Raw genomic sequence first — 458,399 nt, 5'->3', positions numbered from 1 at the left:
TTTCGTGTGGGGGAAGTAGAGCTCCGGCCCCTCGACTATACGCACGGGTAACGGCGGATCGGCCGGAACGGCGGGGCGTGTCGCACGATTGTCAGCGACCTCCCAGTCGAGGCGACCGGCCGGGGTGCGGGGCCTACTTCTCGGCGTTGCGGTTGTCGGTCCGCCAGCGGATCCCGGCGTCGATGAAGTCGTCGATTTCGCCGTCGAACACCGCCGAGGTGTTGCCGACCTCGTGCTCGGTGCGCAGGTCCTTGACCATCTGGTACGGGTTCAGGACGTAGGAGCGCATCTGGTCGCCCCACGAGGCTTTGACGTCGCCGGCGAACGCCTTCTTCTCGGCGTCCTCCTGTTCCTTCTTCAGCAGCAGCAGGCGGGACTGCAGCACCCTCAGGGCGGCGGCGCGGTTCTGCAGCTGCGATTTCTCGTTCTGCATGGGACACCACGGTCCCGGTGGGGATGTGGGTCAGGCGCACGGCGGAGTCGGTGGTGTTGACCGACTGGCCGCCGGGGCCGGAGGACCGGAAGACGTCGACGCGGATCTCGTTGTCGGGGATGTCGATGGAGTCCGTCTGCTCGATCAGCGGGATCACTTCCACTGCGGCGAAGGAGGTCTGGCGGCGGCCCTGGTTGTCGAACGGGCTGATCCGGACCAGGCGGTGGGTACCGGCCTCGACGCTGAGCGTGCCGTAGGCGTAGGGCGCCTTGACCTCGAACGTCGCGGACTTCAGCCCGGCTTCTTCGGCGTAGGAGGTGTCCATGATGGTGGTCGGGTAGCCGTGGCGTTCGGCCCAGCGCAGGTACATGCGCAGCAGCATTTCGGCGAAGTCCGCCGCGTCCACGCCGCCAGCTCCGGCCCGGATGGTCACCACGGCTTCGCGCTCGTCGAACTCGCCAGAGAGCAGTGTGACCACTTCGAGCTCGCCCAGCGCCTTGCGGACCGATTCCAGCTCCGCGGCGGCGTCGGCCATGGATTCGGCGTCGTCCTCGTCTTGGCCGAGCTCCACCAGGACCTCGAGGTCGTCGATCCGGGCCGCCAGCTTGTTGAGGCGCTCGAGCTCGGACTGCTTGTGCGAGAGCTTCGAGGTGATGACCTGCGCCGCGGCGGGGTCGTCCCACAGGTTGGGTTCACCGGCCCGCTCGCTGAGCTCGGCGATGTCTTCCTTGAGCGCCTCGACGTTCGAGACGTTCTCGATGGACGCATAGGTGGCCCGCAGCGCGCGGATTTCAGCGGGAAAATCAATGTTTGCCATGGTTTTTTAAGCCTACGCTATGTGTCCTAGCCCCCTGACCCTCACCGCGGCCCCCTTCCCCTCCCGGATGCCCTGTCACTTGGGGCTGCTATCGGCCCCGGTTGGCAGCATCTACTGATAGGGCAACCGGGATGTTGGGGACGCGGGTCAGCGGCTGAGGCGGGACCGCGCCGTCGACGTCGCCTCGATCCGGATGCCGTCGGGCACCAGGAAGTTCACCACTGGCGGGTGGACCGCAGCGCTGAGCACCACGACGGCGGTGGCACCGTCCGGGCTGCCCGTGGACGGCGCCACACTGAGGCCGCTGACGCGACCGAAGGCGCCGTTGCGGCTCAGATAGTCGACGGCGGCGCTGCGCACCCTGGTACCGCTCAATACGGCGGATGGCGTGCCGCCGGCGTTGCCGAGCTGCCCGAGCGTGAAGCTGTCCGCTGCGGCCACCGAGGCGCCGTCCGCGAGCGAGAGCAGTTTCTTGTGTTCGAGGTAGACGCTGGAAGCGGCAATGACGACGGTCGCGACAAGCAGGGCAATCACGACGAACCCGATGCTCAGCACCAGCACCTGGCCCTCCTGCGGGCGGGACGGGTTCCTGGCTGGATGCTGGAATGCACCGACGTGGATTTTCACCGGAACCTTCCCACCAGCTGGGTTGCCGAGGCGCTGAGCTGGCTCGCGTTGAGATGAAGCACATCGCTGAAGGGCACAAAGGGCAGCGGCACGGCGAGGTGAACGGTGACCGTCACCGCCGAGCCGGGAGCCAGACAGTCCGCGGGTTCGCAGCGTGTGTCGATGCTGGCGTTCTCCGGCGGCTGCCCGTAGTCGGCGAGCGCCAGCAGCACGGCCTGCTCGGCAGCGGCCCGGCCGCTTGCCGCGTCCGGCTGGGCGACATAGACCTTGGCGGCCTGGTCCGCGGCGCCAACCACAGCGAACGAGCCGCCCTGGATCTGGCCCACGGTGACGATGAAGTACACGAGGGGCACCATCAGCAGCATGGACAGGAAAACGAACTCGATCACGGCACTCCCCTGTTCCAGCCCGGCGCTGAGGTCCCGAGAGACGCCGTCGCCCCCGGGGACGCCCCGGACTGGGCGGGGCGCTGCGCCGTTACGGCTGGATGGCCGCATGGCCCTTCACCTCCAGGAGCGCCCGTGGACCGATAAAGCCGATGACCGGCAAGGGCGCACGGACAGTGACTTCCAGCGTGCGGATGCCCTGGTACGTGGACTCGCTGGTGGCCACGTCCCGGGCGAAATCGGGGTTCAGCGCCGCCGTGATCAGCTGGACCGTACGGTCCCGGGCATCCCCGGAGTTGCGGTCCGCCAGCGTGCCGTATCTGGCCCCCGAGGCGGCGGCGTCTATCAGCGTGTTCCGCACATGGAGGACCAAGGTGAGCTGGACGATCGCGAGGAAGAACAACGTGAGCAGCGCGCCGATCAGCACGAAGTCCACCACGGCGGCCCCACGCTCACGGTCTGTGATGCGCCGGAGCCCGGTGCCGTGCCCCGCGCCTTGTGCCGCCACCTGCTACTGTCCGACCTTATCCATGGCCTGGTTGAAGAGCCCCTCCAGTGCCGGACCGGCGAGGGCCAGAAGGGCTGCCACGAGGACGGCGGACATAAGGGTGATCATCACCCAGCCGGGCACATCCCCCCGCTCCGGATGGTCTGCTACCGGGGCACGGTGGTCCCCCGGCCGCAGCCGCGACGCGACAGACCGCCACGTCACCATGCTCAGCGCCATCAATGCCATCCGGGTTCCGAAGTTCTTCACGGTGTCCTCTTTCCTCGTTCTTCTCGTGCCTGATCTCTCTTGTTTCGTGCTTCTGTCTTTCCGCTGCTTCTGTCTTTCCGGTGCTGTTGTCGATCTGGTGCATCTGGTTTCCTGCGCTTCGTGCCTGAATCCTGGTGATGCTTCGGTGCAGAACCTGGCACCGCATCCGGGCCGGCAAGTCCCGGACCGCGGGACGTTCTTCGTATCCTCTTCCGTCGTCGTATGGCTTTTTTTGAATTCCGTCCTTATGGCCTGCAAGGCCTCGCCGTCTGCGCCGCGTCCAGGCTGGGCTGGCGGCTCCTAGAGTCCGAGACTGATGGCGGCCAGGCCGGGGAACACGGCGAAGATGACTGTTAGCGGAAGCACCCCGAAGACGAGCGGCACCATCATCCCGATCTCCTTCTTGCCGGCGGACTCCATGAGCTCCCTTTTGGCTGTGTCCCGGACATCCTGTGCCTGCGCGCGTAGGACGTCGGCCAGGGGTGTTCCGCGCTCCACGGCCACGATCATTCCGTCGACGAAACGGAGAAGGGGTCCCTGATCCGTCCTGGCCGAGAACTCCCGCAGGGCCTCCACGAGGGGCTTCCCGGCCCGGGTCTCGGAGAGGACGCGGCTGAATTCGTGCGAGAGCTCGCCCCGGGCGCTGCGGCAGACCCTGTCCAGCGCACCGGTGGCGCTTTCCCCGGCACTGACAGCGAGGGCCATGAGTTCGGCGATGCTGGGAAACTCCGCCATCGTCAGCGCCTCCCGTTTCTTGATGTGCGCTCCCAGCAGGTAGTCCCGGAGCAGGAACCCGCCCACGGCGCTCCCCACGACGGCCACCACCGCAACGAACGGGCTGAAGCTGCCAAGACTGCCGGCGAGCGCCACGACGCCGACGGCGAGGACAAAGCCGCCGGCCGCCCACACGAGCTGTTCGGCCCGGAAGTCCACCGCTGTCTTGGCGCTCCCGGCGCGGGCAAGCCTGCGGTTCAAGGCCGTCGCACCAAGGTTGATTCGGCCTAGTGATCTGACGCCGTCGCGGATCGCCGGGCGGAGAATCCTTTCCAGCGGCCCGAACGGCGTGACATTGCGCGGGGCGGTCCGCAGGAGCCGGGATTCCAGGTTGTGGGTTCTCAATTGCGGACCGATACGTTCGACGAACGTCGTCGGGCGCATGAAGGGAAGCCGCACGAGGAACAGCCAGAGTCCGGCCCCGAGGACTGAGCCGCATACCGTGGCACCCGCCATCAGCCCGGTCATCGGAGCACCCGCTGCTCTTCCGGCAGCGCCCCGATCCGCAACATGATGGCATAGGAAATCAAAGAGACAGCCAGGCCGCCCAGTAGGACCGCCGCCCCGGCCGCGGTGTTGTAGGCCATCACGGCCTCGGGCCTGCTGGCCAGCAGCACCAGCACAATCCAGGGCGCCGCGACGGCCAGCCGGGCGGCGTTGACGGTCCAGGACTGTCTGGCCTCCAACTCACTCCGGGTCCGGGCGCTCTCACGCAAGAACTCGGCGAGGGTGCCGAGGAGTCGCCCGAGATCAGACCCGCCCACCTCCCGGGTGAGCCGGAGCGCCTCGACAATCCGGTCCGCCACGGGATCAGCCAGGCGTTCTTTGAGCCGGGTGAGCGAGGGATCGAACTGGCCTCCGGAACGGTAGTCGGAGCCGAAGTCCACGAACACGTGGCGAAGCTCCACGGGGCCTTTCTCGCCAAGTTGGATCAGGGCCTCGGGCAGTGACAGGCCGGCCCTGATGGCTGACCGGAGGTGGTCTACGACGTCGGGCCAGAGTTGGCGGAGGACGGCCGTGCGCTTCCTTGCACGCCACCGGACGATCGCCATCGGCAGCCAGCCGCCAAACAGGCCAAAGCATCCCGAGATCGGCCACGACGCTGTCACTGCGAAGAAGGCCAGGGTTGTAAATACGCCGACCCCGAGGCACGAGGCGAGCAGGCCTGCCGCGCTGACCTTTTCGATGCCCGCCGTCCGCAGCAGATCCTCAACCCTGCTGGTCCGGGACTTGCGCCCGGAGCTCCCGGGCTGCTCCCACGCGGACCACCAGATCAAGAGAAGTCCGGCCCCGCCCAGCATCCCCAGGAGCGGCGCCATTAGCGCGGCTCCAGGAGCGCCGCGACGTCATAGCCGGAGCGGGCGAACTTTTCCGCGGCGGGCATCGAGTTGGCCTTCGGAAGAAGCTGCCCGTCCGACATCGTGAACACCATGGAGGATTCGATGATTCCGTTTTCCACGCGGCGGCCCAGCGACAGGATCTCGGTGACCTGTCGGCGCCCGTTGGCGTGCCGGCTGCAGTGGACCACCAGGTCGATGCAGGACGCCACCGTGGGAACCACGAAGGCACTGGAAATGTTGTCGCCGGCGAGCAACGGCAGCGTGCAAATCTTCGTCACGGCGTCATGTGCGGAGTTTGCATGGACGGTGCACATCCCGGGAAGACCCGAATTCAAGGCTATGAGCATGTCAAGGCTCTCAGCCTCCCTGACCTCCCCCACCACGAGCCGGTCGGGCCGCATGCGCAAGGCCTCCTTGACGAGCCGCCGCAGCGGAATTTCCCCCTGCCCCTCCAAGTTCGGTTGCCGGCACTGCAGCCCCACGACGTCGCGGAGCGGAAACTGCAGTTCGAAGATCTCCTCCACCGTGATGACCCGCTCACGGGTGCCGATGCTCGCCGCGAGGCAGTTCAGCATGGTGGTTTTGCCAGCCTGGGTGGCGCCCGAGACCAGGATGTTGAGGCCGCTGGCGACGGCCGCACCGAGGAACCTGGCCGCCTGCGGGGTCAGCGTTCCCAGCTCCACCAGGTGCTCCAGCCGGCTGGCCTTGACCACGAACTTGCGGATATTGATGGCCCAGTGCCGCCGGGTGACATCCGGGATGACCACATGCAGACGTGAGCCGTCCGGGAGCGCCGCATCCACGAACGGGGAGGACATGTCCAGCCGACGGCCGGAGCTCTTCAGCATCCGTTCCACGAGGTCCCGGACCTGCTGGTCCGTCAACGACACAGAAGTCAGCTCCGATTCGCCGTTGCGCGCCACATAGATCTCGCTGGGCGCATTGAGCCAGATTTCCTCGATGCCCGGATCGTCCAGGAGGGGCTGCAGCGCGCCGAAGCCGGCCACGGCGTCGTAGACGAATCTCCGCGCCGACTCCAACGGCCCCAGTGGCGGCAGCGGCGCCAGCAAGGCCCGCTCGTCGTAGTCGCTGACCGCCGCTTCGACCAGCCGCCGGACCTCCCCGGACTGCCGCAGGGGGTCCAGGCCGCGCCGGCGGATCAGCTCGCGGACCTCGTCCTCGACAATGCGCACAGCCTCCATGCAGCCCCCAATATGACTGACGCCCCACTGCCGAGGCGATGAAAGTGGCTTAAACCTAGGCGGCACTGCCCGGCCGGACAAGGGGTGCGGCGGCCTTATGTGGATAACCGCCACCGTGGCGGGACAACATCTTTCTCACCGGTCACAGCAGGCTCATTGGCCTCACGGCCGGACCGAGCCGGAGCGGCCGGTCGGGCGGACAGCGCTTTTGTACCGGGTGCCTGGTGGCCCTACGATCGACGGGGGACAGACGGGCCCCGGCGTCCCGACGCGGTGTTCTGCGCGAATCTTCATGAGCAGTTTTCCGGCGGGGCGCTTCAAGGGCGCTGGACGCGTCTCATCACTGTGAAACGGTGCACTGAATCCATGAGTCTTCCCTTGCGCAAAGCGCAGCGGCCCCGCCAGGCGAATCCGGCGCAGTCCAAGCCCCCCGCACCGGTCCTGCGCTTCGGCATGATCTTCCTGATCCTGTCGATGTTCAGCACGTTGTGGAGCCTTGCCTCTCCCCTGATGTCGGTCCCCGACGAACCGGCCCACACGATCAAGGCCGCCGCCGTGGCCCGGGGGCAGTTCCTCGGCACGTCCGGACAGACCCAGGGCGAACAGCTTCAGGTGGTGGTGCCCAAGTACATCGCCGACACCCAGTCCCTAACCTGCTTCGCCTTCAAAGTGATCGTCACCGCTGACTGCTCCCCCGGGCTGGATTCCGCGGACCGGCAGCCGACGACGGCCGGCACGTCGGCCGGCAACTACAACCCCCTGTACTACCTGGTGGTGGGCCTGCCCTCCACGATCCTGAGCGGCGAGCCGGCCATCTACGCCATGCGGATCCTCAGCGGATTGCTGTGCTCTTTGTTCCTCGCTGCCACGCTCCTCGCCACCACCCAGTTCGCCAACCGGCGCTGGCCCGTCGCGGCCGCGGGGATCGCCGTCACGCCCATGGTTCTCTACCTCTGCGGGTCCATCAACCCGAATGCCCTGGAGATCGTCGCCACCTCAGCAGTGTTCGTCAACCTGTGCCTCGTGCTTGAGAACGTGCGGGAGCTGTCCCGGTTCCGGTTCAACATCGTTGTTGTGGGGGTCGCTGCCGCCGTCCTGGCCAACACCCGGGCGTTGTCACTGCTGTGGCTTGCCCTGGCTGTCATTGCCGCCCTGCTCATGGTCCCGCCCCGGGATCTACTGCTCCTGGTGAAGAACAAGCTCGTCCTGGCCATGGCCGCCCTGATTGCCGTCGCGGCGGCCCTCGGCCTCCTGTGGCTCAAGACAGCCAACACCCTCGCCAGCCTGCTGGGCACCCCCGGTACCGTCACCCCGGAGCAAGCCTTCGGCACCATGGTTGAGCGGACATTCGACATCGCGGCCTCCTACGTGGCCCAGCTCGGCTGGCTGGACACCAACGGTCCCACCGGCGTCTACTTTTGGTGGTCCTGCCTCACCGGGGCACTCATGGTCGCCGCGGTGTCCGTCAGGCTGTGGCGCCCTCGGCTCGGATTCATCGTGCTGCTCGCCGCGGCGATCGCCATCCCGCCAATCCTTCAGGCTCAGGTGGTCACGGAGTTGGGCTACATCTGGCAAGGCCGCTACCTTCTGCCCGTGATTGTCCCGATGCTCCTGGCCGCGGGACTGGCCCTGCGCTTCCTCCGGTTCCCCGACTCGCTCTTCGCGCGGAGAATCACGATGTGGGCGATCGGGCTCACCGCGGCCGCGCACACCGCGGTGTTCGCCAATGCCTTGCGCAGGTACGGAGTCGGAATATCCACCGAAGCCAACTGGGCGGACATGTTCGGGGCAACCAAGTGGGAGCCGCCGCTGGGCTGGCTTCCCCTGGCTCTTGCCTATCTGGCCGTGACAGCCGTGGCGGGAGTCCTGCTGTACCGCCAATTGTCGCCCGGCCAGCCCCCGGCCGGGGAGCCCATCAACGACGGAAGCAGCCTTAGCTAATCCCGATGATGAGGGCCGCTGGCAGGGGTCGCGGAGGCGTCGAGGTCGACGATGTCGCGGTCATGCTCCGGCGCGGGCTTGAAGATCCAGTGCTTGTAGAGCAAGAAGTTCCAGGCGGTCGTGGCGATGGTCGCGATGACCTTGCCGAGCGCGTAGGACTGGCCGGCCCCTGCGGCGAGATTGACGATCACGTCTGTTGCCACGACATTGAACGCTACAAGTGCCCCGTATTTGATGAAGCTGACGTGGGCCCGGGCGCCGGACTGGAACGTGAAGTTCTTTTGGACGAAGAAGTTGAAGACCAGGCTGGTCAGGAAGGCGATCGGGGTGGCAATCCACAGATCGACGTTGCCCACCTCATGAAGGAGGGCCAGGAGTCCGAGGTCGATGGCGAAGGAAAGCCCTCCCACCACGAGGAACTTGACCAGGAAGCCGTCGCGCACAAGGGTCTTCATGCGGTGAGCAAGGCTCACAATTCAATCCCCATTGTTCGAACATACCGCCTGTAATCGTTGATGTGTCCGGGCGCTTTCATCCACAGGGACATCCGGCAAGTCTAGACCAGCACCGCGTGCCGTGCAGACTCCGGTGACGTGTTCCGGCAACCCCTCGACACCACGGGACCGGCTAGGGTAATAAGGAACGGTTTCGGAGGCATTCCGGAACGGGAAGGGAAATTCTTTGCGCAATCGGTCCACAGGTGGAGTTCTCGCCTGCATTCTGCTGCTGGGAATCGGAGTGACCGGTTGCTCCGGAGGAACGCCCGTCAGCGACGTCCGGGGATCCCTCACCGCGATCGGAACGCCCGTGCAGAAGGGGCCGATCGAGGCCTGGAGCAACGCCTGGAGCAAGGAACTCACCGCCACGTCGCTCAACTACTCCCCGGACGGATCCGACGTCGGACTGAGGGCCCTGGCCACGCGCCAAGCCTACTTCGCCGCACTGGACGGTCCCCTGACACCGGAACAGCAGAACCAGACCAAGGACGTGTGCGGGCCGGCGGGCGCATTCTCCGTTCCCGTTTCCGTGACCTCCATCGGCGTCGCGCTCAACAATCCGAGCCTTCGGAACGTCAAGCTGACCCGCGAAGTCCTGGCCGGGATCTTCTCCGGCTCCATCACCCGCTGGGACGCGCGTGAGATCGCGGACATCAACCCCGACATCACCCTCCCCTCGGACGACATCGCCCCCATCGTGGCCACGGAGCCCAGCGTGGAAACGGAAGCGGCCACAAAGTACCTCAGCGCCGACCCCGCCTGGACCTCGGGCGTATCCGCCACCTGGCCGAAGACCGGCAACGCCGTCACCGTCAAGAAGCACTCCGACCTTGCCGACAAGGTCGACAAGACCCCCGGCGGCATCGCGTTCATGGACCTCGGCTCGATCGGCAGCCGCTTCGAAACCGCCTTGCTCTCCTTCGGCGGAGGTTACGTCCGCATGTCCAAGGACTCCGCCGCGGTTGCCGCCCAAGAGGGCACCACCCGGACGCTGCCCACCGGGGTGGAATTCACTCTGCCCGAGACAAGCAACCAGGGCTACGCCCTCGGCGTCGTCGGTTACCAGGCCTTCTGCGGTAAGTATTCAAACCACCAGCTGAGCACGCTCGTAAAGTCCTGGGGCACCTTTGTCCTCAGTTCCGACGGCCAGGTGTCCTCAACGTACTTCGCCAGTGTCGCCTCTCCCAGCGAAGAGGCCATTCGGGAATCCAAAAAGCTGATTGACACGATCGGGGACGCACAGTGATTCACGCAACCGAGGCGGCCCGCACGTCACCAGCAGGCTCCGTGCCCGGCGCCCGGCCCGGCAAGGCTCGGCGGTTCGCGCTGTCGGCAACCACCCGCGGTGGCATGGGCTTCTTCCTTCCTGTCTTCGCCCTTTTGTCCCTCCTCATCACCCTGTGGATCCTGGCCACCCCCCTCATGGCCTATCCGGACGAACCCTCGCACACCATCAAGGCGGCCGCTGTATCCCGGGGCCAGTTTTTCCCGGGCCCCGGCGAATCGTACGGCCACGGCGTCCATGTGCAGGTTCCGTCCTACATCGCCAACGTGCAGGCGCAGATGTGCTTCCCCTTCCAGGTGACGAAACCGGCAGGCTGCGCCCCGGCGATCCCCCTCGATGACAACGACCTCACCATCGGTGTGACGTCGGCCGGACTGTACAACCCCTTCTACTACTGGCTTGTCGGGCTGCCCAGCCTCGTCATGTCCGGGGCCCCGGCGATCTACGCCATGCGCATCGTCAGCGGTCTGCTGTCCGCAGCCTTCTACGCCGCCGGTTTCACGGCCCTGCACCGGCTGCGCCACCCCAAGTGGCCGCTCGTCGCGGCCGCCATTTCGACGACGCCGATGGTCCTGTTCCTGGGCAGCGGCATCAATCCGAATTCGCTGGAAATCGCGGCCTCCATGGCGGCCTTCTGCGGGCTGGTGTCCGTGCTGGAGAACTCGCGGCACCTGGAGCGGGCCCGCCCGGGCATCCTGACGGTCGGCATCGCGGCCGCGACTCTCGCGAACACCCGCAACATATCCCTGTTGTGGCTGCTGTGCGGCGCGATCGTTGCCTGCCTCTTCTTCCGGCGCGCTGACATCGTCGCCATCTTCAGGAACCGGGTGGTGCTGGCAGTAACCGCACTGGCCACTGCGGGCATCGTCCTGGGCGTGGCGTGGAATTTCCTGATGCTCCGGGCACCGGCTTCGGCCGGCGAAGCCCCGGCCGGGATCTCCAACGTCGCCGGCGAGGTGCGGCCGTACAACGCGTTCCTGACGATGATGGACAAGTCCTTCGACTTTGTCGGCCAGTACATCGGCGTTGCGGGGTGGCTGGACGCACCGGTTCCGCAGGCCGTCCAGATGTTCTGGAGCATGTTGCTCATCGGGCTCATGCTCACGGTCATGCTGGTCCGGCCCTACCGGCTGCAGGCTGCCTTCTGGGTGGCGGTCGCATTGCTGGCGGTGGTCCCTGCCGTGGTGCAGGCGGCCCTCATCAACACCACCGGCTTCATCTGGCAGGGCCGGTACAGCCTGCCGCTGTTCACGATCGCGGTCATCTCGACCGGGCTCGCCATGCGGTTCCGGCCGTTCGGACAGCGGCCGCAGAGCATGACCATCGCCCGGATCCTGCTGGTGGCCGGCTGCGTCGCACACGCCTATGCCTTTGTGAACGTTCTCCGGCGCTATGTTGTGGGCATCCAGGAAACGGCCAACTGGCAGACCATGTTCACCGTGCCGGGCTGGCAGCCGCCGCTGACCTGGGAGGTCCTCACCCTGGCCTTCACCGCGGCAGTCCTGCTCTGCGCCTCGAAGCTGTTCAGCTACCTGTTCCCGGGCCATACTCTGCTCCCGAAGCGGCCGTGGCCGTCCAGGACCAGGCTGGCCCGCAAGCGTCCCGCTGCCGAGGCCGCGGCCGGCTGAGCCCGCGGCTCCCGCGGCTCCCGCGGCTCCCGCGGCTCCCGCGGCTCCCGCACCAAAAAGACCCGTCCACGCCATGCGCGTGAACGGGTCTTTTTCGCGTGCTGATCCTTAGCTGAACCGCACGGCCAAGGCTCAGTGCTGGGGAACTGTTGCCCCCATGTACGCCCTGAGCCGGTCCGAGGACAGCGGCGGGACGAACCCGGCGGCCTTGATCTTGTCCAGCTCGAGGGCACTGTTCAACGGGCGCGGCGAGACGGCCTTGCCCTTGAAGTACTCCTCCGTGCTGACACCCGTCACGGCCTCCCGCGGCTTGCCGGCGAGCTCGTAGACGTCCGCGGCGATCTCCGCCCAGGACTGCGGATCGCCGTCGTTGCTGAGGTTGTAGACGCCGTACGCGGCGCCCGACTCCAGCAGGTGCCGGATGCCGGCGGCGATGTCCTCCGTGAAGCTCAGCCGCCCGATCTGGTCGTCCACCACCGACGGCTCTATGCCGCGTTCCGCCAGCGAGGCCATGGTGCGGACGAAGTTGTTGCCTTCGCCGATCACCCAGCTCGTGCGCACGATGTAGTGCCGGGGCACCACGCTGACGACGGCGTCGCCCGCGGCCTTGGTCTGGCCGTAGACGCCCAGCGGCGCCAGGGGCTCCGACTCGTCGTGTGTGGCGCGCGTGCCGTCGAAGACATAGTCCGAGGACACGTGGACCAGTGTGAGGTCGTGTTCGACGGCGGTGCGGGCCAGCCGCGCCACGGCGGTGACGTTGACCGCCCAGGCCGCCGCACGGCCTTCGGCCGACTCGGCGGCATCCACCGCCGTGTAGGCCGCGGCGTTGATGATCGCGGAATAGTTCTTCCAGTTGCGCCCGGTGAAGGCGTCCTCGCTGCCGAGGTCGAACTCGCCGCGGCCGGCGAATTCAACGGACGCGTCGCCGTCGTACTGTTTGCGCAGGGCCTTGCCGAGCTGGCCGTCGGCACCGACCACGAGGACCTTCTTCGGCGGCATCGGCGTGACGTCCGCCAGCCGCGGGTGTGCCTTGTCCTTGTCCGAGAGCTCGGCCTGCTCCAGCGGCACGGGCCAGCTGATGGCCGCGGTCTCGTCGGCGAGGTTCAGGAAGGTGTACTGGCCCTGGGCGTCGGCGGACCAGTGGTCGTTGACGAGGTAGGTGTAGGCGGTGTTGTCTTCCAGCGTCTGGAAGGCGTTCCCCACTCCGCGGGGAATGAAGATGGCCTGGCTGGGATCCATTTCGGCAGTGAACACGGCGCCGAACGTCGGGCCTTCGCGCAGGTCCACCCAGGCGCCGAAGATCCGGCCGGTGGCCACGGAAATGAACTTGTCCCACGGCTCGGCGTGGATCCCGCGGGTGGTGCCCGCCGACTCGTTGAAGGAGATGTTGTTCTGCACCGGGCGGAAGTCCGGGAGGCCGAGCGCCACCATCTTTTCCCGCTGCCAGTTCTCCTTGAACCAGCCCCGGTTGTCGCCGTGGACCGGAAGGTCGTACAGGACGACGCCGGGAATCGGGGTTTCGTGTGCTGTGAGCTTCTTCGAGAACTCGATCGACATGGTCTACTGGCCCTGTTCCTTGTACTTGGCTTCGGTCGCGGCCTTCTGCGGACGCCACCAGTCCTCGTTGTTCCGGTACCAGGCGATGGTGTCTTCGATGCCGGCGTCGAAGTTGGAGAACTTCGGCTCCCAGCCGAGTTCGTCGCGCAGCTTGGAGGAGTCGATCGCGTAGCGCATGTCGTGGCCGGGCCGGTCCACGACGTGGTCGTAGGCATCCGGCGCCTGGCCCATGTGCTTGAGGATCAGCTCGACGACGTCCTTGTTGTTCTTCTCGCCGTCGGCGCCGATCAGATAGGTCTCGCCGATCCGGCCCTTGGCGATGATCGCCAGGACAGCGGACGAGTGGTCATTGGCGTGGATCCAGTCCCGGACGTTCTCGCCCTTGCCGTACAGCTTGGGGCGGATGCCGTCGATCACGTTGGTGATCTGGCGCGGAATGAACTTCTCCACGTGCTGGTACGGGCCGTAGTTGTTCGAGCAGTTGCTGATGGTCGCCTGCAGGCCGAAGGACCGCACCCAGGCCCGGACCAGCAGATCCGAGCCCGCCTTGGTGGAGGAATACGGGCTCGAGGGGTTGTAGGGCGTGTTCTCGGTGAACCGCTCCGGATCGTCGAGCTCGAGGTCGCCGTACACCTCATCCGTGGAGATGTGGTGGAAGCGCTTGTTGTGCTTCCGTGCCGCCTCGATCAGGGTGTACGTCCCGATGATGTTCGTGTCCAGGAACGGGCGGGGATCGTGCAGCGAGTTGTCGTTGTGGGATTCCGCCGCGTAGTGAACCACGACGTCCGTCCCGGCGACCAGGTCGTCAACCACTGCGGCGTCGCAGATGTCCCCCTGCACCAGCGTGAAGTGGTCTGCCGGAAGGCCCGCCAGCGACTCCACATTGCCCGCGTAGGTGAGCTTGTCGAGGACCGTGACGTGGTGGTCGGTGTTCTCCAGTACGTAGTGGACAAAATTGGAACCGATGAAACCGGCACCGCCGGTGACGAGGAGTTTCTGCATTAGGCCAGCTTACCGGCTGACGATTTTCTCCCGTCCCGACGCGGGACACACCAAAAGCAACATTGGCCACAGTGGTAACACTGAGGGCAATTGGTTACTCTTTACGCACATACGGGGGTGATCTTGGCCTCTGTCCAGATCCTCCGGAGTAATGGTGACGACTATCAAAATCCACAAACTACGGACCGCGGCGGCACTCTGCCTTCCCTTCGCGCTGGCGCTGACCTGGGCTAACCCTGCATCCGCGGCACCCGCTCCCAGCCCCTCCCCGACCGCCACCGCCGCCGCGCCCACAGCGACCCCCAAACCGACGGCGACAACCAGCGCGGCTGCCCCCGCGAAGGCCAGCGCCCCGGCCACCACCCCTCAGGCCACCACCCTTCAAGCCACGGCGCAGGCGGCGACGGCAGCGGCGGCGCCGTCGTCCGCTCCGGCCACGGCGGAAGCCGCGGCCGCCCCGCAACAGGGCCAGGCGACAATGGGGCGGGCCGGACTGAATCCGGCGTCGGCCTCGGCGGCGATGGCCAAGACGCAACAGGCCGCCGTGACCCAAGCGACCGAGCCGTGGGTGGCGGAGCAGCCGCTGGACACCCGCGGGCAGCCTCTGGGACTGGATGTGAGTTCGTGGCAGGGCAGCGTCAACTGGTCCTCCGTCAAGGCCAACGGCGCCCGCTTCGCCTACGTCAAGGCCACCGAGGGCACCAGCTACGTGAACAGCCAATTCGGGGCCCAGTACACGGGCGCGAGCTCCGTCGGCCTGCTCCGCGGGGCCTATCACTTCGGCCGGCCCGATGTCTCCGGGGGCGCCGCCCAGGCCCAGTTCTTCGTCAACAACGGCGGCGGCTGGTCCGCCGACGGCGTCACGATGCCCCCGGTCCTGGACATCGAGGACAACCCCTACGCCGGCCTCAACCGCTGCTACGGTGCCACGCCGGGGCAGCTGGCCACCTGGGTCCGGGACTTCACCCAGACCGTGTACCGCATGACCAACAAACAGGCCATGATCTACACGAGCTACTACTTCTGGCGCGACTGCCTGGGCAACACCAGCGAATTCAGCCAGACCAACCCGCTGTGGCTGGCCTCCTACTACACCAATGCACCGGCCGTTCCCGGCGGATGGCCCACCTACACCGTCTGGCAGTATGCCAACGCCTACGCCGACGCTTCCCAGACCGTCAAGGCCACGTTCCCCGGCGATCAGAACGTCTTCAACGGCTCGCTGGACCAGCTCCGCAAACTCGCCTCCACGCCTGACACCTACCCGATCGGCCTCATACCCGGCGCCACGCTGCTCAGCGGCAAGTGGGCCGGCGACGGCAAGTCCTACACCGGCTGGTTCAAGGACGGGTTCTGGTGCTTGCAGATGCCCTCCGCCCCGCGGCGCTGCTTCAACTACGGCATGCCGGGCGACAAGCCCGTGGTCGGCGACTGGAACGGTGACGGCCGGGCCGGGATCGGTATCTTCCGGAACGGCATGTGGTGGCTCGTCGATGACCTCAACACCATGGCCATCACGAAGGTGGTGGGCTTCGGCGTCGGCTCCGACACCCCGATCGTTGGCGACTGGAGCGGCGCCGGCCGCGACGGAATCGGCATCTGGCGCAACTCCAGCTTCCAGGTCAGCTATAACGTCAACAATCCGGTGGTCAATGAGTACACCGGATTCGGGATTCCCTCCGATACGCCGATCGTCGGCGACTGGGACGGCGACGGAAAGACCAGCATCGGGGTGTGGCGCAACGGCGAATGGTGGCTCAGCAACCGGATCAAGTCCCCCGTGGTCTCCAACTTCATCGCCTTCGGGGTCAGCACAGACCGTCCCATCACAGGCGACTGGAACGGTGACAAACTGACCACCGTGGGCATCGTGCGCGGCAACAGCTGGCAGCTGACCAACAGCCTCGCCACGCGGACGGTGGACGTCTCCTACTTCTAGGGACGAACGACTTTCAGGGACACCTGACGCAAGAAGGCCCGGGACCGCAGAGGTCCCGGGCCCTCTTGGTCCACGGCTGGACTCTTGAAGCTACGTCCGCGCCGACGCCGCCCGGAGCCTCCGCCGGGCCTCGACCATGAGGCGCAGGAGCACCACCCGTGCGGCCAGGATAACGCGCAGCGAACGCCAGCCGCGCGGGGTGGCGTTGCTCTCGTGCAGCCTCCGCAACAGGGTCGAGTCGTCCAGGTGACGGATGGAGCCCGCGGTATTGCCGAGGATTGCGAGCCAGAGGTCGTGGGACTCGTGCAGGTACGCGGGCACCGGGACAAAGCTGGGCAGCACTTCGCGACGGAAGGCCATCCCGCAGCCGTAGTAGGCACGGTAGCCGACCATGATGCCCCAGAGGTTGGCCCGGTGGCGGCCGCTGTCGGCCGCGCGGAGCCGGGGAATCGGGGGCCGGTCGCCCCCGCCGAGCACATCGAAGTTACTGGCCACGACCGCGTGCGTGGCCAGGGCTTCCAGCATGGCGTCCAGCCGGCCCCCGATCCAGACGTCATCCTGGTCGGCCAGGAAGATCGCTCCGCCGCGGCTGGCCCGCACGGCCTGCTCGAAGGAGCGGACGTACCCCTGGTTGGCGGCGGCCTCGATTAGACGGATCCTGGGATCAGCGAGCTGCCGGATCCGCGCCACGGTGTCATCCGTGGACGCGTCGTCCACGATCACGATCTCGTCGTCGGGGCCCAGCTGGGCCAGGATCGAGGCGAGCTGCTCCTCCACGAACGCCGCGCCGTTGTACGTTGCCATGCAGATGCTGGCCCGGAGCGGAACGTCGGGCAACCGGTTCTGATCGTTCATCTGCACCATCCTAGGGGACCGCGGGCAGCGGCCGGGCATCCCGTAGGATCGAGGGACGATGTCTAAGAAACAAGGATTCCGGCTCGAATGAGAACCGTACTGCTACGACTTTCAGGGTTCACCATTCTGCCCCTGCTGTCCTTGATCACCCCGCTCCTGCTGCTCCCGGTCATCTCCGGCTTCGTCGGTGGCGAAGGAATCTCCAGCGTCATCTCGGGGCAGGCAATCGGCACCTTCGCCGCCACCATCCTGATGTGGGGCTGGAACGTGGACGGGCCCGTCGCCGTCGCCCGGGCGGCCAGCAGCGCCGACCGCGCCCGGGTCTACCTGCGCAGCATCCGGACCCGGCTGCTGCTGCTCGTCCTCACCTTGCCCGCCGCCGCCGCCGTCGCCGCGCTCGTGGCCGTTCCCGCATTCCGCTGGGAAGCCGTGGCCATGGCGTGGGCGGTCGCGTTCGCGGGGATGTCGCCGTCGTGGTTCTGCATCGGGCTGGGCCAGCCGCGGCTGCTGGCCGTCTACGACACCGTTCCGCGTTTCATCGCCACCGCCCTGGCCCTCCCCGTGCTGCTGATCAGCCACCAGCTCTGGTACTACACGGCCCTGGTCGCCGCCATGAGCCTGGCCTCCCTCATCGTGTTTCACCGGACCTACTCCCCCGGAGGAAACTGGTGGCCCCGCGATCTCCGCGGCGCCCTCCGCGAGCTCGGGGCCCAGGGCCGGACGGCGGGCATCAGCCTCGCCGGCAACGCCTACGCCTCCACGCCCACCCCGATTGCCACCGCCACGACCGCCCCGGCGGCGTCCGGCAGCCTGGCCACGGCCGACACGCTGTACCGCTTCGGCCTGTTCACCGTGGTGGCCCTGGGCAATGCCTTCCAGGGCTGGACCCTCGAACGCGGGGCGTCCGGCCGCAAACGACGCCATCTGGCAGCCATCTGGTCCCACATCGGACTCGGCGTGATCGGCGCGGCGGTCCTGACCGTCGCCGGACCGTTTGTCAGCAGCCTCCTTTTCGCCGGACAGGCCCAGGCAACCACCGAATTATGCTTCTACTACGGGCTCGCCTTCCTCTTCCTCAGTGCCAGCACCCCGTTCATCCGGAACCTGCTCATTCCGGCCGGCCAGCAGAGCCTCGTGCTGCGCTGGACGCTGATCTCCGCCGTATTCGGGGTCGCGGCCATGATCTACGCCGGGTCCATCGGGAACGCCCCCGGCATCGCGCTGGGGATGGCCTTGAGCGAAGCTATCCTGTTCGTGACCCTGCTGATCCCGGGGTCACGACTGCTCGCCAAAGAAAGCATGGAGCCCGTTGTCGCCGAATAATCCGTCGCCGAATGATCCGTCCCCCAGCGTCGTCGCCGTCGTCGCCGCCTATCGCCCCGATCCGTCCCTGACCGACACCGTGCGGGCCCTGCAGCAGCAGGTGGCGCACGTCGTCGTCGTGGACGACGGATCGCCCGACGGCTCCGAAGCCGTGCTGGCCGGCCTCGCGGACGCCGGCGCCCTGGTGGTCCGGCAACCGCAAAACTCAGGGATCGCGGCAGCCCTGAACGCCGGCATCGCGGCGGCGCGGACACACTGGAACCCGGACTTCTTCCTCACGCTGGACCAGGACTCGCGCCCCGTCGGCGAGTACGTCCGGCGGGGCCTGGCCACCTACGCCCGCGCCACCGCCGCCGGCATGGGCGTCGGATTCGTGACGGCCGCCTCCTACAGCGGCCACCCCATCCCCGTCCTGCACACCGACGGCCGGTTCGTGCACGCCTTCGATCCGATGCAGTCCGGTTTCCTCATCCCGCGCTCCACCGTGGACCGGCTGGGCCCCTTCGAGGAGGCCCTGTTCATCGACGGCGTCGACTCCGAATTCACCATGCGCACCCGTGCCGCAGGGCTCGGCGTCCTGGTGGGTGAGGGCTGTGACATCGCCCACGACCTCGGACAGCGCGAGCCCGGCCGGCTCTTCGGCCGGCCGGTGCGGGTCCTGGGCCGGGAAATTTCGTATAACTACCACTCGCCCAGCCGGGTCTACTACATCTGCCGGAACGGGACGCTGTTGACCCTGCGCTACCTGCGCAAGTATCCGGGCTGGGTGCTGCGGCGCCTCGTGGAGGAACTGAAGGCGCATATCCTGCGCTTCACCTTCAGCCCGGGCCGCGCCAAGCTTTTACGCGCCGCCGTCGCAGGGTTCACGGACGCGGTCCGGGGCTCGACAGGGCGGATCCCGGCGGAGTTGGAACGGCGCCTGCGCTGAAGCAGGCAGCGCCCGACGCCGCCCGGGCGGCCGCCGCCAGCGAGGACCCTGCACGCAATTGATATAGTTTGGACGATATGGAAGCCCTACCCTCCCCGCGCGTCTTGGTGATCATGCCTGCCTGGAATGAAGGCGCCGTGGTTGGCAGCACCGTGCGGGAAGTCCTCCGCACGAATGCCCGCTACGACGTGCTCGTCGTCAACGACGGCTCCACGGACTCGACGGCGCAGGAGGCGGCAGCGGCCGGTGCAACCGTCCTAAACCTGCCGTTCAACCTCGGCGTCGGGGGCGCCATGCGGGCCGGCTTCAAGTACGCCCAACGCCTCGGCTACGTCCAGGTCATCCAGGTCGACTCGGACGGCCAACACGACCCCCGGAACATTGACGAAGTCCTCGCCGGCCTCCAGCACGCGGACATCTCCATCGGCGCCCGCTTCGCCGACCGCGGCGAATACAAGGTCACCGGCCCCCGGAAGTGGGCCATGCAGCTGCTGGCCAAGGTCATTTCCGGCCTCGCCAAGACCCGCCTGACGGACGTCACCAGCGGCTTCCGGGCCGCCAACGAGCGCGCCGTCGCCCAATACCTCGACCACTATCCCGCCGAATACCTGGGCGACACGATCGACTCGCTCGTCGTGGCCATCCGCTCGGGCTGCACGGTCACGCAGGTGCCCGTGGAGATGCGGGCACGCCAGGGCGGCAAGCCAAGCCACAACCCCGTCAAGGCAGCCATTTACCTCGGAAGGTCCGTGTTCGCCCTGCTCTTCGCCCTTACCCGGAAACCCACACGACTGGCCACCCGGGCCGCTGAACCCGCAGGAGCCTAGGACATGGGAAACATCGCAGCCTTCCTGCTGGCGCTTGCCATCGTGGCCCTGGTCATCGAGATGCTTCGGCGCAAAAAGCTCCGGGAGAAGTACGCCGTCCTCTGGCTGGTGGTCGGCGTCGCCACCCTGGTCTTGGCCGCGTTCCCCCGGCTGCTGAACATCGTTGCCGAATTCGTCGGCGTCCAGATTCCCTCCAACCTGCTGTTCGCCATGAGCATCCTCATGCTGTTGGGCGTCTGCCTGCACTTGTCTTGGGAAATCTCTGTCGTGGAGGACGAAACCCGGACCCTGGCGGAGGAGGTGGCCATCCTGCGCACCCAGCTCGAGTCCCTGGAGCAGCACCGCCACCTGTCCGCGCTGGATGCGGGCCGCCCGGATCCGGTCCCGAATCCCCTCCCGGACTCCCGCAAGAATCCCCTTGGAAATCCGCTCGCGGGTGAGGCCGCGCCGGCGGCCCAGGCCCGCGCGCACGTCACCGACCGTCCCGCCGAAAGCACGGAATCCTAAGATGCCCCTCGATATTTTCATTCCCTACTGGGGCGACCCCGGCTACATGAAGGAAACCGTCCGCAGCGTCCTGGCCCAGGACAACGGCGACTGGCTCCTGACCGTCGTGGACGACGCCTACCCCGGGACGGACATTGCCGAGTACATGGCCGGGATCCAGGATGAGCGAGTCCGCTACATCCGCAAAGACGTCAATGCCGGCATCACCGAGAACTACCGCACGTGCGTCGGGATGGCCACCCAGGAGGTCATGGTCATCCTGGGCTGCGACGACGTCCTGCTGCCGAACTACGTTGATGTGATCCTGGCCGCCCACCGGCGCTTCCCCGACGCGGCGATCATCCAGCCGGGGGTCCAGGTCATCGATGAACAAAGCCAGGTGGTGGCCACGCTGGCGGACTCCGTGAAGCAGAAGATCGTCCGTCCCCGGGGACAAGGCAAGCAGCTCATCGCCGGTGAGGCCATTGCCAGCAACCTCATGCACGGGGACTGGCTGTACTGGCCCTCCCTCGCGTTCCGGACCGACAAGATCCGCGAAGTGGACTTCCGGGACGGGTTCCCGATCATCCAGGACCTCGCCCTCATCATGGACATGATCTACAAGGGCGATCAGCTGCTGATCGAGCCCACGGTGTGCTTCCAGTACCGCCGGCACTCCAACAGCGCCTCCTCGACCAAGCTCGTTGACGGTTCACGATTCGCCGGCGAACGCGAATACTTCGCCCTGTCCGCGGAGCAGGCCGACGCTCTCGGCTGGCGCCGGGCCAAGCGCGCCGCCAAGCTCAGGCTTACGTCCCGGGCGCATGCCCTCTCTCTGCTTCCCCAGGCCGTCCTGGACCGCAACTCCACAGCCGTCAGCGCGCTCGTGCGCCACTCCTTCGGCAAGTAAACGCCCCGCAACGAAAGGTCCGCTGTGACTTCTTCCGAAACCTCCGCACGCCCAGGCGGAACCGTCCTTGTCACCGGCGGCGCCGGTTTCATTGGCTGCGCCATTTCCGCCGCCCTCGCCGACGCTTTCGACCGCGTAGTCGTGGTGGACAGCCTCCACCCGCAGATCCATGCCACGGGCGAGCGTCCGGCGGAGCTTGACGCTCGGGCGGAACTGATCGTTGCCGACGTCGCCGAGGCCCAGACGTGGGACACGGTCCTGGCGCAGCACTCCCCCGACGTCGTCATCCACCTGGCTGCTGAGACCGGAACGGGCCAGTCGCTCGAAGAGTCCACCCGGCACACGCACGTTAACGTGGTGGGCACGTCGCAGCTGCTGGACGGGCTCAACCGCCACGGCAAACTTCCGCGCAGGATCGTGCTGTCCTCCAGCCGCGCCGTGTACGGCGAGGGTGCCTGGAGCGACGCCGCCGGCAAGGCCTTCTACCCGGGACAGCGCACCAGTGCCACCCTGGACCAGGCCCAGTGGGACTTCCCCGGCGCCACCCCGCTGCCGATGAAGGCCTCCGTGACGTTCCCGGCTCCCGTGAGCGTCTACGGCGCCACGAAACTGGCCCAGGAACATGTCCTGCAGGCCTGGGCCAAGTCCTATGGTGTTGAGACCGTCATCCTGCGGCTGCAGAACGTCTACGGTCCCGGCCAGTCCCTGATCAACCCGTACACCGGCATCATGAGCCTGTTCTGCCGCATGGCGATGGGCGGGAAGTCCATTCCGCTGTACGAGGACGGCGAAGTGCGCCGCGACTTCATCCTGATCGACGACGTTGCCTCCGCGATTGTCGCCGGCGCCGTCTCCCCCACGGTCCAGGGCGAGCCCATGGACATCGGATCCGGCGAGTTCCAGACCATCGGCACCGCCGCGAAGCTCATCGCACAGCACTACAACGCGCCCGCGCCGCATGTCACCGGCCAGTACCGGCAGGGCGACGTCCGGCACGCGTGGGCGGACATCACGGCGGCGAAGGACGTGCTCGGGTGGACCCCGCAGTACAACCTCGCCCACGGCATCGACCGACTCGCCACCTGGATCGACGCCCAGCCCGACGTCCAGCCCGCCTGACCCGAACGGACGCTCCCGTGCCCCGGACTACCGCCGTCGTTTCCCTGTTCAACCCCGACGACGGCGTGCTGGCGAACGCCGCCGCGCTGCTCGCCCAGGCTGACGCGGTGGTGGTCGTCGACGACGGCAGCCCCCTGGACACCGCCCGGATCCTGGCCGCGCTGGAAAGCCTGGGCTGCGGTGTGGTGCGGCTCGCCGAGAACTCCGGCATCGCCGCTGCGCTCAACGCGGGAATCACCGCAGCCCTCGCGGCCGCCCCGAAGCCCGACTACATCCTGACCATGGACCAGGACTCGCTGCTGGACCCCGGCTACGTCGACGCGCTTCTCACCGCCGCCGCGGCCGCCGCCGGGGCCGGGGTCCCGGTCGGCATGGTTGCCCCGGCGTCGGTCCGTGGCCTGCCGGTGCGCCGAGGCCCGGTCCTGAACGGCATCCAGCTCGGCGGGGAACCCATCCAGTCAGGACTGCTGGTGCCGGTGCCGGTCCTCGAAAAGGTGGGCCTCTTCCAGGGCCCGCTGTTCATCGACGGCGTGGACAGCGAGTTCCACCTCCGGTGCGAGGCCGCGGGTCTCCGCACCGTGCTGGCCCCCAACGCCGCGCTCAACCATGCCCTGGGCAGCCCGGCCACAGCCAACGTCTTTGGCCGCGACGTGTCCGTCGCGGGCCGGCCACTTAAGATCAGGACGGCCGCGGACTGGCGCTACTACTACCTCTTCCGGAACCGGATCCTGCTCGCACGCCAGTACGGCCGGCGCTTTCCGCTGTGGACGCTCAAGGGCCTGCTGGCGGACTACCGCCACCTGGCGATCGTCACGCTGCTGGCCCCAGGCCGCGGGATCCGCCTGGCCAACGCCTTCCGTGGCATGGCGGACGGCGTGCGCGGAGTCTCCGGGCGGCGCGCCCGGCACTAGCCGCCCGGCACTAGGTGCCCGGCACTAGCCGCCCGGGGTCCGCTCATGGGATGCGGGCCCGGGACGTGGCTTCCGGTCAGCCGGCGTTCTTGGCCCGCCGCATGACCGGGCGCTCAACGAAGAACCAGCTGGCCGCGGCGAACGGGATCGTGCACAGCGTGGCCGCCACGGTGAACCACGCGACGCCCCAGTGGTACGCGCCGAACACCGCCAGCAGCTGCTGGACGGGAAACGCGTAGATGTAGGCGCCGTAGGAGATGTCGTGACGGCCCACAATGGCGGGCTGCGGCAGCCACGTGGAAATCCAGAGAAGCCCGTAAGCAATGAAGGGCGCGGCGAGCTGACCGCCGAAGCCGTCGACGAAGAAGATCGACAGGGCAGCCAGCACGATCGAGACCGGGCCGGCCACCTTGTGGATGCCGATCTTGTTGCTGAGCACCTGCACCACGGCGCCGCCGAGGAAGTACGGGATCAGTCGTGCCGCGAGTTCAAAGTCCAGGTTCGACTGCAGGTAGGGCTTGAGGACGCCGACGTTGGCCCACAGGGCCACGCTGGCAATGAACGCGGCCACCACCGGCCACGGGGACTTGCGGACCAGGGGAATGAACGCCATCACGGCGACCAGCAGGTAGCACATGAACTCGAAGTACAACGTCCACAGCGAGCCGTTCCATGCCCCCGGATAAGGCACGCCCGCCGGGGTGCCGGCAATGTCGTAGCTGACAATCCGCAGGGACAGGTTCGCGAAGATGGAATTCAAAGGCGTAGTGGGCGTCTGCATGAAGCCGTGCAGGGAGCCGTGCTGGATCACGTAGGCGATCGGGGCGAAGCCGAAGGCCATGACGATCAGGCAGACAATGAACCCCGGGAAGATCCGGGCGACACGGTGCACCAGGTACCGGCCGATCCCGCTGCCAAAGCGGCTGGCCGTAATCAGGTAACCACTGATGCCGAAGAACCCGGCCACCGCCCAGCCGCCAAGGTTTTCGCCGCGGAACCCCCAGCCGTTGCCGGCGCCGACGATGTGCCAGCTATGGGCAAGCAGGACCATGAAGGCGAGAACCAGCCTGATGAGGTTCAAGCTGTTCTTCCGCGGGTCCAGCCGGCTCCCCACTGCCGGGGCCGGCTTTGCCTTGGGTGTCAGTACAGCTGCGCTCAATTCCGGCATCCTTCATCACGTAGTCCAGACCCACAATTCTACCTTGCAGGGCCCCGCACCCCGGGCGCCGGTTGCCGTGGGTGCGCTCTTGAGCACGCGTTGCGCGCGCCGGAACGGGCACCTGGTTTGCTGTCACCGGCCAAGGTACGGAAGGATTGGGCCTATGCGTGGAATAATCCTGGCCGGCGGTACCGGCTCCCGGCTTCACCCCATCACCCTGGGCATCAGCAAGCAGCTCGTCCCCGTCTACGACAAGCCGATGATCTACTACCCCTTGTCCACGCTGATCCTTGCGGGCATCCGGGACATCCTCATTATCACCACGCCCCATGACGCAGAGCAGTTCCAGCGGCTCCTGGGCGACGGTTCCCAGTTCGGCGTCAACCTCACGTACATCCAGCAGCCTTCGCCGGACGGCCTGGCCCAGGCGTTCGTGCTGGGTGCCGAGCACATCGGCAACGAAACCGTGGCGCTGGTCCTCGGTGACAACATCTTCTACGGCCAGGGCATGGGCACGCAGCTGCGCCGGCACGCCGACATCGACGGCGGCGCGGTGTTCGGCTACTGGGTCCGCGATCCGAAGGCCTACGGCGTTGTGGAATTCGACGACGACGGCAAGGCCCTCTCGCTGGAAGAGAAGCCCGAAAAGCCGCGCAGCCACTACGCCGTGCCGGGCCTGTACTTCTACGACAACGACGTCATCGAAATCGCCAAGAACCTCAAGCCCTCGGCCCGCGGTGAACTCGAGATCACCGACGTCAACCGGACCTACCTCGAGCGCGGCAAGCTGCACGTGGAGATCCTCCCCCGCGGCACAGCCTGGCTGGACACCGGAACCTTCGATGACCTCAGCGATGCCTCCAACTTCATCCGTACGGTGGAAAACCGCCAGGGACTGAAGATCGGTGCCCCGGAAGAGATCGCCTGGCGGCTGGGCTTCCTGACCGACGACGAACTTCGCCAGCGCGCGGAGCCCCTGGTCAAGAGCGGCTACGGAGCCTATCTTCTGGGACTGCTGGACCAGACCATCTGACGTGCCCGCCTGTCCTGACGCGCCCGCCTGCGGCGGGCCGGTACCTGCCCGTGCCCGCATTTCTTCGAAGCTGATACGTTGACCTGGTTCCAGACGCTGCCGTACCTGCTCGAGGCAGCGCTGTTCCTCCTGCTGCCCGGCGGCTTGGTGACACTGAGCCTGGGCCTGCGGCGGCTGTCCGCGGCCGCCCTGGCAGGACCGGTCACAATTTCCATTGCAGCGGTCCTCGCCGTGGTCCTGCCGTTCGCGCACATCCCCTGGACGCCCGCTGCCGTGCTGGCCGGGGGCATCCTGCTCGCCGCCCTGCTCTTCGGCATCCGATTCTTCGCGCTCCGGCGCCTGCACCCGGGCAGCAGCCTGCGGCACACCCTGACCACCGCCTCCCGCGGGGCATCCCCCGCGGGAACTTTCCCCGCCGACGCGCAGCAGCCGAAGGCAGGCCGGCCCCGCAGCGACGTCTGGGTTGCAGCGGCCTTCGTCGCGGGGGCGGCGCTGATCCTGCTTGAACTCGCAGTCGTTTTCGGCACTCCGGAAAGCTTCTCCCAGACATTCGACAACGTGTTCCACCTCAACGGGGTGCGGTACATTCTCGATACCGGCAACGCGTCCTCGCTGTCGATGTCGAAGATGACCAGCGGCGACGCGGCGCCCTACTTCTATCCCGCCGCCTGGCACGGCCTGGCAGCGGCCGTCGTCCAACTGACAGGCCTGCCGATTACGGCGGCCGTGAACGTGCTGAACATGGCGGTGGCCGCACTGGTGTGGCCGCTGGGCTGCATGATGCTGACACGGACAGTGGCGGGCAAGCGGCCGGTGGCCGTCGGCGCTGCCGCAATCCTATCCGCACTGTTCGCGCCGTTCCCGCTCCTGCTGCTGGATTTCGGCGTGCTGTACCCGAATTTCCTGGCCATCAGCATGCTCCCGGCCGTCCTGGCCAGCATTGCCCTGCTGTTCCGGGTCGCGCGCGATCTTCAGTGGCCGCCGATGCCGCGGTTCACGCTGCCGCTGCTGATCCTTCCGGGACTTGCCCTGGCCCATCCGAACGGCTTCATGTCGCTCCTGGCGCTCTCGGTTCCGATCGTCCTGCAGGCCTACGCCCGTTTGGCCGCCGACCACGGTTACCGGGCCCGCCACCGGAGCGTCTGGCTCCTTGCCAGCCTGGGCCTGGGCGCCGGTGCGGTGGCCCTCTATCTGCTGTGGACCAATATCCGGCCGCCGGAAGATGCCGCATTCTGGGAACCCGTGCAAACGCCCCGGGGTGCCGTGTGGGACGTTGTCGCCAACGCCGCGATCGACCGCCCGGCTGCGATCGGCGTCAGCGTGCTCATGCTGATCGGACTCTACGTGTGCTGGCGGCGCGGCGGCAGGACATGGATGATCGCAGCCTTTGTCATCACCGGCGTGCTGTACGTGGTCGTCTCCGGCACCCTGAAGGGCGATCTGCGCAGCGCCCTGACCGGCGTCTGGTACAACGACAGCAACAGGCTCGCGGCGCTCCTGCCGCTAACGGCCCTGCCGTTTGCCGCCGTCGGCGTCGATTCCTTCGCCGTCTGGCTGCGCCGCCGGCTTGACCGGCTGGCAGCGTCGCGCCCGGCAGAGAAGGACAGTGCAGCCAAGGAAAAGACAGGGGCCGGCCGCGGCAGCAGGATTGCCTTCACCGCCATCTGCGGCGTACTGGCGCTTGCCGTGCTTGCGTCCCAGGTTCCTTCGATGAGGGCCGCCATCGGTTCGGCCCGGATGAACTACCTCGAAACCGACCATTCGCTGCTCATCTCCACGGACGAACAGAAGATCATTGACCGGCTGGACGGGATTGTTCCCGAGGGCGACGCCATCGCCGTGAACCCGTGGACCGGCGGTGCCCTGGCCTATGCCCTGGCCCACCGCGAGACCACCGCCAAACACATTCTGACGGCCAACACGGCCGCCGTCGACATCCTCAACCAGAGCCTCCGCAACGCCGACACCGATCCTGACGTCTGTGCCGCGTTGAAGGCGACGGGCGTCCGCTACGTCCTGGACTTTGGCGCCAATGAAGTCCACTTCGGCGATCATCCCTTCCCGGGACTGGAGAACCTCAACAACTCGCTGGCCGTCCGGCTCGTACTGGCAGAAGGCGGCGCACGGCTTTACGAAGTGACAGCCTGCAGGGGCACATGAGTCCCGGGAAAGTGGTCCGGACACGAGTCCCTGGAATGCGGCCCGCTAAATGAGTGCCACCTAGCTGAGCTTGGCGAGTTCGGCGAGTTCGGCTTTGAGGTTCTCCGGCTCGGCCGCATCGGCCGGGAGGGCAAGGGTTACCCGCACCACGGTCAAACCGTTCGCTGCCTCTAGGACATATTCCGTAGTCCCGCTGAGGCGGTTAACCGAGTACCACGCCTTGGCCCCCAAGTCCGGGACGGGCTCGGGAGACATCATCAGCCGGGGCAGTCCGAGTCCGTCCAGCGCAGCCTGGTCCGGCGCGGTGGTCCTGGCCACAAGAAGCGCATTCCCAACGTCGGCGGCCTCTCCGGCACCGACGGGGGCCAGTGCGAACGTGCAGACGACGTCGGCAACGCCGTCCTTCGAGGACGCCTGGGCTTCCGCCGGCTGAACGTTGGCGGCCACAGCCCCCAGCACACGCCGGACATCGGGCAGCGCCGGCTGCGCGCAGCGGTCGCCCGTCGACGGCGCCACAGTGCGGCCGTCGTGCGTCAACGGCTCCTTCCCGGGGGCGACGCCGGAGGTTGCGGTCGGAGTGGGGGCCGACGTCGGGACGGCGGCGGACTGTTCCGGGGCAGGGGCCGGAGCGGCGGTGCAGCCGGCCAGGGCCAGGCTTGCGGCGAGGGCAAGCAGGCCGGTGTAGCGCAGGCCGGAGCGCCGCGCCGGGCACTGGGCCGGGTGTCGTCGGCCCGCTGCCTCACCCTCCCGGGGAACGGCCTGGCTGGCTGAGCTAGTTGAAGATGTCATACGCGACCCCCATCACAAACAGGTCTCCCGAATGCGCCGTCCTCAGGTACTGCAGGAGGTCTCCGTCGTTGAGGGAGATGCAACCCCAGGTGGGCAGGTTGTTGCCGTGGAGGAAAATCGCGAATCCCGCATTCATGGTGATGGGCGCATCCGGCGGCCGGTTGTAGTTGATGACGACGCCCTGGCGGTAATCATGGGACGGCCGGGTTGCGAAGTACCACATGTTCTCGTCCGGGAAGACGTCCGAGCTCGACTCGAAGTACTTATTGTAGTTCGCGTTGAGCCGGCCGCCCCAGCGCGAATAGGGATTGAGGGTGCGGTACGGCAGGGCCGTCCCGGGGTTGCCCAGGCCGAAGGCCTGGGTGACGGTGAAGGACCCCGTCGGGGAGAACGCCTGCCAGGTGGGCCCGGTCGCGACGCCAGGCGCCGCGAAGCCGGACTCGCCGGCGTGCCCGAGCGCGCCCCATTCTTTGGCGTAGCTTCCGTCCGGCTGGCGGACGCAGGTAATGAAGGTGATGCGGGTGGACCTGTAGTCGTCGGCGATCGCGAAGGACACCCGCGAGGCGCCGGCGGTGCGGTACTTCACGGCTCCGGAGTTGAGGGCCGGGCAGTAAGCGGCCGAGGTCAGCCTGTAACGGACGCCGGATCCCGGAATCCACTGGAGGACGCCGAACTGGAAGGACTGGCTGCAGAAACCGCTCCGGTCGCAGGCCTCGGCCGTGACCGGGTACCCGAGGGCGCCGTCCTGGGCCTTGCGGGCCGCGTAGAACTGTCCGAGACCACCCCACACTGCCTGGGTCCCGGCGCCGGCCGCATAGTAGATCCGTCCGCGCTGGAAGGACTGGGCGCAGCCACCGCCGCGGAGCCCGCAGCTTTCGGCGCCCGTCGGGTAGCCCAGGTAGCCCCGGCTGCCGCCCAGGGCAAGGTAACGGGCGTTGATGGCGCCCCACACAGGGAAGGTCCCGGCACCGGGGGCAAAGTACACGGCGCCGCGCTGGAAGCGCTGCGTGCAGGCCCCGCCGGGCAGGCCGCAGGTCTCGGCGTCCAGCGGATAGCCGAGATACCCGTTCAGTCCGCCGAGGGATTCATAGGTGGCATTGATGGCGCCCCAGACTGGAAAGGTCCCCTTCCCGGTCACGTTGTAGAGGCTGCCGCGTTGGAATGCCTGCTGGCACACCCGGGGATCTCCCCCGCAGCGGGCGTCCCCGGTCGGGTAGCCGAGATAGCTTGTGACGCCGCCGCCCTTGAGCCAGGCGTCCTCCAGCGCCCCGGTCAGCAGGTGGGCGCCGGTGGCTTTGCTCCAAGCGATCGTTCCGTGTTTGAAGGTCTGCAGGCAGCCTCCGCCGGCCAGGCCGCATTGCTGCACGGCCGTCGCGGGGCCCACGGCTCCAGTGGCGCCGCCGAGGCGCTCGTATTCGACGCCGATGGCACCGGGGACGCGGATGGCCGCCTCCGCGGCAGCTGCCGTGGGCGCCGCCGTCGGCGCCTTAGCGGCCAGCGTCGGTTCTGCCGTCGCGCGTGACGACGCCGTCGGCGTCGGTTTTGGCGTCGCCGTCGGCGTCGGTTGTGGTGTTGCCGTGACCGGGCCAGCGGTTGCAGTGGCCGGTGTTGCCGTGGCCGGCCCAGCGGTCGCCGTGGCCGGCGACGCCGTGGGTGAGCTGGCGGTGGCGGCGTTGCCTGCGGTGGCCGATGGTGCGGGCTTCGGTGGCGGGGAGCTGTCCGCGGAGGCTCCCTGGGCGAGGCTGGCCGCCACGATGCCGGTTGCGGCCGCGGCTGCCACGGCCCTCGTCATGATTCGCAGCCGACCGGGCCACGAAGGCCCCGGTCCCCTGCCGCGTCGCTCGCTGGACCCCACAGCTGTCATCGTTGCTCCCGCATCCCCCGGTACGGGGCTGAGCCCCCGTTTCGGGCCTATCCTAACGGACGGCCTGCGGGGAGCCTGCCGGGCACGCCGCCACACGGCGAGGGACCTGCTACATGGCGAGGGACCTGCGCCGGAGTTCGCCGACGACGTCGTGCACTTCTCCGTCCATGACGATTTGGCCGTGTTCGAGCAGCACACCGCGCTCACACACGGTGGCCACGAGGTCCAGGTCATGGCTCACGACAAACAGGGTCTTCCCCATGTCCGAGAGTTCCTTGATCTTCGCGATGCACTTGCGCTGGAAGGGCTCGTCCCCCACGGCGAGAATCTCGTCGATCAGGAAGACTTCCGGGTCCGTGTGCACCGCGATGCTGAACGCCAGTCGCAGGTACATGCCGGAGGAATAGAACTTCACCTCGGTGTCGATGAACTCGCCGATTTCGGAGAATTCCACGATCGAGTCGAACTTCTCGTCGATCTGTTTTTCTGTCATGCCCAGGATGGCGCCGTTGAGGTAGACGTTGTCCCGGCCGCTGAGGTCGTGGTGGAAGCCTGCGCCGACCTCGATCAGGCCGGCGACGCGGCCGCGCGTGCGCACCGTGCCGCCGTCGGGCTGCAGGACCCCGGAGATGAGCTTCAGAAGCGTTGATTTTCCGGAGCCGTTGAGGCCCATGAGCGCCACCGTCTCGCCTTGCTTGACTTCGAGCGAGACGTGGTTGAGGGCCAGGAACTTCTTCGACAGGTCACCCTTGCGCCCCCTCACGAGCCAGACGAGGGCTTCCTTCAGGGAACGGGTGTGTCGGAGCACGAACTGTTTCCGGACGTCGGTGCAGATGATGGCCACGTGGCCTTGCGGCGTCATGTCAGAGCTCCTGAGCGAAGTGGACGGCGAGCCGGCGGAACGTCAACTGCCCGACGAACAGCACGGCCAGCGTGATCAGCATGGCGATGGGCAGCCACAGCGTCAGCATGCCGGGGGGTGTGGCGTCGTTGACCAGCTGGTCCGCCTTGAGCGTCGGTTCCCAGAAGGCCCAGTGGAAGACCTCGACGGCGACCGTCATCGGGTTCAGCTGGTAGATCCAGAACCAGTCACCCATCACCTTTGCGACCATCGTCCAGAGGTAGAGGACCGGGGAAGCCCACGTGACGACCATGACGATCATGTCGACGATGTTTTCCGAGTCCCGGAAATACACGTTCATGGCGCCGAACAGCAGGCCCAGGCCCGTGCCCAGGACGGCGACCATGAGGAAGATCAGGACCACCGCGGCGAGCTGCAGCAGCGTCGGCGCCCACCCGACCACCAGGCAGGCACCGACCAGCACCACCAGTTGGGGCAGGAAGTGCGCTGCCGAGACCCAGACCGTTGCCACCGGGAAGAGTTCCCGGGGCAGGTAGATCTTCCGGATCAGGTCCCGGTTGTCCACGATCGAGCGGGTGGCGTTGGACAGCGATTCCGTGAAGAAGTTCACCAGGACAATGCCGGAGAACAGGTAGATCGCATAGTTTGGCGTTCCCCGCTGAAGGTTCAGGAAGATGCCCAGCGCCACGAAGTAGATCAGGAACTGCACGAGCGGCTTCACATAGGACCACAGCAGGCCCAGCACGGAGCCGCGGTAGCGCACCTTGATTTCCTTGCGCACCAGCAGCTTCAGGAGGAAGCGGTCGCCGTAGACGTCCAGGAGCCCGTGCCCGGATCCGGGCTTGTTCAGTTGGTCGGTTTGACCAGCCATCTACCTGCCGTCCTCGGAGTTCGCCTCGAACGTCTTCTTCCACGCATCGATGGAGCTGATCTCGGTGACGGCGCGGCGGTACTGTGCGGCAAGACTGTCCCATTCCCGGAACAGTTTTGCGTGCAGCATGGTCGCTTCGGTCAGCATCGATTTGAGCTTCTTCGGGTCGCGCTGGTACCACGAGGCGCCCGTGCCCTCCGCGTTGGAGACCACCACACTGTCATAGTGCGCCACCCGGTACCACCGGTTGTCGCGGTGGGCCAGGTAGCCCTGGGGCCGTTCGGCGCTTTCCGGTCCCGGCGCCTTGATGAGCTGGCGCGCCACCGTTTTGATGCCCCACGGGATCAGCTGCTTCTTGCTGGGAAGGCCCACGACGGTCCCGCCCATCGGCCCGCGGCCGATCTTGGGCGCCGGGAAGTCATCGACGTCTTCCTTCAGCTGGGCGTCCGGGTACTGCGCCTTCAGCGCGTTGATTTCCGGCAGCTTGGTGCCGAGCACCTTGTGGAGGTCGTCGGGACCCTTCAGGAGGTCCCGCAGCGCGTCGATACGCCCGTGCTCGGTGAAGTACTGCATGGACACGAGGTGCTTGACGTCGGACTGGAAAGATTCGCGCAGCACGCGGCCGCCCTTAGGGTACGGGCTGTGGACCAGGGTGGTGATCAGCCGGTTCCGCGCGTGGAAGTAGGCCTGCCAGCCGACGAGGTCATCCTTGTCGATCCAGGACACGTGCCAGACGGCAGCACCCGGCATCGACACCGTGGCAAAGCCCGCTTCACGGGCGCGCAGCCCGTATTCGGCGTCGTCCCATTTGATGAACAGAGGCAGGGACAGCCCGATTTCCTGGATCACCTTCGTGGGGATCAGGCACATCCACCAGCCGTTGTAGTCCACGTCCACGCGGCGGTGCAGCCACGGTGTCTGGCGCAGGTTCGCGACGCTGAAATCGTGCCGTGTCTCCATGTCGGCATGCGGCAGGGCCGGGACGATCCGGTAGGGGTCCACCACCTCGCCGAAGGTGTGCAGGACGCTGCGGTTGTAGAGGTCGAACATGTGGCCGCCGACAATCGTCGGCTTGCGGCAGTGGTCGGCGAAGGTCAGGAGCCGGACGATGCTCTCGGGTTCGACGACGATGTCGTCGTCGAGCAGCAGGGCGTAGTCGCTTCCGTTTTCGACGGCCTCGAACATGCCCCGCGCGAAGCCGCCGGAGCCGCCGAGATTGGCCTGGTTGATGACCCGCAGCTTGCCGCCGAGGGCGTCCCGCACAGCGGCGAAGCCCTCTTGGTCCTGGACCTTCTGCGTGCCCTGGTCCACGATCAGGATTTCCTTGACGTTCTCAAGGACCTCCGCGTTCTCCGCCAGGATGCGGGCGTTGTTCAGGCAGAAGTCAGGCTTGTTCATCGTGGTGATTTCCAGGGTCACCTGGCCCTTGGTCGCGGGGCCACCGGTAGCCTGCCACGCGCCGTTCTTCAGGACGAGGTCGCCGGTGCTGGCGGCCAGGTCGAACCAGTACCAGCCGCCGTCGCCGAAAGGCTTGAGCGAGAGCTCGAACGTGGAGGTGGTATCGCCGTCGACGTGCTTGCCGTCGACGCGCTGGACTGAGCCGCGGGCGTTCGACTTGTAGACGGTGACCGTTCCCGGGCCCGATGTCTCCACGACCAGGCGGATGTCACGCACCGAGGTCCAGCGGCGCCAGTAGCTGGCAGGGAAGGCGTTGAAGTAGGTGCCGAACGAGATCTGCTCCCCGGAGCGCACGCGCATGGAGTGCCGGCCAAGGAGGTCCTCGAAGTGCGCCTCGCGGCTCTCCGAGCTGAACATCTGCAGCTTGTCTTCGAGCAGCTTGGGGGTGCGGGCGAATTCGTCGTTCTCCCGGAGCCGGATGCCGCTGGCGGTGCCGGCGTCAACGTAGAGGGATACGGTGTCGGTCTGGTCCGTCGATGGCAGGATGACCCGCTGAATCGGGTTCCAGCCGGGTGTCGTTTCAGCGGCGCTCATGCGTCCACTCCTCCGCTTTCAATCGTGGCGCCGGCCTCGAAATGCGGCCGGATCTTGTTCTCAAACATGGTCAGGGCAGAGCCGATGGCCATGTGCATGTCCAGGTATTTGTAGGTGCCGAGGCGTCCGCCGAAGAGGACGTCATTCTCGGCTGCCGCGAGGTCGCGGTACTTAAGCAGGCGTTCCCGGTCGGCGGAAGTGTTGATCGGGTAATAGGGCTCGTCGCCCTTTTCCGCCGCGCGGGAGAATTCGCGCATGATGACGGTCTTCTCCGTCTGGTAGTCGCGTTCCGGGTGGAAGTGGCGCGGCTCGATGATGCGTGTGAACGGCACGTCGTCGTCGTTGTAGTTGACCACGGAAGTTCCCTGGAAATCGCCGACGTCGAGGACTTCTTCCTCGAAGTCGATCGTGCGCCAGGAGAGATCGCCTTCGGCGTAGTCGAAGTAGCGGTCGACGGGACCGGTATAAACAACCGGGATGGTGCCGACCACCTTGTCCTTGCTGTACTCGTGCGACTCGTCGAAGAAGTCCGTGTTGAGCCGGACCTCAATGTTCGGGTGCTCGGCCATCTTCTCGATCCAGGCCGTGTAGCCGTTGGTCGGCAGGCCCTCGTACTTGTCGTTGAAGTAACGGTTGTCGTAGTTGTACCGGACGGGGAGGCGGGAAATGATGCCCGCGGGCAGGTCCTTGGGATCCGTCTGCCACTGCTTGCCGGTGTAGTGCTTGATGAACGCCTCGTAGAGCGGACGGCCGATGAGCTGGATGCCCTTGTCGTTCAGGTTCTGCGGATCGGTGCCCGCCAGTTCGCCGGCCTGTTCGGTGATCAGTTCCCGCGCCTGGCCGGGGGTGAGGTTGGCCCGGAAGAACTGGTTGATCGTGGCCAGGTTGATGGGCAGGGAGTACACCTCGCCCTTGTGCACGCCATAGACCTTGTGAACGTAGTTCGTGAAGGTGGTGAAGCGGTTCACGTACTCCCACACACGGTCGTTGGACGTGTGGAAGAGGTGGGCACCGTAGCGGTGCACCTCGATGCCGGTCTGTTCTTCCTTTTCGCTGTAGGCATTGCCGCCGATGTGGTGGCGGCGGTCGATGACGACTACCTTCAAGCCCAGCTCTGTGGCGGCCTGTTCTGCGATTGTCAGGCCAAAGAAGCCCGACCCTACGATGACGAGGTCAGCGGTCACAAACTCTCCTGATTCGAATGCGGGCAGCCCAATGTTGCGCATTGTCTGCTGCTCTAGCCTACCCGAGGCGCCATTGCAGTCGGCGCCCGGCCCGCGTCGCGCGGCCTGCGTGCGGCGCGCTTGCAGCCCGCGTGCGGCGCAGGTGCTGCGCATGCGCTGCGTGCTCCGGGGTTGTCCACATAGCCCAATTTCGCGGCCGCAACCAAGCCGACGCGCCCCTAACGTGGGAAGCGGGCCGCCACGCGGGAAAGGACGCCCCCTGATGATTTTCCACTGCACGCTCGTGCCGGGCACTGCCCTCCACTGCACTCTCACGCAGGGCACCCACGGGTCTGGATCGACGCCGGAAGGGCAGCTCATCGAGCTCGCCGTCGATATGCCAGCCCCTTGCGCCGGCGCAGATCTGGAAGCTGCCATCGCCCGTCGCCACGGGACAGGTGAACTGTTTGTCCGGGGAGCCCCGGTTTCCGCCATGACGGTGGGCGTCGCTCCCCTGGTCCCGGGCGCCGTGCTGATTGACGGTGCTCTGTCCACTAACGGCTCCCGGCTTGCGGGCAGTGGATTTGCCGGCACGGCGTCTCCCGATGGTTCCGCCGCGCGATCCCGGCCCCGGCCCGGGCACCCGAAACCTGCCATGTTGTTGCTCGCCGTCCACAGCGGTCCCGGCGCGGGCACCGTCGTCGCGCTGCAGCGGGGCCAGTTCCGGATCGGACGCAGCGGGACAGAGATCCAGATCCCTGACGCCGCACTCTCCCGGGAGCACGCACGCCTGGACGTCTCGGACTCGGCCGTCACGATCGTCGACCTCGGGAGCGCGAACGGAACCAGCGTCGACGGCCGCAAAGTGCGGTCGGCGCCGGTAACCACGGCGTCCTCGATCCGCTGCGGCGACTCCACCATGTCGCTCCGGCTAGGGCCGCCGACCGAGCCGGACGCTGCGGCGGCCTCCCTGACGGCGTATGCAGGCGGCAGCGTGGCCGAGCCACTTGTTGTCCGCGGCACCGCTGCCCCAGGCCACCGGGCCGCCGTGGTTCTGGCCGCGGTGCTGCCGCTCCTGACCGGCATCGGCCTGGCCCTGCTCACCGGCATGTGGATGTTCCTGGCCTTTACCGCGGTATCTGCCGTATCCGTCCTCGTCCCGGTTCTGTCGGGCCGGCGCCAGCGCCGCGAGCTCGCCGCTGCCATCGCGGCGGCGGTGTTGCAGGACCGGGACCGACGCCGGCAGGCCGCCCCCTCCGCGGCGGACCTTGTTCTTACTTCTGCGGCCGAGGCCTCCGCACCACGCGGCGCATCCCGCGGGGAGCCTCCGGGCATCTGGCTGCGACTCGGCCTTGCGGATCAGCGGGCGAATATCCGGCTGGAACCGCCCGAATCCGGCTTCCGGCCCCCGACCCTAGGCCCGGCGCCCCTGACCTTGGACCCGGCGTCTGCGGTGGTGACTATCCACGGGCCCGCGTCCGCGGCCGCGGGGCTGCTGCGCTCCTTCATCCTGCAACTGGCCGCCTACCCCCACGCCGGCAGCACCTGTGTGCTCCTGCACGGCGCGGCGGACACGCTGCCGTTGGCGGCGCGCTTCCTGCCCGGCGTCACGTTGTCCGCGACTCACGCTGTCACCGCAGCCCGCTTGGCTGGCGGTCCCGGGGAGGGATGTGCCCACGGAGTCCTCATCCTCTGGGACGCTCCCTGGCAAGCCAGGAAGTTCAGTGCTGCGGCCGGTCCGGACGCTGCCGATGAGGACGCGGCCGAACGGGGCACTGCCGGTCGGGCCGCTGCCGGCACGCGGCCCACGTTGCGGCACTTGGCCACGGCACACGGCTGGAGGGTGATTGAGTATCTACCGGAACAAGGCCCCGATCAGCACCCCGGCATCGTCCTCGGCCGGCCCGGCGCCCTCATCACGGCAGACGCCCCACCTGTGGAGTTCATCCCTGATCTTGTCCCGCCGGGCGTCTTTGACCGTTTTTGCCGCAGATTCAACGCCGCCGGGCGGACCCCGGCGGATCTCCCGCCAACCGTCCCGCACCGCTGTGGACTGGCGGACGTTCTTCCCCTCGCGGCTGCGGATATCTCCCGGCGCTGGACCCGGAGCCGCTCCCCCGCCGGACTGGGGGTTCTTGTCGGTATGGGAAGCTCGGGGGCCATTCGGATCGATGTGAAAGCGGACGGTCCGCACTTCCTGGTCGCAGGGACTACGGGTTCCGGGAAGTCGGGGTTTCTGCGGACCTTCGCCGCCGGGCTCGCGGCCAGTCATCCCCCGGACCGGGTCAACCTGCTCTTCATAGATTTCAAGGGCGGCTCGGGCCTGGGCCCGCTGACCGGGCTCCCGCACTGCGTCGGCCTGCTGACGGATCTCGGCGCTCCCGACGTGGAGCGCACGCTCGTCTCATTGCGGGCCGAGGTTCGGCGCAGGGAACAGCTGCTGGCTCGGGTGAATGCGCCGGATCTTGCGACGTATGAGTCATCACCAGGGGACGGCCCGGCCGTGCCCTATCTGGTCATCGTCGTTGACGAGTTCAGGATCCTGGTGGACGAAGCCCCCGACGCCCTGTCCGAACTCATGCGGATTGCTGCCATCGGCCGGTCGCTGGGGATCCATCTCATCATGGCCACCCAGCGCCCTCAGGGAGCCCTGAACGCCGACATCAGGGCCAATGTCACCACCTGCATCGCCCTCCGGGTCCAGTCCAGCCTCGAATCGGTCGACGTCATGGGCTCCGGCCTCGCGGCCGCCATCCCCATCGCACGGCCCGGGCGGGCGTTCTTGATCCGCGGCACACAATCCCCAGAGGAGTTCCAGACGGCCACCATGACGTCCGGGACGGACGCGCCGGCAGACGGTACAGTCACGGTGCGCACAGTCACGGAGACTTTGACCCGGCCGCAGACGGCCGGCCTCGCGGCCGACGGCTTCCCCGGTCGGCAGGAAGACTCCGGCGCCGCGGCCCGGACGCCGGCACAGGTGGCCGCGCCGCTCATCGACGTCGTTGCGGGCCTGTGGCAGGAACGCGGCGGCCCGCTGCCGCGCCGGCCCGTAGCGGACCCCCTGCCGGAACGATTGCCGTACCCGGGTCCAGGGCAGGCCGACCGGGACCTGATCCGACTGGGCCGGGTAGACCTGCCGGAACTCCAATGCGTCAGGGAACTGAGCTGGAGCCCTGCCAAGCATGGGCATCTGGGCTTCGTCGGCGCCGGGGCCGGCACCAGCGACGCCACTCTGGCCCTCGCAGTCGATCAGCTTCTGGCCGGCAATCTGGAGTCGCACCTCTACGTCCTCGACGCCACCGGTGCCTTCGTCTCCATCGCGGCGGCGCCCCGGTCCGGCGCGGTGGCAGGCCTGCACGAACTCCGACGGGCCGCCAGGGTGCTGCAACGGGTCGCGGAAGAAGTCACTTTCCGGCTCAGTGTGCCGGCGGCCTCGCCCCGGCCCTTACTGGTCCTGGTGCTCAACGCCTGGGGTGCCTGGGTGTCGGGCTTCCGTTCCGGGCCGCTGGCATGGGCCGAAGACCTGGTCCATGACATCGTGCGCGACGGACCCCGGGCCGGGATCACTGTTGTGGTCTCCGGCGAGCGCGAGCTCGTGACGTCCAGGTTTTTCGCCGCATTGCCAAACCGGATCTTCTTTCCCGCGGGGTCCACCGACGAGGGCCGTCTTGCCTGGCCGCGGCTTCCTGCGTTGGAGCCGATCCCGGGGCGCGTCGCCGTATTCGGTGCGTTCGTCCCGGTTCCCGGGGCAACCGGGCACCCGGCCCAGATGTTCGAGCCGATGGCAACTGGCGGGCGGAGCAAGGTTTTCGGAGCCGTCGCGACGAAGCCGTTTCGGGTCGACGCCCTGCCAACACTGGTGACGGTTGACGAGGTTCTGGCCGGCTGCAGGGCTCCCGGGGGCGGCCCTCGGAGTGCGCCGCCTGCGCCGTCCGTGCGACCCGCGTCCACGATCGCTGCCGCGTCTGCTGCAGTGGATCGTGCAGTGGATGGTGGAGTGCCCGGGACCGCACGGGTCCCGGTCCCGGCCACCGAACTGCTCATCGGGGTGGCCGGAGACGAGCTCCGGCCGTGTGGAATCCGACTGCCGGCCGGCGGTGTCCTTGCGGTCCTTGGCGGCCCGGCATCCGGGAAGAGCACGTTGCTGGCCGCGCTCCCGGCGATGAACCCTGCAGGAGCGTGGCTCTCACCGCAGCCAGGGACCGATCCCGGCCAATACTGGTCCGCAGTCCATGCCTCCGCGCTCGCTGGCACCCTCGACCGGACTGCGATAGCGCTGGCAGATGACGCTGATCTGCTCCCGCCCGAGGCCAACAGCAACCTGGCGACCCTAAACAGCCTGGGCTGGCGTGTGGTCCTGGCCGCGGGTTTCGGCCCCGGATTCGGGCAACGCGTAACCCTCGCCGGCATCGCGCGCAGCCAGGGACGGGCGGTCCTGATTCGTCCGCGGGGTCTCATCGACGGCGACATGTTCGGCGTTCGGTTCGAACCGGAACAGAATCCTCCGCCAGGACGCGCTGTCGTCATATCCGACGGCCGGGCGACGCCCGTCCAACTGGCTGCAGACCGACTTACCGGCGGCCCGGTCCGCATATCCCCCGGACGGAGGGCCGCACGTGCTGGGCCGCTACAGGACTCGACGTGAGCAGGCGGGAGGTAGGCTGCGGGTCGCTACAGGGCGGGCGGGGCTCCGGCTGCCCGTGACCCGAAGGCGATGACCCGCTTGTCGAACAGGAGCACAATGGCCGTGGCTGCAGGAACCACCATGGCCAGTCCGGCGAGCGGATAGCCGCCGGTCAGGGTCGGGAAGCCGATGCTCAGGACGATGAGCTGGGCTATCAGGGCACCTGCCCGCGGCCAGCGGAACCCCCGCATGAGGAAGCGTGCCACGGCGAAAAGCCAGACGGAGGCCGCCAGAAGGAGGCACAGCGTGAAGACGGCGCCCCAGAAGGAGAGTACCGGTGCCCCGGTCACGAGCTGGGTCCCGTACCAGACGCCCGCCAGGAGCAGGGCCGTGGCTTCAAGCGCCACGACGACGGCGATGACGACGACGGCGCGGGGCCGCACGACGGCTGTGGCGGGGTCGCCGGCCTCGCGCCGGAGGGGATTTTCGCCGGGATTCCCCCCTGCATGGTTGCTTGGACTGTCGCCCGCATTTTCAGCGGCATTTTCGCGGGGATCTTCGGGGTTCACGGGGGGCCTTGACACACTGGCACACTACCGGACATAGTCGTCTAGATGTGAGGACGTCGCTACTCAATGTGATGCATCGCTCACGGTCTCGAGGCATTTTGACCTCTATTACCCCTTGTTTACACAGCGTTAACATGACACGCTTAATCCAGATGACCGAGGGGGCCCCAATGGGCCCTTTTCTTATGAAGCCTCTAGTGAATAATTTCACAAAGGCATTTAACGAGTTCCCAGGAATGGAGTGACTGATCAGCATGGATTGGCGTAACCGCGCAGCCTGCCTTGACAAGGACCCGGAGCTGTTCTTCCCCGTTGGAAACACCGGCCCTGCCCTCCTGCAGATCGAGGAAGCGAAGAGCGTTTGCCGGCGCTGCCCCGTTGTGGACACCTGCCTGCAATGGGCGTTGGAGTCCGGCCAGGACGCCGGCGTCTGGGGCGGCATGAGCGAGGACGAGCGCCGTGCCCTGAAGCGCCGCGCCGCACGCGCCCGGCGCGCTTCCTGATCCAGCTGCCGAAGCGCCGGCAGCTACCGCAAGATCCCTGCATCAATGGCCGCGGACCGAAAGGTCCGCGGCCATTGTCCGTTTAAGCCGTTCTCCGCAGTCCCGCGGACCAGGCTGGAGCATGAGCCCGTGAGGGGCGTCCGGTCAACGGGGCCGCGCCGCAGGGCAGCGGCGTCCACGAAAATCACCGTCCCGGTGTGGCAGGCTCAATGGGTCGTAAGGCTCAGGACAATCTGGACTGCGGTTCCGCCGCCGTCCCTGGCCTGCCAGTGGATGGTGCCGCCCAGTTCGCTCGTGACCAGTGTGCGGACGATCTGCAGGCCCAGGCCCTCGACATACGGCGTGTCCGGCAGCCCGACGCCGTCGTCCTCCACCCGTACGGTGAGAAGCTCGTCCCCTTCTTCGGTTTCCGAGCGGTCGGCGACCAGCCAGACCGTGCCGGTCCGTCCCTCCAGCCCGTGCTCGACGGCGTTCGTGACGAGTTCATTGATGACGAGGGCCAACGGGGTGGCGAAGTCGCTCGGCAAATCGCCGAAGAGTCCGGAACGCTGCGTCTTGACCTGTTGCGAGGGTGAAGCCACCTCTGCCGAGAGGCGGAACTGGCGGCCGATCAGCTCATCAAAATCGACGCTCTGGGTCAGACCCTGGGACAGCGTCTCGTGCACCAGGGCAATGGTCGCCACCCGCCGCATGGCCTGCTCGAGCCCCTGCTTGGCCTCATCGCTGACCATGCGCCGCGACTGCATCCGCAAAAGGGCCGCAACGGTTTGCAGGTTGTTCTTCACCCGGTGATGGATCTCGCGGATGGTGGCGTCCTTGGTCACCAGTTCCATCTCCCGGCGGCGCAGCTCCGAGACGTCGCGGCAGAGGACCAGGGCCCCGAACCGCTGCTGCTCGTCGCGCAGCGGGATGGCCCGCAGCGAAAGGCTCACGCCGCGTGACTCGATTTCACTGCGCCACGGCATGCGGCCCGTGACCACGAGAGGCAGTGTTTCATCGACCATGCGCCGGTCCTTCAGGAGCCCGGCGGTCACCTCGGCCAGGGACCGGCCCTCGAGGGACTCGCCGTCGCCGAGCCGGCGGAACGCGGAAACCCCGTTGGGACTGGCGTACTGCACGATCCCCTCGGCGTCGAGCCTGATCAGGCCGTCGCCCACACGCGGGGCACCGCGGCGCGAGCCTGTCGGCGAGGCGAAGTCCGGCCACAGGCCCAGGGTGCCCATGCGCAGCAGATCGTAGGCGCACTGCCGGTACGTGAGTTCGAGCCGGGAGGGCATCCGTGAACTGGACAGATCCATATGGGACGTGACGATCGCCAGGGTGCGGCCGTTGCGGACCATCGGGACCGCCTCGACTCGGAGGGCCATGTCGCTGCTCCAGTTGGTCTCGTTGGAGCGTTCGATCGCGCGGCTCTCCCACGCCTTGTCGACCAGCGGCTGCAGGTCCGACCTGATCCCCTCCCCCACGAAGTCGGCGTGGAACACCGTGTGCGTGGTGGAGGGGCGGACGTGGGCAAGCGCCACGTAGCCGAGCTCAGGATGCGGGAACCACAGGGCGAGGTCGGCGAACGCGAGGTCGGCGACCATCTGCCAGTCGCCGACCAGGAGGTGCAGCCACTCGGCATCCCCCGGGCCAAAATCAGCATGCTCCCTGATAGGGTCCGTAAAGATTGCCACAGCACCTCCATTTGCGACGCCGGGGACAGCAGCCCCCTAGCGTCGGACGATTGACCTCAAGAGCCTCAATGCTACCGACAGTGAGGCCATGTCATCGGCCTCAAGGGCATTGACCTCGTCGAACATGGACTTCGCCCGGCCCAGCTGCTCCACGTTCTGGCCCTCCCAGGCCGCCAGCCGTTCCTCGGCCGGAGTACCGGCCGGGGTGCTCTCCAGTACCGCCGTCGTCATGTCCGAGACGGTGGAGTAGAGGTCGTCGCGCAGGGCTGCACGGGCCAGTGCTTGCCAGCGGTCTTCCCTCGGCAGCTTGGTGATGCGCTCGAGGAGGGAATCGGCGTGGAAGCGGTTGAAGACCGTGTAGTACACGTGGGCAATATCGGCCACGGGCTCCGGGCTGACATGGACGATCTTGGCGATGTCCAGGAGCACGAAGCTTTCGAACAGTTCCGCCCAGCGGTGTGCAAGGTCTTCCGGAAGGTCCCAGCCGCGCGCCTTCTCCAGCCACTCGGCCACGCGGGCACGGTCGTCGCCCCGGAGGTAGTCCAGCAGGCGGGACCGCATGGGATCCATCAGCGGCTTGAATTCTGCCACAATCTCGGCGATGGGACGTGACGCCGAGCCCTGGCCGAGGAGCCAGCGGACGGCGCGGTCCAGGAGCCGCCGGATGTCCAGGTGAACGGTGCTCCAGTGTTCGGTCGGGAACGACGCCGGCAGTTCGTTGAGCTCCTTGACCATGACGTCCAGCTCGTAGACCTCGCGGAGTGCGACGAATGCCTTGGCAACGGCCGATTCCGTGGCCGACGTTTCCTCAATGGCGCGGAACGCGAACGTGATGCCGCCGAGGTTGATCATGTCGTTGGCCACGATGGTCGCGATGATTTCGCGGCGCAGCGGGTGGGTGTCCAGTTCGGCGTCGAACCTCTCCCGCAGCTGCTCCGGGAAGTAGGCCCGCAGCGTCGAGCGGAACCACGGGTCATCGGCGAGGTCGCTGTCGCGCAGTGCGGTAGCCAGTTCGATCTTGGCGTAGGCGGCCAGGACCGAGAGCTCCGGGGAGGTCAGTCCCTGGCCCTGTTCCAGCCGCTCGCGCAGCGTGGCCGTGGTGGGCAGCGCCTCGAGGTCCCGCTTGAGGTCCGCGGACTTTTCCAGCCAGTCCATGAGCCGTTCGTAGCTGGGGCTCCATTCGGAGACCCGCATACGGTCGTTGAGGAGCAGGATGTTCTGGTCGATGTTGTCCTCGAGCACCAGCCGGCCGACCTCGTCGGTCATCGAGGCCAGGAAGTCGGCGCGTTCGGTGCGGTCCAGCTTGCCGGCCGCGACCATCCGGTCCACGAAGATCTTGATGTTGACCTCGTGGTCGGAGCAGTCGACGCCGGCCGAGTTGTCGATCGCGTCGGTGTTCAGGATGACGCCCTGCAGCGCCGCCTCGATGCGTCCGCGCTGGGTCATCCCCAGGTTTCCGCCTTCTCCGACCACCTTGACCCGCAGGTCGCGGCCGTCGACGCGGATGGCATCGTTGGCCTTGTCGCCGACCTCGGCGTTCGTTTCCGTGCTGGCCTTGACGTAGGTGCCGATGCCGCCGTTGTAGAGCAGGTCGGCCGGTGCCAGGAGGATCGCGCGCAGGAGTTCCGGCGGGCTGAGCTCCGTAGTGCCGTCCGGGAGTCCGAGCGCCGCGCGGATCTGGGCGGACACGGGGATCGCCTTGGCCTGCCGGGCAAAGACGCCGCCGCCTTCACTGATGAGCGACTTGTTGTAGTCATCCCACGAGGACCGGGGCAGCTCGAAGAGCCGCTGGCGCTCGGCGTAGGACGCTGCCTCGTCCGGGGTGGGGTCGAGGAAGATGTGCCGGTGGTCGAAGGCGGCCAGCAAGCGGATGTGCTTGGAGAGCAGCATGCCGTTGCCGAACACGTCGCCGGACATGTCGCCGACGCCCACCACTGTGAAGGGTTCCGACTGGGTGTCGAGGTCCAGCTCGCTGAAGTGGCGCTTGACCGATTCCCAGGCGCCGCGGGCAGTGATGCCCATGGCCTTGTGGTCATAACCGACCGAGCCGCCGGAGGCGAAGGCGTCGCCGAGCCAGAAGCCGTACTCGGCGGACAGCCCGTTGGCGATGTCGGAGAAGGATGCCGTGCCCTTGTCGGCCGCGACCACCAAATAGGAGTCGTCGTCGTCATGGCGGACGACGTCGGCCGGCGGCCTGACCGTTTCGCCCTCGGGCGTGACCATGAGGTTGTCCGTGATGTCCAGGAGGCCACGGATGAACGTCTTGTAGCTCTCGATGCCCTCGGCCATCCAGGCGCTGCGGTCGCTCGCCGGGTCCGGGAGCTGCTTGGCGTAGAAGCCGCCCTTGGCGCCCGTGGGGACGATGACGGCGTTCTTGACGGTCTGGGCCTTCACGAGCCCCAAAATTTCGGTGCGGAAGTCTTCGCGCCGGTCAGACCAGCGCAGGCCGCCGCGGGCCACCTTGCCAAATCGCAGGTGGACGCCTTCAACCCGGGGCGAGTAGACCCAGATCTCGTACATCGGCCGCGGGAACGGCAGCCCGTCGATCCGGGACGGATCCAGTTTGAAGCTGAGGTGGGGCTTGTTCTGGTAGTAGTTCGTCCGAAGCGTGGCCTGGACCAGGTTCTTGAACGTGCGCAGCACCCGGTCGGCGTCAAGGGTCGCGACCCGCTCAATCGCTGCGTCCAGTCCGATGAGGACCTCGGCTTCCTTGAGCTGGCGTTCGGCGTCGCTGAGCGCCGGGTCGAAGCGTGCTGCAAAAAGGTTGCTGAGGCCCCGCGTGACGTCCGGGTTCGCCAGCAGGGTGTCCGCCAGGAATCCGAAGGAGTTGGTGTTGCCCATCTGCCGCATGTACTTGGCGTAGGCGCGCAGCACGACCACCTGGCGCCAGTGCATCCGTTCGCGCAGCACCAGCCGGTCAAAGCTGTCCGATTCCACGGCACCGGAAACGGCCGCTCCGAAGGAGTCCGCGAGCAGCTGTCCCGTGGTCAAAGGGTCCACCCCGGCCGGGTACTTCAGGCCGAGATCGTAGAGGAAGAAGTCCCGCTGGTCCGCGGTCTCGATCTCAAAGGGGCGCTCGTCCAGCACCTCGAGGCCGAGGTTGTGGAAATACGGCAGGATCTGGCTCAGGCTCTTCGGCTCCAGCATGTAGAGCTTGACCCTGGCGTCTTCCTCCAGCATGGCGCCGGCGCCTTCCGGAAGGTAGACGTGGACGCCGGGCTCTTCCTTGACACCCTCTCCGGCCCGTTCGGCGGCGGCGCCGTACTTCTCGAAGCGGTCGATGTCCTCCAGCGCGTCTTCGATCTCGTAGTCCACCCGGTAGGTGGCGGGGAATGCCTCGGCCCAGACTGCCGCCAGTTCCTTGGCACGGTCCTCCCTGATGCCGGCTTCCCCACCGTCGGCGCGGGCGCGCAGCACTTCGGAAATACCTTCGCCCCAGGAGCGGGCAGCCCGGACCAGCCGCTTCTCCAGTTCGTCGCTGTTGACGTTGCTGACATCGGCGTCCTTCGGAAGCCGGATCCGGAAGAAGAGGCGGGCGAGGGCCGACTCGGTCATCCGCGCCTCGTAGTCGATGGACGCGGCGTTGAAAGTCTCGCGCAGCTCCTGCTCAATGCGCAGGCGGACATTGGTGGTGTAACGGTCGCGCGGAAGGTAGACGACGGCGGACATGAACCGGCCGTAGATATCGGGCCGGAGGAAGAGCCGCGTCCGGCGGCGTTCCTGCAGCCGCTGGATGCCGGTGGCTATGGCGGCGAGGTCCGGGATTTCGATCTGGAAGAGCTCGTCCCGGGGGTAGGTTTCGAGGATGCCCAGCAGGTCCTTGCCCGAGTGCGAGTCCGGCGGGAAGCCGGCGTCGTCGAGGACCGCGGCCACCTTTTCCCGGACCACGGGGATGTCCCGGACGGATCCGGCGTAGGCGGTCGTGGCGAAGAGGCCGATGAAGCGGCGTTCGCCGTTGACGTTTCCGGCGGCGTCGAAGCTCTTGACGCCGATGTAGTCCAGGTAGGCCGAGCGGTGCACAGTGGAGCGTGAGTTCGCCTTCGTGATCACGAGGGCGCGCTTCTCGCGGGCCTTCTTCCTGCCGGCCTCGGTGAGGTGCTGGACCTGGCGGGCGTCGGCGCCGGCGCGGAGCAGGCCGAGGCCGCTTTCCTCGCGCAGTTCCAGCACGTCCTCGCCGGATTCGTTGACGAGGTCGTATTCGCGGTAGCCGAGGAAGGTGAAGTTTCCGTCATCGAGCCAGCGCAGCAGATCCTGCGCCTGCCGCAGCTCGGCAATCTGGGCCCGGTTGGCCACCCGGTCCAAGTCCGCGGAGATCTCCAGGGCTTTCGCGCGCATCTTCGGCCAGTCTTCGACGGCGGCGCGGACGTCGCCAAGCACCCGGGAGATGCCCTTCACGAGCTCCTCGCGTTTCTGTTCGCTGACGAGGTCGATTTCGACGGCAATCCAGGATTCCATGTGCGAGGCGTTGTCGCCCTGTGCGATCAGGTGCGAGATGTTCGGCATGGCCGCCGTGTCTCCGCTCGAGAAGCCCAGGTGGGACGGGACGCGCGCCACCTTGACCAGGTCGCCGGTCTCGCGGTTGCGGGTCACCACGAAGAGCGGGTGCAGGACGAGGTGGATGGGGGCGTTCTGACGGACCAGTTCGGCGTTAACGGAGTCCACGAGGAAGGGCATGTCATCCGTGACGATGTACAGGACGCTGCAATCGGCCTCGTCGCGGACGGCGATGTTCGCGATGCCCGGCAGCCGAGTCGCTGCGATCTGGCGGTGGGTATCGGCCCTTGCCGTCAGGACTTCCTGGGGATAGGCCCGGAAATCCTCCTCCGCGAGGTGCTCGTAGTAATCCCCGAGATAGCTCTCGCTACTACCGATCGAAACGGGTTGATCCTCCACGCTGGACCCAGACGACATCGAAACGCCTCCATAAAAGAAGTTCACAGCCGCCTCTTTGCGGCCCTTACGATGACCCTAGCTCTTTGCCCGGCGCTGTGCTGTGGAAGAAAAGCCAAAGGATTTCTTATTTCGCTGGGCAGGTGCACAAACCATTTTGGCGATTGCACGCCGGAGCTCAGATTCAGGGGCGGATTCGAGCAGGAGTGTTCCCGTCAGCAAGGCGGCGTCGCTCGCCGCAGGGTCTGAGGGCAGGAACGCCGACAACGGCACCGAAGGGCCGTATCGCGCCCACGCTTCTCTGAGCTGGCGTTCCGGCGAACGCCCGACGGCGGCGGCTCTGACTTTGTTCATGACAACCTGGGGCGATGCCTGCGGGACGGCCGCCTGAAGCTCGGCCAGGCCGCGGACCAGCCGTGGCACTCCGATGGAGTCGGCGGCCCCGACGGCAAAGACGGTATCGGCCATTTCCAGGCTCCTCAGGGTCGCCGCGTTCCGGCGCGGCGCGCCGGTGTCAAAGCCGAGTTCCTCATCGGCTTCAAGGCAGAAGCCGGTGTCCACCACGGTGACATCCGCGATCTCCCTTGCCCGTTCCAGCACCAGCGTGAGCGCCGCGGCGCGCAATTCCGTCCAACGGTCCGCCCTCGTGATCCCGGTGAGCACGCGAAACGTCCCGGCTTTGCTCGCCACCGTGGTGGCGACCCGGAGCAGGGCCTCGGCGTCGAGCAGGCCCTGGTCGGCCAGGCGGCAGGCCTGGGCCAGTCCGGCAGCCTCGTCGAGCAGTCCCAGCAGGGCGGCCATGCTGGCGCCGTAACTGTCGGCGTCGACCAGCAGCACGGATTGTCCTTCCGCGGCCAGCTCACCAGCGATGTTGGCAGCCACCAAGGTCCGGCCCGGCGCGCCGCCCGGGCCCCAGACCGCAATGATCCGGCCCGTCCCGGCAGTGCCCGGGGCGCCCGCCACGTGCTCTCCGGAGGGCCGCGCCACCTCGTCAGGGCCCGAGGACTGGCCCGCGGAAATGCCGGAGGCGTCGCCGTCCGGTGCGGCACTTCCCGGCCCGCCTCCCGTGCCGCTGAGCTGCGCCACGGCCTCTGCAATTCGTGCCGCAAGGGCCACGGCGTCAACCCCGCGGGCTTCTGCTGCCACGCCGATGGTCCGCAGGCGGGCCGTTTCCCCGGGATTGTCGGTCAGCGCAATGACCACGACGCCCACAGCGGACAGGCGGTCCACGAGAGAGGCCGTCAGTTCTTCGCTGCCCGCCGCGACGACAGCGGCTCGGGCAAGGCCGCTCTGGCAGGCGGCCAGCAGTTCGGCCAACTCGCTGCACCGCCGAACAACGGATACGGGACCGTGCAGGCGTTCCAGGCCTCCCACCAGATCATCGCGTGAGTCCCCCACAGTCACCACGGGTATGCTCATCGCCCGGTACCGCCCGGGTTCCACACCACAGCAATCTTGGCCTTGTTGGCCTGCGCCCCCAGAAGTTTCGGCATCTGGGCGTCCGGGACCAGCACCATGACCACAGTCGAGCGGGAAGACCCGAGAGCTGTACTCCCCTCGGTGATCTGGGAAATTTCGGCGCCCGAGAGGAGCAGGGCAGGTTCGCTGAAGCCGTTCCGGGCATCCGGCAGGGCAACCCACACGTCCACTCGGGAGCCCGCCGCGGCTTGGGCGGGAAGGCTTTCTTCGACAGTGACGGCGACGGGTTTGCGGTCCAGCCGGTCGAGCTGCCCGACGCTTTCGCGCGGCAGCAACTGGTCCTTGCCGATTCGTTGCACTGCCACGAGGCCGGTATCCAGGCCGGACTCCGGGGTCAGGTAGTGCTGCTCGACCTCGCCGAGCCGCACTTTGACCCGGTGCAGCTTGTCAGGGGTCAGCGTCTCGCCGACGGCGATCGACTCGCGCGCGGCATAGGCTTCAGTGGTCTGGTCCGCGGCACCGACCAGCGACACTACGCCCACCACGGATGCCAGGACCAGCAGGATACCGACGAGGAGCCGGGGATCTTTCCAGGACGGCTTCTTTAAACGGGCCCCTTCGGCTGCCGCGCTTCCACTCATGCGTCCGCTCCCCCTGTCGCCGCCGTCCATTCCCGGGATGCCGGGCACCCCTGGCACCCCTATTGTTACGCCCCGGCGGTCCGGGCGGAAGATGTAGGGACAAACAGGCGCAAACTGTGGATAACGGCACCAATTGACGCCAACGGTGGCAAAATGGACACATGCCCCGATTCCTGACCCTCGCGGACGTTGCCGAGCAACTCCAGATCAACTCCCCGGCTGCCTACGCACTCGTTCGCAGCGGCGAACTCAAGGCGATCCAGGTGGGCGGCCGCGGCCAGTGGCGTGTTGAGGAGAAGATGCTGGAGCAGTACATCCAGGAACGCTACGCCGAGGCCAGCCGCATGATCGAAGAGGCTAAGGCGAAGTCCGCCGGGAGCTGACCCCGCAGGGTTGGCTAGTCGACCGCGGCGCTGACGGACCTGATGCCCGCCAGGGCGCCAAAGGGGATGGTCACCGCCTGCCGGTCATTCGCCGGACGCCGGCCCCCGCCCTCCCGGGCCACGGCCAGATCCAGGAAATCCCGGCCAACAGTGTCAATAACGCCGTGGAACACCGTCTCCGACGGCCCCCGCGAGACAAGAATCGTCACGCGCGCCCGGCTCCTGGCGAGGCCCCGAAGGGCGCTGCCCAAACCTAACCGCCGGCGGACCCTTGACTGTTCGGGCACCGCCAGCCGCGAAAGACCAACATAGTGCACGGCGGCGGCATAGGGAACGAGTACCTGGTGGTGGGGCTCATCAAGGACCAGGGCTTCGCTGCCCGCGTGGCTCAGGACCCCCTCGAACGCGGATCCTGACGACAGGTGAACGCGGATGCCCAGTCCCAGGGACCCGCGCAGCCGGTCGGCGAGCTCCACCCCCGCCGCGTCCACCAGTGCGCGTTCTGCTACTTCCGCCTCTAAATCCAACTGCTGGCGCGCGGCCAGCTGTGCCTCCATGTCGTCAAACAGGGCGTCCCACCGCATTGCGCCAGCGTAGGCGCGCCTCCCGCACCGGTCAATCCACAGACTGCGGGCTGCCTCTAGACAAACGAGGCCATCGCGGATCAGACTTTACTCAATGACATCAAACAACATCAAACAACATCAAAATGTATCAAATGATGTTGAAGGTCGATGGAGGGTTAGCGATGGACCGGACAACAGGACAGAATCCCCACCCCCGGCCCCGGCAAACGGTCCGGGCCGACGCGGCCATGGCAGCCGTGATCCTGATGCTGGGCGTCTTCCTGGCTGCCACCGGAAGCTTCCTCGTCCAGCGCTGGCACTTAGCCGCCGAGCGCCACCAGTCACTGTCCTTCGAGGACCAACTGGGGATCGCGGCGAATACCGCGGGGCTGATCGTCATCACGTGGTGGGTCCTGTCCCTCGCCATCGCCGTCGCCGCGGCCCTGCTCGACCGTCTCGGCAGGACCCGCGCGGCGGCCGCCACGGGGCGCTTCAGCCCGGCATTCATGCGCCGGCTGGTTCTCGCCGCCGTTGGCCTGCAGCTCATGACCGCTCCGATGGCCAACGCCGCAATCGCGCACGACGTGCCGGATCCCGGCCGGCCAGTCCCGGCGGCAGTCTCGGTATCCTGGACACCCGCCCGCGCCGCGATGCCCGCTAGCGCCCCCGAACCTGCCCCGTCTTCGCCCCCTGCCCCGACGCCCGCCCCGGCGCCGCAGGTGCCGGCTACCGGCTCCGCGGTAAGTTCCGCGGTGGATCCCCGGTGGAAACCCCTCAGCCCGGTCGTGGATGCCGGCCCCCTGACGGCACGGCACGTGCGCACGCAGGACACCCCCGGCGCAGCCAGGGAGGTCACCGTCCGGTCCGGTGATTCGCTGTGGAGCATCGCCGCGGCCGCGCTGGGACCCCTCGCGTCCGACGCCGACATCGCCAGAGAGTGGCCACGGCTGTATGCGAACAACCGTGAAGCGATCGGAGCCAACCCCCACTTCCTGCGGCCGGGACAGGTCATTGTCCTCCCGCCGGGAATCTAGGGACACGCCGCATCACGCGTCACCCCAGCACGTCAGCACCACATGTCAGCACCAGCCGAGAGATCACCCCGCATCAGCAGCCCAGCAAAGGAACCGTCATGAATCCAGTCACCGGGATCCGCGCCGCCGCGGCGACCACGACCGCCTCCGCCCTCCGGGTTGTCTCCGGCACGGCAACACCAGCCATCCGCCCGGCTGCGGTCCCGGCGCCCCTGCGCGTGGTCGACGAAAACCATGAGATTTGTGCGATCTCCCGCAGCACGGTGCAGGCGGCCATCGAAGTCCTGGCCGGCACGCGGCCCGCGCAGCAGCTCTCCCGCCGGCTGGACCCCCGGTGCCTGGCGGCCCTGCAACACCGGGCCGCACTGACCCGTCGGGTCGCCTCCGGTAGCTCGCCAACGGCGGGCCGTCTGCACCGCAACCCGTCGGTCCGGTCCGTCCGGGCCTGCAGGGTGTCGGATGACGTCTATGAGGCGAGCGCAGTGGTGGTCGAGGAATCGCGGGTCCGCGCGGTCGCGTTGAGGCTCGAGCGCGGCACCGTGGCCTGGCGCGTCACAGTCCTGGAGATCGGCTGAGCGGCCCGGCCGGGGACCGGAAACGGAAACCCGTCGGCTGGGGGCGGGAACGATACGCAGGCCGGGTTCGAAGCGGAAACCCGGTTTGCAAGGAAAGGAGGCACAACGGCAGGAGGACCGGAACAATCGTTCCGGTCCTCCTGCGTTTGCCTCTGCGCCGGCAACCGCGACTGGCGCCGCCTGCTAGCGCCGCTTCTTCTTCGCGGTGCGGCGGCCGATGTCCTGCGCCGCAGCCTTGGCGGGGTTTCCTGAGCGTCCAGAAGCCTTCGCCTCGATCCGGGTCTGGGCGGCGCCGTCTTCACCGGGGGCGGTGTACTGCAGCTGCGCCGGCTTCTCCGGAGCCTCGAGTCCCGCGGCGTGGATCTGCGGCTCGTGGTGTTCCGTATGTTGGCCGGCGGCGTCCGCCACCACAACGTCCTCGGCCGGCGTCACTTCGACCTCGAGGTTGAACAGGAATCCGACGCTCTCCTCGCGGATGGCCTCCATCATGGCTTGGAACATGATGAAGCCCTCGCGCTGGTACTCCACCAGCGGGTCGCGCTGCGCCATGGCGCGCAGCCCGATTCCTTCCTTGAGGTAGTCCATCTCGTAGAGGTGTTCCTGCCACTTCCGACCGATCACGGACAGGACCACGCGGCGCTCGAGCTCGCGCATGCTTTCGGAGCCGATTGCCTGTTCCCGGGCCTGGTAGACCAGACGGGCGTCAGAGAGGATCTCTTCCCTCAGGAAGTCAACCGTGATGCGGGATTTGCCGCCGGCCTCGTCGATAACGTCGCGCGGCGTGAAGCTCACCGGGTACAGGGTCTTGAGGTTCGACCACAGGAGGTTGAAGTCCCAGTCGTCGCCCGTGCCCTCGGCCGTGGCCGCGTCAATGAACGCGTTGATGGTGTCTTCCAGGAAGTACTGGACCTTCTCGTGGAGGTCATCGCCCTCGAGGATGCGGCGCCGGTCACCGTAGATGGCCTCGCGCTGGCGGTTCAGGACGTCGTCGTACTTCAGCACGTTCTTGCGCTGCTCGGCGTTGCGGCCTTCCACCTGGCCCTGGGCCGAGGCGATGGCGCGGGAGACGAGCTTGGATTCGAGTGCGACGTCGTCCGGCACCGAACTGTTCATCAGGCGTTCGGCTGCACCGGAGTTGAACAGGCGCATCAGGTCATCGGTCAGCGAGAGGTAGAAGCGGGACTCGCCGGGGTCGCCCTGGCGTCCGGAACGGCCGCGGAGCTGGTTGTCGATGCGGCGGGACTCGTGCCGTTCTGTGCCGAGCACGTAAAGTCCGCCCAGGTTGAGGACTTCCTCGTGCTCGTCCTTGACGGCCTGTTTGGCGGACTCGAAAGCCTCGGGCCAGGCGGCCTCGTATTCCTCGGAGTTTTCCTCGGGGTCCAGGCCACGCTTGGCCAGTTCGGCGACGGCGGTGAACTCGGCGTTGCCGCCGAGCATGATGTCGGTACCGCGGCCGGCCATGTTGGTTGCCACGGTGACGGCGCCCTTGCGGCCTGCCTGGGCCACGATCGAGGCTTCCCGGGCATGGTTCTTGGCGTTGAGGACCTCGTGCCGGACACCTTCCTTGGCCAGCAGGCGGGAGAGGTATTCGCTCTTCTCGACGCTGGTGGTGCCGACCAGGACCGGCTGGCCCTTTTCGTGGCGTTCGGCGATGTCCTTGACCACGGCGTCGAACTTGACGGTCTCGTTCTTGTAGACGAGGTCGGCCTGGTCGATCCGCTGCATGTCGCGGTTGGTCGGGATCGCCACGACGCCGAGCTTGTAGGTGCTCATGAACTCGGCGGCCTCGGTCTCGGCCGTGCCGGTCATGCCGGCGAGCTTGTCATACATGCGGAAGTAGTTCTGCAAGGTGACCGTGGCAAGCGTCTGGTTCTCGGCCTTGATCTCGACGCCTTCCTTGGCTTCGATGGCCTGATGCATGCCCTCGTTGTAGCGGCGGCCGGCGAGGATGCGGCCGGTGTGCTCATCGACGATCAGCACCTCGCCGTCGAGGATGACGTAGTCCTTGTCGCGTTTGAAGAGTTCCTTGGCCTTGATGGCGTTGTTCAGGAAGCCGATCAGCGGGGTGTTGGCGGACTCGTAGAGGTTGTGGATGCCGAGGTAGTCCTCGACCTTCTCAATGCCGGCCTCGAGGACGCCGACCGTGCGCTTCTTCTCGTCGACCTCGTAGTCGGTCTCGGGCTGCAGGCGCGTGACGACCTTGGCGAATTCGCTGTACCAGCGGTTGGTGTCGCCCTGGGCCGGGCCGGAGATGATGAGCGGGGTGCGGGCCTCGTCGATCAGGATCGAGTCCACTTCATCGACGATGGCGAAGTGGTGGCCGCGCTGGACGAGTTCGGAGCTGTCCCACGCCATGTTGTCGCGCAGGTAGTCGAAGCCGAATTCGTTGTTGGTGCCGTAGGTGATGTCCGCGGCATACTGTTCGCGGCGCAGTGCCGGGTCCTGGTTGGACAGGATGCAACCGCTGGTCAGGCCGAGGAAGCGGTAGACGCGGCCCATGAGGTCAGACTGGTATTCGGCGAGGTAGTCGTTCACGGTGACCACATGGACGCCCTTGCCGGTGAGGGCATTGAGGTAGGCCGGAGCAGTGGCCACCAGGGTCTTGCCTTCACCGGTCTTCATTTCGGCGATGTTGCCCAGGTGCAGGGCGGCACCGCCCATGAGCTGGACGTCGAAGTGGCGCATGCCGAGGGTACGGGAGGAAGCTTCGCGGACGGCCGCGAAGGCCTCCGGCAACAGATCGTCCAGCTTCTCGCCGTCCTGGTGGCGTTCGCGCAGACGGTCAGTTTCCTCACGGAGCTCAGCGTCCGTGAAGGTTTGGAAGGAGCTTTCCAGGGCATTAATGGAATCGGCATAGTTCCGCAGTTGCCGCAGGGTTTTTTTGTCCCCCGTGCGGAGAAGTTTTTCGATAAGTGATGCCACGTGAAGTTGCTCCCAGTCTCAAGCTGCCGAATTCTGGCGTGTTTAGTCTACGGGAGAGACGCAGCGCCGGTGGCGCCTGTTCCCTCTCAGCGGATACTGCTGTTTGCCGGTTCAGCCACGGCTTCGGCGAGCGCCGGCGCAAGGTCCCCGGTTGGCGAGACAACCACCCCGCCGAGTCCCAGCCACTCTGCCATGAGCTTCAGTTCCGCGGCCAGTTCGACGGCGGTGTCCTCCGGAGCGCCTGGTTCGGCGTGGGCGGTCCGCACCAGAAGCAGGCCCCCGGCCCGGTCGGCTTTCAGGTCCACCCGCGCGACGATCGCGTCGCGCAGCAGGAAGGGCAGGACGTAGTAGCCGTACCGCCTCTTCGGTTCCGGGGTGTATATCTCGATCCTGTAGTGGAAGCCGAAGAGCTCCTGAAGCCGCCGGCGTTCGAAGACGAGGGAGTCGAACGGGCTCAGCAGCGCGCGGCCGGTGGCTGACCGCGGCAGTTTCGCCTCCACATGGCGGTACAAGGGTCGGTCCCAGCCGGCCACGGTGACCGGCTGCAGCCGGCCCGTGTCCACGAGGTTCCGGACGGCCATGGCGGCTGCTTTCTGGGGCGTCCGGAAATAGTCCGCGAAGCACCGCACGGTCCCGATGCCGTGGGCCCGGGCCGCTGCGTCGATCAGCCGGTCCATCGCGGCGGCAGCATCCGGTGCTTGCGCCGCGGCCTCACCGCCCGGTCCGGGCAGCACCCTGGCGGTGAGGGTGTAGCGCCGTTCGAACGATTCGGTCCGCGAGGCCGCGGAGACCAGACCTTCCTCAAACAGATGTTCCAGGACCCTTTTGACGGCATTCCAGTTCCAGCCCCATTGGTCCCGCTGCCGGTCCTCCACGTGGCCCAGCCGGGCGGTCAGTTCGGCTGCGGTCAGGGGTTGCCCGGCCGCCAGGGTTTCCAGCACCCGCGCCGCCACGCCGTTGCGCAATTCGGGGTCCATGGCGTGGGCGCCCACCCATGTGCGGTTCTGCCACTGCACGAGATCGTGGAAGTGGTCCGGCCGGATGAAGCAGGCTTCGTGCGCCCAGTACTCCATCATCCGGCGCGGGTGGGTCCCCGCCATGCGCTGCAGGATGGCGCGGTCGTAGTTGCCCAGCCGGGAGAAGAACGGCAGGAAGTGGCTGCGGGACACTACGTTGACGGAATCGATCTGGACCAGGTGCAGCCGGGCAAAGGTACGGCCCACCGCCCGTGCTGTCACGGGTCCGGCGGGCCGTTCCTTGTCCAATCCCTGGGCTGCCAATGCGATCCGCCGTGCCTGTGCCAGGCTCAGCGATGCTTGCACGTCAATCCCTTCGTTGGATGGTCTGCACCAGCTTATGCGGTGGCGGGCTCATCCTCTGAACGGTAGGCGAGGATCTTTTCTTCCAGACTTGAGTGTCCGGGCTCGCAGGTCTGGTCCAGGGAGATGACCCCGTAGGTCCAGCCGTCACGCCGGTATACGACCGACGGCGCCTTGGTCTCCTTGTCCACGAAAAGGTAGAAGTCGTGCCCCACAAGTTCCATGTTGTCCACGGCGTCATCGAGCGTGAGCTGGGCTGCGGGGAACACCTTCCGGCGGATCAGGACGGGCGAATCGCCGGCCGGAATGTCGTTCTCGACCTCATAGGGCGACTTCTCTGCAGCCGGGACAGGCGCCGCCTGCTGATTTGCCGCCTCAACGTAGAGGGGCTCGTTGGGGCTTGCGGGCTCCAGCGTTGCCGTGGCCTCAGTAACGGACTTTGGGGTGTGCCGGCCGTGATGGACCTTTCTACGGTCCCTGGCCCTGCGCAGGCGTTCAAGAAGCTTGTTGTAAGCGAGATCGAAGGCAGCGAACTTGTCGGCGGCACTCGCTTCAGCGCGGATTACGGGGCCGCGTCCCAAGACTGTCAACTCAACCGTGAGCGATTCTGCGGTCTGGCGGGCCTTGGTCTCCTTGGTGACCTTCGCGTCAACCCTCTGGACCTTGTCTCCCAACGAGGCGATCTTTGAGATCTTCTCGTCGGCATATTCGCGGAACCGGTCTGAGACCGTCAAGTTGCGTCCGCTGATCATGAACTCCATGGTGCCCTCCAAATGACTTCGGTGACACGACGGCGGTACTTCCCGGGGGCCGATCTGACTGACAGTCGAGCCCCTTTCCGAGCCGCTATCGACAGGTACATCTGTTCTTGGTACCCATCTTCGACGTTAGTTCATAGCAACCTGTTATTCATCCTTTTCCGGTTTATTTTTTTACTTCACGCCGGTCGCGCCCGCCACGGCGGGGCCGGAGGCATCACCGTCGGCGGTGGCCGGCGGGCGTGTCGCAGCCAGCACAACGGCGCCGCCTACAAGGGCCCCTGCTGCCCGCAGCGCACGGGCTGCCTCGGCCACAGTGGCGCCGGTGGTCAGCACGTCATCAACGATGATGCACGTCCGTCCCAGGACTGCCGGAGACCACAGGCCTGCCCTGGCCCGCATGGTTCCCCGCACGCGCCGGGAGCGGGCCCCCCGGCCCAGTCCCTTCTGTCCGCCGGCCCGCCTCAACCCGTTCATTACGACCCGCGGTGAAAGCTCCGGGGTTCCCTGGCCCGGCGCGGGCCGCGCGGTTTTCCGCAGTGCGTCCGCGACGGTGAACCCGGGGATTTCATCGCCGCGAACGAGCCGGCGGAGCAGGAGGTGGACGGGACTGAACCCCCTCTTGCGGAAGGCGGCGCCGCTAGTCGGTACGGGGACCAGGACGAGTCCCTCCGCCGGCCCTGCCGCTGCGTGCAGGGCCCGTGCGAGGCCCCGCGCCAGCTCGCCTGCCAGCCGCGCCTGGCCGTGGCTCTTGAAGGACAGGAGGCATTGCGCGAGCTCGGCCCGGTACGCCCCGGCCGCCACCACGGGCAGCAGCACGGAGCCGTCCGTGTCCATCAGGGCCGGCGCCTGGGCCTCGGCCCGGAACGGCCTGAGTGTCAGCAGGCGCACCTGCCGGGCGCAGGCGCCGCAAAGTGCAGAGTCTTCCGCGCCGCAGCAGACGCACTCCACCGGGATGGCGAGGGCGAGCACCTCGGCCGCAGCCGCCGCGGTCCGGTCGGACAGCCGCGCCAGCGGCCGCGCGTACACGCCGCGGTGCCTTGCCGGTGTCGGTGCAGCCGGGGCCAGGTCCGGATCCGCGACCGGTCGCCGCCCAGGATCGGGCCCCGCGCGTGGGGGACTGCGGCGGGCCGGCACTTCACGGTGTTCCCCGCCATTTCCGCCCCCGACATTTCCGCCACCATGGGGCATGTGAGTGATCATCCTCCGATCGTGGACCGGAGACTCGCACGCCGGTAGCACCGCGGGAGGCTATGTGGACAACCCCGGCGGTCTCACACCCGTGGTCAGCCCGGGAAAGACGGGTCGATGGGGCCCTTGAGCTGCGGCGACCAGCCGTTGCCCAGCCTCTGGAAGATCCCTTCCGCGGACTGGCCGTAGATCTCAGATGGCCCGTTTCCTGCGCTGAGGGCAGTCAGCCCGGGCCACGACGCCAGCTGCTGCGGCTGGGTGGAGGTCAGGGACAACAACTCGGGAGTGACGGCGTCGCTGGCGGAGGCCTTCATGACCGCGATTGTGGTGTCATCCACCCACACGCCCTGGTCCGGATCCCGGGGCGTCAGAAGCGTCAGGGGTACGGTCAGATCCCTTGGGGTGCCGTCCGTGTTCCGGATGATCCCGGTGATCTGGACCAGGCTTTTGCCGTTCTGCTGGGAAATGACCAGTGCACGCGTGCCGTCCCGGGATATCCGAAACTCCTTGACGGTCCGGCCGGCAAGCCATCCCGGGGTCAGGGTCACGGTGGGTACGTTTCCGCTCTCCGCCACACCGACCGGCCGGAAGGCAACCACTTCGGTGGCGCCGGCAGCGCCCGGCCCGGCGGTCCAGACCCAGTCGTACCGGCCGAACGAAGGCCGGGAGAGGGCGGCCCGCGTGGTCAGGGCCCTGGCCGGCTGGCCCGGAACGATCGAGTACAGCGTGGTGCGGTCGGCGTTGAGGAACGCAGCAGCCTGTGACTCGGCGGATTCCGCCGGCGCCCGCGGCGACAGGGCCGCGACGGACCGGATATCCGGCAGGGGTGAAAGCCGGTTGTTCTCGTACCGGACCAGGTCGTTGTTGCTGACGGCGATCTGATAGCCGGGGACGCTTTCGTCGCGGACCGGAGGCAGGACCGTTCCGTTGTCTTCGACGCGCACCAGATCCTGGTTAGCCCGGAGCTCGACGTTGATGACATCCGGCTGGCTGCGGAACGTCAGGGCCAGCTGCGTTTGCATCCGCAGCCGGTCCTCGTTGGAGGCGTCGACGAGGTCCTTGGCCGTGAGATCCACCTGGGCGGCGCCGGAGACCACGGGCACAGACTCCCGCGCCAGCTTGATGCCCGACGGGAATGCGCTGACGACGGCGCCCTTGAGGTAGGGGGCCGGGCCGCCGAGCAGTGCGCTCGTCATGGCCTTGACGGTTTTCTTGCGGATGAACCACCGGACATCGGGCACGGCGTAGGTGAAGGTGGGGTCGTAGAAATAGATCGGGTAGGCGCCGTAGATGACCTTGAAGGTTTCCTCCGGAATCGCCGTGCCGTCCGGGAGATCCGAGATCCGCCACTCGCCGTCCACCTGGGTCAGCGTGACGGGTATGTTCTCGGTGGTGCCCTCGGGCAGTTGCGTCGCCACGCCGTCGGCGTCCACCGAATAGGCGAGGTCGAGCTGGTAGTTGAAGACGTTTTCGACGCCGGTGGCCACCACCGAGGCCTTCCGGAAAACAAGAGCCCGCTGGTCCGGCTTCCATGTCACCGATGACGCCTGGGTGAGGTACTGCCGGGCGACGGCGTAATCGTCTTCGTAGCCGCTTCCGGCCAGGTAGAAGTCCTCAATGACCGCCTCGGGCCCGGCGCCCGGACGCGGCGCGGCCGGGAAGAACACGGGGGCATTGGGGTTTCCGGCGCTCTCATCCTTGCTCTTGCCCACCGGGCCGGAGCGCGGAATCTGGGCGCACGAGGTCAACAGCAGCAGGACGACGGCCAGCAGCGCCGCCCCTACCCTGGTGAGTTTGCCGGAAATGGAAACACTGCTCATGCCCTGCCTTCCGTTCCATGGCCCCGGAGGCCGGCCGCGCCGCCGCCCGGGCTCGCCCCGCCGACGCCGGTAGCGCCGTCGCCAGCCAAACCGTCCGCCATGAGGTCGTCGGCGCCGGTCCCGCCGTCAGGTTTGCCCTGCGTTCCTTCCGGTGTATCTGCTGCCGGTACCGCGGCGGCCGGCGGCCGGTCCAGGAGCAGCACTGTTCGCTGGCTGCCGGGCCCCGGGAGCCCGACGTTGACCGGTTCCAGCTGGAGCGGAGACCGGGTGATCGGCTCGTCGCGGCGCAGGGGAAGGGTCAGCCGGAAGTTTGACCCGTTGCCCTTGCTCCCCCACGCCTGCAGCCAGCCGTCGTGGAGCTTGGTGTCTTCGGCGGCGATCGACAGTCCCAGCCCGCTGCCTCCCGTAGTGCGGGCGCGGGCAGGGTCGGCGCGCCAGAAGCGGTCGAAGACGCGGGCGGCCTCGGCCGGTGTCATGCCGATTCCGTGGTCCCGCACGGCCACGGCCACCGCGGTGTCGTTGGCGGCCACGGAGATGTTCACCGGGCGGCCCTCGCCGTGTTCAAGGGCGTTCAGGACAAGGTTGCGCAGGATGCGGTCGATCCTGCGGTCGTCCATGTCGACGATGATGCTGCCGGCCGGTGCGTTGAAGGTGACGGCGGACCCGTATTCGGCGGCGACGGGCGCCACTCCCTCGATGACGTGGGCGACGAGCTGGACGATGTCCGTGGGTTCGGCGTCGAGAGTGGCGGCGCCCGCATCAAAGCGGGAGATTTCCAGCAGGTCCGCCAGGAGCGACTGGAACCGTTCCACCTGGTTGTACAGCAGTTCAGCAGAGCGTTTGTTGATGGGGTCGAAGTCCTCGCGGGCGTCGTAGAGCACCTCCGCGGCCATGCGGACCGTGGTGAGCGGGGTGCGGAGCTCGTGCGACACATCGGAGACGAACCGCTGCTGCATTTGCGAGAGCGTGGCCAGCTGGGTGATCTGCTCCTGGAGGCTTGCCGCCATGTGGTTGAACGAGGCCCCGAGCCGGGCGACCTCGTCCTCGCCCTTGACCACCATGCGCTCCTGCAGCTGCCCGGCGGCGAGCTTTTCGGAGACGACGGCGGCATGGCTGACCGGGCTGACCACGTTGCGGGTGACGTACCAGGCGACGCCGCCGATCATGAGGACCAAAAGGGCACCGCCGGCCAGCAGCACGTTCTGGATCTCGTCCAGCGTCTTCTGCGCCGTGTTGAGGTCATAGATGAGGTAGAGCTCGTAGACGGTGCCGTTGAAGGTCACCTTGTTGCCGACCGCGATGCCGGGCCGGTCCTCGGTCCCCACGGGGAACTGGGTTGACGCCCAGTACTGGTCCTTGCCCGAGTCCTGCACGGCCTTGCGCAGCTCCGGGGGGATGACGGCGATGGTGAGCTGGTCCGAGGCCCGGGATTCGACCCAGCGGTTGCGCGGCTTGGTCTGCTCCGGCATCGCTTCGAAGACATAGCGCCGCTGAATCACGGACCCGCGTCCTTCGACGGCGTTCAGGGTGTCATAGACCAGGGTGATGACGCTGGACTGGTCGGTGACCTGGGCGCCGTCGAACGTGTCCTGGACCTGCTTGACGTTGTAGCGGGTCTCCGACTCGGCCTGCGCAAGCCGTTCCTGGAAAAGGTTATTGGCGATCTGGTTGGACAGGTAGGCGCCCACGACGGCGAACGAGCCGATGGCCAGCAGGAGCGTGGTCAGGACGGTCCGGAACTGCAGCGAACGCCGCCATTTCCGCTGTACCGCGCGGAGCAGGTAACGGATGCCGGGCAGGAGGCTGCCGGCCCCGGTGCGGACCAGGCGCGCGACCCGGACCCCAACGATCCTCGCGCGTTTGGCCCATAGCCGGGTCCGGAAGGCGAGCCCGCGCCACGGTCCCCGACTGCCCGGGCCGGCAGACGGCGATTCCGGCTCCTGGGATTCCGGCTCACCGGATTCAGCCACACCGGATTCCGGCACGGCAGATTCCGCCACAGCGGATTCCGGCACGCCCGGTACGGGCTCATGGGATGCGGACGATTCAGCGGGCGCTTCGCCGCGCGTCATGTCCGGAGTCATGTCCGGAGTCGTGTCGTGCCCGGATTCCGGCCCGGCGGCCTGTGCGACGCTGCGGTCCGCAGGCTCAGGAACCTGCTTTATAGCCGACACCACGGACCGTCAATACAACTTCGGGGGCCTCGGGGTCACGTTCGATCTTGGACCTCAGCCGTTGGACATGGACATTGACCAGCCTGGTGTCGGCGGCGTGCCGGTAACCCCAGACCTGCTCAAGGAGAAGTTCACGGGTGAACACCTGCCACGGCTTGCGGGCCAGGGCGACGAGTAGGTCGAATTCCAGCGGCGTCAGGGAAATACGGTCGTTGCCGCGGCTGACCAGGTGGCCGGCGACGTCGATCGTGACGTCTGCGATGCGCAGGGTTTCCGGGGCCTTCTGGTCCCCCGGACGGAGCCGTGCCCGGACCCGGGCCACGAGCTCGGCGGGCTTGAACGGCTTGGGCACGTAGTCATCGGCACCGGACTCGAGGCCGCGGACGACGTCCGAAGTATCCGCTTTGGCAGTGAGCATCACGATCGGCACGTCAGATTCGGCGCGGACCTGGCGGCAGACCTCAATGCCGTCTATCCCGGGCAGCATGAGGTCGAGCAGGACGAGGTCCGGCTTGGAGGAGCGGAACACGTCCAGCGCCTGTCCACCGTCGGCGCAAAAGACGGGTTCAAAGCCGTCATTGCGCAGCACAATACCGATCATCTCGGCGAGCGCCTCGTCATCATCCACTACCAGAATGCGTGCCTTCATAGTTATATATTCCCCCATTGAATTCTCTTTGTCGTATCGGACGGCCTTCCGGCATGGCGCAGGCGGGCGTGCCGCGGCCGCCGGGACCACGCTGGTACGCCGGACATTGTGACAATTGCCGCGTTGTCCTGCATGCTGTGGACAGGCCCAGTGAACCGGCCCCGGACCGCAGGAGGAACCCGTGAACACCCCCATTTATGAGCGCGCCCTGGGCAGTGACTTTGCCCGACTGCAGCCGGAACTCCAAGCGTACTTCTCCCTGGCGCCGGGATCCGGCCACTACGGCGTCGGCGAGGGGGTGTTCGACGTCGTCGGCTGCCGCCAGGCGTGGCTGCGCCCCCTCCTGCGGCTCACCGCCGGCGAGCAGGCCTTCTTCCCCGAATACGGCGAGGGCGTTCGTTTCCGGATCGAGAACCACGCCCACCTGGACCCGTTCGGCAGGTCAAGCCTGACCGCCCGGCGGGAGATCTTCTTCCCGGGAACCACCCGGCTGTTCCACGACACCACGAGCTTTGACGACTCCCGGACCAGGCCGGGACTCGTGGACTATGTGGGCCGGTTCCGGCGGCTCGTCACCGACCTCAACCTCAGCGTCACGCCGGAAGGCCGGCTCCGCGGCGTGTCCGAGGCGTCCCGCCTGTTCCTGGGACCCCTGCGGATTCCGCTGCCGGCCGCCCTCGACGCCAAGGCCTATGCCGAACAGTGGTGGGAGCCTCAGGACGGCGGCCGGCACCGCATCCAGGTCAAGGTGATCCAGCCCCAGCTCGGCCTGGTGCTGGTGTACGCCGGCCATTTCGACTACCGGCTCGAGCCCTACCCCGCCGGTGGCACAGCGCCGGGCTACCTGCCCGGATATGCCCGCCCGGACGGCTGGGAGAGCAGGGTCTGACCCGGCAGTTCCGCCAGTCCCAATAGTCCCGGAAGGCTGCTAGCCGAGGGCGAGCTGGTTGAGCCCGTCAGCCACCTGGGTCAGCCGGGTCAGGACCTCTGTCGCCGCGGCGGGCGAGTGCCGTGCCAGCCCGTCCGACGGCGTGACCCTGAGCGCGCCCAGCGTGGATGCGGGAAGACCCAGCTGCCGCCAGGGCCGCCACACGTTTTCCACGACGTCGCGGACCTTGGGCAGCGCCGCGGCGGGGTCTGCCACGTCCAGCGCCCCGGCCCAGAGCCGTTTTCCGGCCTCCACGGCGCCGGCGAGCTGTTCCCACTGGCGCGAGGTCAGTGCCCGGAGCGGGACGGCGATTCCGTCCGCGCCCGCCGCCAGGATCCGCTCAAACGGCGCCTCGACCTCCGAGACGGCCACCACGGTTTCGACGGCGCCCGCGGCGCGGAGAGCGTCGATGACCAGCTGCCAGGACTCGGTGGCTTCCCGGCCCGGCACAGAGCGCAGCGTCCGGTACCCGCTGGCGGTGGGAATGGTGCCGGCCAGCACGGAGGCGATGTCCGGCTCGTCGATCTGGACCACGATCCGGGCACCCGGGGCGGCCGCGGCCACGCGCTTGAGGTAGCCTTCCACTCCAGCTGCGAGCGATTCCGCAATCTCCCGCCGGGCGCCGTAGTCGATCAGTGCCCGCTCCCCGTTGTGGAGGTGGAGGCCGGCGGCCAGGCTGAGCGGCCCGCGCAGTTGGATTTTGATATCGTCCGAGGGCGCTTCCTCGGCCCCGATTAAGTCCGCGAGGACGTTAATGTCGGTGGACAACGCCGACTTCGCCCGCTGCAGGTCCTTGCCAGGACGGTCAACGAGCCGCCACCCGTGTGGCTGGACGTCGACGGCGAGTTCCACAAGCAGGGATGCGGTGCGGCCCAGGGCATCGGAGCCGACGCCGCGGTCGGGAAGCTCGGCCAGGAACGGCAGGTGAGGGCTGCCCAGTTCACCGCGGATGATGCGGGCGGCCTCGGCCGGGTCCTCGCCGGGCCACGGACCCAGGCCCGTCGCGGTGACTTGGCCGGGGGCGGGCAACGCTGCTGCGGCCATGGCTATGCGTTTGCGGTGCGGTCGGCGTCCGCCGGGCCGGCGGCCTGGGCGGCTGCTTGGTGGTCCTCGGCAATGGCCTCGTGGTGGCGGATGACCTCGCCGATGATGAAGTTCAGGAACTTCTCCGCGAAGGCCGGGTCCAGATGGGCCTCGGCGGCGAGGTGCCGCAGCCGGGCGATCTGCGCCGCTTCACGGCCGGGATCCCCGGCGGGAAGTTTGTGCGCGGCCTTGAGGAAGCCGACCTTCTGGGTGGCCTTGAAGCGCTCGGCGAGGAGGAAAACGAGGGTGGCATCGATGTTGTCGATGCTGGAGCGGATCGACAACAGCTCCGCCATCACCGCAGGATCCACCGAACCGGCCAGGGAACTTGCCGCCGGGTCGTAGGAATCGGTGTCAGGAAGATTGAGGTTCTGCTCGGTCATTGACCCAGTCTAGGGGCACGGCGGCTAATGCTTTCTGCTGTTAAGCACCGTTGCAGGCACGGGCCGAAGGCAAACAGGCAGGCAAAGAACCGCGCACAAGCCGAACACAATGTCATGCACAAAATAGGGCACAAAGCCGGACACAAAGTGGACATGCCCACCGTTCGTGGCGAACGGCGGGCATGTCCATTGGCGGTGTCCCCTGCGGGCGGGGAACCGGACCGGCAGGCAGCGGTCCGGCATGCAGGCATCCGCGGTTAGCTGTGCAGCACAGCCCGGAAGGCCTCGCGCCGCCTGGCCTGTTCGTCCGGATCCGGAACGGGCAGCGAGGCGATGAGCTTCTTCGTGTAGTCGTGCTGCGGGTTGCCCATGACCTGGTTGCCGAGGCCCTGCTCCACCATCTTGCCCTTGTAGAGCACGCCGACCCAGTGGGAGAGCATGTCCACGACGGCGAGGTCATGGCTGATGAACAGGCACGCGAAGCCGAATTGCTGCTGGATCTCCTTGAACAGTTCCAGTACAACGGCCTGCACGGAGACGTCCAGGGCCGAGGTCGGCTCATCGGCGATGAGCAGCTTCGGGTTCAGGATGAGCGCCCGTGCCAGGGAGGCGCGCTGGCGCTGCCCGCCGGAGAGTTCATGCGGGAACCGGTCAGCGTACGACGCCGGCAGCTGCACGGATTCGAGCAGCTCACCCACCCGCTTGCGCGCCTCGGCCGGGCTCGGGTTGGAGTGGATGATCAGCGGTTCCGCCACGCAGTCGCCGATAGTCAGCTGCGGGTTGAAGGAGGCGGCCGGGTCCTGGAACACGAAGCCGATCTCCTTGCGGAGCGGTTTGAAAGTGCGCTCCTTGAAGTTCAGCATTTCGTAGCCCAGCACCTTAAGGCTGCCGCCGGTGGTCCGGTTGAGGCCGGCGATCGCCCGGCCGATCGTGGTCTTGCCGGAGCCCGACTCCCCCACGAGGCCGAAGACTTCGCCTTCGGACACGGTGAAGGTGACGCCGTCGACGGCCTTGAAGGCAGGGCTGCCCAGCCGCCCCGGATACTCGATGGTCAGGTCTTTGGCCTCGACCAGCACTTTGCCGCCCTGGTGGGCGCGTTCCGTCATGCCTTCGGACGCGGAATTGCGGCCCAAGTGCGGGACGGCTGCCAGGAGCTTCTTGGTGTAGTCCTCCTTGGGCTGGGCGAACAGGACCCGCGAGGAAGCCTCCTCCACGACGTCACCCTGGTACATGACGACCACGCGGTCGGCGAGGTCGGCGACGACGCCCATGTTGTGGGTGATCAGCACGATGGACGTGCCGTACTGGTCGCGCAGGTCCCGCAGCAGTTCCAGGATTTCCGCCTGGACGGTGACGTCCAGGGCGGTCGTCGGCTCGTCGGCCACGATAAGGCCAGGGTTCAGGGCCAGTGCGGCGGCAATCACGACGCGTTGCTTCTGACCGCCCGAGAACTGGTGCGGGTAGTAGTTGACCCGTGTCTCCGGGTCCGGGATGCCCACCTTTCGGAGGGCTTCGACGGCCCGCGCCTTGGCCTCCTTGGCTGAGATCTTGTGGCCGCTGGTGTCGGCGTGCGCCCGGATGCCTTCGGCAATCTGCCATCCGACGGTGTAGACCGGGTTGAGTGCCGTGGATGGTTCCTGGAACACCATGGCGACGTCCCGGCCGCGGATCTGCCGCAGCTTGGCCGCGCTGACGGTAATGACGTTGTTGCCGTTGATCAGCACAGCGCCCTGGCTGGTTGCCGTTTCCGGCAGGAGCCCCAGGATGGTCTTGGCAGTCACGGTCTTGCCGGATCCCGATTCGCCAACGATGGCGAGGACCTCGCCGGGGTTGACCTCAAGGCTGACGTCCTTGACGGCGAAGACGTCGCCGCTGTCGGTTGCGAACGTGACCTTGAGGTGGTCGATGTCCAGGACGGGGCCGGAGCCTGTGCCCGGCCGGTCGATGTTGGTGGTCATGGCATTCTCGCTTCTGCTTCAAGGGCGGCCTGCGCGCCGGCGGTGGAGCCGGGGCCCCCGGCAGGAACCTTGCTTCCGGCTTTCTTGCGGCCCCTGAGCCGTGGATCGTTGAGATCGTTCATGCTCTCACCGACGAGGGTCAGACCGAGAACGGTCAGGACGATGGCTGTACCGGGGTAGACACCGGTCCACCAGATGCCCGACGAGGCGTCAGCTATGGCCTTGTTGAGGTCGTAGCCCCACTCGGCGGCGGAGGACGGTTCGATGCCGAACCCCAGGAAGCCGAGCCCCGCCAGAGTCAGGATAGCCTCGGAGGCATTCAGCGTGAAGATCAGTGGCAGCGTGCGGGTCGCGTTCTTGAAGATGTGGCGGCCCATGATGCGGACGCTGGATGCACCCACCACCTTGGCTGATTCGACGTACGGCTCTGCCTTCAGCCGGATGGTCTCGGCACGGATGACGCGGAAGTACTGCGGGACGAACACCACCGAGATGGAGATGGAGCAGGCAAGGATGCCGCCCCAGAAACTGGACTGGCCGTGGTTGATGACGATTGACATCACGATTGCCAGCAGGAGCGACGGGAAAGCGTAGATCGCGTCCGCGATCACCACCAGCGTCCGGTCCAGCCAGCCGCCGAAGTAGCCGCTGAGCAGGCCAAGCGCGACGCCGAGGAAGATCGACATCACGACGGCGACGACGATCACGACGAACGCCGTCTGGGCGCCCCAGATCACGCGGGAAAAGACGTCGTAGCCGCTCACCGTAGTGCCCCAAATGTGGGCAGGACTGGGGGGCTGCTGTGCGGGGAAGGTCCCGGACGCGTCGCTGAGCTGGGCAAAGCCGTAGGGGGCGATGATCGGCGCCAGCGCCGCCGTTAGTAGGAAGAGGACAGCCAGCACCAGACCGGTGACGAGCATGCCGCGTTGCAGCCCGACGCTCGTCCGGAAATGCGAGATGACCGGCAGGCGGTAAAGGAGGGGCTGCTTGCGCCCGCTTACTGTGGTTGCGTTCATGGCTAGTACCTCACTCGCGGATCGATCAGGGCTGCGACAACGTCCACGATGAAGTTCGTGATGGCAACGATGACGGCCAGCAGCACGACGATGCCCTGGACGGCGACGAAGTCGCGGGAGTTCAGGTATTGCACCAGCTGGTAGCCGAGGCCCTTCCACTCAAAGGTGGACTCCGTAAGGACGGCTCCGCCCAGCAGGAGTGCAATCTGGAGCCCCATGACCGTGATGATCGGGATGAGGGCAGGCTTGTAGGCATGCTTGGTCACGAGTCGGAAATTGCTGACGCCGCGGGACCTGCCGGCCTCGACGTAATCCTTGCCAAGCGTACCGATGACGTTGGTGCGGACCAGCCGGAGGAAGACCCCTGCCGTCAGTAGGCCCAAGGTGACCGCGGGGAGGATCGAATGCGCCCCGATGTCGCCGAGCGCGGCCATGTTGCCGCTGCGCAGCGCATCCAGCCAATAGATCCCGGTCGGCGCGGCCAGGCTTCCCATGGCCAGTTCGGTCCTCGTGGAGGCCCGTCCCGCCACGGGCAGCCAGCCGAGCCAGACGGAGAAGGTTAGCTTCATCAGCAGACCGGCGAAGAACACCGGGGTGGCGTAGCAGAGGATGGCGAAGAACCGCAGGACGGCGTCGGGTGCCTTGTCGCGCTTGTAGGCGGCGATGAGGCCGAGCGGGATGCCGACCAAAAGCGCCACGATGAGGGCATTGATGGCCAGTTCAAGGGTTGCCGCGCCGAAGGTTGCGAGCATTTCAACCACGGGTCGGCGGTCGGTGATGGTGGTGCCGAAGTTGCCGGTCGCCACCTGCCCAACGTATTCCAGGTACTGAATCAGGATCGGGCGGTCGTACCCGGCGTCGTGAATGCGCTGCGCCAGCGCCTCCGGGGGAAGCCTGCCGCCCTGGGCGGCGGTGATGGGGTCGCCGATGACCCGCATCAGGAAGAAGACCAGGGTCACCAGGATGAAAATGGTCGGAATGATCAGGAAGAACCGGATCAGGATGTAGGTCCCCAGGCCCCCACCTGAGGATTTTTTCTTGGACGGAAGGAGTCCGTCGGCGTCGCTTGGCGGCGCCTCTATCAATGTTGTCATTGGTACCTAAGATTGTGCTTTCGCGGCCATGGGCCGGCCGGCGTGAACTGCAAGGTGCGGCAATGACCAGCAAAGGCGGGGCGCCTCGAGGGCACCCCGCCTCGCAGGCTGGTCAGGACAGCAGGGTTGCAGCCCTACTTGGAAACAGTTCCCAAACGGAACTTGAAGGAGGCATCGAGGGTGGTATCGACACCCTTGACGCCGCTGCCGGAAATGGCAACCTGCGCGCCCTGGAGCAGCGGAAGCGTGGAGATGTCCTTGGCGAGGGCATTCTGCGCATCCTTGATCGTGGACTCGCGCTCAGTCTTGTCGACGGTGGTCAGCTGCTTGTTGATCAGGTCGTTGACGGTGGGGTTGTTGTAGTGGTTCTTCAGGAAGCCGCCTTCCGGGAAGAACGGCGTCAGGTAGTTGTCGGCGTCGCTGAAGTCCGGGAACCAGCCGAACTGGAACAGCGGGTATTCATCCGCGCGGCTGGCCTTGCTGTAGGTGACCCATTCTGTGGACTGCAGGTTGACCTTGAACAAACCGGACTTCTCCAGCTGGTCCTTGATCATGGCGTATTCATCGCCGGAGGACTTGCCGTAGTGGTCGGGGTTGTACTGCAGGTTCAGCGACACGGGCGTGGTCACACCGGCGTCGGTCAGGACCTTCTTGGCCTTGTCCAGGCTGGGCTTGCCGGCGTCGCCGTAAGCGTCCTTGAACGACTCGTTGGCGCCGAGGAAGCCGTTGGGAACGTTGGAGTACAGGGGCAGATAGGTGCCCTTGTAGACCTGGTCAGCGATGGCCTGCCGGTCAACGAGGTTGGCGATGGCCTGGCGGACGGCCGTAGCCTTGGCCGGATCGGCGTCCGGCGCCTTCGCGCCGAACGGCATGGTGTCGAAGTTGAACGTGATGTAGCGGATTTCGCCACCCGGGCCCACGTTGACCTTGACCTTGGAGTCCTTCTTCAGGTCATCGATGTCCGTGGCGCTCAGGCTGCGGTTTGCGACGTCGATGTTGCCCTGCTGGACGTCCAGCTTCATGTTGGTGGGGTCCGCGTAGTACTTGATCGTGGCGGCATCGTTGGCCGGCTTGCCGAGGACGCCCTGGTAGTCAGGGAACGCCTTGAAGCTGATCAGTTCATTCTTCTTGTACGTGTCGATCGTGTACTGGCCGTAGAACGCCTTGGCCTTGACGATCGAGTCGTCGTCAAGCAGCTTGTCGGCCGGGAAGACTTCATCGTCCACGATCGGCGCGGCGGGGCTGCTGAGGATCTGCGCGAAGGTCTGGTCGTTGGCCAGCTTCAGCTTGAACACGACGGTGTTGGCATCGGGGGCGGTGACGCTTTCCACGTTGGCCAGCAGGCTGGCGGGGCCGGCGGGATCGTTGATCTTGATCTGCCGGTCGAAGGAGAACTTGACGTCCTTGGAGTCGAGCGTGTGGCCGTTGGCCCACTTGAGTCCCGGCTTGAGCTTGACCGTGTATTCGGTCGGCGACGTGAAGGACGCGGACTCGGCCAGGTCCGGAACGGGATCTGCGCTGCCCGGCTTCGAGTTAAGCAGGAAGGAGTAGATCTGGTTCATCACCATGAACGAACCGTTGTCGTAGGAGCCCGCCGGGTCCAAGGCGGTGACCTTATCCGTGGTGCCATAGGCGATCGGACCGCTTGCCGCGGCTGATGACCCGCCAGAGCCGCCGGACGGTCCCGTGCAGGCCGTCAGTGCAAAGGCGGAAACCCCGGCCAGCGCGATGACGCTCTGCCAGGCCTTTTTGTTCATTGCCATCTGTGAACTTTCTGTTCGATGCGTTCTAGCGCAGCCCGAAGTGAAACGAGTGACTCGTCGGGCGGCACGCTTTGCTGATTCCTAGATTCAATCAGACGACCGCTAGGTGAATCGTTGCATTTTGTGAGTTGAGACACAAAATTTATACGAAACGAAGGTTTCTGCCATTTTCTTCAGGATTCCGCCCGATTCTTCGGCGGAGCGCGCAGACGACGCAGGGCCCCGCCATTCGGCGGGGCCCTGCGATGGAGTCGGTGTGGCGGGCGCCTAGAGCGCGGCCCGCTGCAGCGAGCGAGCGGCGTCGATAGTGGCTTGGCCCAGCACGCGGCTGCCCTGGTAGAGCACCACGGTCTGCCCCGGGGCCACGCCGCGCAGCGGCTCCTTGAGGGTGACGAGGAGTCCGTCCCCGGCCATGCGGGCGCGGGCGGGGACGGGGTCGCCGTGGGCCCGGACCTGGGCGAAGCAGTCGAATTCCTCGCCGGTGGCCACCTGCGCAATGGGCAGCCCGGCCCAGGAGACTTTGATGCCGCGGATCTCGTCAATGGCGAGCAGCGCTTCCGGCCCCACCACCACCTTGTTCTCCTTCGGCCGGATCTCCAGCACGAACCGCGGCTTGCCGTCAGCGGCGGGGGTGCCGAGCTTCAGTCCGCGGCGCTGGCCGACAGTGAAGGCGTTGGCGCCGGGGTGCTCGCCGACCTTTGCCCCGGATTCGTCGACAATGTCTCCCGTGGTCATGTCAATCTTTTCGGCAAGCCAGCCGGCGGTGTCGCCGTCGGGAATGAAGCAGATGTCATGGCTGTCGGGCTTGTTCGCCACCGAGAGGCCGCGGCGCTCCGCCTCGGCACGGACCTCGGCCTTGGACGGGGTGTCGGCGAGCGGGAACATCGAGTGCTTGAGCTGCTCATGGGTCAGCACGCCGAGCACATAGCTCTGGTCCTTGGCCCAGTCGGCGGCGCGGTGGAGCTCGGGATTGCCCTCGGCGTCGGTGATGACCTTGGCGTAGTGGCCGGTGCAGACGGCGTCGAAGCCCAGCGCGATGGCTTTCTCCAGCAGGGCGGCGAACTTGATGCGCTCGTTGCAGCGCATGCACGGGTTGGGTGTGCGTCCCGCGGCGTACTCATCGATGAAGTCCTGGACGACGTCTTCCTTGAACCGCTCAGAGAAGTCCCAGACGTAGTACGGGATTCCGAGGATGTCGCAGGCCCGCCAGGCGTCGCGGGAGTCCTCGATCGTGCAACAGCCACGGCTCCCGGTTCGCAGGGTGCCCGGCATCCGGGACAGCGCAAGGTGGACCCCGACGACGTCGTGTCCCGCCTCGACGGCGCGGGCGGCGGCAACGGCGGAATCAACGCCGCCGCTCATGGCTGCAAGAACTCGCATACTGGCTTTCTCTAGCTGTCGGGGGTGTCGCCGGCTGGCGTCGATCGCTGGCACGAACCAGGATCGGATAGCACAAAGCCTGCGGCCCCATTCTACCGCCACGCCGATTCCCCGCCCAAAACCCCTTGACCCGCCTTCGCTCGCGAATCTAAAGTCAAGAGAAGTGATTTTAGATCGTTGAGCCGGACATCGTGCCGAACCGCCGCCGTCCGGATCGACAGGCCTTTCACAACGGATTCAGACCGTATTCACCCCGGATCAAAACCGGCACAGCGGAATCGAGCGGATCATGGCCAATGACGACATCGTGATCGTGGGCGGCGGCCTGGCGGGCGCCACCGCGGCCAAAACGCTGCGCACGGAGGGCTTCTCCGGGCGCATCACAGTACTTGCCGCGGAATCCCACCCGCCGTACTTGCGGCCGCCGCTGTCAAAGGACTACCTGCTGGGCAAGTCCGGCGAGGACGCCCTGCCGGTGGTGCCGGATGACTGGTACGGCGCGAACGACGTCGACCTTCGGCTCGGCACTCAGGTCACGGGCCTGGACCCGGCCGGCCGGACCGTGGTTCTGGGCGACGGCACGCGGCTGGACTACGCCTCCCTGCTGCTCGCGACCGGGGCACGCCCGCGCAGCATCCCCCTGGCAGGCAGCGGGCTCGCCGGGGTCGGCACCTTCCGCACGGTTGAAGACAGCCGCCGCCTGCTCGCCGCGCTCGCCGAAGGCGGCCGGAACGTGGTGATGGTCGGCTCGGGCTGGATCGGGATGGAACTGGCCGCGGCCGCGAGCAGCTACGGCAACACGGTGACCCTGCTGGGCCTCGAAGAGGTTCCGCTGGCGGCGGCAATCGGCCCCGAACTGGGCGGCTTCTTCCGCTCACTGCATGAGGCCAACGGCGTGCGGTTCCTGCTGCCGGCCTCGGCAGCAGAAATCATGGGCACCTCCGGACGGGTCACCGGCGTCCGTACCGACACCGGCGAGGTCCTCCCGGCAGATCTTGTGGTCATTGCCGTGGGGGTGGCCCCGGAAACGGGACTGGCCGAGGCAGCCGGCATCGCAGTCCGCAACGGCATCCTCACGGACGCCTCGCTGCGCACGTGGACGGCGGGGATTTTCGCCGCCGGGGACGTTGCCAATGCCCTCCACCCGTTCACCGGCGAGCACCACCGCAGCGAGCACTGGTCCAACGCCCTCAACGGCGGCAAGGTCGCCGCGCGGGCCATGCTCGGCCTTGATGCCGTGCTGGACACGGTCCCGTACTTCTACACCGACCAGTACGACGTCAGCATGGAGTACTCGGGCTTCCCGTCGCTCGTTGCCGGGCCTCCGGTGATCCGCGGCTCGCTTGCGGACAAGTCGTTCATGGCCTTCTGGCAGCGCGAGGGACAGGTGGTCGCCGGGATGAACGTCAACTGGCCCCGCACCGCCAAGCCGCAAAAGGCGATCAAGGCGCTCATCGGCGCACGCGCCGCCGTCAGTCCTGCCCTCCTCGCGGATCCCTCAGTGCCGCTGGACCAACTCCTGGGCTAGCTCCCGTTCAGCTCCTGCCGGACGCCTGACGCGCCACGGTGCCCGCAGTCTGGATGCTGGACTCATGCCCGGCCATGCCGGCCTGGCGTGCCCGCGCGTAGGCGCCCGGCAGCGTGGCGAGCAGGGCATCGACGTCGGCGTCGGTGGAGGAATGGCCCAAGGTGAAACGCTGCGCGCCCCTCGCCGTGTCCTCGTCCAGGCCCATGGCCAGCAGCACATGGGACGGTCTCGGAACGCCCGCGGTGCAGGCCGAGCCGGTGGAGGATTCGACGCCGGCCAGGTCCAGGAGGAACAGCAGCGAGTCGCCCTCGCAGCCGGGGAACGTGAAGTGTGCATTGCCGGGCAGTCGCCCGGGGCCCGGGGCGCCGCGCAGCACGGCCTCGGGAACGGCGTCGCGGACGCCCTCGATCAGCCGGTCCCGCAGGGCCGCGATCCGTGCGGATTCCTCGGCGAGCCGGCCAACAGCTGCGTCGGCCGCCGCGGCGAAGGCGGCGATCGAGGCGGTGTCCAGGGTACCGGAACGCACGTCGCGCTCCTGTCCGCCGCCATGCTGCACCGGCGTCAGTTTGACCGCCCGGCCCAGAAGCAGCGCACCGACGCCCACGGGGCCGCCGATCTTGTGCCCGGAGATGGACATGGCATCCAGGCCCGTGCCGCGGAAATCGACGGAGACCGAACCAAAGGCCTGGACGGCGTCGGAGTGCACCGGGACGCCGGCACCGTGTGCCAGCTCCACGATTTCGGCGATCGGCTGCAGCGTGCCGACCTCGTTATTGGCCCACATGACGGTCACCAGGGCGATCGACGCCGGATCGCGGGACAGTTCCGCCTCCAGCGCGGCCAGTTCTACGACGCCGTCGGCGTCGACGGGCAGCCAACAGACGTCGGCCCCCTCGTGCCGCTCCAGCCATTCCACAGTGTCCAGGACCGCATGGTGCTCGACGCCGGAGCACAGTATGCGCGTACGGGACGGGTCCTGGGCGCGCCGGGCCCAGTAGAGCCCCTTCACCGCCAGGTTGTCCGCTTCCGTGCCACCTGAAGTGAAGATGACTTCGGAGGGGTGGGCCCCTGCCGCGGCGGCGAGCGCCTCGCGTGCGTCCTCCACGACCCGACGCGCCCGCCGGCCCGAGCCGTGCAGCGACGAGGGGTTGCCGGTCCGGGACAGTTCGCGCGTCAGCGCCGCCAGAGCCTCCGGGGCGAGGGTGGTGGTGGCGGCATGATCCAGGTATACGGGCACACGCCAATTCTACCCGCGGCCGGGCGCCGGAATTGGTGGGTGTTCAGGCGGCGGGAGCGACCGCGCACCTCATTCCGGCCGCACTCCTCCGATTCAGAATCCTTGCCGCGGGCCCGGTCACGAGGGCAGGATCCGGGCACAGCACTGACCGGGCCGCGCACTCCCCTGCGCCCTGAGGTCTTCGATGGCGAGCGCTTCCACCCGCCCAGGGTCGATACCCAAGGCTGCCGAAGCCCCGCCGAGGAAGGCGCCGTTCATCGCACAGACCACGTCCGCGTGGCCGGCAGCGAGGCGATGGAATGGGCAGTTCAGCAGCAGAAGGCCTCCGGCGCCGTCGTCCGCCGGGCAGTAGCCGTGCCCCGCCAGGAAGTCCGCGAAGGGTTCGGCGCTGCCGGGACCGCCGGCGGCTTCCGGCTCCCCCGCGGCTCCGGGCCCGTCCGGCGCGCGGTCCGCGGCGCGAACTGCCGCTGCGCCGGCTGACTTTCCCCTGGCCCGGGCAGCCGCGAGCAGGGCATCCCGGGGCGATCCGCCGTCGTGTGTTGCGGCTTCGACCGCGGAAACCAGCAGCTCCGCGGCGAGGTCATAGTGGCGGTCCGGGACCGACACTGCCACCTCGTCCACGGCGGAACGGTACAGCTTCGCGGGCCGGCCGGAACCGGGACCCTCCCGCCCCCCAAGCTTGCGAAACTCCGCGATCAGCAGCCCGTCGTTGACGAGCCGGTCCAGATGGAACGAGGCGGTGCTCCTGGCCAGACCAAGAGCCTTCGCGGCGTCGTCCCGGCCGACGGCGTCCGGCGCCGAGGCGACGAAGTCGAACAGCCTTCTGCGGTTCTCATCCCCCAGGGACGCGACCGCCGCAAGTCGGCGGCTCCACGCAAGTTTGGTCATGAGACAAGGATATCTCTAAAAACAAGAACCGTTGCTTAATCGGATCGAGGCGTTCTAAAATCGGAATATCCAACTTTAGAAGGAGCATGCCATGAAAGCTTCCCCAGCACTCGCCACTCCGGCACAGCAGCTCAAGGCGGACCCGCACCGCCAGGCCTTCCTGTTGTTGCGGACCGTCTTTACGGTTGCGCCGATCCTGTTCGGCCTGGACAAATTCACGAACCTGCTGACCGACTGGACCATGTATCTGGCCCCCGTGGCGACCTCGGTCGTCCCCCTGCCGGCCCAGAGCATCATGTACGTCGTGGGCGGGGTGGAAATCCTCGCCGGCGTGCTGGTGGCGCTGCACCCCCGCCTGGGATCGGCCGTCGTGGCTGTCTGGCTCCTGGGCATCATCATCAACCTGATCGTGCTCGGCAGCTTCTACGACGTCGCACTGCGTGACTTCGGGCTGCTCGTGGCCGCCTTGGCGCTGAACAGGTTGTCCGCGCGCAAGGCCCCAAAGGCCACAGCTACCGTGTAGGCCGCTGCGCAACGACCCTACGCCAGCACGCGGAGGGCGCGCGGAACCACCTCGATGGTCACGGGAAGCGCGCCAATCCGCTCGCCGTCGGCGTAGGCCACGACGTTGCCGGCGGTGAGTTCCACCTTCCGGACCCGGCGCAGGTGCACGGCGGGGTGGTCCACGTGCCGGCCGGAAAACACCTTGGGGAACACGGCCAGCAGGCCGGTCCGGGACACGCGGCTGACAATGAACAGGTCCAGGAGCCCGTCGTCCAGGACGGCCTCCGGGGTGATCCTCATCCCGCCGCCGATCGACTGGCCGTTGGCCACGGAAATCAGCATGGCGCCCTGCTGCCAGCTTTCGCCGTCGGCCGTCACCGTGTAATTGATGGCCCGGAACGACGCCAGCTCACGGAGCATGGCGAGCTGGTAGCGGATCGTGCCGCGCGGCCAGCGCCAGGCATTTGCCCGCTCGTTGACGGCGGCATCGAAGCCGGCCGAAACCACGCCCGCGAACCAGCGGGATGTTCCCCCGGCGGTAACCCGGCCGGCGTCGATCATCCTTCCGCCGCCGGCCAGGGACTCCAGCACCCGCTCGCAGGCCGCCGGGAGGTTGTGCCGCGGCAGACCCAGCGCCCGGGCCGTATCGTTGCCCGTTCCGGTCGGAATGATGCCAAGCGGCACATGGCCGCCGATTCCGCCCCCTGCATCGGCTCCGGCGTGGGTCCCCGCGCCGGCGCCGTCCGCGACGCCTGCCTCGACGCGGGCGCCGGGGATGGCCCCGGCACCGGCGAGCGCATTGAGGCCGAGGTGGACCATGCCGTCGCCGCCCACCACCACGAGGGCATCCACGCCTGAGTCCAGCGCCCGGTCAACGGCCCGGGCCAGTCCGGCATAGCTGTCCTCGCACAGCAGCAGGACATCCGCCCCGGCCGCGCGGAAGTGCGCCGCGGCGTCCCTCCCGGCATGCCGCGCCCGGCCAAAGGCTGCACGGGGATTGACGGCGAGGGCGATGAGCATGCGCTGAATTATGCCAGCCGCCGGGAACCATCCCGGTACACGCGCTCGTTGTTCCTCCAGCCGGTTAAACTGGCCACGTCGGTCGCCCGCGAACGGTCCGGCGTCTTGACCGCCGGCACCATCAATGAAAAGGATTTCTGTTTGACGCAGGGCAGCAGCTCGCATTACCAGGTCCTCAGGATCCCCGTGACGGCGACGGACAAGGAGATCAAGGTCGCGTACCGCAGGGCCGCACGGCTCGCCCACCCGGACCACGGCGGCGATCCCGCAGCGTTCCGGCGCGTCACCCTCGCCTACGAGACCCTCATCGACGCAAAGCGCCGCGCAGACTACGACCGCTCGTACGGCAGCGGCCCGGGCGGCCCCTACGCGACGGCCGCCGACGACGAGGGCGCCCACTTCGACGCCCCGGCCGCGGGCAGCAGGGCTTCGGCCAATGTGCGCCGCCCGAACACGCCACGGAATACCGCGGCGGACGCGCCCGTCTATGTTCCGCCCTTCGACCAGTATGGCGACGGCACCGCGGTGCCGCTGATTCCCGCGGACGTGGCGCGGCAGCAGGTCCACGGGATGCCCCGCAAACGCGGGATCTTCGGGGCCGAGGCCCGGATTCAGCGGGAGATGCGCACGGTGCAGCTCATCAGCCGGCAGGTACTGACCGCCATTCCGTCGGCGCGTCTGGTCAACGGACTGCAGTCTCCTGCGGACAACAGCCACATCGACCACGCGCTCCTGGCCGGCTACCGGCTCGCGATCATCGGTTCCATGCTGCTGCCGCCCGGGGCCTATGCGTGGAACGGCAGCACATTGACACATGGCGGTCGGTCAGTGGCCCCGCCCCAGCTGGCCCACGTTGTGCGCCGGATGCAGGACATTTTCCCCGAGCTCAATGTGACCGGCTGGATTGTTGTCCACAGCACGGACGGCAATCTGCACCAGCCGGTCATCGACCGGCACCGCCGCGCGCCCAGCGGCCAAGGCGGCGCCTACGGGGAGAGCTCGGGGCTGGTCGAGGTGGTCAACGCCGCAGGCCTGGCCCGCGGCCTGAAGCAGTTCCTCAGCTCGGGCCCGGCCCCCAACACCGTCAACGTTCCCGTGCTGGCCCGGCTGCTGCGCGGAATGCACTAGCCCGGCTGGCTAGGATGGGATGGTGTTCCGCATCCTCTTCCACACCCCCGAAATCCCCGGCAATACGGGAAACGCCATCCGGCTGGCAGCCATCACGGGCGCCGAGCTGCACCTGGTGGAGCCCCTGGGCTTTGATTTTTCCGATGCCAAGCTCCGGCGCGCCGGCCTGGACTATCACGACCTCGCCGTGGTGACCGTGCACCCGGACATCGAGGCGGCCTGGGCGGCGCTGAAGCCTGAGCGGGTGTTTGCCTTCACGTCCGACGGCGAAACCACCTACACAGACATCCGTTACCGCGCGGGGGACGTCCTGCTGTTTGGCCCTGAGTCCGTGGGCCTGCCGGAGGAAATCAAGCACAGTCCCCATGTGACGTCGCGGGTCCGCCTGCCGATGCTGCCGGCCTTGCGGTCACTGAACCTTGCCAACGCGGCATCCATCGCCGTCTATGAGGCGTGGCGCCAAAACGGGTTCGCCGGGGCCAAGCTGTAACGGATCTCCCCCGACCGGCCGGCCGGCCGGTCAGGGCCGGCGGCCGACCCGCAGGGAACCCCACCGGGAGCCCGCGCACGAAGAATCCCGCAGGTTCCGCCCATCCGGGCTTCCGGCTGCGCCGAATCTCTTCTGAAGGCCAAAGCGGTTTCTGAAGTCGGCCGCGCGAGCGATCGCCACAGCACATCGTGGCGGGACAACGGAAGGGAGGGAGGAGCGGCGGGTGAGAACAACACATCTGGAGCGGCGCCCTGCCCACGAGGCAACGGCGGCCCGCGAGGCGCAGGCTGACCATACTGGCCCCCGCACTGCGGCTGGCGCCTTATGCTTGGGGGTGATGGAAACTCCGAACGCCCCGAACCCCGAGGCCGCCGCCCCCGCCGGCACTTCCGCCGACATCAACAGCCGGCTCGGCAGTCTGCTGGAACTGATTGCCCAAGGCGATCAGGCAGCTTTCGCGGAATTTTACGGCCTCACCTCCCGGCGGGTATTCGGCATGGCACGCCGGGTCCTGATCGACACCGAGCTCAGCGAGGACACCACCCAGGAAGTCTTCCTTCAGGTTTGGCAGAACGCCGCCAAGTTCAATGCCGCCGCCGGCAGCCCGCTCGCCTGGCTCATGACCATCTCGCACCGCCGCGCCGTGGACAAGGTCCGGTCTTCCCAGTCCGCCACGGACCGCGAAGCCAAGTATGGTGCCAGCAGCCAGGAGATCGAGCACGATTCCGTCTCGGACGAGGTCGGCAGCCGGCTGGAGGCCGAGGCAGTGGTCCGGTGTCTGGAGACCCTCACCGATACGCAGCAGGAGTCCGTGCGCCTGGCCTACTACGGCGGCCTCACCTACCGGGAAGTCGCCGAGCGGCTGAATGCCGCGGTTCCCACCATCAAGTCCCGCATCCGCGATGGACTCATCAGACTGAAGACCTGCCTGGGGGTGAGCTGAATTGGCCGACATGAATGCACATGACAACAACCGCCTCCCCGGCGGCTTCACGGAGCACATCGCCACCGACCTGACGTCCGGCCGCGTCGCGGATCTTGCCGAGGTCTATGCCCTCAACGCCGTCGACGACGCCGAACGCGCCGAGATCGAGCATTTCCTCGCCTCCGCACCGGCCGCGGACCGGGATGCCTTCAACGAGCGCGTCCGGCAGGCCCGGGAGACCCTGGCCACCAGCTTCACCGCGGAGGAGGAGCCTCCGGCCGGGCTGCTGGAGCGGATCATGTCCTCTTTGCCGGCGCAGGCGGCAGGGCAGTCCCCCGCCGTCGTAACCCGCGCCGGTTCGGAGCCGCAATTGACGCCTGTGGTGCCGCATCCGGTACGCGACGCCACCGGACTTCCGGTCACTGACGAACTCGGCGCCGCCCGCAAGCGCAGGGAGGAACGCCGCCGCCCGCAGGGCATGCGGAACTGGCTTGTCGGGGTCGCCGCCGCGGCCGTCATCGCCCTGGGGGGCGTGGGCGTCAGCGCGTATGTGGCGAACCAAAACGACCCGCTGAACCAGGTGATGCAGGCCAGCGACGTCCGGCAGGCCACGGTTGACGTCAACGGAGGCGGCACCGCCACCCTGTCGATTTCGCCGTCCAAGGACGCCGCCGTTATCAAGATGAACGGCGTTCCGGCTCCCCCCGCGGGCAAGGTGTACCAGATGTGGCTGATCCCCAAGGACGGCTCGGCTCCGGTGTCCCAGGGCCTCATGGATGCCGAAGCTTTGTCCAAGCCGGCCGTCGTCAAGGGCATTGGCTCCGCCGCGGCCCTCGGCATCACCGTGGAACCCGCGGGCGGGTCCGCGTCGCCGACCCTGCCGACCGTCGCCGCCGCACCGCTGGGCGCGTAGCAGGACAATCGAGCAGGAAACAAAAGCCGCCCGGGCCGTGGCACCTTCCGTAGAAGGAGCCAGGGCCCGGGCGGCTTCCTGCGTCCAGCGCAGCTGGATTCAGACGCGGCTAGATGACGAGCGAGAGCAGCATGATCAGGCCGAAGCTCACCACGGAGATCAGAGTCTCCATGACGGACCAGGTCTTGAACGTCTGGCCCACGGTCAGCCCGAACAGTTCCTTGACCAGCCAGAAGCCGGCGTCGTTCACATGCGAGAAGAACAGCGATCCTGCACCGATGGCGAGGGCCAGCAGTGCGGCGTGGGTCGGTGGCAGCGAACTGGCCAGCGGTGCCACGATCCCGGCGGCCGTCACGGTAGCGACCGTGGCCGAGCCCGTCGCCAGCCGGAGGGCGACTGCCACGATGAAGCCGAGCACGAGGACGGACATGTTGGTCCCCTCGGCCCAAGCCTTCACAGAGTCACCCACGCCGGCACCGATCAGCGTCTGTTTGAAGCCGCCACCGGCGCCGACGATCAGGAGGATCCCCGCGATGGGGCCGAGGCTCGCACTGATCCTGCTTGTGATCTTGCTGCCGTTGAGCCCGACGGCGTAGCCGAAGGTCACCATGGCCAGCAGGACGGCAAGCGTCATTGCGACGAGCGGCTGTCCGACGAAGTCGAAGAACGTACGGATGGCCGGGGCGGTCTTGGGGTCAGGCCAGATGATGTCCATGACGGCCTTGAGCAGCATGAGCACCACGGGGAAGATGATGGTCAGCAACGTGACCAGGAAGCTCGGCGGGCGCTTGACGCCTTCCATGTCCGCGCCGTGCACGGTGTCGATGCCGCCGGCGACGGCGGGGGCGCCCACGGGCACCCACCGGGCTGCCAGCCGGGAGAAGAGCGGACCACAGATGATCACCGTGGGGATGGCGACGAGGATGCCAAGGGCCAGGGTGGTGCCCAGTTCAGCCTTGACGGCACTGATCGCGATCAGCGGTCCCGGGTGCGGCGGCACCAGGCCGTGCAGCACGGACAGGCCGGCCAGCGCCGGAATGGCGATGCGCATGAGCGGCATCTTCGAGCGCTGGGTGACCAGGACGATCACGGGCAGCAGCAGGACGAGACCGATCTCGAAGAACATCGGCAGGCCGATGATCACGGCGACGAGTGTGATCATCCAGACCAGCTTGTTGCCGGTGGCCTTGGCCAGGAGGGTGTCGACCACCCGGTTGGCGCCGCCGGAGTCGGCGAGCAGTTTGCCGAGCATCGCGCCGAGCGCGATCAGCAGGCCGACTTCCTTCAGGACACCGCCCACGCCGTCTTCGAAGTTGGCGATCACCTTGGCCGGGTCCACGCCGGCGGCCAGGCCCACGAAACCGGAGCCCAGCACGAGGGCCAGGAAGGGGTGGAATTTGAACTTGGCGATCAGTACGACGATCAGGGCGATGCCCAGACCGGCGACGATCAGTAGTTGGGTGTCGATGCCGGTCCCGGCCTCGACGGCAGCCGGAAGCTGCGTTGCTATCAGAGATTTCACAAAAATTCCTTGGTCGGCTGCGGAACGCGGGAAGGCTCAGGGCCTGGCGTCGGCAGCGTCGAGATTAAGTCGGGTGATGATTTCCTGTGCCTCTTCCGCCGGCGTTGCGGAGACGGACAGGGCAATGAAGTTTTCGTCCGCGGTGGGCGCTTCGAGCGCCTCGAACTGGGACTCCAGCAGGGCGGGCGGCATGAAGTGCCCGTGGCGGGAAGCCAGCCGGTCCGAGATCTTGTCGCGTGATCCCTCAAGGAACACAAAGACCACGCCTTCGCCGCGCAGGATGTCCCGGTAGCGCTTCTTGAGCGCCGAACAGGTCACAACTCCGGGAGCTCCGGCTTCTGTGTGGGTGCGGATCCAGTCGGCAATGCTTTCCAGCCAGGGCCACCGATCCTCGTCGGTCAGCGGCTGGCCGGCATGCATCTTGGCCACATTCGATTCAGGGTGCAGGTCGTCGCCCTCGGCGAGATCCCAGCCCAGCCTGCCGGCCAGTAGTCCCGCAACGGTCGATTTGCCCGATCCGGAGACCCCCATGATCACGAGAACGGGGTGTTGCGCAGTCTTCGCCATCAAAGTCTGCCTTCCATCAAATAAATATGATTTAAACAGAGGCCAGCATATGGCAGAGGGTGTGCTGCGGCAACACTAGAATCCGGCGATGGTCCCCGGGCCGTTGACTGTGACGACGTGGAAGGCCTCGGCGCTGCGCCCCGCCGGCAGCCCGCCGCGCGCCCCGGTGCTCAGCATGAGGCCGCGGACCGTGCGCTCCATGGCATCGACGTCGGGGTGCTGGCTGACGTGGATGTGGATGGCGGCAAGCTTGCTGTCGACATGCTCCGTGACGTCAACGAAGTGGTTTTCGCGTTCTTCGGGCCCGGCGAAGAGCCAGAGCCAGGGCAGTTTGTAAGCCTCCAGCCCGGACTCGGCCAGTTCCGGATACGCGAAGGGGTTTTCCAGGGCCGGGTATACGGCGCGGGTCACGGCCTCCCCCACGGCCAGGTGGTCCGGGTGGCTTTTCTGGATGCGGTTCCAGTTGCGCTCCGGATGCATCGACAGCACGACGTCGGGCCGGAGCTGCCGGATCAGGCGCACCACTTCACGCATCACCTCATGCGAGGGTTCAAGATAGCCGTCGCGCTGGTGCAGGTAGTGGATGTCCGTGACGCCGACCAGGGCGGCCGCGCGCTGCTGCTCCTCGATGCGCAGCCGCACGATTTCGTCGCGCTGCGCGGGATCGAAGCCGCCGGCGTCGCCGTCGGTCATGATGCAGTAGCTGACCTGGACTCCGGCGGCGGTCCAGGCCGCAATCGTGCCGGCGGCGCCGAAATCAATGTCGTCCGGGTGGGCCGTGAAACAAAGCACCCGCTCGATCCGGGAAGTCTCCGGATCGAGCGGGCTCTGCGCCGGGGCGGCGTTGGGGCTCATGGGTCAGCCTTTGCGCTTTTTGATTTCTGCGGTGGCCTGGGGCAGCACCTGGAAGAGGTCGCCCACAATGCCGAAGTCCGCGATCTCGAAAATCGGCGATTCGGCGTCCTTGTTCACGGCGACGATCACCTTGGCGGTCTGCATGCCGGCCTTCTGCTGGATGGCGCCGGAGATGCCCGCGGAAATGTAGAGCTGCGGCGAGACGGTCTTGCCGGTCTGGCCGATCTGCGCGTCGTGGCCGATCCAGCCGGCGTCCGTGGCCGCCCGCGAAGCGCCGATGGCCGCGTCCAGGGCGTCGGCGAGTTCCTCGAGCGGGCCGAAGTTGCCGTCCACGCCCCGGCCGCCCGCCACGACGATGCGCGCCTCGGTCAGATCCGGGCGCCCGCTGGCAGGCTTTTCGTTACGTGCCGTGACGCGGGCGGCGGCCGCGGTGGCGCCGGCCGGAAGCTGGACTGTGACGGCGTCCGGCGTCGTAGCGGACACCGCGGGCTCCGGCGTGACGCTGTTGGGCTTTACGGTCAGCACGGAAACGGGCGTCGTGGCCTTCGCGGTGGTGGTGTAGGACCCGGCCAGCACCGACTTGTGCGCGGTTCCGTCCGGATCGACCGCCACGACGTCGGTGATGACGCCGGCGCCGAGCCTGATGCCGAGCCGGGCGGCGATCTCCTTGCCCTCCGCCGAGTTCTCGGTCAGGACGACGTCGGCTCCGGCCGCGTCAACGGCTGCGGCCAGGAACGCCGCCTTGGGTCCCACGAGGTAGTCGTCGAGGTCTGCGGCGGACGGGCGGTACAGCGCCTCGGTGCCGTAGGCAGCCAGGGCCGCGGCGGCATCTGCATGCAGCTCTCCGTTGACAGCGGCAACGGTCTCGCCCAGGGAGCGGGCGATCGTCAGCAGTTCCAGGCTCGACTTCTTTAGCGCCGGGCCGGGGTTGTCGATGAAAACGAGTACTTTTGCCATGTTCGGATTTTCCCCTTTAGAGCAGCTTCTGGGCGGCCAGGAACTCGACCAGCTGGATGCCGGCGTCGCCTTCGTCGGTGATGATGGTGCCGGCCGTGCGCGGCGGGCGGGCCTCGGCGGTCTCGACGGCGGTCCAGGAGCCGGACTTGCCCACCTGGGCCGTGTCGACGCCGATGTCGGCCAGGCTCAAGGTGGTGATGGTCTTCTTCTTTGCCGCCATGATGCCCTTGAAGTTCGGGTACCGGGGGTCATTGATCTGGTCCGTAACCGAGACGACGGCCGGCAGTTCAGCCTCAACGGTGTCCGCGTGCGTGTCGCCGTCGCGGCGGGCGGTGAGCTTGCCGCCGTCGAGCTCCAGAGACGCCGCAAAAGTCACCTGTGGAAGCCCCAGCCGCTCGGCGAGCTGCGCCGGGACCAGCGAGGTCTCGCCGTCCGTGGAAGCCATGCCGGTGATGATGAGGTCCGCGGGGGCGTCCGCGCCGAGGTGGCGGATGGCGGCGGCCAGTGCCAGCGAGGTGGCCGCGGCATCGGACCCGGCCAGGGCCTCGTCGCTGAGGTGCACGCCTTCCGTGGCGCCGATCTGGAGTGACTTCTTGACCGCGTTGACGGCAGCTGCCGGGCCCATGCTCAGGGCGATGACCTTGTTCCCGGCCGCTTCCCCGCCGCGGGACTCGATCAGCTGCAGGGCCGCCTCGAGGGCGTACTCGTCCAGTTCGGACAGGATGCTTTCGGAGCGGTCCGCGGTGTTGCCCTCGCCAGTGAGGTGGCGGTCGAACTGCGCATCCGGGACGTGCTTGACCAGCACAATGATTTTCAGGGTCTCTTCCACTGTGTCTACAGCAGCCTTCCATGCGGGTGGATAGCCGCCCCTGACGGGGTCATGGCCACGGAACGCCCGGTAGCCGGGCTCTTCCTAGCTAACCATATAGCTGCCGGGCCGCGCGGCCTGGGTTAACGCCTGTGTCAGCACCGTGCATGCGTCATGGAGGCGTCGTGCAGGTTCCCGGAACGGCAAAGGCCGGGCGGCACCTTTCGGTGCCGCCCGGCCTTTCTGCTGTATGTCGGCTACTGCTTCTATTGGTCGGCAGCGGTACCGAGGGTTACATCGACTTCCTTCGGCTGCCCGCCGCGCAGCACCGTGACCTTGACCGTGGCCCCGGCCGGTTGTTCGCGCACCGCGGCGGTCAGCTGGTTGGGATCGCTGATGGTCAGGTCCTGGAACTTCGTCACGACGTCGCCAACCTTGATGCCGGCCTTGTCAGCGGCCGAGCCGGGCTCGACGGTCGCGACCTCGGCGCCCACCGAGAATCCGGAGGAGGACGTTCCTGCCGCCTTGGCTTTCACGCTCACGCCGAACTGTGCGTGGGTGGCCTTGCCGTTGCTGATGATCTCCTGGGCCACGCGCTTGGCGTTGTTGATCGGGATGCTGAATCCCACGCCGATGTTGCCGCTGCTGCTGCCGGTGGCCGAGTCGCCGCCGGCGGAGGCGATCGCGACGTTGACGCCGATGATTTCGCCCTTCGTGTTCACCAGTGCGCCGCCGGAGTTGCCCGGGTTGATGGCCGCGTCCGTCTGGATGACGTTGATCGAGATGGATCCCTGGTCAGCGGTGCTCTGGGTCTGGCCGCCGCCCGGGGGTGCGAACTGGAAGCCCTGGTCACCGCCCTGGGAGTTGTCCGCCCCGCCCTTCGGCGCGGCCGAGGATGCCACGCTGATGGTCCGGTTCAGGGTGGAGACGATGCCGTCGGTGACGGTTCCGGTGAGGCCGAGCGGCGAGCCGATGGCGACGGCGGTGTCACCGACGTTCAGCTTGTTCGAGTCACCCAGCGTGGCCGGGACGAGTCCGGAGGGGTTGTCGATCTTGATCACGGCGAGATCGGAGAGCGGGTCGGTACCGACGATCTTCGCGGAGTAGACCTTGCCGTCGCTGGTCCGGACCTCCATGGTGGCGTTGGCGGCCTTGCCGTCGAGGGTTACCACGTGGGTGTTGGTCAGCACATGGCCGTCCGTGTCGAGGATGATGCCGCTGCCGGTGCCGCCGTCGCTGCCGCTGGTGGCCTTGATGGTCACCACGCTGGGGGAAGCTTTCAGTGCGGCGGCGCTGATGGCGTTGACGTCGTCCCTGTTGTTGACGATCACCGGCCCCGGCCTGGCTCGTGTTGCTCGTGGAAGCTGTGGAGGTACGGTCGGCCAGCAGCGCGTTGCCGCCCGCCACCACGCCGCCGCCGATCAGGCCGGCCGCCACGATGCTGGCGATGAGGACAGGGACGCCGAACGCTGCCTTGCGCTTGGGGGCGTGAGCGGGGTTGTTCACAAAGCTCGCGCCGGGGGCATAGGCCGACGTCGGCTGGTTGCCGGGGTGGGCGCCGTAGGGCGCCTGGCTGTACGGGGAATGTGCTTGCTGAGCCTGGCCGTACGGGGGCTGGGCGGGCTGGCCATGACCCTGGCCGGGCTGGGCAGGAGCGCCGTACGGGCCTGCGTGCGGCGCGGGGGCACCGAACTGCTGGGTGTCGGCACCGGGGTGCTGTGGCTGGGAAGTCTGGGCCTGGGCCGGCTGGTGCTGCGGGTAGACCGGACGCGGCGCGCCGTCCTCGGCGCGGTCCAGCCGAAGCGTCGGGTTCTCGGGTGCCGGGCTTCCGGGTGCCGTCTCCGGGGTGTGCGCGCCATTCGGCTGCGCGGAGGCATTCGGCTGCGCGGAGGCATTCGGCTGCGCCGGGGCGCCCTCCTGCGGTTCGGCCGGTCCCCGGTTCTGTTGTGTCGGCTCCGGTGACGCACCCGGCACTGGGTTCTCAGTCATGAGACTTCCTTTCATCCTCGTCTGCCTATAACTATGGTCGCTCAGACTGATACTAGAGCGGACATTTGCTGGGAGGTTCCTGAACGGATGGACAGCGGCCTGATTGCCGGTTTGCCAGCTTAAGCGCTTTTCGCTGGTGGCATATTCCCCAAGGTGGACTGCCATTTGGGTGCACCATAGAATCAAATGGAATTGCCACAGCGACCTGCGGCTTTACATCTGCGTGGGGGCGCTGCTGCATTCTGTGACGGCTGGTTCGACCGAACCGGTCCCAGAAGTGCTGAAGGGTTGCACATGCGGTCTAAGTTGATTCGTTTCCTCGCCGTCCTTGGCGTGGCTGGATTGCTGGCGCTTCCCGCCGCTCCTGCCCTGGCCGAAGACCCGGTGACCATCCCGTCCGGGCAAAACATCGTTGACAGCGCAAACGTGCTCGGCAGCCGCAAGGGCGAAGTCCAGGACGCCATCCAGAAGCTCCTGAAGGACCACAAGTACAACCTGTACGTCGTTACGGCAAAGACGTTCGAGAACCCCTCGGACCCTAAGGCCTGGGCCGTGGCCGTGGCGACCAACAAGGGCATGGGCAAGGCCGACGTCATCCTCACCATGTCCGACGACGGCAAGTACTATTTCTCTCCCAACTCGGCCAGCGCCATCTACTCCAAGACGTCCAACATCACCCAAAACGCCATCGTTCCGAACCTGGCCGGCGGAAAGCGCGACTTCGCGCAGGCGGCGATTGATACCGCCGCTGCGGTCGGCGACGCTGCGGCCGGGGGCAGCGGCACTGTGCCGTCCGAAGCGGGGGCGGGCAACGGCGTCCTGGTGGGAGTCGGCGTCGTGGCCGTGGGCGGAGCGGGGGCCTACCTTTACTTCCGCAGCCGCCGCAAAAAGGCCGCCCAAGGTTCCGGCGCCTCCGGCGGAACCCAAGGTGCCCAGCAGGACCCGCTGGCGGGCCTTAGCGTGGCAGAGTTGCGACGCAAGAGCGATTCCCTGCTGATCGAGGCCGACGACGCCATCAAGTCCAGCGAGCAGGAACTTGGATTCGCCCAAGCCCAGTACGGTGACTCCGCGGTGGGTAACTTCACCAAGGCACTGCAGGAGGCCAAGGCCCACATGACGGAGTCCTTCAAGCTTCAGCAGCAGCTCGATGACCACATTCCCGATACCGAGGAACAGCAGCGGAGCTGGCTCGGGGAAATCATCCGCCGTTCCGAAGCCGCCCTGGCATCGCTGCAGGAGCAGAAAGCGGACTTCGATTCCCTGCGGGAGCTGGAGAAGAACGCCCCCGAGGCCCTTGCCGCCGTCGGCGCCGGAGCCGCGGAAGCCGAGGCAAAGATTGCCAGCGCCGAACAGTCGCTGACGGATCTGCGCGCCAAGTACGCCGAGAGCGCCCTAGTCCAGGTGGCGGACAATATCAAGCAGGCCAAGGAACGCCTCGACTTCGTGCAGAACGCTTCCACCGCGGCGAAGGAAAAACTCGCCGCTGGCGAAAACAGTCTCGCCGCCGTGGCCGTGCGCGCCGCGGAAGAAAGCCTGCACCAGACAAACGTGCTGATCGGCGCCATCACCAAGGTGGCCGACAGCCTTGGCGAGGCGCGCAGCGGCCTGGAAACCGCCGTCGTCGATACCGCCCAGGACCTGGCGCAGGCCAAGGCGATGATCCAGTCCGGCGCCCATCCGGAACTTTCGGGACCGGTCGCTGCCGTGGAAGCAGCCCTTGCCCAGGTCAAGGCGGAAATCCAGGGCGGCAAGATCGATCCCGTCGCCACGCTGGAACGGGTGACAGCCGCGCACCAGACCCTCGATGAGTCGCTCAGCGGAATCCGCGACCAGCAGGAACAGGCGCGCCGCGCTCAGGCCTCGCTGCAACAGACCATCACATCGGCCCAGGCCCAGATCAGCGCGACGTCGGACTACATCACCGCCCGCCGCGGCGGCGTGGGCACCGAGGCCCGCACGCGCCTGGCCGAGGCCCAGCGGAACCTGGACTACGCGCTTTCCATCTCCCGCAACGACCCCGTGACCGCACTGCAGTACGCGCAGCAGGCCTACGCTCTGGCGGCCCAGGCTGCGCAGCTGGCACAGTCCGATGTTGACCACTTCGGCGGCTACGCCAACCAAGGCTACGGGCGCGGCGGGATGTTCGGCGGCAGCGGCGGCGGAGGTCTCGGCGGCGCGATCCTCGGCGGAATCCTCATCAACTCGATCCTTCATGGCGGAGGCGGGGGTGGCGGCGGCGGCTGGGGCGGAGGCGGCGATTCCGGCGGCGGTTGGGGCGGTGGCGGCGACTTCGGCGGAGGCGGCGACTTTGGTGGAGGCGACTCCGGCAGTTTCTAGCCTTTTTGGCCCACGTGCCGCACGGCAACAGCCCCGAACCATTGGCGACGACGTGCCGGGCGCAACGGACCGGGCAGCGGATAGAAGAGACATATTAACGGTTCACTGGAATCAGTGAGACAACTGAGCAGGACGAAAGGTAACACCATGGTTAAGCAGTCCATCTTCGGCCGCATGGCGCAGCTGGCGAAGGCCAACATCAACTCCTTGCTGGACCAGGCCGAGGATCCGCAGAAAATGCTGGACCAGATGGTCCGTGACTACACGAACAACATTGCGGAGGCTGAGTCCGCTGTGGCACAGACCATCGGCAACCTGCGTATGCTTCAGGACGACTACAACGAGGACATCCGCAACGCCCAGGACTGGGGCAACAAGGCCCTCGCCGCGTCCCGCAAAGCCGACGAGTACCGGGCCAAGGGCGACGTCGGTGACGCGGAGAAGTTCGACAACCTCGCCAAGGTTGCACTGCAGCGCCAGATCGCCTCTGAAAACGAGGCCAAGTCCGCCGCGCCGAACATCGCGGCCCAGACCGAAGTGGTGGACAAGCTCAAGCACGGCCTTGACCAGATGAAGGGCAAGCTCAACGAACTGACCAGCAAGCGCAATGAGCTGGTGGCCCGGTCCAAGACCGTCGCGGCCCAGAGCCAGGTCCATGATGCCCTCAAGAGCATCAACATCATGGACCCCACATCCGAGGTAGGCCGCTTCGAAGAGAAGATCCGCCGCGAGGAAGCCAAGGTCCGTGGCCAACAGGAGCTTGCAGCCTCAAGCCTGGACGCCCAGTTCAATTCGCTGGAAGACATGGGCGAGCAGACCGAGATCGAGGCCCGGCTGGCCGCGATGAAGTCCGGCGGCTCCCCCGCGGCCATCGGCACCGGCAACGGTGATGCCTCCGGCTCCACGGTCGACGAGGCCGACTTCGACAAGCTCTAAACGGCCACCCGGCGCTTAGTGCCGGCGCCAAGGAACGAACCAGGGCCGGACTCCGGCGGCCCAGCCTGACACACCAGGTGCTGCCGCCGGGATCCGGCCCTTGCTGTGCCCGGCGTGTTGTGCCGGGCCTGTTGTGCCGGGCCTGTGGCTCCCGCGTGTAGCGTGGACCCATGTCTGCGACCCTTGTCTGGCTCCGTGACGACCTCCGGCTGGATGACAATCCTGCGCTGACGGAGGCCGCCGCCCGGGGCACACCCCTGACCGTTGTCTATGTCCTCGACGAGGAATCGCCCGGCGTCCGGCCGCTGGGCGGAGCCGTGAAATGGTGGCTCCATCACTCCCTGGCCGCACTCGCCGCCGATTTGGAGGCCGCGGGTTCGCGGCTGGTGCTCCGCCGCGGCCCTGCCGCGCAGATCATCCAGGACCTCGCCGCGGAAACCTCTGCCGACACCTTGCTGTGGAACCGCCGCTACGGTGCGCCCGAACGCGCTGTGGATGCGGGCCTGAAGACCTGGGCCACGGCGGAGGGCATCGGAGCCACAAGCTTCCAGGCCACCCTCATGTTCGAACCGTGGACCGTGCGGACCGGCAGCGGGGGGCCCTACAAGGTCTTCACGCCGTTCTGGAGGGCCTGCGTAGCCGGCCCCGAACCCCGCCTGCCCTTAGCGCCGCCGGGCCGCCTGCCGGCCCCGGCACGCACCGGCGACGGGCAGTTGCCTGCCAGCGAGCCGCTCGACGACTGGGGCCTGCTCCCCCGGCAACCCGACTGGAGCGCCGGCCTGGCCGCCACCTGGACACCGGGAGAAGCCGGCGCCCACAGCCGCCTGGCGGATTTCGTGGAAGGGCCCGCGGCCGAATACGGCACCGGCCGCGACATCCCCGGCGTCGAAGGCACCAGCCGGCTGTCCCCGCACTTGCGCTTTGGCGAAATCAGCCCGTTCCGGATCTGGCACACACTGCGCGAACACTTTGCGCCGGGAGCACCGGCCGACGTCGGGATCTTCCGCTCCGAACTCGGCTGGCGGGAATTCTGCTGGCAGTTGCTCTACGAGAACCCGGACCTGGCGACCCGGAATTACCGGCCCGAGTTCGACCGCTTCGAGTGGCAGCCGCCCTCGGGAGCCGAGCTGGCGGCCTGGCAGCAGGGCGGCACCGGTTATCCGCTGGTCGACGCCGGCATGCGCCAGCTCTGGCACACCGGCTGGATGCACAACCGCGTGCGGATGGCGGCGGCGTCCTTCCTGGTGAAGAACCTCCTGGCCGACTGGCGGCTGGGCGAGGCCTGGTTCTGGGACACTCTGGTGGACGCCGATTCCGCGAGCAACCCGGCGAACTGGCAGTGGGTCGCCGGGTCAGGCGCCGACGCTTCGCCCTACTTCCGGATCTTCAACCCGGTCACCCAGAGCAAGAAGTTCGACGCGGCCGGCCGCTACCTCCGCGAGTATCTCCCCGAGCTCGCGGCACTGGACGACAAGGCCGTCCATGAGCCTTGGAAGGCCGACTGCGCCGCCCCCGGCTATCCGGCACCCATCGTGGACCTTGCCGAAACCCGGGCCAGGGCACTGGCGACCTACCAGCGGCTCAAGGACGGCTGAGGCCCGGCACCTGCCGCTACCGGGCCCGGGCGCGACCGCCGGACAACAGGTGAAGCGACGGGACAGGCAGGCAACGGAAAAGGCCCGGATCTGATGATCCGGGCCTTTCCTGTGCACCGCTGGTGCTTACTGGTTGCGGGGACAGGATTTGAACCTGTGACCTCTGGGTTATGAGCCCAGCGAGCTACCGAACTGCTCCACCCCGCGTCGCTTGATCAACACTACCGTACTTTCGGAGGCGCCATGACCACCTGCCCCCGCGGGCCCCTGCGCGGGGCCGATCCGGCACAGTCACGGAACGTGGCCGTGCACCAGGGCCTGGTGAGGGATTTGCGGCCGAGGGACACCACACAGCGGCCCGGAGCTTAAAACAAAAGGTCCGGAACACTGTTTCCAGTGTTCCGGACCTTTTCTCCAGTTGCGGGGACAGGATTTGAACCTGTGACCTCTGGGTTATGAGCCCAGCGAGCTACCGAACTGCTCCACCCCGCGTCGCACTATCAACTCTACCTGCCGGTGAACTTGAGGCCAAATCGAGGTGACGTGATGTGCATCTCGCCGCCCGTGTGAGCCGCCCTGAAAGCCCACAGGCCGGGACAGCCTCTTAGTGAAAGGCAGTCCCGGCCTGTGTGGCCTTCCGGGCAACGTGCGCCCGGTCCTATTGCAGCGTTAGCCGCCGGCTGTTGCTGACGGGGTGGCCGACGGCGTGGGTGACGCGACGCCTGCCGGTGCCGGTGTCGGCGTCGCTTCCAGCTTCGCTTCGGCTTCGAGCGCCTTCTGCAGGGCCGCCGCGAGCTTCTTCTGCTGGTCACCGTATGTGGCGAAGTCACCCTTGGCGAGGGCGTCCTGGCCCGCCTTGATGGCAGCGTTGGCGTCATCGAGGGCGGCCTTCAGCTCCGCTTTGGCATCCGTGGTTCCGGGAGCCGGCGTGGTGCCTCCCGGGGTGGCCGGGGCTTGTCCCTTGTTCGCCGAGTCCCCTGCCGCCGCCCCGGAGTTTCCGCCGAACAGCTGGTTCAGTGCCTCGTTCAGCGTCGGCGCGAAGCCAATCTTGTCGCCGAACGCCACGAGGACCCGTTGCAGTGTCGGGTAGGAGGTTTCACCCGTAGACCGCAGATAGACGGGCTGGACGTACACCATGCCGCCACCGACCGGCAGGGTCAGGAGGTTGCCGTTGAGCACCGCGGACGCACCCTGGCGGAGCAGGTTGAGGGCCTGCGAAACGGTGGGGTCGGAGTTGAACTTGTTCTGCGCCTGGCCCGGGCCGGGGACCTGGGTTTCCGGCGGGATCTGCAGGAGTCTGAGCTGGCCGTAGCTGGCCGCCTTGACGCCCTTCTGGTTGCCTGCGTCGGAGTCTGCGGCCAGATAGCCGTACAGCACGTTGCGGGCGTTTCCGTTGACCACCTGCGGGATGAACGACGAGGTCAGCTGGAACGCCGGCTTGTCCTGGTCGGGCATCTTCAGTGACATGTAGTACGGCGGCTGCTTGACCTCGTCCTGGACGGTGGGGTCGTTCGGGACGGACCACGCGTCATTGTTGGTGTAGAAGGCGTCCGGGTTGGTCACGTGGTAGCGGCCAAGAAGTTCGCGCTGGACCTTAAACAGGTCCTCCGGGTACCGTACGTGGCTCATGAGCGCACCGGACATCTCGGAATACGGCTTCAGGGCCGTCGGGAACACCTTCTGCCAGGCCTTCAGTACGGGGTCCTGGTCGTCCCACGCGTAGAGCGTGACGGAGCCGTCATAGGCATCCACGGTGGCCTTGACCGAGTTGCGGATGTAGTTCACCGAGCTGTTCGGCAGGGCTACCGTCCGGTTCGCGGCGGTCTGGGAGTCGGCCGTGGCGGCGGACAGCTGCTCCTGCTGGGAGTAGGGGAAGTACGGGCTGGTGGTGTACCCGTCCACGATCCACTTCACCCGGCCGTCGACGACGGCGGGGTAGGCGTTGCCGTCCACCGTCAGGTACGGTGCAACCTTCTCCACGCGGTCCCGCGGGTTGCGGTCGTAGAGGATCTGCGAGTCGGCGTTAACGCCGTCGGAGAGCAGCATGTCGGAGGACTGGAACTTGATCGAATAAAGGATCTTGTTGAAGAAGCTGCCGACGTTCGGGCCGCCGTTGCCGGTGAAGGTGTACTGCGTTTCGCCGTCGCCTTCCTTGGCCGCGGGCCGGTCCTGCTCACGGTGGGGTGCACCCTCCGGCGCGCCGACGATCGAGTAGTCTGGCGAGTTCTCGCCGAAGTAGATGCGGGGCTGGTAGGTCGTGTCGTTGCCGAGCACGCCGGTGGACGGGATGCCCGCCTGCAGGAAGTCCGGCTTGCCGTCCACGGTGAACGTGTTGCCCTTGGCCGCGACGACGCCATAGCCGTGCGTGTAGACCACGTGCCGGTTCAGCCAGGACTGCTGGTTGGTGGCGAGCCCGTCCGGGTTGAGCTCACGGACCGCGATGACCGTGTCCTGGGTCTTGCCGTCGATCTGGTAGCGGTCCACGTTCAGGGCCTTGGGGAACTGGTAGTAGGGCCGGTACTGCTCCAGCTGCGAGAACGCATCAGAGATCAGGTTCGGATCCAGCAGACGGATGTTGGCGGTGGTCTGGGCATCGGGGGCCAGTGCACCGGTGGTGGCGTTGGTGGTGGCGTTGTACCGACTTTCCTGGACCTTGTCCAGGCCGTAGGCGGCACGGGTCATGGCGATGTTCCGCTTGATGTATTCGTTCTCCAGTGTCTGCTCCGAGGGCCGGACCTGGAACTGCTGGATGACCCACGGGTAGACACCGCCGGCAAGGATGGCCGTGATGACCAGCATGGCGGTGCCGATCACCGGAAGACGCCACTTGCCGATCACTGCGGCGACGATGAAGAGCACGGCCACAAGACCTGCGGCCACAGCCAGGATGGACTTGGTCGGAATGACGGCGTTCACGTCCGTGTACAGCGCACCGGCCCAGCGGCCCCCGTTGTTTTGCACGGTGGAATAGCGGTCCAGCCAAAAGTTGACGCCCAGCAGCAGGAGGAAGGCGGCGCCCGTGACGGCCAGGTGGATCTGTGCGGCACGGCTGGTGAATATCCCGCGTTCCATGATCCGGATGCTGCCGTAGAGGTAGTGGGTCAGGATGCCGGCGAGTCCCGCGACCACCGTGACGCTGATGAGGAACCCGGTGACGAAGCCGAGGAAGGGAAGCGTCATGAGGTAGAAGCTGATGTCCAGGTTGAACTGCGGATCGTTCTGGCCGAACGGCTCCTGGTTCAGGAACAGGAGGACTTTTTGCCATTGGCTGGCGGCGGCGCTTCCGGCGAAAAGGCCAAAGAGGATGGGAATACCCACCATCACCACGCGCCGGATGGGTTCGAGCTGGGCCTGGTAGCGGTTCAGGTTGTCCCGGATTTCCGAATCGGGGGCATAGACCGGCCGCGCGTGGTAGGCAATGCGGATGGCGAAGAAGACGGCGGCAAACATGACGGCGAACCCGGTCAGGAAAATCACGATCTTGGACACGTTTTCGGTCAGGAACACTTCGAAGAAGCCCAGTTGCTGGTACCAGAGGACATCCGTCCAGACATTGGCGAAGAAGATGAATCCGACCACGATCAGGGCCACGATGATCAGCGTTGGCGTCAGGGCGCCGCGTCGTGTCTGGGGTCTTCCGGGCGGGACAGTGCTGGCGGGACGGGACAAACTCGGTACCTCATAGCTGGTCGTCTACTGCGGGTTTTTAGTTATTCGTCGCTGCTGTGATTCAGTCCTGCGACAAAGTGCCGTATTGCAGGGTTGATGCATTCTAACGGCCTCCTCCGCCGTTCCGTCAGTGCCCTACAGCAGGGTCCCGGACGGACGGCAGCGGCCGTCATTAGTGCCACGAGTGACGCGGGTGCTTAGTTCCGCGGCCAGTCTAGTTGCTGGTGCACACGGGGAGGCCTGATGTGTCGCCGCCTGAAGCGGCCAGTTCAACTGCTTTGCGTGCGTCCGTGAGGTTCTCCACCTTGACGACTTGAAGGCCGCCGGGAATGTGGCCCACCACGTCCTCGCAGTTGGAGGCCGGCGCCAGGAACAGCGTGGCCCCGCCGGACCGTGCCCCCTGCATTTTCTGGGCGATCCCGCCGATGGGCCCCACGGCGCCGTCGGGGGAAATGGTTCCAGTGCCCGCGATGTGCTTGCCTCCGGTCAGATCCCCGGGCGTGACAGTGTCAATGATGCCGAGGGCGAACATCATGCCGGCGCTGGGGCCGCCGACCTTGTCGAGGGAGATTTTGACGTCAAAGGGGAAGGTGAACTTGTACTGCAGTATGACGCCGAGGATATAGCGGCCTGCACTGTTCTTGGCCGGAGTGATGGTGGCGGGCACTTGGCTGCCGGCGCGGTCCACGATGACCTTGACGGGTTTGCCGTTGCCTGCGGCCAGTTCTGCCTGGACTACGCCAAGGGACGTGATGGGCTTGTCATTGATCGAGACCAGAACGTCGCCCGACTGCAGCAACCCCTTCGAGGCGGAGTCGTCCGGGAGCCCGGCGACCTGCATTTTCTGATCGAACGGGATGTTCAGTTCTTTCAGTGCTGCGGCCACGGCGTTCTCCTGGGAGGTGGTCATCGCCGTGGCGCTCTCCTGCTGGGATTGTTCCTTCGTCACCCCGGTCGGGAACAGCAGTTCCTGGGGGTAGACGGCCTTGGTGCCGTTGAGCCACGCCGAAAACGCCTCGAAGACGCTGACCGGACCGTTGGGGCCGCCGTCGACATAGACCGTGGTGAGATCCAGGTTGCCCTTGGCGGGAAAGGTCTCGTGGCCGGTGACGCTGATGACCGGTTTGCCGTTGTCCTCGCCGATGGTGTTGAACGTGGGCCCGGGAGACTCGACCACGTAGGGCACCGGCAGGCTCACCGCGGTGATGCCCAGCGCCAGGGTCAGCAGCCCCGAGACGAGCATGGCTGACGAGCGGTTGTCGCGCTTCCGCGGGGCGCCGGTGCCCGGAAGGCGGATCCTTCTGCCCCGGACCGGCCCGGCCGCGGGGTCGCTGGCGGGCTGCTCACCTTGGGTGATTGTCATTGAACGACCTCTCCGTGCCGGCGCGGGGGCGGCGGCCCTGACGGGATTCCTGACAGGACAATCCTGTCAGGACAAGCCTGCCAAGGCATCCTGACAGGACGCCTTGAGCCAGCACCGGGGCCACAGCCTAACCCGAGGCTGCCGCGTGCAAATATTCCAACTTCCAAGACTACGCGTTGGGCGGCCCGGAAGGCTCTTTGCCTACAGCGAACGTGGCGCGGTTTCGGCAGACAGCCGCTCTTGCAGGGGGGTACCGTGAAGTTGAGAAACAGCCACACCGACGATCGGCGGGATCATGACCTCCAACCCACTCAATCCGTCCAATGGCGACGAGGAACCCAAGGATCCCCTGGCAGAAATGCTCAAGAACCTGATGGGCGGCCAGGGCATGGGCAACATCGACCCCGCTGAACTGGCGAAGGCCGCAGGCCTCCCGGACGACCCAAACCTCCTGGCCCAAATGTTCTCGCAGGTGCAGGCGATGATGAGCGCTCCGTCGGAGGGGCCCGTCAATTGGCAGCTGGCCCATGAGAACGCCCGTCGCGTGGCCGCCAGCGGATCGGACCCCTCGGTCACGTCCCAGCAGTCGCGCGAGGTCGACGAGGCCCTGCGGCTCGCCGAGCTCTGGCTCGACCAGGTCACGGGGCTTCCGGCCACGGGACTGATCGGCCGGGCCTGGTCCCGTGCCGAATGGGTCGAGGAAACCCTTGGAACGTGGAAGCGGCTGACCGAGCCCGTCGCCAACAGCATTGCCAACGCGCTTTCCGCCGCCATGACCGAGCAGATGCCCGAGGAAATGAAATCCATGATGGGTGGCGCCTCCTCGATGATCCAGAACATGGGCGGGGCGATCTTCGGCATGCAGCTGGGTCAGGCGATCGGTGCCCTCTCGGCCGAGGTGGTCAGCTCGACGGACATCGGTGTGCCCCTGGCCGACCTCGAAATGGCGCTCCTGCCGGCCAACGTGGCGAAATTCGGTGAGGGCCTCAGCCTGCCCGAGAACGACATCCGCCTGTTCCTGGCAGTGCGCGAGGCAGCCCACGCCCGGCTGTTCGTGCAGGTCCCGTGGCTGCGCGGACATCTCCTCAGCGCGATCGAGGCCTACGCCCGCGGGATCCACATCGACACGTCCAAGATCGAGGAACTGGCACGGGATATCGACCCCAGCAACCCGGAAGGCATCCAGGAGGCCCTCTCCCAGGGTGTCTTCATGCCGCAGCGCACGCCCGCCCAGGAACAGGCCCTCGAGAAGCTGGAGACGGCCCTCGCCTTAGTGGAGGGCTGGGTGGACGAACTCACGTGGGGCGCGACCGAAAAGCTGCTGCCCTCCGCCGCCGCACTGCGCGAGACCGTCCGGCGGCGCCGGGCCACCGGGGGCCCCGCGGAGCACGCGTTCTCCTCCCTCGTGGGGCTTGAGCTGCGGCCGCGCCGGCTCCGCGAGGCCGCCACGCTCTGGGCTTTGCTCAAGGCCGAACGCGGGATCGAGGGCCGCGACGCCGTCTGGCAACACCCTGATCTGCTGCCCACAGCGGAGGACCTGGATGATCCGCAGGGCTTCAGCGAACGCCGCAAGCTTGCCGAAGCCAGCGACAGCGAGGTCGATGACGCCCTGCAGAAGCTGCTGAACGGAGGCTTCGACGAGCCCGCTGACACTGGTTCCGCCGCCTCCGACACACCTGCCCCCAGCGCACCGGAGGAGTCCGCCGGTTCCGGTCAGGTACCACCGGCAGCCACTGAGGAAGACCAGAGCGGCGACGGCGGCCCGGACACGGGTGGCAGCCCCAAAGCGTAGCTAGTTGGCCCCGGCCGGGACTTCGGTTCCGTCCGGGGCTTCGTCGTATCCCCCGCCGGGCGCCAGGCCCCGTGACGTCGCAAACGAGACGCCCTCAAGGAATGCCTTGGCGCGCTCCGTCTCGGGGTAGGCCGTGAGCAGCCGCCAGAAGGCGGCGTCGTGGCCGGCCACCAGCAGGTGGGCGAGTTCGTGGAGCAGCACATAGTCGATCACCCACTGGGGCATGGGCTGAAGTTTGGCCGAGAGCCGGATGGTTCCTTCCGACGGGGTGGCCGAACCCCAGCGCGAGTTCTGGTTGGTGACCCAGCGGACGGAGGACGGCACCGCCCTCCCGCCCAGGTACTTAGCGGAAAGTTCGGCGGCGTGGGCGGCAAGATCGGCATCGCTGCGGGGGCGCCGCCGGCCGGCACCGGCCGCGCCGCGGGCTCCTTGGCGCCGGAGCTTTTCGAGCATCCGGTGGACCCATTCCCGCTCCTGGGCCCTGGTGAACGAGGCGGGGATGGCGACCACCGCCGTACCGTCTTCCCAGAAAGCGGCAACAGTCCGGCGGCGGCGGGCGGACCGGCGGACGACCACCGGGGCGCCGTCGGCGGTGGTCAGCGGTGCAGTCGGGCCGGCCATCAGTGCCCCGTATTTTCCGCCAGGACCGTCAGGACGGCCTCGCCATACTTTTCCAGCTTGGACGGGCCCACGCCGGCGAGTTTGGCCAACTGTTCCAGGGATTCGGGGCGGGCCTCGGCGATGGCGGTCAAGGTGGCGTCGGTGAACACGACAAACGCGGGGACGTCGGCTTCCAGGGCCACGTCCTTCCGCCATTGCCTCAGCGCGTCGAACGTCTGTTCCTCGTAGGTGGGCGGGCACTGGTTGCAACGCCCCACCTTGCGTTCCGCGCCGCTGGAGAGCATGCTTCCGCAAACCCGGCACGACGCCGGGACGGCGGCTTTCCGGCGCGGCGCGGCCCCCTTGCCGCGGAGGTGCGAACTGGCCACCGAATCGGGTCGCAGGCCGTCCAGGAAGCGTGAGGGCTTGCGGTTGGCCCGCCCGCCCGGTGTCCGGGCGGTGGACCAGGACAGCGACAGGTGTTCCCGGGCGCGGGTGATGCCCACGTACAAAAGCCTGCGTTCCTCATCCACCGATTCCGGAGTGTCCGCGAAGGAGATCGGCATGAGCCCCTCGCTGAGTCCCACCAGGAACACGGCGTCCCATTCCAGGCCCTTGGCGGCGTGCAGCGACGCCAGGGTGACGCCCTGGACGGTCGGTGCGTGCTGGGCCAGAGACCGTTCCTGGAGCTCGTTGACGAAGTCGGAGAGGCTGAACTGCTCCCCGCGGCTGATGACGAGTTCGTCGGCCAGCGCCACGAGGGCGGCCAGCGATTCCCAGCGTTCCCGCAGGGCGCCGCCGCTGTGGGGCGCCGCGTCGGTGTAGCCAAGGGAGGCCACGATGTCGCGGACCAGCTGCCCGAGCGGCTCGGGAGTGGCGGTTTCGGCAGCGGCCCGGGTGGCGGCCCGGAGCTGCAGGATGGCGTCGCGGACTTCTTTCCGGGCGAAGAACCGTTCACCGCCGCGCAGCTGGTAGCCGATTCCTGCCGCGGCCAGCGCCTGCTCGTAGGCTTCGGACTGTCCGTTGGTGCGGAAGAGGACGGCGACCTGGCTGGCCGGTGTGCCGGCGTCGAGCAGTTCGCGGATCCGGGCGGCGACCGTGGCGGCCTCGGCCTCGTCGTCGGAGCATTCGGTAAACTGCGGAACCGGGCCGGCGGGCCGCTGGGCCACGAGCTGCAGCGGCGTCGCCCATGCGGCGTCGGCCACAGGGCCGCCGCTGCGGCGGCCCGCAAGGAGGTCGTTGGCGAGCTTGACCACCTGCGGAGTGGAGCGGTAGTCCCGGATCAGCTTGACGACGTGAGCCTCGGGATACATGGCCTTGAAACCGAGCAGGTGCTTCGGAGAGGCACCGGTGAAGGAGTAAATGGTCTGGCTGGCGTCGCCCACGACGCAGAGGTCGTCGCGGCCTCCAAGCCACAGCTCCAGGAGCCGCTGCTGCAGCGGCGAGACGTCCTGGTATTCGTCGACGACGAAGTGCCGGTACTGTTCCCGGACGGTCGCCGCCACCTTGGGGTCCTCCTGAAGAATGCCGACGGTGATCAGCAGCACGTCCTCGAAGTCGATGACGTTGCGGTCGGTCTTGACGTCCTCGTAGGACTGGAAAACCCTCGCCACGGCGGTCAGGTCGAAGCCGCCCGGAGTGCCGCGGCCCTGGGCGTTTTCCAGGTAGTTCGCCGGGGTGAGCATGGAGACCTTGGCCCACTCAATTTCGGAGGCGAGGTCGCGGATGGAGGCGCGGTCCGTGCTGAGCCGGAGCCGCCGCGCGGCCTCGGCGATCATCTGCGCCTTGTGGTCCAGCAGGTTGGGCAGCGTTCCGCCGACTGCCTGAGGCCAGAAAAACTGCAACTGGCGCAGCGCCGCGGCGTGGAAGGTGCGGGCCTGGACGTTTCCGACGCCCAGGTCACGGAGCCGGCTGCGCATCTCGGCGGCCGCCCGGGCGGTAAAGGTCACGGCCAGGAGCCGCTGCGGGCTGTACACGCCCGAGTGCACGCCGTAGGCGATCCGGTGCGTGATGGCGCGGGTCTTGCCCGTCCCGGCGCCGGCCAGCACGCACATAGGTCCCTGCAGGGTGCTGGCGACTTCGCGCTGTTCGGCGTCGAGGCCACCGAGGATCCGTTCCTCGAGCGAGCGCGTGTCCGCTGCGGGCAGGGCGTCGGACATGGATCCGCCGGATACAGTGCCGCCGGATCCGGTGGTCTCGCCGCCGAGGAGGGTGCTGAAGTTCAATTTCTCTGTGGTCACTTTTGCTGCTCAGTCGGTAGTTGGTGTCCTGCGGATGAGGGCAGGCCTATCAGGCGCTGTCTGCGGCGTCCTGGATGACGCCGCCGTACCAGTGTTCAATGAGGGACCGGGCGATGGAGAGCCTGCTGGAAATAACGATCTCGCCGCTGAGGACGGCTTCCTGCAGTTCGGTGCGGCTGAACCAGCGCGCCCGGGTGACCTCGACGCCGTCGGGCCGGGCTTCGGTGTCCGACGTCGTGGCCGTGAAGCCGAGCATCAGGGAGGCGGGGAATGGCCAGGACTGCGACCCGAGGTATTGGGAGGCGGTGACGCGGACCCCGACTTCCTCGCCGATCTCGCGCCGCACGGCCTGTTCGAGCGACTCCCCCGGTTCGACAAAGCCGGCGAGGGTGGAATAGTTCTTGGCGTCGAGGGGACCGCCGCCGCCAAGCAGGAGCCTCCCGTCGGACCCCACCACGGTCACGATGATCGCCGGATCCGTCCGAGGATAGTGCTCGGAGTTGTCGGCCGGACAGCGGCGGACCCAGCCGCCGGCTTCCGCCTGCGTGGGCGTGCCGCACCGCGGGCAATGAGTGTGGGTGGCATGCCAGTTGGCGATGGCGCTGGCTTCGATGAACAGTGCCGTGTCCGTGGGGTTCAAGCGTGCGGCGACCTCGCGGAAGCCGGCCCACTGAGCATCGGCGGGGATTCCGCTAATGTGGGTTTCGAATTCCTCGGCCCGCACTTCGAACTGGGCCGGCAGTACAAACAGGACCAGCTCCGTGCCAGCTTCAAGGTCCGAACCTGCCAAGGCCGAGCCGAGGTAGATGACGTGCTCCGGGGCATACGGGGTATTGGCCAGATGTTCGGCGAGTTCGGCCGCATTGAGCAGGACGAGGCTGTGGTCGCTGACCAGGGCCTGGCGGCCGGAGAGCACCATGGCCCGCGCCGACCCCGTGCCGAGCACCTCTGCGAGCATTCCGGGTTTCAGCCGGGCCGCGGACCCGCGGTCGATCAGGGCCGGGCGCACCGGAAGGACCGTATCCATCAGGTGGTTTGCCGGCAGAAGCTGCACCGGGGGTGCCGCACCTTCGGGTGCCGCGGGTTCAGTGGGCGTATTCCCGGACTTCGGGGACGGGGTTGGTGACTCCGCAAGACTCATGTACCCACCGTACTGACTCGGGCCGACAATTGACATTTGCCGCCCACGCGACGGGGCACTCCCGGGGGACGCCCGGGATATGCCGTTTGCCCCGGTGCTGGCCCTGTTTTGGCCCTGTTTTGGCCCTGTTTTATCCCTGTTTTTGCACCGATCTCAAGACTCGCCGGAGGGCATCGCTGTCTTGGGCGCCGCTCAATCTACCGTGGGAGGGTGAGAAGGAAACCAATCGAACTGGCAGCTGTAGCGACTGCGGCGGTACCCGGCCTGACCCCGACCGCCGTCAGCTCCGCGCCCGACGATCCGGCAGACTTTGACGCGGCCCTCCTGCTGGACTCGGAGGGCAAGCGTTGGCGCGTCCGTTCCCCCCGGCACGCCGAGGCCAGCGCCCGGCTGGAAACGGAATTCCTGGTGCTGCGGGCCTTCGCCCCCGGTATCCGGGCCGAGCTGCCGTTCCTCATGCCCACGGTGGCGGGGACAGTCCGGCAGGGCCAGCTCAGCACGTTCGTGTACTCCCACCTCGCCGGCGCCACCCGCTCCCTTGACGACCTCAGCAGCGGCTCCCCCGCCCTCGCCCGGGAAATCGGGGCGGCACTGGCTGCAATCCATGACCTTCCGCGGTCGATCGTGAGCAATGCCGATCTGCCGAGCTACACGCCCAACGAATTCCGCCAGCGGCGCCTCAACGAACTCGATCAGGCGGCCACTACGGGAAAGATCCCCCCGCTGCTGCTGCGGCGCTGGGAACACGCCATGGAAGACGTCTCCCTCTGGCGCTTCAATCCCTGCGTTGTTCACGGGGACCTCCACGAGGACAATCTGCTGGTGGACGGCGACCGCGTGACCGCCGTTACGGGCTGGACCGACCTGCGCATCGGCGACCCGGCTGACGATATGGCCTGGCTGGTCGCCTCGAACGAACAGGACTTTGTGAACGCCGTCCTGGATCACTACACCTCCAGCCGGCGCGACGTACCCGATGCCCACCTGCTGCGGCGTTCGGCATTGTCCGCCGAATTCGCTTTGGCCCAGTACCTCGTCAAGGGCATGGCGGCCGGCAACCAGGACATGATCGACGAAGCAGAGTCCATGCTCGCCGCGCTGGCCGACGACGTCGCAGAATACGGTGGCCAGCCCATCAGTGTGGAACCGCTGCCGCGGCCGGTCGAGGCACCCGAAACGGGCGCGGAACGAGGCGGCGTCAGTGCCGGTGCGCCCACGACGGCGTCAGCGGCTCCTGCCGCGCCTGCCGCGCCGGGCGCAGGAACGGCGCCTGCCGTCAGCAAGGTCACGCTGCTTCCTTTGGAGCCAGCACCCGCCCCGGATGCCTCTCCCGCTCCCAGTGCTTCGGCGCCTGGTCCGGGGACCGGTGCCAAGCCCGCCGTGCACGTCACGCCCATCCCCCGCGATGCGGACGCCGCTCCCCCGGGCCCGGCCGTGCAGCCTCTCACCAACGCAGGAACAGACTCCCGGCCCGATGCCGACACCCCGGACGTTTCCAGCACCCCGGACGCGCCCGGGCCTGGCGCCGGCGGACAGGCCGCCGGCGAGGGCACGACGGCCACCAGTGCCGCACCGAACGACGCAAGCCCCCGTGACAACACCGCCGCAGCTGTCCCGCAGGCTGATGTGGCGACAGCTGATACCCGGGACGACGCCGGCGCGGCCGGGGACGACGGCGCGGCCGGGTACGACGGCGCACAGGCGGCAGCCCCCGCTACCGGAGACACGTCGACGCAATCAATCGCCGTCGTGCAGCCGAGCTCGGGCAAGGAACCGGACTCAGTGAAGGAGCCGGAGTCCGGCGACAACACGTCAACCGCCGCCATCACCGTAGTGGACGTAACGGCCCGCTAGGACCGCGCCGGAACCAGTGGCGGATCCCGGCTAGGAATCCTTCGCCGTCGCCACCGTTGTCTTGCCCAGCGCCGCGGCCACGATTTCCTCAAGCTTCTCCGCTGATCCGAGGTCATGCGGACGGACCACCTGGTTGTCGGCCACGTAGTAGAACGCCGCCCGAACGTCCTCGAGCGGGACCCCTTTGAGCCGGGCCCAGGCCAGGCGGTACACGGCGAGCTGGACAGCCTTCACCTTCAGCTGGGCTGCAGACGGGCGACGCCCGGTCTTCCAGTCCACGAGGTCCCAGCCGCCGTCAGCATCGCGGAACACGGCGTCGATCCGGCCCCGGACCACGACGTCGCCAATCCGAGTCTCGACCGGGACCTCGACATGGGCCGGGGCGCGGTGTGCCCATTCGGACTGGCGGAAGGTTTCCACCATGGAATCCAGGCCGTAGGCCTCGTCGATGTGGTCATCAGCCCCGGCCGCCTCGCCCAGGTCCAGCATGCCGGCTGCGCCGAAGTATTCCTCCACCCATGCGTGGAAGGCCGTGCCTTTTCGGGCTGACATCCCCGGTTCGCGCGGAACCGGCCGCCGCAGTCGGGCCACAACCGAGTCCGCATCATCGTCCAGGTCCACGAGGGTGGACGCCGAGATATGGCCGGGAAGATGCACATCCTGGACCACCGAACGCCGGGACCGTCGTTCGAGCAAAGTGGCCGCCTCCTTGGCCCACCCGGCCGCCGGTCCGCGCAGGGCAGGGCGCCGTTCCTCGTCACCACCGGAACGTTCCCGGACCGGATCCGGGACGTTTTCCGGGCCGCCGTCAGGGCCGCCGTCAGGGCCGTCATGGGGGTCGAAGGCAGGGCCGGCCCCGGGGGCGTCGAGCATCGCCTGCAGGACCCGCGCCGCGGCTGATTCCATGGCCGCACGGCGTCCCCTGACAAGCCTCAGCCGTTTGCCCGTCCGGGGGTCAGCCGGCCCTTCGAGGGGGTCGTACGGCCACGCGGCGACTTCAAGTTCGGAGGTCAGGGGGCTTTCCGCCGGCAGCGCGTCCTCGCTGACGGACAACGGATGAATTTCGGCGGCGCCTTCCGCCGTGAGGCCCTCGAGCTCGGCAAGGAAGGGTGACATTTCAGCCAGTCCGGCGCGCGATCCCACCCATGCGGCACTTGAAATCCAGAGCACATGTTTGGCCCGGGTGTAGGCCACGTAAGCCAGGCGCCGTTCCTCGGCTTCGCCGTGCACCTGGACGGCGGACTTGAACTCTTTCTCGGCGTCAAGCCAGCCTTTCTGGTCCGGCTGATCCAGGTCCCATTGGGGGAGGTCGGCGCGGTCACCGCGCAGCGGCCACGGCAACGCCGCGCTTCCGCTGCTCCACCGCGAGTCCCTGCTGCTGGGAAACGCCCCGGAGTTGAGCCCGGGAACGAACACGACATCCCATTCCAGGCCCTTGGAGGCGTGCACCGTCAGGAGCTGGACGGCTTCGTGGTTCACCTCGGGCGCTGCGGCATCGAGACCGTTTTCCTCTGCAGCCGCGGCTTCCAGCCAGGCAAGGAAAGCCAGGACGTCCACCCGCTGGGAGGTGTGCAGGAACCCGGCGGCGGCGTCCTGGAAGGCGTCCAGATTACGGCGGGCCTGGTGGATGCTGATCCCGGGCCGCGCCGCGACTTCGATGTCCAGGAGCATGGCCCGTTCGACCTCGCCGAGCAAGGTGGTGAGGTCGTCCCCCATGTAGCTGCGCAATTGCCGGAGCTCGTCGGAGAGCCGCTGCAGGCGGTCGCGGGCCTCGGGGCTCAGCCTGCGGCCATGCGCCGAGGTCCAGCCTTCGCGGGGCAGCCAGTCCAGAGCTTCGACCAGGCTGGCGGAGTCCGTGATGTCGCCTTCAATCACGGCGTCGTCGTCAGTATCCTCGGCGGCATGCCCCGCGTCGTCGGTATCGGGGCTGCCGGGGCGGCCCCGGCGGCGGGCCAGGAAACTGGACCAGTCCCGCAGTGCCATCAGGTCCGCCGGGCCGATCCGCCACCGCGCACCGGCCAGCAGGCGCATGAGGGAGTCCGAGCGGCCGGGGTCGGCCAGGACGCGGAGCGTGGCGACAAGATCGATGATTTCGGGGGTGTCCAGCAGCCCGCCGAGCCCGACAATTTCGTAGGGTATGCCGCGAAGTTCGAACTCGCGCCGGATACATTCCATCTGTGCCCGCCGCCGGCAGAGGACGGCCATGGCCGGAGGCACCGGATCGGCCTGCGCGGCATCGAAGTCCGTCACCCGGAACTTCAGGACGTCCCCCGCGATGGCCGCCGCCTCGGCCTCGTCCGTGGCGAACCGTCCCATGACGACCCTGCCCTGGACTGCGGCCGGGCTGGGCTGCAGGGGCGGGACCTCGACGGCGTCGGGGGTGTCCCGGGTCCCGGCAGGCCCGAGGCTGGCCGCGGCCTTGCTCAGCGGCGCCGAAATGAGGTTGGCCGTGGCGAGGATGTTGCGCCCGTTGCGCCACGCGGTGGTCAGGTACGACGTCGGCGCCACGGCAAAGCGCGGGGCCGCGCCGGCCGCGCCCCTGCCCTGGTCTCCGCCGGAGCCTGCGCTGCCGGCATCTTCACCGCTGACACGGATCGGGAATTCGCGGACGAAGTGGAAAAGCTGTCCCGCAGATGCTCCCCGGAAGCCGTAGATGGACTGGTTCGGGTCCCCCACCGCGGTCACGGCATGCCCGTCGCCGAAGAGCCGGGAAAAGAGGACCAGCTGGGCATGCGACGTGTCCTGGAATTCATCAAGCAGCACCACCTTGTAGCGCTGGCGCTCTGTTTGGGCGGCGACCGGAATCTCGCGGGCCACCCGTGCCGCCAGGGCCACGAGATCGCCAAAGTCCAGTGCACCGCGGGCCCGCTTCGCCTCGGAATAGCGGCCCACCATATCCGCGACGCTGGCCCGCGTGCGCAGCATCGCGCTGAGGTCGCCGGCGGCCTGGGTGGGGTTCTTCTTGGCGTCGGCGACGTAGGGAAGCGACTCGAACGCGGCGATCCGTTCCTGCAGCCAGCCCCGGACCCCGGCCGGGTCCTGCAGGTGCTCCGCGCACTCCCCCGCCAGTTGGATCACGGCCTTGACGAGGGTCGATTTGGCGGACCGGAAGTGTTCGTAGTCGCCGTCGAAGGCTTCCACCACCTCGCTGGCGAGCTGAAACGACTGCGCGCCGCCGAGCAGCACGACGTCGCGTTCGACCCCGAGCCGGAGGCCATAGTCGGAGACAATGCCGCTCGCGTACGAGTGGTACGTGGAGACCTTCGGTTCGAGCGCATCTGCGCTCAGCAGCCCGGCAGGAAAAACGGCATTCCCCGTGTCGGCCGCCGCGATGCGCTGCAGCGCGGCCAGCTTGGCCCGGATCCGGGAGGCGAGCTCACCGGCGGCCTTGCGGGTGAAAGTCACGCCGAGGACTTCCTCCGGCCTGACCCAGCCGTTGGCCACGAGCCACACCACCCGGTCCGCCATGGTGGCGGTCTTCCCGGAGCCCGCCCCGGCAATGACGAGCCGCGGCGTGAGGGGCGAGGAAATGATCAGGGACTGTTCGGCCGTGGGGCTGTTCTTCTCCCCCAGCATTGCAGACAGTTCCTCCGGGCTGAACCGAGGGTCGGGAAGGGGCCCGGTATCGCGGGCCGCGTCCGGTGCCGCATGTGGGTCTGCCAGGCCGGTCGGCGGCGCCTCGGGGGTCATTCAGTTACCTGCTTTCCCCGCACGCACAGCGGGCACACTTCGGGGAGCCGGCAGCCGTGGCCGCCGTGGCCTCCCTTGGACGGATCGTGGCGGGCCTGGAAGGTGCTGCCGGACATCACCTGGGCGGCGTCGCCGACCATCTCCAGCGCCCAGTTGTCCTGGGGGTCGAGCGGGGCCTGGGCCTGGATGCCCGGGCTTTTGGTTGTCGTGCCGAGCTGGGCCAGGACGGCACCGCCCGGCAGCGGCGGCGGACCGTCGTCGGGGCCGGCAAAGCCGCCGGCCAGCACGGCGGCCTGGTAGGCGCCGAGCTGCGGATGACGCTCCAGATCCGCCTTGCCCGGCTGGCGCTTACCGGTCTTGAGGTCCACGATCACCAGGCGGCCCTCGGCGTCGATCTCCAGCCTGTCCACCTGGCCCCGGAGCACGGCGGGCCGGGCCGGGCCCGCGCTCCCGCCGTCGCCGGACTCAGGTCCGGCGACGGGCTCCGCCGGAAGGTCCGGCAGCTTCACCTCAAAGTCCTGCTCGACGCCGACCAGACTACGGCCTTCGCTCCGCATGATCAGGACATACTGGGCGAGCTTGCGGACCATGGACTCGGCTCGCTGAAAATCCAGCTTGCCCTCCCAGTTGTCCTTCATCCCCAGGGTGGGCCAGCGCCGGACGAGTTCCGCCACGTATTCGCTTCCAGAGGCGTCGGGGAGGTCCTGCGCGATGGCATGGACCAAGGTTCCCAGGCTGCGGGCAAAATCCGTGGCGGCTTCTCCGCCGGCGGCCTGCACGAACCAGTCGAGCGGCGATTTCTGCACGGTTTCGACCTTCGAGGGCGAGACGAAGACTGTTCCGCCGGCAGGAACAACCGGCTCGTCGGAAGACAACCCGGCCAGTCCCCACCAGCTCGCCGGGTGTGCGCCCGGAACCGGCGGCCGAGCGGTGGCCAGGACGCCCAGCACGGCCGCGGCTTCGGCCGATTCGGCAGCTTTGGGGTCCAGCTGTGCATACTGGCGCAGCTCTGCGACCAGGGCCCTGAGGGTCAGCGGACGCTCCACCGGGGTGAAGCCCCGGCGGTCCTGCCCCGGGCGCAGCGGCGCCACATAGTCCAGGAAGGAGGACGGTTGCTCGTCCTCCGAGGACACCGCCGTGCAGATCAGCACCTCGCGGGCGCGGGACACCGCGGTGGAAAAGCTCCTCAGTTCGTCATAACGGATTTCGCGCAGCCGGCTCAGCGGATCCAGTTGCAGGGCATACTCGGCGCCGTGTTCGACGGCGTCGGCGAACAAGGTGCTGCCGAGCAGTTCGCCACGCAGCCGGGTATTGGGCCACACGCCCTCTTGGAGCCCTGGCACAATCACCACAGGCCACTCCCGGCCGGCGGCACTGGCAGGGGTCATGAGTTCCACAGCGTCTTCCAGCTGCGCCCTGGCGGCCAGGGTATCCATGGGGAGCTCCTGGCTGAGCAAGTACTCGAGGAACTGCTCCGGTCCGGAACCGGGCAGCTGGTCGACGAAGCGCTCCGCGGTATGGAACAAGGCCATCATGGCATCGAGGTCACGGTCGGCCCTGGCACCGGCTGACCCGCCGGCCAGGGCGGCCTCGGTCCAGCGGGCGGCCAGTCCGGTCGAATGCCAGAGTGCCCACAGCACCGTCTCGGCGTTACCGCCGGGGGCCTCGGCGGCGTCGCGCCCGGCCCGGATCATCCGGGCAATGCGGCGGGCCGAATGCCCTTCGATGCCCAGTGTCGCCAACGCTCCGGGCTCCAGCAGGGCCTCGACAAGGAGGGCGTCGCTGGTCCGTCCGCCGCCGCCGAGAAGTTCCTCGCGGCGGAGCGATTGCCGCAGCCTCCGCAACTCAATCGAGGTGGCGCCGCCGATCCGGGACGTCAGCAAGGACACGGCCGACTCTGGAGTGAGCGCGGCCGGGTCAAGGGCCACGGCGTAGGCATCCAGCAGCGGACGCACCGCGACCTCGTCCCGGACCGCCGATTCGGCCACGGGAATCCGGACCGGAATGCCTTGGCCGGCCAGGTACCGCTGCAGCTGGCTCAACTGGCCGCCGTTGCGCACGATCACGGCGATGTCCCCGAGGTCCCGGGCGTCGTTCAGCTGGGCTTCGAGGATCCGCTGCGCCACATACCGCAGTTCATGGACCGGAGACGGCAGCAGGTGTGCCTCGACCGTCCCCGGATTGACGTCGGCGCCACGGGGCGGCCCGCCCGGAGCGGGGTCCGGCGTGGGATCCGGAGCGGGGTCCGGCGCGGGAAGGGGCTCAGGCTGTTCGAGCCGGCGTGCGGACAGGCCACCGGACCGCAGGGAGATGCGCCCGGCCACCGATAGCCACGACTCCGCCACGGCCGGGGCGTGCCGATGCGCAATCCAGAGGGGACGTTCCAGGATCACTCCGTCGGCGGCCAGGAGACGGGGAAGCTCGGCCACGAGATCCGGGCGCGCCCCGCGGAAGCCCTGAACCACGGTGTCCGGCGAGGCGGTGATAATGGCGTCCTTGCCGGCTGCGATGTCGGCAAGCAGTTCGAAGACCGCGGGGTTCGCTTCCTGGATGTCGTCCACGAGGATCAGCTGGAGGCGCTCGCGTTCGGCCGCGAGGAAATCCGGGGCGTCCTGGAAGATCTGGCGTGCTGCGGTGATGATGCCGGCGGGGTCGAAGGCCTCCGGCATGCGCAGGTCCAGGACGTCACGGTACTCGGAGTACAGGGCGGCCGCCGGAATCCAGTCGGGCCGGTTGCACCGCCGGGCCAGGGCCACGAGGTCCTCCGCCGTCCGCCCGGATTCGATGATGCGGTCGAAGAGTTGGCGAACTTCCTGCCGGAAACCGCGGGTCTGCAGTGCGGCGCTCAGATCCTCCGGCCATGGCAGCTCGAGCCCGGGCATCGCATGCCCTTCGAGCAGTTCCTTGATGATGAGGTCCTGCTCCGGGCCGGAGAGCAGCTTCGGCTGGCGCGGCAGCGGCAGGATGCCTTCCGCTTTGGCGCGGCGGATCAGATCGAAGGCGTACGACGCCCAGGTGCGGGCCGGCGTCGTGCTCAGGCTCCGGTCCAGGCGGGCTGTGAAGCGGTCGCGGAGAGTATCGGCGGCGAGCCTGCCGGGAGCCAGGATGAGCATCCGTTCCGGGTCCAGGCCGTCACGTTGGGTGCGGTGGACGGCGGCTTCGACGAGGACCGTCGACTTGCCCGTGCCCGGCGCGCCCGGCACCAGAACGGGGCCAGAGCCCGGCGGGACCTCGACGGCGGCGAGCTGGTCGGGCGACAGCACCGGGACCGCGCTGTGGTGGGTCCGGGGAGGCAACAACCGCAGCCCCACACCCGCTGCCTGCCCCGTTCCCGTTCCGTTTCCCGTGCCAGTTCCCTGATGGGGACGGGACGCGGACCGCTGCAGGCCCGGATCGAAGCTTTCGGGCTGCTGAACCTCGGTCACTTTACTCACACAGTCATCTCATCATCCGGCACTGACAATTTATGCAACTCCCGCTCGAGCCGCTCAGCGATGGCATCTATCCGGTCGAAGTCGGCGTCGCTGGGCACCCATCGGCCGGCGGCCAGGTTCACGCGCCAGCGTCCCTCGCCGGTCCGGAGGAAATCGGCGTGACTCCCCATCAGCGGCGTGCCTTCCTGCAGATAGAGCGTCAATGCCTCGCGCTCATGTCCGGGAGGCGCATCCCCGCTGGCCTTCAGGACCCGCCACCACGGCACGTGGCTGCCATAGTGGCTCATGACAGAACCGACCTGGCGCGGACCGCCGGAGCCAAGCAGTTCCGCAACGTCGCCGTAGGCCACCGCGGTGCCGGCCGGGATCAACGCCACCAGCTCCAGCACCGCCTCCACATACTCCGTTCGCATCGATCCAGCCTAGCTGGCCACAGGTCGCGTCAGTGCAGGCCCCGCACCCGGACGGCACGCGTCGGGAGCGGTCAAGAACTGTCGGAGGCAGCAGGTAGCGTTGAAGCATGAGCACCTGGAACAGCCTTCCCCGCGCAGCCTTCGACCTCGAAACAACGGGCCGCAACTCCCGCTCGGCGCGGATCGTCACCGCATCCGTCACCGTCGTGGACGCCGGCGGCGAGGTGATCAAGGAGCATGAGTGGCTCGCCGATCCCGGCGTCGAGATTCCCACCGAGGCCAGCGACGTCCACGGCATCACCACGGAGCAGGCCCGCCGCGAGGGCAGACCTGCCGCCGAGGTGACACGCGAGCTCGCTGCCGTCTTGCAGGAACTGTTCGATGACGGCGTACCCGTCATCGCCTTCAACGCCAGCTACGACTTCACCGTGCTCGCGGCCGAGTCGGCCCGCTACGGCGTCCCGCAGTTGAGCCGCTTCCCCGTCCTGGACCCGTACATCATGAACAAGCAGGTGGACCGGTACCGCAAGGGCAAGCGCACGCTCACCGCCCTGTGTGAGGAATACGGCATCAATCTGGACAACGCCCACACCTCGGCCGCCGACGCCCTGGCAACCTTGCGCATGCTCGACGCCATGGCCGGAAAATTCCCCAAGCTCAGGATGCCGGCGGCCAACCTGCACCAGCTCCAAGTCGAATGGGCCTCGGCCCAGGCCGCGGATTTCCAGAGTTACCTGCGCAAGACCAAACCGGCCGCCGTCATTGAAGGCGACTGGCCCGTCCTGCCCCCGGAAGACGCCAGCCGCGGCGACTTCTAAACTGCCGGTCTGCCCTTCGCGAAAACTTCTTAATACGAAACGTTGGGCGGCAAAAAGACTTACTTAGTCTTCCCCGGCGCCCAATTCCAGCCATTGAGACGGAACTCACACGCCCCGGGGCCCCCAACGGCCCGGCCCTTCCACGCCAATGATTCCGCCGTACCCGTCCGGCGCTACCCGGAACACTGACCATGACACAGGAAGATGAAGATACTTCGCGGTGGGCGCACTCCCCCGCTGATTAATTCGGATTGAATCCGCGTCCACACCGGATGACACAATTATCTTTCGCGGCTTGCCTGCCCATCCGGCGCCCAAGCCAGCAGCCGGGGCCCGATGAGTCGCCCCGCGCCCACTGAATTTCAGACGAAAGTGATTGCGTGATGAAAAGCAAAGCCTTGAAGTGGCTGACAACCGTTCCCGTGGCACTCGCCGTGGCGGTCTCCCTTGCAGCGTGCGGCGGCGGGTCGGCGCAGACCACGGCGTCACCGACGGATGCGCTCCAGGGCAGTGACCAGAAATCCCTGGACAAGTACACCACCAAGGACGTCACTCCCCTGGACAAGATTGACAAGGCCAAGCTCGGCCTGATCAGCGACGGAACGCTCACCGTGGGAACCCTTTCGGACGCCCCGCCGAACATCTACATCGACAAGTCCGGCAAATTCACCGGCTACGACAACGAACTTCTGCGCGCCATCGCGGACAAGCTGGGCCTCAAGGTGGAGTTCAAGTCGACCGGCTTCGCCTCGCTGCTCGCCCAGGTCCAGAACAAGCAGTTCGACCTCGGGTCCTCCTCGATCTCCACCACTGACGCCCGCCGCAAGACCGTGGGCTTCACCAACGGTTACGACTTCGGCTACATGGCCGTGGTGGCGAAGAAGGACTCCAAGATCAAGGGGTTCAAGGACCTGACCAAGGACACCCGCATCGCCGTGGTCCAGGGCACGGTGCAGGATGACTACGTCACCAACACCCTCCAGATCGAGCCCGTCCGCTTCGAGGACTACAACACCGCCTACGCCAACCTGAAGAACGGCCAGGTTGACGCCTGGGTCGCACCGTCCCAGCAGGCCACCGGCCAGGTCAAGGAAGGTGACGGCACGGTTATCGCCGAGTCGGTTGTGAACACCCAGAACTTCACCGCCTACGCCGTGAACAAGGAAAACCAGCCGCTCATCGACGCGCTGAACTCCGGCCTCGACGCCGTGATCGCCGACGGCACCTGGTCCAAGCTGACCAAGGAATGGTACCCGGACCGCGAGACCCCGGCCACGTGGTCCCCGGGCTCCAAGGCCGTCACCGTTCCGAAGTCATAGTCCATGGATGCACTCGATCAACTCGTAAAGACCTTCTTTGACTGGGAGGCGATGGCAGCCGTCCTGCCGAACATGATTATGTTCGGCCTGCCCAACACCCTGATCCTGGCGGTTTCCTCGGGTGTGCTCGGGTGCATCCTGGGCATGGTCCTGGCCGTCATGGGCACGTCACGCATCACTGCGCTGCGTTGGCTCTCCCGGATCTACACGGACGTGTTCCGCGGCGTCCCCGCGATTGTGGTCATCCTCCTGATCGGCCTCGGGCTCGGACCCGTGGTGCGGGTAACGACCGGCTCCACGAACCCGTTCCCGCTCGCCATCTTCGCCCTGACCCTCATGGCGGCGGCCTATATCGGCGAGATCTTCCGCTCAGGCATCCAGAGCGTGGAAAAGGGCCAGTTGGAGGCTTCCCGTGCCCTCGGCTTCAGCTATGGCTCCTCCATGCGCCTCGTGGTGATTCCGCAGGGCATCCGCCGGGTGCTCCCGGCCCTGGTGAACCAGTTCATCACGCTGATCAAGGACTCGTCCCTGATCTACCTGCTGGGCCTGATCGCCAGCCAGCGTGAGATCTTCCGGATCGGTAACGATGCCGCCGCCAACACGGGGAACCTTTCGCCGCTGGTTGCCGCTGCGTTCATGTACCTCATCCTGACCGTTCCGCTCACCCACTTGGTCAACTACATCGACAACCGCCTGCGCACCGGCCGTCCGGAGAAACGGCAACCGGACGATGCAGCGGCCCTGATCGGGAAGGGAGCACAGCCATGAGCGAGTTCGCCTCCGGTTCTCTGACCGGCAAGAATCTGCACCTGTCCTTCGGCTCGAACCATGTCCTCCGCGGCATCGACCTGCACGTCGAGAAGGGCACCACCGCCTCGGTGATCGGTCCCTCCGGATCGGGGAAGTCCACGCTGTTGCGCGTCATGAACCGCCTGATCGAACCTGATCAGGGCGACATCCTGCTGGACGGCCGCTCGGTCTTGAAGGACAACCCGGACGAGCTGCGCCAGCGGATCGGCATGGTGTTCCAACAGTTCAACCTGTTCCCGCACAAGACCGTCGTGGACAACGTCTCGCTCGCGCTGCGGAAGCTGCGCAAGCTGCCGGCCGAGCAGGCCCGGGCCGAGGCACTCGAGCAGCTCGACCTCGTTGGGCTCAAGCACAAGGCCGACGCGCGTCCCGCCAACCTCTCCGGCGGCCAGCAACAGCGCGTCGCCATTGCGCGGGCCCTGGCCATGAAGCCGGAGGTGATGTTCTTCGACGAGGCCACCTCGGCCCTCGACCCGGAACTCGTCAAGGGCGTGCTGGCGCTGATGGCCGACCTCGCCAAGGGCGGCATGACCATGGTGGTAGTGACCCACGAGATGGGATTCTCCCGCAACGTCTCGGACACGGTCACGTTCATGGACGGCGGCGTCGTCGTGGAGTCCGGCCCGCCGGAACAGATCTTCACGAACCCGCAGACCGAACGGCTGCAGGGCTTCCTCTCTGACGTTCTCTAGTCCGCCTGCCGTTTCGGCAGCCTTAACGACTGATGGCACCCGCCGCTGCGGGTGCCATCAGTCGTTAAGGCTTCGGTCGGCTAACGATCAGGGACGCTACGCCTTCGCGGCGGCCGCCGCCTTCGCCGCGGCCGGCAGGGCGTCGAAGATCCGGTTCATCGCGGCGTCGTCGTGCGCGGCGGAGAGGAACCAGGCTTCAAAGACCGACGGCGGCAGGTAGACGCCCGAGTCCAGCATCGAGTGGAAGAAGGGGGCGTAGCGGAACACTTCCTGGCCCTGGGCGTCGTCGTAGTTGTGCACGCCCCGGGCGCCCGTGCCGAAGGCCACGGAGAACAGGTTGCCGGCGCGCTGGATGGAGTGGTCCACGCCGGCGGCGTCGAGGGCGGAAGAGAGGGCCGCGGAGAGCTCCAGGGAGCGCGCGTTCACGAAGGAATAGACCTCGGGGGTTGCGTGGGTCAGCGTCGCGACGCCGGCGGCCATGGCCACCGGGTTACCGGAGAGGGTGCCGGCCTGGTAGACGGGGCCCAGCGGCGCCAGATAGTCCATGACCTCGGCGCGTCCGCCGAGGGCCGCCGTCGGCATGCCTCCGCCGATGACCTTTCCGAACGTCAGCAGGTCCGGGGTCCACGGCTCGGCGGCGTCGGCGGCCCCGCCGGTCAGGCCCCAGTAGCCGGAGTAGCCGGTGCGGAACCCGGTGAGGACCTCGTCGAGGATCAGCAGGGCGCCGTGCTCGCGGGTGATCCGGGAAAGACCTGCGTTGAAGCCCTCGCCGGGGGTGACCACGCCCATGTTGGCCGGGGCGGCCTCGGTGATGACAGCGGCGATGCTGTCACCGTGCTTGGCGAAGGCCGCCTCGACGGCGTCGAGGTCGTTGTAGGGCAGCACGAGGGTTTCGGCGGCGGTGGCGGCGGTGACGCCGGCCGAGCCGGGCAGCGCAAGGGTCGCCAGCCCGGAACCTGCCGCGGCGAGGAGGCCGTCGAGATGGCCGTGGTAGCAGCCGGCGAACTTGATGACGAGGTTCCGGCCGGTGAAGCCGCGGGCCAGCCGGATGGCGGTCATGGTGGCTTCGGTGCCGGTGGAGACCATCCGGACGCGTTCGGCGGCCGGGACGCGCTCCTTGACGATCGCGGCCAGGTTGGCCTCGTCGGGCGTGGACGCACCGAAGGACAGGCCGCGGTCGACGGCGGCATGCACGGCGGCGATGACCTCCGGGTGGGCGTGCCCCAGCAGCGCCGGACCCCATGAGCAGACGAGGTCGACATAGTCCGCGCCGTCGGCGTCGGTGAGATAGGCACCCTTGGCGGACACCATGAACCGCGGAGTCCCGCCCACGGAGCCGAAGGCGCGCACGGGTGAGTTCACGCCGCCCGGCATCAGCTGGCGGGCGCGGTCAAAGAGTTCCTCGTTGCGAGGCATGCTGGAAGTCATGGTTCCTATTCTTTCAGTTCTGCGGCCGAGTCATTTTCCTGCGGCCTTGGCCAGCAGTGCGGTGACGCGGGGCGCCACTTCGGTGCCAAACAGTTCGATCGAGCGCATCATGGCCGGGTGCGGCAGGGTGCCGTTGCTGTATTTGAGGTCAAAGCGGTCCACGCCCAGGTTCTTCTTCAGCAGCGCGATTTTTGCGGCCACGGTATCCGGAGACCCCACGTAGAGTGCTCCCTCGGGCGTGCACATGGCATCAAACTCGGCCCGGTTGCCTGGGCCCCAGCCCCGCTCCGCGCCAATCCGGTTGCGCATCGCGATCCAGTGCGGGAAGAACTCCTCCCGTGCTTCCTCGTCGGTAGCCGCGATGTGGCCGGGTGAATGCGTGGCCATCTGCTGCATCGGGTGCCCGTATTTGGCCATGGCCTCGCGGTAGAGGCCGGCCAGCGGGGCGAAGGACCGCGGCTGGCCGCCGATGATGGCGAAGATGATCGGGTAGCCGTATTCTGCGCAGCGCAGCACGGATTCGGGGGTGCCGCCGACGCCGATCCAGGTTGGCAGCAGGTGGTGTTCCAGGGGCGGGTAGACGCTCAGGCCGTTGATGGCGGGCCGGGTGCGCCCTTCCCAGTGGACCGGCTTCTGCGCCCGGACCTTGTCGAAGAGCTCGAGCTTTTCCTCGAAGAGGATGTCGTAGTCGGCCAGGTCCAGGCCGAACAGCGGGAAGGATTCGATGAACGAACCGCGGCCCAGCATGATTTCGGCCCGGCCGCTGGAGATGGCGTCCACCGTGGCAAAGCGCTGGAAGACCCGGATGGGGTCATCGGAGCTGAGGACGGTGACGGCCGAGCCGAGCCGGATGTGCTTGGTGCGGGCAGCCGCCGCGGCGAGGAAGACTTCCGGGGCCGAGACCGCGAAGTCGCGGCGGTGGTGTTCCCCCACGGCGAAGGCGTGCAGGCCGACCTCGTCCGCGAGCTCGGCCTGTTCCAAGAGCTGCCGCAGGACCTGGGCGTGCGGGACGGGATGGCCGTCGGGGAACACGCCGACGTCACCGAAAGTGTTCAGGCCAAGGAGGATGCGTTCCGGCCCGACCGGGGCCGTGGGGTTCTCCCCGGGTGCCGGCTCAGGCGTAGTCGCGGTGTTCACCGGGATTCCTTCAGCCAGCCGGCCAGCTCGCTGGCCCAGTAGGTCAGCACCATGTTGGCGCCCGCGCGCTTGATGCCCAGGACGGATTCGGTGATGGCGGCCCGGCGGTCGATCCAGCCGTTCGCTGCGGCAGCCTCGATCATCGAGTACTCGCCGGAAATCTGGTAGGCGGCCACCGGTACCGGGCTCATGGCGGCGACGTCGGCGAGGATGTCCAGGTAGCTCATGGCGGGCTTCACCATGACCATGTCGGCGCCTTCGGCCAGGTCCAGGTCCACCTCGAGGATGGCTTCCCGGCGGTTGGCGGCGTCCATTTGGTATGTGCGGCGGTCGCCGGTCAGCTGCGAGTCGACGGCCTCGCGGAACGGGCCGTAGAACGCCGAGGCGTACTTAGCGGCGTAAGCGACCACGGCGGTGGTGGCGTGCCCGGATTCCTCGAGGGCCTGCCGGATGACGGCGACCTGGCCGTCCATCATGCCGGACGGGCCCAGGACGTGGGCGCCGGCGTCGGCCTGTGCGACGGCCATCTGGCCGTAGATTTCCAGGGTCGCGTCGTTGTCCACGTAGCCGTTGGCGTCCAGGACGCCACAGTGGCCGTGGTCGGTGAATTCGTCGAGGCACACATCGCTCATGATCACGAGCTCGTCGCCAACTTCCGCGCGGACGTCCCTGATGGCTTTGTTCAGCACACCGTTGGGGTCCAGGGAGGCGGTGCCGCGCGCATCCCGGACAGCGGGGACACCGAACAGCATGATGCCGCCGACCCCCAGCTGCACGGCCTCGGCAGCGGCCCGCTTGAGCGAATCGGTGGTGTGCTGCTGCACGCCGGGCATCGAGGCAATCGGGTTGGGCTCGGTCAGGCCTTCGCGGATGAAGGCGGGAAGGATCAGTTCCGCAGCGGAGAGGCGGTGCTCCGCGGTCAGGCGCCGCATGGCGGGGGTGGTGCGAAGCCGGCGGGGCCGGTGGGTCGGGAAGCTCATGTGTTGTCCTTCGCTGGATGCTGGGATGGTTGGGAGCGGACGACGGCGGCGACGAGGCCTGACGCGGTGGGAGCTTCGGCGACGGCGGCGACGGTGAGTCCAAGACCGGCCGCCTCGCCCGCCGTCGAGCGCCCGATCGCAACGAACCGGCACGCGCCGAGCGGGGCGAGGTCCGTGTGGATGCGGCGGGCCGCGCTCGGCGAGGCGGCGACGACGGCGTCGAGCCGTCCGGCCCGGATCTCACGTTTCGCGTCGGCGGCCGTGAGGACTTCGGCCGGCGGCCCGGCGTCGGCTTCCTCCAGCGGGGGCCGGCAGGCCGGGAGGCTCAGGCCGGGATCGGCCGGGTAGTCCACCGTCCGGTAGGCGGTGACGGCCTGCACCGACGCGCCGCGGGCTTCCAACCCGCGGCGGAGCCTGGAATCGGCGATGTCCGCCTGGGGCAGGAACACGCTGTTGCGGCCTTCGGGCCAGACGCCGAGCAGGCCGGCGCCCGACTGCAGTGCCGTCGGTGCGAGGTCCACGCTGACACCCCGGGACTCGAGGATCTGCCGCGTCGCGGGGCCGATCGTGGCCACCTGGACGTGCCCGGGCAGCCAGGCGCCCAAGGTGGAGCCACGCTCCGCGGCCTTGGCCTCCAGCACCTGGACGGTGGTCGCGCTGCTGATGACGAGCCAGTTGTAGGCGCCGGCGCCCAAGGCATCGAAGGCGACGTCGAGGGAGTGCTGGTCGCGTGCCACCTCGAAGTCGATCAGGGGCAGCAGCACCGGCTCGGCGCCCAGGCGGCGCAGGGCCGCGACCAGCTCGCCGGCGCGGTCCGGGCTGCGGGCGATCAGGATCCGGGCTCCCGCGAGGGCCCCCTGGTCGTGGGTGGCCGGCCCGCTGCTGCCCTCATTCAGGGCATTGTCCCGTCCCATGATGCGGTCCCGTCCCATAATGCGCTGGATCCCCCGGTTCAGGATGCGGTCAGGTCCGCGATGTCGGCGGCGCCGCGGGCCAGCAGGACTTCCGCCAGTTCGATCCCGAGCAGGGTGGCCCCCACCTCGGTCAATCCGTCGGTGGCCTTCCGGTCCCGGACGGTGGCGGTGCCGTCGACGGCGCAGACCACGGCTTCGAGGTGCAGCATGCTTCCCTTGCGGTAGGCGTAGGCGCCCACCGGTGCGGCACAGCCTGCCTCAAGGCGGGCCAGGAGCGCCCGCTCGGCGGTGACGGCGAGCCGGGTGTCGTGATCGTCGAGGGCTGCGAGGGCCTGGGCGAGGACGCCCTGGGACCCTTCGGTGGACCCGGCCTTGCGGGGCGCGTCGGCCGTGCGGCATTCGATCGCGAGGGATCCCTGCCCGGCGGCCGGCAGCATAATGTCCGTCTCGAGGTATTCGCTGACCGTGTCCAGCCGCCCGATCCGGTGCAGCCCGGCTGCGGCGAGGACGACGGCGTCGAGGTCGCAGGACTTGCCGTCCACCATGGCGTCGGTCGTGTTGCCCGGCAAGCCGGGGACGCGTCCGAGCCGGGTGTCGACGTTGCCGCGGATGTCCCGGATGTCCAGGTCCGGACGGGCGGCGCGCAGCTGGGCTGCGCGTCGCGGGGAACCGGTGCCCACGCTGGCGCCGGCGGGCAGGTCCGCGAGCTTGAGCCCGTCGCGGGCGCAGAGCACATCGCGGACGTCGACGCGTTTCGGCGTCGCCGCGAGCGTCAGGCCAAGCGCCGGCCCGGTGGGCAGGTCCTTGAGCGAGTGCACGGCGACGTCGCATGCGTTCTGCAGCAGGGCGTCGCGCAGGGCCGCCACAAACACGCCGGTTCCGCCCATCTGGGACAGCGATCCGGTGAGGACATCACCGTCGGTCCGGATGTGGACAAGCTCCACGGCGAACCCGCCGACGGCGGCCAGCTGGTCCGCGGTCTGCTGCGTCTGGGTGAGGGCCAGTTTGCTGGCGCGGGTTCCGATCCGGACGGTCACGGCGTTGCCTGACCAGCCGCCGGGGTCGCCATATCCGCGGCTGCGGGCGTTGCGGCGGGGTAGGGATCGTGGCCCGTGCCGATGCTGGTGTCAGCGCCCGCGATGGTGGGCTTTTCGCCGCGGAAGTTGGCGCAGCAGCCGGGCCGGCAGACGTCGTACCAGGGGCCGAGTTTGGTCAGGTGGGGCCGGTCCGCGATGTTGTTCGCCGCGGTCCGTTCGCAGATCAGGTCCACGATCCCGCCGACGAACTTCCGGTGCGTCCCGGGGGTGGGGACGCGGGTGGCCGCCAGGCCCAGCTTGCCGCAGGTCTCCAGTGCCTCGGTGTCCAGGTCCCAGACAACCTCCATGTGGTCGCTGACGAAGCCCAGCGGCACGATCACGACGCCCTTGACGCCCTGGCCGGCGAGCTCCTCGATGGCGTCGTTGATGTCGGGTTCGAGCCACGGGACGTGCGGGGCGCCGGAGCGGGACTGGTAGACGAGGGACCACGGTGCGGTCAGGCCGGTTTCGGCCTCGACGCGGCGGATGACCTCGGTTCCAGTGGCGAGGTGCTGGGCCACGTAGGCGGAGTCTTCCTCGAAGTGGCGGGGCTCGCCCTCGGAGCGGCCGGCGGCTTCGGCGTCGCGGGTAGGGATGGAGTGGGTGGCGAACAGGATGTGCACCGGGGCGTCGGGGGTGCCGGCCGCGGTGAGCTGTGCGCGGACGTCGGCCAGGCCGGCGGCGGTGCCCTCGATGAACGGCTCGACGAAGCCGGGGTGGTCAAAGTACTGCCGCACCTTGTCCACTTCGAGTTTTCCGTCCAGCCCGGTTTCGGTCAGGGCCATGCCAATGTCCTCGCGGTACTGGCGGCAGCTGGAGTAGCAGGAGTAGGCGCTCGTGGTGACCATAAGGACCTTGCGGTGCCCGGCGTCGTACATCTCCTGGAGCGTCTGCGGGATGTAGGGATCCCAGTTGCGGTTGCCCCAGAAGACCGGCAGTTCGATGCCGCGGGTGGCAAGTTCGGCCTCCATGGCGGCCTTGAGGGCGCGGTTCTGCTGGTTGATGGGGCTGATGCCGCCGTTGGCGCGGTAGTGGTGCGAGACCGCTTCGAGCCGCTCGTCCGGGATGCCGCGGCCACGGGTGACATTGCGGAGGAACGGGATGACGTCCTCCTGGCCTTCCGGGCCGCCGAAGGAGGCGAGGAGGACGGCGTCGTACTCCTTGGGAGCCATCCGGCCTGCCTCGGTGACGGGGTTCACGGCGGTCACCGCCGTGGCGGTCTCCTGGGGATCCAGCGGGCTCATGCAAGGACCTCGGCGATCTCGGCGGCGCTGACGCGCCGGCCGGTGTAGAAGGGGATTTCCTCGCGCACATGGTGACGCGCCTCGGTGGCGCGCAGGTGGCGCATCAGGTCGACGAGGTCCACGAGTTCCGGAGCTTCCAGACCGAGGATCCATTCCCAGTCGCCCAGGGCGAAGGAGGAGACGGTGTTGGAGATGACCTGCGGGAAGTCGCGGCCCAGGAGGCCGTGGTCGCGAAGCATCGCGCCGCGCTCGGCGTCCGGCAGGAGGTACCACTCGTAGGAGCGGACGAACGGGTAGACGCACAGCCACTCTGCCGGTTCGACGCCGCGGGAGAAGGCGGGCGTGTGGTTCTTGGCGAACTCCGCCTCGCGGTGGACGCCCATGGCGGACCAGGCGATCTCGGTCCCGGTGAAGAGCTTGCTGCGGCGGATGTCCCGGACGGCCCGCTGCAGGGCCTCGGCCTTGGGCCCGTGGAGCCAGATCATGATGTCCGCGTCCGCGCGCATGGCGGAAACGTCGTAGCTGCCGCGGTGGACCACGCCGGCGTCAGCGAGGCGTGCCAGCAGGGACTCGAAGTCCAGGGCAGCATCCGCGTCGCGGGCGGTGTCCGCGGACCGCTTGAAAACGGTCCAGAGGGTGAAGAACTGCTCGGTTGAATCGTCGGGCGCCGAGGCCCCGGCGACTGATTCTCCGGGGACGGGCATTCCGGTTTTAGTGACAGATTCGGCAGAAGTGTGGCTCATGGTTACCAGTCTGCCTCCTCTCTCCAGCTAAGTCGAAAAAAAGCACTTCTACAACGCGTAGAAGTGCTTTATTTCACAAGCCGGGGGCGACTGCCCTGGAATCCGGGCCGCCGGGATGCCGTCAGGTCCTGCGCATCCGGACAGCGATGACGCCGGCGCCGACTGACAGCGCCACCAGGCCGATGCCCCAGCCGATCAGCGGGGACGGTCCGGCCGGTTCCACAGCGGACGTGGCCTGCAGCGACGTGCTGCCGGAGTGGCCCGCGGCTGTGGCCGGTGCTGTTTTCGAACCGGCCGCGTTCGAACCGGTGGAGGAGGGCCGGGGCGTTGCAGTATTCGATGCCGGCGCCGGCGTGCCAGCGCCGCTTCCGGCTTGCCCGGCAGTTCCTGGCCCGGTCCCGGCGGCAGGGACGGCAGCGCTGCCAGCGTTGCCACCTGCGGACGGCTGGCCGGGCACGGATCCAGTGATGGGGACCGATCCGGCTGCGGCCCCGTCCGCGGCCGGCGCTCCCGGCGCCGTGACCGGCGTGCCGGGGTTTTGCGGCGCGGAGGGCGGGGCCACGTTGGCCGACGGGGTGCCCGATGGCGGCGCGCTGGTGCCGGGAGCCGTGGACCCGGGGTTGCTGGGCTCCGGGCTGCCGGACTCGGGGATCGTGGGTTCCGGACTGCTGCTGCGGGACGGCGGTTGCGTCGGCTCGGCCACTTCGTCCGGGCCGGAGGACGGCGAGGGGCTCGGTGTGGGCGACGGGCTCCGCGTCGGCGAGGAGCCGAGCAGGCTGTCCAGCACGTCACCCAGGCCGAGGGTCAAGGAACCCTGGGTCGACGGCGGGGTGGACGCCGCTGCGGATAAACCGGTGGCAGCATTCGAAGCAGGAACTCCTGCGGAAACAGCCAGTACCGCCCCGAGCGCGGCTGCTGCTGCGCCGCGTCGAAGGCTCCTATGGCGCCGGGTCGTCGTTGTTGACACGTTGGACCTGAAAATAACCATGGTCATCGAGCCTAGCCGGAATCAACCGCGAGGAAAAACCGGCGGAATTCCGCGGAATACCGGCTAGTAACCCAGGAGGTTGGAGAGGTTCAGGGTGCATTTGGGGCCGCTGTGACTCCTGCGGCTGAGGGGGCGTCAGGGACTCCGGAGCGGGTCCCCGAAGTGGCTGCAGGCGACGGTTCGACAGCGGCGTTTGGGGCATCAGCGTGTATGGAAACAGTGGTCGGGCGGCACCCCTTTAGGCCAGGAGGGTGCGAACCTGCCGGGGGGTGTCGGCCACGATCGCGGCCAGCCCGTTGCCGGACAGCCATCCCCCCACGACGGCGAGGGTGCCGTCCGCGGCACAGACGCTCCGGACGGCGGCGACACGCTGTTTGTGGCCGAGGGACGCAAACGGCAACGCACCGGCCCAGCGGACCACGTCCCAGCCCACCACGTCCCCGGCGGTGACCGGGACCGACAGCAGGGCCGAGGCGTCGGCCAGGGCTGCGCGGAACAGTTCCTCGTCTGAGCGCGGCGGTTCCGAGCGCGGCACGGCCGCTCCCGGGCTGCCGTATTCCGTGGTCCCGACGGGCGCAACTCCCCGCCCGTAGGAGAGCCGGAGCACGTGCCTGCCCGGTCCGGTCCGGTCCGCCAGCCAAGCCCATTTGGCGGTGCCGTGCGTCAACGCTTTGGCCTGTACCCCGGGACTCTGCGGGGCCACGAGCACTCCCGTACCGCGTGGCGCCGCGTCGAGCGCCGGGAGATCCACCACGAGGGTGACCAGGCTGACATCGGGTCCGGCTTCGGGGCGGAGGCCCGCAAGCTCCGGCAGGGATTCTTCAAGCAGCCCGGCGGCGGCGGGGCCTTCGACCGCAACCACGAGCAACCCGGCGTCGTACGTGTCCTGATCCGTGGTCACCCGCCAGCCGCCCGCTGTGCGCCGAACGGACCGGGCCGGGGTGGCGCTGAGCAGGGTGACGCCGCGCCGGCGCAGGTCGGCCAGCAGGGCGGTCACCAGGGTGTGCATCCCGCCTCGCAGGCCGGCGACGGCGGCGCCGGCTTTCTGGAGCCCGGCGGAGCTGCCCGTCCCCGGTGCGGCTGCGCCGGCGCTCGAGTTGGCTCCTCCCCTGCGTTGGGCCGCGACGGCGGCGGCGAGGGAACCGTGCCGGCGGATGCCGGCCCGCAGCCCGGGGGCCACCATGTCGACGTCGAGCACGGCGGGATCGGCCGAGTGGACGCCGCCGACCACCGGCGCAACGAGTCTGTCCAGCACGCGCCTGCCCATTCGCGCGCGGACCAGGGCTGACACACTGGTGGCCTCGTCGGCGGTGCCAAGCGAGGCAGGCAGCACGGCGTCCATGGAGGCGCGGAGGGAGCCCAGCAGTCCCAGGGACCGGCGGACTTCCGGGTCCCATGGGCTGGCCGGGATGCCCAACACCCCGGTCTTGGGCAGTTCCCGCGGGCCGTCGGGCAGTTGCACCCAGGCACCGCCGGGGTTCGGTGCGACGATGTCGCGGGCAATCCCAAGCTCGGCGGCGAGATCGGCCACCGCGGCCGTGCGGGTAGCGAAGGACTCCGCCCCGCTGTCCAGGGTCAGCCCCGCCACAGCATGGCTGCCGACGCAGCCACCCCAAGCGTCGCTGGCTTCCAGCACTGTGGTCCGGAGGCCCGCCCGGGCGAATTCCCTGGCCGCAAGCAAGCCGGAGATCCCTCCCCCGACCACGACGGCGGTCCCGTCACGGGAGGTGCCTTCTGCGGCGGTACCCGCCCCGGACGTTGCGGCGGCGCCTGCGTCCATGTTCCTACTCCGGTGAAATGGAGTGGATGAGTTCGACGACGCGCGTCAGCACCTCGGGATCCGTCTCCGGAGGCACGCCGTGGCCAAGGTTCAACACGTGGCCGGGCGCTGCGGAGCCGGCTGCGATCACGTCGCGGACGTGCGCTTCCAGGATCTCCCAGGGCGCGGAGAGGAGTGCGGGATCGATGTTGCCCTGCAGCGGAACGGTCCCGCCGAGGCGGCGGTTGGCCTCGTCCAGCGGCAGCCGGTAGTCGACCCCCACGACGTCGACGCCGACGTCGTGCATGGCGACGAGCAGTTCCGAGGTGCCGGTGCCGAAGTGGATGAGCGGTGCGCCGAGGTCCCGGACGTGGTCCAGAGCCCGGGACGACGCCGGGGCAACGTAGCGCTGGTAGTCGGCCAACCCCAGCGAACCGGCCCAGGAGTCGAAGAGCTGCGCGGCGGAGGCTCCGGCTTCCAACTGCGCCCGAAGGAACATGCCGGAGGCGTCGGCGGCCCAGTTGGCCAATGCCGTCCAGGTTTCCGGGTCGGCGTGCATCATGGTGCGCGGGCCGAGGTGGTCGCGGGAAGGCTTGCCTTCCACCATGTACGCGGCGAGCGTGAAGGGTGCGCCGGCGAAGCCGATCAGCGGAGTGCTGCCGAGCTCGGCCACGGTCAGCCGGACGGCTTCACGAATGGGTTCCAGGGCCTCCCACGTCAGCTGCGGCAGGGCGGCGACGTCCGCCGCCGTGCGCACCGGCACGTCCAGGACAGGACCGACGCCGGGCACGATGTCCACGCCGACGCCGGCCAGCTTGAGCGGAATGACGATGTCAGAGAAAAAGATGGCGGCATCGACGTCGTGACGGCGGACCGGCTGCAGGGTGATCTCGGAAGCCAGTTCCGGGCGCAGGCACGAGTCCAGCATGGCGACGCCCTCGCGGACCTTGAGGTACTCGGGCAGCGAGCGGCCCGCCTGACGCATGAACCAGACGGGACGGCGGGAAGGCTTGCCGCCGCGGTAGGCGGTGATTAGCGGTGAGTCCGCGGTGCGGCCGTCCATCAGCGGGTGTCCGGCGTCTAGGCCGCCGGCGCCGGCCACTGCGCCGTCTACTGCGGCGGCGTCATCGGCTGCGCCATGATCGGACGTACTGAATTTTGTCGTGCCGGCATGTGCCGCAGCGCTTGGAGTCATGACTTCGATTGTGCCCAAATTTGCGCCCAAAAGATAACGACAGCCTGTCACGCGGGCTGTCACACTGGCCACGAGGGCCGCGGCGTGGCGGGGATCACAGCCCTGGGTGCCGGACCCCACGCCAGGATAGTTGTTCTACACGGACGCGAAAAAGCTATGATGGTCGTGCTGTGGTTCTTTTCTCATTGGTGGCTACACACGCCGACATCGACCTCGAAACCGTTGCTCAGTTGAGCACCGGCGCTTCCGGGCTTGCCACATCCGCCCTCGCCGGATCGCCGGCCGTGGCGGGTGCCGTTGTCCTTGCCACCTGCAACCGCTTCGAAATCTACGGGGAAGCCCCGCATCCGGACGCCGTCGACGCGGCCCGGGCTGCCCTCATCACCCAGATCAGCGGAGCCAGCGGACTCAACGACCAGCTGGTCTCCCGCGCCTTCAGCACCCGCACGGGTGCCGAAGTCAGCCAGCATCTCTTCGCGGTGAGCTCCGGACTGGACTCCGCCGTGGTGGGCGAACGCGAAATCGCCGGCCAGGTCCGCCGCGCCTTGATCACGGCCCAGCATGAAGGCACAGCCAGCTCCGGACTGGTGCGGCTCTTCCAGGCGGCGTCCAAGACCGCCAAGGACGTCGGCGCCCAGACGGCGCTTGGTTCCCGCGGCCTCTCCATCGTCTCCGTAGCACTGGATCTTGCCACCGACCTGTCGGAAAACCCGGACTGGTCCGCCAAGAAGGCCGTCGTGTTCGGGACCGGCGCCTACGCCGGGGCCACCATGTCACTGTTGCGCGAACGCGGCTGCACCGATGTCTCGGTCTACTCCTCCTCCGGCCGTGCGCCCGGTTTCGTCGCCACCCGGGGCGGCGCCGCCTTGGATGAGGACACCCTTCCGGCTGCCGTCGCCGCTGCCGACGTCATGATCGGCTGCAGCGGCTCGGACAGCCGGGTCGAAGCGGACGACCTCGCCCGGATCCGGTCGGGCTCGGCCCAGCCGCTCATCGCGATCGACCTCGCCCTGACGCACGACTTCGACCCCGCGGTCGGCGAGCTCGACGGCGTCGAACTCCTCACGCTGGAATCCGTCCGGCTCGCCGCGCCCCAGGAACAGGCCGAGTCGCTCGCGCAGGCCAGCAGCATTGTGTCCGGTGCGGCCAGCGCCTTCGAGCAGGAGCGCGAGGCACGCTCCGTGGACTCGGCGATCGTCGCGTTGCGGCGCCACACGATGAACGTCCTGGATGCGGAAATGGAAAAGGTCCGCGCCCGGCACGGCTGCACCGCCGCCGCCGAGGAAGTCGAGTTCGCCCTGCGCCGCATGGTGAAGCAATTGCTGCATGTCCCCACCGTCCGGGCCCGCGAACTCGCTGCCAACGGACAGCAGGACGCCTACGTTGCCGGTCTTGAGGCGCTGTACGGGATTACGGTGGAGCCCTCCACCGCGACGACCGCTGCGACGGTCCCGGGTTCTGCAGCCTCCGAGGCCGACTGCCCTGTGGAGCACAGCCACGCGGAGCACGGCCCCGCCGCCGGCGACATCCGCGAAACCGCGTAACTGCCCGCGGCCCTCATTCCTGCCCCTCGGTTATTGCCCCGCGTATTGCCCCGCGGCGCTGGCTCGTGATGGCGACGCTCGTTGTTGCCCGTTGGCTAGTTGCCAGTAGGGCTAGTTGCTTCCGACGGCGCCACCACGGCTCATATCCCTTAGGCGGCTTACCCGGCGAACGCGTTAATGCCGGTCATGTCGGCCGACACTTGCCACAGCTGTGCGGCAGCCTCCCGGTCCACGGCATGGGCATCCACGCCCCTGATCCTCGCCTCCGGCGAGCCCGGCACGGTGGGTTCGGCAATGTCGCAGTCCTCGCAGTAGACGCCGCCCATGCCCTCAAGGGCCGGTGACGTTGCGGCCCAGACCGAGGTGGCCGCGCCTTGCGCGGGGGTCTTGAACCGGGCGTCGACGTTGCCGTTCTCATCCATCCAGCCGGCGGCGATCATTTCCTCGCGCGGCAGGTGCCGCTGCAGTTCCGTCATGATGCCGCCGGGATGCACGGCGAAGGCCCGCACGCCAAAGTTCCGGCCCAGGGCGTCGAGCTGGACGGCGAAGAGCGCGTTGGCCGTCTTGGCCTGGCCGTACGCCCGCCATTTGTCGTAGCCGGCGTCGAAGTTGATGTCATCGAAACGGATCCCCGAGAGCTTGTGCCCGGTGGAGGACAACGAGACCACGCGGGCACCCTCCGCCGCGGTGAGCGCGGGCCACAGCAGGTTGGTGAGGGCATAGTGACCCAAGTGGTTTGTGGCGAACTGGGACTCCCAGCCGGGCCCCGCCCGGTGCTCCGGACTTGCCATGATGGCCGCGTTGTTGATGAGGATGTCCAGGCTGCGCCGGGTACCGGGTTCCGCGCCGGCCAGGAAGCCGGCGGCGAACTCCTTCACGCTGGCCTGGTCGTCAAGGTCCAGCTCGGCCACGCTGACATCGCCTCCGCGGGTTCCCGGCGTCAGCCCGGCCGCAGCGAGGACGTCGCGGGCGTGCTCCGGCCGTCGGGCCGGCACCACAACGGTGGCGCCGGCCGACGCCAGGGCCCGCACGGTCTCCAGGCCGAGCCCGGAGTAGCCGCCCGTGACAATCGCGGTCTTCCCGGTCAGGTCGATGCCGGCAATGACCTCGGCCGCCGTCGAATCCCGGCCGAAGCCGGAGCCGATCTTCTGCTGGGGTGTCAGGGTGTTTTCCTCGCTCATGACCAAGCCTTTCGCTGGAGGTGCCGTTCGACGGACGCTGCTTGTCAGGTGCCGTGGATGGACGGCCCGAAGGCCGCGGCACCTGAGGGCCGGAAGCCTCAGTACACCGGTTTCCCGGGTTCCACGTCCCGCACCCAGGCGAGGATGCCGCCCTCGAGGTGGCTGACGCGCTCGTACCCGGCCGCGCGGGCCGCGGCCAGGACGGCCGCGGAACGTGTTCCGGCCTTGCAGTGGAAGACGATTTCCGCGTCCTGGGGCAGGTCCTGCCACGCTTCGCCGGCCAGGATGCGGCCCTGCGGTATCAGCACCGAGCCGTCGATGCGGACGATCTCGTACTCCCCGCTCTCCCGCACGTCCACTAGGTGGAAGTCCTTGAGGCCGGCTTTGCGCGAGGCCAGCATCGTGGCGAGCTGGGTCGCCGTCACGGTGTGTTCGGTGCCCGCATCCGCCGTGGGGGTGATCCCGCAGAACGCCTCGTAATCGGTAAGTTCCGTGATGCGCTCGGCTTCGGGGTCCCGGGCCACCTTGATCTCGCGCCAGGTGCCGCCCAGCGCGTCATAGAGCGCCAGCCTGCCTAGCAGGGACCGCCCGACGCCGGTGATCAGCTTGACGGCCTCGGTCACCATGAGCGCTCCGACGGCGGCGCACAGCATGCCGAACACTCCGCCTTCCCCACAGGACGGCACGGAGCCGGCCGGCGGCGCCTCCGGGTAGAGGTCCCGGTAGGTGGGCCCGTACTGTTCCCAGAAGACGCAGACCTGGCCGTCGAAGCGGAAGATCGACCCCCAGACGTAGGGCTTGCCGAGGATGGCGGCGGCATCGTTCACGAGGTATCGGGTGGCGAAGTTGTCAGCGCCGTCGAGGATGAGGTCGTAGCCGGCGAAGAGCTCCAGGGCGTTGGATGCGTCGAGGCGGACGTTGTGGAGCCGGACGTCCACTAGCGGGTTTAGGGCCGCGATGGCATCACGGGCGGACTCGATCTTGGGCCGGCCCACGTCCGCGACGCCGTGGATGATCTGCCGCTGGAGGTTGCTGAGGTCGACGTCGTCGTCATCGACGATGCCGAGGGTGCCGACCCCGGCGGCGGCGAGGTAGAGGAGGGCCGGAGAACCGAGGCCGCCGGCTCCAATCACCAGGACTTTCGCGTTCTTGAGCCGGCGCTGCCCGATTGCGCCGATTTCCGGAATGATCAGGTGCCGCGAGTAGCGTTCCACCTCGTCCGGGCTGAGATCGATTGCCGGGTCAACCAGCGGTCCAGGCTGCGTATCCAGCTGCGTCTGGAGGGTTGCGGGGGCGCCGGTGGCGGTGAACTTGGAAGCCATACTTCAATCTATGCCCGAAGATACCACCAGGTCATATTACCCGCGCGTAAAGTGTAGTTCAGTGCAATGTAGTTCAGTGCAATGCAGCTGAGTGTACTTGCGCGTTATTGGGTGAAGAGGGAAAGAAGGCCGACAGTGGTTCATCAGGCACCGGTGGAGCGGGACGAGACCGGCAAGCCGCCGGCCGGGCAGACGCGGAGCGGACAGCGCTCGGCACGTCTCCCCCGTGACGAACGCCGGGCGCAGTTGCTGGCGGCGGCGCAGGAAGTCTTCGTGGCGAACGGCTACCACGGTGCCGCCATGGATGAGATCGCCGAGACCGCCCACGTCAGCAAGCCTGTCCTGTACCAGCACTTCCCGTCCAAGCGGGACCTCTACCTGGCCCTGCTGGACAGCCATCTCAGCAAGCTGATCGATCTCCTGCTGGGCGCCCTGAATTCCACCAGCGACAACGACGAGCGCGTCCAGGCGGTCATGCGCGCCTACTTCCGATTCATCGCCAACGACGACCAGGCACACCGGCTCGTCTTCGAATCGGACCTGATCAACGATCCCGACGTCAGCGCACGTTTGGAAACGTTCAACAAGACTTTTGCCGACGCCGTCGCCCGCGTGATCGCGGAGGACACCAAGCTGCCGGAGCTCGAGGCCCAGCTCCTGGGCCGCGGACTCGCCGGAATGGCCCATGTGAGTGCCCGGTACTGGCTGGAAACCGACGGAAACCTGGACCTCGATGTGGCCAGCGACCTCATCTACCGTTTAGCTTGGCGCGGAATCTCCCGCTTCCCCAAAGAGACCTAGACTACAACTAGAGATTGACCTTAGACATTTATTCGACTTTGACTGGCTGGGAGGCCCCGCTGTGGAAGTAAAGATTGGTATTCAGAACATTGGCCGCGAAATTGTGCTCGAATCGGCTCAGGACGCCGACGCCGTCGCCAAGGTGGTGGGCGACGCGATCGCCAAGGGCAGCGAGCTGCGGCTGACGGACGACAAGGGCCGCCTCGTCATCGTCCCCGCCAATGTGCTGGGCTACGTGGAAATCGGCGCAGAAGAGGCCCGCCGCGTCGGTTTCGGCGCCCTCTAGCCCCCGTTCTTCACTGCGGTTTCCTTCACTGTCGTTTTCTTAGCCCGAGGGGTCCTGAATGCTTTCCCTGATTGTGGTCGCCATGGTCACCGTTGCTGTGGGCTTTGTGGTGTGGGCCAACGACAAGCGGCACACGAAGTACGGCATCAGTGTGCCGGCCGGAGTGGCCGCCTTCGTCGGCATGCTGAGCTGGATCATCTTCATGGCGGCCGGGTTCGGCTACCAGCCGGGCCTGACCTGGATTCCGTGGATCCTGCCGCTGATCCTCGGTGCCGCAGCCTCCATCGCGGCCGTGGTGTACCTCGGCAGGACCCGGGCCCGGCACGACACCGAGCGTCTCACCGCCATCCTGAAGCTTTAGCGGGTCCTGGCCGGCAGCCAGCAGGACGGGGCCCATTTTCTCGTCAGGGCCGGCCCTCGTCCGCCCTCGTTGGGCAGGCTCAGCCGGTTTACCTGCACATCCGTGACCACGCGCCCAGCAGGTTGCGTGGTCACGTTTCGTTGAGCACCGGCGGCTTCGGCAGGCCGCCCGCCTTGATGAAGTCCACTCTTGTCGTACGCGGAGTTACGTTGCCCGGCATCGTACCGCCGTTGCCTGCCGGGGCGGCAGCCGGATGCGGCGCCACGTCGGTGCGGAACCGGTTCGGTCTTTTTTGTCGGACCCCTCTGGGATCGTTGAGACATGAAAGCCGTTGGAGCGTTCATCCCGGAGCTGGCCCCGTGGGCCGGCCCGGTCACGTCCTCGCGGCTTTCCCGCCCGGCCGGCGAGGCCGGGGCGCCTGAAGCATCACACATCGGTGGCGCAGACCATGCCGGGAACGGTACTTTGGGCCGCGCCGCGAACGCTGCCGTGTACGGCGCTGCAGGCCATGGTGCCGGCGGCGCGGTGGAATCGGCGCTGGCGTTGCTGCGATCCTTGGGCCCGCCCGCTGCCGAGGCGGCCCGGTTCTCCCTGGTCGAAGCCGCGGACTTCGCCGGCCGCGTGGAGGAACTCTCCCGGACGGTCGAATACTTCCAACTCATCGCCGCCGCCGCGGTGGACCGGACCCGCAAACAAACAGCCTGGACCCGGCCGGCGCCGGCGGGCCGGGCCGCCGAGACCGCGCCGGCGGGCTGGCTCACCGGCTGGACACAAAACACCCCCGCCGGAACCGTCACCGGATCTGACGGCGAATCCGGGGTTGGGAGAGACGACGGCGCCGGGGCCGGATCTGAGGTGGGGACGAACGGCTGGACGGCATTTGACCGTAGCGGCGGACCGGCCGGCGTGTGCGCCGCGGCCGACGACGGCTACAAGAGCACCACCGAGTTCCTGCGGGCACGGCTGCGGATCAGCGCCCCCGAAGCCCGGCGCCGGCTCACCCAGGCCGCGGACCTGCTGCCCCGCCAGGGACTCACCGGAGCACCGGTGCCGGCCGTGCACGAGGAACTCGGCGCCGCCGTCGCCGCCGGGCAGATCGCGTCCCGGACCGCGACCATCATCACCACCGCACTGGACCGGGTCCGGCACCTGTGCCCGCCCGGGACCGCCGCCGCGATGGAACACGCCCTGACCCTGACCGCGATCGAGAACGACCCCGATTTCCTGACCCGGATCGCCCGGCGCTGGACCGACGCCCTGGACCAGGACGGCGCCGAACCTACCGAGGAAGCCCTCCGCCGGCTCCAGGGCGCCTTCATCCGCAAACCCCGGCACGGCCTGCACCACCTGGAAATCTTCGCCACCACCGACCAGTTCGAACACCTCATCACCGCCATGAACACCGCCACCAACCCCCGCACCAGCGCAGCAGCCGATCCCGGCCCGGACCCAACAGCCGACCCCGGCACCGGCGACGGCGCGGCCACCGACGCGGCGACGGACGGCGCCGCCAGGGCCGGCCGGGAAACCAACGCCGCGGTCACTGACGTGGCCGCGGCCGGCGGGATCCGTGACGGTAGCGGACACGCCGTCGGAGCGGCCGCCCGGTCTGACGCGGCCGTAAGCACCACGGCCGGTGCGGCCGACGTCCTGGACCGCCGCTCGCGGCCGCAACGACTGCTCGACGGCCTGGTCGGCGCCTGCGACGCCGCCCTCGCCGCCGGGGCCCTGCCCGCCGCCGGCGGACTCCGGCCCCAGGTCATGGCCACCATCGACTACCGGGACCTCCTCGGCCGCCTCGACCGCACCGGCACCCCCAACGACCCCACCGCCACGCCCGGCCCGGGCACGGGAACGCTGATGTTCACCGGACCCGTCACCGCCTCCACCATCCGGAAGATCGCCTGCGACGCCGACATCATCCCCGTCCTGCTCGGCGGAGAAGGCCGGATCCTGGACATCGGACGCACCGCACGGATCTTCCCGCCCCACATCCGCAAAGCCCTCACCGCCCGGGACCAGGGCGCCGCCTTCCCGCAATGCACCATCCCCGCACCCTGGTGCGAAGCCCACCACATCACCTACTGGTCCCGCGGCGGGTCCACAAGCACGGACAACGGCACCCTCCTGTGCTCCCACCACCACCATCTGATCCACAAGGAACAATGGACCATCCAGATGCGCAGCGGCATCCCCTGGTTCATCCCGCCACCCCATGTCGACCCCCGCCAAAAACCCCGACGCAACAAATACTTCCGCCCCGACTAGTAGTCGTTCTCTCATAGGTCGGTGTTCGCTGTTTGTCCCTGCGCGTTCCTGGCAACGGGGGCAGTATCCCGGCAGTTCGACGCAGACTCATCGGAGTTCCTCGCGGACGCCGTAGGGGCTATGGCTTCCCTCGCCGGCCACGGGCCTGCAAGGCGCATATCGGCGATGACAGGCGCCGATGGGCGATGCAAGGCTCCGCCTGGTGATGAGGATCTGTGATGAAGCGGTCCTGCTGGCGGAACCAGGTCAGACCTGCCAGCCTCACCGGCCTTTCAGAGGAACGCAGACGTTACAGGAACTCGGCCCGGCCTTCCATCGCCGAGGACGCCAGCGCGTGTTCGCGCCGCGGGATCCTGCCGGCCGCTTTCGCCAGCCTGCCGGCGATGACGGCGTGTTTGAAGGCCTCCCCCATGAGCGCGGGATTCTGGGCACGGGTCACGGCCGTGGCCAGCAGCACGGCGTCGCAGCCAAGTTCCATCGCCAGGGCCGCGTCCGAGGCCGTGCCGATTCCGGCATCGAGCACCACGGGCACGGACGCCCGCGAGACGATCAGCTCGATGTTGTGCGGGTTCAGGATGCCCAGGCCGGTCCCGATCGGGGCACCCAGCGGCATCACCGCCGTCGCCCCGAGGTTTTCGAGCCGCAGGGCCAGCACGGGGTCATCGTTGGTGTACGCGAAGACCTTGAAGCCGCGGGCCACCAGCTGCTCAGTTGCGTCCACGAGCTCGACCGCGTCCGGCAGCAGGGTGTGCTCGTCGGCAATGACTTCGAGCTTGACCCAGTCCGTCTCCAGGGCCTCGCGGGCCAGTTCGGCGGTGAGTACGGCGTCCTTGGCGGTGAAGCAACCGGCTGTGTTCGGCAGCACTCGGATGTTGTGGTCCACGAGCAGCTGGAACAGCGATCCCGTTTCCGCCGGTGAATAGCGGCGCATCGCCACGGTGGTCAATTCCGTCCCGGAAGCCAAAAGCGCCGCGCCCAGCCCGTCCAGGCTCGGCGCACCGCCGGTGCCCATGATAAGCCGGGATCCGAGCGTCACGCCGTCCACCACGAACGGATCGGCGAGGGCCCCGGCAGCCGGCCGGGCCGGCGATCCTGCAAGAGTCGTTTCGTTCATGCTGGTCATCCTCCCTGGACTGCCGTAACAAGTTCGACGTCGTCGCCGTCGGCGAGCGCGGTGGCGTGCCACTGGCTGCGGGGCACCACTTCAGCGTTGCGGGCCACCGCGACACCGAGCTTCTGCCCGTCGGCAGCCCGGCCGTCGGGGCCGATGCTCCGGCCCGTGAGCTGGCTGACGAGTGTGCTGACGGAGGCGCCGTCGGCGACGCTCTGCTCCGTTCCGTTCAGTCTGATGTTCATGCTGCTTCCTTGTTGGGGCTGTCCCCGGACGCATCCGGGGTGCGGGAGAAACGGTCGGGGCGGAACCCGGCCCAGCGCGGGTCCGGCATACCGTCCATGAGCTGACGACAGACGACGGCGGCTGCCGGGGTCAGCAGGACGCCGTGCCGGAAGAATCCCGTGGCGATGATGAGGCCCGGGACGTCCCCGCCTTCCGGGCGCGAGACGCGCCCCAGCATCGGGGCGTTGTCCGGTGTGCCGGGGCGGGCGCGCGCCGTGGCTTCGAGTAGTTCCAGCTCGGCTACAGCGGGCACCAGCTGCTGAGCGTCTCGGAGCAGCTGGTAGACGCCGCCGGCGGAAACAGCGTGCGGATCCGACGGGCCGTCTTCGCGTTGGGTGGCGCCGATCACCACAGTGCCGTCCTGCCGCGGGACGATATACACCGGCACCCCGCGCACCATGCCACGCACGGTGGCCGTAAGCAGTGGTTGCAGGTGCGCGGGCACGCGGAGCCGAAGGATGTCGCCGTAGACCGGCCGCAGCGGGAGTTTCAGTCCAGCGGGCAGCCCGTCAAGGTCGGGGGCGCCGAGCCCGTTGGCGACCACGGTTTCCGCGGCCCGCACGGAACCGCCGCCCGCGAGCCGGACACCGGCGACGCGTCCGTCCTCCCACAGCAGCCCCGCCGCGCGCCGACGGACGAATCTGCAGCGGCCCTCCGCGTCGAGCAGCCTGGTGAGCCGGGCAATCAGCATGCGGGGGTCCACCTGGTGGTCGGCCGGGATATCGAATGCGCACGAGATACCGGGGCTGAGCAAAGGTTCCCGGCTGCGTGCCTCGCGCACGGTCAGGGGCTCCACGGTGAGGCCGGAGTCCTGCTGGACTTCCCTCAGGTCCGCGAGCGCGCGCCGGTCCGCCGCATCGGCACCGACGGCGAGGGTCGGCGTCGTCAGGTAGCCGGTACTGGACCCTGCCCGGGATCCCGGGCCGCTGGCGGCACTGGCATCGGCGTCGATCCCGGCACCGGCATCGATCCCGGCCACGAAGTCGGGCCACAGCCGGGAGGACTCGAGCATCAGTTCCAGGAGCTGTTCTTCCTGATAGTGCAGTTCGCTGACGGGGGCCAGCATTCCGGCGGCGGCCCAGCTGGCCCCGCTGCCGGGCGCGTCATCGATCAACACCACGGACCGGCCCGCACGGCTGGCCTCGAACGCGATGCCGTGGCCGATCACCCCGCCGCCGATCACCGCAACGTCAACAGCGACGTCCTGTGCGGATGTGTCCTGTGCGGTGAGGTCCTCTGCGGAACCCGGGCCCGTGTCACAAACCCGGTAGGCGGCGTCATCTGCGGCTTCGGCTTCACGGCTGGTTCTTGTGCCCATAAAAAATTCCTTCCCTACGCCGGTACTAGCCGGATCAGGTCAAGCGGTCGGCTCTGACGCCCTCTCAGCCGTGCAGCGATGACGTGGCCGCTGCGGGCTCCCGCGGTATGCGCCCAGTTTAGAGGAACTAGGCTGGTGTCATGAGCCAGGACTCCCTCCACACCACCGCCCGCCTCTACTTGTGCACCGACGCCCGGCAGGACCGCGGCGACTTCGAGGACTTTGTGGACGCCGCATTCGCCGGCGGGGTGGACATCATCCAGCTGCGCGACAAGTCGCTTGAGGCGGCCGAGGAACTGGAGCTCCTGGAGGTCCTGCACGCCGCAGCGCAGCGGCACGGACGGCTCTGGGCCGTCAATGACCGGGCGGACATCGCCTCTTTGTCCGGGGCTCCGGTGTTCCATATCGGGCAGAAGGATATTTCGCTCGACGCCGCCCGCGGCCTCCTCGGCAAGAAAACCATAGTCGGATTGTCCACCCACAGCCCGGAGCAGGTGGACGCCGCCATTGCGTCCTCCCCCGGCCGCAAGGGACTCGACTACTTCTGCGTGGGACCCGTGTGGGCCACTCCCACCAAGCCTGGACGCGCCGCCGTCGGCCTCGACCTGGTGCGTTACGCCGCCGAGGCGACCGGCCGGGCGGATGGGGAGGGAGCCGGCACGGTCGACGGCCGGGTCGAAAGCTTGTTGCCGTGGTTTGCGATCGGCGGCATCGACCTCGGCAATGTTGAGCAGGTAGTCGACGCCGGTGCCCGCCGGATCGTCGTGGTCCGGGCAATCACCGACGCCGATGATCCGGCCCACGCAGCCGGCGCACTGCTGGCGGCGCTGGATGCCGCCGATTCCTGAACAGGTTCCGTTCGGGTTTCCGCCCCGGCGGCGGAGCTACCCCGCCAGTCCCAGCGCGGCCATCCGGCGCGAGTGGTTTGTGGCGAGTTCGGCCGTCAGAGCCCTGACCAGTTCCCTGGCGCCGGCGTCGTCCAGGCCTGAGAGCCCGCCGAGGAAGGCGTGTTCGAGACTGACCCGCTGGGCTTGGGTCAGTGCCTCGCCCAGCAGGCGCCTGGCCCACAGCGCCAGGCGCGACGCCAGCCGGGGGTCATCGGCCAGGGCCGCCTTGAGCCGCTCCTGCAGCACGGCCGTGGCCTCCTCGGCGGACTGGATCTGCTCGATCAGTTCCCGGGTCGCGGTGTCGACGTGCCTGGCGACGGCACGGTAGAAGTCCGCGGAGACGGTGTCGATCACGTAGGCCTTCATGAGGGATTCGTACCAGTCCGCCGGGCGTGTGCGCTCATGGAAGTGGTCCACGGACGGCTGGAACGGCAGCATGGCGGCCTCCGTGTCCAGGCCCATGGCCTCGAGCCGGGCCCGGACGAGTTCGTAGTGCTGGAACTCGACTACCGCGATCCTGCCCAGCACCGCACGGTCATGCAGCGTGGGTGAATAGCGGGCGTCCGAGGACAGCCGTTCGAAGGCCGAAAGCTCCCCGTACGCCATGACTCCCAGCAGATCCGTGAGGAAGCTGTTGTAGCGGGCAGGATCGTCCGGGATTGGGCTCATAATCCAAGACTAATAGCGGAAATCGGGCTAACCTGATTTTCGTGTCCCATCATCGCCTGACCCCGAGTATCCACGAGCAGCAGAACCAGCTTGCCGGGGCTCTCAAGGCGTTGCGCACCACGCTGGAACTGCCCGGTCCGTTCCCCGAGGACGTGCTGCGCGACGCGCAGGCGGCGGTGGCCGAGCACAAGCTGCCGGACCTGGACTTCACCCATGTCGAGTTCGTGACGATCGATCCGGCGTCCTCCACCGACCTCGACCAGGCGCTGTATATCGAGCGCAACGGCGAGGGCTACAACGTGCTTTACGCCATCGCCGATGTCCCGTCCTTCGTCGCGCCGGGCGGGGCGCTCGACGCCGAGACCCGCCGCCGCGGCCAGACCTTCTACACCCCGGACGGGCGGATCCCGCTGCATCCGGAGGTCATCAGCGAGGCTGCCGGTAGCCTGCTCGCCGGGCAGCTGTGCGCGGCATTCGTCTGGGAGTTCGAACTCGACGCCGCGGCGGAGGTGACCTCGGTGCTGGTGCGCCGGGCCCAGGTCCGCAGCCGCGCGAAGCTCAGCTACAAGGGTGTCCAGGCCGAGCTCGACGCCGGCACCGCAACGCCCCTGCTGCAGCTGCTGAAGGAGGTGGGCACCAAGCGCGTGGAGCTGGAACGCCTCCGCGGCGGCGCGAGCCTGAACATGCCGGAACAGGAGATCCAACAACTGCCCGACGGCGGCTACCGGATCGTGGCGGCCCCGCCGCTTCCGGTGGAGGACTGGAACGCCCAGATTTCCCTCATGACCGGGATGGCGGCGGCCGGGCTGATGCTCCAGGGCAAGGTCGGCATCCTGCGCACCATGCCAGCCCCGGACGAGGCGTCGCTGCGGCACTTCCACCGCCAGACTCACGCTCTCGGCAAGCCCTGGGACGGCGAAACGCCCTACGGCGAGTACCTGCGGACCCTCGACCCCACGGATCCCCGCCAGCTGGCCATCGTGCACTCGGCCGGCATGCTCTTCCGCGGGGCCGGCTACACGCCCTTCGACGGCACAGTGCCGCAGGCCGCCGTGCAGTCCGCCATCGGCGCGGCCTACGCCCACTCCACCGCGCCGCTGCGGCGGCTGATCGACCGTTTCGTGCTGGTGATCTGCGAGGCCTTGAGCAACGGCACCGAGGTTCCGTCCTGGGCCCGGGAAGCCCTGCCGTCCCTCCCGGCCATCATGGCCACCTCGGACCAGCTGGCCGCACGACTGGAGCGGCTCGCACTGGACACCGTGGAAGCAGCGCTGCTCGTCAACCACGTCGGCCAGGAGTTCGACGCCGTCGTGATCTCCGGCTCCAGACCGGCAAAGAGCGCCAGCGGCAGCGGCACCAACGGGAACGGCGGCAAGTCCAACGGTAACGGGAACGGCCCGTCCGGAATCGTGCAGATCGCCGAGCCCGCGGTGACCGCAAGGTGCCCCGGCGAGCTCGAACCGGGCACCCAGGTCCGGGTCCGGGTGGTGTCCTCGGACATCGCCACACGCGAAATCCGGCTGGAGCTGGTCGGCTGACGGACCGCCGCCGGGCCCCCTCTGCGGCGCGATCGCGCCTCCAGTCGAGGATCCGGGTCTCGTACAGCTAGACTGGAGAGGTAGATATGGATGCCCGGTCGTTGATTTCCATGATTTTCGAATTCAACAAGCCCGCCCCTACGCGATCTTGAGATACACCCGCTGGTCCCCAGTGCCAGCATTTAGATAGCCCGCGATCGGCTTCCACTGGAATTGCTTGCGCGCCTGAGCGTGCTCCGGAACGGCCACGGCCGGCCCCGTTGAGCAAGCAGCGCAGCCCAAAATGAATAAGGAAACTCACCTGTGAGTGAATTGCACACGCACCAGCTTCTGACCGATGAGTCGGGCACGGAGACCATCGAGCCCGAAGAAACCATCATTTCGGACGAAAAGCCGCACGAGATTGCCGAAAAGACGTTCGCCGATTACAACGTCCGCGCGGACATCGTGGAGTCCTTGGCCGACGCCGGCATCACCCACCCCTTCCCGATCCAGGCAATGACGCTGCCGGTCGCCCTGGCCGGACACGACATCATCGGCCAGGCCAAGACCGGCACGGGCAAGACCCTCGGCTTCGGCATCCCGGCGCTGCAGCGCGTCGTTGGCCGCGACGACGCCGGCTTCGACAAGCTGGCCGTGCCCGGCGCCCCGCAGGCCCTCGTGATCGTGCCCACCCGCGAACTCGCCGTCCAGGTAGCCAAGGACCTCGAGAACGCGGCCAAGAAGCGCAACGCCCGTATCGCCACCATCTACGGCGGCCGCGCCTACGAGCCGCAGGTCGATGCCCTGCAGAACGGCGTCGAGATCGTCGTCGGCACCCCCGGCCGCCTGATCGACCTCTACAAGCAGAAGCACCTGAGCCTGAAGAACGTCAGGATCGTCATCCTCGACGAGGCCGACGAAATGCTGGACCTCGGATTCTTGCCGGACGTCGAAACCCTGATCGCCGGTACCCCCGCGGTCCGCCAGACGCTCCTGTTCTCGGCCACGATGCCCGGCCCGGTCATCGCCATGGCCCGCCGCTACATGACCCAGCCGACCCACATCCGCGCCGCGGACCCGGACGACGAAGGCCTGACCAAGCGCGACATCCGCCAGCTGATCTACCGCGCCCACAGCATGGACAAGGTCGAAGTTGTTGCCCGGATCCTGCAGGCCCGCGGACGCGGCCGCACCATCATCTTCACCAAGACCAAGCGCACCGCTGCCAAGGTGGCCGAGGAACTCGTGGACCGCGGTTTCGCGGCTGCCGCGATCCACGGCGACCTCGGCCAGGGCGCCCGCGAACAGGCGCTGCGCGCCTTCCGTAACAACAAGGTGGACGTCCTCGTTGCCACCGACGTCGCCGCCCGCGGCATCGACGTCGACGACGTCACGCACGTGATCAACTACCAGTGCGTCGAGGACGAGAAGATCTACCTGCACCGCGTCGGCCGCACCGGCCGCGCCGGCAACAAGGGCACCGCTGTGACCTTTGTCGACTGGGATGACATGCCGCGCTGGGGGCTCATCAACAAGGCCCTGGGCCTGAACTTCCCCGAGCCCGTGGAAACCTACTCCTCCTCGCCGCACCTGTTCGAGGAACTCGACATCCCCGAGGGCACCAAGGGCCGCCTGCCCCGCGACAAGCGCGTGCTGGCCGGCGTCGACGCGGAGGTTCTCGAGGACCTCGGCGAGACCGGCAAGAAGAACACCCGCAGCAGCGCAAAGGACAGCGGAAGGGACGGCACCCGTGAGGGCAGCCGCACCGGCGCCCGCGAAGGTAACCGCACCGCCAGCCGTGACGGCGCCCGCGAAGGCAGCCGCACCGGCAGCCGGGACACCCGCCGCAGCGGCGCCGAGGCAGGCGGACGCTCCGGCGACCGCCGTCGTCGTCCCGCCGACGCCGAAGCCGCTACCGTTTCCACTGCCGGCGGGCAGGGCCCCGAGGCTGCTGCCGGCGCCGCGCCGGCGAAGGCCCCGACCGAGGTGGACCGTGCAACCCGTGCGCGTCGCCGCACCCGTACGCGCCGCCGCAACGGTGAAGTCGTGGCCGGCGGCGACGCACAGCCGAGCGGCGCCGAGGCCTAATCCCCTCCATGACTGACACCGTCTGGGCGCCGGACGGCAGCAACCTGGTGGTTCACGCGGACAACGCGGAATACCTCCCCACGCTGCCGGACGGCGCCTTCACACTGATTTACGTGGACCCGCCCTTCAACACCGGCCGGGTGCAACGGCGCCAGGAAACCCGGATGGTCCTCAACGCCGGCGGCGAGGGTGACCGCGTCGGGTTCAAGGGCCGGTCCTATGACACCATCAAGGGCGCGCTGCACAGCTACGACGACGCCTTCAGCGACTACTGGTCTTTCCTCGAGCCCCGGCTCGTGGAGGCCTGGCGGCTCCTGGCCGACGACGGCACCCTGTACCTGCACCTGGACTACCGCGAGGTGCACTACGCGAAGGTCATGCTGGACGCGATCTTTGGCCGCGAATGCTTCCTGAACGAGATCATCTGGGCGTACGACTACGGTGCACGGGCCAAATACCGCTGGCCCACCAAGCACGACAACATCCTTGTCTACGTCAAGAACCCGGCGAAGTACCACTTCGACAGCGCCGAGGTGGACCGTGAGCCCTACATGGCACCCGGGCTCGTCACCCCCGCCAAGCGCGAGCTCGGCAAGCTTCCCACCGACGTGTGGTGGCACACCATCGTCTCGCCCACCGGCAAGGAGAAGACCGGCTACCCGACGCAGAAGCCGGAGGGCCTCATCCGGCGCGTGGTCGCGGCCTCGAGCCGGCCGGGCGACTGGTGCCTGGACTTCTTCGCCGGTTCCGGCACGCTCGGCGCCGTGGCTGCGAAGCTCGACCGCAGGTTCGTGTGCGTGGACCAAAACCAGGCGGCCGTCGACGTCATGGCCAAACGACTGGCCGCGAAAGCGCAGTTCACCGCGTTCCCGCCGGACCCCGGGGCCTGACCCGCGGTCCCGCCCGCCTTTCGTCGCGATGCGCCATCACTTGTGGCGGGTAACCGGGCCTCTGACCGACCACAAGTGATAGCGCAATCAGGTTCGGGAAGGGCTCAGCGCACCACGGCGGAGCCGGTGCCCAGTTCCTCGATCCGGGCAAAGACTTCGGGCGAGGTCAGGTTTTCCCCCAGCAGGTTCGGCTTCCCTGCGCCGTGGTAGTCCGAGGACCCGGTGACCAGCAGGCCGTACCGTTTGGCGATGCGGCGCAGGAAGACCCTGCCCTCCTCCGGATTGTCCCGGTGGTAGATTTCCAGGCCGGCCAGCCCGGCGTCGATCATTTCCCGGTACGTCCCCTCCCCCACGATCCGTCCGCGGGCAGACGCGACGGGGTGCGCAAAAACCGGCACGCCACCGGCTTCCCGGACCAGTTCGACGGCGAGCGCCGGATCCGGCGCGTAGTGCTGGACCCAGTAGCGCGAGTGTGAGGTAAGGATCGAACTGAAGGCCTCGGCCCGGTCCTCCACCACGCCTGCGGCCACGAGGGCGTCAGCGATGTGCGGGCGGCCGAGGGTGGCGCCCGGCGCGACGTGGTGGATCACGTCGTCCCATGTCAGCGGGTAGTCCTCGGCCAGCAGGGTGACCATCTTTTGGGCCCTCGTGTGCCGGGCGTCCTTGGCCTTGGTGATTTCCTCAAGGAGTCCGGGGTGGGCCGGGTCATGCAGGTAGCTCAACAGGTGGACGCTGATGCCTTCCCGGGTCCGGCAGGAGATCTCCATGCCCGGGACCAGGGCGACCCCCGTTTTCCGGGCCGCGACGGCGGCCTCCGCCCACCCGTCCGTGGAGTCGTGATCGGTCAGCGCGACGACGTCCAGCCCGGCGCCGGCAGCGGACTCAACGACGTCGGCCGGCGCCTGGGTGCCGTCGGAAACGTTCGAGTGCGCATGCAGGTCAATTCTCACCTCACCAGCCTAGTAGATGGCCCGGTGCAAAGCCCCGGCCCCGCGCGTCTATGCCCTGCGCCCTCGCGTTGCAGTTGCCGTGCAGCGGGAGCGCGCCGTTGGCCTAAGCCGCGGCGCTGGTGAGACTATTGGACGGTGAACGATGCAGATAACACCCAAGTCTCCGCTTCCCAGCCCCTCGAAGAGCGCGTCAACAACCGCTCGCAGCGGCCCAGTTCCGACGCTTTCAAGGCTTTTATGGCCAGCAACTGGGCGCCGGCCATGCAGCAGCTCCCCGAGCGGGACGCCGTCGCCGGCCACGCAGCAGCCCGGCGCCGCGCCATTTCAGGCCAGTTCAAAGGTGAACGCCTGGTCATCCCCGCCGGCCCGCTGAAGGTCCGCTCGAACGACTGCGACTACCGCTTCCGGCCGCACTCGGCCTTCGCGCACCTCACCGGCCTCGGCGTGGACCACGAGCCCGATGCGGTCCTGATCCTGGAGCCGGTGGCCGAGGGCACGGGCGACGACGGCGGCAACCACCACGCCACGCTGTACTTCCGCCCGCTGGCAGGCCGCGACACCGAGCAGTTCTACGCCGACTCCCGCTCCGGGGAGTTCTGGATCGGCGCACGCCCCACCCTGGCCGAGTTCAAGGCCCGGCTCGGGCTGGACACCGCGGACATCAGCGAACTCGAACTCGCCATCACCAAGAACGTCGGTGCGCCCGAGATCGGCGGCATCTCCATCCGGCTGGTCCGCAAGGTTGACGAGAACATCGACGCCCTCGTGGACACCGCCCGCTACAACACGGCCAAGGATCCTGACAACCTTGACCTGAGCGTCCTCGATGCCCTGGACGAGAAGCTCAGCGAGGCCCTCTCCGAGCTGCGCCTGCTGAAGGACGAGTGGGAAATCGAACAGATGAAGACCGCCGTGGCCGCCACCGTGGCAGGCTTCACGGAGGTCGTCAAGGCACTCCCGCGGGCGCTGACCCACCACCGCGGCGAGCGCGTCGTCGAAGGGGCGTTCTTCGCCCGGGCCCGCGAGGACGGCAACGAACTCGGCTACGACACCATCGCCGCGTCCGGCAACAACGCCACCATCCTGCACTGGACCCGGAACACCGGAAAGATCGCTGCCGGTGAACTGCTGCTCCTGGACGCCGGCGTCGAGGCCGATTCCCTGTACACGGCCGACGTCACCCGCACCCTGCCGGCGAACGGCAAGTTCACCGAGATCCAGCGCAAGGTCTATGAGGCCGTGCTCGACGCCGCCGACGCCGGCTTCGCGGCCGCCCAGCCGGGCACCAAATTCCGGGACATCCACACCGCAGCCACCACCGTTCTCGCGGAGCGGCTCGCCGAATGGGGCCTCCTGCCCGTCTCCGTGGAGGAAGCCGTCAGCGCCGAAGGGCAGCAGCACCGCCGATGGATGCCGCACGGCACCAGCCACCACCTCGGCCTCGACGTCCACGACTGCGCGCAGGCAAAGCGGGACCTGTACCTCGACGGCGTGCTCACACCCGGAATGGTGTTCACGATCGAACCCGGCCTGTACTTCAAGAACGAGGACATCGGCATCCCCGAGGAATACCGCGGCATCGGTGTCCGGATCGAGGACGACATCCTCATGACGGCCGACGGCCCGGTCAACCTCAGCGCTGCGTTGCCGCGCAAGGCGGACGACGTCGAGTCCTGGATGGCGGGCATCTACTTGGAATTCGACGGCCAGACGCCGTAACGTCCGCCAGACGAGCCGAAGAAGCACAGAAAGGGAGGGCCCCTGGGACCCTCCCTTTTCTGCATCTGCAGCTTCTCGTGAGGCTAGCTTCTTGTGAGTCTTCTTTCGCCGATTGTCTCGTGCAGGACGCTTCTGAAGCCTTCTTCTGCCGCGGGTTAGTGCTGCTGGCCGTCGTGGCCCGGCGCGGGTTTGTCGCTGTCCGTGACCCTGACCCCGTACTGCGGGCGGCCGTCCGGGAGGTCGGGGTAGGTCACGCCGGAGACCCGGCCTGCCGGGCGGGCCGGCTCTTCCTCCGTGCCCGGGGCCGCCGGGGCGTGGCCCGGGGTCCCGGCCTGCTGGGGCTGGCCGCCCTGGTACTGTCCGGCCGGCTCGCTGCCGGGCTCCGGCGTTCTCTGGCCGTAGGGATCGTTCCAGCCCGCCGGGCGCTGGGGTGCATGGCCCAGCTGGCCTGGCTGCTGCGGGCCCGGTTGCTGCGGGTTGTGCTGCTGGGGCTCCTGCTGCCGGTAGCCGGACGCGTCATGCGGCGTCATGGGCAACTGGTGGAGCAGGCGCCGCGCTTCGCCGGCGGCCTCGAAGGAGACCACCACGTCATAGTTGGTCGCCACCACCTGGCTGGTTGAAGTGAAGTCGCGCTTGCCGCGCTGCATGGCGTAGGTGACGATGCCAAACAGCATGAAGAATGCGGCGCCCATCAGCACGGACGTCACAATCGAGAAATACCCGGGGGTCGTGGAGAAGAAGGAGAGCATGACACCGACGAATAGGCCGAACCACATGCCGCTGAGGGCGCCGGACAAGGCGACCCGCGGGTAGGTCAGGCGGCCGGTCACCCGCTCGACCATCTTCAGATCGTTGCCCACGATCGACACCATCTGCACGGGGAACTGCTGGTCCGCCAGGTAGTCCACCGCCTTCTGGGCATCCAGGTAGGAGTTGTAGGAACCGACGACGTCGCCTCTCGGGACGGCGCGGGCCTCGTCCGAGCCGTTGGGGGCACCGGCCCTGGGAGCACCAAAAATGTTTGACATACGCCCATTCTCACCCATCCGGCTGGTATACGGCTGGAAATTCAGCTAAAAGAGAGCAGACTGGGTAGCCTGTATGAGTGAGCACAAATCTTACGCGGGTGTTTGTCGCGCGCCTCCTCGGACTGGACGTCTTTGACCCACTGGGCGACCGTCTGGGACGGTTGCGCGATGTCGTGGTGCTCTCCCGCGGAACCAGGGGCGCCCCGCACGTGGTGGGTATCGTCGTCGAAGTCCCCGGGAAGAAGCGCGTGTTTGTGCCGATGACCCGGATTACGTCCATCGACCAGACCCAGGTCATCTGCACCGGCCTGGTCAATCTGCGCCGCTTCGAACAACGCGGTGCGGAAACCCTTGTGGTCGCTGAAATGTTCGACCGCCGGGTGACCCTCGCGGACGGCAGCGGAGACGCGACCATCGAGGACATCGCCATGGACAAGCACCGCTCGGGCGACTGGTTCGTGAGCAAGCTTTTCGTACGCCGCGGCCACTCCCTCTCACCGCTGAGCCGGCTGCGCCGCAACGAAACCATGATCATCGACTGGGCCGATGCCCAACAGGGCGCCAAGACCGAGCCTCAGGCCGCCACCCAGTTCGTGGCGACGCACGAGGACCTCAAGCCGGCCGACTTCGCCGAAGCACTCCAGGAAATGAGCGACAAGCGCCGCTTCGAGGTCGCCAGTGAACTCCAGGACGAACGGCTCGCCGACGTCCTGCAGGAGATGCCCGAAGGCGATCAGGTGGAGATCCTCTCCGCGCTGGACATCAACCGCGCCGCCGACGTCCTGGAGGAAATGGATCCCGACGACGCCGCGGACCTCCTCGCCGAACTTCCCAGCGCGCAGGCCGAGGAACTCCTGCAGCTCATGGAACCCGAAGGCGCCGAGGACGTCCGCCGCCTGCTCGAATACGACGAGGACACCGCCGGCGGCCTCATGACGCCGGTTCCGGTGATCCTTCCCCCGGAGGCAACCGTCGCCGAGGCACTAGCACACGTCCGCCGGGAGGAACTCTCGCCCGCGCTGGCGTCCTCGATCTTCGTTGCCCGTCCACCGCTGGAAACCCCCACCGGGCGTTTCCTCGGCGTCGTGCATATCCAGCAGCTGCTGCGCTACCCGCCGCCCGAGCCGCTGGGCAACCTCGTGGACAAGAGCCTGGAACCGGTTTCCGACCAGGCCCATATCAGTGAGGTGGCCCGGGCCCTGGCCACCTACAACCTCAATTCGCTCCCCGTGGTCAACTCGGACGGACGGCTTGTGGGGGCGGTGACTGTTGACGACGTGCTTGATCACCTGTTGCCGGACGACTGGCGCGCCCACGAGGACGACGCCCCGATAAGGAAGCTTGGAGGCCGCATTGGCTGATCCCACCGCACCCCGGACCTCCAACGTCCGCCCGGGCAGCAGGACATCCGGCGGCCTGGACACGCCTCTCAGCGGCCGGCAACGTATCCTGCCCAATTTCCGTCCCGACCCGGACGCCTTCGGCCATGCCACGGAAGGCTTCGCCCGTTTCATGGGCACCCCGCAGTTCCTGCTCTACATGACCGTGTTCTGTGTCTTCTGGCTGGGCTGGAACACGTGGGCCCCGGTTGAATGGCAGTTCGATTCACGGGCACTGGGCTTCACCCTGCTGACCCTCATGCTCTCCCTTCAGGCCTCCTACGCCGCTCCGCTGCTGCTGCTCGCGCAGAACCGCCAGGACGACCGGGACAAGGTCTCGCTCCAGCAGGACCGGCAGCGGGCTGAGCGCAATCTCTCCGACACCGAGTACCTGACCCGGGAACTTGCGTCCCTGCGCATCGCGCTGCGCGAGGTCGCCACCCGCGACTACGTCCGCGCCGAGCTGCGCAGCCTGCTGGAGGACATGCTGGAGGCGCAGGAGGAACTGCGCACGCATGATCCTTCTGCCGGCGCCCACGAGACCCCGCGGGACAAGGTCAAGGAGAAGCTGAAGGAGCGTCGCGACAAGCAGCGCGGGCCCCGGACCCAGCAGATCCCCCGCGTCAAGACCGGCGGCAAGCGGGACACCGCGCAGGAGGACCGGAAAACGAACCCGCCATTGAACCCCTCCGCGAACCCGCCGTCGAGCCTCACGGCCGATGCTGCGGATGCTGCCGACCCCGCCCGCCTGCCTGCACACCGCACCTTCCCCGAAAGCTGAGCATCGCCCGCATGAGCACCCCGCTGGAACAGGCAGTGCACGCGGCACTTGCCACCGTGATCGACCCTGAACTCCGCCGCCCCATCACCGAGCTCGGCATGGTGGAGTCGGTGCAGATCTCCGACGGCGGCAGGGTGCGGCTTGTGGTGCTTCTGACCATTGCGGGCTGCCCGCTGCGCGGCACCATCACCGCGGACGCCGAAGCTGCCCTGTCCGCCGTCCCGGGCGTCACCGGCGTCGATGTTGACTTGAAAGTCATGACGCAGGCGCAGCGCGACGCCCTCAAGGAGCAGTTGCGCGGCTCCGGCGGCCAGCGCGGCATCCCGTTCAACGCTCCCGGTTCCCTGACCAGGGTGTACGCCGTCGCGAGCGGCAAGGGCGGGGTGGGCAAGTCTTCGGTGACGGTCAACCTGGCGTGCGCGCTGGCGGCCCAGGGGCTTCGCGTGGGGATCGTGGACGCGGATGTGTACGGTTTCTCCGTCCCGGCGCTGATGGGCATCACCCAGGCCCCCACGCGGGTGGACGACATGATCCTGCCGCCGGTGGCCTACGGGGTCAAGGTCATCTCCATCGGCATGTTTGTCACCGGAAACCAGCCCGTCGCATGGCGCGGGCCGATGCTGCACCGGGCGCTGGAGCAGTTCCTCACGGACGTGTACTTCGGCGACCTCGACGCCCTCTTCCTGGACCTGCCGCCGGGCACGGGCGACATCGCGATCTCCGTAGCCCAGCTGCTGCCCAAGGCCCAGATCCTGGTCGTGACCACTCCGCAGGCGGCCGCCGCGGATGTTGCCGAGCGGGCCGGGGCGATCGCCGCGCAGACCGGCCAGACCGTGGCCGGCGTCGTGGAAAACATGTCCTATCTTGAAATGCCCGACGGCGGCAGGATGGAACTGTTCGGCAGCGGCGGCGGCGCCGTGCTCGCCGAGCGCCTCTCCGCCACCGTGGGTGAGGACGTCCCGTTGCTGGGCCAGATTCCCCTCGAAGTCCTGTTGCGTGAGGGCGGAGATGCCGGGGTGCCGCTCGTGCTGGGCCGTCCCGAGACGCCGGCTGCCCTTGCCTTGGCCGGGATCGCCGGGAAGCTGGCGTCGGTGCCCCGCGGGCTCAAGGGCATGCCGCTGGGTCTGCAGCCCCGCTGACCGGGGCGGCAGGTTGAGGCAGACGGCTGGCGCCACTGTTGGCGTCCTCAGACCGGGGCAGGATCATTCGGGCCGGGCCGCATATTGGGCCGGGCCGCGTGAGGTCCTAGGTCGCTTCTGAGTCGAAGGGCGCTGATTCGCCCGCGGGCAGCCGCTCAAAGACCCGGGCCGGGCGGTGTTCGGCGATGGCAGTGGCGGCCGCAGCCGCGGAAACCGTTACGGGCGCCCCGGAGCTCACCGGCTTGGTGTCGTCCTCCAGGAGCGCTTCCTTGATGATCCGGCGCGGATCGTACTGCCGGGGGTCATACTTCTTCCAGTCGACCTCGTCGATATCGATGCCGACTTCTTCCTTGATCTGTTCCCGCGCACCCGACGCCATCCGGCGCACTTCCTTGACGATATTGGCAAGTTTCTGGGTGTATTCGGGCAGCCTGCTGGGACCAATCACCAGAAGGCCGATGATCAGCAGAAGTAAGAACTCCGGTCCATTGATTCCAAGCACTTTAGGAAGATTACCCTCTCGTTCGGGCTGGCGACGACTTCGCGAAGTCGGGATGCCTACGATGTCGACCCCGTTGCTGCCTCACGGGGCCAGGTGCTCCAGGATTCGGCTCAGCCCGCGCTCGATCCGTTCCGGGATTCCGTCGCGTGACGCGGGCGCCGAGGCTGGGCTGCTTACCCGGGTGAGGGCGGCAGCGCCGTCGCCGGCCTGATCGGCCGGCAGGTCAGACACGTACGTGTAGGTGGCCGCGGCGGTCTGGTAGATGGCCCGGTAGGGCGGGCCGGGGTTGACCCAGAGCGCATTGTCCCCGGGGCCGGCCCCGGGCCGGGCGTCAGGCCCGGATTCCGGGGCTGCGGCCGTACCGGCCTTCGCCACCGTGAAGCCGTCCGTCATGGCGGTGTGGCCCGTGAGCACGTTGATTGGCGAAGCATCCGCCCGGGCCTGTGCCGCTGGCGTTCCGGGCACCCGCGGCGCGGAATCGTGCTGTTCCAGGACCGTGGCGAAGTGCCGGCCGTCCGTGAGGCGAAGTTCCAGGACCTCGTCCCCGGACATGACACCGGCCCGGGCCCACATCAGGTGGAATCCTAGGTCCCGCAGTTCCGGACATGTCCATCCCTGCGCCCGCAAAGCCGCAAGCTGCCCGGCGCTCAACGCCCCGGCCGGGGTGAAATCGGGTTCGCCGCCCGGGCCGAGTCCAACCCAGGGTCCGCTTCCCGCGTCCCCCGGGACGCCGGCGGTGCCGGTTCCGCCGGCACTGGAGCCGTCGACATCAGACAGGTTCCCCGTGGCAAGCGGCTCTCCGGTGGCGAGCTGCCCTGCGGTATCGGGGTGGGAGAGTTTGGAGGTCTCTGCGCCGTCGGCCAGGACTGTGGCGTCGCCTCCCATGAAGTATGCGGTGCCGGCCATGAGGGCGAGGGCGGCTACGGCCCCTCCCGCCGCCAGTGCGGGCAGGCGCGGGCCGCGGCGGCGGCCGCCTTGGGGATGCGCGGCCTCCGCCGGCCAACGGCCAAGCGGCCGGTCCGTCCCTGGCCGATCTGTCGTGAAGTCTTCTGCGGGCAAACGCCCTGGCGCCTGATGCGTGCCTCCCGGCGCTGTGTCGGCCCAGGCCGATTCCGCGCCTTCCGTGTCCGCCCGCGCGCTGCCTGCAGGGGCTGTGCCCGCCGGTGCCGTATCAGTTCGTGCTGAGTCTGTGCCTTCTGCGGCAGCGCGTTCGGCGGCCAACTGCCCGGTCCGTGCCAGGAGCCGTGCGGTCAGGTCCTCGCTGGCCTCGGGCACGGCGGCGCCGCGGAGCCTCTCCAGGTACTGGCGCTCGCGCTGCTGCCGGGCGCGGCATTCGGCGCAGGTCTCCATGTGATCGTGGTGGCCGGCGGACAGCTTCCGGGTGGCGCCGATGCGGCTACGGCCGGTCCTGCCCGAAAACCTGCAGCCGGAACCGCCCAGCAAACGTTTCAGTAGACCCATGGACCGCTTCAGAGGAGGCCGGCGATGCGCGGCATTTTGAGCCGCGGCTTGAGGGACTGCTTGGCCTGCTGTGCAGGGCGCGGGTCGCGGTGCGCGAGCTTTTCGCGCAGCATCGTCCGGCCGCGGTGGATGCGGGACCTGACGGTGCCGAGTTTGATGTCCAGCGCGGCGGCGACTTCGTCGTAGGACAGGCCCTCGAGGTCGCACAGCACGACGGCGGCCCGGAAGTCCGGGGGCAGTTCTTCAAGCGCGGCCTGAACATCGACGTCGAGGTTGTTGAATTCGAAGCTCTGCTCCGGGCCGGGTTCCCGGCCGGGGAGCCGCGACTCGGCGTCGTCGGCCAGGGCGTCAAAGCGGATCCGGCTCTTGCGCCGGGCCTGGTCCAGGAAAAGGTTGGTGGTGATCCGGTGCAGCCAGCCGTCCAGGGTGCCCGGCCTGAAGTTCTCCAGCGAACGGAACACCCGGACGAACACCTCCTGGGTGAGGTCCTCGGCGTCGTACTTGTTTCCGGTCAGCCGGTACGCAAGGCGGTAGACCTTGGCGGAGTGGTTCGTCACCACTTCCTCCCAGGTGGGCCGTACCCATTCGGCTTCCGCCGCGGTGCCGGGCTGGCCGGTTGGATCAGTTGCCTCAGTTGCCGGGACAGGTGTCAGAACCGACATCGTCCGCTCCCCTCATGGATGGTACCTACGCCTGAACGGTGCCTGCTCGCGCAGGTTCCTGCACTCTTCATTCGACGCCGATCACCACGCGGATGAGCGGATACCCATCATTTCAAAATAAGCTGGGAATTTCCTGACGCGACGCAGTCTTCCGCCGAAGGCAGAACGTCTGCCCCGAGGCGGATCGCCTGCCCGTCTGCCGGGGCCACGGCCCCGCCGCCTCCGTGTCGCGTCCCGTCGGACACAGTACGCTGTAGGGAGTACTCCCCTGCCGCCCAGAAAGCGATTACCCATGAGCGCCGATAAGTCCACGAGCTGGTCCTACGCAGAAGATCTGCCTGCCGAGGATGAGGTCCTGTTGCACGCGCGCGAACGGTCTTTCGAGCTTGGCGTGACGCCGATCGGCCCAGGCGTGGGTGCCGTGCTGACGGTGCTGGCAGCGGCGTCCAAGGCACAGACCGCCGTGGAGATCGGCACCGGCGCCGGGGTGTCCGGCGTGTGCATCCTGCGCGGGCTCGGTCCGCAGGCGGTCCTGACGACGATCGACGTGGACGTCGAACACCTCAAGGCGGCGCGCGAAGCGTTCCAGGAAGCCGGCAGCCCCGCCAACCGCACGCGCACCATTTCGGGCCGCGCCGGCGACGTCCTGCCGCGGCTGACGGACGGGGCCTACGATCTCGTGTTCATCGATGCCGACAAACCGAACTACCCCAGCTACGTGGAGCAGGCCGTGCGGCTGCTCAAGTCCGGCGGCCTGCTGATCGTCAACGACGCCCTCGACAAGGACCGTGTGGCGAACCCGGCCGCCCGGGACGCCACCACCGTGGTGCTCCGCCAGATCGGCAAGTCCATCCGCGACGACGACCGACTCGCCTCCGCCATGCTGCCCACCGGCGACGGCCTGCTCATAGCCGTCAAGAAGTAAGCGTCAGGAACCACGCGCCAGGCACAGGCAGGAGACGCACAAGCAGGGGACGCACAAGCAGAAAAGGGCGGGGTCCGCAGCCTGGTGGCTGGGACCCCGCCCTCTTGCGAAGCTCTTGGTGTGAAGCTATTCGGTGACGCCGACGAGGCATTCCTTGAGGTTTGTCGCCTCAGCAGCGTTGAGCTCGACCACGAGCCGCCCCCCGCCTTCGAGCGGAACACGCATGATCAAGCTTCGTCCCTCTTTCGTCACTTCCATAGGGCCGTCGCCGGTGCGTGGTTTCATTGCCGCCATAAGGAATATCCCCTCCATTAGTCCCTGACATACCAGCCCGGCCGGGCTGCGTCCGCTTGGTCAATCAAGCCGTCCGGCAGCGCTCCAGGAGGCCGCCGTGACAGACCCGCTCACAACCGCTTACGAATAAACCGCTTGCGAATCAACCGCTTGCCATCAAACCGCTCGCGATTAAACTCAGTGTGCTTCTTGTCCTTGCTTATCCTCTATTATCGCGTAACAATGCGCCCGGAGCTAATCGTTGGACTTTCCAGCGCGCCCCGGAAAGCCGGGGCGGCAACGCGAAATGGTGCCGTGGGTCACGGCGGATAGTCCCCTCCGCCCGGCAGCGGCGCCCACGCCCACAGCCACACAATCCAGACGATCTGCAGCAGGACGAACATGACCACCACGGCTCCCCGGTAGGCGCGGGAGCGCGAGAGCAGTGCGGCGCTGAGGGCGAGCGGGAACAGCGGCAGCAGCATCCGGAACGTGCTGGTCTGCGGTTGCAGGAAGGCCAGCAGGTAACCCATGTAGCAGCAGCACCAGAGCCTCAGTTCAGCGCCCAGCGCAACCACGGGCCGCGACATCATGAAAAGCGTAAAGGCGGCCACGAAAAGGAACGGGGCCAGCACTCCGAGCGTCGGCCCGAAGAGCATGATGCCGGTGTCGAACCATGGCTTGAACGGCACCAGGTCATCGCCGCGCCATGCGGTTTCGGTCTTGGTGTAGGCCCCGAGATCACCGGTTGCGGCCCAGGCGATGGCCGGCCACAGCAGCGCACCGACCCCGCTGACGGCTGTCAGCCCGCCCAGGGACCACAGCTGCGCGTTGGTGTGGACGGGAACCCCGCGCGGGGGGCGCCCTGCCAGGCGCTGCCAGAGTCGGTAGAGGAACAACAGCCCCATCATCACCGCAAACGGGACCCCGGTAGGCCGGGAAAGGCACATGAGGAGCACCACGGGCATGGCCCACAGGTATCGGCGCTCCATGACCAGCAGCAGCGCGGCGCCAAGGAGCAGCAGGTTGAGGGATTCGGCGTAGGGCACCTGCAGCACCGGCGCCACCGGGAATGCCGCCAGGAAGATGATCCCCCAGAGTGCCGTGCGGTGGGAGGCCCGGTGCCGGAAAATCCTGTAGGCCACGAGGGCTGCCCCCAGCCCGGCGGCCAGCGCAATGGCCGTCAGCGACCACGCCGGACCCGTGCCCGTCAGCCCGGACACCACCCTGCCCAGCACGGGAAACAGCGGGTAGAAAGCCCACGCGTTCTCCTGAACGGTGCCGGCCGCGTCTGTCGGCAGCAGCGCCGGATACCCGTTCTGCAGCGCTTCGGAGTACCAACGGGCGTCCCAGATGTTGATGAAGTTCCAGTAGTCCGGTTTCGCGGGAAACCAGGGATTCACGCCCTGGTGCAGCGCGGCGGCCATAAAGATGCAGGCGCTGACCAGACGGGCGGCGATGTACAGGCCGGCCACCTGGACCCACCACGGCCACCGCGACATCCGGGCGCCGGCCGCCGCGATGCTGCTCCACGCCGCCGCGTTCAGGCCCCTTTGTCCCCCGGCGTCAAGCGCCGGGACTGCCTCCGGGTCCTCCACGTGGCTCACGGACGCTGCTCTGTCGGCCGGCGGAGGCGTTCCAGTTCCTCCCCCAGCGCCTCGATCTTTTGGTCTTTGACGGTGATCTGGTCCCGCAGATCGTCAAGGACCTGGTCCACCTGGTCCATCCGGTAGCCGCGGAGCCCGACGGCAAATCGGAGATGGTCGATGTCCGTCGCGGCCGCACGGTCTGGCAGCAGGACCGGCGGCAGGGACGCGACCGGCTCGTCGAAACCGTCCTCAAAGGGCACCTCAGCGCCGCCGGCCGTGTCCCGGCGGAAGATTTTCGGCGCCAGGCCGGTACCCAGAAGGATGGCGACGCCGGTCAGCGCAATCGCAAGGAAGACCAGAAAGAGACTCACTAGACCATCGTGCCAGAAGCCGGACGCCGGTGCGCTCAGCCCGGCGCTTCAGCCCCGCGTTCCGCCGCCCTTTCCGTTGCCGTTTCCGGTGCCGTTCCCGTTGGTGGAGCCCCCGTTCGGGTTCCGGTGACGGGCCGCGCCCTCGACGACGAGTTCGACGGCGAGCGCGGGATCGTCCACCACCTGCACGAGGTCAAGGTCCTCCTCGGACACCATGCCCTCGGTGACGAGGGTGTCCCGGACCCAGTCGAGCATCGGGGTCCAGAACGCGGTTCCCACGAGGACGATCGGGAAGGATGTGACCTTGCGGGTCTGGACCAGGACCATGGCCTCGAAGAGCTCGTCCAAGGTGCCCAGGCCGCCGGGGAGGACAATGAAGCCCTGGGCGTACTTGACGAACATGGTCTTGCGGGCGAAGAAGTACCGGAAGTTGATGCCCAGATCCACCCACTGGTTCATGCCCTGTTCGAAGGGCAGCTCGATCCCGAGCCCCACCGAAACGCCATTGCCCTGAACGGCACCCTTGTTGGCGGCCTCCATCGAACCCGGGCCGCCGCCCGTGATCACGGCCAGTCCGGCCTCGGCCAGTTTGCGCCCGACCTCGACGCCGAGCTCGTAGTTGAGGGTTCCGGGCACCGTGCGGGCGGAGCCGAAGACGCTGACCGCCGGGCCCAGGTCGGCGAGGGCGCCGAACCCTTCCACGAACTCGCTCTGGATCCGCAGGACGCGCCAGGGATCGGTGTGGACGAACTGGCCCGGCCCCTTGGTGTCGAGCAGGGTCTGGTCCGACATTGTGACCTTGGCGGCCTTCCGGCGCAGCTCGAGCGGGCCTTTATGGCGGATCCCGTTCGGCGCCGGGGTGCTTCGGACCTCGCGGGCCGGCTTTCCGGCGGGGTTCTGTTCGGGGTTTTGCTCGGGGCCGTGCTGCGGATCGGTACTCATGCCCATAGGCTAGCGCGGAACACCGCGCCCGCGGCTTCGGCGCGGCGGCGCCACGCCCGGCGGCAGGCTGCGACCGCCTGCGGCCCGGAGGCGCAAAACAGCGGCCGGAGAGCGGGCAGTGGCCGCGCCGGGGACCAGGGCGTACAGGTATCTCTTGAATCACGATCTGCACCAAACTGCGTGATTGCCGTCATATCTTGTCAATCTTCGTTAGATTCTTTATATGACTACTCAAGTGCCCGGCGATGCGCTCGTCTCCCTGAAGGCCGTGAACAAGCATTACGGCCAGTTGCACGTCCTGAAGGACATCAACCTGAATGTCCGCAAAGGTGAGGTTGTTGTTGTCATCGGCCCCTCGGGTTCCGGCAAGTCAACGCTCTGCCGCGCCATCAACCGCCTCGAGACAATCGACGACGGTGACATCAGGATCGATGGCAAGGAACTGCCTGCGGAGGGCAAGGAACTGGCGAAGCTGCGCGCCGACGTCGGCATGGTCTTCCAGTCCTTCAACCTGTTCGCCCACAAGACCATCCTGGAGAACGTCACCCTCGGCCCCATCAAGGTCAAGGGCGTTTCCAAGGCCGAGGCCGACAAAGACGCCATGGCACTGCTGGAGCGGGTCGGCGTCGGGCATCAGGCCCCCAAACTTCCCGCTCAGCTCTCCGGCGGCCAGCAGCAGCGTGTTGCCATCGCCCGCGCCCTGGCGATGAAGCCGAAGGTGATGCTCTTCGATGAGCCCACCTCCGCCCTCGACCCGGAAATGATCAACGAGGTCCTGGACGTCATGGTCCAGCTCGCCAAGGAGGGCATGACGATGATCGTGGTCACCCACGAGATGGGCTTCGCCCGCAAGGCCGCCGACCGCGTCGTGTTCATGGCCGACGGCCAGATCGTCGAGGACGCGACCCCCGAGGAATTCTTCACCAACCCCAAGAGCAGCCGGGCCAAAGACTTCCTGTCCAAACTTCTGACGCACTGAGTTCATCGCTCGCGAGTTCGCACCCCGGCCGCCGGAAGGCGGCCGACCAATGAAAGGAATGTCATGAAGGCATTTTTGACCCGGAGGAAATCCCTTCTGGTTGCCGCATCCGCAGCACTGGCGCTCACCCTGAGCGCCTGTGGCGGCAGCTCCTCCACTACCACCAACCCGCCTGTAGCCGAGAAGCCGAGCTTTGCTGCCGATTCCACCATGGCCAAGCTTTCATCCGCAGGAAAGATCACCATCGGCACCAAGTTCGACCAGCCGCTCTTCGGCCAGAAGGGCCTCGACGGCAAGCCTGTCGGCTTCGACGTCGAAATCGGCAAGCTGATTGCCGCCAAGCTGGGCATCCCCGCCGACAAGATCGAGTGGGTTGAAACGGTCTCCGCCAACCGCGAGGAGTTCCTCAAGCAGGGCAAGGTGGACATGATCGTCGCCACCTACACCATCAACGACAAGCGCAAGACCCAAGTTGACTTCGCCGGCCCGTACTACGAGGCCGGCCAGGCCCTCATGGTGAACAAGGACAACAACTCCATCACCAAGCCCGAGGACCTCAAGGGCAAGAACGTCTGCTCCGTGACCGGATCCACCCCGGCCGCCACGATCGTGGAAAAGTACGGAGCAGTCCTGGTTCCTGCCGCGACTTACTCCGCCTGCCTTGAGCCGCTGCGCAACCACCAGGTTGAAGCCGTCACCACGGACAACGTCATTCTGGCCGGATTCGTATCCAAGGAACCGGATGCCTTCAAGCTGGCCTCCGACCAGACCTTCACCAAGGAGCCGTACGGCATCGGCCTGAAGAAGGACGACACGGCCTTCCGCATGTGGATCAACGACCAGCTGGAAGCCTTCGCCAAGGACGGGTCCTACAAGAAGGCCTGGGAAGACACCGCCGGCACCGTCATCAAGACCGCGCCCGAGCTTCCCACGATCGACCGCTACTAGCCGACTCTGGCGGCTGCCGGGCCCGCGGTTACCCCGCAGCCCGGCGGCCGCCACTGCCGTCTTTCGCCTGGAATCCCGTCAACGCAGCTGAAGGAACTTATGGACGTCATCATTGAAAACCTCCCCCAGTATTGGGACGGTTTTCTCAGAACCCTCTTCCTGTCCGTGGTCTCGGGGATCATTGCCCTGATCGTCGGCACCGTGCTCGCGGCGGCCCGAGTCTCCCCCGTCGCCGCGCTGCGCGGCTTCAGCATGGTGTACGTCGAGATCGTCCGGAACACCCCGCTGACCATTGCATTCTTTTTCGCGGCAGTGGTCCTGCCCCGCCTCGGCATCACGTTCCAACAGTTCGAGGTCGCCGCCATCATCGCCCTGAGCGCCTACACCTCGGCCTTCATTGCCGAGGCCGTGCGGTCCGGCGTCAACAGCGTCCCGGTGGGCCAGGCCGAAGCGGCCCGCAGCATCGGCATGAAGTTCAGCCAGGTGCTCACCCTCATCATCCTCCCCCAGGCCCTGCGCACCGTGATCCCGCCGCTGATCAACATCCTGATCGCTTTGGTCAAGAACTCCTCCGTTGCAGGCGCGTTCTATGTACTGGAACTCTTCGGCTACGGCAAGCAGCTGGCCAACGCCAACGGCGACGCCGTCGTGTGGGTCCTGGTCGGCATCGCATTCTTCTACCTGCTGATAACCGTCCCGCTTGGCTTCCTCGCCAACTTCGTTGAACGAAAGGTGGCAATCGCGCGATGAGCTCTGTTCTCTACGACGTCCCCGGCCCCAAAGCCCGCCGGATTTCGCTGATCGGCTCGATCATCGGCGTCATCGTGATCGGCGGCCTCCTCGTCCTGGCGGTCATGACCCTGGCCCAGCAGGGAATCTTCGACCCCAAACGCTGGGCGGTCTTCCAGATTCCCGATGTCTGGGTGCTGATCGGCAACGGCATCGGCGCGACGCTCGCCGCCGCGGCCGTGGCGGCCGTCATTGCCTTCCCGCTGGGCCTGCTCGTGTGCCTGCTGCGCATCTCGGACAACGCCTGGGTGCGGATGCCCATCAGGGTGGTGCTGGAATTCCTGCGGGGCATGCCCGTGGTGCTCATGATGCTGTTCGTTCTGCTCGTCTTTGCCACGAGCTCGTTCGTCGCAGTCGTGGCCGGCCTGGTCCTGTACAACTCCGCAATTTTTGCCGAGATCATCCGCGCCGGCATCCAGTCGCTGCCCAAGGGCCAGCGCGAGGCCGGCCTGGCGATCGGCCTGACCAGTTTCCAGTCCCGGCTGACCATCGAGCTGCCGCAGGCCATCCGCCGCATGCTGCCCTCGCTGGTCGCGCAGCTCGTGGTGCTGCTCAAGGACACCTCGCTGGGCTACATCGTCGCCTACGGCGAGCTGCTCCGGGCCGTGCAGGTCATGGCCGACTTCCTCGGCCCGCAGTACCTGTTCCCGGTGTTCTTCGTCGCCGCGGCCATCTACATCGCGATCGACCTTGCGGTCTCCCGCCTGGCCATCTGGCTCGAACGCCGCGGCTCCAAGCGTGCCGCCGGCGGCGTGGCACACGTCCCGGTCGCCGGGATCCCGACCAAGTAAGGCCTTTAGACGCTGAGAAGGTCCGGAATCCCACGGGTTCCGGACCTTTTCTGCGTCCTGACGTGCGCGGTCCGCGTGCTCCGCCGCGTGCGCGCGTTGCGCTGTGCGGTTAGGCGCTGAGCCAGGTCCGCAGCGCCCGCAGACATTCCCGGATGGCGTCCGCCTCGACGTGCTCGTTGTCCTTGTGCGCCAGCAGAGCATCGCCGGGCCCGAAGTTCACCGCCGGGATGCCCAGCTCGCTGAACCGTGCGACGTCGGTCCAGCCGTATTTGGGCTTCGGTTCCGCGCCGACGGCGGCCACGAAGGACGCGGCGGCCGGGTGGTTCAGTCCCGGCCGCGCCCCGGCAGCGCTGTCGGTGCGGACGACGTCGAATCCGTCCAGCAGCTCCCGCACCACGGCCTCGGCCCCGTCCGGGGTCTTGTCCGGGGCGAAACGGTAGTTGATTTCCACGACGCACTTGTCCGGGATGACGTTTCCGGCCGTGCCGCCGTGAATCTTCACGGCGTTGAGGCTTTCCCGGTAGTCGAGGCCGTCGACCGTCACGGTCTGCGGCTCGTACGCCGCCAGCCGGGCCAGGATCGGGGCGGCCGCGTGGATGGCGTTGCTGCCCATCCAGGCCCGGGCCGAGTGGGCGGCCTCCCCGAGTGTGGTCGCCTCGAAGCGCATCGTGCCGTTGCAGCCGCCTTCCACCGTGCCGTCGGTCGGCTCGAGCAGGATCGCGAAGTCACCGCCGAGCAGGGACCCGTGATTGCGCACCAGCCGGCCGAGGCCGCTCTTCACTGCCTCGACTTCCTCGTGGTCGTAGAAGACGAACGTGACGTCCTTGTCCGGCTCCGCGCCGGCGTCGAACATGGTGGCCGCAAGCGCCAGCTGCACAGCGACGCCGCCCTTCATGTCGGTGGCGCCGCGGCCGTAGAGGATGCCCTCCCCCGGCGCCCCGGAGGGCCAGTACGCCGGCACGGTCCCAAGCGAGCCCTCCGTGATGGGCAGCGGCACGGTGTCCAGGTGCCCCGCCAAGATCACGCGCTCGGCACGGCCGAGGTTGGTGCGGGCGATGATCGAATCGCCGTCGCGGACCAGCTCCAACTGCGGCAGCAGCCCGAGAGCATGCTCCACGGCGTCGGCCAGCGCCTTTTCGTTGCCGGAGACGCTGTTGATGTCGATCAAGGCGGCCGTGAGCAGGGCGACATCCTGGCGGAGGTCCAAGTGGACAGGGGCATGCCCTGAACTGCGGTCAAGGGCGCTGGCAGGGGTGCGGGGGTTCGTCGGGGTCACCGTCCCACTTTATCTGCTCGCCTGCCTCTCCCAACTGACCGCAGCAGGGGCCGTTTCAGGCGTCATAACGGCCCCTGCCGCGAGTCACTTGGGCGACTCACGTTTCAGCGCGCAAGGACGCTCTCGTTAGACTTGGGCCATGACTGAAACTGCTTCTTCCGCCGTGCCCGCCGACGCCCGCTCTGACGCCCGCTCTGCCTACGGCTATGGATTGGCCACCGTATCCACCCGCAATGGTGAAGCCACCGTGTTGGACGTGTGGTTTCCGGCTCCGGCGCTGGGAGTCGCGGCGCCGAGCCTGCGTGACGTGGCCAATGCGGACCAGTCGCTGATCGATATCGCGGCCAACGGCACCGACCCGGACCGCGGCACCGAGCAGAAGGTCGTCTTCGCCCAGATCCACCTGGACGAGGCACCGGCTGACACCGCGGACGCATACCTCCGCCTGCACCTGCTCTCGCACCGGCTGGTCCAGCCCAACAGCATCAACCTTGACGGCATCTTCGGCAAGCTCCCCAACGTGGTGTGGACCAACTTCGGTCCCGCGGCCGTCGAGGACTTCGAGCTCACCCGGGCACGCCTTCGCAAGCGCGGCGCCGTCACCGTCTTCGGCGTGGACAAGTTCCCCCGCATGGTGGACTACGTGGTCCCCTCCGGCGTCCGGATCGCCGACGCCGGCCGTGTCCGGCTCGGCGCGCACCTCGCCGAAGGCACGACGGTCATGCACGAGGGCTTCGTGAACTTCAATGCCGGAACCCTGGGCACCTCGATGGTCGAGGGCCGCATCTCGGCCGGCGTCGTCGCCGGTGACGGGTCCGACGTCGGGGGCGGTGCCTCGATCATGGGCACCCTTTCCGGCGGCGGCAAGGAAAAGATCGCCCTCGGGGAACGGGTCCTGCTCGGCGCCAACTCCGGCGTGGGCATTAGCCTGGGCGACGACTCCGTGGTGGAGGCAGGCCTTTACGTCACCGCCGGGACGCGCGTGCGAGTCATTAGCCCCCGGGATGCCGAAGGCGAGGACACCAGCCGGGTAGTCAAGGCCGTGGAGCTTTCGGGGGTTCCGAACCTGCTCTTCCGCCGCAATTCGACCACCGGCGCCGTCGAGGCGCTCCCCCGCAAGGGCCAGACCGTGGAGCTCAACGCGGACCTGCACGCCAACTGACCGGACCGGCTGGTACGGTATGGCGGGCGGTGAAGGCCGCTCCGGCGGGGCGCCCGTCGATGAAGCAGCCGATGACGCAGCCCGCTAGGGCCTGAGGGAGTAAGTTTCGTGGCACGACGTGGGAGCTGGCGACGCCGGATCGTCCTTCTGCTGACCCTTGCGATGGTTGCAGGAGCAATCTACACCGCGGTGGCGTTCCTGCAGCGTTCGGAAACGCTGATCACCGAACGCTGCACGGCGGTAGGCAGCGGAGGCGATGACCTCGCTACCGACCAGGCGGCCAACGCCTCCCTCATCACGGCTGTGGCGGTCCGGCGCGGGCTTCCTGCCCGCGCCGCCAGCATCGCGCTGGCCACCTCCATGCAGGAATCCAAGCTGCGCAACATCGGCCACGGCGACCAGGCCGGCCCCGACTCACGGGGGCTCTTCCAGCAGCGGCCGTCCCAGGGCTGGGGCACCACGGCGCAGGTGATGGACCCATACCACGCCAGCAATGCGTTCTACGATGCGCTCGTGGAGATCTCCGGCTACCAATCGCTGGACATCACCGACGCCGCCCAGCAAGTCCAGCACTCGGCTTACCCGGGTGCCTACGCCCAGCATGAGGGGATGGCCCGCGCGTTCGCCTCGGCACTGAGCGGCCAGACGCCCGCCGGCCTGGACTGTTCGCTGCGGTCTCCCGACACCGCCGGGGATCCTGCCGCCGTCACCGCAAAGCTGACGGCGGCGCTCGGTGACGTGCCGACGTCGACGGACGGCCGGACCTTGATCGTGGAGGCCGACGGCACCCAGGCCTGGACTATAGCCCAATGGGCCGTGGCCAACGCCAAAGCGCTGTCCATCACCAGCGTCGAGGTGGACGGCCGCGCATGGAACCGGCAGTCCCGCGATGGCTGGCAGCCGGCGCAGGTCCCGGCCGGGCAGGTCCGGGTGACCGTCGCCGACGCGCCCGCCAGCTAGCGGCGGCCGGCCGGCTCACACGAGGAGATCGACCACCGGCTGGACATAGCTGCGGAACAGTTCCGGCTCGGACAAAAGCTCCTGGCTCATGAGAATCTTGTCCGGCTCGAGGTACCAGGCCCGCGGCTCCGCCAGCGGGAGTTCGATGATCGTCAGGCTGAAATCCCGGGCCGGGCGGCCCACTTCCAGCAACCGGTCCTCCACCATGTCGGCCAGGAGCTCATTGTTGCTGTTGGATTCGCGCTCCGCTTCCAGGGCCAGGTATTCCGCGCGGCGTTCCCGGGCCCACGTCAGCGCGGCGCCGAAGTGCGCCTGCAGCACGCGGCGAAGCGCCGGTGAATTGCTGAACGACCCGAAGCCCGGCGGGGTTAGCTCGGGCGACATTTCCGGGTGGGCCTTCAGCAGCTGCTCCCACCAGGCCTCCCACTCGGTCTTGAGCACGGCCGTGCCTCCCACCTCTGCGATCAGGTGTGTATGGTCCGAGGCTCGGATCTTCGGCGCCACGTGACACAGTGCCGGATGCCCCGCGGTGTCCAGTCCGGCGGCGTCACGAACGTAGAGGGCAATGAGCATGGGACCAGATGTATCCATGGTGATCCGCCAGCCCGGTCCGCCGGTGTGGTGCATCCAATTGCCTCCCTTGGCAAGACGTACTATCTCAGTCTATTCCTGTTGTTAGTGCACGTTAACGGCTGGGGCCCGGTCCGCCATCCGGCGGTTCAGGCCCTCGAGATGGGCCTCCAGCACATCCTTGCACATGCGGGCCGTCATCCACTCCGGCTGCAGGAGGGCGTGCATCGTCAGCCCGTCCAGGACGGCCAGCAGCAGCTCGGCTTCAGTGACGAGCACCTGCTGGTCCATCCCGGCCGCGGCGTCGTCACTGTCGCGGCCTTTTGCCCCGGCGGCCAGGCCGAGGATGAGGCCGCCGACTATTGCGGCCACGGCACGATGGCTGCGGTCGGCCTCGGCGGCCAGGAACGGCCGGGTCCGGGCGGCGTTCTTGAAGGCCATCCACACGCATGCGTCGACGGCCCGTTCCTCGTCCAGCGGAAGAAACTCATCCAGCAGCGCGGCTACGGCGTTGTGGTGCTCGGCCGAGCCGGGCGGCAGTTCTCCCACCCGGGCGTCCGCAGCGGCAAGGCGGCCAAGAATCCGGTCCACCACAATGGCGAACGCGTGGGACAACAGCTCGTCACTGCTGGCGAAATAGTGCCGCACCGAGCCGACGGCCAGCTGCGCTTCGTCGGCAACTTCGCGCAGGGAGGCCCGCTCAAGACCATCCGTAGCAATGATCCTGAAGACTGCGTCTACTACTTCCTGGCGCCGGATTACGGCGTCGACAAATTTAGGCACTGGTCTTTTTTAGCACGTCCGTGCCGTTGCCGCCCCGGGGCACACCGGTTCCCCCGTGCACGTGGCGCGGGTCACAACGGCCCTGGTCACAACGGAGCGTTGGCATGGAGCGTTGGCACGGCGCGCCCCGAGCACGACGCCGGCCGCGCACCTCAGCGAGAGGTGCGCGGCCGGCGTCGTACTTTGCTGTGCGGCGCTGCCGTAAACGGCCGGTGCGCTACACCGAAGGGTAGTTCCGTTCCGGTTCGCCGATGTAGAGCTGGCGCGGACGGCCGATCTTGGTGTTGGGATCGCTGATCATCTCGCGCCACTGGGCGATCCAGCCCGGCAGGCGTCCGATTGCGAACAGCACGGTGAACATCTTCTCGGGGAAACCCATGGCCTTGTAGATCAGGCCGGTGTAGAAGTCCACGTTGGGGTAGAGCTTGCGCTGGATGAAATAGTCATCGCCCAGGGCCTTCTCTTCAAGGCGCATGGCGATGTCGAGGAGCTCGTCATTGCCGCCCAGCTTGCTGAGGACCTCATGGGCGGTGGCCTTGATGATCTTGGCGCGGGGGTCGTAGTTCTTGTAGACGCGGTGCCCGAAGCCCATGAGGCGGACGCCGTCTTCCTTGTTCTTGACCTTCTCCATGTAGTCCTCGGGCTTGATGCCGTCGGCCTGGATCTGGCGCAGCATCTTCAGCACGGCCTCGTTGGCGCCGCCGTGGGCGGGTCCGAAGAGGGCGTTGATGCCGGCGGAGACGGACGCGAACAGGTTGGCGTTGGAGGAGCCGACCAGCCGGACCGTGGAGGTGGAACAGTTCTGCTCGTGGTCGGCGTGCAGGATCAGGAGCAGGTCCAGGGCCTTGGCGATAACCGGGTCAACCTCGTACTGCTCGGCCGGCAGGCCGAAGCTGAGGCGCATGAAGTTCTCCACGAGGTTCATCGAGTTGTCCGGGTACAGCATGGGCTGGCCGATCGACTTCTTGTGGGCGTAGGCGGCGATGACCGGCATCTTGGCCATGAGGCGGATGGTGGAGACTTCCACCTGCTCGGCATTGAACGGATCCAGCGAGTCCTGGTAGAACGTCGAGAGCGCGGACACGGCCGAGGACAGTACCGGCATCGGGTGGGCGTCACGCGGGAAGCCGCTGAAGAAGCCCTTGAGCTCCTCGTGCAGCAGGGTGTGGTGACGGATCCGCTGGTCGAAGGACTCCAGCTCCGTGGGGGTCGGAAGGTTGCCGTAGATCAGCAGATAGGAAACTTCCAGGAAGCTCGAGTGCTGAGCCAGCTGCTCGATCGGGTAGCCGCGGTAGCGCAGGATGCCGGCGTCACCATCGATGTAGGTGATGGCCGAGGTGGTGGCCGCGGTGTTCATGAAACCGGGGTCGAAGGCGACGGCGCCGGTCTGCTTCAGCAGCTTGGAAACGTCGTAGCCTTCGTTTCCTTCTACAACCTTGATGCGCGGGAGCTCGAGCTCGCCGCCGGCATGGCGCAGGGTTGCGCTGGTGGTTTCAGTCATGGAGTCTCCTCATGAGGCATCGGGGCCTCTGTCGAAAGCTGGTCCAACATCTGGTGAAGCTGCCCGCGGATCCTGTGCGGACAGGATTTCCAAAGGCTGCGCTGCCTTCTTGTGGAAAGCCACCATTGATCGTCAGTTAAAAAGTACCGTCACTTCGCGGGTGGCACTAATCCGAGAGGACTCCAAAGCGCCGAAAAGACGCCACATGTGGTAGGCGTCACAGCATTGTTACGCTCCGCTGGCCAGCCGCGCCGCGGCGGCGTCGATCCTCTCGTCGCTTGCGGTCAGCGCCACCCGGATGAATCCGTTGCCGGCGTCGCCGTAGAAAACCCCGGGGCCAACGACGATTCCGCGGTCCGCGAGCCTGCCCACGGTGTCCCACGTCGCTTCGCCGGCGGTGCCCCACAAATAGAGGCCCGCGCGGGACTCATGAATCGTCAGCCCGAAGCTCTCCAACGCGGGGACGATCCGCTCCCGCCGGCCCCTGTAGAGGTCCTTCTGCGCCGTGACGTGGGCGTCGTCGCCCAGTGCGACGCGCATGGCTTCCTGGACCGGGTAGGGGACGATCATGCCGGCGTGCTTGCGGCTGTTGACCAGATTCGCCATGATCGCCGGATCGCCGGCGACGAAGGCGGCCCGGTAACCGGCAAGGTTGGACTGTTTGCTGAGCGAATAGACGGCGAGCAGACCATCATGGGAGCCTTCGGCGACCTGCGGATCCAGGATGCTGGGGACCGGGGTGCCGCCGCGCTGGACGTCCCACTCCCCCCAGCCGAGTTCGGCGTAACATTCGTCGGATGCGACGACGGCGCCGAGCTCGCGGGCCTGCCGGACGATCCGTCGCAGCGAAGCGATGTCCCGGACGCTGCCGGTGGGGTTCGCCGGAGAGTTGACCCAGACCAGCCGCACGCGGGCGCGGGTCCCGGCGTCGAGCTCGTCGAGGTCGTCGGCGGCGATGTGCTCGGCACCGGCGAAGGTGGCGCCGATGTCATAGGTGGGGTAAGCGACCGTGGGACGGACCACGACGTCGCCCGGCTTCAGGCCGAGCAGGAACGGCAGCCACGCGACGAGTTCCTTGGATCCCACCGTCGGCATCACGTTCTGCGGATCCAGCCCGGGCACGCCGCGCCGGCGCTCAAACCAGCCGGCGATCGCCTCCCGCAGTGCCGGCGTTCCGTGCACCGTGGGATAACCGGGGGCGTCCGCGGCGGCGCGCAGCGCGTCCTGGATGAGGGCCGGCGTCGGGTCCACCGGCGTGCCGATGGAAAGGTTGACGGTTCCTGCCGCGTGCCGGGACGCCGTTGCGAGATAGGGCGCCAAGGCCTCCCACGGGTAGTCGGGCAGGCTCAGGCCGAAAGTGCGCACCGCGGATGCCACTGCAGCGCCGCCCTAGTTGTCTTGGTTCTGCGGCGGCAGGGCGGCGATCATGGGGTGGTCCGTGTGGGTGTTCCCGACCTTCGCGGCTCCGCCCGGCGAGCCGAGCTCGTCAAAGAACTCGACGTTGGCCTTGTAGTAATCGGCCCACTCGTCCGGGGTGTCGTCCTCGTAGTAGATCGCTTCGACGGGGCAGACCGGCTCGCATGCACCGCAGTCCACGCACTCGTCCGGGTGGATGTACAGGGAACGCTCACCCTCGTAAATGCAATCGACGGGGCACTCCTCAATACATGCCTTGTCTTTGACATCTACACACGGCTGCGCGATTACGTACGTCACGTCCCTGGCCTCTCCACGTTGGTTCCCGGCGACCGGCCGGATGGTTTGCCCGGCCTGAGCGCCGGGCTGCTGACTTCTGAGCCTATTATCTCCCAGCCTGTTCCCGCGAACCTAGCGGGACGTCATACACGGTCCACGTCTTACTATGATCTGATGAGCTCGCCATTGCCGTTGCCCCAGCAGTTCCTCTCCGGCGCCCCGCTCGGCACCCGGGTTGTGGTCCGCTACCGGATCGAGGGCGGCCTGACGGATGCGCTCGGCGAGCTCGTGGAACGGGCCGACGGCGCGTGCACCGTCCGCACCCGCCGGTCCGACGTCGTCATTGCGCTCCCCCTCGTCGTGGCGGCCAAGGAAGTCCCCCCGGCCCCGCCGCGCCGCGCCCCGCGGGTGCAAGCGCCCTGACCGGCCCGGCCAGTGGACATGCCCTCCCCACACCTCAGCCCATGGACATGTGCCCTCCCCACACCTCAGCCGATGGACATGTGCCCCCCACGCTCCAACCAATGGACATGCCCTCTCTGATTGCCCCAACCGATGGACATGCCCTCCCCTTGTTGCCAGCCGCGTGCATATCCGGCCATAGCTTCTCTACCAATGGACATGCCCTCCCCCGGGCTCTGGCAGTGGACACGCGCTTCTCACCTGCCCGCACCCCGTGGACATGTCTTCCCCTCGCTCCGACCACCGGACATGCCCTCCCTGATTGCCCGCAACCGATGGACATGCTCTCCCCTTGTTGCCAGCCATGGACATCCCGGCATCATGTCCATCACTGAAGGCCAGTGCGGGACATGTCCAACGGCGGAACGAGGCAGCCAGGGACATGTCCAGTGACCGACTGGCACGGCGCAGGACATGTCCAGTGACCGACTGGCACGGCGCAGGACATGTCCAGTGACGGACTGGCACGGCGCAGGACATGTCCCATGATGGAAGGACGTATCTCAAGGGCGCCCTGCAGGACGCATCAAGGCGGAAATTGCGTCCGGCTCTAAGCGGCTGCGGACAACCTGTTGAGGGTTTCACGGACCATCGCGATGAATTCTTCGGGATGGTCCCGCAGCAGCGGGTAGCTCACGATCAGTGTCGGGATTCCGCGGCGAGTGGTGACGTTCCAGCGCCGTCGGTCCTCCTCGAAGCTGGCTTTGTCCATGTGGAATCCAGCCCCGTCGGTCTCAATCCCAAGACGGCCGTCGACCATCAGGTCCAGATGCCCCATGCCCGGAACGTTGACCTGTGATTCGACGTGGAAGCCGGCACGCCGCAGATGAAACCGGGCCAAGCACTCAATCAGCGACTGCGATTGCGGAACGATGGCCGACACGATCCGCCGCTCCCGGGCATCGTTCCGGCCATCCAGCCGGCGGCGCAGGGCACCAATCTGAAGTCCCTTGAGTACGACGGCGGACTCGGCGATGATCAGCCCGTCGGGTTCCGGCAAACAGCGCAGGCATTGGATGACCGTGTCCAGGAGAGTCGGCGGTGTGGCCGATCTGTGACAGACGAAGCCCTGGTAGCTCCGGCTGTGGGTGAGGGCTACGTGCGGCTGGGCAGGGGCCGAGAGAACCCATAGGCCGCCGCAGTGGGCCGCTGTGATGCAGGCCGGTTCTGCCGGAAGGGAGCGGATGGAAATCAGCTGCTCGTCAGCCCCGGGCAGCGCATAGACGCCACGGGCGACGCGGGATACGGCTCCCGAGGCCATCGCGGACTTGAGCTGGAAATCGGAGACACCCGCCGCTGCAATGTATTTGGCGCGGGCGACGCCGTCGTATTTGGAAAGCACTTCGATGATGTTGGCCATCCACCCATGGTGGAGTCGCACGTCGCGCCCGAGAAGTCCGATCCAGCGCTATGTGGAGAACTTGGAACCGCAGAGCCATTGCTGCCAGGACGTCGACCAGGAGTGACGGTGGGCATGTCCGTGCACCGGAGGTAGCACAGGGCATGTCCACCGGTGAGGACTAGGCATGTCCCGCGAACCGGCTTTGCGCTGGACATGATGCCGTTGTGCCCACTCGAGCGGGCGAAAAATGAGCATGTCCCGTGGAGGGAGCGGGTGCAGGGAGCGGGTGCAGGGAGCGGGTGCAGGGAGCGAGGAGGGTCGCGCTTAGCCCGTAGGCAGCCGGTAGCGTCGGCACCAGGCGAGCATGGCCACGGTGATGCCGGCGATGCCGAAGACCCAGATGTTGCCCGCGGTGTCGCCGATTACCAGGCGCTTGCCCGTTTCCAGGGTGGACCACCAGCCGGTCAGTGCGTAGCAGAGAAGTCCGCAGACGGCTATCGGAATGATGGAACGGAACGCGGCCCCGAGCCAGACCTCGGCCGAGCCCAGCAGGAGCAGGGCCGCGGCCGCGCCCCACGGAACCTGCAGGCTGCCCAGAAGCAGATCGTGCCGGTGCAGGGCGGTGCCGGCCAGGGCAACAAAAAGAGCTGCCGGCACGGCGGCGGCAATGCCGCCTGCCATACCGGCAGCTCTCTTAGTCACGTGTCAGCCGAAGCCCGTATACCGGGATCAGACCTTGGCGCGGGCGCGGTTGGCCTTGGCACGCTCGTTGGTGTCCAGGATGACCTTGCGGATACGGATGGAATCCGGGGTAACCTCCACGCACTCGTCCTCGCGGGCGAATTCGAGGGACTCTTCGAGGGTCAGGTCGCGCGGCGGCGTCAGGTTCTCGAAGGTGTCCGAGGAAGCTGCACGCATGTTGGTGAGCTTCTTTTCCTTCGTGATGTTGACGTCCATGTCGTCGGCGCGGGAGTTCTCGCCCACGATCATGCCTTCGTAAACCTCGGAGGTGGGCTTGACGAAGAAGGAGCCGCGCTCCTGCAGGTTGATCATCGCGAACGGGGTCACAACACCGGCGCGGTCGGCGATCATCGAACCGTTGGTACGGTACTCGATCGGGCCGGCCCACGGCTCGTAGCCTTCGGAGATGGAGGCCGCGATGCCGGCGCCGCGGGTGTCCGTGAGGAACTTGGTGCGGAAACCGATCAGGCCACGCGCCGGAACGATGAACTCCATGCGGCACCAGCCGGTGCCGTGGTTGGCCATGTTGGTCATGCGGCCCTTGCGGGCCGCCATGAGCTGCGTGACGGCGCCGAGGTACTCTTCCGGCACGTCGATGGTCATGTGCTCCATCGGTTCGTGGATCTTGCCGTCGACCGTCTTGGTCACAACCTGCGGCTTGCCTACGGTCAGTTCGAAGCCTTCGCGACGCATCTGCTCGACCAGGATGGCCAGCGCGAGCTCGCCACGGCCCTGGACTTCCCAGGCGTCAGGACGCTCGGTGGGGAGCACCTTGATGGAGACGTTACCGATCAGTTCCTTGTCCAGGCGGTCCTTGACCTGGCGGGCCGTGACCTTGGCGCCCTTGACCTTGCCGGCCAGCGGGGAGGTGTTGATACCGATGGTCATGGAGATGGCCGGGTCGTCAACAGTGATCAGCGGCAGCGGCTGCGGGTTGTCGACGTCGGTCAGGGTCTCACCGATGGTGATGTCTTCGATACCGGCGACGGCGACGATCTCGCCGGGGCCGGCGGATTCGGCCGGAACACGGTCCAGTGCCTTGGTGGCCAGCAGTTCGGTGATCTTGACGCTCTTCAGCTCACCGTTGGCACGGGCCCAGGCCACGGTCTGGCCCTTGCGCAGGGTGCCGTTGTAGATGCGCAGCAGCGCGAGGCGGCCGAGGAACGGCGAGGCGTCCAGGTTGGTGACGTGCGCCTGCAGGACACCGTCCGGGTTGTAGGTCGGAGCCGGGATGTGCTCGATGATGGCCTTGAAGAGCGGCTCGAGGTCCTCGTTCTCCGGGGCGGTGCCGTCGGCGGGCTGCTCGAGGGAAGCGCGGCCGACCTTGGCTGCGGCGTAAACGACCGGAACGTTCAGGATCTTGTCCAGGTCCAGGTCCGGAACTTCGTCCGCGAGGTCAGAGGCCAGGCCCAGGAGCAGGTCCATGGACTCGTGGACAACTTCTTCGATCCGCGCGTCCGGGCGGTCGGTCTTGTTGACGAGGAGGATCACCGGCAGGTGCGCAGCCAGTGCCTTGCGCAGCACGAAGCGGGTCTGGGGCAGCGGGCCCTCAGATGCGTCGACGAGGAGGACGACGCCGTCGACCATGGACAGACCGCGCTCAACCTCGCCACCGAAGTCGGCGTGGCCGGGGGTGTCGATGACGTTGATGGTGATGGTCTCGCCCTGGGAGGACGGTCCGTTGTAGGCCACCGTGGTGTTCTTGGCCAGGATGGTGATGCCCTTTTCACGCTCGAGGTCACCGGAGTCCATGACACGGTCCTCGAGGTGGTTGTGCTCGGCAAAGGAGTTGGTCTGCTTGAGCATGGCGTCGACCAGAGTGGTCTTGCCGTGGTCAACGTGGGCCACGATCGCGACGTTGCGCAGGTCACTGCGCGATGCAGTGGCTACCGCGGTGTTGGTGGTGGTTTCAGACATGCGTTATTGCTCGATTCAGTGGTGAAGTCAGCTGTGGTATCGCGACATTTCCAACCGGAACGCACGACGGATACGCCCTTTCGACACAGGGCACCTGATACAAGTCTAAGGGCTAGGCTATTTATTGGCCTAAAATGCGAACGTCCGATGATCCGGCGGCCGACCCTGCCGAGGTGGACAGCGCCGGAAGGACACACGAAAGTCGATTGTTACCTGTGAGTAAAGTCACTGGATTTTCCCGCTCCCATGCCCCATCATTGCTCTCATAGCAGCAAGCAAGCCCGGAGACATTCATGCGAAACGCCTCGGCTCTGTCCCGCTTTGTCGCAACGATGATCGCCGTAGGCGTAGTTCTTGGCGGCTGCGGGCAGGCTTCTTCCTCACCTGCGTCCGACGCGGGCACTTCCGCCGCGCCACGGGCGGCCGCCCAGGCCGGTGGCGCAGCCAACGGCGCAGGCGTGCCGGTGGCTGCAGGCTCGCCGGGAAAGACCCGGGTCGGTTCCGGAATCAATCCCGCAGACTTGGCCGGCGGTTCGATCTACCGCAATCCTGCCAACGGCCGCGACGAGGTGATCGTCAAGGACACCAGCAACATCGCGGTATTGATTGGCGACTCCCAATCGGAGCCGTCCTTCGGCTGGCCCAGACAGGGCCTGGCCGCGGCGGGGTACAAAGTCTTCTTCTGCGGCCGGGGCGGCACCGGTTACGTGGCGTCGAACGGCAAGACCGGCAACTACATTGACGCGCTCCAGCGCGGTGACTGGAAGCTCCCCTACGGCACCCCTCCCCTGGTGGTGATTGAAGGCGGCGGAAACGACGCCGCACGCGGCGCCACTGACTCGCAGATCGTCGCCAATGCCGAGCGGCTGATCGCCAGCATCCGCCAGCGCTATCCTGCGGCGCGGATGCTCATGGTCGGCACGCTCGCGCGCGGCGCCAGCTTCGGCGGAGGACGCCGGAGCCAGGTGGACACGCTGCTGGGGACCGTGGCGAGCCGGCACGGACTGCCGTTCGTCAGCGCCGGAGACTGGCTCACCCGCTACAACCTCACGGGTTCGATGGCGGACGGGGTTCACCTGAACAGGCAGGGCCATGCGGCTCTCGGCGCCGTCTTCGGCCAGCGGCTTGAGTCCATGGGACTGGAATACCAGGACGCCGGCCTCGTCTCCGGCTTGGCCCACTAACGCCGGCCCGGTCAGGGCGGCCCGGAGCACCAAGCACCAAGTACCAAGCAGCAAGCAGCAAGGGAACCTGCACGACAAAGGAGCCGGTGCGCGCCTTTACGGGCGGACACCGGCTCCTTTGTTGTTACAGACGTACAGGCGCACTTGGTGGTGCAGGCTTGCTGTTACCAGGCGCATCTGCTGCCCGGACCTGTCAGCTGTGTTAAAGGCTCAGGCGACTTCCGGCGGCAGGATGAGGCCGGCACCGGGGATGGCGTTGAGCAGGGCCATGGTGTATTCCTGCTGCGGCGCATCGAAGACGTCGTCCGTGGAACCGGTCTCCACCAGCTTGCCCTTCTGCATGACGCACACGTGGTCCGCGATCTGCCGGACCACCGCGAGGTCGTGGGTGATGAACAGGTAGGTCAGGCCCAGCCGGGACTGCAGTTCGGCGAGCAGGTTCAGCACCTGCGCCTGCACCAGCACGTCCAGTGCCGAGACGGCCTCGTCGCAGATGATCACTTCGGGGTCCAGTGCCAGTGCCCGCGCGATCGCGACGCGCTGGCGCTGGCCGCCGGAGAGCTCATTCGGGTACCGCTGCATCGTGGACTGCGGCAGCGCCACCTGGTCCAGGAGTTCCCGGACCTTCTTCTCGCGGCTCGCCTTGTCCCCGATTTTGTGGGTCCGCAGCGGCTCCTCGATGGTCCTGAAGATGTTGTACATCGGGTCCAGGGAACCGTACGGGTCCTGGAAGATCGGCTGCACCCGGCGCCGGAAGGCGAAGAGTTCCTTGCTGTTCAGCGTGGAGGTGTCCACGCCGTCGAAGATGATCTTGCCCGAGGTCGGCGACAGGAGGTTCAGAACCATCTGCGCCACCGTGGACTTGCCGGACCCCGACTCCCCCACGATCGCCGTCGTGGTTCCCCGCTTGACGCTGAAGGAGACGTTGTCAACGGCGGTGAAGTCCGTGGACTTACCCAGGCCCGAACGCAGCTTGAACACCTTCTTGAGGTCCTGGATCTGCAGGATCTCGTCGGTCTTTGACGGTTCAACCACGCCGGTCTCGGCGGAGGCGAGCATGTCGTCCGTTTCCACGCCCAGTTCCTTGGCGGCCTGGATGCGCCGGGACGCCAGCGACGGCGCCGAGGCGACCAGCCGCTGGGTGTACGGGTGCTGCGGGTTCTGCAGCAGCTCCAGCGACGGCCCGGATTCGACGACCTGGCCGCGGTACATGACCACTACCTGGTCGGCGCGCTCGGCGGCGAGGCCGAGGTCGTGCGTGATCAGCAGCACGGCGGTGCCCAGCTCGGTGGTCATCTTGTCCAGGTGATCGAGGATCTGTCGCTGCACGGTGACGTCCAACGCCGAGGTGGGCTCGTCCGCGATGAGCAGCCGGGGCTGGCAGGAGAGCCCGATGGCGATCAGCGCGCGCTGGCGCATGCCGCCGGAGAACTCGTGTGGGTACTGCTTGGCGCGGCTGGCGGCGTCCGGCAACCCGGCCTGGGACAGGACCTTTGCGACGTCGTCGGGGCCGTTGGGCAGCCCGTTGGCCTTCAGCGTCTCGCGCACCTGGTCGCCGATCTTCCAGACCGGGTTCAGGTTGGACATCGGGTCCTGCGGGACCATGCCGATGCTGTTGCCGCGGAGTTCGATCATCCGCTTTTCGCTGGCGTTGGAGATGTCCTCCCCGTCGAAGAGGATCTGGCCTGCCGAGACGCGGCCGTTGCCCGGGAGCAGGCCGATTGCGGCCAGGGCGGTGGTGGACTTGCCGGAACCCGACTCGCCCACGATCGCGACGGTTTCGCCCGGCATGATGGTGAGGTGAGCGTTGCGGACGGCGTTAACCGCGCCGTTGCTGGTGGTGAAGCCGATTGCCAGGTCTTTGATTTCAAGAAGCGGGAGCTCAGTGGCGTATTCCGCTTCCTGGAGTTCAACAGAGGCGCTCATGGTGTCCCCTTTCATCGCTTGCGGGCTTTGGGATCGAGCGCATCACGCAGGGCATCGCCCAGCATGATGAAGCTCAGGACGGTGATGGACAACGCGATGGCCGGGTAGAGCAGCGGCATCGGGTTGGACCGGAGCGAGGACTGCGCCGCCTGGATGTCGTTGCCCCAGGACATGACGCTGGGCGGCAGCCCGATGCCGAGGAACGACAGCGTGGATTCGGCCACGATGAACGTGCCCAGAGAGATGGTGGCCACGACGATGATCGGAGCCAGCGAGTTCGGCAGGACGTGGCGCATGAGGGCACCGAACTTCGAGACGCCGAGTGACCGGGCGGCCGTGACGAAGTCGGCATTGCGGACCTCGATGACGGCGCCGCGGGTGATGCGGGCGATCTGCGGCCAGCCGAAGACCACCAGGATAAGCACAAGTGTCCAGACCGTCCGGTTCGTCCGGAACATCGGCAGCTGCATGAGCACGATTGCGCCCAGGATCAGCGGCAGCGCGAAGAAAATGTCATTGATGCGCGCAAGGATGGAGTCGACCCAACCGCCGTAGTAGCCGGCCACAGCACCCAGGATGCAGCCGATGAGGAGGACCCCGATGGTGGTGAAGAGGCCCACCGTCACCGAGGAGCGTGTGCCGAAGATGACGCGGGCATAGACGTCGCAGCCCTGCTGGGTGAAGCCCAGGGGGTGGCCCGCGGCGGGGCCGGCGTCGGAGTTGGCCAGCTGGCATGCCTCCGACGTCGGGTCGATCGGCGAGAAGAGAGCAGGGAAGAGGGAGACCGCCACTACCACCAGGATCAGGAATGCGGAGATGAGGAAGAGCGGCTGCTTGCGCAGGTTCTTCCAGGCCTCGCCCCAAAGGCTCAGCGGTGCGGCTTCGTCCTTGACCCGGTCCGTTGCCTGGAGCGGAGTCTCGGAGACATCGGCCACGAAGTGCTCCATCCGGCGGGCCGGACGGGTGGCGACGGCGTGGCGTGCGGTGGTGTTCTCAGGAGTCATAACGGATCCTCGGGTCAAGCCAGCCGTAAAGCAGGTCAACGAGCAGGTTGGACAGGCAGTAGATCAGCACCAGGACGGTGACGATCGAGACCACGGTGGGGCCTTCGCCCGACAGGACGGCCCGGTAGAGCCGGTTGCCTACGCCCGGGACGTTGAAAATGCCCTCGGTCACGATCGCGCCGCCCATCAAGGCACCGAGGTCGGCGCCCAGGAAAGTAATGACGGGAATCAGGGAGTTGCGCAGGATGTGGACGCGCACCACCTGAAACCGGGACAGTCCCTTGGCGGTGGCGGTGCGCACGTAGTCGGCGTTCATGTTTTCGATGACCGACGTGCGGGTCAGACGCAGCACATAGGCAAAGGATCCCAGTCCCAGCACGATCGCGGGCAGGATGAGGTCCGGGATTGTAGCGGCGGAACTAACTGTGGGCTTGGCCCAGCCCAGCTGGACGCCGATGGTGAACTGCAGCAGGAATCCCAGGACGAAGATCGGAATAGCGATCACGATCAGTGAAGCGATCAGAACCGTGGCGTCAAACAACTTGCCCTTCCGCAGTCCGGCGATGAGGCCGAAGACGATGCCGAAGACACCCTCGAAGATCAGCGCCATGATGGCCAGCCGCGCCGTGACGGGGAAGACCTCGCCAAGCACTGTTGCAATGGGACGTCCGGAGAAGTCCTGGCCGAGGTCGAACGTGAAGATGCTCTTGAGGTAGAGCAGGTATTGCATCCAGAACGGCTGGTCCAGGTGGTACTGCTCCCGCAGCTTGGCTGCGACGGCCACGTTGACCGGCTTGTCGCCGAACAGTGCCACGATGGGGTCGCCGGGGAGGCTGAAGACCAGGAAGTAGACCAGCAGTGTGGCGCCGAGGAAGACGGGAATCAGTTGCAGGAAACGCTTGAGGATGTAGGTCGACATCAGCGAGTCACACCCTCGTTGGCAGGCATCCTGTCCAGGGATGCGGCGGAGTTGTTCATCAAAGAACCTTTTCACTATGGATGCAGACCGGCGCCGGTTCACTCACGGCGGCAGGGCTGCGAAAAGTTCGCCCGAAGAGTCGGGCATCAAGAAAAATTAGGCGTGCGAAAAGCACGACGACGGCGGAGGCCCCAGTGTGGGCGGCCCCCGCCGTCGCTCAGGTGTTACTTACCGGTGATGTTGTAGTACAGCGGGACGCCGTCCCAGCCGTAGTCAACGTTGGTGACCTTGTCGCTCCAGCCGCCCTGGGCAACCTGGTACCACAGGGGGATGGCCGGCAGGTCGTTCAGGAGGATTTCCTGGGCCTTGTTCATGGCCTTGTTGCCGTCGCTGACGGACGAGGCGTTCAGGCCGTCGGAGACGGCCTTGTCGAACGTCGGGTTCGCGTAGTTGGCGTCGTTGGAGCCGGCTCCGGTCTTGTAGATCGGGCCGAGGAAGTTGTACAGCGACGGGTAGTCTGCCTGCCAGCCGGCGCGGATGGAGCCGGTGAGGGTCTTGGCGGTGGCGTCGTTGCGGGCTTCCTTGAAGGTGGAGTACGGCTTGCCTTCAACCTTGATGCCGAGGGTGTTCTTGAGCTGGTTGACAACAGCCTCAACCCACGCCTTGTGTCCGCCCTTGTCGGCGTTGTAGGCGATGGTGAACGTCTCGTTGGGGTCCCACTTCTGGATGGCGTCGGCCTTGGCCCAAGCTTCCTTGGCCTTGGTGGCGTCAAACTTCAGGTTGTCAGCACCCGGGATCGCGTCGCTGTAGCCGTCAAGCACGGGAGCGGTGAAGTCCTTGGCGGGCTGGCGTGCACCGTTGAAGATCACCTTGGTGATCTCGTCGCGGTTGATCGCCATGGAGATCGCCTGGCGGCGGAGCTTTCCGGCGTCGCCGCTCCACTCCGGCAGGTATTCCGGGATGGCGATGGTCTGGTTGCCGGCGTACGGCTTGTTGATGGTGCGGTCGCCGAGGTCAGACTTGAAGTTCTTCAGCGCGCTGGTCGGGATGGTCTGCAGGATGTCCAGGTTGTTGGACAGCAGATCCTGGTAGGCGGCGTCGTCGTTCTGGAAGATCTTGAAGGTCACGCCGGCGTTCTTGGCCTTGCGCGGGCCGTTGTAGTCCGGGTTCGGAACGAGCTGGATCTGCACGTTGTGCTGCCAGCCGCCGTCCGCAAGCTTGTAGGGGCCGTTGCCGACCGGCTTCTCGCCAAAGCCCTTCGGGTCCTTCAGGGCGCCGGAGGGAACCGGAACAAACGCGGTGTAGCCCAGGCGAAGCGGCCAGTCGGATTCCGGCTGCTTCAGTTCGACGGTGAACGTCTGATCGTCAACGACCTTCAGGCCGGACATGGTGTCGACGGTGGAGCCTTCTGCGCTGGCCTCGTCGTAGCCCTTGATGCTTTCGAAGAAGCCTCCGCTGAGCTGTGCGTTCTTTGCTGCGGCCCCGAAGTTCCAGGAATCGACGAAGGTCTTGGCCGTGATGGCCTCGCCGTTCGTGAACTTCTGGTCCTTCTTGATCTTGATGGTGAAGTGCTGGCCGTCCTTGCCCTCGATGGACTCGGCGAGCTCGTTGACCGGCTTGCCGCTGGGGTCGTAGCTGACCAGACCCGCGAAGATCATGTCGATGACCTTGCCGCCGCCGACCTCGTTGGTGTCGGCCGGCATCAGGGGACGCTGGGGTTCGGAGCCGTCGGCGAGGATCACTTTGCTGGTGTCGCCGCCGTTACTGCCGCTACCGGTTGCGGAGCCGCTGGCACCGCATCCGGTCAGGGCGAGGGCGGCGATAGCCACCATGCCCAGTGCTTTGGAAGTGCGCGAAAAACGCATTCCGCCTCCTATGAGTTGTGGGAGTTCGTGAGGGAAAAACTTATGCTTCCCCGAAGGCAGGCACAGGGGTATCCCCTGTGACGTGGCCTACATAAGGAAGTAGCCTAGCCCCAAAATGTCCAAATGTTGGAACTCCGTTGCCAAACCGTGATCCGACAACCTCATGACGGCAAGCGTCATGCGCAAAGTATTTCAAGTCACACGCTACCGGCTGGTAGTATTCGCCCGAACTGTGATCCGGGTTACTCCGGATTAACTCGAAGCGGGCGGTTTTCAGCCCCCGGGGCACACCTTAGCTGGCCCCCGACAGCAGCTGCGCGCGCAGCTCACGGCGCTCGCGCTGCTTGTCCGGATCCGGCAGCGGAACCGCGGCCAGAAGCCGCTGGGTGTAGGGCTCCTGCGGGTTGCGCAGGATCTGGTCCCGGGTCCCCTGTTCGACGATTCTGCCGCGTTGCATGACGCAGATCCGGTCCGCGAGCACGTCGACCACGGCGAGGTCGTGGGTGACGAAGAGGCAGGCGAAGCCCAGTTCCTTTTGCAGGTTCTGGAAGAGATCGAGCACCTTGGCCTGGACGGAGACGTCCAGGGCCGAGGTGGGCTCGTCGGCGACCATGAGCTTCGGCTTGAGCGAGAGTGCGCGCGCGATCCCGACGCGCTGTTTCTGGCCGCCGGAGAGTTCGTGCGGGTAGCGGTTGCGGTAGTCCCGCGGAAGCTCGACCTGGTCCAGGAGTGCCTCGATCCGGTGCTGCAGCTCGGCGCCCTTCGCGACCCCCGCGAGGAACATCGGCTCGCCGATGCTTTCCCCGATGGGAAGCCTGGGGTTCAGGGACGAGGACGGGTCCTGGAACACCATGCCGACATGCCGGCGCATCGCGTGGAGCTGCCGGCCGTTCCTCTTGGCGGCAGAAATGTCCTGCCCGACGACCCGCATGGTGCCCGCCGCCACCGGCAGCAGGCCGACGGCGGCGCGGCCAATGGTGGTCTTGCCCGAGCCCGACTCGCCGACCAGGCCGACCACCTGCCCGGGGTAGATGACCAGGTTGGCGCCCTCCACAGCCCGGAAGGCCGGCACCCGGCCCTGCTTGGGGTATTCGATGGCGACGTCGGTGAGTTCCAGGACCGGCTCACCCTTTGGCTTGGCGGCCTCGGCCGCGGCCAGGGCAGCGGCGTTCTCCCGCTCTCGCCGGATCAGCTCGTCTTCCGGAATGGAGAGGATCTCGGCGTGGGTGGCGGCGGCGAGGGCGGCAGTGACATCGACGTCCGACACCGAATCCGAACCGCCTTGGCCCAGGTGCGGGACCGCGGCCAGCAGGGCCTGGGTGTATTCGTGCTGCGGGTTGTGGAAGATCTGCGCCGCGGTGCCCGTCTCCACGATGAGTCCCCGGCGCATGACGGCGATCCGGTCGGCGAGGTCGGCCACCACGCCCATGTCGTGCGTGATGAGCACAATGGCGCTGTCCAGCTTGTTGCGCAGGTTGCGCATGAGGTCAAGGATTTCGGCCTGGACGGTCACGTCGAGGGCCGTGGTGGGCTCGTCCGCAATCAGCAGCTTCGGGTCGCAGGAGAGCGACTGCGCGATCATGGCGCGCTGGCGCTGCCCGCCGGAGAGCTGGTGCGGGTAAGACCGGAAGGCTTTCTCGGGATCGGGCAGTTCGACAAGTTCCAGCATGCGCAGGGCCTTGCGCCGCGCTTCTTCCGGGGAAACTTCGTTGTGCAGACGCACAGTTTCTACAATCTGCGACCCCACGGTGTAGACCGGGTTCAGGGCCGTCATCGGCTCCTGGAAGATCACCGCGACGTCCTTGCCGCGGACGGCCCGGATATTGGCCTCATTGGTTCCCAGCAGCTCCCGGCCGGCGAGCTTGACACTTCCGGTCACACGGCTGTTACTGGGCAACAGGCCCAGCAGCGCCATTGAACTGGCACTCTTTCCGGAACCGGACTCCCCCACGATGGCGAGCACTTCGCCGGCCCGCACCTCGTAGTTCAGGCCGATCGCAGCCGGGACCCATTTTTTGTCCACGCCGAAATCCACGCTGAGGTCCCGGACCTCCAGGACGATTTCCCCCTTGCCGTGCGCGGGTGCCGCCGGCGGATCGAGGGTAATGAAGTCAGTCATGATGGGGCCATCCTTCCGCCCGAGCCGCCGGTGCACCGGGAATTAGTGCTGCGGCTCGGAATACTGAATTATTGGGGGCATGAGCACTGCGCCGCACGCCGGAAATGTTGAAGTCTTCAAGGCACGGACGAACAAATGGTTCGCCTGGCTGTCGTGGACGGTGGCCGCGTTCGGTGTCGTCGCCACGGTTGTCATGGCAGGGCCGGGAGCGCTGGCGGGCGTCGCCCCGCTGGCCTTCATTGCGTTCATGGGCTGGCAACTGTTCTGGATGCCGTCCGTGGTGGTGCACGATTCCGGCGTCACCCTGGAAAATCCGTTCCGCTCGATCGAGGTTCCGTGGGCCGCGCTGGTGCACGTTGATACCCGCTTTGCACTCACCCTGGTGACGGCCCGGAAGAGCTACGTCTCCTGGGCCGCGCCCGCTCCCGGAATCTGGGGCGGTCGCAATGGCCGCCCGGAAGACCTCCACGGCCTGCCGGCAACCACCTACGGACCCGGCAGGTCGGTCCGCCCCGGCGACCTGAAGACCACGGACTCCGGCCAGGCCGCCATGCTGGTGCGGGCACGGTGGCATGAGCTGGTGGAAAGCGGACAGCTCGCCGCAGACGACGCTGCCGCCACCGATGCGACCGTCACCGTCCGCTGGGTGGCGATTGGCGCCGTCGTACTGCTTCTGGCGGCGAGCTACCTGGCGGTTACCGCCGGCTAGCGCGGACCTGCCGCAGGGGGCCGGCATCTACTTGCCCTGTGTTCCGTCGGCAGGTCCGTCGTACCGTGATCCCTCGGGCCCGGATTGCTCATACCCGGGACCGTCGGGGGCTGTGACAGCACTTGCCGGCACGGCAGTCCCCCTGTGGTCCACCGCCTTCTTGGCGTTGAACTTCTTCTGCCGCGGGTCAAAGGCATCGCGCAGGCCGTCGCCGATGAAGTTGATGCTGAGGCAGATGAGCACGATAAACATGCCCGGGAACCAGAAGAGCCAGGGCCGGGTGGCGAAGGCCTGCTGGTTCTGCGAGATGAGCAGGCCCAGGGAAGTGTCCGGGGCCTTGACGCCGACGCCGAGGTAGCTCAGTGCCGTTTCGGTGAGGATGGCCGCGGACATCGTCAGGGTGACGTTCACGATCAGCACGCCGACGGCGTTGGGCAGGATGTGCTTGAAGATGATCCTGGCATTGCTGGCGCCGGAAATCCTGGCCGCATCCACGAACTCGCGTTCTCGCAGTGACAGGAATTCGCCGCGCATCAGGCGGGCCAGGCTTACCCAGCTGATCAGGCCCAGGAAGATTCCGAGGGCCAGGACGCCGTTGGTGCTGGCGAAGGAGGCGAACCAGCTCCCCTGGTCCCGGCGGCCGGCGAGCTGCGCCATGACGGCGGCTAGCAGCAGGGCCGGAATGATGATGATGACGTCAGTCACGCGCATCAGGATGGCCTCTGCCCAGCCCCTGAAGTAGCCGGAGATGGCACCGACCACCGCGCCGATCAGGCCCGCGATGAGGCCGATCACGAGCATGATGGTGATGGACTGCTGGGCGCCGCGCATGGTCATGGCGAACAGGTCCCGGCCGATCCTGTCCTGGCCAAACGGATGTTCGCCCCAGGCCAGGGGCCACAGCGAGGACGTCGGTGCGCCGTCGTTGACCAGCGGGGAGACTTGCTCGTGGGTGTACTTCCACCAGCCCGGAATGCCCAGGTAGCCCACCGAGGTGAAGGCCATGACAAAGATGAGGGCGAAGACCACGAGGCCGATGATGGCGCCGGAGTGCCCGAGGAACCGCTTGCGGACGATCTGGCCCTGGCTGAGGCCCTTTGCCTCGAGGACCGGCTCAATTCCTGCCGCGGCTGATATCCGCGAGCCGTCTTCGGCCATGATTACTTCCTGCTGACTTGGCTGGCTCATGATTTTACCCTTACGCGCGGATCCAGTGCGGAGTAGGCCAGGTCCGCAATCAGATTGAAGACCATGGCCGTGATGGCGACGCAGATGAAGACGCCCATGACCGGGTTGGGGTCGACATGAGCGATCCCGTCCAGGAAGAGGAAGCCCATGCCACGGACCGAGAAGACTGTTTCGGTGATGACTGCACCGCCGATCAGTGCTCCGATATCGAAGGCGACGATCGTGGCGATCGGGATCAGGGCGTTACGGAAGGCGTGGCGCATGACGACGGTCCGCTCGCTCAGGCCTTTGGCCCGGGCCGTGCGGATGTAGTCCATGTTCATGATTTCCAGCATCGAGGCACGGGTGAACCGCGTGTAGCTGGCCAGCGAGATGAGGATCAGGGCCAGGGTGGGCAGGATCAGGTGGGTGAAGGAGTCAAGGCTCAGGACCCAGAAGTCACCCTCAATGTTCGGTGTGCTGGCACCGATAGTGGCGATGGGCCGGCCGCGCACACGGCTGTTGTTGAAGTAGCTGGGCCAGGCCTGCATGTAACGATCCAGCAGGATCAGGAAGCCGACCAGGAAGGAGGTGATCGCCGCGGCCCGCATGGACTGCCCCCGGTCGTAGCCCCCCACCACGTAGCCGATGCCCATGCCGATCAGGACAAAGGCGACCGCCAGGATCACGATCATGAGGAACGTCGCATCGTTGAGCAGCGGCTGCAGGACGAAGTACAGCACGACGCCGACGCCGACGGAGATCAGGGCCGACTGAAGGGCCTTGCGGTTTTTCAGTCCGGCGGAGAGCAGGGTGACGGCGAAGGCGATGCCTGCACCGGCGATGGCGATGATCACGGGACCGAGGCCCGGGGTCTTGAACCATTCGGTGGCGGAGAAGTAGATCAGCACCGCGGTGACGAAGGCGAAGACGATGGCACCGGTCAGCAGCCGGCGCTTCATGGCCCCGCCCGCCGCGACCGCCGTCAGCGCGCCGGCGACGACGCCGATGCCGAGTGCCGTCGGCAGCGGAACCTCGGGGTTTCGCAGGAAGTTGTTGAACCCGATGGCGCCGAATTCCTTGAGCAGGACGGCCACCCAGAAGATCGGCAGGGAGAAGAACAGGAAGGCCATGAAGGTCACGCCGTAGTCCAGCGTGCTGTACTGCCGCAGCGCGGTGACGATGCCCAGGGTGATGCCGATCAGGATGGCAAGCACGGTGGCCCCGGTGACGAGCGTCAGGGTCTGCACGAGCGCGAAGCCGAGAGCCTCGGTGACGGGCTGGCCGGCGATGTTCTTTCCGAGGTCACACGAGTTGGCGAATGGAACGAGGCACTGGACCGCGCCGCCGAACCACTTGAAATACCGCAGCGGGGCGGGGGTGTCCAGCTGCAGGAGCTCGGTTCTCGCGTCCATGAGCTGCTGCTTCTGCGGCGAGTTGCTGGCACGGAACTCCTCCAGGGGATCGCCGGACGCCGCTGTCAGGAGATACACGAAGTAGGATGCGCCGAGAAGTATGAGGGCGGCAGTCACAAGCCGCCGGAAGATGTAGGTCACCATTGGTATAGAACCTCGGAGTTCGGGCCCGGGGATTGCCCGGGCCGGTCGCGGAGTTTGGCCGGTTCCCGCCGATGTGGCGGCGGAACCACGGCATCGCCAGGGAGGTCGCCAGAAAGGCGCCGGGACCGAAAGCTGTGGTCCCGACGCCTTTCCAGCAGTGTTACTTGCGGTCGCGGGCTACTTCTGTGCCCATTCCCAGAAGTTCCACCAAACGCCGGTCTGGTTCGGCATGTACTTCACACCGGTGATGCGGTCGCTGTATGCGTCCACGCCAACCGACTGGAAGAGCGGAAGGCCGTAGGCCGAATCCCAGATCATCTTGTCGATCTGCGTTACGAGGCCGTCCTGCTTGCTCTTGTCGGTGGTGACAATCAGTTCGTCCATCAGTTTGTCCGCTGCCGGGTCGCTGAACTTGTTGAAGTTGGAGTCGTTGCCGGTCTTGAAGATCTGCGGGACGCCGGACACGCCGACACCGGAGTTGCTCCAGCCGAAGATGGTGGCGTCGTAGGTGCCGTCACCGAGGGCCTTGCCCCAGTCGGACTTGCCGAGGCCGCCGTCAACGATCTTGAAGCCGGCCTTGGTGGCGGACTCGCTGATCAGGGAGAAAGCATCGACACGGTTGGGGTTGTCCTTGTTGTACATGATGCGGACCGTGGGGGTGGCACCGTTGAGGAGCTTCTTGGCGCCGTCGATGTCCACGCCCTGGTAGGCGGAGGATCCGTTGTTCTTCACGGAGTCGGCATAGGGGGCCTGATCCGGCACGAAGAGCTGCGAGTCAAGCGGAGCAGCCTTCGGGTCGAGCTTCTTGACGATCTTGTCGACGATGTCCGCGCGCGGGACGGCCTTCATGAACGCCTCACGGACGTTCTTGTCGGCAAAGGGGCCCGAGTAGTTCAGGTCGATGTGGTCGTACGCGAGCTGGTTGCCGACGTCGACCGTCACGCCCTGGCTCTCAAGCGCCTTGAGCTGCTCCACGGTGTCAGCGGACGCCTGCGGGGCGATGATGTCGGCTTCGCCGTTCTTGAGGGCCTGGACCTGGGCGGGGGCCTCACCGATGTAACGGACGGTGATTTCGTCCAGGTTGGGTGTCGGGCCCCAGTTGTAGTCCTGGTTCTTGACCATGGTCAGGGACTGGTCCTGGTTGACGCTCTTGACGATGAACGGGCCGTTGGAGAGGTAGAGGCTCGGATCGGCCGGCAGGGTCTTGGTGTCAAAGCCGGTGTTCCACAGGTCTGCCATGGCCTTGAGCTGAGCGTTCGCCGGCTTGGGGGCCTTGGCGTCGCCGCGGGGAGTGCCCTTGAGGAGGTCGACGAATGCCTTGGCGTCGGCCAGGCCCGCCTTCTTGGCGAGGACGTGGGCCGGGATGTCGACGCCGGGGCCGCCGAGGGCGATTTCCCAGTCGGCGAAGGGCTTGGAGTACTTCAGCGTCATGGACTTGCCGTCGTCGCTGAGCTCCGGGAAGTCGGTAAGCGCCAGGCCGGTGGGGTCACCGGCGTAGGAGAAGTAGGACGTTCCGGTCTTGGCGTCCGCATTGGCGTCGTTGTAGTAGCCGGAGAAGGCGGCCCACTGCAGCAGGAGGTCGGCCGAGGTCACAGGCGTGCCGTCTGACCACTTCACGCCGTCATTGATGGTGTACTTGACCGTCAGGGGGTCGTCCGAGACCTTTTCCATCTTGCCGAACTTCTCATTGCGGACGACGTTGAGCTTGTTGTCGATGTAGAAGAACCCTGAGTGCGTGGCGTAGCTGATCTTTGAGTTGATGTCAGTGTTTCCGTCAGCCGTGTTCGGGTTGAACGTGTTGAACGCGTTGACCTCGACTACGGTTGCCGATCCGCCTTGCTTGCCTGCTGCGGCCGCAGTTGACGGGGTTGTCCCGCCGCTGTTGCCTGCGCAGGCGCTGAGGGCGATGGCAGCTACTGCCGCCACGCCCACTGCTTTGGAAATACGACCCAAGCGCATTCCGCCTCCTTGTTTCTGTGGTGTGGGTGAGACCGGCGCCTACAGCGCCGGACAGACGTCCACACTCCCCCAGCGGCAGTGTGGGCCGTCTCACATGGCATGAAGCGTAAACCCCAAATGCGGCCAAGAGCCACCAAAGTTGACTCACTGTAAAGTTCGTTACCGAGCTGCAACATTGGACAGGCTCAGCAGGGCCATCGTTCCACAGAAACATTGACGGCCGGGATGGAAAAGATTAATAGATCCGGACACAGGAAAAGCCCCGATCCGAAAATCGGGGCCTTCCAGTTAATCCGTCTTTACTTGGCAGAATTACCGCACTGCCGGGCGGAGGACATCAGACGTTGAAGCGGAATTCGACCACGTTCCGTAGCCGACTAACCTCTGCTCAACTGTCGTATGCGAGAGCTGCCCTAGATGCGGGGTGCCGTTTCGATGTGAGATGCGGACCTCAACTTTTCGGGCCGTGAATGGCGTAGGTGGTTAGAGGCCATTGTACTCGTCGTCTGTGATGTGTTCGCCCCAGGTGGTGGTCTTGGCCGGGTCCTCGCCGTCTTGCAGCATGGCGATGTGTTCCATGAAGGAGCCGGGGGCGGTGGCGTGCCAATGCTCCTCCCCCGGGCGGGGTGTAAGGCGTCTGGTCGGGATGGACTTCGATGATTCTTCCGTCCCGGGTACCGAAACGTCCTACGCCTTGGGTGACGCGCAAGTACTGGCCGTGCTAGTGGGAGTGCCAGGCCGTCCGCGCGCCGGGAGCGAAGCGGACGGTTGCGACGACCATAGTCTGGTTGCTCTCGTGGGGAAGAGCGATCGGATCCAGCCACACGTCGCCAGCGGTGAGGATCCGCAGGCCCGTTCTGATCTCGTCCCCGGCCCGTAGAGCTTGGAGGTCTTTGCGCATCCGGGCCTGGTCGGCGATGACGGCTGCGTCTTTCGCGTCTGTTTTGCCCTCTCCGCGGTAGAGCTTGGAGGCGTGGTGCACGATCCGGCCGGGGATGTAGAGGATGGTCTGGCCGTGGGCGACGAGGATGGCGATCAGAAGCGCGGGTCCGCCGTGGTTCAGGTCGGTCGCCCAGATGACGTCGTAGCCTTCGGCGAGTTTCAGTACGGTGGCGATGAGTTCGAGCAGGGCGGGTTCGTCGTTGGGGATTTTCTGCGAGAGCAGCCGGTTTCCGTCCGCGTCGATCACGACGCAGCGATTATGGGCTTTGTGGCTGATCCCTGCAGGCAAAGCTCCTCGCACCTACATAGCGGCCCAAAGGGCCAGAATGCAGCGACGCGGCCGCATACATATTGAACAGATCGATGACGACATTCTTCATGGACACGTCCAATGGGTACCCGAGTGTGACTCCAGGTCCGCTGTCCCGCTGCCGGAGTACCCGCCGGACTACGTGCCAATCCCGCTTCCGCCCCGGCCGACTCCGTCGCCAACTGCAACGCCCACGCCGGCAGACACCGTGACTTCGAGCCCGTCCGGGACGGCCGTCCCTTCCCCAACCGACTCACCGGCGGCCATGTCCATTCCTGCCCCTTGAGAAAAGCGGAGGGCGTTCTCACGCGGGAACCGGCCAGCTCGAGAAACTCTGGAAGGGCTTCGGGATCTTCGGGCGCGTTCACAGGAAGACGCTGAGACGGTGCGGTCAGCGCGGCAAGCCACCTGTAGGGTCGGATCATGATCCAGACTGTCGCCGTGCCGACCTTGTCGTCGTATCACTGGCTTGGCATCCCGATCGCCCTCGCCGGAGCGATCCTGCTGGCCCTCGGCACCCTCTTCCAACACAAAGCCGTAGACGAGCAGGGGCCCGCACCGGGGCGCGCAGCCGGGAGCATGGGCGGGGGCCGGTTGCAAGCCCTCCTGGGCAAACCGGCCTGGCTCGCCGGCACAGCCATGCTGGGAGCGGCAATCCTCCTGCAGCTCACGAGCCTGAGATTCTCACCCCTGATCGTTGTGCAGCCCATCGGGGCGGTCGCCCTTGTGGTCACCACCCTGGCTACCGCCAGAACGACCCGGAGGTCCCCGGGCCGCCGCGCGCTCACATCCGTGGCCCTGTGCATTGCCGGTGTGGGGGTGTTCGTTGCAGTCGCTGCAGTTTCCGCGCGGGATGTTGAAATCAACGACCGGCACCTCATCACTATTCTGATACTGCTCGGCGCTGTCCTCGCCGCGCTCGGGACGGGTTTCGGTCTCTGGCGCCACCGCTGGGGCGCCGTCGTGTTCACGGCCGGAGCCGGGATCCTCTTCGGGTTTGTCGCGGCCCTGGCCAAAACCGTCATTGCCCGGCTCTTCCAGGGCGACTTCGAATGGCTGTCCCTGACCTGTCTGGCAGGGCTAATCATCGCCGCCCTGTTCGGGACATTCCTGGTCCAAAACGCCCACACCCGAGGGACATCCGAACTCGTCGTCGCAGGCCTGACAGTAATCGATCCGCTCGTCGCCGTCACCCTGGGCATTGCCGTCCTCGGTGAGGCCGACACAGCCCCGGCAGAAGCATTCATCGCATTCCTGCTTGCCGGCGCCACAGCCGTCGCCGGAGTCCTCCTGCTGGCCACTGTCAAAAAAGCACCGGCCAGCGCTACGGCCAAATAGCCCGGACCCGGCACAACTGTTTCAGAGTGGAGACTTTGATGCCTCTGGCCGGGCAGATCAGTGCGGTGTCTGCCACGGTCGGAGCCGGACCCACCTTGTGCGTTTCGCCGTCGGGCGTGAACGGAACCCTAAGGTAATGGCAACCGGGCATGGCCGCCGCGCGCTTTGCGGCCTCCTAATAGTGTCGTCCCATGCCGGATCGCACACTCCTGAGATGCAGCAGTGAACTCGGTCTCTCGACCGCCGAGGGGGCCGAGGTCTCGCCAGACGTTAGAGCGCCAGTCTAAATTCCACCACGTTACGTAGCCGAGAACCATCACGTCAGGTGGATGTCGGCGCATACCTTGCGAGCAGGCATCCACCTCGGTATCTCCGCCCGCTCCGTCACTGCCCAAGCGCCGGGGCGTCCATTAGATGCGGGAACGCATGCGCCATCTCCAGCGCCGCAAGGGTCACCGCTGGGTTCTCGCTGATCGGCCGGCCGAGTAGCTCGGCGGCTCGTTTGACCCTGTACGCCACGGTGTTCGTGGCCAAATGCAAGGCTTGGGCTGCGGCGAGGCGGCTGCTGCCAGCCAGCAGGAAGTGGCGTAGCGTGTCGCGGACGTCGGTTAGTTTTTGATCTGTGCCCAGCAGGCCACCGAGCTGGACCTGCACGAATCTTGCGGCCCCCTGCGGGTCGGCAATGAGCAGGGCCAGCATGCCGGCGTCGTCGTAGTCCCAGAATTTCTGCCGCGGCGAAAGCCGTGCGACCCGCGCGGCCTGTTGTGCCTCAAAGTGGCTGTCCCGAAGACCGGCTAGCCCGGAGCCGGGCCGTCCGGCTGCGAGGTGGATCCAATCGGCACGTGGTACAGCACGAAGCACATTCGCCACTGAGGGATGCGGGCGTGTGTTGAACCCCCACCAGAAGAGCGTCGTGCCTTGGTACTCGACGGTCAGGAAGCCGGCGGCGCCGAGCGCCTGCGCCGCGTCGGTGCCGAATCGCTGGCGCGCCGCCTCACGGTCCGGGATGTGCCCGCTGGTGGCGGGCCAGGCCAAGGCGACCAGATGGTGCCTGCCGAGCCGGATGCCGAGAATGCGTTCGGCGTCCGCGCCGGGCTCTTCGCCGTCGAGGATTGCCGTGAGAACCCTCAGCCGTTCGGCTGGAAGCCTGCCATGCCACAGGGAGAGTTCGTCTTCGTAGCCGTGCATGAGGTCGCTGACGTAGGAGTTCACGTAAGAAAAAAGGGCTGCGTTGAGCTCCCGCACTTCAGCGACCATGCGGTCCGCTGGGACTTCGTGCTCGATGACGGCCAGCAGCGCATCCTGGACCCGGGTGTGGCAGGCCCAGACGGTGCGCAGCACGGACCCGATCGGGACGCCTTGCCGCACGGACAAACGCACATTTTCCTGAGCGCCGCGCGGAGCCACGATGTCAGCTGCCGCGGTGCCGCGGTGCAAACCGATCAAGGTTGTGAGGAGGGACGCTTCACAGCCCTCGCGCTCGGTACCGGTCATCATGCCGGGTGTCCCGGCGAGCCTGAAGTCCTCATCCACTTGGCGGACTATCTCCGCGGCAGCCTCGACGGCCCATGCCGTGGCTGGCGCGCCAATTTCCGTCTCGGCGCTGGCAATGATCTCCGGATCCGACGCCGGGCCATCCACCGCACCATCCCCTGTCGGGCGGAGACTTTCCATCCATTGCATCACTGTCACAAACCACCCTTGGTCTTGCCCACCGGAAGCCAAGTATAGGGATCCGTCGGGACGTCTTTGCTCCCAGGCGCCATACAAAGCGACTTTTCTTGCCGTCCGGCACCAAGAGCCAACCCTGTGTGCCACACCACACTTGAAGCAACCGGTGTTCGGAGTTGAACACCCGTCAAGCAACGGAGCGTGACACAGCACATGACAACATCCACCGAACTCAAATCTTCGCCGTCGGTCCTGACCCAGGCCATCGCCCGCATGACCGACGTCCTCGGCGCCGACGCCGTCCTGCTGGATGAGAGACAGGTCAAGGAGTTCCACGACCCCTACGAAGGCGCAGACGCCGGGGACTACCAGCCCTCCTTCGTGGTCCAGCCCTCCACCGTTGAGGAAATCCAGGCTGTGGTCCGGATTGCCAATGAACTGCAGATCCAGCTCTGGACCTCCTCCACCGGACGCAACTACGGCTACGGCGGCTCCGCGCCGGTGGTCAACGGCTCCGTGGTCCTGAGCCTGCGCCGGATGAACAAGATCCTGGAAATCAACGAAGCTGCCGGCTACGCCCTGCTCGAGCCCGGCGTGAGCTTCTTCGACCTCTACAACGAGATCAAGGCCCGCGGGCTGAAGCTCTGGATTTCCGTCCCGGACCTCGGTTGGGGAAGCATCGTCGGAAACACCCTCGACCACGGCTACGGCTACACCGTCAACGGCGACCACGCCAGCGCCGTCTGCGGCATGGAAGTGGTCCTCGCCTCCGGCGAAGTGGTCCGCACCGGCCTGGGCGCAATCAGCAATAGCCCCATGTGGCAGCGGCACAAACGCGGCTTCGGCCCCTCCCTGGACAGCCTGTTCATGCAGTCCAACTTCGGCATCGTGTCCAAAATGGGTGTCTGGCTCATGCCCGAACCGGAGGTATTCACCACCGGGGCAATCATCTGCCACAACGACGAGGACATCGCCCCGCTCATCGACGCGCTCCGCCCCCTCGTGCTGGATGGCACCATCCAGGGCCTGCCGCTGATCACAAGCTCACCGGAACCAGCGGACGGCCGGGCCAACCCGATGGAGGACACTGCCGGCATGTCGAAGGCGGCCAAGCTGTCCGCGACGCTGCCGCCGGGACGCTGGCACGCCCGCATTGCCTTCTACGGCCACGAAGCCATCGTGGAGGCGCGACGCCGCATTGTTACCGACGCCGTGGCCCACCTGCCCGGAGTCACCGTCGACCTACGCTCCTACCGCGGCGACGTCAGTCCCGAGGATGTTCACCCCCTGGACCTGGTCCCGGCCGGCATTCCCAACATGTTCCTGCTGGACATGATGAGGAAGCACATGGGCGAAAACGTGGGCCACATCGACTTCTCGCCCGCGATCCCGTTCGACGGCGAATCCGCCGCCAAACACGAGCTCATGGTCCGGACCATCCTCGAAGAAGCCGGACTGGTCGCGGGCTTCGGTTGGATCGCCAACACCCGCAGCCTCGTGGGCGCCTGCATGGTCTTCTTCGACGTGAACAACCCCGCCGAAGCGGCAGCCGCACACGCCGCCGTCGAACTCATGTGTCAAAAGGCTGCCGAATGGGGCTGGAGCGAATACCGCGCCCACCCCTCACTGATCGGGCACGTGGCAAAGAACTTCGACTTCAACGACCACGCCCTGAACCGCCTCTACACCTCCCTCAAGGACGCGCTGGATCCCGCCGGAACGCTCTCACCGGGCAACCACGGCATCTGGCCTGGCCCTCCCCGGCCAAGAAATCCTAGAACTCCACCACCGAAAGGCACCACCATGTGGGAGACAGACAACAAATTCCTCAACGGCCCCTTCACCCCCTGGCACGAGGAAACCGACGCCTTCGACCTCGAAGTCATCGGCAAGATACCCGAAGACCTCGACGGAGCCCTGTTCCGAACCGGCTCCAACCCCAAGTTCAAGCCCCGCAACACAGACCGCTACCACTGGTTCGAAGGTGACGGCATGGTCTACGCAACATATCTCCGCGACGGCAAGGCCGCATACCGCAATAAATGGGTCATGACCGATGCGCTGAAGGTCGAGATGGAGGCGGGAGAAGCTATCTACTCCGGTTTCGTCAACGGCGGCACGGCCCCGTCACTTCCAGCCGGCGCCCCGCCCATGAAAAACGTTCCCAACACCAACGTCGGCGTCCTCGCCGACCGGCTGCTCGTCTTCTTCGAGGGCGGACTGCCGCACCAGATGAACCCGCAGTCCCTGGAAACGTACGGAACATATGACTTCAACGGCGATGTCCCATTCACCTGCACGGCCCACTACAAGCTCGACCCGGACACCGGGAACATGCTCTTCTACTCCTACATGGGGAACAACATCACCTGGTACGAGGCAGACCGGCACGGAAAGGTCCTCGACACCTTCGCCTTCAGCACCAGCGCCCCGTCGATGTTCCATGACTTCGCCGTGAGCAAGAACTACGCGATCTTCTTTGTAACCCCGGGGCTGTTCCTGGCACCCAATATCGGCCAGGGCAAGCCGGGCCTGGTGTGGGACCCCGCGGCCACGAACAACGGCGTCGAGATCGTGACCATGCACCGGACGACCCATGAAGTGCGTACCTACCGGGTCGACGAGACGTTCTTCCCGACCCACTTCTTCAATGCCTACGAGCGAGGCAACGAAATCGTCATTGAGGCTCCGCGCATCAAGGAGCGCTTTGGCACGCCGGCGGACCGCATCACCCGCCCTGTCGACTCCCACGAGTGGTTCATGAACGCAATTCCCTGGCGCTGGACCGTCAACACCGACACCGGACGCGTCACTAACCAGGCCACCAGCCACATCGCGGGTGAATTCCCGGCCATCAACCCGAACAAGGTCGGTCTGGAACACAAGTTCGGCTACTTCGCCACCACTCGTGGCCGGGATGCCGACACCATGAGCGACGGCCTGGCCAAGACGGACCTCACTAAGGAAACGGTCACGGTGATCGAGGGGCTGGATGACCTGACCAACCCCTCAGAACCGATCTTCGTCCCACGGACCGGGGCCGTGAACGAGGACGACGGCTACCTGCTCTCCATCTGGTGGAACCGCCAGACCGAGCTGAGCGAACTGTGCATCTATGACACAGCAGAATTCGGGCGTACCCCGCTCGCCCGGGTGAAGCTGCCCGGCCGCGTACCCTTCGGCTTCCACGGCAGCTGGTCAGACCGCGAGCAGATCGAAGACTCCCTCCGGGTCCTCGCCAGCGAACATGCCAACTAGTCCAGCCGCACGTCCCGCACATCTGAACAGGAGCGACACCCCATGACCACCTCCACCATCAAAGCACCGGCGAGATTCGCCGGGCAGGACACCACCCTCCAGTACATCGCCGGACAATGGCGTGAGGGTCGGTCCGTGAAGACACTCACCGTGACGAACCCTTATGACGACAGCGTAGTGACCACCATCCGCCAGGCCTCCGTCAACGACGTCGACGAGGCGTACCGCGCCGCCGAAGCAGCTCAGACCGGGTGGGCCGCCATGCCGCCGGCCGAACGCCAGAAGGTGATGCGCCGTGCAGCGCAGATCCTCGAGGAGCGACGCGAAGAGATAGTTGACTGGCTGGTACGCGAGTCAGGTTCCACCCTGCTGAAGGCCAACATCGAGGTCTCACTCGCCGTCGGCATCACCCAGGAAGCGGCCTCGTTTCCCACCCGCGTCCACGGCAGGATCTTCGACTCCAACACCCCCAACCGGGAGATGCGCGTTTACCGCAAACCGATCGGTGTGGTGGGCGTCATCAGCCCCTGGAACTTCCCCCTGCACCTGTCACAGCGGTCCGTCGCACCGGCCCTGGCCTTGGGGAACGCCGTGGTCCTCAAACCGGCCAGCGACACTCCTGTTACCGGCGCGCTCATCCTGGCACGGATTTTCGAGGAAGCAGGTCTGCCGGCCGGAGTCCTCTCCACTGTTATCGGCGCCGGATCGGATATCGGCGACGACTTCGTGGCCCACCCTATCCCAGGTCTGATTTCCTTCACCGGCTCAACCCCCGTGGGACAGAACGTAGGCACCGTCGCCACCAGCGGCAAACACCTAAAGAGGGTAGCCCTGGAGCTGGGCGGCAACGCCCCACTGGTGGTACTCGACGACGCCAACCTCGAAGCAGCCGTAGCCGCCGCCGTCCCTGGTGCTTTCCTGCACTCAGGCCAGATCTGCATGTCCGTCAACCGGATCATCGTCGAAGCCCCGGTCTACGACGAGTTCGTCACCCACTTCGCCGAGGCTGCCGCGTCGGTTGTATACGGCGACCCCGCCGCCGAAGGCACCCTGGTAGGCCCTGTGGTCAACGACTCCCAGCTTGCAGGACTCAAGCAGAAAATCGTCTGGGCCCGGGAGGCCGGCGCCCGCACCGTCGTCGAAGGCGAGATCAACGGTAGGGTCGTGCCCCCACACGTCTTCGCCGACGTCACGGCCGAGATGGAGATCGCACGCGAGGAGATCTTCGGTCCCATGGTCGCCATTCTGCGAGCCGAGGACGAGACTCACGCCCTTCAGCTCGCCAACGATCACGTCTTCGGCCTCTCCAGCGCGGTCTTTACCCAGAACCTCGACCGCGGTCTGCAGTTCGCCCACAAGATCAAAGCCGGTATGACATTCATCAACGAGATGACAATCCAGGATGAAGCGCATGTGGCATTCGGCGGCCAACGCAATTCCGGGTTGGGTCGTTTCAACGGCGACTGGGCCATTGAGGAGTTCACCACCGACCACACAATCGGCGTCACCCGCCTCTAAACCAAGCGGGCACATACGAAAGTAGCCTGCCGGGACAAGCATGTCCGGGCAGGCTACTTTCGTGCTGCGCAGCCGTCGGTGAGGGGTACTGAATCAATTGGACATATTCAGGCAGGCGCCACCACCGGGTCAGGAACTATACATTAAATCTAAATTCGACCACGTCGCCGTCGGCCATGATGTATTCCTTGCCTTCGATCCGGACCTTGCCGCGGGCCTTCGCCTCGGCCATGGAGCCGGCCTCGATCAGGTCATCGAAGGAGACGACCTCGGCCTTGATGAAACCGCGCTGGAAATCGGAGTGGATCACGCCGGCCGCCTGCGGGGCGGTGTCGCCCTGCCGGATGGTCCAGGCGCGGGTTTCCTTCGGACCGGCCGTGAGGTAGGTCTGCAGCCCGAGGGTGTGGAAGCCTACACGGGCCAACTGGTCCAGCCCGGACTCATCCTGACCGTTCATTTCCAGCATCTCGCGGGCTTCTGCCTCGTCGAGCTCCACGAGATCGGACTCGAGCTTGGCGTCCAGGAAGATGGCGTCCGCCGGGGCCACAAGCGCGCGCAGTTCGGCCTGCTTCTCCGGGCTGCCCAGAATCCCCTCGTCAGCGTTGAAGACGTAGATGAAGGGCTTGGCGGTCAGGAGGCCGAGCTCCTTGAGGTGCTCCATCTCCAGCTTGTCGCTCTTGATCGAGGAGAAGATGGTGTCGCCGCGTTCCAGGACGGCCTGGGCCGCCAGGATGGCTGCCAGTTCGGCCGCCTCGCGCTTTTTGATCTTGACTTCTTTTTCGATCCTCGGGATGGCCTTTTCGATGGTCTGCAGATCGGCCAGGATCAGCTCAGTGTTGATCGTCTCCATGTCGGAGCGGGGATCGACCTTGCCGTCGACGTGGATGACGTCCGGGTCGTCGAACACGCGGACGACCTGCGCGATGGCCTCGGCCTCGCGGATGTTGGCGAGGAACTGGTTGCCCAGTCCTTCACCCTCCGATGCGCCCTTGACGATGCCGGCGATGTCCACGAAGGACACGGCGGCAGGCAGCAGGCGCTGGGAGCCGAAGATGCCGGCCAGCTTTTCAAGCCGGGCATCCGGCAGGTTCACGACGCCGATGTTCGGCTCGATCGTGGCGAACGGGTAGTTCGCCGCGAGGACCTGGTTGCGGGTCAGTGCGTTGAAAAGGGTTGATTTGCCGACGTTGGGCAGTCCGACGATGCCAATAGTAAGAGCCACGAGCATATATTCTACCCGCCCAGGCTGGGGATCGCCGTGGCGGGTCCGGCAGGGGGTCAGGGCGGCCGGGCCGAAACCGGCAGGAGCGCAGTTCCGGGACGTTTCCGGGCGCCTTCCGGGCACCTGCCGGGCACCTGCCGGGTGCCTTCCTGGCGTCGTACGGGCGGTCTTACGGGCCCGTTCGGGGCGTCATCCGGGCGTCGGCGCCAAAAACTGTCACAGGGGCGTGCAACAGTGAAGTCATGGATGCTTTTGCACTGATTCTTGCCCTGCTCATGCTGCTCACGGGCGCCGTTGCCGGCGCCGCCGTCGTTTTCGTTCTGCTCCGCCGGCGCTACCTCGCCGTGGAACAGGACTTCGACGGCGTATCGGCCCGGCTTTCGGAGGTCAGCGCGCAGTTCGCCGCCGCCGACGCCGAGCGGCGCCTTCTCGCGGCCCAGAACCGGGAGCTGGGCGAGTCCCGGAACCAGGACGGAAGTGTGCTCCGGGCGCTGGCACCGGTGGCGGAAAAACTGACGGCCGTGCAGCAGCAGGTCTCCCTGCTGGAACGCGACCGGCTGGAGCAGTACGGCCAGCTCGCCCAGCAGCTGCAGGAGGCCCGCCTGTCTGATGAGCAGCTCTTGCGGTCCACGCATGCGCTCGAGTCGGCCCTGCGGTCCAACAGCGCACGCGGCCAGTGGGGCGAGGTTCAGCTGCGTCGGGTGGTCGAGGCAGCAGGGATGCTGCGCCACGTGGACTTCCACGAACAGGTCCACAGCGGGCAGGCCCATAGCGCCGGGACGGACGGCAGCCTCCGGCCCGACCTCGTCGTGCAGCTGCCAGGAGATAAGCAGCTCGTCGTCGACGCGAAGGTACCCCTCGCGTCCTATCTCGCCGCCCAGGAGCTGGGCGCGGCGCCCGCGGGCCCGCAGGCCGCCCAGCCGTCCGGCAGCCAGCAGGCGCACCTCGCTGCCCACGCAAAGGCCCTCAAGGCCCACGTCGACGCGCTGGGCAGCAAGAAGTACTGGGACATCCCCGGCAACTCCCCGGAGCTGGTGATCTGCTTCCTTCCGGCAGAGTCCATTCTGGCCGCCGCCCTTTCGGCGGATCCGGCGCTGCTGGACTATGCATTGTCGAAGAACGTGGTCCTGGCCTCGCCCGGGAGCCTGCTGGCTGTGCTGAAGGCCGTGGCGTTCACGTGGCGGCAGGACGTATTGACGGACAGCGCCCGGGAACTCTTCGAGCTCGCCCGGCAGCTCTACGACCGCATGGGCACACTCGGCGAGAACGTCACCAAGCTGGGGTCCTCGCTGAAGACCTCGGTGGAGCGGTACAACTCCATGGTCGGGACCCTCGAAGCCCGGGTCCTGCCCACCGCCAGGAAGCTGAACTCCCTCGAAGCCACCGGCTTGGTCACTCCCCCGGCCGTCGAGGTCACGCCGCGGGCGGTCGCAGCACCCGAGCTGCAGCCCCGTGACGAGTCGGAAGAGTCCGCGGCCTGAGCCGGGCCGGGTTCCGGGCCCGGGTTCTGGGCCCGGACCCTACGACTGCTCGGGGCGGGTGCCGCGGCCGCCGAGGGCGCGGGAGACATCGCCGGCCTGCTTCAGGGTGGCCCGGAGTTCCTTCGGCAGGGAGAAGAGGAGGTCTTCCTCGGCAGTGACGACTTCCTCGACCGATCCATAGCCGTAGTCGGCCAGGAGCCGCAGCACGTCCTTGACGAGCACTTCGGGGACGGAGGCCCCCGATGTCACGCCGACGGTGGCGACGCCCTCGAACCAAGCCTCGTCGACCTCGTTGGCGAAGTCGACACGGTAGGAGGCCTTGGCGCCGTATTCCAGCGCCACCTCTACGAGGCGGACGGAGTTGGACGAGTTGGCGGAGCCCACCACGATCACGAGGTCCGCTTGGGGGGAGATCTTCTTGATGGCCACCTGCCGGTTGGTGGTGGCGTAGCAGATGTCGTCGCTGGGCGGATCCTGCAAGGTGGGGAACCGCTCCTTGAGGAGGCGGACGGTCTCCATGGTTTCGTCAACGCTGAGCGTGGTCTGCGAGAGCCAAATGACCTTTTCCGGATCGCGGACCGTGACCTTGTCGACCTCGTGCGGGCCGTTGATGATCTGGATGTGCTCGGGCGCCTCGCCGGCGGTGCCTTCCACTTCCTCGTGGCCGTCGTGGCCAATCAGCAGGATGTCGAAGTCGTCTTTGGCGAACCGGACGGCTTCGCGGTGCACCTTGGTGACCAGCGGGCAGGTCGCGTCAATGGTCCGAAGGCCGCGGTCTTCCGCTGACTGGACGACGGCCGGTGAGACGCCGTGCGCCGAAAAGATCACGAGGGCGCCTTCGGGGACCTCGTCGGTTTCGTCAACGAAGATCGCACCCTTCTCCTCCAGGGAGCTGACGACGTGGACGTTGTGCACGATCTGCTTGCGCACGTAGACGGGCGGGCCGTAGTGCTCAAGGGCTTTTTCCACCGCGATGACTGCGCGGTCAACGCCGGCGCAGTAGCCGCGCGGGGCTGCCAGGAGAACCTTTTTGGGGCCGGCGACAGGGGCCGCTGCCAGAACGTCTTCCGGTGAACGCCGCCGGCGCGGAACGGATGGCATCGGAACGGATACAGCGGTGGAGGTCATGCTCCCATGCTACCGGTGTTCAAAGTTGCCCCGTTTGCGGGCCCCGGTCACGCGGACGGCAATTCCCGTGGCCAGCAGGGCCGCTCCGGCCACGGCGGCAGCGACGATCCACTGCCCGAAACCGGCTGAGCACGCCGCGACAAACTCGCTCTTGAAGAGCTCCGCAACATCGTTGCCGCTCGAGGTGGCGGCGATGGCTGCACCGGCAGCGTCGCTGGCAAGTTTCCATACCCCGGCGAGCACCAGCGCCCCGACGCCCATGCCTGCCAAAACGGCCCATCGGCGTCGGGCCGCAACGAACGCGATGACGAAGGCGATGCAGGCGCCGACTGCGACGGCGTATCCCATCGGGGCGTAGACGGTGACCCGTTCGATGAGCTGGCGCTGGTTGGACTGCCCGATATGGATCAGCACCTGGCCGGGGCCCTCCAGCGGCAGGGTGGTTGCCTCAGAAACCTGACGTGCCACGAGTCCCACGAGCGGTGCCACATCAAGAGTCAGCGACGAGGTCACGTCCGCGTCCGGTGGCACCGTGCTGGGGTCGGCGAACGTCAGGCGGTGGCTCTTGCGCAACGTTTCCGCCCAGGCGTCGGAATAGCCGGGCAGCGCGGTCAGCGATTGTGCCGCGTTGTCCAGGACCGGCCGGGCAAGCTGGGTGAGGGCTTCGGGGATGTTGGCGCCGGAGGCCAGGGCGTCGACGGCGGCCGTGGCCAGCCGTTGCTGGAAGGCCGGGTCCTTGCCCAGCGGCGCGGTCAGGGCAACGAAACCGTCTTCCTGGACGATGTTCCGGTCCACCCACATGGCAGGAACGGCGACGGCGGCCATCAAGAGCCCGACGAGGACGGCGGCGGCGGAGACAAAAGTGCGCAAGGGATTCCTAGGAGGTCGTTGGGGTCCCACCCATCCTATGGCGGTCCCGCGCATGACCATAAAGTCAGGCCCCGCTGGTAAAGCTATGGACAGTGAAGCTATGGATAGAGTTGAAAGCGATAACTTCCGGCTGCCGGCCGGCGCTCCCCGACGGGAAGCGGGTGCCGGCAGTCCCGCCCGGGCAAAGGACACGCACGCATATGCACAAGGCATTCCACGAGGCACTCTCCGCCACGGAGCCCACGCATGCCTGAGGAAGCGGCGGCGGCCACCACGCTTCCGGCCACCGCGGCCGAGACCAGCCCGGACAATCCCTGGCCGCTGCAGTTGCTGTCCCAGAAGCTCAAGATGCATATCGACCGCGCACCCTCGGCTTGGGTTGAGGGGCAGGTGATCGAGCTGAACCGGCGGGGCAGCAATGCCTACCTGACGCTGCGGGACATCGACGCCGAGATCTCGTTGCCGGCGTCGGTCTGGACCACCGTGCTGGACCGCCAGGACGCGCCGCTGGAACGCGGCTCCCGGGTGGTGGCCTTGCTCAAGGCCGAATTCTGGCTCAAGACGGGCCGGCTGAACATGTCCGTGAAGGACATCAGGCCTGTGGGGCTGGGCGACCTCCTCGCCCGGATCGAGCGGCTGCGCCAGGCCCTCGCCGCCGAGGGGCTCTTTGCCGATTCCCGCAAGAAGCGGCTCCCGCTGCTCCCGCACCGGATCGGCCTGATCACCGGCCGTGATTCCGATGCCAAGAAGGATGTGCTTCGCAATGCTGCCCTGCGCTGGCCGGCCGTTGAATTCGAGATCCGCGAAGTCGCGGTCCAGGGCAACACCGCCGTCGCCCAGGTGATCGCGGCGTTGCGCGATCTCGATGCCCATCCCGAGGTCGACGTCATTGTCATTGCCCGCGGCGGAGGCGCCCTCGAAGACCTGTTGCCGTTCAGCAACGAGGAACTCATCCGGGCGGTCGTGGACGCGTCCACCCCCGTGGTGAGCGCCATCGGACACGAGGCCGACCGGCCGATCCTCGACGATGTTGCCGACCTCAGGGCTTCGACCCCCACCGACGCGGCGAAGAGGATCGTTCCGGACGTCGTCGAGGAGCTTGCCCGGGTCCGGCAGGCGCGCGATCAGCTCCGCCGCGGGGTCGTCCGGCTCGTCGAACGCGAGGGCGACCGGCTGGCGTCCCTGCGCTCCCGCCCGGTGCTGCTGTCCCCCGACGTCATGATCACCCAGCGCCACGACGACGTCGAACGGCTCAAACTCCGCTCGCACTCGGCCATCAGCACAGCTGTGGTCCGGGCCGCGGACCAGCTGGTCCACCTCAAGGCCCAGGTGCGGGCACTCTCGCCGCAGAAGACGCTCGATCGCGGCTACGCGGTGGTCCAGCTCGCCGACGCCGGCGCCGCCCCCGGGACCCGCCGGGACGTCGTGCGGCACCCCTCGCAGGCGCCCGCCGGCACGGACCTGACGGTCCGGGTGGCCGGGGGCCGCTTCAGCGCACAGTCCACCGGCGGCCAGGTACCGGCCGAGGAGTGACCCGCCGGAGCGACTCCGCGGAGCGACTCTGCAGAGCGCATCGCCGGGCCCCGGAACAACCCGACATTGCTGTCAGCAGACACGGCAATCATCAGACATTGCACTAGCCAGATTTCGCACAAAACCAGACCCCGCACTAACCAAGGAGCACCACCCGCATGGCAGCAGAATCAATCCCCAACGCGGACATCGAGGCCCTGAGCTACGAGGACGCCCGCGAGCAGCTGGTCGGCGTGGTCGGCAAGCTGGAAGCCGGCGGCGCCAGCCTGGAGGAGTCACTCGCGTTGTGGGAGCGCGGCGAGGCGCTGGCCAAGCGCTGCGAACAGTGGCTCGAAGGCGCCCGCAAGCGGCTCGCCGCGGCCCGCGACCAGGCCGTGGAGGAGAGCTAGGAATCCGCCCCTTAGAGACCGCAGTTCAGGACCGCAGCACCAATTCGCGTTCCATGTCGACGTCGAGGTCCGGAACCGGCCACTGAAGTTTCAGGCTCTCGAGGGCTTCCAGGAGCAACTGCTGCACGGCGATGCGGGCGTACCATTTCTTGTTGGCCGGCACCACATGCCACGGGGCCAGCTCGGTGCTGGTCTTGTCGAAGGCCTTCTGGTAGGCGTCCATGTAGTCCGCCCAGAAGGCCCGCTCCTTCAGGTCCCCGCCGCTGTACTTCCAGAGCTTGGCGGGGTCGTCCAGACGGGCCAGGAGGCGCGCCTTCTGCTCGTCGCGGCTGATGTGCAGCATCACCTTGACGATCTTGGTCCCGGCCCCCGTCTGCCGCGCTTCAAACTCGTTGATGGCCCGGTAGCGGCGCTCCAGCTCCTCGGGGCTGGCCCAGCGGTGGACGCGGTGAATCAGGACGTCCTCATAGTGGGAGCGGTCGAAGACCCCTACCATCCCGGACGCAGGCACTTCTTTCTCAATCCGCCACAGGAAGTCGTACGACTTTTCCGCCTGGGTGGGTGCCTTGAAGGACTTGAGCTGGACGCCGTGCGGATTCATGGCGCCCATGACGTGGGTGACGATGCCGCCCTTGCCGGCAGTGTCCATGGCCTGCAGGACCAGCAGGATCCGTTTGGTGCCGCCGAACCGGGACTCGGCGAAGAGCTGCTCCTGGAGCCGGGCGAGTTTGTCGTCCAGCCTGTCCAGCAGCTCCTCGCCGTCGGGCTTCTCGCCGTCGTAGCCGGGGGTCGAGTCGGGGTCCAGCGCCTTCAGGCTGAAGCCCTTCCCGACCTTCAGGAGTTTCGAGGGGTGGTCATCGAATGTCGCGGAGCCTGCCATCAACGCCTCTTTCCGGTTGGCGCAGCGCGGGCCGCGGGGGGCGAGTGCCCCATTGCGCTGCTGACCGAAGCCTAGTTCCCCTTGTACCGGCTCAGGAAGTCCGCCATCCGGTTAATCGCTTCCTCGAGGTCCTTGACGTTGGGCAGCGTCACCATCCGGAAGTGGTCAGGCCGGACCCAGTTGAACGCCCTGCCGTGGGAGAGGAGGATCTTCTGCTCGCGGAGCAGGTCCAGGACGAATTTCTCGTCGTCGCGGATGTGATAGGCCTCAGGGTCCAGCCGCGGGAACAGGTACATGGCACCGCGGGCTTGCTGGGTGCTGACGCCCGGGATGGCGTTGAGCATGTCGTAGGCCTTGTTTCGCTGCTCCAGGAGCCGCCCGCCGGGCAGGATCAGGTCATTGATGCTCTGATAACCGCCGAGGGCGGTCTGGATCGCGTGCTGAGCCGGAACATTCGCACAGAGGCGCATGTTGGCGAGCAGGTTGATGCCCTCAAGGTAGTCCGCCGCGGCCTTCTTCGGCCCGGAGATGGCCATCCAGCCGGCCCGGAAGCCGCAGACCCGGTAGGCCTTGGAGAGCCCGCTGAACGTCAGGCACAGGACGTCGTCGCCCGTGAGCGAGGCGAGGTTTACGTGCACGGCGTCTTCGTAGAGGATCTTCTCGTAGATTTCGTCGGCAAAGAGAACCAGCCCGTGCTTCTCGGCGAGGGCGACGATCTTCTTCAGCGTCGCCTCCGGATACACCGCACCCGTGGGGTTGTTGGGGTTGATGACCACGATGCCCTTGGTGCGCGGCGTGATCTTCGCTTCCAGGTCCTCGAGGTCGGGCTGCCAGCCGGACTCCTCGTCGCAGAGGTAGTGCACGGGCTTGCCGCTGGCCAGGGCGACCGAGGCAGTCCACAGCGGGTAGTCCGGGGTAGGGATCAGGACTTCGTCGCCGTCGTCGAGCAGGGCCATGAGCGACATCGTGATGAGTTCGCTGACGCCGTTGCCCAAATAGATGTCATCAACGTGGATGTTCTGGATCCCGCGGGTCTGGTAGTACTGCGAGACCGCGGTGCGGGCGGAGAAAATGCCGCGGGAGTCGCTGTAGCCCTGGGCATGCGGCAGGTGGCGGATCATGTCCACCAGGATCGCGTCCGGCGCTTCAAACCCGAACGGGGCCGGGTTTCCGATATTCAGTTTGAGGATCCGGTGACCCTCTGCCTCCATCTGCTGGGCGGCCTGAAGAATCGGTCCACGGATGTCGTAAAGGACATTATGAAGCTTGGTGGACTGCTTGAATTCTGCCATCCATCAAATATGCCATATGGAGGATGTACTTCCGCTGAGACATGACTCACACCCGGCCCCGGCGGTAACAACGACGCCGGTGGCCGGGCTTCTGGCCCGTCCACCGGCGTCGCCGGTATGTCATCACGTCGGCATCAAGTCGCCGTCAGTTCGTCGACGGCCCGGCGGGGGTCGGGCGGGTCCGCTTCCGGCATGTTGCCGCCGCGCTCCCCTTGCCTCGATTCCCTGCCGTGCCGGCTACTGCTTGACGAAGCCCTTCTCCTTCAGCCACGCGTCCGCGGCGTCCTTCGGGTTCTGCTTCTGGCTGCCGCTGACGGCACGGTTGAGGTTGATGAGGTCATCCGTGGTGAGGACCTTGGACACAGCGTTCAGGGTTTCCTTGGCCTTGTCCGTCATCTTGGCCGAGTTGTACAGCGGCAGGACCTGCTGGGCGATGAAGTTGTTCTTCGGGTCCTCCAGCACCACGAGGTCGTTGTCCGGGATGGACGGGGTGGTGGTGTAGATATCCGCAACCTGGACCTGGTCCGAGAGCAGCGCCTTGAGCGTCACCGCGCCGCCGCCGTCGCTGAACGGCTCAAGGCTCTTGGGCACGCAGTTGTAGTTCTTCTTCAGGCCGGGCAGCCCGTACGCGCGCTCGGCGAAGGTTGCCGGGGCTCCGATGACAAGGTCTCCGCAGACCTTCGCCATGTCCTCGATCGACTTCAGCTGGTACTTCTCGGCCGTGGCCTTAGTGACCACCATGGCATCCTTGTCCTCGGCCTTGGAGGCGTCGAGCACCGCCAGGCCCTGCGGCAGCTTGGTCGGGAGTGCCTTCGCGATGTCCTCGGCGGAGACCTCGGTGGCGTCCTTGTTCACGTAGAGCAGCAGGTTGCCGCTGTAGTCGGGTACGACGTCCACGGATCCGTCCTGGACCGCTTTGATGTAGACCTCGCGCGAGCCGATGTTCGGCTTCGTGCTGGCCGTGACGCCGGCGGCATTCAGGGCGCCGGCGTAGACCTCGCCCAGGATCTGGCTCTCGGGGAAGTCAGCGGAGCCGATCACCAAGGCGCCGCTGCTGGCCGGGGCCGAGCTCAGCGGATTGGATGAGCCTCCGCAGGCGGACAGGGCCATGGCCAAGCCCACGCCTGCGGCCAGGCCGCCGAATGCGCGCCGGCCGAGGGCTCGTTGGCGGGATTCCTTCATGACATACCTCCTTGAACAACAGTCCCCGCGAATACGGGGTCTGTGAGATCAACCGCAGCCTGCTGGCTGCGGTCTGGCTGGGAAAAGGCGCCCCGTGACAGGAAGAGCCTCTGAATCAGGGCAAGGACAAGGTCGACGGCGATGGCGAGGGCCGCGATCAGCAGGGACCCGCCCAGCATCTGCGGGAAGTCGGAGAGCACCAGCCCGTCGAACAGGTAGCGGCCCAGGCCGCCCAGATTGATGTAGGCCACCACCGAGACGGTCGCGATCACCTGGAGCACGCCGGTCCGGAAGCCGCCGTACATCACGGGGAGCGCGTTGGGGAATTCCGCACGGAACAGCACTTGCATCTCGGTCATGCCCATGGCACGGGCGGCATCAACGACGTTGGCGTCGACGCTGGAGATCCCGGCGTACGTGCCGGCCAGCAGGGGCGGGACCGTCAGGATCACCAGTGCCCAGATCGGCGGCATCAGCCCGATCCCGGCGACCAGGACGAACAAGGTCAACAGGCCGAGGGTGGGCAGGGCACGCAGCGCACCGGCGAGGGCAACGATGGCCACCCGCCCGCGGCCGGTATGGCCCACGAACAGGCCCACCGGCACAGCGATCGCGATGGCGATCACCATGACGAGCCCGGTGTACGCCAGGTGCTCGGCAAGCCGCACCGGAATCCCGTTGCTGCCGCTCCAGTTTGCGGGATCGGTGAGCCAGTTGAAGGTGTCCGTGACGACGTTGCTCATGCGGTGCCCCCGGCCTTGGACTCAGAGAAGCGCCGCGCGACGCCCCGCCGCCCCGGCGCTTCATCGCCGGCTCCGGGTTTGGCGGCTCCTGCCGGGCCGGCCGCCCGCGTCCACGGCGTCAGCACCCGTTCCAGCAGCACCAGGACCGAGTCCATGAGGAGCGCGAGGACCAGGATGGCGATGATGCCCACCACGACTTCGGTGACGAAGTCCCGCTGCAGGCCCGAGGTGAACAGCATCCCCAGGTTCCCGATGCCGAGGAGGGCGGCGACGCTGACCAGCGAGATGTTGCTGACCGAGACCACGCGCAATCCGGCGAACATGACCGGCAAGGACAGCGGCAGGTCGATCTGGAAGAACCGTGCAACCGGCGTGAAGCCCATAGCGACGGCGGCCTGGCGGAGGTCCTCGTCCACCGAATCAAAGGCGTCCAGGGCGGCGCGGACCAGCAGCGCCACCGCGTAGATGGTCAGGGCGACCACCACGTTGACCGGATCCAGGATCCGGGTTCCCAGGATGGTGGGCAGGATGATGAAGAGCGCCAGCGAGGGGATCGTGTACAGCAGCGAGGACCCGGTGAGCACCACGGACCGGAGTCCCCGGTTCTGCCGGGCAAATTGGGCCAGAGGGATGGAAATCACCAGGCCAAATATCATCGGCAGGACCGCGAGGACAAGGTGCTGGCCTGCGAGCGTGAAGACCTCCGCGCTGTTGGCCAGGAACCACTCCATCAGAGCCCTCCGTGCCGGACATTGCGGTCGGACTCGATCACGGCGAGGACTTCGGCTGCGGCGATGACCCCGGCTACCCGGCCGTCGGTGTCGACCGCGACGCCAAGGCCCGACGGGGAGGACAGGGCCGCGTCCAGGGCCCGGCGGAGGGTCTCGCCCTTGCGGAAGAGCGAGCCGCCGGGCACCATCGCCGGGGCGGCACCGGCACCGGTGCGGGGGCCGGCCCAGCCAAGGGGACGGAGCTCGCCGTCGACCACCAACTGCCAGTCGTCGGAGCTGCCCTCCTGCCGGAGCTGGTCCGGCGTGACTGTGCGGATGGGGTGGATGGTGACGCCGTCGGACGGGCTGAATCCCAAGTGCCGGAATCCCCGGTCCCGGCCCACGAAGGACGCCACGAAGTCGCTGGCGGGGGCGCGCAGGATTTCTTCCGCGGCGGCGTACTGTGCCAGCTTGCCGCCGATGCCGAACACGGCCACCTTGTCGCCCAGGACGGTGGCCTCGTCGATGTCGTGGGTGACAAAGACGATGGTCTTGGCGAGGTCGCGCTGGAGCCGGAGGAGCTCCTGCTGCAACTCGTCGCGGACCACGGGGTCCACGGCACTGAAAGGCTCGTCCATGAGCAGCACGGGCGGATCGGCTGCCAGCGCCCGCGCGACGCCGACGCGCTGCTGCTGGCCGCCGGACAGCTGGGAGGGGTAGCGCTTGCCGAGTGAGGAGGCCAGCCCGACGACGTCGAGCAGTTCCTGCGCGCGCCTGCGGGCCTCCGTTTTGGATACCCCGTTGAGCCGGGGCACGGTGGCGATGTTGTCCAGCACTGAGCGGTGCGGCATCAGGCCGGAGGACTGCATGACGTAGCCCATGGACCGGCGCAGCTGAGCGGCCGGCACGGAGGTGACGTCGGCGCCGTCGACCGTGATGGTGCCGGATGTGGGCTCGACCATGCGGTTGATCATCCGCAGGGAGGTGGTTTTCCCGCAGCCGGAGGGTCCGACGAAGACCGTGATGGCGCCCTTGTCGATGGACATGGTCAGCCCGTCAACGGCGGCCTGGCCGCCCTGGTACTGCTTCGTGACGTTTTGGAACTCGATCATGGCTTCGGCCATTTCCGGGCTTACCTAACTGTTGGCGCAACATCGAACGGACCAGCCTACTGTTCGTCAGTGTGCCGGCCATAAAGCAGTTAGCACTTAGACTAACCAGCACTCATGACAAAGTCATGGAAATGTGGCCAGCGGCGCAGCGGCTCCTGTAAGGCTTCGGAACCACAGCGGCGCCGGATGGGTGGCGGGCCGCACAAGCTTCCGGCCCGCCACCCGGTCCGCGGCGGCAAGCCGCGGTGCACGTCAGCGGGGGCGCCGGCCAGCTTTGCCGCCCTTACTGCTGACAGTGCCGTCCTTGCCGCGGGCGCTCTTGCCGCTGCGGTCCCGCGCTTGCTCGTGGCTGTCCCGTTCGGCCGACCGCTGGCTCTTGCCCGCCGTCGCGATCTTCTGGTGCCATTCACGCTGGTAGGCCCGCCGCGCGGCCGCGTCGTGGCGCCGGGCGAGGGCGGCGAGTTCGCGCTGCAGCTTGAGGTAGCTGGACCAGCGGCGGTCATCGAGGACGCCGTCGACGAGCGCGGCCTGGACGGCGCAGCCGGGCTCCCGGCCGTGGGCGCAGTCTGAGAAGCGGCATTGCCCGAAGAGCTCCTCGAGGTCGCCGAACATCTCCTCCATTCCATCCCCGGCGTCGAAGATCCCGAAGCCGCGCACTCCCGGCGTGTCCATCAGAACCGCGCCGCCGGGCAGGGGAACGAGCTCGCGGGACGTGGTGGTGTGCCTGCCCTTGCCGTCGCCCGCCCGGACTTCCCCGGTCTCCTGGGCCGCAACGCCGGCGAGGGCGTTGATGAGCGTGGATTTTCCGGCCCCCGAGGGCCCCAGCAGCACCAGGGTGCCGCCGGGCGGCACATGGCCGAGCAGTTCGTCGAGGCCGTCGCCGTGCTCGGCCGAGGTGGTGACGACGTCGACGCCGGCCGCCTGGCGCACCACCGTCCCCACGACGTCGTCCGCCACGTCCGCGAGGTCCGCCTTCGTGACGATTACCAGAGGTGTGGCCCCCGAGTCCCAGGCCGCGACGAGAGTGCGTTCCAGCCGGTTGTGCGTTAATGGCCGATCCAGCGGGACGACGATGCCCACCACGTCGATGTTGGCGCCCAGCACCTGCGCGTCGGAGGATGACTCGAAGGCACGCTTGCGGCTCAGCTCCGAATGACGCGGCAGGATGCCCACGATGGCGGGCTCCCCCGCCGTGTTCGGACCGATCCAGACCCAGTCCCCCGTGGCGGGAGGCTCCCCGCCGCGGGGGTAGGCCAGATGGGCGGTGCCGCCAGCCTCGGCCACCAGGACGAGGTTGCGGTCCACCCGGATGACGCGGCCCGGGCGGCGGCCTCCCGGCACGGGATGGGCCGCGTACCGCTCCGCGACGCCGGCCGTGTAGCCGTAGCGGACAGGACCCGTGTCCAGTGACGTGGTGTCCGGTGACGTGGTGTCCAGTGAAGTGGTGTCAAGCGACGTGGTGCCGAATGAGTTGGTGTCAAGGGCGCCACGGGCGCCCGGGAATGCAGCAGGATTGGTCAACGAAAAACCCTTGATGGGGCCCCGTGGTACGGCACATGGGCGCTCGCTGCGGCGTGCGGAGCCGAGCATGCGTGGGAGACTAGCGGGAACGGCTAGGCTGCGCCGTGGGACGGGGCAGGAATAATGACATGGCTTGTATCGGCGCGCTGTGCGCTCAGAAATATCGCGTTCATTGCTTCCACCTCCCCGTCCTTTGCCGGCTGTCTGCGGCTGTTTATTCCGGCCAGTCAATCGGGCCAACCATTCTGGCTAGTTCCCGGACCAAGGGCCGCCCGGCGATTTCTACACAATAGCCAAGGGGCCCGCGCCTGGCTAGGGAGTCAGCCGGAAAGTTTGCCGTTCAAGGGCCGCTCGCGGTAAAGGCGCAGTCCGGCATCCACCAGCGAGACCCTGTTCAGCTCTGCCACCTCATCCAGCGGAATCCATGCCGCGTGGGTGGTGCTCCCGTTCACCTCGTGGCGGAGTTCTCCGCCGGTGATCGTCGCGTCGTAAACGAGCCGCAGCGACTGGAAGTCCCGCTCGCCGCCGTCGAGCCGGACCTCGGAAGGCCAGTGCCCGACGTCGATCCCCAGCATGGCGCCGATCTCGGCGTCGTAGCCGGTTTCCTCCTGGATCTCCCGGCGGCACCCGTCGACCGGATGTTCGGCCAGGTCCAGGCCCCCGCCGGGCAGTGTCCAGCCCTCTCGTCCGTCCTGTTTCCAGTACGCCAGCAGGATCTCGGCGTCGCGGATGATGACGGCGTAGGCGGCGGGCCGGGTATCGAATTGCATGCTCATCCCTCCAGCGTAGTAGCCGCCGGTTTTCCGCCGGCCGACCGCTGCTCTGCCTAGTCCTGCTCTGCCACCAGCTGCAGCACCCCGAACACGGGTTCCTGTTGCAGGACCCGCACATCGGTGATTCCGGCGGCGGCCAGTGCCGTGCGGAACGACTCCTGCAGCCGTGGCACGTTCATGCCGAGTCCGCTCCCCAGGATGACGGGTCCGTCGATGCCGAGCTGCCTGACGGTCTGCTCCGCCAGGTCGGCGAGGTCGCGCCCGGCCTGGTCCATCAATGCCTGGCTCGGCAGATGGCCGGCGTCCGCGGCCTCCACCACCAGCCGGGCCTGCTGGGCCCAGAAACGGCGTCCGGTCTCCGGTGAATGGAACAACGCGATCAGTTTGTTCGGGTGGTCCACCCCGCAGGATGCCAGGAGGGCCTTGGTGAGTTCGTCCGGTTCCAGCCCCTGGTTCATCCGGCGCAGGCTGTGCCGGACGGCCTCCCGGCCCAGCCAGTAGCCGCTGCCTTCGTCGCCGAGCAGGTAGCCCCAGCCACCGGCCCGGGCTTCCTCGCCGCGGCTGTTCCTGCCCCACGCCGCCGAGCCGGTGCCGGCGATCACAGCGACACCGGTGCTGGCCCCGCCTGCGGCGAGCAGCAGCCGGGAGTCATGGACCACCGTGACCCGGGCCCCGGGCACGTGCGGGGCAATCAGCGCGGCGAGCGCCGCCGCGTCGTCGTCGGTGTCGATGCCGCCGGCGCCGGCGTAGACCTGGGCGACTTCTCCCCCGCCGATCCTGGCGAAGAGTTCGGCCAGGTTGCGGGCGGCTTCCTCGGGGGTGACGTTCTGGACGTTAGAGCTGCCCACGGATTCGTCGGCGACGGGGATGCCGTCCTCGAACCGGACGCCCCGGGTCTTGGTCCCGCCGATATCCAGCCCGATCACGGCACCCTTCGCCGCCGGGGCGGCGTCCGTTGCCGGAACGGTCGCACCGGCCGCAGTGCCGGTCGACGTGGTGGAAGATGGAACGGAGTCCGCCGCCGGCGGGTTGTCAGTGTTAGTCACTGGAACAGAGTACTGAATCGCTGCAAGGAGCCCGCAATGCCCCACGACCTTTTCGGCACCCCCGTCATTGCGGCGCCCATGGCCGGGGGTACGTCCACGCCCGCATTCGTTGGGGCCGTGCACCGGGCCGGCGGCCTCGGCTTCCTGGCGGCAGGCTACAAGAGCGTAGCGGCCATGCAGGTGGACGTCCGCACCACCCGGGAATCCGGCGCCCGGTTCGGCATGAATGTGTTTGTCCCGGATCCGGCCCAGCTGACGCCGTCCGCGGCGGTGGTGGCGGAGCTTGAGGAGTACCGCCGGGAGTTGCGTACCGATGCTCTGCGGTACGGTGTGGAACTCCCTCCGTTGCGGCTGGATGATGACGACGAGTGGCAGGCAAAGATTGATGCCCTGCTGGCAGATCCCGTGGAGCTGGTCAGTTTCGCCTTCGGGCTCCCGGGCCCGGACGTGGTCCGGGCCCTGCAGCGGGCGGGGTCGGCAGTACTGGCTACTGTCACCACCGCGGCCGAGGCACGGCAGGCGGCCGGACAGGGTGTGGACGCCCTGGTGGTGCAGCACGCGAGCGCCGGCGGACATAGCTCGGCGTTCCTTCCGGCGCCGGCGCCGCCAGCGCGGCCGGCCGGTTCCCCGCTTCTCGGCTCATCTCAGGGCGGGTCATTGCATGACTTCTCCCGGCAGGGCGGCACGACGGCGGAGCTGCTCGCGGAGGTCCGGTCCGCCGTCGACCTACCGCTCGTGGCGGCCGGCGGCGTGATGGACGCGGCCGGGCTCGACGCCGTGCTGCGCGCCGGGGCCGTCGCGGCCCAGCTGGGCACGGCCTTTCTTCGCACGGACGAAAGCGGGGCCCGGCAGCTGCACAAGGATGCCCTGGCGGATCCGCACTTCACCCGGACCCGCCTGACGCGTGCCTTCACCGGCCGGGCGGCGCGGGCCTTGGAGAACGAATTTATCCGCGACCATCCCGGGGCGCCGGAGGCCTATCCGGCTGTCCACCACCTCACGGCGCCCCTCCGGGCTGCGGCGGCCGCCGCTGGGGATGCGGAACGAGTGAACCTGTGGGCGGGCACGGGCTGGCAGCAGGCACAGGCCGGACCAGTGGCCGGGGTCCTGGCGCGTGTTCTGGGCTGAGCGGGCCGCCGCAGCGCCGAGGTCGCCCCAGTTCGCACCGAGTTCGCCGGAAGCGCCCCATTTCGCCGTAACCTTTCGGCGACTTCGCAGCCTTCCGGCGAACTCGCGCCCGCAGGACCGGCACCCGGGGGCCGGGCACCCCTCGGCCAGGCTCAGCCTTCCGAGCGTTCCCGCACGAAACCGGCCAGGAGGGCGGGCCCGTCGCGCAGCACGAGTTCGCGGAACAATCGCACGGGGTCGGGCTCGGCGTCGGCCCCGCCACGGCGTTCCCGCCAGGCAAGGCCGATCTCGCGGAACGCCAGCGCCGAATCCAGGGGAATTTCCACCCACCCGGGGCCGCCGTCGTCGACGCCGTTGCCCGCGGAGGGGACGTGCGGCGCGGGTCCCCGACCGCCGTCGTCGACGCCGTTGCCTTGGCCGTTGCCGTCTGACGGGTAGCGCCGCCCGGGTGCGGAGCCGCCAGGGGGCAGGATGCTCACGCCGAGCCCGGCCGAGACCAGCCCGCGGACGGTGTGCGAGTCCTGGCTCTCGAAGGCGATACGGGGACGGAATCCTGCCTCCCGGAACAGCGCGTCGGTTAGCGAGCGCATGCCGTAGCCGGTTCCCATCGCCACGAACGGCTCGTGCCGGATGTCGGCAACCCGTGCCCGAAGGCGGCGGGCCAGCGGATGCCGGTGGTTCACCACCAGGCGCAGCGGTTCCCGGTACAGGGCAGCCGAGCCGATGCTCCTGCCCGGTGCGGCAACCGGGGCCGTGAGCGCCAGGTCGGCGGAGCCTGCGGCCAGTTCCGCGAGGCAGCCGTCCCGGGCCCCCTGGCTGAGGTCAAAGGCAGTCTGCGGATGCCGGCTCCGGAACGCACTGATGAGCAGCGGCAGCATCGCCTCGCCGAAGGTGTGCTGGAAGGACACGGCAATCCTGCCACGGACCACTTCCGATTCGTGTCGGACAACATCCAGCCCGGTCTGGAATTCTGCCAGGGCGGCATCGATGTGGGGCAGGAGGGCCTTCGCGGCGGGAGTCAGCCGCACCCCGCGGCCGTCCCGGATCACCAGGTCCGTACCCACGATGGCACTGGCGCGGGCAATCGCCCGGCTCACGGTCGACTGCGGCAGCCCCAGGATCTCGGCGGTCTCGGTGATGTGCTCGGTCCGGCCGAGTTCTGCCAGCAACGGCAGGAGGGGCAGCAGCTGCACCAGCTGCCTGTGTTCTACATCCACGCCCTGCCCGCCTTCTTCCGCTCTCCTCGGGATTTCTGCCATAAATGTTCCATATTTGCTATCTATCCTATGGAAATCATGCATTGGAAGCATCCCTCAGGCACGTTCTACCCTGAAGGCATGCCTCGCGTTTCCGCGGCTTCCGTAGCCGGTCCCACTCCCGCGGCCATCTCTGCTGCCAAGGCTGCCCCGTGGGCGGGTCATCCGAAAGGCTCCGAGGCCTACCGCCGGATCCTCGCCGGACTTGCCTTCGCCGGCGTCGCAACGTTCGCCCAGCTCTACTCCACCCAGGCGGTCCTCCCCATCCTGGCGGCGGATCTGAAGGTCTCGGCCGCCGAAACCGCACTGACGATCTCCCTGGCCACCGTGGGGCTGGCCGTAACGGTGCTCCCGTGGTCCTTCCTGGCCGACCGGATCGGCCGCGTCCGGGCCATGATGTGGGGCATTTCCGCGGCCACGGTCCTGGGCCTGCTGGTCCCGCTGGCCTCCAGCTTCCCCATGCTGCTGTGCCTGCGGATGCTTGAGGGTATGGCTTTGGGCGGCATCCCGGCCATCGCCATCGCGTACCTCAACGAGGAGGTCAACAAGGCCCATGCCGCGCTCGCCGCCGGAAGCTATGTCGCCGGGACCACCCTGGGCGGCCTCGCCGGCCGGCTGGTCGCGGGCCCGGTCGGCGAACTGTGGGGGTGGCGGGCCGCGGCCCTGGCCGTCTCCGTACTGGCCACCGCTGCCGCCGTCCTGTTCCTCGTGCTTGTGCCGCGGGCGCAGGGGTTCACGGCCGCGGCTGCGGGCGGCTTCCGCGGGGCCGTCCGGACCCTGGCCGGCCATGCCCGCAATCCCCGGCTGCTGGCCCTGTACACCCAGGCATTCCTGCTGATGGGTGGCTTTGTGGCCGTGTACAACTACCTCGGGTTCCGGCTTTCGGGGGAACCATTCAGCCTGCCGGCCACGGCGATCAGCCTGATCTTCCTGGCCTACCTCTCCGGAACTGTTTCGGCGAGGTGGGCGGCAGGGCTGACCCTGCGGTTCGGCCGGCGCACCGTCCTGATCACCGGGACGGCGCTAATGGCCGGCGGCCTGGCCCTGACGCTCACGCAACTGCTGGTCCCGATCCTGATCGGGCTGCTGCTGTTCACCGGCGGCTTCTTTGCGGCGCACAGCATCGGTTCAGGCTGGACCGGACTCATCGCCACGACAGGCCGGGCGCAGGCGGCCTCGCTGTACAACCTCGCGTACTACCTCGGCTCCAGCGTGCTCGGCTGGGCCGGCGGCCTGCTCTTCCAGGGACTCGGCTGGACGGCCCTCGCACTGGCCGTCATCGGACTGGCCGGCGCGACGGCGGTGATCACCGCCGTCGCGCATCCTGCGTAGGCCCCGGCACCCGGAGGCACGGCAACCCTGCACGCCGCAGCCGGAGCCGCCCCAGCCGGGAGCACGGAGGCACCCGGCGGGACGGCCGCGGTCTGCGGCCAGGCGGCCGTACCCCGGTAGGCACCAGAAGGACGCACCCTACCGGGTTGCCTCGATCGCCTGCACGAGGTCGGCTATGATATCCGCCGGGTCTTCCAGCCCCACGGAGATCCGCAGCAGGCTCGCGTGGGGCTTGGCCGAGGCTTCGACCGGACGGTGGGTGAGTCCGGCCGGGTGCTGGATGAGGGTATCGATGCCGCCGAGGGAGACGGCGTGCGTGATCATGGCGACGGCGGCCGGGATCCGCTCGGCGTGCTCGGCGGTGGCGAGCTCGAAGGCCATGAGCGATCCCGGGCCGGACATCTGGGTGCCGATGAGGCCCCGCGGGTCGCATTCGGCCAGGCCCGGGTAGTAGACCCGATTGACGAGCCCGTGCCCTGCCAGGGCAACCGCGACCTTTCCGGCGCTGGCCTGCTGGGCGCGGACCCGGACGGGAAGCGTCGCCAGTCCGCGGTGCAGCAGATAGGCCGGCCACGGGGTCAGGATTCCGCCGGTCACGGCCCTGATCTGGCGCAGACGCACCGCCCAATCGGAGGCCGTGGCCACCACGCCGCCCATGGCGTCGCCGTGGCCGCCCAGGAACTTCGTCGCACTGTGCAGCACCATGGCGGCACCGTGCCTGAAGGGCTGCTGCAGCACCGGGCTGGCGAACGTGTTGTCCACCAGGAGCGGCACGCCGTCGGCAGCGGCAACCACCCGGGCAATATCGACGAGCTCCAGGGTCGGGTTGGCCGGCGTCTCCAGGATCACCAGGCCCGTGTCCGGACGGAGGGCCGCACGAACGCCATCGGGCGTCGTGAAAGTGACCTCGTTGCCGAGGACCCCGGAGGCGAGCAAATAGTCGCTGCCGCCATATAGGGGCCGCACGGCCACGACGTGCTTCTTGCCGGCCGCGACCACGGCGAGGAGCACCGCGCTCAGCGCCGCCATGCCGGTGGCAAAGGCGACGGACTCGGGGGTGCCTTCCAGGACGGCGACGCCCTCTTCGAACCTTGCCACCGTGGGATTCCACAGCCGCTGGTAAACGGTACTTTGACCCTCCACGTGCGAGCCGCCCGTGGCCATGTGCTCGTAAGCCAGGCCGCCGTCGTGCACGGAGGGAAGGGGCGCGGTCGTGGACAAATCGATCGGCACCGCATGCACGCCCAGTTCGGTGAGCCCGTCCCGGCCTGCATGTACCGCCATTGAATCTTGAGAGAGCACCTTACTCCTTACGAATATTCACCATTGAATGCCGCAAGTATCTGGCAATAATTCGAGGTTTAGTAGGGGTTCTGAATGGAACTGTTGGATTGTGCCGCTTATGATGAACTGACAACACTTCAAGGAGGATCCGTGAGCAGCAGTGCGAAGAATGTTCGGCCGGGAGCGGGTGCCAGCGAGCCGCTGGACGCGATCGACGAGCGCCTGCTAGCTGCCCTCGTCGCGGATGCGCGCATCTCGAACAAGCAACTGGCAGAGCTCGTGGGGATCGCGCCGTCGACGGCCCTGATGCGCACCCGCGCCCTGTCGGAGCGCGGCATCATCGAGGGCTTTGAGGCCAAGCTGAGCCTGTCCGCGATCGGGCGCTCGGTCCAGGCCCTCATCGCCGTCCGGCTCCGCGCCCACGACCGCGAACAGATCGACCGCTTCACGGCCCGGGTCCCCAAGCTCCCGGCAGTGCTCTCGACCTTCCACACCTCCGGATCAGTGGACTACCTGCTGCACATCGCCGTGGCCACCACCGAGGACCTCCGGGACTGGGTGCTGGATAACCTTGCCACCGATCCCGTCGTGGGGCACACCGAGACCACCCTGGTGTTCGACCACATCCAGGGCAACCACGGCCCGCTGCCGTAAGCTGGCTGCCTCCCGGGTTGCCGGGGCCTTCTCCGGGGCCTTCTCCGGGCCCGTTTCCGGGCCCGTTTCCGGGCCGACCCCTGGCCGCTAGGCCCGCCGGCGCAGTGCGCTCCGCAGGGTAACCGCCGCCAGGGTCAGCGCAGCGGCAGCGCACACCACGACAAAGCCGGCGACGGCACTCTGCAGCCCCACCATCCCGGTCGCGAGTCCCAAACCGATCACCGGGATGGCGCTCCCGAGGTACGTGATGACGTAGACAGTGCTGATGATCTGGGCATGCCGGGCGGCCTCCACCTTGCCGGCAACATCGTTGAAGACGGTCCGGAATGCCACGCCCTGCCCCACGCCGGCAGTGATGCTGGCCAGAATGAGCAGCCACGGGCTGCTCCATGCGGCGGCTGCGGCGATCATCAGGACTGAAATGCCCAGGACGGCCAGGCCCGCGGGCACGGCGAACCTGCCCCGGACCGCCAGCAGCTGGCTCAGGGCTGAGGAACCCAGCGTCAGTCCGGCCAGCAGCCCGATCAGCGGCCGTGAATCCGCGTGGACAATCTGGGCAAAATAACCGGGCGCGAGCGAGAGGCAAAAGCCGAAGACGGTGAAGCTCAGGAAGCCCACGGACGAGGCCAGCCAGAAAGCGCCCCGCGCCTCGCTGGAGACGGACGGACGCCGTGGCGCCAGGACCCGCAGCGGCTGAGGACCCGCATGCAGGCTGATGGCGGGCCGCGCTTTGAGCAGGTAGAGCGGCACTAGGACGGCGGCGAGGACCACGGAGTGCACGTAGTACGGCGTCGAGGTCGGCCCGGGCAGCAGCGACAGCACTCCACCGATCGCAGGGCCGGCGGCAACGCCACCCGCCGAGGCCAGGAGCGTGAACCGGGAGGCCCACTCGGGCCTGCTGGGCAGGAGTTCGCGGAGCGCGGCAGAACTCGCGCCGGTGGCAAGCGCTACGGCGATGCCCTGCAGCGCGCGCCCGACGGAGAGCGCCACCAGGCTGCCCGCGGTGGCGAAGACAAAGCCGCCGGCCAGGCCCACCAGGACCGCCAGCATCAGTGCGGCGCGTCGTCCGATGTGGTCGGACCAGTGGCCGGCCAGGACGAGCGTGGCCACGAGCGCCAGGACATAGGCCGAGAACGCCACCGTGACATCGAGTGACGTAATTCCGAGCTTTGCCTGCAGCAGGGGGTACAACGGCGTGGCAAGATTCGCGCCGACGAGCAGCGTGAAAATCACGACTCCGGCCATCACGAGCCGTGCGGTGGTGGACGCGTCCCAGCCCCAGCGGTCAGCTGTGGCCGGGCGCATGCGGAGTTCACTGAAGACTGTCATGTCCGTGCCCTTGCAAAATATCGGGCCAGGCTTTCCCTTTGTGGGGGAACAGCCCGGCCCGGTCGAAGATTGGTATCTATAGGATGCGACACCAGTGAGCTGCATGGCCAAGTTTTGTGCCAGAATTGAGCAAAACAGTCATTCTCAGGCTGTCGAAGTGAACCGGAGTGATGATTTGAACAGTCTGGACCCCACCGACCTGAAAATCCTGCTGGAACTGATCCGGGATCCGCGGATCCAGATCGGTGACCTCAGTGACGCCCTGGGCATCGCGCGGAACACCGCCCAGTCGCGGGTGCGGCGCATGCTGCGCTCGGGCATACTCCACGACGGCGGCCGCGAGATCGACCTCGAAGCGGTGGGCTACGACGTCGTCGCCTTCGTGACGATCGAAGTCAACCACCGGGAACTCGACGGCGTCGTAGGCGCGTTGCGGCTGATTCCACAGGTGCTGGAAGTCCATGAGATCTCCGGGCGGGGCGATGTCTGGTGCCGCGTGGTGGCGACCGATACGCATAACCTTCAGGCAGCCCTGCGGTCGATCCTGCGGATCCGGGGGGTCATCCGCACCGAAACCGTGCTGGCGCTGCACACCCATATCCCCTACCGGACCGAGCCGCTGATCAGCCGGCTTGTCCAAAGCAGCGCCCTGGCTCCCGGCCGATCCGCGTCGCGCCGGGGCGGTGCCGACGAACTCCAGGTGAACACTGGATAATGTCCCGGTGACTATCATCGACAACGCCGTCTACGTTGACGGTATCCGTGCCGTCGAGCCGCGGAACCTCGAGCAGACCTTCGAGACCCTGACCGAGCACGGCGGCATGGCCTGGATTGGTCTCTACCGGCCCACGCCGGAGGAGATGGCCGCCGTCGCGGCGGAGTTCGACCTGCACGGCCTGGCGGTGGAGGACGCGATTTCGGCGCACCAGCGGCCCAAACTGGAGCGCTATGACGACAACCTGTTCACGGTGCTCCGGCCCGCCCGGTACCTGGATGAGACCGAAACCGTGGAGTTCGGCGAATTGCACGTCTTTACGGGCCGTAACTTCGTGGTCACCGTCCGGCACGCCGAGACGGGGGTGGTGGGTCAGGTCCGGCGCCGGATGGAACGCCGCCCGGACCTGCTGTGCCACGGCCCGGAGGCGGTCCTGTACGCGCTCATGGACCAGGTGGTGGATGACTACGGCCCCGTGGTCGCCGGACTGGAAAACGACATCGACGAGATCGAGGACCAGCTCTTCAGCGGCGACCCTCTGGTCTCACGGCGCATCTACGAACTTGCCCGGGAGGTTATCCATTTCCAGCGCGCCATCCATCCGCTGCCGGCAATGATGCAGCAACTCCGGCGGGGCTTCGAAAAGTACCGGGTGGACACGGAACTGCAGCACAGCCTCCGCGACGTCGAGGACCATGTGGAGCGGCTGATTTCCCGCGCCGATTCCTTCCGGGACCTGCTGCAGAACGCGCTCACCCTGGACGGGACCCTGACTGCCAACCGGCAGAATGAAGCCAGCGCGGAGCAAAACGAGCAGGTCAAGAAGATCTCGTCCTGGGCCGCGATCTTTTTCGCCCCGACCTTCGTGGCCGGACTGTACGGCATGAACTTCGACCACATGCCGGAGCTGCACTGGGCGCTGGGCTACCCGATGGCAGTCGCTCTCATGGCAGGCACGGCGGCGCTCATGTACGCCATCTTCAAGAAGAAGGGCTGGCTCTAGGACGATCCGGTTCCGCGAACGACCGGAGCTAACCCGAAGTCCGCCGGTTCCGAGCCTGGGCCACGAGCCGGCGGAACGCCAGGACGAAGATGACCTCTATCACCGCCATGAGCCCGAGCAACAGCCACTTCCCGCTGCCGATGAAGACGATGGCTCCGGTGAGGACCAGAATGCTGCCGAGCGCCAGGGAGTAGACGGCAAATCCGAAGGCCACCCGGGCGCTGCGGACGCCCGTCCGAAAGCCGAAGCCTTGGGGTTCCCCGCCGGGGTAGCCGGCAACGCGGTCCGGGCCAGCCGGCTTGAGGCTGTCGAACTCCTCCCACGGATCGCGGTCCTGCTGCTGGTCGGTCATGCTTCCATTATCCCGCGGACCCGGCACCGCGCGCCCGGCGGCGGGCCTGCGGTGTCATTTTTCCGCGGTGTCGTTTTCGGGCCGTGGCGTTTTCGGGCCGTCACGACGGCGGGGGCCCGGACCACTGGTCCGGGCCCCCGCTTTGCAGGGCTTTCTAATTAGTCGTCGTGGCCGTGACTACCGGAGCCGCCGTGTTCGTTGGACGTGCCGGCGTGGTCGCCGCCACCGTCGCCGCGGTGTCCGTCAGCGTTGGCCTGGCCAGCAGCGCGGTGTGCGTCAGCGTTCTGGTGTGCCCATCCGCTGTTGCCGTTCCCTTCGTGGGAACCGTCAGATTCCGGAGCGTCGGCGGAACCCTGTCCGTCATCTTCGGCCGGTGCCGAGGGAGCAGCAGGTGCCGGGGCAGCCGGCGACTCGGGAGTGGCGGGGGCCGCCGGAGCAGAGGCGGGTGCACTCGGCGCAGCGGAATTCTGCTGGTCTTCGCCCTGGTCGTCGCTGCCCTCGTTCCCGCTCTGGTCCGTACCCTGGTCATCCGCTGCCGGGGTTTCCGAGTCAGTGGGATCGCTCGGCGCGGCGGACTCCTGGCCGTCGGCCCCAGGCGTCTGCGACCCGGCCGGATCGCTCGGCTCGGAGGTCGCGGTGTCGCTGGGCTCGGACGTCGGGGTGTCGCTCGGCTCAGATGAGGGGCCGTCGCTGGGCTCCGCAGTCGGGCTGTCGCTCGGCTCGGACGTCGGGGTGTCGGTCGGGCTGTCGCTCGGCTCCGCCGTCGGGGAGTCGGTCGACGTCGTCGACGTGGGGTCAGCCGGGAAATCGGCGGTCGCGGCAGCAGCCGCCGCGCCTGCCCCGCCGGTGACGACGACGGATGCAACTACTACTGCCTTGCCGGTGGTGCCCAGTGCGCTGAGCCAGCCGAAAATTCCTGCCATGGGAGATTCCTTTCACAACGGATAGTGAGACCGCTGCCGGTCCCCCACCGGCAGCCAGCGCCACATTACCCTTCAGAATCAGCCGTTTTGCGGCTCATCAGCCACTTCTGCCCCATCCTGAGCCAATGCTGGGCAAACGCTGAGCTTCCGTTCATCTCCGCGTTCTTTAAGTCGCGTTCTTTAGCCGGCGTCCACTCAGGCGGCGCGGACGTCAACCTCGCCGGGCTGCGAGCCGTCACTGCCGAAGACCAGGTGACGGTTGGCGATTTTCTCACTAAAGAAGCGGTCGTGACTGACCACCACCACCGCCCCGGGGAAGTGGAGCAGTGCCCGCTCCATCACTTGGGTGCTGGTCATGTCGAGGTGGTTGGTGGGCTCATCCAGGAGCAGCACCGAGGCCCCGGACAGAAGGCACTGAGCCATGGCGACGCGTGCTTTCTGTCCACCGGAGAGATTCCCGATCTTCTGGTTGAGGTCGGCCTCGGAGAACTGGAACATCGCGAGGAACCTGTTGACGGACTTCTTCGTGGCGCTGAAGGCGAGGCTGTCCGGCAGCGCGTTGACCGCGTGGGACACGGTGTCGGCGTCGTCGAGCTCATCCAGCATTTGGTTGTATGACACAAAACCCGGCCCCTTGGCCCAGGCCACGTCGCCGGAATCCGCCTGTTCCTCGCCGGCCAGGACTTTGAGCAGCGTTGACTTGCCGCTGCCATTGGAGCCCAGGACCACAATCCTGTTGCCGCGGCGGATCTCAAAGCTCAGGTCTTCGAACAACACTTTGTCGCCGTAGGACTTGCCCAGCGCTTCGACACGGCAAAGGACATCCTTCACGTGCAGGCCGCCGTAGATCTCCGTGACGATCTGGTCAACCGGCCGGGGCGTGCGCGATTTCTTGATCTTGGCCAACTGGTTCCCAAGCCCGCGGCTGGCGGCCTTGGTGGCCTCGCGGCGGTCGGCGATGCCCTCTGCTTCGAAGGCCAGAAGCTCGGATTCATGGACGAACTGCGCCTCAAGCGTCTTGAGCCGGAACTGCTTCTGGACAACGTACTCGGCGAAATTTCCCGGGTACTCGTGCAGGTGGAAGTTCTCCACCTCGATGATCCGGGTGACGACGGCGTCAAGGAATTTCCGGTCGTGGGAGACGATGATCGCGGCGCCCTTGAAGTCGCGGAACCAGCTTTCCAGCCATTCGACGCCGGCCACATCCAGGAAGTTGGTGGGCTCGTCGAGGAGCAGGACATCCGGGCCCTCCAACAGGATCTTGGCCAGGGCGGCGCGGTTTCGCCAGCCGCCGGACAATTCGTCAATCGAGCAGGTGCGGTGGGCCTCGCTGAACCCCAGCGTGGTCAGGACGGTGTCGATGCGCCGCGTGTAGTCCCATCCGTCGAGGCGGTCCATGTCCTCGAACAGCTCGGCCTGACGCCGGATCAGCCGGTCGAGTTCGGCGCCGTCAGGATCCGCGGCAATGGCAGCGTCAATGGCCGCGAGCTCGGCCTCGGCAGCCTTGATGTCGACGAACAGGCCGTCAAGCACCTCAAGGATTGTTGCCTCGCCGTCGAGCTCGGAAAACTGGGAGAAGTACCCCACCCTGGTTCCCTGTTCCACGGTGACCGTTCCGGTGTCCGGGGAAACCTGGTCCAGGATCAGCTTGAGGATGGTCGTTTTGCCGGAGCCGTTCTTGCCAATCAGGCCCACCCGGTCTCCCGGCTCGAGGCGGAAGAACGCCTCGCGGAGGATTTGTGCGTTCTCGAAGCGGACCCCGACGTCGTGCAGGCGGATCAGGCTCATTGCTGCGCGAGACGGTTGCGCACGATTTCGCTGACGGCCTTGCCGTCAAAACGTCCGGCCACCTTGGCGGTGACAGGCTTCATGACTGCCCCGAGCTGGCGAAGAGACAGTTCGACGCCCTCGGCCTTGAGCGCGGCGATGGCCTCGTCCACGATCGTCTCGACCTCCGCCGCGGTGAGTGCCTTGGGCAGGTAGGCCTCGATGACTTCGGCCTCGGCGATCTCGGCGGCGGCACGTTCGGTTTCTCCGGCTTCGGTGTAGATGCGGGCCGTGTCGCGGCGTTTGGCGGCTTCCTTTTGCAGGAGGGAAGTCACCTGCGAGTCGTCCAGGACGATCGGCGTCTTGCCCGACTTCTCCCGGGTTTCGATCTCGCCCAGGACGTTGCGCACAGTGGTGAGGGCAACCTTGTTACGGTCCTTCATGTGGCTCACGACGTCGGCGTGCAGTCGTTCTTTCAGGGTGGTCATTGTTCTCCTCGTGTCACCTACAAGGCTAACGGCAGAACCCGTTGGCCCCGATCGCCGAGAGAATCCGCTGGGCTTCCTCGTCCGAGACAACCGGGACGTCGCCGTTAGTGAATGCCGCCTTCGCCGCGGCGATGAGCTGGTCCGCCGACGATTGCCCCAGCAGCCGGCCGCAGAGGCCGCGGGCCGTCTCGACTGCGTGATCGTTCGACAGGCGCGGGTTGATCTGGGCGAAGGCGGCCAGGAGCGCATCCTGCTGGGCCGGGTTCGGTTTGGGAAGCGACGCCGCCAGCCCCGTGGACGGGCTGCCGGCGGTCGGTTCTGAAGTGGGGGCGACGGAGCAGGCGGCCAACAGAAGAGTCAGCAGAACCAGAGCGAGCGAGAGGGTGTTCTTCATGGTTCGTGGCCTTGTCTACAGTGGATTTCCGTCCTGGTTTGCGGCACTGGATTCCGGCACTGGCGTGGCTGTCGCGGGCTGCAACGTTCACAGGGCCAGCACGGCAGCTGTTCCGCCGGGCCCCTTACAAGCTGTGGAGCTAAGGAGATTCGAACTCCTGACCTCTTCGATGCGAACGAAGCGCTCTACCAACTGAGCTATAGCCCCGAAGCAACGCCGGTCCTGTCGGAACGGCGTTGCCGGTGTCCCTAGGCTACAAACTATCTGCGCGGTTTGCCAGCCAGCGACGGAATGTCTCGGTGCCGTGTCGCGCTTCCGGCACCAGATTGAGCCCTGCGCGCAGGTAGCGGCCCATCGCTCCCGGCAGCGGCAGGCGCACCAGGCGGCCCTTCGCGCCGGTGGCCCGTTGCCATTCCCGGGCGAAGTCGGCCATGTCCTTGGCTTCCGGGCCGCCGATGGTCAGCACGCGGTGCCGCGGGCGCGCCGGTTCGGGCACCGGCGCCGTCGCCGTCTCCGGCTCCGGCGCCGGGCCGCGCCCCGAATCCGGTGCCGGCTCCAGTGCGGCCTCCAGGAGCATCGCAGCGACGTCGGCCGGTGAGACGGGCTGGAACCGGGCGCCCCTCACCACGGGGATGACCCTGATCCTTGATCCGGCGCCGAACATCATCGCCAGCAACGAGTGAAACTGGGTGGCCCGCACCACCACCGTCTCGAGCCCGGACAGCTCGTAGACATGCTCTTTCGCCGCCTTCGAGCGGTAGAAGGCATAGCTGCTGTGATCACAGTTCACGATGGAGAGCATCACGGCCCTGGCCGTGCCCGCCTCCTGGGCGGCGGCCAGGAGCCGCGCGCCGCCGTCGGCGAAGTTCTTGCGCGCTTTCCCGGAGCGTCCCTCCAGGCAGTCGATCACGACGTCGGCCCCGGCCACAGCGGCCGCGAGCCCTTCGCCCGTCGTCACGTCCGCGCGGAAGTACTCCGCTCCCCCGCCGCTGCCGCCGGTGCCGGCCGCCGGCGGGCGGCGGCTCAGCACGGCCACGGAATGCCCGGCGTCGAGAGCCTGACGCACCACCTCACGGCCCACTTGGCCGGTTCCACCGGCGACGCAGATCCTTGTCATGACCAGAGGCTACCGCAGCGGCCCGTGCAGCGCTCCCTGCCGGGGCGCTGCGGGGAATGCAAAACCCCGGACAGCCATCACTGGCTGCCCGGGGCGAAGACTCCGGAAGATCGGAACGGGTCAGGCGCGTCGCCGCTGAAGAACGTCATCGAGGTTGCTCAACGCGCTCTGGGCCTTGCTGAGCTGCTTCGTCTCGGGATCGTCGGCGATCCGGGGATCGGAGGCGGCCGGCCGAGCCGAGGCCTGCTTGAGCGACGGCTTGCCAACGGCCTTCGGTGCCTGGGGCAGGTCCAGCGGCTTGGGGGCCGCGCGTTCGGCCTTCGGCGCTTCGACATACGTGGGTTTGGGAACGTCCACGGGCTCCCAGCTGGAGCCTTCCGCAGGTGCCGCCGGTGCGGCTGCCACAGCTGCCGCGGTGTCGCCCGAGGCTGCCGCTTCGGCCAGGGCTGCCTGGCGGAGATCCAGTGCGGTGAGCGGTTTGGGCGAAGGTTCCGGTGTGGAGCGGTCCGCTTCGGCGTCGAAGAGCGGATTCTCGGGCCGCACGCCGGGGCGCTCCGCAGGAAGGGTCGGGGTCTCTTCGGGCACCGACGGCCGCACAGGCCTTTGCGCCGGGCTGCCCATGGCTGCACGGAATGCGGCGTTCATCCTCCGCCGGCGGTCGCGGATAGCGAGACGGCGAAGCATTGCCACGGACGCGACGGCGCCCACCAGGGCTGCCACCGGCAGCCAGCCGGATCCGACGCCGAACAGTCGAAGGAGTGCAGACACCACGCCGGTGAGCAGGGAGAGCATCCCGGCCAGCGCAAGCACCAGCCGGCCCCAGCGAATCCTGAACGCCGGGGAGGCTGCTGCGGGCAGCGGGCTTGCACCGCGTGTCTCCCTTGGCGTATCCCGGGGCCCTGCGGTGCCGCCGGCAGGTTCTGCGCGCCGGGTGATATTCATGGGCTTGTCCTGCTGCGCCGCCATTTTCATAACCTTCCCCGCTTGTGGGTCTACTGGTTCTATGTCGATGACGTCCGCCAGGAATTCGCCTGCAGGCTGCAGCTGGTGGCGCCCGTTCCGCAGAACGTAGGGTGCCACCCACACGATCCAGAGCGCAACAGCAATGACAAGGATCACAGAGCTGCTAAGAGGGAAGTCCACACTCAAAACCGTATGAGGTATATGGGGTGCTAGGCCGCATTGTCAGGGGTGTGTCGCGGGCGCGCCGGCAATTGGTGGGGGCCGGGGCGTAGTGGCTGGTCAGGCGGCTATCAAGGGCTCACGCCGGCCGGCTCCGCAACCACCGGGCGAGAAGGCCTTCCGGCACTTCCTCAGCCGTGAGCGCGAAGGTGCGGTGGTCGGCCCATTCACCGTTGATGTGCAGGTATCGGGGCCTGAATCCTTCGTCGCGGAACCCGAGTTTTTCCACCACTCGCAGGCTCGGCCCGTTTTCCGGCCTGATGTTGATTTCCATCCTGTGCAGGCCAAGGGTTCCGAAGCAGTAGTCCGTCGCCATGGCCACGGCGGTGGGGGCAATCCCCCGGCCGGCCCGGTCCTGATCGACCCAATAGCCCAACGTCGCCATCATGGCCGATCCCCAAACGATCGAGGACACGGTCAGCTGTCCCACGATCACTGGCTTCTCGTGCCCAGGCCTCCATTCGGCGATCACGAACGGCAGGGCCGTGGCCTGTGCGGCCTGGGCCTTCAGCGACCGCACCATCTGCCGGTAATCCGGCAGGCCGCCGCCGGGGACCGGGTTTGATGCCTCCCAAGGGGCAAGCCACTCGCAGTTGCGTGACCTAAGCGCTGTCCACTCTTTGCGGTCCCGGTACCGGATAGGGCGCAACACGATGTCGCCGCTCTCCAGAGTCACCGGCCAGGTGAAGCTGCCCCCCACGGGAATTACTTGGCGAGGCTGGGGGTAAGGCTGGACGCGAAGCCGGGCAGCCATTCGCGCAGGCCCGGGCCGAGGTCCTCGCTGTCGCAGGCGAGCTGGACACAGGCCTTGAGGTAGCTGAGCTTGTCGCCGGTGTCGTAGCGGCGGCCGCGGAAGACGACGCCGTACACGCCGTAGCCCTCGCCGGTGCCGGTGGAGAGTTCCTGCAGTGCATCCGTCAGCTGGATTTCGCCGCCGCGGCCCGGCGCGGTGCGCTCGAGCACTTCAAAGACGGCCGGGTGCAGGACATAGCGGCCAATGACCGCGAGGTTTGACGGGGCGTCCTCGACGTCGGGCTTCTCCACGAGCTGCTTGACGCGGACGTACTCCTCACCGGCGATCGCCTCGACGTCGGCGCAGCCATAGGCGCTGATCTGGGACGGGTCCACCTCGATCAGCGCGACCACCGACCCGCCGGTCTTGGCCTGTACTTCGATCATGGTGCTGAGGAGCTCATCGCGGGCGTCGATCAGGTCATCGCCCAGGAGCACGGCGAACGGTTCCTGGCCGACGTGCTGCTTGGCCCGGAGGACCGCGTGGCCGAGGCCCATGGGGTCGCCCTGGCGGACGTAGTGGATGTCGCCGAGGTTGCTGGCGGCCTGGATGGACTCGAGCTTTGCCGTGTCACCCTTGGCTTGGAGGGTGGCTTCGAGCGTGGGAACGCGGTCGAAGTGGTCCTCCAACGCCCGCTTGTTGCGGCCCGTGATCATCAGGATGTCGTTCAGGCCGACATTCACGGCCTCCTCGACCACGTACTGGATGGCCGGCTTGTCAACGACAGGCAGCATTTCCTTGGGCATGGCCTTCGTGGCCGGAAGAAACCTGGTACCAAGGCCCGCGGCGGGGATGACGGCCTTGCGGACGGAAGCATTGGGTGTATTCACTCGACTAATCTAACGGAGGGACCAATCATTGCGTAATTATTCGGCCTGCCCCGCGGGCCCCCTGACGTTGCGGAGCAGGCTGCACGATGCAGAGGACGGACCAGTCATGGCGTCAAAAGACGAAATACGCTCCAGCCACAGGGCAAGGCGTGCGGCGCTCCCGTTGGACGCGCTCGATGCCGCAGCGGCAGGCATCACCCGCCACGGACTCGAGTGGGCATCCGATCTGACCGGCGGCCGCCGGGCTACCTTCGCCGCGTATCTGGGCGTGGGCGCCGAACCGCCCACGCTGCCGCTGCTGTCAGCCTTGGTCGATGCCGGGCACCGGGTGCTCCTTCCCGTCTGCGAACCCGAACTCGAACTCAGCTGGGTGTACTGGACTCCGGAATCCGGGTTTGTCCGCAGCCGGTTCGCCCCCATCCAGGAGCCTGTTGGCGAGCGCCACAGCACCGCGGTGACGCTGGACGCCACCGCAATCTTCCTGCCGGCCACTGCAGTGGATTTCTCGGGCAACCGCATCGGACAAGGCGGCGGCTACTACGACAAGTTCCTTGCCACATTGGCCGCCCTGTCCTCCGCGTCCGGCTCGTCCGCGGCCGGCAGGGCGTCCGACGCCGTACCGCTGCCGACTGTCGCCGTCGTCTACGACACTGAGGTACTGCCCGCGGGCAGTATTCCCGCCGAGTCCTTCGACCGGAAGGTCGACGCGGCGCTGACACCGGGCGGGATCATCCGGCTCCGCTGATCGGGGGTCCTGCGGGGGTGATAGAATTAGCACTCAGGCCCTGCGACTGCTAAGACGGAACCCGCCGACAGGTATATCGATAGATATATCGACCGGTCCCGACTCGACAGCACGGGACCTGCTCGTTTGTCCCAGAGGAGGATTTCCAGTGCCCACGTATGCATATGCCTGCAAGGACTGCAGCCACGCCTTCGAGATCGTGCAGTCGTTCAGCGACAACTCCCTGACGTCCTGCCCCGAGTGCCAGGGCACGCTGCGCAAGAAGTTCAACAGCGTCGGCGTTGTATTCAAGGGATCCGGCTTCTACCGGACCGATTCGCGCGACACCAAGGGCAGCACAGTTGCCCCGGCCCCCGCTGCGGCTCCCGCACCCGCAACGGCGCCTGCCCCGGCCGCCGCCAGCTAGGGTCCCAAGGCTGCCATCCGTGCAGCCCTGGTGCACCGTCTCCGGACGGAACCGTCCGCCTAGCCTCCGGCCGCCGCCCCGGAGCGTTGTTCGCGAAAGACACCGCTGCCAAGGCAGCACCGTGGCCGCAGTCCCTGTGCCGTGCAATCGCGCACTAATGCCGGCATGCCGCAGCCTACACAGTCCTTCCTGCCTCCCGTTGTCCACATAAGCAGTTCCGCGACTCCCGCGAGCATGCCAGAGTCCGTAGCGTGGCGGCCATGGCACCCTCACTCAACCCGGCTTCCTGGCCGTCTTTCAAGGCCTCTTCGCTGCCGCCCCGGCCCGGGAACGGAGCGATGCCCGCCAGCTGGGCACGCTCCGGGATCCGCTCCGCTGGCCTCCTTCCGCCCACGTTTCCTTCTGCCGGCAGCTCCATCCGGAATTACACCCGGCCCGGGAGACCGCCCCGGCAGCGGTTGCCGCGCGGCAGGCCGCCGCGACGCCGCCTGGGCAACTGGTTGAGCCGGAACCGCCGGCTACTGGCGGCGCTCATGTTGTGCATCGCCGCTGGCCTGACTGTTCAGCAGCTAACTCCTGCGCCCGCCGACACCGCCACTGCGTTCGCAGCCGTAGCGGATCTTCCCGCCGGAAAAACCCTGGAACCAGGCGACGTCCGCATGATCAGCATCCCGCCCGGCCTAGTGCCGGCCGGCAGCCCGGGCGGCGAAAACGCGTTCGAGGGCAAGCAGTTGGCCGCACCGCTGCGCCAAGGCCAGCTCCTCACCGACGCCCAGATCCTTGGCCCTGGCCTGCTGGCCGGAAGCCCGCCCGGTTCCGCAGCCGTACCGCTCAGGATGGCGGATCCTGCGTCTATCCGGCTGCTCTCCCCCGGACAACTCGTCAACGTGGTGCTCACCGTCGGCAGCGGCTTCGAACAAGCCGCTGAAGGCCAAATCCTGGCCGAAGCCGTCCCTGTACTGTGGACCTCCGTGCAGGGCGGCAAGACGGGCCAGTGGTTGCCCGCAGCGGACGCTGACGCGGACGGGCTCATCGTCGTGGCAGCCGCGGCCGATCAGGCGCGGCGATTGGCCGGCGCATCAACCCAAGGCAAGCTGTTCTTCGTGCTTGTGGCGGCAGCGCCGGGGTGAGTGGCTGGGTGACTGGCGTGCACACTCTCGCCATGGCGAGCGCCCGGCTAAGAGCCTGACCGCCGGCGCGGTAGTCCTTGCATCGGATTACCGCAGGCTTCAGGGCGAGCACCCGGCTAAGTCCCTAACCGAGCGCCCGGCTAAGTCCCCGACCGCCGGCCGGTAGTCCCTGAGACCGATTGCGGTCGCCGGCGCCGCCGGCTACTCGGCACCGGCCTTACATCTCAACCCCAGTGCGGAGGCTTCTGCTCCTGGAGCCACGCATCGTGGTCGTAGTTCTCGGGCTGGTCGCCCCAGCGCCGCGGGTCGTCTTCGGCCGCCTTGTTCGGCAGCACTGCCCCGGCAGCCGTTGCTGGCGCCGCCGCGCGCCGGGACTTCTCCTTTGGCGTCGCCTGCTCCCGCGCTTCTCCGGCGGGCTGCCCCGCTGCCGACTCCCCCGCTGCCGACTCCCCCGCCGCCGGTTCCCGGGCCGCCGACCCGGAGTCGCCGTTCGCTTCAGCCGCGGTAGCGCCGCTGCTGTTCTGGATGTCGCCGTCTGCACTCATGGCGCCGGACTCCTTACTGCCTGTACTGCCTGTCATACCATTGTTGCCGGTCGTGGCTGCACCGTTTATGGTCCCAGCCTCTGGCCTCAGCAGGGGCGTAGCACCTGACTCGTGCGCATCCCCCGGCCGCGCTGCAGACTGAGTGGACGCGGTCTCGCGCCCATGAAAATCATCTCCCGCCGGTGCGTGCCCTGAGAAGACGTGGCTTTCCTGGCCCCGGGCGTCGTTGATCGCCAGGTTTTCAATGTCGTCGTCGAAGAACCCGTGGGATGCCCGGAGCCGACTGGACACGGCAGGCTTCTCCAACCCGAGGTAGCCGCCAATCCGGTCGGCGCAGGCCGAAGGATCAGTGAAGACCTCGATGGTCCACAGCGGCATATAACGCCAGCCAAGCCGCTCAAGCAGTTGCGGCCGGAGCCGGCTCCGTTCGCGGACGCTCATTCGCCGGTAGTGGCCGGTGCCATCGGACTCAATCGCCACTGGACGGGGAATCTCCGCATCCTCCTGGCCGATCGTGGTCATCGGATCGGCGGCGGCCACCATGTTGAGGACGCCGTCGTACTGGTGCCACACGCGCGCACCGCGGGCCCGGAGCCGGTCGCCCAGGTCTGCCACGAGCGGATCAGCGCCGAGCGCCTGCTCGCTGGCGGCCGCCCGGGATGCGGGGCTGCCCAGATCCGTATTCCCCGCGATCTCGCGGTCCAGTAGTTCGTAGAAATCCACGGCACCATGGCTCAGGCGGCTGACGTCGAGGTCCTCGGGGCGGAAGCAACTGAGCACGTGCAGGGATCGCCGCGCACGCGTCATCGCCAAGGCGAATTTAGCGCGTCCGCCGTCGGCGGAGAGCGGGCCAAGGCTGTGGAGCGTGCGCCCGTGCGGCGTGCGCCCATAGCCCGGGGAGAAAATGACGTGGTCGCGGACTAGCCCCTGGGCCCGTTCGAGATCCACGACGCGGAAGGATTCCTCCCCTGCTGTGAAGAAACTGCCGAGCATCGGGTAGTTGGGCAGTTGGGCCCGGATGGCTTCGCCGATCCGGGCGGCGTGACGGAGGCTGCCGGTCACCACAGCCAGCGAGGTCCGGGGACGGAGCCGGGCGTGCTCGAAGACTAACTCCACCGCACGGTTCACCTCGGCAACCACCGATTCAACGCCGTCGTGGTCGGCGCTGGGCAGCCCTGTGCCATCGGGAAGGTATTCCACGCTGAGGGCACGGTCGAGGCCTGTGGCGGATTGCCCTTCCGGGAGCCGTGTGAGTTCCCCGCCGTAATATCCCTTGCTGAGCTGGCGCACCAGGTCTTCATCGACCGCGCGGTACACGGTCCTCAGGTTCCACACGGGCAGTACGGCAGTCAGCGCACGGTAAGCACTCTCGACGCTCTGGTAGGAGCTCTCCCCTGCGGCGAGCCGTTCGACCCCCACGGTGAAGGTTCGTGGGCTGGCGATCTGGTCATCGCCGAAAGCTATGACCTGCCGGGCCCGGGCGATAGCCGGGAGGACGGCCTGCAGCGATGTTGTCTCGGCGTCCAGGATCACTACGGCATCAAAGGTCTGCTCGATCGGCAGGAGGCCCGTCATGAGGTACGGGCTGACGGACCATACAGGAACGAGTGTGGGCAGCAGCTCCTGCGCCTGGCCGCTGAGTGCCGCAAGGGTAACCCTGCCGTCCTTCAGCAGACTGCGCAGCAGCTCGGCCTGGCGCGGGTATGCCTCGATGGCCGTGCGCCAGCGCTCGGACAGGTTCCACCGGAGCCGGGCAGCGCCGCTGGCGATATGGGCGTTGTCAGCGAGCCGGTACTCCGCTTCCAGCTGGCGCAGGGCGTCGCCGTCGGACATGGCGAGGTAGTCATCGCCGCTAATCATGGCTTCCAGGGCCGACTGCCACCAGGCCAGCTCGAGTTCTGCGGTCACAGATCCCTCGGGGACCTCACGCTCGGCCAGGTCGGCGAGCAGCTCGCCCAACCCGTGCTCGCGCATGCTCTCGACCAACAGCGTACGCTCCGGGAGGGTTTCGAGTGTCGCGGTGTCGGCGACGAGTCGCTGAACGCGGGTTAGGAGATCGGCATAGGGCACGCGGTCCAGATCGCCGCCTGCGGCGGTGTGCTTGACTGCCTGGCCCAGTTCGGCCAGTTCTGACTCAAGCTCCCGGTAGAGGCCGGAGATTTCGGCCAGCCCGGACGGCACGGCAGGGTGCCGCTGCGTCGTGGCATACCCGGCCCACGCGGCGCGCTGCTCCTGCACGAGGACCAGAGAGCTGTGCAGGTCCGCGATGTGCACGCCGGGACGGACATATTCCTTGGCCACCCGGCGCAGGCGGGACCGCTGCATGGAGGGCATCTCGATCCCCCGTTCCCGGCGCCAGGCGGAGGGCGCCGTGGCCGAGATGAGGTCATGGACGGGCCGGTCAAAGATGTCGGGAGTGAACTTGTCCAGGCTTTCGCGGACGGCCACGAGCAGTTCGATCTGTTCGCCCCATTCGGTGAAAGTCCCGCCGAGGCGAATCTCGGCGTGTTCTGCCACCTCGTCCATTCGCCCGCGCAGCAGCGGCAGCTTCTCCGCGACGGACCGTGCAACCGCCTGCGCTTCCTGCGTCTCCTTGCGGGTCAGGAGCCGTGCTCCGTGCCAGGGGCTGGTGGTCGACGCACGGCTGAAACCGCCGAGTTCGGCAGCGCGGCGGAGCCTGCCGGCGAGCTCCTCGCGGTCCCGGATGTTATCCAGCACGCTGCGCTTGAGCCGGACCGTCGTGGCTGGCGCCGGCTGGATGGAGGTCAGTTCGGCCAGCGACTGCATGGCCTCGTACGGGGAACAGCCCCAGCGTTCCCGGACGTTGTGCAGCGAGGCAACATGGTCCATCAGGGCGTGCCGGTGCCCCGTCAGCGTGGCGTGCAGGTTGCTTAGCTGCGGTTGGAGCGACTTCTCGTTGCGGACGATCGCCCGGACCAGTTGGCCCTTGAGCTGCAGCGGGCTGGCATTGCCGGCGAGCTGCAGCAGTACGGAATCCAGGCCAAGGCTCTCCAGCTGGGCGGAGATTTCGGCGAGGCTGGCGCGCCTGTCGCCCACTACCAGGACGGTTTTGCCCTCGTCGACGAGGGCGCCGATGGTGTTGATGGCGGTCTGGGTCTGGCCGGTGCCCGGCGGGCTGCTGACCACCAGCGAGTCGCCCGCCCGAACGGCGTCGACGACGTACTGCTGGTCCGTGTCGGCGTCGAGCAGCAGAAGCTCATCGGCGGGGTCCCGCTTATCCGTGCTGGGGAAACGCCCAGGTTCAAGCACGGGCACCTCGACCAATTCGCCGGAACCGGACCGGGCCAGGGCGGTGACGAGGGGGTTGTTCGGGTTGATCCACGGGTCATCCAGGTTGCCGGAGAGGTCGGCAAACGTGGAGACGAGGAGGTTGTGCTCTATCTCGGCACCGGCAATCGGCTGGATCAGCGTGCCCAGGCGGTCCAGGACCGGCTGGGGGTCATAACGCGCCGTGCTGTAGGCCATCCGCGTGACCGCGCTGACGTCAAAGACGATCCCGTGGACTGACTTGAGGTGCCGGACCAGTGCGGGGTTGATCTGCGCCTGTTCGGTGAGTTGCAGTTCGTAGTCGTCCTCGCCGGGGCGCACCGTGAGGGAAATGGCGGTGAGCATGACCGGGGCGGAAATTCGCTGCGGTTTACCTCCGACGGCGGACGTCCAGACGACCGTGCCGGCCGAGAAATAGCCCGCGTCAATGCCGCGGTCGTTGGCGAGTTCGAAGATTTTCGAGCGCAGGTTGCGCGAGGCCCTGGCGGCAATCACGTACTGCTGGCGGTCCCGGATCAGGGTTGAGAGCCGGGTGCGCCGGCCTGCCATGAGCTGGGCAAGCCCCGACGGATGGGCATGGGTCAGGTCAATCGAGCCTTCGGGCGTCTTGGTGAAGCGCAGCATCGTATCTGCTCCGGTGACGGGTTTGAGCCCCGACAGCCATTTCCTGAACTCCTCGGAGCCCTCGGGGTGGCCTTGACCAACTGACACTGCTGCCTTCTTTTCTATGCTCGACTTCTCTGTGCTGGATGTCTCCATGCCGGACTTCTCCGGGCTGGATTTCTCCCGGCCGGATTCCTCCATGCCGGACCGCGGCGGGCTCGCCTTTAGCGCGTTCGACGTGTCAACGCGTGTCTGTGTTGCGTCCGCGCTTTCCATGGCCGCGTTTTGTGTGCTCGCGGTTGCCTGGCTCGCGCGGGACGCCTTGGACCATACCGGCATGCCTTCGAGGGTAGCCCGAATCAGGGGCACCTGCGGGGCCGCAACACTGAGCGGTGCGAAATTCAACCCGAATTGCCAGAAACAAAATGAAATGGCCGGCCTCGAAAGGCCGGCCATTCACACTGCTATTCCCACTCGATGGTTCCCGGCGGCTTGCTGGTCACGTCCAGCACCACACGGTTGACGCCGTCCACCTCATTGGTGATCCGGTTGGAGATCCGGGCCAGGAGATCGTAGGGCAGCCGCGACCAGTCCGCCGTCATGGCGTCCTCGGAGGACACGGGACGGAGCACGATCGGGTGTCCGTAGGTGCGTCCGTCACCCTGGACGCCTACGCTGCGGACATCCGCCAGCAGCACGACGGGCATCTGCCAGACCTCGTTGTCGAGTCCGGCCGCGGTCAGCTCGGCGCGGGCGATCGCGTCGGCCTTGCGGAGCAGGTCGAGGCGTTCCTTGGTGACGTCGCCGACGATCCGGATGCCCAGGCCGGGTCCGGGGAACGGCTGGCGGCCGACGATTTCCTGCGGGAGGCCGAGTTGAGCGCCGACCGCGCGGACCTCGTCCTTGAACAGGGCGCGCAGCGGCTCAACGAGTTCAAACTGCAGGTCCTCGGGCAGGCCGCCCACGTTGTGGTGGCTCTTGATGTTGGCTGCACCTTCGCCACCGCCGGATTCGACGACGTCGGGATACAGGGTGCCCTGGACGAGGAACTTGATCTTTTCGCCGTGCGCCGCTGCCTCGGCGATGATCGCCAGTTCGGCTTCCTCGAAGGCGCGGATGAATTCGCGGCCGATGATCTTGCGCTTGGTCTCGGGATCGCTGACACCGGCCAGGGCGCTCAGGAACCGCTCCTGCTCGTTGGCGACGTAGAGCTTGACGCCGGTTGCGGCCACGAAGTCGCGTTCGACCTGTTCGGCCTCGCCCTCGCGCAGCAGGCCGTGGTCCACGAAAACGCAGGTCAGCTGGTCGCCGACCGCGCGCTGCACCAGGGCGGCAGCCACTGCAGAGTCGACGCCGCCGGACAGTCCGCAGATGACCCGGGCATCGCCGATCTGCTCACGGATCCGGTCAACCTGTTCCTCGAGAATGTTGCCTGCAGTCCAGTTCGGTTCCAGCTTGGCGCCCTTGAACAGGAAGTTCTCCAGGACCTGCTGGCCGTAGGCCGAGTGCTTGACCTCGGGGTGCCACTGCACGCCGTAGAGGCATTTCTCTTCGTTGGCGAAGGCCGCCACCTCGGCGCCTGCCGTCGTCGCGAGAACCTCGAAGCCTTCAGGGGCCTCATGGACGGAGTCGCCGTGGCTCATCCACGTGCTCTGGTGCTGAGGCATGCCAGCCAGGATGGACCGGCCTTCACCCAAGGTGGTGGTCTCGGTGGCACCGTACTCGCGAAGACCCGTCTGGGCTACCTTGCCGCCGAGGGCGTTGGCCATGGCTTGGAAGCCGTAGCAGATGCCGAAGACGGGGACACCGGCTTCGAAGAGATCGGCGCCAACGCTCGGGGCGCCTTCGGCGTAAACACTTGCGGGTCCGCCCGAGAGGATGATCGCGGCGGGGTTTTTGGCCAGCAGCTGCTCGGTGGTGAAGGTATGCGGAACCACTTCCGAATACACATTCGCTTCCCGGACGCGGCGGGCAATCAGCTGCGCGTACTGGGCACCGTAGTCAACAACCAGAACCGGCCTGTGGGACGTCTGGGATGCAGTGGGAGTAGTCACCCCACTAGCCTACTTTGCGCCGCTACCCGCCCGCACATTGAGAAGCCGCTGTGGGCCTCGAATCAAGCCCCGGGTAAGCGAACTCACACGCCCGACGGCGGCTGCTGCCGCTGTTCGCGGCGTCTCCCCGGCTCAGTAGCGCTGGGGAGCCTGGGGGTTCGCCGCGAGTTCGGCCTCGACCTCTGCGTGGAACTTCTTCTCGACGAAGAAGGACAGGAACGGCACGACGCCGCCGAGGGCCAGGATCACCAGTTTGCTGAACGGCCAGCGCATGAGCGACCACAGCCGGAAGTTGGAAATCAGGTACACGACATACATCCAGCCGTGCACGATCAGCACCGTTATGGAGAGGTTGACGCCCCCGATCACTCCTGGCGGCTCGGCGTCGGCGAAGCCCAGGCCGAACGGCTGGCCGGTGACGGCGTCGGTGCCGCCGACGTAGAGGTACTGCCCGAAGCCGTACCGGGCGATCAGCTCGGCGCACAGCAGGAGTAGCATCGAGCCCGTCAGGTAGGCGAGCACTTTGTAGAACTTCAGGGCGGACCGGATTTGGGCCTCGGTGCCGCCGAAGCGACGCTTCTTGCCGGTTGTCCCCGTGCCGTTGGTTGGCTGGGGTTGGATGGCGGGTTGGGGCTCGATCATGATTGCACTCTCGGGTCTGTGGGATTGGGGGCTGTGCGATGCGCTTCGGCTGCCGGCGGCTGCGGGTCTTTGGAGGTGCCGGGCACCTGTCCGGCCCGTTCCTTGACCGACTCCTCGGCCGGGTCCGAGTCCAGTTGCGCCACCGGATCCTTGTCCGGTTGCGCGGCCGATTCCGCGGCTGATTCCGCGTCAAGGGCGTCTTCGAGGTCGCGGCGGTAGTCGTCTTTGACCAGACGCCACCAGATGAACAACGCGAACCCGGCAAAGACCACCCATTCCACGGAATAGAACAGGTTTAGCCAGTTGACCTGCTGCGCAGGCGGCTGCGGGCCAATCAGAAGGGGTTTGACGTCGCCTCCGGTGGCAAGCGCACCGACGTCGGTGCTGCCGGAGAGTTCCGTCTTTGCCGCGACAAATCCCGGGTAGCTGCTGACGTTCCAGTCGTTGATGAGTTCGGCGACCGAAACGGCACTCGCGCGGCCGGGTCCGGGGTCGGTATTCGCCAGCGGCGATTCGGACGGCAGTAGCCGCCCGGTCAGTGCGATGGTGCCCGACGGCGGCGCGACGGCGTCCGAGGGATCAGCGATCCAGCCGCGGGCGACCGGAATCCAGGTCTGCGGTGTGGCCCCGCCGCCCTTCAGGACAGGAGCATCCTTGACGGCGAAGGCGGAAACGATCCAGTAGCCCTTGGCCCCGTCATTCAGTCGCCCCGGGACGAGGACCTGTTTCTGGGGGTCATAACTTCCGGTGGCCGAGACCATCTGATCAGCCACCGAACCAGGGAAAAATCCGCCCGGCTGCAGGACCGACGTAAGCTGGCGAGTTTCCTCGGTTGTGGTGGAGACCGGGGCTTCGGGTTGTGTTGAGCGGCCAAACTGCCACTGGCTCAGCAGCACAAAGACCCCGGAAATGGCGATCGCGAACACGAGTCCTGCGATCCAGCGGGGTTTGAGGGCAGTTTTCAGCACCTCTTAACCGTACTTCGTCCCCCTGTAGAACAACGAAACGGGCCGACGCCGGACCCACCCCTCCCTGACCCGGCAACGACGAGGTAGAGACAACCGGACCTAGTTGAGGTGATGCCGCGCTTGCCGTCCCCCGCGCTTCGGATATGCGGCCGTCATGAGGAGCCGCCGTCGCCAACCGGGCCTCGGTCGTAGGCCGTCGTCAGGTTCCCTGGCACCGGTTGGGACTCGGTCGTAGGGCCGTCATGAGGAGCCGTCGTCTCTGTCCCGGCCACTGTCGTAAGTCCTGGTCATGTTCACTGGCCACAACACGGAACTCGGTTATGCGTCCTTCGTGGGGAGCCGCCTTCGCCGACCTGATCACGCCGTCACTGCCTGGTCCACTTGGCTGGCATGTTAGCCCGGATCACGCCGCCACCGCCGGCTCCGTGATTACACGGCCGGCACGTTAGCCCGGATGACGCCGCCACTGACCGGTCTGCCGCCATAGGCCGCGTTGAGGTGCTGCGGTGCCACTCTCCGGGCCGCGGTCATGCGGCCCGGGCAAGTCGGGCGGGTGTGAAGTAGTGGTTGCGGCGGGGCTTCTGGCCGGGGTCGATGTGGGGTGGCGGGATGAACCAGGGAACCCCGGTCCGCAGCCGGATGGTCCACGCTTCCTTGTGGATCAGGTGGTGGTGATGGGAACAGAGCAGGGCCCCGTTCTCCGTGCCCGTGGTCCCGCCTCGGGACCAGTACGTGATGTGGTGGGCTTCGCACCAGGGCGCGGGGATGGTGCAGCCGGGAAACGCGCAGCCCCGGTCCCGGGCGATGAGGGCCTTGGGGAGGTGGGGCGGGAAGATCCTGGAGGCCCGGCCGATGTCCAGGATCCGTCCCTCACCCCCGAGCAGGACGGGGATGATGTCCGCGTCGCAGGCGATCTTCCGGACCGTGGAGGCCGTGACGGGACCGGTGAACAGCAGCGCACCCGTTTCCCGCACCCCTCCCGCGGGCCGGAACACCGAACCGGCCGGCTCCACGCCGGCCGCCGCGGCCGCGGTGCCGCCCGCGCCGGCCGTTTCCTGAGCTTCCGCCGGGCCGGCCTGGCCGGCGGCCTCACCGGCTTCGCCCGCCCCAGCCGCCGTTTCCTGACCTTCTGTCGGGCCGGTCTGGGCGTCGGGGGTGGTGCCGAGCCGGTTCAGCAGGTCCCGGTAATCGATGGTGACCATGACCTGGGGGCGGAGCCCGCCGGCGGCGGGCAGGCCGCCGGTGGCGAGGGCGATTTCGCAGGCACCGACCAGGCCGTCCAGCAGCCGCTGGGCCCGGGACCGATGATCCAGCCCCGCCGCCCCCGGATCCTCCTCAGGGACCGGCTGGCCCGCTGCTGCGGGGGCGTCATCTGGAACGGCATGATTCCCCGGGGCGGGAGCCTGGGCATCCGCCGGAGTCGACACGCCCGCGGCCCGGGCATCACAGGCCGACACGCCGGCCCCGGCATCCGTGACCGGCCACTGACCGCCGGCACCGGCTGCGTCGGCGTGTCCGAGGCTCGAACGCTCGCCGGCGGCCGCACTGGGAGCCCACCCCACGGCGAAAGCCGTGCCGGCGGGCTCGGCGGCCCAGCCAGCAGAAACGGGCGTGGCCTCAGCGTCGGTGGCATCACCTGCCCAGCCGTGAACGGCCGCAGCCCCGGAACCCACGGCCCAGCCAGCAGAAGCGGCGGCACCGCCGGTGGCATCAACCGTCCAGCCGTGGCCGGCGACCGTCTCTGCACCTGCGGCCCAGCCATCAGAGGCGGCGACACCGGTGGCGGAGCCCTCAGCGCCGGCCGTGGGGTCCTCAGAAGCGGCGCCGGCGGCCGATCCCTCAGAGGCGGCGGCTTTCGTGGTCCCGGCGGCGGCGGTGTCCGTGGTGCCGGTGCGGGGGTTGGTGCCGGTGTTCATGACGGTGAGGACGTATTCGAACTGTTCGGTGGTCGCGAAAATCTCAAGATGGTGCAGGCCGTGGCGCCGGCGCCGGATGAAGGCGCCCTGCAGCCGGCGCAGCAGCTCCTCGGAGGGCTCGGCACCGTCCTGATCCAGCGCATCCGCCCAGCCCCGGGCCACCCGGGCCACGAAGTCCGCGTCGTTCTCCGCGGCCGTGCGCGTCAGGGCGTGCTCCATCCGCGCCAGGGCCCCGGCGTCACAGGCGTGCCGGACCTTCTCCAGCGCCGCCGTGATGACCGTCGCGGCCCCGGACGCGACCTGCCCGGCCGCGACCGCCGCACCGAGCTCCGCGTGCACGGCCGGGACGGGCTGGCCGGTGAGTCCCCGGCGGGGCAGCAGGCCCCCGGCGAGGGCGAGCCGGCGCTTGGCCTCCGGGGCGCTGATCCGCAGCCGCGCCCGCAGGAACTCCGCCGTGTTCCGGTACCCGTCATCGACCACCGCCGCGTCACCGGCCGCATCCCACGGCACACCCTCCCCGGACAGCGCATCGGGCGAAGCCGCTGAACCGGGCGACGCCTCAGCCGCAGAGATTCCGGGGGCGTCGTCGCGCCAGCCCGTGGTCCACGACGTGCCGGCCCCCGCCGCCGTCCTCGCCGCCGCGGAGGCCTGCTTCCGGGTCCGGTCCACCGCGCCGGCCGCCACCAGCTGCAAAAACTCCACCCGGCGCGAGAGCTCCTCCACCCGCCCGGCGAAGTCCGACGCGGCCCGGAAATCCCACAACGCCGCATCCTGAAGCACCGTCGAACCCACAGCCTCCAACGCGGCCAGCGCAACATCCACACCCGACCACCGGGCCGGGCCCATGCCGCCGCCTGCGTCGCGGTCCGTGCCGGGATCCGCGCCGCAGCCTGCAGCGCGACCGGTGCACCGGTCCGTGCCGTGCCCGTCGTCCCCGAACTCAATGAAATCCCTGGCGGCTTCCATGACACCAGTCTCCTCCGGGGGTCTGACAGTTTTAGCGGGAACCGTGCGCGAGCCAACTGCCGCCGCGAAGTGGTTGCCCGGCCACCAAGTTCTCACGGCACATGGGTCAACGCCCTCGGGTCAAAGGCGCGGGTCAGGGTGCGCGGGTCAGGACCCGCGGCCGGCCAAACTACGTGCGCACTCCGGGCGAGAAGAGCACGGACTCCGGCGCCCCGGTGACTTCAATGCCGGCAGCGCGCACCAACTGATCCTCCAGCCGGGTCACTCGCGACCGGTGCAACGGCCATGCGCCGTGCCCTTGGAAAACTAGCGGGGCTGCCGGGTCCCTTCGCGGCGACGAAATCGACACGCAAGAGCCCGCCCCCACAGTGGGGCAGCCGAATCCCCGCGTGGCGACGGAATCGACACGCAAGAGCCCGCCCCAATCCCTAGTGGTCGAAGAACACCAGGCTCGAATTGATCAGTTCGGCGATCACTTCGGGGTCGTAAGCCCGGCGGAGCGACTCGCGGAAGGATTCCTTCGACAGTGAGCGTGCCAGGGTCGCGAGCACTTCGAGGTGGTCGGAAAAGGAGCTCGCCGGAGTGGCGATGAGCAGAATCACGGTGGCCGGGCCGTCAGCGGCGCCGAAGTCGAGTGCCCTGCCGTATTTCGTGATGCCGACGGCGATGGAGGTCTGCGAGACGAGCTCGCTGCGGGCGTGCGGCAGTCCCACCCCGCCGGGCAGCCCGGTGGCGAGCTGGTGCTCACGGGCGTTGACCTGCTTGAGGAAGCCCTCCAGATCGGAAATGCGCCCAGCCTCATACATGCGCCCTGCGAGCTGGGACGTGGCGTCGAGCTTGTCCGTGGCGTCCAGTTCGAGGATCACCATCTCGGGCGTGGTGAGCTCGGCGTCGTACCGGTCCAGTGGTTCCGCCAAGAGATGTCCCTTCGAAGTGGCGTCAGTGCACGCCGGCCGGCAGTCATATGACTAGCGTTGTGGTCCGCACAGCCGGCCGGAGCTGAGTCTCAGCGCAAGGGGACGATATCCTCCACACCCAACCGTGCGGCATCGGCGGATTCGTCGTCCGGCTGCTGCTGGCTCAGGCGCTCGGCATCAACCCGGGCCAGATAGTGCTTGATTTCGCCCTCGCGCTGCGCATCACTCCAGCCGAGAACGTCTCCCATTAGTTTAGCGACTACCGGAGCGGCGGACACACCCCGGTCCCACGCCTCGATCGAAATCCGGGTGCGGCGGGTCAGGACGTCCTGGACGTGGCGGGCGCCCTCGTGCGTGGCGGCATAGACGGCCTCGGCGGCGAGGTAGTCATCCGCGCCCGGCAGCGGCTCGGCCAGTTCCGGGTTGCTGGCGATGAGGGCCAGCACCTCTGGAGCCATGGCGCCGTAACGGTTGAGCAGATGTTCGATCCGGGCCACGTGGACGCCGGTCTCCTCCGCCATCCGGTTCCGCTTGTTCCATGCGGCTTTGAAACCGCTGGCTCCAAGCAGCGGAATGGACTCCGTGCAGCTCGGCGGGACACGCTCGTCCATGCTGCGCGTTGCCTCGTCGACGGCGTCCTTGGCCATGACCCGGTAGGTGGTCCATTTCCCGCCGGCTACTACTACAAGCCCCGGCACGGGGTGGGCCACTACGTGTTCGCGGGAGAGCTTGGCGGTGGAGTCGCTTTCCCCGGCCAGCAGCGGGCGTAGTCCGGCGTAGACACCCTCGACGTCCTCCCGGGTCAGCGGCCGCTTGAGGACCTTGTTGACGTGTTCCAGCAGGTAGTCGATGTCCTTGCTGGAGGCGGCCGGGTGCGCCTTGTCGAGGTGCCAGTCGGTGTCCGTGGTTCCGATGATCCAGTGCCGGCCCCAGGGGATGACGAACAGCACGGACTTCTCGGTCCGCAGGATCAGCCCCACCGTGGACTGGATCCGGTCACGGGGTACCACGAGGTGGATGCCCTTGGAGGCGCGCACCTTGAGCTGTCCGCGGTCCGTCACCATGGCTTGGGTCTCGTCGGTCCAGACCCCGGTGGCGTTGATGACCTGCTTGGCCCGGATGTTGAAGCTCGAGCCGTCCTCGTGATTGACCACCTTGGCGCCGACCACGCGCTCACCTTCGCGCAGGAAGGCCACGACTGACATCTGGTTGACCGCGTGTGCGCCGTAGTATGCCGCGGTCCGGACGAGGTTGGCAACGTACTTAGCGTCGTCCACCTGGCCGTCGTAGTACCGGATGGAGCCTACGAAGGCGTCATCCTTCAGGCTCGGCGCGGCCCGCAGGGTGCCGCGGCGGGTCAGGTGCTTGTGGAACGGAACGCCGCGGCTGTGTCCGCCGGTGATGGACATGACGTCGTACAACGCGATCCCTGCACCGACGTACGGGCGCTCAACGAAGTGCTTGGTCAGCGGGTAGAGGAACGGCACCGGCCGGGCCAGGTGCGGGGCGAGGACGGAAAGGATGAGCCCGCGCTCGTGCAGCGCCTCCTTGACCAGGGCGAAGTCCAGCATCTCCAGGTAACGCAGGCCGCCGTGGATGAGCTTGGAGGACCGGGAGGAGGTGCCGGCCGCCCAGTCGTTGGCTTCGACGATGCCGACGCTGAGCCCACGAGTGATGGCGTCCAGCGCGGCGCCGGCGCCGACGATTCCTCCGCCCACGATCAGGATGTCAAGTTCCTTGCCCGGGTCGCCCGTGCCCTTCAGAAGCGCGATCGAAGCATCGCGCTCTGCGGGGCCAAGAGCACCTCCGGCCACGGGAGAACCGCCGGGAAAACTGTTCATGTCACGCCTCCATCCGGATCAAACCTCGTAGGGCACCAGACTACGTCCAAGTCTTCCGGATGGGCAGGGCCAATCACCTGCCAGCGTGGGGTTCAGTTCCCGGCGCCGGGTTCAGTTACCGGCGTACGGCGAGACGACGACGTCGACGCGCTGGAACTCTTTCAGGTCCGAATAGCCGGTGGTCGCCATCGAACGGCGCAGCGCACCGATCAGGTTCGAGGTGCCGTTGGTGTGGTGGCCCGGCCCGAACAGGACTTCCTCGAGCGGACCCACGGTTCCGACGTTGACCCTGTCGCCGCGGGGCAGTTCGAGGTGGTGGGCTTCCTGGCCCCAGTGCCAGCCCTTGCCGGGTGCTTCCTCGGCGCGGGCCAGGGCACTGCCCAGCATCACGGCGTCGGCGCCCATGGCGATGGCCTTGACGATGTCACCGGAGGTGCCCATGCCGCCGTCGGCGATCACGTGCACGTAGCGTCCGCCGGATTCATCCATGTAGTCCCGGCGGGCGGCCGCGACGTCGGAGATGGCCGAAGCCATGGGCGAATGGATGCCGAGCGCGCGGCGGGTGGTGGTGGTGGCTCCCCCGCCGAAGCCGACCAGGACGCCGGCGGCGCCGGTGCGCATGAGGTGCAGTGCCGGGGTGTAGCCGGCCGCCCCGCCGACGATCACGGGAACGTCGAGTTCGTAGATGAACTGCTTGAGGTTCAGCGGCTCGTGGTCCTTGGAGACGTGTTCGGCCGAGACGGTGGTTCCGCGGATGACGAAGATGTCGACGCCGGCAGCCACCACGGTCTTGTAGTGTTCCTGCGTGCGCTGCGGGGTGAGGGAGCCTGCGACGGTGACGCCGGCGGCGCGGATCTCGGCCAGGCGCGAGGTGATCAGCTCGGGCTGGATCGGTGCCTGGTAGAGCTCCTGCATGCGCCGGGTGACGGCGGGGCTGTTGGTCTCGTCCGCGAGGACCGCGATTTCGTCCAGGACGGACTGCGGGTCCTCGTACCGGGTCCATAGGCCTTCGAGGTCCAGGACGCCGAGGCCGCCGAGGCGGCCCAGGGCGATGACGGTTTCCGGTGACATGGCCGAATCCATCGGTGCCGCGATGACCGGCATGTCGAACTTGTAGGCATCGATCTGCCAGGAGACGGATACGTCCTTCGGGTCACGCGTGCGACGGTTGGGGACGATCGCAATGTCATCCAGGGAGTAGGCACGGCGCCCACGCTTGCCTCGGCCAATCTCAATCTCGTAAGTCACTGCTCTAGGTTATCCCAGGGCGCGGTTTTCCCCGTGAACGTGACCGTACGGCAGCGCAGCGACCGCTGCCGACGTAAGGTGGCCGCATGGGTATGCGGTGGATCTTCGACGGGCACATCGCCGGGATCGGCACGACGTCGGGACTTCGTGCCGTGGTGGGGCTCTGGCAGGAGTCCCCGTTCGGCACTTTCGCCGACGCCATGGTGGAACTGCCCTCGGGCCGGCGCATCCTGCTGGCCCCGACGGCAGAGGTGGCAGGATTCATCGCCGCCGTCTACAGCTTCGATGAAACCCGTGTGGTGGACATTGCCGTTCGGCACGCCGGCGGAACGCTGACGGTGGACGCCGGGCACCTGCTGTTGGAGGTTGCCCTCGGCGCCCGGACCGCGCTCGGCACGGCGGCACGGCTCATCCCCCGGCCCCTGGCCGTGCACCCGCGCTGGCTGCGCGCCGTCAGCCCCTTCGCGGGACTTCTCAGCCCCGGGGTGCGCACTGCCGGCACCGCCGGGGGCGGTCGGCGCGAGTACTACGGCGTCACCGATCTCCACCGCATCGACGCGGCGACGGTCAGCTGGGACGGGGTCGACGCCGGCGCGCTGGCAAAGGTCCTGCCCGCCGTCGGCTTCGGCTTCAGCAGCGTCCCGCCCGAACCGGGCATAGCCCGGGTGCGCACCACTGTGGAAGGCGCCCCAGTCACTCTCCGCTGATGTCCTCCGTGTCCGGGACCGTCAGCTGGGATTCGAACATCCGGAAATACCGGCCGCGCAGGGCCACGAGCTCGCGGTGCGTGCCCTGTTCCACGATCCGGCCGTCCTCGAGCATGTAGACGACGTCGGCCTTCTCGATCGTGGCCAGGCGGTGGCTGATGGCGATGATGGTGCTGCCGCGGTCCGCGAAGAGCCTCGTGAAGATCCGGTGTTCGGCCAGCGCGTCGATGGCCGACGTCGGCTCGTCCATCACCATGAATGAGGCGTTGCGGTAGAAGTTCCGTGCCATCGCCAGGCGCTGCCACTGCCCGCCGGACAGCCCGCTTCCCTTCCGTCCGCGCGGATCCTCCATCCAGTTGCTGACGTGGTTGTCCAGGCCGTTGGGCAGTTTGTTGATGAACTCCAGGGCCTCCGCATCCGCGGCGGCCCGGCGGATCATGCCGTCGTCGCGGGGCGAATCGACGTCGCCGAAGAAGATGTTCTCCGCCGCCGTGGCAAACTCGTACTTCAGGAATTCCTGGCTGAGCACCGCCAGGTGCCGGTGCCAGGACTTGACGTCGACGGCGGCGAGGTCGACACCGTCGAGCAGCACCTGCCCGGAATCGGGCCGGTAGAGGCCAGCCAGGATGCGGATCAGGGTGGACTTGCCCGCGCCGTTCTCCCCCACGATGGCGACGTGCTGGCCCTGCCGGATGGTCATTGAAATTCCGCGGATGACTTCAAGGTCGCTGCCGGTGTACGTGAAGTGGATGTCCCGCAGTTCCACACTCTTCGGCGCCTCCAGCAGGGGCCGGGCGTGGCTGGAATGCACGGGCAGTGCCATGAACAGTTCGTAGTCCTTGAGGTTCGCCAGGTCCTCGTCGATCGAGCTGAGCGAGGAGACCAGGCTGTTGGCCGTGGACAGGGCGCGGCTGACAATCTGCTGGACATAGAGGAACTGCCCCACCGGCTGGGCGTGGGCGATGATCTGGCCGACTACCCAGATCAGGGAAACGACTTCCGCACCGTACTGGAGGGCATCGGCCGCGAGCTGTTTGGGGATGTAGCGCTTCTGGAAGTCCAGCCGGCGCTTCTCGTCGGCGTCCCGGAGCCTGGAGCGCAGCCCCATCAGGTAGCCGACGATTCCGTAGAGCCGCATCTCGGCGATGTGCTGCGGGCGGAGGAGGTTGGTTTCAATCATCCTGCGCTGCCGGCGCGAGTCCACCTGCGTGTTCCAGTGCGCGATTTGTTCGCGGGAGAGTTTGAACTGCAGGTAGACGCTGGGGACGATCGCGATCAGGACGATCACTGCTATCCACCAACTGACCAGCAGCAGCGCGCCGATGGCGAGGAGCACCGAGACGAGCTGGGTGAAGATCGCGGCGATCCGGTCAAGGACCCGTGCGTAGGAATCGGAGAAGCGCTTGGCGCGGTCGTACAGGTCCACCGTCTCTTTGTCGTCGTAGCGCCAGAAGTCCAGGGTGAGGAATCGCTCGTACATCAGATCACCGACGATCGCGCCGACCCGGAAGCTCATGAGCTGCTGGATGTAGCGGTCCACGCTGCTGAACGCGCCCCAGAAGAGCCCGAGGGCCGCGGTGATGATGACGTAAATGATGGCCTGCCGGCCAGCGTCGGTGTTGCCCGCGTAGGCGGCAGCCAGCGCCGTCGTAGTCAGGGCGGCGAAGTAGGTGGTGACGAGCGGCAGGAGCGCCGAGATCAGCGAGCCGAGGACTTTCATCACGACGGCGGCCGGTGAGGCCTGGAAGCTCACCCGCAGAACCTGCGCCACGGCGCGAGCGTAGGGCTTCAGCGCAAGCTTGCGTTTCGGCTCACGTGCGGGCAGGAGTTCAGACATGCCTCCAGCCTAGTTCCGGGACCCGGAGGTGGCGGGGTACGGAGACTGCGGGTGCGGCACCGGTGGGGCGGCGCCGCCCCGGGTGAAGCCGGGCGCCCACAAACGGGTAAGCCCGCCGAAACTGCAGTTTCGGCGGGCTTACCCGTTTCACAGCGGAGAGTCCTAGCGCGAACCGTAGTTCGGGGCTTCGACGGTCATCTGGATGTCGTGCGGGTGCGATTCCTTGAGTCCGGCCGCGGTGATGCGGACGAACTTGCCGCGGGCCTTGAGCTCGGCGACGGTGGGGGCGCCGGTGTAGAACATCGTCTGGCGGAGGCCGCCGACCAGCTGGTACGCCACCGAGGACAACGGACCACGGTAGGCGACTCGGCCTTCGATGCCTTCCGGGATGAGCTTGTCATCGCCGGACACGTCGGCCTGGAAATACCGGTCCTTGGAGTAGGAGGTGTTCTTGCCGCGGGTCTGCATGGCGCCCAGGGAGCCCATGCCGCGGTAGCTCTTGAACTGCTTGCCGTTGACGAAGATCAGCTCGCCCGGGGATTCGTCGCAGCCGGCCAGGAGGGAGCCGAGCATCACGGTGTCGGCACCGGCGACCAGCGCCTTGCCGATGTCGCCCGAGTACTGCAGGCCGCCGTCGGCGATCAGCGGGACGCCGGCCGGGATGGCCGCTTTCGCCGATTCGTAGATGGCGGTGATCTGGGGGACGCCGACGCCGGCAACCACACGGGTGGTGCAGATGGACCCGGGGCCGACGCCGACCTTGATGCCGTCGGCACCGGCGTCGATCAGGGCCTGGGCACCTTCGCGGGTGGCGGCCTGGCCGCCGATGATGTCCACGTGCGCCGCGGCGGGCTCGGCCTTGAGCCGGCGGATCATTTCCAGCACGCCCTGGGAGTGGCCGTTCGCGGTGTCCACGAACAGGGCATCCACACCGGCGTCAACGAGCGTCATGGCACGCTCCCAGCCGTCGCCGAAGAAGCCGACGGCCGCACCGACGCGCAGGCGGCCTGCCTCGTCCTTGGTGGCGAGCGGGTACTGCTCGGCTTTGGTGAAGTCCTTGGTGGTGATGAGGCCCTGGAGCCGGCCCTGCTCGTCAACGAGCGGGAGCTTCTCGATCTTGTTCGTGGCCAGCTTGTGCGAGGCTTCCTCGCGGCTGATGCCGACGTGCCCGGTGACCAGCGGCATCTTGGTCATGACGTCACTGACCAGCCGGAGCGGGAAGTCCGACTCCGGCACGAACCGGGTGTCGCGGTTGGTGACGATGCCCAGCAGCCTGTTGCCTTCGTCCACCACCGGGAGCCCTGAGACGCGGTAGCGTGCGCAGATCTCGTCGAGCTCAGCCAGCGTGGCTTCGGGTCCGATGGTCAGGGGGTTGGTGATCATGCCGGATTCGCTGCGCTTGACCCGGTCCACCTGGTCGGCCTGATCGGCGATGGAAAGGTTGCGGTGCACGACGCCGAGGCCGCCCTGGCGCGCCATGGCGATGGCCATCCGGGACTCCGTGACGGTGTCCATCGCGGCGGACAGCAACGGGGTCTGGACCGTGATGCGCTTGGAAATCCGGGAGGACGTGTCCGCCTCGGAGGGGATCACGTCGGTGTGGCCGGGCAGGAGCAGGACGTCGTCGTACGTCAGGCCGATAAAGCCGAAGGGGTTGTGTTCGGGCTGGGTCATGAGTGCGCCTCTTACCTTGGGTTACGGGGTTCACGGGTAGGGGTTGCAACAGATGACCAGCCAGTCATTACGGGTCTGGTCTGTGCAGAAGGGTTGAATAAATAGTAGAACCTTGGCGGCGATAGCCATATTCCGGGGCGGTAATGTGCGCCTCAATGTGAGCCGCCCCATGCCGGGCGGCCGCCGGAGGCTCCCGGTGCCGGCCCGGCGCGGGGCCCTACTTCCAGCCGGTGGCAGCCAGGAGCCGCTGTTCGAACATGGGGATCATGGTCTGAACGTAGGTCTTGGTCAGGTGGTTGTCGTCCTTGTAGACGTACACGTTGCCGACGACCGCGGGGCAGACCCCGTTCGCGCAGATGAAATCGCTCATGTCCATGAGGTGCAGGCCGGGCACCTTGCCACGGTAGGCGTCCAACGGCGAGGACCCCGCGAGCGACTCCTGCTCGGGCACGTTGCACTCCGCGGCACCCTCGCCGTTCTTCTGGACGCATTCGGGCATGTTGATGTTGAAGCGGGGGTTGTCGCGGATCCCCACGACGTCCATGCCGGCGTCGGTGAAGGGTTTGATGCCTTCAAGGTACTGCGGCACCTCGGTCTCGAACGGCGCTTCCTTGTGGGTCAGGGACGCAACCGTGAAGACGGCGTCGGGGTGGTGGTCCAGGACGTACTGCGCGCTGGCCTTGTTGAAGGCGTTGCAGTCCGCGTCCCGCTCCGGTGACTCCCCGCCGAAGCGGCAGTTGCCTTTCAGGAGCGTGACGACTTCCCAGCCGTGGCTCTTCGCGATGGGGCCCAGCGCCGCCATGTACTGCTGGGCATGGGAGTCGCCAAGCACCACGATCCGCTTCGTGACCTTCTCGGGCTTGTTGTTCTGCAGGCAGCCCTGCAGCAGGGGGTCGCTGGGGACGTTCTCGTCCGTGCATAGCCCGTCGATGTCGGCCCACTCATTCTTCATCGCCGCCGGCGCGGGGATGATCTTCGCGTCCGGGGTGGGTTTGCCGGCGTTCTCCGGGGCCAGGGCGGCCGCCCCGGGCGTCAGTTCCTTGGGCTGGGACGCCGCCGCGGCCTCGTCGGCCACGAGCCTGCTCTGCCAGACCGCGACCGGACCTGCCAGCAGGGCACCGCAGGCGGCAATCACGACGGCGGTGCGCCAGGCACGGCGCTTCGGCCAGTGCCATTCGCGCAGCGGCTTCTCGACGAAACGGGTGGTGAGAACTGCCAAAACGATGGACACGCCGACGATGCACAGCCCCTGGACAAGGTTCGGCGCCGTAATGCCCGCCCCGGCAAGGGCCAGGACCAGCAGCGGCCAGTGCCAGAGGTACAGCGCATAGGAGTTGTCTCCCAGCGACACCAGCGGCTTCCAGGTCAGGAGACGGTCCACGCCGAAGCGGCTGCCGCTTTGTCCGGCGGTAATGATCGCGGCGGCGGCCAGCGTGGGCCACAGCGCGATGAAGCCGGGAAACGAACGGTCCACGGTCAGCAGCAACCCGCAGGACAGCATGGCCACCAAGCCGGCCCAGCCCAGCACGACGCGCAGGATCCTGCCGGGCTTCAGATATGGCAGGGCGAGGGCCAGGAGGGAGCCGAGGGCGAATTCCCAGAGTCGGGCGCCGGTGTCGAAGTAGGCGTGGGCCTGGTTGGTGGTGGTCTGCTGGATCGAGTAGACGAGCGACACGGCGAAGATGGCGCCGAAGGCCGCGGTCAGCAGGGACCGGTAACTAAGCAGGGCGCGGTCCTCGCCGGTCCAGCGCCGGAGTAGTCGGGAAAGAAGAGCCGTGCCGGCAAATACGAGGGGCCAGAGCACGAACACCTGTCCCTGGATCGACAGCGACCAGAAGTGCTGGAGCGGGCTCGCGCCCGAATGGTCCTGGGCGTAGTAGTCGACGGCGCTGTCGGCCAGGAGCCAGTTCTGCCGGTATAGCAGGGAGGCCCACGCCTGATCGAGGATGTCCGGCCAGCGGCTCTGAGGCAGGATGGCCCAGGTGCCGGCGAGTACGGCGAGCACCACCACGACGACGGCGGGCAGCAGTCGCTTGAGCAGATGCAGCCAGTGGCTCAGGAGCCGCAGGGGGGCGCCGGATTCGACCTTCCGCGTGAAGCTGAGGGTCATCAGGAATGCTGAAATGAGAAGGAAGATGTCCACACCGCCGGAGACCCGGCCCAGCCACACGTGGTACGTGACCACCATGAGGACGGCAAGGGCGCGAAGGCCCTGGACCTCGGGTCGGTAGCTGGCTTTTCGGCTCGCCGGAGAACCCGCATCCGCTGTTGGCGGGGTGGCTATGGTTCGCTCGTTCGACACTAAAAAACCCTTCAGGCCGGCTTCCAAAAGATCAATGTTACCGAACCGTAACTTTCTTTGCCAGTCACAGGGCGCTAGTGGGAGCGCGGGCGGGGGCGTCCCCGGGGTGCTTCGTTGGAGTCCTGGGGCGGCTGCGGGCGGCGTTGGACTCCACCGGCCGCGGCGCGGAAGCTAGGCTGGTGCGAGTCTGAGGAGGCCGCTTAGTGATTGTGCAGCTGCGCATTTGTGTTCCGGGTGATTTGTCCGGAGTTGTTGTCGAAAGATGTGCCGATCATCTCGGCGTCGCGGAAATCGCCGTGGACAAGGGCGCCTCGGTCATGCCGCCCGGGGACGTTGTCCAGGTCCTGCTCGCCCGCGAATCCGTGGAGACGCTCATGGAGAAGCTCCAGGTCCTCGACATCCAGAAGCGCGGATCGATTTCGGTCAACCTGCCGGATCTTGTGCTTTCGGACCGGGCCGACCGGGCGGAGGCCGAGGCCCCCGGTGAGGGCGCGGACGCGGTCATCTGGGAAGAGGTGTCGCGCCAGAGCGGCGAAGATTCGCGCCTCACGTGGAGTTTTCTGGCATTCCTGGTCCTGGCCACCCAGCTGGCGGCCATCGGCATCGTCACGGACTCCACAATCGCGATTGTCGGCGCCATGGCCGTGGGCCCTGAGTTCGGCCCGCTGGCTGCGCTGGCTGTGGCTCTGGTCCGGCGCGAGCGACGGCTCGGACGCGACGCGGCGCTGGCCCTCGGCGTCGGCTTTCCGGTCGCGATGCTGGCCGCGGCACTGACCGCGTGGCTGTCCGTGCCGCTCGGACTGTTTCCCAAGGACGCGCTGGACCACGGTTCTGCGGTTGAATTCATCTACCATCCGGGGCCATACTCGCTGATTGTCGCGGTGCTGGCTGGAACGGCCGGCATGCTGTCGGTGATCAGCCGGCGCTCGGCGGCGCTGATTGGCGTGTTTATCTCCGTCACCACGGTGCCGGCGGCGGGGTTTGTGGCCGTGGCACTGGTCCTGGGCGAGTATCAGAAGGCGGCCGGTTCCGCCCTTCAGCTGTTCCTGAACCTGGTGGGGATTGTGGTGTCCGGCGTCGGGGTGTTGCTTTTCTACCGGGTGGTGGCCAAACGGCGGCCGCCGGAGGCTACGCTGCGGCGCAAGTCTGCGGGCACCCGCCGCTGACGGACTGGCTGACGGCCCGGTGCTGACGGACTGACCGCCAGACTGGCTGGCGGCCGGGCCGGGGTCAGCCAGTCAGTTAGGCAACGGCAGCAGGTTCCTCACTCGGCGGCCCACCCGGTAGCCGCCAGGAACTGAGCCTCAAAGTAGGGCGTGAGGCTCTCCATGTAGGTCCTGGTGACGTGGTTGTCATCCTTGTAGACCATCACGTTGCCGATGACGGCCGGGCAGACCTCGTCCTGGCAGAAGTACTGGCTGAAGTCCAGAAACTTGGTGGCCGGCAGCTGCGCGGCCACGGAGGCATCGGGCGACGCGGGCTGATAGTTCTCCGCCGTCTTCGATCCGCAGGCTGCGTAGTTGTTGGGGTTCTTCTCCAGGCAGGCCGGGACGGCCTCGTGCATGCGCGGGGTGTCGCGCAACGCCACGACGGGGATGCCGGCGTCGTTGATGGACTTGATCGGCGGAACCCACCCCGGGTCCATGAACTCCGTGGACGTCGGATCCGGGTCGGTCCGGGTGCTGGTTGTCACCACAAGGTCCGGCTTCATGGCCAGCACCTTCTTGAGGGTGTCCTTGTTGAAGTCCAGGCAGCCTTCCGAGAGCCCCGGGGCCGGGCCGACCGTCACAGGGCAGTAACCCTTGGTGATGGCTTCGACCTTCCACCCGTACTTGTCGGCCAGAGTGAGAATGGGGGTCGCCCAGACGTGGGCGTGCGAGTTGCCGATGATCACCACGGTCTTGGCGGCGTTCTGTTTGCCGTTGGTGCAAATGTTGGTGAGGGCCTTCTCGTCCGACGTGCAGCCGCCTGCGTAGCGGGGCCATTCATCAGCCGCCGTGGCGAGGGTGGGAAGGAGGGGAGCGGATTTGTCGGCCCCGCCGACGTAGGCCGGGTCCAGCGAACGTGCACCCGGATTATTGACCCAGGCCTGGCTTGACGCCGCGGCAAGGGCGTAGTTGATCTGGAGTTGCCAGGCCGCCAGCGGCACGGCGGCGATGGCCGCGGCCGCGGCGATGGCGATGAGGGCGCGGCGGCGTTTGAGCTCCGGCCACTTCCACCCCCGCCAGGGCTTCTCAACGAAGCGGGTGGTGAGGTAGGCGAGCACCATCGAAACGGCCACGATGATGCTGCCCGTGATCGGCCCCGCGCGGTCCTTGTCCGTCGCGGTCAGCGAGATGACCAGGACCGGCCAGTGCCACAAGTACAACGCGTAGGACATGTCTCCCAGCCGGACCAGAGGCCCCGAGCTGAGGAACCGGTCAACGCCAAGCTTGCTGCCGGTCTGGCCAGCGACGATCACACAGGCCGCGGCCAAGGTGGGCCAGAGTGCCACGAACCCGGGGAAGGAGGCCTGGACATTAAGCAGGAGGCCGCAGCTGAGCATGGCCACAATGCCCAGCCAGCCGAGCGCCAAGCGCCAGCTCCGGGGAAGCCGCAGGGAGGGAAGGGCCAGAGCCACAAGGGTGCCCAGCGCAAACTCCCATAGCCGCGCGCCGGTATCGAAGTACGCTTCCGTCTGCTCCGCCTTGGTGAAGAGGATGGAGTAGATCAGCGAACCGAGGAAAATCAAGGCGAAGATGTAGCACAGCAGCACGCGGTAGCGGAGCCGGAAGCGCCTGGCGACGAGTGCGGCTCCCGCGAAGATGAGCGGCCACAGGATGAAAATCTGCCCCTGGATCGAGAGGGACCAGAAGTGCTGGAAGGGGCTGGCCTGGCTGTGGTCCGAGGCGTAGTAGTCCGTGGCCTGGGACTGCAGGAGCCAGTTCTCGACATAGGACAGGGAGGCCCAGCCCTGCGAGATCACTTCCAGCCAGCGGGTCCGGGGAAGGAACAGGATGCTTGCGGCAATGACGGCCACGATGACGGTGACGGCAGCCGGGACGAGGCGCCGGAAGAGGTGCAGCCAATGCTTGAGCAGGGCCATGGGTCGGCCCTGCTCGTAACGGCCGACGAACTGCAGCGTCATGAGGAACGCCGAGATCAGCAAGAACACGTCCACACCGCCGGAGACCCGCCCCAACCAGATGTGGTAGCTCATGACCATCAGCACGGCCAAGGACCGGAGCCCCTGAATTTCGGGCCTGAAGGTGGACTTTCGGCCGGCCTGGGGCGCGCCGTCGGATCGGGCAGGTGCGGGTAGGGTTCTTTGCTGTGTCATAGAAAAACCCCTCAAACCGGTAACCAAAACGTCTATGTTATCCAACCGTAATGTTCATGGCCAATCGTCGCGGCGGGCATAGAACTCTATTCAGTCATGCCAAGGTGTGAGTTTCCAGTGAATTGTCAGCATGGAGGCAGCACGTCCCGGCTGAGTCGCGGCTGAGTCGCGCCTGGACTTGGCGCACTTCGGGAGCATTTTCGCCGGCAGTCCCCGGGCGCAAAAGCAGGACCCGGGCACAAAAAAGGGACGGCCCGGCAAGTTGCCGGGCCGTCCCCTGTGCGGGCCGAAATTAGTGCTGGTGGCCTGCGTGCTCGTCTTCGTCGGCCGGCTTCTCCACCACGAGGGTTTCCGTGGTGAGGACCAGCGCAGCGATGGAAGCCGCGTTGCGCAGGGCCGCACGGGTCACCTTGACGGGGTCGATCACGCCGGCGGCGATCAGGTCTTCGTACTCGCCGGACTTGGCGTTGAAGCCCTGGTTGACGGCGGATTCTGCCACCTTGGCAACAACCACATAGCCGTCGAAGCCGGCGTTCTGGGCGATCCAGCGCAGCGGCTGGGTCAGGGCCCGGCGGACGATGCCGACGGCGGCAGCCGCGTCACCTTCGAGAGCCTGGACGGCTGCGTCCTCGTCGAGGGCCTTCAGCGCGTGGATGAGGGCGGACCCGCCACCGGCGACGATGCCTTCTTCAAGGGCGGCGCGGGTCGAGGACACTGCGTCCTCGATGCGGTGCTTCTTTTCCTTCAGCTCAACCTCGGTGGCAGCGCCAACCTTGATCACGCCGATGCCGCCGGCCAGCTTGGCCAGGCGTTCCTGCAGCTTTTCCTTGTCCCAGTCGGAATCCGTGCGGGTCAGCTCGGCGCGCAGCTGGGCAACACGCGCGGCGACGTCCTCGGCCGAACCGGCGCCGTCGACGATCGTGGTGTTGTCCTTGGTGACCGTGATGCGGCGGGCGGTGCCGAGCACCTCAAGGCCAACGGAATCCAGGCTCAGGCCCAGCTCCGGGGAGACAACCTGTGCACCCGTGAGAGTCGCGATGTCCTGCAGCATGGCCTTGCGGCGGTCGCCGAAGCCCGGGGCCTTGACGGCGACGACGTTCAGGGTGCCGCGGATGCGGTTGACGATGAGCGTGGACAGGGCCTCGCCCTCGACGTCTTCGGCAATGATGAAGAGCGGCTTGGAGCTCTGCAGCGCCTTTTCCAGCAGCGGCAGGAATTCCTGCACCGAGGAGATCTTGCCCTGGTTGATCAGGATCAGGGCGTCCTCGAGGACAGCTTCCTGGCGTTCCGCGTCCGTGACAAAGTACGGGGACAGGTAGCCCTTGTCGAACTGCATGCCCTCGGTGAGGACCAGTTCTGTCTGTGTGGTGGAAGATTCCTCGATGGTGATCACACCATCCTTGCCGACCTTGCCAAACGCCTCGGCCAGGAGCTCGCCGACCTCGTCGCTCTGGGCGGAGATGGCGGCAACGTTGGCAACCTGCGTGCCTTCGACCGGACGGGCGTTTTCCAACAGGCGGGCAGCGACGGCCTCGACCGAAACCTCGATGCCACGCTTGATCTCGCCCGGGGCGGCGCCTGCCGCAACATTGCGCAGGCCTTCCTTGACCAGGGCCTGGGCCAGCACGGTGGCGGTGGTGGTGCCGTCGCCGGCAACATCGTTGGTCTTGGTGGCGACCTCCTTGGCAAGCTGCGCGCCAAGGTTTTCGTAGGGGTCGTCCAGCTCGATTTCACGGGCGATGGTCACACCATCGTTAGTGATCGTGGGAGCGCCCCACTTCTTGTCCAGCACGACATTGCGGCCGCGCGGGCCCAGCGTGACCTTGACGGTGTTGGCGAGCTTATCGATGCCGGCTTCAAGCGACCGGCGGGCAGCGTCGTTAAACGCAAGCTGCTTTGCCATGGTTTTGTCCTTTCAAGACAGAACCCCGCGCAACTGATCCGTTCATGGCGAAGGATCGGCTGCGCGGGGGACCAAGAGAGTTACTTTACGACGATCGCCAGAACGTCGCGGGCGGAGAGTACGAGGTACTCCGTGCCGCCGGTCTTGACTTCGGTTCCGCCGTACTTGGAGTAGATAACGACGTCGCCGACGGCAACGTCAACGGGAACGCGGTTGCCGTTGTCGTCAAAGCGGCCGGGGCCTACTGCAACAACTTCGCCTTCCTGCGGCTTCTCCTGTGCGGAGTCCGGGATAACCAGGCCTGAAGCCGTGGTCTGCTCGGCTTCGAGCGGGCGGACAACAATACGATCCTCAAGAGGCTTAATAGAGACCGACAAGGACCTCTCCTATTCGTCAGCAAATTCGTGGACTATGAAGCGGTGATGCCATGGCGTACAGACCGTCGTCGCGGTGCCGGCAGCAGCCTGGCTGTGAAGCTTCAGGTGTTAGCACCCTCCTAGGGAGAGTGCTAATGACGACTCTATGTAAATGGTTAGCACTCGGTCAAGGCGAGTGCCAGAAATTCATCTCGGGTGAACAGCTCCCCCGCGCGGGACATGCTCATTCTTTGCTGCAGCCAGCGGACACTTCGGCATCATGCTCCCTGCCCGCGCCAAGCGAGGGACATGTCCAACAGGTAGCGGCTACCCAGGAGGACATGCCCATTCTTTGCTTCCGCCACCGGACACTTCGGCATCATGCTCTCTGTCTGCACCAAGCAAGGGACATGTCCAGCGCATGCTGGCTGCCCAAGGGGGGCATGTCCACCGGATGAAGGCTGCTCAGTGGGAGATGCCCATTCTCTGCACCGTTCATTGGACACTTCGGCATCATGCTCCCTGCCCGCGCCAAGCGAGGGGCATGTCCAACGGGTAGCGGGCACTCAGGGCATGTCCAGTGCATGCGGGCTGCCCGAGAGGACATGTCCAACGGATGAAGGCTGCTCAGTGGGAGATGCCCATTCTTTGCTGCAGCCAGCGGACACTTCGGCATCATGCTCCCTGCCCGCGCCAAGCGAGGGGCATGTCCATCCGGGCCTGCTGGGTCCATGGGGCCTGGCGCGTGCGCCTACTCGCCGGCGAGGTCCTCGAAGTCCACGTCTTCGCCTTCTTCGTCGTCGCGGTCACTGCCTTCGTCGTTCCGATGCCGGTACATCACCAGGGCTCCGCCGCCGGCCAGCAGGATGCCGGCGATGAGGAAGATGATGCCACCGAGCCTGGCCGTGGCATAGGTGTCGCGGATGGCCCGGGCCTCGTCCGTGGCGTCCTGTACGTTCTTGCCGCCGACGGAATAGACCGTCGCGTTGAAGGAATCGAGGAAGAAGATGATCACCAGCAACGCGATGCACACGACGGCGATCACCGCTCCGGCGATGATCGCCGGCCGTGCGTAGCGGGCCAGTCCCTGCTGATGGCTATGGCGCACCCGCCCGCCGTCGTCCCGCCCGCCGTCGTCCTGCACGCCGTCGTCCTGCCCGTCCACGTCCTGCCCAGCGTCGTCCTGCCCGTCCGTATTCTGACCGCCCGTGCTCTGCCCGGATGTTTCCTCTGACGTGCTGCCGCCTGTACCGCTGTCTTCCATGTCGTCAAGCCTAGTCCCCGTGGTCCGGTCGCAGCGTGCCCGCGGCGCTGAACTACGCTGGAAGGCATGACTGACGCACCGCAGGAACACATTGCACCGATCCTCACGCCCGAGGGCTGGGAGCTGCTGGCGTCGCTGGGCCCGTACCGCGAGGACGAGGCCTTCCGCCTCACCGCGGCGCTGCGCAAGGCCGGCCACTCCCCCGAGCTGGTCTCGGCGGTGCTCACCCAGTCCCGGCTGCGGACCAAGGCCGAGGCCAAATTCGGTGAGTTCGCCCGGCAGATGGTCTTCACCAAGGCCGGCCTGGAGCAGGCCACCCGGCTCACGGTGGCGGCCCGGCACGCGCAGCGGTTCGTCGAGGCCGGAATCAGCCATGTCGCGGACCTCGGCTGCGGGCTGGGAGCCGATGCCATGGCCCTGGCGTCCATGGATCTCGTGGTCACCGCGGTGGAAATGGACGAGACCACGGCCGCCTGCGCCACGATGAACCTGATCCCCTTCCGCAACGCCACCGTGGTCCACTCCGATGCCACCGCGGTTTCCCTTGAGGGGGTCGACGGCGTCTGGCTGGACCCTGCCCGGCGCACCACGTCCACTTCGGGAACCAAGCGGATCTGGGATCCGGAGGACTTTTCCCCGCCGCTGTCCTTCGTCGAGTCGCTGGCCGGCTCCGGGCGCGCCGTCGGCGTCAAGATGGGGCCGGGCATGCCGCATGATTCCGTGCCGGCGGACTGCGAAGCCCAGTGGGTCTCCGTCGGCGGGGACGTAACCGAGGTGGCGCTGTGGTTCAACGCCGTCCGGCGCCCCGGCGTCCGGCGTGCTGCCCTGGTGCTCGGGCCGCTCGGAGCCGCTGAACTCACCAGCGGCGAGGACTTCGGGGGCGGCCCGGCCGCGCCCGTGGGCCCGGTGGAGGGCTACCTGTACGAGCCCGACGGTGCGGTCATCCGCGCCGGACTCGTGGCCGACGTCGCCCTCCAGCTGGGCGGGCACCTCGTGGACGAGCACATCGCCTACATCTGCGCCCCGGAGTTGCGCGAGACCCCGTTCGCCAAGGCCTACAAGGTCCTGGACGTGATGCCGTTCAACGTCAAAGCGCTCAAGGCTTGGGTCAAGGACCAAGGGATCGGCGTCCTGGACATCAAGAAGCGCGGCACGGCCGTCACCCCGGAAGAACTGCGCAAGCAGCTCCTGCCCGGCGGAAAACCGGCAGGGTCCAAGAGCAAGGCCAAGAAAGCGGCCACCCTGGTCCTCACCAGGATCGGCGAGGACCGGGTGGCCATCTCGGTGGAGCCCGTCTAACTCGGGCGGCCGGGGCGCTGGGCCCGGGTGAACTCCTCGGCGGCCTTGATCTGCTCGTCGGTCGGCCGGATCCCGGTGTAGAGCACGAACTGCTCCAGCGCCTGGATCGTGGCTACCTCGGCTCCCGTGATCACGGTCTTGCCGGCCGCGCGAGCTGCCTTGACGAGCGGCGTCTCGGCCGGGAGGGCGACGACGTCGAACACCACCTTTGCTGCGTCGATGGCCTGCTGCGGGAAGGAGAGCACCTCCGCGTCGGGGCCCCCGGCCATGCCCACTGGGGTGACGTTGATGATCATGTCGGCCGTGCCCGTTCCGGACCTTGCGGAGCCCAGATCCGGGCTCCAGGCGAACCCGTATAGCTCGGCCAGGCCGCGTCCGGTGTCCTCGTTGCGGGCCACGACCGTCACGTCCTTGAAGCCGGCATCCCGCAGCGCGGCGACAGTGGCCTTGGCCATGCCACCGGAGCCCAGGACCAGCACCGAGTAGTCCGTCGGGACGGCATTGCGCTGCAGGAGCTGCTCGATTGCCGTGTAGTCGGTGTTGTAGGCGGTGAGCCGGCCGCCGTCGTTGACGATGGTGTTGACCGAATCGATAGCCTTCGCGGAGGGGTCCATGACGTCCACCAGGGCGATCACGTCCTCTTTGTAGGGCATGGACACCGCGCAGCCGCGGATGCCGAGTCCGCGCACTCCGGCGATGGCCTGGGCGAGGTCGGTGGGGGCGAAGGCCTTGTAGATCCAGTTCAGGCCAAGCTGTTCGTACAGATGGTTGTGGAAGCGTGTCCCGTTGTTGCTCGGCCGGGCCGAGAGCGAGATGCACAGGGTCATGTCTTTGTTCAGAATGGGCACAGCTCCATTAAACGCCAGGAGCGGTCCGCTCCCCCGCAGCCCCGCCCGGGCCCGGGTCCGAACCTCAACGACGCCGGCGCCGGAGCCTCCCCTGACCAGCGCCGTTTGTGAATACACTCACGTATCAGCGGTAACTTTGGCACCGTCCGGGCCCAGCCCCTGCACTAGACTTGGACCACCCGTAGCCCTGCCAGCCGCCCGCCCGGCGCTGTGGCGGGAAATGGCACGCGACACCGCCGGTGCCGCGTGCAGGGGCACGTCCGAGGGTGTTTGCCAGCGCATTCCCGCCAGGACGACGGCCAGGACAGCAGAACAGTGAAGGGACCACATGAAGATCGAGTTCGCTTCATCCAGGCAGTCGACTCTTGGCGTGGAATGGGAGCTGGCCCTCGTCGACGCCGAGACCGGTGAACTGGCCTCCGTGGCGAACCAGGTGCTCCGCGGAGTCGCTGCCCGGCATCCCGAACTCAACGAGGACGACGAGCACCCGCACATCAAGCAGGAGCTGCTGCTGAATACCGTGGAACTCGTCACCGGAGTCTGCACCACCGTGGCGGAGGCGAAAGCCGACCTGAACAGTTCGTTGGCCGCGGTCCGCGAGGTCACCGACCCCATGGGCGTGGAGGTCTTCTGCGCCGGGAGTCATCCGTTCAGCCCGCCCCAGCTGCAGCCCGTGACTGATAAGGAACGCTACGCGAAGCTCATCGACCGGACGCAATGGTGGGGCCGGCAGATGGTCATCTACGGCGTCCACGTCCACGTCGGACTGGACAGCCGGGACAAGGTCCTTCCGGTGCTGGACGGCCTGGTCAACTACTTCCCGCATTTCCAGGCCCTTTCCGCCTCCAGCCCCTTTTGGGGCGGCGAAGACACCGGCTACGCCTCGCAACGCGCCCTCATGTTCCAGCAGCTGCCGACCGCGGGGCTGCCGTTCCAGTTCGCCCGCTGGGAGGACTATGAGGCCTACGTCCAGGACATGTTCACCACCGGGGTGATCGACACCCTGTCCGAGATCCGCTGGGACATCCGTCCCGTCCCGCATTTCGGCACCATCGAGATGCGCATTTGCGATGGCCTGGCCACCCTTGAGGAAGTCGGGGCCATCGCCGCCTTGACCCAGTGCCTGGTCGACGAATTCTCCACGACACTGGACAACGGCGGCACCATTCCCACTATGCCGCCGTGGCATGTCCAGGAAAACAAATGGCGCGCGGCCCGGTACGGCCTGGACGCGATCATCATCCTCGACGCTGAGGGCAACGAGCAGCTCGTCACAGAGCACCTCCGCGAGACGCTCAAGCGGCTCGAACCCGTCGCAGCGAAACTGGGCTGCAGCGCCGAACTGGCCGACGTCGACAAGATCATCCAGCGCGGCGCCGGCTACCAGCGCCAGCGCCGGGTGGCTGCCGAGCACGGCGGGGACCTGCGCGCCGTCGTCCTGGACCTCGTCAAGCAGATGCGGCAGGGTCCGGAAGCCTAGCTCCGGCGCGGGGCGTGGCGTCCACGGGAGCGGACAATCGCAGGCGACGCCGGCGCTAACGGCGCCCCAGCCGCACCAACGTCAGTCGGACGCCGCCTCAGGCGGAGACAGTGGTGACCGGCATCGAGGAGTCAGGGGCAAAACCGATCCCACTCGGCTCCACTCCGGCCATCACCAGCTGCGCCCCGAGGGCTGCGACCATGGCGCCGTTGTCCGTGCACAGCGAGAGCGGCGGCACCGTCAGCCGGATCCCGGCGGCGCTGCAGCGCTGTTCGGTGAGCTGGCGCAGCCGCGAGTTGGCGGCAACGCCTCCGCCCAGGAGGACCTCCGTGATGCCGTTTTCGCGGCAGGCGAGCACGGCCTTGGACGTGATCACATCCACCACGGCTTCCTGGAAGGCCGCGGCGATGTCCGCGACGGGAACCGCCTCGCCGCGGGCCTCGAACTGCTCCACGCAGCGGGCGACGGCGGTCTTGAGTCCGCTGAAGGACCAGTCGTACCGGTGCGGGCCGGGTTCCTCGGCGGTGCCCATGTACTTCGGCTGGGTGAGTCCGCGCGGGAACCGGATGGCTTTGGCGTTGCCGGTGCGCGCGAGCTTGTCGATGGCCGGGCCGCCGGGATAGCCCAGGCCCAGGAGCCGCGCCACTTTGTCGTAGGCTTCGCCGGCGGCGTCGTCGATCGTGGAGCCCAGCAGCTCGACGTCGTCGGTGATGCTCCGGATCCGCAGGATCTCGGTGTGGCCGCCGGACACCAGGAGCGCACCCATGTTGTCCGGGAGGGTTTCCGGCGGCGACCCGGCGGGCGGCGTCGACACCGACGTTGCAGTGCCGGTGCCCTGCTGGAGGAGCCCGACACCGACGTGCGCCACCAGGTGGTTGATGGCGTAGAGGGGTTTTCCGGTGGCGACGGCGAGCGCCTTGGCCGCGCAGACGCCCACCATGAGCGCTCCGGCCAGGCCGGGTCCGGAGGTGACGGCAATGGCGTCAATGTCCGCCAGCTGAACGTTCGCCTCCGCAAGCGCCTCCTGGAGGGTGGGGACGAAGGCGTCGAGGTGGGCGCGGGAGGCGATCTCGGGAATCACGCCGCCGAAGCGGACGTGTTCCTCCATGGAGGAGGACACGGTGTTGGTCAGCAGTTCGGTCCCGCGGACAATGCCGACGCCGGTTTCGTCGCAGGAAGACTCGATGCCGAGCACGAGCGGCTGGGTGCGGTTCATGGTCGGCCTGCTTCCTTGGGCTGGGGGCTGAGTGGTTCGCGGGGCAGCTGGAGCCGCATGATCAGGGCGTCGACGCCGTCGCGGTAGTAGCGGGGACGGATGTGGATCTGTTCGAAGCCGAAGCGCCGGTAGAGCTGCTGGGCCCGGGGATTGTCCGCCCGGACCTCCAGCAGCACATCCTGGGCGCCGCGGACCCGGCTTTCCGCGATCAGCTCGGTAAGCAGGGCCGAGCCGATGCCCTTGCCCTCCTGTTCAGGCACGACGGCAATCGTCTGGACGTCCGAGATCGGTTCAATGCACATCAGCCCGGCATATCCCACGATCCGGCCGTGGAACTCCGCGACGAGGTAGCGGCGGGTATCCGTCTGCGCGAGCTCGTCGCGGAACATCTGCAGCGGCCATGCGTCCACCGGGAACAGCCGGCATTCGAGCTCGTGGACGGCGGGGATGTCCGCGGCGTCCATCTCCCGCAGCGTGACCCCGCCGGGCAGAGTGCGCGGTGTGGTGTGGTCAGCGTTCACAGGGCACGCTTCCGGGGTCCGGGCACCTGGGCATCGGACTCGCGGAGGTACAAAGGGGTGGAGTCCAGGAGCTGCTCCCCCGCCGCGAGCCGCGCGAGCGCGAACTGGCCCAGCGAGAGGGCCTCGGGCTGCCGTGTGCTGAATTCGGCGACAGCCTTGACGACGTCGGAGTAAATTCCCGCTCCGGCGCCGTAGACGGGCAGATCCGGAAGATCCGCGGCGAATCCGACGTGCGGGCCGTCGGCAAGGTGCGGCAACTGGGCGTCAGAGAGCGTGTACCGGGCCCAGTACACTTCCTTGCGGCGCGCATCGGTGGCCACGATGAACTCCGCGGCCGAGTCGGTGGATTCGGCGACTTCCAAGGCGATCGCGTCCAGGCTCATGACGCCGTACAGCGGCTTGTCCCAGACAAAAGCGAGGGTGCGGGCGGTGACGATCCCGGAGCGCAGTCCCGTGAACGGTCCGGGACCCACGCCGGTGACGATTGCGTCGACGTCGTGGCCGCTGACGCCGGCCTCGGCCAGGAGGGCGTCGATTCCCGGGGCCAGGACTTCCGCGTGCGTGCGCGTATCTTCGGTGGCGAAACTGGCCAGCACGGACTCCGGCGCGTCATCGGAGACCAGCGCGGCGCTCGCGACGGCCGAGGTGTCGATGGCGAGAATCAGCATCAGGAGTTCCGTTCCGGGGTCTGGGGCAGTGGTTCGGCGGGCGTCGCTTCGAAGCCCGGCAGCGCCGGGGGTTCTGCCCAGCGCGGGCCGAAGCCACGGATCACGACGGTCCGGGGCTCGTCGTCGTCGTCCGTGTCGAAATCCAGCACGCCGGGTTCGACGGCGGGGTCAGCGGCCGTGCGGTCGGCGCCGGCTTCGGAGGGCACACCGGCGGCAGGGGCGGGGGCGCCTGGGGCGCCCGGTGATCCTCCCCGGGTGCGGTGGAGTTCCACCTCCAGGCGGCTGTCACTCAGGTGTTCGACCCGGTCGCGGCCCCATTCGACCACGGTCACGGCGCTGTCCATGGTGTTTTCAAGGTCGATGTCATCGATTTCGGCGGCTGATTCCAGCCGGTAGGCGTCCACGTGCACCAGGTCCGGACCGCCCGGCCGGGGTCCCTCGGGCAGGTTGGGGTGGATGCGCACCAGGACGAATGTCGGGGAAATGATGCCGGGCCGGACGCCCAGGCCCTCGCCCAGCCCCTGCGTGAAGGTGGTCTTCCCGGCGCCCAGTTCGCCGGTGAGGATGAGCAGGTCGCCGGTCTCCAGGTCCGCGCCGAGGGCCGCGGCGAGCGCGTGCGTCTCCGCCGCCGTCCGGACCTCAACGCTCCGTTCCCATGCGGGCCCGCTCACGGCCGCTCTTCGCCGGTCGAGGGCTCTTCGTTGATGTAGCGGCGCGGCACCCGCGGGCTGATCCGGGTGACGATCTCGTAGTTGTTGGTGCCGGCGGCCCGGGCCCAGTCGTCGGCCGTGGGTCCGCCGTCGGCGCCGTCGCCGAACAGCACCGCCTCGGCGCCAAGGATGCTCGGCCCTCCGGCTGTGACGTTGCGGGGTCCGAGGTCGATCACCATCTGGTCCATCGCGATGCGACCCACCACGGGGTAGTTGACGCCTTCGACGCGGACCGGGCCTCCGGTCGCGATGCGCGGGACGCCGTCCGCGTAGCCCAGCGGGATGAGCCCGAGGGTGCTGACGCCGTCCGTGCGGTAGTTCAATCCGTATGAAACGCCCTGCCCGGCGGGCACGTCCTTGCAGTGCGACACCACCGTGCGGACCGTCATGGCCGAACGCAGCCCGAGCTCGGCCGGGCTTTGTCCTTCGAAGGGCGACAGCCCGTACAGGCCCAGCCCCACGCGGACCAAGTCAAAGTGCGTGTCCGGACGGGACAGGGTGGCGGGGGTGTTGGCCAGGTGGCGGACCTCCGGGTCCACGCCGGCGTCCTGGGCGACGGCGAGGATCTGGCGGAACGCGGCAAGTTGTTCGTCGGTTTCGGGCCGTTCGGGTTCGTCGGCGACGGCGAGGTGGGAGAAGATGCCCACGACCCGCAGCAGGCCCTGGTCCTGGTACTCCATGGCTTCACCCACCAGGCTGTCCCAGGCGTCGAGGGTCGCGCCGTTGCGGCCGAGCCCGGTGTCGACCTTCAGGTGGATGCGGGCCGGCCGTTCCTGCTCCCGGGCGGCGGCCACGATCCGGTCGAGTTCCCAGCCCGAGCAGCCGATGTCGATGCCGGCGGCCACGGCGGCGGCGAAGTTGCTGTCCGGTGTGTGCAGCCAGGCCAGCAGCGGCGCCTCGATGCCGGCGGCGCGGAGGGCCAGGGCTTCGGAGATGTGGGCGGTGCCCAGCCAGCTGGCTCCTGCACCGAGGGCCGCCCGGGCCACCTGGACGGCGCCGTGCCCGTAGGCGTCGGCTTTGACCACGGCCATGATCTTCGCCGGTGAGGCCACAGCCGCGAGGTGGCGGACGTTGTGCCGGATGGCCTCGAGGTCGATTACTGCGGAGCGTTCCTCCGCGCGGGCCGGCACTGCCGCCGATTCGGGCAGGAGATCGCCTGTTGCTGCTTGGTAAGTCACTTAACGATTCTAGGGGCGCCGCCGCGGGCCGGATAATCCGCGGGGCCACGCCCACCGCTGGACATGTACTCCGGTCCCATGGGACATGCTCATTCTTCGCACCCAGGACCGGGCACACCGGGTCCATGTCCACGCTCGGGCCTCAGCGAGGGACATGTCCGGTGGCCAACGAGAACCTACCGGACACTGCCCATGGGACATGCTCATTCTTCGCGCCCAGGACCGGGCGCACCGGGTATATGTCCACGCCACGATCCGGGAGGAGGACATGTCCAGTGACGGCAACCGCCCGCACCGGCACCTCCCGCAGCACCTACGCGTCGGACAGGTGTGCAATGGTCGCCGTCGCCCGCCGCTGCGCCTCGGGCGGAACATCCCGCACGATCTCTTCCAGGAAGCGGTAGCGGCGCAGCCATTGACTGGCCTGCCGTTCCTTCCGGGCGTTGGCCCGCTGCCACCAGTCGGCAATGTCCCCCCAGCCGGGTGCCGCCAGCGAGCCGCCAACCTCCTGAACGGCCAGAGCCGCGCAGAGATTCGCAAACCGCAGCCGGTCCCCGAGCGGCCAGCCGGCCAGGCAGCCGACGATGAAGGCGGCCCCGAAACAATCCCCCGCGCCTGTGGGATCGTAGGCGGACACCGGCAGCGACGGCACCCACTCCTCTTCGCCCGTCTCGGAGTCCACGGCCATGGCTCCCTGGGGTCCAAGGGTCACGACGGCGACCGGCACCCGGTCGGCCAGCGCGTAGAGGGCCGCCCACGGGTTGTCGTGGCCAGTGAAAGCCATCGCCTCGTGCTGGTTCGGCATGAAAGCGTGGAAGTACTGCAGGTTGTCCAGCCGGGTGGAGGACCAGACACCGGACGGATCCCAGCCGACGTCGCCGAACAGCCGGACGCCGTTCTTATGCGCATCGACGGCCCAGGGCTCGAGTTCCTCCCCCAGCTCCGCCACGGCCGCGAGCGCCGGCGGCGGACAGCCGATCAGCTCGGTGGCGGAGACGGGCGCCGGGTGGCCGTGCGTCACCATGGACCTGTCCTTCTCCACGCTCAGGGATACCGTGACGGGCGAATGCCAGCCCGGCACCCGCCGGGACAGGGACAGGTCCACATGTTCTTGCCCGGCTAGGATCTTCCAGTTGTAGTCGCCGTAGCCGTCGTCGCCGAACGCGGCGGCCAGCCCGGTCCGCAGCCCCAGCCGGGCCGCGGCGATCGCCTGATTCGCGACACCGCCGGGGCAGCTGCCCATCCCGTCACTCCAGATTTCCGTTCCCGGCTGGGGCGCGTGCGGCAGCCCGGTGAAGATGATGTCCTGGAATACGGTGCCGGTCAGGAGCAGGTCGAACCCGTCCGCGGTCGAGCTGCGGACGGCAGACAGCGGGTCAAAGCGCCGCGTCGGGATCGCGTCCATATACGGCACACTACGCCGTACCGCAGCCGAGCGAAACCGACGGCCGCAACGGCGCGACGGCGGCACGTCCGGACCGCCAGCAGCGGCCCGACGGCGGCATGACCGGACCGCCAGCAGCGGCCCGACGGCGCCATGTCCAGCACCTCAGTGGCGCCCTCGGCCCGCGCCACACCCGCCGGCACTGGCCCACACCGGCCGCGCCGGGACGTGCGAAGAATAGCGCGGAGAATAGACTGTCCGCATGCGGCTCACGATCGCCGGCGGGGGCGGGTTCCGCGTCCCCCTGGTCTACCGGGCGCTCTCTGCCGGCCCTTTCGCGGGGCTGGTGCGGGAGCTGGTGCTTTACGACGTCGATGCCGGCCGGCTGGCCGCCATCGAAGCGGTCCTGGCCTCCCTTGCACAGCAGGGTCCGCCCGGTTCCGGGCCGCAGGTCCGTACCGCATCGTCGCTCGCCGAAGCCCTCGACGGCGCCGACATGGTCTTCGCCGCGATCCGGCCCGGCGGTACGGCCGGGCGGACCGCGGACGAGCGGATCGCCCTGGACCTGGGCATCCTGGGCCAGGAAACCACCGGTGCGGGCGGCATTTCGTATGCCCTGCGGTCCATTCCGCCCATGCTGAAGCTCGCGGAGGAAATGCGGAACCGCTGCCCCGAAGCCTGGCTGCTGAACTTCACCAATCCCGCCGGCATGGTCACCGAGGCCCTGGTCCCGGTACTCGGGCACAGGGTGATCGGGATTTGCGATTCCGCCGGCGGCCTGGTGTACCGCGCGGCCCGGGCTGCCGGAGTCACGCTGTCCGAGGGCAGGCTCGACGGTGTGGGCTACTACGGCCTGAACCACCTCGGCTGGCTGTGTCGGCTGGAGTCGGGGGGCCGCGATGTGCTCCGGGAACTCCTGGCGAACCCGGCCGCGCTGGCGGAGTTCGAAGAGGGCCGGCTGTTCGCGCCCGGTCTTCTTGGGAGCCTTGGCTGCCTGCCGAATGAGTACCTCTTCTACTACTACGACACCGAACGCGCAGTGGCCGGCATGCGCGGCGCGGCCCTCACCCGGGGGGAATCAATCGCCCGGCAGCAGGCCGAGCTCTACCCCCGTCTCGCAGCCGCCGGGCCCGGGGCCTTTGCGCTCTGGGAGGCCGCCCGCCGGTCACGCGAAGAGGGCTATCTCGCGGAAGCCCGCACCGGGGGCGAACGCCGTGACGAGACCGACCTCGCCGGCGGCGGCTACGAGCGGGTGGCCCTGGCGGCCATGCGCGCCTTGTCCGGGGGCGGCGAGGCCCAGCTGATCCTCAACACGGTCAACACCCTCCCGGCCGACACCGCAGTCAACACTGTCGCTGGGCCGGCCCCGGACAGCCCCGCAGCCGGCCTCGCGGCCGGGTCTGCAGTGCCGGCCGTGCCGGGGCTGCCGGCGGACGCCGTCGTCGAGGTTCCCTGCACGGTGACCCCCGACGGCGCTGTACCGGTTCCGCAGGATCTTCCGGGACCGGAGCAGCTGGCGTTGATGCGGCGGGTCAAGGACGTGGAGCGGCTCGTGGTGGAGGCGGCGACGACCGGCCGCCGGGAGTCAGCCCTCGCCGCGTTCGCCCGCCATCCGCTCGTGGATTCGGAGGTCCTCGCCGGCAAACTGCTCTCCGGGTACGAGGCCGCATTCCCGGAGCTGGGCCGCCTGTGGCACCGCGGGCCGTGACGACCGCGCCGTAAGTGAAGACCCGCTGGCAGCCCGGCACGGCCGTTCAGCCCGGTTTCTACGGCCAGCCCGGCTAGAGCTTCCGATACATCACGTGGAGTCCCAAATAGCCCAGTTTCGGGTGGTTGAAGGCCTCGGGAATGGTGGCGAGCACCTCGAAGCCCATGGACTTCCAGGCGGCGACGGCCCGGACATTGCTTTCCACGACCGCGTTGAACTGCATGGCCCGGAAGCCGGCGTCGCGTGCGGCGCCGAGCGAGTAGGCGCAGAGGGCCCGGGCCAGTCCGCGGCCGGCAGAGCCGGGATGGACCATGTAGCCCGCGTTGGCCACATGGCTGCCGCCGCCGCCCTGGTTGGGGTGCAGTTCGCCGGTGCCCAGGATGGCGCTGGTGTCGGAGGCGACCGCGACGAACGTCTGCCCCGGCGCCTGCTTGAACCAGCGCCCGCGGGCTTCGTCCTCGGTGGTGTCCCGGTCCCACGTGAAGGTCTCCCCCGCCCGGATGACGGGCTCCAGGATCGCCCAAATGCCCGGCCAGTCCTCCGGTCGGGCCTGCCGGATTGTCCAGCTGCCTGCAGCATCGTGTTCTGTGGTTGCGCTCACAGCCGCCACGTTAGCAGGAGGCCGTGACTTGGGGACCGGGCAGTGAACCGGACGGTGAACGGAACCCGGAACTGTCCGCTGACCGGGACTGCGAAAGGAACTGTGAAACCGGGCCGCAAACGAGCTGTGAACCCGCCGCCACTTCAGGAGTAATGTTTTATCGACATGCATTTGGCAGAGAGAAATCTGCAGAGGAAAGGGGAACCGTGTCGCTGATCCGCCGCGTCGCTTTCCTTTCCCTGCACACCTCACCCATGGAGCAGCCCGGCTCGGGTGATGCCGGTGGCATGAACGTGTACGTCCGGGCGCTGGCCGCGGCCCTTGCCGAGACCGGCGTGGAAGTGGAGATCTTCACGCGGTCCACCGCAGCCGGGCAACCCGCCGTCGAACATCCCTCCCCCGGCGTCTGCGTCCACAACGTCCTGGCCGGGCCGCCGCGGAAGCTGCCCAAGGAGGAACTCCCGGAACTGCTGCACAGCATGGTCGCCGAGATCGACCGCATCCGGCACCTGCAGCCGCACGGCCGGTACGACGTCGTCCATTCCCACTACTGGGTCTCCGGTGTGGCCGGTCTCGAGCTCGCGGAATTGTGGAGGCTCCCCCTCGTCCACACCATGCACACCATGGCCAAGGTCAAGAACCAGCTCCTCGAGTCCGGCGAACAGCCCGAACCGCGACGGCGCGAGGACGGCGAGCAGCAGATTGTCGACGGCGCCGCCCGGCTGATCGCCAATACCGGCACCGAAGCCGCGGAGCTGGTCTCGCACTACAACGCGGACATCGACCGCATCGACGTCGCGCCGCCGGGCGTAGACCTGGCCGTCTTCACGCCGGCGTTCCGGAACCGCGACAGGGCCGGGCATGGCGTGGCCCCGGGCAAGTTCCATCTCCTGTTCGCGGGACGAATCCAGCGGCTCAAAGGGCCGCAGGTCCTGATCAAGGCGGCCGCCCTCCTGCGGTCCCGGCGCCCCGACATCGACCTGCAGCTGACCATCCTGGGGGCCGTCAGCGGCGCGAAGGACTTCAATCTCAAGGCGCTGATCAGCGCCGCCGGAATGGACGACGTCGCCACCCACCACCCGCCGGTCAACGCACCGGAGCTGGCCGGCTGGTACCGGTCTGCCGACGTCGTGGTGATGCCTTCCTACAGCGAATCCTTCGGCCTGGTGGCGCTGGAGGCGCAGGCCTGCGGGACACCGGTGCTTGCCACGAAAGTTGGCGGCCTGTCCCGCGCCGTGCAGGACGGGCGCACGGGGATGCTGGTCGAGGGCCACAAAGCCAGCGACTGGGCGGATGCCCTTGAAGCTCTCTATGACGACCCCCAGACGCGCACCGACATGGGGCGCGCCGCCGCGATCCATGCGCAGGATTTCGGCTGGCAGCGCACCGCCGCGATTACGCTGGAGAGCTACCACACCGCAGTGAGCCAGTATTTTGGTACCCTGACCATCCCGGTGGGCCACACACCCTGAACCGGACACCCGCCGAACCCGGGCCGGCAACACCGGGCCGGGACACCCGCCGACGCCACGAGCCGAAGGACAACGATGTCTGAGACCACCACTGCCGGGAACAACGTACCCAGCGATCTGGAAATTGCCCAGCGGGCCGTCATGAAGCCCATCGGGGAGATCGCGGCGGCTGCCGGAATCAACCCCGAGGCCCTGGAGCTCTATGGACCCTATAAGGCCAAGATCGACCCTTCGAAGCTAAACGTCGCAGCGGGCGCTGCCCCTGGAACCGCTGGAACTCAGTTGCGTCCCCCCGCACGTACCCCTGGAAAAGTCGTGCTCGTCTCGGCGATGTCCCCCACCCCGGCCGGCGAGGGCAAATCCACCACCACCGTCGGGCTCGCCGATTCCCTGGCCCGGGCCGGGCACCAAGTGATGATCGCGCTGCGCGAACCGTCGCTCGGGCCCATCCTTGGCATGAAAGGCGGCGCCACGGGCGGCGGCTACTCCCAGGTGCTGCCGATGGACCAGATCAACCTGCATTTCACGGGTGACTTCCACGCCATCACCTCGGCCAACAACGCGCTCATGGCCCTCGTGGACAACCACATTTTCCAAGGCAACGAACTGAACATCGACCCGCGGCGGATGACATTCAAGCGGGTCCTGGACATGAACGACCGCTCCCTGCGCGAAGTGGTAATCGGCCTCGGCGGGCCGGCCCAGGGCATCCCGCGGCAGGACGGCTTTGACATCACCGTGGCCTCGGAGATCATGGCTGTGTTCTGCCTGGCCACGGACCTCAACGATCTGCGCGAGCGGCTGGGCCGGATCACTTTCGGGTACACCTACGACCGCCAGCCGGTCACCGTGGCCGATCTCGGTGTCCAGGGCGCCCTGACGATGCTGCTCAAGGACGCGATCAAGCCCAACCTCGTGCAGACCATCGCCGGCACACCGGCACTCGTGCACGGCGGACCCTTCGCCAACATCGCCCACGGCTGCAACTCCCTGATCGCCACCCAGACGGCCCGCAGCCTGGCGGACATCGTGGTCACCGAGGCCGGTTTCGGCGCGGACCTCGGTGCCGAGAAGTACATGGACATCAAGGCGCGGATGGCCGACGTCGCCCCGTCCGCCGTCGTCCTCGTGGCGACCGTCCGGGCGCTCAAGATGCACGGCGGAGTGGCGAAAGACCGGCTCAAGGAACCCAATGTGGAGGCCCTGGCCGCCGGCGTCGCCAATCTCCAGCGCCACATCCGCAACGTCGAGAAGTTCGGCATCGTGCCGGTCGTGGCGGTCAACAAATTCGCCACGGACACCGCCGAGGAGCTGGACTGGCTGATTGAGTGGTGCGCCGCGGAGGGCGTCCAGGCCGCGGTGGCCGATGTCTGGGGCCGTGGCGGAGGCGGCGACGGCGGGGATGAGCTCGCTGCGATGGTGGCGGCCGCGCTGGACGCCCCGCACGCCTTCCGGCACCTGTACCCGCTGGACATGTCCGTCGAGGACAAGATCCGGACCATCGTGCAGGAGGTTTACGGGGCCGACGGCGTTGACTTCTCGGTGCCGGCGCTCAAACGGCTGGCCGAGATCGAGAAGAACGGCTGGTCCGGGATGCCCGTGTGCATGGCCAAGACGCAGTACTCCTTCACCGACGACGCCACCCGGCTCGGCGCCCCCAAAGGCTTCACCGTCCACGTCCGGGACCTCATCCCCAAGACCGGTGCCGGCTTCATCGTGGCCCTCACCGGCGCGGTGATGACCATGCCGGGCCTGCCCAAGGTCCCGGCAGCGATGCGGATGGACGTCGACGACGCCGGCAACCCCGTCGGCCTCTTCTAACCCGCCCCTCAAACGCCTGTTGCCCTATCACTTATGGCGTCTAAACCGGGGTTTTAAGGGCCATAAGTGATAGGGCAACGGGGGAAGGGGAGGTGCGGGGGGGTTAGCGCTCCAGGTCGCCGCGGATGAAGGCCTCGACCTTTTCACGGGCGAGGTCATCGTTGAACTGCTCCGGCGGGGACTTCATGAAGTAGCTCGACGCCGAGACCAGCGGGCCGCCGATGCCGCGGTCCAGGCCGATCTTGGCGGCGCGGATGGCGTCGATGATCACGCCGGCGGAGTTGGGCGAGTCCCAGACTTCGAGCTTGTATTCCAGGGACACCGGGGCGTCGCCGAAGTTGCGGCCCTCGAGGCGGACGAAAGCCCACTTGCGGTCATCGAGCCACTGGACGTAGTCCGACGGGCCGATGTGGACGTCCTTGGCTGCGAGCTCAGCCTCGACATTGGAGGTGACGGCCTGAGTCTTGGAGATCTTCTTGGACTCGAGGCGGTCGCGCTCCAGCATGTTCTTGAAGTCCATGTTGCCGCCGACGTTCAGCTGGTACGTGCGGTCCAGCGTGACGCCGCGGTCCTCGAACAGTTTGGCCATGACGCGGTGCGTGATGGTGGCGCCGATCTGGCTCTTGATGTCATCGCCCACGATCGGCACGCCGGCGGCAGTGAACTTGTCCGCCCACTCCTTGGTGCCGGCAATGAACACGGGAAGGGCGTTGACGAACGCCACGCCGGCGTCGATGGCGCACTGGGCGTAGAACTCGGCGGCCTGCTGGGAGCCGACCGGGAGGTAGCAGACCATGACGTCAACCTTGGCGTCCTTGAGGGCCTGGACGACGTCGACCGGCTCCTCCGGGGACTGCTCGATGGTTTCGAGGTAGTACTTGCCGAGGCCGTCCAGGGTCGGGCCGCGCTGGACGGTGACACCGGTCGGCGGGACGTCGGCGATCTTGATGGTGTTGTTTTCGCTGGCCAAGATGGCGGCGGACAGGTCCTGGCCGACCTTCTTGCCGTCGACGTCGAATGCGGCGACGAACTCCACGTCGCCTACGTGGTACTGGCCGAACTGCACGTGCATGAGGCCGGGAACTGTGGCCTTGGGGTCGGCGTCCTTGTAGTACTGGACGCCCTGAACCAGCGAAGTGGCGCAGTTACCTACGCCGACGATTGCAACACGAATCGGATGTGAAGACACGGAACTCCTTTGAGGAAAGGGTGACCGGCGCGGCCGCACTCTGTTGTACTGCATCAGTTGTGCGGGCGGCAGGCGGACACGGCGCCGTAAGGCGCCCTTAGTAGTCTAATCAACACCGCCGGGACCGCGGTTGTTCCCGGGGCCCCGGCGGAGCGGACTGGTCCGCATGATTACATGACGGGCCGGGCTACTTCTGGGCCCACAGGTTGATGTCGGATTCGACGGCGAACTCATCGATCGCGTCCAGCTCATCGGCCGCGAAATCCAGGTTGTTGATCGCGGCCAGGGTGTCCTCGAGCTGCCGGACGCTGGACGCGCCGACGAGTGCGGACGTGACGGACGAGCCCTTGCCCTGCTCCCGCAGGATCCAGGCGATGGCCATCTGCGCGAGTGTCTGCCCGCGGCCCTCGGCGATCCTGTTGAGGCCGCGCACGCGGTCCAGCTTGTCCGTGGTGATCATGGATTCGTCCAGGGACTTGTCCTGGGCAGCACGGGAGTCGGCCGGGATGCCCGTGAGGTAACGGTCGGTGAGCATGCCCTGGGCCAGCGGCGAGAACGCGATGGAACCCGCGCCCACCTGCTCCAGCGCCTCGAAGAGGTTGGGGCTGCCGTTCTCGGTCCAGCGGTTCAGCATCGAGTAGCTGGGCTGGTGGATCAGCAGCGGCGTTCCCAGCTCCTTCAGGATCCGCGCCGCCTCAAGGGTCTGTTCCGCGGTGTAGGAGGAAATGCCGGCGTAGAGCGCCCTGCCGGAACGCACGGCCTGGTCCAGGGCGCCCATGGTCTCCTCCATTGGCGTCTCCGGGTCCGGGCGGTGGCTGTAGAAAATGTCCACGTAGTCCAGGCCCATCCGGCCCAGCGACTGATCCAGGCTGGCCAACAGGTACTTGCGGGAGCCGAAGTTACCGTAGGGACCGGGCCACATGTCGTAGCCGGCCTTGCTCGAGATGATCAGCTCGTCCCGGTACGGGGCGAAATCGTCCTTGAAGTGCCGGCCGAAGTTGGTCTCGGCGCTGCCATAGGGCGGCCCATAGTTGTTGGCGAGGTCGAAGTGGGTGACGCCGAGGTCGAAGGCGCGGCGCAGGATGGCGCGCTGGATCTCGAACGGCTTGTCATCGCCGAAGTTGTGCCACAAGCCCAGGGAGATGGCCGGGAGTTTCAGGCCGCTGCGCCCCACGCGGCGGTAAGGCATGGAGTCATAGCGGGTATCAGCTGCCAAATAAGTCATACGTCATATCCTGCCCTAGTTTGTAAGGATCGCGGCGCTGTGGCCGGGGAGGTGGAGGCGTCCGGCGGCCGGCTCCCCGCCCGAAGTCGGGCCGGCACCCGGATCCAGCCGCACGCCGTCGTCGGTCGCCAGGGCGATGGCGCCCGCGCTGACCGGGACGCGCCGCGCCTCGCCGGAGAAGTTCATCGCCACCTCGGTGCCGCCGCGCCGGAACAGCAGCCAGCCCTCTTCCTCGCTGACTACGGTGACGGTGTCCTGGAATCCGGGCTCCGTCAGGTCCGGCGTCGTGCGGCGCAGCGCGATCAGCGCCCGGTACAGCTCCAGGAGCCGGGCATGGTCCCCCTCGGAGGCCTCGGCCCAGTTGAGCTTGGACCGGGTGAAGGTTTGCGGATCCTGCGGATCGGGCACGACGGCGGGGTCCCACCCCATGCGCTCGAACTCCCTGATCCGGCCTTCGGCCGTCGCCTTGCCCAGTTCCGGTTCCGGGTGGGAGGTGAAGAACTGCCACGGGGTGCTGGCCCCGTATTCCTCGCCCATGAAGAGCATGGGCGTGAACGGCGACGTCAAGGTGGCGACGGCGGCGAGCGCGAGCTGCCCGTAGCCCAGGGTCTGGGACAGCCGGTCCCCGGTCGCCCGGTTCCCGATCTGGTCGTGGTTCTGGCTGCACACCACCAGCGCAGCGGGGGGTGGACCAGGACCGGGTTGATGGGCCGTCCGTGGTGCCGGCCGCGGAAGCTGGAGAAACTGCCGTCGTGAAAGAACCCGCGTTCCAGGACCTTGGCGAGCGCGCCCAGCGAGTCGAAGTCCGCGTAGTAGCCCGTGGTTTCGCCGCTGACGTTGACGTGGACGGCGTGGTGGAAGTCGTCGCTCCACTGCCCGGCCAGCCCGTAGCCGTTGACGTCCCGCGGATAGAGCAGGCGCGGGTTGTTCAGGTCCGATTCCGCGATCATGGTGGCCGGGCGGCCCGTCTCCGCCGAGACGGCGTCCGCGAGGGCGCCGAAGTCCTCCAAGAGGTGCACGGCGCGCTCGTCCTTGAAGGCGTGCACGGCGTCCAGCCGCAGGCCGTCCACATGGTAGTCGCGCAGCCACATGGCGGCGTTGTCCAGGATGTAGCGGCGCACCTCGTCGGACTCCGGGCCGTCCAGGTTGACGGAGTCGCCCCACGTGTTGCCCTCCCCCGACTTCAGGTAGGGCCCGAACCGCGGGAGGTAGTTTCCGCTGGGTCCGAGGTGGTTGTAGACCACGTCCTGGATAACGCCAAGGCCGGCGACGTGCGCGGCGTCCACGAAGCGCTGGTACGCCGCGGGTCCGCCATAGCCTTCGTGCACTGCGTACCACTGAACGCCGTCATAGCCCCAGTTGTGGGTGCCGTTGAACCCGTTGACCGGCAGGAGTTCCACGAAGTCGATGCCCAGCTCCGCCAGGTACTGCAGCCTTCCTGCCGCGGCGTCCAGCGTTCCTTCCGGGGTGAAGGTGCCCACGTGGAGTTCGTAAATGACGGCGCCTTTGAGCTCCCGTCCCGCCCACTGGCCGTCCGCCCATTGGTGATGGCCGGCGTCGAACGTGCGCGAGAGTGCGTGCACGCCCTCCGGCTGGCGGCGGGAGCGCGGGTCCGGCAGCGGAATGGAGTCCCCGTCCAGCAGGTACCCGTAGTCCACGTCCCCGGAGGCGGGCGCCCCGGGGACGGTCCACCACCCGTCACCGGCAGTGCCGCCGCCGCTGTCAGTGCCGCCGCCGGGCCGCCGGGTCATGGAGTACTCCCGACCATCGGCAAGCAGCGTCACCGTGCCCGCTTCCGGCGCCCAGAGGTCGAAGCGCGGGCTTCCGTGTGCAGGCAAGGTCATCGTCATGCTCCGTTCCGCTGTTCGGGGAATCAGCTTTTCGGGAAGATCGTTTTCAGGAATACCGTCGCAGGGACATGTCAGGCCGCCGGCACCAGCAGAGCTACAGGGTAGTCCCGCAGGATCTCCCCCACCGCTACGGGGCCGGGGCCGAACGTCCTGCCGGTCAGTTCGTCGGTCATGGCGGCGGCGAACCGGACGGACGTGTCCTGCCAACCGCCGCGCTGCTCAAGTCCGCGGGGCAGCCGGGTGGCAAGCGTGAGGGCACCCGGGGTTGAGGCGGTTCCGCGGTCAAACGCGAGCAGGTGCGCGGCTGCGGCGCCGGTGGCCGTAACCGGCACGTACCCGGTGAACAGCTCCGGCCGGTCCCGCCGCAGGCGCAGGGCCCGGGAGGTGACGAGGAGTTTCGCCGCGTCGTCCAAGAACGACGCCGGCCGGTCACCGGCGTCGAGGGCGGCGAGGGCACGCCGGCGCTCACCAAAGTCGAACGGCCGCCGGTTGTCCGGATCCGTCAGCGACCGGTCCCAAAACTCGGTGCCCTGGTACACGTCCGGCACCCCGGGCATGGTGAGCTGGACGAGTTTGGCGCCCAGCGAGTTGACGGCACCGTACGGCGCCAGCAGCGCCACCAGGGACTCCAGCTCAGCCGTCGCCTCCGGGGTGTCGAACGCGGCGTCGACGGCGGCGGCCAGCTTCGCTTCGAACGCCTCGTCCGGATCGATCCAGTTGGTCGAGTTCCCGGCTTCGCGGGCGGCCTTTTGCGCGTATGACTGCAAACGGTCGCGGTCCGCGGGCCATACCCCTGCGACGGCCTGCCACAGCAGGTTGGCCAGGGGCCCGTCCGGCAGGGGCGCCAGCTTCTGCAGCCGCTTCAGGGAGGCCTGCCACTCTGGCGCCAGTTCCGCCAGGACCGAGATCCGGGCGCGGGTATCCTCGCTGCGCTTGGTGTCGTGGGTGCTGAGCGTCGTCATGGACAGCGGGAGCTCGGCCTGGCGGCGGGCCATCCGAGTATGGAACTCCTCCGGGGCAACGGCGAATTCCGTGGGGTCGGCGCCCACTTCGGTCAGGGTGCCCAGCCGGGTGTAGCGGAAGAACGCGGTGTCTTCCACTCCCTTGGCCATGACCATGCCGGAGGTTTGCTGGAAGCGGAGGCCGAGCTCGGCGTCGGGTTCAGGGCCGGCCTCCAGCAGCAGCGGAAGGAGGATTCCGACGGCGTCCCCGAGGTCCGGGCGGCGCCGGACAGCCAGCTCGCAGGCCTCCCGGAGCACGTCGGCGCCGTCGGGCAGGTAGCTGCGGTAGACGGGGAACGCCGCGATGATCTCGGAGAGAGCATCCGCCGCGGCATCCTGGGCCAGCCCTGCAGAAGCGGGAACCAGCCGCGCCAGCCGGAGCATTTCCGAGTGCAGGATCCCGTCGGTGATCCTGCGCTTGGTGCCGCGGATCATGTCTTCGTAGTCGGCAGCCTGCCCGCCGCGCAGTTCGGTGTCGAGCGCGTCGAGCACCCCCTGGCCGGAGGGGTCGACGAACACCCGGTCGACGTCCGCGAGGGCGTCGTAACCGGTGGTGCCCTCGCACTCGAAGCCAGCCGGCAGCACCTCGCCCGGTTCCAGGATCTTCTCGATCAGGAGGTAGCTGCCGTCTGTGGCCTTGCGCAGCCGGTGCAGGTAGCCTTCCGGGTCGGCGAGGCCGTCCGGGTGGTCGATCCGCAGCCCGTCAACGAGTCCCTCCCGGACCCAGCGCACAACTTCAGCGTGGGCTTCATCGAAGACCTCGGGGAGCTCCACCCGGATCCCGGCCAGGCTGTTGACGGCAAAGAACCTGCGGTAGTTCAAGTCCTTGTCCGCCCGGCGCCAGCCGATCAGCTCGTAGTGCTGCCGGTCGTGGACCTCGCGGGGATCATCCCCCTCCGCGTAGCTGCCCTCGGCGAGCGGGAAGCGGTGGTCGTAGTAGCGCAGTTCACCGTCACGGATCTCCAGCGCGTCCACGTCCGAGTCCTCACCGAGCACGGGGATCCGGACCCGGCCGCCGCCAAAGTCCCAGTCGACGTCGAACGCCTGGGCGTAGCGGGACTGCTGCCCTTCCTTCAGGAGGGACCACCACCACGGGTTCTGGGCCGGGGTCGCGACGCCGACATGGTTGGGCACGATGTCCACGAGCACGCCCACGCCGGCTTCCCGGGCCGCGGCGGAGGCGGCCAGCAGGCCGGCCGCGCCGCCCCGGTCCGGATCGATGGCCGAAGGATCCGTGACGTCGTAGCCGTGGTCCGAACCTTTTTCCGCCGTCAGGATCGGCGAAAGATAAATCCAGTCCACGCCCAGGGACTTCAGGTATGGAACGGTCAGCGCGGCGTCCTGCAGGGTAAAGCCGGGACGGATCTGGAGCCGGTACGTCGAGACGGGCGTCCTCATGAGGCAGGGCCCTTCCTGGACCGCGGCTTCTTGGCCGGGGCCGCCTTGGGGTTCGCGGCCGCCTTGGACGAGCCGCGTTTGGCCGGAGCCGCCTTCGCCGGTGCGGGATCGGCCGGAGCGGGATCGGCCGGAGCGGGATCCTGCTCGGGCGCCGGGTCCGGCTCAGGCGTCGGATCGGCCTGCGAGGCCTCAGGCTCGGGCTCGGGCGCGACCGCGACCTCCTCGGCCGGAGCCTCGGGAGCAGCAGGCGCCGCCGGAACCTCCGGAGCCGGGACCTGGGCTGCAGCGGGTGCAGCCGGAGCCGCTTCCGCGGGGGCCTCGGCCCGGGCGGCCAGGGATGCCGCGGCGGAGTAATCCACCTCAACCTCCGGGCCCGAGTAGGCGCGCAGGACCACGAGGGACTTCGCCGCCAGCTTCAGGGCGGACCCGGCCTTGAGCGGCTGGTCCGTGTCTGCCTGGTCGGCGGTGTCCACCACGACGTCCCAGAACGGCGAGTACTCCTCGGCCGGGAGCAGGAAGTCGACGTGGTCGTCATGGGCGTTGAACGCCAGAAGGAAACTGTCGTCAGTGATCCGGCGTCCGCGGGAGTCCTGCTCCTGGATGCCGTGGCCGTTGTAGAACACGCCGATGGTCCGGCCGAAGCCGCTGTCCCAGTCCTCCGGCAGCATTTCCTTGCCGTCGGTGTTGAGCCAGACGATATCCGGGAGCTTCTCGCCCTCGCCGCGGCGGACGGGGCGGCCGTCGAAGAAGCGGCTGCGCCGGAAGATCGGGTGGTCGCGGCGGATCTTGTTGACCACGGCGGTGAACTCCACCAGCGGCTGGTCCATGTCATCCCAGTGCACCCAGCTCAGTTCCGAGTCCTGGCAGTAGGTGTTGTTGTTGCCCTGCTGGGTGCGGCCCAGCTCGTCGCCGTGCAGGATCATCGGAACGCCCTGCGACAGCAGGAGGGTGGCAATGAAGTTCCGCTGCTGGCGGGCGCGCAAGGTCAGTACGGCGTCGTCCTCGGTCTCGCCTTCCGCGCCGCAGTTCCAGGAGCGGTTGTGCGATTCGCCGTCGTTGTTGCCTTCACCGTTGGCGTCGTTGCGCTTCTCGTTGTAGGACACGAGGTCGCGCATTGTGAACCCGTCGTGGGCGGTGACGAAGTTGATGGAAGCCACCGGGCGCCGGGCAGAGCTCTCGTAGAGGTCGGCCGAACCGGTCAGCCGCGAGGCGAACTCACCGAGCGTGGCCGGTTCGCCGCGCCAGAAGTCACGGACCGTGTCGCGGTATTTGCCGTTCCATTCGGTCCACTGCGGCGGGAAGTTGCCCACCTGGTAGCCACCGGGCCCCACGTCCCACGGTTCGGCGATCAGTTTGACCTGGGAAACGATCGGATCCTGCTGGATCAGTTCGAAGAAGGTGGAGAGCTTGTCGACGTCGTAGAACTCGCGGGCCAGGGTGGACGCGAGGTCGAAGCGGAACCCGTCCACGTGCATTTCCGTGACCCAGTAGCGCAGGGAGTCCATGAGCAGCTGCAGGGAGTGCGGGTGCCGGACGTTGAGCGAGTTTCCGGTGCCGGTGTAGTCCATGTAGTGCTTCAGGTCGCCGTCCACCAGCCGGTAGTAGGCGGCGTTGTCGATGCCCTTGAAGGACAGCGTGGGGCCGAGGTGGTTGCCTTCTGCCGTGTGGTTGTAGACCACGTCCAGGATCACTTCGATGCCGGCCTTGTGCAGGTCCCGGACCATCGCCTTGAACTCCTGGACCTGATGTCCGACGTCGCCGGAGGAGCTGTAGGTGTTCTGCGGGGCGAAGAAGCCAATGGTGTTGTAGCCCCAGTAGTTGGTGAGGCCCTTCTCCACGAGGGTGCCGTCATTGACGAACTGGTGCACGGGCATGAGCTCGACCGCGGTGATCCCGAGCTTCTTGAGGTGCTCGATCACGGCGGGATGGGACACGCCGGCATAGGTGCCGCGCTGCTCCTCCGGGACTTCCGGGTGCAGCTCGGTCAGGCCCTTGACGTGGGCTTCGTAGATGACCGATTCGTGGTACGGGATGCGCAGCTGGCGGTCGCCGTCCCAGTCAAAAAACGGGTTGATGACCACGCCGTGCATGGTGTGCGGAGCCGAATCGGTGTCATTGCGGGACATGGGGTCACCGAAGTTATAGGAAAACAGTGCCGGGTCCCAGTCGATCTGGCCCTGGATGGCCTTGGCGTACGGGTCCATCAGCAGCTTGCTGGGGTTGAACCGGTTGCCTTTGTCAGGATCGTATTCTCCGTACACCCGGTAGCCGTACTTCTGTCCGGGCTGGACTTGCGGCAGGTAGCAGTGCCACACATAGCCGTCCACTTCGGTCAGTTCGATCCGGGTTTCGCTCAGGTCGTCAGCCAGGAGGCACAGTTCCACGCGCTCGGCGCGCTCGCTGAAAAGGGCAAAGTTGGTGCCAGTGCCGTCAAAAGTGGCTCCCAGCGGGTAAGCCGTTCCGGGCCAGACTTCCATGTGTACTCCTCGTGCGTGACGAATATTCTCTAGACAGACTACTTGTAAGTAGGATTAGTATTTGTCCAGGCGCACTGAACGCGCCCGATTGTTACAGCTCCCGCATCACCTCCCGCGCCGCATCGGCAATGCCGCTGGCCGTCACCGGTCCCCCGCCGGAGTCACGCACGCCAGCACGGCCGTGGATGCTGGCCGCCATCGCCGCGATCGCGGCCCATCTGGCGTCAGGATCGATGCCATGGTCACCGAAGCGCCCGACGTCGGCACCCACCTGGGCCAGCAGCCCGCCGATAATTCCCGCCAGGACGTCCCCGCTGCCGGCCGTGGCCATCCACGGGGTGGCTTCCGCCTGGCTGAAGAAGTCCTGGAAAGGGGAGGCAACAAGGGTCGTGGCGCCTTTGAGCAGCACCGTGGCTTCGGTCAGACCCGCAGCCCGCCGCACCGCGCTGAGTGTGGATGCTTCCACCGCGGCACGGTCCAAGGAAACCCCGAGGCGCTCAAGCAATGCGGACAGTTCGCCGGCGTGGGGTGTGAGGATCACTTGCGGGGCCAGCACTTCAGGCAGGGCGGGCAACGCGCCGGCGTCGGCGATCGTCGGCAGGCCCGAGTCTGCGGCGTCGCGGGCGCGCTGCAGCTGCTGTTCATCGGAGTCATCCAGTCCGGAGCCAACGAGCCAGGCCTGAACGTGCGTGTCGGCCACGGCGCCTGCGCTGCAAACGACCTCGGGGCAGGATTGCCGGACGAGGTCGGCGACGTCCGGCGGCCCAAGGTAGCGCACCATTCCGACGCCGGCAGCCAGGGCGCCCTTGCAAGCGAGCACGGCGGCGCCGGGGTAGGCGCTGGAGCCTGCGACCACTCCCAGCACTCCCCTGGAGTACTTGTGGGCCCGCCGCTCCGGGCGCGGGAGGAGAGCGGAAAGGTCTCGGGCCTCAAGCCGTCGCAGGGCCGGCCATGGCAGCGCTCCTTCGATTCCGATCGGAATCACCTGCACGCGGCCGGCGAAGTCGGCACCGGGGTCCGCGAGCAGGCCGGCCTTGGCGGCACCGAACGTGACCGTCAGATCGGCGGCCAGGACCGGCGCGTGCGCCTCTCCGGAGTCCGCGTCGACGCCGCTGGGGATGTCGCAGGCCACCACGAGGTCCGGCCGGGACCGTTCCAAGGCCTCGATCAGCGCGGCGGCCGGGCCGCGCAGTCCGCCCTGGGCGCCGGTTCCCAGGATTGCGTCGATCACGACGTCTGCGCCGCCGGCCATCGCGGCGAGTTCGGCCGCGTTATCCCCGGTGAGGGTCACGGCGTATCCGCCGGCCTTCCGGAAGGCCGCCAGCCCCGCGTCGTGGGCGTCGCCGGCGGTGAGCACCGCCGTCGTCCGCATGCCGCGGCCGGCCAGCAGGGCGGCGGCGAAGAGCCCGTCGCCGCCGTTGTTGCCCTTGCCCGCCAGCACGGCAACCCTGGCGCCGTACAGCCGCTGACCGCGGCCGCGCAATGCGCTGATGACGGCGTTGGCGAGCCCGTAGGCGGCCCGCTGCATGAGAACAGCGCCCGCACCGGGGCCCAGGGCGTCGTCGAGAAATGGTTTCTCGGCTTCTCGTACCTGTGTTCCGGTGTAGGCGCTGATCATGGTTTCAGTCCGTTCGCGGTGCGGTCGCTGGAGAATGCCTGGCGCTCAGGCTGGTGCTGCCCGGGCGGCCGGCTCAGCCTTCCGCGATTACGGTCGCAGTGGCGATCCCGCCGTCGTGGCTCATCGACAGGTGCCAGCGCTTGACGCCTTTCGACTCCGCCACGGCCAGCACGGTGCCTTTGACCTGGACCGTGGGGCCGTTCTGGTCCAGCCCGATCCAGCAGTCCTGCCAGTTCATGCCGGCCGGTGCCCCCAGCACTTTGGCCACGGCTTCTTTGGCGGCGAACCGTGCGGCGAGGGACCGCGTGTTCAGTTCCCGCTCGGCCGGGACGAACAGCCTGTCGCGCAGCCCGGGGGTGCGCTCGAGTTGCCGCCCGAACCGCTCAATGTCTACGACGTCTACGCCAATGCCAACGATCATGGCGTTATTCTACGGTCACGCTCTTGGCCAGGTTGCGCGGCTGGTCCACGTCGTATCCCTTGGCCGAGGCGAGTGCGAGGGCGAAGATCTGCAGCGGAACCGTTGCGAGCAGCGGCGCCAGGAGCGTGGGGGTCTCCGGGATGTAGAAGACGTGCTCGGCATACGCCTTGACGGCCTCGTCCCCTTCTTCCGCGATCACGATGGTCCGGGCACCGCGGGCGCGGACTTCCTGGATGTTCGAGACCACCTTGGAGTGCAGCGAGTCGCGGCCGCGCGGGGACGGGACCACCACGAAGACCGGCTGGCCTTCCTCGATCAGTGCGATCGGGCCGTGCTTGAGCTCGCCGGCGGCAAAGCCCTCGGCGTGGATGTAGGCGAGCTCCTTGAGCTTCAGGGCACCTTCCATCGCTACCGGGAAGCCGACGTGGCGGCCCAGGAACAGCACGGACTTGGCGTCGGCCATGGACCGGCCGAGTTCCTTAATCTGGGCCTCGTTGTCCAGGATGTGCTGGATCTTGGCCGGAATCTTGCCGAGGTCGGCCAGGATGTCCTTGATCTCGCCCTGGAACTTGTTACCGCGCAGCTGTGCCAAATAAAGGCCCAGCAGGTAGGCGGCGGTGATCTGGGCGAGGAACGCCTTGGTCGAGGCCACGGCGATCTCCGGTCCGGCGTGTGTGTAGAGCACGGCGTCGGATTCCCGCGGGATGGTGGATCCGTTGGTGTTGCAGATGGAGACCGTCTTGGCGCCCTGTTCCTTGGCGTAGCGGACGGCCATGAGGGTGTCCATGGTCTCGCCCGACTGGGAGATGGAGACAATCAGGGTGTTCTCGTCCACGATCGGATCCCGGTAACGGAATTCGTGCGAGAGTTCGACCTCGGTGGGGATCCGGCACCAGTGCTCGATCGCGTACTTCGCCACCTGTCCGGCGTAGGCGGAAGTGCCGCAGGCCAGGACGATGATCTTGTTGACGTTCTTGAGCAGTTCCGGGTCAACCCGGAGCTCGTCGAGCGTCAGCCGGCCGTGGATGTCGGAGCGGCCCAGCAGGGTCTGCAGCACGGCGTCCGGCTGGTCGTGGATTTCCTTTTCCATGAAGGACGGGAAGCCGCCCTTTTCCGCGGAGGCCGGGTCCCAGTTGACGTGGTATTCCTTGCCTTCGGCGGGGGCGCCATAGAAGTCCGTGATCTCCACGGAGTCGGCGGTGATCGTGACGATCTGGTCCTGGCCGAGTTCCACGGCGCGCCGGGTGTAGTCGATGAAGCCGGAGACGTCGGAGCCGAGGAAGTTCTCGCCGTCGCCCAGGCCCACCACGAGCGGAGAGTTGCGGCGCGCTGCGACCACTACGTCCGGCTGGTCGGCGTGGACGGCCAGGAGGGTGAAGGCGCCTTCGAGCCGCTGGCAGGCAAGCTGCATGGCCCGGGTGAGGCCGCCCTTGGCCGCGTCACCGCCGATCTGGTTCCGGTAGATGTCGCCCAGCAGCGCGGCGGCCACCTCGGTGTCGGTCTCGGACTGGAAGATGACGCCCTTGCGGAGGAGTTCCTGCTTGAGTTCGGCAAAGTTCTCGATGATGCCGTTGTGGATCAGTGCCAGCTTGCCGCCGTCGGACAGGTGCGGGTGGGCGTTCTGGTCCGTCGGGCCGCCGTGCGTTGCCCAGCGCGTGTGGCCGATGCCTGTCAGCGATTCGGGCAACGGGCTGGTCTCGAGCTCGGCAATCAGGTTGCTCAGCTTGCCCGACTTCTTCCGGGAAGAAATGGTGCCGTCGGCAACCACTGCAATTCCCGCTGAGTCGTAGCCGCGGTACTCCAGGCGCCGCAATCCTTCAAGGACAACGTCCAAGGCATTGTGTCCAGCATTTACCCGGCCATCTGAGTGGCCCACATATCCAACGATTCCACACATGGGGTCAAGCCTAGCGGGTTTCCGGGAGGGAGGACGTGGGACAGGGACGTGCGGACGCTTCGAGGCGGGGCCGGCGCTGCGCCTGTACTGCGCCGTGGCAGGCCCGTCGCGGGCCCGCGGCGGCCGTATTCCGGCTCCCACCGGCCCGTCCATTTCGCTCTCGGCGTCGTGAGGGGCAGAATCTCTAGGGTGACTTTGCAACGCAATGAAGCGACCGGGGAAGGCGTCTCCCCGTTCGTGGAGCTGGACCGGCAGACCTGGTCCCGGCTCGCTGCCCAGATGGAGCAGCCCCTTAATGAAGAGGACGTGGTCCGCCTTCGCGGCCTCGGGGACCCCCTCGATATCAAGGAAGTGCGCGAGGTCTACCTGCCGCTCTCCAGGCTCCTGCACCTGTATGTGGAGGCCGCCGGCCAACTGCATGCCGCCACCACAACGTTCCTTGGCGAGACCACCCAGCGCACGCCGTTCGTGATCGGCGTTGCCGGTTCGGTGGCCGTCGGCAAGTCCACCATCGCCCGCGTGCTGCGGGAAATGCTCCGGCGCTGGCCGGGCACCCCCAACGTGGAGCTCATCACGACGGACGGGTTCCTCTATCCCCTGGCTGAGCTCAAGCGCCGGCAGCTGCTGGAGCGCAAGGGTTTCCCGGAGTCGTACGACCGCCGCGCTCTGCTGCGTTTCGTGAGCGAAATCAAGGGCGGCGCCGAGGAAGTCCGGGCGCCGTGGTACTCCCACGTGACCTATGACATTGTCCCGGGCAAGGAAGTGGTGGTCCGCCGGCCGGATGTCCTGATTGTCGAGGGACTGAACGTCCTGGCCCCGGCCCGGGCGCGGCAGGACGGCCGGCAGGGCCTCGCCCTGAGCGATTTCTTCGACTTCTCCATCTACGTCGATGCCAAGACCTCGTATATCGAGGAGTGGTACGTGGACCGCTTCCGGAAGCTGCGGAGCACCGCCTTCGCGCAGCCGGAATCCTACTTCCACCGCTACGCCACGCTCTCCGATGCCGAGGCTGAACAGACCGCGCGCGAGATCTGGAAGCGCATCAACGAGCCCAACCTCGAGGAAAATGTCCTCCCGACCCGGGGCCGGGCGCAACTGGTTCTGACCAAGGATGCCGACCATTCCATCCGGCGGATGCTGCTGAGGAAGGTCTAGCACACATGTGCTACGACGGCGGAGGCGAATCGATCGGACGGCAGTCGGCCGGACCGGATTCGCCAAGCCGCCGGGCGTTCAACCGCCTCCTGCTGTCCGGCACAGGCCTCGCGGCCCTGAGCGCCTGCACTCCGACCCCGGCGTCCGCGCCCGCTTCAGCGCCGGCCGGCATACCGGCACCGACGCCGGGGCTCAGCCCGGGTGTCCGCACCGGGTCGCCGACAGCTGCGACGTCGAGCTCTCCACCGCCAAACCCGCCGTCGGCGGCACCCGTTCCGGAAAGCACGACGGCGGCGGCCACGGCTCCGACTCCGGCGGCAGCACCGTCGTCGAAGGCATCTCCGTCGAAGGCACCGCCGTCGGCCTCAGCGCGGGGGCCGCAGCATTCACTGACGGACCCCGGCAGCCCGTGGGTAATCGTCAACAAGCACCGGCCGCTCTTCCCCGCCACCTTTGTGCCGCCGGACCTCGTCCGGCCGTCCGTCCGCTTGGCCACCTCCGGCGAGGCGGCACTGCTGAATAGCACGACGGCGGCAGCGGCGGAGAAGATGTTCGCTGCCGCGGCTGCCGACGGCGTCATCATCACTCTGGCCAGCGGGTACCGTTCGTTCAGGACGCAAACGGCAACATACGGCAGCTACGTGCGCACCCGGGGCCCGGCCGAGGCCGACACCGCTTCGGCGCGGCCGGGCTACTCCGAACACCAGACCGGCTGGTCCTTCGACATCGGCGACGGCGGCGGGGCATGCAGCTTCCAGCCCTGCTTCGCCCAGCAGCAGGCGGCGGTCTGGGCCAAGGCCAACGCGCACCGCTTCGGCTTCGTGGTCCGCTACCCGTGGATGCTGCACGAGATCACGGGCTACTACTACGAGCCCTGGCACCTGCGCTACATCGGCGTCGCGGCTGCAACGGACATGTCCACCCGTGGAATTGCCACCTTGGAGCAGTATTTCGGCCTGGAAGCCGCACCGGGGTATCTCTAGAGGTATCTACAACGATTGCCGACACAGCACACGGCCGCGCCGATTTTCCCCACCTTTGCCACCACGACGGCGGTACACGCCGGCGCTATCGGCCGACACGCCGTCGAAACCCGGGCAAGTGGGGAAACCCACCGCCAGAACCATTCCCGGCGGCCTAGTCGGCGACGAGTTCCAGAGCCAGCTCGGTCCGGACCACCTGGGCCAGGCGTTCCGCGACGTCCTGGGCTGTCTGGTGGTCTCCGGCCTCGACCATCACGCGCACCACGGGCTCGGTGCCGGAGGGGCGCAACAGCACGCGTCCGGTGTCGCCAAGTTCGGCTTCGGCGACGGCCACGGCAGCAGCCACTGCTTCGTCGCCCTTCACGCGGGTGCGGTCCACGCCCCGGACGTTGATGAGGACCTGCGGCAGCTTGGTCATCACGGTGGCCAGCTCCTTGAGCGGGCGCCCGGTGAGAGCGACCTGGGCTGCGATCTGCAGGCCGGTCAGCACGCCGTCGCCGGTGGTGGCGTGGTCGGCGAAAATCACGTGCCCGGACTGCTCGCCGCCAAGGCTGAAACCGCCGTTGCGCATTTCCTCGAGGACGTAGCGGTCCCCCACGCCGGTTTCACGCAGGCTGATTCCGGCCTCGCGCAGGGCGATCTTCAGGCCGAGGTTGCTCATCACGGTGGCCACCAGCACATCGTCCTTGAGCTTTCCGGAGGCCTTGAGGGCCACGGCCAGGATCGCCATGATCTGGTCGCCGTCCACTTCGTTGCCTTCGTGGTCCACGGCGAGGCACCGGTCGGCGTCGCCGTCGTGCGCGATGCCAAGGTCTGCCCCGTGGTCCAGGACGGCGCGCTGGAGCGGGCCGAGGTGAGTGGAGCCCACCCCGTCGTTGATGTTGAGTCCGTCCGGTTCGGCGCCGATGAGGATCACGTCAGCGCCGGCGTCCTTGAACACCTGAGGGGAACAGCCGCTGGCTGCTCCGTGGGCACAGTCGAGGACTACCTTCAGGCCGTCCAGACGGTGCGGAAGCGTGCCGAGCAGGTGCACGATGTAGCGGTCCTCGGCGTCGGAGAAGCGCTGGATCCGCCCCACCTCGCCGCCGACAGGCCGGAAGGGTTCCTTGCCGAGCTGCTCTTCGATGGCATCCTCGACGTCGTCGGGCAGCTTCTGGCCGCCGCGGGCGAAGAACTTGATGCCGTTGTCCGGCGCGGGATTGTGTGAGGCGGAGATCATGACGCCGAAGTCGGCGTCGAGGTCCGCCACGAGGTAGGCGGCGGCCGGGGTGGGAAGCACGCCGGCGTCGTAGACGTCGATCCCGGAACTGGACAGCCCCGCCTCCACGGCGGCGGCGAGGAACTCGCCGCTGGCCCGCGGGTCCCGAGCCACCACGGCGCGCGGCCGCTCCCCGCTCGTATTGCGGTCGTGGCCAAGCACGACGGCGGCGGCCTGCGCCAACTGCAAAGCGAGCTCGGCGGTCAGCAAACCGTTCGCCAGGCCCCGGACTCCATCTGTTCCAAATAATCTAGACATCGGGTCAAGTTTAGTCGATGGCCAGCCGCGCGCGGTGTTGCGACCGGAGACGCTCCGGTTCCTCGGGTACGACGGCAGGTTCGTGATTGACCTGGCGGCCCTAATGTAGACGTCGACTACTTGGTTTTGTGCAACCGTGTACTCTATTTTTTCCAAAACACTCGCCACACTACTTGCGTCCGTTTATGCTTCGAGGCATGACACCTAGCTCTGGGGGCTTGGCGCTCGAAATCGTAGTACCGGTCTTTAACGAACAATTGGTACTCGAAAACAGCATCACGAAGCTCGCAACGTATTTATCGCAAGAAATGCCTTCGACGTGGCAAATCACGATCGCGGATAATGCCAGCACAGATAATACTGCTGCTATTGCGACGCGATTAGCAGCCCAATTACCTAATGTGGTTTATCGCAGGCTTGACGTTAAAGGACGCGGTTTCGCCTTGCGCGATGCTTGGGCGGCGTCCTCGGCCAAAGTGCTTGCCTACCTGGACGTTGACCTCTCAACGGACCTCGCAGCGTTGCCGCCGCTGGTAGCTCCCCTATTGTCCGGACATTCGGATATTTCGATCGGGACTAGGCTAGGGCAGAATTCCCGGGTCAGCCGAGGTCCCAAGCGGGAGTTCATTTCCCGGTCATACAACTATCTCCTCAAGCGGACCATGCAGGTGAAGTTCTCGGATGCGCAATGCGGGTTCAAGGCGATCCGCGCCGACGTAGCCCGGAGGCTCCTTCCCCACGTCGAGGACAACGGATGGTTCTTTGACACAGAACTGCTGATTATCGCGGAGCGTTCCGGTCTGCGGATTCATGAAATCCCCGTTGACTGGGTCGACGACCCCGACAGCAGGGTCGATATCAGACAGACGGCGTTGGATGATCTCCGCGGTTTGGTCCGGGTTGCGGGCTCGCTGTTGAAGGGGAGCATTCCCGTTCAGGCGATTTACGCTGAACTGGGACGAAGGCCCATCGTTCCTCCGGGCCGGCCGAGCTTCTTTGGCCAGGTGCTGCGGTTCGGGCTGGTCGGCGCGGCCTCCACCATCGCCTTCGCCTTGCTCTACTTAGTACTTCAAGCCCCTTTCGGCGCCCAACAGGCGAACTTCCTGGCGCTGCTTTTGACCGCCGTCGGAAACACCGCAGCCAACCGCCGGTTCACCTTTGGCATCAGTGGGCCGGCGCGGCTGTTCACCCAGCAGTTCCAAGGGCTCATGGTCTTCCTGCTGGCGTGGAGTATTACGTCTTCGTCGCTGGCCATTCTCCACGCCGTCAATATCGACGCCACTCCCAGCCAAGAACTCCTGGTCCTCACGGGAGCAAACGTGTTGTCTACCCTCCTACGATTTGTCCTTCTCCGTATCTGGGTCTTCAGGGTCCGCCGCAGCGACGAGCCATCTTTCGGACTTACCCTCGCCCCAGTCAAGGGGCCAGCCCTGTGACTCTATTGGCGGCGTCTTTGGCTGCGAAACTTCGGCCGGCGCGAGGTGAAGACAAATCAGTCCGCTGGGAGCGTTTGGGACTAGCATCTCTGCTCGTCGTCACGGGGTTCTTTTTCCTCTGGGGACTCGACAGCAACGGTTGGGCCAATCCCTATTACTCGGCGGCTGCGCAGGCCGGTTCCAAGGACTGGAAGGCATTCTTCTTCGGGTCTTTTGAGTGGGGCAATCTCATTACCGTCGACAAGACACCGCTGAGTATCTGGGTGATGTCCCTGTCCGTCAGACTGTTTGGTTTAAACAGTTGGAGCATCCTGGTCCCTCAGGCGCTGATGGGTGTGGCCACGACTTTTCTCATCTACAAAATCGTAAGGAGCGGTTTCGGTGCGGCCCCTTCGTTGTTTGCCGGGGCAATCTATGCCACCACACCGGTGGTCTTCCTCATGTCGAGGTTCAACAACCCCGAGCCGTTGATGGGCCTCTTGACGGTCGGCACTGCGTACCTCGCGCTGAAAGCGATGGACAGTGGACGCCTCAGGACTTTTGCCGGCGCGGGGATCCTGCTCGGGTTGGCCTTCATGGCCAAACAGGCACAAGCATTTGTGATGGTTCCTGCCCTGGGAGTTGCAGTGCTCATGTTCAGCCACGGCCGGCCGGCGTCCCGCATCAGGCAACTGCTCACAGCGGCAGGTGCACTTCTCCTGACGTCGACCGCATGGCTTGCGGCGGTGGAACTGACGCCGGCTTCGCAGCGTCCCTACATCGGTGGGTCGTGGACAAACAGTGCCCTCGAATTAACGCTCGACTACAACGGGCTGGGACGATTCATTCAGATACCGATAACAATCTCGGGCGATCGGCCCAGCCCCGGCAATAACCAGTTGGCACCCTACAACGGCGGTTTCTCTCGGATGTTCGATGGAAACTTCGCGCCCGAGATCGCTTGGCTGCTGTTCCCGGCAATCGCGCTCAGCATCGTCCTGGTGGTGCTCAGCCGCACATGGAACTTCAATGCGGCGCAAAAGAAGATAGCCGTTCTCGGGATCGTCTGGTTTGTGACGGCCTTCGTCCTGCTCTGCTTCATGGGAACGATGATCCACACCTACTACACCTTTTCTCTAGCCGCCCCCGTCGCAATCGTGGTTCCCATCGGTCTTGCTGTCCTGTGGCACAAGCGGGAAAGGCTCGTGCTTCGTCTCATCGGGGCAGTGGTGGTTGGCGCCTCGACGTATATGGCCGTAAGGATCCTCAACTACAGCGACGAATGGCCTTCATGGTTCCGGACATTGGTGGTACTTAGCGGTGGGGCGGCGGTCGCAGGGTGGCTCTGGAGCCGCTCTGCGAAGTGGAGAAGGGCAGCGCTGGCTGCCGTTGCCATATCGCTCCTGGTGGGTCCCGTCGGCGCAAACGCCTACACTTCCTCGGTCCCGCAGAAGGGCACCAACCCACAGTCGGGTCCCGTGGCCAACGACCCGAGAGCCATCTCAAGACACTTAGTGGACGTGAAGGCGGGAAACCCGGCTTGGGCCATGCAGACGGCCTTTGGAGCCGTCCCAGCCGGCTCCGTCTTGACCCTGTTGCGTCAGACGTCGGGTGAGCAGGACTGGGCCGCCGCAACCTATTCGGCCCAAAATGCAGCCCTCTATCAGCTGGAGTCAGGGCGGCCAGTGCTACCGCTGGGTGGGTGGCTTGGAGCTGATCCGTCTCCCACGCTTGACCAGTTCCGAGAGCTGGTAGCGAAAGGCAGAATCGGATATTTCATCTGGCAACAAGATCTGCTGGACCACAAGGAGCTAAGCCTGGAAACAATGGCGGTCTCGCATTGGGTGCAGGAGAACTTCAAGGAGCAAACCATTGACGGTGTCCGACTCTATGACCTCCGACACTGACGCAACCATACCTGCGGCCGCAGATCTTGGCGCCAGCGTCTCCTCAGTACCAGGCCACGTCCGACGTGCAGCGAGAATCAGCTGGCGGGGGCCGGCCGACCACCCGCGCTGGGAGCGCCCGGTACTTCTTGTGCTGCTGCTAAGCGCATCGCTGGTGTACGTCTGGAAGCTCGACCAGAACGGCTGGGCCAACGCCTACTATTCAGCCGCGGTCCAGGCCGGACAGCAAAATCCGACTGCTTTCCTTTTCGGATCCTTGGACTGGGGCAATTCAATCACCGTAGACAAGCCGCCACTCAGCCTGTGGGTCATGGGAGTCTCTGTTCGGTTGTTTGGCCTGAATTCCTGGGCGCTCCTACTCCCCCAGGCATTCCTGACACTCGGAAGCACCTACCTTGTGTATGCGCTGCTCCGCAGATCCTTCCCCGCCTATGTGGCACTGCTGGCCAGCGGCATCATGGCATTCACACCTATCACCGTGCTGCTAGCGCGCTACAACAACCCAGATCCCTTGATGATCTTCCTGATGTTGTCAGCTCTTCACGCCGGCGTCCGGGCAGCAGAACGAGCCAGGCCCAGATTGTTGTTTCTCGCCGCCTTCCTGCTGGGCTTAGGCTTTCTGGCAAAACAGCTCCAAGCATTCCTCATTCTCCCGGCGCTCGTTTCAGTGTTTCTCGCCTTCGCCCGAGTTTCTTGGCGGAGACGGCTACTCGCCGTCGGCACCGCCGGCGCCATACTCCTAGGCGTCTCGTTGGCATGGCCGTTGGCCATTGATCTAACACCAGCCGACCAGCGTCCGTTCGTGGGTGGGTCCACACACAACAGCATGCTTGAGCTGACTCTGGGGTACAACGGAATCAATCGTGTGATTCAGCACGAAGATGACCCAACTTCAGCTTTGCTCCCCGTAGAGCTTCGGAGCGCGGCATCCGACGCGGGCTTCCTCAGGCTGTTGAACATGAACTATGGCCAAGAAATTGGCTGGCTCCTTGCTCCGGGTCTCCTTAGCGTCCTTGCCATCTCCTGGCAGCTCTTCCGCAGAAAATTCAACAGGCAGCAAGCCGTCCTTGCCGGAGCGGCTGCCATATGGATGATCACGACCTACGCCATGCTCAGCTTCATGGGGAACAGCTTCCATTCGTACTACACCGCATCGCTCGCTCCACCGCTGGCACTCTGCATCGGCATCGGAGCGTACGTGGCCGTCGATCTGCGGAAACAGGCATCGGGCCGTGTCCTCGTTGTGCTTGGGCTGGTTCTCAGCGCCGTGTGTTCCTACGCCATGTGGCGGCTGGGCGTCGCCATGCCGTTGACGCTCGGGACCACGATACTAGTTCTCGTTCTTCTGCCTGCTGCCATGTTGACGGTCCCAGCCCCGTGGCCGCGCCTTGAGCTAATAGCCGGCACGCTCGCCGCGGCGGGCCTTTTGGTTGGGCCAGTGTCAGCCGCTCTCGTCACTGCCGGGACGCCGCAGTCCGGTTCCAACCCGATGTCAGGCAGCGTCACCAGAAGCGAAAATACGCTCAACCGCTTCTTGGACGGTGCCAAACAGGGGGACCCCGCGTGGGCCAAGGGGATAGTGATGGGCAACGAGCCGAGCGCCAGGCTTTCCGAAACCCTGACGTCAGCCGATCCGGCTTGCACGTGGGCGGCCGCGACGTACCCGGGCCAGACTGTGGCTCGCTTCGAGCTGGAAACGGGACGCGCCATCTTGCCGCTGGGGGGATTCGCGGCACTTGATCCGAGCCCCAGTCTCGCACAGTTTCAGAGCTGGGTGGCAGCCAAGCGCGTCTGTTATCTGGTCGAGCAACCGGCACAACTTGAAATTCCTGGGAATGGTGCCGACCTCCTGGCTATCCAAAGTTGGGTCCGCGGGAATTTCTCTCCCGAGAACATAGACGGCGTCACCGTATACCGGCTCGTCAAATAATGCACCGGACACCGTGCCCAAGACCCTACTGAAGGACCTGGATCGGCGCAGCCGCTGTGGGGCACGACGCCTGGCTTGAATCACAACAGCTCACGTGGATTTGAACGGCGAAAGCCCGCCCCGCCGAGTGGCGGAACGGGCTTTCGCGCAAGCGCCAGAAGCGCTTGGAAGCGGGATTAGCGCTTGGAGTACTGCTGAGCCTTACGTGCCTTCTTGAGACCGGCCTTTTTACGCTCGATGACGCGAGCGTCGCGGCGCAGGTAACCGGCCTTCTTCAGTGTGGCGCGGTTGTTCTCGGTGTCGATCTCGTTCAGCGAACGGGCGATGCCAAGGCGCAAGGCACCGGCCTGGCCGGAGATGCCGCCACCGTGGATGCGGGCAATGACGTCGTAGGCTCCGTCAAGATCGAGGATCTTGAAGGGCTCGTTGACGTCCTGCTGGTGCAGCTTGTTCGGGAAGTAGTTCGCCAGCTCGCGGCCGTTGATGGTCCACTTACCGGAGCCCGGCACAACGCGAACGCGCGCAACGGCTTCCTTGCGACGGCCAACTGCAGCGCCGGCAACGGTCAGCGCCGGGCGTTCCTTCTTCGGCGCAGCTGCTTCTGCAGCACCGCTCTCCGAGGTGTAGCTGGTCAGGTTTTCCTCAGCCTCAACGGCTTCGGTGGTCAGTTCTTCGTTCTGAGCCACGATTCTCCTTGATTAAAAGTTGGTTGGTGGCCAGGACTACTGGGCGACCTGGGTGATTTCGAAAGTCTTGGGCTGCTGGGCGGCGTGGGGGTGCTCGGCACCGCGGTACACCTTGAGCTTGCCCAGCTGCTGTGCAGCGAGGGAGTTCTTCGGGAGCATGCCCTTGATGGCCTTCTCCACGGCGCGGACCGGGTTGGATTCCAGCAGCTCCGCATAGTTGACGGAGGTCAGGCCGCCCGGGTAACCGGAGTGGCGGTATGCGCGCTTCTGCTCCAGCTTGGCGCCGGTGAGGGCAACCTTTTCAGCGTTGATGATGATGACGAAGTCGCCCATGTCCATGTGGGACGCAAAGGTGGCCTTGTGCTTGCCGCGCAGCAGGATTGCGGTCTGGCTCGCGAGACGACCAAGGACAACGTCGGTGGCGTCAATGACGTGCCACTGGCGGTTGATATCGCCGGGCTTCGGGGTGTACGTACGCACGGTGTTTGCCTCGTTCTTGTTCTGGCGTTCTTGTTTTAGGCGTCACTCAAGGTGCACCTACTATCTATGCGCTACCGGAACAGAGGTGAGGGCTCTATGTAACCAGTCATCCTGAGGTCTCGAATGTGCACGTTGAGTAGCTATCCTGCAACCGGATTCTCAAGCGGGCACGCACCATCGAGTAGGACACGCACAACGACTACCAAGAATAGCCTGCCGCGGGGTCTTGGGTCAAAATGGGGTGTCCGGATGCATCCTGTGTGCGCGCTGTTTCGCACGCCGTCCCGTGCCGGACCGTCGCATCCCTGGAGGAACCGTGTTCGATCCCGCCGCTGCCGGCACCGTCTCACTGCTGTTGGCTCAGCCGTCCAGCTCATCACCCGAGGATCTTTTCATAGTCGGCGTTGGCCTGGCAGGCGCTTGCCTGGGGTTTTTGGGCGAAATTCTCATCCGGCGCACACTCCCCCACCTCGCCGGCTCCCCCACAGTACGCACAAGAATTACGACGGCGGCGGCGACTTTTGCACTGTCCGCTCTTCTGGCCTGGCGCTTCGGATTTTCGCCGGAACTTCCCGCGTACATCCTGCTGGCCGTGGCCGGCGTGCAGCTGGCACGGATCGACCTACTCCACCATCTGCTGCCAAACCGGCTGGTCATGCCCCTTCTGGGGGCCGGGCTGGTGCTGCTTGCGGTCGCCGCAGGGGTGTCCGGCGGGGCCGGGAATCTGCTGCGGGGGGTGGCCGGCGGGTTAATTCTCTTCATTTCTTACCTGATTTTGGCTTTGACCAGCCGAAACGGGCTTGGAATGGGGGATGTGAAGCTTGCGGCACCACTTGGACTGTACTTGGGCTACCTAGGCTGGTCCCACTTGTTCTACGGGGGAGCCCTGGGGTTCGCCGTAGGTGGCGTCGCTTCCGTGCTCTTGGTCCTCAAAAACCGCGGAAACAAGCCCAACGAAGTGGCATACGGGCCGTCGATGCTGGCGGCCGGCCTCACCGTGATCCTGCTGCTCCCCTAAGTGATTCCCACCTCTCCACGTGCGGGGATTAAGTAAGGCAACTTATCAAAACAAGTAGTAGAGCCGTGCCCCTACTTGGAAACTGAGTACACCTCCGTTTGGGGGTAGGTGATACCCATTTTTTCCCTCCATAAAGTCGAGTATCGGACCTCATTGCCCTGCCGTTTGCGAGCGTGCAAATGTTGTCCCAACGAAGCTCCAGCAAATAGGAAATCGGGGATTTTCTGGAATTTCGTTCATTACTCAATCTCTGGAAAAGGAAAAACTAAAATGACTGGTCTCATGGTCTCAATGCTCGCTTTTGTTGCCGGCGTCAAGGACAAGCTCGATTCAGAAAAGGGCGCGACCGCGACGGAATACTCGCTCTTGGTCGGGCTCATTGCACTTGTCATCGTCGCTGGAGTGACACTCTTCGGCACCAACCTGAACACGTTCTTCAGCGGTCTCGCCACAAAGGTCGGCACCTGGTAAGTCGCGGCAATTTCTTCAATCTGGGAAGGTCTCACCCGCCATGTTCGAGTTCAAGTTCACATCAGCCGTCCGGAAGTTCTACCAAACAGCAGCCTCGCGATTCATCAATGAGAAAGGCGCAACGGCAACGGAATATTCATTGCTCGTGGGCCTGATCGCGCTGGTGATCGTTGCCGGCGTGACGCTGTTCGGCACCAACCTGAATACGTTCTTCAGCGGTCTCGCCGGCACGGTCGGCGGCTGGTAACTCAGGCCCAATCGGTGTGCCGCGCTCCGCGCGGCACACCGAATCTATTTCAAGCTGCAACTGTCCAGGGGGACCCGTTGAAACGCAGCCCTAAACCGAGAGAGAACCGCGAGCGTGGCGCAGTCGCCGTCGAGTTCGCACTCGTCGCTCCAATACTCGTCTCGCTGATCATCGCAGTAGTCGAGTTTTCAAACGCCTACAACGTCCAGGTCTCAGTAACGCAGGCTTCCCGCGAAGCCGCACGGACCATGGCCGTAACTAACGACACCGTGAAGGCTACAGCTGCCGGCAAGGCAGGCGCGCCGTCCATTGACACCTCCAAGCTCGGCTTCGCCTACTCAGGTTCGTGTGCCGCGGGAAGCACCGCGACTGTGACGGTAACGACCACGTATACGGGCGCATCGCTCACTGGATTCTTCGGGTCCGGGCTGGTCCTCACTGGCAAAGGTGCCATGCAATGCGGCGGCTAATCGGATGCACGCAGTCTGCCGATTCCGAACGAGGCGCGGCAGGGGTGATCGTCGGTCTCATGATGATGGTTTTGATCGGAGTAGGTGCGGTCGCCGTCGACGTCGGTCAGATCTACGTCGAGCGGGCGCAGCTGCAGAACGGGGCCGACGCGGGCGCCCTTGCTGTCGCAAGGAGCTGCCAGGCAAAACCTTGTGACCCTACGCTGGCGTCGCCGTTGGCAAACGCCAATTCGAATGACAACCAGTCCACGGTCAAGTCCGTGGATTTGAGTGTCGCGGGTCAGGTCACGGTGACCACCACCACCAAGAATGGCGCCTCGGATCACTTATCGAATTTGTTGTCTCAAGCAGTCAACGCCGGACCTGTGACAGTCGGGGCCACGTCAACGGCCGCTTGGGGATCACCCGGGTCAGGGCCGGCCGCCCTCCCTCTCACATTTGCCCCTTGCCAATTTGACATCGGCGGTGCCTTGCAGACGATTCTGATTCACGGAAGTCAGACCTGCGCGAGCGATAGCCCTTCCGGCGCCACCATTCCTGGCGGCTTTGACTGGCTGATGTCGGACTCTGGACAGTGCAGCGCCACAATCTATCCCGATGACTCGAGCACACCGGGCATCACAGATCCATACGGTGTCACCAAGACCGGTCTCAGCATGCCAAAGGATTGCAAGACCGTGATCGCAAGTTACCTCAATCAGGTTGTGCTGTTCCCGGTCTATTCCAACACCGCAGGTAACGGTGCCGGCGGCAAGTACTACATCGAGGGATACGCCGCATTCCTTCTGGTTGGCTACAACTTCCCCGGCATGTCCGCAGGGGATCAAACGGGTCTTGGAGGGTCCAACAACGGCATACGCGGCAAGTTCGTCAGCTGGGTAGCCGATCCCACCGCCTACGGCGGCGGTGGCTACTCAGGCGGCGGCGCTTCATTGCCCCCGCATCTCATCAAGTAACCAAGTGTTCTAAGGGGATCAAATTGAAAACTCGCCTGCTGGGAGGCGTTGCCGCACTCGTTGTGGCGGTAATAGGAACCATTATTCTCTTCAATTATGTCCAGGGTGCTGACAAACGTGCCCTGGCCAATACGGAGACGGTGGACGTCCTCGTCGTGAAGCAAGACGTGGCTGCCGGCACACCCGCCGACAAATTAGGTGACTATGTCACTACTAAATCGATACCGATGACGGCCGTAGCCGAGGACCGGGTCGCCGACCTCGCCTCATTGGGGAACAAGGTCACCTCCGTCGCCCTAGTTCCTGGCGAACAGTTGCTTAACAGCCGGCTCGTTGACGCCAACTCATACCTCGGGCCGGCACGGGTGAAGGTGCCGGCCGGGCTCCAGGAAATTACGTTCCGACTCGGAATCGACCGGGTCGTGGGCGGGCGGGTCGAAGCCGGGGATACCGTGGGTGTCTTCCTGTCAACGAACGACGCCGGGTCTAACGGCCAGGCCACCGGCAACGCCACGCAGCTAACGTTTCACAAAGTCCTGGTGACCGCAGTGCAGTTCAGCTCCGGGGCAGCTGCCCAAACTCAGGGACAAACGCAACAGAACACGGGGCAGGGAGCGCTAACCGCTGATAGCCAGAAACAGGCGACCTCCAGCGATTCGTATCTGATTACCCTCGCAAGGAATTCGGCCGATGCCGAAAAACTGGTCTATGCCTCCGAATTCGGAAAGATCTACCTCTCCCGTGAGCCGGCAGATGCCATCGAAAATTCCACTGGGATCCTGGATAAGACGAGGTTGTTCCGATGAGCCGCTTCATTCTGATTACGGCTAACGCTGAGTATGAGCGACGCGTTCGGACCGCCATTGCCCCAATGCGGGGAACACTGCACCACTTTCAAGCCGACTATTTGCCGCCCGGACCGGACGAGGTTCTGAGTCAGCTCACCGGTGAGCCGCCCGAAGTGCTCATACTGGGCCCCGACCTTCCCACCCGGGAAGCTTTCGAGTTCGCCAGCGTGGTGGACCTCCAGTACCCGGAGATCAGCATCCTCTTGGTCGCAGCTGAGAATGCCGAGACCACTCTGAAAGCTATGAGATCTGGAATCCGGGACTTGCTGTCGCCAACGGCCGATGCGGAGACAATCCGATCCGTAGTGGAACGAGCAGGGCTGGCAGCGGCAGGGCGCAGACGCGGCCTGGCTCCCACGGCCGGCGAAGGTCCCATGGCAGACGGCGGGCGCATTATCGCTGTCATGTCACCCAAGGGAGGTGTGGGCAAGACGACAATCGCGACGAATCTCGCCGTCGGATTGGGACAGGTCTCCCCCATGGGCGTCGTCATCGTCGACCTGGATCTCCAGTTCGGCGACGTGGCAAGCGGCCTCATGCTTGAGCCCGAATTCACGATCACGGACGCAGTGGCCGGCGTCGCCATCCAGGACGCAATGGTTCTGAAAACCTACCTGACGTTGCATCCATCGAGCATCTACGCACTGTGTGCCCCGCGCAACCCAATAGAGATGGATCGGATCACCGGAGACCACGTCTCGCATCTGCTGACGCAGCTAAGATCCGAATTTCAATATGTAGTCGTGGACACGGCTCCTGGGCTGGGAGAGCATGTGCTCGCGGTGCTTGAACAAGCCACGGACGCAGTGTGGGTCTGCGGTATGGACATTCCGAGCATCCGCGGCATTCGAACGGGGTTCCAAATCCTGTCAGAGCTCGATCTGCTTCCCGACAACAGGCACATCGTTTTGAACATGGCAGACCGCAAAACCGGTCTGACACTCCAGGACGTCGAGGCAACTATCGGGGCTCCGGTCGACGTCGTCCTGCCTCGATCACGGACACTTCCATTTTCAACCAACAAAGGGATTCCACTGCTGCAGGACGGCAGCCGAGATCCGGCGAGCAAGGGCCTCCGCCAGCTCGTCGAGCGGTTTAAGCCAAATTGGGAAGCCCGTCCGCATAAGCGGCTGCATCGAAGGGCGGTAGTACAGTGACACTCTCTCGCAGGCTTGCGCAACGCCACTCGGAAACTGAGGAGTTTTCCAATGCGGTGGTACCGTCAGCAGAATTCACAAACCCGGCGACCCTGGGGGTCATCCATGAGGCACACACGGCGGAACACGCCACGGCGCCAACTATTGACCACCGGCCTCTGGCCGGCAATGCCAGTGAGGCACTCAGCGGGCTGAAAGACAGGGCAAGCCAGGCACTCTACGAGCGCCTTGGTTCACGCCTGACCGATTCCTCGCTCAACGATGCTGAACTCCAAAGATTCGTCAAAGACGAACTGAAAATCGTTGTCGACGAGGAACAAGTTCCTCTGTCAACAGGAGAACGCCAGAGGCTCACAAAAGACATCATTGACGACGTCCTCGGCCATGGCCCGCTGGAGAGGTTCTTGGAAGACCCAACAGTCACGGAAATCATGGTGAACCGGGCCGACCAAATCTATGTGGAACGCAATGGCCAGTTGTTCATGACCGACGTGAAGTTCGCCAGCGAAGACGCCCTTCGACGGGTCATCGAACGCATCGTATCCAGGATCGGTCGCCGCATCGACGAATCATCACCTCTGGTGGACGCCCGCCTGGCCGATGGATCCCGCGTAAACGCCATTATTCCGCCCCTCGCCGTCAACGGAGCATCGCTCACCATCAGGAAGTTTGGACGGGAGGCGCTCACGGTTGAAAGCCTGATTCAGTTTGGCAGTCTGTCTCCCGAGATGGCGGAACTGTTGAAGGCCTGCGTGCTCGCCAGAATGAACATCATTGTGTCGGGCGGTACTGGCACCGGAAAGACGACCATGCTGAACGTGTTGTCGTCCTTCATCCCCGCCAGCGACCGAATCGTGACCATCGAAGACGCCGTGGAACTCCAGCTGCAGCAGGACCACGTTGTGCGGCTGGAGAGCCGGCCGGCCAATATCGAAGGCAAGGGCGAAATCTCAATTCGCGATCTTGTCCGGAATTCCCTACGAATGCGGCCCGACCGCATCGTCGTCGGTGAAGTCCGCGGTGGCGAGTCGCTGGACATGCTCCAGGCGATGAACACAGGTCACGACGGATCAATCTCAACCGTGCATGCCAACTCGCCCCGCGACGCAGTAGCGCGCTTGGAAACTCTGGTCCTGATGGCAGGCATGGACCTACCCCTCCGGGCGATCCGTGAGCAGATTGCATCAGCCGTAAACCTCATTGTCCACATATCGCGGCTGCGGGACGGAACGCGCCGGGTCACCCACATCACCGAGGTCCAAGGAATGGAAGGTGACATCGTCACTCTCCAGGATGCCTTTGTATTTGACTATTCGGCAGGGATCGACGCCACGGGACACTTCCTCGGCAAACCGGTTCCGACCGGCGTCCGACCGCGATTTACGGACAGGTTCATCGAACTGGGGATTCACGTCTCACCGTCCGTGTTCGGAGCTCATCCCTTGAGGGGGAAGTAGATGGACACCCCGGAAGCCCCCGCAAGCCTCTTTTTCGCGGGAATCCTCATGGTCTACGCGGCCGGGATATTACTCTTTGCGTTCGTGTTCAAAACCAACAAGGTAATCCCCGTCTCCCGGCGCCGTCCCGACGCCGTTGACACCACCTCCAGCCTCACCCGGTTGACCGACTCAGCCCTTGTCATCGTCAACAAGCATCTCCGCAACGGAAATGGCGGCCCTATTACCCGGGAAAAACTGGAACGTGCCGGCCTCAAGTCGCAACCGGCTGACTTTGTGCTCATGATGGGTGCCGGCGCACTGATCGGTGCCCTAGTGGGGTACTTCCTGGGAGGACCATTCTTTGCCGTACTTCTGGTGTTTGCGGTCCCGGCCGCGATGGTTCTCTACATTCGAATCCTGACCACCAAACGACAGGCGAAATTCGACGAGCAACTTCCGGATACGCTGCAGATGCTCACGGGCAGTATGCGGGCCGGACATAGCCTTCTGCGAGCCATCGACGCCTCGGCCAAAGAGACCGACGCACCTATGTCGGAAGAACTGAGCCGCATCGTCAACGAGACCCGCATCGGCCGCGAACTCGGTGAATCCATGAATGACGTCACTGAACGAATGGGGAGCGAAGATTTCGGCTGGATCACCCAAGCAATTGAAATTCACCGTGAGGTCGGCGGCGACCTCGCTGAAGTCCTGGATCACGTCGGGGAAACAATCCGCGACCGGAACCAGATCAGAAGGCAAGTCAAAGCACTTAGTGCCGAAGGCCGTATGTCGGCGGCAGTACTCATGGGCCTGCCGATCGTACTTTTCTTCGCGCTGATCTTCATCAATCCGCAATACGCCAGGACATTTACGAGCACAGTTCCCGGATACCTGATGTTGGGAGTCTCCGCGCTAATGCTTACAGCTGGCGGCTTCTGGCTTAGCCGCCTTGTCAAGGCAAAGTACTAGGAGGATCGGAAAATGTCACCCGTAGCGCTTGGTGCGATGCTCGCCATCGTCATCCCCGTAAGTTTCATGGTCTGGCTGGCGTTCAGCGCAGACCACGCCGCCCTCCGCAACATCCAAGCGAACCTGGGCCACCGGACCAAAATCACTGAAGGCAGCGCATCACTTTCACAGCAATACACCGGCTTGGTCCGCCGGCTAACCCCCGGCAGCTATGAAGCCTGGCTGGACAAGCAGCTAGCCGCAGCCGGACGGCCTAAGAACTGGCCGCTAGAGCGTCTCCTTGTCACTAAGCCGCTCATTGCCTTAGGTGCTGGAGGGATCGCAACCTTCAATTTCGTTGCCAGGCCAGCACCGCTGAATTTTGTCATCATGATCGCCGCCATCACGTTTGCCTACTTTGCGCCCGATCTCCTAATCCGAAGCCACGGACAGAAGAGATGCGCCGCCATTCAGCAGGAACTTCCAAATGCATTAGACCAAATGCTCATCTCAGTTCAGGCAGGCCTCGGCTTCGAAGCAGCAATGGGACGGACAGGAAAGAACGGCACGGGTCCTTTGGCTGACGAGTTTGTCAGGACTCTTCAAGACATCCAAGTCGGTCGATCTCGGAAAGAGGCATATCTGGCCATGGCTGACCGCGTTGATGTTGCTGATCTCCGCAGCTTCATCCGATCCATAGTCCAAGCCGACGCGTACGGCATCGCCATCGCCAAAGTACTCAAAAGCCAGGCTCACGAGATGCGTACCAAGCGCCGTCAGCGGGCCGAAGAGCACGCCATGAAAATCCCGGTCAAGATCCTGTTTCCCTTGATCTTTTTCATCTTTCCGACACTTTTCATCATTCTGTTGGGGCCGGCGGTAATGAGAATCATCGCCGCCTTTTCCTAGGAGCTGAAATGACCAACATCGCATCGGACTTCCAGTCACCGCACGGTGAAATCTCACATCGCCTGTCTACAGACGAACAAGGCGCCACGGCTACTGAATACAGCATTCTGGTGGGCTTCATCGCCATCGTCATCGTCGCCGGAGTCGGAGCTTTCGGAACCGCCCTGGGCTCGTACTTCACCGGACTCGGGACCGGAGTCAAGGTAGCTCTCGGCATCCCTTAGAGCATTCCAGCAGATGCACAGCCCATATTCCGGACCCCCTTGGACCCAGAGCCGAGGGGGTCCATCGGCGTGCCCGGCGCAAGATGAGCGCAGGGAATGTACAGGAAACGTGCAGTTTGGGAAGCCTTAGCACAGGATGCGTCAAAGGCCAATCACCGGCGTGTCGGTGCTTGCTACGTTTCCCTCAGCGCTGGTGCAGGACCAGCCGCCCAACTCGCTCAGGAGTTAACAATGCGTTCCTTTCTCTCCAGCTTCGCAGCCCGTCTTCGCCGAGATCAGCGCGGCGCCACGGCCGTCGAATACGGCATCATGGTCTCCCTCATCGCAGTCGTCATCATTGTTGCCGTGACCCTTCTTGGCGGCACTTTGAAAGAGACTTTCAACTCGGTCCAGTGCAGCGTCAAGGGCGGCACCTACACGGCAGCCACGACTACCGGCGGCGTGACCACGGCAGGCAGCTGCTCGAAGTAACTCTCGCCAGGGCCCCTAGCTGCTGGCTGGGGCCAATGCCAACTCGCTCAGGAGTCACCCCATGCGCACTTTTCTCTCCGATTTCGCATCCCGCTTTCGCCGTGACCAGCGCGGGGCCACCGCCGTCGAATACGGCATCATGGTCTCCCTCATCGCCGTCGTCATCATCGTCGCCGTGACGCTTCTTGGCGGCACCTTGAAGGAAACCTTCAACTCCGTCCAGTGCAGCGTCAAGGGCGGCGCCTACACGGCAGCCACCACTACCGGCGGCGTGACCACGGACGGCACCTGCTCGAAGTAATACCCCAGCACGACCCACCGGACAGGGTTGCGGAAGGCTTCGGCCCTCCCAACCCTGTCCGCATCAGGCGCCGGCGGCCAGCGAGATCCAGAGAGGCGGTCCCCCATGTCCAAGGCAAAAGAACGGGGGGCCGCCGCGGTGGAATTCGCGCTCCTGGCTCCGGTACTGATCATGCTGCTACTGGGCATCATGGAATTCGGTCGCGCCTACAATGTCCAGATTTCGCTCTCCAGTGCCGCCCGCGAAGGAGTCCGTGTCATGGCGATCGGCAACGACACCACGGCCGCGCGCACCGCGGCCAAGAACGCGGCCACGGCGCTCCAGCCCCCGTTGGCAGATGCCAACATCAGCATCAGCCCCGCTGTGTGCACTGCCGGCGCGCAGGTCACATTTACCATCAGCTACACCCTCGCCACCATGACCGGCATCGCCGGGCCATTCCCGCTGCAGGGCAAAGGAGTCATGGTATGCGGCGGCTAGGCAGGGGGAGCACGGCAGGAAACAGCGAGCGCGGGGCCATCAGCGTCCTTGTCGCAATCCTCATGGTGGTCCTCCTGGGCTTTGCGGCCCTCGCCGTCGACACCGGAGTCCTCTACGCAGAACGGGCCCAGTTGCGGAACGGTGCCGATGCCGCCGCCATTGCGGTTGCCCAGAAGTGCGCGAAGAACATCAATGATCCGGACTGTTCCAGCACTTCCACGCTTGCCGCCAGTCTCGCGAACAGCAATGCCGGGGACGGGCTGAGCAACGTGAAGTCCCTCCTGCTGGACAAGAACGCGCGAACCGTCACAGTGGTTGCCGGCGCCCAGGAAGCGGGCAAGCAAGCCAACAACGTCTCGCTGTTCTTTGGCCGAGCCCTGGGCTTCAACAGCACCGAGGTCAATGCCCCATCGACGGTCAAATGGGGCAGCCCGGTTGCCGGGACAACGGCCTTTCCCTTGACGTTTTCCATCTGCCAGGTCAAGGGGCACGTCGACGGGACTCTGCAATTGCTCCAGAGCCACGGCAGCGGCGCCAACCCGGGCTGCAATTACGGGCCATCCGGTGCTGCCGTCGAGGGCGGCTTCGGCTGGCTCCCCAACGATCCCGGCATTTGCGGGGGACTGATAGACCTTGCCGTCAGCGAAGGAGGGAGCGATCCCGGCAACAGCGCCCCTGGTGCCTGCGACGCAACGCTTCAGCGCTGGGCTGCCGATATCACCGCGGGCCGAGACGTCGTTGTCCTGCTACCGGTCTTCAATAAGGTGACCGGCACCGGAGCCGGCGCCGTATATGGGCTGATCTCATTTGCGGCCTTCAAGGTCGCCGGCTGGAGTTTCAGCGGTAATAACAGCCTCCCCGACTCATTCCGCAACAAGCCTCCCGACATTCCGTCGGCAGTGAAATGTGATGGCAACTGCCGCGGCATCATCGGGAGCTTCATCCAGTACGTGTCGCTGGCGAACGGCTTCACCCTTGGGCCCGTGGACGCGTATGGAGCCACCGTCGTGAAACTCACGCAATAGCACCAGCCGTTGCCGCCCCGTCCACCCACCAGTTCAGGAGCAGTTTTTGAAGTCACGCTTATTGGCAGGAATCGCGGCCCTGGTGCTGGCCGTCATCGGAGCCATCGTGGTGGTCAGCTATGCGCAGGGAGCCGACGCGCGGGCTGTTCAGGGTCTGGATCCTCAGGACGTCCTCGTGGTGGCGAAGACCGTCCCCGCCGGCACTACCGTCGAGGCCTTGCAGCCGTTCCTCACCACCGAAAAACTCCCTGGCACGGCCGTCGCCAAATCGGCGCTCAAGAACCTTGATGGCCTGACCGGCAAGGTCACCGCCGTCGACCTGCTCCCGGGCGAGCAGCTCGTCGCCGAGCGCCTGATCGCCCCCGAGGAGCTGAAGGCCAGCGGAGCAGTTGAGGTGCCGAAGGGTCTGCAGGAGGTGTCCTTCCAGCTCGAGCCCCAGCGCGTTGTCGGCGGCCGGATCGAGGCTGGCGACCACATCGGCATCTTTATCAATCTTGATGGCGGAGGCCTCGAAGCCAAGCCGGACAAGCAAACCACTCAGCTCACAGTCCACAAAGTTCTCGTGACCTCGGTGCAGCGGGCCCCCTCGGCTGCCCCCTCTCCTCAGCCCTCCCCTGGCTCTACTGCCACGGCACAGGACACGTCGCTTCCAACAGGGTCGCTGTTGCTGACGGTCGCCGTGAACGATGTGGACGCCGCCAAGATTGTCTACGCGGCAGAATTCGCCAAGATCTGGCTGAGCAAGGAACCACTTGATGCCACGGACAGCGGCCGGCCAGGAATCATGACGAAACCAGAGGTGTACAAATGAGCCGCTTTGTCCTGATCTCCCCCAATACGGATTTTGATGCCCGCGTCCGGCAGGCCCTCGCCGGCGGTCTGCCGGGCGGTCTGCAGACCTTCGCGTTCGTCAATCCGGCCAACCCGGCGGAGCTCTTCGCGAACCTCAACCAGGAACGGCCCGAGGTCCTGATCCTGGGGCCGGACGTGCCGGTGGAGGACGCCCTGCGCCTCGCAACGGTGTTCGACGTCCAGCTCCCCGAGTTCAGCGTCATCCTGGTGGGCGAGGCAGATCCGAACTTTGTCCTGCTGGCCATGCGGGCCGGCATCCGCGACATCCTCAGCCCGGCGGCGGACCCCGCGCAGATCCGGGTGCTGCTGGAGCGGGCCTGCCAGTCATTCACCACCCGCAGCCGGACCTCAACGGCCAAGCAACCGGACAGCGCCAGAGGGCTGGTGATCGGTGTCTTCTCCCCCAAGGGAGGGGTCGGCAAGACCACGATTGCCACCAACATCGCGATCGGCCTGGGGAGGGTCGCGCCCATGGGCGTGGTGATCGTGGACCTGGACCTGCAGTTCGGGGACGTGGCCTCGGGCCTGTATCTGAACCCGGAGCACACCGTGACCGATGCCGTCTCGTCCTCGGCCAGCCAGGATTCCCTCGTCCTCAAGGCCTTCCTCACGGTCCACCCCGGGAACATCTACGCGCTCTGCGCCCCCCGGTCGCCGGAGGAAGCTGACGACATCACACCGCAACAGGTCACCCGGCTGCTCGAACAGCTCGCGGAGCAGTTCCAGTACGTCGTGGTCGACACAGCGCCCGGGCTCCCGGAGGTGGGACTGGCCGCCCTCGAACAATGCACCGATGCCGTCTGGGTGACCGCCATGGACGTCCCCAGCATCCGCGGGCTGCGCTCCGGCCTGGAAATCCTCCGGCGTCTGGACCTGCTTCCCGAAACCCGCCACGTGGTCCTGAACATGGCCGACTCCAAGTCCGGGCTGAGCGTCCAGGACGTCGAGGCGACCATCGGCGCACCCGTGGACGTCAGCATCCCCCGCTCCAAGGCAGTCGCGTTCTCCACCAACCGCGGCGTGCCGGTGCTCCAGGACGGGCGCAAGGACCCTGCCGTCAAGGGCCTGAAACAGCTCGTGGACCGGTTCGATCCCGCCTGGCGCGCCACGGCCCAAAAGAAACTGCACCGGCGGGTGGTGGTCTGATGAAACTCTCCGAACGGCTCCGCTCCGCCGAAGGCACCGCCGACGCCCCCGTTATTCCCCTCACACCCCACAGGCAGGAGACGACGACGGCGGACAGCGCCGCCGTCGTCGAACTCCCCCGTGTGGCACCGCTTACCGCAGTCAACACCGCCGGCAAATCCGGCGGGACGCACGCCGGCGGGACTCACGCCGGCACTCCCGACCCGACCCGCAGCAAGGGCCAGCAGCCCGTCGATGCCTTCGCGGCGCTCAAGCAGCGGGCTGCCACGGCGTTGTTCGAGCGCATGGGAACCCGCTTCAACGATTCCGCCTCCAAAGAGGATGACCTCCGCACCTCGGCGCGGGAAGAGCTGACGCGCATCATCGACGCCGAACAGGTCCCCCTGTCCGCCGAGGAGCGTGCCCGTCTGGTCCGCGACGTCGCCGACGACGTCCTGGGCTACGGCCCGCTGCAGCGCCTGCTCGATGATCCCGCCGTCACGGAAATCATGGTCAACCGGATGGACCAGATCTACGTGGAACGGCACGGCAAACTCACCCTGACTGAGTCGCGCTTCAGCTCCGAGGATCACCTGCGCAAGGTGATCGAGCGCATCGTCTCCAAGGTGGGCCGGCGGATCGACGAGTCCTCGCCGCTCGTGGACGCGCGGCTCGAGGACGGGTCCCGCGTCAACGCCGTCATCCCGCCGCTCGCCGTCGGCGGTTCGTCGCTGACCATCCGAAAGTTCAGCAAGGTGCCGTTGACAGTCCGGAACCTCATCGAGTTCGGCACGCTGACGCCGGAAATGGCGGAACTGCTCAATGCCTGCGTGAAGGCCAAGCTGAACATCATCGTCTCCGGCGGCACCGGCACAGGCAAGACCACGCTGCTCAACGTCCTGTCCTCCTTCCTCCCCCACGACGAGCGGATCGTGACCATCGAGGACGCCGTCGAGCTCCAGATCCAGCAGGAACACGTGGTGCGGCTGGAAAGCCGGCCGCCGAACACGGAGGGCAAGGGCGAGGTCACCATCCGTGAGCTGCTGCGGAACTCCCTGCGTATGCGCCCGGACCGGATCGTGGTGGGTGAGGTCCGCGGCGGCGAATCGCTGGACATGCTCCAGGCCATGAACACCGGCCACGACGGCTCGCTCTCCACCGTCCACTCCAACTCGCCCCGGGATGCTGTGGCCCGCCTTGAGACTCTGGTGCTTATGGCCGGCATGGACCTGCCGCTGCGCGCGATCAGGGAGCAGATCGCCTCGGCCGTCAACCTCATCATCCAGATCTCCCGGCTGCGGGACGGGACCCGGCGCATCACCCACGTGACCGAGGTCCAGGGCATGGAAGGGGACATCGTCACGCTCCAAGACGCCTTTGTGTTCGACTACACCGCCGGCGTCGATGCCCACGGCCGGTTCCTCGGCAAGCCGGTCCCCACCGGCATCCGCCCGCGCTTCATCGACCGCTTCGAAGACCTGGGCATCCATGTCTCCGCCAACGTGTTCGCCGCGCCGCTGGCGCCGGCCGGAAGGTCGTGATCTGTCCATGACACTGCTGCACTTTGGCGTCGGGCTGCTGTTCTGCGCCGTCCTGGTCCTGGGGATTGTGCTCCTGGCCCCAGGCGGGGCCAGCGTCCCGCTGGACCGGCGCAGGCCCGCCGAGGGCCAGCCCGACTCGCAGCTAACCCGGTTCGCCGGCTCGGCAGTCCACCTGGTTGACGGGTTCTTCTCCCGGCGTACGGTCCGGTTCTTCAACCGCGAGACCTTGGAACAGGCCGGACTCCGCCTGAGCCAGGCGGACTTCTACGTCCTGCTGCTGGCCGGGGCCGTGGCAGGGGCCATCGCCGGGTTCGTCGTCGCGGGGCCGCTACTGGCGGTCATGCTTGTCATGCTGGCCCCGGTGGCGGGACACCTCGTGATCGGCTTCCTGACCGGCAAGCGCCGCACCAAGTTCGATCAGCAGCTAGGCGACACCCTGCAGTTGCTCTCCGGGGGCCTCCGCGCCGGCCACAGCATCCTGCGCGCCATCGACGCAGCCGCGTCCGAATCGCAGAGCCCGACGTCGGAGGAGATGCGCCGCGTGGTCACGGAGACAAGCCTGGGCCGGGACTTGCTGGCATCCCTCAGCGATACCGCGGACCGGATGCGGAACGAGGACTTTGTCTGGATCGCCCAGGCCATCCAGATCAACCGCGAGGTGGGCGGCAACCTCGCCGAAGTCCTGGACCAGGTCAACGAGACCATTCGCGAGCGCAGCGAGATCAAGGGCCACATCAAGTCCCTCGCGGCCGAAGGCAAGTTCTCCGCCTATATCCTCATGGCCATGCCGATCGGGATCGTGGTGATGCTGATGCTGGTCAACCCGGGCTACATGAACGTCATGTTCACGCATCCGCTGGGCTGGGGCATGATCGTCGCTTCCGTGATCCTCATGACCATTGGCGGTCTGTGGATGCGCAAAATCATCGACCTGAAGTTCTGAGGCAGCGATGGCGCCTTCCGTCCTCCTTGCCATGCTGCTGGTATCCGTGCCGTTGGGCTATCTGGTGTGGTCGTTGCTGTCCGTCGACCGGAAATCGCAGCGCGCCACGCGGGAGATTCTCGCGCTGGGCACGGACCCTGCCGAACTCACCCAGCGGGCGCGCAGCGGCCTGCTGGAGCGGGCCGGCTACCGGCTCACGCCCTCCGCCTACGTCCGCAGGCTGGACAGGCTGCTGTCCCTCGCCGGGCGCCCCGCCTCGCTGCCGCTGGGACGCGTTCTCGCGGCCAAGCCGCTGCTGGGCCTTCTGGGTGCCCTGCTGGGCTTCTGGATCGGCGCCAACGGCACGACGCCGATCCTCAAGCTCGTGGGAATCTTTGTGTTCCTGCTGGGCTACTTCATCCCCGACCTCCTGCTCTACAGCAAGGGGCAGGAACGGCAGAAGATCCTGCAGCTGGAGCTGGCCAACACGCTGGACCAGATGCTCATCTCCGTCGAAGCGGGCCTCGGCTTCGAAGGCGCCATGGCCCGGGCGGGTGAGAACGGCAAGGGCCCGCTGGCGGACGAACTGATCCGGACCCTGCAGGACATGCAAGTGGGGCGGAGCCGCCGCGAGTCCTACGTGGCCCTGGCGGAGCGGACCAATGTGCCGGAGCTCCGCAGCTTCGTCCAGGCCGTCGTCCAGGCAGACACTTACGGCATCGCCATCAGCCGGGTGCTGCGCGTGCAGGCGAAGGTCATGCGGGTCAAACGCCGGCAGCGGGCCGAGGAAAAGGCCATGAAGCTGCCCGTCACTATCCTGTTCCCGTTGCTGTTCTTCATCTTCCCCGTGCTCTTCATCGCCATCCTCGGCCCGGCCGTCATCAACGCCATAGACACCTTCAGCGGCCAGTAGCGGCCCGCATCCGCTTGCAGCGGCCAGTTGGCCGCGGATCCGCCGTGAGGCGCCACGGCGGCCGCTTGGCTGCGGCAATACCCGCTTCGGACGGTTCCCCTGCGGAAAGCCTCAAGGTTTCCGCAGGATAGACCGGAGTCCCCGGCTTCAGCCGAATCAGCAAGTAGCGTGGGCACATGTCCCTTCCCAGCGCCTGCCCCGATGACGGAGATGCGAGCATGGTCCTCGCCCCCACAGCCTCCCCCGGACTGCCGGCGCCCGCCCTCACGGCCTCCAGTGCCCTGGTGGCGGCTCTCCCGGCGGCGGCCCCGCTCGTGGACCCTGCGGCGCTCCAGGACCTTGGTGTCCAGCTCGACAGTCCGGCCGTGGCGAAGGGATTCGCCAGGGATTACACCAAGATGTGGGACCAGCGCTACCGCTCGCTCGCCTCAGCCCTGGAGCGCGGCGACCTCGCAGGGTCCATGGACGCGGTGCTGAGCCTGAAGACGTCCTCCGCGATGGTGGGCGGCCTGCGCCTGGCCCAGCTCGCCGGCGAGCTGGAGGTCGCGCTCAGGGCCGGGGACATGGACCACGCCCTGTCGCTACTGCACGACGTCGCCGAACGGGGCGACGAAACTGTTGGCGAGCTTCAGTTCAGCTATGTCCTGTGGGAAAGCTAGGCCTGCCGGGAAAGCTGGCCCGTCGACTCAAGGCATGTGCGCAACCCCGGCGATGCGCCGGGGGCGGGGCGGGGACTCAGCGCGGGCGCGGCGCTGAGCGCGGCCCCCGCGCGCGGCTACCGCTCCGGTGCCAGCCGGTAGCCCACGCCGCGGACGGTCTGCAGCCAGCGCGGCTGCACCGGGTCCTCGCCGAGTTTCCGCCGGAGGTTGCCGATGTGCACCTCGACGGCGCGTTCATCGGATTCGCTGATGTAGGCGTCCGCCCGGTAGTAGTCCCCCCGCACTACCCGCACCAGTTCGGTCTTGGACCGCACCGCGCCGGCACCCTTGAGCAGGGCGTGCAGAAGATCAAACTCGCTGCGGGTCAGGCCGACGGGCTCGCCGTCGACGCTCACAGACCGGGTCTCCGGGTTCAGCTCCAGCCCGTTGTGCCGCAGCACCGGAGCCTGGGACGCCGTCGGGACGGCTTGGGCCCCCGGATCCGTCGCCGGGACGAGTGCGGCCTGGAGAACCTGCCGCGGCCGGCGCATCATCGCACCGACGCGGGCACGCAACTCACGGGGACGGAAAGGCTTCGCCAGGAAGTCATCCGCACCGGTGTGGAATGCCGTCAAGGTATCGAGTTCGTCGGTACGGGCCGTCAACATGACCACGTAGGCGTCGCTGAACTCGCGAATCCGGCGCAGCACCTCGAAGCCGTCGATATCGGGAAGCCCGACATCCAAGGTGACCACGCTGGCCTCCTGCTGCCGGATGACGTCGACGCCTTCCCTGCCGCCGGCCGCCGAATGAACTTCGAAGCCGGCCTGGCTCAATACCGCTTCGACAAGGTTCCGAACATCTTCGTCGTCTTCAACTACGACGGCGACTCCCAGGTCGGTCATGGCCCCCCTCATGTGGCACGCTACGCTGCCGTCCGCGGATGCGGCGGCAACACTGGATCCGCCGGCCCCCACCGGCATTGCCAGAATACCCACGGTAGGGGGCAAAACCTCGGCGGCTCAGTAACAGAAATAGCAAAACTTCGATTTATGTCAAGTTTGCGTGACACCAGGTGTAAAACTGAAGCAACGAGAAAGGGGCGCGGCGTCTTTGGCTAGACAACGGCTGATCCGGGGTGCGGATCGATATGTCAAGGCATTGGGGCCCCGTGCGCGGGTCCTAATCTGCCAGTTGCCGTTGGCCGTCATGATGGCCGGGGTCCTCCTCGCCGCCCCCACCGCGTGGCCCGGTCTTCTGGAGAGCCCCTTGTGCCGGTTCGCGCTCGGCCTGCAGGGCGCACTCCTGGCGGCCTGCGTCCTGGTTCCCTGGCAGCGCTTCGGGCCGTTGGCGCCGCTGATCATCCCCGTCCTGGATCTGGTCGCCGTCGGACTTCTCCGGGATGGCGGCGCGGCGGGGCTGCCGGATCCCGGGGTGCTCTCGGTCCTGCCCGTGGTGTGGATTTCGGCGTCCAGCCTGTCCGCGCCCGCAAGCCTTTCGCTCAGTTTTACCGTGCCGCTGCTGGCAGCGTTGCCTTGGCTCCTCGCAGACCCCGCGGCACCGGTGGCCGCCCGCGCAGCTGAGGCCATGCTGGTCCCGCTCATGATGCTCGCCGTCTCCCTGGCCATGCGGTTCGCGCGGGCGCGTCTGCGGCACGAGCAGTGGCGGATCAAATCCAAGGAAGCCGAACTGCAGGCCCTGCTCTCGGACAGCAGGGAACGCGAGCGGCTCCTGAACACCATTCTTGACACTGTCGACGTCGGGATCGTGGCAGTGGACGCCGACGGCCGCCGTCTGCTGACCAACAGTTGGCAGACGCAGCTGGAGGAATCCGCAGAGTCGGCGGCGTCGGCGTCTCCGGCGGAAGAAGGCCAGCTGGTGCTGACAGGTCAGGACAGAAGCACGCCGCTGCCGCCGGAACGCCGTCCCCTCCGGCGGGCGCTGGGCGGCGAGTCCTTTGCCGATTACCTCGTCTGCTTCGGCGAGGCGGCAGACAGCCGGGTGGTCTCCACGGGGGCCCGGCCCCTGAAAAACGACGACGGCGACTTCCGCGGGGCTGTGGTGGTATTCAACGAGGTCACCGGCCTCGTGGACGCCCTCGCCGCGAAGGACGAGGTCGTTTCGACCGTCTCCCATGAATTCCGCACGCCGCTGACGTCCATCATCGGCAACCTCGACCTCGTGCTCGCCGACACGGAGGGCCTGGACAGCCCCGTGGTGCGCCGCATCGAGGTCGCGCAGCGCAACGCGGAGCGGCTGCTGGCCCTGGTATCGGACCTTCTGATGTCCGCCAGTTCCGCGGTCCATGTCCATCCCCGCCGCACGGACCTCGCCGGGCTCGTGGAAGCCAGCCTCGGCTCGGCCCAGGCACATGCTCAAGCGTCCCGTGTTGACCTCACGATGGACGTCCGGGGCCCGATCTGGGCCCATGTGGATCCGCTCCGGATCAGCCAAGCCCTGGACAACCTCGTTTCCAACGCGATCAAGTACTCCCCCGACGGCGGATCGGTGCGGGTCTCGGCCAGCACCGACGACGGTTTGGTGCGCCTCCACGTCGCGGACACCGGCATGGGCATGACTGCCGCCGATGCCCGGCGGGTCTTCACCCGTTTCTTCCGCAGCCCGGCCGTCCGCGAGGGGTCGATTCCGGGGGCCGGCCTGGGCCTGTCCATCACCAAGGCCATCGTGGAACGGCACGGCGGTTCCATCTCCTGCCGCACGCTTCCAGGCCACGGGAGCACGTTCACCGTGGAGCTTCCCGCAGACGGTCCCCCGGCGGCGTTCTAGGACTAGCGGCCCAGTATCGTTCGGTGCTAGCCCGAGGTCGCCGGACAGCTGCCAGGTCGCCGGTACCTTCCGGCGACCTGGCAGCTATCCGGCGATTTCGACGGATTTACAGGAACCCGGAGTCCGGTGGCCTCTACGCCCGCAGCGCCCTGGTCAGTTCGGCCCGGGCCAGCAACCCGCTGTCCGACGGGTAGGCCACTTCCTCCAGCACCAGCGGATGCGGGGCAGCCAGCACCGAGCGGGCATCACGCTGCCGGGCAAGGAGCCGCTCGTATAGCCACCCCGGAGCCTCCACGCCTTCCCCCACGTACAGGGCCGAGCCCACCAGGGAGCGGACCATGTTGTGGCAGAACGCGTCGGCCTGGACGGTGGCGACAATGACGCCGTCGGTGCCGCGCGCGAATTCAAAGCGCTGCAGTTCGCGGATGGTGGTGGCGCCCTCGCGGGGCTTGCAGTAGGAGCGGAAGTCCTGCAGCCCGAGCAGCTGCACGGCACCCTCGTTCAGCAGCCCGACGTCGAGCGGGTTCTTGTGCCAGAGGGTCGAATAGCGGCCCAGCGGGTCCCACAGGGCGGGGCCGTCCGCGATCCGGTAGGAATAGCGGCGCCAGAGGGCGGAGAACCGGGCGTCGAAGCCTTCGGGCGCGACCGTGGCCCGGTGGACCTCGATCGCTCCGCTGAGGTCCCCCAGCCCGCGGCTCAGGGCGCCGCGGAGGCGTCGGACCAGGGCGACGGCGGGATCAAGTTCAACGCCGCGGTTCAGTCCCTGCCACTCGGCTTCACTGAGGTCCAGGTGGACCACCTGTCCCCGCGCGTGCACGCCGGCGTCGGTCCGGCCGGCCACCGTGACCCGCACGGGCCGGCGGACCAGCAACGTCAATGCCTCTTCCAGGATGCCTTGGACGGTGCGGAGCCCCGGCTGCACGGCCCATCCGCTGAAGGGGCCGCCGTCGTACGCCAAATCCAGCCGGATACGCAAAAACCCGCCGCCCCCCAAAACGGGGGCAGCGGGTTTGAGCTCGTTCATAGACTTAAGTCTATAAGAAGGTTTTGGCGAATTACTTCGCGTCCTTCTCGGAGTCAGCGGCAGCTTCCTCAGCGGCCGGAGCCTCTTCGGTAGCTTCAGCTTCGGGAGCCTCGGCAGCGGGAGCCTCTTCGGTCTCAGCTGCTTCGGTCTCGGCGACCGGAGCGGCTTCAGCCTTCTCGGCGTCCTTCTTCTCGGCATCGCGCTTCGCGGCGGAAGTAGCCTCGGCTACCACGGCCTGCTTGGCGGAAACCGGCTCGAGCACCAGTTCGATGACAGCCATGGGAGCGTTGTCGCCCTTGCGGTTGCCGATCTTGGTGATGCGGGTGTAGCCGCCATCGCGGTTCTCCACTGCCTGTGCAATGTCGGTGAACAGCTCGTGGACGACGCCCTTGTTGCTGATCAGGCCGAGTACACGACGGCGGGAGGCGAGGTCGCCACGCTTGGCGAAAGTCACCAGGCGCTCAGCGTACGGCTTCAGGCGCTTGGCCTTGGTCACCGTGGTGGTGATCCGCTTGTGCTCGAACAGTGCGGCGGACAGGTTCGCGAGCATAAGACGCTCGTGAGCCGCTCCGCCTCCGAGGCGCGGACCCTTAGCGGGGGTAGGCATAATAGTTTCTCCTCATATGGAAGCCGTCGGGCTGCGCACGCCAGGGTGCATCCAGCCGGCCGGCCAAGATCTGTTGGTTAGAGCTCGTCGTCGCTGAACGCGGCGTCGTCCTCTTCGATGGCTGCGGCACGTGCTGCCAGATCGAAACCGGGAGGGGAGTCCTTGAGGGACAGACCCAGTTCGACCAGCTTGGCCTTGACCTCATCGATGGACTTCGCACCGAAGTTGCGGATGTCCATGAGGTCAGCCTCGGAGCGGGCAACGAGTTCACCCACGGTGTGGATGCCCTCACGCTTGAGGCAGTTGTAGGAACGGACCGTCAGGTCCAGATCCTCGATCGGCAGAGCCATGTCGGCTGCCAGGGCAGCGTCCGTCGGCGACGGGCCGATCTCGATACCTTCAGCTGCGGTGTTCAGCTCGCGGGCCAGACCGAACAGTTCCACCAGGGTGGTGCCGGCCGAAGCAACGGCGTCGCGCGGAGCGATTGCCTGCTTGGTCTCGACGTCGACAATGAGCTTGTCGAAGTCAGTGCGCTGCTCAACACGGGTAGCTTCCACGCGGAAAGTAACCTTCAGGACCGGCGAGTAGATCGAGTCGACCGGAATGCGGCCGATCTCGGAGTCGCCGGACTTGTTCTGAGCTGCCGAAACGTAGCCGCGGCCGCGCTCGATGGTCAGTTCGAGCTCGAACTTGCCCTTCGAGTTCAGCGTGGCAATGTGCAGATCCGGGTTGTGGAATTCGACGCCGGCCGGCGGAGCGATGTCCGCGGCGGTGACGACTCCCGGGCCCTGCTTGCGCAGGTAAGCAACAACCGGCTCGTCGTGCTCGGAGGAAACCGACAGGTTCTTGATGTTCAGGATGATCTCAGTGACATCTTCCTTGACACCCGGAACCGTGGTGAACTCGTGCAGCACGCCATCGATCCGAATGCTCGTGACAGAGGCACCAGGGATCGAGGAGAGCAGGGTACGACGGAGGGAGTTTCCGAGGGTGTAGCCAAAGCCCGGCTCAAGCGGTTCGATGATGAACCGGGAGCGGTTTTCGGAGACGACCTCTTCGGAGAGGGTGGGGCGCTGTGCAATGAGCACTTAGGTTTCCTTTCGGCGAGCATCCGCTATATGACGCAACACAGGTGGTGGAAAGAGTCGGTCTGAAGACTTAACGCGGCCGGGCTTGCCCGGACCGGTAAGGGTCCGGGCAAGCTCCTGGGCGTTGGAAAGCCTTAGACGCGGCGGCGCTTCGGCGGACGGCAGCCGTTGTGGGCGCTGGGGGTGACGTCCTGGATGGAGCCAACCTCGAGGCCAGCGGCCTGCAGCGAACGGATGGCGGTTTCGCGTCCGGAACCCGGTCCCTTGACGAACACGTCAACCTTGCGCATGCCGTGCTCCTGTGCACGCTTTGCGGCGGCTTCGGCGGCCATCTGGGCAGCGAACGGGGTGGACTTACGCGAGCCCTTGAAGCCAACCTCACCGGACGAAGCCCAGGAGATGACAGCACCGTTCGGGTCCGTGATGGACACGATGGTGTTGTTAAAGGTGCTCTTGATGTGCGCCTGGCCCAGCGCGATATTCTTCTTGTCCTTCTTACGCGGCTTGCGAACCGCGCCACGAGTCTTCGGGGGCATTTTTTCTCCTACAGAAAGTTATTGGGGGAAAGCTTCGCTGTTCCCTCATTTGCCGGGTTCTTTGAAACCGCGTCAGCGGTTACAAAGGGGCAAATGGGGTTTAGCGGGCCTTCTTCTTGCCGGCGACGGTACGCTTCGGGCCCTTGCGGGTACGGGCGTTGGTCTTTGTACGCTGTCCGCGTACGGGCAGGCCCTTGCGGTGACGCAGGCCTTCGTAGCTGCCGATCTCAACCTTGCGGCGGATGTCAGCGGCTACCTCGCGGCGAAGGTCACCCTCAACCTTGTAGTTGCCTTCAATGTAGTCACGCAGCTCGACCAGCTGTGCGTCGGTCAGGTCCTTGACCCGGACGTCAGCGCTGATGCCGGTGGCAGCCAGGGTTTCGTGTGCACGGGTCTTACCCACGCCGTAGATGTAAGTAAGCGCAATTTCCAACCGCTTTTCGCGGGGAATGTCTACGCCAGCGAGACGAGCCATAGTGGCAGTGCTCCTTGTATAAACCGGAGGTCGTAGGCAGTACACCCGCACGTTCAGTGCGGCCCCAGCCTCCGACCGGGGGTTAGCTGTCCGGGCCCATTACGTCCCAGTTCAGCTTGTGCTGCCTTTTCTATTTACTTGCGTGGGTTAGCAACCCAGGGTTTTCCCGAAGAGGGAAATTAGCCCTGGCGCTGCTTGTGGCGCGGGTTCTCGCAGATCACCATGACCCGGCCATTACGGCGGATCACTTTGCACTTTTCGCAGATCTGCTTGACGCTCGGCTTGACCTTCATGGCGTTCCTTTGCGTGTTGCAGTTGGTCAGCTGGACCGGCCTTCGGCTGTTGCTCTGGCCGCCCAGTGTTTACTTGTAGCGGTAGACGATACGACCACGTGTCAGGTCGTAAGGGCTCAGCTCCACCACTACGCGGTCCTCGGGGAGGATCCTGATGTAGTGCTGGCGCATCTTTCCAGAGATGTGTGCCAGAACGATGTGCTTGTTGGTGAGCTCAACGCGAAACATCGCGTTAGGCAGCGCCTCGGTCACTACGCCCTCGATCTCAATGACCCCGTCCTTCTTGGCCATACCCTCCGCTAACTGTTGTTGCCGCAGCCTCCCGGTTTGCACCGGCCATGACCGCGGACGTTTTTGATTGATTGGTTGGTGCCACCCGACCACAAAAGGGCACAACGGGGCAGACAACCAACAGTCAACACTACGCCATTTCGGCGGGATTGTTAAATCCGAAGTTAAATCCAGCAATCGTAGCGCACTCAGCGTCCGTACGCACCTAGCGTCCCCGCCGGCGTCGTCACTGCCTCCGCCCGTTCGATCCCGTCGAGGATCGCGAGGCGCACGACGTCGGCTGCCGCGCTCTGCAGCGTAATGAGGCTGATCTGGCGGGCCGCCGCGGTGCTGCGGTCCAGTGCGACGGCGCCGGTCGCCAGCGCGAACACGGTGTCACCGTCGGCAAGGGTATGGCTTGGATTCAACGCCCGGGCCAATCCTGCATGGGCCGCCGAGGCTGTGCGCTTGCATTCGGACTTGTCCAGGACGGCATCAGTGGCGACGACGACGAGCGTCGTGTTGAGCGGCGGGGCTGTAGCGCCAGGACCGTAGCCTGCGGCTTCGGCCTCACCTTCGTCCCCAACAGCCGAAACCCTCTGCGTGCTCGCTCCTTCGTCCCCACCGGCCCCCTCGCCTCGCAAGCTCGGCGAGGGAACCCCGCCGTCGTGGCCCCAGCTTAGACGCACGCTGCCGGGTTCCGCCTGCTGGGGCAGTGCGATGAATGGGAGTCCCAGCGCGTTGACCACCGCCAGCGCCGCTACAACAACGCCACTGTCTAGGGTGATGGAGGCGGTTCCAACTCCGCCTTTGTAGGTGCCACGGCCGATTGCTGCTCCTGTGCCGGCACCGACGTTGCCTCGGTCGACGTCGTGGCCGTTGACTTGGGCCCCGGCAGCTGCCGTGGCCGCGTAGCCCATGGCGTCGCCGGGGCGTGCGGTGAAATCACCGCCGCGGCCGAGGTCGAAGATCGCGGCGGCCGGGACGATCGGGACAAGCCCGCCGGGGACGGCGAAGCCGCGGCCGTTCTCCTCGCACCAGCGCTGGGCGCCGTGCGCCGCCGCGAGGCCAAAGGCGCTCCCCCCGGTCAGGACGACGGCGTCCACGGTGGAGGACAGCGTGGTGGGATCCAGGGCGTCCGTCTCATGCGTTCCGGGGCCGCCGCCGCGGACATCCACCGAGCCCACTGTGCCGGGCGGCGGGAGAACCACCGTCACCCCGCTCAGCCAGCCGTCGTCGGACTTCTGCACATGGCCTACCCGGATCCCGGCGACGTCGGTAATCGCTCCCGTTGCTTTCATGGCTCCATTGTGCGCCCCCCAGCCCAACTGACTCGCAGCAGGGGCCGTTTTGGGGGCTCATAACGGCCGCAAGTGCGAGTCAGTTGGGTTGATCCGGCGTCCAAAACAAATGTTATGCAATCCTTCGGCGAACGCTGCGTGAACGGATTTGGAAGCCTCGAGCAACAATCTCCGGGACAGCCCGGATTCGGGATTTCGCCCGTCAGGCATGTGGTGGAGTGAGTCAGGTCCCCCGCCCACCTGCCTGCCCTTCGGCCGGCCCGGATCCGTTAGAGACCCGAATGACCAGACTATTGACTGACCGGCCGCCCGCCGTTGCGGAGGCCGGGAAGGCCAGCCCGCGGCGACCCCGCTGGTCCGGCCGAACCCGCCGGGATTTCTTCGTCTTCCTGGCCCTGGCGCTCCCGAACCTCGCGCTGATCGCCGTATTCACCTACCTGCCCCTGATCAACAACATCTACTACTCCACGTTGGACTGGACCCTCGGTTCCGCGTCCGCCACCGTAGTGGGGCTCGGGAACTACATCACGTTCTTCACGAGCCCCGATGCCGCGAACGTCCTGGGCACCACCGCCGTCTTCACTTTGGTCACGGTCGGCGGGTCCATGGCGCTGGGGCTCCTCGTGGCCCTGGCGCTGAACTCCAAAGTGCGCGGGACCACCTTTGCCCGCTCCGCCGTGTTCGCGCCGTACGTGCTGAGCGGCGTCGGCGTCGGGCTCGTGTGGCTCTTCATCTTCGACCCCGGATACGGGGTCCTGGCCTGGCTGCTGCGCGGCATCGGCCAGCAGAGCCCGCAGTGGATCAACGATCCCCAGCTGTCGCTGGTCATGGTGATCCTGGTCTACGTCTGGAAGAACCTCGGCTACTGCGCGGTGGTGTTCCTGGCCGGCCTGCAGTCGCTGCCGCAGGACGTCATGGAAGCGGCCGCCCTGGACGGCGCCAACGGCTTCCGGCGGTTTGTGAACATGTCCCTGCCGCTGCTCTCGCCCACCACGTTCTTCCTGCTCATCACCACCATGCTGAGTTCGCTGCAGGCCTTTGACCTGATCCGGATCATGACGCCGCTGGGCAATGGCACCAGCACCCTGATCTATGAGGCCTATCTGCAGGCCTTCGGCGCCTTCAACCGGGCCGGCTATTCGGCCGCCATCTCGGTGGTCCTCTTCGCAATCCTGCTCATCATCACCGTCCTCCAGTTGCGGTTCGTCGAACGGAAGGTGCACTACTCGTGAGCACGCTCTCGCCTGTCAGCCCCGATCCCGCCACCACCGGCGACTCCCCCGCTCCCGGTGCAGGAGGAGCCGCGGAACCCGGTGAGGCAGCGGCACCCGAGGGCGCCGTCGCCGAAGCACCGCCCCTGCGCCCGGCGCCTTTCTCCCGCGCCAACCTGGTCCAGACGATCGCCGGCGGCTACCTCCCGCTGATCCTGGCCACCCTGGTGGTGTTCCTGCCCCTGCTGTGGATGCTCCTGAGCTCCTTCAAGCAGCCGGGCGAGATCATCACCATGGATCTGAAGCTCCTGCCGGACAGCGTGGACCTGGAGAACTACAGGACGGCCATGACCACGGTTCCGTTCGGGCAGTTCTTCATGAACAGCCTGATCGTCACCGCCGTGGGCTCCACCGTCAAGGTGATCCTGGCGATCCTGACCGCCTACGCCCTCGTGTTTGTCCGCTTCCCGTTCAAGAACGCCATCTTCGTGCTGATCCTCGTGGCCCTCATGGTCCCCCCGCAGGTGTCCATCCTGCCCAATTACATCCTGATCGCCGGGATGGGCGGCAAGAACACCTTGTGGGGCATCATCCTGCCGGGACTCGGCACCGCCTTCGGCACGTTCCTGCTGCGCCAGCATTTCCGGACGCTGCCCGGGTCCATCCTCGAGGCGGCGGAAATCGACGGCGCCGGCCACTGGCGCCGGCTGTGGCAGGTCGTGGCGCCGGTCTCCGTTCCTTCGATCGCCACAGTTGCCCTGGTAACCGTGGTCAGCGAGTGGAACGACTACATCTGGCCGCTCATCATCACGGACCGGCCCGAAACCATGACCCTCCCCGTCGGCCTGACGCTGCTGCAGAACTCCGAGGGCAACGGCTCCGGCTGGGGCATCCTCATGGCCGGCGCCGTCCTGGTGATCGTGCCGATCCTGCTGGTCTTCGCCGCACTGCAGCGCTATATCGTCGCCGGCCTCACGCAGGGCAGCGTCACGGGCTGACGCGGCCCGCGACCACCATCCCCCCTCACGCCCGCTCGACGCGCGCCCACTATCTCCGTCATCAGAACCAACGAGTCCGTACCTTTGAGAGGATCCACCGTGGCAATCAACCTTCACCGCCGGCATTTCCTGGGGCTGGCCGGCGCCAGCGCAGGAGCAGCAGCACTGGCCGCTTGCGGCGGCCCGTCGACGGCCGGCACTCCTGCCGCCACCGGCGCAGCCGAGATCGACTTCAGCGGCGTCAAGCCGGCCGCATCGTTCGATTTCTGGACCAACCACCCGGGCAAGTCCCAGGACGTGGAACAGTCCGTGATCGACAAGTTCCACGCGAAGTTCCCGGACATCAAGGTCAACCTCGTGACCGCAGGCGCCAACTACGAGGAAATCGCGCAGAAGTTCCAGACCTCCCAGGCCGCCAAGTCAGCGCTGCCCGGCCTCGTGGTCCTCTCGGACGTCTGGTGGTTCCGCTACTTCACCAACGGCAACATCATTCCCCTCGACGGCCTGGTCAAGCAGCTCGACATCAAGGTGGATGACTTCCAGAAGTCACTGGTTGCGGACTACCAGTACGCCGGCAAGCAGTGGGCGCTCCCCTACGGACGCTCCACCCCGCTGTTCTACTACAACAAGGACCACTTCAAGGCCGCGGGACTGCCGGACCGCGCGCCCAAGACCTGGCAGGAGTTCGGCGACTGGGCGCCCAAGCTCAAGGCCAGCTCCGGCGCGCAGTACGCCTACATCTACCCGGCGCTGGCCGGCTACGCGGGCTGGACCCTGCAGAACAACCTGTGGGGCTGGGGCGGCAGCTGGTCTGACGGCTGGACCGTCACCTGCGATTCCGCCGAGTCCGTCGCCGCACTGCAGTGGGCCCAGGACTCGATCTACAAGGACAAGTGGGCCGGGGTCTCTTCGAAGGAAGCCGCGGACGACTTTGCCGCGGGCATCACCTCGACCACCATCTCCTCCACCGGATCGCTCCTCGGCGTCCTGAAGTCCGCCAAGTTCAACGTGGGGGTCGGCTATCTACCGGGCGGCCCGAAGGCCGAAAGCGGCGTCTGCCCCACGGGCGGGGCCGGGCTCGGCATTCCCAGCGGTGTCAGCAAGGAAGTCCAGCTCGCGGCGGCCACGTTCCTGAAGTTCATGACCGAACCGGAAAACACGGCGGCATTCTCCGCGGCCACCGGCTACATGCCCACCCGCCTGTCGGCCGACATGGGGGCCGTGCTGGCCAAGACCCCGCAGATCAAGACCGCCATGGACCAGCTCGCCGTGACCCGGGTCCAGGACAACGCCCGGGTGTTCCTGCCCGGCGCGGACCAGGAGATGGCCAAGGCCGCCGCCGCAATCCTCACCCAGCAGGGCGACGTCAAGGCCACCATGGCCGGGCTCAAGACGACCCTCGAGGGGATCTACACCAAGGACGTGAAGCCGAAGCTCACCAGCTAACGGCGCGCCCCTCCCAACTAGCTCGCAGCAGCGGCCGTTTTGAGCACTCATAACGGCCCCTGCTGCGAGCTAGTTGCGTTAAGTGGGTCAGGGAATCGGGACGGGTACGACGCCGAGCGGGGCCAGTTTCGCCGCTCCGCCGTCCGGCGCCGAGAGGACCCAGATGCCCTTGTCGTGGACGGCCACGGAGTGCTCCCACTGGCAGGAGCGCTTGCCGTCCGTGGTGACCACCGTCCAGTCGTCGTCGAGCACGGCGGTGTCGATGCTGCCGCGGACCAGCATGGGCTCGATTGCCAGGCACAGTCCGGGGCGGATCTTCGGCCCGCGGTGGCCGGTGCGGTAGTTCAGGACGTCCGGGGCCATGTGCATCTCGGAGCCGATGCCGTGGCCCACGTAGTCCTCGAGAATGCCCAGCGGCTTGCCCGGCACCGAGGAGACGTAGTCGTCGACGGCGTTGCCGATGTCGCCGACGAACTTGCCGGTCGCCAGCGCGGCGATGCCCCGCCACATGGCTTCCTCTGTGACCTCGGACAGGCGCACGTCTTCGGGATCGGGGGTGCCGACAATCACGGTCCGGGCGGAATCGGAGTGCCAGCCGTCCACGATCGCGCCGCCGTCGATCGAGATGATGTCGCCGTCGGCCAGGACCCGGCTGCCGGGGATGCCGTGGACCACTTCCTCATTTACCGAGGTGCAGATGGTGGCCGGGAAGCCGTGATAGCCGAGGAAGTTGGACTTGGCGCCGGCGTCCTGGAGGACGGCGGCGAACACCTCGTCCAGCCGGGCGGTGGTGACGCCCGGGGCGGCCGCGGCAACCGCGGCATCCAGTGCCCGGCTCAGGACAAGCCCGGCCTCATGCATGGTGCGCATCTGGGCGTTGGTCTTGTATTCAATGCGGGGCTGGCCGAATGCCATCTCTACCTCAGTGCTTCATCTCGCGGCCCGGGCGGGTTTCCGCCCGGGCCTCCACTACGGGTCATCAGTTCAAGTCTTCAAGCTCTATTCTCCCGCACGGCCGCGGCGGTCTGGAACGGAGGCGCCGCGGGCGGCAGGGCGGCCACCGCCGCCGGCTCCCCCGCACGCGGACTCCCCTGCCGGCTTGCTGGCGCCAGCAAACGCCGAAGGGCGCGTCCTGTACACGTGGTACGGGACGCGCCCTTCGGGAGCAGCAGGAGCGGATCAGGCGGTCTGGGCCGACTTGATCGCTTCCATGACTCGCTCGGTGACTTCATCAATGCCGCCGATGCCGTCCACCTGGGTCAGGATGCCGCACTCGGCATACTTCTGCACAACGGGTTCGGTCTGGCCGTGGTACAGGTCCAGCCGGTGACGGATAACGCCTTCGTTGTCGTCGCTGCGGCCGGTTTCCTTGGCACGGCCCAGAAGCCGCTTGACCAGTTCTTCATCGTCCGCGGTCAGCTGCAGGACGACGTCGAGCTTCTGGTCGCCGTCGGCCAGGATCGCGTCGAGGTAGTCCACCTGCGCGGTGGTGCGCGGGTAACCGTCCAGCAGGAAGCCGGGCTCGACGTCGTCCTCGCTGAGGCGGTCGCGCACCATCTTGTTGGTGACGCTGTCCGGAACGAAGTCGCCGGCGTCCATGTACTTCTTGGCTTCGACGCCCAGCGGCGTCTCACCCTTGACGTTGGCGCGGAAGATGTCTCCCGTGGAGATCGCAACGACGCCGAGGCGCTCCGAAATGCGTTCCGCCTGCGTTCCCTTGCCGGAGCCGGGAGGTCCGATAATCAACATTCTCGTCATCGCAAAAGCCCTTCGTAGTGACGTTGCTGTAGTTGCGCATCAATCTGCTTTACGGTCTCCAGACCGACGCCCACCATGATCAGGATCGAGGTGCCGCCGAACGGGAAGTTCTGGTTAGCGTTGATCAGAACCAGTGCAACCAGCGGGATCAGTGCCACGAAGCCAAGGTAGAAGGCTCCGGGCAGGGTGATCCGGGATAGGACGTACTGAAGATAATCCGCGGTCGGCTTGCCGGCGCGGATGCCCGGAATGAAGCCACCGTACTTCTTCATGTTGTCCGAGACCTCTTCGGGGTTGAATGTAATCGCAACATAGAAGTAGGTGAAAAACACAATCATGGCGAAATACAGCAACATATAGATCGGGTGGTCACCCTTGGTCAGGTTGTTGTTGATCCACTCAACCCAGGGCTGCATCTGCTCGCCGGCCTTGGGCTGGTTGAACTGTGCGATCAGCCCCGGCAGGTACAGCATGGACGAGGCGAAGATGACGGGCACGACGCCGGCCATGTTCACCTTGATGGGGATGTAGGTGCTGGTTCCACCGACGGTGCGGCGTCCGATCATGCGCTTGGCGTACTGCACCGGGATCCGGCGCTGGGACTGCTCCACGAAGACCACCAGGGCCACGGTGAGCAGGCCGATGATCAGGACCAGGAAGAAGGTGCCGGGGCCCTGGGCCTTCCAGATCGCACCGAGCGAGCCCGGGAAGCCGGCTGCGATGGAGGTGAAGATCAGCAGCGACATGCCGTTGCCGACCCCCTTTTCCGTCACGAGCTCACCCATCCACATGATGAGGCCCGTACCGGCCGTCAGTGTGATGATGATGAGCACTGTGGTGACGATGGAGCTGTCCGGGATGATGGGCAGCTGGCAGTTCGGCAGCAGCTGGCCGGAGCGGGCCAGCGACACCAGCGTCGTGGCGTTGAGCAGGCCGAGGGCGATGGTGAGATAGCGGGTGTACTGGGTCAGCTTGGACTGGCCGGATGCACCCTCCTCGTACAGCTGCTGGAAGCGGGGAATGACCACCCGGAGCAGCTGGACGATGATGCTCGCCGTGATGTAGGGCATGATGCCGAGGGCAAAGATGGACACCTGCAGCAATGCACCGCCGCTGAACAGGTTGACGAGCTGGTAGATCCCGCCCGAGGTCTGACCGTTCTGCAAGCATTGCTGGACATTCTGGTAGCTCACACCAGGCGAGGGGATGAATGCACCCAAGCGGAAGATTGTGATGATTCCCAGCGTGAACAACAACTTGCGTCGCAGATCAGGCGTGCGAAAGGCCCGGCCAAATGCGCTAAGCAAGCGTCCTCCTGAGTAATAAGTAAAGTCGTGTGAGACAGGTCAAATAAACCCAACAACCGAGTCTAACGGGTGGATGCGTCCGGCGAACAATCGGCGGGGCCCGGAAAGTGAAAAAACTCCCGGCACCGGTGGCCTGAGCCCCTGGTACCGGGAGTTTCAACAACGGGCAACTGCCCCGCCGCCTCCTTAGAGGGCGGTGGTGCTTCCGCCTGCTGCGGCAATCTTTTCAGCGGCACTGGCCGAGAATGCGTGGGCGGTGACGTCAACCTTGACGGTGATGTCGCCGGTGCCCAGCACCTTGACGGGCTGGTTCTTGCGAACGGCACCCTTTTCGACCAGGTTCTCCACGGTGACTGCGCCACCTTCCGGGAACAGCTCGTTGAGCTTGTCCAGGTTTACAACCTGGTACTCAACCCGGAACGGGTTCTTGAAGCCGCGCAGCTTCGGCAGGCGCATGTGCAGCGGCAGCTGGCCGCCGGCAAAGCCAGCCTTGATCTGGTAGCGGGCCTTCGTACCCTTGGTACCGCGACCGGCGGTCTTACCCTTGGAACCTTCACCACGACCAACACGGGTCTTGGCGGTCTTGGCACCCGGGGCGGGACGCAGGTGGTGAACCTTCAGTGCGTTCTGCTTTTCAGCGGCGCCCTGTGCCTTTTCGGCGGTGTTCTTCTCTGCCATTTACTTCGCCTCCTCTACCTTTACCAGGTGCGGAACCGTGTTGAGCATTCCGACGGTCACGGCGTCGGCGGTGCGGACAACGGTGTGTCCGATCCGCTTCAGGCCGAGGGACCGAAGGGTGTCGCGCTGGTTCTGCTTGCCGCCAATGGCGGACTTGATCTGAGTGATCTCCAACTGAGCGTCGGAGGGAATCAGGTTCTTAGCCAACTCAGACACCTGCCTTCTGGTTCAAAAGCGCCTTCACCATTGCCGGCGGAGCGATCTCGTCGAGCGGGAGGCCGCGGCGTGCTGCCACTGCTGCCGGCTCTTCAAGGCGCTTCAGCGCGTCAACAGTCGCATGCACGATGTTGATGGCGTTGGAAGATCCGAGCGACTTGGAGAGGATGTCGTGGATGCCCACGCACTCCAGTACTGCACGGACCGGACCGCCGGCGATAACACCGGTACCGGCGGACGCCGGACGCAGCATGACGACGCCTGCGGCGGCCTCACCCTGTACGCGGTGCGGGATGGTGCTGCCGATGCGGGGAACGCGGAAGAAGGACTTCTTGGCTTCTTCAACGCCCTTCGCGATTGCGGCAGGAACTTCCTTAGCCTTGCCGTAGCCGACGCCGACCATACCGTTGCCGTCACCGACGACGACGAGGGCGGTGAAGCTGAAGCGACGACCACCCTTGACGACCTTGGAAACGCGGTTGATGGTTACGACGCGCTCTACGAACTGGCTCTTCTCGGCCTCGCGGCCGCCGTCGCGGCCACCACGGCCGCCACGGTCGCCACGGCCCTGGCCGCGGTCGCCACGCTCGCCACGACGAGCGCCACCACGGCGGTCATCGGCGGTCGCAGGCGCAGCGGTCTCAGTTGCCGGAGCAGCTACAGCTTCAGTCACCTGAATGTCCTTTTCGTTATTTTCGGTCACAGTGACAGCCCACCTTCACGTGCACCGTCAGCGACGGCGGCGATGCGGCCGTGGTACTTGTTACCACCGCGGTCGAAGACAACTGCTTCGATACCGGCAGCCTTGGCACGCTCGGCGACGAGCTCGCCAACGCGCTTGGCCTTGGCGGTCTTGTCACCGTCGAATGCACGAAGATCGGCTTCCAACGTGGAGGCGCTTGCCACGGTCAGGCCCTTGGTGTCATCGACAACCTGGACGAATACGTGACGTGCGGAACGGTTGACGACCAGACGCGGGCGTACAGCCGTACCGGAGATGCGCTTGCGGATACGAAGCTGGCGGCGGCTGCGCTGGGCAGACTTGCTCTTGTTCGTACGCTTCTTGTTAATTGCGATCGCCATGGTTACTTACCAGCCTTTCCGACCTTGCGGCGGATGACTTCGCCTGCGTAACGGATGCCCTTGCCCTTGTAGGGGTCCGGCTTCCGCAGCTTGCGAATGTTGGCAGCAACCTCGCCGACCTGCTGCTTGGAGATACCTGAAACAGAGAGCTTGGTCGGGGTCTCAACTGCAAAGGTGATGCCGTTCGGTGCCGAGACGTTGACGGGGTGGCTGAAGCCCAGAGCGAACTCCAGGTCAGAACCCTTGGCCTGGACGCGGTAACCGGTACCGACAATCTCAAGCTTCTTCTCGTAGCCTGCGGTGACACCCTGGATCATGTTGGCGATCAGGGTGCGGGTCAGGCCGTGCAGCGAACGTGAGGCGCGCTCGTCGTTCGGGCGGGCGACAGTCAGGGTGCCATCTTCCAGGGAAACCTCGATCGGGCTGGGCACAGTGTGGCTCAGCTCGCCTTTGGAACCCTTGACGCTGACGACAGAGCCGTCAACCTTGACCTCAACGCCGGCAGGAACGGTGATGGGGAGACGTCCAATACGTGACATTATTCTCTTCCTTTCCCGTTACCAGACGTAAGCGAGGACTTCGCCGCCCACGCCCTTCTTGCCGGCCTGCTTGTCAGTCAAGAGGCCGGAAGAGGTGGACAGGATTGCGACACCCAGGCCACCGAGCACGTGCGGCAGGTTGGTGGACTTTGCGTAAACGCGCAGTCCCGGCTTGGAAATACGACGAACGCCAGCGATTGAACGCTCGCGGTTCGGACCGAACTTGAGCTCGAGGGTCAGCTTCTTGCCAACCTCAGCGTCTTCTTCTTTCCAGGAGGCGATGTAACCTTCAGCCTTCAGGATGTCGGCAACGCGTGCCTTGAGCTTGCTGTACGGCATGGACACGGAGTCGTGGTATGCCGAGTTAGCGTTGCGCAGACGCGTAAGCATGTCTGCGACGGGATCTGTCATTGTCATGTGGGCTCTTGCCCTTCCTCATAACGGTTTCCGCCACGCTGCATTTCCGAAAATAAACCGGAAACAGCGAGGCCGGACCTTTTACGTAGCTAGATTAGTCTTCGGTCTTGAACGGGAAGCCAAGCGCCTTGAGCAGCGCGCGGCCTTCGTCGTCAGTCTTGGCAGTGGTCACGACAGTGATGTCCATGCCGCGTACGCGGTCGATGGAATCCTGGTCGATTTCGTGGAACATAACCTGCTCGGTCAGACCGAAGGTGTAGTTGCCGTTGCCGTCGAACTGCTTGCCACTGAGGCCACGGAAGTCGCGGATACGCGGCAGTGCCAGCGTGACCAGACGGTCCAGGAATTCCCACATACGGTCGCCACGCAGAGTCGCGTGCGCACCGATCGGCATGCCTTCGCGCAGCTTGAACTGTGCGATCGACTTGCGTGCCTTGGTTACCTGCGGCTTCTGGCCGGTGATCAGGGTGAGATCGCGGACAGCGCCGTCGATCAGCTTGGAGTCCTTGGCGGCATCTCCAACACCCATGTTCACAACGACCTTGACCAGGCGGGGAACCTGGTTGACGTTCTGGTACTTGAATTCCTCAGTCAGCGTGTTCTTGATGGAATCGGCGTACTTGGTCTTCAGACGAGGAACGATCTTGCTTGCCGGAGTCTCGAGAGTCTCAGTCATTAGATGTCCTTCCCTGAGCTCTTGGCCACGCGGACGCGCACTTCACGCTTCACGCCATCGCGTTCAACGGTCTCGGTGCGGAAACCGACGCGGGTGGGCTTCTTGGTGGACGGGTCAACCAGAGCCACGTTGGAGATGTGGATCGAAGCCTCGACGACCTCGATGCCACCGGTCTTGGTGCCGCGCTGCGACTGACCGACCTTGGTGTGCTTGGTTACGCGGTTAATGCCTTCGACCAGCACGCGGTTGGTCTCGGGGAATACGCGCAGAACCTTGCCCTGCTTGCCCTTGTCGCCGCCGCGCTCAGCCTTGGCGCCAGTGATGACCTGAACGAGGTCACCCTTTTTGATCTTAGCCATGGACTAGAGCACCTCCGGAGCCAGAGAAACGATCTTCATGAACTTCTTGTCGCGAAGTTCACGACCAACCGGTCCGAAGATACGGGTACCGCGGGGGTCACCGTCGTTCTTCAGGATGACGGCTGCGTTCTCGTCAAACTTGATGTAGGAACCATCCGCACGGCGGCGTTCCTTCTTGGTACGGACGATGACAGCCTTGACGACGTCGCCCTTCTTTACGTTGCCGCCCGGAATTGCGTCCTTGACGGTAGCGACGATTACGTCGCCAATGCCTGCGTAGCGACGGCCAGATCCACCGAGAACGCGAATGGTAAGGATTTCCTTAGCACCCGTGTTGTCGGCGACCTTGAGTCGCGACTCCTGCTGAATCACTATTTACTCCTTGCGTCGCGCTGGTTCTCAGACCGAAAATCTTCCTACGGAATGAGCCTTGCGGAACGGTTGATCGGGGTGTCTCTTGACCTGCCTGGATTTTGCCAGACCAGGCCTAAACGCCCGTGCCAAAAACATTTGCTTCCCAGGCGGTTCCGACGGATCGGGGCGCAAGGGGGCACTATGCCGTGGCACGATTGTTTACGAGGTTGATGACGGCGCGCAAAAGGCGCCATACAAACTCAAAATCTTAGCACGTTTTCGGCGAATCCCCATATCACAGCTTCGCCCTTCAAACACAGCCCATCACAGCGCCGCCCGGGCAGCAGAGCACGGCAGCGCCCGACGGCGTCACGCAGGACAAGCTTTTGGCCCGCCGGCCGCCGCGCTCCCCCGGAAACCCGGCCGCCGCCGTCGTACGCTTCGTGAAAGCCTGCTGCCCGTGGCACCGCGAGCCGCGGCCCCCAAGATTTCCCCGACAACGCGGAAGCCCCCGCTCCCCCAAAGGGGAACGAGGGCTTCAGCTGTAGCACAGGCAGCAAAGCTGCAGGTGTTACTTGGCCTTTTCGAGGATCTCGACCAGGCGCCACCGCTTGGTAGCGGACAGCGGGCGGGTCTCGGCGAGGAGCACGAGGTCGCCGATGCCGGCGCTGTTCTCTTCGTCGTGAGCCTTGATCTTGGCGTTGCGGCGGATGACCTTGCCGTAGAGGGCGTGCTTCACGCGGTCTTCGACCTGGACAACGATGGTCTTTTCCATCTTGTCCGAGACGACGTAGCCGCGCTTCGTCTTACGGTAACCGCGCTCGTCAGCCTTGGCTGCGCCGGAAACAGTTTCCGTCACGTTCTCGTCCTTTTCACTCACTTGGCATCCTCCTCGGTTTCAACCGTTTCAGCCTTCTCGGCCTTCTTGGTTGCAGCCTTCTTGGACTTCTTCTCTTCCTTGGCTTCCACAACCGGTGCGGCAACCTCGGCACGAATGCCCAGCTCGCGTTCGCGGAGAACGGTGTAGATGCGGGCGATGTCCTTCTTTACCGCACGCAGACGACCGTGGTTCTCCAGCTGACCGGTGGCGGACTGGAAACGCAGGTTGAACAGCTCTTCCTTGGCCTTGCGGAGTTCTTCAACGAGACGCTCGTTGTCGAAACCGTCCAGCTGTGCGGATGCAAGTTCCTTGGATCCTACTGCCATTTCTACTCACCACCTTCGCGACGCACAATGCGTGCCTTCAACGGCAGCTTGTGGATTGCCAGGCGCAGGGCCTCGCGAGCTACCTCTTCACTGACACCGGAGAGTTCGAAGAGAACCCGGCCCGGCTTGACGTTTGAGACCCACCATTCCGGAGACCCCTTACCGGAACCCATGCGGGTTTCGGCAGGCTTCTTCGTCAGCGGACGGTCCGGGTAAATGTTGATCCAGACCTTTCCGCCACGCTTGATGTGGCGGGTCATCGCGATACGGGCAGATTCGATCTGACGGTTCGTGACGTAGGCAGGGCTCAGAGCCTGGATGCCCCACTCACCGAAGGAGACCTGGGTGCCGCCCGTAGCAGCGCCGGAACGACCCGGGTGGTGCTGCTTACGGTGCTTTACTCGACGTGGGATAAGCATTTAAGCCTGTCCTCCTTCTACTGCCGGTGCAGCTGCCTCAACTGCCGGAGCTTCGGCGGCAGCGGGTGCTGCCTCAGCTGCCGGGCGGTCGTTACGACGACGGCGGTCACCACGGTCAGCGCCACCCGGGCGGCCCGGGCGGTCGCTGGCACCACGGCCGCGGGACGGAGCAGCAGCTGCCTGCTGAGCCAGTTCCTTGGCGGTGACGTCGCCCTTGTAGATCCAGACCTTCACGCCAATGCGGCCGAAGGTGGTCTTGGCCTCGTAGAAGCCGTAGTCGATGTTCGCACGCAGGGTGTGCAGGGGCACACGGCCTTCGCGGTAGAACTCCGAGCGGGACATTTCAGCGCCGCCCAGACGACCGGAGCAAGCGATACGGATGCCCTTGGCACCGGCACGCTGTGCGGACTGCATGGCCTTCTTCATCGCGCGGCGGAACGCCACGCGGGAAGTCAGCTGCTCAGCAACGCCCTGGGCAACAAGCTGGGCTTCCATCTCGGGGTTCTTGACCTCGAGGATGTTCAGCTGAACCTGCTTGCCGGTGAGCTTTTCGAGCTCGCCGCGGATGCGGTCTGCTTCAGCGCCGCGGCGGCCGATGACGATGCCCGGACGTGCCGTGTGGATGTCCACGCGGACACGGTCGCGGGTGCGCTCGATTTCGACCTTGGCGATGCCGGCGCGTTCCATGCCCGTGGACATGAGCTGGCGGATGCGGATGTCTTCGCGAACGAAGTCCTTGTACCGCTGGCCAGCCTTGGTGCTGTCAGCAAACCAGTGCGATACGTGATCGGTGGTGATGCCGAGTCGGAACCCGTGCGGGTTAACTTTCTGTCCCACTTAGCGAGCCTCCTCTTTCTCCGGGGTAGCGACTACCACGGTGATGTGGCTCGTGCGCTTCTTGATCTGAAATGCACGACCCTGAGCTCGCGGCTGGAACCGCTTCATGGTCGGGCCTTCATCAACAAACGCTTCGCTGATGATGAGGTCACCTTCGTCAAACGCCACGCCGTCGCGGTCCGCGAGGACCCGGGCGTTGGAGATTGCCGACTGAACTACCTTGAATACCGGCTCCGAAGCTGCCTGGGGGGCAAACTTCAGAATTGCCAGAGCCTCATTCGCTTGCTTACCACGAACAAGGTTGACGACGCGCCGGGCCTTCATAGGCGTTACGCGGATGTGACGCGCAATTGCCTTGGCTTCCATTGCTTTCCTTCTCTCGTCTTTGACGTAAGTGCAGGCGCCTAGCGGCGCTTGCCCTTACGGTCGTCCTTGACATGGCCGCGGAATGTCCGCGTGGGAGCGAATTCGCCGAGCTTGTGCCCGACCATCGACTCAGTGACAAACACGGGGATGTGCTTGCGTCCGTCGTGCACGGCGATCGTGTGGCCGAGCATGTCGGGGACGATCATCGAACGGCGGGACCAGGTCTTGATGACGTTCTTGGTGCCCTTTTCGTTTTCCCTGGCTACCTTCACAAAGAGGTGCTGGTCAACGAAAGGACCTTTTTTCAGGCTGCGTGGCATGTGTCCAGGCTCCTATCGCTTGTTCTTGCCAGTACGACGGCGACGAACAATAAGCTTGTCGCTCTCTTTGTTGGGGCGGCGGGTGCGGCCCTCAGGCTTACCGTTGGGGTTGACCGGGTGACGACCACCGGAGGTCTTACCTTCACCACCACCGTGCGGGTGGTCAACCGGGTTCATGGCGACACCACGGACGGTCGGGCGAACGCCCTTCCACCGCATACGGCCGGCCTTGCCCCAGTTGATGTTCGACTGCTCAGCGTTGCCGACCTCGCCGACGGTTGCGCGGCAGCGCACGTCAACGTTGCGGATTTCGCCGGAAGGCAGACGCAGCTGGGCGAAACGGCCTTCCTTGGCGACGAGCTGAACAGAAGCGCCAGCGGAACGGGCCATCTTGGCGCCGCCACCCGGACGCAGTTCGACTGCGTGGATAACGGTACCGACGGGGATGTTGCGCAGCGGCAGGTTGTTGCCCGGCTTGATGTCAGCGTCGGCGCCGGCCTCTACGAAGTCGCCCTGGGACAGCTTGTTCGGGGCGATGATGTAACGCTTGGTGCCATCAACATAGTGCAGGAGTGCGATGCGAGCCGTACGGTTCGGGTCGTACTCGATTTCGGCAACGCGGGCGTTGACGCCGTCCTTGTCGTGGCGACGGAAGTCGATCAGACGGTACTGGCGCTTGTGTCCACCACCCTTGTGACGGGTCGTGATCTTACCGGTGTTGTTACGGCCACCCTTTTTCGGGAGGGGACGTACCAACGACTTTTCCGGCGTCGACCGCGTGATTTCAGTGAAGTCCGCTACGCTCGAGCCACGACGGCCCGGGGTAGTCGGCTTGTATTTACGGATTCCCATAATTTATTTCCTCGTTAAAGTGGTCTCCGCTATGAAAGCGGACCGCCGAAGATGTCGATAGTGCCTTCTTTGAGGCTCACAATGGCACGCTTGGTGTTCTTGCGGGTACCCCAGCCGAATTTGGTGCGCTTGCGCTTACCGGCACGGTTGATGGTGTTGATCGATTCGACCTTGACGGAGAAAATCTTCTCCACGGCCAGCTTGATCTCGGTCTTGTTCGAGCGGGGGTCCACCAGGAAGGTGTACTTGCCCTCGTCGATCAGGCCGTAGCTCTTTTCCGAGACGACGGGTGCAAGCACGACGTCGCGCGGGTCTTTGATGGTGGCTGCACTCACTTGGCATCCTCCTCGTTCTTTGCGACCTTGTCAGCAACAAATGCTTCGTAGGCAGCCTTGGTGAAGACTACGTCGTCGGAAACGAGAACGTCGTAGGTGTTCAGCTGGTCTGCGTACAGAACGTGAACTTCCTCGAGGTTGCGCACGGACAGTGCAGCAACATCGTTGGCGCGCTCAATGACAACGAGCAGGTTCTTGCGCTCGGAAACTCCGCGCAGGGTTGCCAGTGCTTCCTTGGAGGACGGCTTGGAGCCGGCAACCAGGTCAGCGATGACGTGGACGCGGCCGTTGCGGGCACGGTCCGAGAGTGCGCCGCGCAGTGCAGCAGCAATCATCTTCTTGGGAGTGCGCTGGCTGTAGTCACGCGGCGTGGGGCCGTGGACAACGCCACCACCGGTCATGTGAGGAGCACGGATGGAACCCTGACGGGCGCGGCCGGTGCCCTTCTGCTTGAACGGCTTGCGACCTGCACCGGAAACTTCGGCGCGGGTCTTGGTCTTGTGGGTACCCTGGCGAGCAGCAGCGAGCTGGGCAACGACGACCTGGTGCAGCAGCGGCACGTTGGTCTGTACGTCGAAGATCTCTGCAGGCAGGTCAACCTTGACAGTGCTAGTCATTGAACTAGGCTCCCTTCACGGCGGTGCGTACGAGTACGACCTGGCCGCGGGCACCGGGAACGGCGCCCTTGATCAGGAGCAGCGACTTCTCGACGTCAACCGCGTGGACCGTGAGGTTCAGCGTGGTGTGACGAACGGCGCCCATGCGGCCGGCCATTTTCATGCCCTTGAAGACGCGGCTCGGGGTGGATGCGCCACCGATTGAACCGGGCTTACGGTGGTTCTTGTGGGCACCGTGGGAAGCTCCAACGCCGTGGAAGCCGTGACGCTTCATAACACCGGCGAAGCCCTTACCCTTGGTGGTGCCAACGACGTCGATCTTCTGGCCGGCTTCGAAGAGCTCTACGGAGAGCTCCTGGCCCAGCTCGTAAGAGTCAGCATCTGCAGTGCGCAGTTCTACGACGTGGCGGCGAGGCGTGACGCCTGCCTTTTCAAAGTGACCAGCCAGCGGCTTGGTGACCTTGCGGGGATCGATCTGGCCGTAGCCGATCTGAACGGCGACATAGCCATCAGTTTCTGCGTTGCGCAGCTGCGTGATGACGTTCGAGTCAGCCTGGACCACAGTGACGGGGATGAGCTTGTTGTTCTCGTCCCAGACCTGGGTCATGCCGAGCTTCGTGCCCAGCAGGCCCTTTACGTTACGGGTTGCGGTCATAGTCTCTCAGCACCTCCCTACAGCTTGATTTCGATGTTCACGTCGGCCGGCAGGTCGAGACGCATGAGCGAGTCAACAGCCTTGGGCGTGGGGTCGATGATGTCGATCAGACGCTTGTGCGTGCGCATTTCGAAGTGCTCGCGGCTGTCCTTGTACTTGTGCGGAGAGCGGATAACGCAGTACACGTTCTTCTCCGTCGGCAGCGGCACGGGGCCGACTACCGTTGCGCCTGCGCGCGTGACCGTCTCAACGATCTTCCGAGCTGAAACGTCAATGACCTCGTGGTCGTATGACTTCAGCCGGATGCGGATTTTTTGTCCCGCCATGTCGCCTGACTCTCTTTCAGTCTGTGCTTCCCCTGATTGGGGCTGCCCTGTTCACTTACGTGTTGTGTGGCTGCCGAAGCATTTGAAGTCGTGACTACCACCCGCCGCACAAGCTGAATCCGGAAGAATCCGGGTTCCTCAACCTGCCGGCGTAACCGACCCCCGCGGTCGGGCGTGTCGCACGTTTTCACACATACGAGTCCGCAATTCCATGGGGAGTGGGTTATGTTTGGTCTCTTACTTGGACCCTGTCACCCGGCATTATCCGGATCGGGACGCGAAAGAGCGCTTGAACAACTCAACTAGTATGCCGGAATTTGCGGGCAGAAGCGAATCAGTCCCCATGAAGGGGCAGTTCGGACATTGTCCTCTTCCGCCATCGAATAGATGATAGGGGCATGACTGTGCAGGATTCTGTTTCAGTTCAGGCCCTCGCCGCTCGCCTGAGGCCCGGGTTCACTCTGGGAGTCGCCTCCGCTGCCTTCCAGATCGAGGGCGGCCTCGACGCCGGCGGCCGCGGGCCCTCCGGCTGGGACGCGTTTGCCGAGAAGCCGGGGAACATCCTGCACGGGCACTCCCCCGCCGTCGCGTGCGATCACTATAACCGCGCCGCCGAAGACATCGGGCTCATGCGCGAGCTCGGAATCGACTCCTACCGCTTCTCGATCTCCTGGCCGCGGGTCCAGCCCGAGGGGACAGGGCCCTTCAATGCGGCCGGCCTGGACTTCTATGACCGACTCATCGACCAGCTGCTCGCCGCCGGCATCTCTCCCATGGCCACGCTGTATCACTGGGATACGCCGCTCCCCCTCGAGCACCGGGGCGGCTGGATGAACCGCACGACGGCGGAACGGTTTGCCGAGTACAGCGCGGCTGCCGGCAAGCGGTTCGGCGATCGTGTGGCGCAGTGGGTCACGCTGAACGAGCCCGCTTCGGTCACTCTCAACGGGTACGCCCTGGGCACCCATGCGCCCGGCCACGGCCTGCTCTTCGATGCCTTGCCGTCTGTGCACCATCAGCTCCTTGGCCACGGCCTGGCGGTGCAGGCGCTGCGCGCGGAAGGCGTCAGCGGCGCCGTCGGCGTCTCGAACCTGCACTCGCCGGTCCGGCCGGCTTCCGGCTCCGTCTCCGACCGGCTGCTCGCCCGGGTGTTCGACCTCCTGCTGAACCGGCTCTACGCCGACCCGATCCTGCTGGGCCGCTTTCCCGGGCCGCCGCTGATCGCCCGGCCGTGGTTCCGTTCGCTGCGGAGCATCCCCGACGCGGATCTGGCCACCATCCACCAGCCGCTGGATTTCTACGGCCTGAACTACTACTACCCCGTGCGGGTGGCCACGGGCCGCGGCGTCGACAGCCCCACCGGAGACGCGGAGGCGATGCTGAAGGTGCCCTTCCACCTCGCCGCGTTCCCGGAGTACGAGCACACGGGATTCGGCTGGCCGGTGGCCCCGGACCACCTGGGAGTCCTGCTCCGGGAGCTGAAGGACCGGTACGGCGCGGCGCTGCCGCCGCTGTTCATCACCGAGAGCGGGGCGAGCTTCCCCGAACCGGACCGCGTCACGGGACCTATTCCCGACGCCGGGCGGATCAGCTACCTCGCCGCGCACCTTCGCGAGGCGGTGGAAGCCACCTCCGCCGGCGGCATAGCCCACGACGTCGAACTGCTCGGCTACTACGTCTGGACCCTCATGGACAACTTCGAGTGGGCGGCCGGCTACTCCCAGCGCTTCGGCCTGGTGCACGTGGACTTCGACACCCAGCAGCGCACGCCGAAGGAGTCCTACTACTGGTACCAGGCCCTCGCACGGGCCCGGGGGCCAAGAAGCATCTAAACAGGCCGGCGCGGCCGGAGACTACTACTCGCGGTTTGCCCGGTTGATGCGCTTGGCACGCTCGATCTCCCGGCGGAAGTGCTTCTTCACCCAGAAGTAAGCGACCGCTGCCCCGACGACAAGCAGCAGAAAAATGAACCAGCCCATGGTGAGCTCCTTTCCCCTACCTGCAAAGGTAGCAGGAACTTAAAAAGAACAGCCCCGCTGCAGATGCAGCGGGGCTGTTCCCTGGTTTTCCGTGGCCGTCAGCCGGCCAGGTCAACCGTGATCAGCAAATACTACTTGAGGATCTTGGTGACGCGTCCCGAACCAACGGTGCGGCCGCCTTCGCGGATAGCGAAGCCGAGGCCCTCTTCCATAGCGATCGGCTGGATGAGCGCAACGGTCATCTCAGTGTTGTCGCCGGGCATAACCATTTCTGTGCCTTCCGGCAGGGTGATAACGCCGGTTACGTCCGTGGTGCGGAAGTAGAACTGCGGGCGGTAGTTGGAGTAGAACGGGTTGTGACGTCCGCCTTCGTCCTTGGAGAGGATGTAGACGTTAGCCTCGAAGTCGGTGTGCGGGGTGATGGAACCCGGCTTGACGACAACCTGGCCACGCTCGACATCGTCGCGCTTCAGACCGCGGAGCAGGAGGCCACAGTTCTCGCCGGCCCATGCTTCGTCGAGCTGCTTGTGGAACATCTCGATACCGGTAACCGTGGTCTTCTGGACCGGGCGGATGCCGACGATCTCGACCTCGGAGTTGATGGCGAGGGTTCCACGCTCGGCGCGGCCCGTAACAACGGTGCCACGGCCGGTGATCGTGAAGACGTCTTCGATCGGCATCAGGAAGGGCTTGTCACGGTCACGGATCGGGTCCGGAACGGACTCGTCGACAGCTGCCATGAGGTCCTCAACGGACTTGACCCAAACCGGGTCGCCTTCGAGGGCCTTCAGGCCGGAAACGCGGACAACCGGAGCCTCATCGCCATCGAAGCCCTGCGAGCTGAGCAGCTCACGAACTTCCATTTCGACGAGATCGAGGAGTTCCTCGTCATCAACCATGTCTGCCTTGTTCAGCGCGACCAGCAGGTAGGGAACGCCAACCTGGCGGGCAAGCAGAACGTGCTCGCGGGTCTGAGCCATCGGGCCGTCAGTGGCGGCAACCACGAGGATTGCACCGTCCATCTGAGCAGCGCCGGTGATCATGTTCTTGATGTAGTCAGCGTGACCCGGAGCGTCTACGTGTGCGTAGTGGCGCTTCTCGGTCTGGTACTCAACGTGGGAGATGTTGATGGTAATGCCGCGCTGACGCTCTTCGGGTGCAGAGTCAATCGACGCGAAGTCACGCTTCTCGTTGAGAGTCGGGTACTTGTCGTACAGCACCTTGGAAATGGCGGCCGTCAGCGTCGTCTTACCGTGGTCAACGTGACCAATGGTACCGATGTTAACGTGCGGCTTAGTCCGCTCGAACTTTGCCTTTGCCACAGGTTCCTCCTAGAACGTTTTCAAATGACTTACCCTTCGGCCGCGCTTGTCGCGGCAGAAACTCCAGTAAGTCTACTTGGGGGGCTTTGGATTGGTGAAATTGCAGATTCAGGTACTAATGCTAGTGCCTAGAGCCTGTTCGTGCAGGCGGCCGAACTCCGGCCTGGCCGGACTACAGCTGACCGGAGTCCGGCCACTTGCACCAGATGAATCCCCGCTGGCGGAGACGCATCCGAGTTTTTGCTGCTGCGATGCGTCCTAGGGACTACTCGCCGCGGTTCTTCTGGATGATCTCGTCGGCAACTGCCTTCGGGACCTCGGCGTAGCTGTTGAACGTCATGGAGTACACAGCGCGGCCCTGGGTCTTCGAGCGCAGGTCACCGATGTAGCCGAACATGCCGGACAGCGGGACGTGCGCGCGAATGACCTTGACGCCCTGGGCATCCTCCATGGACTGCATCTGGCCACGGCGGGAGTTGAGGTCACCGATAACTTCACCCATGTATTCCTCAGGGGTGCGGACCTCGACATCCATCAGCGGTTCGAGCAGAACAGGGTTCGCCTTGCGTGCGGCTTCCTTGAAAGCCATACGGCCGGCGATCTTGAACGCCATTTCCGAGGAGTCAACATCGTGGTAAGCGCCGTCAATCAGCGTTGCCTTGATGCCGACAACCGGGTAACCGGCCAGGACGCCGTCGTTCAGCGCATCCTGGATACCGGCGTCGACCGACGGGATGTACTCGCGCGGAACGCGGCCACCGGTGACCTTGTTCTCGAACTCGTACAGCTCGCCACCTGAGGTGTCCAGCGGCTCGATCGCGATCTGGATCTTTGCGAACTGGCCGGAACCACCGGTCTGCTTCTTGTGCGTGTAGTCGTGACGCTCGACAGCACGCTTGATGGTTTCGCGGTAAGCAACCTGCGGCTTGCCAACGTTCGCCTCGACCTTGAATTCGCGGCGCATGCGGTCCACCAGGATGTCCAGGTGGAGCTCGCCCATGCCGGCGATGATGGTCTGGCCGGTGTCTTCGTTGAGGGAGACCTGGAAGGTCGGGTCCTCAGCGGAGAGCTTCTGGATAGCCGTGGAGAGCTTCTCCTGGTCACCCTTGGTGTTCGGCTCGATCGCAACCGAGATCACAGGCTCCGGGAAGCTCATGGACTCGAGGACAATCTGGTTGGCCGGATCGCACAGGGTGTCGCCCGTGGTGGTGTCCTTCAGGCCGATCGCTGCGTAGATGTGGCCGGCGGTAGCGCCCTCGACGGGCATTTCCTTGTTGGCGTGCATCTGGAACAGCTTGCCGATGCGCTCCTTCTTGCCCTTGGTGGAGTTGACCACCTGGGAGCCTGCTTCCACGTGACCGGAGTACACGCGGATGAAGGTGAGCTGGCCGAAGAACGGGTGCGCGGCGATCTTGAAGGCCAGCGCGGAGAACGGCTCTTCGGAGGAAGGCTTGCGGGTCAGTTCCTTCTCTTCGTCGCGGGGATCGTGACCGATCATCGGCGGGACGTCGAGCGGGTTCGGCAGGTAGTCCACCACAGCGTCGAGCATCGGCTGGACGCCGCGGTTCTTGAACGCAGAACCACAGAAGACCGGGTAGATCTCGGAGTTGATCGTCATCTTGCGGATGCCGGCCTTGAGCTCGTCGATGCTGATCTCTTCGCCTTCGAGGTACTTCTCCATGAGTTCCTCGGAGGACTCGGCAACAGTCTCAATGAGCTGCGCGCGGTACTCGTCGGCCTTCGCCTGGAGGTCAGCCGGGATCTCGCGGATCTCGTACTTGGCACCCATGGTGACGTCACCCTTGGCGTCGCCGGGCCATACCAGCGCACGCATGTAAAGGAGGTCGACGACGCCGATGAAGTCGTTCTCGGCGCCGATCGGCAGCTGCATGACGAGCGGCTTGGCACCGAGGCGGCTGATGATGGTGTCGACGGTGAAGTAGAAGTCAGCGCCGAGCTTGTCCATCTTGTTGACGAAGCAGATGCGCGGGACGTTGTACTTGTCAGCCTGGCGCCAAACAGTCTCAGACTGCGGCTCCACGCCTTCCTTGCCGTCGAACACGGCGACAGCGCCGTCGAGGACGCGCAGGGAGCGCTCAACCTCAACGGTGAAGTCCACGTGGCCGGGGGTGTCGATGATGTTGATCTGGTTGTTTTCCCAGAAGCAGGTCACGGCGGCAGACGTGATGGTGATGCCGCGTTCCTTTTCCTGTTCCATCCAGTCAGTCGTCGAAGCGCCGTCGTGCGTTTCGCCGATCTTGTGGTTCACACCTGTGTAGAACAGGATGCGCTCGGTAGTAGTGGTCTTGCCGGCATCGATGTGGGCCATGATGCCGATGTTGCGGACCTTGCTAAGGTCGGTAAGCACGTCCTGTGCCACGGTGTCTCCCTTTCGGATGGACTGCACGTTCGCCGCCGGCTCAGTCGAGCCGGCGGCGTCCGGGAAGTATTACCAGCGGTAGTGTGCGAAGGCCTTGTTGGACTCGGCCATCTTGTGGGTGTCTTCGCGACGCTTCACAGCGGCACCGAGACCGTTGGAGGCATCCAGGATCTCGTTCTGGAGGCGCTCGGTCATCGTCTTTTCACGGCGAGCCTTGGAGTAGCCGACCAGCCAGCGGAGGGCGAGGGCCGTCGAGCGACCCGGCTTGACCTCGACCGGAACCTGGTAGGTGGCGCCACCAACACGGCGGGAGCGGACCTCAAGCGAAGGCTTGACGTTCTCCATGGCCTTCTTGAGGGCTGCAACGGGGTCGCCGCCGGACTTGGCGCGAGCACCTTCGAGGGCACCGTAAACGATGCGCTCTGCGGTGGACTTCTTGCCGTCAACCAGCACCTTGTTGATGAGCTGGGTAACCAGCGGGGAGCCGTAAACGGGATCTAGAACTAGCGGCCGCTTGGGGGCCGGACCCTTGCGAGGCATATTACTTCTTCTCCATCTTTGCGCCGTAGCGGCTGCGGGCCTGCTTACGGTTCTTGACACCCTGGGTATCGAGGGCGCCACGGACGATCTTGTAGCGGACACCCGGAAGGTCCTTCACGCGGCCGCCGCGGACGAGCACAATGGAGTGCTCCTGCAGGTTGTGGCCTACACCGGGGATGTAAGCGGTGACTTCAATGCCACCGTTGAGGCGCACACGTGCAACCTTACGCAGAGCCGAGTTCGGCTTCTTCGGGGTCGTCGTGTAAACGCGGGTGCAAACACCGCGACGCATCGGGCTGCCGTTAAGCGCGGGGGCCTTGGTCTTTTTGACCTTAGGCGTGCGGCCCTTGCGGACCAGCTGGTTAATCGTAGGCACTCTCGTGTTCTCCGTTTTATCCGGAGCGGCCGTTGGCGGACGCTCTCTTGTCGCTGCGCCTCGCCGCCCGAGCCTTGAAGTTCTCTCCAGAGCAGCTGAGGCGAAGCCTTAATAGTCGGACCGCACGCCGGGTTCCAAGGACTTTCGACCCAAATTGCCCCTAGGCATGCGAAAATGTGGCATACGTTGCACAAGAACCCTGCAAACCGGAAACGTCGTCCTGGTTAAGCTTTTCAGCTGCAACCGGCGCACTCATCCACTGCCACAATAACAATTAGTCTCCATTCTACCACGGGCGGCTCCCAGCCCTTAATCGCGCCCTTAGTCACGCCCCCGCTGCCCAACTGACTCGCAGCTGAGGCCGTTTTGGGGACCCATAACGACCTCAGCTGCCAGCTAGTTGGGCAGACAGGAAGGGCCCCGCCCCCGCCCCGCTGAAAGCAGAGTGGTGACGGGGCCCGACGCCAGCTATCGGCTAGCGGAAGTCGCTGCCGAGATCGTAGTCATCCAGCGGGATGGCGTGGAACTCGGGAGCTCCGTCGCCGCCCAGGGTGTCGTAGGAGAAGTCACTGAATGCGCTGGGGCCGGTGAACAGGTTGGCCTTTGCTTCTTCAGTGGGTTCCACGGTGACCTCGGTGTAGCGCGGGAGACCCGTGCCGGCCGGGATGAGCTTACCGATGATGACGTTTTCCTTGAGGCCGAGCAGCGGATCGCTCTTGCCTTCCATGGCCGCCTGCGTCAGGACGCGGGTGGTTTCCTGGAAGGAAGCTGCGGACAGCCAGGACTCGGTCGCCAGGGACGCCTTGGTGATGCCCATGAGCTCGGGACGGCCGGAAGCCGGCGTCTTGCCCTCGGACACAACGCGGCGGTTGGCCTCTTCGAAACGGCTGCGTTCGGCGAGCTCGCCGGGCAGCAGATCCGATTCACCGGATTCGATGACCGTGACGCGGCGCAGCATCTGGCGGACGATAACCTCGACGTGCTTGTCGTGGATACCGATGCCCTGGCTGCGGTACACGCCCTGGACTTCGTCCACCAGGAACTTTTGCGCGGCACGGGGACCCATGATGCGCAGCACCTGCTTGGGATCGACCGGGCCGTTGATGAGCTTCTGGCCGACGCTGACGTGGTCGCCGTCTTCGATGAGGAGCCGTGAACGGCGCAGCACCGGGTAGGCGATCTCTTCGGAACCGTCATCCGGGGTGATGACCAGGCGCATCTGGCGCTCGGACTCTTCGATGGCGATGCGGCCGGCTGCTTCAGCAATCGGTGCAACACCCTTCGGAGTACGGGCTTCGAAGAGCTCCTGGATACGGGGCAGACCCTGGGTGATGTCGTCGCCGCCGCTGGCCGAAACTGCACCACCGGTGTGGAACGTACGCATGGTCAGCTGGGTGCCCGGCTCACCGATGGACTGTGCGGCGATGATGCCCACTGCCTCACCGATGTCGACGGTCTTGCCCGTGGCCAGCGAACGGCCGTAGCACAGGGCGCAGGTGCCGACGCTGGACTCACAGGTGAGTACGGAGCGGACCTTGACCTCGGTGATGCCGGCTGCGAACAGTTCGGCAATGACGACGTCGCCGCAGTCGGTGCCGGCCGCCGCCAGGACCTTGCCCGAGGCGTCGAGGACGTCCACGGCCAGGGTACGGGCGTAGGCGCTGTTCTCGACGTTCTCGTCCAGGACGAGCTCGCCGTTGGCGTCAGCGACGGCGATGGCGGTCACCAGGCCGCGCTCCGTGCCGCAGTCCTCTTCGCGGACAATGACGTCCTGCGAGACGTCCACCAGACGACGGGTCAGGTAACCCGAGTTGGCGGTACGCAGGGCGGTGTCAGCCAGACCCTTACGGGCACCGTGCGTGGCGATGAAGTATTCCAGCACCGACAGGCCCTCACGGTAGGAGGACTTGATCGGACGCGGGATGATTTCACCCTTCGGGTTGGCCACCAGGCCACGGATACCCGCGATCTGACGGACCTGCATCCAGTTACCACGTGCGCCGGAGGACACCATGCGGTTGATGGTGTTCATCGGGGACAGGCTGTCACGCATCGCCTGGGCGATCTCGTTCGTGGCCTTGTTCCAGATCTCGATCAGTTCCTGGCGACGCTCGTCGTCGTCGATCAGGCCCTTGTCGTACTGGCCCTGGATCTTGGCAGCCATGGTCTCGTAACCGGCAAGGATCGCCGGCTTGGACTTGGGCACCTCGATGTCGGAGATGGCAACGGTGACGCCTGAACGGGTGGCCCAGTAGAAACCGGCATCCTTCAGGTTGTCCAGCGTTGCCGCCGTGACGACCTTCGGGTAGCGCTCGGCGAGGTCGTTGACGATCCGGGACAGCTCGCCCTTATCGGCAACATCCTCAACCCACGGGTAGTCCGCGGGGAGCGTCTGGTTGAAGATGACCTGCCCGAGGGAGGTCTCCACCAGTGCGGTCTGACCGGGCTCCCAGCCCTCCGGGGCTTCCCAGCCGGCGTAGGGCACGAAGCCCTCGAGGCGGATCTTGACCTTGGAGTTCAGGTGCAGCTCGTGGAGGTCGTAGGCCATGATGGCTTCCGCAACCGAGGAGAAGATCCGGCCTTCGCCAGCTGAACCGACACGCTTGGTGGTCAAGTGGTAGAGACCGATGATCATATCCTGCGACGGCAGGGTCACCGGGCGGCCGTCCGACGGCTTCAGGATGTTGTTCGAGGACAGCATCAGGATGCGTGCCTCGGCCTGGGCTTCGGGGCTCAGCGGCAGGTGGACTGCCATCTGGTCGCCGTCGAAGTCGGCGTTGAAGGCGCCACAAACCAGCGGGTGAAGCTGGATTGCCTTGCCTTCGACGAGCTGCGGCTCGAACGCCTGGATGCCGAGGCGGTGCAGGGTAGGTGCACGGTTCAGCAGCACGGGGTGCTCGGTGATGATCTCTTCGAGGACGTCCCAGACCTGCGGGCGGTAACGCTCCACCATCCGCTTGGCCGACTTGATGTTCTGTGCGTGGTTGAGGTCAACCAGGCGCTTCATCACGAACGGCTTGAAGAGCTCCAGGGCCATCTGCTTGGGCAGACCACACTGGTGCAGCTTCAGCTGCGGGCCGACGACGATGACCGAACGGCCGGAGTAGTCGACGCGCTTGCCGAGGAGGTTCTGGCGGAAACGGCCCTGCTTGCCCTTGAGCATGTCGCTCAGGGACTTCAGCGGACGGTTGCCCGGTCCGGTGACCGGGCGGCCGCGGCGGCCGTTGTCGAAGAGGCTGTCAACAGCTTCCTGAAGCATGCGCTTCTCGTTGTTGACGATGATCTCCGGGGCACCGAGGTCAAGCAGGCGCTTGAGACGGTTGTTGCGGTTGATCACGCGGCGGTAGAGGTCGTTGAGGTCGGAGGTCGCGAAGCGGCCACCGTCCAGCTGGACCATCGGGCGCAGTTCCGGCGGGATCACCGGGACGGCGTCGAGCACCATGCCGAGCGGGCTGTTGTTGGTGGTCAGGAAGGCGTTGACCACCTTGAGCCGCTTCAGGGCACGCGTCTTGCGCTGGCCCTTGCCGTTGGCGATGATGTCGCGCAGCATGTCGGACTCGGCCTGCATGTCGAAGTTCTCAAGACGCTTCTTGATGGCCTCGGCACCCATGGAGCCTTCGAAGTACATGCCGTAGCGGTCGCGCAGTTCGCGGTACAGACCCTCGTCACCTTCGAGGTCGGCGACCTTAAGGTTCTTGAAGCGGTCCCAGACCTGCTCGAGGCGCTCGATTTCGGCGTCGGCACGCTTGCGGACGTTCGCCATCTGGCGGTCAGCGGAGTCGCGGGCCTTCTTCTTGTCGGCAGCCTTGGCGCCTTCGCCTTCGAGGCGTGCGAGCTCGTTCTCGAGGTCGCGGGCGATCGTGGCGATGTCGGAGTCGCGGTTGTCGATCAGCTGCTTCTTCTCGATGTCGTGCTCAACCTGGAGGTTGGGCAGTTCTTCGTGGCGGCTGTCGGCGTCGACGCTCGTGATCATGTAGGCGGCGAAGTAGATGACCTTTTCGAGGTCCTTCGGTGCCAGGTCAAGGAGGTAGCCCAGACGGGAGGGAACGCCCTTGAAGTACCAGATGTGCGTGACCGGGGCGGCCAGCTCGATGTGGCCCATGCGCTCACGGCGGACCTTGGCGCGGGTGACTTCAACGCCACACCGCTCGCAGATGATGCCCTTGAAGCGCACGCGCTTGTACTTGCCGCAGTAGCATTCCCAGTCGCGGGACGGGCCGAAGATCTTCTCGCAGAAGAGGCCGTCCTTCTCGGGCTTGAGCGTGCGGTAGTTGATGGTTTCCGGCTTCTTAACCTCGCCGTACGACCAGCCACGGATGTCTTCCGCGGTGGCGAGGCCGATCTGCATGAGGCCGAAGGAGGATTCGCTGGACATATGGTCCCTGTTCTCTCTTGTTCTCTAAATTCTGAAGTCTTGGGTTACGGGAAGAGGGAGGACTCCGACGGCGGACGGGAACCGCCCGCCGTCGGAAGCCTGCTAAACCTCTTCTACGGAACTGGGCTCTGCACGAGACAGATCGATGCCCAGTTCTTCCGCAGCCGTGAAGACTGCGTCATCAGAGTCACGCATTTCAATTGTGGTTCCGTCCGTGGAAAGCACTTCCACGTTCAGGCACAGCGACTGCATTTCCTTGATCAAGACCTTGAAGGACTCAGGAACGCCCGGCTCGGGGATGTTCTCGCCCTTGACGATGGCTTCGTAGACCTTCACGCGACCGTGGATATCATCCGACTTGATCGTGAGGAGTTCCTGGAGCGTGTAGGCGGCGCCGTAAGCTTCGAGCGCCCACACTTCCATTTCACCGAAGCGCTGGCCACCGAACTGTGCCTTACCACCCAGCGGCTGCTGCGTGATCATGGAGTACGGGCCGGTGGAGCGTGCGTGGATCTTGTCGTCCACCAGGTGGTGGAGCTTCAGGATGTACATGTAGCCGACCGAGATCGGATCCGGGAACGGCTCGCCGGAGCGGCCGTCGAACAGACGGGTCTTGCCTGAGGAGTTGATCAGACGGTCGCCGTCGCGGGTGACGTTGGTGGAATCGAGCAGGCCCGTGATTTCCTCTTCACGAGCACCGTCGAAGACCGGCGTTGCAACAGTGGTCTGGCCACTCTCGCGCGGCAGGTTCGGCAGCTGCTTGACCCACTCGGGCTCGCCTTCGATCTTCCAGCCGGTCTTGGCAACCCAGCCGAGGTGCGTTTCGAGCACCTGGCCGACGTTCATACGGCCCGGAACACCCAGCGGGTTCAGGACGATATCAACGGGGGTACCGTCGGCAAGGAAGGGCATGTCCTCGATCGGAAGGATCTTGGAGATAACACCCTTGTTGCCGTGACGGCCGGCGAGCTTGTCGCCGTCGGTGATCTTGCGCTTGGCGGCCACGTACACGCGGACCAGCTGGTTGACGCCCGGGGGCAGCTCGTCGTCGTTGTCGCGGTCGAAGACGCGGACACCGATCACGGTGCCGGACTCGCCGTGCGGGACCTTCAAGGAGGTGTCACGCACTTCGCGGGACTTCTCACCGAAGATGGCGCGCAGCAGGCGCTCTTCCGGGGTCAGCTCGGTCTCGCCCTTGGGGGTGACCTTACCGACCAGGATGTCGCCGGCCTCAACTTCGGCACCGATGTGGATGATGCCGCGCTCGTCCAGGCCTGCCAGGACTTCCTCAGACACGTTGGGGATGTCACGGGTGATTTCCTCGGCACCAAGCTTGGTGTCGCGGGCATCGATCTCGTGCTCCTCGATGTGGATCGAGGACAGGACGTCCTCGGCCACGATGCGCTGGGACAGGATGATCGCATCCTCGAAGTTGTGGCCTTCCCATGACATGAATGCCACGAGCAGGTTCTTACCGAGGGCGAGCTCGCCCTGGTCCGTTGCCGGGCCGTCAGCGATGATGCCGCCGACCTCCAGGCGCTGGCCTTCGTTCACCAGGACACGGTTGTTGTAGCAGTTGCCCTGGTTGGAGCGGGCGAACTTGTTGATGCGGTAGTTGGTTTCCGTGCCGTCGTCGTTGAGCATAATGACGAGCTCGGCGGAAACCTCGGTGACCACACCGGCCTTCTTCGCGATGGTGACGTCACCGGCGTCGACGGCGGCGGCGCGCTCCATGCCGGTGCCGACGAACGGCGCCTCGGAGCGGACCAGCGGCACGGCCTGGCGCTGCATGTTGGCACCCATGAGTGCACGGTTAGCATCGTCATGCTCGAGGAACGGGATCAGGGCGGTTGCCACGGACACCATCTGGCGCGGGGAAACGTCCATGAATTCGACGTCGGCGGCGGGGACCAGCACGGGCTCGCCTCCACCACCGCGGGCACGGACCAGGACGGTCTCTTCGGCGAAACGCTTGTTCTCGTCGAGCGGGGCGTTGGCCTGAGCGATCAGGACCTCGGCTTCGTCGTCGGCGGTGAGGTACTTGACCTCATCGGAAACGACGCCCTCGGAGACAAGGCGGTACGGGGTTTCGATGAAACCGAACGGGTTGATGCGTCCGTAGGAAGCCAGCGAACCGATCAGACCAATGTTCGGGCCTTCAGGAGTTTCGATGGGGCACATACGTCCGTAGTGGGACGGGTGCACGTCACGGACTTCCATGCCGGCACGGTCACGGGACAGACCACCCGGGCCAAGCGCGGACAGGCGGCGCTTGTGGGTCAGACCCGAGAGCGGGTTGTTCTGGTCCATGAACTGGGACAGCTGGGAAGTTCCGAAGAACTCCTTGATGGCTGCCACAACGGGACGGATGTTGATCAGGGTCTGCGGCGTGATGGCCTCGACGTCCTGGGTCGTCATGCGTTCGCGGACAACGCGCTCCATGCGGGACAGGCCGGTGCGGACCTGGTTCTCGATGAGCTCGCCGACGGCGCGGATGCGGCGGTTGCCGAAGTGGTCGATGTCATCGATCTCGACGCGGAGCTCGTGGTCCTGGCCGTCGCGCTTGCCCATGAGGGTCTTCTCGCCGGCGTGCAGGGCAACCAGGAACTTGATCATGGCCACGATGTCTTCAACGTGCAGGACCGAAGCTTCCTTGTCGCCAAGGGAGCGGTCGATGCCAAGCTTGCGGTTGATCTTGTAACGGCCGACCTTGGCCAGATCGTAGCGCTTGGAGTTGAAGTACAGGTTGTCCAGCAGGGACTGGGCAGCCTCAACCGTGGGCGGCTCGCCCGGGCGCAGCTTCCGGTAGATGTCCAGCAACGCGTCTTCGCGGGTCTCGGTGGCGTCCTTCTCCAGCGTCGCGCGCATGGAGTCGTACTGGCCGAATTCCTCGAGGATCTGACCTTCGGTCCAGCCGAGGGCCTTCAGCAGCACGGTGACGGACTGCTTGCGCTTGCGGTCAAGACGGACGCCGACCTGGTCGCGCTTGTCGATTTCAAGTTCGAACCAGGCGCCGCGGGAGGGGATGATCTTCGCAGTGAAGATGTCCTTGTCACTGGTCTTGTCGGCGGTGCGCTCGAAGTAGGCGCCCGGGGAGCGGACCAGCTGGGAGACAACGACACGCTCGGTGCCGTTGACGACGAAGGTGCCCTTCTCGGTCATCAGCGGGAAGTCACCCATGAACACGGTCTGCTGCTTGATTTCGCCCGTGTTGTTGTTCATGAATTCGGCCTTGACGTACAGCGGGGCCGAGTACGTTGCGTCCCGGTCCTTGCACTCGGCCATGGTGTATTTGGGGTCAGCGAACTCCGGCTCGGAGAAGCTCAGGGACATGGTGCCCTGGAAGTCCTCGATCGGGGAGATCTCTTCGAAGATGTCAGACAGACCCGAGGTGGTGGCGACGCTGAGGTCGCCTTCTTCGACGGCCTTCGCCACGCGCGCCTGCCAGCGTTCGTTTCCGACCAGCCAGTCAAAGCTGTCCGTTTGCAGGGCGAGCAGATTCGGAACATCAAGAGGTTCGTGAATCTTTGCGAATGAGAGCCGGCGAGTGGCACCATCGGTGCTGTCGGCATTGATAGCGGTAGCGTTGTTTACATTAGAGGTGCTCGAGGCGACCAAGAGGGATCCTTCCACAGACCTTCAGGCGTTGTCAGATCTCCCCCGTTATGCACCCTGCAGAATGACTCCACAGTGCTACCAGTCCGGTTCCGCTATATGACCCGGGACCCGCGCTGCCCACGCTGGTGCACGTTGTAGACGGCACATTGATGGAGCAGCTGTCAGGCTAAGCCCACCGCTATATGAAGGCTGAAGGTAAACAGGGAAGACGCAAATATCTACGATACGGCAAAGCAACCTACTTGTCTACCCCACTTCCGGCGGGATTGCAAGCACGAAGTTTGGCGGATGTTGCTCGGACGCTGCACAGAGGACGCTGTGCAGAGGCTGTGCGGCCGCTCCCCCGGCGTCCGGCCTGTGTCATGCCGTAGCGCGGCCCGGGGCCGAATGGATACGTGATGGGGCTCACGATAACGTAGACATTAAGCCGTCATAGAGCCGTCGTAGATCGGAAGAGAAGACCATGAGCAATCCTGCAGACAACAACGACGTTGTCATCCTTGCCGCCGCCCGCACCCCCCAGGGGCGCCTGAACGGGCAGCTGGCCAGCTTCACCGCCGTCGAACTCGGCTCCCATGCCATCAAGGCCGCCTTGGCCGCCAGCGGCGTCAAGGCGGACCAGGTGGACAGCGTGATCATGGGCCAGGTCCTGCAGGCCGGGGCGGGCCAGAACCCGGCCCGCCAGAGCGCCATCGGCGCCGGCATCGGCTGGAACGTCCCCACGGTGACCATCAACAAGGTCTGCCTCTCGGGCCTCACCGCCGTGATCGACGCCGCCCGGATGATCCGCAGCGGCGACGCCACCGTGGTGGTGGCCGGCGGCCAGGAATCCATGACCCGCGCCCCGCACGTGCTGCCCGGCTCACGGCAGGGCTGGGCGTACGGCACGGTCCAGGCCCTGGACGTGGCGGCGCACGACGGCCTCACCGACGCCTTCGACGGGCAGTCCATGGGGCTCTCGACGGAAAGCAAGAACCTGACCCTCGGCATCGACCGGGCTTCCCAGGACGAGGTCGCGGCGCAGTCGCACCAGCGCGCCGCCCGGGCCGCCAAGGACGGCGTCTTCGATGGCGAGATCGCTGCGATGAGCGTCAAGCAGCGCAAGGGCGACCCCATCGCCGTCACCTCCGACGAAGGCGTCCGGCCGGACACCACGGTTGAGTCGCTGGCCGGCCTGCGCGCGGCGTTCGTCACGGACGGCACCATCACCGCGGGCAACTCCTCCCCCCTGTCCGACGGCGCTGCCGCCCTGGTGCTGTGCAGCCGGAAGTTCGCCGAGGACAACGGCCTTGAGTACCTGGCCGTGGTCGGCAAGCCCGGCCAGGTCGCTGGACCGGACAACTCGCTGCACTCCCAGCCGTCCAACGCCATCAAGAGCGCCCTGGACAAGGCCGGGTGGACGGTCGCCGACCTCGACTTCATCGAAATCAATGAGGCGTTCGGCTCCGTGGCGGTGCAGTCCCTGAAGGACCTGGGCTACCCGCTGGAGCGGTGCAACATCCACGGTGGGGCGATCGCCCTCGGCCACCCGATCGGGGCCTCCGGCGCGCGGTTGGCCCTGCACGCGGCGCACGAACTCAAACGCCGGGGCACCGGCAAGGCCGCCGTGTCGCTGTGCGGCGGGGGCGGCCAGGGCGAGGCGCTGCTGCTGTACCGCGACTAGGGCCGGACTGCGACCAGGGCCGGACTGCGACCAGGGCTGAACTGCGAGTAGGGCTCAACTGCGGCTGACCCGGCAACCGCCGGGTTCAGGAGTTCCAGGGAGGGATTTTGGCGGGCATGGCAGAGCAGACAACAACCGGCGGCGGCCGCGAGCGGTTCCTGGCCGATGCCGCGGCCCGCGGCCTGGACGTCGAGATCGTGGAACGCCTCGCCGCCCGCAGCCTCGAGGAAGCGGCCGATATCCTCGGGATCCGGCCGGCGGATATCGTGAAATCCCTCGTGGTCAAGCACAAGGACGGCAGCTTCCTGTTCGCGCTCGTGCCCGGCGACCGGCAGATCTCCTGGCCCAAGCTGCGGGCGCTGCTGGGCGTCAACAAGCTCTCGCTCCCGACGGCGGAAACGGCGTTCGAGGCCACCGGCTACGAGCGCGGGACCATTACGCCGCTCGGCAGCACCCGGCCGTGGCCGGTCTACGCCGACCAGACCATTACGGGCCGGCGTATCTCCATGGGAGCCGGGGAACACGGCTACAGCGCGTTCGTCGACGCGGACGCCCTGACGGCGGCCCTGGGGGCCGTCGTCGCCGACATCACCGAACCCGGTTAGCCGAACCACCCCAACTGGCCCAGCCGGGTTAAAAGCAACGCCGGGCCCGGCGGTGCCAGATACGTCGACTGCTCCGTAACTGCCCTTATGGGTGCTGAAAACGGCAGTTACGGAGCAGTCGACGCTGCTGGGCCGCGTCAGGCCGTGACCGTGAGCGGTGCCCCGTTGACGGTGAGCCGCCAGTTGGCCTCGCTGAAGACGGCGACGTCCAGGGTGCCGTGGTCCACCACGTAGTCGATGATGCGCTGCCGGATCTCCTGCTGGCTGTTCGAGAGCACCGGAGCGGTCTTGACGGCCGGGAAGTTCCCGCCGCCGCTTTGCCGGTAGTTGTTGATGGCCAGGGCAAATTCCTGCTCGGGCCGCAGCGTCTGGCCGCCGTAACTCAGATTGGCGATCCTGTCCCCTGCCGGCCGGGCGAGGTCGATCTCATAGTTCAGCGGAGCGTCGAGTCCGTAGACGACGTCGTAGTTATAGTCCGGTGTGCCGTTCGGGGCCACGGCGGTCACGGCGTTGGTGACGTCCGCGGACCTGGCCGTGGTGCCGGTCACCGGTTTGAAGTACTGCGCGGACCACTCCAGGTAGTCCTTGACCTGGGCACCGGTGACCTTGATGGAGAGCAGGGTGTTGTCGAAGATGTACAGCCCTGCGACGTCGCGGATGGTCAGCGGTCCGGCCTTGACGTCGACGGCGCGGGAGAATGCCGCCGCAATGGACAGCACGGGCAGCCCCGCCGCGGGTCCGTTGGCCAGCTCGGCCTTGATGGTGCTGGCCTGGACGTAGTTGATGGCGTCGATCGCGGCGGAGTCCTCCCAGCAGGCGGTGGCGGTGCTGAGCGGGGCCGTGGAAGTGCCGATCACCTCGTTGACGTATCTCACCGTGGCCTCGTGCCCGGCCTGAACGGCCCGGACGACGGCGGGATCGGCGTCGACGGTCTTGGCGTCCAGCAGGAGCGAATGCGCCGAGGTGACGGTCCACTGGCCCTTCTCCCTGGCGAGTTCGAGGTCCATGACGGACACCCGCATGCCCCATTTGAGCGGCTCGGTCAGGAGGACCTGCTTGCCGGTGGCTTTGTTGGTCACAAAGCGCTCCGGGATTTCCAGATGGGCGTGCCCGACCAGGATGGCATCAATGCCGGGGACTTCCTCGGCGAGCTGGGTGGAAGCGTTCTCCGGGAAGGGCAGGGCGTCGCCGTAGGACGATCCGGGGGTCGCGCCGGAGTGGCTCGTGACGATCACGATGTCGGCGCCGGCGGTTTTGACCTGCGGGATGACCGTTTTGGCTTCCTCGACGATGCCGTTGAAGTCGAGCTTTCCCTGGACGTTGTCGCGGTCCCAGAGCGCGCACCCCGGCGTCACGAAGCCGACCAGTCCGACCGTCAGCCAGCCGTTGTCTGTCTTGACCCGTTTGAGGACGTAGGGGGTGAAGGCGCGGCCGCCTGTGACGGCGTCGTGGACGTTGGCGCCCAGGAGCGGGAAGTTCAGTTGCTTCTCCCAGGTGCGCAGAAGCGGAATGCCGTAGTTGAACTCGTGGTTGCCCAGCCCCACGGCGTCGTAGCCGATCGTGTTCATGGCCAGCGCCATGGGGTGTTTCACGGTTGCGGAGATCGGGCTGATCTTGGCGAAGTAGTAGGCCAGTGGCGTGCCCTGGATGGTGTCCCCGGCGTCGATGGTCAGCGTGTTCGCGGCGCCGCGCTCGGCCCGCATGGCGTGGATCAGGGTGGCTGCCTGGGCGATCCCGATCTTGTTCCCGGCGGTGTCGGCGTAGGCGGTGTTCTTGAAGTAATCCCAGTTGAAGACGTTGTTGTGCAGATCGGTGGTGCCGAGCACGGTCAGCGTGAACTGTTTCTTGCCGCCGGGCTGGCCCCCTTCTGATTGTTTGCCGGCGGCCTGTGCTGCCGGGGCCCCGGCCAGCGCGGCAGCGGCGGCGCCCCCGCCCACGAGGGCTGCTGTGAGCATGGCGCGGCGGGAGAAGGAATCGTGAGGGTCCGTCATTGTGGGTGAACTCCTGAGCGTTGGGGGCCGGTGGGCACAAATCCAGAGTCTAGGGGCGTGCCAGCAAGTGCGACAGTGGTATCAGAAAATCCTTGCCTAATCCTTGCACTCCGTTCACCCGGCGCCCGGAGGTACAGGTTCTGTCCATCGATCCCGTCAAGCCATGATGGAGTTCGGCCCGGGAACGCAGGAAACCCCGCCCACCGGAGTGGACGGGGTTCCCGTGAAGCAGTGCGGACCGCGAAGGATCCGGACGGCGAAAGTTACTTGAGGGTAACGGTGGCGCCGGCAGCCTCGAGCTGCTCCTTTGCCTTCTCGGCAGCTTCCTTGGTGGCACCTTCGAGAACAGCCTTGGGAGCGCTGTCAACCAGGTCCTTGGCTTCCTTGAGGCCCAGGGAAGTGATGGCGCGAACTTCCTTGATCACTGCGATCTTCTTGTCGCCAGCAGCTTCGAGGACGACGTCGAAGTCGGTCTTCTCTTCGGCTTCCTCAGCAGCAGCGCCACCGGCGGGGCCGGCAACGGCAACAGCAGCAGCGGTAACTTCGAAGGTCTCTTCGAAGAGCTTGACGAACTCGGAGAGCTCGATGATGGTCAGTTCCTTGAAAGCTTCAATGAGCTCTTCGTTGGTGAGCTTCGCCATGGTGTGGCGTCCTTCCTATAGTGGTGCCCGGCGGGCCTGAGGCCCGCAGTGGCACCGGAGTCTTATGGAGAAGAGAGTTAGTTCTCTTCGGGGGCTGCGGCTTCGGCCGGTGCGGCCTCGGCTGCTGCATCTGCTGCGGGAGCTTCTTCAGCGGCGGGTGCTTCGGCTGCTGCCGGTGCACCGTTCTCTTCTTCAAGCTTGAGGCGCAGTGCGTCGATGATGCGTGCAGCAGCGGCAGCAGGAGCCTTGAGGACACCTGCAACCTTGGCGAGCTGCAGCTCACGGGACTCGAGTGCTGCCAGGGCAGCAACTTCGCTGGCGTTCAGTGCCTTGCCTTCGAAGTAACCGGTCTTGATGACCAGCTGCTTGTTGGCCTTGGCAAAATCCGTCAGGCTCTTGGCAGCGGCAACTGCGTCACCCTTGATGAACGCGATTGCAGTGGGGCCGGCGAGCTGACCGTCGAATGCTTCGACACCAGCTTCCTTGGCTGCAATAGCGGTCAGGGTGTTCTTGACGACCGAGAACTTGGTTTCCTGGCCGAGAGAAACACGCAGCTGCTTGAGCTGTGCAACGGTGAGCCCACGGTATTCGGTCAGGACAGCGGCGGTCGATTCCTTGAAATCGTTAGTGATCTCAGCTACTGCTGAAACCTTGCTAGGCGTTGCCATAACCCTCCTTCCGGGGATAGTGCCGGTGTGTCCGGGTCCCCGCTCAAAAGAGCTAAAAACTAAAAACGCCCCGCGCAGATGCACGGGGCTTGTCTCGACGCAGTCCATGACCGCGGAGCTTTGCTTCGTTCACCTGCGCCGGCCGCCCTATGTTCAGGGTCCTTCGTCCGGAAACCTACTGTGTTCTCCCGGCGCGACTGCAGAAGTGAGTCTTGCTTGGGAGAGTGGATTTCCAACAACCGACGGTCTTTGGTCCTCCCAGCTTACGGGACACCGTGCGCGTGCTCCAAATCGGGCCCGCTCGGGAGCCCGTGCCCGGGAATCAGCGCGCACGAGCCGGCCGCCGGCCCTCAGCTGACAGACGGGCCGAAGTTGGGAAGTTCCTTCTGCCAGAGACCGGTCACGCCGGCTGTCGTGAATCCCAGCTGCTGGTTGACCTTCAGCAGGTAGCGGTTCTCCGGGGCGTTCCAGGTGTAGAGGACCCGCGCGTCCGGGAACTGTTCGCTGAGCCGCTCCATGTTGGCGACCTTGATCAGGAGGCCGAGCTTGTTGCCGCGGTGTTCCTGCAGCACCACGGTGTCGTCCTGGAACACGACGTCGGGGCGCAGCGCGAGGACACTGATGGTGGTCAGTCCCACGAGAGTCCCGCTGGCGATGTGCTCGACGGCGGTCACCACCGTCCGGCGGCCCTGGGCAATGGTCACCTCCTCCGCTTCGCGGAGGATGCCGCCGTCGAACACCATCTCTTCGGCATCCGGCCCCGGCACTTCGTCCTCGCCTGCCTGGTTCTCCAGGGCGGCGACTGCCTCGAGCCACTGGTCCGGGCAGCGGTCGGTCCAGTGGTGCAGGCGGTACCGGCCGGCGTTGGCTTCCTCGGCTTCCGCCTCCAGTTCGGCGACGAGCTTGCTGTCCAGGGGCAGGGCGCAGGAACTGAACTGTTCAATGTGCTGCAGCGTGTATCCGGTGTGGCGGGCGAACTCGACGTCGCGGCTTCCCAGCGGGACAAACCCGACACCGCTTCCGGGCACCAGCTGCTCGGCCTCCGGGTCCGTCAGCGTCGATCCCGGGTGGTTGGTGTCGATCAGGATGGTGTGGCGGCCCTCGTCCCGGGCGAAATGCTCTGCGGCTTCGAGCAGTTGCCGCCCCACACCCCGGCGCCGGTATTCCGGAAGGATGTCGAGGGTAAATTCGGCAAGGTCCAGGTTGTCTACAAGCGGCAGGGCGATGTCCGCTGTCCCGACGATCACGCCGTCGACCTTGGCCACGAGGATCACCTGGCGTTCGTAGGGGTCCGCCATCTCCAGCAGCTTCTCCTGCGGCGCGTAGGCGAGGTCATCGGTACCCCAGGTCTGCATCCTGACCCTTCGCCCCACTTCGATAGCGGCGAGAAAGTCAGCGGCATCGGGCGCGTCGAGGGAATCGGGGATCCACAGCTGCTCAATCCGTACATCGTCTGCCATAGAGGGCATCATCCCAGCCGTTCTGCCACCCGCCATCGGTACGGCCCGGTTCTGACCGGGCTTTCAACCGCCAGCATATGCTGGTTTGGGCTGCTGTTCCATTGGTGACGCGGGCCAGTTTCCGCACCCTTGGGCGCACGGTCGCTGCGGAGCTCAGTTCGGGGTGCCCGCACCGGCCCCTACAACAGAGCGCTGCCATTCGCCGTCGTACCCCGCAGGCTTGAAGCCCAGTGCGATGTTGATACCAAGCATGTGGTCGTTCTCGGCGGCATTGAAGGTGATGACCCGCTGCACCTCGGGATAGTCGTCATGCAGCCGGCGCAGGTTGAGGATCTTGACGAGGATGCCGAGTCGGTGGCCCCGGTGGCCGGCCGCGACCAGGGTGTCGTCCTGGCTGGCCAGCCAGGGTTTGTCGGCGGCGACCTGAAGGACGGTGTAGGCGGCGAGCTCACCGGTGTCCCGGTGCCGCGCCGCCGCGACGAGGGAGGACAGGCCGGCCCGCCGCCAGGTGTCCTCGACGTGGCGCACGCGCGCGACGTCCCACCTTTCCGGCTCGTAGCTGAGCGCGCCGGTGGGAGCGTCGGTGCTCATGCGCGACATCAGCACGGCCAACTGGGCGGCATCTTGCTCCGGGCACGAATCGCTCCAGTGCAGGAGTTCGTAGTCCCCCGCGCGGGCCAGGGCGTCCCTCGCCAGAGCATCGAGGTCCGCGGCCGCCGGAACCTCCAGCGCGCTGAAGCGTTCCACCTGCTCCAGGCGGTAGCCGGCCCGTCCGGCAAACCGGACGCCGGACGCACCGGCCGGAAGCGCCCCGGTCCCGGTGGCCGGCTTGATGAGGTTCGGACCGTCGACGTCGAAATCGGCCGGGTGTTCCGTGAACGTCTGCAGCATGGTCCGGCCGTCGCCGGCGGCCAGCGCTTCGGCGTGCTGCAGCAGTGCCCGGCCGATCCCGCGGCCGGCGAAGGAATCGAGAACGTTCACGTGCAGGAGCGCACTGCTGAGGTTTTCCTGCAGTTCGTAGCGGACCCACGAGCGGGCCACCATGCGCCCGTCGACCCGGACGAAGAAGAGCCGCAGCCGGCTGTAGGGGTTGTCCCGCCAGTACTGGAGCCGGGCCGCCGCGGATGCTGAACGGTCCAGGTTTCCCCAGGTCTGCAGGGCGAGCTCGTCACAGAGATCTACGAATTCACGGAACTCCGCCGCGTCGGCGGCGTCAAGGTCCGCGGGCAGGGAAAGCTGCTCGATGAGGTACGGCGGCGTAGTCACTGGGAAATCCTAACCGGCGGCCCGGGCGCCTCCAAGCGTTTCCGCAGGGGCACCTGGTTTCCGCAGTGGCACCTAGTTTCCGGGTGCAGGAGGGGATTCCCGCGCCGGATACGGCAAAAGGCCGCCCCGCAGTTGCGGGACGGCCTTTTGCTGGAAACTGGTGACGCCCTGAAGCTGGCGACGCCGTGGATCCGGTGAGGATTAGACCTCGGTCAGGACCTTGGTGACGTTGGGGTCAACCGAGATGCCCGGGCCGAACGTGGTGGCCACGGTGGCCTTCTGGATGTAGCGGCCCTTGGAAGCGGACGGCTTGAGGCGCAGGACCTCTTCCAGAGCGGCTGCGTAGTTCTCGGCCAGCTTGACGGCGTCGAAGGACACCTTGCCGATGATGAAGTGCAGGTTCGAGTGCTTGTCGACGCGGAAGTCGATCTTGCCGCCCTTGATGTCGTTGACGGCCTTGGCGACGTCAGCGGTCACGGTGCCGGTCTTCGGGTTCGGCATCAGGTTACGCGGACCCAGGACCTTACCGAGACGGCCAACCTTGCCCATGAGGTCAGGGGTGGCAACGGCGGCGTCGAAGTCGGTCCAGCCGGCTGCGATCTTTTCGATCAGGTCATCGGAACCAACGAAGTCGGCGCCGGCAGCGATTGCTGCCTCAGCCTTGTCGCCCGTTGCGAAGACGAGGACGCGGGCAACCTTACCGGTGCCGTGCGGCAGGTTAACGGTGCCGCGGACCATCTGGTCGGCCTTACGCGGGTCAACGCCCAGGCGGAAAGCGACCTCAACGGTGGCGTCGAACTTGGACGGGTTGGTGTCCTTGGCGAGCGTCACTGCCTCGAACGGCGCGTAGAACTTCTCCGCGTCGATCTTGGCCGCGGCTGCCTCATATGCTTTGCTGCGCTTTGCCATGCTGCTTATTTCTCCTTGTGCAGTTGTGGTCTGCGGACCGCGCTGGGCCCTGCCACAGGCGGCATTCCGGCTGGTTTGTCCATCCCGGAATTCCGCTCTTCAATGTTTAGGTGTTGCCGGCGGACCGGCGGTGCTGACCGGCGTCGTGATCGGTTTTGCGAACCCGGCGCATCAGCGGTGGGGAACTAACCCTCGACGGTGATACCCATGGAGCGGGCGGTGCCGGCGATGATCTTCGCTGCGCCTTCGAGGCTCGTGGCGTTGAGGTCTTCCATCTTGGTGGTGGCGATCTCGTTGACCTGGGCCTGGGTCAGCTTGGCAACCTTGACGGTGTGCGGGGTCGGTGAACCCTTGGCAACGCCTGCAGCCTTCTTGATGAGCTCTGCAGCCGGCGGGGTCTTGGTGATGAACGTGAAGGAACGGTCTTCGTAGACCGTGATTTCCACGGGGATCACGTTGCCGCGCTGGGCTTCCGTCGCAGCGTTGTACGCCTTGCAGAATTCCATGATGTTGACACCGTGCTGGCCAAGCGCAGGACCGATCGGCGGGGCCGGGTTAGCGGCACCTGCCTGGATCTGCAGCTTGATGAGGCCGGTGACCTTCTTCTTGGGAGCCAATGTAGGTCCTTCTCTCAAATACGTCCTGGGACACAGGAGCGTGCCTCAGGTTGGTGGCCGCCATGGCAAGGCGGCCGGCCGCTCCGTGGCTGCTAAGCGGGCAGCCCGGGGCGAATTCTTGTAGTCCAGCTAGATCTTGCTGACCTGGTTGAACGCCAGCGTGACCGGAGTCTCGCGTTCGAAGATGGACACCAGCACCACGAGGGTCTGGGAGTCGATCTTGATCTCGGAGATCGTGGCCGGAAGGGTCTCGAACGGGCCCTCCTTGACGATGACGGATTCGCCAACCTCGAAGTCGACGTCCACCTGGGCGGCAGCGTGCTTGACGGGCTTGCCCTTCTCGGCCTGCTCTTCTTCGAAGACCGGGGCGAGCATGGAGAAGACCTCATCGAGGCGCAGCGGGACCGGGTTGTGGGCGTTGCCCACGAAGCCGGTGACGCCGGGGGTGTGGCGGACGGCGCCCCAGGATGCGTCCGTCAGGTCCATGCGGACCAGGACGTAGCCGGGGATGCGGACGCGGTTGATGACCTTGCGCTGAGCGTTCTTGATCTCAACGACTTCCTCCATCGGAACCTGGATTTCGAAGATGTAATCTTCCATGTCCAGGGTCTGGATGCGGGTCTCAAGGTTGGCCTTGACGCGGTTCTCGTAGCCTGCGTAGGAGTGGATGACATACCAGTCACCCTCCTGGCGGCGCAGCTTGGCCTTGAACTCTTCGGCGGGGTCGACGTCGGCCTTGGCGGCCGCTGCTGCCAGCGCGTCGGTATCTTCTTCAGCTTCGCCCGTTTCGGCGTCAGCATCGGTGTCTTCTTCAGCGTCGACGTCGGCGGCAACTGCTGCCTCTGCGTCTTCTTCCGCGGCTACGGCCTCGTCAGTGACGTCGGATTCGGGTGCAGCAGACACAGCCTCGGACTCTTCCGCGGCTTCCACCGCGGCGTCCTGGCTCTTATCCAGCCCAGTCTCAGTTACCTCGAGCTCCTGCTCAGACACTTGGTCTCCTGCTTCCTCATTGCCTAACATGCCTATTTAAATGACTCAATTCCGCACACCCCGCGGAATCTCCGGTTTCCCGGGGCATCCACGCAGTCTGCGGACCGGTCGCCTTAGCGGTCCGTGGGGGCGCTGCCGCCGAAGACCCAGCTGACTGCGGTCCCAAAGGCCAGGTCCAGCAAGGTGACTATCACCATCATGATGATCACGAACACCAGCACCACGAGCGTGTAATTGATCAGTTCTTTACGGGTCGGTGCGACGACCTTCTTCAGTTCGCCGATGACCTGGCGGATGAAGATCGCGATGCGAGCGAAGAAGCCGGGCTTGGCGGCATTCTTGGCGGGGCGGCCTTTGGAGCTGCTGGCAGCCGTTTCGGTCACCTGGTCCTCACTCATCCTCGCAATGATCGGATACCCGGCTCTGAACTGAACCATGGTTGCTGCGCTGGTTCCGGATGATCCGGAACAGCATGCGCAGGGCAGACAGGACTCGAACCTGCAACCTGCGGTTTTGGAGACCGCTGCGCTACCAATTGCGCCACTACCCTTCGGGGCTAAAATCCGCTCCGGCCGATGCATTCCGCAGGCTTCCCTGAGGCGCAGGCCATCATCGTGTTTTCAACACCGGAGAACCAGTCTACGCAAGAACTGCGCCTACGTCGAACCGGCCCTCTTCCGGACCCCTGCGTGACCGTGAAAACCAACTGACAGCCGTCAGTCACATTTCCGTTCCGGCACCGCGGGGGATCCGGTGAACAGCATAGAGTAGATTCCGTCGAATCCCACATCCAGCCTTCCAGCTGCAAGCGAAGAACGGACCCGCCCATGTCTGCTGCCCGCATTTCCCAGCGCATTTCCGCCATAGCCGAATCCGCCACTCTGGCCGTCGATGCCAAGGCGAAAGCGCTGAAGGCAGCCGGGCGGCCGGTCATCGGCTTCGGTGCCGGGGAACCCGACTTCCCGACCCCCGGCTACATCGTGCAGGCCGCCATCGAGGCCGCGAGCCAGCCGAAGTACCACCGCTACTCCCCCGCGGGCGGGCTGCCGGAGTTGAAGCAGGCCATTGCGGAGAAGACCTTCCGGGACTCCGGCTACAAGGCCGAGGCATCACAGGTGCTGGTGACAAACGGCGGCAAGCAGGCCGTGTACAACACGTTCGCCACCCTCCTGGATCCGGGCGACGAGGTCATTGTTCCCACCCCGTTCTGGACCACGTACCCGGAGGCGATCCGGCTGGCCGGCGGCGTGCCGGTGGAGGTCTTCGCCGGCCCGGAGCAGGAATACCTGGTCACGGTGGACCAGTTGGAAGCCGCCCTCACGGACCGCACGAAGATCCTCCTCTTCGTCTCCCCCTCCAACCCCACCGGCGCCGTGTACTCGGAGGAGCAGGTCAAGGCGATCGGTCAGTGGGCGGCGTCCAAGGGCCTGTGGGTTGTCACCGACGAGATCTACGAACACCTGACCTACGACGGCGTGCCGTTCACCTCGATCGCCACGGCCGTCCCCGAACTGGGCGACAAGGTGGTCATCCTCAACGGCGTCGCCAAGACCTACGCCATGACGGGCTGGCGCGTGGGCTGGATGATCGGCCCCGCCGACGTCATCAAGGCCGCCACCAACCTGCAGTCCCACGCGACGTCGAACGTCTCCAATATCATGCAGATTGCTGCCCTCGCCGCCGTGTCCGGGCCGCTGACCGCCGTCGATGAGATGAAGGTGGCCTTTGACCGCCGCCGCAAGGCGATCGTCGCGGGCCTGAATGCGATTGACGGTGTTGAATGCCCGACGCCGAAGGGCGCCTTCTACGTGTACGCGGACGTCCGCGCGCTGCTGGGCAAGGAGTTCCCGTCGGCGAACGGTCCGGTGCGGCCGGCCACCTCTGCTGAACTCGCGGCGCTGATCCTGGACGAGGTCGAGGTGGCGGTAGTTCCCGGCGAAGCCTTCGGCCCGTCCGGCTATCTGCGCCTGTCCTATGCGCTGGGCGACGAAGACCTGGCCACGGGCGTCGGCCGCCTGCAGGACTTCCTCGGCAAGGCGAAATAGCAGCCCCAATCCCCCGATGCGCTATCACTTGTGGTTGCTTTGCCCCCGGCGAGGCAACCACAAGCGATAGCGCATCCTTGGGTTAAAGGAGGCGGCGCTCGGCGGCCCAGCGGGTCAGCTCGTGGCGGCTGGAGAGCTGGAGTTTGCGCAGCACGGCCGAGACGTGGGTTTCGACTGTCTTGATCGAGATGAACAGTTCCTTGGCCACCTCCTTGTAGCTGTAGCCGCGGGCGATGAGGCGCATCACCTCGAGCTCCCGCGCCGAAAGCCTGTCCAGTTCGTCGTCGGCAATGTCCGCCGGGGCCGTGCCGAACGCGTCCAGGACGAAGCCTGCCAGCCGTGGCGAGAAGACGGCGTCGCCGCCCGCCACGCGGCGGACGGCGCCGCTGATCTCCGGCCCGGAAATCGTCTTGGTGACATAGCCGCGCGCGCCCGCCCGGATCACGGACACCACATCTTCCGCCGCATCGGAAACACTCAGCGCCAGGAACCGTGTGGTGGCCAGCAGCGGCGCCGAGCCGGCCAGAACCTCACGGCCGCCGCCACCGCGGCCGCCTGGGAGGTGGACGTCCAGCAGCACGACGTCGGGACGCCGGGCTGCGATGACGGCAATTGCCTCTTCCACGGTGCCGGCCTCGCCCGCGACGACGATGTCCGGGTCCAGGTCCGCCTTCAACCCGGAGCGGAAGATGGCGTGGTCGTCCACGATCACCACGCGGATCGGGGATGGGTTCCCGGCTGCGGGGTTCACTGGTGCCGGGTTACCGGTTACGGGGTCTCCCGGGGCTGGGATGGTCACGGTTTGGCCTCTCCATTGCTGTTGTTGGCGGCAGCCGCGGCAGTTCCGGCAGATGCGGCGGCGGTGACAGGCAGCCGCAGCCGCACTTCGGTGCCGTCCGGGCTGCTGATGATGGCGGCGGTGCCGCCGTGGCGGTTCATCCGCCCGATGATCGATTCGCGCACGCCGAGCCGGTCCGGGGGAACCGACTCCGGGTCGAAGCCCGGCCCCCGGTCCTTGACGAAGACTTCCGCGGCGTCGTCGGTGACTTCAAGGTAGACGGAGACGGTGCCGCCGCCGTGACGGGCGGCATTGAGCATGGCTTCACGGGCCGCCTGGACGAGGGCCTCGTGGCGTTGGGTCATGACGCAGTCGCCCACGCTGACCACTTCGACAGCGTGTCCGAGGGTGTCTTCGACCTCCGCGGCGGCGGCCTCGATGCCCTCGGACAGCCGGCCGGATTCCTTGTCGGCATCCCGGTACAGCCAGCCCCGCAGCTCCCGCTCCTGGGCACGGGCGAGCCGGATGACGTCGTGCTCATTGCCGGCACGGCGCTGGATCAGGGCGAGGGTCTGGAGTACGGAGTCATGGAGGTGGGCGGCGATCTCGGCGCGCTCGGTGGCGCGGACACGCCCCGCACGCTCGGTTTCCAGGTCGCGCCAGAACTTCAACCCCCAGGGCAGCAGCACCAGGGCCACGCCGCCGAGCACCGCCACCGAGGCCAGGAGCGCCAGCCAGGTCGCTTCCCACGACCCCGAGCCGGACACCATCACCAGTACGCCGGCCACCACGAGGGCGAGCCCGGCTGCGAGCCGTGCCCAGCCGCCGGCCTGATCCGCCTTGGTCTTGTCCACGAGCCCCGCCCGGCGGGTCTCATCCAGTTGCATCCAGGCGATTGCAGCGCCGCCCAGGATCGCCGCGACCGGAATCAGGGTGCCCAAAGGTACATCAACACCGAGGAGCCGGGCGATCAGGATTCCGGCGGCCAGCAGCAGGCCGGCGCCGAGCAGGATCTCCTTGCCGAAGGGCATGCCGGGCACCTTGGACCGCCAGGACCCCTGCCCCGCGCGGCCGGCGGCTTCTGCACTCCCGGCGCTTTCCGGGGAGCCGGGAAACCCGGGGGTGCCGGGGATCTCGGGGGTGCCGGGCATATCCGGGGCACTTACTGCCGGAGCGATGGGCGACGCCGGACGGCGGGCACTGCGCCTGGCGCTTTCATCCGCTGTGGGAACCATGATCCAGAGCCAGCCGTAGAAGGCCACCCCGGCGCCGCCTGCGAGCGCGGCCACCAGCATACCGATTCTGACCATGCGGACCGGCCAGCCCAGGTGGTTGGCGAGGCCCGCGCAAACGCCGGCGATCACGCGGTCGCTGCTGCGGACCAGCGGCGGGCGGACGGGCGGGGTTGTCATGCTTCAATCCAAGCACGGATCGGGGGTCCCCGGACGTGTTTGCGGGCCCAGCCGGGGGCAGCTCAGGGACCATTCAGGGTGTTCCCCAGTAGAGCGCGGCACCGGAAGCGGGAAGGATCGAAGTATGAACCCGCACACCCCGCACCCTGATGAAGGCCGGTCCTCCGCAGACCGGCAGCCTACGGATCAACCAGGCCCGGACCTTCCCGTCCCAGCCGAGCCCGCCACGGACCTTCCCGTCCCAGCCGAGCCCGCCACGGACCTTCCCGCCGCAGCCGAGCCCGCCACGGACCTTCCCGCCGACGGCCAACCCGTTCCCGGGCAGCCCTCCGCTGAGCCCGCAGGTTCCGAGCCCGCCGGTTCCGCGCCCGCCGGTTCCGAGCCCCTGCCGGAGCCGCCACGGCTCTACCGGGCCGGCGACCCGGACGGACCCTACGGCCCGCCGTCGTACTCTGGCCCGCCCCCGTACACCGGCGCGACTCCCCCGCAGAGGGGCCCGTCGCAGTACGGGCCGGACTTGGACGGGCAGCTGCCGGGGCGCCAGCCGCAGAACTTCTTCGACTGGATCCGCAGCCAGGGTATTTACCGCGGACGCGACCGGTGGATCGGCGGCGTGGCCAGCGGCATAGCCCAACGGCTCGGCGTCGACCCCCTGATTATTCGCGGCGTCCTGATCGTCCTGACCGTGTTCGCCGGAGTTGGCGTGCTCGCCTACGGCCTGGCGTGGGCACTGCTGCCAGAACCCGACGGCCGCATTCACGTCCAGGAGGCCGGCGCAGGCCGGTGGACTGCCGGGATGACCGGCGCCCTTATCACCGCAGTTATCGGCTTCCCCAGCCTGGGCGCCGGCGTCTGGGGCTGGAACCGCTACGGCTTTGGCGCCTTCGCCTGGACCGTCTTCTGGGTGGGCGGCGCGATCTACCTCGTCTACTACCTGACCCAGCGAAACAAGACCCGCAACGGAGCCATTCCCACGCCCTCCCGGTACGAATCCAGCAGCCCGGCCGGCGCCGCAACGTTGGCGGGCACCGGTAGCGCAGGCGCCGGGCAGCGATCAGCCGGGGGCTTCCGGGCGGGTCCCGCACCGGCCTATGGCCAGCACGACGGCGACCCCGGAGTCTCCGCGGCCGGCCCGGCCTGGGGTCCGCCGCCGTCGGGCACCACCCTGCCCGGCTCCGCCGGGCCCGGCCTTGTTCCCCCCAATTCCGTTCCGCCCGGCGGCTACGGCCCGGGGGCAGGAGTGCCGCCGATGCCTCCCGCCCGGCGACGCAACCCGGGCCCGGGCACTCCGGCTGTCGCCATCACCGTCGGCGCCGCCCTCCTGGTGGGAGGCGGCATCAAGGCCCTCGATGCCGCCCACGTGATCAATCTTGGCGATTCCGGCAACGCTCTGGTCTGGGCCATCGGGGCGGCCATCCTGGGACTCGGGATCCTGATTACAGGTTTGCGGGGCCGGACCTCGGGGATCCTGAGCTTCTTCGCCGTCGTGGCCCTGCTGATCGGCGTAATCTTCAGCGTGGTCCCGCACGGCGACCGGTTCCGGTTCCAGAATGCCGACTGGACGCCGTCCAGCATTCAACAGGCCCGCGGCGGCTTCGAAATCACCGGCGGCGCCGGAACCGTGGACCTGACCAAGCTGGCGCTCAATCCCCCGCTGGGCGCCGACGTCGTTGTTCCGATCGACGCGACGGCAAGCAACGTGACCGTCGTCATCCCGGACACAGTCCCCGTGCAGATCCAGGCGGACATGACCATGGGAAACCTGCACGAAGGCAGCCAGGACCACGGCGGCATGATGAACCAACAGAGCGACTACAACACCTCCAAGCCGGGCGCCCGGCTGGTCGTCCAGATCTCCGGCACCGTCAGCAACGTGACCATCAAGGAAGGCAACTGACATGAGCAGCTATGACGACTCCCCGGACGGCACCGGACTGGCGCCGGAAGAGGCGAATTCCCCGGCCCGGGTGGGCACAGTGGTGTGGGGGCTCACAGTGGTGGCCCTTGCCGCGCTGCTCATCATCTCCCGGCTGGGCATCGTGGCCCTGAACGGCACCTATGTCCTGATCGGCCTGATGATTGGCGCCGGTGCCGCGTTGATAATCGGCGGCCTTCTCTCGGCCCGCAGGCGTGACAATAAACCGACAACAGGGAAGTCTTGAACCATGGATAAATTCTTCAGCACCATCCGGGGCTTCGGCCTGAAACGTGGTCCGCAGCGCTGGCTTGGCGGCGTCTGCGGCGGAATTGCCGCCAAACTCAATGTGGACGTCGCCTTTGTCCGGATCGCCTACCTGCTGGTAAGCCTGCTCCCCGGCCCGGCCTTCGTGGTGTACCTCGCGGCGTGGCTGCTCCTTCCGGACCAGCGCAACGCCATCATCCTGGAAACTTTCCTGGCGAAGCGTTCCTCGCGCCGCTAGCGGCGTCGGCATCAGCGCGAACGGGTGCCCCTGCCTTTACGGCAGGGGCACCCGTTTGTAACCGTTTGTGTCCTGCCCCACACGCGCTACTAGACTCTAGGTGAGCTCAGCGTGGCGCTCTGCCTGTACCCCTTCAAACCAGGATTTGAGCCAAGATATGAAAATTGGAATCCTCACCAGCGGCGGAGACTGCCCCGGACTGAACGCCGTCATCCGTGGCGCCGTCCTCAAGGGCATCGCCGTCCACGGCCAGCAGTTCGTGGGATTCCGGGATGGCTGGCGCGGCGTTGTCGAGGGGGACATCGTCGAGATTCCCCGCACCATGGTCCGCGGCATCGCCAAGCAGGGCGGCACCATCCTCGGCACGTCCCGCACCAACCCGTTCGAGAACGGCGGCGGTCCCGAGGTCATCAAGGCCAACATGGACCGGCTCGGGATCGACGCGATCATTGCCATCGGCGGCGAGGGCACCCTGGCCGCGGCGAAGCGGCTCACGGACGCCGGTCTGAAGATCGTGGGCGTGCCCAAGACGGTCGACAACGACCTCGATGCCACGGACTACACCTTCGGCTTCGACACCGCCGTGGAAATCGCCACCGAGGCGATCGACCGGCTGCGCACCACCGGGGAATCCCACCACCGCTGCATGATTGCGGAGGTTATGGGCCGGCATGTGGGCTGGATCGCCCTGCACGCCGGCATGGCCTCGGGCGCCCACGCCATCCTGATCCCGGAACAGAAGGCCTCCATGGAACAGATCGCCGAATGGGTTGTCTCCGCCCGCGACCGCGGCCGCGCACCGCTGGTGGTCGTCGCCGAGGGATTCGTCCCTGAAGGCCAGGAGTCCCCGCATTCGGAGCGCGGCCTGGACACCTTTGGCCGCCCGCGCCTCGGCGGCATCGCCGAGATGCTGGCCCCGGAACTCGAAGCCCGCACCGGAATCGAAACCCGCGCCACTGTCCTGGGCCACATCCAGCGCGGTGGCGTCCCAACCGCGTTCGACCGCGTCCTGGCCACCCGCCTGGGCATGGCTGCCATCGACTCCGTGGTGGAAAAGCGCTGGGGCACGATGGTTTCCCTGCACGGCACCGACATTGTGCACGTCGGCTTCGACGCCGCGCTCGGCAACCTCAAGTCCGTCCCGCAGAGCCGCTACGACGAGGCCGCCGTCCTCTTCGGATAAACCACTTCGGACGAGCGGCCCGGAGGCGCGCACGGCACGATGCGGCCGGGGCGCCCGCCTGCGGTGGGTAGGGTGGATGCATGACTCTTGAGCCCGGTTCCGCCGAAATCGTCCAGCTGGCATGGGCGCGCCGTTTGGGGTTCGACGACGGCGCCTTCGCGGCCGCCGCGGGTGAGCGCCTCACCCGGGCCGATGAGTCGGCCCGGTCCGTGCAGTTCGTCCGCCTGTTCGGCAACTCGGCTTTGGTGGGCCCGCAATGGGCCCTGGACGCCGCGGCCGGTCTCGCCGACGAGGAGCTGGCCCAGCACGTGACGCTCCTGACCATCACCCGGGGCCACGGCGGCCACGGGCTTGGCGCCGCGGCACTCTTCTTCGCCGACGACCTCCCCTTGCAGCAGCCGTCCGAGGAACTGACGGTCTCGCACGGGAACCCCGAGGCGATCGAGCTGGAGACGTTCTGCCCGCCCGACGACGTCAACGAGGTGGGCCTGGCGGACCTCGAACACCGCTTCACGGTGATGCATGTCGAAGACGGGCGCCGGACACCCGTGGCCTGCGGCGCGTACGGCGAGTGGGAGGGGCTCCTGGCGCACATGGGCGTGCTGGTGGCACCGGAGTGGCGGCGCCGCGGGCTGGGAAAACTGGCGGCTTCGATCGCCGCCCACGAGGCCCTCGCCGCCGGACTGACGTTGCAGTGGCGCTCGGAGGTCAGCAACAAGGGCTCGCTGGCGCTGGCCCGGAGCCTGGGCTTTTCCGCGGGCGGCATCCAGACCAGCGTGCTGCTGGGCTGATCCGGATGCCGGCCGGGTCAGCGGCGCTCTGCGGCCGCCTGGTCCGTGGCCCCGGCCGCCGGTTCCGCGTCTGACTCCGCAGCTGTGCGTGCTGCGTCCGGCACAGCAGGAGCAGTGCCTGCGGCGGCGGGAGCCGCCTCGCCCCAGCCCTGGACCGGCTTGGGTTTGGCGAAGAAGAGGACCACGGCTGCGCCGAGCAGGATTACGGCCGCCGGGAGCAGGATGGACTGGCCCATCGCCGTCGAGAACCCCTCATGGAGCGGCTCGGGCAAGGCGCCCCCGAAGCCCATGGGACTGGCGTCCGGGCTTGCTCCGGGACGGGCGGGAAGCTCGGCGGCCAGCCGGGCCTGGATGAGGACGGCGATGGCGGCGCTGCCAAGCACGGCGCCGATCTGGCGGGTGGTGTTGTAGACGCCCGAGCCGGCCCCGGCCTGCCGCGGTGGCAGGTTGCGCGTGGCGGTGGAGCTCAACGGGGCCCAGATGCCTGCATTGGCGAAGCCCAGCACGGCGCTCGGGAGCAGGAACAGCCAGATGGGCGTGTCCGGGTGCATGAGGAGGGCGTTCCAGAACAGCGCCACGGACATCAGGACCAGGCCGCTCGCGGTGATGAATTTCGGGTTGACCTTGTCGATGATCCGGCCCACAACCGGTGCGAGGCCGCCGGAGATCAACGCCATCGGCACCATCATGAGCGCCGACTCGGTGGGGGTCAGGCCGCGGACAATCTGGTAGTAGAAAATCAGGGGCAGGGTGAACGCCGTGACGGTGAAGCCCACCGTGGTGATCGCAATATTGGCGAGCGAGAAGTTGCGGTCCTTGAAGAGGGACAGGGGCAGCAGCGGTTCACCGGTGTTGAATTTCTGCCACAAGACGAAGACGACCAGCACGGCGATGCCGCTGATGATCAGGCCCCAGACGGTGATGGGTCCGGCTATGGTGCCCCAATCGTACTTCTCGCCCTCCTGGATGCCGAAGACGACGAGAAAGAGTCCGAGGGCACTGAGCAGGACGCCGGGAATGTCGAACTTGTGCGGGTGGGTGCTCAGCGTGGGGACGAAGCGCATGGCAAGGATGAAGCCGGCAATCCCGACCGGGACGTTGATGAAGAAGATCCACTCCCAGCCGAGGCCGTCCACCAGGACGCCTCCGAGGATCGGGCCGACCAGGGTGGCGACGCCTGCGGTGGCACCCCAGATGCCCATGGCCGCTCCGCGGCGGTCTGGCGGGAAGATCCGGGTGATGACGGCCATGGTCTGCGGCGTCATCATGGCCGCGCCGAGGCCCTGGACCACACGGGCTGCAATGAGGGTCTGGACATCCCCGGAGAGGCCGCACCACAGCGATGCCAGGGTGAAGACGACAAGTCCGGAGAGGTAGAGCTTTTTCGGTCCGAAGCGGTCGCCAAGCCGGCCCGTGATGAGCAGGGGCACGGCGTATGCCAGCAGATAGCCGCTGGTGACCCAAATGACCGAGTTGATGTCAGTGTTCAGGCCCGCCATGATGCTCGGGTTGGCCACCGAGACGATGGTGGTGTCGATCAGGATCATGAAGAAGCCGATCACCAGGGACCAGAGTGCCGGCCATGGCCGGGCTACGTTTTCCATGGGGTTCCTTAGGGGCTGGTGTGAATGCTGGATGGCAAAGATGGGGGTGGCCGGGGTCCGGCGTGATGTACTGCACGGGCCTCACCACGGCAGTTCGCCGGAGCGGAGCTGGTCCTGAAAGCCGCGGATCCAGGCGATTTCGGCCTGCAGCATGCTCTGCTGGTACTGGATATCGACCCAGTACTTGCGCTCCACGCCCTTCGTCCGGAGCAACTCTTCGCCGGACTCCAAGTACTCAAGCTGCTCCTGCAGTGCCGTGAGCCGCCGGTCCAGGAGTCCGACGACGACGTCGGCCGGCAGATTGTAGGCCTCGGAAATGGCCAGCGGGAAGGACGGGTACTCGTTGACCGGGGCGGCGAGCATGTCCCGAATGCGCGCCGTGAACGCTTCACGGCCGGCGGCCGAGATGGTGTACGTGGTGCGTTCCGGGCGGTTGCCTTCCCGGTCCGTCCCCGTGGCAGCGACGAGGCCCTGCTCCTCCAGCCGCCCGACCGCGTGATAGAGCGTTCCGGGCCGGACCTTGACCAGCCGGTCCTCGTGCCGGGCGATCAGAAGCTGGTACATCTCGTAGGGATGCATCGGCTCTTCCACGAGCAGGGAAAGCGCGGCGAGACCCAACGGTGTCAATGCGGTTCCCCGGGCCATGATGCGGTGTCCTCTTCGTTCTGCAGTGCTTGTACTCCGCAACGATTATTCCACGTGGAATAATCGGGCGCAATCGTCCCTTGCCCCACTGCCCCGGCACCAGCCGCGCCCCGAACCCCGCGCGGTCCCCGGCGGGCCGGCCAGGAGGCCGGCCCGCCGGGCCTTCCTCAGCCGAGGAGGGCCAGGATGTCAGTCCGGGCAAACATCTGCGCGGCGGCCCGCGCGGAGGGGGTGCCGGCGTCGGGGTCGGCCCCGGCCTCCAGCAGCTCGCGGGCGACGTCGGTGTAGCCCTTGAAGACGGCGCCGGCCAGCGGTGTCTGGCCGCGGTCATTGGGCGTGTTGGCGTCGCCGCCGCGCTCCAGGATCAGCCGGACCGTGGCGGCGTGGCCGTGGTAGGCCGCCAGCATGACCAGCGAGTCACCGGAGGCATTCGTCAGCGTGGCCGGGGCGCCGGCCGCCAGGTAGGCACCCAGCACTCCGGAGTTGCCTTCGCGGGCCGCATCGAACAGCGTGTGGGCGAGCGCCAGCGTCGCGTCGTCGGACGCGGACTCATTGGGTGCCGACCCGTTCTGCGCTGACCCGTTCAACGGAGACTCGGCGCTCATCGGGTGCCCCGCAGGAAGCCGGTCTGACGGCCCACGACCTGGCCTGCGTCGGGCGCCACAATGAGTTCCTGGGCTGCGGCGTAGGGCTCGTCGCCGTCGACGACGGTCAGGACCTCGTCCGCGGCGACGGAGCGTTTGATGACAGCAAGGGCCACCGGGCCCATTTCGTAGTGCTGCGCCACCGAGGTCACGGCGCCCACCTTGCGGTCGCCGGCGCGGACTTCGCTGCCGACGGCGGGCAGGGTGTGCTGGGAGCCGTCGAGCTGGAGGAACACGAGCCGCCGCGGCGGGTGGCCCAGGTTGTGGACGCGGGCGACTGTCTCCTGGCCCTTGTAGCAGCCCTTGGACAGGTGCACGGCGGTGCGGAGGAGGTCAAGCTCGTGCGGAATGGTTTTGTCGTCGGTTTCCGCACCCCAGCGGGGACGCCACGCGGCGATCCGGAGCGCCTCGGCCGCAAGGGTGCCGGCGAGGGGCCGGTCTCCGACCGTGGCGGCAAGGTCAGCCGCGGGGACAAGGTACTCGAACCACGGCCGTTCCAGGCCGGGATGGGCGTCCTCACCCACCACCGCGTAGGAGTAGCCGCCGGCGCCCACGTGCGGCCACGGGTCCTCCCAGACCAGGAGCTGCGCCCACTCTTCGATCCGGCGGGTGGACCCGAGTACGGCCCAGTCCGCCGAGACGTCGGCGACCTCGACGCGGAGCATGAACTTCATCTTGGTGAGCCATTCGGCGAGCGGTGCCGCCTCGGCTCCTTCGACGATCAGCCAGGTGGTGGCGCCGTCGTCCACCACCCGGGCGTCAAATTCGATCCGGCCCTGGACGCTGAGCAGCAGCAGTTCGGTGGACTGGCCCGGGGCCAGGCCGGTGAGCTGCTGCGAGGACAGGGTGTTGAGCCAGCTGAGCCGGTCCGGTCCCGTGACGGTCACCACGCCGCGGTGTGAGAGATCGACGACGGCGCTGCCGGCAGCCAGCGCCCGCTGCTCCCGCAGCGGCTCACCGTAGTGGGCGGCGACGCCGGCGTCGGCACCGCCGGCCTCGACAGCGGCCGGGCGCGACAACATAGGGCTTGTGATAGTCATATTGAAAGGAACGTCCTTTGGTGTGTGCGTATTCCGTCACCGGCAGGCCGGCACTGCCGGCCCAGCTTCCGGCGCCACGTCCGCCGAGCGGAGTTAAGTGCGGGGTTAGCGGTATTCCGGATTTTCGAAGTCGAACCGGGTGCCGGCCTTCCAGGCGTCGGGGAGGTTGCCGTAAGCGGGGATGCCGCCGGCGTCCTTGAGCATCCGGGCCAGGTGCAGCATGTTCCAGGTCATGAAGGTGGTGTTGCGGTTGGTGAAATCGCTCTCCGGGCCCCCGGACCCCTCGTCAAGATAGCTCGGCCCCGGTCCGACGGGACCGATCCAGCCGGCGTCGGCCTGCGGCGGGATGGTGAACCCGATGTGCTGAAGGCTGTACAGGACGTTCATGGCGCAGTGCTTGATGCCGTCCTCATTGCCGGTGATGAGGCAGCCGCCCACTTTCGGATAGTAGGCCCACTGGCCCTTGGCGTTCAGCTGCCCGGAGTGGGCGTAGAGGCGCTCGATGAGCTTCTTGGTCTGCGAGGAGTTGTCCCCGAGCCAGATGGGCCCGGCAACGACGACGATATCCGCCTCCAGGACGGCCGGGTAGAGGTCCGGCCATTCGTCGGTGGCCCAGCCGTGCTCGCGCATATCCGGATAGACGCCGCTGGCGATGTCGTGGTCCACGGTGCGGATCACGCGGGTGGTGACGCCCTGCTTCTCCATGATCCGGCGGCTCACCTCGATCAGGCCCTGGGTGTTGGACACGTCCGGGGATTTCTTGAGGGTCCCGTTGAAGTACACGGCCCTGAGGTCGGCGTAGCTCGTGCTACCGGCGTCGCTGCTGGTGCTGGTGACATCGTCAGTCACGGTGTTTCTCCCTGGTCGATACGGACAACGGAAAAATCAGTGAGACCGTGTATTCAGCTTACTTTCGCCAGGATGGCCGATGCATGGGCTTCCAGGCCGCCACTGCCGGACGAGGAATCCTTGCCGGTGGCCACGTCCCAGCGCCACAGCAGATTCCCGTCCACGAGGCCGAAGATCCGGGTGGCCGCCGTGTACTCCTTGGAGTGGCTGCCGCGCATCACCAGATCGGTGCTGAGCTGGATCTGGGGCCCCTTGATCTGGCCGTAGTAGAGCTCCGAGATCCCGCCGGGGTGGGCGATGGACACCGAGATGTCGAAGCCGCCGTCGCTGTTGCGCAGGGCCTCGACCTCGTCGGCGCTCTTGAGCACGGGGACGATATCCGCCGGGATCAGGCCGGGGCCGCCGTCTTCCTCGCGCTGCTTGCGCTCCAGCGCCCAGAAGCCGGTCTCGACCGTCAGGGGACGCAACGTGGTGCCCTCGTCGTCGGTCAGCCAGCTTTCGGCGCGGTACTGCAGGTACGGCAGGCCGTTGTGCGTGAATGAGACATGCTGCAGGAAGTGCTCTGAGTCCTCGTCCCCGGCCCCCAGCCGGCCACGGCCCTCCCACTCACCAATGAGCCAGGACAGCGGAACGATTTCGGGCGTCAGATCTGTAGGAATTTCAATCGGCACAGCAACTACCTCTGGAAACTACGGTGACTGGAAAGTATCGGGTTACTTCTGGCCTTTGAAGAGGCGGTAGACGACAAAGCCGGCAAACCACGCCATGGACAGGCTGGCCACGCCGAGCAGGACAAGGAAGAAAATCTCATATGCAAGTACGGACATGATGCCATCCTAACGCTTAGAAGATGAGTAGTTTGTCTATGAAGTAGGCCAAGGAACCGACCGCCGACACCGGGCCAAGCCCCATTCCCACGGCCGCCAGGATCGTCAAGCCCTCACCGCTGAGGATGACGAGGCGGCGAAAACTCACCAGCACCGCCCCCACGACGACGCCGGCCAGGGCGGCCGGCAGCACTGCGATATCGGAGAACACGAGGCCGGCCAGCGGCCCGGCGAGCCCGGCGCTGATGATGCCCAGCGGTGCCACGATCCGGTCAGGCCAGCGGATCAGCCCTGCCAGCAAGGCGACCGCAGCGCTGATGGCAGCCACGAGGAGCATCTCCCGGACCCCGTTGAAGCGCGAATCCGCAATCCAGCCGGCGCCCAGGCAGGACAAAAGGACACCCGCGCACGAGCCCAGCGTGGATTCGAGTCGCTGGGCCTGGCCGGTACCCCGGAGCAGCTGCATGACGAAGATGGCCATGACCCCCACCGCAATGAACGACGGCGTCCAGTCCAGGAAGCCGGGGGCCGGAAGGTATGTCGCGGCCACTGCCGCCCCGACACCGGGCAGGCCGATCAGGGCTGCGAGGGTTTTCTTGGCGGGGATGCCGAGAAAATAGGGCCAGCCGATGCCGATGCCAGCGGCGGTGACGGCAGCGACGGCGAGGAGGACCTCGGGCGAGGAGTAGGCGCCGGCAACTATGGCCGCGAGACCGGCCAGGCCGATGATCCCGACGCTCCACAGCTTCACTGGTCTACTCGCCCTCGGCAGACCCGCCATGGCTGTACCTTCGCTCACTGCGGACCCCAATTCGACTCGGCTCAATTTCCACGGGCCGCGGGCCCTAACGGTTCAATCCTGCCCTATATGAACGCTATGTGTCGCAAACGGACCGGCCGGAGGTGACGGGACCATGGCCGGAAAGGGGCCTTTAGGTATACTCATGATCAGCAACACAGACGCCCAATGATGCGCGGACACCCCTTGGAGGAACAATGTCGCACATCCTGCTATTGACGAACAGCACCGGAACATCCGTGGACGTCCTGCCTGCTCTGGAACTATTGAACCACCGGGTGCATATCCTTCCTGCCGAGCCGACCGCCCTGCTCGAGACCGACCCCTGTGACATCGTCCTGCTGGACGCCCGCAAAGACCTGGTCGGCGCGCGTTCCCTCACCCAGCTGCTCAAAGCAACCGGCCTCAGCGCCCCCCTGATGCTGATCCTCACCGAGGGCGGCATGGCCGCCGTCTCCTCGGCGTGGGCCGTGGACGACATCCTCCTCGAATCCGCCGGCCCGGCCGAGGTCGAAGCCCGGATCCGCCTCGGCGTCGCCCGCGCCGTCCCCGAGCAGGACGACGCCCCGACCGAAATCCGGGCCGCCGGCGTCGTAATTGACGAGGCCAGCTACACCGCTCGGGTCAACGGCGCCGCACTCAACCTGACCTTCAAGGAATTCGAACTCCTGAAATACCTGGCCCAGCACCCCGGCCGGGTTTTCACCCGCCAGCAGCTGCTGACCGAAGTCTGGGGCTACGACTACTACGGCGGCACCCGCACCGTGGACGTCCACGTCCGTCGGCTCCGGGCCAAACTCGGCGCCGACCACGAGAACCTGATCAGCACCGTCCGCAACGTCGGGTACCGCCTGACCCTGGTCCGGCAGCCCGAGGACGAGCTCACCGAGGCCTGAGCAGGCTTGACCGGGCCGGCACCCCGCAACCACAGGCGCACAATATAGGGGCGCTCAAACGCCGCCACAAAGACCGAAGGCCCCGGACGAATGAGTCCAGGGCCTTCGGTCTGTCAGTGGAGGACATACGGGTCGAACGTATCGAGGCCACCCCAGTGGTGGATCCCCCTCGCATCCGGCTCAACGCCGGACGAGATATCGACTATACGTTGCCGTGCGGAGTTCGACAAAATCGGCCGCCGGCGGCCCTGCGCCCGATAGCCTTGCACCATGAGCCCTGCGCACCCGGAAAACTGGCCTGTACTTACTGTCAAAGGAACCGTCGACGGCGGCCTGCTGCGGGACGTCGCGGCCCTTGTCGCCGCCGCGGAAGAGTCCGACGGCAATCCGCCACTCTCCGAACAGACCCTCGTAACGCTGCGCGCCGCCGACCCCGGCGAGCATTCGGTGCTGGCCCTGGCGCTGTACGCCGCGGACGACGAGTCCGACCCCGCGACGGCCCAGGACCTGGCCGGCGTCGCCGTCGTCATCGAAGAACCCGACGGAACCGGGGTCCTCGAGGTCGCGGTCCATCCCAGCTACCGCAACCAGGGCGTCGGCGACCGCCTGGTGGGGGAACTGAAGAACGTCCGCGGCTTCGCGGGCCTCAACGCCTGGTCGCACGGAAACCACGAGGCCGCCGCGGACCTGGCGGCCCGCTACGGCTACGGCGCCGTCCGCGAACTGTGGAAAATGCGGCTCATGACGGCGGCGGCGGAGCTGCCGGAGGCCGGGCTCCCGGACGGCGTCCGGCTCCGGGCCTTCGTGCCCGGCCGGGACGAGGACGCATGGCTGACCGCCAACAAGGCCGCTTTCGCCCATCACCCGGAGCAGGGCAACATGACGCGCGCCGATCTGGACGCCCGCATGGCCGAGCCGTGGTTTGATCCGGCAGGCTTCCTCTTGGCCGTAGACCCGGCGGACCGGATCCTCGGGTTTCACTGGACCAAGGTGCACCCCCGCCACGGGGACCACCCGGCGATCGGGGAGGTCTATGTGGTGGGCGTGACCCCGGAGGCCCAGGGTTCCGGACTGGGCAAGGCCCTCACTGTTGCCGGCATCAAGCACCTGCAGGGCCTCGGGCTCCGCGCCGTCATGCTCTACGTCGACGCTGACAACGCCCCCGCCGTGGCGCTCTACCGCCGGCTCGGCTTCACCCGCTGGGATGTGGACGTCATGTACGCGCCGCTCCCGCAGCAGTAATCCCGCAACCCTTATCAGCCCCCGCGGACCGGCGTTAGTCACGTCGGAGGGCAACCGGGCCGGCCGGGCCGAAATCTGGGGCCATCGGGCCGTTATTGCTTGTAAGGTTGAACCTACATCGCGCCAGCATTGAGGAGACACCATGCCACGGGAAACTGCCCGGACATCCACGTCTGAACCCGCTACGCCGGAAAAGGGGGCGCGCCCGGTACGTGCCCGCTTTGGCTCCTCCGAAGTGCCGGCCTCGCGCGCCACCCAGGACCGGATCGACATTCCGGAGTTCGCGCCGAACCTGGAACCGGAAGGCGAAATCAGCCCGGACCGGTTCCTGGACCGGGAGCTGAGCTGGCTTGCGTTCAACGCCCGGGTCCTGGAACTGGCCGAGGACCCCAATCTGTACCTTCTGGAGCGGGTCAGCTTCCTGTCCATCTTCGCCTCCAACCTCGACGAGTTCTTCATGGTCCGGGTGGCCGGGCTGAAGCGGCGGATCGCCACGGGACTCGCCGTCCCCTCCCCCGCCGGGCTGAGCCCCATGCAGGTCCTGGAGCAGATCGGCGACGCGGCCCACCGGCTGCAGCAGCGCCACGCCCGGGTCTACGCCGAACAGATCAGGCCCGCTCTGGCCTACGAGCACATCCACCTCATGCACTGGGAGGAACTCGACTCCCAGGCCAAGGACCAGCTCAGCGCCATGTTCGCGGAAAAGGTATTCCCGATCCTGACCCCGCTGGCCGTGGATCCGGCCCACCCCTTCCCCTACATTTCCGGGCTGTCCCTGAACCTGGCCGTGGTGGTCCGCAACCCGGTCAGCGACAAGGAGCTCTTCGCACGTGTCAAGGTGCCTGACCAGCTGCCGCGCCTGATCTCCATCGACGGTCCCCGTGCCGGCTCCGTCCCGGGACGCGTGGCACGGTTCATCGCCCTCGAAGAGGTCATTGCCGTGCACCTGGACCAGCTGTTCGCCGGCATGGAGGTCCTGGAGCACCACACCTTCCGCGTGACCCGCAACGAGGACGTCGAGGTTGAAGAGGACGACGCCGAAAACCTCCTGCAGGCACTGGAGAAGGAACTCCTGCGCCGCCGGTTCGGCCCTCCCGTCCGGCTCGAGGTCACCAACGACATCAACCCGAACATCCGCGCCCTGCTGATCCGGGAGCTCGGCGTCGAGGAATCCGAGGTCTACTCCGTCCCGGCACCGCTGGACCTGCGCGGCCTCTCGGTCATTGCCGGGATCGACCGGGCGGACCTGCATTACCCGAAGCACGTCCCGCACACCTCGCGGCACCTCAACGAATCGGAGACGTCCAAGGCGGCCAACGTCTTTGCCGCCATGCGGCGCCGGGACATCCTCCTGCACCACCCGTATGACTCTTTCTCCACGTCCGTCCAGGCGTTCCTGGAACAGGCGGCCGCGGACCCGAAGGTCCAGGCCATCAAGCAGACCCTCTACCGCACGTCCGGGGACTCGCCGATTGTCGACGCCCTGATCGACGCCGCCGAATCCGGCAAGCAGGTCCTTGCCCTCGTGGAGATCAAGGCCCGCTTCGACGAACAGGCCAACATCTCCTGGGCCCGGAAACTCGAGCAGGCCGGCGTCCACGTGGTGTACGGCATCGTGGGCCTGAAGACCCACTGCAAGCTCTCGCTTGTGGTCCGCCAGGAAGTGGACGGCCTGCGCCGCTACTGCCACATCGGCACGGGCAACTACCACCCGCGCACAGCCCGGTACTACGAGGACCTGGGCCTGCTGACGTCCAACGAGCAGGTGGGCGAAGACCTCTCGAAGCTGTTCAACCAGCTTTCCGGCTACGCGCCGAAGTCCACATTCAAACGGCTGCTCGTGGCGCCGCGCTCAGTCCGGTCCGGTCTGATCGACAGGATCGAAACCGAGATCAGGAACGCCAAGGCCGGCATCGCCGCCCGGGTCCAGATCAAGGTCAATTCGATGGTGGACGAGGCCATCATCGATTCGCTCTACCGCGCGTCCCAGGCCGGGGTGCCGGTGGACGTCATCGTCCGCGGCATCTGCTCCCTGCGTCCCGGCGTTCCGGGCCTGAGCGAGAACATCACGGTCCGCTCCGTGCTGGGCCGTTTCCTGGAGCACTCGCGCGTCTTCGCCTTCGCCAACGCCGGCGACCCCGTGGTGTACATCGGCTCGGCCGACATGATGCACCGCAACCTGGACCGCCGGGTGGAGGCCCTCGTGCAGCTCACTAGCGGCGACGACACGAGCTATGTCCTGGACCTGCTCAAGCGCTACATGGATCCGGAAACCGCCAGCTGGCACTTGGACAAGCAGGGCGACTGGACCCGACACCACCTCGCGGAAGACGGCCGGAACCTCGAGGATGTCCAGTCCTGGCTGCTTGCTTCCCGCTCGCGTCAACGTTCGACCAGCCTGCGGTAGGGGCCGTGAGTGTGAGCAGCGATGCACTGGTTGCGGACCAGACGGACCAGCCCGGCGAGGCGGTTGCCGTCACGGCGGCCGGCGCCATTCCGTGGCGCCTCAATTCGGTCAACAAGGACCAGCTTGAGGTCCTGCTGATTCACCGCCCGCGGTATGACGACTGGTCCTGGCCAAAGGGAAAGATCGACCCCGGCGAGACCATCCCGGAATGCGCCGTCCGCGAGGTCTGGGAAGAAATCGGGCTCGTTGCGCCTCTCGGGATCCCGCTTCCGCCCATCCACTACCACGTGCCCGCCGGGCTGAAGGTGGTGCACTACTGGGCGGTCGACGTCAACGGCGCTGCGCTGGTGCCGGACGGCAAGGAAGTGGACAGCATCATGTGGTGTTCACCCGAAAAGGCGGCCCGGCTGCTGAGCAACCCCAGCGATGTCGAGCCGCTCGAGCATCTGGCTTCGGCCCATGCCCGCGGCGAACTCAAGACCTGGCCCCTGCTGGTGGTCCGCCACGCGAAGGCCAAGCCGCGCTCCTCCTGGAGCAAGGCCGAGGGTGATCGCCCGCTGGCCGCGACCGGCATGCGGCAAGCGCAAGCGGTGGGCCGGCTCCTGCAGGCCTGGAAGCCGGCGCGGATCGTCTCCAGCCCGTGGCTCCGGTGCGTGGCCACTATCGCGCCCTACGCGAAGGCGGCCGACGCCAAGGTGAAGCTCAACGAGGCTCTCACCGAGCACCGGCACGGCCGCAGCCCGCACAAGACGGCCGCCGCCGTCGAGGCGCTGTTCGACAAGCAGCGGGCCGTGGCCCTGTGCACGCACCGCCCGGCGCTGCCGACCGTCTTGAAACAACTCGAAAAACACATGAACTCCCGCCTTCGGGACGAACTGCCGTCCTCGGACCCGTACCTGGCCCCGGGCGAGATGATCGTCTGCCACGTGGCCCACGGCAACAAGAACAAGGTGGTTGCCGTGGAGCGGTTCAGGCCCTTCGACGACTGACGTCCCGCAACACGTGGCGCCCTGCTGCCCGGTACCTTCACACTGCGAAGCCTTGGACCGGACCTCTAGACTGGAACCGTGAGCATTCCTACGCCCTATGAAGACCTGCTGCGTGACGTCCTCGAGCACGGCACGCACAAATCGGACCGTACCGGAACCGGCACCCTCAGCGTGTTTGGTCGCCAACTCCGCTTTGACCTGAGCAAGAGCTTCCCGCTCATCACCACCAAACGGGTGCACTTCAAGTCCGTGGCCGTGGAGTTGCTGTGGTTCTTGCGCGGCGACACGAACGTCAAATGGATGCAGGACCAGGGCGTGACCATCTGGGACGAATGGGCCGACGCCGACGGCGAGCTCGGCCCCGTTTACGGGGTCCAGTGGCGCTCCTGGCCCACGCCCGACGGCGGCCACATCGACCAGATCGCCGAACTCGTCGAGAACCTCAAGTCCAACCCGGACTCGCGCCGGCACATCGTCTCGGCGTGGAACGTGGCCGAGCTCAAGGACATGGCTCTGCCGCCCTGCCATGCGTTCTTCCAGTTCTACGTGGCCGACGGCAAACTCTCCTGCCAGCTGTACCAGCGCTCGGCGGACACCTTCCTGGGCGTACCTTTCAACATCGCGTCCTACGCGCTGCTGACCTGCATGCTGGCCCAGCAGACCGGCCTGGAACCGGGCGAATTCGTCTGGACCGGCGGAGACGTGCACATCTACGACAACCACATGGACCAGGTCCTCAAGCAGCTCGCCCGCGAGCCCTACGACTACCCGCAGCTGAAGATCACCCGCAAGCCTGACTCCATCTTCGACTACACCCTCGAGGACTTCGAGGTGATCGGATACCAGCACCACCCGACGATTAAGGCCCCGATAGCCGTATGAGCACAGAAAAGACCCCGGGCGTGCGGCCCGGCGATTTCACCGAGCAACTCCGAGCCTCCACCACCGGCCTGGGGCTGGTCTGGGCCCAGACCAGCACCGGCGTCATCGGCAAAAGCGGCACCATGCCGTGGCACCTGCCCGAGGACCTCAAGCACTTCAGCAGCCTCACCGCCGGCCACCCGGTCATCATGGGCCGCAAGACCTGGGAGTCGTTCCCGGAGAAGTTCCGCCCGCTGCCCGGCCGGACAAACATCGTCATCACCCGCCAGGAAGCCTGGGGCGGAACGCCCGCGGCGGCCGGTGCCGTCGCCGTCAGGTCCCTCGACGATGCTCTCCTGGAATCGCAGTTCGCCCCCGGCAATGAGATGGTCTGGATCATCGGCGGCGGAAGCATCTACGCGCAGGCGCTGGACCTTGCCGACGTCGCGGTTGTGACCACGATCGACACCACAGCGGAAGGGGACACCTTCGCGCCCGAACTCGGCTACGAATGGGCCGCCTCGGCCAGCCTTCCCGCCAACGGCTGGCTGACGTCCGCCAGCGGCACCCGCTACAGGGTCACGCTATGGCGCCGGACGGAGGCCAAATAGTGCTGAGGAAGCCCGAGACACTCTTTGTCCTGGGGTACATGCTCCTGCCCCTGCTGGCGCTGCTCTCGGCGATCGTGGGACTGACCATGATCCTGGGCGGCAACAAGATCCCCGGTGCCATCGTGCTGGTGGTGGTGACCCAGGTCTTCGCGTTCGGGGCGGTCTTTGCGCTGCGCCGACGCAAAGCGGCACTGCTGGAAGAGCCGCACGGCGACTAGCGCCGGCCGCCTCCCGGCCCGGCGTCGTCCGCGCCCGCGTGACGTAACCGACTGCGTCCTGCGGCCGGTGAAGTCTAAACTGGGCCCATGACTACAGCAGCTACCCCGTCCGTCGGCCTGGTCGGTTGGCGTGGCATGGTCGGTTCCGTCCTGATGCAGCGCATGCAGGACGAGGGCGACTTCGCCAATATCAACCCGGTCTTCTTCTCCACCTCGAACGCGGGCGGTGCCGCCCCGGCCATTGCCGGTGCTGCCGCGGGCGCGGCCGGCAAGCTGGAGGACGCGTTCGACGTCGAGACGCTGGCGAAGCTGCCCATTATTGTCACCGCACAGGGCGGCGACTACACCAAGCAGGTCCACGGCGAGCTGCGCAGCCGCGGCTGGGACGGCCTCTGGATCGACGCCGCGTCCACCCTGCGCATGAATGATGACTCCATCATCGTGCTGGACCCCATCAACCGGGATGTCATCGACGCCGGCCTGTCCGGCGGTGTGAAGGACTACATCGGCGGCAACTGCACCGTGTCCTGCATGCTCATGGGCCTCGGCGGGCTGTTCAAGAACGGCCTCGTCGAGTGGGGCACCTCCATGACGTATCAGGCCGCCTCCGGCGGCGGCGCACGCCACATGCGTGAACTGCTGAACCAGTTCGGCACCCTCAACGCGGAGGTCAGCAGCGAACTGAGCGACCCGGCGTCGGCCATCCTGGAAATCGACCGGAAGGTCCTGGCGCACCAGCGCACCGACATCGACGCCACGCAGTTCGGCGTCCCGCTGGCTGGCTCCCTCATCCCCTGGATCGACGCGGATCTCGGCAACGGCCAGTCCAAGGAGGAGTGGAAGGCCGGGGTGGAGACCAACAAAATCCTCGGCACCTCGGCCGAAGACCACGTCATCATGGACGGGCTGTGCATCCGGATCGGCGCCATGCGCTCCCACTCCCAGGCCCTGACCCTGAAGCTGCGCGAAGACCTCTCGGTCGCCGAGATCGAGAAGCTCCTGGACGCGGACAACGAGTGGGCCCACGTGGTGCCGAACACCAAGGAAGCCTCGATGGCCGATCTCACCCCCGTGGCGGCGTCCGGCACCCTGAACATTCCGGTGGGACGCATCCGGAAAATGGAGATGGGCCCGCAGTACATCAGTGCGTTCACGGTCGGTGACCAGCTGTTGTGGGGCGCCGCCGAGCCGCTGCGCCGCATGCTCCGCATCGCCACCGGAACCCTCTAGGGCTCGTCAGGAACCCGTTCCGGCACCAAGATATCTGCGGTACTTCGCGGCCTGCAGCTCAAAGGATTTTTGGGCGGCAGGCCGCAGCCCGTTAACGGCATCGAAGGGCTCGGCCACGACGGCGCCGCCCCGGCGCCCCGCCGGTCCCGCCCAGGTGCCGATCACCCCGCCGCCCGCCACAATGGTCTTCTTGAACACGCCGTTGCCGCCCGGGACGATTCTGTCCGCATGCTCGGCCGGCAGCACGAGGGACCGGTCCGCGTAGCCGAGCAGGAATTCGTCGAACCCCGGCAGGGCCAGCACGGTGCGCTGCCCGGGGACGCCGTCGTCGAGCAGCGATGCCGTTTCGGGCGAGAGCCAGTAGCTGGTCCCCTCGTGCCGCAGCTCCACGAGCTGGTCCTTCACCTGTGCCAAGGCGGCCCGGGTTTCCGTCAGCGGAAGACCGGACCACCAGGCAAAATCACGTTCCGTGGCGGGGCCGTGGCTGCGGAAGTAACGCAGCAGCCATTCGGCGATACCTTCTGACCGGTCCAGGGTCCGCGACCCGGTGATCCAGTCGTCGAAAGCCACGATCAGCTGCTGGTTGCCGGCCAGCGGACCCTGCACCAGCAATCCCCGCTGGCACAGGGCGCCGAGCAGATGAATGCCGCGCTGGCCGGCCGTGGACTGTCCCGCCCGTTCCAAGGCCTGGAACAGCTCCGTCCGGCTGGCGGCTGCTCCTCCGGAGACCAGCTGCAGCGCGGTGTCCGCGGCGGCGTCTAGGTCCGCGGCGCTGATCTCCAGCTCCCGGTGGCGCCCGGCCAGGCCGCGGATCAGCCGGCCGGAGGTAATGGCCAGCATCCACTTCAGGTCCTCGGGAGCCAGCACGTGCAAAGTGCCGCGCATCGGCCAGGAGCGGACTATCTCCCCCCGGTCCAGGGCGGCGCGGACATCGTCAACGCGCGACCCCGGCACCCGCTGGCCGACAGCCCAGAGACCGGACGGCAGGTCCTGCGCCTGCATGGCCGTCATTCGGCGGGCGGCGTCCGGGACGCTCTGAAACCCTGGCCCCAGCAGACCCTGCGCAGCCAGCCGCAGCCTGCCGATGATGCCGGGGCTAAGCCGGGTGCCTGTCGCTGCTGTCACGTGTCAATGGTAGGCCGGGCAATGCCTGGACGGCTTCGTTCGCTGCCCGGTTTGCCGGGCATTCTGCCGGGTTGCTTGCCCGGGTTGTTGCCCGCTTGCTCCCAGCCGCCGTACAGCGGACCTCATTACCCTTGATGCATGACCATGAGTGACGTGTGGCCGCAACTGCGGCCCCTGTGCCGGAAGCTGGCCCTGCTGGGCTGGGCCTCCAGCGCCGCCGGCATGGCTGCCGGACTCGCCGTCGCAATTGCCAGCGGGACGCGGCTTTCGCCCATGATGAGCACCCTGCAACTGGTGGCCGGGTTGTGCATGGCTGTTTCCGTGGCCAGCTTCGTCACGGCCGCGGCCCTGCAGCCGCGCGCCCGGGTCCGGGAAGGCGCGAAGCCCGGAAGCGTGGCCCCGCGCGGCCGGGACCTTCAGCTCGACTACGCCGGGGAGTTTCCGGCCACCGTCCAGGCCTTCCTGCTCGGCTCGCTGGCCCTCCTCGCCGGCGCCGTGGCATTTGCGTGCGCCGGACTCGTGCTGCAAAGCGGTCCCAGCGTCCAGTCCGTGGCCTTCTGCCAGGTCTTCCTGCTCGGGGCCGCTGCCTCCGGCTTCACCTTCATGCTCTTCAGCAAGGTGACCCCCCGCCATATGGACCGCTAGCCCGGCTTTTCCTGAAGGGCCATTCCTACAGGGGCGACGCCGATCAGCAGCGGTTCCGGGTGAAGGCAGGCTTCAAGGAGCACGCCAACCGCCCGTTCCATGGATTCGGCTTCGAATGTCATGGCCGGGTCGTGAAGTCCTGGCTGGACGTTCGCTCCGACGGCGAGCATGGATGCCTGAATTTCGGGGTTTCGCAGTGTGTAGAAATGGAAGTCGTCCGATCCCGATGTGACAATACGTGGCCGCAAGTGGTCGTCGCCCAGTTCCGTGGCCACTGCCGCTGCGAGGGCGGCTTCGGCGCGGGGTCCGATCATGGCCGCGGGTACGGCATCCCGGAAGTTGAGGTCGATCACTGTCCCTGTTGACGCAGCTACCCGTGCACAGACCGATTCGAGTCCTGCGCGGAGGGCGGACATGACTTCATTGGTTTGGGCGCGCAGGTCCACTCCGAAGCGTCCGCTGCCCGGTATGACGTTGAGGTTGTCCCCACCGGCGTGGAGCATGGTCATCTTGGCCGAACTGGGAACTTGCGGGTCAACCCGTATGCGACCCAACCCCTCGGAGATTTCGAGCGCGACCTCAACGGCGTTCGCCCCGAGGTGTGGACGCGCCCCGTGATGGTCAGACCCCGTGATGGTTCCCGCCGCAAACAGGCATGATCCGTGCGAAATGGATGGCGCGAAATATGGAGCCGGGAGTTCTTCTTCCGGACGTAAGTGCACGCCGAAGAGATAACTAAGCCCATCGCTGACACCCAAAGCAGCCACGTGTTCGGCACCGTTGCCCAATTCCTCGGCCGGCTGGAAGATCGCCCGCACGGAGCCTTCCAGCAGGTCCCCGAGTTCTCCCAGTTCCAGCATCACGGTGGCGACTATTGCCATGTTGGCGTCGTGACCGCAGGAGTGGACCGCCGTCGGTCCCCCTGCCGTGTCTTGTACAAGGGCGTCCATTTCTGCCCGCAGTCCAATCACCGGAGGACCCGTCCCCACGTCGGCCGTGAAACCCGGGAGGGAGTCGAACCTGCGAACCTCAAGGCCCGCCTGCTCCAGAAGTCCCGCGAGATACTCTGCAGTGGCGAATTCCTGCATGCTGGGTTCAGGATGGTTGTGCAGGTGAGTCCAAATCTCCGCCAGCCGGCGGCGCCTCATGGCGCCGCCACTCACGCGCTGACTTCGCATTCACTCACCGTGAGTTCGGCAAGAATGTCCGTGTCCATATCGACTCCGAGCCCTGGCCGCTCAGTGATCTGGACGTTGGGGAGAATGTACTGGAGGTCGCCAGGTTCCGTGGCGAACTTGATGGGACCGGAGAGTTCGGTGGACACGATGTTCGGGTGGCTGAGGGCCAGGTGGAAACCGGCAGCGGAGGCAACGCTTGTTTCCAGCATGGAACCGATCTGCACTTTGAGTCCGCCGAGTTCAGCCTGAGTGGCCAGACGATGACACGGCGTGATGCCGCCGCTCTTCATCAGTTTAAGGTTGACCATGTCCACCGAGCGGTCGCGGACGAACCGCGCGAGGTCGCTGGCGTCAACCACGGACTCGTCGGCCATGAGGCGGGCGTTCGTGTCCTGGCGGAGGAGTCGGAAGCCATCGATATCGTCCGCGGGGATTGGCTGCTCTACCCAGTCAATCCCGAATGGTTCAAGGGCTCGGATCATGGTGCGTGCGGTGGCGGTATCGCCCCAGCCCTGGTTGGCGTCCACCCGAATGGCCATATCGCTGCCGATCGCTGCCCGGACCGCCCGCACGCGCTCGATGTCCTGCCCGTCACCGCCGCCGAGCTTCATTTTGAGGTGGCGGTAGCCTTCCCCGCGCGCTTGGATTGCCTGCGCCACCAGGACTTCCGGTTCCAGGATGCTCAATATCTTGGCGATGGTTGGCTGTTCAGGCCGCCGGCCGCCGAGCAGTGCGTAGATGGGTCGCCCGGCCGCCTTTCCCGCCAGGTCCCAGCAGGCAATGTCGACGGCTGCTTTCGCCGCTCCACAGCCCTTGAGCGCCTGGTTGAGCCGCTGATGGATGGCAGTGATGTCGCGGGGATCCAAACCCATCACGGCGGGAATCAACTCGGTTTTGAGGGCTTCGACGGTCCCGGTGGGGGTTTCTCCGGTGATGTGGCCGTCCGGAACGCTCTCGCCGTACCCGGTTAAACCGTCGTCGGTCTCGAGGGTAAGGATAACGCTCGGCATTGAGGCGTAAGTGGCATAGGAAACCACAAAGGGTTCCAGCAACGGAACATCGATGAGGGTGACGGTGGCGCGGGAGATCTTCATGTAGGGCTCACTGTTCATAGGGCGGGAAGAAACGAGGAACGAGGGAAGGCGCAGTCAGGGCGTTCCGGGCCCGGCCGCCAAACATGACATCTGGTTTGGCAGTGCATCCGGGCTTCTTACATAACGCTGTTGAGGAATGCGATGGTCCGGGGGTTTTGCGGGTTGTCCAGCACGGATGCCGGCGCCCCTGATTCCACCACCACGCCGCCGTCCATAAAGACGACGTTGTCCGCAGCGCTACGGGCGAAGCCAATTTCATGAGTGACAACGATCATGGTCATGCCATCGGAGGCCAGCGTGCGCATAACGTCGAGGACGTCGCCGACCAGTTCCGGGTCCAGGGCGCTCGTCGGCTCATCAAAGAGCAGGAGTTGGGGGTCCATGGCCAGTGCCCTGGCAATTGCGACCCGCTGCTGCTGCCCCCCGGATAGCTGCGCCGGGTAGGCCTTCGCCAGGTGTGCCAGGCCCACCCGCTCCAGCAAGTCCATTCCGCGCTTGGACGCTTGCTGCTTGGGCACTTTTTTGACTCCCACCGGCGCAACCGAGATGTTCTCCAGGGCAGTCATATGCGGGAAGAGATTGAAGCGCTGAAAAACCATGCCGATGCCGCGCCGCTGCCTGGCCACTTGACGGGGATTCATTTCAAAAATCCGGTCCTGACGCTGGGTATAGCCGATCAGGTCCCCGCCGACGGATATCCGTCCTCCGTCGATCCGCTCCAAATGATTGATGCAACGCAGGAAGGTGGACTTGCCGGAACCGGATGGGCCTAGAAGGCACATAACCTCCCCGGGGTTGACGCTCAGCGAGATGCCCTTCAACACCTCCACGCTGCCGTAGCGTTTGCGGACGTTTCTGGCAACGAGGAGCGGCGAGGCGGCGGGGCCGACCGCGTGCTCACAGGTGGCGAGGGCATCGGTCATGGCTGAAGTCCTTTCGATTCTGCGTGGGGCTTGCCGTGTTTGCGGAGTGTGGAGATCATCCTGCCCAGGGGTGTGGGAGTCTGCTGACGTACGTTTCCACGGCCGTAGTGCCGCTCCAGGTAGTACTGCGGAACGGATAGCACCGTGGTCAGGAACAGGTACCAGCAGCTGACCACCACGAGCAGTTCCACCTGGCGCAGGCTCTGCGAAGAGATTTGCGTTGCCACGGTATAGAGCTCGAGTACCGCGATGACTGACAACAGCGAGGTGTTTTTCAACATCGAGATGGTCTCGTTGCCCATCGGCGGGATGATCACGCGCATCGCTTGCGGCAGCACCACCCGGAAAAGGGCGAAGGCTGGTGACATCCCGAGCGAATACGCGGCTTCGTGCTGGCCGGTATCCACTGAAAGCATCCCTCCCCGGATTATTTCCGCTGAATACGCGGCCTGGTTCAACGTCATGGCCAGCAGCCCGGCCGTGAACGCTGGAACCAGTGCGTTGGTGTCCATGGAGAAGAACGTGAAGTCAGTGAACGGCAGGCCCAGGGAAATCTGTGAATAGAGCAGCCCCAGGTAGCCCCAAAAGACGACTTGGATCAGCAGTGGGGTGCCTCGGAAGACCCACACGTAGAGCCAGGCGAAGGCGTTCATCACCGGATTTCTGGACAGGCGCATCACCGCGAGCAGCACGCCAAGCAGGGTGGACACGAGCATGGAAATGACCGTCAGCGCCAGGGTAAGGCCTATTCCGCCGAGGATCCGGGGATGGAACAGGTAGTTCTTGATGGTCGAGTGGTCGATGTTCGGGTTGGACCACAGCGATGACAAAAGGGCCACAAACCCGAGAGCCAGCACTGCCGCGACTACCCAGCGCCACGGGTGGCGCAACGGAACAGCTACAACATCGTCCTCGGCGGTGCCGACGATTGCGGTTTCGGTTGCGGTCTCAGCCGTTACTCTCCGGGATGGGAGCGTGCTTGCCTGTTTCATGGTTTGGCCGTACCCAAGTTGAGGCCGGTTTCCTTGACCCTGTAGTCGGAGAGGTCGTACTTCTCAAGGATCGTGCCATAACTGCCGTCGGCGACGATCGCCTGAAGGGCTGCCAGCAACGCCTTGCCGAGCTCCGCATCCTTCTTAAGGACACCGATCCCGGTGTAGACCGGGTTGTAGCCGGCAGGGTTTGCCGGGTCTTTGACGATGTCGAAGATCTTGCCGTTCCCGGCAGTCTTGGCGGCGTAGGCAGCCGCGGCGGAATCGACGACGTCAGCTGCGGCTTTTCCTGAACGGACGGCCGTCTGGACATCCGTTTCCAGCGGAAGTTCGGAGACGCTCACCGGTTCTGATCCCTTGTCCCTGCACTGCTGGTCATAGCTGCGGAGAATCTCCGCCTGCACAGTCGCCTTCTGCACGGCTACGTTCCTGCCGCAAAGGTCCATCACGGTCGTGATGCGGTCCGGGTTGCCCTTGGGCACGAGGATGGAGAACCCGGCATGAAAGTAGTCCACGAAGTTCAGGGTCGCCTGGCGCTCGGCGGTGTCGTTCATCCCTGACATGATGATGTCGTTCTTGCCCGACTGCAGCGACGGAATGATGCTGTCGAAAGCCTGGGTCTGCAGTTCCAGGCGGACCCCGAGCTTCGCGCCCAGGGCCTGGGCAAGGTCGTAGTCCAGACCCGTGAGTTTTTGGTTCTCATCGAACATCTCCATCGGCGGGTACGGAATGTCCGATGCCACCTTGATGACTCCGGCTGCCTTGTAGCGCTCTGGCAGGGCCGCTGCTGCAGCGGGGTCGACGTCGGCGGCGGACAAAGTCTTCGAATCCGCCGCGGGCACTGCTCCTCCCGAACAGGCCGCTAGTCCGAAGGTGAGGGTCAGGCCGGCAGCGCCAAGGGCCTGGCGCGCGATACGCGCGGAAACCGTACGATTCCTGGGTCGCATTCTGTACTCCTGGTGTTGGGTAAGGGTTATGCCTGGTTGGTTTTGGTCAGCCGGTACCAGCCGGTTCGGGTGACTCCGGACGCGTTGTAGCCGGATGCGAAGGCCGGTTCGAAGATTCCGCGGATCCGCAACCGCCACAGTCCCGCTTCATCGGAGTCCGCGGCCCTCAGCGCCACGATGTCTTGCGGTGCACGGCACCATAGGGTGTCCGGCGTTTCGAGGAGGACCGGCCTGGAGTCCGGGCCGTACTCCAGAATGTTGTTCAGGGCCGTTTCGGGCAGTTCCAGTTCTTCGACGGACCCTTCGCTGCAACTGATGCTCCGCCTGGAGGACAAAGGCCAAACGGCGACGAGCCGGTCGCTTTCATCGTTGGCGTTGATGTCGTCCTGCATTTCGCCGTAAAAATCGCGTGCGTACTCGAATGCATGGGCTCCGAGTTTCGTGAGGTTGAAACGGGCGTTCCGGCTGACCAGCGGGTCAAAGGTCCACGTCATGGTCTCGATTCCGCGGGCAAGCGACCACGCCCGCTGATGCTGTTTGAGCGCGAAACCGACGCCTTTGTCCGCCGCGCCGGGCAGGACACCGGCGATCAGGGAATAGGTAGCCGCTCCGCCGGGGGACACGATGCCGACGGCGGCTCCGCGCAGGGCCCCGTCCGCGTTGTATGCAGCGGAAACATTGCAGCCTGCGTGCGAAATGCTCCGCAGCAAATCGAAAGGAACAGGCGCTCCGTGGGGAGACATACCCCAGATCGCGATGAGCAGCCCTTCAACGTCCCTGAGCTTGTCGCGGTCATGTTCGTCGATGACCCGGACGCCGGCCCTGGATGCTGCGGCTGCTGCCGCTTCCCCGGCCTGGCGTGCTGTTGGACTGGCTTCAACAATAAGTGACATGCATCAACTATTGGCTTTGCCGGTGCCGGCTGGCTTCGGTGCCAGACACCAACGTCAGTCCTTCAACTTGTGGGCCAGCACTAGGGGCCGTAGATTTACGCCTTGTGGAAACCATCCCGAAAACCCCGGGCAGCATCGATTTGCCTGACCTCCTGCAAGTGCTTGCGAACTCCGGACTGGTTCTCCGCTCACACGGAACTACGCCCGGGCTCTCCCTGACGAGCCCGTCCCTCTACGATCCCCTCGCGCCTTTGGAAGGGCTCCGGGGAGGGATCTTGCTGGGGATCGGACTCCACCCCGCGGAACCGGAAACAACCGTCGTCGTCCGGGAAGCAGCGCAAGCTGGCTTCGGCGCGATCGTGCTCAAGCAGCTGTCTCAGGACATCGAAGAACTCGCGAACACAGCTGACCAGGCCGGCATAGCACTTTTGGTCGTCGACGACGCCGTGGGGTGGCGGCAACTCGATGCGCTCCTGGAATCTGCCCTCAGCGCCTCCGCGGAAGCCAACCGGTCGGCGTCGCCGCTGGGAGTGGGCGACCTGTTTGCCCTAGCCAACGCCATTGCCGCACTGGTAGGTGGGGCCACGGCCATCGAAAACCTCCAGGAACAGGTTCTGGCATACTCCACCCTCCCCCACCAACCGATCGACGACGACCGGCGGAACGGAATCCTGGGGCGCCAGGTTCCCTACCTGCCGGAGAATGCCGGTCAATATGCCAGCGTGTTCCGGGCCCGCGGCGCCGTGCGCATTGAAGGTGTCCGTCCGGCAATGGACCGTCTGGCCATCGCCGTTCGTGCCGGTAACCAGCCGCTGGGGTCTATCTGGGTAGTGGACGCCAACGGGGACCTGGATTCCGACGCGGAGCAGGCGCTCGAGCGCGCCGCGGATATCGCAGTCCTCCACATCCTGAGGGCGCGAAGCACCATCGACCTTGCGCGGCAACAACGGGCCGAGCTCCTCCGCCGGCTCCTCGAAGGGGGAGACGACGTCCAGCTTGTAGCAGAACAGCTCGGACTGAAGCACTCGGGCCCCTTCGCCGTCGCGGCTTTCCAACTGGACCTCGGCCAGTCCGACGAGCTGTCCCTGATCCGGCTCGTCGACCTTGTCACGACCCAGTGCGAAGCGCACGGGCAAGGTGCGCAGTGCGTACTCATCGGCACCACGATTTATGCGTTGTTCACCGAGGCCCCCGCCTCGGGCCCCGGATCCATTGAGGCGCTGGCCCGCCGCCTGATCGAGCGTTCAGCTGCGTCGCTGCGGGTCAAGCTGCGGGTGTCAACGGGCTCGACCGTCACCACCGCCGCAGACATCAGCCGTTCCCGGCACGACGCGGACCTCGTCCTGCTGATGCTCGCCTCCGGGCGGAGCGCCGGCGACTACGCCAACGCTCAGGAAGTGCGCAGCCGTCTGACCTTGCTGGAACTCAGTGCGCTTTTCCGGAACACGCCTCATCTTGTGTCTCCGGCCGCTGCCAGCATGAGGAAGTACGACGCCGAATCAGGAACCGAATACGCGAGAACTTTGCGCACCTACCTCGATTTCTCCCGCGATTCCGCCAAAACCTCGGCGGCACTTTCAGTGCACCAGAACACGCTCCGCTACCGCTTGCGGCGTCTCCGGGAACTTTTTGGAATTGATGTGGACAACCCCGAAGACACAGTGGTCTTGTGGCTCAGTCTGCACGTTCAGGAGTTGCTGTAGGGAAATCGCCCCTACCTCGATGCGTGCCTTACGTGGCGACGGGCGGGCCCGGGCCGGGGCAGGAACTATAGGGTGACGCCGATCAGCAGCGGTTCCGGGTGCAGTTCGATCCCGAAGCGTTCGACGACGCCGTGGCGCACCTCGCGCGCAACGGCCAGCATGTCCGCCGTGCTCGCCCCGCCCCGGTTCGTGATGGCGAGAGTGTGCTTGGTGGAAAGCGATGCCCTGCCGCCCGAGACGCTGTCCGGGGCCAGCCCAAAGCCCTTGGCGAAGCCGGACTGGTCGATCAGCCACGCCGCCGAGAGCTTGGTCAGCCCGTCGGCACCGCCGGGGTAGCGCGGGGCGTCCTGCGGCAGCCGTGCCGCGACGTCCTCGGACACGATCGGGTTGGTGAAAAAGGACCCCGTCGAGTAAGTGTCCCGGTCGGCCGCATTCCACACCATGCCCTTGGAGGCCCGCAGCCGCAGCACTTCGCGGCGGACGTCGTTGGAGTAGGCCCGCTGGCCCTGCTCGACGCCGAGCGCCCGGGCGAGTTCGGCGTAGCGGATCGGGGCGCTCATCCGGCCGAGCGGGAGCTGGAATTCCACGGTGAGGACCACATAGCGCGGCGAACCGTTGACGGTGGCCTGCTTCAGGACGGAGTCACGGTAGCCGAACTTGAGTTCGGAATTCGTGAAAGTCTTGACCGCGTTCCGTTCCCGGTCCCACGTACGGACTGCGGCGATCGTCTGCGAGACGTCGGCGCCGTAGGCGCCGACGTTCTGCACGGGAGTGGCTCCCGTGGCTCCGGGAATTCCGGAGAGCGCTTCGACGCCGGACCAGGCATGCCTCACGGCGTGGTCAACGAAGGCATCCCAGTTGTGGCCGGCCTGCACCACCACCGCCACGCCGCCGCAGGAGTCCTCGGCGTTGACGGTAAAGCCCGCCGAAGCGATCTTCAGTACCGTTCCGGGGAACCCGGCGTCGGACACCAGCAGGTTGGAACCGCCGCCGATGATCAGCAGGGGCTGGCCGGCGGCGTCCGCCGACCGCACGGCATCGATGATCTCGGCCTCGCTGCGGGCTTCAATGTAGCTGCCGGCGGGGCCCCCGACAGCGGAGGTGGTCAGGGCGGAGAGCAGAATCGGGGTCACCTGAACAGCCTAGCCGGGATCGTGCGCCGGCCTAAGCCGGTGGTGGCTTGTACTTAGCTAGGCGGCGGGAACGGCTGCGGGGAGTTTGCGCGCCACCGGGGAGAGCAGGAAGCTGCCGATCAGCATCACCATGACGGCCAGCAGCGAGTGCAGGATGCCCACGTGTTCGGCCAGGAGCCCCAGCAGCGGCGGACCGCACAGGAACGCGCCGTAGCCGATCGTCGAGACGACGGAGACGCGTGCGGCAGCCTTGCCGGGATCGTCGGCGGCGGCGGACATGCCCACCGGGAAACCAAGGGAGGCGCCAAGCCCCCAAATGGCCAGGGCCACGTAGGCCAGCCACGGCACGGGGGCGAAGACGAACAATCCGAGGCCTGCTACGGCCAGTGCGGCGCACCACCGCATCACCGGGACGCGGCCGAACCGGTCCAGGACGAGCGTTCCGGCGAAGCGGCCCACCGTCATGAAGGTGACGAACAGTCCATATCCGGCGGCCCCGGCGGCGTCAGACTGGCCGTGGCCGTCCGCGAGCGCCAGTGCCACCCAGTCCCCCGCCGCCCCTTCGGCGAGGGCAAGGCCCAGGACCAGCACGCCCAGCAGCAGGGTGCGCCGGTCCCGCCAGGCCTGGGCGATCTGGCGTTTGTTGTCCAGCGGCTGTTCGGGGACCGCGTCCGCCTGCCGGACGATGGGGATGGGCCCGGTGGAGGGATCTTCGAAGGTATCTGTCCCGGAGGCCGCGAACGGTTGTTCCCCCTGCAGCGGCGTGATGTCGGCGCGGAACCACGCCGCAGCGGTCGTCACGGAACCGGCCACCAACAGGCCGGCCGCGGCGAGGTGCCAGAAGACCGGGATCCCGGCGCCGGCAGCCCACGCACCCAGCCCGGCTCCGGCCACTGTCCCCAGGCTAAAGGAGCCGTGCAGCCGGGGCATGATGTGGCGGCGGACGGCGCGTTCCACCGCGGCGCCTTCGACGTTGGACGCCGTGTTCCAGCTGGCGGTACCCAGCCCGATGATTGACAGTCCCGCGGCGACCGCCACCGGGTTGGCGAGCACGGAGGTGCCGAAGCCTGCCAGCATCAGCCCGAACCCGACCATGATGCTGCCGATCCGGATGGTGCGCTTCGAGCCCAGCCGAAGGACAATCAGGCCAGAGGCGGACACGGACAGGAAGGACCCCGCCGTCATGCAGAGCAGGAGCAGCCCGATGGTGCCGGGAGTCAGGTCCAGACCGTCGCGGATGGCCGGCAGCCGGGATACCCACGTGGAAAACGCGATTCCGCTGGCCGCATAGGCCACCACCACGGCATTCCGCCAGTGCGTGATCTCGGCAGCCGGGACGAAGACGTCTTTAGTCTCCTTGGTCACAGCAGCGCCACAGGCTACGCCAGCCTGACGACGGCCTGGGCCTTGACCAAGACTTTCTGACCGGCCGAGACGACCGTGAGGTCGACGCGGGCGGTGCCGGCGTCGGCGTCGAGCGCTCCGATGGCGCCGCTGACCTCGATCACGGCGCCGGCTTCCGGCGTCCCCGTGGTGTCGGCCACCGGCACCGGCTTGGTGAAGCGGGTCTGGAAGTCCACGACGGCGGCGGGGTCGCCGGCCCAGTCGGTGACGAGCTGGACGGCCGCGCCCATCGTGAACATGCCGTGGGCGATCACGCCCGGCAGGCCCACGCCCGTGGCGAAGGCCTCGTTCCAGTGGATCGGGTTGAAGTCACCGGATGCGCCGGCGTACTTGACGAGGTCGGTGCGGGTGACGGCGATGCTGCGGCTGCCGATGTCCTGGCCGACCGTAAGTCCTGCGATGTTGATGCTCATGGCTACTGTCCCTCTCCGCGGACCAGGATGGACGAGGTGGTGGTGGCAACCGGCTCGCGGACATCGGCGGAATCGCTGTTGCCCAGGGCGAAGATCTCTGAGCGGGTGGTGATCATGGCCCCGCCGCCCATGGCACGGACGCCGTCGACGTGCAGCTCGGCGACCAGCCGGTCCCCGGCAATGATCGGGCGGTGGTGGGTGAACCGCTGGTCGGCGTGGACCACGCGGGAGAAGTCGATGCCGGATTCCGGATCCTCGATCAGCTGCGCGTCGGCGCGCTGGGCGACGATAATGGCGAAGGTCGGCGGCGCGACGAGGTCGAGGTGGCCCAGTGCCTTGGCCGCGGCGACGTCGAAGTGGGCGGGATGAGTGGCCTTGACCGCGCGCGCGAACTCGCGGATCTTCTCGCGGCCGACGTCGTACACCTCTGCGGCAGGGTAGCTGCGCCCCTGCAGATCCGGATTGATAGTCATGGTTCCAGCCTATCGCCACGCCCGCGGCGCCCCGGCTTCATGACAGGGTGCGCGCCGGGCAGCAGAGTGCTTGACCCGGGCGTGCACCGGGGCCAAGCGGGCAGTGGCGCCCGACTCGGGCCGGGCGGGGCTTGACCGATGCGATATGATGAAAACATCAATCCATCAATCCACTGGCGATCGAAGCCCGCCGGGCACCGATGCCGCTGGATCCGAGAAAGCGTTCTCCTGTCATGATCCCCTTCCGCCCATGATCACCCCCGCGCAGACCCCGCTGTACGAAATCAAGGCCAACCTGTTCAAGGCCCTCGCCCACCCGGCCAGGATCCGGATCCTGGAGCTTCTGGCCGCGGCGCCGGACACGGCAGCCCCAGTGAGCTACTTGCTCGCCGAGACGGGCCTGGAGGCCTCGCATTTGTCCCAGCACCTGGCGACGCTGCGCCGGCACGGGGTGGTGACGTCGGTCCGGACGGCGAATGCCGTGACCTACCGGCTGGCTCATCCCAAGATCTCGGAGCTGCTGGCGATCGCCCGGGTCTTCCTGCTGGACAGCCTGGCCGGATCCAGCGAACAGCTTCGGCTGGCGCAGGAACTGCCCGCCGGCCACCTCGGCAGCACAGGCCCCGTAGGCATCCCCGACCGCCTCGGGAGCACCGACGGGCTCGAGAGCACAGCGCCATGAGCGCGGCCCAGACCTCACGCCCGGACCGGGCAACCGGCACTGCCCGGGCACTCATGGCGCGGTTCCTGCCGTCGCGCCGCGACTATGGGCTTCTGCGGTCCGCCTGGAAGACGGACCTGTTCGCCGGCATCACGGTAGGCATTGTGGCGCTCCCCCTGGCCCTGGCCTTCGGGGTGAGTTCCGGCGTCGGCGCAGAGGCCGGACTCATCACGGCGGTGGTGGCCGGGCTGGTGGCGGCCGTCATGGGCGGATCCAACGTCCAGGTCTCCGGCCCCACCGGCGCCATGGTGGTGGTTTTGGCCCCGGTGGTCGCCGCCCACGGTGTCGGCAGCATCGCCTTGGTTTCGGTACTGGCTGGACTGATCGTCATGATCCTGGGGGTGAGCGGACTGGGCCGCGCCGTCGCCTTCATCCCGTGGCCCGTCGTGGAGGGCTTCACGCTCGGCATCGCCGCCATCATCTTCCTGCAGCAGGTCCCCCTGGCCACGGGCACCGAGGCAACGCCGGGCCACAACACCTTCCTGGCCGCCGTCGAGAGCGCGTCGCAGGCTACCGTCCCGGCAGTGCTGCAAACGCTCGCTGTGGTGGCAAGTGTCGCCGCTGTGATGTATCTGCTCCCCAAGCTCAGCAAGGCACTGCCCGCAAGCCTAATTGCGGTGTTGCTCGCCACCGTGGCGGCCGAGGTGCTGGCGCTGGACATCCCACGGATCGGCGCGCTACCGCACTCCCTGCCGGCACCGTCCATGCCGTCCCTGGATCCGGGCGCACTGGGCGGTCTCCTGATGCCTGCCGTGTCGATCGCCACGCTGGCCGCCATCGAATCCCTGCTCTCGGCCCGGGTGGCCTCCGGCATGGCGGGACCGGACGGCCGTCCGTCCGGCGCGTACAGCCCCGACCGCGAGCTCACGGGCCAGGGCCTGGCCTCGATCGCCGCGGGCTTCTTCGGCGGCATGCCGGCGACGGGCGCGATCGCCCGGACCGCCGTGAATGTCCGCTCCGGTGCGAAGACCCGGCTCGCCGCGATAGTGCACGCGCTCGTGCTGCTCGCCATCATCTACCTGGCGGCCGGGCTGGTCGGGCGGATCCCGCTGGCGGCTCTGGCAGGCATCCTCATGGTCACGGCCACCCGAATGGTCTCGCGGCACACGGTCACGGCGATCCTGCGGTCCACCCGGGCCGACGCCGCGGTGTTCGTGATCACGGCCTTCATTACGGTCGCCTTCGACCTCATTGTGGCCATCCAGATCGGATTCGCCGCGGCTGCCGTGTTCACGTTGCGGACGTTCGCTTCCCTGAGCGGGGTCCGGCGCGAGGCGGTTCCCGGACCGACGCTTCCCGGGGATGAGCACATCGCGATTTTCCGGCTGGACGGGGCGATGTTCTTCGGCGCCGCGGAGCGGGTCCTGCAGGAGATCGGCCAGGTCAAAGACATCCAGGTGGCCATCATCCGGCTGTCGCAGCTGCGGATGCTGGATGCCACCGGCGCCCACGCGCTCGTGGAGGTGATTTCCGCACTGGAGTTGCGCGGCGTCACGGTCTTGCTGAAGGGGGTCCAGCCACAGCATCTGGAGCTCGTCACCAACGTGGGCGTCATCCGCTCACTGCGGCATCACAAGCACCTGTTCACGTCCCTCCCGGACGCCGTGCAGCATGCCCGGAGCCATGTGCTGCGGAACGCGGCCGCTAGCGCTTGAGGTTCTTCCGGATCGCCTGGCCGCGGACCACAAGCCCGGCAAGGTGCAGGATCAGCCCCAGCCCGATCACCGGCAGTGAGGCGAGGGCCAGGGCCTGGTTGCCGGTGCTGTTGCCCACCACGTTGAGGACGATGCCGAGGGCAATCAGTCCCATGGCGCTGAAGACGAGCACCTTGTAGGCGGTTGACGCGGTGGCCCAGAATTCATTCAGCACCGTGCCAGTCTACCGGGGCCGGCGACGCACGCCGCGATCCGCACAATTTCCGGCGACGCTCAAAATGCCCGGCGACGCCGGAATACGGGCGCGTCCGGCATTTTGCGCGTCGAGGGGCAAATCCAGCCTCAGAACAGGGATTCCTGCACGGCCGGGACGTCGGACTTGTACTCCCCCAGCAGAACCGTCCTCGCCTTCAGCAGGCCCAGGTTCACGATGAATTCCAGGTCCGTTCCGGCCAAACCCGCGACGGCGCAGCTGCCGCTCAGGGAGGCAATCCCGAACCCGTGGTCCCCCGAATCGAACCCGTGCGGGTACGGGTGCCGTGCGGTCCGCGCGCCAGCACCGTTCGGCAGGCAGGCGACCTCCGCCAGGCCGGGTCGCAACCACGGCTCGTCCACGATCCCGAAGCCGTCGGCGGGGACCCGGGACAGCAGGTCCCGGACTTCCGCGGCCAGCCGCCGGTTGAGGGCGTCGAGTTCGACGGCGGCCACGAGCCCGGCCAGCGCTGCGGAGCGGACCTGCTGCGGCAGCCCGGCGTCGCGCGTGATCATGTCCTCAAGGATCCGTACCACGCGGCCGTCCTCGGCGCGGGCGACGTAACGGGCGACGACGGCGCCCTGCTCGGCGAGGCGGTTCCATTTGCGCAGGTGGGAGGCGGTTCCGACCTTGCTGGCACCGCCGGCGAAGGTGGCGATGTAGAGCCAGTGAGGCTGCATGAGGTAGGCGCGCAGGCCCGGCGGGACCCGGCCGCCGCGGTGGAAGTCGTGGATCAGCCGCGAGTCGTCCAGAACGAAGCACCGTTGGCACTGGCTGCCCCGAGCGGCCTCTGCCCGGGCAGGGCAGGGAATGTGGTCCCGGTCCGCGGGGCCGTGCACCTTGTGGTGGCCCAGGCAGCGCTTGCCTGGGGCGGCGAGCCGGAACCCGAGCCGCGTCCCGGCGTCGAGCGCCAGTTCGGTGAAGGCGCCCGCAGGGTCCTGCAGCCGCAGGACGGCACTCCCGGCGGCTGCCTGTCCGGGTCCGGGCTGGCTCCGTCCGGCCGCTGCCGGCTCCGGACCATCCCAAAAGACCCCGTGGACCAGATAACGGGTACCGGTCACGGGGTCTCCTTCAGTGGCGGGGCGGCTACAGGGCCGGCTTCACGCCAAAGGCTACGGCGAGCTTCATGATCTTCTCGGCGCGGCCCAGGCGCGGCAGGTCGGAGCCGTCCCGGATGACGCGGCCGTTGGCTTCGAAGTCGTTCATGAAGTCCGTGGCCCAGGCGACGTCGGACGGGGTGGGGCTGATGACTTCGTTGATCACCGGAGTCTGGTCGATCGCCAGGCAGAGTTTCCCGGTCATGCCCATCATCACGGTGATGCCGGTCTGCTCGCGCAGGATCGGGTGGTTGGTGCCGACCGTGGGGCCGTCGATGGGGCCCGGCAGGTTGCCGACGCGGCTGGCCACCACCAGCTTGGCCCGCGGGTAGGCCATGGCCTCCGGGGTGGCGGCCATGCCGGTGTCGCGGCGGAAGTCGCCGGAGCCGAAGGCCAGGCGGAACGCACCCTGGGCCTTAGCGATGTTGTTGGCTTCCTCTATGCCGACGGCGGACTCGACGAGCGGGATGACCGGGGTCTTGCCGTCCATCCGGTGGAAGCTCTCTGTGACCTGGTCGGCCGATTCGGTCTTGGCCAGCATGACGCCCAGCAGGCCGGGGGTGCCGCGCAGTCCGGCGAGGTCGTCGGCCCAGAACCGGCTGGTGGCGTCGTTGATCCTGACCCACGCACTGCCGCCGGCGGTCAGCCAGTTCACGACGTTGTCGCGGGCGGCGTCCTTCTGGGAGGGGTCCACCGCGTCTTCGATGTCGAGGATGATTGCATCGGCCCGGGAGACGGCGGACTGGTCGAAGAGTTCGGGCTTCATCGCGTTGACCAGCAGCCAGGAGCGGGCAATGTCGGCCGGGATGTTGCGCTGGGGCCGAAGGGATTCGGCGGTGGTGGTAGAAGTCATGCATCTACGCTATCCGCCCGGAGGCGTTTGCGGCTAAGCGATCCGGCCCTCCGGGGTGACCATTACGACCAAAATCACATCCGCACCCAAGTAGCTGGCAGCTGAAGCCGTTTTCAGCGCGAATAGCGGCCTTAACTGCCAGCCAGTTGGGTGGGCATGGTGGGCGTACTAGGGGATGTTGCTGCCCCGAGCCGCCACCCAGAGCCCGTACCACTCGGCGCGGGTCATGGACGCGGCGGCCTCTGCGGCGCCGGCACAGGCGAGGATCCGGTCAGGGTTGGCGGTGCCGATCACGGGCGCGATCCCGGCGGGGTGTTTCATGAGCCAGCCCAGCACGATTGCCTCCCCCGTGGTCCCCTTCGCGGCGGCCAGGGCGGCGACGAGGGCGGTGGCGGCTTCCTCGGCCGGCGTCGGCACGGCGGCCGGCGCCCCGGTGTACAGGCCGCGGGCCAGCGAGCCGTACGCCTGCAGCCGGATGCCGTGCCGGACGCAATGCTCGACGGTGCCGTGCGGGAAGCTGTAGTCCGTGCCCTCGGCATGGTTGACCAGCACCGTGCTTTCGAGCCAGGCCCGCTTGAGCAGGCTCATCTCCAGCTGGTTGGCCACCACCGGCGTCTCGAGCCGGTCCTGCAGCATCTCGATCTGCGGACCCGACATGTTGGACACGCCCACGGCGCGCACCTTGCCTTCGGCCATGAGCTGCCCGACGGCGGATGCCACTTCCGCCGGATCCATCAGGGGATCCGGGCGGTGCAGCATGAGCACGTCGACGTAGTCCGTGCGGAGCCGGGCCAGGCTTTCGTTGACCCGTTCCAGGATGCCGTCCCGGCTGAGGTCGTAGTACGCCTCCAGGCCCTGCTCGTTGAGCCGGATGCCGCATTTGGTCTGGAGCCGGATCTTCTCGCGCAGTCCCGGAGTCCCGGCCAGGATCTCGCCGAAAACGGCCTCGGCCTTGCCGTTGGTATAGATGTCCGCGTGGTCAAAGAGCGTGATGCCGGCCTTCAGGGCTGACTCGACGGCGGCCGCCGCCTCGTCCACCTCCGCGGACGAGTACGGCTCCGCCGACCAGCTGCCGCCCAGACCCATGCAGCCATAGATGAGCTCCTGGCCGGGATTCCCGTCTCGGGCGGGCGCGCCGGTCGAGTCCTTCGCCGGAATGCTCACCGCAGCCAGACGGTGGTGTTGGCCGGCAGCAGTCCGCCGTCCAGCGGGCCGCTGCTGACCAGCACCTCGCCGGCGGGCAGTTCCACGGGCGTGTCACCGAAGTTGGTCACCGTCTGCCAGCCGCCCGGGCGGCTGAAGTGCAGGACGTCGGCGCTGCCGGATTCATGCCATTCCATTTCCTCCGAGGTCTGCAGTTCGCGGCGGAACTTCAGGGCCGTGCGGTAGAGCTCCAGCGTGGAGCCTTCCACGCCGTCCTGGGCTGCCACGGCGTAGCGGGCGAACCAGGCCGGCTGCGGCAGGTGCGCGCCGCCGTCGCCGAACCCGAACGAGGTGCCTTCCGGGGCCCAGGGCAGCGGCACGCGGCAGCCGTCACGGCCGATCTCGACGCCCTTGTTCCGGAAGAAGGTGGGGTCCTGGCGCTCGGCGTCGGGGATCTCCGCGACTTCCTGCAGGCCCAGTTCCTCGCCCTGGTACAGGTAGGCGGATCCGGGAAGGGCCAGCATCAGGAGCGTGGCGGCGCGGGCCCGGCGCAGGCCGAGTTCGACGTCGAGTTCTTCGGCGGGGGCTCCGGCCAGAAGCCAGCCCTTGCCGTCCTGGCCCTGGGCGTGCTTGCCGCCGCCCTTGGGAAGGCCGTAGCGGGTGGCGTGGCGCACGACGTCGTGGTTGGAGAAGACCCACGTCGAGGAGGCGCCGGATTCGGTGGCCTCGGCGAGGTTTCGGGTGATGATTTCGCGGAACTCATCGGCGTCGAAGTCGGCCTGCAGGAGGTCGAAGTTGAACGCCTGGCCCAGGCCCTGCGGGCTCGCGTAGCGGGCGCGGCGGCTGGCGTGCACCCAGGCCTCCGCGACGGCGGTGCGCGGAGGGTTGTACTCGTTGAAGACCTCGCGCCACTCGGCGTAGACCTCATGGACTTCGTCGCGGTCCCAGAAGGGGTGCGATCCGTCGTCGAATCCGTCGGTTCCGGTGTTGGCGGCGCTGAGCTCGACCTTGGAGATCAGGGGCTCGGTGAGGTCCTTGGTCAGGGCGTGGGCGACGTCGACGCGGAAGCCGTCCACGCCCCGGTCCGACCAGAAGCGGAGCGTCTTGAGGAAGTCGTCGCGGATTTCGCGGTTGGACCAGTTCAGGTCCGGCTGTTCCTTGGCGAAGATGTGCATGTACCACTGGCCGGGAGTGCCGTCGGGCTCGGTGATGCGCTCCCAGGCGGGGCCGCCGAACACGGACTCCCAGTCCGAGGGCGCGATCTCGCCGTTTTCGCCCTGGCCGTCCCGGAAGATGTAGCGCTCGCGGGCGGCGGAACCCCGCGGGGAGGCAAGGGCTTCCTGGAACCAGACGTGCCGGTTGGAGGAGTGGTTGGGGACGATGTCCGCGATCAGCTTGATGCCGGCCGCGTGCAGCGCGGCGGACATTTCGTCGAAGTCCGCCAGGGTGCCCAGCTTGGGGTCCACGTCGCGGTAGTCGTCGACGTCGTAGCCGCCGTCGGCCAGCGCCGAGGGGTAGAACGGGGAGAGCCAGACGGCGTCAATTCCGAGTTGCTTCAAGTACGGGACCTTGGCGGTGATGCCCTTGATGTCGCCCAGGCCGTCACCGTTGGAATCGGAGAAGCTCCGCGGGTAGATCTGGTACACCGAGGCCTGGCGCCACCAGTTGGGGTCGGCGGCGAGGTCGGAACCGGACAGGGTTGCCAGCGTGGCGGTGTTGGACAAGGGATGATCCTTCGGGGCTGGGAGACGGCTTCTGGTATTTTAGATACAAGCTAAATATATTGCCTGAACAATTATGGGTCCGGGAACAGAAGAGGTCAAGAAGTGATGCCGCACGCAGCCGCCGCCACGCCGCAGCTGCTGCGCCGCGTCAACGCCCAGGCCGTTCTCCGCCACATCCGCGGCGCGGAGGTTGCCACCGGGACAGAGCTGATGGCCCTCACCGGGCTGACCCGGGCCTCCGTGATCGCCGTCTGCGAGGACCTGATCGGCCGGGGCTGGATCGTGGAGCTGGAGCCGCCCGGAACTAACTCTGAAGGTCCCCGGAAGGGCCGCCCGGCCCGGCGGTTTGCCTTCAACCGGGAGGCCGGCTTCGTCCTGGGCCTCGACATCGGCGCGGCCACCACCACCGCCGCCGTGGCCGACCTCCGCGGCACCGTCGTCGGCCGGTCCAGTGAGAGCTTCCGCGCGGCGGACATCCCCGCGCAGGAGCGGATCGGCGTCATCGACCGCGCCTGCCGCCGGGCCCTGGAGGCCGCGGGAACGGACCCGAGCATGGTTCTCGCCGTGGGCGCCGGGATCGCCGCACCGGTGGACCGGGACGGCAACGTCTTGGTGACCCAGCGGTTCTGGAGCCTGTTCGACGTCGGGCTCCGATCCGCGCTGAAGGAACTGCACGGCTGGACAGTGCTCCTGGAAAACGACGCCAACCTGGCCGCCCTCGGTGAGCGCTGGCGCGGTTCCGGTGCGGGGGTGGACGATCTGGTGGTGCTTCTCGCGGGCGAACGCCTGGGCGCCGGGGTCATGGAATCCGGGCGCCTGCTCCACGGCCGCGGCGGGGCAGCCGGCGAGATGGGCTATCTGGACATGGTGGAGGGCGTTGGCTCCAGCGACGGCATCGCGGCCCTGGCACGGCAGTGGTCCGCGGCAGGCGGCGGCCCGTCCGACGGCGGTGCTGCCAGCGCACCGCGGGTGTTCGAGGACGCGGCGGCGGGAGACCCTGCGGCATTGGCGATCCTGAGCCGGATTTCGGAGCGCATGGCCCGCGTGATCGCCTCGATCGCGAGCCTGATCAACCCCGAGCAGGTGGTGATCAGCGGCGCCGTCGCCGATTCCGCCGGCGCCCTGCTTCCGGAGATCACGGCGTTGCTCCCCCTCTTCACCGCGACTCCCCCGCGCGTAACGGCCTCGCCACTGGGCGACGCAGTCGTCACGGTCGGCGCTGTCCGGCACGCTTTGGACTACGTCGAGGCGAATGCGATGGAGCTGACGCTGCCCGCGCGAGGCTGACCCTGATCGGTTGCCCTAGTCCGGCATGATCATGGTGCGAAGGTCCAGCTGACGCAGCACCCGGTCCGCCACTTCCGGATCCATGCCCGGCTCGTTCCGGGCCGCCACGACTTCCTGGCGGGCCGCGTCGAGGGCTATCGTCTGCACGGCAATCGCCAGTTCGCGGCCGCGCTTGCGCTTCTCTCCCGCGCTTTCATTCTTCAGGCTCCCGTCGAGCAGTTCGGCGTGCAGCCGGGTCATCTTCTCTTTCACCAGCGCCACCTTCTCCGCCGGCAGCTCCTTCATGAGCTCGTTGTCCTTGAGCGCCGCGATGGCTGCCTGTTGGGCCCGGTAGGCCAGCACGCGGGCGGCGTCCCGTTCTTCCGAGCCGTCCTCGGATGCCTTCAGGACGCGCATGAGCCACGGCAGCGTCAGCCCGGGCAGCACCAGGGTGGCCAGCAGCACCGCGCAGGCGATCACCAGCAGCTCGCTCCGGGCCGGAAACGGCGTGCCGTCCGCAACGGTCAACGGAAGGGCCAATGCCAGCGCCAGCGTGGCCAGGCCGCGCATGCCGCACCAGGTAAGGATCAGCACGTCCTTCGCCGAGGTGGGGCGCAGGACGTCCTTCCTGGCCCGCGACAACCCGGACATCATGGCCAGCCAGGCGAACCGCACGGCGAACACGAGCACGCAGACCACCGCGGCGCTCCCCACCATGCCCAGCACGGACGTGCCTTCGTCGTGGATGACCTGCCGTACTTCCAGCCCCACCAGCCCGAACGCCAGGCCCGTGATCAGCAGCTCCACCACATCCCAGAACGCGGTGCGGGTGACCCGCTCGGCGGCGTCCTGCGGTCGGGAGTGACGCTGTATTTCCAGCGCGGTAACGACCACGGCGATCACCCCGGAGGCGTGCACTTCCTCGGCCAGGATGTACGCGGCGAACGGCACCACGAGGGTCACGGCGCTGCGGGCCACCATGGAGGCCACGAGGCGGGTAATCAGGCTCGTGAGCCAGCCCATGCCGATCCCGACCAGCACTGCGATCGCGGCGCCGAGGATGAACTGAAGGACGACGTCGGAGGCGATCTTGGTGCCGGCCACCGCGGCGGCCACGGCCGCCTGGAAGATGACGATGGCGGCGGCGTCGTTGAAGAGTCCCTCGCTCTGGAGCACGTTGATAAGCCGCCGCGGCATGTGGACCCGGCTTGCGATGGAGTCCACGGCCACGGGATCCGGGGGCGCCACCATGGCCCCCAAGGCGATGGCGGCCGGGATGCCGATGCCCGGGATCATGAGCCACGCCGCGCCGGCCACCACCGCGGTGGAGGCCACCACGAGCGCGACGGCGAGCATGAGCAGCGTGCGCCAGCGGACCCGGAAGACGGCCCAGGAGCTGCGCTGGGCTGTGGCGAAGAGCAGCGGCGGAAGGAAGATCGGCAGGATCAGATCCGGTGCGATCTGGACTTCCGGAAAGCCCGGGATGAACGTCAGGGCCACGGCCAGGAGCAGCATCAGCACGGGGTAGGGCAGCTTGAGCCGGTCCCCCAGCCCAACGGCCACCACGGTGGCCAGCAGGAGTCCAACGATGAGTGCCAACTGGTCCATGCGCCTGCTCTCCCCGAAATCCGGCCGCGCGCATCCCGGGTGGATGCACGGACCGACCCCACCACCCTATCGGCCGGACGCGGCCTCCCAAGGCCCGGGTCTCTGCGGGGCTGGGCCCTGGTGCTAGGCCCGTGGGCCCAGGGCTGCGGCGAGCGGCAGGGTGCCGTCCCGGAATTCGATGGTGCGTCCGATCGTGGCGGGCAGCCCGAGCACCGCGGCCGCCACGAGGGCGACATTGGCGCGGGCGGTTCCGGTGCCGTCCGACGTGTCGGCGGGATCGACGTCGATCATCCCGTTGCCTGGTCCGTTCGTCAGGGTCCCGGGGCCCAGGACGGTCCACTCAAGGCCCGAGCCGCGCAGGTAGGCATCCGCGGCGGCCTTGGCCTCGGCGTAGGCGAAGAACCCGTTGTCGGCGGGGACCCCGTGGTCCGGCCCGGCGCCGAAATAGGAGACCATGACGTACCGCCCGACGCCGGCGTCTGCGGCGGCGTCCATGGAGCGGATCGCGGCGTCCCGGTCCACGGCGTAGGTCCGTTCGGGGCTGCCGCCCCCGGCCCCGGCGGACCACACGACGGCATCGTGGTTGCGCAGGGCATCGGCGATCTGCGCCGTCGTCGCGTTCTCCACATCCAGAACGGTGGGCGTAGCGCCGGTGGCTGCGACGTCGGCCGCGTGGTCCGGGTTGCGGATGAAGGACGTGACCTCCTGCCCGTCCGCTGCGAGGATCCTGGACAGTTCCAAAGCCACTTTGCCGTGGCCGCCGATGATTGCGATTCGCGTCATGGACCCATTCTGTCCCATGCGACGAAAAACTGCTGTCCCATGGTCCAGAGGTTGGTGGTGGTCCAGTAGATGAGGACTCCAATGGGGAAAACGATGCCGCCCACACCGAAGACGACCGGCAGGATGTAGAGCATCATCTTCTGCTGGCGCATGAACGGGCTGGCCAGGGCCTCTTCGGACATGTTCTTGGCCATGATCTGCTTCTGCGTGATGAACTGCGAGGCCGTCATGGCCAGGATCATCACGATGGAGAGAATCCACACGGCCGTCTGGTTGCCGCCGCCGCCATGGAGCAGGGACGCGGACAGCGGTGCGCCGAAAATGGTGGACTCATCGAACTGCTTGACCTGCTCGGCGCTCATCGCTCCGATGCCCTGGCCGCTGACTTTGGCGCTGCTGATGCCCGAGAGCACCTGGAAGAGCGCGAAGAAGAACGGCATCTGGATCAGCATGGGCAGGCAGGCTGAGAACGGGTTAGTGCCGTGCTTCTTGTACAGCGCCATCTGTTCCTGAGCCATGGCCTGGCGGGAGAGCTGGTCGGTCTTGCTCTGGTACTTGTCCTGCAGCTTCTTCAGGTCCGGCTGCAGGTGCCGCATCCGGCGTTGGGCCTCGACCTGCTTGACGAAGACGGGAATCAGGGCCGCGCGAATGACCAGCACGAGCCCGATGATGGACAGGGTCCACGTCCAGCCGTTGGCCGGCGACATGCCGATGGCGCTGAGGCCGTCATGGAAGCCCACCATGATGGCTGAGACCAGCCATTTAAACGGGGCCAGGATTGCTCCCAGGACGTCCACCGAAACCCCCATCCGCCAGGTGCTGCCAAGCTACGGCGAAAGGAGGAACTTGTCACGCACTTGGCGGGGACTGCAGTTGTCGGGAAGACAGAAAGACCCCCGCAATCTCAATGGATTCCGGGGGTCTTGCCTGTAGCGGTGGGGAGGCTCGATCTCCCGACCTCACGATTATGAGTCGTGCGCTCTAACCAACTGAGCTACACCGCCATAAATGAGGAAAACCTGCGCTAAGCCGGTCAAAAACCGCCTTGACACAGGCCCTCATTCAGAGCCCCCCACCGGAATCGATCCGGTGACCTCGTTCTTACCAAGAACGCGCTCTACCACTGAGCTAGGGGGGCAACGAGTAAATACTCTACCGGAAGATTCGCCCACCAACAAATCGGCGCCCGAACGACGGCGGTACTGCCGAAAGTCGCGGAAATCAGGGCTTCCAAGGCAGTACGGGGCGGCAAAATCGGCCTCCCAGGCCGACCGTCCGCCCGCGGTGTGACGAAGCGAACACAGGCGCGGAAGCTTAAAGAAGAAAGGGCCGGCTCAGGAGCCGGCCCTCTCTCAGATAGTGCTAGTGGTTACCACTTGTTGCGGGGTTTGAAGCCGCCTTCGTGGCGGGGCTTGCGGGTGTCGGTGCCGACGCTCCGCTCGGAACGCTCGCTGAAGGAGCGGCCGCCACGGTCAGCGGAGGACCGCTCGCCGTCGCTCTTGCGGAATTCGCGCTTGAAGCCGCCGTTGCCCTTGAAGTTGCCGCTGCCACCGGAGTAGCCGCCGCGGTCTCCCCCACGGTCGCCGCCGCGGTTGCCCTGGTAGGAGCCACGCTCGCCGGAGGGCTTGCGGCCGTTGTCGAGCTCGAGGTGGATCAGCTCGCCGCCGATCCGGGTGCGGGACAGTGCCTTCAGCTGATCGGGGCTCAGGTCTGCCGGGAGCTCCACGAGGGAGTGGTCCGAGCGGATGTCGATGCCGCCGATCTGGGCCGAGGAGATGCCGCCTTCGTTGGCAATGGCGCCCACGATGGAACCCGGCATGACGCGCTGGCGGCGTCCGACGGCGATCCGGTAGGTGGCGTTGCCCTCGGTCAGCGTACGGGTCGGCCCGCGGGAGCCGAAGCCGTCCTTGGAGCGTTCGCGCTTCTGGAATTCCGGCGCGGCCGGGAGTTCCTTGACCAGCAGCGGCTGTCCGCCCTGGGCCATGACGGCCAGCGCGGCTGCAATCTCGGCGGCCGGCACGTTGTGCTCTTCCTCGTACGAGGAGATGAGGTCGCGGAATGCCGCAACGTCCTCGGACTCGAGCGTCTCCGTGATCTTGTCGGCAAACTTGCCCAGGCGCAGGGTGTTGACGGTTTCGGCGGTGGGCAGGTGCATCTGCTCCACCGGCTGGCGTGTGGCCTTCTCGATGGAACGCAGCAGGTACTTCTCCCGCGGGGTCATGAACAAGATCGCGTCGCCGGAACGGCCCGCGCGGCCGGTGCGGCCGATGCGGTGGACGTAGGACTCGGTGTCGTGCGGGATGTCGTAGTTGACCACGTGGCTGACGCGCTCGACGTCAAGGCCGCGGGCCGCGACGTCGGTGGCGACCAGGATGTCGATCTTGCCGTCGCGCAGGGCCTCGACCGTACGCTCACGCTGCTGCTGCGGGATGTCGCCGTTGATGGCGGCAGCCTGGAAGCCGCGGGAGCGCAGCTTGTCGGCGAGATCCTCGGTGGCCATCTTGGTCCGCACGAAGGCGATGACGCCCTCGAACTCTTCGACCTCAAGGATGCGGGTCAGCGCGTCGAGCTTGTGCGGGCCCATGACCTGCAGGTAGCGCTGGCGGGTGTTGGCGCCCGTGGTGGTCTTGGACTTGACCTGGACCTCGGCCGGGTTGTTCAGGTACTGCTTGGAGAGCCGGCGGATCTGGCTCGGCATCGTGGCGGAGAACAGCGCAACCTGGCGGCCCGCGGGGGTCTGCTGGAAGATCTGTTCAACGTCCTCGGCGAAGCCCATGCGCAGCATCTCATCGGCCTCGTCCAGCACGAGGTACTGGAGTTCGGACAGGTCCAGGGAACCCTTGGAGATGTGGTCGATGACGCGGCCGGGGGTTCCGACAACAACCTGGGCGCCGCGGCGCAGGCCGGCCAGCTGGGGGCCGTAGGCGGAGCCGCCGTACACCGGCAGGACGGTGAAGTCGTCGATGTGCTTGGCGTAGGAGGTGAAGGCCTCGGCAACCTGGAGCGCAAGCTCGCGGGTCGGCGCCAGGACCAGGGCTTGGGTCTTGCGGGACGGGCCGTTGAGGTCGTGGAGCTCGGCCAGGCGGGACAGCGCCGGTACTGCGAATGCTGCAGTCTTACCGGTACCGGTCTGGGCCAGGCCCACGACGTCGCGGCCTTCGAGCAGCAGCGGGATGGTTGCTGCCTGGATCGGGGACGGCTTCTCGTAGCCGACGTCCTGCAGGGCAGCGAGGACGCGGCCGTCGATGCCGAGGTCAACGAACTTAACGCCCTCATCTTCGGTGTCCTCGTCCTTGGACGGGGCGGACTTGGCCTCGGTCCCGGCTTCGGTCGTGGTGTCAGCCTGCGGGGCGGCCTCGGCTACCGGAGCCTCAACGTTCGCAGGAGCCTCGGTGAATTCCGGGGCGGAGCCGGCTGCGGGGGCAGCCGTTTCAGAAGTCTCGACGTCGGCCTGGCTGTTCTCGGTGGCGAGTTCGGTGTCGACGGAGTTGTTCTGATTTTCGGGCATAGGTGAAATTTCCTCATCCATAGGGGCCAAGCGGCACAACCCGAGGTGAGCGGAGCCGCAGTACGCGTGACACGAGTTGCCGGGCGTACGTTGACCGGCGGGTCACAGAAGTCCGGCGCTTTCGCAATCCCGTGGCAGGACTTCCCGCTGCATCTCTTGGCTGCTATCCCAGCAGTCTGTACAGCGTTTTCTTTTGCCGGCTCTCCCTATGAAAATGCCCGCATCACATTTTGCGGGCCCCAACACTTACCAGTCCTGCCTCAAGAATTGGGCAGGAATAAGGGATTTCCGGAGTGGGGGATAGTTCCAGTGTAGGGCATGAACCAGAACAGTGGTAATTGAGGGGCCGACGGCGGCGGGTGAGCTTGCGCACACCGGCGCGGCACGGCTACACGCCAAGCTGTCGCTGCAGCCTCTCGAATCGCTCGTGATATTCGGGCTGGAGGCGGATCTCGCCGTCAGCGTCGGCGTCGCGCAGGGCTTCCATATCCTCCAAGGTGGGATCGGTGAACCACTTGGCAACGGTCACGCCGTGGACCGGGACAAAGATCCGGTGGATGTGGTCTCCGGCCTCGATGCTGCCGGTCCGTACCACCCGCAGGTACGTGCCGACCTTGCCCGCCTCGGTGAACCGCTTGACCCAGTGCGGCTCGCCCATCCGCCGCTGAAACGTGGCGCAGGGGACGCGCGGGGAGGTGACTTCCACCTCGACGTCCAGTCCAATCTTCCAGCGTTCGCCGATCACAGCATTGGAGGCGCTGAGTCCTGAGATCCGCAGGTTTTCGCCGAAGATGCCCGGCGGCATCTCCCGCCCGAGCTCCCCTGCCCAGTAATCGGCGTCGTCCTGCGAGTACGCGTAGAGAGCCTGGTCCTCGCCGCCGTGGTCCATCCTGCTCGCCTGGACATCACCGCGCAGGCCGAGTTTGTGGACCCGTACCGGGCCGTCCACGGGGCGCTTGTCGATCGCGGTGACCCCGACGCTGCCGGGATCTTCGAGCAGCTGGTGAACCCGGCAGACAGCAAGCACAGATGCGGTTTCCATGGCACCAGTGTAGGCCCGCCCGGGCACCGGATTCAGCGCCCGCACCGGTCCCCGTGCACCGGGCGGGCACCACCGGGCTGAGCACCACCGCTACGAGCGGAGCCGCCGTAGGATGCTGGCATGAGCAACGAGGCCAACCTTTCCGATGTTTCCGATGTCCTGGCGATCGATTCCCTGCTGAGCGCCGGGGAGCTGGCCGTGCGGGAGCGCGTCCGCGACTTCACCAACCAGCGCATCCGGCCCGGGATCGCCGGCTGGTACGACGACGCCGTGTTCCCCCTGGACCTCGCCCCGGAGCTTGGCGAACTCGGCGTGCTCGGCATGCACCTGGAGGGCTACGGCTGCCCCGGCCGCTCCGCCGTCGAGTACGGCCTCGCGGCAATGGAGCTTGAGGCCGGCGATTCCGGCATCCGCACCTTTGTCTCCGTGCAGGGCTCCCTCGCCATGACGGCCATCCACAAGTGGGGCTCCGAGGACCAGAAACAGGAGTGGCTCCCCCGGATGGCCGCCGGCGAACTGATCGGCGCCTTTGCCCTGACCGAGCCCACGGCCGGCTCGGACCCCGCCTCGATGAAGACCTTCGCCCGCCGCGACGGCTCCGCGGACACCGCCGGCTGGGTCCTGGACGGCGCCAAACGCTGGATCGGGCTCGCGTCGGTGGCGGACGTGCTGGTGGTGTGGGCCATGACGGAGGACGGCGTGCGCGGCTTCCTCGTCCCCGCCGGCACCCCGGGGGTCACCGCAACGCCGATCGGGCAGAAGCTCTCGATGCGCGCTTCGATCCAGTGCGACATCACATTCGACGCCGTCCGGCTGGGTCCGGAGGCGCTGCTGCCGGCGGCGCGGGGGCTCCGGGGCCCGTTCTCCTGCCTCAACGAGGCCCGGTACGGGATCGCCTGGGGCGCGATGGGCGCCGCCCGGGATTCCTACGAGGCGGCCCTGGCCTATGCCCAGGAGCGGCTGCAGTTCGGCAAGCCGCTGGCCGGGTACCAACTGACGCAGGAGAAGCTCGTGAACATGCTCCTGGAAATCCAGAAAGGCACCCTCCTGGCCCTGCATCTGGGCCGGCTCAAGGACGCCGGCAGGCTGCGGCCGGAGCAGATCTCGCTCGGCAAGCTGAACAACGTCCGGGAGGCGCTCAGCATTGCCCGGGAGGCCCGCACCATCCTGGGCGGCAACGGAATCACACTGGACTATTCGCCCCTGCGGCACGCCGCCAACCTGGAATCCGTCCGCACCTACGAGGGCACCGACGAGGTCCACACCCTGGTCCTGGGCCAGCACATCACGGGGATCCCGGCCTTCCGCTAAGCCCGCGAGCCCGCGAAGGCGATCCCGGTCGTGAGGTACGTATGGGGCCAGTGATACAAGTGGTGACTGCTGAGATTTCGGGTAGCCAGCACTCGTGTTCTCCCTGGGGCGCATTCGTAGAGTGGTGCCATCGCTCCGGAGGGCGGCACGCTGCCTGTCCGACGGATCGGAACAGGATGCCGGGTTAGGGGGACATCATGGGTCTCAATGCCAAGTCAGCCGCGTGGACGCTCCGGTTCTTTCCGGCACGTCACGCCACGACCAGCGCGGGCGTGAACGATCAGGACATTTTGGGGGCTGACCAGGGACCCCGCAGGTACCGTGCCCGCATCGCCACGGCACCTGTTCTGGACCGCAACCGCCTTCAGGAGAGCACAGGCACACTCCAGTCCTGGCGGTTCCACGACTTCGTCACTACATTCCAGCTCATGCTTCCCCACCGGGTCGAAAAGGTTCACCGGGCCTTGACCGTCGGGGACTGGGAAGACGCGCGCCTCGCCGCCCAAAGCCTGTCCTGGTCCGCATCCATTGCCGGTGCGTGCCAGCTCCAACTCATGGCCGACCTCATTGATGCCGACCTCCAGTCCGGACGCAACGCCCGGGCACGCGAGACGGCCTGCCTCCTCCAAGGCGCCGCCACCGAACTGGCAACAGCCCTCGCCCTGCTGACCGCCGACTGACCGGATCCGGCCACCACCGGATCAACGACGTCGGCGTGCAGGGAAGCGGGGTCCGGGGACCTCAGGCGGAGAAGCCGCCGTCGGCCTTGACCAGCTGCCCGGACATCCAGCGGCCCTCGGGCGAGAGCAGAAACGCGACCGTGCCGGCCACGTCCGCCGGAGTGCCCAGCCGGCCGCCGGGCTGCCGGACGGCCAGTTCGCCGCGGAGCACGTCATCCATCCAGCCGGTGTCCACGGGTCCCGGGTTGAGGACGTTGGCGCTGATCCCCAGCGGGCCGAGCTCCCGGGCCGCCGCGATCACGATCCGGTCCAGCGCACCCTTTGACGCTCCGTAGGGCAGGTTGAAGGCGGTGTGATCGCTGGTCAGCGCCACGATGGCCCCGCCGTCGGGACCCGCCTGCCGGGCGAAAGCGGCAATCAACTGCCAGCTGGCGCGGGTGTTGACCGCGAAGTGCCGTTCGAAGCTCGCCAGGGACGTATCCAGGATGCCGGAGTCCACGGATTCGGCGTGGCTGAGCACCAGGCCCTCCAGGGTTCCGGCCTCGGCCGCCACCGCGGCCATCAGCCCGTCCACGGCCTGCGGGTCTTCCAAATCCGCCGGCAGGACCACGACGGCGGCGCCGGTCGCCTGCAGCTCGACGGTGAGGCGTTCGACGTCGTCGGGCTGGACTCCCCACGGCATCCGGGCGTCGTAGTCCTGCCAGTAGCTCAGGACGAGGTCCCAGCCGTCCGCGGCGAGGCGGCGCGCGATGCCGGCGCCGATTCCGGCGAGCCGGCCGACGCCGGTGACGAGGGCAGTCTTACGGGGTGACGGGGAGCTCATGGCGAACAGCCTAGCGCCGCCCGGCGGGGCGGCAGCTACGAGGAGACCGCGGAGGTCCGGACGTCCACTTCGGCGGCAGGCATGGAAGCAAGGTCAAGCTGCGGCGCCACCGAGTCCCGGCGCAGGGCGACGAGCCAGCAGACCAGGAGGGCCACGGCGCAGAACACCCCGGCGCTGGAGGCCATGATCCACAGGCCCGGTGTCTGGAGGTCGAGGTTCTGCGCGCCCAGCGCCGTGCCGATGGTCTTCGGTGAGAACAGGAACACCAGGATCGAAACGCCCAGCACCCCGCCCATGGTCCAGCGCATCCGGGCGTAGCGGCGGGGGGTTTCGCGCAGGGTCCAGGCGAAGGCCGGGAAGACCGCCGCGACCCACACCCAGTGATGGGACCAGGAGACCGGGCTGATCAACAGCATGGTCAGCGCCGTCGCCGCAACAGCGACGACCCGGGCGCCCTGGTCGCTGGCGGCCTTGATGACTCCTGCGCCCAGGGCCACGACCGCCAGGCTCAGCACGAGCCACGGCACGGTGACGAGCGGTTCCGGAACGCCGAAGTGCAGCAGCGCGCCCTTGAGGGACAGGTTGTCCACATAGCCCGCTCCGCCCATCCGGGAGGTGTCCGGCAGCATCTGGAGCCAGAACTGCAAGGACTCGACGGGACGCAGCAGCCAGCCGATCACCACCGTGACAGTGAAGCCGGCGGCCATGTTGCACAGTCCGCGCCAGTCCTTGCGGACCACGTAGTACAGGCCGAACACCAAGGGCGTCAGCTTGATGCCGGCGGCGACCCCCACCAGGAAGCCGCTGCCGGGGACGCCGCGGGTCCAGCGCGAGTTCCGGGCCAGCAGGTCCGCGGCCATCAGGCCCATCAGCAGGATGTTGATCTGGCCGAACACCAGGGTCTCGCGCCACGGACCGAGATTCAGCAACGCCAGGACCACGACGGCGGCGGCCCAGCAGTTGCGCGGGGACCGGAAGGTGGCGCGCCAATTGGTTTTGGCGTTCCAGTAACGGACCGTGCGGACGGCGGCCAGGATGCCGACGACGGCGCCGGCGGTATTGAACAGTGTCAGCGCGGTCACCTGCGGCAGCCGGGCCAAGAAGCTGAAGAGCAAGGCGGCGAACGGCGGATACGTGAACTTCAGCCCCGGGCCCCCGGCCCAGTCCACGTTTCCCGCGTACAGGTCCGACGGCGCGGCGCCGGCGTCGTTGAGGATTTTCCCGCCGTACCAGTAGACGCTGAAGTCCAGTCCGTGCTTGGCCCAGACCCCGAGCGACACCCAGATGAAGTAGCCGACGGCAGCGATGGCCACTATGACGGAGAGCCACAGCAGTATCCGGACCGGTTGTGTCGCGCTCAGCGGTTTCGGGACGGGCCGTATCGGGAGGGGCGGTTTCGGGTCCGGCTGCGCCGGGCGGTCTTCGGAATCGAGCACTGACATGAATTCCCCAATCGGGCTGCTGGTGTAGACGCTTGCCGAATGGTCGGTTCCGTCCGGGCGGCCGAAACGCGCCCTCGCTGTCGGGTCAGTCTACAGAACAGCTACGCCGCAGCCGGGACCGTGTCCGTCTTTCTGGCGTCCTTGCGGATGGTGGCGCTGATGACGGCGGCGATCGTGCACATCGCGGCGGCGGCGAACCAGGCGTAGGTGTACTGGCCGGTGGCGTCCCGGACGGCTCCGGCCGCCAAGGCGGCAGCGGCCGCGCCAAGCTGGTGGGCGGCGAACACCCAGCCGAACACGACGCTGCCGTCGGCGCCGAACACCTGGCGGCAGATCGCGGCGGTGGGCGGCACCGTGGCCACCCAGTCCAGGCCGTAGATGACGACGAACACGATCATGCTGGGCTGCACCGTGGCGCTGAGCAGCAAGGGCAGGACCAGCAGCCCGATACCGCGGAACTGGTAGTACACCGCGAGCAGGATCCGGGGGTTGAAGCGGTCCGTGAGCCAGCCGGAGGCGATGGTTCCGACGATGTCGAAGAGCCCGACGACGGCGAGCAGGCCCGCCGCGGTGGTTTCCGGCATGCCGTGGTCGTGGGCCGAGGGGATGAAGTGGGTGCCGATCAGCCCGTTGGTGGTTGCGCCGCAGATCGCGAAGCCGGCCACGAGGGCCCAGAAGGTACGGACCTTGCTGGCCCGCTTGAGGACCTGCAAGGCCCGGACGGCCGCGTTGCGGCTGGGTTCGGCGGCTTCCGGCGCGGCGGTCTCGGGCCCGGCAGTCTCATCGGAGGTCCCGTCGGCGGCCGGCGGCGTGGCCCCGTAAGGCAGCACGCCGACGTCGGCCGGTGAGTTCTTCAGGAACTTCAGCACGAGCGGCACTACCGCGAGCGCGCCGGCACCGATGAGGAGCGAGGCCTGGCGCCAGCCCGGGTCCTGGGCCAGGAGCGCAATGAAGGGCAGGAATACGAGCTGCCCGGCGGCGCTGCCGGCGGTGAGGATGCCGATCACCAGGCCCCGGCTCTTGGCGAACCACGTGTTGGCGACGGTGGTGGCGAAGACCAGTGCCATGGACCCGGTGCCGAGTCCGATCAGCAGCCCCCACGTCAGCAGGATCTGCCAGGACTGGTTCACGAGGACCGTCAGCGCGCTGCCGGCGCCGATCAGCATCAGGGCCACGGCGGTGACGGCGCGGATGCCGAAGCGTTCCATGAGGGCCGCAGCGAACGGTGCCGTGAGCCCGAACAGTACGAGGTTGATGCTGACCGCGGCAGAGAGCACGGTCGTGGACCAGCCGAACTCGTTCTGCAGCGGCACCATCAGCACGCCCGGGGCGGCACGGAACCCGGCCGCGCCGACGAGCGCGAGGAAGGCCACGGCGGCCACGCCCCACGCCGGGTGGATCCGGCGGCGGACGGGCGCGGGGGTCAGAGTGTCTTGGGGGGCGCTCATGCGGCGGTTCCGTTCTGGGGCTGGGACTTGGGCCGGCCGGGGACCGGGGTCTGCGCGCGGGCCGAGGCCAGCGGCACGGGGTCGGCGGTGCGGGTCAGGCTGTGCCAGCTCGTGTTCCCGGCCGTCAGCCGCTCCCCGCAGGCAGTACAGGTGTCCGCAGAGGAGGTCCTCGCCCCGCAGCCGTTGTGAATGACGAACATGTGCGCCTGCTCGGAAGGGGCCGGGAGGTGCTTTTCGGCCCAGATGACGACGGCGTTGAGCACCGGCAGGGCGTCCTCGCCCTTGGTGGTGAGGACGTATTCCTGGCGGGTGCGGCCGCCGTCGTCGTAGGGCCGCCGGGTGAGCAGCCCGGCGTCGACGAGCCCGCCGAGCCGCTTGGTGAGCACGGAATCGGCTGCTCCGAGCCGCTGCTTCATGGCCTCGAAGCGGCCGTTGCCGAAGAAGACCTCGCGCAGGACGAGCATGCTCCAGGGATCGCCGAGGATGTCGAGGCCGCGGGCCATGCTGCAGGTCCGCTGGGACCAGTCGGATCGGAGTGCCATGCAGCCAACCCTAGCTGACTCTCTTAGAGAAAGCTAGGGTCGGCACTGCGGGAACGGGTGGCTAGCTGCCGCCGTCCAGGGCGGAAAGCGCGGCGTCGAGGTCGGCGATGAGGTCCTCGACGTCCTCGATGCCGCACGAGAGCCGGATCAGGTTGACCGGGACCGCCAGTTCGGTGCCCTTGACCGAGGCATGCGTCATTTCGGAGGGGTAGTTCATGAGCGATTCGATCCCGCCCAGGGACTCGGCCAGGGTGAACACGGAGGTCGATTCGGCCACCTTGCGTGCCGCGGCTTCGCCGCCCTTGAACTGCACGGAGATCATGCCGCCGAATTTCTTCATCTGCTTCCTGGCGAGCTCGTGGCCCGGGTGGGAGGGCAGTCCCGGGTACAGCACGGCCTCCACTTCGGGGCGTTCGAGCAGCCATTCCGCGACGGCCTGGGCGTTGTCGCTGTGCCGGTCCATCCGCACGCCGAGGGTTTTCAGGCCGCGGGTGGTGAGGAAGGCGTCCATCGGACCGGACACGGCGCCGACGGCGAACTGGACGAAGCCGATCTTCTCGGCCAGCTCCGGGTCGTTGACCACGATCGCGCCGCCGACGACGTCGGAGTGTCCGCCGATGTATTTGGTGGTGGAGTGCACCACGACGTCGGCGCCGAGGGCCAGCGGGTTCTGCAGGTACGGCGAGGCGAAGGTGTTGTCCACGACGAGGAGGGCACCGGCGTCGTGCGCCACCTTGGCGAGGGCCTCGATGTCGGTGATCTTCATCATCGGGTTCGACGGCGTCTCCACCCACACTAGGCGGGTCTTGCCGCCGCCGTCGGCAGCACCGCCGGCGGCCACGGCCTTGGCGACGGCGTCGAGGTCGGACATGTCCACCGGGGTGTTGCCGATGCCCCACTCCCCCAGGACCCGGCTGATGAGCCGGTAGGTGCCGCCGTAGGCGTCGTTGCCGAGCACGATGTGGTCACCGGGCCGGGTCAGGGCACGGATCATGGAGTCCTCGGCCGCCAGACCCGAGCTGAAGGAGAATGCGGCGGTCCCGCCCTCCAGCGCGGCCAGCTGCTCCTGCAGGGCATCGCGGGTGGGGTTGGTGCCGCGGCCGTATTCGTAGCCGGCGCGCAGTCCGCCGATCCCGTCCTGCGCGTAGGTGGAGGAGAAGTGCACGGGAGGCACCACGGCGCCGGTGCGCGGCTCGAAGGCCTGGCCGGCGTGCACGGCGCGGGTGTTGAAGCCGGTCTTCTTCGCGGAAGAGCTTTCTGGCAGAGACATGGGACTCCTTGAACTGGTCAGTTGCTGAGGTAGGCGAGGAGGTCGTGGCGGGTCAGGATTCCCACCGGAGCGCCGACGAACGTCACCATGAGGGTGTCGGCGTCGGAGAGGAGTTCGCGGGCGGTCGAGATCGATTCGAGGGAGCCGATCACGGGCAGCCGGGCCTCCATGTGTTCGGAGATCTTGTCCGAGAGCTTGGCCTCGCCCCGGAAGAGCTTGGCCGTGAGCGTGCGTTCGTCCACGGCGCCAAGGACCTCGCCCATCACGACGGGCGGTTCCTGGGACAGGACGGGGATGTGCGAGACGCCGAACTCGTTCATGATGTTGATGACATCGCGGACGCTCTCGTTCGGGTGGATGTGGACGAGGTCCGGGAGTTCCCCGGTCTTGGCCTTGAGGATCTCGCCCACCGAGGCCTCGTCCCCGCCGGCCAGGAAGCCGTAGGAGCGCATCCACTGGTCGTTGAAGATCTTCGCGAGGTAGCCGCGTCCGGAGTCCGGCAGGATGACCACCACGACGGCGTCCGCCGGGAGGTCCCTGGCGACCTCCAGCGCGGCCACGACGGCCATGCCCGAGGACCCGCCCACCAGCAGGCCTTCTTCGCGGGCCAGCCGGCGCGTCATCGCGAAGGAGTCGGCGTCGCTGACGGCAATGACGTCGTCCGGGATGGACTTGTCGTAGTTGGCCGGCCACATGTCCTCGCCGACGCCCTCGACAAAGTAGGGGCGGCCCGTGCCGCCGGAGTAGACCGAGCCGGCGGGATCGGCGCCGATGATCTTGACGACGCCGCCCTCGGCCTCGGGCCGTCCGGCGGAGACTTCCTTCAGGTACCGGCCGGTGCCGGTGATGGTGCCGCCGGTGCCGGCGCCGATCACGCAGTGCGTGATCCGGCCGTCGGTGTCGTTCCAGATCTCGGGTCCGGTGGTTTCGTAGTGGCTTGCCGGGGCGGCCGGGTTGGAGAACTGGTCCGGCTTGTAGGCTCCGGGGATTTCGGTGACGAGCCGGTCGGAGACGCCGTAGTAGCTTTGCGGGCTGTCCGGCGGGACGGCGGTGGGGGTGACCACCACTTCGGCGCCGTACGCCTGGAGCACGGCCCGCTTGTCTTCGCCGACCTTGTCCGGCACGACGAAGATGCAGCGGTAGCCCTTCTGCTGCGCCACGAGCGCCAGGCCGACGCCGGTGTTGCCCGAGGTGGGTTCCACGATCGTGCCGCCGGGCAGGAGTTTGCCCGTCCGTTCGGCCTCCTCGATCATCTTGACCGCGATGCGGTCCTTGATCGAACCGCCGGGGTTCAGGTATTCCAGTTTCACCAGGACGGTGGCTGCAATGCCGTCGGTCACGTGGTTGAGCTTGACGAGCGGTGTATGGCCGATGAGGTCCAGAACGGACGGGGCGTACTTCATAGGTACCAAGTTACCGTCTCCGGCGGACGGGCACGTCGGCGCAGTCCCGTCCCCTTGAGGTGCGACGATTGGGCGGTGAAGTGGATCGCCCGGATGAAGAGGTTCAAGAGCTATGCGCTGCCGGCGGGCATGCTGCTGGCAGGGTGCGCGGCGCTGGCGTCGGGGCTGCTGCCGGTCCAGGCGTTCGACGAGCTGGCGGCGCGGACTGTGCCGGTTCTGGCGTTTGTCGTGGCAATGTCCCTGGTCACGGAGCTGGTGGATGACGCCGGGCTCTTCCGCGTGGTGACGGAGCGGCTGGCCGCTCTGGGCCGTGGCCGGGTGTTTCTGTTGTGGCTGCTCGTGATCGCCCTCGCCACCGTGTCCACGGTGTTCTTGTCGCTGGATACGACGGCGGTACTGGTGACGCCCGTCGTCGTGCTGCTGGCCGTTCATGCCCGGATTCCGGCGCTGCCGTTTGCCATGACCACGGTCTGGCTGGCGAACACGGCGTCGCTGCTGCTGCCGGTCTCCAACCTGACCAACCTGCTGGCGCAGGACCGGCTCAAACTGAGCCCCGCCGCGTTCGCCTCGCTGGTGTGGGCGCCGGCCGTGGTGGGCATCCTCGTGCCGCTGGTGCTCCTGTGGCTGGCGTTCCGGAAGGATCTGCGCGGCCGCTACGGGCCGCAGCCGATCCACAAAGTGCGGGACCGGGTGCTGCTGTACGCGGCGTCCGGGGTGATGGTGGTCCTGCTGCCGGCGCTGGTTTCCGGGATTCCGGTGCAGATCCCGGCGATCGCGGCGGCGGCCGTCCTGCTCCTGCTGTTCCTTTGGCGGCGCCGCTCCGCCCTGCGCTGGTCCATGATTCCGTGGCGGCCGCTCATGCTCACCTCGGGCCTGTTTATGGTGGTGGAGACCCTGCACGCGAACGGGCTCACCCGCTTCCTGACCGGGATTGCCGGCACCGGGGACAGCCTGCCGGCGCTCCTGCAGCTCGCCGGGCTGGGCACCGGGGCCGCCAACGCCGTCAACAACCTGCCTGCCTACCTGGCCCTGGAACCGGTGGGCGGCTCCCCGGCCCGGCTGGCGGCGCTGCTGATCGGAGTGAATCTGGGTCCGCTGGTCACCCCTTGGGCTTCGCTGGCCACGCTGCTGTGGCACGAGCGGCTCCGCGCACTCAACGTGGACATCCGCTGGGGCGGCTTCGCCGTGGCAGGCGTCGTCGCCGTCGTCCTGGTAATCCCGCTGGCAGTCCTGGCGCTCTGGCTCAGCACAGGGATGCACTGACCTGCTGCGGCCGCCTGCCGGAATCGGTCAACCCGGCACATGAGTACGCCACTCAGGCGCCGATGTCATTCCCCGGGTCCGCGCCGCCCGCCGGCACCGCGTTCTGCCACAACCCCACCACGTTGCCTTCACTGTCCTTGAAATAGGCATTCCATCCCATCCCCGGGACCTCCAGCTTTTCACGGACCACGGACCCGCCGCGGGCGGCGATGCTCGCCAGTGCGGCATCGATGTCGTCGACGTCGATCGTGACAACCGGTGCCATAAGGTCCCCGCGCCGGAACAACCCGCCGTTGATGGACCCGGTGACGGCGGGCCGGCCGTGCTCGTCCATCGGCGTCGTCATGGCCAGGCTGTACTCCATTTCGGGCATGACCTGGAAACCCCAGCCGAAGATTGAACTGTAGAACTCCCGCGCCCGATCCTCGTCGTCTGCGGGAATCTCGAAATGCACCACTCCACCGGCCATGATCTGCTCCTGGCGGCCCCAGGGCCCGGGCCAACGGCAGGACCGCCGCATGGGTGTCCCAGCCGGATTCTAGCCCCGGAAACCGCGCAGATTTAGGGCCGTTTGGCTCACCTGCCGGAACCTCCGGTGCGGGGGCTTTCCGTCCGGCGTGGGAACATATTCGGATGACCCTCGCAGACGTTCCCGCCGGCCATGCCGCCGCGGCGGACGCCTCTTTGCGGTGGCGGCCCGGCGGCCCCTTCGACCTGATGCAGACGGTCGGGCCGCTGCTGAGGGGGCAGGGGGACCCTTCCATCCGCACATCACCGGGCGCCGTGTGGTTTGCGTTCACGACGCCGGCCGGCCCGGCGTCGCTTCGGCTCGTGTCCTCCGGGCCCCGGACCGATCCCGCCGTCGATGTCCAGTCCTGGGGCCCCGGCGCCGCCGACGCCGCGGCCTCCGTTCCGCGCATGCTGGGCCGTGACGACGACTGGACGGCTTTTGATGAGCCGGCCTTCCACGCCACGCTCCCCCGCATGGTCGTCGAAGCCCGGCGCCGCAACCTCACCGTCCGGCTGCCCGCCACCGGACGGATGGTCGACGCGCTCGTGCCGACCATCCTGGAGCAGAAGGTCACCGTCATTGAGGCCCGCCGGGGATACCGGTACCTGACGTACCGCTTCGGGACAGCTGCCCCGGGCGCCGGGACGGTGGCCCCGGCCAACCTCATGCTCCAGCCCACGCCCGGCCAGTGGCTGCGCATTCCGTCCTGGGAATGGCATAAGGCCGGGGTGGGTCCGCAGCGCTCGGCGACCGTCATGCGTGCGCTGCGCTCCGCCGCCGCGCTGGAGCGGCTCGCCGACCTCCCCGCCGCGGAAGCAGCGGCGAAACTGCAAACCATCCCGGGGATTGGAGTGTGGACGGCCGCCGAGGTGGTGCAACGCACGCACGGCTGCCCGGACTCGATCGCGGTGGGCGACTACCACCTCGCGGCCTACGTCGGCGCTGCCCTGACCGGTCGCCGGACGGACGACGCCGGCATGCTCAGGCTTCTGGCGCCCTGGGCAGGGCACCGGCAGCGGGTGGTCCGGATGATCGGACTCAGCGGCTTCCGCAAACCGACCTTTGGCCCGCGGATGACCATCCAGGACCACCGTGGGCACTAGTCCCGTCCTCCCACCAGCGGGGCTGGCCGCGTTCCGGAATCACCCCGCCATAAAACAACACGCCCGACCCGGCCACCACCAGCAACGCGGTTAGAGTCCCAGGCGGGCCGCGGCCTCCTGGCGCATGTCCACCTTGCGGATCTTGCCGGAGACGGTCATGGGGAAGCTTTCCCGGACGTCGACGTAGCGCGGAATCTTGAAGTGCGCCAGCTTGCCCCGGCAGAACTCGGCCAGGCCGGCGGCATCCAGCGGCGCAGCCCCGGGCTTCATGATGACGCAGGCCATCAGTTCTTCGCCGTACTTGGCGTCCGGGATGCCGATCACCTGCACGTCCTGGATGTCCGGATGGGTGTAGAGGAATTCCTCGATTTCGCGCGGATAGACGTTCTCACCGCCGCGGATCACCATGTCCTTGATACGGCCTTCGATCACCACATACCCGTCCTGGTCCATCCGGGCGAGGTCCCCGGTGTGCATCCACCCCTCGGCGTCGATCGCTTCGGCGGTCTTGTCCGGCTGGTTCCAGTACCCCAGCATCACGGCGTAGCCGCGCGTGCAGAGTTCGCCGATCCCGCCGCGCTCCAGCACCTCCCCCGTGACCGGGTCCACGATCCTGCTCTCCAGGTTCGGCATGGTCCGGCCCACGGTCTCGGTCCGCTGGGCCATTGTGTCCACGCTCCGGGTCATCGTGGACACCGGCGAGGTCTCCGTCATCCCGTAGCAAATGGCGACGTCTTTCATGTTCATTTCGGAGATGACCCGGTTCATCACCTCGATCGGGCACAGTGATCCGGCCATGACGCCCGTGCGCAGGGTCGAGAGGTCGTAGGAGGTGAAGTCCGGCAGGGCGAGCTCGGCGATGAACATGGTGGGCACCCCGTAGAGGGACGTTCCGCCGAAGTCCTGCACGGCTTCCAGTGCCGCGGCCGGTGAGAATGACCGGCCGGGGATGATCGTGGCGGCGCCATGGCTGAGCGCCGCCAGGTTCCCGATCACCATTCCGAAGCAGTGATAGAACGGCACCGGGATCACGACGCGGTCGTGTTCGGTGTAGCCGAGTTGTTCGCCGATGGAATAGCCGTTGTTGAGGATGTTGTGGTGCGTCAGCGTGGCGCCCTTGGGGAAGCCCGTGGTGCCGGAGGTGTACTGCAGGTTGATGGGGTCGTGCGGGTCCAGCGCCGCCATGCGCGCCTGCAGCGCGGAGTGCGCGACGTCGTCAGCCCGCTTGAGCAGTTCGGCGTATGTCCGCTCCGCCTCGTGCTCGGGTTCGCCGGCGGTGAGACCTTCCGCGCCGGCGTCCGGGAGGAAGACGAGCTCGCGCAGCTCCGGGCAGGCTGCCAACGCCTGGCGTGCCATGCCGGTGTAGTCGCTGTTCCTATCTGACGGCGCCATGACCAGCATCCGCATGCCGCTCTGTTTGACCACGAACTCGAGCTCATGGCTGCGGTAGGCGGGGTTGACGTTGACCAGGATCGCCCCGGTCTTCGCTGTCGCGTACTGCAGGATGGTCCACTCGGCACAGTTGGGACTCCAGATGCCGATCCGCTCGCCCTTCGCGACGCCCAGGGCCAGGAGCGCTCGTGCCAGGCGGTCGACGTCGTCGTTCAGCTTGGTATAGCTCCACCGCCGGGCCTCTTCGCCGGGCACTGCGGCCGCCTCGATCAGGGCATCGTGATAGGGGAACCGCGCCGCGATCCGTTCGAAGTTCGCGCCAATGGTTTCCTCGAGCAGCGGGACGTCAGTGTCCCCGCCTGTGTAAGCAAGCATGGTGTGACGCTACCTTGTGCGCGGAGGCAAGAGAAGAGCAAAGCTTGGAAGTCCTATGAAATTTTCCGGTCATCTTCCGGCGCCGGCGCGGACGCCCGGTAGGGTAATTGCCATGAGCGCACCAATTGACCTCCTGGCCACCTTCATCCCCAACGACGGCGAATTCTTCCGCGTGAAGCTCGCGCTGGAGATCGCGATTGACGAGGTGGTCAACGAGCCCGGTTGTATCCGCTACGAGCTCACCGAGGCCAACGAGGACAAACTCGTGCTGACCGAACGGTGGGCAAGCCAGGAGGACCTGGACAAGCACTCCAAGGGCACGGCCGTGCAGGACCTGAATGAGTCCCTCAGCGCGCTACTGGCCGAGCCGGTCATACTCGAAAAGCTCTGACCCACCACTCCAACGACAGCGCGGGGTCACTCCGCGCCCATCCTTGAAGGATTTATGGGCGCGGAGTGACCCCGCGTTGCTTGCGTTTGTGGAGGTTTAGGCGTCCGGGATCTGGGTGCCGTCCTGCTTGGGCGCCGAGGCAGCGGCCTCGGCCTGGGAGCGGGCAACATGCGCGTGGACTTCTTCCATGTCCAGGGCCTTGACGGCGTCCACCACCTGCTCCAGCTGCTGGGCATTCAGGGCGCCGGGCTGCGAGAACACCAGGACCTTTTCGCGGAAGGCCATCAGCGTGGGGATCGAGGTGATGCCGGCCTCAGCGGCGAGCTGCTGCTCGGCCTCGGTGTCCACCTTGGAGAAGACCACGTCCGGGTGCTTCTCGGAGACTGCTGAGTACGTGGGGCCAAACTGCTTGCACGGGCCGCACCATTCGGCCCAGAAATCGACGAGGACGATGTCGTTATCCTCGACGGTCGATGCGAACTGTTCACCTGTGATGTCTACGGTAGCCATGAGTCAACGGTACGGGAGCAGTCCGGGATTGTCCCCGGCATTTCGCTGTTGGCACATCCGGGCCAAAGCGGGTGCGCCTGCCTGGCCGGCGGGCGCACCCGTCAGGCCCAGGCATGCGGGGCAGGACGCCTGGCGCCGGGCAGGGCGTTGGTTTCGCGCCATTCGTGGATCCACTCAGGCAGCTCCAGATCCGCCGGCGGGGCGCCGAATTCGCGGACGATCTCCTCCTGGCTGACGGGCTTGCCCTTGCTGACCAGCCGGGTCGCGATGTAGGCGCGGGCATAGACTTCGCCGTCCACCACCATCCGCTGCTCGAAGTAGATGGCTTTTGAGTCAAGGCCGATGATCTTGGATTCGATGGTGTACTGCTGCCACAGCTGCAGCGAACGGCGGAAGGCGATGGTTTCGCCCGCGGCCACGGGCGTCCAGCCCCGGCGGCGCATCTTCTTCCAGGTTCCACTGCGGGCCATGAGGTCGAAGCGCCCGAGGTCCATGAGCGAGAAATACATGCCGTTGTTGACGTGCATGGCGATGTCGATATCCGTGGGCAACACGCGCAGCGGCAGGGACGAGCTGTCCCAGATGCTCAGCGGTGGGCGGCGCGAGGACGTGAACAGCAGCAGGAGGGTGCGGAGCAGAAGGTGCATGGGGCAATGTTACCCGCGAGTAACAACGGTGCCAAGGGGTAGGACCCAAGGTGCCCGGCCTCCGCAGGCTAGCTGTGCGCGGACAGCACCGAGACGGTGGCCTTGGGTCCGGCGCCGCGGATCGTCCAGCAGTTCCCGGTGCCGATCACGTCGAGTTGCTGCAGGTCCGCGTAGTGCAGCACCAGGGCGGTGTTTTCATCGACGGCGGCCGCGTGGTCCACGAGTCCCTTCGCCACGGCACCGACGGCCCGGCTGAGTGTTCCGGCCTGCGCGGCATGGACGTCGACGGCGAAGGGCACCAGGCCCAGCCCGCCGCGGATCTCCACTTCCTCGAGCCCCTCGGAACAGTCCATCGCGCAGACTTCGGTGCCCCTGATCCGGTATCCGCCCACGATCGCCCGCGCCGGGGCCACCATCGCCCCGGCGGAGAACCCCATGTACGGCACACCCTCCGAGACCGCACGGCGGATGGCCCCCGCGGACGGCAGGAGGCCTTCCAGATAGGCCGGCGTCGGGCCGCCCCCGACCACGATGCCGTCGACCTCGTCGAACGCGGCCGTATTCGCCTCTTTGTTGAAGCGGAGCAGGACCGGGAGCACCGTGCAGTCGATCCGGGATTCCAGCGGCCCAACATAGGCGGGCAGGAAATACTCAGAGCTGCCCTCGTGGTCAAAGAGAACGACGGCGACGCGAGGAACCCTGCCGGGGGCCCGGTGCCGGAGTTCCCGGACGAACCGGTCGAAGACGGCAGGAATGGTCACGGTGTCCGGGCCTCCGCCGACAAGGATGATGGTCATGGCTTCAAAGTACCCGGATCCGAAGCAATCGCAATGGGCCCGGCGCGCCTGCACCAGCTTTGGCCGCCGCCGAACTTGCTCGCGGCCCACGCGGCGGGGCGAGGCGGGTGGGGTCGCCGGAGTCCGTCGGTGCGCGGACAGAACCGGGCCGACCGCCGCGGCGGCTCCAAAGTTTCTGTAGTGATTGACCGGCACGGACGGTGAGGAACATAATCGGAATCGGTACTAGTTTCACGACACGACTGCGCCGACCATGAGGCCGACGGCAGAGCATTCAACGGAAAGCGGTCGGCATTATGACTACTGCCCATCATCCTGTTGCTTCGACTGGCTGGACCGGTTGGGTCCGTTTCGCCGGAGTCATTCTGATCATCAACGGCGTTTTCAGCGGCCTTCAAGGCCTCGTCGCACTCACCGGTCCTGACACCTACTATTTGGCGACCCCGGGCACGCTGTTCATCTTCGACGCGAAGGGGTGGGGCTGGTGGAATCTAGCTCTCGGGGTGCTCTTGATCCTCACCGCCGTCGCGCTCTTCTCCGGTGCAACGTGGGCTCGAGTCGTTGGTGTTGTCGTTGCGGGCTTCAGCGCGGTCGTTCAACTGATGCTCATTCCGGCGCAGCCGTGGTGGTCCGTCATCGTCATCGCCATGGACGTGCTGATCATCTACGCGATCATCGCCCACGGCGAGGAACTTAAGGCTGAGCAGGCGCCTCCGCCAACCAACCCGTAGGGCACCGTCGCGATCAGTCGGCCGCAATCAACTCCACTTCGTAGCCGTCCGTGTTCACGAGGTAGGCGGCGAAGTGGCCGGGGCCGCCTGCGTGCGGGTATTTGTCCGGAAACAGTTCGGTCCAGGCCAATGGTGCAGGGCACCAAAGGACGCGGGTGCACCCGGGACGACGGTCATCAGAACAGGATCCGCTGAAAGAGGACGTGGTCCTGCCAGGCCCCGGCAATCCGGAGGTACCTGGGGGCCAGGCCGATTTCTTCGAAGCCGGCCCGTTTCAGGATTCGCTGGGATGCGGCGTTGTGCGGGAGGGTGGCGGCCTGTAACCGGTGCAGTCCGAGCTCGGTAAGGGCGGCACCGACGGCGAATTCCACGGCGGCCGAGCCAATCCCCTGACCGGTCATGTCCTTGTCCACCCAGTAGCCGAGGTGGGCGCTGAGGAACGGCCCGCGGACAATCCCGCTGAGGTTCATCACCCCGACGATGCGGGAACCGTCCACGAGAACCCACGGGACGTCCGATCCGGCGATGAACAACCCGAGTTTGGACTCGATGCTGGCGGCCTGCCCGTCGGCGGTGAAAAATTCCTCGGCCCGCACGGGTTCCCAGGGCGCCAAGTGCTCCCGGTTCCGGAGGTAGGCCTCGGCCATCCGACCGGCGTCGGACCTGTGCAGCACCCGCACCCGCACTGTGCCCGTCAAAGCGATGCTGTTCTCGGTCATCCGGCGACTCTAACCGTCATGCCGAACGGCTTCAATCTACGGAGCGGCAGTGCGGGAATGGTCTTCATGCTCCGGCCCCGGTTGGCTTGGCCGGACCCGACGGTCAGCTTCACCCGCCGAGCTTGAGTTTCCGCCAGCCGCCGGCCCGGTTGTCCGCGATGATCTGCCGGAACATCGCGGTGAGGGCCTGCCCGGGGATGGATTCACCCTGGCGGAAAGCGATAGTGCGTGCGGTCTTGTTGTCGTGCCCGCCCGTGATGATCCCCTCCGGGTCCGGGACGATTCCGCCGTCGTAGAGGAAGACGTTGACGTGGTCCTTGGCCGCCAGGAGGGCGCAAATGTTGCCCTCGAGGACGAAGTAGGGCTGAGTGGTGCGCTTGATGGTCTCGGCGACGGCCGGGTCGGCGGCATGGACAAGTTCGCGCACCTGGCGGCAGATCTCTTGCTGCCAGTCCGGCAGTGCCCCGATGAACGCGTCAACCCGGGGGTCTCGTAGCGCCGGGTTCTCAGGCGCTGGCATCATCGTCCTCCTCGTTCGCGTCGGCGCCGCGGACGGTGACGCTCTTCACGCCGGGCACGTCCAGGAGATAGGGCACGAGCTCCCGCAGCGGAAGGTGCCCGTGGAAGCGGATGTCCATGAGGACGATCGGATTTTGTTCGGTTCCCGATTTGTTGGTGCTCAGGATCGACGAGCTGAAGCCCATGTTGGTGGCGATCTCCAGCACCTGCCTGAGCACGCCCTGGTTGTCGGCGTAGCCAAGGTGCAGGACCCGGTGGGCGTCCGTGGTCGGTATCTTCCTGACCACGGGAGAGACCACATACAAGGTGATGAGGTGGAATGCGGTCAGTGAGAGGGCCAGGGAAAGCATCCCGGCACCGCACGCCATGCCGACCGCCGCCGAGACCCAGATGCTCGCGGCCGTTGTGAGGCCCCGGACAACGTTCCGTCCCTTGAAGATCACGCCGGCGCCGAGGAAGCCGATGCCGCTGACGATTTGGGCGGCAATGCGGGACGGGTCCATGGTGGCCCCGGGGGCCAGAGCGGCGGAGAACCCGTAGGCAGAGATGAGAGTGAAAGTGCACGATCCGAGGCCGACCAGGACGTGGGTGCGGTAGCCCGCGACCTTTTGCCGGACCTGCCGCTCGACGCCGATCAGGGAGCAGAGGACAAAGGTCGCCAGCAGGAGCCCGATTTCCACCAATGTGGTCGGGGTATATAGCCCGTATGCGTCCTGCATCCGCCCTCCGACTCGGCCCGAGAGCGGCGCCCGGTCGTTTCTGAGGTGCGCCAACGGCTCTCGAAGTTGATACTACCGCCGCCCCCGTATGGGGAACAGGGCGGGGAACAGGGGCGGTTCGGTTCCGCTCATGGGGCCAGGTCCCGGCGGCGCCAGCCGGTGTAGCCGAGCGCGGCGAGCGCCGCGGCGGTCACGGTAAGTCCCAGCAAGGGCCAGACGGCGTCGGAATCCAAGGGGAGCAGTGGTGAATGCCGGAACGGGGAGAGCTCCATCACCCACTCCGGGGCGTTCCACAGGACGCCAAACTCGCCCAGGGCGACGAAGACCAGCAGCAGTCCCCAGACCGTCCCGGTGAGCCGGGGCGCCCAGCCGAACACGGCCAGGACTACTGAGGTCATGACCCAGGCCGCGGGGATCTGCGCGACGGAGGCCACCGCAATCCGCCCCAGCTGATTTCCGTCGGACAGGACCATGGCGGCGCCGGCCCCGACCGACAATCCGGACAGCAGCATGAGCACGGCGACGCCGGCGAGCGCGAAGGCGAAATGGCTTGTGGCCCACCGCGGCCGGGTGGTGGCCGTGCCCAGCAGCGCCTCCACGTGGCCGTCCGTTTCCTCGTCGCGGAGCCGGTTGGCCGCGGACAGCCCGTAGGCAGCGGCAAGCAGTCCCATGATGCTGATCTCTGCGGCGATGAAGGCGTCCGTCATGGCCTGGGTTCCGCCCAGCATCCTGATCAGGTCCTGGGCGTTGGGGGAACTCAGCAGGTCCGTGACGTTGCCGGCCAGCGACCCGATCACGACACCGAACGCCACGAATGCCACGGCCCACGCCGCAAGGAGACGGAGCTGGAGTCGCACGGCGAGGTCCCAGACGCCGTTGAGTGAGCCGCGCGCCGGGCCGGGGCGTTCCTCCCGCAGCCCCGAGCCGAGGTCCCGGCGGGCACGAAGGGCCAGCGCGACCGGCACGAGGGCTGCGCAGAGTGCCAGCGGCAGGGCTAGCACCCACCACCGGTCTCCGGCAAAGGCCCGGATCTGCTGGTTCCAGCCGATCGGCGAAAGCCAGGACAAGGCTGACGGCCCCGGCTCTGCGAGATCCCCCACCGCGCGCAGCGCGTAGGTCACCGCGACGACGCCGAGGCTCAGTCCCGTGGCGGCCCGCGCACTGGCAGTCAGCTGGGCGGTCACCCCGGCCACGGCGCTGAAGGCCATGCCGGTGGCGGCCCAGCCGAGTCCGAACGCGAGCGAGCCGGCGGCGGGAAGGCCGCCGGCGGCCAACGTCACGGCCGTGACCAGCCCGAGGACAAGGCTCGCACCGAAGCTGATGGCGAGGGCGGCAGCGAGCGGTGCGTCGCGTCCCAGACGCCCGCCGCCGAGAAGCTCGAGCCGCCCGGACTCTTCGTCGCTGCGCGTATGCCGGATGGTGATGAAGACCATGAGGACGGCGAGGATGGCGGCCATGAACGCCGTGTACTTGATCAGGGACAGCGCGCCCAGGGACGTGGGGTCGTAAACCCTGCCGAATAGTGCCACTAGCGATGCCGTGGCGTTCAGGGCTGTCGCGGCTTCGACCCGGCTCCCTACATCGGGGTACAGCTCGGCACCGGCCGCGGCGGTTGAATAGGTCGTGACGGCGAATCCGGCGATCCATGCCGGCAGCAGCCAGCGGTCGCGCCGGAGTCCGAGCCGGATCAGGACGCCCGTGCCCGCCAACGTTTCACGCATCACCGGGCCGCCCGCTGCTCGCCCCGGCCGCAACCGCGGGCACCGCCGCGCCATAGTGGCGCAGGAAAAGGTCTTCGAGGGTTGGCGGCTGGCTGGTCAGCGCAAGGAGCCCGGCGTCGGTCAGGGCCCGCATCAGCGGGGCCAGGCCGGACGGTTCCACCTGGGCGCTGACCCGATGGTTCGTGACGACGACGTCGTGGACCCCCGGCAGGGCATCCAAACCTGCCGGTACGGCCGCGACGTCGGCGGTGACGGAGGTCCGGGTGAGATGCCGGAGCTCCTCAAGCCGCCCGGTCTCCACCACCCGGCCCTCACGGATGATGCTGACACGGTCCGAAAGCGCCTCGGCCTCACTCAGGATGTGGCTGCTGAGCAGGACCGTGCGGCCCTGATTCCGCAATTCCCGGACACATTGGCGGAAGGCGTCCTCCATGAGCGGGTCCAGGCCGCTGGTGGGCTCGTCCAGCAGGAAAAGCTCGGCGTCGGTGGCCAGCGCGGCGATCAGGGCCACTTTCTGCCGGTTGCCTTTGGAATAGGCCCGGGACTTCTTCGTCGGGTCGAGGTCGAATACCTCCAGGAGCCGGTCCCGCCGGGCCGCGTCCTGACCGCCCTGGAGCCGCCCGAGCAGATCGATCACTTCACCGCCGGTCAGGTTGGGCCACAACGCCACATCCCCGGGGACGTAGGCCAGCCGCCGGTGCAGGCGCGCGACGTCGCTCCACGGGTCAAAGCCCATGACCCGGATGGAGCCCGCGTTGGCGCGGAGCATGCCCAGCAGCAGACGGATGGTTGTCGACTTCCCTGAGCCGTTGGGGCCCAGGAAACCGTGGACCTCGCCCTCTTCGACTGAAAAGTCCAGCCCGTTGAGGGCAACCACCGGCCCAAACCGCTTCACAACCCCGGCCATCTCAAAGACGCTCGTCATAGCGGACACGATACGCCGGGGCCGGACCCTATCGCCCCGGCCGAAGGACCCCTTCACGAGCGGCCGGACTGTCGCGTTGCACCCCGGCGACGTAGCCTAGCGAGCATGGAAGACCCCTACGATCTTCAACGGTTCGTAACTGCCCAGGACTCCGGTGGAACGTACGGGCATGCCCTGGCGGAGCTGAGGTCCGGCACGAAGGCGAGCCACTGGATGTGGTTTGTGTTCCCCCAGCTCGCCGGGCTGGGCCACAGCGAGACCGCCCGCAGGTACGCGATCGCATCGCTGGACGAGGCGCGGGCTTATTACCGGCACGCGGTCCTGGGCCCGCGCCTCGTGGACGTCGCCGCCGCTGTGGCTGCCGTACAGGGACGGTCCGCGGTGCAGATCTTTGGAGGCATCGATGCCCGGAAGCTGCACTCGTCCATGACTTTGTTCCTGCGGGCCGCCCCCGGTGAGACCGTGTTCCGCGACGTCCTGGACCGTTACTACGACGGTGCCCCGGACCCCGCGACGAACCAGCTGCTGGACGGATAGGGAGCCGGCGGGCACGGCGGGGCTACCGACACATCCTGCCCCGGGCACGGCTAGGTGTCAGCCGCCGCGAGGGCCGTGATCATCCGTTCCATGCGGGCGACGCCGGCAAAGCGTCCTGCGTTGTCCGTGACGAGCAGGGGGTCAAAGCGGCTGTCCCGGGTCCGCGTCATGGACCGCGCCAGTGCCTCGCTGAGCGGTGTGTCCAGGTTGACCCGCATGCCAGGGCTCACCATCCCCAGCGCCGCCGCCGAGGGATCGAGCACCGCGACGGGCCGCCGGCACTCCCCCATCAGCACAACCGACTCCAGGGCAGGGTTACCGTCAAAGGCGGCGGCCGCCGTCGCCGCGCTCGTGGCCGTCGTCGCCGGTTCCACGATGTCGCGGATAATGCTTTGGTGCGTCACGGGCGGTCTTGACGCCAGGCGGTGGGCGATGTCAAGGTCCAGCGCTTCCCACGCCGGCCCCGGTCGGGCCAGGCAATACCCCTGCACCAGGGGAACGCCGAGGGCGGCAAGGGCGTCCAGTTCTTCCACCCGTTCCACGCCCTCGGCCAGGATCCAGGCATCGACGCGGCTGGCAAAAGTTCCGAGCATGGAGATCAGGGCGCGCTTGGCTTCGTCGCGGTCGACGTCCTGGATGAGCTCGCGGTCAATCTTGATCAGCGAGGGCCGCAGGGCAAGGAGGTGACGGAGCCCCGCATAGCCGGCTCCGGCGTCGTCGACGGCGATCAGGGCGCCTGCGGCGCGCAGCTGGTTGAGGTCAGGTTCCAGCTCCAGATAGGAGTCGATCGGTGTTTGCTCCGTGAGCTCAACCACGAGTCCGCCAAGGTTTCCCTGATCGCGCCAGATCTCGCGGATGCTCTCCGTCAGGAGCAGTTCAGGTGAGACGTTGAGCGTCAGGAAGCAGTTTGGCGGCAACGTGGGACGCGCCGCGAGCGCTGCCCGCAAGGCTGCGGCCTCAAGCTCGGCCGCGTGCCCGTGGGTGCGTGCGGCGGCAAACCACGCTTCAGGGTTCTTTTCCGCGAAACCCGGAAATCGCGCCAGGGCTTCGTAACCCACCACTGTGCCGCGGGCGGTGTCAACAATGGGCTGGTAAGCCGCGGAAAGGCCTTCGCCGCGGCAGGCGGCCGCCAGATGCTCTTTCCAGCCCGGGGCGGCCCCGGCGCCGGGCGGGAGGCCGCCTGCCGCGTGAATCAACTAACTGGGACGATGGCTCTGTGGACGGACTGCACGACGTCGGCCGGCAGCTCCTCCAGGCCGTGGGCGGTCGCAGCGTGGGCTGCCACATTGACCAGAATTTCATCATCCGTGCTGCACACCCAGCGGGCTTCACAGCCGGGAACCACATCACCACAGGCAAACGACTTCACGTCAGCTCCTTCTTCTTCGACAGCGAACCCGACAACCCTACGATGCCCCCGCCCGGAAAACTGAGATTTGGCTTGCAGAAAAGCCGGGTGTTTCCGGTAATCAATCGCTGGCCGCCAGGGCTTCGGCGGCCACGGCGGCCGCTTCGATCCGGGCCCGGTGAACAGCCCACCCTTCGGGGGTGCGCGCCGAGAGGTTCGGGTCATCCGGGCGTTGGCCGGCGCTCCCGTCGATGAGCTCACGCAGGATGTCCGCGTGGCCAAGGTGGTGGGCGGTCTCGACGCACATGTGGACGAGGATCTGGTGCAGGGTCACGTGCTTGCGCTCGTCCGGCCACCAGGGCACAACGCCGGGCGCGTCTAGGGCAAGGTCATCGATCGTGGCGTCGCTGTGCGCGGCAGCGAACCGGTGCAACTCCACGATCTGCTCCCGTGTCTCGCCGGGGGCAGCCCACATGTCGGCATCAGGCTCTGCATCGTCGGCAAGCCACGGCAGCTCCAGGCTGCCGGGCCGGCCGAAGACCTCGCCAAAGTAGCCGAATTCGACGCTGGCCACGTGCTTGACCAGGCCCAGCAGGTTGGTGCCGGTCGGAGTGAGCGGCCGGCGCACGTCGTACTCGCTCAGGCCCTCAAGCTTGCCGAGGAGGTCGGCGCGTCGAGTGCTCAGGTAACGGTGCAAGATCGCCTTATCGTCCATGACGGGCACTATACCTAACCCGGTCAACGGGCCCACCGGAAAACAGGTTTCATCAAACGTATGGAATAATCGGCGGCAGCGGGCCTCGGGGGGAGGCCCCGAATGACAGGACACCAACGTGAGTCACGGTCCCGGCGCCAGTCGTCTCGTGCCCGCCGCTGCGATTCTTGCCGCATTCTTGGCCGGTTTGCTGACCGCGTGCGGTTCCGGTGCGGACGCGTCCGGAGGACCCGCGGCGGGGCGGCCGGCGGCCGCGGTGCCTGCATCTCCGGCAGCCTCCCCGTCTCCGGCGGTCCTGCCGGGGACAACGGAGATGAACGGTTACTTCCTGCCCATGCGCTATACGGCCGCCGACAGCGACACCTGGGAGGGCATCGCCGCCCACTTCCGGATGACGCCCGAGATCCTCAGGAGCTTCAATGAACCGGTGCCGCTTGCCGCTGGGCAGGTGGTCGATCTCCGAGGCGTGGACGTCCCGCAGCTGGGGGCCGGCGGCCACGTCACCGGGCAGGACGGCCAGGGACGCCTGCTGTACAGGACGGTCCCCGGGGACACCCCCTCGGGCATCGCGAGCCGCTACGGCGTCCCGCTCCATGCACTGCGGATGGCCAATCTGGACTTGCTCACCGGCGGCGAATGGATTCCGCCCGCCGGTACAACGGTGACGATCCCGAATGCGCCGACCGACTGAGCCACGGGTTTCGGAGGTCCGCGGATCCGCAGGCCAAGAAAGCGTGGACGCTAACGTTTCAGCGTGGCCTCCGGGCTGGATACCCTGCCGGCTGCATAGGTGCTGGCAGCCTGCATGGTGTCGCCCGCTACGAAACGTCGACGAACACCGTCCGTGATCGGCGCGACGTAGAGCTTCTTCAGGGTTGCACTGCGGTCCTCGTAGTACGCGTAGGCTGTCCCCCAGGCGAACGAGCGGAAGCCCTCGAGCCCCGAGTCGCACAGAGCAACATAGTTCCCGGCCGCGTTCCAGGCGTAGCACAACTGGTACGGGAGCTTGCCGAGTTGGCCGGCAGGCGCCTTGCCGATGTTCTGGTCTGCGGTCCAGGTCTGGTTGGCCCCCACCCAGGACACGCGTTCGAGCGTGGTCGGCCACATCACCATGTACGGGTTGTAGTACCAGCCGTCGGTGACCCAGGTGATCTTTCGGTCCACGTGCAATCCTCCCGCTGCGCTCATGCTGTAGACGACGCGCGCGGTTCCGACCTTGCTCGCGCTGCCAGGGTGGTACAAATCCGACAGCCGCTCGATCGTGAACCCGTTCGAGGTGTAAATAGAGCCAACGGGCGGCGTGAGAGTCTTGGCATCGGCGTAGACCGTCCATGACGTTGGGCGGTCGTAACCGTGTTGGTTGCCGATGTAGGAGTCCGTCCCGCCAATGTCAACGCCCAAGGCGTATTCCCAAGCTGACGGGTCACGAGTTCCAGAGCCGCCCAGCTGCTCATCAAGGACCCACGTCGTCTGACTGTTCGGGGTCGGGTGGTCGCGGCCGATGGCAGCTACCGTCATGTGGGGCCCCGGCGCCCCTTCAGGGCAGGAGCGCAATGTGTCCGACTGGTCGAGCATCACACCGTAAAAGTCCATGGTGCTACCGACGTCAGTAGCGTTCGTATTGCCGATACGGAGAAGCATGCTGACTGTCCCGGCCGGGGGTGTTGCAGTTACCGAGGTGCGGACAAAGGTGGATCCGGTGATGGTGGGCGAGTAGGAGCTGTTGCCGACTACCGCGCCGCCGGAGTCGAAAAAAACCATCTGCAGGGATACCCCAACAATTCCAGCCGCCCGAAGATAGGCAGACATCGTGTACGCCACACCGGGAATGACTGTTATGCGCGGCGTAATATCCACCCGCTGGTTGTGGATGCCGGCGGCACTATCCGTAACAGTCAGTCGGAAGTATGCGTTGCCCTGGGCCGGGGTACCGCCTGCCCCCTTCGACACTGCTGCCCGGGTTGCTGCGCACCCCGAAAATTCCACCTCGGCCGACGAACTGCCAACCAGATTAATGGGGATGGAACCGGCCCTCTGCACGCCAGTCCCCAGAACGGTTACGGTGTAGGTCCGCTGAGCGTCGAGGTTTGTGGACAGGACCACGTCCGTGACGGAGCTTGCGCCGTATGTGTGCTGGTTTACGTAATAGGCGCTGGATCTGATGTTCTCCGCGTCGATATCGCCCTGCGTGACCAGCCTGGCCTCCAGCATCGCCCTTCCCGACAGCAGATCAAACGGTGTATGGGTGGCGCCCAGATCATCCACCATTCGGACTTCGGCAATCCCGTTCGACGAGTGCGCGGTGAAGCGCAGAAGGGCGGCACGGCTGCCCAACGGCAAGGTGAATCGGGCGTACTCGCTGCGGGTCGCGGCCCGGCGCCCGGCCAACGGTGCGGAGTCTTCCCAGCTCGCACCGTTCCACGTCCAGCCCGCCTCGTCCCAGTTCGTATACAGGCTCGCGCGGTAGGCGGCGAAATTGTTCAACTGCACGAGTTGCCGTGCCTCGGCGCCGCCGTCAGCGTTTGGGGAGTTACTGAACGTATGGACCATCCACCGCAGCGGATCCAGCTGGTAGCCCATCCAGTACTTGTACTTTGATGTGCGACGGAGGAAGCACTTACCGGAGGGCATGGGTCGGGTGCGTGACAGCAGGTTGTGTCGCAGCGGGTCCAAGAGTTGGACGAGATAGTTGTCCTGCTGGGCTTTTTGGGCGTTAGCGGAGATGACGCCACTGCCGTGGCGGAGTACTTCGTTATCGTCAGGCCTTTTGGAGCCTGGCAGTGTTGTCTCTGTCCCCAATGGAAGTCCTCTGCGTGATTCGTGGTGAGCCAGTCTTCGTGTTGCCTATTCTGCCTCTCCTTGGGACTGACCCGGGCCACGCCGGCCCGGGCCACTCAATGGCACGCGAATCTCGGTGGAGAGAACCGGGAAGGTCGCAGATGAGGGAATGAATCCTCATTGCGTCGCAGGTCAGAGGCCGCCCCTGGAAATTCAGGGGTTCTTGTGGTGAAGGGCGGGCGCCGTCGCCTGGGCGCAAATTCCGACAACGGGCCCCTGGCCTGCCATCGTGGAGTAACGTGTGACTCAACTCACTAGGAGGGGTTCACATCAGCTACAAGTATCGAACCGTCAGAGTTCGCGGCACCGACATGGTTGGAACCATTGCGCGAAAACACGGGAGCGCGCCCGAGATATACGAAACGTCCAAAGACCCGAGCACTTCTGTAGTTCCGGTGTTCTTCCAGGCAACGGGCGAGGTCCGCTTCTTTGACCGATCCGTGCTGGAGGACGTACCCAAGGCCACCGACCAGCAGCCGTAACGCATCCTCACGAAGCAAGCCGCATGTGGTGGCTTGTGGCCTGTTTCACGAGCAGTCGCGCTCACAAGGCGCCCACACACCATGCCCGGGAAATGACAAAGGGCTCTACTTCCTTGCTATTGCTAGGAAGTAGAGCCCTTTGCTTGGGTGGCAGATGAGGGATTCGAACCCCCGTAGGCGTTGCCAGCTGATTTACAGTTGTCACAGCCGAGTGGGCACCAGTTGTCAGAAGTGGCCTAGGGCGGCTTGCATCCAGTGATTTCCCCGGATGCAAGCCGCTCTCTTAGTCACCTTTTGTCCCCAGCAAACGCCTCTTCCCCCACAAATCCCCAACAGAACATCAGAGCTTCACGGGGCTTCGCGTCACCTTCGCCTTGCTTTCACGCCCCTGCTTGGAGAACAGTCCGTTGATCATGAAGGCCGTGACGAGTAGACCCGCTGCAGTAACGGCTCCGGTGTACGCCATCACCCACATTGCAGCAGGGTGCTCGGGCCGTGCAGAAAACAGGGCACAGGCGATCGCGCCGATGACCATTAGGCCGTATCCCCCAAACAGAACGGCCCTTAGAAAACCGCCATAGTCGTCCACGATCTCTTGCAGCATTTGGCCCTTCAGCGAAAGCACGGCCGTTCCAGTCAGAGAGAGCCCACTTGCCACACCACTTACCTGAGCCACGTTCGTCAGGCCCGTTTGTATGCCGGCAACAGTTATGCCCTCCAGAAAGAAGACAACCAGCAGAGCACCACCTGCTCCGACTGCGACAAGGATGGCGAGGAGCAGGATGACAAGGCTCTTGGTCTCGGCTGCCGGAACTTCATTGCTAGTCATCAGTTCTGCCCCTCTCGCTTCTATTCGATCTTGGACCTCAGTCGAACTAGATCTTTTCTATCGTTACAGAACGCACTGACAATCTCGCTGATTGCCGTAGAGGCTTCGAAGGATCTTGTTGCACCCGGCGCGAGGGCGACCTTCACCTTTCTCGTCAGCCGGTGGTGCAGGAGGTCAATCTCGTCGGCCGGGACGTCTGCACCCTGATCTTGAGCGATCGTAACTTGGGCTTTCTGGACTGAGCCCTCCAGATCCCCGAATTCCCGTGAGAACCAATCAAGAATTGCCTCTTCATCGCCCGGTGCGCTCTGGCCTGCAACACGGCTGACCTTGATTTCGATACGAAGTGCACCGACCGCAGCCTGCGGACGTCCAAAGATGCGGGCGAGACCGGATGCGTCGCGGACGTTGTTGCCGAACAGACCCGCGAAGGCCATCGAACGCAGGCCAGTGGCTGTCCTCAGCCTGTTTGCCTGCTGCTTGTCGATGACTGGATGCACGGCCCACGAGAATTCCGGATCGTCTGGATCCAGCATGCCCGCGCCTTCCATCGTCAGGGTCAGCCACTCCGCGAATGTCCTCGCCCTTGCTGCTGACACAGACTCGGCCATAACCCCGAAGATGTTGCCAAACGGCGCGAACCAAACAAACAGGTTGTCTACGGGTTCCCATCCGTCGCCAGCCAAACCCAGCGGCTGCTGATCCCCGCTTTCGGTGTTCAGCTGGTTGGGGACGAAGTCCTTGCCGCCCGCGAGGACAATGCCGTAAGTGGTGGTGTCGTCTGGTACCAGTATCCCGTCTTCGAGATCACTTACCGCGAGACTTTCCTGCCACGCGTTCGACACGGGAAGGGCGCGGATAAGACCGCTCTGCTCGCGTCCGTCGACAGAGTAGACATGCTGAGATCCGTGTAGCTTCCCCAGGACGCTAAACCAGTCCACTTCCTCGACCGCCGCACCACTTCTACCGTCGACCAGCCGCCACCACTGGATGGTGCGGGGAATCTTTTCCCTGATTTTGGCCATCTGTGCCCCCCCTACGTGTTATAGCTCGCCAGGGGTACAGCCATGCTCGACCCCCACCGAGTCATTCTGTGTCAGTGTTCAGTTCGAACACTGACACAGAATACAGGCCACTTAAGATAAGAAGGTGCGTGTGACAGCAAATGCAGGTGTAAGAACCGACCTTGGCAGCGCGGACTACAGCCACCCCCGCACCGCACACAGGCGGTACAGCTGCAACGCCCTAGGGTGCTTCTCCTCGGTCCAGCCGAAGCCGCGGTAGTCCGGATCCGTCATCAGCTGCCGAAGCGCTGCCCGCTCCCCTTCGCTCACCGTCCGGTGCTCCGTGAGCATGTCCATTGCGAAGGTTCCCACCCGCATCAGCTGGTAGACGTGCCCTTCCAGCGCTTCCCGGGTCTTGCTGCTGGTCAGATACAGGAGGATGCAGTTCCGGGTCAGCACCCCGATTTCCCCATAAGCTGCCTCCCAGTCGAACGGCTCCCGGCGCTTGGGGCCTTTGATCTTGGCTTCCAGCTGGCCTACCCGTGCCTTGCGTCCCATGCCCATTTCTCCTGTTCCTGTTGTTTGGCGATCTCTTCCAGCCGGGTCAGACGCTGGTCCAGGTCATCCCCCGCGATCCGGTGCCCAAGTTCCACCAATTTCGACGCGGCCCGCAGGCGGACGTCTGCGGACCTGCTGGCCATCAGACGGACAAGAACCGCCACAGCCTCCTGCTGGGCTGAGAGGACCGCGCTTACCGCTTGCTGGTGCGTCTCGCGTGACAGCCGCCGGTACTCCTCCTGAAACTCCGGCTGAGCAAGCCAGCGCCGGAGCGTGGAATGCCCTACGCCGGCACTCTGGGCAGCTGTCCGGAGGTTCGGCGTGACCAGCAGGGCCGTGAGCGCTGCCCGCTGTCCCCGGCTTAGACGCTCATTCGTGCTCATTCGAGCTCCGCACGGTCACAGATGCCACCGGGCACCGCCGGGCCTCCGCTGCTGTGCGGCCTCTTCCCGGGTCATCCCGTCCGGTCCGTCCGGTCCGCCCTTCATCGGCTGGTGGAATCCGTCACGGGGTCCCCCGTCGATCCACTCCGTTGCGGGCGGGAACGGTTCGAGGAGATCCGCCCCGGTCACAGCCTCCAGCAGGTCCGCTGCAGTGATCGTGGTCCGCATGCGGCCGCTTGCGGGTTCCCATGGCCTCTGGCCTCCGGAGCGTTCAGCAGCGGCCCGACAGTCCCTGACCAGCTGCAGCCAGCCGTTCCATTCCGTGAGGATCGCGCCAGTTGCGCCGAGTGTGGTCGCGTGTGTCCGCTCGATCAGGTCAGGGAGCGCTGTCCGGTACGCAGTTTCCGCTTTTCCGCGCTGTTCGGCCAGCAATCGCTCCTGCCATACGGAAACCTTTTGGCGGGCGGTGATGGCCCGGTGCAGCACTGCATGATGCTGGGGCATCTCCACGGGTGCCGGCGGCGGTGGTCCCGGCAGGAAGAGCCGCAGGCATTCCGCTGTTTCGGCCCGCCATGCCGTCAGCTCCTCCTCACGCTTGGCCCGCGCCGCGTCGATTGCCGCCCGCGCTGCCCTCTCCCCCGCGTCGATCCGCTCTTGCTCTTCGATCGCCGGGGCCAGAATGTCTGCCCGTACCTGATCAGCGGTCAGCGGTGCCGTTTTCGGGCTCACGCGTCCTCCTCCGTGTCAAAGCTCTTGGCAATGGCACGGTCCAGCGCGTCCATGCCAAAGGTGTCAGCAGCCGCCGCGGCTTTGCCCTCCTTGGCTGTCGTCCGGGACGGGATAGCGCCGTGCTTGCTGGCGGCCGCCATTTCCAGCCGCTGCAGCTGCGCCCGCTGCCTAGGTGTCCCATAGGTGTCGATAGTCCAGGCGGCGCCCGATCCGAGCGGGCCTCGCGGGTCTGCTCCGCTGGCGATCACGTCTTGCAAAACGTCAAATGCCATCACAACGGCAGTTTCGGGAGTGGTCATGATGATGATTCCTTTCGAGGATGATTCCCACCCGGGCGGGCGGGAGTCGACGGGGTTACCAGCCGCTGAGTCCGGAGAATGCTTCTGAAGGCCAATCGTTCCGGGACGCAGGAGCAGTGCGGCTATGACCTGTTTTCCTTTGGTTTAGCTGTTTACTCTGTTTGGGTGACACGGGTGTCAGGTCTGATGTCACCCCTGATGTCACCCCTGATGTCACCCCTGATGTCAGGTCTGGACCTGTCACCGATGACACCTCTGGACCTGTCACGGGTGACACGTCTGCGGGGAAGATGACCAGATCCCAGACCATCGGCCGGTACTGGGGCGGAATGCCGGAGGCCGCCGCCTGATTGCCCCGGCGTATCAGCCCACGGCCTTCCAGTGCGGAGATGGTGCGGCGCACTGTTCGTACATCAACCCCGCACAGTTCCGCGATCGTCGGGACGGACGGGAAGGCGTTAGTCCCGTCCTTTCCCGCGTGGTCAGCGAGGCACACCAGAACTAGCTTCATCGTGGGATGCAGCCCGGTTACGTGCTGCATCACCCGCGTTACCGCCTGCCCGCTCATGGTCCACCCCGGCCGATACCGGGCACGGCGTCAGGCTCCGGTAGCGCTGCGGTCTGCTGTGGCTTCGAGCCCCAGGACTCGCAAGAGTCCGGTCTTTGGTACGCGGATAGCGCGGCCAGCCTTCACCACGGGGCAGGGGAAGGCGTTCGCCTTCACCAGCCGGTAGCCCGTGGCTTGGGAGATTCCGAGGGCGCTACACGCTGTCTCCAGCTGTATTGACGCTGGCAGGGACATGACTTCATCTGTGCTTAGTGGTTTGCTCACCTTCTCAATTGTGCCCCGCTTCTGTCAGAAGTAGACTGTAAATATGGCAAGCCAACCGGACCAGTTATCCGGACGGCAATTTAATCCGGAAGGTGACATGCACGAGCACAAGATCAAGGTCCCGGTAGGCGGAGAAAACCCCAGCACCTTCGAGGAATGGCAGACCACCGTCGACCGGCTGGGAATGGAACCGGACGCCGCAACGGCCATGCTGGACCTCGCGTCGATCTCCCACGATGAGACGGCACCTTGGGAGGCCACAGTGACCTGGGCGCTCGACGGCGAAACGGCAACACCGATTGCCGTTGAACTTCGGTCCCGTAACGGCCAGCCGGTCACCCCGGAGGCATGGCGCACTGTGAAGGTCGCGGCGGTTATCGGGGAAACCCGTAACCGCCTCAATTGGATTTACGGCCGCGTCTCTCAGGTCTTGGAGGCCGAGGGGAATCCGGAAGCGGCCACGACGGCTCAGGTCTACGCGGACCCGCTGGCGGATACCCCGAGGCGGGGACGGCGGTCCATTTATGACGCCGCCCATTTTGCCCGCGTGGCCGGACTCTACAACGCCGCGGCCAGTTCCGGAGATACCCGCCCAGTCCGGACCGTCGCGCACCAGCTGGCTGCAAGCATGGAAGACCCACAACTCACCAAAGACAACCGCGTAAAAGCATGGGTCAGGGAAGCCCGGAAACGCGGACTCATTCACGGCGAAAGGAACAACGAAAATGGCTAAGGCGGCAGGCGTTTACCAGAGGTGCACCAAGGAATGCCCGGCCCGGTGCAAGCGGCACAAATGGGCCTTCAGTGTTGAGTTCCCTCCCGGTCAGGATGGGAAGCGGCTCCGCATTGCCGAGTCCGGGTTCCCGGATCAGGAGACGGCAAAGGACGCCCGTACAAAGGCGATCCGGGCGCACAAGGAAGGCACGCTGGAGGCTGACCGGCGGAAGGAAACCGTGGGCCAGTATCTGGAGCGTTGGCTGACAGCGAAGGAATCTGCCAAGACCATCCGTGCCGCGACCATCCGGTCCTACCGCGGGCACTTGGACAACTACCTGATCCCGAACCTAGGCGGCCTCCGGCTGTCGGACCTGAAGGCTTCCCATATTGACGCCATGCTGGTCAAGGTCCGGAAGGCCAACACAGGGAAGCCCCTGAATCAGCAGGTCAGCGCGTCCACAGAGCGGCGGATCGTTGCCACGCTCCGGTCAGCTCTTCGGGATGCCCTCAGGGCGGGCCAGATCCACCGGGACCCGACAATCGGTGCCCATGTCTCCAAGGAAGCGGCGGAGCGGAGGGACGTGTGGAGCCCGGAAGAGTTCGGCCAGTTCCGGGGCTGGATGGAAGCCCAGGAATCGGGTCACGCGGAACGCCTCGCTCCGCTGATCCTGTTTGCGGTGGGCACGGGCATGCGGCTTGGGGAAGTCTGCGGGCTCCGCTGGTCAGACGTGGACCTCGCGGCCGGGGACCTGACCGTCCGGCAGCAGGCACAGCTGCAGGGCAAGGAAGTGCTGTTCCAACCGGTCAAGACAAAGGCCGGGCAGGACCGCTGGGTACCACTCGCGGGCTGGGTGCCGGACGTGCTGAAGGCGTGGAAGGTCCAGCAGGGACGGGAACGCCTGATCGCCGGGGAGGCGTGGGCCAATGACCGGGGACTGGTCTTCACAGACGCGCTGGGAGCCCCGCTGATCCCCAATAACGTGTCAAAGACCTTCGGGCGCATGGCCGAACGCGCGGGACTGCCCAAAGTCGTGTTCCACAGCCTCCGGCACTTGGCCGCAACGATCATGCTGCAGAACGGTCTGCCGCTGCCCGTGGTGTCCCGCATTCTCGGGCACTCCACGATCACCGTCACGTCGGACCTGTATTTCGACGTGGTCAAGGATCAGCGGCTGAAGGATGACGTTACCGCGGCCTATGCGCGGGCCTTCAGCGCCTGATTCTGGACGCTTCCCCCACAAGTTCCCCAACAAATAGGCAAAAAGAAGACCCGTCCGGACCTCCGAAGAGATCCAAACGGGTCTAAATTCCCCGGAAATCCGGGACTGTGGCAGATGAGGGATTCGAACCCCCGTAGGCGTTGCCAGCTGATTTACAGTCAGCCCCCTTTGGCCGCTCGGGTAATCTGCCGAACTTCAAAAGAAGATCACTCGCGGTTCCTCGTCCCGGAACGTCTGTTTCCAGTCCGTTCCGCTTCCAGAACCCGCGGGCAAGACAACTTTACAGAACTTCCGCCGAAGAATCGAATCGGCGACTTGGCGAGCCAAAAAGCCCGGAAATTCAGGCGTCTCCGAGAATGCGTCCGGCCAGCCGGGCCTCGAAACGCGCCGCCTGCTCCGCAGTGACCTGGTTCAGCTGAACGGCGCGGGCCAGATCGGCGTGGACGCCGTCCAGGCGGGCCGAGGCATCCGCGGCCGGGCTCAGAATAATGGAGGCCGCCAGCGCGGCGGCGGCAACGGACGTCGCCGTCGCAGCCAGGGTGCTGGCAGCGGCGGCGGTGGTGCGGGTGACGTAGCGGACGGCTTTGTGGTGCATGCTCTTTGCCTTTCAGCGTCGGTTCCAACCCTTGCAACTCTGCTCAGCCCGGCTTCGTTCCCGCAATGAGTTAGCTATGAGCGGACTGTGAAACGTAGCCCCGGGCAGCAGGCCTCCGGATCGGGGGTATCCGTATTAGGCTGGAATGCAGACATCCCGGCCTTTCACCAGGCACCCGGCAACCATCAGGAGGACAGTCATGGCAGGCGAATCCACGTTCGACGTCGTCAGCAAGGTAGACAAGCAGGAAGTCGCCAACGCGCTGAACCAGGCGCAGAAGGAAATCGCCCAGCGCTACGACTTCAAGGGCGTCGGCGCCGAAGTCGATTTCAGCGGCGAGAAGATCCTCATGAAGGCCAACTCCGAGGAGCGGGTGCTGGCAGTGCTCGACGTGCTGCAGTCAAAGCTCATCCGCCGCGGCATCTCGCTGAAGTCCCTCGACACGGGCGAGCCCTACGCCTCCGGCAAGGAATTCCGGCTCGAGGCCTCCATCAAGGAGGGCATTGCCCAGGACCTCGCCAAGAAGATCAACAAGCTGATCCGCGACGAGGCCCCCAAGTCCGTCAAGTCGCAGATCCAGGGCGACGAGCTCCGGGTGACGTCCAAGTCCCGCGACGATCTCCAGGAAACCATGAACCTGTTGAAGGGCTTCGATGAGGCTGACCTGCAGTTTGTGAACTTCCGCAGCTAGCGGTCCCTCCCCGGCGCAATTTTCCTCAGGACGCGCAAAAGAGCTGGCGATGCCGGAACTCCGGTGTCGCCAGCTCTTTTGCGTGTCGCGAACGTATCCGCGCGTCGCCAGACCGCAGCTAGCGTCAGCTGAGCGGGCGGCCGGCCATCCGTTCGAGCCGGTCGATCCGCTCCGCCATCGGCGGGTGGGTGGAGAACATCTTGGCCACGCCTGCGCCGCGGAACGGGTTGGCGATCATCATGTGCGAGGCGTTCACCAGCTTCTGGTCCTGCGGCAACGGCGCCAGTTGCACGCCCTGTTCGATCTTACGCAGGGCCGAGGCGAGCGCCAGCGGATCGCCGGTCAGCGACGATCCGTCCTCGTCGGCGTCGTACTCACGCGTTCGGGAGATGGCCATCTGGATCAGGGAGGCAGCGAACGGGGCGAGCAATGCCATGGCGATCGCGGCAAACGGGTTCGCGTTGCGACGGTCCCCGCCGCCGAACAGCAGCATCATCTGCGCCACCGACGTGATGACGCCGGCGACGGCGGCGGCCACCGACGCCGTCAGGATGTCCCGGTTGTAGACATGCATCAGTTCATGGCCCAGGACGCCGCGCAGTTCGCGGGCGTCCAGCAGCCTCATGATGCCCTCGGTGCAGCAGACGGCGGCGTTCTGCGGGTTCCGGCCGGTGGCGAAGGCATTCGGCGCCATGGTGGGCGAGACGTAGATGCGCGGCATCGGCTGGTTGGCCCGGCCGGACAGCTCCCGGACGATCTGGTAGAGCTGGGGCGCCTCGGCCTCCGTGACGGGATACGCCTGCATGGCACGAATGGCCAGCTTGTCGCTGTTCCAGTACCCATAGGCCGTGGTCCCGATGCCGACCAGGGCCATGATCCAGATCGGCGCGGCACTGCGCGTCCCGGCCGCGATGAAAGCTCCCAGACCCAACAGCACCGCCCACAGGACCCCGAAAAGGGCCGCGGTCTTCAGTCCGTTGTGATGCTGATGCACTGGTCCTCCTGATGACCCGTATTTCACTGACCTGCAGTTCACAGACCTACCAAGGAAAACGAACCGCTACGGCACCGGGTTCCGCGCGTCGTAGCGCAGGAATCCCGACTGCAGGTGGGCCACCGTCCAGGCCACGGCAATGCATAGCGCGCCGCCGAGCAGCAGGACCCATCCCTCGTTCCACAGTTTAGTCGCGCCGCCGGCCAGCATGTCCCCGATCCGGGGTCCACCGGCCACCACCACCACGAACACACCCTGCAGCCGTCCGCGCAGGTGGTCCGGTGTGGAGGCCTGCAGGATGGTGGTGCGGAAGACGGCGCTGACGGAATCCGCGATGCCGGCGAGCGCGCAGCACAAGGCGGCGGGCAGCAGCCACACCGTCACGCCGCCGCTGCCGGTATGCCCCGCGAGGAGAACCACCAGGCCGAACGCCGCGATGGAAGCACCCCAGCCCATCACGGACCACACGACGGCGGCACCCTGCCGGCGAACCCGGCCCAGCGGCCCCGAGAACAGGCCGGACAGGAACGCCCCCACGGCCATGGCGGCCAGCAGGATCCCTACCGTTGCGTCACCGCCGCCGATCATCAGGGCGCCGATGGCAGGCAACAGCGCTCGCGGCTGGGCAAAGATCATGGCCACGAGGTCGATCACGAACGTCATGCGAAGGTTGGGCCGGGTGCCAAGGAAGCGGAAGCCCTCCACCACGGAACGCAGCCCGGCCGGCCTGGCATGCTTCCCGGGCGGCATGGGCGGCAGATTCAGGAGCGCCCAGAACGCAAAGGCGAAGCTGACGACGTCGATTGTGTATGTCCAGCCGAAACCGATCCAGGCCACGAGCACGCCGGCCAGGAGCGGCCCGGCGGTCATGGTCAGGCCAAAGCTCATCATGCTCAGGGCGTTGGCGGCCGGGAGCAGCTCCTTGCGGACCAGGGCCGGGATGATGGCGCTGCGGGCCGGCTGGTTGATGGCCTGAGCACCGCTTTGCACCGCCACGAGGACGTACAGCAGCCACACGTTGCCCAGCTGCAGCCACGCCTGCAGGGCCAGGGCGAGGGTGGTCAGCCAGAGGACGGAGGAGGCCAGGAGGGCGACCGTGCGGCGGTCGTGGGCGTCGGCGACCGAGCCGCCCAGCAGTCCCCCAAACATCAGCGGAACGAGGGCGAAGATGCTCAGCAGCCCCACGTACAGGCTGTCCTGGGTCAGCCGGTACACCTCCAGGCTGACGGCCACCACGGTCAGCTGGCTGCCCAGGGCCGACACGGAGGACCCCAGCCACAGGCGGCGGAAGGCCGGACTTTCGCGCAACGGCGTCATGTCCGCCAGAAATTTCCCCACCGGGCAACTCTAGCGGCGGCCCGGGGCGGCTTGTGACGCGGACGGACGTAGTTAGCCGTGCCTTATTGTGAGGCAGTCATAATAAGTGCTTGAATGGGACCATGACGGATTCCACGGGCAGCCACGACGCATGGGCGGCCGCCCTGCGTGCCCACGGCCGTCGGGTGACCAAGCAGCGCCTGGCCGTGCTGGCCGCCGTCGAACATCACCCGCATTCGCCGGCGGAGGCGATCCTTGCCGCCGCACGGCAGGAACTGCCGGACCTGACCGCCCAGTCCGTCTATGTGGTCCTGGGCGACCTCACCGATCTGCACATGCTGCGCCGGTTCGAACCCCCGCACTCCCCCGCGCTGTACGAAACCAGGGTGGGCGACAACCACCACCACGCCGTCTGCATCAGTTGCGGCCGGGTGGAGGACGTCGAATGCGCCGTGGGCCACGCGCCCTGCCTCACCCCGCACTGGGACGCGAACGCCAAGCCGATGACCATCCAGATCGCGGACGTGCTGTACCAGGGCATCTGCCAGGACTGCCAGCGCACCCAACAACTTCCCTCCGAACGAAACTAACAAACCCAACCAAAGGAGAATGATGACTGAGAACATCTCTGTGCCCGCCGTGTCCACGACACAGTCCGGCGCTCCCGTCACTTCCGACGCCCACTCCAAGTCCGTCGGGGCCGACGGTGCGATCATCCTGACCGATCACTACCTGATCGAGAAGCTCGCGCAGTTCAACCGCGAGCGCGTCCCGGAGCGTGTTGTCCACGCCAAGGGCGGCGGCGCCTTCGGTACCTTCAAGACCTCCGAAGACGTCTCGAAGTACACCAAGGCCGCCCTGTTCCAGCCCGGCACCGAGACGGACATGCTCATCCGTTTCTCCTCCGTCGCCGGCGAGGCAGGCTCCCCCGACACCTGGCGCGACCCCCGCGGGTTCGCCGTGAAGTTCTACACCACCGAGGGCAACTACGACCTCGTCGGCAACAACACTCCGGTGTTCTTCATCCGCGACGGCATCAAGTTCCCGGACTTCATCCACTCGCAGAAGCGCCTCCCGGGCACCCACCTGCGCGACGCCGACATGCAGTGGGACTTCTGGACCCTCTCCCCCGAGTCCGCCCACCAGGTCACGTGGCTCATGGGCGACCGCGGCCTCCCGGCTTCCTGGCGTGAAATGCAGGGCTACGGCTCGCACACCTACCAGTGGATCAACGCCGAAGGCGAGCGCTTCTGGGTCAAGTACCACTTCAAGTCCAACCAGGGCGTCAAGTCCATGACCGGCGACGAAGCCGAGGCCTTGGCCGGTGCTGATGGCGACTTCTACATCCGGGACCTCCAGGAGAACATTGCCGCCGGCAACTTCCCCTCCTGGGACCTGCACGTCCAGGTCATGCCGTACGAGGACGCCAAGACGTACCGCTTCAACCCGTTCGACCTCACCAAGGTGTGGCCGCACTCGGACTACCCGCTGATCAAGGTCGGCACCATGGAGCTGAACAAGAACCCGGAGAACTACTTCGCGCAGATCGAGCAGGCCACCTTTGCGCCGTCGAACTTCGTCCCGGGCATCGCCGCTTCCCCTGACAAGATGCTGCAGGCCCGCATCTTCTCCTACGCGGACGCACACCGCTACCGCGTCGGCACCAACCACGCCCAGATCCCGGTGAACCAGCCCAAGAACCAGGTCAACAACTACAGCCAGGACGGCGCGGGACGTTACCACTTCAACGCCCCGTCTGTTCCGGTCTACGCACCGAACTCCGTCGGTGGCCCCGCTGCCGTGGAGCCCGCGGTTGCAGGCGGCGGCTGGGAGAACGACGGCGAACTGACCCTCTCCGCGCACACCCTGCATGCGGAGGACAGCGACTTCGGCCAGGCCGGCACGCTGTACCGCGAGGTGTTCAACGACGGCGAGAAGGCCCGCCTGCTGGACACCGTCACGGGTGCCGTCGGCGGCGTCAAGAACGCCGACATCAAGGAACGCGCCATCCAGTACTGGACCAACGTCGACGCCGAGTTCGGCGCCAAGCTGCGCGCCAACCTGGGTGCCGGCCAGGTTGAGTCCGACGCCGAGGCCGCCAACAAGGTCTAATCAGCAAGGCCCGTTTGTGACCGGCTGAGCCCATGAACGCCCCGCCACGGAAATCCTCCGGAGATCCGTGGCGGGGCGTTTTGCCGTTTTCCACATAGGTGCTCGCGGCCCTCGCCACGAGACGCGGCAGATCCCTAGGATTTAGCCATGACCGCATTTGCAGGCATTCCGGATGACGCCTTCCGGTTCT

At 66.7% G+C, this 458,399-nt stretch carries 407 protein-coding genes, 7 tRNA genes, 7 pseudogenes and 1 riboswitch (1 of these 422 only partly in view); of the genes and pseudogenes, 145 read left to right on the top strand and 276 right to left on the bottom strand.

The features are described 5' to 3' along the window. Window positions 1-133: 133 nt before the first annotated feature. The 8 genes from prfB to ACVWZ7_RS17555 all read right to left on the bottom strand — a co-directional run bounded on the left by prfB (window position 134) and on the right by ACVWZ7_RS17555 (window position 6,336). A protein-coding gene (prfB, locus tag ACVWZ7_RS17590; RefSeq protein WP_456508597.1) for a peptide chain release factor 2 occupies window positions 134-1,250 on the bottom strand; the annotation gives its coding sequence in 2 pieces (ribosomal slippage) (window positions 134-433 and window positions 435-1,250; 1,116 coding nt in all). 147 nt (window positions 1,251-1,397) lie between these two features. Continuing rightward, entirely contained in the window at window positions 1,398-1,877 is a 480-nt protein-coding gene (locus tag ACVWZ7_RS17585) for a pilus assembly protein TadG-related protein (protein ID WP_337189820.1), read from the bottom strand. Next, complete coding sequence (locus ACVWZ7_RS17580) at window positions 1,874-2,374, bottom strand: hypothetical protein (protein WP_456508596.1); 501 nt, start codon at window positions 2,372-2,374, stop codon at window positions 1,874-1,876. The genes ACVWZ7_RS17585 and ACVWZ7_RS17580 overlap by 4 nt, the downstream gene beginning before the upstream one ends. Then, window positions 2,355-2,771, bottom strand: coding sequence for a TadE family protein (locus tag ACVWZ7_RS17575; RefSeq protein WP_116766864.1), 417 nt, complete (start codon window positions 2,769-2,771; stop codon window positions 2,355-2,357). The genes ACVWZ7_RS17580 and ACVWZ7_RS17575 overlap by 20 nt, the downstream gene beginning before the upstream one ends. Window positions 2,772-2,774: 3 nt before the next feature. Beyond that, complete coding sequence (locus tag ACVWZ7_RS17570) at window positions 2,775-2,978, bottom strand: hypothetical protein (protein WP_425547222.1); 204 nt, start codon at window positions 2,976-2,978, stop codon at window positions 2,775-2,777. A 342-nt stretch (window positions 2,979-3,320) separates the two neighbouring features. Then, the gene (locus ACVWZ7_RS17565) at window positions 3,321-4,262 is read right to left on the bottom strand and encodes a type II secretion system F family protein (RefSeq protein WP_456508595.1); all 942 of its coding nucleotides are present in this window, start codon (window positions 4,260-4,262) and stop codon (window positions 3,321-3,323) included. Next, window positions 4,259-5,113, bottom strand: coding sequence for a type II secretion system F family protein (locus ACVWZ7_RS17560; RefSeq protein ID WP_344367313.1), 855 nt, complete (start codon window positions 5,111-5,113; stop codon window positions 4,259-4,261). The genes ACVWZ7_RS17565 and ACVWZ7_RS17560 overlap by 4 nt, the downstream gene beginning before the upstream one ends. Further along, window positions 5,113-6,336 (bottom strand): CpaF family protein, encoded by a 1,224-nt coding sequence (locus tag ACVWZ7_RS17555; protein ID WP_456508594.1) that lies wholly within the window; start codon window positions 6,334-6,336, stop codon window positions 5,113-5,115. The genes ACVWZ7_RS17560 and ACVWZ7_RS17555 overlap by 1 nt, the downstream gene beginning before the upstream one ends. A gap of 366 nt (window positions 6,337-6,702) precedes the next feature. Between ACVWZ7_RS17555 and ACVWZ7_RS17550 the strand changes: the two genes are divergently transcribed. Further along, window positions 6,703-8,277: a DUF2142 domain-containing protein gene (locus tag ACVWZ7_RS17550; RefSeq protein WP_456508593.1), complete on the top strand. Its 1,575-nt coding sequence runs from the start codon at window positions 6,703-6,705 to the stop codon at window positions 8,275-8,277. Here the strand turns inward: ACVWZ7_RS17550 and ACVWZ7_RS17545 are convergent. Continuing rightward, a complete protein-coding gene (locus ACVWZ7_RS17545) occupies window positions 8,274-8,732 on the bottom strand; it encodes a GtrA family protein (protein WP_456508592.1) in 459 nt (152 codons plus the stop codon). The two genes, ACVWZ7_RS17550 and ACVWZ7_RS17545, sit on opposite strands and share 4 nt — an antisense overlap. Before the next feature lie 226 nt (window positions 8,733-8,958). Between ACVWZ7_RS17545 and ACVWZ7_RS17540 the strand changes: the two genes are divergently transcribed. Together ACVWZ7_RS17540 and ACVWZ7_RS17535 are read left to right on the top strand one after the other, a co-directional pair. Continuing rightward, the gene (locus ACVWZ7_RS17540; protein ID WP_456508591.1) at window positions 8,959-10,020 is read left to right on the top strand and encodes a substrate-binding domain-containing protein; all 1,062 of its coding nucleotides are present in this window, start codon (window positions 8,959-8,961) and stop codon (window positions 10,018-10,020) included. Next, a complete protein-coding gene (locus ACVWZ7_RS17535; protein WP_456508590.1) occupies window positions 10,017-11,687 on the top strand; it encodes a DUF2142 domain-containing protein in 1,671 nt (556 codons plus the stop codon). Before ACVWZ7_RS17540 ends, ACVWZ7_RS17535 begins: the two co-directional genes overlap by 4 nt. Window positions 11,688-11,819: 132 nt before the next feature. Here ACVWZ7_RS17535 and ACVWZ7_RS17530 read toward each other — a convergent pair whose 3' ends face one another. Together ACVWZ7_RS17530 and rfbB are read right to left on the bottom strand one after the other, a co-directional pair. Continuing rightward, a complete protein-coding gene (locus tag ACVWZ7_RS17530; RefSeq protein ID WP_456508589.1) occupies window positions 11,820-13,244 on the bottom strand; it encodes a sugar nucleotide-binding protein in 1,425 nt (474 codons plus the stop codon). Between the two features lie 3 nt (window positions 13,245-13,247). Beyond that, entirely contained in the window at window positions 13,248-14,246 is a 999-nt protein-coding gene (gene rfbB, locus ACVWZ7_RS17525; RefSeq protein ID WP_456508588.1) for a dTDP-glucose 4,6-dehydratase, read from the bottom strand. Window positions 14,247-14,397: 151 nt separating this feature from the next. On the opposite strand from rfbB, the gene ACVWZ7_RS17520 reads away from it, so the two are divergent. After that, window positions 14,398-16,185 (top strand): GH25 family lysozyme, encoded by a 1,788-nt coding sequence (locus tag ACVWZ7_RS17520; RefSeq protein WP_456508587.1) that lies wholly within the window; start codon window positions 14,398-14,400, stop codon window positions 16,183-16,185. Window positions 16,186-16,275: 90 nt separating this feature from the next. Here ACVWZ7_RS17520 and ACVWZ7_RS17515 read toward each other — a convergent pair whose 3' ends face one another. Further along, window positions 16,276-17,040 carry a glycosyltransferase gene (locus tag ACVWZ7_RS17515; RefSeq protein ID WP_456508586.1) on the bottom strand — a complete coding sequence of 255 codons (765 nt, stop codon included), beginning with the start codon at window positions 17,038-17,040 and terminating at the stop codon, window positions 16,276-16,278. A gap of 87 nt (window positions 17,041-17,127) precedes the next feature. Between ACVWZ7_RS17515 and ACVWZ7_RS17510 the strand changes: the two genes are divergently transcribed. The 7 genes from ACVWZ7_RS17510 to ACVWZ7_RS17480 all read left to right on the top strand — a co-directional run bounded on the left by ACVWZ7_RS17510 (window position 17,128) and on the right by ACVWZ7_RS17480 (window position 23,544). Beyond that, window positions 17,128-18,363, top strand: a complete 1,236-nt coding sequence (locus ACVWZ7_RS17510) for a polysaccharide biosynthesis protein (protein ID WP_456508585.1) — start codon at window positions 17,128-17,130, stop codon at window positions 18,361-18,363. After that, window positions 18,350-19,291, top strand: a complete 942-nt coding sequence (locus ACVWZ7_RS17505) for a glycosyltransferase (RefSeq protein ID WP_456508584.1) — start codon at window positions 18,350-18,352, stop codon at window positions 19,289-19,291. Before ACVWZ7_RS17510 ends, ACVWZ7_RS17505 begins: the two co-directional genes overlap by 14 nt. A 77-nt stretch (window positions 19,292-19,368) precedes the next feature. Beyond that, the gene (locus ACVWZ7_RS17500; protein WP_116766841.1) at window positions 19,369-20,118 is read left to right on the top strand and encodes a glycosyltransferase family 2 protein; all 750 of its coding nucleotides are present in this window, start codon (window positions 19,369-19,371) and stop codon (window positions 20,116-20,118) included. 3 nt (window positions 20,119-20,121) lie between these two features. Next, window positions 20,122-20,625 (top strand): DUF2304 domain-containing protein, encoded by a 504-nt coding sequence (locus tag ACVWZ7_RS17495; protein WP_344367300.1) that lies wholly within the window; start codon window positions 20,122-20,124, stop codon window positions 20,623-20,625. A gap of 1 nt (window position 20,626) precedes the next feature. After that, window positions 20,627-21,514: a glycosyltransferase family 2 protein gene (locus ACVWZ7_RS17490; protein ID WP_116766840.1), complete on the top strand. Its 888-nt coding sequence runs from the start codon at window positions 20,627-20,629 to the stop codon at window positions 21,512-21,514. 24 nt (window positions 21,515-21,538) lie between these two features. Continuing rightward, window positions 21,539-22,633 (top strand): NAD-dependent epimerase/dehydratase family protein, encoded by a 1,095-nt coding sequence (locus ACVWZ7_RS17485; RefSeq protein WP_456508583.1) that lies wholly within the window; start codon window positions 21,539-21,541, stop codon window positions 22,631-22,633. Window positions 22,634-22,650: 17 nt separating this feature from the next. Further along, window positions 22,651-23,544 carry a glycosyltransferase gene (locus tag ACVWZ7_RS17480; protein WP_456508582.1) on the top strand — a complete coding sequence of 298 codons (894 nt, stop codon included), beginning with the start codon at window positions 22,651-22,653 and terminating at the stop codon, window positions 23,542-23,544. Window positions 23,545-23,620: 76 nt separating this feature from the next. Here ACVWZ7_RS17480 and ACVWZ7_RS17475 read toward each other — a convergent pair whose 3' ends face one another. Then, window positions 23,621-24,703, bottom strand: coding sequence for an acyltransferase family protein (locus ACVWZ7_RS17475; protein WP_456508581.1), 1,083 nt, complete (start codon window positions 24,701-24,703; stop codon window positions 23,621-23,623). 163 nt (window positions 24,704-24,866) lie between these two features. Between ACVWZ7_RS17475 and rfbA the strand changes: the two genes are divergently transcribed. Together rfbA and ACVWZ7_RS17465 are read left to right on the top strand one after the other, a co-directional pair. After that, a complete protein-coding gene (gene rfbA, locus ACVWZ7_RS17470) occupies window positions 24,867-25,736 on the top strand; it encodes a glucose-1-phosphate thymidylyltransferase RfbA (RefSeq protein WP_116766836.1) in 870 nt (289 codons plus the stop codon). Between the two features lie 78 nt (window positions 25,737-25,814). Beyond that, window positions 25,815-27,896 carry a DUF6541 family protein gene (locus ACVWZ7_RS17465; protein ID WP_456508580.1) on the top strand — a complete coding sequence of 694 codons (2,082 nt, stop codon included), beginning with the start codon at window positions 25,815-25,817 and terminating at the stop codon, window positions 27,894-27,896. Between the two features lie 60 nt (window positions 27,897-27,956). Here ACVWZ7_RS17465 and ACVWZ7_RS17460 read toward each other — a convergent pair whose 3' ends face one another. The 6 genes from ACVWZ7_RS17460 to glf form a co-directional block, all read right to left on the bottom strand. Further along, window positions 27,957-28,685, bottom strand: a complete 729-nt coding sequence (locus ACVWZ7_RS17460) for a hypothetical protein (RefSeq protein ID WP_456508579.1) — start codon at window positions 28,683-28,685, stop codon at window positions 27,957-27,959. Next, entirely contained in the window at window positions 28,669-30,477 is a 1,809-nt protein-coding gene (locus tag ACVWZ7_RS17455) for a hypothetical protein (RefSeq protein ID WP_456508578.1), read from the bottom strand. The genes ACVWZ7_RS17460 and ACVWZ7_RS17455 overlap by 17 nt, the downstream gene beginning before the upstream one ends. Window positions 30,478-30,658: 181 nt before the next feature. Further along, the gene (locus tag ACVWZ7_RS17450; protein ID WP_344367293.1) at window positions 30,659-31,411 is read right to left on the bottom strand and encodes an ABC transporter ATP-binding protein; all 753 of its coding nucleotides are present in this window, start codon (window positions 31,409-31,411) and stop codon (window positions 30,659-30,661) included. Between the two features lies 1 nt (window position 31,412). Beyond that, entirely contained in the window at window positions 31,413-32,282 is an 870-nt protein-coding gene (locus tag ACVWZ7_RS17445; protein ID WP_456508577.1) for an ABC transporter permease, read from the bottom strand. Further along, the gene (locus tag ACVWZ7_RS17440; protein WP_456508576.1) at window positions 32,283-34,274 is read right to left on the bottom strand and encodes a glycosyltransferase; all 1,992 of its coding nucleotides are present in this window, start codon (window positions 34,272-34,274) and stop codon (window positions 32,283-32,285) included. Beyond that, complete coding sequence (gene glf, locus ACVWZ7_RS17435; RefSeq protein ID WP_456508575.1) at window positions 34,271-35,458, bottom strand: UDP-galactopyranose mutase; 1,188 nt, start codon at window positions 35,456-35,458, stop codon at window positions 34,271-34,273. Before glf ends, ACVWZ7_RS17440 begins: the two co-directional genes overlap by 4 nt. Window positions 35,459-35,720: 262 nt before the next feature. On the opposite strand from glf, the gene ACVWZ7_RS17430 reads away from it, so the two are divergent. Continuing rightward, window positions 35,721-40,085 (top strand): FtsK/SpoIIIE domain-containing protein, encoded by a 4,365-nt coding sequence (locus ACVWZ7_RS17430; protein WP_456508574.1) that lies wholly within the window; start codon window positions 35,721-35,723, stop codon window positions 40,083-40,085. 26 nt (window positions 40,086-40,111) lie between these two features. Here the strand turns inward: ACVWZ7_RS17430 and ACVWZ7_RS17425 are convergent, their stop codons facing one another. Beyond that, complete coding sequence (locus ACVWZ7_RS17425; RefSeq protein WP_425547219.1) at window positions 40,112-40,648, bottom strand: hypothetical protein; 537 nt, start codon at window positions 40,646-40,648, stop codon at window positions 40,112-40,114. Window positions 40,649-40,887: 239 nt separating this feature from the next. Between ACVWZ7_RS17425 and ACVWZ7_RS17420 the strand changes: the two genes are divergently transcribed. Beyond that, window positions 40,888-41,136 (top strand): WhiB family transcriptional regulator, encoded by a 249-nt coding sequence (locus ACVWZ7_RS17420; protein ID WP_003804966.1) that lies wholly within the window; start codon window positions 40,888-40,890, stop codon window positions 41,134-41,136. A 206-nt stretch (window positions 41,137-41,342) separates the two neighbouring features. Here the strand turns inward: ACVWZ7_RS17420 and ACVWZ7_RS17415 are convergent, their stop codons facing one another. Genes ACVWZ7_RS17415 through ACVWZ7_RS17400 form a run of 4 tightly spaced genes read right to left on the bottom strand, consistent with a single transcriptional unit; the run spans window position 41,343 to window position 49,762 of the window. Continuing rightward, a complete protein-coding gene (locus tag ACVWZ7_RS17415; protein WP_456508573.1) occupies window positions 41,343-42,812 on the bottom strand; it encodes a sensor histidine kinase in 1,470 nt (489 codons plus the stop codon). Between the two features lie 36 nt (window positions 42,813-42,848). Continuing rightward, window positions 42,849-47,723, bottom strand: a complete 4,875-nt coding sequence (locus ACVWZ7_RS17410) for an NAD-glutamate dehydrogenase (protein ID WP_456508572.1) — start codon at window positions 47,721-47,723, stop codon at window positions 42,849-42,851. A 57-nt stretch (window positions 47,724-47,780) separates the two neighbouring features. Continuing rightward, window positions 47,781-49,121 (bottom strand): AAA family ATPase, encoded by a 1,341-nt coding sequence (locus ACVWZ7_RS17405; protein WP_456508571.1) that lies wholly within the window; start codon window positions 49,119-49,121, stop codon window positions 47,781-47,783. Further along, entirely contained in the window at window positions 49,118-49,762 is a 645-nt protein-coding gene (locus ACVWZ7_RS17400) for a hypothetical protein (protein WP_456508570.1), read from the bottom strand. Before ACVWZ7_RS17400 ends, ACVWZ7_RS17405 begins: the two co-directional genes overlap by 4 nt. 161 nt (window positions 49,763-49,923) lie before the next feature. Between ACVWZ7_RS17400 and ACVWZ7_RS17395 the strand changes: the two genes are divergently transcribed. Then, the gene (locus ACVWZ7_RS17395; protein WP_018775212.1) at window positions 49,924-50,145 is read left to right on the top strand and encodes a helix-turn-helix domain-containing protein; all 222 of its coding nucleotides are present in this window, start codon (window positions 49,924-49,926) and stop codon (window positions 50,143-50,145) included. A gap of 14 nt (window positions 50,146-50,159) precedes the next feature. Here ACVWZ7_RS17395 and ACVWZ7_RS17390 read toward each other — a convergent pair whose 3' ends face one another. Further along, window positions 50,160-50,729 carry a hypothetical protein gene (locus ACVWZ7_RS17390; protein ID WP_456508569.1) on the bottom strand — a complete coding sequence of 190 codons (570 nt, stop codon included), beginning with the start codon at window positions 50,727-50,729 and terminating at the stop codon, window positions 50,160-50,162. A gap of 164 nt (window positions 50,730-50,893) precedes the next feature. Here ACVWZ7_RS17390 and ACVWZ7_RS17385 point away from each other — a divergent pair, with 164 nt between their 5' ends. Then, the gene (locus ACVWZ7_RS17385; protein WP_456508568.1) at window positions 50,894-51,745 is read left to right on the top strand and encodes a LysM peptidoglycan-binding domain-containing protein; all 852 of its coding nucleotides are present in this window, start codon (window positions 50,894-50,896) and stop codon (window positions 51,743-51,745) included. Window positions 51,746-51,843: 98 nt separating this feature from the next. Continuing rightward, complete coding sequence (locus ACVWZ7_RS17380; RefSeq protein WP_344367282.1) at window positions 51,844-52,320, top strand: Rv3235 family protein; 477 nt, start codon at window positions 51,844-51,846, stop codon at window positions 52,318-52,320. A gap of 183 nt (window positions 52,321-52,503) precedes the next feature. Here the strand turns inward: ACVWZ7_RS17380 and secA are convergent, their stop codons facing one another. From secA to mtrA, 7 genes are all read right to left on the bottom strand, one after another. Next, window positions 52,504-55,242 carry a preprotein translocase subunit SecA gene (gene secA, locus ACVWZ7_RS17375; protein ID WP_116766820.1) on the bottom strand — a complete coding sequence of 913 codons (2,739 nt, stop codon included), beginning with the start codon at window positions 55,240-55,242 and terminating at the stop codon, window positions 52,504-52,506. 86 nt (window positions 55,243-55,328) lie between these two features. Continuing rightward, window positions 55,329-56,564 (bottom strand): winged helix-turn-helix domain-containing protein, encoded by a 1,236-nt coding sequence (locus ACVWZ7_RS17370; RefSeq protein WP_456508567.1) that lies wholly within the window; start codon window positions 56,562-56,564, stop codon window positions 55,329-55,331. Between the two features lie 32 nt (window positions 56,565-56,596). Then, window positions 56,597-57,322, bottom strand: coding sequence for a ribosome hibernation-promoting factor, HPF/YfiA family (gene hpf / locus ACVWZ7_RS17365; protein WP_344367279.1), 726 nt, complete (start codon window positions 57,320-57,322; stop codon window positions 56,597-56,599). 171 nt (window positions 57,323-57,493) lie between these two features. Then, the gene (locus tag ACVWZ7_RS17360) at window positions 57,494-58,348 is read right to left on the bottom strand and encodes a ComF family protein (protein WP_456508566.1); all 855 of its coding nucleotides are present in this window, start codon (window positions 58,346-58,348) and stop codon (window positions 57,494-57,496) included. A gap of 257 nt (window positions 58,349-58,605) precedes the next feature. Next, a complete protein-coding gene (locus ACVWZ7_RS17355; RefSeq protein ID WP_456508565.1) occupies window positions 58,606-60,330 on the bottom strand; it encodes an LpqB family beta-propeller domain-containing protein in 1,725 nt (574 codons plus the stop codon). After that, entirely contained in the window at window positions 60,327-62,504 is a 2,178-nt protein-coding gene (gene mtrB / locus ACVWZ7_RS17350) for an MtrAB system histidine kinase MtrB (RefSeq protein WP_456509141.1), read from the bottom strand. Before mtrB ends, ACVWZ7_RS17355 begins: the two co-directional genes overlap by 4 nt. Next, window positions 62,479-63,153 (bottom strand): MtrAB system response regulator MtrA, encoded by a 675-nt coding sequence (gene mtrA, locus ACVWZ7_RS17345; protein WP_344367275.1) that lies wholly within the window; start codon window positions 63,151-63,153, stop codon window positions 62,479-62,481. The genes mtrB and mtrA overlap by 26 nt, the downstream gene beginning before the upstream one ends. Window positions 63,154-63,334: 181 nt before the next feature. On the opposite strand from mtrA, the gene ACVWZ7_RS17340 reads away from it, so the two are divergent. After that, the gene (locus ACVWZ7_RS17340; RefSeq protein WP_344367274.1) at window positions 63,335-64,042 is read left to right on the top strand and encodes a DUF4166 domain-containing protein; all 708 of its coding nucleotides are present in this window, start codon (window positions 63,335-63,337) and stop codon (window positions 64,040-64,042) included. Between the two features lie 39 nt (window positions 64,043-64,081). Here the strand turns inward: ACVWZ7_RS17340 and ACVWZ7_RS17335 are convergent, their stop codons facing one another. From ACVWZ7_RS17335 to mnmA, 7 genes are all read right to left on the bottom strand, one after another. Continuing rightward, window positions 64,082-65,125: a hypothetical protein gene (locus ACVWZ7_RS17335; RefSeq protein ID WP_456508564.1), complete on the bottom strand. Its 1,044-nt coding sequence runs from the start codon at window positions 65,123-65,125 to the stop codon at window positions 64,082-64,084. Window positions 65,126-65,127: 2 nt separating this feature from the next. Next, entirely contained in the window at window positions 65,128-65,547 is a 420-nt protein-coding gene (locus ACVWZ7_RS17330) for a chorismate mutase (RefSeq protein WP_116766813.1), read from the bottom strand. A 257-nt stretch (window positions 65,548-65,804) separates the two neighbouring features. After that, window positions 65,805-67,505 (bottom strand): ABC transporter ATP-binding protein, encoded by a 1,701-nt coding sequence (locus tag ACVWZ7_RS17325; RefSeq protein WP_344367272.1) that lies wholly within the window; start codon window positions 67,503-67,505, stop codon window positions 65,805-65,807. Then, window positions 67,502-68,521: an ABC transporter permease gene (locus ACVWZ7_RS17320; protein WP_344367271.1), complete on the bottom strand. Its 1,020-nt coding sequence runs from the start codon at window positions 68,519-68,521 to the stop codon at window positions 67,502-67,504. Before ACVWZ7_RS17320 ends, ACVWZ7_RS17325 begins: the two co-directional genes overlap by 4 nt. 2 nt (window positions 68,522-68,523) lie before the next feature. Beyond that, window positions 68,524-69,615 carry an ABC transporter permease gene (locus ACVWZ7_RS17315; protein ID WP_344367270.1) on the bottom strand — a complete coding sequence of 364 codons (1,092 nt, stop codon included), beginning with the start codon at window positions 69,613-69,615 and terminating at the stop codon, window positions 68,524-68,526. Window positions 69,616-69,749: 134 nt separating this feature from the next. Continuing rightward, window positions 69,750-71,378: an ABC transporter substrate-binding protein gene (locus ACVWZ7_RS17310; protein WP_344367269.1), complete on the bottom strand. Its 1,629-nt coding sequence runs from the start codon at window positions 71,376-71,378 to the stop codon at window positions 69,750-69,752. Between the two features lie 267 nt (window positions 71,379-71,645). Then, complete coding sequence (gene mnmA / locus ACVWZ7_RS17305) at window positions 71,646-72,758, bottom strand: tRNA 2-thiouridine(34) synthase MnmA (protein WP_456508563.1); 1,113 nt, start codon at window positions 72,756-72,758, stop codon at window positions 71,646-71,648. A 289-nt stretch (window positions 72,759-73,047) separates the two neighbouring features. On the opposite strand from mnmA, the gene ACVWZ7_RS17300 reads away from it, so the two are divergent. After that, window positions 73,048-74,286: an NAD(P)/FAD-dependent oxidoreductase gene (locus tag ACVWZ7_RS17300; protein WP_456508562.1), complete on the top strand. Its 1,239-nt coding sequence runs from the start codon at window positions 73,048-73,050 to the stop codon at window positions 74,284-74,286. Between the two features lie 7 nt (window positions 74,287-74,293). Here the strand turns inward: ACVWZ7_RS17300 and ACVWZ7_RS17295 are convergent, their stop codons facing one another. Continuing rightward, window positions 74,294-75,523, bottom strand: a complete 1,230-nt coding sequence (locus tag ACVWZ7_RS17295; protein WP_456508561.1) for a cysteine desulfurase family protein — start codon at window positions 75,521-75,523, stop codon at window positions 74,294-74,296. Between the two features lie 117 nt (window positions 75,524-75,640). Continuing rightward, complete coding sequence (locus ACVWZ7_RS17290; RefSeq protein WP_344367265.1) at window positions 75,641-76,411, bottom strand: helix-turn-helix domain-containing protein; 771 nt, start codon at window positions 76,409-76,411, stop codon at window positions 75,641-75,643. A 91-nt stretch (window positions 76,412-76,502) separates the two neighbouring features. On the opposite strand from ACVWZ7_RS17290, the gene ACVWZ7_RS17285 reads away from it, so the two are divergent. After that, window positions 76,503-76,934 carry a hypothetical protein gene (locus ACVWZ7_RS17285; protein ID WP_456508560.1) on the top strand — a complete coding sequence of 144 codons (432 nt, stop codon included), beginning with the start codon at window positions 76,503-76,505 and terminating at the stop codon, window positions 76,932-76,934. Window positions 76,935-76,951: 17 nt separating this feature from the next. Here the strand turns inward: ACVWZ7_RS17285 and ACVWZ7_RS17280 are convergent, their stop codons facing one another. Next, window positions 76,952-77,935 carry a diacylglycerol/lipid kinase family protein gene (locus ACVWZ7_RS17280; RefSeq protein WP_456508559.1) on the bottom strand — a complete coding sequence of 328 codons (984 nt, stop codon included), beginning with the start codon at window positions 77,933-77,935 and terminating at the stop codon, window positions 76,952-76,954. A gap of 141 nt (window positions 77,936-78,076) precedes the next feature. Here ACVWZ7_RS17280 and ACVWZ7_RS17275 point away from each other — a divergent pair, with 141 nt between their 5' ends. The 4 genes from ACVWZ7_RS17275 to ACVWZ7_RS17260 all read left to right on the top strand — a co-directional run bounded on the left by ACVWZ7_RS17275 (window position 78,077) and on the right by ACVWZ7_RS17260 (window position 81,391). Further along, entirely contained in the window at window positions 78,077-79,063 is a 987-nt protein-coding gene (locus ACVWZ7_RS17275; RefSeq protein ID WP_456508558.1) for a J domain-containing protein, read from the top strand. Window positions 79,064-79,085: 22 nt separating this feature from the next. Next, on the top strand, window positions 79,086-79,553 hold the full coding sequence (locus ACVWZ7_RS17270) for a tRNA (cytidine(34)-2'-O)-methyltransferase (protein ID WP_344367396.1): 468 nt from the start codon (window positions 79,086-79,088) through the stop codon (window positions 79,551-79,553). Between the two features lie 337 nt (window positions 79,554-79,890). Beyond that, entirely contained in the window at window positions 79,891-80,496 is a 606-nt protein-coding gene (gene sigK / locus ACVWZ7_RS17265) for an ECF RNA polymerase sigma factor SigK (RefSeq protein ID WP_091249146.1), read from the top strand. A 10-nt stretch (window positions 80,497-80,506) separates the two neighbouring features. Beyond that, window positions 80,507-81,391, top strand: a complete 885-nt coding sequence (locus ACVWZ7_RS17260; protein ID WP_344367262.1) for an anti-sigma factor — start codon at window positions 80,507-80,509, stop codon at window positions 81,389-81,391. Window positions 81,392-81,500: 109 nt separating this feature from the next. On the opposite strand, the gene ACVWZ7_RS17255 is transcribed toward ACVWZ7_RS17260, so the two are convergent. The 6 genes and pseudogenes from ACVWZ7_RS17255 to ACVWZ7_RS17230 form a co-directional block, all read right to left on the bottom strand. Then, on the bottom strand, window positions 81,501-82,904 hold the full coding sequence (locus ACVWZ7_RS17255) for a GntT/GntP/DsdX family permease (RefSeq protein WP_456509140.1): 1,404 nt from the start codon (window positions 82,902-82,904) through the stop codon (window positions 81,501-81,503). A 45-nt stretch (window positions 82,905-82,949) separates the two neighbouring features. Continuing rightward, window positions 82,950-83,480: a gluconokinase gene (locus ACVWZ7_RS17250; RefSeq protein WP_456508557.1), complete on the bottom strand. Its 531-nt coding sequence runs from the start codon at window positions 83,478-83,480 to the stop codon at window positions 82,950-82,952. 75 nt (window positions 83,481-83,555) lie between these two features. After that, the gene (locus ACVWZ7_RS17245) at window positions 83,556-84,335 is read right to left on the bottom strand and encodes a PIG-L deacetylase family protein (RefSeq protein ID WP_456508556.1); all 780 of its coding nucleotides are present in this window, start codon (window positions 84,333-84,335) and stop codon (window positions 83,556-83,558) included. Between the two features lie 3 nt (window positions 84,336-84,338). Then, window positions 84,339-85,292 (bottom strand): electron transfer flavoprotein subunit alpha/FixB family protein, encoded by a 954-nt coding sequence (locus ACVWZ7_RS17240; protein ID WP_456508555.1) that lies wholly within the window; start codon window positions 85,290-85,292, stop codon window positions 84,339-84,341. Window positions 85,293-85,308: 16 nt separating this feature from the next. Then, window positions 85,309-86,109, bottom strand: a complete 801-nt coding sequence (locus ACVWZ7_RS17235; protein WP_456509139.1) for an electron transfer flavoprotein subunit beta/FixA family protein — start codon at window positions 86,107-86,109, stop codon at window positions 85,309-85,311. Window positions 86,110-86,366: 257 nt separating this feature from the next. Then, window positions 86,367-88,089: pseudogene (locus tag ACVWZ7_RS17230) on the bottom strand (trypsin-like peptidase domain-containing protein). A gap of 294 nt (window positions 88,090-88,383) precedes the next feature. On the opposite strand from ACVWZ7_RS17230, the gene ACVWZ7_RS17225 reads away from it, so the two are divergent. The 3 genes from ACVWZ7_RS17225 (at window position 88,384) to ACVWZ7_RS17215 (ending at window position 92,957) form a co-directional block, all read left to right on the top strand. Next, window positions 88,384-90,426, top strand: coding sequence for a TPM domain-containing protein (locus ACVWZ7_RS17225; protein ID WP_456508554.1), 2,043 nt, complete (start codon window positions 88,384-88,386; stop codon window positions 90,424-90,426). Between the two features lie 147 nt (window positions 90,427-90,573). Then, window positions 90,574-91,362, top strand: coding sequence for a PspA/IM30 family protein (locus tag ACVWZ7_RS17220; RefSeq protein WP_344367256.1), 789 nt, complete (start codon window positions 90,574-90,576; stop codon window positions 91,360-91,362). A 170-nt stretch (window positions 91,363-91,532) separates the two neighbouring features. Next, window positions 91,533-92,957, top strand: coding sequence for a cryptochrome/photolyase family protein (locus ACVWZ7_RS17215; protein ID WP_456508553.1), 1,425 nt, complete (start codon window positions 91,533-91,535; stop codon window positions 92,955-92,957). 130 nt (window positions 92,958-93,087) lie between these two features. Here ACVWZ7_RS17215 and ACVWZ7_RS17210 read toward each other — a convergent pair. From ACVWZ7_RS17210 to ACVWZ7_RS17195, 4 genes are all read right to left on the bottom strand, one after another. After that, window positions 93,088-93,164 (bottom strand) — tRNA-Met (locus tag ACVWZ7_RS17210). A gap of 211 nt (window positions 93,165-93,375) precedes the next feature. Further along, window positions 93,376-93,449 (bottom strand) — tRNA-Met (locus tag ACVWZ7_RS17205). Window positions 93,450-93,626: 177 nt separating this feature from the next. Continuing rightward, on the bottom strand, window positions 93,627-96,626 hold the full coding sequence (locus tag ACVWZ7_RS17200) for a UPF0182 family membrane protein (protein ID WP_456508552.1): 3,000 nt from the start codon (window positions 96,624-96,626) through the stop codon (window positions 93,627-93,629). 214 nt (window positions 96,627-96,840) lie between these two features. Beyond that, the gene (locus ACVWZ7_RS17195; RefSeq protein ID WP_344367249.1) at window positions 96,841-97,989 is read right to left on the bottom strand and encodes a YlbL family protein; all 1,149 of its coding nucleotides are present in this window, start codon (window positions 97,987-97,989) and stop codon (window positions 96,841-96,843) included. Between the two features lie 295 nt (window positions 97,990-98,284). Here ACVWZ7_RS17195 and ACVWZ7_RS17190 point away from each other — a divergent pair, with 295 nt between their 5' ends. Beyond that, window positions 98,285-99,781 carry a zinc-dependent metalloprotease gene (locus tag ACVWZ7_RS17190; protein ID WP_456508551.1) on the top strand — a complete coding sequence of 499 codons (1,497 nt, stop codon included), beginning with the start codon at window positions 98,285-98,287 and terminating at the stop codon, window positions 99,779-99,781. Here ACVWZ7_RS17190 and ACVWZ7_RS17185 read toward each other — a convergent pair whose 3' ends face one another. The 3 genes from ACVWZ7_RS17185 to nudC form a co-directional block, all read right to left on the bottom strand. Continuing rightward, entirely contained in the window at window positions 99,782-100,402 is a 621-nt protein-coding gene (locus ACVWZ7_RS17185; RefSeq protein ID WP_344367245.1) for a M48 metallopeptidase family protein, read from the bottom strand. Continuing rightward, entirely contained in the window at window positions 100,402-102,540 is a 2,139-nt protein-coding gene (locus ACVWZ7_RS17180) for an ATP-dependent DNA helicase UvrD2 (RefSeq protein ID WP_456509138.1), read from the bottom strand. The genes ACVWZ7_RS17185 and ACVWZ7_RS17180 overlap by 1 nt, the downstream gene beginning before the upstream one ends. Window positions 102,541-102,670: 130 nt before the next feature. Then, a complete protein-coding gene (gene nudC / locus ACVWZ7_RS17175; RefSeq protein WP_456508550.1) occupies window positions 102,671-103,762 on the bottom strand; it encodes an NAD(+) diphosphatase in 1,092 nt (363 codons plus the stop codon). Window positions 103,763-103,972: 210 nt separating this feature from the next. On the opposite strand from nudC, the pseudogene ACVWZ7_RS17170 reads away from it, so the two are divergent. Further along, window positions 103,973-105,163 (top strand): annotated as a pseudogene (locus ACVWZ7_RS17170) (macrolide 2'-phosphotransferase); the annotation flags it as partial. A 483-nt stretch (window positions 105,164-105,646) separates the two neighbouring features. On the opposite strand, the gene ACVWZ7_RS17165 reads toward ACVWZ7_RS17170, so the two are convergent. The 3 genes from ACVWZ7_RS17165 to ACVWZ7_RS17155 form a co-directional block, all read right to left on the bottom strand. Then, window positions 105,647-109,192, bottom strand: a complete 3,546-nt coding sequence (locus ACVWZ7_RS17165) for an ATP-dependent helicase (RefSeq protein ID WP_456509137.1) — start codon at window positions 109,190-109,192, stop codon at window positions 105,647-105,649. 110 nt (window positions 109,193-109,302) lie between these two features. Next, complete coding sequence (locus tag ACVWZ7_RS17160; protein WP_456509136.1) at window positions 109,303-112,611, bottom strand: ATP-dependent helicase; 3,309 nt, start codon at window positions 112,609-112,611, stop codon at window positions 109,303-109,305. Between the two features lie 125 nt (window positions 112,612-112,736). Beyond that, complete coding sequence (locus ACVWZ7_RS17155; protein WP_456508549.1) at window positions 112,737-113,153, bottom strand: MGMT family protein; 417 nt, start codon at window positions 113,151-113,153, stop codon at window positions 112,737-112,739. 107 nt (window positions 113,154-113,260) lie between these two features. Here ACVWZ7_RS17155 and ACVWZ7_RS17150 point away from each other — a divergent pair, with 107 nt between their 5' ends. The 4 genes from ACVWZ7_RS17150 (at window position 113,261) to ACVWZ7_RS17135 (ending at window position 116,792) form a co-directional block, all read left to right on the top strand. Further along, window positions 113,261-113,971 (top strand): 3'-5' exonuclease, encoded by a 711-nt coding sequence (locus tag ACVWZ7_RS17150; RefSeq protein WP_116767366.1) that lies wholly within the window; start codon window positions 113,261-113,263, stop codon window positions 113,969-113,971. A gap of 383 nt (window positions 113,972-114,354) precedes the next feature. Then, window positions 114,355-115,290: an ABC transporter substrate-binding protein gene (locus tag ACVWZ7_RS17145; protein ID WP_456509135.1), complete on the top strand. Its 936-nt coding sequence runs from the start codon at window positions 114,355-114,357 to the stop codon at window positions 115,288-115,290. A gap of 3 nt (window positions 115,291-115,293) precedes the next feature. Further along, window positions 115,294-116,058, top strand: coding sequence for an amino acid ABC transporter permease (locus tag ACVWZ7_RS17140; RefSeq protein WP_344367237.1), 765 nt, complete (start codon window positions 115,294-115,296; stop codon window positions 116,056-116,058). Continuing rightward, window positions 116,055-116,792: an amino acid ABC transporter ATP-binding protein gene (locus ACVWZ7_RS17135; RefSeq protein WP_344367235.1), complete on the top strand. Its 738-nt coding sequence runs from the start codon at window positions 116,055-116,057 to the stop codon at window positions 116,790-116,792. The genes ACVWZ7_RS17140 and ACVWZ7_RS17135 overlap by 4 nt, the downstream gene beginning before the upstream one ends. A gap of 96 nt (window positions 116,793-116,888) precedes the next feature. Here the strand turns inward: ACVWZ7_RS17135 and hemL are convergent, their stop codons facing one another. From hemL to hemE, 10 genes are all read right to left on the bottom strand, one after another. Further along, window positions 116,889-118,220, bottom strand: coding sequence for a glutamate-1-semialdehyde 2,1-aminomutase (gene hemL / locus ACVWZ7_RS17130; protein WP_456508548.1), 1,332 nt, complete (start codon window positions 118,218-118,220; stop codon window positions 116,889-116,891). Window positions 118,221-118,250: 30 nt separating this feature from the next. After that, window positions 118,251-119,357, bottom strand: coding sequence for an LLM class flavin-dependent oxidoreductase (locus tag ACVWZ7_RS17125; protein WP_344367231.1), 1,107 nt, complete (start codon window positions 119,355-119,357; stop codon window positions 118,251-118,253). Continuing rightward, the gene (gene hemB / locus ACVWZ7_RS17120; protein ID WP_344367228.1) at window positions 119,354-120,337 is read right to left on the bottom strand and encodes a porphobilinogen synthase; all 984 of its coding nucleotides are present in this window, start codon (window positions 120,335-120,337) and stop codon (window positions 119,354-119,356) included. Before hemB ends, ACVWZ7_RS17125 begins: the two co-directional genes overlap by 4 nt. Further along, window positions 120,334-121,251 carry a uroporphyrinogen-III synthase gene (locus ACVWZ7_RS17115; protein ID WP_344367226.1) on the bottom strand — a complete coding sequence of 306 codons (918 nt, stop codon included), beginning with the start codon at window positions 121,249-121,251 and terminating at the stop codon, window positions 120,334-120,336. Before ACVWZ7_RS17115 ends, hemB begins: the two co-directional genes overlap by 4 nt. A gap of 38 nt (window positions 121,252-121,289) precedes the next feature. Beyond that, window positions 121,290-122,288: a hydroxymethylbilane synthase gene (gene hemC, locus ACVWZ7_RS17110; RefSeq protein WP_116767359.1), complete on the bottom strand. Its 999-nt coding sequence runs from the start codon at window positions 122,286-122,288 to the stop codon at window positions 121,290-121,292. Further along, complete coding sequence (locus tag ACVWZ7_RS17105; RefSeq protein ID WP_344367224.1) at window positions 122,285-123,571, bottom strand: ferrochelatase; 1,287 nt, start codon at window positions 123,569-123,571, stop codon at window positions 122,285-122,287. Before ACVWZ7_RS17105 ends, hemC begins: the two co-directional genes overlap by 4 nt. Beyond that, window positions 123,568-124,314 carry a hydrogen peroxide-dependent heme synthase gene (gene hemQ, locus ACVWZ7_RS17100; protein ID WP_456508547.1) on the bottom strand — a complete coding sequence of 249 codons (747 nt, stop codon included), beginning with the start codon at window positions 124,312-124,314 and terminating at the stop codon, window positions 123,568-123,570. The genes ACVWZ7_RS17105 and hemQ overlap by 4 nt, the downstream gene beginning before the upstream one ends. Before the next feature lie 121 nt (window positions 124,315-124,435). Continuing rightward, a complete protein-coding gene (locus tag ACVWZ7_RS17095; protein ID WP_456508546.1) occupies window positions 124,436-125,122 on the bottom strand; it encodes a hypothetical protein in 687 nt (228 codons plus the stop codon). Window positions 125,123-125,540: 418 nt separating this feature from the next. After that, window positions 125,541-127,082, bottom strand: a complete 1,542-nt coding sequence (hemG, locus tag ACVWZ7_RS17090; RefSeq protein ID WP_456508545.1) for a protoporphyrinogen oxidase — start codon at window positions 127,080-127,082, stop codon at window positions 125,541-125,543. 4 nt (window positions 127,083-127,086) lie between these two features. Next, entirely contained in the window at window positions 127,087-128,124 is a 1,038-nt protein-coding gene (hemE, locus tag ACVWZ7_RS17085) for a uroporphyrinogen decarboxylase (protein WP_456509134.1), read from the bottom strand. A 302-nt stretch (window positions 128,125-128,426) separates the two neighbouring features. Between hemE and ACVWZ7_RS17080 the strand changes: the two genes are divergently transcribed. Then, a complete protein-coding gene (locus ACVWZ7_RS17080) occupies window positions 128,427-129,800 on the top strand; it encodes a glutamyl-tRNA reductase (protein WP_344367217.1) in 1,374 nt (457 codons plus the stop codon). A gap of 158 nt (window positions 129,801-129,958) precedes the next feature. On the opposite strand, the gene ACVWZ7_RS17075 is transcribed toward ACVWZ7_RS17080, so the two are convergent. Together ACVWZ7_RS17075 and moeB are read right to left on the bottom strand one after the other, a co-directional pair. Then, window positions 129,959-130,981 (bottom strand): SDR family NAD(P)-dependent oxidoreductase, encoded by a 1,023-nt coding sequence (locus tag ACVWZ7_RS17075; RefSeq protein WP_456508544.1) that lies wholly within the window; start codon window positions 130,979-130,981, stop codon window positions 129,959-129,961. A 98-nt stretch (window positions 130,982-131,079) separates the two neighbouring features. Next, a complete protein-coding gene (moeB, locus tag ACVWZ7_RS17070) occupies window positions 131,080-132,303 on the bottom strand; it encodes a molybdopterin-synthase adenylyltransferase MoeB (RefSeq protein WP_456508543.1) in 1,224 nt (407 codons plus the stop codon). A gap of 81 nt (window positions 132,304-132,384) precedes the next feature. Here moeB and ACVWZ7_RS17065 point away from each other — a divergent pair, with 81 nt between their 5' ends. The 4 genes from ACVWZ7_RS17065 (at window position 132,385) to ACVWZ7_RS17050 (ending at window position 136,019) form a co-directional block, all read left to right on the top strand. Beyond that, entirely contained in the window at window positions 132,385-133,104 is a 720-nt protein-coding gene (locus ACVWZ7_RS17065; protein ID WP_425547217.1) for a TetR/AcrR family transcriptional regulator, read from the top strand. A gap of 61 nt (window positions 133,105-133,165) precedes the next feature. Then, on the top strand, window positions 133,166-133,390 hold the full coding sequence (locus ACVWZ7_RS17060; protein WP_091249068.1) for a DUF3107 domain-containing protein: 225 nt from the start codon (window positions 133,166-133,168) through the stop codon (window positions 133,388-133,390). A gap of 58 nt (window positions 133,391-133,448) precedes the next feature. Further along, on the top strand, window positions 133,449-133,751 hold the full coding sequence (locus tag ACVWZ7_RS17055; RefSeq protein WP_344367210.1) for a cytochrome c-type biogenesis protein: 303 nt from the start codon (window positions 133,449-133,451) through the stop codon (window positions 133,749-133,751). A gap of 321 nt (window positions 133,752-134,072) precedes the next feature. After that, window positions 134,073-136,019: a DUF222 domain-containing protein gene (locus ACVWZ7_RS17050; RefSeq protein ID WP_456508542.1), complete on the top strand. Its 1,947-nt coding sequence runs from the start codon at window positions 134,073-134,075 to the stop codon at window positions 136,017-136,019. 289 nt (window positions 136,020-136,308) lie between these two features. On the opposite strand, the gene ACVWZ7_RS17045 is transcribed toward ACVWZ7_RS17050, so the two are convergent. The 3 genes from ACVWZ7_RS17045 to thiO all read right to left on the bottom strand — a co-directional run bounded on the left by ACVWZ7_RS17045 (window position 136,309) and on the right by thiO (window position 138,733). Further along, on the bottom strand, window positions 136,309-137,133 hold the full coding sequence (locus ACVWZ7_RS17045; RefSeq protein WP_116767348.1) for a thiazole synthase: 825 nt from the start codon (window positions 137,131-137,133) through the stop codon (window positions 136,309-136,311). A gap of 5 nt (window positions 137,134-137,138) precedes the next feature. Then, a complete protein-coding gene (gene thiS, locus ACVWZ7_RS17040; RefSeq protein ID WP_116767347.1) occupies window positions 137,139-137,375 on the bottom strand; it encodes a sulfur carrier protein ThiS in 237 nt (78 codons plus the stop codon). Further along, window positions 137,372-138,733, bottom strand: coding sequence for a glycine oxidase ThiO (thiO, locus tag ACVWZ7_RS17035; protein WP_456508541.1), 1,362 nt, complete (start codon window positions 138,731-138,733; stop codon window positions 137,372-137,374). Before thiO ends, thiS begins: the two co-directional genes overlap by 4 nt. Continuing rightward, window positions 138,727-138,847, bottom strand: a riboswitch (TPP riboswitch). Its footprint overlaps the gene before it by 7 nt. Window positions 138,848-138,873: 26 nt before the next feature. Here thiO and thiE point away from each other — a divergent pair. Continuing rightward, window positions 138,874-139,581, top strand: coding sequence for a thiamine phosphate synthase (gene thiE, locus ACVWZ7_RS17030; RefSeq protein WP_456508540.1), 708 nt, complete (start codon window positions 138,874-138,876; stop codon window positions 139,579-139,581). 36 nt (window positions 139,582-139,617) lie between these two features. Here the strand turns inward: thiE and ACVWZ7_RS17025 are convergent, their stop codons facing one another. Beyond that, a complete protein-coding gene (locus tag ACVWZ7_RS17025; protein WP_456508539.1) occupies window positions 139,618-140,289 on the bottom strand; it encodes a ferritin-like fold-containing protein in 672 nt (223 codons plus the stop codon). Window positions 140,290-140,330: 41 nt separating this feature from the next. Here ACVWZ7_RS17025 and ACVWZ7_RS17020 point away from each other — a divergent pair, with 41 nt between their 5' ends. From ACVWZ7_RS17020 to ACVWZ7_RS17010, 3 genes are all read left to right on the top strand, one after another. Continuing rightward, window positions 140,331-141,827, top strand: coding sequence for an RNB domain-containing ribonuclease (locus ACVWZ7_RS17020; protein ID WP_456508538.1), 1,497 nt, complete (start codon window positions 140,331-140,333; stop codon window positions 141,825-141,827). A gap of 303 nt (window positions 141,828-142,130) precedes the next feature. Further along, a complete protein-coding gene (locus ACVWZ7_RS17015) occupies window positions 142,131-143,897 on the top strand; it encodes a DEAD/DEAH box helicase (RefSeq protein WP_456508537.1) in 1,767 nt (588 codons plus the stop codon). A gap of 8 nt (window positions 143,898-143,905) precedes the next feature. Next, the gene (locus ACVWZ7_RS17010) at window positions 143,906-144,787 is read left to right on the top strand and encodes a DNA-methyltransferase (protein WP_116767341.1); all 882 of its coding nucleotides are present in this window, start codon (window positions 143,906-143,908) and stop codon (window positions 144,785-144,787) included. 104 nt (window positions 144,788-144,891) lie between these two features. Here ACVWZ7_RS17010 and ACVWZ7_RS17005 read toward each other — a convergent pair whose 3' ends face one another. Then, window positions 144,892-145,737: a PHP domain-containing protein gene (locus tag ACVWZ7_RS17005; protein WP_344367199.1), complete on the bottom strand. Its 846-nt coding sequence runs from the start codon at window positions 145,735-145,737 to the stop codon at window positions 144,892-144,894. A 135-nt stretch (window positions 145,738-145,872) separates the two neighbouring features. On the opposite strand from ACVWZ7_RS17005, the gene ACVWZ7_RS17000 reads away from it, so the two are divergent. Next, the gene (locus ACVWZ7_RS17000) at window positions 145,873-147,456 is read left to right on the top strand and encodes an aminopeptidase P family protein (RefSeq protein ID WP_116767339.1); all 1,584 of its coding nucleotides are present in this window, start codon (window positions 145,873-145,875) and stop codon (window positions 147,454-147,456) included. Between the two features lie 155 nt (window positions 147,457-147,611). Here ACVWZ7_RS17000 and ACVWZ7_RS16995 read toward each other — a convergent pair whose 3' ends face one another. Next, window positions 147,612-148,484 carry a general stress protein gene (locus ACVWZ7_RS16995; protein WP_344367196.1) on the bottom strand — a complete coding sequence of 291 codons (873 nt, stop codon included), beginning with the start codon at window positions 148,482-148,484 and terminating at the stop codon, window positions 147,612-147,614. 77 nt (window positions 148,485-148,561) lie between these two features. On the opposite strand from ACVWZ7_RS16995, the gene ACVWZ7_RS16990 reads away from it, so the two are divergent. Genes ACVWZ7_RS16990 through ACVWZ7_RS16980 form a run of 3 tightly spaced genes read left to right on the top strand, consistent with a single transcriptional unit; the run spans window position 148,562 to window position 151,783 of the window. After that, the gene (locus ACVWZ7_RS16990) at window positions 148,562-149,845 is read left to right on the top strand and encodes a magnesium transporter MgtE N-terminal domain-containing protein (RefSeq protein ID WP_456508536.1); all 1,284 of its coding nucleotides are present in this window, start codon (window positions 148,562-148,564) and stop codon (window positions 149,843-149,845) included. After that, the gene (locus ACVWZ7_RS16985; RefSeq protein WP_456508535.1) at window positions 149,838-150,644 is read left to right on the top strand and encodes a DUF1003 domain-containing protein; all 807 of its coding nucleotides are present in this window, start codon (window positions 149,838-149,840) and stop codon (window positions 150,642-150,644) included. The genes ACVWZ7_RS16990 and ACVWZ7_RS16985 overlap by 8 nt, the downstream gene beginning before the upstream one ends. Before the next feature lie 11 nt (window positions 150,645-150,655). Further along, window positions 150,656-151,783, top strand: coding sequence for an Mrp/NBP35 family ATP-binding protein (locus ACVWZ7_RS16980; RefSeq protein WP_456508534.1), 1,128 nt, complete (start codon window positions 150,656-150,658; stop codon window positions 151,781-151,783). Between the two features lie 106 nt (window positions 151,784-151,889). Here ACVWZ7_RS16980 and ACVWZ7_RS16975 read toward each other — a convergent pair whose 3' ends face one another. The 3 genes from ACVWZ7_RS16975 to sigE all read right to left on the bottom strand — a co-directional run bounded on the left by ACVWZ7_RS16975 (window position 151,890) and on the right by sigE (window position 154,408). Next, window positions 151,890-152,285, bottom strand: a complete 396-nt coding sequence (locus ACVWZ7_RS16975) for a twin-arginine translocase TatA/TatE family subunit (RefSeq protein ID WP_456508533.1) — start codon at window positions 152,283-152,285, stop codon at window positions 151,890-151,892. An 81-nt stretch (window positions 152,286-152,366) separates the two neighbouring features. Continuing rightward, window positions 152,367-153,746: a hypothetical protein gene (locus ACVWZ7_RS16970; RefSeq protein ID WP_456508532.1), complete on the bottom strand. Its 1,380-nt coding sequence runs from the start codon at window positions 153,744-153,746 to the stop codon at window positions 152,367-152,369. Window positions 153,747-153,754: 8 nt separating this feature from the next. Continuing rightward, the gene (gene sigE / locus ACVWZ7_RS16965; protein ID WP_116767334.1) at window positions 153,755-154,408 is read right to left on the bottom strand and encodes an RNA polymerase sigma factor SigE; all 654 of its coding nucleotides are present in this window, start codon (window positions 154,406-154,408) and stop codon (window positions 153,755-153,757) included. Between the two features lie 292 nt (window positions 154,409-154,700). Between sigE and ACVWZ7_RS16960 the strand changes: the two genes are divergently transcribed. Beyond that, a complete protein-coding gene (locus ACVWZ7_RS16960) occupies window positions 154,701-155,333 on the top strand; it encodes an O-methyltransferase (protein ID WP_091249026.1) in 633 nt (210 codons plus the stop codon). A gap of 126 nt (window positions 155,334-155,459) precedes the next feature. On the opposite strand, the gene ACVWZ7_RS16955 is transcribed toward ACVWZ7_RS16960, so the two are convergent. The 4 genes from ACVWZ7_RS16955 to ACVWZ7_RS16940 all read right to left on the bottom strand — a co-directional run bounded on the left by ACVWZ7_RS16955 (window position 155,460) and on the right by ACVWZ7_RS16940 (window position 158,514). Continuing rightward, window positions 155,460-155,627: a DUF3117 domain-containing protein gene (locus tag ACVWZ7_RS16955; RefSeq protein WP_079550332.1), complete on the bottom strand. Its 168-nt coding sequence runs from the start codon at window positions 155,625-155,627 to the stop codon at window positions 155,460-155,462. Between the two features lie 299 nt (window positions 155,628-155,926). Next, the gene (locus ACVWZ7_RS16950) at window positions 155,927-157,108 is read right to left on the bottom strand and encodes a hypothetical protein (RefSeq protein ID WP_456509133.1); all 1,182 of its coding nucleotides are present in this window, start codon (window positions 157,106-157,108) and stop codon (window positions 155,927-155,929) included. A gap of 101 nt (window positions 157,109-157,209) precedes the next feature. Next, the gene (locus tag ACVWZ7_RS16945) at window positions 157,210-157,566 is read right to left on the bottom strand and encodes a DivIVA domain-containing protein (RefSeq protein ID WP_456508531.1); all 357 of its coding nucleotides are present in this window, start codon (window positions 157,564-157,566) and stop codon (window positions 157,210-157,212) included. A 48-nt stretch (window positions 157,567-157,614) separates the two neighbouring features. Next, window positions 157,615-158,514: an LOG family protein gene (locus ACVWZ7_RS16940; protein WP_237563450.1), complete on the bottom strand. Its 900-nt coding sequence runs from the start codon at window positions 158,512-158,514 to the stop codon at window positions 157,615-157,617. A 217-nt stretch (window positions 158,515-158,731) separates the two neighbouring features. Here ACVWZ7_RS16940 and ACVWZ7_RS16935 point away from each other — a divergent pair, with 217 nt between their 5' ends. From ACVWZ7_RS16935 to ACVWZ7_RS16920, 4 genes are all read left to right on the top strand, one after another. Then, window positions 158,732-159,487 (top strand): amino acid ABC transporter ATP-binding protein, encoded by a 756-nt coding sequence (locus ACVWZ7_RS16935; RefSeq protein ID WP_091249018.1) that lies wholly within the window; start codon window positions 158,732-158,734, stop codon window positions 159,485-159,487. 63 nt (window positions 159,488-159,550) lie between these two features. Further along, window positions 159,551-160,435, top strand: a complete 885-nt coding sequence (locus tag ACVWZ7_RS16930; RefSeq protein ID WP_116767331.1) for a glutamate ABC transporter substrate-binding protein — start codon at window positions 159,551-159,553, stop codon at window positions 160,433-160,435. Window positions 160,436-160,534: 99 nt separating this feature from the next. Next, on the top strand, window positions 160,535-161,185 hold the full coding sequence (locus ACVWZ7_RS16925; RefSeq protein WP_091249013.1) for an amino acid ABC transporter permease: 651 nt from the start codon (window positions 160,535-160,537) through the stop codon (window positions 161,183-161,185). Continuing rightward, a complete protein-coding gene (locus tag ACVWZ7_RS16920) occupies window positions 161,182-162,015 on the top strand; it encodes an amino acid ABC transporter permease (protein ID WP_116767330.1) in 834 nt (277 codons plus the stop codon). The genes ACVWZ7_RS16925 and ACVWZ7_RS16920 overlap by 4 nt, the downstream gene beginning before the upstream one ends. Window positions 162,016-162,124: 109 nt before the next feature. Here the strand turns inward: ACVWZ7_RS16920 and dapE are convergent, their stop codons facing one another. Then, entirely contained in the window at window positions 162,125-163,291 is a 1,167-nt protein-coding gene (gene dapE / locus ACVWZ7_RS16915) for a succinyl-diaminopimelate desuccinylase (protein ID WP_456508530.1), read from the bottom strand. Between the two features lie 139 nt (window positions 163,292-163,430). Here dapE and dapD point away from each other — a divergent pair, with 139 nt between their 5' ends. Both dapD and ACVWZ7_RS16905 read left to right on the top strand, forming a co-directional pair. Next, entirely contained in the window at window positions 163,431-164,453 is a 1,023-nt protein-coding gene (gene dapD, locus ACVWZ7_RS16910) for a 2,3,4,5-tetrahydropyridine-2,6-dicarboxylate N-succinyltransferase (protein ID WP_344367178.1), read from the top strand. A gap of 108 nt (window positions 164,454-164,561) precedes the next feature. Next, the gene (locus ACVWZ7_RS16905; RefSeq protein WP_456508529.1) at window positions 164,562-165,413 is read left to right on the top strand and encodes a hypothetical protein; all 852 of its coding nucleotides are present in this window, start codon (window positions 164,562-164,564) and stop codon (window positions 165,411-165,413) included. Between the two features lie 15 nt (window positions 165,414-165,428). Here the strand turns inward: ACVWZ7_RS16905 and ACVWZ7_RS16900 are convergent, their stop codons facing one another. The 5 genes from ACVWZ7_RS16900 to fdxA all read right to left on the bottom strand — a co-directional run bounded on the left by ACVWZ7_RS16900 (window position 165,429) and on the right by fdxA (window position 169,983). Further along, a complete protein-coding gene (locus tag ACVWZ7_RS16900; protein WP_116767326.1) occupies window positions 165,429-166,040 on the bottom strand; it encodes a hypothetical protein in 612 nt (203 codons plus the stop codon). 48 nt (window positions 166,041-166,088) lie between these two features. Next, window positions 166,089-166,766, bottom strand: coding sequence for a TetR/AcrR family transcriptional regulator (locus ACVWZ7_RS16895; protein WP_456508528.1), 678 nt, complete (start codon window positions 166,764-166,766; stop codon window positions 166,089-166,091). A 217-nt stretch (window positions 166,767-166,983) separates the two neighbouring features. Further along, entirely contained in the window at window positions 166,984-168,267 is a 1,284-nt protein-coding gene (locus tag ACVWZ7_RS16890; protein ID WP_116767324.1) for a citrate synthase, read from the bottom strand. A gap of 228 nt (window positions 168,268-168,495) precedes the next feature. Beyond that, window positions 168,496-169,644: a succinyldiaminopimelate transaminase gene (gene dapC, locus ACVWZ7_RS16885; RefSeq protein WP_456508527.1), complete on the bottom strand. Its 1,149-nt coding sequence runs from the start codon at window positions 169,642-169,644 to the stop codon at window positions 168,496-168,498. A 12-nt stretch (window positions 169,645-169,656) separates the two neighbouring features. Further along, complete coding sequence (fdxA, locus tag ACVWZ7_RS16880; RefSeq protein ID WP_091248992.1) at window positions 169,657-169,983, bottom strand: ferredoxin; 327 nt, start codon at window positions 169,981-169,983, stop codon at window positions 169,657-169,659. 153 nt (window positions 169,984-170,136) lie between these two features. Here fdxA and ACVWZ7_RS16875 point away from each other — a divergent pair, with 153 nt between their 5' ends. Beyond that, window positions 170,137-170,385: a putative acetyltransferase gene (locus ACVWZ7_RS16875; protein WP_344362635.1), complete on the top strand. Its 249-nt coding sequence runs from the start codon at window positions 170,137-170,139 to the stop codon at window positions 170,383-170,385. A 589-nt stretch (window positions 170,386-170,974) separates the two neighbouring features. Here the strand turns inward: ACVWZ7_RS16875 and ACVWZ7_RS16870 are convergent. The 3 genes from ACVWZ7_RS16870 to typA all read right to left on the bottom strand — a co-directional run bounded on the left by ACVWZ7_RS16870 (window position 170,975) and on the right by typA (window position 174,424). Beyond that, window positions 170,975-171,784 carry a type IV toxin-antitoxin system AbiEi family antitoxin domain-containing protein gene (locus tag ACVWZ7_RS16870; protein WP_456508526.1) on the bottom strand — a complete coding sequence of 270 codons (810 nt, stop codon included), beginning with the start codon at window positions 171,782-171,784 and terminating at the stop codon, window positions 170,975-170,977. A 306-nt stretch (window positions 171,785-172,090) separates the two neighbouring features. Continuing rightward, window positions 172,091-172,468, bottom strand: coding sequence for a hypothetical protein (locus ACVWZ7_RS16865; RefSeq protein WP_456508525.1), 378 nt, complete (start codon window positions 172,466-172,468; stop codon window positions 172,091-172,093). 27 nt (window positions 172,469-172,495) lie between these two features. After that, window positions 172,496-174,424 (bottom strand): translational GTPase TypA, encoded by a 1,929-nt coding sequence (gene typA / locus ACVWZ7_RS16860; protein ID WP_116767320.1) that lies wholly within the window; start codon window positions 174,422-174,424, stop codon window positions 172,496-172,498. Window positions 174,425-174,717: 293 nt separating this feature from the next. Between typA and ACVWZ7_RS16855 the strand changes: the two genes are divergently transcribed. Then, the gene (locus ACVWZ7_RS16855) at window positions 174,718-175,608 is read left to right on the top strand and encodes an SGNH/GDSL hydrolase family protein (RefSeq protein ID WP_116767319.1); all 891 of its coding nucleotides are present in this window, start codon (window positions 174,718-174,720) and stop codon (window positions 175,606-175,608) included. Between the two features lie 210 nt (window positions 175,609-175,818). Here the strand turns inward: ACVWZ7_RS16855 and ACVWZ7_RS16850 are convergent, their stop codons facing one another. The 5 genes from ACVWZ7_RS16850 to ACVWZ7_RS16830 all read right to left on the bottom strand — a co-directional run bounded on the left by ACVWZ7_RS16850 (window position 175,819) and on the right by ACVWZ7_RS16830 (window position 183,441). Then, entirely contained in the window at window positions 175,819-177,534 is a 1,716-nt protein-coding gene (locus tag ACVWZ7_RS16850; RefSeq protein WP_456508524.1) for an ABC transporter ATP-binding protein, read from the bottom strand. A gap of 11 nt (window positions 177,535-177,545) precedes the next feature. Further along, on the bottom strand, window positions 177,546-178,538 hold the full coding sequence (locus ACVWZ7_RS16845) for an ABC transporter permease (RefSeq protein ID WP_116767317.1): 993 nt from the start codon (window positions 178,536-178,538) through the stop codon (window positions 177,546-177,548). Continuing rightward, a complete protein-coding gene (locus ACVWZ7_RS16840) occupies window positions 178,528-179,457 on the bottom strand; it encodes an ABC transporter permease (protein WP_116767316.1) in 930 nt (309 codons plus the stop codon). Before ACVWZ7_RS16840 ends, ACVWZ7_RS16845 begins: the two co-directional genes overlap by 11 nt. 224 nt (window positions 179,458-179,681) lie before the next feature. After that, window positions 179,682-181,322, bottom strand: a complete 1,641-nt coding sequence (locus ACVWZ7_RS16835; RefSeq protein ID WP_116767315.1) for a peptide ABC transporter substrate-binding protein — start codon at window positions 181,320-181,322, stop codon at window positions 179,682-179,684. A gap of 292 nt (window positions 181,323-181,614) precedes the next feature. Further along, window positions 181,615-183,441: an ABC transporter ATP-binding protein gene (locus tag ACVWZ7_RS16830; RefSeq protein ID WP_456508523.1), complete on the bottom strand. Its 1,827-nt coding sequence runs from the start codon at window positions 183,439-183,441 to the stop codon at window positions 181,615-181,617. A 79-nt stretch (window positions 183,442-183,520) separates the two neighbouring features. Between ACVWZ7_RS16830 and ACVWZ7_RS16825 the strand changes: the two genes are divergently transcribed. Beyond that, a complete protein-coding gene (locus ACVWZ7_RS16825) occupies window positions 183,521-184,150 on the top strand; it encodes a PH domain-containing protein (RefSeq protein WP_116767313.1) in 630 nt (209 codons plus the stop codon). A gap of 27 nt (window positions 184,151-184,177) precedes the next feature. On the opposite strand, the gene ACVWZ7_RS16820 is transcribed toward ACVWZ7_RS16825, so the two are convergent. The 5 genes and pseudogenes from ACVWZ7_RS16820 to ACVWZ7_RS16800 form a co-directional block, all read right to left on the bottom strand. Further along, a complete protein-coding gene (locus ACVWZ7_RS16820) occupies window positions 184,178-185,308 on the bottom strand; it encodes an ABC transporter permease (RefSeq protein WP_456509132.1) in 1,131 nt (376 codons plus the stop codon). A 26-nt stretch (window positions 185,309-185,334) separates the two neighbouring features. Further along, window positions 185,335-186,876 (bottom strand): ABC transporter permease, encoded by a 1,542-nt coding sequence (locus ACVWZ7_RS16815; protein ID WP_456508522.1) that lies wholly within the window; start codon window positions 186,874-186,876, stop codon window positions 185,335-185,337. A gap of 177 nt (window positions 186,877-187,053) precedes the next feature. Continuing rightward, window positions 187,054-188,835 carry an ABC transporter family substrate-binding protein gene (locus ACVWZ7_RS16810; RefSeq protein WP_116767310.1) on the bottom strand — a complete coding sequence of 594 codons (1,782 nt, stop codon included), beginning with the start codon at window positions 188,833-188,835 and terminating at the stop codon, window positions 187,054-187,056. Between the two features lie 483 nt (window positions 188,836-189,318). Beyond that, window positions 189,319-189,685: pseudogene (locus tag ACVWZ7_RS16805) on the bottom strand (cupin domain-containing protein). Further along, window positions 189,668-190,078 (bottom strand): annotated as a pseudogene (locus ACVWZ7_RS16800) (IS110 family transposase); the annotation flags it as partial. The pseudogenes ACVWZ7_RS16800 and ACVWZ7_RS16805, both read right to left, overlap by 18 nt. Window positions 190,079-190,510: 432 nt before the next feature. Between ACVWZ7_RS16800 and ACVWZ7_RS16795 the strand changes: the two are divergent. Then, window positions 190,511-191,425: a DMT family transporter gene (locus tag ACVWZ7_RS16795; protein WP_456508521.1), complete on the top strand. Its 915-nt coding sequence runs from the start codon at window positions 190,511-190,513 to the stop codon at window positions 191,423-191,425. A gap of 384 nt (window positions 191,426-191,809) precedes the next feature. Here ACVWZ7_RS16795 and ACVWZ7_RS16790 read toward each other — a convergent pair whose 3' ends face one another. Next, a complete protein-coding gene (locus tag ACVWZ7_RS16790; protein ID WP_344362607.1) occupies window positions 191,810-193,099 on the bottom strand; it encodes a PucR family transcriptional regulator in 1,290 nt (429 codons plus the stop codon). 210 nt (window positions 193,100-193,309) lie between these two features. Between ACVWZ7_RS16790 and ACVWZ7_RS16785 the strand changes: the two genes are divergently transcribed. Next, window positions 193,310-196,354, top strand: a complete 3,045-nt coding sequence (locus tag ACVWZ7_RS16785; RefSeq protein WP_456508520.1) for a carotenoid oxygenase family protein — start codon at window positions 193,310-193,312, stop codon at window positions 196,352-196,354. 42 nt (window positions 196,355-196,396) lie between these two features. Further along, a complete protein-coding gene (locus ACVWZ7_RS16780; RefSeq protein ID WP_456508519.1) occupies window positions 196,397-197,872 on the top strand; it encodes an aldehyde dehydrogenase family protein in 1,476 nt (491 codons plus the stop codon). A gap of 136 nt (window positions 197,873-198,008) precedes the next feature. Here ACVWZ7_RS16780 and ychF read toward each other — a convergent pair whose 3' ends face one another. After that, window positions 198,009-199,094: a redox-regulated ATPase YchF gene (gene ychF, locus ACVWZ7_RS16775; protein ID WP_091249401.1), complete on the bottom strand. Its 1,086-nt coding sequence runs from the start codon at window positions 199,092-199,094 to the stop codon at window positions 198,009-198,011. Window positions 199,095-199,336: 242 nt separating this feature from the next. Between ychF and ACVWZ7_RS16770 the strand changes: the two genes are divergently transcribed. Then, complete coding sequence (locus tag ACVWZ7_RS16770) at window positions 199,337-200,575, top strand: DNA recombination protein RmuC (protein WP_456508518.1); 1,239 nt, start codon at window positions 199,337-199,339, stop codon at window positions 200,573-200,575. Window positions 200,576-200,614: 39 nt separating this feature from the next. On the opposite strand, the gene ACVWZ7_RS16765 is transcribed toward ACVWZ7_RS16770, so the two are convergent. Then, a complete protein-coding gene (locus tag ACVWZ7_RS16765) occupies window positions 200,615-201,703 on the bottom strand; it encodes a 4-hydroxy-3-methylbut-2-enyl diphosphate reductase (protein ID WP_091248953.1) in 1,089 nt (362 codons plus the stop codon). A gap of 9 nt (window positions 201,704-201,712) precedes the next feature. Beyond that, on the bottom strand, window positions 201,713-202,573 hold the full coding sequence (locus tag ACVWZ7_RS16760; protein ID WP_456508517.1) for a hypothetical protein: 861 nt from the start codon (window positions 202,571-202,573) through the stop codon (window positions 201,713-201,715). Window positions 202,574-202,819: 246 nt separating this feature from the next. On the opposite strand from ACVWZ7_RS16760, the gene xseA reads away from it, so the two are divergent. Continuing rightward, the gene (gene xseA / locus ACVWZ7_RS16755) at window positions 202,820-204,106 is read left to right on the top strand and encodes an exodeoxyribonuclease VII large subunit (RefSeq protein ID WP_456508516.1); all 1,287 of its coding nucleotides are present in this window, start codon (window positions 202,820-202,822) and stop codon (window positions 204,104-204,106) included. 158 nt (window positions 204,107-204,264) lie between these two features. Then, window positions 204,265-204,495 carry an exodeoxyribonuclease VII small subunit gene (locus ACVWZ7_RS16750; protein ID WP_116767306.1) on the top strand — a complete coding sequence of 77 codons (231 nt, stop codon included), beginning with the start codon at window positions 204,265-204,267 and terminating at the stop codon, window positions 204,493-204,495. Between the two features lie 25 nt (window positions 204,496-204,520). Here the strand turns inward: ACVWZ7_RS16750 and ACVWZ7_RS16745 are convergent, their stop codons facing one another. From ACVWZ7_RS16745 to ACVWZ7_RS16705, 9 genes are all read right to left on the bottom strand, one after another. Continuing rightward, complete coding sequence (locus tag ACVWZ7_RS16745) at window positions 204,521-205,375, bottom strand: polyphosphate kinase 2 family protein (RefSeq protein WP_456508515.1); 855 nt, start codon at window positions 205,373-205,375, stop codon at window positions 204,521-204,523. Between the two features lie 71 nt (window positions 205,376-205,446). Beyond that, entirely contained in the window at window positions 205,447-206,667 is a 1,221-nt protein-coding gene (locus ACVWZ7_RS16740) for a pyridoxal phosphate-dependent aminotransferase (protein ID WP_456508514.1), read from the bottom strand. 237 nt (window positions 206,668-206,904) lie between these two features. Further along, window positions 206,905-207,849 (bottom strand): ABC transporter substrate-binding protein, encoded by a 945-nt coding sequence (locus tag ACVWZ7_RS16735; protein ID WP_456508513.1) that lies wholly within the window; start codon window positions 207,847-207,849, stop codon window positions 206,905-206,907. Beyond that, on the bottom strand, window positions 207,846-208,592 hold the full coding sequence (locus ACVWZ7_RS16730) for an ABC transporter permease (RefSeq protein ID WP_456508512.1): 747 nt from the start codon (window positions 208,590-208,592) through the stop codon (window positions 207,846-207,848). The genes ACVWZ7_RS16735 and ACVWZ7_RS16730 overlap by 4 nt, the downstream gene beginning before the upstream one ends. After that, window positions 208,589-209,323: an ABC transporter permease gene (locus ACVWZ7_RS16725; RefSeq protein ID WP_344362585.1), complete on the bottom strand. Its 735-nt coding sequence runs from the start codon at window positions 209,321-209,323 to the stop codon at window positions 208,589-208,591. The genes ACVWZ7_RS16730 and ACVWZ7_RS16725 overlap by 4 nt, the downstream gene beginning before the upstream one ends. Then, on the bottom strand, window positions 209,323-210,426 hold the full coding sequence (locus ACVWZ7_RS16720) for an ABC transporter ATP-binding protein (RefSeq protein WP_344362583.1): 1,104 nt from the start codon (window positions 210,424-210,426) through the stop codon (window positions 209,323-209,325). The genes ACVWZ7_RS16725 and ACVWZ7_RS16720 overlap by 1 nt, the downstream gene beginning before the upstream one ends. Before the next feature lie 240 nt (window positions 210,427-210,666). Continuing rightward, a complete protein-coding gene (gene rsgA, locus ACVWZ7_RS16715) occupies window positions 210,667-211,851 on the bottom strand; it encodes a ribosome small subunit-dependent GTPase A (RefSeq protein WP_456509131.1) in 1,185 nt (394 codons plus the stop codon). Window positions 211,852-212,255: 404 nt separating this feature from the next. After that, window positions 212,256-212,711, bottom strand: a complete 456-nt coding sequence (locus ACVWZ7_RS16710; protein WP_091248929.1) for an NUDIX hydrolase — start codon at window positions 212,709-212,711, stop codon at window positions 212,256-212,258. A gap of 50 nt (window positions 212,712-212,761) precedes the next feature. After that, window positions 212,762-213,754: an N-acetylglucosamine kinase gene (locus ACVWZ7_RS16705; RefSeq protein ID WP_456508511.1), complete on the bottom strand. Its 993-nt coding sequence runs from the start codon at window positions 213,752-213,754 to the stop codon at window positions 212,762-212,764. Between the two features lie 36 nt (window positions 213,755-213,790). On the opposite strand from ACVWZ7_RS16705, the gene ACVWZ7_RS16700 reads away from it, so the two are divergent. Beyond that, entirely contained in the window at window positions 213,791-214,882 is a 1,092-nt protein-coding gene (locus tag ACVWZ7_RS16700) for a nitronate monooxygenase (RefSeq protein WP_456508510.1), read from the top strand. 152 nt (window positions 214,883-215,034) lie between these two features. On the opposite strand, the gene ACVWZ7_RS16695 is transcribed toward ACVWZ7_RS16700, so the two are convergent. Further along, on the bottom strand, window positions 215,035-216,099 hold the full coding sequence (locus tag ACVWZ7_RS16695; RefSeq protein WP_456508509.1) for a LysR family transcriptional regulator: 1,065 nt from the start codon (window positions 216,097-216,099) through the stop codon (window positions 215,035-215,037). Between the two features lie 120 nt (window positions 216,100-216,219). On the opposite strand from ACVWZ7_RS16695, the gene ACVWZ7_RS16690 reads away from it, so the two are divergent. Next, complete coding sequence (locus ACVWZ7_RS16690; protein ID WP_456508508.1) at window positions 216,220-217,470, top strand: MFS transporter; 1,251 nt, start codon at window positions 216,220-216,222, stop codon at window positions 217,468-217,470. A 138-nt stretch (window positions 217,471-217,608) separates the two neighbouring features. Here the strand turns inward: ACVWZ7_RS16690 and ACVWZ7_RS16685 are convergent, their stop codons facing one another. After that, window positions 217,609-218,754, bottom strand: coding sequence for a trans-sulfuration enzyme family protein (locus tag ACVWZ7_RS16685; protein ID WP_456508507.1), 1,146 nt, complete (start codon window positions 218,752-218,754; stop codon window positions 217,609-217,611). A 150-nt stretch (window positions 218,755-218,904) separates the two neighbouring features. Here ACVWZ7_RS16685 and ACVWZ7_RS16680 point away from each other — a divergent pair, with 150 nt between their 5' ends. Further along, complete coding sequence (locus ACVWZ7_RS16680) at window positions 218,905-219,408, top strand: Lrp/AsnC family transcriptional regulator (RefSeq protein ID WP_091248924.1); 504 nt, start codon at window positions 218,905-218,907, stop codon at window positions 219,406-219,408. Between the two features lie 87 nt (window positions 219,409-219,495). Here ACVWZ7_RS16680 and ACVWZ7_RS16675 read toward each other — a convergent pair whose 3' ends face one another. Beyond that, entirely contained in the window at window positions 219,496-220,737 is a 1,242-nt protein-coding gene (locus ACVWZ7_RS16675; protein ID WP_456508506.1) for an MFS transporter, read from the bottom strand. 175 nt (window positions 220,738-220,912) lie between these two features. On the opposite strand from ACVWZ7_RS16675, the gene ACVWZ7_RS16670 reads away from it, so the two are divergent. Both ACVWZ7_RS16670 and corA read left to right on the top strand, forming a co-directional pair. Continuing rightward, window positions 220,913-221,452, top strand: a complete 540-nt coding sequence (locus ACVWZ7_RS16670) for an Lrp/AsnC family transcriptional regulator (RefSeq protein ID WP_456509130.1) — start codon at window positions 220,913-220,915, stop codon at window positions 221,450-221,452. A gap of 7 nt (window positions 221,453-221,459) precedes the next feature. Further along, window positions 221,460-222,455, top strand: coding sequence for a magnesium/cobalt transporter CorA (gene corA / locus ACVWZ7_RS16665; RefSeq protein WP_116767295.1), 996 nt, complete (start codon window positions 221,460-221,462; stop codon window positions 222,453-222,455). Window positions 222,456-222,483: 28 nt separating this feature from the next. On the opposite strand, the gene ACVWZ7_RS16660 is transcribed toward corA, so the two are convergent. The 10 genes from ACVWZ7_RS16660 to galU all read right to left on the bottom strand — a co-directional run bounded on the left by ACVWZ7_RS16660 (window position 222,484) and on the right by galU (window position 230,301). Further along, the gene (locus ACVWZ7_RS16660) at window positions 222,484-222,807 is read right to left on the bottom strand and encodes a hypothetical protein (protein WP_456508505.1); all 324 of its coding nucleotides are present in this window, start codon (window positions 222,805-222,807) and stop codon (window positions 222,484-222,486) included. Window positions 222,808-222,965: 158 nt separating this feature from the next. Then, complete coding sequence (locus ACVWZ7_RS16655) at window positions 222,966-223,730, bottom strand: hypothetical protein (protein WP_456508504.1); 765 nt, start codon at window positions 223,728-223,730, stop codon at window positions 222,966-222,968. A 195-nt stretch (window positions 223,731-223,925) separates the two neighbouring features. Continuing rightward, the gene (locus tag ACVWZ7_RS16650; protein ID WP_456508503.1) at window positions 223,926-225,518 is read right to left on the bottom strand and encodes an ABC-F family ATP-binding cassette domain-containing protein; all 1,593 of its coding nucleotides are present in this window, start codon (window positions 225,516-225,518) and stop codon (window positions 223,926-223,928) included. Beyond that, window positions 225,515-225,985, bottom strand: coding sequence for a GatB/YqeY domain-containing protein (locus ACVWZ7_RS16645; RefSeq protein WP_116767292.1), 471 nt, complete (start codon window positions 225,983-225,985; stop codon window positions 225,515-225,517). Before ACVWZ7_RS16645 ends, ACVWZ7_RS16650 begins: the two co-directional genes overlap by 4 nt. A gap of 25 nt (window positions 225,986-226,010) precedes the next feature. Continuing rightward, the gene (locus ACVWZ7_RS16640; protein ID WP_456508502.1) at window positions 226,011-226,379 is read right to left on the bottom strand and encodes a hypothetical protein; all 369 of its coding nucleotides are present in this window, start codon (window positions 226,377-226,379) and stop codon (window positions 226,011-226,013) included. A 134-nt stretch (window positions 226,380-226,513) separates the two neighbouring features. Next, window positions 226,514-226,586, bottom strand: a tRNA-Ala gene (locus tag ACVWZ7_RS16635). A gap of 46 nt (window positions 226,587-226,632) precedes the next feature. After that, on the bottom strand, window positions 226,633-227,496 hold the full coding sequence (locus ACVWZ7_RS16630) for an SDR family oxidoreductase (protein ID WP_456508501.1): 864 nt from the start codon (window positions 227,494-227,496) through the stop codon (window positions 226,633-226,635). 120 nt (window positions 227,497-227,616) lie between these two features. Next, entirely contained in the window at window positions 227,617-228,639 is a 1,023-nt protein-coding gene (locus ACVWZ7_RS16625) for a hypothetical protein (protein ID WP_456508500.1), read from the bottom strand. 118 nt (window positions 228,640-228,757) lie between these two features. Beyond that, window positions 228,758-229,378, bottom strand: coding sequence for a GNAT family N-acetyltransferase (locus ACVWZ7_RS16620; protein ID WP_344362552.1), 621 nt, complete (start codon window positions 229,376-229,378; stop codon window positions 228,758-228,760). Between the two features lie 5 nt (window positions 229,379-229,383). Further along, window positions 229,384-230,301 (bottom strand): UTP--glucose-1-phosphate uridylyltransferase GalU, encoded by a 918-nt coding sequence (galU, locus tag ACVWZ7_RS16615; protein ID WP_344362549.1) that lies wholly within the window; start codon window positions 230,299-230,301, stop codon window positions 229,384-229,386. Between the two features lie 106 nt (window positions 230,302-230,407). Here galU and ACVWZ7_RS16610 point away from each other — a divergent pair, with 106 nt between their 5' ends. From ACVWZ7_RS16610 to ACVWZ7_RS16600, 3 genes are all read left to right on the top strand, one after another. Beyond that, the gene (locus tag ACVWZ7_RS16610; protein WP_456508499.1) at window positions 230,408-231,046 is read left to right on the top strand and encodes a 5-formyltetrahydrofolate cyclo-ligase; all 639 of its coding nucleotides are present in this window, start codon (window positions 230,408-230,410) and stop codon (window positions 231,044-231,046) included. Window positions 231,047-231,194: 148 nt separating this feature from the next. Continuing rightward, the gene (locus tag ACVWZ7_RS16605) at window positions 231,195-231,452 is read left to right on the top strand and encodes an FmdB family zinc ribbon protein (protein WP_344362545.1); all 258 of its coding nucleotides are present in this window, start codon (window positions 231,195-231,197) and stop codon (window positions 231,450-231,452) included. Window positions 231,453-231,952: 500 nt separating this feature from the next. Next, window positions 231,953-232,582 (top strand): RcpC/CpaB family pilus assembly protein, encoded by a 630-nt coding sequence (locus tag ACVWZ7_RS16600; RefSeq protein WP_456508498.1) that lies wholly within the window; start codon window positions 231,953-231,955, stop codon window positions 232,580-232,582. 224 nt (window positions 232,583-232,806) lie between these two features. Here the strand turns inward: ACVWZ7_RS16600 and ACVWZ7_RS16595 are convergent, their stop codons facing one another. From ACVWZ7_RS16595 to ACVWZ7_RS16560, 8 genes are all read right to left on the bottom strand, one after another. Continuing rightward, the gene (locus tag ACVWZ7_RS16595; RefSeq protein ID WP_456509129.1) at window positions 232,807-237,126 is read right to left on the bottom strand and encodes an AAA family ATPase; all 4,320 of its coding nucleotides are present in this window, start codon (window positions 237,124-237,126) and stop codon (window positions 232,807-232,809) included. Between the two features lie 356 nt (window positions 237,127-237,482). Next, window positions 237,483-239,072: a glutamine-hydrolyzing GMP synthase gene (guaA, locus tag ACVWZ7_RS16590; protein WP_344362539.1), complete on the bottom strand. Its 1,590-nt coding sequence runs from the start codon at window positions 239,070-239,072 to the stop codon at window positions 237,483-237,485. A 132-nt stretch (window positions 239,073-239,204) separates the two neighbouring features. After that, window positions 239,205-239,714, bottom strand: coding sequence for a DUF3817 domain-containing protein (locus ACVWZ7_RS16585; protein ID WP_116765042.1), 510 nt, complete (start codon window positions 239,712-239,714; stop codon window positions 239,205-239,207). After that, window positions 239,711-240,682 (bottom strand): SURF1 family protein, encoded by a 972-nt coding sequence (locus tag ACVWZ7_RS16580; RefSeq protein WP_456508497.1) that lies wholly within the window; start codon window positions 240,680-240,682, stop codon window positions 239,711-239,713. Before ACVWZ7_RS16580 ends, ACVWZ7_RS16585 begins: the two co-directional genes overlap by 4 nt. A gap of 527 nt (window positions 240,683-241,209) precedes the next feature. Continuing rightward, window positions 241,210-243,564: a DUF222 domain-containing protein gene (locus ACVWZ7_RS16575; protein WP_456508496.1), complete on the bottom strand. Its 2,355-nt coding sequence runs from the start codon at window positions 243,562-243,564 to the stop codon at window positions 241,210-241,212. 428 nt (window positions 243,565-243,992) lie between these two features. Next, complete coding sequence (locus ACVWZ7_RS16570; protein WP_456508495.1) at window positions 243,993-244,481, bottom strand: PTS sugar transporter subunit IIA; 489 nt, start codon at window positions 244,479-244,481, stop codon at window positions 243,993-243,995. A gap of 89 nt (window positions 244,482-244,570) precedes the next feature. Then, complete coding sequence (locus ACVWZ7_RS16565) at window positions 244,571-246,322, bottom strand: glycerol-3-phosphate dehydrogenase/oxidase (RefSeq protein WP_116765044.1); 1,752 nt, start codon at window positions 246,320-246,322, stop codon at window positions 244,571-244,573. A gap of 111 nt (window positions 246,323-246,433) precedes the next feature. Beyond that, complete coding sequence (locus ACVWZ7_RS16560; protein WP_091252098.1) at window positions 246,434-247,570, bottom strand: GuaB3 family IMP dehydrogenase-related protein; 1,137 nt, start codon at window positions 247,568-247,570, stop codon at window positions 246,434-246,436. 86 nt (window positions 247,571-247,656) lie between these two features. Here ACVWZ7_RS16560 and ACVWZ7_RS16555 point away from each other — a divergent pair, with 86 nt between their 5' ends. Beyond that, window positions 247,657-248,277 (top strand): hypothetical protein, encoded by a 621-nt coding sequence (locus tag ACVWZ7_RS16555; RefSeq protein ID WP_456508494.1) that lies wholly within the window; start codon window positions 247,657-247,659, stop codon window positions 248,275-248,277. On the opposite strand, the gene ACVWZ7_RS16550 is transcribed toward ACVWZ7_RS16555, so the two are convergent. From ACVWZ7_RS16550 to ACVWZ7_RS16540, 3 genes are all read right to left on the bottom strand, one after another. Then, window positions 248,264-250,114, bottom strand: coding sequence for an ABC transporter ATP-binding protein (locus ACVWZ7_RS16550; RefSeq protein WP_456508493.1), 1,851 nt, complete (start codon window positions 250,112-250,114; stop codon window positions 248,264-248,266). The two genes, ACVWZ7_RS16555 and ACVWZ7_RS16550, sit on opposite strands and share 14 nt — an antisense overlap. Window positions 250,115-250,276: 162 nt before the next feature. Next, window positions 250,277-251,788: an IMP dehydrogenase gene (gene guaB, locus ACVWZ7_RS16545; protein ID WP_456508492.1), complete on the bottom strand. Its 1,512-nt coding sequence runs from the start codon at window positions 251,786-251,788 to the stop codon at window positions 250,277-250,279. Between the two features lie 217 nt (window positions 251,789-252,005). After that, window positions 252,006-254,090 (bottom strand): acyltransferase family protein, encoded by a 2,085-nt coding sequence (locus tag ACVWZ7_RS16540; RefSeq protein WP_425547271.1) that lies wholly within the window; start codon window positions 254,088-254,090, stop codon window positions 252,006-252,008. 203 nt (window positions 254,091-254,293) lie between these two features. On the opposite strand from ACVWZ7_RS16540, the gene ACVWZ7_RS16535 reads away from it, so the two are divergent. Continuing rightward, window positions 254,294-255,256 carry a DUF389 domain-containing protein gene (locus tag ACVWZ7_RS16535; protein ID WP_344368293.1) on the top strand — a complete coding sequence of 321 codons (963 nt, stop codon included), beginning with the start codon at window positions 254,294-254,296 and terminating at the stop codon, window positions 255,254-255,256. 98 nt (window positions 255,257-255,354) lie between these two features. Here the strand turns inward: ACVWZ7_RS16535 and ACVWZ7_RS16530 are convergent, their stop codons facing one another. The 4 genes from ACVWZ7_RS16530 to ACVWZ7_RS16515 form a co-directional block, all read right to left on the bottom strand. Further along, window positions 255,355-257,409 (bottom strand): acyltransferase family protein, encoded by a 2,055-nt coding sequence (locus ACVWZ7_RS16530; protein WP_116765049.1) that lies wholly within the window; start codon window positions 257,407-257,409, stop codon window positions 255,355-255,357. 292 nt (window positions 257,410-257,701) lie between these two features. Beyond that, window positions 257,702-259,312: a chaperonin GroEL gene (groL, locus tag ACVWZ7_RS16525; protein WP_091252087.1), complete on the bottom strand. Its 1,611-nt coding sequence runs from the start codon at window positions 259,310-259,312 to the stop codon at window positions 257,702-257,704. A gap of 80 nt (window positions 259,313-259,392) precedes the next feature. Continuing rightward, window positions 259,393-259,689, bottom strand: coding sequence for a co-chaperone GroES (gene groES, locus ACVWZ7_RS16520; protein ID WP_028275747.1), 297 nt, complete (start codon window positions 259,687-259,689; stop codon window positions 259,393-259,395). A gap of 730 nt (window positions 259,690-260,419) precedes the next feature. Then, window positions 260,420-260,776 carry a hypothetical protein gene (locus ACVWZ7_RS16515; RefSeq protein WP_456509128.1) on the bottom strand — a complete coding sequence of 119 codons (357 nt, stop codon included), beginning with the start codon at window positions 260,774-260,776 and terminating at the stop codon, window positions 260,420-260,422. A gap of 222 nt (window positions 260,777-260,998) precedes the next feature. Here ACVWZ7_RS16515 and ACVWZ7_RS16510 point away from each other — a divergent pair, with 222 nt between their 5' ends. Continuing rightward, window positions 260,999-262,231: a THUMP-like domain-containing protein gene (locus ACVWZ7_RS16510; protein ID WP_456508491.1), complete on the top strand. Its 1,233-nt coding sequence runs from the start codon at window positions 260,999-261,001 to the stop codon at window positions 262,229-262,231. On the opposite strand, the gene ACVWZ7_RS16505 is transcribed toward ACVWZ7_RS16510, so the two are convergent. Then, window positions 262,228-263,079 carry a shikimate 5-dehydrogenase gene (locus ACVWZ7_RS16505; RefSeq protein ID WP_456508490.1) on the bottom strand — a complete coding sequence of 284 codons (852 nt, stop codon included), beginning with the start codon at window positions 263,077-263,079 and terminating at the stop codon, window positions 262,228-262,230. The two genes, ACVWZ7_RS16510 and ACVWZ7_RS16505, sit on opposite strands and share 4 nt — an antisense overlap. A 328-nt stretch (window positions 263,080-263,407) precedes the next feature. Here ACVWZ7_RS16505 and ACVWZ7_RS16500 point away from each other — a divergent pair, with 328 nt between their 5' ends. Further along, window positions 263,408-264,559: a glutamate--cysteine ligase gene (locus ACVWZ7_RS16500; RefSeq protein ID WP_456508489.1), complete on the top strand. Its 1,152-nt coding sequence runs from the start codon at window positions 263,408-263,410 to the stop codon at window positions 264,557-264,559. Window positions 264,560-264,656: 97 nt separating this feature from the next. Here ACVWZ7_RS16500 and tsaD read toward each other — a convergent pair whose 3' ends face one another. From tsaD to ACVWZ7_RS16470, 6 genes are all read right to left on the bottom strand, one after another. Next, complete coding sequence (gene tsaD, locus ACVWZ7_RS16495; RefSeq protein ID WP_456508488.1) at window positions 264,657-265,775, bottom strand: tRNA (adenosine(37)-N6)-threonylcarbamoyltransferase complex transferase subunit TsaD; 1,119 nt, start codon at window positions 265,773-265,775, stop codon at window positions 264,657-264,659. Further along, complete coding sequence (rimI, locus tag ACVWZ7_RS16490) at window positions 265,772-266,239, bottom strand: ribosomal protein S18-alanine N-acetyltransferase (RefSeq protein WP_116765330.1); 468 nt, start codon at window positions 266,237-266,239, stop codon at window positions 265,772-265,774. Before rimI ends, tsaD begins: the two co-directional genes overlap by 4 nt. Before the next feature lie 53 nt (window positions 266,240-266,292). Beyond that, window positions 266,293-266,964 (bottom strand): tRNA (adenosine(37)-N6)-threonylcarbamoyltransferase complex dimerization subunit type 1 TsaB, encoded by a 672-nt coding sequence (gene tsaB, locus ACVWZ7_RS16485; protein ID WP_091252081.1) that lies wholly within the window; start codon window positions 266,962-266,964, stop codon window positions 266,293-266,295. Then, window positions 266,964-267,635, bottom strand: a complete 672-nt coding sequence (tsaE, locus tag ACVWZ7_RS16480) for a tRNA (adenosine(37)-N6)-threonylcarbamoyltransferase complex ATPase subunit type 1 TsaE (protein WP_456508487.1) — start codon at window positions 267,633-267,635, stop codon at window positions 266,964-266,966. Before tsaE ends, tsaB begins: the two co-directional genes overlap by 1 nt. Continuing rightward, complete coding sequence (gene alr, locus ACVWZ7_RS16475) at window positions 267,632-268,852, bottom strand: alanine racemase (RefSeq protein ID WP_456508486.1); 1,221 nt, start codon at window positions 268,850-268,852, stop codon at window positions 267,632-267,634. The genes tsaE and alr overlap by 4 nt, the downstream gene beginning before the upstream one ends. A gap of 313 nt (window positions 268,853-269,165) precedes the next feature. Next, complete coding sequence (locus ACVWZ7_RS16470) at window positions 269,166-270,257, bottom strand: carbohydrate kinase family protein (protein WP_456508485.1); 1,092 nt, start codon at window positions 270,255-270,257, stop codon at window positions 269,166-269,168. A gap of 241 nt (window positions 270,258-270,498) precedes the next feature. Here ACVWZ7_RS16470 and ACVWZ7_RS16465 point away from each other — a divergent pair, with 241 nt between their 5' ends. Beyond that, window positions 270,499-271,944, top strand: coding sequence for a family 4 glycosyl hydrolase (locus tag ACVWZ7_RS16465; RefSeq protein ID WP_456508484.1), 1,446 nt, complete (start codon window positions 270,499-270,501; stop codon window positions 271,942-271,944). Between the two features lie 73 nt (window positions 271,945-272,017). Here the strand turns inward: ACVWZ7_RS16465 and ACVWZ7_RS16460 are convergent, their stop codons facing one another. Then, window positions 272,018-272,545 (bottom strand): N-acetyltransferase family protein, encoded by a 528-nt coding sequence (locus tag ACVWZ7_RS16460; protein WP_456508483.1) that lies wholly within the window; start codon window positions 272,543-272,545, stop codon window positions 272,018-272,020. A gap of 206 nt (window positions 272,546-272,751) precedes the next feature. Here ACVWZ7_RS16460 and mshA point away from each other — a divergent pair, with 206 nt between their 5' ends. Together mshA and ACVWZ7_RS16450 are read left to right on the top strand one after the other, a co-directional pair. Continuing rightward, the gene (gene mshA, locus ACVWZ7_RS16455; protein ID WP_116765060.1) at window positions 272,752-274,017 is read left to right on the top strand and encodes a D-inositol-3-phosphate glycosyltransferase; all 1,266 of its coding nucleotides are present in this window, start codon (window positions 272,752-272,754) and stop codon (window positions 274,015-274,017) included. A 75-nt stretch (window positions 274,018-274,092) separates the two neighbouring features. Beyond that, window positions 274,093-275,838: a formate--tetrahydrofolate ligase gene (locus ACVWZ7_RS16450; protein WP_456508482.1), complete on the top strand. Its 1,746-nt coding sequence runs from the start codon at window positions 274,093-274,095 to the stop codon at window positions 275,836-275,838. 103 nt (window positions 275,839-275,941) lie between these two features. Here ACVWZ7_RS16450 and ACVWZ7_RS16445 read toward each other — a convergent pair whose 3' ends face one another. The 8 genes and pseudogenes from ACVWZ7_RS16445 to glmS form a co-directional block, all read right to left on the bottom strand. Continuing rightward, complete coding sequence (locus tag ACVWZ7_RS16445) at window positions 275,942-277,027, bottom strand: inositol-3-phosphate synthase (protein ID WP_116765062.1); 1,086 nt, start codon at window positions 277,025-277,027, stop codon at window positions 275,942-275,944. A gap of 187 nt (window positions 277,028-277,214) precedes the next feature. Continuing rightward, a complete protein-coding gene (gene mgrA / locus ACVWZ7_RS16440) occupies window positions 277,215-278,252 on the bottom strand; it encodes an L-glyceraldehyde 3-phosphate reductase (protein WP_456508481.1) in 1,038 nt (345 codons plus the stop codon). A 15-nt stretch (window positions 278,253-278,267) separates the two neighbouring features. After that, window positions 278,268-280,096: pseudogene (treZ, locus tag ACVWZ7_RS16435) on the bottom strand (malto-oligosyltrehalose trehalohydrolase). A gap of 77 nt (window positions 280,097-280,173) precedes the next feature. Next, window positions 280,174-282,501, bottom strand: a complete 2,328-nt coding sequence (gene treY, locus ACVWZ7_RS16430) for a malto-oligosyltrehalose synthase (RefSeq protein ID WP_456508480.1) — start codon at window positions 282,499-282,501, stop codon at window positions 280,174-280,176. After that, a complete protein-coding gene (glgX, locus tag ACVWZ7_RS16425; protein WP_456508479.1) occupies window positions 282,498-284,978 on the bottom strand; it encodes a glycogen debranching protein GlgX in 2,481 nt (826 codons plus the stop codon). The genes treY and glgX overlap by 4 nt, the downstream gene beginning before the upstream one ends. A 91-nt stretch (window positions 284,979-285,069) precedes the next feature. Further along, complete coding sequence (locus tag ACVWZ7_RS16420) at window positions 285,070-286,596, bottom strand: NAD(P)H-hydrate epimerase (protein WP_456508478.1); 1,527 nt, start codon at window positions 286,594-286,596, stop codon at window positions 285,070-285,072. A 73-nt stretch (window positions 286,597-286,669) separates the two neighbouring features. Beyond that, window positions 286,670-287,017, bottom strand: coding sequence for a holo-ACP synthase (locus ACVWZ7_RS16415; RefSeq protein ID WP_024366340.1), 348 nt, complete (start codon window positions 287,015-287,017; stop codon window positions 286,670-286,672). A 4-nt stretch (window positions 287,018-287,021) separates the two neighbouring features. Continuing rightward, entirely contained in the window at window positions 287,022-288,914 is a 1,893-nt protein-coding gene (gene glmS / locus ACVWZ7_RS16410; RefSeq protein ID WP_344368268.1) for a glutamine--fructose-6-phosphate transaminase (isomerizing), read from the bottom strand. Window positions 288,915-289,103: 189 nt separating this feature from the next. Here glmS and coaA point away from each other — a divergent pair, with 189 nt between their 5' ends. After that, entirely contained in the window at window positions 289,104-290,069 is a 966-nt protein-coding gene (gene coaA, locus ACVWZ7_RS16405) for a type I pantothenate kinase (protein ID WP_091252054.1), read from the top strand. 10 nt (window positions 290,070-290,079) lie between these two features. On the opposite strand, the gene ACVWZ7_RS16400 is transcribed toward coaA, so the two are convergent. Then, window positions 290,080-290,496: a hypothetical protein gene (locus ACVWZ7_RS16400; RefSeq protein WP_456508477.1), complete on the bottom strand. Its 417-nt coding sequence runs from the start codon at window positions 290,494-290,496 to the stop codon at window positions 290,080-290,082. Between the two features lie 61 nt (window positions 290,497-290,557). On the opposite strand from ACVWZ7_RS16400, the gene ACVWZ7_RS16395 reads away from it, so the two are divergent. Further along, window positions 290,558-291,052, top strand: coding sequence for a M15 family metallopeptidase (locus ACVWZ7_RS16395; protein ID WP_456508476.1), 495 nt, complete (start codon window positions 290,558-290,560; stop codon window positions 291,050-291,052). Window positions 291,053-291,206: 154 nt separating this feature from the next. On the opposite strand, the gene glmM is transcribed toward ACVWZ7_RS16395, so the two are convergent. Continuing rightward, a complete protein-coding gene (gene glmM / locus ACVWZ7_RS16390) occupies window positions 291,207-292,568 on the bottom strand; it encodes a phosphoglucosamine mutase (RefSeq protein ID WP_456508475.1) in 1,362 nt (453 codons plus the stop codon). A 197-nt stretch (window positions 292,569-292,765) separates the two neighbouring features. On the opposite strand from glmM, the gene ACVWZ7_RS16385 reads away from it, so the two are divergent. Genes ACVWZ7_RS16385 through ACVWZ7_RS16375 form a run of 3 tightly spaced genes read left to right on the top strand, consistent with a single transcriptional unit; the run spans window position 292,766 to window position 297,820 of the window. Continuing rightward, window positions 292,766-294,004 carry a glycosyltransferase gene (locus ACVWZ7_RS16385; protein ID WP_456508474.1) on the top strand — a complete coding sequence of 413 codons (1,239 nt, stop codon included), beginning with the start codon at window positions 292,766-292,768 and terminating at the stop codon, window positions 294,002-294,004. Beyond that, a complete protein-coding gene (locus tag ACVWZ7_RS16380) occupies window positions 294,001-295,890 on the top strand; it encodes an ArnT family glycosyltransferase (protein ID WP_456508473.1) in 1,890 nt (629 codons plus the stop codon). The genes ACVWZ7_RS16385 and ACVWZ7_RS16380 overlap by 4 nt, the downstream gene beginning before the upstream one ends. Beyond that, window positions 295,862-297,820: an ArnT family glycosyltransferase gene (locus tag ACVWZ7_RS16375; RefSeq protein WP_456509127.1), complete on the top strand. Its 1,959-nt coding sequence runs from the start codon at window positions 295,862-295,864 to the stop codon at window positions 297,818-297,820. The genes ACVWZ7_RS16380 and ACVWZ7_RS16375 overlap by 29 nt, the downstream gene beginning before the upstream one ends. Before the next feature lie 176 nt (window positions 297,821-297,996). Here the strand turns inward: ACVWZ7_RS16375 and rpsI are convergent, their stop codons facing one another. Continuing rightward, window positions 297,997-298,506 carry a 30S ribosomal protein S9 gene (rpsI, locus tag ACVWZ7_RS16370; RefSeq protein WP_018773707.1) on the bottom strand — a complete coding sequence of 170 codons (510 nt, stop codon included), beginning with the start codon at window positions 298,504-298,506 and terminating at the stop codon, window positions 297,997-297,999. 36 nt (window positions 298,507-298,542) lie between these two features. Further along, on the bottom strand, window positions 298,543-298,986 hold the full coding sequence (rplM, locus tag ACVWZ7_RS16365; RefSeq protein ID WP_015937805.1) for a 50S ribosomal protein L13: 444 nt from the start codon (window positions 298,984-298,986) through the stop codon (window positions 298,543-298,545). A gap of 316 nt (window positions 298,987-299,302) precedes the next feature. On the opposite strand from rplM, the gene ACVWZ7_RS16360 reads away from it, so the two are divergent. The 21 genes from ACVWZ7_RS16360 to ACVWZ7_RS16260 all read left to right on the top strand — a co-directional run bounded on the left by ACVWZ7_RS16360 (window position 299,303) and on the right by ACVWZ7_RS16260 (window position 315,965). Beyond that, entirely contained in the window at window positions 299,303-300,004 is a 702-nt protein-coding gene (locus ACVWZ7_RS16360) for a prepilin peptidase (protein WP_456508472.1), read from the top strand. Between the two features lie 270 nt (window positions 300,005-300,274). After that, window positions 300,275-300,475 (top strand): Flp family type IVb pilin, encoded by a 201-nt coding sequence (locus ACVWZ7_RS16355; RefSeq protein WP_456508471.1) that lies wholly within the window; start codon window positions 300,275-300,277, stop codon window positions 300,473-300,475. A 40-nt stretch (window positions 300,476-300,515) separates the two neighbouring features. Further along, the gene (locus tag ACVWZ7_RS16350; protein WP_456508470.1) at window positions 300,516-300,722 is read left to right on the top strand and encodes a Flp family type IVb pilin; all 207 of its coding nucleotides are present in this window, start codon (window positions 300,516-300,518) and stop codon (window positions 300,720-300,722) included. A 77-nt stretch (window positions 300,723-300,799) separates the two neighbouring features. Continuing rightward, window positions 300,800-301,192 carry a TadE/TadG family type IV pilus assembly protein gene (locus ACVWZ7_RS16345; protein WP_456508469.1) on the top strand — a complete coding sequence of 131 codons (393 nt, stop codon included), beginning with the start codon at window positions 300,800-300,802 and terminating at the stop codon, window positions 301,190-301,192. Window positions 301,193-301,236: 44 nt separating this feature from the next. Beyond that, complete coding sequence (locus ACVWZ7_RS16340; protein WP_456508468.1) at window positions 301,237-302,148, top strand: pilus assembly protein TadG-related protein; 912 nt, start codon at window positions 301,237-301,239, stop codon at window positions 302,146-302,148. A gap of 23 nt (window positions 302,149-302,171) precedes the next feature. Continuing rightward, the gene (gene cpaB, locus ACVWZ7_RS16335; protein WP_456508467.1) at window positions 302,172-302,954 is read left to right on the top strand and encodes a Flp pilus assembly protein CpaB; all 783 of its coding nucleotides are present in this window, start codon (window positions 302,172-302,174) and stop codon (window positions 302,952-302,954) included. Further along, window positions 302,951-304,153, top strand: coding sequence for an AAA family ATPase (locus ACVWZ7_RS16330; RefSeq protein WP_456508466.1), 1,203 nt, complete (start codon window positions 302,951-302,953; stop codon window positions 304,151-304,153). Before cpaB (ACVWZ7_RS16335) ends, ACVWZ7_RS16330 begins: the two co-directional genes overlap by 4 nt. A 56-nt stretch (window positions 304,154-304,209) precedes the next feature. Then, window positions 304,210-305,610 (top strand): CpaF family protein, encoded by a 1,401-nt coding sequence (locus ACVWZ7_RS16325; protein ID WP_456509126.1) that lies wholly within the window; start codon window positions 304,210-304,212, stop codon window positions 305,608-305,610. After that, window positions 305,611-306,564 carry a type II secretion system F family protein gene (locus ACVWZ7_RS16320; protein ID WP_456508465.1) on the top strand — a complete coding sequence of 318 codons (954 nt, stop codon included), beginning with the start codon at window positions 305,611-305,613 and terminating at the stop codon, window positions 306,562-306,564. Window positions 306,565-306,576: 12 nt separating this feature from the next. Continuing rightward, entirely contained in the window at window positions 306,577-307,452 is an 876-nt protein-coding gene (locus ACVWZ7_RS16315) for a type II secretion system F family protein (protein ID WP_456508464.1), read from the top strand. 8 nt (window positions 307,453-307,460) lie between these two features. Then, the gene (locus ACVWZ7_RS16310; RefSeq protein ID WP_456508463.1) at window positions 307,461-307,676 is read left to right on the top strand and encodes a Flp family type IVb pilin; all 216 of its coding nucleotides are present in this window, start codon (window positions 307,461-307,463) and stop codon (window positions 307,674-307,676) included. 231 nt (window positions 307,677-307,907) lie between these two features. Beyond that, the gene (locus ACVWZ7_RS16305; RefSeq protein ID WP_456508462.1) at window positions 307,908-308,147 is read left to right on the top strand and encodes a Flp family type IVb pilin; all 240 of its coding nucleotides are present in this window, start codon (window positions 307,908-307,910) and stop codon (window positions 308,145-308,147) included. A 61-nt stretch (window positions 308,148-308,208) separates the two neighbouring features. After that, complete coding sequence (locus ACVWZ7_RS16300; protein WP_344368244.1) at window positions 308,209-308,448, top strand: Flp family type IVb pilin; 240 nt, start codon at window positions 308,209-308,211, stop codon at window positions 308,446-308,448. 105 nt (window positions 308,449-308,553) lie between these two features. Beyond that, the gene (locus ACVWZ7_RS16295; protein WP_456508461.1) at window positions 308,554-308,928 is read left to right on the top strand and encodes a TadE/TadG family type IV pilus assembly protein; all 375 of its coding nucleotides are present in this window, start codon (window positions 308,554-308,556) and stop codon (window positions 308,926-308,928) included. Then, window positions 308,916-309,953, top strand: coding sequence for a pilus assembly protein TadG-related protein (locus tag ACVWZ7_RS16290; RefSeq protein WP_456508460.1), 1,038 nt, complete (start codon window positions 308,916-308,918; stop codon window positions 309,951-309,953). The genes ACVWZ7_RS16295 and ACVWZ7_RS16290 overlap by 13 nt, the downstream gene beginning before the upstream one ends. Before the next feature lie 46 nt (window positions 309,954-309,999). Continuing rightward, window positions 310,000-310,764, top strand: coding sequence for a Flp pilus assembly protein CpaB (gene cpaB, locus ACVWZ7_RS16285; RefSeq protein ID WP_456508459.1), 765 nt, complete (start codon window positions 310,000-310,002; stop codon window positions 310,762-310,764). Continuing rightward, window positions 310,761-311,951, top strand: coding sequence for an AAA family ATPase (locus ACVWZ7_RS16280; RefSeq protein ID WP_456508458.1), 1,191 nt, complete (start codon window positions 310,761-310,763; stop codon window positions 311,949-311,951). The genes cpaB (ACVWZ7_RS16285) and ACVWZ7_RS16280 overlap by 4 nt, the downstream gene beginning before the upstream one ends. Continuing rightward, the gene (locus ACVWZ7_RS16275; RefSeq protein WP_456508457.1) at window positions 311,951-313,471 is read left to right on the top strand and encodes an ATPase, T2SS/T4P/T4SS family; all 1,521 of its coding nucleotides are present in this window, start codon (window positions 311,951-311,953) and stop codon (window positions 313,469-313,471) included. Before ACVWZ7_RS16280 ends, ACVWZ7_RS16275 begins: the two co-directional genes overlap by 1 nt. Window positions 313,472-313,478: 7 nt before the next feature. After that, on the top strand, window positions 313,479-314,414 hold the full coding sequence (locus tag ACVWZ7_RS16270; RefSeq protein WP_456508456.1) for a type II secretion system F family protein: 936 nt from the start codon (window positions 313,479-313,481) through the stop codon (window positions 314,412-314,414). Between the two features lie 7 nt (window positions 314,415-314,421). Continuing rightward, on the top strand, window positions 314,422-315,306 hold the full coding sequence (locus ACVWZ7_RS16265; RefSeq protein ID WP_456508455.1) for a type II secretion system F family protein: 885 nt from the start codon (window positions 314,422-314,424) through the stop codon (window positions 315,304-315,306). A gap of 176 nt (window positions 315,307-315,482) precedes the next feature. Continuing rightward, complete coding sequence (locus ACVWZ7_RS16260; protein WP_456508454.1) at window positions 315,483-315,965, top strand: Hpt domain-containing protein; 483 nt, start codon at window positions 315,483-315,485, stop codon at window positions 315,963-315,965. A 116-nt stretch (window positions 315,966-316,081) separates the two neighbouring features. Here the strand turns inward: ACVWZ7_RS16260 and ACVWZ7_RS16255 are convergent, their stop codons facing one another. Continuing rightward, complete coding sequence (locus ACVWZ7_RS16255; RefSeq protein ID WP_456508453.1) at window positions 316,082-316,849, bottom strand: response regulator transcription factor; 768 nt, start codon at window positions 316,847-316,849, stop codon at window positions 316,082-316,084. Between the two features lie 289 nt (window positions 316,850-317,138). Between ACVWZ7_RS16255 and ACVWZ7_RS16250 the strand changes: the two genes are divergently transcribed. Continuing rightward, window positions 317,139-318,731 (top strand): sensor histidine kinase, encoded by a 1,593-nt coding sequence (locus ACVWZ7_RS16250; RefSeq protein ID WP_456508452.1) that lies wholly within the window; start codon window positions 317,139-317,141, stop codon window positions 318,729-318,731. A gap of 133 nt (window positions 318,732-318,864) precedes the next feature. On the opposite strand, the gene ACVWZ7_RS16245 is transcribed toward ACVWZ7_RS16250, so the two are convergent. The 8 genes from ACVWZ7_RS16245 to ACVWZ7_RS16210 all read right to left on the bottom strand — a co-directional run bounded on the left by ACVWZ7_RS16245 (window position 318,865) and on the right by ACVWZ7_RS16210 (window position 324,325). Next, the gene (locus tag ACVWZ7_RS16245; RefSeq protein ID WP_456508451.1) at window positions 318,865-319,755 is read right to left on the bottom strand and encodes a tRNA pseudouridine synthase A; all 891 of its coding nucleotides are present in this window, start codon (window positions 319,753-319,755) and stop codon (window positions 318,865-318,867) included. 31 nt (window positions 319,756-319,786) lie between these two features. Further along, complete coding sequence (gene rplQ, locus ACVWZ7_RS16240) at window positions 319,787-320,362, bottom strand: 50S ribosomal protein L17 (protein ID WP_456508450.1); 576 nt, start codon at window positions 320,360-320,362, stop codon at window positions 319,787-319,789. A 77-nt stretch (window positions 320,363-320,439) separates the two neighbouring features. Further along, complete coding sequence (locus ACVWZ7_RS16235; RefSeq protein ID WP_018773683.1) at window positions 320,440-321,450, bottom strand: DNA-directed RNA polymerase subunit alpha; 1,011 nt, start codon at window positions 321,448-321,450, stop codon at window positions 320,440-320,442. 134 nt (window positions 321,451-321,584) lie between these two features. Next, window positions 321,585-321,986 (bottom strand): 30S ribosomal protein S11, encoded by a 402-nt coding sequence (rpsK, locus tag ACVWZ7_RS16230; RefSeq protein ID WP_018773682.1) that lies wholly within the window; start codon window positions 321,984-321,986, stop codon window positions 321,585-321,587. A 100-nt stretch (window positions 321,987-322,086) separates the two neighbouring features. After that, window positions 322,087-322,461, bottom strand: a complete 375-nt coding sequence (gene rpsM, locus ACVWZ7_RS16225; RefSeq protein ID WP_003803743.1) for a 30S ribosomal protein S13 — start codon at window positions 322,459-322,461, stop codon at window positions 322,087-322,089. A gap of 179 nt (window positions 322,462-322,640) precedes the next feature. Beyond that, window positions 322,641-322,754, bottom strand: a complete 114-nt coding sequence (rpmJ, locus tag ACVWZ7_RS16220; protein ID WP_009358722.1) for a 50S ribosomal protein L36 — start codon at window positions 322,752-322,754, stop codon at window positions 322,641-322,643. A 69-nt stretch (window positions 322,755-322,823) separates the two neighbouring features. After that, window positions 322,824-323,045 carry a translation initiation factor IF-1 gene (infA, locus tag ACVWZ7_RS16215; protein WP_009358723.1) on the bottom strand — a complete coding sequence of 74 codons (222 nt, stop codon included), beginning with the start codon at window positions 323,043-323,045 and terminating at the stop codon, window positions 322,824-322,826. A gap of 188 nt (window positions 323,046-323,233) precedes the next feature. Then, on the bottom strand, window positions 323,234-324,325 hold the full coding sequence (locus ACVWZ7_RS16210) for a P1 family peptidase (protein WP_456508449.1): 1,092 nt from the start codon (window positions 324,323-324,325) through the stop codon (window positions 323,234-323,236). A 281-nt stretch (window positions 324,326-324,606) separates the two neighbouring features. Between ACVWZ7_RS16210 and ACVWZ7_RS16205 the strand changes: the two genes are divergently transcribed. The 3 genes from ACVWZ7_RS16205 (at window position 324,607) to ACVWZ7_RS16195 (ending at window position 327,980) form a co-directional block, all read left to right on the top strand. Further along, complete coding sequence (locus ACVWZ7_RS16205) at window positions 324,607-325,557, top strand: carbohydrate ABC transporter permease (RefSeq protein ID WP_202615726.1); 951 nt, start codon at window positions 324,607-324,609, stop codon at window positions 325,555-325,557. A gap of 125 nt (window positions 325,558-325,682) precedes the next feature. After that, the gene (locus ACVWZ7_RS16200) at window positions 325,683-326,534 is read left to right on the top strand and encodes a carbohydrate ABC transporter permease (protein WP_456509125.1); all 852 of its coding nucleotides are present in this window, start codon (window positions 325,683-325,685) and stop codon (window positions 326,532-326,534) included. A gap of 99 nt (window positions 326,535-326,633) precedes the next feature. Then, window positions 326,634-327,980: an ABC transporter substrate-binding protein gene (locus ACVWZ7_RS16195; RefSeq protein ID WP_456508448.1), complete on the top strand. Its 1,347-nt coding sequence runs from the start codon at window positions 326,634-326,636 to the stop codon at window positions 327,978-327,980. Between the two features lie 87 nt (window positions 327,981-328,067). Here ACVWZ7_RS16195 and map read toward each other — a convergent pair whose 3' ends face one another. From map to rpsJ, 23 genes are all read right to left on the bottom strand, one after another. Continuing rightward, window positions 328,068-328,895, bottom strand: a complete 828-nt coding sequence (map, locus tag ACVWZ7_RS16190) for a type I methionyl aminopeptidase (RefSeq protein WP_116765092.1) — start codon at window positions 328,893-328,895, stop codon at window positions 328,068-328,070. Between the two features lie 264 nt (window positions 328,896-329,159). Next, window positions 329,160-329,729: an adenylate kinase gene (locus ACVWZ7_RS16185; RefSeq protein ID WP_456509124.1), complete on the bottom strand. Its 570-nt coding sequence runs from the start codon at window positions 329,727-329,729 to the stop codon at window positions 329,160-329,162. A gap of 5 nt (window positions 329,730-329,734) precedes the next feature. Beyond that, a complete protein-coding gene (gene secY / locus ACVWZ7_RS16180; RefSeq protein ID WP_116765094.1) occupies window positions 329,735-331,045 on the bottom strand; it encodes a preprotein translocase subunit SecY in 1,311 nt (436 codons plus the stop codon). A gap of 186 nt (window positions 331,046-331,231) precedes the next feature. Next, a complete protein-coding gene (gene rplO, locus ACVWZ7_RS16175) occupies window positions 331,232-331,723 on the bottom strand; it encodes a 50S ribosomal protein L15 (protein ID WP_091251994.1) in 492 nt (163 codons plus the stop codon). Next, window positions 331,724-331,930 carry a 50S ribosomal protein L30 gene (gene rpmD / locus ACVWZ7_RS16170; protein WP_056626615.1) on the bottom strand — a complete coding sequence of 69 codons (207 nt, stop codon included), beginning with the start codon at window positions 331,928-331,930 and terminating at the stop codon, window positions 331,724-331,726. A 1-nt stretch (window position 331,931) separates the two neighbouring features. Further along, window positions 331,932-332,612 carry a 30S ribosomal protein S5 gene (gene rpsE / locus ACVWZ7_RS16165; protein WP_202615727.1) on the bottom strand — a complete coding sequence of 227 codons (681 nt, stop codon included), beginning with the start codon at window positions 332,610-332,612 and terminating at the stop codon, window positions 331,932-331,934. A 26-nt stretch (window positions 332,613-332,638) separates the two neighbouring features. Beyond that, complete coding sequence (gene rplR / locus ACVWZ7_RS16160) at window positions 332,639-333,022, bottom strand: 50S ribosomal protein L18 (RefSeq protein ID WP_091251989.1); 384 nt, start codon at window positions 333,020-333,022, stop codon at window positions 332,639-332,641. Between the two features lie 2 nt (window positions 333,023-333,024). Beyond that, window positions 333,025-333,561, bottom strand: coding sequence for a 50S ribosomal protein L6 (rplF, locus tag ACVWZ7_RS16155; protein ID WP_116765096.1), 537 nt, complete (start codon window positions 333,559-333,561; stop codon window positions 333,025-333,027). An 18-nt stretch (window positions 333,562-333,579) separates the two neighbouring features. Beyond that, window positions 333,580-333,978 carry a 30S ribosomal protein S8 gene (gene rpsH / locus ACVWZ7_RS16150; RefSeq protein WP_056425243.1) on the bottom strand — a complete coding sequence of 133 codons (399 nt, stop codon included), beginning with the start codon at window positions 333,976-333,978 and terminating at the stop codon, window positions 333,580-333,582. A gap of 94 nt (window positions 333,979-334,072) precedes the next feature. Continuing rightward, the gene (rplE, locus tag ACVWZ7_RS16145) at window positions 334,073-334,654 is read right to left on the bottom strand and encodes a 50S ribosomal protein L5 (RefSeq protein ID WP_018773672.1); all 582 of its coding nucleotides are present in this window, start codon (window positions 334,652-334,654) and stop codon (window positions 334,073-334,075) included. Further along, window positions 334,654-335,013 (bottom strand): 50S ribosomal protein L24, encoded by a 360-nt coding sequence (gene rplX / locus ACVWZ7_RS16140; RefSeq protein ID WP_024366125.1) that lies wholly within the window; start codon window positions 335,011-335,013, stop codon window positions 334,654-334,656. The genes rplE and rplX overlap by 1 nt, the downstream gene beginning before the upstream one ends. A gap of 3 nt (window positions 335,014-335,016) precedes the next feature. Next, window positions 335,017-335,385: a 50S ribosomal protein L14 gene (gene rplN / locus ACVWZ7_RS16135; RefSeq protein ID WP_003803789.1), complete on the bottom strand. Its 369-nt coding sequence runs from the start codon at window positions 335,383-335,385 to the stop codon at window positions 335,017-335,019. Between the two features lie 553 nt (window positions 335,386-335,938). Next, window positions 335,939-336,247: a 30S ribosomal protein S17 gene (gene rpsQ / locus ACVWZ7_RS16130; RefSeq protein WP_091251984.1), complete on the bottom strand. Its 309-nt coding sequence runs from the start codon at window positions 336,245-336,247 to the stop codon at window positions 335,939-335,941. Next, on the bottom strand, window positions 336,244-336,573 hold the full coding sequence (rpmC, locus tag ACVWZ7_RS16125) for a 50S ribosomal protein L29 (protein ID WP_066436863.1): 330 nt from the start codon (window positions 336,571-336,573) through the stop codon (window positions 336,244-336,246). Before rpmC ends, rpsQ begins: the two co-directional genes overlap by 4 nt. A gap of 2 nt (window positions 336,574-336,575) precedes the next feature. Beyond that, on the bottom strand, window positions 336,576-336,992 hold the full coding sequence (gene rplP, locus ACVWZ7_RS16120) for a 50S ribosomal protein L16 (RefSeq protein WP_018773668.1): 417 nt from the start codon (window positions 336,990-336,992) through the stop codon (window positions 336,576-336,578). Then, on the bottom strand, window positions 336,993-337,829 hold the full coding sequence (gene rpsC, locus ACVWZ7_RS16115) for a 30S ribosomal protein S3 (RefSeq protein ID WP_091251983.1): 837 nt from the start codon (window positions 337,827-337,829) through the stop codon (window positions 336,993-336,995). It abuts the gene before it with no gap. Beyond that, a complete protein-coding gene (rplV, locus tag ACVWZ7_RS16110; RefSeq protein ID WP_003803798.1) occupies window positions 337,830-338,195 on the bottom strand; it encodes a 50S ribosomal protein L22 in 366 nt (121 codons plus the stop codon). Window positions 338,196-338,233: 38 nt separating this feature from the next. After that, window positions 338,234-338,515 (bottom strand): 30S ribosomal protein S19, encoded by a 282-nt coding sequence (gene rpsS / locus ACVWZ7_RS16105; protein ID WP_018773666.1) that lies wholly within the window; start codon window positions 338,513-338,515, stop codon window positions 338,234-338,236. 12 nt (window positions 338,516-338,527) lie between these two features. Next, complete coding sequence (rplB, locus tag ACVWZ7_RS16100; protein WP_091251982.1) at window positions 338,528-339,367, bottom strand: 50S ribosomal protein L2; 840 nt, start codon at window positions 339,365-339,367, stop codon at window positions 338,528-338,530. Window positions 339,368-339,396: 29 nt separating this feature from the next. Further along, window positions 339,397-339,702, bottom strand: coding sequence for a 50S ribosomal protein L23 (rplW, locus tag ACVWZ7_RS16095; RefSeq protein ID WP_018773664.1), 306 nt, complete (start codon window positions 339,700-339,702; stop codon window positions 339,397-339,399). Next, a complete protein-coding gene (gene rplD / locus ACVWZ7_RS16090) occupies window positions 339,699-340,319 on the bottom strand; it encodes a 50S ribosomal protein L4 (RefSeq protein WP_090575302.1) in 621 nt (206 codons plus the stop codon). The genes rplW and rplD overlap by 4 nt, the downstream gene beginning before the upstream one ends. Before the next feature lie 4 nt (window positions 340,320-340,323). Further along, a complete protein-coding gene (rplC, locus tag ACVWZ7_RS16085) occupies window positions 340,324-340,974 on the bottom strand; it encodes a 50S ribosomal protein L3 (protein ID WP_003803812.1) in 651 nt (216 codons plus the stop codon). A gap of 17 nt (window positions 340,975-340,991) precedes the next feature. Further along, on the bottom strand, window positions 340,992-341,300 hold the full coding sequence (rpsJ, locus tag ACVWZ7_RS16080; RefSeq protein WP_003803825.1) for a 30S ribosomal protein S10: 309 nt from the start codon (window positions 341,298-341,300) through the stop codon (window positions 340,992-340,994). A 398-nt stretch (window positions 341,301-341,698) separates the two neighbouring features. Between rpsJ and ACVWZ7_RS16075 the strand changes: the two genes are divergently transcribed. After that, complete coding sequence (locus tag ACVWZ7_RS16075; RefSeq protein ID WP_456508447.1) at window positions 341,699-343,132, top strand: GH1 family beta-glucosidase; 1,434 nt, start codon at window positions 341,699-341,701, stop codon at window positions 343,130-343,132. A 24-nt stretch (window positions 343,133-343,156) separates the two neighbouring features. Here ACVWZ7_RS16075 and ACVWZ7_RS16070 read toward each other — a convergent pair whose 3' ends face one another. The 7 genes from ACVWZ7_RS16070 to rpoB form a co-directional block, all read right to left on the bottom strand. After that, window positions 343,157-343,279: a hypothetical protein gene (locus tag ACVWZ7_RS16070; RefSeq protein WP_344368216.1), complete on the bottom strand. Its 123-nt coding sequence runs from the start codon at window positions 343,277-343,279 to the stop codon at window positions 343,157-343,159. Between the two features lie 131 nt (window positions 343,280-343,410). After that, a complete protein-coding gene (gene tuf, locus ACVWZ7_RS16065; RefSeq protein ID WP_116765100.1) occupies window positions 343,411-344,601 on the bottom strand; it encodes an elongation factor Tu in 1,191 nt (396 codons plus the stop codon). Between the two features lie 265 nt (window positions 344,602-344,866). Then, complete coding sequence (fusA, locus tag ACVWZ7_RS16060; protein WP_091252105.1) at window positions 344,867-346,981, bottom strand: elongation factor G; 2,115 nt, start codon at window positions 346,979-346,981, stop codon at window positions 344,867-344,869. A 69-nt stretch (window positions 346,982-347,050) separates the two neighbouring features. Next, window positions 347,051-347,521 (bottom strand): 30S ribosomal protein S7, encoded by a 471-nt coding sequence (rpsG, locus tag ACVWZ7_RS16055; RefSeq protein ID WP_011692813.1) that lies wholly within the window; start codon window positions 347,519-347,521, stop codon window positions 347,051-347,053. A gap of 1 nt (window position 347,522) precedes the next feature. After that, a complete protein-coding gene (gene rpsL / locus ACVWZ7_RS16050) occupies window positions 347,523-347,897 on the bottom strand; it encodes a 30S ribosomal protein S12 (RefSeq protein WP_018773658.1) in 375 nt (124 codons plus the stop codon). 475 nt (window positions 347,898-348,372) lie between these two features. Further along, the gene (locus ACVWZ7_RS16045) at window positions 348,373-352,272 is read right to left on the bottom strand and encodes a DNA-directed RNA polymerase subunit beta' (RefSeq protein ID WP_344368214.1); all 3,900 of its coding nucleotides are present in this window, start codon (window positions 352,270-352,272) and stop codon (window positions 348,373-348,375) included. A 102-nt stretch (window positions 352,273-352,374) separates the two neighbouring features. Beyond that, the gene (gene rpoB, locus ACVWZ7_RS16040; RefSeq protein WP_116765102.1) at window positions 352,375-355,890 is read right to left on the bottom strand and encodes a DNA-directed RNA polymerase subunit beta; all 3,516 of its coding nucleotides are present in this window, start codon (window positions 355,888-355,890) and stop codon (window positions 352,375-352,377) included. A gap of 463 nt (window positions 355,891-356,353) precedes the next feature. Between rpoB and ACVWZ7_RS16035 the strand changes: the two genes are divergently transcribed. Together ACVWZ7_RS16035 and ACVWZ7_RS16030 are read left to right on the top strand one after the other, a co-directional pair. After that, the gene (locus tag ACVWZ7_RS16035) at window positions 356,354-357,553 is read left to right on the top strand and encodes an acetyl-CoA C-acetyltransferase (protein WP_116765103.1); all 1,200 of its coding nucleotides are present in this window, start codon (window positions 356,354-356,356) and stop codon (window positions 357,551-357,553) included. Between the two features lie 116 nt (window positions 357,554-357,669). After that, window positions 357,670-358,158, top strand: a complete 489-nt coding sequence (locus ACVWZ7_RS16030; protein ID WP_456508446.1) for an aminoacyl-tRNA deacylase — start codon at window positions 357,670-357,672, stop codon at window positions 358,156-358,158. 137 nt (window positions 358,159-358,295) lie between these two features. Here ACVWZ7_RS16030 and ACVWZ7_RS16025 read toward each other — a convergent pair whose 3' ends face one another. The 10 genes from ACVWZ7_RS16025 to ACVWZ7_RS15980 all read right to left on the bottom strand — a co-directional run bounded on the left by ACVWZ7_RS16025 (window position 358,296) and on the right by ACVWZ7_RS15980 (window position 367,250). Further along, window positions 358,296-360,149 (bottom strand): bifunctional metallophosphatase/5'-nucleotidase, encoded by a 1,854-nt coding sequence (locus ACVWZ7_RS16025; protein WP_456508445.1) that lies wholly within the window; start codon window positions 360,147-360,149, stop codon window positions 358,296-358,298. Between the two features lie 263 nt (window positions 360,150-360,412). Continuing rightward, complete coding sequence (gene rplL / locus ACVWZ7_RS16020; protein ID WP_091251969.1) at window positions 360,413-360,790, bottom strand: 50S ribosomal protein L7/L12; 378 nt, start codon at window positions 360,788-360,790, stop codon at window positions 360,413-360,415. A gap of 77 nt (window positions 360,791-360,867) precedes the next feature. Beyond that, entirely contained in the window at window positions 360,868-361,458 is a 591-nt protein-coding gene (gene rplJ / locus ACVWZ7_RS16015) for a 50S ribosomal protein L10 (RefSeq protein WP_091251967.1), read from the bottom strand. A 350-nt stretch (window positions 361,459-361,808) separates the two neighbouring features. Then, window positions 361,809-362,918, bottom strand: a complete 1,110-nt coding sequence (locus ACVWZ7_RS16010; protein ID WP_091251966.1) for a GNAT family N-acetyltransferase — start codon at window positions 362,916-362,918, stop codon at window positions 361,809-361,811. Between the two features lie 153 nt (window positions 362,919-363,071). After that, complete coding sequence (locus ACVWZ7_RS16005; protein WP_456508444.1) at window positions 363,072-364,184, bottom strand: GNAT family N-acetyltransferase; 1,113 nt, start codon at window positions 364,182-364,184, stop codon at window positions 363,072-363,074. 201 nt (window positions 364,185-364,385) lie between these two features. Beyond that, window positions 364,386-365,093, bottom strand: coding sequence for a 50S ribosomal protein L1 (gene rplA / locus ACVWZ7_RS16000; RefSeq protein WP_116765107.1), 708 nt, complete (start codon window positions 365,091-365,093; stop codon window positions 364,386-364,388). A 185-nt stretch (window positions 365,094-365,278) separates the two neighbouring features. Continuing rightward, a complete protein-coding gene (gene rplK / locus ACVWZ7_RS15995; protein ID WP_024365990.1) occupies window positions 365,279-365,710 on the bottom strand; it encodes a 50S ribosomal protein L11 in 432 nt (143 codons plus the stop codon). A 129-nt stretch (window positions 365,711-365,839) separates the two neighbouring features. Then, window positions 365,840-366,700, bottom strand: coding sequence for a transcription termination/antitermination protein NusG (gene nusG, locus ACVWZ7_RS15990; protein ID WP_116765108.1), 861 nt, complete (start codon window positions 366,698-366,700; stop codon window positions 365,840-365,842). Window positions 366,701-366,813: 113 nt separating this feature from the next. After that, complete coding sequence (gene secE, locus ACVWZ7_RS15985; RefSeq protein WP_116765337.1) at window positions 366,814-367,098, bottom strand: preprotein translocase subunit SecE; 285 nt, start codon at window positions 367,096-367,098, stop codon at window positions 366,814-366,816. Window positions 367,099-367,177: 79 nt separating this feature from the next. Next, window positions 367,178-367,250: transfer RNA gene (locus tag ACVWZ7_RS15980), tRNA-Trp, on the bottom strand. A gap of 277 nt (window positions 367,251-367,527) precedes the next feature. On the opposite strand from ACVWZ7_RS15980, the gene ACVWZ7_RS15975 reads away from it, so the two are divergent. Then, the gene (locus ACVWZ7_RS15975) at window positions 367,528-368,745 is read left to right on the top strand and encodes a pyridoxal phosphate-dependent aminotransferase (RefSeq protein WP_116765109.1); all 1,218 of its coding nucleotides are present in this window, start codon (window positions 367,528-367,530) and stop codon (window positions 368,743-368,745) included. 82 nt (window positions 368,746-368,827) lie between these two features. Here ACVWZ7_RS15975 and ACVWZ7_RS15970 read toward each other — a convergent pair whose 3' ends face one another. Both ACVWZ7_RS15970 and ACVWZ7_RS15965 read right to left on the bottom strand, forming a co-directional pair. After that, on the bottom strand, window positions 368,828-369,460 hold the full coding sequence (locus ACVWZ7_RS15970; RefSeq protein WP_116765110.1) for a LuxR C-terminal-related transcriptional regulator: 633 nt from the start codon (window positions 369,458-369,460) through the stop codon (window positions 368,828-368,830). An 80-nt stretch (window positions 369,461-369,540) separates the two neighbouring features. Then, entirely contained in the window at window positions 369,541-370,935 is a 1,395-nt protein-coding gene (locus ACVWZ7_RS15965) for an ATP-binding protein (protein ID WP_456508443.1), read from the bottom strand. Between the two features lie 124 nt (window positions 370,936-371,059). Between ACVWZ7_RS15965 and ACVWZ7_RS15960 the strand changes: the two genes are divergently transcribed. From ACVWZ7_RS15960 to ACVWZ7_RS15940, 5 genes are all read left to right on the top strand, one after another. Next, window positions 371,060-372,832 (top strand): PspC domain-containing protein, encoded by a 1,773-nt coding sequence (locus ACVWZ7_RS15960; RefSeq protein ID WP_456508442.1) that lies wholly within the window; start codon window positions 371,060-371,062, stop codon window positions 372,830-372,832. A gap of 1 nt (window position 372,833) precedes the next feature. Beyond that, a complete protein-coding gene (locus ACVWZ7_RS15955; RefSeq protein ID WP_456508441.1) occupies window positions 372,834-373,097 on the top strand; it encodes a hypothetical protein in 264 nt (87 codons plus the stop codon). Window positions 373,098-373,100: 3 nt separating this feature from the next. After that, on the top strand, window positions 373,101-373,355 hold the full coding sequence (locus ACVWZ7_RS15950) for a PspC domain-containing protein (RefSeq protein WP_116765114.1): 255 nt from the start codon (window positions 373,101-373,103) through the stop codon (window positions 373,353-373,355). Window positions 373,356-373,512: 157 nt separating this feature from the next. Then, on the top strand, window positions 373,513-374,538 hold the full coding sequence (locus tag ACVWZ7_RS15945) for a 6-phosphofructokinase (protein ID WP_091251945.1): 1,026 nt from the start codon (window positions 373,513-373,515) through the stop codon (window positions 374,536-374,538). A gap of 80 nt (window positions 374,539-374,618) precedes the next feature. Then, window positions 374,619-375,329, top strand: coding sequence for a GNAT family N-acetyltransferase (locus ACVWZ7_RS15940; protein ID WP_456508440.1), 711 nt, complete (start codon window positions 374,619-374,621; stop codon window positions 375,327-375,329). A gap of 17 nt (window positions 375,330-375,346) precedes the next feature. Here ACVWZ7_RS15940 and ACVWZ7_RS15935 read toward each other — a convergent pair whose 3' ends face one another. From ACVWZ7_RS15935 to ACVWZ7_RS15905, 7 genes are all read right to left on the bottom strand, one after another. Continuing rightward, the gene (locus ACVWZ7_RS15935; protein ID WP_456508439.1) at window positions 375,347-376,933 is read right to left on the bottom strand and encodes a DHA2 family efflux MFS transporter permease subunit; all 1,587 of its coding nucleotides are present in this window, start codon (window positions 376,931-376,933) and stop codon (window positions 375,347-375,349) included. An 81-nt stretch (window positions 376,934-377,014) separates the two neighbouring features. After that, window positions 377,015-377,578: a PadR family transcriptional regulator gene (locus ACVWZ7_RS15930; RefSeq protein ID WP_344362083.1), complete on the bottom strand. Its 564-nt coding sequence runs from the start codon at window positions 377,576-377,578 to the stop codon at window positions 377,015-377,017. 167 nt (window positions 377,579-377,745) lie between these two features. After that, the gene (locus ACVWZ7_RS15925) at window positions 377,746-378,183 is read right to left on the bottom strand and encodes an ankyrin repeat domain-containing protein (RefSeq protein ID WP_456508438.1); all 438 of its coding nucleotides are present in this window, start codon (window positions 378,181-378,183) and stop codon (window positions 377,746-377,748) included. After that, the gene (gene ygfZ, locus ACVWZ7_RS15920) at window positions 378,180-379,262 is read right to left on the bottom strand and encodes a CAF17-like 4Fe-4S cluster assembly/insertion protein YgfZ (protein ID WP_456508437.1); all 1,083 of its coding nucleotides are present in this window, start codon (window positions 379,260-379,262) and stop codon (window positions 378,180-378,182) included. Before ygfZ ends, ACVWZ7_RS15925 begins: the two co-directional genes overlap by 4 nt. A gap of 105 nt (window positions 379,263-379,367) precedes the next feature. After that, on the bottom strand, window positions 379,368-380,111 hold the full coding sequence (locus tag ACVWZ7_RS15915) for a flavodoxin family protein (RefSeq protein WP_456508436.1): 744 nt from the start codon (window positions 380,109-380,111) through the stop codon (window positions 379,368-379,370). Between the two features lie 53 nt (window positions 380,112-380,164). After that, window positions 380,165-380,782: an FABP family protein gene (locus ACVWZ7_RS15910; protein WP_456508435.1), complete on the bottom strand. Its 618-nt coding sequence runs from the start codon at window positions 380,780-380,782 to the stop codon at window positions 380,165-380,167. A gap of 172 nt (window positions 380,783-380,954) precedes the next feature. Next, window positions 380,955-381,689, bottom strand: coding sequence for a permease (locus ACVWZ7_RS15905; protein WP_202615728.1), 735 nt, complete (start codon window positions 381,687-381,689; stop codon window positions 380,955-380,957). Window positions 381,690-381,934: 245 nt separating this feature from the next. On the opposite strand from ACVWZ7_RS15905, the gene ACVWZ7_RS15900 reads away from it, so the two are divergent. The 8 genes from ACVWZ7_RS15900 (at window position 381,935) to asd (ending at window position 390,191) form a co-directional block, all read left to right on the top strand. Next, window positions 381,935-382,633, top strand: coding sequence for a winged helix-turn-helix transcriptional regulator (locus ACVWZ7_RS15900; protein ID WP_091251927.1), 699 nt, complete (start codon window positions 381,935-381,937; stop codon window positions 382,631-382,633). Window positions 382,634-382,903: 270 nt separating this feature from the next. Next, a complete protein-coding gene (gene mshD, locus ACVWZ7_RS15895) occupies window positions 382,904-383,875 on the top strand; it encodes a mycothiol synthase (protein WP_456508434.1) in 972 nt (323 codons plus the stop codon). Between the two features lie 142 nt (window positions 383,876-384,017). Then, a complete protein-coding gene (locus tag ACVWZ7_RS15890) occupies window positions 384,018-386,282 on the top strand; it encodes an RNA degradosome polyphosphate kinase (protein WP_116765124.1) in 2,265 nt (754 codons plus the stop codon). 11 nt (window positions 386,283-386,293) lie between these two features. Beyond that, window positions 386,294-387,271 (top strand): NUDIX hydrolase, encoded by a 978-nt coding sequence (locus tag ACVWZ7_RS15885; protein WP_456508433.1) that lies wholly within the window; start codon window positions 386,294-386,296, stop codon window positions 387,269-387,271. 78 nt (window positions 387,272-387,349) lie between these two features. After that, window positions 387,350-388,153, top strand: coding sequence for a thymidylate synthase (locus ACVWZ7_RS15880; RefSeq protein ID WP_116765126.1), 804 nt, complete (start codon window positions 387,350-387,352; stop codon window positions 388,151-388,153). Then, a complete protein-coding gene (locus ACVWZ7_RS15875) occupies window positions 388,150-388,743 on the top strand; it encodes a dihydrofolate reductase (RefSeq protein ID WP_456508432.1) in 594 nt (197 codons plus the stop codon). Before ACVWZ7_RS15880 ends, ACVWZ7_RS15875 begins: the two co-directional genes overlap by 4 nt. Next, on the top strand, window positions 388,743-388,961 hold the full coding sequence (locus tag ACVWZ7_RS15870; RefSeq protein ID WP_116765128.1) for an NF038396 family protein: 219 nt from the start codon (window positions 388,743-388,745) through the stop codon (window positions 388,959-388,961). Before ACVWZ7_RS15875 ends, ACVWZ7_RS15870 begins: the two co-directional genes overlap by 1 nt. A gap of 87 nt (window positions 388,962-389,048) precedes the next feature. After that, window positions 389,049-390,191, top strand: a complete 1,143-nt coding sequence (gene asd, locus ACVWZ7_RS15865; RefSeq protein ID WP_091251914.1) for an aspartate-semialdehyde dehydrogenase — start codon at window positions 389,049-389,051, stop codon at window positions 390,189-390,191. Window positions 390,192-390,197: 6 nt separating this feature from the next. Here the strand turns inward: asd and ACVWZ7_RS15860 are convergent, their stop codons facing one another. Then, window positions 390,198-391,316, bottom strand: coding sequence for a winged helix DNA-binding domain-containing protein (locus ACVWZ7_RS15860; RefSeq protein ID WP_456508431.1), 1,119 nt, complete (start codon window positions 391,314-391,316; stop codon window positions 390,198-390,200). 138 nt (window positions 391,317-391,454) lie between these two features. On the opposite strand from ACVWZ7_RS15860, the gene ACVWZ7_RS15855 reads away from it, so the two are divergent. Further along, the gene (locus ACVWZ7_RS15855; RefSeq protein WP_237563233.1) at window positions 391,455-391,961 is read left to right on the top strand and encodes a hypothetical protein; all 507 of its coding nucleotides are present in this window, start codon (window positions 391,455-391,457) and stop codon (window positions 391,959-391,961) included. Here the strand turns inward: ACVWZ7_RS15855 and ACVWZ7_RS15850 are convergent. The 6 genes from ACVWZ7_RS15850 to ACVWZ7_RS15825 form a co-directional block, all read right to left on the bottom strand. Beyond that, window positions 391,958-393,139 (bottom strand): amidohydrolase, encoded by a 1,182-nt coding sequence (locus ACVWZ7_RS15850; RefSeq protein ID WP_456508430.1) that lies wholly within the window; start codon window positions 393,137-393,139, stop codon window positions 391,958-391,960. The two genes, ACVWZ7_RS15855 and ACVWZ7_RS15850, sit on opposite strands and share 4 nt — an antisense overlap. Continuing rightward, window positions 393,121-394,233 carry a mandelate racemase/muconate lactonizing enzyme family protein gene (locus ACVWZ7_RS15845; protein ID WP_456508429.1) on the bottom strand — a complete coding sequence of 371 codons (1,113 nt, stop codon included), beginning with the start codon at window positions 394,231-394,233 and terminating at the stop codon, window positions 393,121-393,123. The genes ACVWZ7_RS15850 and ACVWZ7_RS15845 overlap by 19 nt, the downstream gene beginning before the upstream one ends. Before the next feature lie 116 nt (window positions 394,234-394,349). Continuing rightward, window positions 394,350-395,156: an amino acid ABC transporter ATP-binding protein gene (locus ACVWZ7_RS15840; RefSeq protein ID WP_456508428.1), complete on the bottom strand. Its 807-nt coding sequence runs from the start codon at window positions 395,154-395,156 to the stop codon at window positions 394,350-394,352. After that, the gene (locus tag ACVWZ7_RS15835) at window positions 395,153-396,148 is read right to left on the bottom strand and encodes an amino acid ABC transporter permease (RefSeq protein ID WP_456508427.1); all 996 of its coding nucleotides are present in this window, start codon (window positions 396,146-396,148) and stop codon (window positions 395,153-395,155) included. The genes ACVWZ7_RS15840 and ACVWZ7_RS15835 overlap by 4 nt, the downstream gene beginning before the upstream one ends. Continuing rightward, complete coding sequence (locus ACVWZ7_RS15830; RefSeq protein ID WP_456508426.1) at window positions 396,145-397,095, bottom strand: ABC transporter substrate-binding protein; 951 nt, start codon at window positions 397,093-397,095, stop codon at window positions 396,145-396,147. Before ACVWZ7_RS15830 ends, ACVWZ7_RS15835 begins: the two co-directional genes overlap by 4 nt. A gap of 26 nt (window positions 397,096-397,121) precedes the next feature. Further along, window positions 397,122-397,988, bottom strand: a complete 867-nt coding sequence (locus ACVWZ7_RS15825; protein WP_456508425.1) for a GNAT family N-acetyltransferase — start codon at window positions 397,986-397,988, stop codon at window positions 397,122-397,124. Window positions 397,989-398,092: 104 nt separating this feature from the next. Between ACVWZ7_RS15825 and ACVWZ7_RS15820 the strand changes: the two genes are divergently transcribed. Beyond that, the gene (locus ACVWZ7_RS15820; protein WP_456508424.1) at window positions 398,093-399,691 is read left to right on the top strand and encodes a PucR family transcriptional regulator; all 1,599 of its coding nucleotides are present in this window, start codon (window positions 398,093-398,095) and stop codon (window positions 399,689-399,691) included. A gap of 65 nt (window positions 399,692-399,756) precedes the next feature. On the opposite strand, the gene ACVWZ7_RS15815 is transcribed toward ACVWZ7_RS15820, so the two are convergent. Genes ACVWZ7_RS15815 through ACVWZ7_RS15800 form a run of 4 tightly spaced genes read right to left on the bottom strand, consistent with a single transcriptional unit; the run spans window position 399,757 to window position 403,114 of the window. After that, on the bottom strand, window positions 399,757-400,824 hold the full coding sequence (locus tag ACVWZ7_RS15815; RefSeq protein ID WP_116765138.1) for a UDP-N-acetylmuramate dehydrogenase: 1,068 nt from the start codon (window positions 400,822-400,824) through the stop codon (window positions 399,757-399,759). 57 nt (window positions 400,825-400,881) lie between these two features. Continuing rightward, a complete protein-coding gene (locus ACVWZ7_RS15810) occupies window positions 400,882-402,189 on the bottom strand; it encodes an MFS transporter (protein WP_116765139.1) in 1,308 nt (435 codons plus the stop codon). 14 nt (window positions 402,190-402,203) lie between these two features. Further along, entirely contained in the window at window positions 402,204-402,641 is a 438-nt protein-coding gene (locus tag ACVWZ7_RS15805; RefSeq protein ID WP_116765140.1) for a MaoC family dehydratase, read from the bottom strand. Between the two features lie 2 nt (window positions 402,642-402,643). After that, window positions 402,644-403,114, bottom strand: coding sequence for an FAS1-like dehydratase domain-containing protein (locus ACVWZ7_RS15800; RefSeq protein WP_116765141.1), 471 nt, complete (start codon window positions 403,112-403,114; stop codon window positions 402,644-402,646). A 250-nt stretch (window positions 403,115-403,364) separates the two neighbouring features. On the opposite strand from ACVWZ7_RS15800, the gene ACVWZ7_RS15795 reads away from it, so the two are divergent. Continuing rightward, complete coding sequence (locus tag ACVWZ7_RS15795) at window positions 403,365-403,796, top strand: ArsR/SmtB family transcription factor (RefSeq protein ID WP_116765142.1); 432 nt, start codon at window positions 403,365-403,367, stop codon at window positions 403,794-403,796. After that, window positions 403,793-405,490, top strand: coding sequence for a SulP family inorganic anion transporter (locus tag ACVWZ7_RS15790; protein WP_456508423.1), 1,698 nt, complete (start codon window positions 403,793-403,795; stop codon window positions 405,488-405,490). The genes ACVWZ7_RS15795 and ACVWZ7_RS15790 overlap by 4 nt, the downstream gene beginning before the upstream one ends. On the opposite strand, the gene ACVWZ7_RS15785 is transcribed toward ACVWZ7_RS15790, so the two are convergent. From ACVWZ7_RS15785 to ACVWZ7_RS15765, 5 genes are all read right to left on the bottom strand, one after another. Beyond that, a complete protein-coding gene (locus ACVWZ7_RS15785; protein WP_116765144.1) occupies window positions 405,480-405,704 on the bottom strand; it encodes a DUF3188 domain-containing protein in 225 nt (74 codons plus the stop codon). The genes ACVWZ7_RS15790 and ACVWZ7_RS15785 overlap by 11 nt on opposite strands. Before the next feature lie 128 nt (window positions 405,705-405,832). Next, window positions 405,833-406,804, bottom strand: coding sequence for a DUF2797 domain-containing protein (locus ACVWZ7_RS15780; protein ID WP_456508422.1), 972 nt, complete (start codon window positions 406,802-406,804; stop codon window positions 405,833-405,835). Window positions 406,805-406,829: 25 nt separating this feature from the next. Further along, window positions 406,830-407,693, bottom strand: a complete 864-nt coding sequence (locus tag ACVWZ7_RS15775; protein WP_116765146.1) for an HpcH/HpaI aldolase/citrate lyase family protein — start codon at window positions 407,691-407,693, stop codon at window positions 406,830-406,832. Between the two features lie 168 nt (window positions 407,694-407,861). After that, window positions 407,862-408,857 (bottom strand): aldo/keto reductase, encoded by a 996-nt coding sequence (locus tag ACVWZ7_RS15770; protein ID WP_425547118.1) that lies wholly within the window; start codon window positions 408,855-408,857, stop codon window positions 407,862-407,864. After that, window positions 408,854-410,560, bottom strand: a complete 1,707-nt coding sequence (locus ACVWZ7_RS15765; RefSeq protein ID WP_456508421.1) for a glycoside hydrolase family 13 protein — start codon at window positions 410,558-410,560, stop codon at window positions 408,854-408,856. The genes ACVWZ7_RS15770 and ACVWZ7_RS15765 overlap by 4 nt, the downstream gene beginning before the upstream one ends. 105 nt (window positions 410,561-410,665) lie before the next feature. Here ACVWZ7_RS15765 and ACVWZ7_RS15760 point away from each other — a divergent pair, with 105 nt between their 5' ends. Further along, on the top strand, window positions 410,666-411,847 hold the full coding sequence (locus ACVWZ7_RS15760) for an ROK family protein (RefSeq protein WP_456508420.1): 1,182 nt from the start codon (window positions 410,666-410,668) through the stop codon (window positions 411,845-411,847). A gap of 15 nt (window positions 411,848-411,862) precedes the next feature. On the opposite strand, the gene ACVWZ7_RS15755 is transcribed toward ACVWZ7_RS15760, so the two are convergent. The 7 genes and pseudogenes from ACVWZ7_RS15755 to ACVWZ7_RS15725 all read right to left on the bottom strand — a co-directional run bounded on the left by ACVWZ7_RS15755 (window position 411,863) and on the right by ACVWZ7_RS15725 (window position 418,767). After that, entirely contained in the window at window positions 411,863-413,434 is a 1,572-nt protein-coding gene (locus ACVWZ7_RS15755; RefSeq protein WP_456508419.1) for a Na+/H+ antiporter, read from the bottom strand. A 123-nt stretch (window positions 413,435-413,557) separates the two neighbouring features. Then, the gene (locus ACVWZ7_RS15750) at window positions 413,558-414,217 is read right to left on the bottom strand and encodes an NAD(P)H-binding protein (RefSeq protein ID WP_456508418.1); all 660 of its coding nucleotides are present in this window, start codon (window positions 414,215-414,217) and stop codon (window positions 413,558-413,560) included. A gap of 20 nt (window positions 414,218-414,237) precedes the next feature. After that, a pseudogene (gene yidC / locus ACVWZ7_RS15745) lies at window positions 414,238-415,026 on the bottom strand (membrane protein insertase YidC); the annotation flags it as partial. Between the two features lie 121 nt (window positions 415,027-415,147). Beyond that, window positions 415,148-415,221, bottom strand: a tRNA-Met gene (locus ACVWZ7_RS15740). Between the two features lie 62 nt (window positions 415,222-415,283). Further along, window positions 415,284-415,355: transfer RNA gene (locus ACVWZ7_RS15735), tRNA-Thr, on the bottom strand. A 231-nt stretch (window positions 415,356-415,586) separates the two neighbouring features. Then, window positions 415,587-417,725, bottom strand: a complete 2,139-nt coding sequence (locus ACVWZ7_RS15730) for a DEAD/DEAH box helicase (protein ID WP_456508417.1) — start codon at window positions 417,723-417,725, stop codon at window positions 415,587-415,589. Between the two features lie 388 nt (window positions 417,726-418,113). Further along, entirely contained in the window at window positions 418,114-418,767 is a 654-nt protein-coding gene (locus ACVWZ7_RS15725; protein ID WP_116765153.1) for an MOSC domain-containing protein, read from the bottom strand. A gap of 120 nt (window positions 418,768-418,887) precedes the next feature. Here ACVWZ7_RS15725 and ACVWZ7_RS15720 point away from each other — a divergent pair, with 120 nt between their 5' ends. Together ACVWZ7_RS15720 and ACVWZ7_RS15715 are read left to right on the top strand one after the other, a co-directional pair. Beyond that, window positions 418,888-420,078: an acyl-CoA dehydrogenase family protein gene (locus tag ACVWZ7_RS15720; protein ID WP_456508416.1), complete on the top strand. Its 1,191-nt coding sequence runs from the start codon at window positions 418,888-418,890 to the stop codon at window positions 420,076-420,078. A 197-nt stretch (window positions 420,079-420,275) separates the two neighbouring features. After that, on the top strand, window positions 420,276-420,758 hold the full coding sequence (locus tag ACVWZ7_RS15715; protein WP_456508415.1) for a hypothetical protein: 483 nt from the start codon (window positions 420,276-420,278) through the stop codon (window positions 420,756-420,758). Window positions 420,759-420,819: 61 nt separating this feature from the next. Here the strand turns inward: ACVWZ7_RS15715 and ACVWZ7_RS15710 are convergent, their stop codons facing one another. The 6 genes from ACVWZ7_RS15710 to ACVWZ7_RS15685 all read right to left on the bottom strand — a co-directional run bounded on the left by ACVWZ7_RS15710 (window position 420,820) and on the right by ACVWZ7_RS15685 (window position 427,686). Then, window positions 420,820-421,581, bottom strand: coding sequence for an SDR family oxidoreductase (locus ACVWZ7_RS15710; RefSeq protein WP_456508414.1), 762 nt, complete (start codon window positions 421,579-421,581; stop codon window positions 420,820-420,822). A gap of 35 nt (window positions 421,582-421,616) precedes the next feature. Further along, window positions 421,617-423,023, bottom strand: coding sequence for a glycosyltransferase 87 family protein (locus ACVWZ7_RS15705; RefSeq protein WP_344362000.1), 1,407 nt, complete (start codon window positions 423,021-423,023; stop codon window positions 421,617-421,619). Between the two features lie 101 nt (window positions 423,024-423,124). Next, a complete protein-coding gene (locus tag ACVWZ7_RS15700; protein WP_116765158.1) occupies window positions 423,125-424,471 on the bottom strand; it encodes an MFS transporter in 1,347 nt (448 codons plus the stop codon). Continuing rightward, the gene (locus ACVWZ7_RS15695; protein ID WP_456508413.1) at window positions 424,468-425,013 is read right to left on the bottom strand and encodes a winged helix-turn-helix transcriptional regulator; all 546 of its coding nucleotides are present in this window, start codon (window positions 425,011-425,013) and stop codon (window positions 424,468-424,470) included. The genes ACVWZ7_RS15700 and ACVWZ7_RS15695 overlap by 4 nt, the downstream gene beginning before the upstream one ends. 61 nt (window positions 425,014-425,074) lie before the next feature. Continuing rightward, complete coding sequence (locus ACVWZ7_RS15690; protein WP_456508412.1) at window positions 425,075-426,283, bottom strand: cystathionine gamma-synthase; 1,209 nt, start codon at window positions 426,281-426,283, stop codon at window positions 425,075-425,077. Between the two features lie 17 nt (window positions 426,284-426,300). After that, complete coding sequence (locus ACVWZ7_RS15685) at window positions 426,301-427,686, bottom strand: cystathionine beta-synthase (RefSeq protein ID WP_116765161.1); 1,386 nt, start codon at window positions 427,684-427,686, stop codon at window positions 426,301-426,303. 93 nt (window positions 427,687-427,779) lie between these two features. Between ACVWZ7_RS15685 and ACVWZ7_RS15680 the strand changes: the two genes are divergently transcribed. Beyond that, entirely contained in the window at window positions 427,780-428,949 is a 1,170-nt protein-coding gene (locus ACVWZ7_RS15680; RefSeq protein ID WP_344361991.1) for an SLC13 family permease, read from the top strand. Between the two features lie 52 nt (window positions 428,950-429,001). Here ACVWZ7_RS15680 and ACVWZ7_RS15675 read toward each other — a convergent pair whose 3' ends face one another. After that, the gene (locus ACVWZ7_RS15675; RefSeq protein WP_456508411.1) at window positions 429,002-429,418 is read right to left on the bottom strand and encodes a VOC family protein; all 417 of its coding nucleotides are present in this window, start codon (window positions 429,416-429,418) and stop codon (window positions 429,002-429,004) included. Window positions 429,419-429,582: 164 nt separating this feature from the next. On the opposite strand from ACVWZ7_RS15675, the gene ACVWZ7_RS15670 reads away from it, so the two are divergent. Then, window positions 429,583-430,563, top strand: a complete 981-nt coding sequence (locus ACVWZ7_RS15670) for a DNA-3-methyladenine glycosylase family protein (protein ID WP_344361985.1) — start codon at window positions 429,583-429,585, stop codon at window positions 430,561-430,563. Between the two features lie 90 nt (window positions 430,564-430,653). Here the strand turns inward: ACVWZ7_RS15670 and ACVWZ7_RS15665 are convergent, their stop codons facing one another. Then, complete coding sequence (locus ACVWZ7_RS15665; protein WP_456508410.1) at window positions 430,654-432,330, bottom strand: AMP-binding protein; 1,677 nt, start codon at window positions 432,328-432,330, stop codon at window positions 430,654-430,656. 112 nt (window positions 432,331-432,442) lie between these two features. Between ACVWZ7_RS15665 and ACVWZ7_RS15660 the strand changes: the two genes are divergently transcribed. Next, window positions 432,443-432,721, top strand: a complete 279-nt coding sequence (locus tag ACVWZ7_RS15660) for a putative quinol monooxygenase (protein WP_344361980.1) — start codon at window positions 432,443-432,445, stop codon at window positions 432,719-432,721. Window positions 432,722-432,817: 96 nt separating this feature from the next. Here the strand turns inward: ACVWZ7_RS15660 and trxA are convergent, their stop codons facing one another. From trxA to ACVWZ7_RS15645, 3 genes are all read right to left on the bottom strand, one after another. After that, window positions 432,818-433,231: a thioredoxin gene (gene trxA, locus ACVWZ7_RS15655; protein WP_344361978.1), complete on the bottom strand. Its 414-nt coding sequence runs from the start codon at window positions 433,229-433,231 to the stop codon at window positions 432,818-432,820. A gap of 101 nt (window positions 433,232-433,332) precedes the next feature. Beyond that, complete coding sequence (locus ACVWZ7_RS15650; RefSeq protein WP_116765168.1) at window positions 433,333-433,878, bottom strand: acyl-CoA thioesterase; 546 nt, start codon at window positions 433,876-433,878, stop codon at window positions 433,333-433,335. Between the two features lie 68 nt (window positions 433,879-433,946). Beyond that, entirely contained in the window at window positions 433,947-434,675 is a 729-nt protein-coding gene (locus ACVWZ7_RS15645; protein WP_456508409.1) for a Type 1 glutamine amidotransferase-like domain-containing protein, read from the bottom strand. Between the two features lie 296 nt (window positions 434,676-434,971). On the opposite strand from ACVWZ7_RS15645, the gene ACVWZ7_RS15640 reads away from it, so the two are divergent. Further along, window positions 434,972-435,406: a DUF7144 family membrane protein gene (locus tag ACVWZ7_RS15640; protein ID WP_237563235.1), complete on the top strand. Its 435-nt coding sequence runs from the start codon at window positions 434,972-434,974 to the stop codon at window positions 435,404-435,406. A gap of 13 nt (window positions 435,407-435,419) precedes the next feature. On the opposite strand, the pseudogene ACVWZ7_RS15635 reads toward ACVWZ7_RS15640, so the two are convergent. The 6 genes and pseudogenes from ACVWZ7_RS15635 to ACVWZ7_RS15610 all read right to left on the bottom strand — a co-directional run. After that, window positions 435,420-435,530, bottom strand: a pseudogene (locus ACVWZ7_RS15635) (VOC family protein); the annotation flags it as partial. A gap of 52 nt (window positions 435,531-435,582) precedes the next feature. Further along, entirely contained in the window at window positions 435,583-436,125 is a 543-nt protein-coding gene (locus ACVWZ7_RS15630) for a GNAT family N-acetyltransferase (RefSeq protein ID WP_116765171.1), read from the bottom strand. A gap of 109 nt (window positions 436,126-436,234) precedes the next feature. Then, the gene (locus tag ACVWZ7_RS15625) at window positions 436,235-436,648 is read right to left on the bottom strand and encodes a DUF1801 domain-containing protein (protein WP_456508408.1); all 414 of its coding nucleotides are present in this window, start codon (window positions 436,646-436,648) and stop codon (window positions 436,235-436,237) included. Further along, on the bottom strand, window positions 436,632-437,363 hold the full coding sequence (locus tag ACVWZ7_RS15620; RefSeq protein WP_344361962.1) for an MgtC/SapB family protein: 732 nt from the start codon (window positions 437,361-437,363) through the stop codon (window positions 436,632-436,634). Before ACVWZ7_RS15620 ends, ACVWZ7_RS15625 begins: the two co-directional genes overlap by 17 nt. Window positions 437,364-437,491: 128 nt before the next feature. Further along, window positions 437,492-439,084, bottom strand: coding sequence for an ABC transporter permease (locus ACVWZ7_RS15615; protein ID WP_456508407.1), 1,593 nt, complete (start codon window positions 439,082-439,084; stop codon window positions 437,492-437,494). Next, window positions 439,077-440,009: an ATP-binding cassette domain-containing protein gene (locus ACVWZ7_RS15610; RefSeq protein WP_456508406.1), complete on the bottom strand. Its 933-nt coding sequence runs from the start codon at window positions 440,007-440,009 to the stop codon at window positions 439,077-439,079. The genes ACVWZ7_RS15615 and ACVWZ7_RS15610 overlap by 8 nt, the downstream gene beginning before the upstream one ends. A 105-nt stretch (window positions 440,010-440,114) precedes the next feature. On the opposite strand from ACVWZ7_RS15610, the gene ACVWZ7_RS15605 reads away from it, so the two are divergent. Beyond that, window positions 440,115-440,546, top strand: coding sequence for a DUF1810 domain-containing protein (locus tag ACVWZ7_RS15605; RefSeq protein WP_456508405.1), 432 nt, complete (start codon window positions 440,115-440,117; stop codon window positions 440,544-440,546). Between the two features lie 50 nt (window positions 440,547-440,596). Here the strand turns inward: ACVWZ7_RS15605 and ACVWZ7_RS15600 are convergent, their stop codons facing one another. From ACVWZ7_RS15600 to ACVWZ7_RS15590, 3 genes are all read right to left on the bottom strand, one after another. Next, on the bottom strand, window positions 440,597-441,742 hold the full coding sequence (locus ACVWZ7_RS15600; RefSeq protein ID WP_456508404.1) for an EAL domain-containing protein: 1,146 nt from the start codon (window positions 441,740-441,742) through the stop codon (window positions 440,597-440,599). Then, window positions 441,739-441,915, bottom strand: coding sequence for a DUF1059 domain-containing protein (locus ACVWZ7_RS15595; protein ID WP_116765177.1), 177 nt, complete (start codon window positions 441,913-441,915; stop codon window positions 441,739-441,741). The genes ACVWZ7_RS15600 and ACVWZ7_RS15595 overlap by 4 nt, the downstream gene beginning before the upstream one ends. A gap of 100 nt (window positions 441,916-442,015) precedes the next feature. Further along, window positions 442,016-442,609: a DinB family protein gene (locus ACVWZ7_RS15590; protein ID WP_116765178.1), complete on the bottom strand. Its 594-nt coding sequence runs from the start codon at window positions 442,607-442,609 to the stop codon at window positions 442,016-442,018. A gap of 313 nt (window positions 442,610-442,922) precedes the next feature. Here ACVWZ7_RS15590 and ACVWZ7_RS15585 point away from each other — a divergent pair, with 313 nt between their 5' ends. Then, complete coding sequence (locus ACVWZ7_RS15585) at window positions 442,923-443,300, top strand: LysM peptidoglycan-binding domain-containing protein (protein ID WP_456508403.1); 378 nt, start codon at window positions 442,923-442,925, stop codon at window positions 443,298-443,300. A gap of 50 nt (window positions 443,301-443,350) precedes the next feature. Here the strand turns inward: ACVWZ7_RS15585 and ACVWZ7_RS15580 are convergent, their stop codons facing one another. Continuing rightward, entirely contained in the window at window positions 443,351-445,189 is a 1,839-nt protein-coding gene (locus ACVWZ7_RS15580) for a hypothetical protein (RefSeq protein WP_456508402.1), read from the bottom strand. A 569-nt stretch (window positions 445,190-445,758) separates the two neighbouring features. On the opposite strand from ACVWZ7_RS15580, the gene ACVWZ7_RS15575 reads away from it, so the two are divergent. After that, the gene (locus ACVWZ7_RS15575; protein ID WP_456508401.1) at window positions 445,759-445,929 is read left to right on the top strand and encodes a hypothetical protein; all 171 of its coding nucleotides are present in this window, start codon (window positions 445,759-445,761) and stop codon (window positions 445,927-445,929) included. Between the two features lie 340 nt (window positions 445,930-446,269). Here the strand turns inward: ACVWZ7_RS15575 and ACVWZ7_RS15570 are convergent, their stop codons facing one another. From ACVWZ7_RS15570 to ACVWZ7_RS15540, 7 genes are all read right to left on the bottom strand, one after another. Beyond that, window positions 446,270-446,758: a hypothetical protein gene (locus ACVWZ7_RS15570; protein WP_456508400.1), complete on the bottom strand. Its 489-nt coding sequence runs from the start codon at window positions 446,756-446,758 to the stop codon at window positions 446,270-446,272. A 20-nt stretch (window positions 446,759-446,778) separates the two neighbouring features. After that, on the bottom strand, window positions 446,779-447,783 hold the full coding sequence (locus ACVWZ7_RS15565) for a hypothetical protein (RefSeq protein WP_456508399.1): 1,005 nt from the start codon (window positions 447,781-447,783) through the stop codon (window positions 446,779-446,781). 174 nt (window positions 447,784-447,957) lie between these two features. Continuing rightward, window positions 447,958-448,320 carry a hypothetical protein gene (locus ACVWZ7_RS15560; protein ID WP_456508398.1) on the bottom strand — a complete coding sequence of 121 codons (363 nt, stop codon included), beginning with the start codon at window positions 448,318-448,320 and terminating at the stop codon, window positions 447,958-447,960. Then, on the bottom strand, window positions 448,299-448,703 hold the full coding sequence (locus tag ACVWZ7_RS15555; protein WP_456508397.1) for a hypothetical protein: 405 nt from the start codon (window positions 448,701-448,703) through the stop codon (window positions 448,299-448,301). Before ACVWZ7_RS15555 ends, ACVWZ7_RS15560 begins: the two co-directional genes overlap by 22 nt. A 15-nt stretch (window positions 448,704-448,718) precedes the next feature. After that, entirely contained in the window at window positions 448,719-449,432 is a 714-nt protein-coding gene (locus tag ACVWZ7_RS15550; RefSeq protein ID WP_456508396.1) for a hypothetical protein, read from the bottom strand. Next, window positions 449,429-449,731, bottom strand: a complete 303-nt coding sequence (locus ACVWZ7_RS15545; RefSeq protein WP_456508395.1) for a hypothetical protein — start codon at window positions 449,729-449,731, stop codon at window positions 449,429-449,431. The genes ACVWZ7_RS15550 and ACVWZ7_RS15545 overlap by 4 nt, the downstream gene beginning before the upstream one ends. Window positions 449,732-449,786: 55 nt before the next feature. Continuing rightward, complete coding sequence (locus ACVWZ7_RS15540) at window positions 449,787-450,272, bottom strand: helix-turn-helix domain-containing protein (protein WP_456509123.1); 486 nt, start codon at window positions 450,270-450,272, stop codon at window positions 449,787-449,789. A gap of 334 nt (window positions 450,273-450,606) precedes the next feature. Here ACVWZ7_RS15540 and ACVWZ7_RS15535 point away from each other — a divergent pair, with 334 nt between their 5' ends. Together ACVWZ7_RS15535 and ACVWZ7_RS15530 are read left to right on the top strand one after the other, a co-directional pair. Next, window positions 450,607-451,296 carry a hypothetical protein gene (locus ACVWZ7_RS15535; protein ID WP_456508394.1) on the top strand — a complete coding sequence of 230 codons (690 nt, stop codon included), beginning with the start codon at window positions 450,607-450,609 and terminating at the stop codon, window positions 451,294-451,296. Beyond that, window positions 451,289-452,500 carry a tyrosine-type recombinase/integrase gene (locus ACVWZ7_RS15530; RefSeq protein WP_456508393.1) on the top strand — a complete coding sequence of 404 codons (1,212 nt, stop codon included), beginning with the start codon at window positions 451,289-451,291 and terminating at the stop codon, window positions 452,498-452,500. Before ACVWZ7_RS15535 ends, ACVWZ7_RS15530 begins: the two co-directional genes overlap by 8 nt. Before the next feature lie 108 nt (window positions 452,501-452,608). On the opposite strand, the gene ACVWZ7_RS15525 is transcribed toward ACVWZ7_RS15530, so the two are convergent. Then, window positions 452,609-452,690, bottom strand: a tRNA-Tyr gene (locus ACVWZ7_RS15525). Window positions 452,691-452,840: 150 nt separating this feature from the next. Further along, window positions 452,841-453,095, bottom strand: a complete 255-nt coding sequence (locus tag ACVWZ7_RS15520) for a hypothetical protein (RefSeq protein WP_344361945.1) — start codon at window positions 453,093-453,095, stop codon at window positions 452,841-452,843. Window positions 453,096-453,294: 199 nt separating this feature from the next. Between ACVWZ7_RS15520 and ACVWZ7_RS15515 the strand changes: the two genes are divergently transcribed. Then, window positions 453,295-453,786, top strand: a complete 492-nt coding sequence (locus ACVWZ7_RS15515; RefSeq protein WP_018773569.1) for a YajQ family cyclic di-GMP-binding protein — start codon at window positions 453,295-453,297, stop codon at window positions 453,784-453,786. A gap of 124 nt (window positions 453,787-453,910) precedes the next feature. Here ACVWZ7_RS15515 and htpX read toward each other — a convergent pair whose 3' ends face one another. Together htpX and ACVWZ7_RS15505 are read right to left on the bottom strand one after the other, a co-directional pair. Beyond that, on the bottom strand, window positions 453,911-454,780 hold the full coding sequence (gene htpX / locus ACVWZ7_RS15510; RefSeq protein WP_091255984.1) for a zinc metalloprotease HtpX: 870 nt from the start codon (window positions 454,778-454,780) through the stop codon (window positions 453,911-453,913). A gap of 66 nt (window positions 454,781-454,846) precedes the next feature. Then, window positions 454,847-456,118, bottom strand: coding sequence for an MFS transporter (locus tag ACVWZ7_RS15505; RefSeq protein ID WP_456508392.1), 1,272 nt, complete (start codon window positions 456,116-456,118; stop codon window positions 454,847-454,849). A 101-nt stretch (window positions 456,119-456,219) separates the two neighbouring features. Here ACVWZ7_RS15505 and ACVWZ7_RS15500 point away from each other — a divergent pair, with 101 nt between their 5' ends. From ACVWZ7_RS15500 to ACVWZ7_RS15490, 3 genes are all read left to right on the top strand, one after another. Then, complete coding sequence (locus ACVWZ7_RS15500; RefSeq protein WP_344361937.1) at window positions 456,220-456,687, top strand: Fur family transcriptional regulator; 468 nt, start codon at window positions 456,220-456,222, stop codon at window positions 456,685-456,687. A gap of 40 nt (window positions 456,688-456,727) precedes the next feature. After that, window positions 456,728-458,209: a catalase gene (locus ACVWZ7_RS15495; RefSeq protein WP_456509122.1), complete on the top strand. Its 1,482-nt coding sequence runs from the start codon at window positions 456,728-456,730 to the stop codon at window positions 458,207-458,209. Between the two features lie 147 nt (window positions 458,210-458,356). Next, window positions 458,357-458,399 carry the beginning of a DUF2461 domain-containing protein gene (locus tag ACVWZ7_RS15490; RefSeq protein WP_456508391.1) on the top strand. Its footprint extends 593 nt past the window's final position, so the window shows 43 of its 636 coding nt (coding positions 1-43); it begins with the start codon at window positions 458,357-458,359; its stop codon lies beyond the right edge, outside the window.

The sequence above is a fragment of the Arthrobacter sp. TE12232 genome (assembly GCF_054062615.1).
This window is presented reverse-complemented; position numbering and strand designations above follow the sequence as displayed.

Coding starts and splice junctions, on each gene's coding strand:
- ACVWZ7_RS17155 (WP_456508549.1), bottom strand. CDS start 113,153: ATGCGAACGGAGTATGTGGAGGCGGTGCTGGAGCTGGTGGCGTTGATC.
- ACVWZ7_RS15570 (WP_456508400.1), bottom strand. CDS start 446,758: ATGACTAGCAATGAAGTTCCGGCAGCCGAGACCAAGAGCCTTGTCATC.
- ACVWZ7_RS16270 (WP_456508456.1), top strand. CDS start 313,479: ATGACACTGCTGCACTTTGGCGTCGGGCTGCTGTTCTGCGCCGTCCTG.
- sigE (WP_116767334.1), bottom strand. CDS start 154,408: ATGTCGGTTCTGACACCTGTCCCGGCAACTGAGGCAACTGATCCAACC.
- ACVWZ7_RS15875 (WP_456508432.1), top strand. CDS start 388,150: ATGAGCACAGAAAAGACCCCGGGCGTGCGGCCCGGCGATTTCACCGAG.
- ACVWZ7_RS15710 (WP_456508414.1), bottom strand. CDS start 421,581: ATGAGCTCCCCGTCACCCCGTAAGACTGCCCTCGTCACCGGCGTCGGC.
- rpsH (WP_056425243.1), bottom strand. CDS start 333,978: ATGACAATGACAGATCCCGTCGCAGACATGCTTACGCGTCTGCGCAAC.
- ACVWZ7_RS17145 (WP_456509135.1), top strand. CDS start 114,355: ATGAAAAGCAAAGCCTTGAAGTGGCTGACAACCGTTCCCGTGGCACTC.
- ACVWZ7_RS15935 (WP_456508439.1), bottom strand. CDS start 376,933: ATGGAAAACGTAGCCCGGCCATGGCCGGCACTCTGGTCCCTGGTGATC.
- ACVWZ7_RS15675 (WP_456508411.1), bottom strand. CDS start 429,418: ATGGCCGGTGGAGTGGTGCATTTCGAGATTCCCGCAGACGACGAGGAT.
- ACVWZ7_RS16420 (WP_456508478.1), bottom strand. CDS start 286,596: ATGATCAGCGCCTACACCGGAACACAGGTACGAGAAGCCGAGAAACCA.
- ACVWZ7_RS17225 (WP_456508554.1), top strand. CDS start 88,384: ATGCGGTCTAAGTTGATTCGTTTCCTCGCCGTCCTTGGCGTGGCTGGA.
- ACVWZ7_RS16950 (WP_456509133.1), bottom strand. CDS start 157,108: ATGTCGCGGTGGCCGTGGTGGGTCCAGGTGGCCGGCCTGTACATCGCC.
- ACVWZ7_RS16725 (WP_344362585.1), bottom strand. CDS start 209,323: ATGGAGTGGTTCCTGGCCAACAGCGCGGAGGTCTTCACGCTCGCAGGC.
- rplV (WP_003803798.1), bottom strand. CDS start 338,195: ATGGAAGCCAAGGCAATTGCGCGTCACATCCGCGTAACGCCTATGAAG.
- ACVWZ7_RS16245 (WP_456508451.1), bottom strand. CDS start 319,755: ATGAACGAGCTCAAACCCGCTGCCCCCGTTTTGGGGGGCGGCGGGTTT.
- ACVWZ7_RS16075 (WP_456508447.1), top strand. CDS start 341,699: ATGACTGTGCAGGATTCTGTTTCAGTTCAGGCCCTCGCCGCTCGCCTG.
- ACVWZ7_RS17315 (WP_344367270.1), bottom strand. CDS start 69,615: ATGACAACATTGATAGAGGCGCCGCCAAGCGACGCCGACGGACTCCTT.
- ACVWZ7_RS15965 (WP_456508443.1), bottom strand. CDS start 370,935: ATGACAACCCCGCCCGTCCGCCCGCCGCTGGTCCGCAGCAGCGACCGC.
- mtrA (WP_344367275.1), bottom strand. CDS start 63,153: ATGAAGGCACGCATTCTGGTAGTGGATGATGACGAGGCGCTCGCCGAG.
- groL (WP_091252087.1), bottom strand. CDS start 259,312: ATGGCAAAGCAGCTTGCGTTTAACGACGCTGCCCGCCGGTCGCTTGAA.
- ACVWZ7_RS17385 (WP_456508568.1), top strand. CDS start 50,894: ATGGACCGGACAACAGGACAGAATCCCCACCCCCGGCCCCGGCAAACG.
- ACVWZ7_RS15805 (WP_116765140.1), bottom strand. CDS start 402,641: ATGAGCATCAACATCGCAGGACTTACGGTCGGCCAGGACATCGGCAGC.
- ACVWZ7_RS16890 (WP_116767324.1), bottom strand. CDS start 168,267: ATGACTGAAACCACCAGCGCAACCCTGCGCCATGCCGGCGGCGAGCTC.
- ACVWZ7_RS17545 (WP_456508592.1), bottom strand. CDS start 8,732: ATGAAGACCCTTGTGCGCGACGGCTTCCTGGTCAAGTTCCTCGTGGTG.
- glmS (WP_344368268.1), bottom strand. CDS start 288,914: ATGTGTGGAATCGTTGGATATGTGGGCCACTCAGATGGCCGGGTAAAT.
- glmM (WP_456508475.1), bottom strand. CDS start 292,568: ATGTCTAGATTATTTGGAACAGATGGAGTCCGGGGCCTGGCGAACGGT.
- rplO (WP_091251994.1), bottom strand. CDS start 331,723: ATGGCAGAGAAGAACACCGCCGAAAAGGCACAGGGCGCCGCTGAAAAG.
- ACVWZ7_RS17430 (WP_456508574.1), top strand. CDS start 35,721: ATGATTTTCCACTGCACGCTCGTGCCGGGCACTGCCCTCCACTGCACT.
- ACVWZ7_RS17330 (WP_116766813.1), bottom strand. CDS start 65,547: ATGACCGAGCAGAACCTCAATCTTCCTGACACCGATTCCTACGACCCG.
- rfbB (WP_456508588.1), bottom strand. CDS start 14,246: ATGCAGAAACTCCTCGTCACCGGCGGTGCCGGTTTCATCGGTTCCAAT.
- typA (WP_116767320.1), bottom strand. CDS start 174,424: ATGTCTGAAACCACCACCAACACCGCGGTAGCCACTGCATCGCGCAGT.
- rplF (WP_116765096.1), bottom strand. CDS start 333,561: ATGTCACGTATTGGACGTCTCCCCATCACCGTTCCTGCCGGCGTTGAG.
- ACVWZ7_RS15560 (WP_456508398.1), bottom strand. CDS start 448,320: ATGGGACGCAAGGCACGGGTAGGCCAGCTGGAAGCCAAGATCAAAGGC.
- ACVWZ7_RS17460 (WP_456508579.1), bottom strand. CDS start 28,685: ATGACATCTTCAACTAGCTCAGCCAGCCAGGCCGTTCCCCGGGAGGGT.
- ACVWZ7_RS16025 (WP_456508445.1), bottom strand. CDS start 360,149: ATGACGGACCCTCACGATTCCTTCTCCCGCCGCGCCATGCTCACAGCA.
- ACVWZ7_RS16645 (WP_116767292.1), bottom strand. CDS start 225,985: ATGACCACCCTGAAAGAACGACTGCACGCCGACGTCGTGAGCCACATG.
- ACVWZ7_RS16960 (WP_091249026.1), top strand. CDS start 154,701: ATGAGCGCCGATAAGTCCACGAGCTGGTCCTACGCAGAAGATCTGCCT.
- ACVWZ7_RS17325 (WP_344367272.1), bottom strand. CDS start 67,505: ATGACCACCAACATCGACCGGCCGGGCACAGGCTCCGGCCCCGTCCTG.
- rplP (WP_018773668.1), bottom strand. CDS start 336,992: ATGCTTATCCCACGTCGAGTAAAGCACCGTAAGCAGCACCACCCGGGT.
- ACVWZ7_RS15890 (WP_116765124.1), top strand. CDS start 384,018: ATGCCACGGGAAACTGCCCGGACATCCACGTCTGAACCCGCTACGCCG.
- ACVWZ7_RS16785 (WP_456508520.1), top strand. CDS start 193,310: ATGACAACATCCACCGAACTCAAATCTTCGCCGTCGGTCCTGACCCAG.
- ACVWZ7_RS16550 (WP_456508493.1), bottom strand. CDS start 250,114: ATGTCTGAACTCCTGCCCGCACGTGAGCCGAAACGCAAGCTTGCGCTG.
- ACVWZ7_RS17550 (WP_456508593.1), top strand. CDS start 6,703: ATGAGTCTTCCCTTGCGCAAAGCGCAGCGGCCCCGCCAGGCGAATCCG.
- dapD (WP_344367178.1), top strand. CDS start 163,431: ATGACTGAAACTGCTTCTTCCGCCGTGCCCGCCGACGCCCGCTCTGAC.
- hemE (WP_456509134.1), bottom strand. CDS start 128,124: ATGGACGGCCGCACCGCGGACTCACCGCTAATCACCGCCTACCGCGGC.
- sigK (WP_091249146.1), top strand. CDS start 79,891: ATGGAAACTCCGAACGCCCCGAACCCCGAGGCCGCCGCCCCCGCCGGC.
- ACVWZ7_RS16690 (WP_456508508.1), top strand. CDS start 216,220: ATGCCTCGCGTTTCCGCGGCTTCCGTAGCCGGTCCCACTCCCGCGGCC.
- treY (WP_456508480.1), bottom strand. CDS start 282,501: ATGAGGACGCCCGTCTCGACGTACCGGCTCCAGATCCGTCCCGGCTTT.
- asd (WP_091251914.1), top strand. CDS start 389,049: ATGACTACAGCAGCTACCCCGTCCGTCGGCCTGGTCGGTTGGCGTGGC.
- ACVWZ7_RS16735 (WP_456508513.1), bottom strand. CDS start 207,849: ATGAAGGAATCCCGCCAACGAGCCCTCGGCCGGCGCGCATTCGGCGGC.
- rpsK (WP_018773682.1), bottom strand. CDS start 321,986: ATGCCCCCGAAGACTCGTGGCGCGGTTCGCAAGCCGCGTAAGAAGGAC.
- ACVWZ7_RS17390 (WP_456508569.1), bottom strand. CDS start 50,729: ATGCGGTGGGACGCCCTGTTTGACGACATGGAGGCACAGCTGGCCGCG.
- ACVWZ7_RS15645 (WP_456508409.1), bottom strand. CDS start 434,675: ATGACCATCATCCTTGTCGGCGGAGGCCCGGACACCGTGACCATTCCT.
- ACVWZ7_RS17555 (WP_456508594.1), bottom strand. CDS start 6,336: ATGGAGGCTGTGCGCATTGTCGAGGACGAGGTCCGCGAGCTGATCCGC.
- ACVWZ7_RS15840 (WP_456508428.1), bottom strand. CDS start 395,156: ATGACCGATGCCCTCGCCACCTGTGAGCACGCGGTCGGCCCCGCCGCC.
- ACVWZ7_RS15580 (WP_456508402.1), bottom strand. CDS start 445,189: ATGGGCTACCAGCTGGATCCGCTGCGGTGGATGGTCCATACGTTCAGT.
- rpsM (WP_003803743.1), bottom strand. CDS start 322,461: ATGGCTCGTCTCGCTGGCGTAGACATTCCCCGCGAAAAGCGGTTGGAA.
- ACVWZ7_RS17135 (WP_344367235.1), top strand. CDS start 116,055: ATGAGCGAGTTCGCCTCCGGTTCTCTGACCGGCAAGAATCTGCACCTG.
- ACVWZ7_RS15540 (WP_456509123.1), bottom strand. CDS start 450,272: ATGCAGCACGTAACCGGGCTGCATCCCACGATGAAGCTAGTTCTGGTG.
- ACVWZ7_RS16185 (WP_456509124.1), bottom strand. CDS start 329,729: ATGTTGATTATCGGACCTCCCGGCTCCGGCAAGGGAACGCAGGCGGAA.
- ACVWZ7_RS15845 (WP_456508429.1), bottom strand. CDS start 394,233: ATGAAGATCTCCCGCGCCACCGTCACCCTCATCGATGTTCCGTTGCTG.
- rplA (WP_116765107.1), bottom strand. CDS start 365,093: ATGGCAAAGCGCAGCAAAGCATATGAGGCAGCCGCGGCCAAGATCGAC.
- ACVWZ7_RS17405 (WP_456508571.1), bottom strand. CDS start 49,121: ATGAGCATACCCGTGGTGACTGTGGGGGACTCACGCGATGATCTGGTG.
- ACVWZ7_RS16995 (WP_344367196.1), bottom strand. CDS start 148,484: ATGTCAAACATTTTTGGTGCTCCCAGGGCCGGTGCCCCCAACGGCTCG.
- ACVWZ7_RS15825 (WP_456508425.1), bottom strand. CDS start 397,988: ATGTCACTTATTGTTGAAGCCAGTCCAACAGCACGCCAGGCCGGGGAA.
- ACVWZ7_RS16640 (WP_456508502.1), bottom strand. CDS start 226,379: ATGAAGAACACCCTCTCGCTCGCTCTGGTTCTGCTGACTCTTCTGTTG.
- ACVWZ7_RS16740 (WP_456508514.1), bottom strand. CDS start 206,667: ATGGCAGAATTCAAGCAGTCCACCAAGCTTCATAATGTCCTTTACGAC.
- ACVWZ7_RS17400 (WP_456508570.1), bottom strand. CDS start 49,762: ATGAGTGGAAGCGCGGCAGCCGAAGGGGCCCGTTTAAAGAAGCCGTCC.
- ACVWZ7_RS15625 (WP_456508408.1), bottom strand. CDS start 436,648: ATGATGCCAGCGCCTGAGAACCCGGCGCTACGAGACCCCCGGGTTGAC.
- ACVWZ7_RS17240 (WP_456508555.1), bottom strand. CDS start 85,292: ATGGCAAAAGTACTCGTTTTCATCGACAACCCCGGCCCGGCGCTAAAG.
- ACVWZ7_RS17010 (WP_116767341.1), top strand. CDS start 143,906: ATGACTGACACCGTCTGGGCGCCGGACGGCAGCAACCTGGTGGTTCAC.
- ACVWZ7_RS17290 (WP_344367265.1), bottom strand. CDS start 76,411: ATGACCAAACTTGCGTGGAGCCGCCGACTTGCGGCGGTCGCGTCCCTG.
- ACVWZ7_RS16295 (WP_456508461.1), top strand. CDS start 308,554: ATGTCCAAGGCAAAAGAACGGGGGGCCGCCGCGGTGGAATTCGCGCTC.
- ACVWZ7_RS17530 (WP_456508589.1), bottom strand. CDS start 13,244: ATGTCGATCGAGTTCTCGAAGAAGCTCACAGCACACGAAACCCCGATT.
- ACVWZ7_RS17215 (WP_456508553.1), top strand. CDS start 91,533: ATGTCTGCGACCCTTGTCTGGCTCCGTGACGACCTCCGGCTGGATGAC.
- ACVWZ7_RS17440 (WP_456508576.1), bottom strand. CDS start 34,274: ATGAGCGCCGCTGAAACGACACCCGGCTGGAACCCGATTCAGCGGGTC.
- ACVWZ7_RS15565 (WP_456508399.1), bottom strand. CDS start 447,783: ATGGCCAAAATCAGGGAAAAGATTCCCCGCACCATCCAGTGGTGGCGG.
- ACVWZ7_RS15590 (WP_116765178.1), bottom strand. CDS start 442,609: ATGGACGATAAGGCGATCTTGCACCGTTACCTGAGCACTCGACGCGCC.
- ACVWZ7_RS16415 (WP_024366340.1), bottom strand. CDS start 287,017: ATGATCGTTGGCATTGGCGTAGACGTCGTAGACATTGAGCGGTTCGGG.
- hemL (WP_456508548.1), bottom strand. CDS start 118,220: ATGACTTCCAGCATGCCTCGCAACGAGGAACTCTTTGACCGCGCCCGC.
- xseA (WP_456508516.1), top strand. CDS start 202,820: ATGCCTGAGGAAGCGGCGGCGGCCACCACGCTTCCGGCCACCGCGGCC.
- rpsG (WP_011692813.1), bottom strand. CDS start 347,521: ATGCCTCGCAAGGGTCCGGCCCCCAAGCGGCCGCTAGTTCTAGATCCC.
- ACVWZ7_RS17250 (WP_456508557.1), bottom strand. CDS start 83,480: ATGGCGAAGACTGCGCAACACCCCGTTCTCGTGATCATGGGGGTCTCC.
- ACVWZ7_RS15660 (WP_344361980.1), top strand. CDS start 432,443: ATGAGCGCACCAATTGACCTCCTGGCCACCTTCATCCCCAACGACGGC.
- ACVWZ7_RS17105 (WP_344367224.1), bottom strand. CDS start 123,571: ATGAGCCCGCTGGATCCCCAGGAGACCGCCACGGCGGTGACCGCCGTG.
- rplE (WP_018773672.1), bottom strand. CDS start 334,654: ATGACTGAGACTCTCGAGACTCCGGCAAGCAAGATCGTTCCTCGTCTG.
- ACVWZ7_RS17510 (WP_456508585.1), top strand. CDS start 17,128: ATGAGAACCGTACTGCTACGACTTTCAGGGTTCACCATTCTGCCCCTG.
- ACVWZ7_RS16210 (WP_456508449.1), bottom strand. CDS start 324,325: ATGAAAGCAACGGGAGCGATTACCGACGTCGCCGGGATCCGGGTAGGC.
- ACVWZ7_RS16710 (WP_091248929.1), bottom strand. CDS start 212,711: ATGAGCATGCAATTCGATACCCGGCCCGCCGCCTACGCCGTCATCATC.
- ACVWZ7_RS17310 (WP_344367269.1), bottom strand. CDS start 71,378: ATGGCAATGAACAAAAAGGCCTGGCAGAGCGTCATCGCGCTGGCCGGG.
- rplL (WP_091251969.1), bottom strand. CDS start 360,790: ATGGCGAAGCTCACCAACGAAGAGCTCATTGAAGCTTTCAAGGAACTG.
- ACVWZ7_RS16970 (WP_456508532.1), bottom strand. CDS start 153,746: ATGGGTCTACTGAAACGTTTGCTGGGCGGTTCCGGCTGCAGGTTTTCG.
- ACVWZ7_RS16855 (WP_116767319.1), top strand. CDS start 174,718: ATGCGAAACGCCTCGGCTCTGTCCCGCTTTGTCGCAACGATGATCGCC.
- ACVWZ7_RS16350 (WP_456508470.1), top strand. CDS start 300,516: ATGTTCGAGTTCAAGTTCACATCAGCCGTCCGGAAGTTCTACCAAACA.
- infA (WP_009358723.1), bottom strand. CDS start 323,045: ATGGCCAAGAAGGACGGGGTCATTGAGATCGAGGGCGTAGTGACCGAG.
- ACVWZ7_RS17190 (WP_456508551.1), top strand. CDS start 98,285: ATGACCTCCAACCCACTCAATCCGTCCAATGGCGACGAGGAACCCAAG.
- ACVWZ7_RS17450 (WP_344367293.1), bottom strand. CDS start 31,411: ATGACGCCGCAAGGCCACGTGGCCATCATCTGCACCGACGTCCGGAAA.
- ACVWZ7_RS15830 (WP_456508426.1), bottom strand. CDS start 397,095: ATGCGACCCAGGAATCGTACGGTTTCCGCGCGTATCGCGCGCCAGGCC.
- ACVWZ7_RS17395 (WP_018775212.1), top strand. CDS start 49,924: ATGCCCCGATTCCTGACCCTCGCGGACGTTGCCGAGCAACTCCAGATC.
- moeB (WP_456508543.1), bottom strand. CDS start 132,303: ATGGCTTCCAAGTTCACCGCCACCGGCGCCCCCGCAACCCTCCAGACG.
- ACVWZ7_RS15705 (WP_344362000.1), bottom strand. CDS start 423,023: ATGTCAGTGCTCGATTCCGAAGACCGCCCGGCGCAGCCGGACCCGAAA.
- ACVWZ7_RS15545 (WP_456508395.1), bottom strand. CDS start 449,731: ATGACCACTCCCGAAACTGCCGTTGTGATGGCATTTGACGTTTTGCAA.
- ACVWZ7_RS15670 (WP_344361985.1), top strand. CDS start 429,583: ATGACCCTCGCAGACGTTCCCGCCGGCCATGCCGCCGCGGCGGACGCC.
- tsaD (WP_456508488.1), bottom strand. CDS start 265,775: ATGAACCGCACCCAGCCGCTCGTGCTCGGCATCGAGTCTTCCTGCGAC.
- ACVWZ7_RS16045 (WP_344368214.1), bottom strand. CDS start 352,272: ATGTCCAGCGAATCCTCCTTCGGCCTCATGCAGATCGGCCTCGCCACC.
- ACVWZ7_RS15535 (WP_456508394.1), top strand. CDS start 450,607: ATGGCAAGCCAACCGGACCAGTTATCCGGACGGCAATTTAATCCGGAA.
- ACVWZ7_RS16565 (WP_116765044.1), bottom strand. CDS start 246,322: ATGAACAGTTTTCCCGGCGGTTCTCCCGTGGCCGGAGGTGCTCTTGGC.
- ACVWZ7_RS16610 (WP_456508499.1), top strand. CDS start 230,408: ATGGCGTCAAAAGACGAAATACGCTCCAGCCACAGGGCAAGGCGTGCG.
- rpsJ (WP_003803825.1), bottom strand. CDS start 341,300: ATGGCGGGACAAAAAATCCGCATCCGGCTGAAGTCATACGACCACGAG.
- ACVWZ7_RS15755 (WP_456508419.1), bottom strand. CDS start 413,434: ATGGACCAGTTGGCACTCATCGTTGGACTCCTGCTGGCCACCGTGGTG.
- ACVWZ7_RS15575 (WP_456508401.1), top strand. CDS start 445,759: ATGGTTGGAACCATTGCGCGAAAACACGGGAGCGCGCCCGAGATATAC.
- thiS (WP_116767347.1), bottom strand. CDS start 137,375: ATGAACATCAGACTGAACGGAACGGAGCAGAGCGTCGCCGACGGCGCC.
- ACVWZ7_RS15695 (WP_456508413.1), bottom strand. CDS start 425,013: ATGGCACTCCGATCCGACTGGTCCCAGCGGACCTGCAGCATGGCCCGC.
- hemG (WP_456508545.1), bottom strand. CDS start 127,082: ATGGACGCAGGCGCCGCCGCAACGTCCGGGGCGGGTACCGCCGCAGAA.
- ACVWZ7_RS16730 (WP_456508512.1), bottom strand. CDS start 208,592: ATGAGCAACGTCGTCACGGACACCTTCAACTGGCTCACCGATCCCGCA.
- ACVWZ7_RS16260 (WP_456508454.1), top strand. CDS start 315,483: ATGTCCCTTCCCAGCGCCTGCCCCGATGACGGAGATGCGAGCATGGTC.
- ACVWZ7_RS15855 (WP_237563233.1), top strand. CDS start 391,455: ATGACCATGAGTGACGTGTGGCCGCAACTGCGGCCCCTGTGCCGGAAG.
- rplR (WP_091251989.1), bottom strand. CDS start 333,022: ATGGCGATCGCAATTAACAAGAAGCGTACGAACAAGAGCAAGTCTGCC.
- ACVWZ7_RS15630 (WP_116765171.1), bottom strand. CDS start 436,125: ATGACCGAGAACAGCATCGCTTTGACGGGCACAGTGCGGGTGCGGGTG.
- ACVWZ7_RS16510 (WP_456508491.1), top strand. CDS start 260,999: ATGACTGACGCACCGCAGGAACACATTGCACCGATCCTCACGCCCGAG.
- ACVWZ7_RS15835 (WP_456508427.1), bottom strand. CDS start 396,148: ATGAAACAGGCAAGCACGCTCCCATCCCGGAGAGTAACGGCTGAGACC.
- rplJ (WP_091251967.1), bottom strand. CDS start 361,458: ATGGCAACGCCTAGCAAGGTTTCAGCAGTAGCTGAGATCACTAACGAT.
- ACVWZ7_RS16010 (WP_091251966.1), bottom strand. CDS start 362,918: ATGGCAGACGATGTACGGATTGAGCAGCTGTGGATCCCCGATTCCCTC.
- ACVWZ7_RS15680 (WP_344361991.1), top strand. CDS start 427,780: ATGAAGAGGTTCAAGAGCTATGCGCTGCCGGCGGGCATGCTGCTGGCA.
- ACVWZ7_RS16810 (WP_116767310.1), bottom strand. CDS start 188,835: ATGCGCTTGGGTCGTATTTCCAAAGCAGTGGGCGTGGCGGCAGTAGCT.
- ACVWZ7_RS15930 (WP_344362083.1), bottom strand. CDS start 377,578: ATGGCCCGGGGAACCGCATTGACACCGTTGGGTCTCGCCGCGCTTTCC.
- ACVWZ7_RS15850 (WP_456508430.1), bottom strand. CDS start 393,139: ATGCGAAGTCAGCGCGTGAGTGGCGGCGCCATGAGGCGCCGCCGGCTG.
- ACVWZ7_RS16795 (WP_456508521.1), top strand. CDS start 190,511: ATGATCCAGACTGTCGCCGTGCCGACCTTGTCGTCGTATCACTGGCTT.
- ACVWZ7_RS15685 (WP_116765161.1), bottom strand. CDS start 427,686: ATGAAGTACGCCCCGTCCGTTCTGGACCTCATCGGCCATACACCGCTC.
- ygfZ (WP_456508437.1), bottom strand. CDS start 379,262: ATGACTATCACAAGCCCTATGTTGTCGCGCCCGGCCGCTGTCGAGGCC.
- ACVWZ7_RS16685 (WP_456508507.1), bottom strand. CDS start 218,754: ATGGCGGTACATGCAGGCCGGGACGGGCTCACCGAACTGGGCGTGCAT.
- ACVWZ7_RS15730 (WP_456508417.1), bottom strand. CDS start 417,725: ATGCCCGAAAATCAGAACAACTCCGTCGACACCGAACTCGCCACCGAG.
- ACVWZ7_RS16465 (WP_456508484.1), top strand. CDS start 270,499: ATGCGGCTCACGATCGCCGGCGGGGGCGGGTTCCGCGTCCCCCTGGTC.
- ACVWZ7_RS16720 (WP_344362583.1), bottom strand. CDS start 210,426: ATGGCCGAAGCCATGATCGAGTTCCAAAACGTCACGAAGCAGTACCAG.
- ACVWZ7_RS15555 (WP_456508397.1), bottom strand. CDS start 448,703: ATGAGCACGAATGAGCGTCTAAGCCGGGGACAGCGGGCAGCGCTCACG.
- ACVWZ7_RS16310 (WP_456508463.1), top strand. CDS start 307,461: ATGACCAACATCGCATCGGACTTCCAGTCACCGCACGGTGAAATCTCA.
- rimI (WP_116765330.1), bottom strand. CDS start 266,239: ATGGACGCCGCGGACATCCCCGCCGTCCACGAGCTCGAATGCCGGCTG.
- rplX (WP_024366125.1), bottom strand. CDS start 335,013: ATGGCTAAGATCAAAAAGGGTGACCTCGTTCAGGTCATCACTGGCGCC.
- ACVWZ7_RS17195 (WP_344367249.1), bottom strand. CDS start 97,989: ATGACAATCACCCAAGGTGAGCAGCCCGCCAGCGACCCCGCGGCCGGG.
- nudC (WP_456508550.1), bottom strand. CDS start 103,762: ATGAGTCTTGCGGAGTCACCAACCCCGTCCCCGAAGTCCGGGAATACG.
- ACVWZ7_RS15775 (WP_116765146.1), bottom strand. CDS start 407,693: ATGACTTCTACCACCACCGCCGAATCCCTTCGGCCCCAGCGCAACATC.
- ACVWZ7_RS16385 (WP_456508474.1), top strand. CDS start 292,766: ATGACACCTAGCTCTGGGGGCTTGGCGCTCGAAATCGTAGTACCGGTC.
- ACVWZ7_RS16925 (WP_091249013.1), top strand. CDS start 160,535: ATGGACGTCATCATTGAAAACCTCCCCCAGTATTGGGACGGTTTTCTC.
- ACVWZ7_RS15615 (WP_456508407.1), bottom strand. CDS start 439,084: ATGCGTGAAACGTTGGCGGGCACGGGCGTCCTGATCCGGCTCGGACTC.
- ACVWZ7_RS15720 (WP_456508416.1), top strand. CDS start 418,888: ATGAGCAACGAGGCCAACCTTTCCGATGTTTCCGATGTCCTGGCGATC.
- ACVWZ7_RS15500 (WP_344361937.1), top strand. CDS start 456,220: ATGACGGATTCCACGGGCAGCCACGACGCATGGGCGGCCGCCCTGCGT.
- ACVWZ7_RS15940 (WP_456508440.1), top strand. CDS start 374,619: ATGACTCTTGAGCCCGGTTCCGCCGAAATCGTCCAGCTGGCATGGGCG.
- ACVWZ7_RS15690 (WP_456508412.1), bottom strand. CDS start 426,283: ATGTCTCTGCCAGAAAGCTCTTCCGCGAAGAAGACCGGCTTCAACACC.
- ACVWZ7_RS15605 (WP_456508405.1), top strand. CDS start 440,115: ATGGAAGACCCCTACGATCTTCAACGGTTCGTAACTGCCCAGGACTCC.
- ACVWZ7_RS16290 (WP_456508460.1), top strand. CDS start 308,916: ATGCGGCGGCTAGGCAGGGGGAGCACGGCAGGAAACAGCGAGCGCGGG.
- ACVWZ7_RS16845 (WP_116767317.1), bottom strand. CDS start 178,538: ATGACTCCTGAGAACACCACCGCACGCCACGCCGTCGCCACCCGTCCG.
- ACVWZ7_RS16790 (WP_344362607.1), bottom strand. CDS start 193,099: ATGGAAAGTCTCCGCCCGACAGGGGATGGTGCGGTGGATGGCCCGGCG.
- ACVWZ7_RS17560 (WP_344367313.1), bottom strand. CDS start 5,113: ATGGCGCCGCTCCTGGGGATGCTGGGCGGGGCCGGACTTCTCTTGATC.
- ACVWZ7_RS17410 (WP_456508572.1), bottom strand. CDS start 47,723: ATGTCGTCTGGGTCCAGCGTGGAGGATCAACCCGTTTCGATCGGTAGT.
- ACVWZ7_RS15945 (WP_091251945.1), top strand. CDS start 373,513: ATGAAAATTGGAATCCTCACCAGCGGCGGAGACTGCCCCGGACTGAAC.
- ACVWZ7_RS15530 (WP_456508393.1), top strand. CDS start 451,289: ATGGCTAAGGCGGCAGGCGTTTACCAGAGGTGCACCAAGGAATGCCCG.
- ACVWZ7_RS15790 (WP_456508423.1), top strand. CDS start 403,793: ATGAGCGCGGCCCAGACCTCACGCCCGGACCGGGCAACCGGCACTGCC.
- ACVWZ7_RS15800 (WP_116765141.1), bottom strand. CDS start 403,114: ATGACTATCAATCCGGATCTGCAGGGGCGCAGCTACCCTGCCGCAGAG.
- ACVWZ7_RS16300 (WP_344368244.1), top strand. CDS start 308,209: ATGCGCACTTTTCTCTCCGATTTCGCATCCCGCTTTCGCCGTGACCAG.
- thiE (WP_456508540.1), top strand. CDS start 138,874: ATGAGCCAGGACTCCCTCCACACCACCGCCCGCCTCTACTTGTGCACC.
- ACVWZ7_RS17165 (WP_456509137.1), bottom strand. CDS start 109,192: ATGCTGGGGGAGAAGAACAGCCCCACGGCCGAACAGTCCCTGATCATT.
- ACVWZ7_RS17300 (WP_456508562.1), top strand. CDS start 73,048: ATGGCCAATGACGACATCGTGATCGTGGGCGGCGGCCTGGCGGGCGCC.
- ACVWZ7_RS16660 (WP_456508505.1), bottom strand. CDS start 222,807: ATGACCGACCAGCAGCAGGACCGCGATCCGTGGGAGGAGTTCGACAGC.
- ACVWZ7_RS17055 (WP_344367210.1), top strand. CDS start 133,449: ATGCTTTCCCTGATTGTGGTCGCCATGGTCACCGTTGCTGTGGGCTTT.
- rplB (WP_091251982.1), bottom strand. CDS start 339,367: ATGGGAATCCGTAAATACAAGCCGACTACCCCGGGCCGTCGTGGCTCG.
- ACVWZ7_RS16280 (WP_456508458.1), top strand. CDS start 310,761: ATGAGCCGCTTTGTCCTGATCTCCCCCAATACGGATTTTGATGCCCGC.
- ACVWZ7_RS15585 (WP_456508403.1), top strand. CDS start 442,923: ATGAACGGTTACTTCCTGCCCATGCGCTATACGGCCGCCGACAGCGAC.
- ACVWZ7_RS16900 (WP_116767326.1), bottom strand. CDS start 166,040: ATGCACCACACCGGCGGACCGGGCTGGCGGATCACCATGGATACATCT.
- ACVWZ7_RS16935 (WP_091249018.1), top strand. CDS start 158,732: ATGACTACTCAAGTGCCCGGCGATGCGCTCGTCTCCCTGAAGGCCGTG.
- ACVWZ7_RS17515 (WP_456508586.1), bottom strand. CDS start 17,040: ATGAACGATCAGAACCGGTTGCCCGACGTTCCGCTCCGGGCCAGCATC.
- ACVWZ7_RS15700 (WP_116765158.1), bottom strand. CDS start 424,471: ATGAGCGCCCCCCAAGACACTCTGACCCCCGCGCCCGTCCGCCGCCGG.
- tsaB (WP_091252081.1), bottom strand. CDS start 266,964: ATGCTGATTCTCGCCATCGACACCTCGGCCGTCGCGAGCGCCGCGCTG.
- hemQ (WP_456508547.1), bottom strand. CDS start 124,314: ATGAGCCACACTTCTGCCGAATCTGTCACTAAAACCGGAATGCCCGTC.
- ACVWZ7_RS17285 (WP_456508560.1), top strand. CDS start 76,503: ATGAAAGCTTCCCCAGCACTCGCCACTCCGGCACAGCAGCTCAAGGCG.
- ACVWZ7_RS16780 (WP_456508519.1), top strand. CDS start 196,397: ATGACCACCTCCACCATCAAAGCACCGGCGAGATTCGCCGGGCAGGAC.
- ACVWZ7_RS17140 (WP_344367237.1), top strand. CDS start 115,294: ATGGATGCACTCGATCAACTCGTAAAGACCTTCTTTGACTGGGAGGCG.
- ACVWZ7_RS16675 (WP_456508506.1), bottom strand. CDS start 220,737: ATGACAGTCTTCAGTGAACTCCGCATGCGCCCGGCCACAGCTGACCGC.
- ACVWZ7_RS16825 (WP_116767313.1), top strand. CDS start 183,521: ATGAGCACTGCGCCGCACGCCGGAAATGTTGAAGTCTTCAAGGCACGG.
- ACVWZ7_RS15750 (WP_456508418.1), bottom strand. CDS start 414,217: ATGACGCGAATCGCAATCATCGGCGGCCACGGCAAAGTGGCTTTGGAA.
- ACVWZ7_RS17520 (WP_456508587.1), top strand. CDS start 14,398: ATGGTGACGACTATCAAAATCCACAAACTACGGACCGCGGCGGCACTC.
- mnmA (WP_456508563.1), bottom strand. CDS start 72,758: ATGCGAGTTCTTGCAGCCATGAGCGGCGGCGTTGATTCCGCCGTTGCC.
- ACVWZ7_RS16355 (WP_456508471.1), top strand. CDS start 300,275: ATGACTGGTCTCATGGTCTCAATGCTCGCTTTTGTTGCCGGCGTCAAG.
- ACVWZ7_RS15515 (WP_018773569.1), top strand. CDS start 453,295: ATGGCAGGCGAATCCACGTTCGACGTCGTCAGCAAGGTAGACAAGCAG.
- ACVWZ7_RS16820 (WP_456509132.1), bottom strand. CDS start 185,308: ATGGCCGAAGACGGCTCGCGGATATCAGCCGCGGCAGGAATTGAGCCG.
- ACVWZ7_RS16035 (WP_116765103.1), top strand. CDS start 356,354: ATGAGCAATCCTGCAGACAACAACGACGTTGTCATCCTTGCCGCCGCC.
- rpmC (WP_066436863.1), bottom strand. CDS start 336,573: ATGGCAGTAGGATCCAAGGAACTTGCATCCGCACAGCTGGACGGTTTC.
- ACVWZ7_RS15795 (WP_116765142.1), top strand. CDS start 403,365: ATGATCACCCCCGCGCAGACCCCGCTGTACGAAATCAAGGCCAACCTG.
- ACVWZ7_RS17490 (WP_116766840.1), top strand. CDS start 20,627: ATGCCCCTCGATATTTTCATTCCCTACTGGGGCGACCCCGGCTACATG.
- trxA (WP_344361978.1), bottom strand. CDS start 433,231: ATGGCTACCGTAGACATCACAGGTGAACAGTTCGCATCGACCGTCGAG.
- ACVWZ7_RS16835 (WP_116767315.1), bottom strand. CDS start 181,322: ATGCGTTTTTCGCGCACTTCCAAAGCACTGGGCATGGTGGCTATCGCC.
- rplQ (WP_456508450.1), bottom strand. CDS start 320,362: ATGCCTACCCCCGCTAAGGGTCCGCGCCTCGGAGGCGGAGCGGCTCAC.
- ACVWZ7_RS16850 (WP_456508524.1), bottom strand. CDS start 177,534: ATGAGCGCCTCTGTTGAACTCCAGGAAGCGGAATACGCCACTGAGCTC.
- ACVWZ7_RS16765 (WP_091248953.1), bottom strand. CDS start 201,703: ATGACCTCCACCGCTGTATCCGTTCCGATGCCATCCGTTCCGCGCCGG.
- ACVWZ7_RS16205 (WP_202615726.1), top strand. CDS start 324,607: ATGACCAGACTATTGACTGACCGGCCGCCCGCCGTTGCGGAGGCCGGG.
- ACVWZ7_RS16320 (WP_456508465.1), top strand. CDS start 305,611: ATGGACACCCCGGAAGCCCCCGCAAGCCTCTTTTTCGCGGGAATCCTC.
- rfbA (WP_116766836.1), top strand. CDS start 24,867: ATGCGTGGAATAATCCTGGCCGGCGGTACCGGCTCCCGGCTTCACCCC.
- ACVWZ7_RS17260 (WP_344367262.1), top strand. CDS start 80,507: ATGAATGCACATGACAACAACCGCCTCCCCGGCGGCTTCACGGAGCAC.
- ACVWZ7_RS16500 (WP_456508489.1), top strand. CDS start 263,408: ATGAAGATCGAGTTCGCTTCATCCAGGCAGTCGACTCTTGGCGTGGAA.
- ACVWZ7_RS15620 (WP_344361962.1), bottom strand. CDS start 437,363: ATGCAGGACGCATACGGGCTATATACCCCGACCACATTGGTGGAAATC.
- ACVWZ7_RS15610 (WP_456508406.1), bottom strand. CDS start 440,009: ATGACGAGCGTCTTTGAGATGGCCGGGGTTGTGAAGCGGTTTGGGCCG.
- ACVWZ7_RS15900 (WP_091251927.1), top strand. CDS start 381,935: ATGTCGCACATCCTGCTATTGACGAACAGCACCGGAACATCCGTGGAC.
- ACVWZ7_RS16450 (WP_456508482.1), top strand. CDS start 274,093: ATGTCTGAGACCACCACTGCCGGGAACAACGTACCCAGCGATCTGGAA.
- ACVWZ7_RS16650 (WP_456508503.1), bottom strand. CDS start 225,518: ATGAGCCTGATCCGCCTGCACGACGTCGGGGTCCGCTTCGAGAACGCA.
- ACVWZ7_RS16585 (WP_116765042.1), bottom strand. CDS start 239,714: ATGATCGAGCCCCAACCCGCCATCCAACCCCAGCCAACCAACGGCACG.
- ACVWZ7_RS16920 (WP_116767330.1), top strand. CDS start 161,182: ATGAGCTCTGTTCTCTACGACGTCCCCGGCCCCAAAGCCCGCCGGATT.
- ACVWZ7_RS16655 (WP_456508504.1), bottom strand. CDS start 223,730: ATGGCAGGAATTTTCGGCTGGCTCAGCGCACTGGGCACCACCGGCAAG.
- ACVWZ7_RS15760 (WP_456508420.1), top strand. CDS start 410,666: ATGCCGCACGCAGCCGCCGCCACGCCGCAGCTGCTGCGCCGCGTCAAC.
- ACVWZ7_RS17280 (WP_456508559.1), bottom strand. CDS start 77,935: ATGCTCATCGCCCTCGCCGTCAATCCCCGTGCAGCCTTTGGCCGGGCG.
- ACVWZ7_RS16330 (WP_456508466.1), top strand. CDS start 302,951: ATGAGCCGCTTCATTCTGATTACGGCTAACGCTGAGTATGAGCGACGC.
- ACVWZ7_RS17355 (WP_456508565.1), bottom strand. CDS start 60,330: ATGAGCAGTGTTTCCATTTCCGGCAAACTCACCAGGGTAGGGGCGGCG.
- ACVWZ7_RS17115 (WP_344367226.1), bottom strand. CDS start 121,251: ATGGGACGGGACAATGCCCTGAATGAGGGCAGCAGCGGGCCGGCCACC.
- ACVWZ7_RS17075 (WP_456508544.1), bottom strand. CDS start 130,981: ATGAGCGAGGAAAACACCCTGACACCCCAGCAGAAGATCGGCTCCGGC.
- ACVWZ7_RS17045 (WP_116767348.1), bottom strand. CDS start 137,133: ATGAACGAAACGACTCTTGCAGGATCGCCGGCCCGGCCGGCTGCCGGG.
- ACVWZ7_RS16875 (WP_344362635.1), top strand. CDS start 170,137: ATGAGCTCGCCATTGCCGTTGCCCCAGCAGTTCCTCTCCGGCGCCCCG.
- ACVWZ7_RS16840 (WP_116767316.1), bottom strand. CDS start 179,457: ATGTCGACCTACATCCTCAAGCGTTTCCTGCAACTGATTCCCGTCTTC.
- ACVWZ7_RS17445 (WP_456508577.1), bottom strand. CDS start 32,282: ATGGCTGGTCAAACCGACCAACTGAACAAGCCCGGATCCGGGCACGGG.
- ACVWZ7_RS15715 (WP_456508415.1), top strand. CDS start 420,276: ATGGGTCTCAATGCCAAGTCAGCCGCGTGGACGCTCCGGTTCTTTCCG.
- ACVWZ7_RS15950 (WP_116765114.1), top strand. CDS start 373,101: ATGGATAAATTCTTCAGCACCATCCGGGGCTTCGGCCTGAAACGTGGT.
- ACVWZ7_RS17185 (WP_344367245.1), bottom strand. CDS start 100,402: ATGGCCGGCCCGACTGCACCGCTGACCACCGCCGACGGCGCCCCGGTG.
- ACVWZ7_RS15520 (WP_344361945.1), bottom strand. CDS start 453,095: ATGCACCACAAAGCCGTCCGCTACGTCACCCGCACCACCGCCGCCGCT.
- ACVWZ7_RS17320 (WP_344367271.1), bottom strand. CDS start 68,521: ATGAACGCAACCACAGTAAGCGGGCGCAAGCAGCCCCTCCTTTACCGC.
- rplC (WP_003803812.1), bottom strand. CDS start 340,974: ATGACCGCAACCCGTAACGTAAAGGGCCTGCTGGGCACGAAGCTCGGC.
- ACVWZ7_RS16030 (WP_456508446.1), top strand. CDS start 357,670: ATGGCAGAGCAGACAACAACCGGCGGCGGCCGCGAGCGGTTCCTGGCC.
- ACVWZ7_RS17180 (WP_456509138.1), bottom strand. CDS start 102,540: ATGTCCGACGCCCTGCCCGCAGCGGACACGCGCTCGCTCGAGGAACGG.
- ACVWZ7_RS17065 (WP_425547217.1), top strand. CDS start 132,385: ATGCAGCTGAGTGTACTTGCGCGTTATTGGGTGAAGAGGGAAAGAAGG.
- ACVWZ7_RS17335 (WP_456508564.1), bottom strand. CDS start 65,125: ATGGCCGCAGCAGCGTTGCCCGCCCCCGGCCAAGTCACCGCGACGGGC.
- ACVWZ7_RS17565 (WP_456508595.1), bottom strand. CDS start 4,262: ATGACCGGGCTGATGGCGGGTGCCACGGTATGCGGCTCAGTCCTCGGG.
- ACVWZ7_RS16955 (WP_079550332.1), bottom strand. CDS start 155,627: ATGGCGGCAATGAAACCACGCACCGGCGACGGCCCTATGGAAGTGACG.
- glgX (WP_456508479.1), bottom strand. CDS start 284,978: ATGGAAGTCTGGCCCGGAACGGCTTACCCGCTGGGAGCCACTTTTGAC.
- ACVWZ7_RS16940 (WP_237563450.1), bottom strand. CDS start 158,514: ATGGGCATGAGTACCGATCCGCAGCACGGCCCCGAGCAAAACCCCGAA.
- ACVWZ7_RS16305 (WP_456508462.1), top strand. CDS start 307,908: ATGCGTTCCTTTCTCTCCAGCTTCGCAGCCCGTCTTCGCCGAGATCAG.
- thiO (WP_456508541.1), bottom strand. CDS start 138,733: ATGGGCACAAGAACCAGCCGTGAAGCCGAAGCCGCAGATGACGCCGCC.
- ACVWZ7_RS16255 (WP_456508453.1), bottom strand. CDS start 316,849: ATGACCGACCTGGGAGTCGCCGTCGTAGTTGAAGACGACGAAGATGTT.
- ACVWZ7_RS16315 (WP_456508464.1), top strand. CDS start 306,577: ATGTCACCCGTAGCGCTTGGTGCGATGCTCGCCATCGTCATCCCCGTA.
- ACVWZ7_RS16930 (WP_116767331.1), top strand. CDS start 159,551: ATGAAGGCATTTTTGACCCGGAGGAAATCCCTTCTGGTTGCCGCATCC.
- ACVWZ7_RS16980 (WP_456508534.1), top strand. CDS start 150,656: ATGAGCACCCCGCTGGAACAGGCAGTGCACGCGGCACTTGCCACCGTG.
- ACVWZ7_RS17150 (WP_116767366.1), top strand. CDS start 113,261: ATGAGCACCTGGAACAGCCTTCCCCGCGCAGCCTTCGACCTCGAAACA.
- mshD (WP_456508434.1), top strand. CDS start 382,904: ATGAGCCCTGCGCACCCGGAAAACTGGCCTGTACTTACTGTCAAAGGA.
- ACVWZ7_RS17050 (WP_456508542.1), top strand. CDS start 134,073: ATGAAAGCCGTTGGAGCGTTCATCCCGGAGCTGGCCCCGTGGGCCGGC.
- ACVWZ7_RS17500 (WP_116766841.1), top strand. CDS start 19,369: ATGGAAGCCCTACCCTCCCCGCGCGTCTTGGTGATCATGCCTGCCTGG.
- hemB (WP_344367228.1), bottom strand. CDS start 120,337: ATGAGCTTCCCGACCCACCGGCCCCGCCGGCTTCGCACCACCCCCGCC.
- ACVWZ7_RS15925 (WP_456508438.1), bottom strand. CDS start 378,183: ATGAGCGCCGAGTCTCCGTTGAACGGGTCAGCGCAGAACGGGTCGGCA.
- ACVWZ7_RS16745 (WP_456508515.1), bottom strand. CDS start 205,375: ATGGCAGGCTCCGCGACATTCGATGACCACCCCTCGAAACTCCTGAAG.
- guaB (WP_456508492.1), bottom strand. CDS start 251,788: ATGACCCAGCCCGAACACAACCCCTTCGGCTTTATCGGCCTGACGTAC.
- ACVWZ7_RS16750 (WP_116767306.1), top strand. CDS start 204,265: ATGGCAGCAGAATCAATCCCCAACGCGGACATCGAGGCCCTGAGCTAC.
- ACVWZ7_RS17380 (WP_344367282.1), top strand. CDS start 51,844: ATGAATCCAGTCACCGGGATCCGCGCCGCCGCGGCGACCACGACCGCC.
- ACVWZ7_RS15975 (WP_116765109.1), top strand. CDS start 367,528: ATGTCTGCTGCCCGCATTTCCCAGCGCATTTCCGCCATAGCCGAATCC.
- hpf (WP_344367279.1), bottom strand. CDS start 57,322: ATGGAGTTCATGATCAGCGGACGCAACTTGACGGTCTCAGACCGGTTC.
- ACVWZ7_RS16070 (WP_344368216.1), bottom strand. CDS start 343,279: ATGGGCTGGTTCATTTTTCTGCTGCTTGTCGTCGGGGCAGCGGTCGCT.
- ACVWZ7_RS15650 (WP_116765168.1), bottom strand. CDS start 433,878: ATGCACCTTCTGCTCCGCACCCTCCTGCTGCTGTTCACGTCCTCGCGC.
- secE (WP_116765337.1), bottom strand. CDS start 367,098: ATGAGTGAGGACCAGGTGACCGAAACGGCTGCCAGCAGCTCCAAAGGC.
- ACVWZ7_RS16700 (WP_456508510.1), top strand. CDS start 213,791: ATGCCCCACGACCTTTTCGGCACCCCCGTCATTGCGGCGCCCATGGCC.
- ACVWZ7_RS17495 (WP_344367300.1), top strand. CDS start 20,122: ATGGGAAACATCGCAGCCTTCCTGCTGGCGCTTGCCATCGTGGCCCTG.
- ACVWZ7_RS16630 (WP_456508501.1), bottom strand. CDS start 227,496: ATGACAAGGATCTGCGTCGCCGGTGGAACCGGCCAAGTGGGCCGTGAG.
- ACVWZ7_RS16470 (WP_456508485.1), bottom strand. CDS start 270,257: ATGGACGCGATCCCGACGCGGCGCTTTGACCCGCTGTCTGCCGTCCGC.
- ACVWZ7_RS17570 (WP_425547222.1), bottom strand. CDS start 2,978: ATGGTGACGTGGCGGTCTGTCGCGTCGCGGCTGCGGCCGGGGGACCAC.
- ACVWZ7_RS17025 (WP_456508539.1), bottom strand. CDS start 140,289: ATGAGCCCAATCCCGGACGATCCTGCCCGCTACAACAGCTTCCTCACG.
- ACVWZ7_RS17455 (WP_456508578.1), bottom strand. CDS start 30,477: ATGACGAGGGCCGTGGCAGCCGCGGCCGCAACCGGCATCGTGGCGGCC.
- ACVWZ7_RS16815 (WP_456508522.1), bottom strand. CDS start 186,876: ATGGTGACCTACATCTTCCGGCGGCTTGTGACTGCCGCCCTCATACTT.
- ACVWZ7_RS16275 (WP_456508457.1), top strand. CDS start 311,951: ATGAAACTCTCCGAACGGCTCCGCTCCGCCGAAGGCACCGCCGACGCC.
- rplD (WP_090575302.1), bottom strand. CDS start 340,319: ATGACTAGCACTGTCAAGGTTGACCTGCCTGCAGAGATCTTCGACGTA.
- ACVWZ7_RS16770 (WP_456508518.1), top strand. CDS start 199,337: ATGGATGCTTTTGCACTGATTCTTGCCCTGCTCATGCTGCTCACGGGC.
- mgrA (WP_456508481.1), bottom strand. CDS start 278,252: ATGACTTATTTGGCAGCTGATACCCGCTATGACTCCATGCCTTACCGC.
- rpsS (WP_018773666.1), bottom strand. CDS start 338,515: ATGCCACGCAGCCTGAAAAAAGGTCCTTTCGTTGACCAGCACCTCTTT.
- ACVWZ7_RS17220 (WP_344367256.1), top strand. CDS start 90,574: ATGGTTAAGCAGTCCATCTTCGGCCGCATGGCGCAGCTGGCGAAGGCC.
- ACVWZ7_RS17580 (WP_456508596.1), bottom strand. CDS start 2,374: ATGCGGCCATCCAGCCGTAACGGCGCAGCGCCCCGCCCAGTCCGGGGC.
- ACVWZ7_RS17245 (WP_456508556.1), bottom strand. CDS start 84,335: ATGAGCCCCAACGCCGCCCCGGCGCAGAGCCCGCTCGATCCGGAGACT.
- ACVWZ7_RS16575 (WP_456508496.1), bottom strand. CDS start 243,564: ATGGAAGCCGCCAGGGATTTCATTGAGTTCGGGGACGACGGGCACGGC.
- ACVWZ7_RS16555 (WP_456508494.1), top strand. CDS start 247,657: ATGGGTATGCGGTGGATCTTCGACGGGCACATCGCCGGGATCGGCACG.
- ACVWZ7_RS15725 (WP_116765153.1), bottom strand. CDS start 418,767: ATGGAAACCGCATCTGTGCTTGCTGTCTGCCGGGTTCACCAGCTGCTC.
- ACVWZ7_RS15640 (WP_237563235.1), top strand. CDS start 434,972: ATGACTACTGCCCATCATCCTGTTGCTTCGACTGGCTGGACCGGTTGG.
- ACVWZ7_RS16265 (WP_456508455.1), top strand. CDS start 314,422: ATGGCGCCTTCCGTCCTCCTTGCCATGCTGCTGGTATCCGTGCCGTTG.
- ACVWZ7_RS17420 (WP_003804966.1), top strand. CDS start 40,888: ATGGATTGGCGTAACCGCGCAGCCTGCCTTGACAAGGACCCGGAGCTG.
- rpmJ (WP_009358722.1), bottom strand. CDS start 322,754: ATGAAGGTCAAGCCGAGCGTCAAGCAGATCTGCGAAAAGTGCAAAGTG.
- ACVWZ7_RS15665 (WP_456508410.1), bottom strand. CDS start 432,330: ATGCTTGCTTACACAGGCGGGGACACTGACGTCCCGCTGCTCGAGGAA.
- ACVWZ7_RS16870 (WP_456508526.1), bottom strand. CDS start 171,784: ATGGCCAACATCATCGAAGTGCTTTCCAAATACGACGGCGTCGCCCGC.
- ACVWZ7_RS15960 (WP_456508442.1), top strand. CDS start 371,060: ATGAACCCGCACACCCCGCACCCTGATGAAGGCCGGTCCTCCGCAGAC.
- ACVWZ7_RS16830 (WP_456508523.1), bottom strand. CDS start 183,441: ATGACTGACTTCATTACCCTCGATCCGCCGGCGGCACCCGCGCACGGC.
- map (WP_116765092.1), bottom strand. CDS start 328,895: ATGGCATTCGGCCAGCCCCGCATTGAATACAAGACCAACGCCCAGATG.
- ACVWZ7_RS15955 (WP_456508441.1), top strand. CDS start 372,834: ATGAGCAGCTATGACGACTCCCCGGACGGCACCGGACTGGCGCCGGAA.
- ACVWZ7_RS16530 (WP_116765049.1), bottom strand. CDS start 257,409: ATGACACAGCAAAGAACCCTACCCGCACCTGCCCGATCCGACGGCGCG.